This window comes from Alteromonas sp. KC3 (assembly GCF_016756315.1).
Classification (GTDB): domain Bacteria; phylum Pseudomonadota; class Gammaproteobacteria; order Enterobacterales; family Alteromonadaceae; genus Alteromonas.
In genome coordinates this window covers 1095760-1557132 of record NZ_AP024235.1, presented here as the reverse complement: position 1 = coordinate 1557132, position 461373 = coordinate 1095760, and the positions used below count along the sequence as shown (strand labels likewise).

Genomic DNA, 461373 nt, shown 5'->3' with positions numbered 1-461373 from the left:
TTGTATCGCTTACTTGGTCGGCCACCACAATGTGATGCAGCCCTTCGATAATTTTGTAGCTCAAAAACCCCGGAATATTTTCTGGCTCAAAAGCCCTGCCGTCGAAATCTACCGTCCACGCCGTAACTCGAGAGAGAAACTCATCGGGCGAACAATTATTGATAAGCCTTCCCTTTTCCATAAGGATAAGGTTGTCTGCCAAGCGCTCTATCTCTTCCATTTGGTGTGAACAGTAAATAATGGCCGCATCTTGTTCAGTGCCTATCAGCATCAATGACTCTAAAAAGCTTTGCTTAGCCACCACGTCTAACCCAAGCGTAGGCTCATCTAGAATCAACAGTTTAGGCTGCTGCGCCAGTGCTAAAGACAAACTAAAACCTGCCCTTTCCCCTCTTGATAGCCCCGACACCTTCTGTTTAGGATCGATATCGAAGTAGCTAATTGTTCGGTTAAAAACATCTTGTTCCCATTGTGGGTAAAAGCTGCGCTGCAATTTCATTACACTGGACACGGACATCCACTCAGGTAATGTATGCTCTTCGTTTACATAGCCTATTTGAGCGCGGTCTTTGGACGTTAGGTGTTGGGAAGGTCTTCCTAAAACATGGCAGCTTCCTGAAGTTGGCGTGTCAATGCCAAGCAGCAACCTAAATAGCGTAGACTTACCCGCCCCATTACTGCCCACAATGGTATGAATACCGCTGCGCGGTACCGTCAGCGTGAAACCATCCAACGCCTTTTTATTACCAAATTGACGGGTTAATAAATCCGTTTCAATACACACTTCAGACATGTTATTCACCGTTTGACGCTTTACGAGGGCGAACGCTTTCCAGTGCATTAGCTACTTTACTAAGCAACGTCTCTTGACTGTAATCTAGATAGGCCACTTCGTTCACAAAGACTTCAACAGCACTGTCTAATTTCTGCTGCTGTGCTTCCTGACTCAACATTTGACGCTGCTGCGCCACGAATAGTCCTTTGCCTTGATGCGATTCAAGAACGCCTTGTGAGGTAAGCTCGTTGTAGGCTTTCGCCACTGTATTGGCATTAACAAGCAGTTGCGTAGCAAGCCCTCGTACGCTTGGAAGTTTGGCCCCGACCTCTAGTTCATTGCGCGCCACCAGCATACGGACCTGATCGACAATTTGCTTGAAAATAGGACGAGCATCTCCAGTGGAGACCTGAATACTTAACGGTTTCACTTTTTGTATATTTTGCATATCACACCCAACTGTACCACCTGTATTAATACAGTATACGGCGTTCGTTATTTATGCAAACATTTTTTAAAAAAAAGGGACAGACACAAAAAAACGGTGGGGCGTGCTATTGCTCGCCTCACCGTTTTTGTGTGGTATACCTACTAACTTAGTTTATCGGCTAATCAGTCCCACTGCGGCGCGAAATCAGGGTCAACAATTCGCTTGCCGTTGTCTAAACCGTCTATTCGCTGTAATTCTTCATCTGACAATTGGACACCACCATAGGCTAGGTTTTCTGAAAGGTGCTGTCTACTTGTTGAAGAAGGTATGGCGTAATAATGGCGCTTTTCCATCCAAGAGAGAACGACCTGCGCAGGGGTGGCATCATGTGCATTTGCGATTTGCTTTAACGTTTCGTCTTCCATGACATCGCCAACGGCAAACGGCATATAAGCGGTAACTCGGATCCCCTTATCGCGACACGCTTTCACCACCTGCTGATTTTGCATAAACGGATGCAGTTCAATCTGATTGGTATACAACTCACCTTTACCTAGAATTGCCTCTGCTTTGTCCATCAGATCTATGGTGAAGTTAGACACACCTATGTGCCTTGCCAAGCCTAGCTTTTTCGCTTCAGCGAGCTGAGTTAAGTAAGCTTCAAGCGCAATGTCTGTCCCAGGGTAAGGCCAATGAACAAGCAGCAAGTCGACATATTCAAGCTTCAGCTTTGCCAAACTCTCGTGAACGCTAGGGATGAAATGATCGTCACCAAGCGACTCATACCATACTTTTGTGGTGACAAATAAATCTGAGCGCGCGATACCGCTAGTTTGAATTGCATCGCCAACTTGCGCCTCATTTCCATATATTTGTGCTGTATCAATATGTCTAAAACCCACATCTAACGCATTGGTGACAGCATCTCGCGCCACGTCACCTTCGAGTCGAAATGTGCCTACTCCTAACTGCGGCATGTCTTTCATAGCATCTCCTTGTCAACATTAATGAATACCAATACCTACGGCTAACATGCTGAGGAAGATCGCCTTTATACTTAAGTAGCAAATGTAATGTATTGCTCCCGTTACGTTTTTTCTTGTGCTAATCTGCTGTTGATGTGAATTATGGCAAAGTATCTAGACAGGCTTTTGATATAGTGTTGAAGATAAACGTGTTTAAACACCTTGTATGCGCCCTCGCTGCTACAATATGTTTTGTGAGCCCATATTCACTTGCCACAGAGAGTCAAACGCTGCCGAAAACCTTGCGAATTGGTGTAGAAGATATCAACTATGCGCCAGTAATGAATTTTACTGAAGGTAAACACGACGGCCTCCTGTATCAAATTCTTCATGAATTCGCTTTACAAAATGACATTGAGTTATCATTTATTCCTCTACCATTGAATCGCTTTCCTTTCTGGTTCGATGAAAATGCCATTGATATCCGACTGCCTGATAACGCGCGTTGGAAGCTGAGCTCAACGAATAACATTCGTTACAGTGCGCCGATGATCACCGTGTGTGATACTACTGTAGTGCTTGATAAAAATAGAGACATGCCACCAGATGCCTTCATGCGATTAGGCTTGCCAATAGGGTTTACGCCATCAAGCAAATGGAAAGATGCAATTGAGACGGGCAAGTTAGAGATAGTAAGAGATACCTCCTTAAGGGTACTCGCACAAATGTTGGTTAATGAAATGATTGATGGCATTGATGTAAACATTGCTATCATCCAAAATGAGCTCAAGCATTTAGGCAAATCTCCTGCTCTTGTGTCGGTTTCTAGTAGCGTAAATGCCGATCCAGTGAAGTACCAAATTTCAACAAAACATCACACCGAAGTAATTAATAGCTTCAATAGCTTCGTTACTGACAACAAAGAAAAAATTGAAACCTGGGCAAATGACAATGGCATCGCCATAGCGCCCCAATGCGATCGTTTTCGTTCAAATTGATTCAGTCGAAAGAGTTTCATTGAACGTAACAATTATTTAAGCACAAAAAAAGCCGCTATTTAGCGGCTTCTCTGCATCATAATTTTGGGTATTAGACAGTGCTACTTGCGTTTACTTGGGCGCCCTGCTCGCTTATTTAACCCCTGCTGCTTACGCACCTTGTGCTTTTTCACAGAACGGCGCATGCGGCTAAGTCTGGCATGATCAAGCTTGCCTTGTCGCACGTTCACCATAGTTTGCGTTTCATCTGGCAGTTGAACATGGCTTCGAAGCGCATTGACATCTTCAAGGCCTAGCTCTACCCAAGCGCCTTGTGGTAAACGTTTTTGCAGTTCAATTGGCCCGTATTTAACACGGATAAGTCGGCTTACTTGTACACCTTGCGACTCCCACAAACGACGAACCTCACGATTACGCCCTTCTTTAAGGGTTACGTTAAACCAGCGGTTCATGCTTTCTTCTTCAGCGTGCTGTGGCGTTGGCGTACCTGAAATTGTCAGGAATTTTGCTTCGCCGTCTTCCAGTTCAACACCTTTTTGCAAGGTGTTGAGGGTTTTGCCCGTTACCTCACCAAATACACGTACCGCATACTCGCGTTCAACTTCGCACTTAGGGTGCATCAAACGATTCGCTAATTCACCATCATTAGTGAAAAGCAATAAACCGCTGGTGTTCATATCAAGGCGACCAACAGTGATCCACCTACCTAAGCGAATGGCAGGTAACCTGTCGAACACGGTATCTCGGCCTTCAGGGTCGTGACGGCTACACAACTCGCCTTCGGGCTTGTTGTACATCAATACACGGCATATTGGTTGCTCGGTTTGACGAGACAATAAATGCCCGTCAACACGTATTTGCGCCGTGTGATCAACTCTATCGCCGAGAGTAGCAACGGCACCATTTACAGATACACGTCCTTCTTCTATCCAACGTTCCATTTCTCGTCGCGAGCCTAGCCCTTGGTTAGCCAGTACTTTTTGCAACTTTTCAGTCATGGTTTCACTCTTTAATTGCTTGTTTACGGTCGCACGGTCTATTCAGACGGTGCCTCATTTAACACCTTAAGCGGCGAGTCAGACGCAATGCTTTCAGCCATATTCTCAAACGCTTCAGCGTTAGGTAAATCACCTAACGACGTCATCGAAAAATAATCCAAAAAGCCTTTTGTGGTAGCGTACAATGCCGGTCGCCCGGGCACCTCTTTGTGGCCCACTACCTTTATCCAATCTCGTTCTGTGAGTGTCTTTATAATATTGCTGCTTACCGCAACACCACGCACTTGTTCAATTTCTCCGCGCGTGATGGGCTGACGGTAGGCAATAAGCGCCAATGTTTCGAGCATCGCTCGTGAATATTTGGGCGCATTTTCTTGCCATAATTTACTTAACCACGGGCTAAGCGCATCTAACGATTGAAATCGAAAGCCGCTTGCAACTTCTACTAACTGAATACCGCGAGGTTGATAATCTAACTTTAGCTCGTTTAGCACCTTACTCAAGGTTCTATCTGCCACGCTAAATTCATTCAGTACAGTCTCTTTAAGCTGTTGTCTTGAAATAGGTTTATCAGCAACAAAAATAGCTGCCTCTACCAACTGCTTAAGCTGCGCCGTGTTAATTTTCTTCATGAGCACCTAATTTTACATGAATTTTGGCATAAGGACCTGCCTGAATGCACAAAATAAGCTGTTCTTTTACTAATTCTAAAATGGCGAGGAAACAAACCACAACGCCGGCCTTACCTTCTTCTACCGTAAAAAGGCGCTCAAGAGGCGTATATTCGGTATTATTTAGCACAGACAATATCAACGACATGCGCTCTCTGGTGCTAAGTGCCTCCCGTTCAATGGTGTGATGCTCGAAGGCCTCAGCCCGTTTCATTGCTGCGCTAAAGGCAAGCACAATTTCAGCAAGGGTAACATCAGGCTCAATGCGAATAGGTGCTACGTTATCGCTTGTCTCTACATGCACGTTGTAAATGTCACGCTCTAGGCGAGGCTGCAAATCTAAGTCTTCTGCGGCCTGCTTCACCAGCTCATATTCTTTTAACCTGCGAATAAGCTCGGCGCGTGGATCTTCTTCTTCGTCCGACTCATCGCTGCGTTTTGGCAACAATAACCTTGATTTTATTTCGGCAAGAATAGCGGCCATCAACAGGTATTCAGCGGCCAATTCAAGCTTTAGTGACATCATTGCATCAACATATTCCATGTATTGCTTGGTCACATCGGCAATAGGCAACGTAGTGATATCGAACTTTTGCTTTCTAATTAAATACAGCAGTAAATCGAGGGGGCCTTCAAAGGTTTCTAAAATAACCTCTAGCGCATCAGGCGGAATAAAAAGATCTTCAGGCTTTTCTATGACGGCCTCGCCATTAATAAACGCAAGCGGCAATGGCTGCTGTACCGGCGTTGCCGCGGTATTTTGCAGTGCTACTTCGTTATCTGGCGCAGTCACAACAGCGTCGCTCTGAATGCTGTTTTCTTTTGATTCCGGCACAATTCTTCGTTCTTGTTATGCGTTTTACACGCTTATTGTTGTTTGTCGTTTATGTTATGCAGTGCGCAGAGTGTTTCCAACGCATTTGCGCATGGCGCCCGCACACAATATGGCTAGCACGGTACCATATTCAAACGATACCTTATTCAAACGGTACTTTATTCAAATGGTGATGGGTCGCCCGTACCATGACGCACGATAACGGGCGTATCTTCTGAAAGATCTACAACCGTTGTAGGCTGCTCACCAATATACCCGCCGTGAATAATAAGCCCAACCTGTTTTTCAAGATTATCGCGAATAACATCAGGGTCAGATTCCGCCATTGTATTTCCTGGCAAAATCAACGACGTAGACATCAATGGCTCACCAAGCTCTTCAAGCAGAGCAAGCGCAATGGCGTTGTCAGGCACGCGAATACCAATGGTTTTCCGCTTGGGGTTTTGCAGCCGTTTAGGCACTTCTCGCGTGGCTTTTAGCACAAAAGTGTAATGCCCTGGCGTGTTGTTTTTGATTTGACGAAAAGCCGTATTATCAACCTTCGCATAAATCGACAACTCCGACATATCACGACACATAAGCGTAAAATTATGCTCTTTGTCTATCTGTCGAATACGGCAGAGCTGTTCAAGCGCTCTTTTGTCTTCCATCTGACAACCAATGGCATACCCAGAATCAGTGGGGTAAACCACAACTGCACCTTCTCGAATCAATTCACACGCTTGCGTTATTAAACGCTTCTGCGGATTGTCTGGGTGTACATAAAAAAACTGACTCATAACGCCTCTCTTGTCTCAACTTGCTTGCTCTAGCACACTAGCCCTGGTCTTGTTGGTTTGGGCATGCCTTGCTATTTCCACACGCTTAGTATTTGCACATGCTTAGTTGTTTGCGCCTAGTGCGTCAAACTGCGTCCAATTGTGCCAAACCGGGGTAAGTTTGCTGCTAATACCCAAGTTTTTGCCTAGCTCTGTCCATCGTGAAGGGAAATGAAAATCTGACCCTGCTGACGCCAGTAAACTATGGGTTTGCGCAAGTTCATTAATCAATTCTTGCTTGGTTTTATTAATGCCCGGAAATGCGGTCTCGATGGCATCACCACCGGCTTGCTCAAAAAGCGCCACAAGACGGCGTAGCCATTTTGCGGTCATATCGTAGTGGGCTGGATGTGCAAGCACAGCTTGACCGCCAGCATCTTGAATCCAGGTTATCGCCGTTTCAATACTCGGCCATTCAGCTTTAACCGCCGCCCGCTTGCCTTTACCAAGGTATTTCTTAAACGCCGCTTCCATAGTAGGTACGCCGTAATTATTCACCAACACTCTTGCAAAGTGTGCGCGGGTTACTTGACCGACTCCGGCAAGTGCCTTGGCTCTGGGTAGCACGCCTTCAAAGCCGCACTTTTCTAATTTTTCAGCAATTTTCTCTGCACGCGCTTGGCGCACTTGTGCTTGCCCGTCTAAGCGCGCTAAAAATTCTGGGCACTGGCGGTTAACATTTAACCCCACAACGTGGATATCGAAACCATGCCACAACGTGGAAATTTCCACCCCGTCAATCAACGTAAGCGACCGCTTTTGCTTTGCTTGAACGCTGTGCGCTTCGTCTAATCCAGCCACGGTATCGTGATCAGTAATCGCCAGCACATCCACCTGCATGGTGTGCGCGCGAAGGACAAGTTCTTCAGGGGTTAAATGCCCGTCAGAGAATTTTGTATGACTATGTAGATCTATTTTCAATGTCTTATGCAAATTTATGGTTGACACAAAAGGCAATTTGTTTTCTTCTATATACACAAAGTATACGTACTAACGGCTTCAAATCCTATTGAAGTTTAAACAAACAACGAGTAATCCATGCACACGCAAAAAATTTCTACAGCAATGACAGTTGCAACTTGGTGGTGGCACTCCCTAACTTAACGGGCGGTGTGCACTGTAGTGCGTGAATGAAAACACATAAAGGCCCGTTTATACGGGCCTTTTTTTTATCTTTTTGCAGTTGGAGAGAAGCAAAAATGAGTTTAGCGGAACTGGGCACTTCCCCAGGCAAGGTTGAGACAATAGAACAAGTAGGTCATTACATTGACGACCCACTCGCGGCTTTTGCTCACTTGTGTGGAAATACAAGCAACGCATTATTGCTAGAGTCGGCAGAGATTGACTCGAAAGATGACTTACAAAGTTTGCTGATGGTTGACGCTGCACTGCGTATGGAATGCAGAGGCAATTGCGTTGAAATTACCGCACTTACTGGCAACGGCGCGTCTGTGCTTCCACTTTTCACTACGCAAAGCCCCGATGGCCTAAATGTAGTAAACAGTACAGCAACAACGGTTACCCTTGAGTGTGACGACGCCGATGCAGATTTAGACGAAGACAGTCGTTTAAAAGCCGCAAGTGTTATGGATGCACTGCGTATTGTTGTCAATAAGGTTACCCCCATACGTCAGCACCCCCACGCTATTTTTCTAGGTGGTGTATTTGCCTATGACATGCTGGCTGGTTTCGAAAAACTACCCGATGTTGTAGAAGGCGAAAATGACTGTCCAGACTTTGTATTTTACCTTGCCGAGACGCTCATTACCGTAGACCATCAAACGCGCGAAACGCATATCATTGGTAGTGTATTTAGCGGGCAAGATGTCGCTCAGCAATACTTCACCATTGCCCAGCGCCTCGAAGCTATCCACCAACAGCTGCACGACATGCCAGCGGAGCCTGTCCTAAAAGGGCAAAGTGGACAGTCACTCGAAAAAAGTGGACAGTCACTCACTTTAACAGATAACCACGATGCTTCTGTGGACATCACCGACGAGCAATTTTGCAACCACGTCCTCGACTTAAAGCAGCATATTTTGGCTGGCGACATATTTCAGGTTGTGCCATCGCGCACATTTTCTCTCCCCTGCCCATCGCCACTGCTTGCTTATGCAAAGCTGAAAGAATCTAATCCAAGTCCGTATATGTTTTACATGCAGGATGAAGCATTCAGTATTTTCGGTGCTTCGCCTGAATCTGCTCTTAAGTACGATAGCGAAAGCAACCAAGTGGAAATATATCCCATTGCCGGCACTCGACCACGCGGAAAACGCGCCGACGGTTCGATTGATAGAGATTTGGACAGTCGTATTGAACTAAATCTTCGCGAAGACACCAAGGAAAAGTCAGAGCACATTATGCTTGTTGACCTTGCACGAAATGATGTTGCTAAAGTAAGTCGCCCAGGCACCCGCTACGTGAAAGACCTACTAAAAGTAGACCGTTATTCACATGTAATGCATCTTGTATCGCGTGTGGTAGGTCAGCTTCGAGACGATTTAGATGCGCTACATGCTTATCAAGCGTGTATGAACATGGGCACATTAGTAGGTGCGCCGAAAGTAAGTGCTGCCACGCTTATTCGTGAAGTGGAACAAAAACGTCGCGGCAGTTATGGCGGCGCGGTTGGATATCTTAACGGACAGGGTGACATGGACACCTGTATTGTTATTCGCTCGGCATTTGTCAAAAACAACACCGCGTACATCCAAGCAGGTGCTGGCGTCGTTCATGACTCGATCCCACAAGCCGAAGCGGATGAGACGCGCGCCAAAGCGCAAGCGGTTATTGGCGCGGTTAAAGCGGCTCTTAAAGAAGAATATGTACCAAGCACGGAGGGCTACGCATGAACCAACAAGTGACCACCCTCTTTTTGCTAGATAATGTAGACTCATTCACCTACAACTTGGTTGATGAACTACGCACATTAGACTTAGATATTAAGGTTTACCGAAATACCGTCTCGGCCGACATGCTGTTTGAACGTATGCAAGAACAAGCAACAAAAGGCCCAGTATTATTAATGCTATCGCCAGGGCCTGGCGCACCCAGTGAAGCAGGTTGTATGCCAGCACTACTGAACAAAGTGCGAGGCGTATTCCCGGTAATTGGTATTTGCTTAGGCCACCAAGCCATTGTAGAACACTACGGTGGTACAGTTGGACGCGCAAGCCAAGTCATGCACGGTAAATCATCGGCAATTACTCACACTGAAAAGGCAATGTTTGAAGGGTTGCAACAACCCTTACACGTGGCGCGTTATCATTCCTTGGTTGCACATGAATTACCCGATGCACTGACGATATGCGCATCGACAGTGAATGACGATGGCAGCGAAGCAGTGATGGCAGTATATAGCGAAGACGATCGTATGTTGGGCTTTCAGTTTCACCCAGAATCTATTTTAACCGCCCAAGGCAGTTTGCTACTTAAGCAAAGTATTGACTATTTAACGTTACAGGGAGCCAATCATGCTTAACGCAGGCCCACTTCTTGAACAATTAATGTTGCGTGAGTCACTCTCGCAAACCGAAGCCTACAGCTTGTTTAACAGCATTATGCACGGTGAACAAAGCGAGGTAATGATAGCAGCGGTGCTTACCGCGCTTAAAATGAAGAAAGAATCGCCAAGCGAAATTGCAGGTGCAGCCAGTGCAATGGTTGCCAATGCCCTTCCCTTCCCAACGCCGAACTACGAGTTTGCCGACATTGTGGGGACAGGTGGTGACGGCCACAACACGATTAATATCTCAAGTGCAGCGGGTGTGGTAGCGGCTGCATGCGGCGTAAAAGTAGCTAAGCACGGTAATCGTAGTGTGTCGAGCAAATCAGGTTCGGCCGATTTGTTTCGTCAATTCGGGTTGAATTTAGAAATTAGCCCTGAGTTATCGCGAAAATGCTTAGATGAAGCAAATTTCACATTTCTTTTTGCTCCCGTTTATCACGCCGGTATGCGCCACGCAGCCCCCGTGCGCGCTGCGATGAAGACCAGAACCTTGTTTAACATCTTGGGTCCACTGGCAAACCCAGCGGGTCCAACTCATGGTGTATTCGGCGTATACTCCCCCGAACTGCTTGAACCGTATGCAAAAACCCTTATGCTGCTTGGCCAACATCGCGCCATGATAGTACATGGCGACGGCCTTGATGAGCTGGCGCTGCACGGCGAGTCGATGATTTACGACTTAGAGCACGGCGATATTCGCAAGCTAACCGTGACATCAGATGATTTCGGTTTACCGCGCTATCCGTTATCGGCTATCGAAGGCGGTGAACCAGAAGAAAACCGACAGTTTGTTGAAGCAGCCCTTAACGGCGAAGGCAAAGAAGCGCATCGTGCGGCTATTGCCATGAACTGTGGCGCATTGCTAAAAGTGACGGGCAAAGCTGATAGTTTCAAAGACGGCGCCGAAATGGCGATGGACGCCATGTCCAAGGGGTTACCCATGCAGTTACTTTCAAAGGTAGCCAAAATTACTCAGGAGGTAAGCACGAATGGCTAATGTGCTTGAGAAAATTGTTGCAGACAAGCGCGAAGAAATTGCGGCTAGAAAAACGGCTTTGCCATTAGAAAGCTTTAAAGACGCTCTAGTGCCGTCTCAAAAAAGTTTGTTTGCGGCACTTAGCGAGCCTAACGCTGGCTTCATTTTTGAATGCAAAAAAGCGTCGCCTTCAAAAGGCCTAATTCGCGATAATTTTGATTTAGACGAAATTTTGGCCGCATATACCCCCTATGCTGCCGGTATTTCTGTACTGACTGACGAAAAGTACTTTCAAGGCAAGTTCGAATACCTTGCCTATGTGACCGAGCGCGTTGCGCAGCCTGTGCTGAACAAAGATTTCTTTGTTGAAACCTATCAAGTGTATCTGGCACGCCATTATAACGCAGATGCCGTATTGCTTATGCTTAGCGTATTAAGCGACGACGAGTATCGCGAATTAGCCGCCGTTGCTGACAGCCTGCACTTAGACATTCTTACTGAAGTAAGTAACGAAGAAGAAATGCTGCGCGCTATAGCGTTAGAAGCAAGCATTATCGGTATCAACAACCGTAACCTGCGCGACTTATCTACCGACCTTGCTACCACAGAACGCCTAGTGCCCATGCTAGAGGCTGCGACCCACGACTTTGTAGTCATTTCCGAATCTGGCATTTATACCCATGATGACGTGTTGCGACTAGCTGCCGTATCGGATGGGTTCTTGGTAGGCAGTGCACTAATGGCACAAGACGATCTGCCTCGTGCGGTTAAAACCTTGGTCAATGGTGCAGTAAAAGTATGCGGGTTAACCACCCCAGAGCAAGCGCAGATGGCATTTGACCAAGGCGCCAGTTTTGGCGGTCTGATCTTTGCTGATAAATCGCCTCGCTATATCACTCAGGATATGGCGCAAACTATTACTCAACAAGTTAACGGCGCTTTTGTCGGTGTATTTGTGAATAGTGACGTAGACCAAGTTGCGTCACTGGCGGCATCGCTTAGTTTATTTGCCGTGCAATTACACGGTAGTGAAGATGAACATTATGTGGCCACACTTTCAGAAAAGCTGCCTGAGGGGTGCGAGATTTGGGTTGCACAAGGCGTGAAAGCAGATACAACAAACTCGCTACCTGAAATAGTGGACAAACACTTAAATAACCCATTAATTAGCCGAGTGCTTCTGGATTGCCAAGTAGGCGATGCCAAAGGTGGCACGGGGGAATCATTCAACTGGCAATTGTTAGACGGCGCCGAGCAAAAACATAAGCTCGTTCTCGCGGGCGGCATAAACCCGCAGAACGTAGAAGGCGCTATCGCCGCAGGTTGCGGCATCATTGATGTGAATTCAGGGGTAGAAGATGCGCCTGGCATCAAATCGGCTGACAAATTGAGCGCACTATTTGCAGTGTGCCGCCAATATTAATTCAAGAAACAGGACAACGTAATGAACCAACTAGATACAAAATTTGGCGAATTTGGTGGCATGTACGTGCCCGAATTGCTTATTCCCGCCCTTGATCAGCTGGAAAAAGCGTTTTTGGATGCCAAAGACGATCCCACGTTTAACGAAGAGTTTCTCTCGCTACTAAAAGACTACGCGGGTCGTCCAACGTCGATGACGCTAACCCGTAACTTAGTTAGCAACCCGAAAGTAAAGTTGTACCTTAAACGTGAAGACCTATTGCACGGCGGTGCACACAAAACCAATCAAGTATTGGGACAGGCACTGCTTACTAAACGCATGGGTAAAACTGAGGTTATCGCAGAAACAGGCGCGGGTCAGCACGGTGTTGCAACAGCATTAGCTTGCGCGCTTTTGGGCCTAAAGGCACGTATTTATATGGGTGCAAAAGACGTAGAACGTCAAGCACCTAATGTATTCCGTATGAAGCTGATGGGCGCTGAAGTTATACCAGTAAATGCTGGTTCTGGTACGCTTAAAGATGCGGTTAACGAAGCGATGCGCGACTGGTCTGCCAACTATGAAACAGCGCACTATTTGTTGGGCACAGCAGCAGGTCCACACCCGTTCCCTACCATCGTACGTGAATATCACCGCATGATTGGCGAAGAAACTCGCGCACAAATTATGGAAAAAGAAGGCCGTCTGCCTGATGCCGTTGTGGCGTGCGTGGGTGGTGGTTCAAACGCCATCGGTATGTTTGCAGACTTTATTGATGAGCCATCCGTACGCTTAGTGGGTGTAGAGCCTGCTGGTAAAGGGGTTCACACCAAAGAGCACGGTGCCACTATCGTTACTGGTACTAAGGGTATTTTGCATGGTGCTTATACCTTTATCATGCAAGACAAAGAAGGCCAAATTGAAGAAAGCTATTCAGTTTCAGCTGGGCTAGATTACCCAGCAGTGGGTCCTCAGCACGCGTATCTGCACGATATTGGCCGCGCTGAATATGTTGCAGCAACAGATGAAGAAGCCTTGAATGCCTTTCAACTACTGGCACGCAAAGAAGGTATTATACCCGCATTAGAGTCATCACATGCCTTGGCACATGCACTTAATATGGCCGATGAAGCCGAAGAAGAAACAATCATTGTTGTGAACTTGTCGGGTCGCGGCGATAAAGATCTTGCGCACGTAATTAACATTTTAGGGGATGATTTATAATGGAACGATATGCACAAATGTTTGCGCAATTGGATGAAAAGAACCAAGGCGCATTTGTCCCTTTTGTTATGGTTGGCGACCCTGACCTTGCGCAATCTGAAGCTATTATTTGCCAGCTAATTGAAAGCGGCGCTGATGCACTTGAGTTGGGTATTCCTTATTCAGACCCAATTGCAGATGGCCCAACAATTCAAGCATCAGCTATTCGCGCTTTGAACAACAAAGTTACCGTTGCTGATTGCATGGGCGTCATTTCTCGCGTTCGCGCAAAATACCCTAACGTGCCAATTGGCTTACTGCTATACAGCAACTTAGTGATGGCGCAGGGCATAGAAACCTTCTACAGCAAAGCGCAGGAAGCTGGCGTGGACTCAATTTTGGTAGCCGATGTGCCAATTAGAGAAGCTGCACCTTTTCAAAAAGCTGCAGAAGCAACGGGTATTTCGCAAATTCTAATTGCACCGCCTAATGCAACTGACGAAACAATGGAAAAAATTGGCGAGTATTCGAAGGGGTATACGTATCTGCTTGGGCGCGCAGGCGTTACTGGTGCGGAAACGGCCGCCAATGTTCCTGCTGCAGATTTGATAGCACGATTGAACAAATATAAGGCAGCCCCTGCCCTTCTAGGCTTCGGTATTTCGACGCCAGAGCAAGTTAAGTCTGCAATTGATGCGGGTGCCGCTGGCGCAATATCTGGTTCTGCCACAGTAAATATTATAGCTGCGAACCTTGACGACAACGATAAGATGCTAAGTGAACTTGGTAGCTTTGTTGAAGGTATGAAAGCCGCGACGAATAATGGGTAAAAAGCGATGCTATATATGATTTGTGCAACAGACGTTGCAAATAGCTTAGACAAGCGCCTTGCAGCACGCCCTGCACACTTGGAGCGCTTGAATGCGTTAAAAGCAGAAGGTCGGTTAATTATGGCAGGGCCCTTCCCTGCCGTTGATAGCCCGGATCCCGGCCCTGCGGGTTTCACCGGCTCATTAGTGGTAGCTGAATTCGATTCACTTGAAGATGCGCAAGCATGGGCTGATGCCGACCCATACATCGAAGCAGGCGTTTACGAAAGCGTAATAGTAAAACCGTACAAAAAAGTGTTGCCGTAAAAAAATGGACACCCACCCAAAAGCCTAGCACCCGCTAGGCTTTTTTGTTTCTGCGAGAAATAAGGGAGAAAAAAAAGGACAGACACTCACTTTTGCAACGCATTAAAAAATGGACACACACTTTTTCTTTGGGTGCAACCAATGAACACACACTCTTATAAACAAAGCAGTGTAAATAGGACAGACACTCTTAAAAAGGAACTTCCCCCTGATTTGCCTTCTTCTATAAAAGTTAAGCGATGTCTACATGAAGTGTCTGTCCCTTATTTGGTTACTAAGATAGGAATAGCCACTTACGGCTTATGTACACTTTTCCATAAGCAGGGTAGACTTATTCCAATTCAGTATTTGTTCAGATTGCTAACGTATACTTGGCGTTAGTTTGGTCTGGGCGAGATTTTTATGGTGAGGTTGTATGACGTTATCGCTTCGAGTTGCAATAGTATGTGTTGTGTTAGCTTTGTCTTGCACAAGTCCGGCTATTGCTCAGCAAAGCGCTAACGCCAATATTTCCAAAAGTGAAGCTGCTGAACGCGCGAGAAATGCAGAAAATGGTCGCGTGTTAAAAGTTGAGCAAACTTCCAAAAAATATCGTGTAAAAGTACTGAAAAAATCAGGACGAGTAGTAACGGTGGATGTAGATAAACGCTCAGGCAAAGTGAAAACATCCAAAGATAAGGATTGATATGCGTATCCTAATAGCCGAGGACGACAGCAGGCTGCTAACCCAACTAGACACGCTACTTCAACAAAATGGATACAGTGTTGATTTAGCTGACAATGGCGAGCATGCATTATTTCTCATAAAAGAATACAGTTATGATTTGGCAATTATCGACATCGGTATGCCAAAGCTAGATGGCTTTGAAGTTATCCGAAAAGCGCGACAAGCTGACATTTCCTGCCCTATATTAATTCTGACAGCGCGCGACAGATGGCAAGAAAAGGTAGAAGGCCTTGATGCAGGAGCCGACGATTACCTTACCAAACCATTCCACAACGAAGAGTTACTCGCTAGAACGAAAGCATTGATTCGTCGGGCTTCAGGTCAAGCTAACCCAACAATTCAGTTCGGTCCAATAGCACTTGATACTGTCAGTGAAGAACTTTCACTCAACGGAGAAGCGCTCGACTTAACTGCTTACGAGTACAAAGTGATGGAATACTTGATGTTGAATCCACAAAAAGTAATTTCAAAGACTGAGTTAACTGAACATATCTATGATCAAGATTTCGATTTAGACAGCAATGTCATTGAGGTCTTCGTTGGTAGATTACGCAAAAAGCTTGATCCGACAGGCGAGTTAAAACCGATAGAAACCCTGCGTGGAAGGGGTTACCGGATAAATCGCAACCTATGAGGCAACTGTCGCTTCGACTGAGAAGTATCTTATTAGCAATAGGGCTATTAGCCCTATTTGCGCCTTTTACCGTCATTATTTTAGATGACGCTTATACAGAAAGTTTAACTCAAGCAAAAATGAGTGAGTTGCGCCTAATGAACTTAGGCTTGCTTTCCGCGTTTGAGTTAGATGGCGATTTACCCTATATGCCAGAAATTTTGTATGAGGAGCAACTCAACCTGCCTGGCTCGGGGTATTTGGGCATTATTGTTTTTCGAGACGAAGTCATTTGGCAATCAGCATCTGCTTTAGAATATACTTTTACCCCTCCTGATATTGATGTTGCGGTTGGAAACGAGCTCTTTATCGACAATCACAATCCTAAATTTGCTAGCGAGTCCCCTTTTTTCGTCTATGCATTCACCGCGGAATTTGCTTCTAGTAGAGATTTTGAGCCCGTACGCTTTTACATTTTTAATGACAAAGTATTGTTCGAGCAGGAACGAGACACTTTTTTAACGACTACATGGCAGTGGATATTCACGTTGTGCTTTGTTTTGCTTGTGTTTATTGTGGTGGGCATTAGCTTAGTACTCTCGCCTGTAAGAAAACTCATCGACGAAATTTCACTGACTTCAAGTGGCAAAAAACTGAATCTTGATGAACGATACCCCGTGGAATTTGACTCACTAAAACGCTCCATCAACGACTTGTTACACACTGAAGCTAAACAAAGAACACGCTATAAAAACAGTTTGGGTGATTTGGCGCATAGCCTGAAAACACCGCTTGCAGTTGCTTCAGGGCACAAGAGCCTTCCTGCAGAGGTTAAAGAATCGCTGTCTCAAATCGATAGGATAATTCAACGACAATTAAAAAGAGCGAGTGCTGGAAAAACAGGGTGGCAGAATGCAATTCGAATAGAACCTGTTCTGCATAAACTCGCAGATGCGATGGATAAAGTTTATCAAGATAAAGCACTGACTATCGAATTTGATGTCGACGAAAAGGCGCAGTTTAAGGGCGACGAAACAGATTTAATGGAGCTGTTTGGCAACATTCTTGATAACGCCTGTAAAGCAGCCAACACCCAAATTACGGTTTATGCGCAGATTAACGATAATTGGTTAACGGTAAAATTCGATGATGATGGCCCAGGTATCCCAGATGATAAAAAATCGGTGCTGTTAGAGCGAGGGATGCGGCTTGATACATACACCGAAGGTCATGGCATAGGTATGGCTTTGGTAGCAGACTTGGTATCTATATATGAAGGCCGAATGAAGATAGAGGACAGTCACTTAGGTGGCGCAAGCATTACTGTCAGCTTTCCCTATCACGAAGTCGAGAATTAGTTCTCGACTTCTAATAAAGTGGACAGATACTTTTTCGTGATTTTTTTGTGGCTGTCCATTATTGTTTTCTCAAAAAGATGTTTTGCTATAGGTAGCATTAAGTGTGTGTCCGTTTTCACAAACACCCATAAAAAACGAGTTATGCCGCCTTCTTATCACCTTCACTTGATAGCAACACTGCAAGCCATTTACTCTCTTCTCTCGATTCTAAGGCTATTTTTACAACCATAGTTAAAGGGACAGAAAGAAGCATTCCAACAGTACCCAGCAGCCACCCCCAAAAGATCAAAGATAGGAACACGACAAGCGTAGATAGCCCCATTCCTTTCCCCATCAACCGAGGTTCGACCATATTACCCATGATGGTGTTCACTAATACAAAGCCCAAAGCAGCAAACCCTGCCTGCGCTGGACCAAGCTGAACAAAGGCGATTAGCACCGCAGGTACTGCGGCAATAATAGAACCAATATTCGGAATAAAATTAAGCATAAACGCAAGTACAGCCCACAGCATAAAATGGTCCACACCCATTATGTAAAGCCACAAGCCGATAATAAGTCCAGTACCTAGACTCACGACTGTTTTTATTGCGAGATAACTGTTAACGGAGCGGATGAATCGGTCGATGTGTTTTAGCTTCATACCGGGGTCAGCCAACGCAATATGCAATCTGCGAGGAATACTATCCGCTTCAAAAAGCATGAAGATAACGGTTAGAAGAATCAAGAATAGATTAGACAACACACCGCCCATACCGCTTATGAAATTGGTAGCAACCGACATTGCCGTAGCAGGATCTAGGTGAGAAGCGATCAACTCGCGGTTTATATGAATATTGTATTCAGCCAGTTTAGACACAACCCATGCAAACTCAGAATCCAATTTACTTCTGTATTGAGGCAGATTTTCTCTAAACTCTGTCATTGACTGGCCAACGAGACCGGCCAAAAGAAATCCGAACACAACAATTATCAGTATAACAAAGGTGATAGATAACCATTTAGGCACGCCAAATCTAGAAGTCCAGTGAATAATTGGACTGCACGCTATAGCGATAAATATAGATAGAAAGAAAGGCACCATAATCGTACTGGCTGCCTTAATGCCTGCCATTACAACCACGAGGCAAGCAAGTACAATAAGAATTTTTGCGGTTGGTGATCGTAGTTCCACTGACATTTTGTGCTACATTCCTGACTGAAACGACAATACTTTACAACGACTTATAACTAACTACAAACAAGAGACTGTAATGAATTTCAACCTCGCCACAATAAAAATTAAAAACCTCAGACTTCGAACGTATATCGGCATCAACGAAGATGAAATCAAAAACAAGCAAGATGTAGTGGTTAACGTAAAAATCGACTACGACGCTGAGAAAGCTACTAATACTGACGATATGAGCGATGCACTAAACTACAAAACGATCACCAAGGCGATTATAAAATTAGTCGAGGATAATCGATTCTCTTTGTTAGAAAAACTCACCGCCGATGTACTTAGCATTGCCGCAGAGCATTCGTCGGTGCGCTATGCAGAAGTAGAAGTAGACAAACCCCACGCGCTCAGATTCTCTGACTCGGTATCACTTACGCTTTCGTGTAACAAGTCAGCGTAGCGGAGAGTTCCATGAATATTCTCATTACCGGTGGAACAGGCCTTATAGGCAGTGAATTCATCAGCCAATATCGAAACCAGCATACGTTTACAGTTGTATCGCGGGACACAAGTAAAGCAAAGGCAAAGTTGGGAGAAGACATTGCTGTAGTAAACGCTGTTTCAAAAATTGAGGATATTTCGGCGTTTGATGCGGTGATTAATTTAGCGGGTGAACCAATAGCCGACAAACGATGGACAGACACTCAAAAGAAAGTGATTTGCGAAAGTCGATGGTCAATCACTTCACAACTCGTCGCTAAAATCAACGATACTAAGCAGCCTCCAAAAACCTTTATTTCGGGGTCAGCGATTGGTTTTTATGGGAATCAAAATGATAAAGTATTGACTGAAGACTCCAGCCCTCACGATGAATTCACCCATCAACTATGCAATAAATGGGAGTCAATTGCTCAGGGCGCGATAAGTGAATCAACTCGTGTCGTTTTATTGCGCACCGGTGTTGTACTCTCTAGAAACGGTGGGGCCTTAAGTAAAATGGCGCTACCTTTCAAATTGGGTGTGGGCGGAAAACTGGGCTCAGGGGATCAATATCTGTCATGGATCCACCTTCAAGACATGATAAGAGCCATCGCATTCTTGCTTGAAAACAAGAATTGTAGCGGTCCTTTTAACGTAACTGCACCAGAGCCAGTTGCAAATATTACATTCTCAAAGCAACTCGCAGCATCGCTTAATCGCCCATGCTTATTCACTGTCCCTGCCTTCATTATGAAAATTGCGATGGGAGAATCATCAACAATGATTCTGGAAGGTCAACGCGTTATACCTCAAAATTTAACTAACGCTGGGTTTACTTTTGAATACCCTACTTTAGAAATGGCACTTAACGACATTAATCGATGAGCTGATTAGATTTCGTTAGCTGCAAAGTTCTAATGCATTCGTTAATCCGTTAATGCCGTTAATGCCGTTAATGGACAGACACTTTTTATATGAGTGACTGTCCACTTTCTTTTGCTCTAAATCACACCATTTTTCTCAACATTTGGCTCGTATTTAGCGTTAGCAAGCGCCAGCAACCAAAGGCCCCAAGAATGCCAACTACAACAGCACCTACTGTAGGCGCTACAGCCCAATATTCGAAATGCAGACTGCCATCCATTTGAAAAACTGATGTTTGAAGCAAGTAAAGACTTAACTCATTAGCCAATGCCGCCATGAATCCAGCGACTGTCCCTATAATTACGAATTCAAAAATTACACTTTTACGGATAAGGCCGCCTTTCGCGCCCAATGTCCTTAATATTGCAATTTCCTGCCTACGCTCATCCATACTGGCTTGCACTTGGGCTATCAATACTAAGCTCCCAGCCATCAGTACTAGCACCAGTATAAATTCAACCGCTACTGATACTTGATCTACTATCTCGCGCAGCTGATTTATGCGAGCATCCACATCAAACATCGTTATTGAAGCAAAGGGCTTTAATAGCTCAGTGAGTTGTGATTTTCTCTCGGTGGGTAGATAAAAACTAGTAATATAAGTAGGTCGGAACGAAGCCATTGCATCAGGATGGATGACAAAGAAAAAGTTAGGTTGCATCGTCTGCCAATTTACTTCCCTGATACTGGTCACTTGGGTTTCGACTATTTCACTTCCCACATTAAAAGTTAACTTATCACCCATTTTGATGTCTAAACGCATCGCCACTTCTTGCTCAACTGATACAGGATAAACGCCATCATCGATACTCGAAACCCCATTACCATGCCAAGTGCCTTCCACTACCTTATTTTCTTTTTGTAACGTGTTACTCCACGTTAAATTCGCTTCTCTGCCTAGCCCGCGACGCCCTTCCCTGTTAGATTCATCTTCCTTTGATACCTCTGTGTTTACGCCTTCCTCGTTAACAGCTACAAACCGACCTCTAATAACAGGGTAGAACTCTTCTATTTGAATGCCATTCTCTTCAAAGTGTCTGTCCAATTCGGGTTGAATATCTGGTGTTATGTTGATAAGAAAGTAGTTGGGTGTCCCTTCGGGCAACTGTGAACGCCACTGCGACACCATATCATTGCGCATAACGAGCACTACCAACAACAGCATGATTGTTATCGAGAAGCTAATGAGTTGTACACTATTGTCCATAGCTCTTCGCTTGATCCGCGCCCACGCTAGCTGCCAAGGGCCCATTCTGCCACTACCTAAACGTCGGCCAATAGCAATTAACCCATAAGTAGCCAGTAATAAGCTTGCAACAAGCACAGTGCCCGACAAGAACAAAATCGCACTTATCTTAAGGTCCTGACTATACATCCACATTAACGAGAAAATCGCTCCGCCAGAGGCAATAAACTGAATGCTACGAGAACGCAGATTGGCACTAATGTCTTTTCTTAGTACCCGAAGCGGGGGTACCGAGAATAACTGAAGTAGTGGATACAGAGAAAACAGCAGTGCGCACGTCGCCCCAGTAGCAACGGATATAATCACCGGACGCCAATGCCAAACATTAAGAGATACATCTACTTTATCAGCAACAAACATGACCACTACTTGTTGGCCAATAAACCCGACAATAAGACCAATAAAAATCCCCAGTGCTGTGATTAACAAAATTTGAATGAGGTAAATTTTACGAATCGTTCTGCTGGTAGCACCCAAGGTTTTCATAATGGCCACTGGATCGAAATGTCGTTGTGCATAACGTTGTGCCGCGACAGCTATCGATACTGCTGCAAGTACAATTGCCAATAGACTTGCGAGCAGGAAATAACGTTCAGCGCTTGCTACAGAGCGTCCAATTGCAGACTCATCATCTGCAACAGTTCGCCATGAATGCAAGTCGTCATTAAGATTGGGCAATAGCCAGTCGCTGAAACTCTCCAATTGACTCGGCTCGCCAGCAAAGTACCCCACATAACGAACCCTACTGCCAGGGCCTGTAACAGCCGTTTTATTGAGGTCACTTATATTCATCAGAACAATAGGGTCTGTGTTAAAAATGCTAAACCCAGCATCTGGAATATCTACCAAAACGCGCGTCACCGTGAAGACACCTTCGCCAATCTCTATCTCATCGCCCACCGTGATTCCTAGCGTTTGAAACAACCTCGATTGCACCCAAGCTTCACCTGGCTGGGGTAAAGCATTGGTTTCCTGCTTTTCACCAAAAGGCTTATCGGTAATGCTTACCGCCCCTTTTAGAGGATAGCCGTCATTCACGGCTCGAAGATCGACAAGTGACATTTCGTCACCGCTAAATACCATTGAGCGCGTAGTCACTTGTTTAGCTGTTGTTAATCCCTCCTCTTGCGCTTGTAGCAACCAAGATTCGTCTATAGGATCATCCGAGCGCAACTGTGCATCAGCGGCAATAAAGGCGGCTGAGCGCGATTTCAGGGCTCCTTGAAGTCGTTCGCTAAACAATGATAACGAGAGTACTGCCGCTACAGACAATACAATAGCAAGTAGAATGATTGTGAGCTCGCCGCGTCTGGCTTCATGGCGAAACAATCGCCACGCTAAATTGAACGAAGTTGACATTTATACCGCCTCTTTCGCATCGTTTTGCTCTTTAGCAGCGGTAGTTTCAACGAGTTCACCCGCACTCATTGTTAACTGTCTGTCGCAATGCTCTGCCAACGTATTATCATGTGTAACAAGTACTAAAGTAGTGCCTTTTTCTCTATTCATTTTAAACAAAAGTGACTCTATTTTTTCACTGTTCTTAGCATCAAGGTTGCCTGTTGGCTCGTCAGCAAACAAAATTTTAGGCGATGTAATAAACGCTCTCGCAATCGCTACACGTTGTTGCTCACCACCAGATAACTGGTTGGGAAAGTGGTGCGCTCTGTGTTGCAAACCAACTTGTTCTAAGATTTCATTGGCCAGCGCTTTGGGATTATCTAACCCCGCTATTTCAGCAGGCAACATGACATTTTCAAGTGCAGTTAGGCTTTGAACCAACATGAAGCTTTGAAATATAAAACCCACTTTATTACCGCGTAGAACAGCTCGCTGCTCCTCATCCATATTGTGCAGCCCTTCACCATCCAAAAAAATCTCACCTTCTGTAACTTGGTCCAAGCCCGCCAACAAGCCTAACAAGGTTGATTTACCTGAGCCGGACGCACCAATAATGGCAACGGACTCACCAGACTTGACTTCGAAGGAAATTGGACGAAGGATCTGCAGTGAACCTTCACTCGTATCAACTACTTTGGTTACAGAGTTTGCTTTTATCATAAGGGGTCATCTATTCGTGTTTGTTAGATTTCGTAATTTGTTCGTATTTTTAGTCATTCTTTTAATACCCTCTCACGCGCTATCAGATCAAGCTGATAACCAGGAGAAGAGCGAAAATGCTGTCCTACTTATATTAGGTGACAGTCTATCCGCAGCTTACGGATTACAGCAACGCGAGGGTTGGGTTAGTTTGTTACAAAAAATGTGGCAAGACGACAATATTCCGATTGAAATTGTAAATGCTGCGGTGAGCGGAGAAACCACCGATGGCGGTCTAGCAAGGTTCCCTCGTCTTCTAGAGCAACACAATCCTACGCATGTTTTAATTGAACTGGGTGGTAATGACGGCTTACAAGGCCACAACATTAAAAAAATTAGAGACAATTTAACGTCATTAGTTGAAACAGCGAAAAGCAGCGAAGCGCAGGTTTTTCTTCAAGAAATGCAAATTCCTTCAAATTATGGAAAGCGATATACGCAAATGTTTACCAAGAGCTTTTCGCAAGTGGCTGACGCACAAAGCGTGACGAAAATTCCTTTTTTCCTAGAGGAAATAGCATTGAAAAGTGAGCTAATGCAAAGTGACGGGATTCACCCAAATGCGACGGCGCAACCAATGATTGCAGAATTAATGGACAGACACTTAAGAAAGTTAATCCTCAATGATGAATAAATGTGCTATTTTATAAAAGAATGATTCACATAATTCGGAGTCTAGTATGGATGTTTCATCAGTTAATTCAGGCCCAGTATCAACCGTACTTGAAACAACTCAGCGTGCGCCTCAGCAGCAAGTGGAGCAACGCAACGAGCAAGAAAATCAAGCCAATCAGACTCAGCCTACACAGCAGGCATCGAGCAATTCAGACGGTCGAGTAGGCTCACGCGTGGATGTGTTTGTATAAGGCTTTGATTGATAAACTGGACACCCACACGATGTCTTTACAAATTCGCCGCATAAAGCTAACCAAAGTGGACACCCACTTGTTTGCAGTTACTAAACCATTCACTACGAGCAGTCCATCAGAGCACTTAAGTGACTGTCCACTTTAGTTCACTGTTCAATTTAGTTCCAAACCATTCATCTTAAAAAACTGTACCAAAACTGGCCTCATAGACACTTATAAAGAAGCGTGAATTTCTCATAATGCGTAAAAACATTAGGGATATGGAAATGCCTCTACCTCGCTACAAACAAATCAATACGGATGTCACCCCCTATTATCATTGTATTTCACGATGCGTACGTCAGTCGTACCTTTGTGGTAGGGATAATAATACAGGGATAAACTATGAACATCGCAGAAAGTGGATCCAAGACAGGCTGCACAAGCTCTCACAAGCTTTCGCCATTGATCTTTGTGCTTATGCTGTTATGCACAATCATATTCATGTTGTGCTTCATGTCGCTAAAGGAAGAGCTGAGGGTTGGTCAATGGATGAGGTACTTCTTCGCTGGCGAATGTTCTATAAATGTCCACCGCTTGTGCAACATTATTTAGAAGGTGGATCAGAGAGTGAATTGTCCCCCGAAGAGTGCGCTGAGCTGCAAAGGCTTTCATCACTATACCGAAGCCGGCTTCAATCAATTAGCTGGTTCATGCGGATGCTCAACGAATACATCGCTAGAAAAGCGAATAAAGAGGATGATTGTAAAGGCTATTTTTGGGAAAGACGCTTTCGGTCTCAAGCGATATTAGATGAAAAAGCACTGGCTGCTGTTATGGCATATGTCGACTTAAATCCAATCCGAGCCAAAATTGCAAACTCTCTCACTACATCAAACTACACGAGTATTCAGTACCGGTTAAATGCACAACGAGTGAATAAAACACCCAAATTTTTGATGCCATTTGAAGATTGTATTCAACAAGGCAAAAAATCTCATATTCCATTCAAGTTAGATGACTATGTTGCACTATTGAAAAATACGTTGGCGCGACAGACAAAGAAAGTTGCATCCCCCTTTCCAAAGCTGACGAACAGTTTACTCAAACGCCTTGGTATGACATCGCAAAACTGGCAACTAGTAACAAATAATTTTGAAACTTTATTCTCCGGTCCGGTTGGCTGCCCGGACGCGATGACAGATTTTGCGAAGTTTTGTGGCAGAAGCTGCCGGCCTAATGTGACAAACGCCACGAGATATCTTTCATAAAAAAGGCTTTCTAATGAAAGCCTTCAACAATTAAATCTCTTTATTCACTTCGCTGATACTGCGAGGGCTTTTTGCTATTTCCAGTGCCAAGTGATAAATACCTATCTCGAAGTTTTGTTTGTCGAGACTCCATTTTAATTGGTAGTCCATTGATGAACACTGACTCAGCAGCTTCGGTTACTTCCAACGGATCTCCCGACCAAATGACAATATCTGCTTGAAGGCCAACCTCAAGCCTACCCACTTCGGTATCAAGCCCAAATATTGACGCTGGTACACGCGTTAAACTTTCTAAGCCAACCTCATGTGGTAAACCATTTGCTACGGCATTACCTGCATGTTGTGCAGCTAGTCGAATGTTGTGTGTGTCCATTCCAATAGCTACGCTGACGCCTGCTTGATGAAGACGTGCGGCGTTGCTTAGTGTAGCGCCCATTTGGTCAAATCCACCTGGCAAGTTGTACTCTGGATCGATAATCACAGGAATATTTGATTGCGCAAGCTCACTTGCAACGCGCCAGGCTTCTACGCCATGAACCAAGACCACTTTCACAGAAGGGTGTCTGTCCTTAAAGGCGATCACCTGGCGAATATCCGCAGCGCGATCAGCTCGCATCAATAACGGCACTTCACCTTGTATAACGCGCTTTAGTGCTTTTACATCAGAGCGAGTGTTCAGCCCATACCATGGCTTCTCTGCTGATAAATCACCCGCCGCATTCGAAGCTTCCTCAAATACTTTATCCAGCATTACCCAAAGTGCAGCTCGTGAACCACCAGTATGCTCAGCACCTTCGCTACCCACGTCTATTGTCATGAAAGCGGCTGATTTTAAAACGGGTGACTGTCCACTTAACTGGATGATTGCGCCAAGCCCACCAAATAAGTATTTACTGCCATTAATGGCTGTAGCCGCGGAAGTCATACCCTCTAGGCGCGTAATTGCAAGCAGTGAGCTGTCAGGGTTAACAGCGTATTGAACATCTAATGCTGCACCTGTGTTTGAAATTGGCGTCATTTCAATACTTGAATCTACCACGCCTGATGACGATGACACTTCAACTAAACCTAAAGAAGTGAGTGCACCGATAAAGCCTGGCGTAACTACCTTTCCACTAGCATCTATACGTTCGTAACCTTCAGGTACGCTTTCACCACTCTGTACCGACTCAATTCGGCCATCTCTAACAAGGATGGTTCCTTGATCAACAATGCCCTGTGAGCCCATGGTGTGTATCTTTCCACCAACAATGGCGTAGTTATCGGCAAATGTGGATGTCACTATCGACATTGTAGCCAGTAATACCGCTAATTTTCTCATTTAGAATCTCCTTCACCCACTTGGCCTAGCTCGAAATCACTCACTGGCCATGACGACGTATCCGTTAAGGAGTAGGCTAAACCGCCATCAATATATACCTGCTCTGCTTTCGTGTAAGTTGAAAATGGATTTCCATTCCACACTACGATGTCAGCTTGTTTACCGGCCTCGAGAGACCCCGTTTTATCAAAAATACCCAGTGACTTCGCTGGATTAGCCGAGAGCCAAATCCAAGCGTCTTCCATAGGAATATCAATACCAGCACGCTTACCATCCGACCACGCTTTGGCCGCTTCTTGATTTAAGCGCTGTATCCCAAGGTCGCTATCAGAATGTACTATGGCACAAGCACCGGCAGCATGAACCGCGGGAATGTTTTCACGAATGCCATCGTAAGCTTCCATCTTGAAGCCCCACCAATCTGCCCACATCGCTGAACACACATTGTTTTCTTTCAGCTTGTCAGCAATTTTGTATGCTTCAACCGCGTGATGAAAAGTGCCAATTTGATAGTCAAACTCTTTCATCACATCCATCATTACGGTCATTTCATCTGCTCGATAACAATGCATATGAACGCGAATATCACCTTTCAAAACGCCTGCAAGCGTCTCTAGCTTCAAATCTCTTTTAGGTGGTGACGCATCTTTACCGGCTTCATAATCACGTTCGTAGGCTTCCCATTTTCGAAGGTAATCTTGAGCATCTGACCATGCTTGTCGATATCCCGCTACGTTACCCATCCTTGTCATTGGCCCACCTTTTTCACCGTAGACGCGTTTCGGGTTCTCACCACAAGCCATTTTCATGCCATAAGGAGCTTGTGGAAACTTCATATCCTGCATAGTACGACTTGGCACATTTTTAAGCACCACCGAGCGGCCACCAAATAAATTAGCCGAGCCTGGTAAAATTTGTAGCGTTGTCACCCCGCCGGCTAAAGCACGCCCAAAACCAGGGTCTTGCGGCCAAACAGAGTGCTCGGCCCAAACCTGTGCAGTAACTGGATTGGTCATTTCATTACCATCAGAATGGGAACGAGTAGACGGTGACGGATACACGCCTAAGTGACTATGGTTATCGATAATACCTGGTGTTACCCACTTACCAGTGCCGTCGATTATTGTTGTGTTGCTCGCGGTATCGAGTGATTGTCCACTTTTGGCAACAGCTTGAATCTTTCCTTCAGCGAAATAAACACTACCGTTTTCAATTTTGCCGCCAATGCCATCAAAAATGGTTACGTTGGTAATAAGGGTAGGTTCACTTAGGATTGGTTTGTACGTACTTGGATAAGGGTCAGGATTTATCGATACTTTAGGTGCTTGTGTGCTATCAACGCTGGCATCTTGGCCACATCCCATCAAACAAAATGATGCGATGCAAGCCATCGATAGTGTCAGCTTCGAAGGTATAATTTTCATGTGTTCCCCAGAGCTATTCTTATTATTTGTGGATACTGGGGGTTATTGATTCAATTTCCCCAGTACAAAACAGCCTAGCTAAGGAATGTGCACTTGCCAAGTTGCACTAAGGTAGAGCGTTATATTAATGCGAGGACTGGCGAGCTAGCACATCAACGATATCTTGAGAATTGGTCAAGCGCCTAATATCATTGAATAAAATTTCAGCTTCTGGATACTGTCTTTTTAAATACCCACACCACTGCTTTATTCTGTTCGGATAGTATTTGCCCTTATCCCCGAATATTTCATAACCTGAGTACTGTATCAATAGCGATGCTAGTTCAGGCCATGGCATGGGGTCCTCACCATTTTTGATACACAGCGCTAAGTTTGGAAGGGCTAACGCTCCTCGCCCTATCATTAGATTTTCACAATCAGATTGCTGTTGGCAGCGCTTAGAATCCTCACTACTCCAAATCTCGCCATTAGCGACCAAGGGAATTTGCGTATGCTGTTTAATTTTTGCAATCCAATCCCAATAAGCAGGTGGCTTGTACCCTTCCGTTTTAGTTCTTGCATGCACTACAAGCTCTGAAGCGCCTGCTTCGGTAATAGCTATAGCGTTATCGATTGCTAAAGACTTATCTTCAAAACCCAGTCGAATTTTCGCAGAAACAGGAATGTGACTTGGAACAGCCTCTCTGACTGCTTTTACAATATCGTATAGCGTTTGTGTTTCTTTAAGCAATACAGCACCGCCTTTGCTTTTGTTAACCGTTTTTGCTGGGCATCCAAAGTTGAGATCTACACCTGGCGATCCTAGCTCAATAGCGGTTTCTGCATTCTCAGCTAGCCATTGAGGATGTTGGCCAAGCAATTGGACACGCACGGGAACGCCTGCTGGAGTTTTGCCACCATTGTGAAGTTCAGGGCAGAGACGATAGAAGGTTTTTTTCGGCAACTTTTGGTCGACTACCCTTACGAATTCTGTAACGCATTGGTCGAAACCGCCTACACGAGTCAACATGTCTCTCATTAAGTGGTCAACAACCCCTTCCATCGGGGCTAGCATTACTTTCATCAGGTAAAGTCTCTTTCAAGCTACATTAAAAAACGGCGCGAGATTTTATCAAAAAGCACTAGACGTCGCTATGGAATAAACATGGATTGCTAAAGAATTAACTTTGCAAAAAAATTATAGAAATGGACAGACACTTGATGAGTGAAAAATGAGGGCTCAAATGGACAGACACTTATTTACATAAAGTGTCTGTCCATTTTGAGTTTAGAGCTTGATACTATTAATCGAAATTGAGTGTGTGTCCGATTTTTTATAGAGCCGCTCGAACACAGCTTGTTTTTGCGACTCAGAGTAATATTGCCAGTGCGTAATTTCATCGATTGTGCGCTGACAGCCAATACAAATATCTTGTTCGTCAAGCTTACATAATGCCACGCACGGTGAAGCTAGATTCATAGTGAAATGTTACCTATTTCTTCTTGCGATTGGTGAGAAACACGAGAAGCCGCAATGGCGTTAAGTGTGCTCTCTGATAACTCTTTATTCGACCACAGGCAAACAAAGCAACCAAACTTATCTTCCAAGAATGCGGAAAACTCAGTGTCTGTCCTGCATTCGTGACGAATAAGATTTTGTTTGTTGCCGTCGTAAATTACTGCCGAATAGATAAACACAATTGAGCCCCCTTCATTGAAGGCTTAAATATACATCTAGACGTCTAAACGTTCAAGCGTCTATTTAACAAATTCTAATGCTGCGCAAATTGCTGCCACTTGTGCGTCATTGCAGTTCTGTGGTGTAGCGTTAGCACTATCGGGGTAAACCTCTGTAGTAGTAACAAATTCAGCGTCAGTCATTCCACCACATAGAAACAGTGTTTTCTTGTCGTAGCAAATAACCCCCTCGCTCACTACATCTGCGCCTATAATTTTCCCATTATCGTCAGGCGGTGCGATGTGAGTAACTTGCTTGACCGCGTTAATCACCGACTCTTGAAAGGCTATTTGTGGGTTCGGCGTATTCGCTACAGTGTAAAACCCATCTGGGATATTCCAATTATCATGCGTAGTGCCGTCTCTTGCAGCAAGGGCGGGCCTAAACTCTGAGTTATCTGTGTCAGTGGTTTCGTGCAGGTCTATGTGTAATGAAAGCGGTATGTTTAATTCATCTATTAACGTCATCAGTTGCGCCGCTTCAGGCGCTGGCGAGTTTTCAAAAAATGAACGATTCGGATCTAGCGCTAGAGGATTCCAGCGATTTATTGTCTCATATCCCCAAGGACTTACACATGGCACCACCACAATATTGCAATCTTTTGAATACTTAGAAAGTTTAGTTTCAATAAATTGAAGCGCTCCCTGGACGCCACTGGTTTCGTAACCATGAACACCGCCTGTTACTAATGCTGAAGGCTTATTTGGATCAAAGCTTGTAGGGAGTACGGCAAACAACGGGTAACGAGCTTCATCGTACGGTAGTGCACCATATTGCTTTAGTGAAAATCCGTCAGGAATAATTTTATTCAGCTTATCAAGCACTTCTTCTTTATAGCTTCGCTGAATACGTTGCTGTGCTTTCCATTGTGCTTTTTCTTCGTCTCCCCACGGCTTACCCGGGGTTCCTATTGGATAATTCTGCATATAACACCTCGTAGTTTGGAAGGTAATAATAACAGTCATTTAATCCATAGTATGTGCTGATAACGCTAAACTCGTATTTTTGAGCGCTGTTGGTGTATAGGTGCAATTACACCATTAAGGCGACGAGTGATTTTGAAACACGCAAAAATTTGTTCAACCGATTCGACTTAGAAAGTGACTGTCCACTTTGCGCAGTCGTCTCACTTCGTTGCTTTAGAGTTTGCGATGAACTTAACCAGCGACAGAGAATAAGTGTCTGTCCACTTTTGATTCAAATAAAAAGTGACTGTCCACTTTCATCATACTTTTAAAGCGCTTTGGCTAAGAGACTTGAAGAAACGCAATTTGAGAGAGGTAAAAACAAAAAAACCAGCCGGATGGCTGGTTTTTTCGATATGGCGTCCCCTAGGGGATTCGAACCCCTGTTACCGCCGTGAAAGGGCGGTGTCCTAGGCCTCTAGACGAAGGGGACAGAAATTTTGCTAGTGAAGCAAAGCTTCACTAAATTTCTGTAAGGCGAGATGAGCTCTGCGAATCGAGCGACATTATCCTTACTGAAATTTCCGTCCGGAGCTAAACACTCCAGCCTATTTCACAGTTTTAATCGACTGTGACGCGATAAAATGGCGTCCCCTAGGGGATTCGAACCCCTGTTACCGCCGTGAAAGGGCGGTGTCCTAGGCCTCTAGACGAAGGGGACAGAAATTTTGCTAGTGAAGCAAAGCTTCACTAAATTTCTGTAAGGCGAGATGAGCTCTGCGAATCGAGCGACCTTTTCCTTACTGAAATTTCCGTCCGAAGTTAAAAACTCCAGCCTATTTCACAGTATTAATCGACTGTGACGCGATAAAATGGCGTCCCCTAGGGGATTCGAACCCCTGTTACCGCCGTGAAAGGGCGGTGTCCTAGGCCTCTAGACGAAGGGGACAGAAATTTTGCTAGTGAAGCAAAGCTTCACTAAATTTCTGTAAGGCGAGATGAGCTCTGCGAATCGAGCGACCTTATCCTTACTGAAATTTCCGTCCGGAGCTAAATACTCCAGCCTATTTCACAGTATTAATCGACTGTGACGCGATAAAATATGGCGTCCCCTAGGGGATTCGAACCCCTGTTACCGCCGTGAAAGGGCGGTGTCCTAGGCCTCTAGACGAAGGGGACAGAAATTTTGCTAGTGAAGCAAAGCTTCACTAAATTTCTGTAAGGCGAGATGAGCTCTGCGAATCGAGCGACCTTATCCTTACTGAAATTTCCGTCCGAAGTTAAAAACTCCAGCCTAAATCAAACCACATACTCTGTAGCTTGGTGGAGCCAGGCGGGATCGAACCGCCGACCTCCTGCATGCCATGCAGGCGCTCTCCCAGCTGAGCTATGGCCCCGTCATAGTCCCAATCACTTTTTGTGTGACTGTTCCGTGACAGCGGGGCGCATTCTAGGCATCCCCCCCTGTCATGTCAACGGTTTTTTTATGAATTTTCTCTGTTTGCTATAAAAGTGAGCGCTTTGTCGATTCTCTCGCCAATTTTCTCTTTTGAAAGCAGATTCAAGGTGATATCTAACGATGGCGAGTTACCACCACCGGTAACAGCTACACGCAACGGCATACCTACTTTACCCATACCAACTTCCAGTTCTTCTGCCGTACCATTAATAGCGGCTTGAATATTTTCAGGGTTCCACTCTTCAATTGCCATTAATTTAGCTTTCACGTGCTCAAGAGGACCTTTCGCTACTGGTCGAAGATGCTTTTTCGCAGCGTTGGCGTCAAAATCGTCGTAATCTTGATAAAAATACGTCGATATCTCTGCAAGCTCTTTCAACGTCTTAACACGGTCAGCTTGAATCGCAATTATTGACTCAAGCGCAGGTCCTGCTGTTAAGTCCACGCCTAAAGCGTCAAAATGCCATTTAGCGTGAGAAGCTACTTCGCTCGCTGGTAGTGATTTAATATAGTGCTGGTTCAACCAAATCAATTTTTCTGTATTGAATGCAGAAGCTGACTGCCCTATCGCATCAAGACTGAACTTCTCAATCATTTCGTCTAATGAGAAAATTTCTTGATCACCATGAGACCAACCAAGTCTGACTAAATAGTTAAGCACCGCTTGTGGTAAGAAACCATCGTCGCGATATTGCATTACGCTCACTGCACCGTGACGCTTTGACAACTTCTTACCGTCGTCACCTAAAATCATAGAAACGTGGGCGTACTCTGGTACGGGTGCACCAAGCGCTTCAAGAATATTAATTTGGCGTGGCGTATTGTTTATATGGTCTTCACCACGAACCACGTGAGTAATCCCCATATCCCAATCGTCAACAACTACGCAAAAGTTATACGTTGGTGTGCCATCAGAACGTTGAATAATTAAATCATCAAGTTCTGTATTACTGATTTCAATTTTGCCTCGAACATGGTCGGTAATTACTACTTTGCCTTCAAGCGGGTTCTTAAACCGAATAACAAAAGGTTGGCCTTCAGGGTGGTCAGTTCTGTCTCGCCAAGTACCAGGGTAACGAGGTTTTTCTCCACGCTCTTTTTGCGCTTCACGAATGGCATCAAGTTCTTCTGAGCTCATAAAGCATTTATATGCCTTACCTTCATCAAGCAATTGTTGAATTAGCTCTTTATAACGATCGAAGCGATCAGTCTGGTAAATAGGACCTGTATCCCACGTTAATCCAAGCCACAACATTCCGTCTAAGATGGCCTGCTTTGCTTCTTCTGTTGAACGCTCGATATCTGTATCTTCAATACGAAGTACAAACTCGCCACCATTATTTTTTGCTAAGAGCCAAGAATAAAGCGCTGTACGTGCGCCACCAACGTGAAGGTAGCCTGTTGGGCTAGGTGCAAATCGTGTAACAACCGACATGGTCACTCTCTATGTGTTAAAAAATTTCTAAAGTTGCGCGCATTCTACCAGTGTCAGCGTGATGACAAAAGACGGTAAGCACTTTCAAGGCTATTTATATCTTCTTAAGCAAGTTGAAGGTGGAAAAGGACAGACACTTTCTTGGTGCTCAGCTTCTTCTTTATAGGACAAGCAATATTGCAAGCAGTATTGGACAGTCACTTTTTTAGAAGTAATTAGAGAAAAAAGTGTCTGTCCGCTTTTTATATACATCTAATTAAAAAGTGTGTGTCCGATTTAAGTTCTAGACAAGCAATATTGGAAAGTCACTTTTTAGAAGTAATAAGAGAAAAAAGTGTCTGTCCTCTTTTTATATACATCAAATAAAAAAGTGTGTGTCCAATTTATATACGTGAAGTTTCTGGGGTAGCTAAATAAGTGTGTGTCCGATTTAAGTTTGTGTCCGATTTAAGTTAGATTTGTCTTTTGCGTGTGAAATTGGGTGAAAAATGCGGCGCTTTTCATCAATTTAATCAAGATACGAACAGAATGTTTAAATTTCCGCCATACGATCACTTTTCTTTAATTTTATAGTTGACACTAACGGAACCGACTCTATAATACCGCCCCACTTGCTTAGGCAAGCAAACAAAGAGATGGACGCTTAGCTCAGTTGGGAGAGCATCGCCCTTACAAGGCGAGGGTCACTGGTTCAAGCCCAGTAGCGTCCACCACCTTCTTTGTTTTGAAACTAAATGGACGCTTAGCTCAGTTGGGAGAGCATCGCCCTTACAAGGCGAGGGTCACTGGTTCAAGCCCAGTAGCGTCCACCACCTTCTTTGTTTTGAAACTAAATGGACGCTTAGCTCAGTTGGGAGAGCATCGCCCTTACAAGGCGAGGGTCACTGGTTCAAGCCCAGTAGCGTCCACCACCTTCTTTGTTTTGAAACTAAATGGACGCTTAGCTCAGTTGGGAGAGCATCGCCCTTACAAGGCGAGGGTCACTGGTTCAAGCCCAGTAGCGTCCACCACTTCTTTTTCCATTATATCTTCAACATTGCACTAAAGTTTTATCGCTAAATATCCGATAAGCATGTTATACGCGAATTAACGCAACTATTTGTTATAACAACTATACTTACCTTATCTCACTTTCGTGATATTGTTGGGTATTGTACCTATTATCGGTTTTATGTGGATGAAACTTAACTTAGCTAAAAACACTAAGTTGTTGATTGCAGAGGATCAAGTGCTGGCCAAAAGCCATATGCACTATGCCCTCGAGCAGCTGGGTTTCAAAAACATGGACTATGTCGATAGGCCCTCACACGCACTCGTTGCAATGCAAGAGCGCGATTATGACGGCATCATTTGTTCATATAGTCTTCGTTCTGAACAAGGTGGCTATTTTTTACTTGAGCAACTTAATGCAGAACAAACCCTTCCCTTAACCAGTGCCTTTATTTTTACAAGTGCCGATACTTCTTCTGAAGTTGTTCATGCCATCATTGAACTACAGCCTGATGAGTTTATTGCAAAGCCCTTTTCAGTTAACGAACTTGATAAGCGACTATCTCGCGTTTTGTCGCGCAAGCATGCGCTTCGAAATGTCTACCTGCAAATGGACAAAAAAGATTACGAAAAGGCATTAGCTGAAGTTGAAAATTTTTTGCTTCAGCCTGAACACTCAGAGCACTTCCCACTTGCGCTAAAAATTAAAGGCGAGATGTTGGTGCAAACGCAGCGCTATCACGAAGCCATTTCGTTTTACGAATCCATCATCAACATTCAAGATTTTAGCTGGGCGAAACTTGGCATTGCCACCTCATTGATGGCCTTAAACGAGTTTGACGACGCAGAAAGGGAAATTATACAACTGGCGCTTCGTCCCGACGCAGCGTTAAATGCCTACGACTTACTTGCGAAGCTCCAAATCAAGCAATCTGCTTTTGACGATGCATTAGAAAGTACCTCTCTTGCCTGCGACATTTCGCCTAGGAACATTCCACGGCATCAGCAAGCAATAGATCTGGCACGTATTACACACGACTATGAAAGCCAGTTTAATAGCGCAAAGAAAATGGTGCGTTACGCGAAGGGCTCTATCCACGACAGTCCTGAGATTTACCTAACCGCCGCTCGTGCAGGCGTGGATTTTGCGATGACGTCAGATCCAGAGCACGTAAATAATATTGTAAAGCAGACCGGTGAATACCTTCGCCAATTAAAGCGCGCGCACCCTAAAGCGGTAGTCAATGATGAACTTGCGGTCATCGATGCACGTCTTCATTATTTGAAAGACGACGTTGTAAAAGCGCAACAATTACTGTCAGATTTTAATGTAGACGGTGATCAATATCATTCTACCGAAGCGCTGCTCGATAGAGCCAAGGCACTTCATGAAATAGGTATGCGTGCTAAGTCACTTGAAATACTAGATGCCATTGCCGAGAGAGAGCCGTCAAAAACAGGGGAAGTAAACCTACTTGCCACCTACTTGAAACAAGAACGAGCAGAAAGAAAAGCCATTACGTTGAGCCCCAAAACACTCAACAACACTGCAGTGGCCCAATACAAAAAAGGCCACTTGGAACAGTCGTATACCACGTTTTCTCAAGCATTTAGAGTAATGCCCAAAAACCCTTCTATTGCACTTAACTATCTACAAGCAATAATTAGAGCCCGAAGAAGTAACACCCCACTGCCCCCTAACACGGTAGACGCTATCAAGAAATGTAGAGAAACATTAGAAACGGCCTCATTGTCTGAGGAGCAACGTTCACGCTACGAGTCAGTGATGCATATTCTCAACCGTTAGGCAGTCAGCTAATTGGTGTAAACCACAACAGTTTCATGAAATAGTTTATCTTTGTATTCAAGTTCGTGGCTGAAGGTCATACCAAGCTTTTTCATGATATTGATAGATGCAGTATTGTCTGGATTAGCAATAGCTGAGAATTTCTCAACGCCGATATCGAATAAAGCATCCTTTACTGCCATAGCAGCTTCGGTTGCATAGCCTTTACCCCACGTGCTGCGTTTAAAACGCCAACCTAACTCCATGTTATCGCTTTCGGGAGTTTGAGTAAAAAAGCCAAAGGGGCGAACAAGTATCCATCCAATACTCTCTTTTTCAGCCAGCGTTTCAACACGCCATAGCCCCCACCCTAATGCGGGGTTGGAGTATGCAAGAAAGCGAGGTACAAAAATGTCGCGAATATCTTCCTTAGAAGATTTTTTCCCGCCATTGATAAACTTCATTACTAGTTCGTCTTGATCGAGTTCCCATAAGAAGTGGGCATCAGCTTCTGTGATGTAGTGGTAGGAAAGACGCGCACTGTCCATGATATGCATATACTTCCTTTTTCATTATTATTTTTAATTATGTCTTAATCGATGAATATAGCTCATTTTTGCAACAAACCAAACAAAATACGACCAATTTCGCCTAATGTTTTTTACTCACTTACCTCAACCACCTAACATGGCAAGGTGTTTAGTTGCGCCGGTTTTGCCTTCGTGTAAATAGTGCGTTTCGTGCTTTTGGCCAAGCACGTTTTGAAGAAACTGCACTACTTCATTTACATCACCACCTGCCAAAAGCTCGCGCATATCAATGCCATTTTCACTAAATAAGCACAAATGCAATTTGCCTGGCGCAGAAACGCGTAGTCGGTTGCAGGTTTTACAAAAATCTTTGCTGTACGGCATTATCAGGCCAATTTTGCCCGCGTAATCGGGGTGATAAAATTCTTGGGCAGGGCCTGCGTCTTTGCGACGTAGCAACGGCTGCCACCCCATCTCAACCAGCGTATCTTTTAATGGTGTGCCACTTTGATGCTGTTTATTGAAAAATTTATGAAGATCGCCAGTTTCCATCAACTCGATAAAACGCAAGGTCACGGGCATATCTTTTAGCCATGCAAGAAAACGGTTTAAGCGGCTATCTGAAAAATCGTTAAGCAGCACCGAGTTCACTTTTACATCCAAGCCGCAGTCGATAGCTGCGTCAAGACCCCGCAACACGGTTTTAAGCTTATCTTGCCCTGTAATAGCAGCAAACTGACGTGGATCTAAACTATCAATGCTCACATTAACCTGATGAAGGCCTGCCTCTTTCCACTGGGCAGCAAACTTTTCCATGCGACCACCATGCGTAGTCATAGCCACACGGTTTATCCCAGGCGTATTAGCAGTTAAACGTAGAATATCCAGAAAGTCGCGGCGAAGTGTGGGCTCCCCGCCCGTTAGCCGTACTTTAGACGTCCCCAATTGCGCAAAGGCTTTTAGCAAGGTATCTATTTCAGCAAGCGACATGAACTGGTCGCTAGAAGGGCCGTCGTATCCATCAGGCAAACAATACTGACAACGGAAGTTACACGCTTCGGTCACTGACAAACGTAAATAATGAAACTGTCTACCGAAACTATCTTCTAACAAACTCACTCCTCGTTGCGTTGCCTGTTGGCATTGCATATCTCTTTTACTTTACGCTTTTCTAACGCTACACGTTTAGTAGTTACTAAACTAAACCACTTGTAGTGTACGACGCGAGAAAACAGATTTAAATACCTTCATGAATATAAATAAGACCAAATTAATCTCTTAGATCTTTCAAAACGTATTTCAAACAGCGTAATAGCTAAAAGTCGTGTACTCTACTACATGGCTATACCGCCCGTTCTTTTATCCTTACTACATTTCACACTATAAAATGAGAAGAAACCGATTTCCCACCAATGTCGATGAACCCGTTAAATGGCACGTTCTTTCGCAACTTTGGCCTTATTTGCTTGAATTCAAGCGCCGTGTAGCGCTGGCACTTTTGTGTTTGATAGCCGCTAAACTGGCGAGTATTGGTCTACCTTACGTGCTTAAATACACGGTCGACAGTTTAAACGGCGACTTAACCACATTAGCCCTAGCGGTGCCTATTAGCCTTATCATTGCTTATGGCGCTTTGCGGCTTATAAACGTTTTACTTGGCGAAGTGCGCGACACGCTATTTGGCCGCGTAACAGAGCGAGCCATGCGAAGACTTGGGCTAAAAGTGTTCAAACATTTGCATAACCTCGACTTAGGGTTTCATTTAAACCGCAGAACAGGCGGCTTGTCGCGAGACATTGAACGCGGCACCAACGGCATTAGCTTTTTAATGCGCTTTATGGTGTTTAACATAGTGCCTACCCTGCTAGAAATTGCGCTTGTTGTGGGCCTGCTTTTGGTACAGTTTGGCGTATCTTTCGCCATGATAATCATATGCAGCGTGGTGGCCTATATTGGCTTTTCCATGAAAGCCACCGACTGGCGCACACGCTTTGTTACTCAAATGAATGAGGCCGACTCTACCACCAACTCGCGAGCCGTAGACAGCTTACTTAACTTCGAAACGGTAAAATACTTTAACAACGAGGCGTTCGAGGCCAATCGCTACGATACCGACCTTGCAGCATGGGAAAAAGCGCGCCGTAAAAACCGACTGTCCCTTTTTGCATTAAACGGTGGGCAGGCCAGCATTATTGCTATTGCAATGACTTCAATGATGGCTAATGCCGCGTTTGGGGTAATTAACGGCGAAATGACTATAGGTGATTTTGTTCTGATAAACGCCTTTACCATGCAAATATTTATGCCGCTTAACTTTTTGGGCTTTGTGTATCGCGAAATTCGCGGCAGCCTTGCTAACATCGATAAGCTATTCGACTTACTCTCTCAGGCGCCAGCCATTAAAGATGCCGATAATGCGTCTACGTTAGTTACGACCAACCCCGTCATCACCTTTGATAACGTGGCGTTTGCGTATAACGAAAAGCGCGAAATTTTAAAGGGCATCAGTTTTGAAGTACCCGCAGGTGCTAAGGTAGCCGTGGTGGGTGAAAGCGGTGCAGGAAAATCAACGCTAATGAAACTACTGTTTCGCTTTTATGAGCCAAGCAGCGGTAGCATTAACATTGATGGGACAGACATTCGCCATCTTACTCAGCAAAGTTTACGCAGTCACATAGGTATTGTCCCGCAAGATACCGTGCTATTTAACACCACGCTGCTTGAAAATATTCGCTACGGTAATCCAGATGCTTCTATTGAAGACGTTGAAAATGTCATTAAGCTGGCGCATCTGGAAGATTTTATTGCCAAGCTTCCCGATAAGCTTGAAACCACAGTGGGCGAGCGTGGCTTGAAACTGTCTGGTGGCGAAAAGCAGCGCGTTGCCATAGCAAGAGCACTACTTAAAGGCGCGCCTATTATGATTTTTGATGAGGCCACAAGTTCGTTAGACAGTACCTCAGAGCGTGCCATTCTTTCTGCCCTTCGCGATGCTGCTAAAGGGCACACTAGCTTGGTCATTGCCCACCGCTTATCAACTATTGTTGATGCTGACAAAATTTTGGTGCTTAAAAACGGTCATATTGTAGAAGCAGGCACGCACTCTGCGCTTTTGGCCGCCAATGCTGAGTACGCGACTTTGTGGCACGCACAGCAACGTGAAAAGCACGCAGACAACGAGCAATAAGATAGATGGATCCGACACTAATAAAAGATGCCATTAACCAAGTGATGCCATTTGGCAAATACGCTGGTAGGCGATTATTTCATTTGCCTGAACCGTATCTTGTGTGGTTTCACAAACAAGGGTTCCCCCAAAACAAACTGGGGGAACAACTTGCATTGATGTACGAAATAAAACTTAACGGGCTAGAGTCTGTTGTCGAACCTTTATTAAACGACGATTAGCCTATTGCCAGTTTTGCGTCTGGGTGTTTAATTCTGCTCATGCGAGGGCTGGCGATAAAGTACGCGAGTGTTAACGGGCCGAGTCGACCAATGTACATTAAGAGAATAATGATAAATTCCCCGCTGTCTGACAGACCTCCCGTTAATCCTCTCGATAGCCCTACCGTGCCTAATGCAGAAACCGCTTCAAACACAATGTCCAAAAATGGGGCATCTTCAGTAATCAGAAGTAAGAAAATAGCTATCCAGGTGATGCCAATCGAAATAAGGGTTAACGCCAGCGCCTTGCTTACTGTTTCAGTACTTATTGCCTTACCGTAAAGTGTAGGTGCAGCACCACGGCTAATGTAGTTATAAGCAGCAAGTAGCAGCACCACAAACGTCATCAGTTTAATGCCGCTTGCGGTACTCATTGAACCGCCACCAATGAACATAAGCAGTAACATAATAGCCGTTGTGGCATCTTCAAGCGACGCTATATCAATGGTATTAAACCCCGCGGTACGAGGTGTAACAGCCTGAAACCATGATGCCCATACTGCCGATACTGTGTCTAATTTACCCAAGGTGGCTGGGTTATCTATTTCGATCATCAATATTGAGATAAACGCCAGTACATTAAGCGCCAATGTGCCTAAGATCATGGTTTTGGCATAAACAGAAATAGGCTGCCACTTTCTTTTTTTAAGCAGTTCTAACCACACAGAAAAACCAAGTCCGCCAACAATAAACAACGCCGTTATTGTGATATTGATTACGGGGCTGCCGACATAGGCAGACAAACTGTCACTGCTTAAGGCAAAACCAGCATTATTAAACGCCGATATCGTGTAAAAAAACGCGTTAAACATAGCGTCTGAGGCGGGCATTTGGGGCCACCAAAATGCGCTTAAGATCATAAATCCCATCACCTCAACCATAAATGCAAAGGCCAATACGGCTTTCGCGGTAGACACCAATGTAGACATATCGGTTTGGTTAAATGCTTCTTTCACGGCCGACTGCTGTAGAAAGCTCATTTTATTGCCCAGTGCAATAAGCGTGACTACAGCAAATGTCATAAGGCCAAGGCCACCCAATTGAATAAGTATGGCGATAACGGTTTGCCCCGCCATGGTAAACGCCGTCCCCGTATCGACCAAAACCAGTCCCGTCACAGTAACCGCAGACGTTGCCGTGAACAAACTTTCAACCCACGTAATAGGTTCAACCGTCATTACAGGAAGTTTAAGCAGTAGCGTGCCTATAACAATCACGGCAAGAAAACTCAGGCTTAAAATCAGTGGCGGTGCAGCATGTACTTTTGCGGCCCCTTGAGGTTTGCGTTCTAACGGCTTGTATGCCGGACTCCATTTGTTCATTTCACAAACCTAGGCGCAATTTTTACCAGTGAGTCACGTGGCCCGCAAAGGATGACGGTGTCGTGCGCCTGTATTTCAAATTCGCCAGCAGGTGATTGATTAAGTGTCTGTCCACGTTTTACGAGAAGGCAGCTGATGTCTTTTTCAAAACCAGACAAAACGCTGCTTATTGGCTGGCGGGCGAAGTCACTATCTAAAATAAGGTCGACAATATAATGCCCGTGCCCAATACCAATATAGTCATTCACCATTGGGTAATTTAGGGCTTGGGCAACCCGTGCGCCCATTTCTTCTTCTGGGTGGATGATTTTTGACACACCCAATTTCGACAATATGGTGTGATGAGCGCTGCTATTTGCTTTTACCCAAATATTTTTCACCCCAAGGTTTTTGAGCGCTAGCGTACATAGCAAACTGGCCTGCATATCTTCGCCAATGGCGACCAATACCGCTTCGCTCTCACATAAATTAAGCTCTGAGAGCGCCCGTTCATCGCTAGCATCACAAATTAGCGCCTGGGTTAAATCACCTGCACAGTGCTCAACTAAGCGCTCATTTTTATCAATGCCAGTTACTGTGTGCCCCATATGAATAAGTTCTAAGCTTGCAGTCAAACCAAACTTACCTAAGCCCAATACAGTGAAATGCGACATTTACCAACCTCTATTACGAATGAGAAAACCGGTACCCTTTCTTGGGCATATTTTCTATAAATGATGAACTGCAGCCGTAATCGTCAAGTTTCTTACGTAACTGACGCACCAGCACCCTGATGTAATGGCTGTCTTCGCTATGATGATGCCCCCAAATTCTACGTATAAGCTCTTGCTGGCTAATATATTCGCCAGGCTGCTTGGTCAACTCATCAAGAAGCTGCACTTCTTTTGGTGCTAGGGAAATATTATTGCCCTCTACCGTTAGCATTCGCTCATCGACAGACAGCGTGACCGCGCCCAATACGCGTTGTGGTGAAGCAGGTGCAATAACCGGGTTAAAGTCTCGCAGCAACACTTTAACTCTTACCACCAGCTCTTTTATTCCAAATGGCTTGCTAACATAATCGTTGGCACCTTGTGAAAGAAGCTGAACCTTGTCCACTTCTTGATCTCGCGCGGAAAGTACCAGCACGGGAACTCTACTGGTTTGACGTATGCGGGATAACACGTCGGCACCTTCACCATCAGGCAAGCCCAAATCAAGAATGACCAAATCGGGGGCCTGTTTAGTGAAAATGCTAATGCCCTTTGCCACGGTAGGCGCTTCAAGGCAGTCGTACCCTTCGGCCCTCAACGCAATACTTAGCATTTGGCGAATGTTTGCCTCGTCTTCAATTACTAAAATACTATTAGTCATACAGCCACTGATTAATAAGGGATAACTAAGGTGACGCAGCAACCCACTTTCTCGTTGCTAACCGTGATGGTGCCGTTGTGCGCATCAACAATACCCTTGCTAACGCTTAGCCCTAACCCAATGCCACCTTTGCCGCTGTCTCGCTGACGCGTAGATTTAAAAAGTGCAAACGGCGCGTCGAGTTTTGCGTCACTAAATCCAACGCCTTCGTCAAATACTTGAAATTGAATGTTGTCGCCAATATTGCTTACTCTTACCGTCACTGTGCGTTCGCTAAACTTAAGTGCGTTATCAATTACGTTATACAGTGCTTGTTCAAAAAGAGATTCAGACAAAGTAATAATTTGATGCGAAGACAAATTTTTTATCACCAAGCGAGAATTATTCACTCTGGCTTCCAGCTTTTGTAAAAAAGTAACCAATGATGTTTTTGACAGATTGATGGTAAGCGCGTCGTGCTCAATTTTGGTCGCTTGAAGCAGGTTCTCGATGTAAACATAAAGTCGCTTTGCTTCGCTGTGAACGCCCTGCTGTAGCGCCTGCCTCTCGCTGTCATTAAGTTTATTTTGATAAGTAAGAAGGGTTTCTACAGAGCCAATAATGGCAGACAAAGGAGTACGAAGATCATGTGATACCGAGCGCAGTATAGTAGTTTGTGTATTGGCAACTTCAAGCGCACGCTGCTGCTTTCTGACATACACGGCCAACTCGCTAGTAAGTAGCGCAACAAGCATGAACACGACAAAATTAACGGTGTCTTCTACTTTGTCTATCTGAAATGTAAATAACGGTGCGGTAAACAAATAGTTAAAGCTTAGCGCCCCAATGACGCCAGCTGCCACACCGCCCGCGCGAGACGTGGTTAATGCTGCTATTGCACAGCCCAATTGCAATATAAGCAATATGCCACCTAGCGGCAAAAACCACTTACTTAACGCGACACAAATGCAAATTGCGACAGTCATAATTAAAATTGTGTATGCCGCTAGCTTTATTTGATTCATTGCTTCACTAAAATTTGATTCAACCTCTACAGCATACCAAGCTGATGTTTTAGAAACGCGTAAAATTTTGGTAAAACCCGCCTGCCCGCCAAAATATGCAAGCGTACGCATCAGTACTCAGACCATAAAAATCTTGCTTCAAGCGCTTCTACTTGATACGGTTTTCTTTGTTAATGAACTAGTTAGGAAGTCTAGTTTGACTCGCTCACTTCGAATCCCGCTTACCAACGTTTACGCTAAAGGCGGCTATTGCGCCCATGTAAAGCTAGGAAAGCATCAGCACCCCGTTAATTTAGTGCTAGATACCGGCAGTAGCACGCTTGTGGTACACAACGGTAGCTACCAGCCAGAGAAAGATACCGCTTTAACGCCAACATCTTATGAACAAGATGTCTGCTACGGCATGGGCGGATGGTATGGGCCAGTGGTTAATACCCGCGTGTCTTTTCACGGGTTAGGGCTAAGTATTCACTTAGACAATGTGCACGTTGCCGTGACGGCGAAAGAAGAAAGCCAGAGCTTTGCACAGGCAGACGGTATTTTAGGTCTTGCCTATGACGGGCTGAATACGGCGTATGACTTAACGTCATTTTTGCAAACCCGTGACGTCAGCCCAGAAGTCACGTACCCGTATACCATGAGTCAAACCGATGACAGCGTGCGAGATTATCGTAAATGGTTGCACCAGTACCCCAGAAAAGCACTGGTGCCTTATTTTACCCAACTAGAAGCGCAAGGTGTTGTCGCTAATCAGTTTGCGCTACTCACGCACCGTTCTAGTATTTTCCAAACCAACAGCCACTGCCCTGTTCGAAAGCTACAGGCCAGCAAAGCCAACCATGGCTTATTGGTACTTGGCAAACCGCACATTCACGCCGATTTGTATAAGCCGCCTATTCACACGGCGAAAGTGCTTCACGACAAATACTACAATGTAAACGTAAAAGCGGTGCAAATAGACGGCCAGCCCAAGCGCAGCGCGCCTGCGTTAAAAGAAAATGAAGTGAAAGGCTATTGTACCAATGGCATTGTAGACAGCGGCGCGTCGATGGTGATGTTTCCACCCTCGCTGTATAAACAGCTAATGGACGATTTTGCCAGCCATAACGCTCAGTTTACCGAGTTACTCACTCCCTTCATGACCTTTGATGGTACTGAAAAAGGCATTGATGCAAATAAGGTAAACCTGAACGACTGGCCGAACATTTATTTGCACCTTGAAGGTGAAGACACCGATATTTGCCTTTGCATTTCCCCTGAATACTACTGGCAAATACACGCACCAGAACCCGAGCTTGCGTCGTTTAAAATACTAAGCACGCCTAATTGGCCAAATCAAAGTATTCTGGGGTTGCCCCTACTTAATAACTACTACACCATTTTTGACCGAGAAAATGGTGACAAAGGCGTGGTTCAATTTGCCACAAAGGCCACATTAAGCGACGCCCTGCATTTAGAAAGCAGTCGGCTTTTTCACGCCCACACCGAATCAAACAGCACCAAGGAATAACATGAGCGCATCGCAAGCAAAATCAACAGCACAACAAGGCAGCATTGTATGCGTTGGCGTGGGCATGACCTTGGGGTCACACATTTGCCCGCTTAGTCGTAGTTACATTGAACAAGCCGATGTGGTGTTTTGCAGCATGTCTAACCACTTTACCGAACTGTGGGTAAAAGAGATGAACAGCGACGTGCGTAGCCTGCAAACCTTGTATGCCGAAGGCAAAGACCGTCGCGATACTTATAAAGAAATGGTAGAAGCCATGATGGTTGAAGTACGCGCAGGGAAAAAAGTGGTTGGCGCTTTTTACGGCCACCCCGGCGTGTTTGCATGGGCACCGCATAAGGTAATAGAGGTTGCACGTAGCGAAGGGTTTGACGCCCATATGGAAGCCGGTGTGTCAGCAGAAGACTGCCTCTATGCCGATTTGGGCATAGACCCAGGCAAAACAGGTTGCCAACACTTTGAAGCGTCGCAATTTATGTTTTACGAACGAAACATTGACCCTGCGGCGTACCTTATTTTATGGCAAGTAGGCATTGCTGGCGATAGAAGCGCCGCCCGCTTTGAAACTACAAACGTATACAGAACTGTGCTTAAAGAGCTGCTTTTAGAAATATACCCAAGCGATCATAAAGTTGCGCTGTACGAAGCCAAAACCTTACCCATTGACGAAACTCGTATGGATTGGATTGCGTTAAGCGACTTCGATAAGGTTGTGGTTAATCAACACACCACTATGGCCATTCCACCTGCTAAAAAAATGCAGCGCAACCACAAAGTACTGGCTCGCTTGGCAGAATTAGACGAGCAGAATGGCCAATGACCGCTTTTTACACCGAGCGTTTAAGCCATAGACTGCTAGAAGAGCAAGATGTGGCGTTTGCCGCCTCGCTTTATCAAGACCCAAAAGTAATGCGCGAAATTGCAACGTCTTTTTCTAAAGAAAAATCGGAACGGTCAATGGTGGCGGCGGTAAAGGCGCACAATGGAAGTGTTCTGAAGTTATGTGTATGGCTAATCAGCGAAAGAATCACAGGCAGACCAGTTGGCATTCAAATGTTAAATTGGAAAACAGCGGGAAGCAAAAGTGCAGAGGCAGGAATTATGCTCCACCCTACTGCAAACGGAAAGCAGTTCGCTTTCGAAGCTGTTGGTGCAATGCTAGATGTGGGCTTTCATATTTATCATCTTGATCACATTTATGCTCAATTTAATACAACAAATATTCCCGTTGCCAAATTCGTAAAAAAACTTGGTTTCACTACATTTTTGCCAAAAGAAAAAGAGTCACCTAGCGACTGCTCAATTTACCGTGATGATTGGCAAAGATTAGTTCAGCCTACACTAACTCAACAAACCTAGTAAAAAGCCGTCAGTTTAACGGTAGTGTTCATTTCAAGATATGTATATAAATACGTAATAAGTTACACAATACACTGTAAAGTATTGGTATAGTATGTTGGTTTTTTGTTATCTATAAAAAAAAGGAAAAATTATGAGCGCAGTACAATTATTGGAACAACTTGGTGCAAATGCTGATTTACAGGCAAATAAGCAAATCGCTAGCGCAATATTGGATCAAATCGGTGAGCAAAACGAAAAAATGTGGTGTTTTATGGTCCCTGCAGAAGAGGATGGAGAAGATAACAAGGATAAAGACAAGGATGGCGAAGAAACTGAAGATAAAAAAGAAATAAAACTTCAATAACGTCAGGGTAACCATCCATGAAGTTGCTTCTTTTATTGGCATTTATCTTTACATGTTCTTCGACCGCATTTGCGAATGATGAAATAGAAAATTTGTTTGATATAGCAAACAGAGTAAAAAGTAGTGATATAGAAGCGTTTGAAGCAACTGTTGACGATATTCGCTCTCGAGCAAGCCAATTGTCTCGAGAGCAATTCAATCACTTAGAATACCTCACTGGCTACTTATATGGGTTTAAAGGTAAGCCGAAGCTAGCTGTAAGTCATTACTATAACGCCTATAACAATACGCAAGATCTTGACCTTAAAGTAATAACTTTAATGTCTATCGTGAACTACCGAGGTATATCCAGGGACTTTCACACAGGGTATATCGAAGCTGAAGAGTTGTTTTCAATAATAAATTCAGCATCAGATAAAGTAAGGCTAAACGCAAACTTTGTTTTGGCAATATTTTATAACCTTGCAGACGACAACCAATCATCTCGCAAAATTATTAGACAAGTAGATTTTACAGATTTAGATCTCAGGCAGCAGTGCATATACAGAAGCACATTACTCGAAGCCGAACACAAGTTAGGCCTCATAGAGACAATAGAAGATTACGAACGCGCCATTGAAACGTGCCAAAATGCCAACGAGCTTATTCTTGTTGGTATGTCAACTCTTCTCAAAAGTAAAAGCCTAGTAGACTCCGGAAATATAAATAACGCAGCGGCGTTACTGCAAAGCTCAGAGCAAATTTTTGTCAGCAGTAGATACCCAATTATAATTGCAGAGTTTTATGCATCATACGCATCGCTATTGTTGCAATTGGATAGCACCGAATATTCCATAAGCCTAGCCCTGAAAGCTCTTGAACAGACCTCGCTAATGCAAGCCAGCCAACCAAGGGTTCAGGCATATAAAACACTCGCAGAAGCCTATGAACAATACGGCCAACTTGACGAGTCGCTTAAGTACTACAAACTCTACGCAGAAGCCGAAAAGGCCTTTCTTGACGAGACCAAGGCCAAGCAGCTTGCCATTCAACAAGCTAAAATTGAGTCTATTGAGAAAACTAACCAAATCGCCCTACTCGACAAAGAAAATGCGGTATTAAAAGCTGAAGCTCGTGCGGGTAAAGAAGAGCAGCTTAATGCTCAGCTAACTGCTGGTATGCTGGCGCTACTTGCCCTTGCAACACTAATGTGGGCATACAAAAACCGCCGTATGCACCTTATTTTGCGTCACAAAGCGCAGACTGACCAACTTACTAAAATTGCAAACCGTAGCCACTTTAGTGCCGAGTCAGAACAGCTATTAAAACAGCGTAAGTTAGTTAAAACACCAGTGGCATTTATTATTTTCGACTTAGATTTCTTCAAGCAGGTTAACGATAACCACGGCCATATTGTGGGCGATTGGGTATTAACCAACGCTGTACAAGCCGTTAAGCCTCTATTGCGCGCCACCGATAAGTTTGGCCGTATGGGCGGTGAAGAGTTTGCCATTATGCTTGCGGGGTGCGATGCACAGCAGGCCATGGCCGTTGCCGAGGATTGTCGTCAAGCCATAGAAGCTATGGATTGTTCACCCTCTGGTGCAGCGTTTAATGTCACCGCAAGCTTTGGCGTAGCAGATTCTACCCAGTGCGGATACAATTTTGATAAGTTATATGGCTGCGCTGATGAAGCCCTTTATCAAAGTAAGCATGCAGGTAGAAATCGCGTATATCTTTATCACCCCAGTGCACAGCAAAGCGCACAAACATTGGTACACGCTTAGCGTGGATGCATGGCACATTCATTTTTGATGTGACTGCTATTAGCTAACACTTATTTCATAAAAAAGCCCCAGCAACAGCTGGGGCTTTTGTTTACTTTGCTAAATACACTTTTTTAAATTAAGCGCGTTACGCATTTCTAAGATGGTCAGCCACCAAGAACGCCATTTCCAATACTTGGTCGGCATTTAAGCGCGGGTCACACTGGGTTTTATACGCTTGTGCCAGGTCTTCATCGCTAATTTGATATGCACCACCTGTACACTCGGTTACGTGCTGCCCTGTCATTTCAAGGTGAATACCACCAGCATGAGTGCCTTCTGCGTCATGCGCTTGGAAGAACTGCTTAATTTCACGCAAAATAGCATCGAAGTTACGGGTTTTATAGCCGCTTGATGCCGAGAAGGTGTTGCCGTGCATTGGATCAGAGCTCCACACCACATGACGCCCTTCTTCTTTAACGCGGCGCAGTAAGCGCGGCAGATTATCTGCCAAATTGTCTGCGCCCATACGCGTGATCAAGGTTAAGCGACCAGGGTCGTTAAGCGGGTTCAATGCGTCAATCAAACGAATAAGCTCGTCTTCTTGCATGCTTGGCCCTACTTTCACACCAATGGGGTTGTGAATACCGCGGAAGAATTCTACGTGCGCATGATCAAGCTGACGCGTGCGCTCACCTATCCACACCATGTGCGCTGAACAATCGTAAGGTTTGCCTGTCAAGGTGTCTACACGAGTAAGCGCCTGCTCATAATTAAGTAGAAGCGCTTCGTGCGACGTGAATAACGACGTTTCATGTAAGGTCGAGCTAGTCTGCGCGTTAATACCAATAACGTCCATAAACTCGAGGGTGTCTTGAATACGCATGGCCATATCAGAATAACGCTCTTTAAGCGGGTTATTCTCTACAAACGCCATGTTCCAACGGTTTACTTCGTGTAAGTCGGCCAAACCACCTTGTGCAAACGCGCGCAGCAAATTAAGCGTTGATGCGCTGCGATGATAGGCTTCAAGTAAACGGTCTGGATCTGGTCGGCGTGCAGCTTCGGTAAATTCAAAGTTATTAATAATATCGCCGCGATAGCTTGGCAAAGTCACACCGTCGCGGGTTTCAAAGTCAGATGAACGAGGTTTTGCGTATTGCCCCGCCATACGCGCCACTTTAGTCACCGGGCAACGACCAGCAAAGGTTAAAACAATCGCCATTTGCAGCAACACTTTGAAGGTGTCGCGAATTTTTGGTGCGTTAAACTCGTCAAACGATTCTGCGCAGTCACCGCCTTGTAGTAAAAAGCCTTTGCCCAAGCTTACTTCACCTAGCTGACGTCGAAGCTCGCGTGCTTCAGCCGCAAAAACAAGTGGCGGATACGTACTAAGTGTTTGCTCTACTTCGTTTAGTCTTACTTTATCGTCGTACTCGGGTTGTTGAAGAATAGGTTTATTTCTCCAACTGTCTACTTGCCAATTACTCAACGGTGTTCTCCTGAAAAATATGTACGTAGGGCAAATGTTTTACTGAAAATGCTGACTCAAGCGTAGCGCTTTTTTACAATCAGTCTAATTTGAAAAATTGAATGCTATTATTGTTTTTGGGCACTGAAGGCACTTTACCACATTTATTCCAAGGTAATAGGTGCGCAAACTTGAATTTCTAGAAAGTTATCGTGCTTGCTTATAGCAAAATGGCATTCAAACACCCGCTCAAGGTTGGCCTGAGTGGCAACATCAGCCGGATTTCCCTCTGCTACTATTTTGCCCTTTTGCATTAGCCATAAGGTGGTCGCGTAATTTGCACTAAGTGCAATATCATGTGAGCTCATTATAACCGTATTGCCTTTTTCGCTTAGCGCCTTTGCCAGCTGCGCCACCGCATATTGATGGCGGATATCTAACCCTTGTAAGGGCTCATCTAAAAGCACCAGGGCCTCGCCCTGCTCTATCGTAGGCCAAAGTTGAAGCAGCGCTCTACATATCTCTACCCGTTGGCGCTCGCCGCCGGACAATTGCGTCAATATTTTGGGTAGAAAGTCGGTAACCTCTAAAGCCTTTTCAAGTAGCGAAGGTATACCCGAAGAAGCCTGTATGTCTGCATAAAACTGCAGATACTCGTGCACGGTTAAATGAAAACTGCATTCGGTTTGCTGGGCAAGTAACGTGCGCATTGACGCTAAGCTCGCCAGCGACCACGACGATACGGATTTGTTAAATAGTACAACACTACCCGCATCTGCTTCTAATAGCCCGGCTAATACTAGTAGCAGCGTAGATTTACCCGCGCCGTTTGGCCCGAGAATGTGTACACACTGGCCTTTGGTCACAGTTAATGACGCGCTTTGAAGGCGGTTAGATACCGACACGTCATTTAGCGATGCGACTTCTAACGCGACTTGCGATGATACGTTAAACGCGCGGTTTGACGTACTGTTTGACAAAACAGTCGCACTCAAGGCTTGCCCGTGTTGATCCGCCGATTCGTTGGTGTTACTCAATGATGGGTTAGCACTGTGTGTGTGTTTATTCATGCTGTTCACGCCATGCATTAAGGGTTACCCCTTAACCTGCCCTTTTGACAATGCCCAAATTAATAATGGGCCACCAAGGGTTGCGGTAATCATTGATACCGGCAATGTGATAGCGCGCGTAAGTTCAGAACACAGTGCCACCAATAACAGCATGCACGCGCCCGCGAGCGCACTTAGCGGTAACAGTAGCGCATTATTATGCCCCACAACACGGCGTAGAATATGCGGTACCAGCAAACCGACAAAGGCAATCGAGCCCGCCATAGACACCGCAGCCCCCACCGCGACAGCACTGGCAACCAGTGCACGCTCTGTCAGCTGTTCAACATTAACACCACTACTTTTCGCGGCAATATCGCCGGCATAGAGCTTGTTAAGGTGCTTGGCAACGTAAAGCTGATAACCAACGGCCACCACCACAAAAGGAGCACCTAACGCTAAAATAGGCCAGTTAGTTTGATACAAACTGCCCATCAGCCAAAATGTGAGATTTCGAAGCGCGTTCGCATCGCTTAGCATGTAAAGCCACGCAATAATAGCGCCGCTTAAGGTAGAAATTGCAATGCCCGACAAAATAACCGCAGTAGCAGAGCCCAGCAATTTTCGCGCAAGCCGATAAATAATGAAGGTAGAGGCTAGCGCCCCTAAAAAGCATCCGACAGGCAATACATAATGCATGTACGCGTTTGCCCAGTCAGGCGTAAGCAGCAATAAAATAGCCGCTACCAGGCTGGCACCACTGGTTATGCCCACAATACCTGGGTCGGCCAGCGGATTTCTTAGCACCACCTGAAGTGTTGCGCCACTTGTTGAAAGTGCCGCCCCCACCAATACAGCCGTTAGTACCAACGGCATTTGAATTTGTAGCGTAATGTGTTGTTTTAGCATGTCTGGCGAGTCAGATAACATGACAACCGCAAGTATTGCCGCCACAGCAACAGTGAATAAAACAGACAGCAGCGCGGTGATCACCGCGGATGCCTTATAAGGTTTAGTCGTGTTGGGCGTTAGCACTGTTGGCCTTAATGTGCGCAATTAATCCGTCTGACGCTGTTTCAATTAAGTCTAGTACCAACTCAAAGCCGCGTTTTCCGCCGTAGTAAGGGTCTGGCACTTCTTTGTCTTCTTCGTCTGCATAGTCTAAAAACAGCTTAATTTTGTCGTGATATTGTGCTGGCGACATGCCGTGCAGGTTAGACAAATTGCTGTTATCCATGGCCAAAATATAGTCGAACTTTTCAAAGTCACTTTCATCAACACGACGACATTTCAGCCCTTTAAAACTGTATCCGCGTTCAACGCCTGCCGCCTGAGAGCGCTTATCTGGTGGGCTACCAATGTGATAACCATGGGTGCCTGCCGAGTCAATATTCAACGACAATCCAGCCTCTGCCGCTTTTTGTTTAAACACCGCTTCTGCTGTTGGTGAGCGACAAATGTTACCCAAACACACGAATAACACCGATATTGACTGTTCCATTTAACTTCCTTTCACCATGCTATAACGGAGCGTGACTAAACTTTATGTTCAGTTTCACGTATGATACGCCGTCAGAAAAATTGTGGAGTTTGTATGACCGCACATGTACTTATGCTGAGCAGTTCACGTCAAGGTAGTGAGCCTTACCTCGAACACGCCAGAGCGCTTATTTTTGCACACTTAGGTGATATTCGCGACCTTCTATTTGTTCCTTATGCCGCCGTAACACAAAGTTATGATGCATATGTTGATGCCGTGGCTAACGCGCTACCAGAATGCAAGGTAACGGGCTTACACAGTGTTGACGACCCAGTAGCCGCCATAAACAACGCAAAACAAAACGGCCAAGCTATTGTGGTAGGTGGAGGAAATACCTTTCACCTATTGTCGACTCTTTACGCCAACGCGTTAATTGTACCTATGAAACACGCCATTGCCGATGGCACGCCTTATATTGGTTGGAGCGCGGGTTCAAATATTTGTGGGCAATCAATTCGCACCACCAATGATATGCCTATTATTGAGCCACCGAGCTTTGATGCACTCGATATTGTGCCCTTTCAAATAAACCCACATTACACCGATTACCAACCGCCAGGTCACAATGGTGAAACGCGTGATCAGCGCCTTGCAGAATTTACCGCCCTTAACCCAACAACCCCGGTTGTTGCCATTCGCGAAGGGACGGCCCTTAAATTAAGCGAAGCTACACTTACGTTCGAAGATGGTCGCGAAATCAAGGCCGACAACGAGCACGACGGTTTTATCTTTTTAGGTAAAGAGAAAACGCCAATTAATGCCGGCGATAGCTTAAACCAATTGCTCGATAGCGTGCTGTAAAACCGCATCAGAGGGTTGGGCTTTAAACGGTATTTCCGCCAGTAATGGCGCTGGCATCATGGCTTTTAGCGATGCGAGGTTTTCATCGTATCGCGTCATGTTGCCAGTAACATCGTTTGCTACCCAACCAGCAATGGTTAGGCCATCGGCAAGAATAGCTTCGGCAGTAAGCATTGCGTGATTCAAGCAGCCCAAACGCATTCCTACCACTAAAATAACCGGCATATTTAGCGATTTAACCACGTCAGATAAATAGTGTGTCGGCGTGTTTTCATTGCCCAAAGACAACGGCAGTCGCCAACCACCCGCACCTTCCATTAAAAGGACGTCTACATTGTAGCTTTGTAGGTGGTTTAGCCCTTTTTCTATGGCATCTTGCGTAAGCTCGACACCCGCTTCGCTTGCCGCTATGTGCGGCGCAATAGGCGGCTTTAGTGCAATGGGGTTTATTTCGCTAATGGGTAAAGACAAGCCGCTTGCCTTTTGAATATTAGCGGCATCCTCGTTTACCCATTCACCATCCACTAAGTCGCAGCCCGCTGCAATAGGTTTGTAACCTATCGAGGTAAGTTTTGCTTGAGTTGCTGCGCGAAGAAGGTGACAGGTTACGTAGGTTTTACCCACTTCGGTGTCTGTCCCGGTTACAAAATACTGCTTCATCGTTGTTCCAATCTGAAATGACTTACTCGGTAGGTAAGCGGTAACTTACTGCCCACGGCGCTAATGTTCTGATAGGCCATGGCGAGCTTCTTGATATCTCTGCGCGATAATGGCGGCTGCTTCTTTCCTGTTTCACCCGCGCCTACCCCTTTCACAGAGTGAAGCAGCGACATAATTGATGAGTGACTGTCCACATAATCTTTGGTGATCACGCGCGTAAGTACGAGAGAAGATTGTTGAAATGCATTAACCCACGTGGTCGTTGACGGCATTGGCGTAGTTGCCTCAACAAGCTGCGCAATTTTGCGTGCTTTTTTAAGCTCACTGAATGAGCCATCAACCATAATGGCCAATTCGGCAACACCGCCCTGGCTGAGCACTTTACTGATCTGCTGTGCCACAATAGCCGGTGAGCTTGCCCATTGCAGTGCCATGGATGAAAACACGGTAGTAAATTGACCCGATTCAAAAGGCAGCGACATGGCGCTACCATGCACAAAATGTGGGGCTGGGAAGGTTTCTCTTGCTACGCTAAGCATTCCTTCGGCAATATCTACACCCGCAGTATTCGCGCCCCGCTCGCTCAGCGCTTGTGTGTGCACGCCCGTACCGCAGCCGATATCAAGCGCGTTACCTGAAAGCTTTTGCGGTAAGTTATTCAGCGCCTCATGAGCAATCACTTTTTGAATACAGGCAATACTGTCATAGCGTGTCGCCGCTTTTGAAAAACGTGAGGCAACAGCGCGCTCACTCATTACGTTTGTGTTTGCATTTGCGTTTTCATCTAATGCAATATCATTTTGCTCGGCGTTCACTCGCGGCACTCCTCAGCGGCAAGCCCAATGGCATCAAGCAGCACATCAATATCTTGCTGAGTATGATTGGCTGACAAGGTAACGCGCAGCCTATCTTCGTTTTTAGGGACCGTAGGATAACGAATGGCCGTTACCCAAATACCGCGGCGTTTTAGCCCTTCACTTAATGCCACCGCGCGTTTAGGGCAACCAACAATAATAGGCTGAATAGCACTGTTTGAATCAGCAAGCGTAAGTGCTGGTTTGCCACTAAATTTAGCGTTAAAAGCATCTCTTAAATGCATAATATTTTGCGTTAAGGCATCGCGTCGCGGCCTGTCACTGGCAATATGGGTAAGTGAATAAAGGGTTGCTACCGCCTGAGCCGGGGGCATGGCCGTTGAATACACATAGTGTTTGGCAAAATTAACCAAAAAATCAATCAGCACCTGACTTCCGGCAATAAACGCGCCTGCGGTACCAATGGCTTTGCCAAAAGTGCCCATGACGATAGGCACCTGCTCTTGAGTTAGCCCCAGCGCTTCAACCGTGCCAAAACCGTTTTCACCGAGCACGCCCATGCCGTGGGCGTCATCTAGCATAAACCATGCACTGTACTGTTTGGCTAACGCCGCTATTTCAATGCTTGGTGCATAGTCACCGTCCATACTAAATACGCCTTCACTGACAATAAGCGTATCTTGATTGTCTTCTGTATTGCCGCGCTTTTGTAACAGGCTTTCTAAATGCGTTAAATCGTTATGCTTAAAGCGGCGTAGCTGCGCTTGCTCTCCCACGCACATAGCGCCTTCTAAAAACGACGCATGCATCAGTTTGTCGGCCAATATATGGCTTTGCGGTTTTGAACTAGACGCTGGATTTAATGAAGCAGGCTTACCCGCATGACGTGAAAACAACGCCATGCACAAGGCTTGATTAGCCGCAAAACCTGAATTAAACAACAATGCCGCCTCGCGATTGAGACCATCGGCAATATATGCCTCAAGCGCTAAATGCGCTTGTGTATGCCCTGTCACAAGCGGAGATGCGCCGCTGCCAGCGCCAAATTGCGCCAACCCTTCTACCCACGACTGCAATACCCCTTCATGCTGACGCATACCAAGGTAATCGTTGCTCGAAAAGTTAAGGTAGTGCTCGCCATTAATACAAACAATGTTGTCTTTTTCATATTGCTGGCAATGGCGCTGACGAAGCAGGCCATGCTGGGCACGCTCCGTCAATTTTGCTTCTAACCAATTAAAAGCCATTAGGCATCCATCGTGCTGGGCGTTTTATCACTTTTTGCTTTTGGCTTACTGGCGTCATAAAACAAGTCGCTACTGTCTGTTTGCTCTTGCTGCTGCGCAATTTCTTCTTCTAACACTTGCTGGTGTGCTTCATCAGAAAAATCGCGCGTACGCTCGGTATTGATACCAAGCTTTTTAAACAACATGACGTCTTCGTGGGTGTCTGGGTTTGACGTGGTTAACAGCTTGCAACCATAGAAAATAGAGTTTGCGCCAGCCATAAAGCACAGCGCCTGCATTTGCTCGTTCATTGCCTCGCGGCCTGCCGATAAACGCACGTGAGATTTAGGCATCATTATACGCGCCACGGCAATAGTGCGAATAAATTCGAAATAGTCGAGGTCTTCAACATTATCAAGTGGCGTACCTTTTACCTTAACCAACATGTTAATTGGTACACTTTGCGGCTGTTCTGGCAAGTTCGCTAGCTGCACAAGCATGCTTGCGCGGTCACTTACTGTCTCGCCCATACCCACAATACCGCCAGAGCATACGTTCATGCCCGCTGCTCGCACGTTTTCTAGCGTGTTCAAACGGTCTTGATACGTACGTGTGGTAATAATGTCGCCGTAAAATTCTGGCGATGTATCAAGGTTGTGATTGTAATAATCAAGGCCTGCTTGCTTTAAGGCTACCGCTTGATCGCGAGTTAACATGCCAAGAGTCATGCAGGTTTCAAGGCCAAGACTTTTCACCTCTTCAACCATTTTGACAATGTAAGGCATGTCTCGGTCGCGCGGGTTTCGCCACGCAGCGCCCATACAAAAACGCGTTGAGCCAACCTGTTTGGCTTCTTTCGCTCGCTGGATCACTTTTTCAATTTCAAGCAAGCGCTCTTTTTCAAGGCCAGTGTCATAGCGCGCGCTCTGCGGGCAGTATTTACAGTCTTCAGGGCATGCACCTGTTTTAATCGACAATAGCGTACTAACCTGCACTTCGTTTGGGTTGAAGTGTTGTCTGTGCACCACCTGCGCTTCAAATAGCAGGTCGTTGAACGGCATCGCGAATAATGCCTCTACTTCGGCTTTGGTCCAATCGTTACGAATAGTTGTCGTTTGCGCCTGTTGCGCTGAAGCCAGTGTCATTGACTGTCCTTTACTAATTAAGAATGCTGGCTTAGTCTATGCGTCATTGCAAAGTTGTCAACTCTGACCATTTCAAAAGCTTTACTAACGGTTAAATTTTGAACAATATAGAATTCGATAAACAACACATTTGGCACCCTTATACGTCTGCGGTTAACCCGCTTCCTTGTTACGAAGTAACCGGCGCCAAGGGCGCTGAGCTTACTCTAGCCACTGGCGAAGTACTGGTTGATGGCATGTCGAGTTGGTGGGCTGCTATTCATGGATACAACCATCCTGTACTTAATAAAGCCGCTCATGATCAAATAGAGGCGTTTTCTCACGTGATGTTTGGCGGCATTACCCACCAGCCCGCCATAGATGTGTGTAAAACCTTGCTGGATATGGTGCCCGCAGGGTTAGAGCGCGTGTTTTTGGCCGACTCTGGCTCGGTATCGGTAGAAGTTGCCATAAAAATGGCTATTCAGTATTGGGCATGCCAAGGCCGCGCTGAGAAATCGCGTATTGTTGCGCCTCGCAACGGCTATCATGGTGATACTTTCGCCGCCATGAGTGTATGCGACCCGGTAAACGGCATGCACAGCTTGTTTGAAGGCGTGCTTAGCAAGCAGATATTCGCCCCTGCCCCACAAACCCGTTTTGGTCAAACCTTCAGCGAAGATGACATTCTTCCACTAGAAGAATTATTTGAAAAGCACCACCATGAAATGGCCGCCCTTATTTTAGAGCCGGTTGTTCAAGGTGCGGGCGGCATGCGCATTTATCACCCGGAATATTTAAAGCGCTGTCGCCAGCTGTGCGACAACTATGATGTATTGTTGATTTGCGATGAAATTGCCACGGGATTTGGGCGCACTGGTAAATTGTTTGCGTGCGAACACGCAGGTATTTCTCCAGATATCATGTGCTTAGGTAAAGCGATTACTGGCGGTTATATGACACTAGCGGCCACTTTGTGCACTGAAGATGTAGCGCTTGGTGTATGCCAAGGCGAACCTGGTGTATTCATGCATGGGCCTACGTACATGGGAAATCCACTGGCCTGCGCCGTCGCTAATGCAAGTTTGTCGTTGATTAATCAAAATCACTGGCAACAGCAAATTCCTGCTATTGAGAAACAATTACAGGCCGAGCTTGCAAAATGTGCAGAGCTTCCGCGTGTTGCGGATGTACGCGTGCTGGGCGCCATAGGTGTTGTGGAAACCGTAAAACCGGTTAATGTCGCTGAAATTCAGCGCCATTTTGTGAAGCATGGCGTATGGATACGGCCTTTTGGAAAGCTGGTATACATTATGCCTCCCTATATCATAAGCCCAGAGCAACTCAGTATGTTAACGCATGCCATCTATACTAGTTTGAAGTAGTAATAAGGTGACATTCTACAACTAACAGTGAAGTTATTGATTGCTCACCGGAAGTGGCTAGCCAGTATGTACGATGATGGAGTGAGTTAAAAAAATGATTGTTAGAGTACTTGATAAGGTGTTATTTGCCGTTTTGTTTATCATTACACTACAAGTGCCTATTTTGGCCGACCATTATCGTCAGTACTTAAGTGGTTATTACGATGCACTTCGTGATGAAGTAACAAGTTCAACTGAGTTGGCGAAGCAGCATGGTTTTTCATCAGTGGAAGCCATGCTGGAAAGCTTGCAACAAAACAATGAAGCTGTTGTGCGAGAAAATGCCACATTAAAAGCAGAACGCTTTGCACAAATTAATGCCATTGAGCAAGGTATGCGTAAATTGGAACACGGGCATTACTTCGAAAAACTCGTGTTTATGGCCACACCGTCTCAATATGACACGTTAGATAGGGTATTAGACAACTTCAGCCCTTCGGTTCCCCTGACCCCTTCATCAATTATCTTTAGCTTGGTCACGGCTATTTTATTAAATTTGCTTATTTGGACACCACATTTTTGCTATTGCCAAGTAAAAAAAGTTCGTTCAAAACCAAAGCGTTTCTCTTATAAGTAATACTTAAAAGTGAGTTCACAAAACCATCGATTAGACACCTTCACTACTGATTGATAGACAATTTATTCAACTAAAGTCGAATAAATTGCACATTATTTTAAATCCTTGTCTACACTTTTCTCGTTAGCTGAGATTATTAACGATTTTTAATAATTACTTTTGCTAATTCTTGTACTTGGAGCAGATTGAGCAAAGCCTCAACTTCAAGCATGACGAAATAATAAGCAACGATATATCTTGGCTTCCAATTTAAAGATTGCGCAATGAGCGTTACAAAGCAACTGCTTAGGTTTTGCACAATCTAGGGCGTAACTTGAGATAACGCGTTTCAAGCGCCAAGCACCGCATTGTATTTGTCTGTTTCAACGGCAAACAGGTACCTAGGTGCATTTTCAGATACTGTGAAATTGTTGATCAGGAGTGATCTATGAAGTTGGCGAACCTTTTAAAATCAAAAACCGATTCAAGGTATACCGAGCATCGCATTCAAACGTTAGAGCAGAGCTCTACAAGTTTTATGATTGCTAATGCTGATAGAATTATTATTTATGCAAACAAAGCGGTGGTTTCTTTACTTAAGAAAAGTGAAGAAGAGCTGCGCAAAGTGTTGCCTCAATTTTCAGCAGATAACCTTATCGGCCAAAGTATCGACCAATTTCATAAGAACCCCGCTCATCAAAGCAGCATTCTCGCAAATTTACGAGACGTAATGGTGTCGTCAATCACGGTAGGCTCGTTAAACTTTCGCCTAACGCTAATGCCGCTTAAAGACGAAAACGGCGCCAGCATTGGCACTGCTGTAGAATGGCTCGACATAAGCGAACTTTTATTAAAAAGCGGTATGTTAGATGCGCTCGACCGCTCGCAAGCGGTGGTTGAGTTTAGCGCAGAGGGTAATGTCTTAAATGCGAATGAAAACTTTCTTAAAATAACCGGGTACGACATTGAAGAGATTCGGGGTAAGAGCCATAAGGTATTAACGTCAAGCGATGATAAAACCTTGGCAGTCAACCGAGAGCTTTGGTCGCAGATGAAAGAAGGCAACTTCCAAACCGGCGAATATCGATATATTCGTAAAGACGGTGAAGAAGTGTGGCTTCAGGCCTCGTACAACCCCATTATGAATAGTTCAGGCAAAGTGACCGGCGTGGTGCAATATGCTACAGATATTACCGCAGAAAAAATGCGCAACGCCGACTATGCCGGACAGATAGACGCTATTGGCAAGTCGCAAGCCGTTATCGAATTTTATTTGGACGGCACAATTATTACTGCTAATGATAATTTCCTTAATACTGTCGGTTATTCTCTTTCTGAAATTAAGGGTAAGCACCACAGTTTGTTTGTAGATGCAGAACACCGCAGAAGCCAGGAATACCAAGATTTCTGGGCGCAGCTTGGTGAGGGTACTCACGCTAGCGGCGAATTTAAACGCATTGCAAAAGGCGGAAGAGAGGTTTGGATCCAAGCCACTTACAATCCGATATTTGATGTTAATGGCAAACCGTTCAAAGTCGTTAAATATGCGACTGACATAACAGCCACAAAAATTGCTGTGAATGAGATAAAACGTGTGTTGATGCGTTTATCTGAAGGTGACCTAACCACACGCTTAGAAGTCGATTTTGAGGGTGAGTTTATTCAAATCAGTCAAGCGATGCGTTCGTTTATTGAAAATCTCGTGAACATGATTTCAGAAATTCGTTCTGCGTCAGACTTAATTAACACCGCAGCGACTGAAATAGCCCAAGGGAATAGCGACTTATCAAGTCGAACCGAAGAACAAGCGTCCAGCTTAGAACAAACTGCGTCAAGTATGGAAGAGCTAACGGGCACAGTTAAGCTTAACTCAGAAAATGCAGATCAGGCCAACGGCCTTGCCTCGCAAGCTTCAACCATTGCTATTGATGGCGGCAAACTCATTGGGCAAGTGGTCGATACCATGGGTTCAATCAATGAATCGGCGCAAAAAATCTCAGATATTATTGGTGTCATTGACGGTATTGCATTTCAAACCAACATACTTGCGCTTAACGCTGCCGTTGAAGCAGCAAGAGCCGGCGAGCAAGGCAGAGGCTTTGCTGTAGTAGCATCTGAAGTGCGTTCACTTGCACAGCGTTCTGCTGAAGCCGCGAAAGACATTAAGAATCTCATTTCAGACTCGGTTAACAAGATTGAAAATGGTAACGAGTTGGTGAATAAGTCGGGCAAGACGATGGAAGAAATTGTGCTTTCTATCAAGCGTGTTAACGACATTATGGGTGAAATAGCTGCCGCGTCTTCTGAACAGGCCTCAGGCATTGACGAAGTGAGCAAAGCTGTTTCTCAAATGGATGAAGTTACCCAACAAAATGCTGCGCTTGTTGAGGAAGCTGCGGCGGCCGCAGAAAGCTTGCAAGCTCAAGCACAAAACATGAACAAGCAAATTTCAGCCTTTAAGTTAAGTGAAGATCAAAACCGCGCACAAAAGAGCACCCTTTCAACGGTTGAAAAAATTGCAGCTCCCAAGGTGAAAGAGCGCTTAGTCAAAATGGTATCTCCTGAAGAAGATGAATGGGAGTCGTTTTAAGAATAGAAATCGCGGCTGCTGTATATGGAGCATAGAGAGTTTGAATTTACGGCCAACGATTTTGATAAAGTGCGTGCGATACTGCACCAAAATGCAGGTATTTGCCTAGGCCAGAGTAAAGACTCAATGGTGTATAGTCGGCTTTCACGCCGGCTACGCGCACTTAATCTATCTCGTTTTTCTGATTACCTCGCGTATCTGGAAGGTAACCATGGTGAAATGGAAAATTTCATTAATGGGTTAACTACAAACCTCACCTCTTTTTTCAGAGAGCCGCATCACTTTGACACGTTAAATACATATTTGTCATTAACTCGAGAGCCAAAGCGCATTTGGTGCGCTGCCAGTAGCACTGGGGAAGAAGTCTATTCCATCGCCATGACGGTGGTGAAAGCTTATGGTTCCTTCGAGCCTCCGGTTGAGATTATTGCAACAGATATAGACAGCAATGTTTTACTTAAGGCAAACCAAGGGATCTATACTGATGACACCGCGTCATCGCTTACCTATGACGACAAAAAGCGTTTTTTTCATAAGGGAACGGGTAACAACAAAGGCTTTGTGCGTGTTATTCCGGAGCTAAGAAAATTAGTGTCTTTCAAGCAGCTAAACCTTATTAATAATCAATGGTCGTGCATACCGAGCAACTTAGATGTCATCTTCTGTAGAAATGTGATGATTTATTTCGATAAAACAACGCAAGCACAATTGTTACACCGGTTTGCCCAAAAACTTAAAAACGGCGGATTGTATTTTGCTGGGCATTCAGAAACGGTAGCCAATTTGAATTCGAGCCTGATATCGGTTGGAAGAACCGTATATCAAAAGCGAAGTGGGACGCCCTGATGCAGAGTAATTTTAATGCCTCGCCAGAAGCCAACCTCTACTTCGACCGGTATTTCAATTGCAACGCTGTCAAAATACTACCCGGAGAGTTTTATGCGACGTCGAATAATCACCTTATCGTTACCGTATTGGGTTCATGTATAGCCACTTGTCTGTTCGATCCTATCAATAACGTGCGCGGCATGAATCATTTTTTGTTGCCCAGAGATGATATGGAAAAATCGGCCTTACTTTGTGAGTCTGCGCGCTACGGCACATACGCAATGGAATTGCTTATTAACGAGATGCTTAAGTTAGGGGCTAAAAAGAACCAAATTGTGGCGAAAGTGTTTGGCGGAGGCAACGTAATGAAGGGGCTTATTCACAACAATATTGGCCAGAAAAATGTCGATTTTGCGTTTGAATATCTCAAAAATGAGTCAATACCGATAATAGCCAGCGATGTGCTCTCTGATTTCCCAAGAAAGGTCTATTTTTTTGAAGAAGGTGGCCTAGTGAGAGTGAAAAAAATAAAAGCGCTTCACAACACCACTATTCTTGATAGGGAAAGCGAATATCGAATTAGACTTAAAAATGCCTCTATTGATAGCTCAGTGGACTTATTTTAGGAGGAGCGATGATAAAAGTACTGATAGTCGATGACTCCGCGCTAATTCGAAGCCTGTTGTCTGAAATCGTATCTGCTACGCCCGACATGGTGGTTGTCGGTGCAGCGCCTAATGCTTACATCGCTCGGGATATGGTTAACCAACACAGTCCTGATGTGATAACGCTAGATATTGAAATGCCAAAAGTTGATGGCATAACGTTTTTGTCTAAGTTGATGAAAGCCAGACCGACGCCTGTGGTCATGATCTCTACGCTCACCGAAAAAGGTGCTGAAGCAACATTAAGAAGCTTGGAACTTGGTGCTGTCGACTATATCCCTAAGCCTAAGATTGGTGTTACTGAGGGTATTGAAAAGTATAGTTCGCTTATTATTGAGAAAATTCGACTTGCGTCAAAATCAAAAGTTAAAAAGCTCTCTTCAACACCTACTGCAAAACAAGAATCTATCATTTCAGGTACAGAGAAAATTATTGCTATTGGCGCATCAACCGGCGGAACCATTGCGATTAAGCGCTTTTTAGAAACCATGCCGGCCAATGCTCCCGCAATAGTGATAACGCAACATATGCCTCCTGGGTTTACCAAAACCTTCGCGCAGCGACTGAATGCTTCTTGCAGTGTTAATGTCGCCGAGGCACGTGGCGGTGAAAGGCTACTACCAGGCTACGTCTACATAGCGCCGGGCGATATTCACATGGGCATAGAGCGCAGCGGCGCAGATTACCGCACCGTGTTAATAGATTCCGAGCGTGTAAGTGGGCATAAGCCATCTGTAGATGTACTTTTTGATAGTGTAAGTAAAGCGGCGGGGAAAAATGCGATAGGCATCATCATGACGGGAATGGGAAAAGATGGTGCCAACGGACTGCTTAAACTAAAACAAGCGGGTGCATTTACGCTGGCACAAGATGAAGCGTCTTGTGTTATTTTCGGCATGCCTCGGGAAGCTATTAAACTGGATGCAGCAAATAAAGTATGCGACCTAGACACCATTCCTGCAGCCGTTTTTGAATACTTACGTCAGCACGGTGGAAATTCAAGACTGTAAAACGCTTATGCTTCTGCAAAAGACGACTATATTGTAATGCAGAAGAATAAGGTTAAATCATCTGAACCACTGATTTCAGCGCGGTTGCGTGAAAATCAAAACGCTGTGATGCGGGATTCAGTCGTATCGTTTGAGTTTTAGAAATTTTTTGAGTTTATCTACGAAGCAGTGATAAACGCGGTTAACGTCAAAGAAAGGGCTTATTATGTTTCTTGTAAGACTAATTTACGCAAGTACGGTTGGCGAATCCTTCAAACCAAGTGATATAGAATCAATCCTGTACAGTGCTCGAAAGAATAATAAGCAGCAGGGTATTACAGGTATGCTGTGTTTTAACTCGCGTTACTTCCTTCAGTGTTTAGAGGGGTCGCGCTCAGCGGTCAATGACTGCTTCTCAAAAATTCAAACAGATACCAGACACAAATCAATAATGCTTCTGTCTTATACTGAAATTGCTCATAGGGCTTTTAGCTCTTGGGAAATGGGGTATGTATCTGAGCAGGCTATTACTAAGCGCTCAGTACTTCAATTTAGCACCAAAGACGCGTTTGACCCTTACTCGATGCTTGGCGACAGCGCACTTTCATTACTCGCAGACTTTAGACAGCTAGCAGAGTAACTTAACTCGCATTGTGCGACGCATATGCGAGTAAACTGCAAAATGCGTCCACTTTTTATACAACTCATTTCTAATACCTATTGAGCTTTTTCAATAATTAACACGCCAATTCATTGTGTTAGCTTATTTCTTATCTACTTTGGCACTGTTGATGCACTATCAATAAGTGAACAAAGGAAAGCGTAACTTGAAAATGGTTTGTTTAGCCCTCGCATCAAACGCAAAAGCCAAGTAAAACAACAAGTTACCTGATTATAGCAGTATAGGAGATATAATTATGCCAACTGATGCACAATTATTAATCGGAAAAGTGTTGCAAATTAAAGACAAACTTAGTGCAAAACGTCATTGCATTCCCCGAGATTTACAGGGTGAATGGAAACAACTGGACAAGCAAACTGCTTGCTTTGAAAGTACCGCTTTGTATAACAGTGCGGTAAAAGGCCAACAAATGAACAAGCACATTGAGTACTCAGGATCAGTTAAAGAGCTATCTCAATTAGTAAGTAAGCTTAAAACACTGAACAACAAAGTTAGCGTTTCTCAAGCCCATCATTAGGGAAAGCCTGTAATGTAGGCTTCCCTAATTTGAGATGACCACCAGCTCGTATGCGCTAGTGCGGCGGGTTGAGTAAAACCAGCGTTCTGACTTTACGTGTACCATAACTTGCTAGGCGCAAAAAATCTTCACGCGCAACAGGAATGTGTTGATATTCCACAGGTTGCCCTTCACTGGCATCAGGGTCGTGAAGATAATAGCAATGCGAGTCACAACTGGTAATAGCCACCCAATGTGGTATTTTTTTCTTGTCGAAGGCGTAAGTGCTGATCAAGCACAATACCGTGCTACCTGCACGCAGAGCGTCATCAATAATGTCTGTGTGCCAATCAGTAATTTCAACCTCTATCTGCTTATCCTTTGCGTCTTGCATAAACTGCATCTCTACGCTTTCTACAATGGCTTTTTTCTCAGTGTTTCGGACACCATCCACAAATAAAGGTACGTTTTGATTAATGATTACGCGTGCTGAAAACCCCTCTGAATGGGCTGCTAGCGCTAACCCCACAGGATGACAACCACCATGTCCTGACATCATGAAAATGGTTGTCGCCTTTCGCCACAACGCCAATTCGTTTTGTTGAGAAATTTCATAATTACTGTCTAAGGCGCACATCGCCATCATTAGTGCGGAAGGACCGCACGTAAAATCAGTCGTTTGTTGATACCACGGATACACTTCAGATTTGGCCGAACGACTTGGCACTAATACTTTTTGCATACGTAACGCATCGGTGTGGTCATCGTAATAGTCGGTATACATACCAAACTGACTAAATCCTAACTTTTTGTATAGCGCGATTGCACCTGTGTTACCAACTGCAACTTCCAGGCGCATAAACCGCTTTCCCCGCGAAAGCGCCCGCTCCCCCAAGCTGTTTATGAGCTTTTCAGCAATACCCAAACCTCTAGCACTTGGTAACACGGCAATAGAGTAAAGTCGTGTTAATTGCGTACCTCTACGCAAAAGCAGAAGGCCGTAGCCAACTACTGTGGGTTCGGTGAATGTCATCGCTTGAGCATTAGGGTGGACGCCACTTTCACTCGGTGTAAATTCCACAACCACAAGTTCAGCATGCGGCGCTTCAATGTAAAATTTAAAGCGCGACTTAGTGAGTCTATCTGTGGTGAAACAGGTTTTCTCGATATGCTGAAGTGCAGCCAAATCACTGGTTGTGGCAATCCGCAAAGCGAGTTGCCCAGGCTGACTATCTAGCACCTTGTTAGACTGCGATGCTGCTGCCATACCTTGTGTCACATCAGTCGAGTTTTGCGACTTTGCAGCGCTATCACCAATAAATTGTACTTCAGCCGATGGAATCATCGCCCTCTTTGCTCCAACCTGTTAGCAAATTCTTGCATGATTAATTCATACAGTTCTTTGCCTAAATATTTGTCTTCTACACCTGAATCGATACTTGGGTTATCGTTCACTTCAATTACGTACACAGCGTTCCCTGCCTGTTTTATATCCACACCATATAGACCATCACCGACTACCTTTGCTGCTTTCACTGCCGCTTGTAGCACCGGCTTCGGTACTTCAAAGGTTGGCATGGTGGCAAAACCACCCGAAGAAAATCTGTCCCCTTGATGGTTGTATATCTGCCAATGGTTTCGAACCATAAAGTATTGGCACGCGTAAATAGGCTTGCCGCCAAGCACACCAATTCGCCAGTCGAACTCAGTGAAGATGTATTCTTGCACCAGCACTAACGCAGATTCCGACAACATTTGTTCCAGTCTCAGTTTTAGTGCCTCTTTGGACTCTGCTTTGTGCACGCCTCGCGAGAACGAACTCTCTGGCAGTTTAAGTACCAAAGGCAACCCAAAGTCATTAATCAGTTTTTCGCACACTTCATCGCTTGCACTTGATACAAAGGTTGCTTTAGGCGCAGGGACTTTTTGATACGCAAATGCGTCTTGTAAAAACACCTTATTACAACAGCGCAAAATAGACTGAGTATCATCCATCACCACGATACCTTCGCGCTCTGCCGCACGGGCTAAACGGTAAGTATGATGATCAATGGCGGTCGTTTCACGAATAAACAACGCATCATAATGCCCCAAATCTTCAGGCTTTAATCGACTTACTACGTCAGCGCGAAAGCCCACCTTCTCTGCAGCTTTGACAAAGTGCTTTATCGCTTTTTCATCGCTTGGCGGTGTGCTTTCTTCAGGGTTTACTAAAATAGCCATATCCCAACGCGCTTTCTTGCTGGTCTTACTCGCCCGCCACTGAATCTTAGTGTATGCAACTAGCTGTTCAATAAAACGAACCTGTTGCTTGTCGGATAACTCATTGAACGCTTTAGCCTGTACGCTTGCCACCCCTTCAATTTGAACTTTGCCCGCCCCTTTCGCTAACGTTTTTGTTTGCGTAATAGTGGGCGTTAACAACAATACAGGGCACGGGTACTTTTCAAACGCTTGTCTTGCAAGACGCTTAAAACGCTGATCTTTCACTTCACCGAACAGTACTAATAAAGGTTCTTCACTAAGCTCGGCGTTGTCTTGTGTTGCTGATACCGAGAACACGATACGATCAATACTTTTCTCTTCTGCCATGCGCAGATCATTAATGGTATTTACCGATGGCAAAACAGAGTGACTTCTTGCTTGCGCCAATAGTGAACAGTAATACCCTTCGCTTAAATAACGCGAGGTATCGCATAAGTTTATTACGCGTGTTTTGGGTTCGTTCAGTTTTGGGAACTCTGCAAGGTAGTCTTGAAAAGTAAGCACAGTTAAAGCTGTGTTACAAAAAGGAGTAACATCATCAGTAACAATCAGTGTATTGTGCATGTAATTCGCTTCTAAAAAGTGTGTTGTCAGTTACAATTAAAGTTGCTATTGCGCAAATTGCAATCGCATTTAAAACAGCGCTGAGTTTACGCTTAACTTGAACTTTGCATAGCATTATCAGCACGGCTTTTTTTCATCGTTAAGACAACGAAAACTGATGCAATGATGAACAAAAATGTTTACTCATTTGGAAGGATACTTATCATCGTGTTGACCTGTTTTTATAAGCGCTTGTGTTATCGTTAGTCGTCGCGAAGCAAAACATATAGATTTAAGGAGTAGGTATGTTATTGGCCAGTTTGGCTATTGCAATCGGGTTACCTGTATTGTTATGGAGTGCGGGCAAATTTGTAGGTGGCGCGGCTTCTGTTGCTAATCACTTTGGTGTGTCACCGTTGCTGATTGGTATGCTCATCATTGGTTTCGGCACGTCAGCTCCCGAAATTATCGTGTCTATTTTTGCCGCCATTCAGGGAAATTCTGGCATTGCATTAGGTAATGCATATGGCTCGAACATTGCCAATGTCATGCTTATTCTGGGTATCACCGCCGTAATAAGCCCTATTGCCGTCAAATCAGAAATTATCAAAAAAGAATTGCCTGTATTGCTTGGCATCACCTTTTTTGCTGCATGGCAGGTACTTGACCAACAAGTATCAAAAGACGACGCCTTTTCATTGCTTGGTCTTTTTGTGTTGCTTATTTCATGGAGCATATATCACGGTATGAAAGGTGATAGCGATGCGCTGGCGTCTGAATACAGCGACGAAATTAATGCAACCGAAGGTACGGTAAAAACCCACGTAATGTGGTTAATTGCCGGTTTATTATTACTGGTAGCAAGCTCGCGAATGCTGGTATGGGGCGCGGTTGAAGTAGCTACCTTTTTCGGTGTTAGCGATACGATTATTGGCCTTACTGTTATTGCCATCGGCACATCACTGCCAGAGCTTGCATCATCATTGATGGCAGTGCGCAAGGGAGAGCACGACCTCGCTATCGGGAATGTCATCGGGTCAAATATGTTTAACACGCTTGCGGTAGTCGGTATTGCTGGCACCATTCAGCCAATGGCAGTCAGTGCAGACTTTTTGTATCGCGATGTGGTTGTTATGCTGGCATCAACTGTCGCACTATTTATCTTCTGTATTGGCATTAAGCGTCAGGGCCGCTTAAATAGGCTAGAAGGCGGCGCATTCGTTGTCGCGTATGCCGCTTATACTTACTGGTTGATACAGGCTGCGTTCATTTAACAAGTTATGCTAAAAGCCTAGCGTAGTAGCTACAGTGACTAAACTGATAGCTACTATCGCTATGAGCACAATCAAGTTCACACCAAAATTATCGTTTTCTCGTCGAGTTCGCTTTGCTCTCATTACAATACTCACCAAACTTAACGCTAAACACACCAAAAGCATCACTGTCATAGCGTTAACGTGAGTTTGAGACCAGGATGTATCCCCTTCTATGCCCCAATATTCTTGCACCCCGCTTATAAAGTCTGGCCGCGCATAGTGAAATAGAATTAACACAACAACCAGTCCTACCCAGCCTAAGATATTTAGACCCAGCATCACTTTATAAAATGTTGTTTGCGAGCGAGGTGTCGAGCGCCTTTCGGCCAGCATTTCGTAGGTGACAATATCAGGCTTTTCGTCTTTACGAGATGACAAGTTGTCACCCGTTGGTGAAGTCAACGGTGAATTTGGTGATGATGAACTGTTTTTATTTCCCATTTGTCACTCTGTTCTCTGGCATCCCGCTTAAGGTTGAGTATACTAGCGTGCTAGTGGATTGTGCCTTTTTGTCTATTTTTACACCACCATAGCATGCTTCTAGGTATGAATACGTAAAAATGCCTAGCTAGGTTTGTGTTTTTTATCGGCACAGCAATCCAGAACATTGACCATAAAACAAGTTTTCGTGCATTTTGCACTGTGTTGTTGAATATCACTTAGTAGAGAGCAACAACATAAAATTAGTAAGACGGAGAAATTAACATGACGCATGCGCCCGTAGTTGACGTACTTAAGGGTAAGTACGCCGTTGGCGAATCGGTAACCGTAAAAGGTTGGGTAAGAACACGCCGAGACTCAAAAGCAGGTTTATCATTTATTGCACTACACGATGGTAGCTGCTTCGATCCTGTACAGGTTATTGCGCTAAATTCTCTGTCAAATTACGCCGACGTTCAGCGTTTGACGGCAGGCTGTTCTCTGTCTGTAACAGGCACGGTTAAAGAGTCTCAAGGCCAAGGTCAGTCAGTTGAAATCGATGCAACAGACATAGAGATTTTGGGCTGGGTAGAAAACCCAGACACTTATCCAATGGCAGCAAAACGCCACAGCATTGAGTATTTACGTGAATACGCACACCTTCGCCCGCGTACCAACGTTATTGGCGCAGTAACACGTGTGAGAAACTGCTTGTCTCAAGCAATTCACCGCTTCTTCCACGAAAAAGGTTACTTTTGGATCTCTACGCCAATTCTTACCGCGAGTGACACCGAAGGTGCTGGTGAGATGTTCCGCGTATCAACACTTGATATGATGAACATTCCGCGTGACGACAAAGGTAACGTTGATTATTCAGAAGACTTCTTCGGAAAAGAAACCTACCTAACGGTATCAGGTCAGCTTAACGTTGAGACTTACTGCACTGCAATGTCGAAAGTATATACGTTTGGGCCTACGTTCCGCGCAGAAAACTCTAACACTTCTCGTCACCTTGCAGAGTTCTGGATGATTGAGCCAGAAGTGGCTTTTGCTGAACTTAAAGATGTGGCACAACTAGCAGAAGATATGCTGAAGTACGTTTGTAAAGCGGTACTAGAAGAACTGCCAGATGACATGGCTTTCTTCGCGCAGCGCATCAAGAAAGATGCAATTGAACGTCTAGAAAAGCTAGTTAACTCAGATTTCGTACGCATGGATTACACCGATGCTATCGAAATCTTGCAAAACTGCGGCAAAGACTTTGAATTCCCTGTTGAATGGGGAATCGACCTTTCGTCTGAGCACGAGCGTTACCTAGCAGAAGAGCACGTTGGCGCGCCAATTATCATGCAGAACTACCCGAAAGATATTAAAGCGTTCTATATGCGCATTAACGATGACGGTAAAACGGTTGCTGCAATGGACGTGCTTGCGCCGGGTATTGGTGAGATTATTGGTGGCTCACAACGTGAAGAGCGCCTAGATGTTTTCGATGCACGTCTTGATGAAATGGGCCTATCGAAAGAAGATTACGCATGGTATCGCGACCTTCGCCGTTACGGCACTGTTCCTCACTCAGGTTTCGGTCTTGGTTTCGAGCGTCTTGTTGCCTATGTTACAGGTATGCAAAACGTACGTGACGTTATTCCATTCCCTCGTACACCGGGCAACGCTAGCTTCTAAGCGTTCCTAATAAAAGAAAGCCCGCGGTAGCTAACTACCGCGGGCTTTTTTGTTTCCTTACGCATGAGGTGATAGGCTCAGGCGTGACTTTCACATATCTACTACAACGAAGTTGCAGCCTTCGATCTATTTTCTTTTTCCCATTGTTTTGGCGACAGGCCATACATACGTTTAAAGTCGCGACTAAATTGAGATGAACTTACATAACCCACCTCAAGTGCTGCCAAACCAACATTTGTTCCTGCCGCAATCTGCTTCGCGGCGTTATTTAGTCTCATAGATTTCACAAACTGAATCGGCGACATATTAGTGGCTTGTTTGAATTTACGATGAAACACTGCCTTACTCATTCCTACTTTACTGGCCACATCCGCTATAGTGATGTTTTTCCCCACATGAGTGGCAAGATATTCGATAGCTTTTACAACAGCATTTCCCGGGGCGAAACTGCGTCGTACTACACTTCCAGCCTCCCCTTTCAACACCGCGTAATACACCTCTCGCAAACGACTGCGCGATAATATAGCGGTGTCGGTAGTATTATCGATAAGCAAAAGCAAGCGATATAACGCATCAGAAAAGTCGGCATCCCACTTGGCTGAAACAATGCCTGATGGCGTATTTACTCCATTCGCTTGACAGACCTTGCCACCTGCACTGTCAAACTCGATGGCTAAATCAGTCATTATTCTACTATCTAGTGAGATGTATACCCCAAGGAGAGGACTCTCTTCAGAAGCATTGGGGATACCCGCTTCGACAGGCATCGACATAGTACAGCAGGTGTACTTACTGGTATTAAACTCATGGTTTTCACCATTTAAGATCGCTTCTTTACTTCCACATACTATGGCTGTCAGTGAGGGTTCATATACAACCGGCGCGCATTCTATTGGCTGTGTTATCTTAAAAAGCTGAACGCCTTCAATACCTGTTTCATACAGGCCGCTATGCTTCACCGTGTCTTCAATTAACTGTTTTATTAATGCTTTACTCATTGTTTAAAGGCCACAGCCTCATCAATTATTTACGTTGTGCACTTGAATTAAAACCTAACACCAACCGTTCACCGGAGCAACATAGTGATACGATTAGGCAAATTTTCAAGTGAATATCGCCTAGTTCAGCAACACACTAATCATTATATTGCAAATATACTTATCACAACGCGATATAAGGTTTTAAGCGAAATGGCAAAAAATAATCTATTTGGAAAAGGCGGTTGGACGCCTTCGCGAATGAAAAATGTAAATGATAAAACATTTTTGATCACGGGCGCGAACACAGGAGCAGGGTTCGAAGCAGCACGTATTTTACTTTCGAAGGACGCAAAGGTTGTCATGTTAAATCGCAGCCCTAGCAGATCTCATGACGCTATTGCTCGGTTAAAACAAGAATTTGGTAGTAGCGCCAGCGTAAGTTATATACACCTTGACCTGAGCAGTCTTGCCTCTGTAAGACAGTCCGCAAAAGAAATCTTAAGTGAGGTTTCGACTATTGATGCACTTATTTGTAATGCAGCTATTGCGCAGATATCTTCTCAACAATTTACCGAAGACGGCTTTGAAAGCCAACTAGGCGTGAATCACTACGGACACTTTTTATTGTGTGGCCTTCTTTTTGAACGAATAAATGAATCTAAGGGGCGAATTGTAGTTGTGTCGAGCGAAGGTCATAAAATGGGCCTCAAGACTATCCAATTCGATGATATGAATTGGAACGAAAATTACCACCCCAACAAGGTATATAGCCAAAGTAAACTGGCTCAAATGATGTTTGCATTTGAACTGCAAAACAAGGTTATGGAACACAACAAACAAGTGAAAGTATTTGTGTGTCACCCGGGAGCTTCAAATACCACTCTCATTAGGGAAAGTGCCAACTTTGCAACGCGTTTCTCTTGGGCTGTTATGGTGAAAATAGGGTTAGCGCAGTCTGCAGAAAAAGGCGCTTACCCTGAAGTTATGTGTGCCACGGAAGAAAACCTTAAACAGCGCGCATATTATGGACCGACAGGGCTAATGAACTTTGGCGGTCCGGTTGGAGAATGCAAGCTAGAGGACTTTGTTGTTAATGAGAAAGTACTAACAAAGCTATGGGCGCGTTCGGAAAAAGAAACACAGTTTTTGTGGCAGTTTTAGCATAACGAGTAACAACGTCAGTCATTCCGACCCCATTCTAAATTCTTACAGTTATTATTCGATACAGCCGCTCATTACCAACAAAAACTACCTAGTGATTGTATATAAAGGTCAATTATCAGCATAAAACTTCATTGTTAGACTTCTGTTGTCGATAGAGATTGCCGCACTAGCGGCCATATCTCGCTAACGTTCACAACCACAGGCGGCTTGATTTGATGTGGACGGTGGATAAGCAATCATAACGGGAGAAATAGTATGTTCACTAATTTTGGATGGATTGTTGAAGCAAAACTTAATGATGGAGAACTAGATAACTTCAAGTCGGTGATGCAATCGCAAGTTAAACAGGCAACGAATGAGCAAGGTACACTTAACTATCAATACTATATGTCTGATGATGGCGATATTTTAGTTTACGAGCGTTTCACTGATGCGGCCGCTTCTCACGAGCATATAGAAAACTGGGATGCACATGCTGAACGCTGGACTTCAGCGGCCAATCCTACTCGGATGGTTCACCTTGGCGACTTACCTGAAGATGTTCGTGAGCGACACAGCGCGTTAAGCCCTCTTTGGTTAAAGCCATTTGGAGGCTTCGCTAGAGAAAATGCACCAAGTAGCCCTGCGCGTCCAGACAATGCCACAGCATTCGAAAACTTCGGCTGGATTGTTGAAGCTAAATTAAATCCAGGTCAACTTGAAAATTTTCGCGAAGTAATGCTATCGCAAGTGGCCCGAGCCAAAACAGAAATTGGAACATTGAACTATCAATACTACATGTCTGACGACGGCGACATATTGGTCTACGAGCGCTTCTTAGATGAAGAAGCTTGCAATATTCACATTCAAAATTGGAACGATCACGCTGACAGATGGATTGCAGCCGCTACGCCTACCCGAATGGTTCACCTTGGCAACCTTCCTAGTTCTATTAGGAAACAGCATTCGGCGCTATCTCCCCTATTGTTGAAGCCTTTAGGTGGGTTTGCACGCTAGTAGACAGATTCATTGGGGCTTTGGCCCCTCAAATCCATTTATTACTCAGGAGGACGTATGTCAACGCTTTCTCGATTAGCTTCACTTTTTGTAGCAACAACAACCTTAATCTCAACTATTGGTTGTGCGAGTACCTCAGTAGAGAACGAATACTTTGAGTTAAGTAACTTGCCAGGGAAGTTCAATTCGCCTGCAAGCTTTGCCGTTAACAACAATGACATTTTGTTTTCGTCACCGAACTTGCATAACGACACATTTGTTAAAGCTGGCCTTATGGCATCATCTGAAATGCCAACAATAGGTTTGATTGATGAAAATGACCAAGTGACTACGTGGTATCAATTTCAAGATAAAGACGTAGAAGCTAAAAGTGGCGTGGTAACACCAATGGGCATTGCATTTGGCCCTGATGGTCATCTATACGTCGCTGACATGCAGCTATGGTTTGGCGGAGAATCAAGGATTTTGCGCATTATTGTCGAAAATAATAGACCGAAAAACGTTGAAGTAGTTGCCAAGGGCTTATCTTTTCCCAATGCAGTGGCTTGGCACGGTGATTCACTCTATGTATCTGATACGGTACTCAGTGCTGAGAAAGGTAAACCCACTATAAGCGGTGTTTATCGATTTAAGTTGGATGAACTTAGTGCCTCTGCCCCACTTCAAGTCATGCCTTTTGAAAATGCTCGTAAGCACGACAGTCATTTAATATCTCAATTCACATCTGACGGTAGCTTGGGTTTTGGTGCTAATGGCCTTGCAATAGACGGGCAAGGAAACATGTATACAGGGATAATGGAAGAAGGCGCGATTTACAGAACGCAATTTGATAGCCAAGGTAAAGTGGCAAGTACAACACTGTTAACCAAAGGTTTAGTTGCAGGCGATGGTATTCAGTGGGATGCCAAAACCAATGCCCTTTATACCACAGACCTTTTTGATAACGCGGTATACCGTATCAGTTTAAATGGCGACAAAAAGTTACTTGCACGCAATGGCAATACAGATGGGCGCAACAATGAACTTGATGGTCCCGGTGAAGCTATTTTAAGAGAAGGAAAGGTATATGTGACTAACTTTGATGCGGCCTTTGGCGCAGCAAATATGGTCAATACAACACCAGACTTTCCTATTACAATCTCGGTACTTAGGCTAGCTAAATAAGATTAGTTGCGTGAGCTTTGTTTAGAGCTCACGCAAAGTGCCCTGTAACAATTTATCCCAATAAGGTGGGTCACCATAACATCCAGCGAAGTGATCAATGAACGCTCTTACCTTTGGAGCAAGTAATTTTGTACTTGGATAAACAGCCCATATGGCGGCATCGTGAACCAATGGGTAGTCTTCTAAAATTTGGACAATACTGCTTTTACTGAGCTCTTCGTGCGCTATCCACGTCGCAGTCATTGCCACGCCTAGGCCATTAATACACGCCTTCAGTACTGCTTCACCGTCATTAGTTTTAAAGGAGCCCGACGTTTTTACGTGTATGTTTTCTTGTTTGCCTTGAAAAACCCAGTGCTCATTACCGAATAAGTTAATACATTGATGAGCCTTGAGTGCTTCAGGGGTTAATGGCGTACCATGAGTTTTCAAATACTGAGGCGAGGCACAGATAATTCTTTTATCAACGGCTAACTTCTTTGCAACTAACGATGAGCTTTTAAGCGGCGCATCTCTTATCGCTATGTCAAAACCACCTTCAATGACATCTACAATTGAATCAGACAGGTGAAATTCAACAACTAAATCGGGATATTTCGCCATAAACTCATTTAGATAAGGCATCAAATGTTTACGTCCAAAGGACGATGGTGCAGTTACGCGCAGTGTACCTATAGGTTTAGGTACACCACCTCCCACTGTACTTTTCGCATGATCAATAGCTGATATGATGTCCTCTGCTTGGTGAAACAGAATAGTCCCTTCATCTGTTAACGTTACTTTGCGCGTAGTACGATGAAGCAAACGCACATTCAGCGAGGCTTCTAATTTACTAAGATGAGTACTCGCTACTGTGGAGGAAAGTCCGAATTCAGCACCCGCTTTTGTGATGTTACTGAGATGCGCCACCCTCACAAAAAGTCGAAGGTAATCTATGTTCATAGAATTCTCATTGTGTACTTAGCCACCTACAACCCAATTGCCGCCGATTTGCACGCCTTCACTTGGTAAAGGTAGCCAATTTCGTTTTCTTCGCTTTTGTCGCGAGTAATTTCAAGGAACTCGTAGTCATTTAACTCTATTACACGACTATCTTGTGAATGCGCACAGCGTGAACGAGAGTCTGCTTCAAACACATAAATGAAGTCAGCTAAAGCGCGTTGCTGCATCTTTTTGAATGCTTTACTTCTCACTTTTGCATCTTTCCATGCCTGTTCAAACTCTTCTTCAATGTCTGCATTTGCGTTGTTGATGTCATTAATCGTTTTGGTTGCGTCATCTAACGCGACATTATTTTCTGCATTACTTGCTTCATCACCTGTCTCGTCACCTAGTTTAACTGTTAAGCCGGGCAACTCTGCCCCCTCATCAGACAACACATCGCCATCAGCTTTTTGCGCTTTTTGTTGCTCAGCAATTTTCTTAACAAGTGCATCACCGGCAAATTGAACCGATGCCATTTCGCTTGCTACTTGCTCTTCATCCTCCCACATCAATCCTGCTTGTGCAGAAAGCAGTGAAAACTCAACCAACAATAAAACAGTCCAAATGAAACGAATGAACGTGGTCGTTAGCACAAATCGATACTCAGGCGGGTGCCAAATACGCTTAACACCAAAGGGCTTAAGTACCAGCAGTACCATCATATACAGTGGCGTTAAGAGTATTAAAAGAAGAAGCGCCATGATTGACGTGATAAAGAACCACGTTGGCATAGTAAGTATAAGCGCGAAGTTATGACTATAGGGCAATGCGCTGGCCGATACCCCCGCGATATCGTTAACCATGCCACTTGCCGAGGCTAATGCAAAATTAGCAATAATGGCGTACACAAATAGTATGACCGCCTTGCCCGGCAGGCTGTGCCACACAATCATAAAACGGGGCCATATCTCGTTTACGATCCCTGCTAACGCAAAGGCATACATTACAACATCAAAAGCGGCGCTTTGGACGTTGAAATACATCCCTAATAGGCCCATTCCCGTTGCAACAAGATAACATCGTTGAGCAAATGTTAGGCTGCGCCAAAAGCGCACGCCACTAATACTGCGCTTAGACACAAAGCGTCTACCGCGTCGTTTACCCGTTAAGTACAGACGTTGAATGCCACTTCGTTTGTCCGTAAACATATTCTTAATTTCTTCTTGTTTTTCGTGGTTTAAAAACTGCATCACTTCCCGATACCCTCGCAATGCGCTATGCTGTGAAATCTGTAAATCAATAAGTTATCCCTAATTTTGATAATACACATTGGCGCCGCGGCATACTAATTTTTATGGAACACACAGATAACCTAACGCTGGTTTGCGAGCAATGCCATACTTCTGTGAAAATTCCATCGCTTTCTCATCGTCAGCGGGCGGTTTGCCCCGTGTGCAATCACACACTGGTGTCATTTAGAAATCAAGCCAGTGAAAAAATGCTCGCGTATTCATTTAGCGCGTTTATATTTTTACTGCTGTCGTTGCCATTTAACTTTTTAACCTTCAAAGCAAGCGGGCAAAAACACAGTATCGATCTACCTACTGGAATCACCGTACTGATAGAACAAGATTATTTGTCGCTGGCTATCATTACAAGTCTTGCAACGGTGTTGCTTCCAGGCATTGTAATTGTAGGTATATTTTTGTTGTCATTAGCGCAAATCAAACGACAGCGCCCTTTTTACTTAAACCGGTTATTTCGGTTAGTAAAAGCACTGTTACCTTGGAGCATGGCAGAGATATTTTTGGTTGGAACCTTGGTGAGCCTAATCAAAATAACCGAACTCGCCGATGTTGCTATCGGCATGTCTTTTTATGCTTTTATTGGTTTTTCTGCATTGACGGCATTGTGCATTAGTCAATTTGACGTAACGCGATACCAAATGTGGCTGAGTCAAGGTGTGCCACCCTCGCCGAAACCACTCAGCGAAACACAAGCGAGCGAAAGTATTCAACGTACATGGGCTTTGCTTATAACGGCATGTATTTTGTACATACCTGCCAATGTATTGCCAATTATGTATACTGAACTTTTCGGGCAAGAAACGCCAAATACCATTATAGGCGGCGTAATTTCACTCTGGGAGTCAGGATCTTATCCCGTCGCCATTGTGATTTTAATTGCCAGTGTTGTGGTACCCGTAGCCAAGATAGTGATTTTGGCGTGGCTTAATTTTTCAGTCCAACGACAAAAAACCAGTTCAAAGCAACTGCGCATTCGCTACTACCGTATAACGGAAGCTATTGGTCGTTGGTCAATGATTGATGTATTTGTGGTGGCAGTGTTAGTAGCACTCATTCAAATGGGTAACACATTATCAATTTATCCAGGCCAAGCGGCATTAGCCTTTTGTGCTGTAGTATTTGTAACAATGATAGCTGCAATGACATTTGATTCGCGGCTAATTTGGCAGCAGTGGAAGCAATTACCATGACCGATAACGCACAGGTTAGCGACGCAACCGTGAAACCGACCAGCTCCGTATCTCGCATTTGGGTCATCCCGCTTTTGGTGATCATTATCGGCGGTTGGATGGTGTATTACCAATGGAAAAACCAAGGTCCCCTCATCACCATCGAGTTAAAGTCTGCAACGGGTATAGAAGTCAATAAAACCCCTATAAAGGTGCGCGATCTGGATATTGGTCAGGTCAAAAAAATTACGTTAAAACCTGATTTAAATGGCGTGTTGGTCACTGCGAGAATTGATGCAAGTGCAGCTCATCTTCTTAACGAAAACGCCAATTTCTGGGTAGTGGCTCCGCGCATTAGCTTCTCTGAGGTATCAGGTCTTAACACGCTACTATCAGGTAGCTACATCGCGATGTCAGCAAACGATAAAGGGAGCGAAAAGTTACATTTTGTAGCGCTTGAGCGCCCTCCCGTTACCCCTCCAGGCACGCCGGGGCTACATGTCATGCTCAAAAGTGACGATGAGTTCGCATACAAACCCGGCGACCCTATCATTTACAAAGGGTTTAAAGTGGGCGAATTTGAAGATGCTACCTTTAATATTGAAGAACGCGTTGTTTATTACGATGCCTTTATTGAAGCGCCCTATCACAAGCTCATTACCGAAAACACACGCTTTTGGGATGTAAGTGGCGTTAAGCTCCTTTTAGAGTCTAGTGGTGTAAGTGTGCAAACAGGAAGTTTGGAAACCTTGCTGGCAAATGGTATTACTTTTGGCATTCCAGAAGGCGTCAGTAAAGGCCAGCAAGTACTAGAAAATGCATTTTTCACTATTTATGAAGATCAGAGCGCCGCTTCAGATGCGCGTTTTAAAGTAGCCGCAGAGTATTTATTGCTTATCGATGAAAGTGTACGAGGTCTCACGGTAGGCGCACCAGTCGAATATCGCGGCATCGAAATTGGTTATGTAACCGCGATTAACTCATTTCCCGCTGTTGAAGGGAACATACTTCAACAGGACTACCCTATTCCTGTACTGATTAACATTTACCCGGGTAAAGCGCGACAACCTGACACTGAAGAAGGCTTAAAGGCAATCAAACAAACAATACGCAACTGGCTTGAACGCGATTTGCGCGCCTCTTTGCGTATGGGCAATATACTTACTGGCGGCCTTTATGTGGACTTACAGCACTTTCCTGAACATACCGGGAACACAAAAATTGACGTTATAAATGGTTATGAAGTGATCCCTACTGTGAGTAATGAATTCACACAGTTAACCCAAAAAGCAGATGCTATTTTAGACAAAATCAATCAACTTCCTCTAAAAGAAATGGTTGAAAATGTGCAGTTGGCAGTAGAAGACATGAAATTGGCAGCAGAGTCTGTCGAGACTGCAAGTAACGACTTTGATCTACTTATTGCAGATATTGATGCGAAAGCACTAAATGCCAACCTAAACCAAGTGCTAGTTAGTTTGGACGGTTTACTGAAGAATTACAGCGAAGGCGGCTTTAACCAGTCTGAAATTAAAGAAACCGTCGACGCTTTGCAAGAAACCATGCGCAACATGCAACCCTTGTTGCTGAAGTTGAATGAATCTCCGAATAGTTTGATTTTCTCTCAAGATGATGGCGCTGATATTCAGCCAAAAGCCAAGCGAGAAGAATAACGTGCAGGCTAATTTGAGCTGTATTGCACATGATTTGAGAAAAGGAATAACGAACATGATACTCAAGCGAATTACAGTACCCCGCTTTAAGGGCGCTAAATTTAATAAATGGGGCCTGTTGTGCATCACTATTTTCAGTTTGATGGCGTGTAGCGGCACGCCCAGTTCATTAACCTACTACCTATTACACTCACCGTCTTCAGGCGCAATGAGTGAAACGTACCCAACGACTGCCAAATTAGTGATCATTGACAGAATCACATTGCCTGAATATTTGAAGCACCGTGGTTTGGTTTATCAAACCAGTGACACCAATTTGCATATTTCGACCAAACATTTATGGGCAGAGCCCGTTGAAGAAGGTTTGACTAAGTCGCTAAAACAAGCGCTAGCAACCCGCAATGTTAAACTTCTACGCGCCGACCACTACGACGGTAAGGCTGCCATACACATTTCGCTGCATGTAACCGATTTTGTTAGCACCCATAAGGGTGAGGTCACCTTCACTGGCGACTATGTTATTACGTCGTCACTGGATGAATTAACGCATTTCACGTTTGATCTACGCACTGATTTAGAAAATGATGGCTTTTCAGCAAGTATTGATGCCATGAGACATGCCATTGATAAGTTGGCTGAAACAATCGCAATCGAAGTAGGTAAAATTGACTAGGTTATGCTAAGTCGCATCAAGCAATACGTTTACAGTGGTGTAAGTCACCGTTATAGAGATGAAACTAACCGGCGAATAGTCGTTGTAAACTTATTCGCTGCCGTTGGCATGTCTATTACCTTTTTATTAGGTATGCGTGCCCTGTTTGCTCAAGAACTGTCATTGGCAATTACGTTACTTATCGCCAGTACGATTTTTGCCGTTTCGCAACAATTACAAGTTCGTTTTAAGTCGGCCAAAGCACGAACAGCTTCTATCACACTGTTAATTTCGTGCTTGATGGTACTAACTCTTTTGCTCCTTATTACAGGCGGAAAAGACAATACAGGGCCGTTGTGGATATACCTGGTGCCACCTGTAACAATGTTTTTTGCAGGTTTCAAAAGAGGGTTGTTAGCGCTATTGGCCTATACGGTAGTAAGCGCCGTAATACTTTTCGCTTTGAGCGATGTTTTACTACTAACCAGTTATACCTATGCATTTAAGTCACGACTGCTCTATTCATTTTTAACGGTTTCGTTTCTTTCTGCCTTTTATGAATACAGTCGACAAAAAAGCTACGACACGGCGCTTCATTTGAAAGAACAATTCGAGCGCCAGGCGAATCACGATCATCTCACAAAGCTACTCAATAGACGCGGTGCCCAGCAGTGTCTTGAAAGGGAGTACGCCCGGCTGCAGCGCAATAAAACGTCTTTCTCTATTGCTATCGCTGATATTGACCGCTTTAAAAGCATTAATGATACGTTAGGTCATGAACAGGGCGACGAAGTATTGAAACAAATTTCAAACTTATTTACTTCTCGCATTCGCGGGCAAGACATACTGGCACGCTGGGGCGGTGAAGAATTTATGTTTATTTTTCCCGAGACCAATGAAGCTGAGGCACTCAAGGCACTTGAGCTTATTAGAAAGAAATTAAACACTACACCACTGCGAATCAATGACGTTGAAATGCACGTAAGTAGTAGCTTTGGTGTGTGTGAAGTTAATCTTACAAATACCGTCGCCTTCGCCATCAAACAAGCGGATAAAGCCCTCTATCACGCTAAGGATACGGGCAGAAACAAAGTAAGCGCTTTCTCTTCACTGGAAAACCAGTCTTAGTTTTACCTTTTCCTTTATCACTCTTTACACAAAATTGACTCATGTTTCGTTACATTTGCACTATATCTTTGAAACAGTTTAGCGCTACACTGTAGCCTGATTTTGATACTAAAGTAGAATTGGTTATGAAATGGATGAGAATTGCACTGCCAGTCGGTGTCTTTATTGCTGGTTACCTGGGGATGAAAGGTATAGAGGCCTCTGCGTCAGACTCTGCAATTAAAGAGGAAGTAGACACTCGCCCAACCGTTACCATTGAATCGCTTTCTCCAGAGGATGTGCGCGTAAGGTTAACTTCATATGGTGAAATTACGCCCCTAGAAACCACTAATTTGGCTGCCCAAGTATCGGGCGAAGTTGAAAGCTGGAACCCTAAATTTGTATCAGGCGGCTTGGTGCGCCGCGGTGAAACTCTTTTCTCAATCGAGCAAGATGCCTACGAGGCGGCTTTGCTATTGGCAGAAGCTAATTTGGCTAGTGCCAAAGCGCAACTCATTCAAGAGGAAGCGCAGGCTGATGTAGCAGCGAGAGAAGCGAAAACCATGCCTGATGCTCGTGTAACCGACCTGTACCTACGTAAACCGCAAGTAATGAGTGCGCAAGCGGGTGTTAAATCGGCTGAAGCGCAACTAAAAATTGCCAAGCGAGATCTTGATAATTGTAAAGTTAAAGCCCCTTACGACGCACTGATAGTGTCGCGTAATATAAGTACGGGTGACTATGTAACCCAAGGCAGCCCTGTTGCAGTGCTCAACAACATTGAGTACGCCGAAATTACCTTCCCTGTTGCCGGATTTGACAGACTGTTTCTTGCCGACAATACAATAGGTAGCGATATCGCTATTGAAGTCGATGACGTACAAGGCGCAACGGTTAAAGGCACTATTCATCGTGATACGGGTGTTATCGATAACAATACTCGCATGAGCTATTTTGTGGCGCGTATTGAAGATCCATACGCCATCAACACAACCAAACCCATTGTTAAGTTTGGTTCATACAGCACAATTTCATTTGAAGGTAAAACCCTGAGTGACGTTTATCGCGTGCCTCAAGAGCTTGTGACCAATCGCAAACTATGGACCCTCGATGAGGACAACAAATTGACCTCCCACAAGGTTAAAGTAATTCGTGAAGAAAACGGTGACTTTTTAATTCAAGGTGAGTTTAACGCTAGTAAGGTGGTGATGACGCTGCCTGAATACCCACAAAACGGTATGGCGGTAAAAGTTATTGAGAATTCGTCTGACCTTGTGACAGCACAAACAAACTAAGGGCGCTGTCATGGAAAACCACAACGACACTCAACACGGCATTATCTCTTGGTTTGCGCGCAACTCAGTTGCCGCAAACTTAATGATGATTTTTATCATCATTATGGGCATTGTAAGCTACCTCACCATTCAACGTCAGATGTTTCCCAACATCGAAATCAACTATATTAACGTTGAAGCTACTTACCCAGGCGCTTCGCCTCAAGAAATTGAAGAAAGTATCTTCATTAAGGTAGAAGAAGCACTGAAAGACGTTACTGAGATAAAACGTACAGTATCGCGCGCTAGACGTGGCGGCGGTGCGGTTACACTTGAAGTTGACACCAAAGCTGAACTTACTGACGTATTGGATAAGGTAAAACTTCGCGTTGACAGTATCGCAACCTTCCCAGCGGGTATGGAGCCAGTTAACGTTTCACAAGTTGAGTTTCAGCAACAAGTGATTGAAATGCCATTGGTGGGCGACCTTCCCCTTTCTGAACTCAAATTATTGGCAAAAGAAGTTGAGGATGAACTGCTACAGCTTGGCTCTATCTCACTGGTACAAGTGTCGGCACCAAGCGATGAAATAGCGATAGAAATTAAACCCGATACGTTGCGTAAATACGGCATCAATATTTCTGATATTACCCAAGCGATTAACAGCTATTCTGCGAATATCTCTGCCGGCCAACTACGCACTAATTCAGGTATTGTTTCTGTTCGAGTTGAAAACCAGTATTACAACGGTGACGAGTTCAGACAAATCCCTATCAAAATAGGCAATGCTGGCGCTAAAGTAACCCTTGGTGATGTTGCGTACATTAACGATGGGTTTGTAGAAGGCGAGCGGTATTTCAAATACAACGGCATGAACGCGATTTACATCGCAGTAAAAGCGACAAAATCGCAAGACACCATTCCGGTAGCGGAAACAGTAAAAGCCTACATCGAGCAGAAAAATGAAAAGCTACCACAAGGCATTAGCTTAGAAGTATTGGTTGATATGACCTATTACCTCAATGCGCGTTTAGACATGATGCTGTCTAACCTTATGCAGGGTTCTGTGCTCGTTGCCTTCATGCTAACGCTTTTCTTGCGCTTTAGGCTTGCGTTGTGGGTAATGATTGGCTTACCCGTATGCTTTTTAGGCGCAATGATGATGATGCCGTTATTTGGTGTGAGTATTAACATTCTGTCGCTGTTCGCATTTATCATGGTATTAGGTATTGTGGTAGATGATGCCATTGTTATAGGGGAAAGCGCCTACACTGAAATTGAGAGTAAGGGCGGCGGTATTGATAATGTTATTCGCGGAGCGAAACGGGTTGCTACACCTGCAACGTTTGGCGTATTGACCACTATCGCAGTATTTGCGCCATTTACTTTAAGCAGCGGCCCTGAAGGTGCCTTCTTCTACAACATTTCTGTGGTTGTTATTTTGTGCTTGGCGTTCAGTTTGATTGAGTCGAAGCTTATTTTGCCTGCGCATTTGGCGCATACGCGCTTTTCACCAGTTAAACCGACCAGTTGGCGTTCGCGTTTTAACAAGAACTTTTTTAAGTTCGTAAACGGCCCATACAAGCGTACCGTTGAGCGAGCAATTGAATGGCGCTGGGCAGTACTAATGATGTTTATTGCACTGCTTATGCTAAGTTTTGGTCTTATCAATGCTAACTATGTGCGTATGGTGCCCAACCCTAAAGTGCCACACGATTTCCCAAGTGTTCGTATTGAAATGAACGAAAACGTGTCAGATGAAGCAACCATTACTGCGCTTAAAATTGTTGAGCAGACTATCTTGAAAGTAGAGCAAGATATTGTCGACGAATTTGGTACAGGCATGATCCGCGACCGACTTGCATTTAACGATGAGCGCACTGAAGGCCGTATTTTAGCGCCGCTAGTGAATGAAGAAGACCGTCCTATCGACACCTTCGAACTCGCTCGTCGTTGGCGTGAAGCTATTCCTGAAATTTCAGGGATGAAATCGTTTACGGTTATTGATGATGTAAACGGCAATGGCGATGACGGTGAATTTGGTTACCTGTTGTTTGGTCCAGATATTGATACGCTTAACGCAGCAGGCCTTAAATTTATTGAAATGCTGCAGCAGCAAGACGGATTATTTGACGTAAGTTCAACCATTGACCCACCAAGCAAAGAAGTGCAAATGACTTTGCTTCCAGTGGCGTATGACTTGGGCCTTACGCTTTCAAATATTGCGTCACAAGTGGGTGCGGGTTTCTATGGTGGTGAAGCGCAGCGCGTCATCCGAAACGGTGAAGAAGTGCGCGTAATGGTACGCTACCCTGAACTTACCCGTGAACGTTTTGCAGACCTTAAATACACACTGATTAAAACGCCGCAAGGCGAAGAAGTCATGCTGGGTGATGTCGTGGCGCTTGAAGAAAAGCCAGGTATTAGCTATATCCGCCGAGAAGGTGGTTATCGCAGCGTTTACATTTGGGGCAACATTGACGAAGAAAAGGTTGAGCCAAACGAAGTCGTAACTGAAATTAGAGAAAAGCTATTACCTCAGCTTAAGGAGTCGTTCCCTTCTGTCATGACAGAACTCGGTGGCGATATTGAAGAGCAGCAGGCGCAACAAAACGAGCAATTCCTGTTTTTTGTTGCTGCAATGATAATGGTATACATCCTTCTAGCTGTACCACTAAAAAGCTATGGACAGCCACTGATAATCATGTCGGTTATTCCATTTAGCCTAACGGGTGCTATCTGGGGGCACTACTTCCTAGGATTAGACTTATCAATGATGTCGACATTCGGGCTCATAGCTGCGGCTGGTGTTGTGATTAACGACTCACTGGTTATGACGGACTTTGTGAACCAGCGCCGTGCACAAGGCTATAGCGTTAGAGAGGCAGTGGTTGAAGCAGGCACAGCACGCTTTAGGGCCATTACCCTAACGTCTATTACAACGTTTGCGGGTGTATTACCCATCTTGTTTGAAACGAGCCTACAAGCCGCGTTTGTTATACCAATGGCGGCTGCACTTGGTTTTGCAGTACTTTATGCTACCTTGGTGACTTTGATACTAGTACCGTGCTTGTACCTTATTTTGCTTGATTTAGCGGGGCCATTCTCGTTTGTCAAAAGCAAACTAACGTCACGTAAAAAAGCGCCTTACAACGATAGTGCAAGCGACCCAATGGGTGCGCCACAAACCCAGTCAGGCATAGATTAATAAAGCCTGTTCGTATTACCTTTGAAAATCGGCCTTATTACACGGCCGATTTTTTTTTGCAAGAACGAAAATGGTTTGAACCTTCTTTCATTAGACTTCTAGAGCTAAAACCCCTACCCTTTCGAAAAACAACTATTGGACCTTTTATGACTGACACGTTAACGATTAGAAAAGCCACCAGCGACGATATAACGCAAATTCGCCAGTTCATTTTAGAGTTAGCTATTTATGAAAAAGCAGAGCATGAGGTTGAAGCGACAGAAGCTGATTTGCACAACACGCTATTTGGCGAAGGCGCAACAGCGCATTGTGTTATTTGCGAAAATAGCGGCCAGGCAATTGGATTTGCGGTTTACTTTTTCAATTATTCTACGTGGCAAGGTAGAAATGGCCTGTACTTAGAAGACTTGTATGTATCACCCTCTTCACGAGGTCAAGGTGCTGGTAAGGCACTGCTACAACACCTTGCTAAAATTGCAGTAGATAACAACTGCGGACGCTTTGAATGGAGCGTATTAGATTGGAACAAGCCAGCAATAGATTTTTACAACTCGCTTGGCGCTAAACCCAAAAGCGAATGGCTGGGTTATAGAATGGACGGACAGACGTTGATTGATTTTGCCAACAACGGGTAATTTCAGTTAAGGCTCATGCCCATGACCAACAAAAAAGCCATTCGCAAGCGAATGGCTTTTTTACGTCTATAAACTATCTACATTGCAGATATTAAAACGAACCTACCAGCGACAGTCGTGCATTAATAGGCGCACCTACTGTAGCTTGATGTCGAGAGTGTGCGTTCGGGAAGTACAGCGTATCAGTTAGGTTTTCAATGTTAAGCTGCAAACGCATTTTGTCGCTTAAGTCATAGTATGCCGATGCGTCTACACGGGTGTAGCTAGGCAATACTGGCGAGTTTTCTGCCGTTAGAATATAGCTTTCGTCTTGATACGTTGCACCTAAACCAAAACCGAATAGATCATTAACCTGATACGTTGTCCATACCGACAATGTATTTTCTGGTAATTCACGCAGTTCAACACCATCAGCATTTTCGCCGTCTAGGTTGCTGTAATTAGCAGTAATGTACCATTTGTCAGTCAGGTTGCCTTGGAATTGAAGTTCAAAACCCGATACGTCAGAGTCTACTTCTACAAAACCTTCTGGATCGTTTGGATCGTTATCTAGTGATTTTTGCTCATTTTCAAAAATTGCTGCAGTGAAGCTTAAGCCTTGCGCAAAATCCCATTTCACACCAATTTCTTGGTTAGTGAACGTATCTGGGTCTAGTTGGTTAGCATCGCCATTGATATTGGCGTATTGCTCACCACTTCGCGGTAAGAACGACTCGCTGTAGCTTGCATAAATTGAGATATTCTCTTGTGGTTTGTAGACAAGACCAGCACGTGGTGATACTTCTTCGTCTTTGCGATTACGTGTTTCTAACACCGCCGGACGTGCATCGAACACTTCAATATCGAAGCTATCGAAACGCGCGCCGATAACTACATCAAAGTTATCTGACAAAGCAATTTCGTCTTGTACGTAGAAAGAGTAAACGTCCAAGTCTACATGGGTATCATCGTTAAGCGCTGAGAATGAGGTTGTTACTGTCTCACCGTCCGCATTAGTCCCTGTAAGGCCTCTAAAGCTTAATGGGCGCTCTACCGCAAAACGCTCTTTATCGTTGCCAGTTGAATCAAATACTGGATTGAAACGATCTTGGTTAGACTTAGTGTTGATAACTTCACCACCAAAGATAACGGTATGCTCAAAACTACCCGTTTCAAACTCACCTACCAAGTTAGCCGATAAAATCAGGTTTTCACGCTGTGTAGTATCAATGTAACCATCTAGCGTAGCAATATTGGTTTGAGCATCGAAATCAGCAGCGTAAAAGTTTGCGTAAACTTTGTCGTAATCGCCGTAAAATGCGTTGAAGTTACCTTTCAAGTTGTCTGAAAATCTGTGCTGAAGGTTCGCGCGAAATACGTCAGCATCAAGTGTTTGGTAGTTATTTTCCGGATCGCCAAACACAATATCCTCAAACGCTTCAACTGGCTCGCCATTGGCACCTGTTGGAATACCACGGTCAATAAAACGCTCGTGATCAATATACTCGTAAGACAAATCAACAATAGTATTATCGCTAAGTTCTAAGCGTGCTGTAGGGTTGAAGCCATAACGGTCGCCATCGTAAAAATCACGGTGATTTTCTAAACTTTCGTACATAGCGTTAATACGAACTGCTGATCCATCACCCGTATCAATATTGGTGTCTAATTGCAGGTTGTAAGCGCCAAAGGTATTGGCAGATACATTGTAATTTACAAACTGCTCGCCGGTTTTCGCTTTCTTAGATACGCGGTTTAAAATACCCCCTGTACCACCACGGCCGAAAAGCAACGCGTTTGGACCACGCAAAATTTCCACCTGCTCTACATTGTAGAGTGCACGGTAGTATTGAACGTCGTCTCGGTTACCATCTAGATAGAAATCTGCTGTTGAACGCACACCACGAAACACAACAGAGTCACGGTGACCTTCACCCTGTGACGTGTTTACACCTGGTGTGTAATCAATGATCTGACCAATGCTGGTAATACCACGAGCTGTAATCTCTTCAGCCGTCATAATTGATAAACTTTGTGGTACATCAATAATTGGCGTGGGGCTCTTGATTGAGTTTGATTGGTTTACAGAAAGGTACTGACCATTAATCGTTACTCTTTCGATATCTTCTACATCAACTGCCAGCGCAACTGGGCTTAACAATACTGCCGTAGCGATACTCGTAAGTTTAAATTTCAATGTCTATCTCCGTGTGTTCAAACAGGTCTTATATTTTGGGTAAACGGCAAAGTGGCAAATAGCATAGAGAACTAGTGCTCTGAAAAGCTGGCGTTTTACCCAACAAGTTAAGTGCTAATAAGAATCGTTGTCATTTTCGGTTGAGATGATATAGAAAAATGAAGCTGTTGACGAGAGGCAAAGTAAGTTTTTTTGAATGTTGTTTTTATTTTTACTTTATTGCGCAATAAATACGCGTATAAAAAGACAATATATGGTTAAAAGTGGCGGTTTACAGAAAAACGCGCAACGACTCGCACACAACTCAAGCCGTTATGATGACGCATTGTGAAAGGAAAAAGCCTTTATATTGCGCTCTTAAGCGCTGTGAGTGAGTTTAGATATAGAGATGTGAGTTAAGCGGGTCGACCTTTGCCTTACGTTTTAATAGCGAAGGTCAAACACATTAGGAAATTGCATAGCGGCACAGGATGAGTGCTGCGGTATTGTCTGCGACACGCTGTTTGTCCTTGTCGCTTAGGGCATCTTCAATTTTAAACAACTGCGGCCAAAAACACTGGCCCTTTACTAAGCTGTCAATCTCTTCAACTACCCTGTCTAATTCGTCGAAACGCATTTTGCCGTCTGCTTTGGCATCTTTTAACCAACGATGCATTGCGGTTTCTTGTGCCTTGAGTTGAGCAACTTCATCTTTAAGCTTTTCTGGCTCGTAAAAGAAGTGGCCTATAGCTACGCGCGCAAGTTCAAGATGGGTTTCGCTGGCCATAAACTCAATGTCTTGCAAGATAAGATCACGTAATTGTTCATCTAGTGCTATTGCACTGTCATACCGCGTGGTGACGTTTAAAATAGCACTTTGCCACTGCTGTGTGACCAAGTACATGACCAACTCATCTTTTGTCGAAAAGTGATTATACACAGTACGCTTTGATACATTGGCCAGTTCTGCCAGTTTATCCATACTCGTGCCATTCACGCCATATTCCTGAAAAGCCTGCGTAGCAGCCTGAATAATAGCTTCTCGTTTCAAGTCACTGCGCGTTCGCGTATTGCTCGTCATAAAAGGTACTCGTATTTATCTTGCCCGCCATTTTACACCGAACAGTTTACTTTTCAAAGCGCGCACATTAAAATGCACTCACCAGTTTACTTTAGACATTTATGACGTCGCCGTTATCAAATGCCTAATGCGTTTACTATCAATACTATTTTCACTTTACTAATGGATTACATACGCCCATGTCCATGAAACGATTTCCTCTTGTGCTCATGTTGAGCGTCTTCAGTGCAATTACGCTTACTGCTTGTATGTCTGAAAAAACCGTTGAACAGACGGAAAATACACCTCGATACGTCAAGTTAGCCGCAATAGAAACCATCCCTAACTTTGATGAGTTTACCTTTCCCGCTGTGGTATCTGCGGTAAAAACCGTTGACCTTAGTTTTGAAGTGTCGGGCCGCTTAACACAAACTGACTTGGTGACAGGCAGTGATATCACCAAAGGCACGCTACTAGCCTCAATTGATAGAAAACCTTTTGAGAGACGAGTGGAACAGTCAAAAACGCGCTTAGAGCAAGCTAAAAGAGAACTTGATCGCATTGAAAAAATGTTTGCCCAAAAGCTGGTGGCACAAAGTGCGCTTGATTCAGCCATGACATCATACGAGTTAGCGGTAATCGATTTAAAAAACGCTGAACAAGATCTTAGCTACACAGAGTTATACGCTCCCTTTGACGCCAAGGTATCTCAGCGACTGGTAGAAAATAACAGTTTTGTAAAATCAGGTACCGCAATTGCGCGCTTGCAAGATGTATCAAAAATTTATTTCAATATTAATGTGCCCGAGCGTTTGCTTACTGCCAATATTGGCAGAGGCATAAAAGAAGCCAGTGCCACACTCGCCACTAATAGACGTCAGTGGTACCCCGTTCAATACGTTGAGCACTCAACGCAACCTGACCCTGTATCGCAAACTTATGAAGTCGTGTTTGCGATGGCACCAAGAGATGAATTACCGCTAACCCCAGGTGCGCGCGCCGTGGTTAAAGTGAGCTTGCAAGGGACGCTGTATCCAGATGGCGTAGTTGTACCTGTAAAAGCGCTAGTTGGCGATGAGAACAACGGTTTCGCGGTTTGGCTTTACGACGACAAAACCCAACAGGTTTCAAAGCAATCAATTAGTGTGAAACATATCGAAAACAATCTTGCCATTATTGAAGGCAATGTGCAGTTGGGTCAGCAAGTAGTGGCTGCAGGCGCTGCGCAAATGCGAAACGGTATGAAAGTGCTTCCTTACAAGGGAGAGAAGTAGTTTATGGATATTGCACGTTATTCCATAGATAAACCCGTCAACGTATGGCTAATGGTCGTTATACTGCTGCTTGGTGGCATGCTGGCAATGACTAAAATTGGCCGACTTGAAGACCCAGCCTTTACTATTAAGCAGGTAAAAGTGTACACATCCTACCCTGGTGCAAGTGCTGAAAAAGTTGAGCGGGAAGTCACTGAGCGATTGGAAATTGCTATTCAACAAATGCCACAATTAAAAGAAGTCACTTCTGTTTCTTCGCCGGGTCGTTCTGAAATTACCGTCGAGGTCAAAAGTACCTACGATAGCCATTTACTGCCTCAAATTTGGGACGAGTTAAGAAAGCGCCTTCGCGATACTACACCGTCGTTACCAGCAGGTGCACAAGAGCCTGTGGTATTTGACGATTTTGGCGATGTCTATGGCTTGTATTATGCGCTGAGCGCTCCTGATTTCGACACGAGAGAACTTCGCGAATTTGCCCGCATTATTCGCCGTGATCTACTGACTACGGAAGGTGTCGCTAAAGTCAATGTTACCGGTGTTCAAAAAGAACAAATTGTTGCCTACATTAATCCCTATCAACTTGCTGGCTTGGGAATTTCATTTCCCGACCTCGCCTCACTGTTTCAAGACAATCTTCGTCCGTTTAATGGTGGTCGGGTAAAAGTTGATGAAAAAAATGTGCGTATTGTCGTTGAACGCGCGCCTGACAGACTAGAAGAAATATCAAATCTGTCATTGGTGGTTCCAGGTACCAACCGTTCCATTCGCGTTGCGGATGTTGCGACATTAAAACTTGAACCCGCGGATATTCAACCTATTTTAGTCCGCTACAATGGTGAGGAAGCATTAACGCTAAGTGTTTCTGCCCTAACCGATGTGAACATTGTAGATGTTGGTAACCGTGTTAATGCCAAAGTCGATGCGCTATTAAAACAACTCCCTATTGGGATAACTCTGACACCTATTTACGATCAAGCCGCAGTGGTTGATGAGTCGGTTGATGGCTTTATCAATAACCTCGTTATGTCGGTAGCAGTCGTAACTCTCACTCTGTGTTTATTCATGGGGTGGCGCTCAGGTATTGTCGTTGGCAGTGTATTGCTTGTGACGGTATTAGGCACCATTTTAATAATGTGGCTAATGGATATTCAACTACAGCGCATTTCATTAGGTGCCATGGTCATTGCCATGGGAATGTTGGTTGACAACGCTATTGTTGTTGCCGAAGGTATGATGCTAAGAATGGCGACAGGCGCTACGGCCAAAGAAGCAGCCAGCTTTATTGTAAAGCGCACGCAGTGGCCGCTACTTGGCGCCACGGTAATCGGTATTGCTGCCTTCTCGGGCATTGGTTTGTCTAACGATGCAACTGGCGAATTTCTTTACTCATTATTCGCCGTGGTGTTGGTGTCACTGATGATTAGCTGGGTATTGGCCGTGACATTGGTTCCCGTGTTAGGTGCGCAATTCTATAAAAAAGGCATGAGCCAAGCCTCTGATTCTTCACCTTCATTGATGCAACGCTGGTTTAAAAATGCGCTCGTTGGTGCATTGAAGCTTCGCTGGGTAACTATTGGTATGTTGGTGCTTATTACTGTAGTGGCTTATGGCAGCTTTGGCATGGTGAAGCAAGGGTTCTTCCCTCCTTCAAACGCGCCGTTGTTTTTTGTGCATTATTGGGGGCCGCAAGACCGGGATATTCGCGCAACGGAAGCTATCGCCAAAGAAGCGGAACAGCGTATTCTCGAGTTAGACAATGTAACAGCTGTGACAACGTTCATCGGTCAGGGAGCAGACCGTTTTACCCTGACCTACGCGCCGAAAAGTGCGAATGAAAACTATGCGTTTTTTATGGTACGAGCTAACGCGCTTGAAAACATTCCAGCAATACAACAAGCGTTGTCTGGCAGACTCAATAGTCTAGATCTAGACGCTAATTTTTACATGGAGCGTATGCAGTTTGGTCCAGGTGCAGGCGCGAAGTTAGAAGCGCGTTTTTCTGGCCCAGATACCGAGGTACTACGCACCCTCGCCGAACAAGCAAAAACGCTACTGTTTGAGGACGGACAAGTCATTGATATACGTCACAACTGGCGTGAAAAAGGCTTTGCTATTAATACGCAGTACGATAACTACAATGCAGGTATTGCAGGGGTTTCGCATTCTGACTTTAGCCAAACCGTACAATACGCAAGTAGTGGCGTACGTTTAGGCACGGTTCAGGACGGCGATTATGCGTATAGCATTATTGCAAAAATGGGTAATAGCGATGATAGCGAGCTTCAGTCTATTCGCGAATCGCAGGTCTGGTCTACACAACAGCGACAATACATCCCATTTACGCAGGTATCACAAGGCCTGGAGCTCATGACTGAAGAAATGCGCATTCACAGAAAAGATCGCGTGCGCACCATAACCGTTGAAGCTGAACCGGGCGAAAATGAAACGGCTGCAAAAGCCCTTGCGCGTATTCGACCTGTTATCGAAGGTATTACCTTACCGCCGGGCTATTCACTTGAATGGGGTGGTGAATTTGAAAGCTCTAGCGAAGCGCAACAGGCGCTAGGAGCAGGCCTGCCAGCAGGCTTCCTAGTAATGTTCATTATCTCTGTTTTGCTTTTTGGTCATGCACGTCAGCCCCTTATCATCTGGCTTGTGGTACCCATGGCAATTGTGGGTGTGGTGACTGGATTATTGTCAACCGACATGCCGTTTGGTTTTATGTCTTTACTGGGTTTCTTGAGCCTGTTTGGCATGCTCATTAAAAACGCCATCGTACTTATCGAAGAAATCGACCTTCAAATTGAAGAAGGGCTGGTTATTCACAAGGCCATTGTTGAAGCAACGTTAAGTCGTGTTCGTCCTGTGGCGTTAGCGGCTGTTACTACCATACTTGGCATGGCGCCGCTGCTGTTTGATGCGTTCTTTGCCGACATGGCGGTGACCATTATGGGCGGACTTGCCTTTGCGACAGTGCTAACCCTAATTGCAGTACCGGTCCTCTATAGCTTGATGTTTAAAGCCAGTTATCGCAACTATTAACCTCGCTTTTAGCAAGCGAAAAGAGAGTGACCTTTACTAAAGCTGTTTCTGTAAAGGTCACGCTTTCTATTTGTTATCGGTCATTCTCTACCGTTTCGACTGCACTCGCTGCTGCATAAACTGCATTACATCACGCCAAGACACCATGCCTACAGGTCGATTTTTATCGTCTACAATTGGGATACATGAAATTTTGTTACTATTAAACAGCTCGATTGCAGTCACAATAGTATCGTGAGGCTCAAGTGTAATGACCTCTCGTGTCATTATTTGATGCGCTTTCTTGTCCAACGTCGCCCGGTCCAACATTCGCTCACTAATGGTATCTACAAAAGGACTGACTGCTTTCATCAAATCACGATCTGAAATAATACCTTTGAGCTCGTTATCATGCACTACGACGAGATGATGAAACCCAGTCGCGGCAAATAGTTCTCTGAGCGACTGCAAGCTGTCATCCATATGAACACTGACTACGCGTTTAGACATGATGTTAGCAACACCCATCACCTACCCCACTCTTATGGTTTGCCATTATTAGGCCACTGCTTACGAGAAAAAGCCTTTTTGATGAGCATAGAAATGTGAAACTCAAAACGCAAGTACATCGCTTTTATAAGCCCTTTAATAAAGGCTTAATGAAAGTGAGTCGTTTGCATCACAACCAGAATATTAGGTGTTTTATCAATGAAAATTGGGTTATAACGTAAGGAATTATGTAGAGCATGTTGAAAACACTTATGAATATTGAGCACCTAAAGCTCTTTGTGCGCATTGCGAGCACTTCAAATATTAGTCTTGCAGGGCGAGAGCTTAACATATCTCCTGCGGTGGCTAGCGCACACATTGGTAAGCTTGAAGATACATTGGGTGTAAGGCTTGTGCATCGTACAACACGCAAAGTGTCGTTAACCGATGAAGGGCAGTTATTTTTACCCCATGCTCAAGAAGTGCTAGACAGCATAGAAACGGCCCAAGCAGCCGTTGGTACTGGCGCGCGAACGCCTCAGGGTACACTAAGAGTCACCGCTCCAGCGTCGTTTGGGCGCATGCACCTTGTACCAGCCATACATGAGTTTTTGGCTAAGTACCCAAAACTGAATATCGATTTTCGTTTTAGTGACAGCATTTTAGACGTTGTAGATGGTGGTTTTGACGTGGCCATTCGAGATGCAGAACTTAAAGACTCTAACCTGCATGCGAAAAAACTGACTGACGATAAGCGCATTATTGTTGCCTCGCCAGAGTACCTAAAGAAACACGGAGAACCTAAAACGCCAAATGACCTGAAAGAGCATATGGCGGTCAACTTGCCAGCGCTTGACGTTTGGGAATTCAAAACAGGTAACAGCGTTACCTCTATAAAGACTAAAAGCCGGGTCCGCATGGACAACGGTGAAGCCGTGCGAGATGCCTGCGTGGCAGGCTGCGGTCTTACACTTACTGCGACATGGTGTAGCTATGAAAATATAGCTCGTGGTGAACTGGTGCAGGTATTAAAAGACTATCCCGTCGCAACAGACTGTGCCCTTTGGGCCGTGTATCCCAGTAATAGGCTGCTCGCCCCAAAGGTGCGCGCATTCATTGATTTTCTTGCAGAGCGTTTTAGCGGCACACCTTATTGGGATAAAAAGCTTATCGGTATGATTCAATAATCACGCGCTAGTTTTTCGCGATTATCGCTTCAATGGTATTAATAAGCTGCTGGCGGTTATCTGCGCTCATCGCAAATTGATGTGGTGTTGCAAAAACGCCATGATCGTTATCGAAATACTCTCCACAGACATTCTCAAATTGTGAAGAGAGAGCTGCGTCAACGAATATGCTTGCCCCCAGTTTTAAATCGCCGCCGGCTATTCCGTATGCTTCTTTCACCATTTTACTGCCAAGAAGCGACTTGGGGTTAACCGAGACAAAACGCGGCCCACTCTGTGCGTGGCGTTCACCAAGAGACATTGTCCACATGGTAATAGCCAATTTACTTTGTGCATAAGCCTGCGCATCGGATAAAAGTACCTCTCCTCGTAGCGCGTCAAAATTCACGGCCGCTTGAGCAGCAGAAGATACATTTACCACACGGCCAGACGGGGGAATACGCTTCAATACACCTAGAGTGAGCATATAAGGGGCGATAGTATTTACCATGAAACGCACGTCTAACCCTGATTGCGTTAGCGAGTTTGCAATATTAAATACACCCGCGTTATTTATTACTACATCGATACGCTCGTAACGGTTATTCACTGTATCAACAAGTGCCCTTACCTCATCGAAACTCGACAAGTCTGCGCAAAGCGTATCGACGTTTGCTTTTGGATAAGTACTTAATAGTGACTTTTTTACACTTGCTAACTTTACTTTGCTGCGCCCATGTATAATAACCTCAAGGCCCCGCTGTAAGAACATTTTCGCGGTTTCAAAGCCAATTCCATCTGTTGCGCCAGTAATTAAAACGGTTTTCATAACAATACCTAAGCTGTGTTTTGCTGCTTTTAATGAGCCGCATAGAACCAAGTGAATATAGAGCATGGTAACAAGGTGTTGCTAAACAGATAATGTTCATAATTTTTGAATCAGTATCAACGGAATCTATAAACTGAAACCGATTCAAAAATTTACTTATATCGAGAAAGGAATATTTATAAAAACCACCTAGCCACTGCACAGAATTAGGCTTAGACTGCAAAGATAAATATAAAAACGACAGGTATTGTGCAGGTAATTAACTAAATTACTTGCTTGCTTATCATTTTAGAAACAAGGGTTCTCAGTTTAATGTCACAACAAAAAGTAGGTCTAGTGGGCTGGCGCGGTATGGTTGGCTCAGTATTAATGCAGCGCATGCAAGAAGAGCAGGATTTTGCGCACATTGAGCCCACCTTTTTCACTACCTCTCAAAAAGGTAGTGCAGCACCAGATTTTGCAGGCAAAGATGCTGGTGTACTTGAAGATGCGTTCGATATCGACGCACTATCAAAACAAGATATTATTATTACCTGCCAAGGTGGAGACTACACCAAAGCGGTTTACGCCGATTTGCGCGCGACGGGCTGGAAAGGCTACTGGATAGATGCAGCATCAGCCCTGCGTATGAAAGACGACGCCGTTATTATACTCGACCCAGTAAATCGAAAAGAAATTGATAACGGCATGGCAAACGGCATACGCACGTATGTCGGCGGTAACTGCACTGTTTCACTTATGCTACTGGCGCTTGGCGGCTTGTTTGAGAAAGATCTTGTCGAGTGGGCATCACCTATGACCTATCAAGCAGCGTCGGGCTCTGGTGCAAAACACATGCGCGAGCTGATAAGCCAAATGGGTGCTATCCACAGCAACGTGAAAGATAAAATTGATGATCCGGCTACGGCCATTTTAGACATTGACCAACAAGTTGCCGAATTTATTCGCAGTAACGAATATCCAAGTGACCAGTTTGGCGTGCCATTAGCAGGCAGTCTTATTCCTTACATCGATTCGCAGCTTCCTTCTGGTCAAAGCCGCGAAGAGTGGAAAGCACAGGCAGAAGCTAACAAGATTTTAGGCACATCAAGGGGTGAAGTACCTATTGATGGTATTTGTGTACGTGTAGGTGCTATGCGTTGTCACAGCCAAGCCATTACCTTAAAGCTGAAAAAAGACTTAAGTGTAACGGAAATAGAGCAAATCCTAGCCCAGCATAATGATTGGGTGAAAGTCGTGCCCAATGACCGCGACGCCACTATGCAAGAGCTTACTCCAGCAAAAGTAACTGGGACCTTGTCTATTCCTGTAGGTAGAATTCGCAAACTGACCATGGGGCCTGAATATATTTCGGCGTTTACTGTGGGCGACCAACTACTTTGGGGTGCCGCTGAACCGCTTCGCAGAATGCTCAGAATTGTTCTAGAACAAGCTTAATACTCAGCAAAACGCCCCAGACATGGGGCGTTTTTTATGCTAGTTATCAGACTCTGACCACACCGCTAGTTCATTACCGCCTGGCTCGATAAAATGGAAACGACAACCGCCTGGAAATGAGAAAATCGGCTTACAGATAATGCCACCAGCCTGCTCAACCTTAGCTTGAGTGTTGCTAATATTTGCAGAGTAAAATACCAACAGCGGTGCACCGTTTTGCGCTTGTGTAACCCTGTCACTTGAAAATATTCCGCCGTCGAGGCCCGCATTTGAAAACGCACTGTATTCACTGCCGTAATCTATAAACTCCCAGTTAAAAACATCACTAAAAAACTGTTTTGACGCGGATAAGTTTAGCGATGCAAATTCGACGTAGTTAAGCTTTACGTTTTCTTCCATGACACATCCTTTGATTGATTCAATCCACGTTTCAAAAATAGCGTATCTGAAGCAAATTACCAAGCACCAAAAACGGTGATTTTTTCTTATGCTAGCGACGGCGAGGGCGACCCTTTTTAGCCTTGTTGTTTGTTTTTAGGCCAAGTGCTTGGGCGCGCAGGTTTTTCTTTGAAGACTTGCGTTTAACGTTATTCGATGGCTCTTGTGCATCGGGGTTAGGTTCAAACCCTTCTTGCCACTGTAATAAAAAATGCGCTGAAGTAAGCTTTTCAATGTCAGCCAAGAGGTATTTTTCTTTATGCGATACGAGCGACACTGCCAAGCCTGCATTACCGGCGCGGCCAGTTCGCCCAATTCGATGAATATAGTCTTCGGCATTGTAAGGAAGTTCAAAGTTGATCACATACTGCAACTGGTCAATATCTAGGCCTCTAGCCGCAACGTCGGTTGCGACAAGCACTCTCACTTTACCTGTTTTGAAATCTTCCAAACCGCGATCACGGGCCCCTTGAGACTTGTCACCATGAATGGGTGCCGTGCTGATCCCATCTTTTTTTAGCTCTTTGGCAAGGTCATCTACCGCTTGTTTGGTGCGCGTAAATATAAGTACCTGATGCCAATTATTCGCGCCAATTAAAAAGGCCGTTAGCGCAGCTTTACGTTGACTGTCCACTTCGTAAAAGCGCTGTTCAATTTGTGTAGCCGTCGCGTTTCGCTGTGCTACTTCAATCAGCTTTGGCTGGTTTAGCATTGTTTTACTTAAAGCGAACACTTCATCATTAAACGTAGCCGAGAAAAATAGTGTCTGAATGCCCTCAGGCAAGCGCTTAAGAATACGCGTAATATCAGTGATAAAGCCCATATCTAGCATACGGTCGGCCTCATCTAGCACCAGTGTTGTTAGGTTATTAAGGTCAATGAACTCTTTTATAACAAGTTCGAGTAAACGTCCTGGCGTTGCGACAAGCACATCACAGCCTTCACTCAATGCGGCAAGTTGTGGATTTATACTGGCACCGCCATAGGCTGCAACGGTATTTAAATTTAGACCTTCGCTATAGCGCACGAAACTTTGGTGCACTTGCTGAGCAAGCTCTCTCGTAGGCGTTAACACCAACACGCGAATGTCACTATTTGCTTCCTTTTGGGCAGTAATACGGTGAATTAGCGGCAGCGCAAAAGCGGCAGTTTTCCCAGTTCCCGTTTGCGCACCAGCCATCACGTCATGACCTGCAAGAACCTGTGGAATTGCTGCTTGCTGGATAGGCGTTGGGTCTTCATAACCTAATGCATCAAGAGTAGTTAGTAGATTTGCCTGCAAACCTAAGGTTGAAAAAACCATAAAAATACCGCTATTTGAAATTGAAAACGCGTCATTATAACACTGTATAAGGCTGAGGCGGCATGTACCTTGTTTTCATGTCTTATCAGCCGAGTGTCACATGAGCTGAGCAGGTAACAACATTGGACTACCTTTTTTCTTGCGCTCGGCGTCTTTCACTAACGCTACAATTTTACTGTTTACCGGCGTACTGATACCGCTTAGTCGACCGAGCCGCTCTATTTCACCGTTCAAAAAATCAATTTCGGTTCGTCTACCCAGCGCTAAGTCTTCATACATTGACGAACGCGCTTGTGGGTCAATTTTAAGAGTAGAAGCCGCAACAATTTGGAACAGTGTATTAGGAAGAACCATGATAGTTGGCATTAGTTTCGGGATAACCTTCCCCGTTCTTGCCACAGTGATGCCATGTGCCTTAAACACGTGAAGGGCTTCTTTGAGTACTTTGGCCATTACTAAGCGATAAGCTCTATTCCCAAGCTGCTGCTTTAGGGGGATTCCAGAAAGCGCATTTACTGCATTGTTCAAGTTCATGATCAGTTTTCCGTACTGAACTGCAGTTATATCGTCATACACGGTGACATGTAGCAAGGCTTTGTTAAACTTCTCAAGCAAACTGCCGCATGTTCCGTCTTTATCTTCAATGGCTAAATTACCTTCTGTGCCACAATGAAAATGTCCTTTTCCCTCATAGAAGACATTGAATGGCACCATTCCTTTGATAACTTTCTGCGACAAGGTCTTTGCGAGAACATCGCCGTTAGTAACGCCATTTTGAAAACTCACAATCACCGCATTGGGGTTAGCATGCGCTTGAATAAGCGTTGCAGCCTCTTGTGTATCTTGGCTTTTAACACACAGTAAAATGAAGTCGGCCGATGCGAGAGCATCATTTGTTACCGAAAAATTCACACCGGCTGAATCGACGAAGACATCCCTACCTTGCCAATCTGTAAGCGTTAGGCCATTTTTTGAAATGTCATTTTGAAGTCGTTCTCGACCTATGAAGGTCAATGAGCTAGACAACTCGGGGTTACCAGCAAGTAAGCATCCTCCGAGATAGCAACCTATGCTTCCCGCCCCTAAGATCACAATATTGCTTGCGTTGTTACCTTTACTCATTGCTTCTCGCATGTACTGCTAAGCGCCTTTATGTTCGTGCGCTGATTTAATACCTTAACACTACATTTACAAATAAATGACTGGTAGTACAGGTTTTTCAATCACGCTGATTCAAACTTTCAATTTTCGCCGTTTTTTCTAACGCTTTACTATAGCGCAAGGTAGTTAATAAATTAGCGGTTTGCGCGAGGTTTTCTAATGTCAGGTCATTCATCATCCAACGTGGTAACACTTAGTGGTAGTCAGGCAACTAAGGTAGCCTTGGTTGCCGAAGGTGGTGGACAACGTGGTATTTTCACTGCAGGTGTATTAGATACATGGCTTGAAAACAATTACGACCCATTTGATATTCTAATTGGCACGTCTGCTGGCTCTCAAAACCTTACTAGTTATGTTGCGCGTCAAAAAGGGTACGCAAAGCGTCTTATCCGTGGCCTTACTCGCCACAAACGCTTTTTTCAACTAGGTCGTGCGCTAACAGGTAAGCACATTGTCGACTTAGATTGGTATTTTGATAAAACCAGAGAGGCCAAGCGTTTGCTTGACTTCGACACCGCATTAGAAAATGTACACGGTAGAGAAATATTATTTACTGCCACTAACGTTCGTGACAGAAAAGCGTACTACCTTAACCCACTCACAAGCCAAAACGCATGGGTGGATTTAATTAAGGCATCGAGCGCATTGCCTATGTTATACAAACAGGGCGTGCCGCTTACCACCTTACACGAGTACGATGTTAATGCCGCAAATACTGACTTTTACTTAGACGGCGGATTAGCTGCACCGCTTCCTGTAATAGAAGCCTATGAGCGTGGCGCGCGTAAGATTGTTGTTATTCGTACAGTGGATAGCAGTTTTCAAGCCCAATCAGTTTGGTTACAGCGGCTAAGTACCGTTATGTGCGCGACAGGACAATGCCCAAAAACAATCGATTATTTGCTGCAGCATGAACGCGCCTATCAAAAAGCGCTAGCATTTATTGAAAATCCGCCTGAAGACGTCGAAATAGTACAAATATTTGCTGAACAGAAGTTACAGAGTAAGTTGCTGGGCAGTAGTGATGCAGAACTTAAGCACGACTATAAACTGGGTCTCAAGGCAGGAGAACACTTCTTGCAATCACAACCCGAGGTATCTAGCGATTTCACAACAAACAAGGTTCGTTCGTTGTTAGCATCAAATGGTGTTACAGGTGGGCAAAATCAACCAAAGCGTACGACATTGTCGTACGCTTAATGTAAGTCACAGGCTGCTCACCGCAACTCGAACATGTGCTCAACAGGTACATCAAAGTATTTCGCTATTTTAAGCGCAATGACCACGGATGGCGTGAAGCGCCCTGTTTCTACCGTGCTAATTGTTTTGCGAGAAACCCCTATTGCATCAGCCAGTTCTTGCTGAGAGATTTTATGCTGCAACCTAAACTTGTGGATGTGGTTGTCTAACTCCTCATTCATTTAGGTCTTCCTCTCGCAGTTTCGCCACAATAATGCCACCGTGCACTAAAAATGCGACGCTCACTAACAGTTGAACAACAGTGTTAAGCGGCAGTGGCGAAACAAGCGCTTTAAACCACATATCACTACCAAAAAAGCCAATGATAATGCCGCCGTACATCATAATGTGACAGGTAATTCGCAAACTTGTACCACTTACAAAGTCAACGTATTCGTCATTGAATTTTAGCGTCCAAAACCCGACTCTATTGAGGTTTCTTGTGTATTTAAACGACCTAATGCACAGCGTGATCACCGCAGTTAGCGCAACCAATGTTCCACCACCAAGTACCCACTCCCAAGCCGTATCCTGACCGATGTTGGCATTTGACAATGCGGTAAAAAACAATATAAAAGCCACAGCAATACTCGATTGCCCTATCAAAGACAGGTAGTCCTCTTCCATTGCTGCTGTTACTTCAGAAGGTGAAGTGTGTGTCATAAATTAAATCCTTTGCGTAGTTCGCACGGTAAATGCGACAAACTAAAAAAGTAAAACGTTATATCGAGCCATGGCATAGTGGGAAACCGTCGGTTCTATGATACCTAAACCAACCATATGTAACCCTTAGGTATCAATGATACCCAAAGGTTACATGAAAGCAAGTTATTTTTTAGACTGTGCGCGGAATTAATCTACAATTTCGCGTAATGACACACGAGACAACCACTTATTATCCAAACAAACCTCAAGTTGTCGTAGCCATGTAGAGAGTGCACGAAGGTGATTGTCTGAAGACACATGGGTATTCAACCACGATTCGTTGTCTATCAACCATAGCGGCGACTTTTCTAGGATATCAGTGGTTAAAGCGATAGGCGGCAATGCTAATGCAAGCGCAGCCATCGTTTGGTGCTGTCTTAAGTCATGGTCCCTGACCAATTCAGCATTCATAAGTCTTAAATCATCAATGGTAAAGATCTGTAACTTATGCAGGCGCTTGGTAAGCTGTGGACCTACGCCTTGAAGGTGAATAACCTCAATATCGCCTTTTAAGCCTTTCCATTTCGCAGGTACCGGTTGTGTATCAAAAGCATGAACGTTGTAGTTAATGTCTAGTAACCACCCTTGTTGGGCTAGCGGGTAGCGCTGGACATCAAGCTGGGGAGCCGTTTCACTGTTATCTCCGTTATCAGTTAGTTGCCCCATTCTTACTCGGATACTCTCTACACCAAAGCCTGACTGCTGATTGGCTAGGGTGTTCATCACCGTTGCCATTTCAGCGTGAATCAGCCAAATTAAGCTCTGTACGTCTGTGGAAGTAGTCATAAAATGGACTTGAAGTGAATTTCAACTTCGCTGTAAATGTTTGCGCTGCTTTGTGCGTCCTGCGGCGCTCGGTTACTCGCAGGCGTAATGTTAAGCCTTGTTTTTATCAGTTTTGACGTATCAATAACACCGGCAAATCGATTGGCCACTGACAAATTGTTCACAGCGAAATTGTTGGTTATTACTGCATTGTTGCTCGGCGCAGAGTTACTCTCATCTTCCTCTTCCTGCGAGCCCTCATCCTTCATGCTGAATGTTAGCTTGGCGTTGATCTTGCCGTGATCGACAGACAACTTGGGAATACCATTTATCAATACATCAGAAAGCAGTTGGCGCTGTTTCTGCGCAATGTTAAACATTACGGCATTTTTTATTTTCTTTGCACCTTCTTCGGTTAACTTTTTACCTGAGAAGTGTAGTTTTTCTTCCAGCGAAATTCCTAAATCATTAAAGAACGGTGGCTGCTCTTCCTTTTGTTGCGTTGGTGGCTGGTACGGTGCGCCCTTGTAGACCGCATGTGCAGTATCACTATCAAAAGGGTAGCGCTGCTTGAGATTCTCTTCTAACTGAAACACAAGATCGTCGTCTTGCATGCACATTGCAACAAACTCGTCGTCCGAAAGTGACAGTAAATTCGTGAGTTCGGTTATTTTATCTTGCTGTTCGATTTGCGATGCGAGAACCGCACCAAAGGTATCTGAGATGAGTTTTGCCACAAACTCGGCAAAACCCAGCTCATTAAGAGCTGAGTTTGACATGGCGTGTATCCTTACTGATCTAAAGGTAAATAGTCGGTGCGGAAGTTAATTTTCACACCACCAAAAATATTTACTCTTGAGCCTGACCTATCCTGATCAACTTTGCTTGTTGTCGTCACCGTCACATTAGAATATTTGGTTGACGCCGATGCTTTGACCCACGGAGATAAGATAGAACCGGTTTTAGCGCGAGCCTTTGCAGAAAACGCTTTGCGGTTGTATTTGTTCTGTGTTTCTCGGCTAAACGACGAACCATAGGTGGTAAAAGTTAAACGCGTTTCTATATCACCGTTTTCGATAACCAGTCGCAAAATTCCTTGTTTTACCATTTCTTTGAGCATGTCGTATTTATTTACTGATATTCGCCTTGCTACGGCATCTAAAATAGCGTCATACGAGTTTTGGCCATCTACGGCAACTTGGTTATTGTCAGTGACACCGGCTTCTGCTGGCGTTTCAAGCGCTGCATTTAGCGTATTGGCTTGATCTTGATTGAGTGTGGCGTTGCCACCGTTATTTTCAACCGCAGTAACCTTCTCTTGATCGTCGACATCAGCAGGTAACGCGCGAGCTAAAAAGTCTAAAATCATGTCACCGCTGATATCGTCTTTGGTGTCATTGATAAAAGAAGAAAGCGACTTGCTAGTTTGTTGAAGCAGCTCGATATAGGCTTCGGTTTGGCGGATATTGCTAGAAATTAATGCGTCAAATACATCGGTTATGAGTTTAGTCGTAAATTCAGGGAATCCAATTTCGTTTAGTCTTGTGGCCTGAGTAACTGCTTCAGAAGTTCCAGACATGATACACCTCCATAGTGATAATCTAGAATGAAGTGACATTTACCGCAGTCATTGATTGTACGTGCTGACCGCTTCACTACACTTCTTCTCTCCAAGCGAATTTAGGCAATGAATATGATGTCCGTAATTTGGCTGTTTAAAAAATGTAACGACCAAGTCAGCATTTATCAGTGTTACACATTGATCAAAATTTAACCACAAATTTATGACATTAAACTTTGTGTGTCCCAGTGCATACTGGTTTTTGTTGCCACTTCCCTCTCAATAAGCACAAAACCGTAGTAGAGCGTACTCACTATGAGCCGGAAGACTCCTAAGCGGATCAGTAAAATAAGGTTACGTAAAGGGAAGTGAACATCTGTCAAATTACTCTGATTATTTTATGAACGTTTATTAATTTAACAATGTCTTGCGCTTTGCTACATTGGATTTTCTAACCCAAACGTTAGAAAACCTCTACTACAAAAATTAATCAACTGCGCGAGTTTGTATTTAAGGTGTTGCAACTTTCAAGCAGCTGAAAGGACTTAGTAAAATGAAAAAAAGCAAAAAGACAGTACGCTTAAGTCTACTAGCATGCAGTATGCTTTGTGTTTGGCAAGGCGCTAGTGCCCAAGATATTAATACTACCACATCACTTCCTGTCATCATGGATGACTGCGGTCAAACCTCTTGCCTTGACAGAAGAGCGCTATCGGTTGAACAAACTCTGGCGCTACTATCAGACGCATCTGACAAAGAATCCGCCATTAACGCACAAGTAAACAGTGGTAAACAAAGCAAAAATAGTAAAAAAGGCCAAGGTGTTGCCGTTGGTCAGCAGAACACCGATACCCAAGTAGTCTTCCTTGACTTTGAACAATCATCGCCTACTTTCGAAGCGATTACGTTTGTACCAAATGTACGACAAACGTTTACCAGCTATCAGTACTCCCAAAGTGAGCGCGATCAAATTCAAGCGAATATTGAGAGTCGCTATGAAGGTTTTGACATTAGCTTCACGCAAACAAGACCTACCGAAGGAGATTACTCTACTCTTATTTTTGAATGTCGCGACGAAGACGGTGTATGTATCGACTTTAACAACGGTATTCTTTTTGGCCGCGCTCAGTCTATTGATATTAGAAATGATATACGCGACGACAGTGCATTTGTTGATGCAAGTCTTTGGCAGGTACTCGTAGCACTCGACCCTTCTGGCGATTTCTTCTCGCGTATTTCAGGTATTCCTATCGTTGATGGCGATGTGGATGCTGCATTGTCGACAGCAATTGTTAATCAGGCATCGAACACTGGGGCTCACGAATTAGGCCATAATTTAGGGTTGCGTCACCACGATAGTTTCGGCGCACCAGGTGATGGTGTAACACCGGGTACGGGTGACTTTTTCCCTGTATTTGACGGCCCACTTGCTGCCCTTGAGTCATTTGATCATACAATGGCATCTGGTGCTAGTGTAGGTACAGGTTTTGCCGATAGCACTGTAGATTTGCGTTTTTTCTCTGAACGTTCAGCGTTGAAACTCGCTGCAAATCAGCGAGCAAGGTTACTGCAAGAAGAGAGTGTCACTGGCGGTAATAAGAAGGTAAAACTACGAAAAGTACTTGCACCAAATACATTGGAAACCGGTGATAATGCTGGTGGCAAACTCGAATTATTAGAAGCGCGTGTAGCTGGACGTATTGACGTTGCAGGAGAAGTAGATAGCTACCGGTTTACAGCGAAGTCAGGTCAGTTTTTAAGTGCTGAGTTCTTCGGCTTTGATACACCGTCAGCAGAGCAAAATGCCCTAGCTGATTTCGTCATTGGTGCTGTTGCGCTTTATTACGTAGAGCGTGATGGCTCGCTAACACTCGTGCAACGCAACTTCCAAAACTTCGAGGGTTTTGATGCGTATATGGTTGATGCTCCGCTTAACCAAGACGGCGATTACATACTGCAAGTTTCGTCACCTGATGAGTTGCTGTTGCCCGGCGTGGGAATAATCTCTCTTGACGGTACCGGTAACGGTACATTCAGAACAGGAAATTACGAAGTTAGCATGTATATTACTAACGGAAAGAATGGAAACGGTGTGCCTGCAGTACCTGGCAGTAACTAGTTTCTCTCTTGTACAAAAAAGGCCAGATTCAAACTGGCCTTTTTTAATTCACGTACAAGCGTGTTTTATTCAAACAAATATGAAATTGTTGCACCAAAAGTACGAGGTTGATTCGGGTATCCGTTGAAGCTACCCGCTTGAATAGGCGGTGGGAATGCCGATAAGAAATACTCGTCATTGGTGAGGTTACGAACCCATACCTGTACGCTAACGCCATTTTCAAACTCGAGACCAGCACTTGCATTTAGTGTACTGACTTCTCGAGTCATTTCAGGTGGTACGTTCTCTACAATGTGAACTTCACTTTCATACAGGTAATCGCTTCGCACATAACCTGTCATGCCATTTTCGAAATCAAGGTGATACGTTAAGCCCGCAACAAAGCTTCGTTCATGGATACCAGCAGGCATAGTGCCCGATAAATCCGTTGGTCCATTTAGTCCATTAGCGCCTTCGAACGAGTCGTAAACTGGGTCTAAAATGGTACCTGCAAAGTTAAACACTAAGTTGTCAGTCACATTATAGGTTGAATCAAATTCAACACCTTTTGTGGACTGCTTACCTGCATTAGCTAACACAAAGCCTGTTCCAACAAATATGCTTGATTGGAAACCTTCAATAGTTTGATCAAACAATGTGATGTTAAAAGCACCGTCTTTAAATCGGGCCTTCATCCCTAGCTCGTATACCGTTGACTCTTCAGGTCCCGCATAACGCGTACCGTAACTTTGATTGGGCTGAGTTAGATTGGCCGCTTCAAGTGCGCTTTGGTCCGCTGCGAATGGGCGCGTGTCGCGAGACAAGTTCCATGAAGACGCCTTAAAACCTGTTGCAGCCGTAGCAAACACATTGATGTTTTTGTTTACTTCATAGGCAATACGCGCACTCCAGGTGACTTTGTCATCGTTGGTATTACCACTTTCAACTGCGTTTGGATAAGTCAGCTGAGGGGGTAAAAACTGTACACTTTGCAACGTTGGGATAAACGGAGTAAGTGCTGGCACAGCGGTGGAAAGCGGCACACCAAACACCGTAGGTGTAGTAGCAAAGTCTATCGAAGACAATACTTCGGTATTTACTTGCTCAATAGACACATCTTTTTCATCTTCTGTGTAGCTTACGCCAAATGTCCCGGTCAAACGGTCTGAGAAGTGATAGTCCAAACTAAGGAATACCGAAAGTGCGTCATTGTCTTGTAAGAACTCGCTATTCACGAACTGATCTTGCCCAAAAAATGTTCCAGGAGCTTGCCCGTATAGCGGCTCAAATGTACCTAGGAAACCATCAGGAAAAACGGCCTCAAATGGCAGTGGAGCAATAGCTTGCGCTACGCCAGCGTTAAGTAAAACGTCAAAGAAAGGGCGCACCGCTGAACCGTAAAACAACGTATCTCCAGTATCTACTTCTTCAGAGAAGTAGAACATACCCACCATCCAATCTAGCTTATTTTCGCCCGTTGAAGTTAAGCGAAATTCCTGAGTGAAAGTATCAATATCGGTATGACCCTCCTCGGCTAAGATATCTAGCGAGGTATAATCTACATCAACAAAGTAATCTGATTTGTTGTTTCGATACGCACTGATTGACGTAAATGAGAATGTTTCGAAGTCCACATCCAGCTGCAATGACACACCACCGTCTTCCACACTATTGTTTGGATTGAAGTTTAGTGCAGACTCGTAAGCATATGGGTCTTCAGTATCTAATACCGTTCCCCCTAGCGCTCTTACCACACCTGTTGTTGGGCCATTAATAAAGTCTGCTACCGTACAGCAACGCTCATCAATTTCGCTGTAATCGGCAATAAAGCGAAGTCGAACATCTGAGTTTGGTTCGTAAAGGGCTTGTCCACGAATATTCCAGCGATCGCGGTTATTAAGCTCGTCAACACCCTCCACAACACTATCAGTGTAGCCGTCGCGCTTATTGATACCACCAGATACACTAAAAGCAAATTCATCAGTAATACCGTTGGTATAGTATCCCTTTAATAGTCGCTGGTTATAGTTGCCGATACCAAGCGTAACCTTACCTTCTTGCGTAAACGATGGTGCATCGGTTCTTATGCTGATTACCCCAGCCGACGCGTTCTTACCAAATAATGTACTTTGCGGGCCGCTTAATACTTCGACTTGTTGTACCCGCGGTAGATCACCAATTTGCGCAGCAGCGCGTGAACGATATACACCGTCGATAAACACGCCGACGGACGGCTCTATGCCCGTATTGTTAGTTCCGTTACCGAAACCGCGAATTGAGAAGTTGGTGTTGGTAGAGCGCTGAAGCGGTGTTACGCGCAACGTAGGTACAAGTGCCTGCATATCTTGAATGTCTAACACTTGGGTTTGTTCAATGGCTTCACCGCTAGTAACTGAAACGGCGATAGGTGTTTCTTGCAAACCTGTGCTTCTTTTTGAAGCCGTGATAAGAATTTGTTCTACCAATTCATCTTCTGCAGGCTCTGTGGTTTCCTGCGATAACACCGATTGACTGGTAAGGCTTAAACTAAGTGCGATGAGCGTTGCGACTTGTTTGCGTTTAAAGGTTAAGGGTAAGCGTTTACTCATTATTATTCTCTTACTTGTTTTTATGTGTTTTTATTATTTTTGAGCGATAGTCCACATCAACAACGTAGCGAACGGCTCATTAAGTGTGGGATATCTACAATAACCAAGTAAGAAAAGACATGTAAACAAAATGTTTAATTTTTGTTATTTATAGTGGAAATTCTGAATTTACTGTATAGACGCTTTTGCTTGCGAAACGCGGTCTGTAGTGCAAATAAGCCATTACTCTCAAATATATTTAAAATTTGAATAGTGACGAATTAGTGTGATGGATTGGTGTGCTAAGAGTTCAGTCACCTTTTGCAATCAAACTTCAAAAGACGGGTTTAGGAGTACCAACTAATTTCGCTTAACTTCTTCACTTCCCTCTTAGCCCAATACTCCCCAACTATTCATTTTTGAATAACTAACATTCAGTTTTATGGAATGGGCATCATCTTAATATACCTTCAAAATATAACCCTAAATATCTGCCCACCTGTGACAACTTGATATACAAGGAAGAACTGATGAGGAGATTTATTTGTACGATAAGAATTAAGGACTTTTATGGTTTCATCTCGCATCGCTCTATTTACCATTACTCTTTTGGTCCCCTTATTCGTCATTGGCAATGAATCAGGCAACGAATTGCCTAGTTCTGATTATTTAGCCGTTGGTAATTATTGTTACCTATCATCTGTTCCAGATGGTGAAAATCAAAAGAAAGTTGTCGCAAAGGTCTCGAAAAAAATAGTAAAGAAAGGCGACAAAACATTTATTGCTATTCATCAAATTATGCCGTCACGTAATTTTAATATGAAAGATGAATTTGTATTAAATAGAGATATGACTCCTACCCACTTTTATCACTCGCGGATGGGAGGGAAGTCTCTGAGCATCGACTATGACTTTGATGGCGATAGCACTTCTGTGTTTTTATTGGGCCAGCAGACAAATAAAGATGGTTTCAGCCTAATGTTCGACGGAAAACTCTGGGAAGGAAATTTGTGGGGTACTTTATTTACCGCGCTGCCACTGCAACATAATACTACATTCTCAATTCCTACATATCACTATCAAAATGGACTGTCTCAATTAGAAATTGTCGGCGTGCGAAAAAACGACATCGTATTTAATAAGCAATCGATTCCTGTTTTTGAAGTTGACGTAAATGCAAGCGGATTGATGACAACATACTTTGTTAGCGTCGAGGATAGAGTAGAGCTTGGATACGAAAACTCTGCTTTTTCACAATGGTTAGGCGGCAACTGCAATGATATGAAGTCGTTAGATTAAGACACCATGCAAACTCAGCCATAACTATTTAATAAATCAGGAGTAACGAATGAAACGTTTTACAGCAATGCTATTTCTCGTGCTTGCGATGCAAGTTAACGCGGACACCCACTGTGATAATCAGTGTCAATTAACCCTAATCAAAGACTACTATCAAAAAATAAACCTTTCTGTTGTTCAACATTCGACCACCGAGAATGTTGATGTATTTTTGGGTTCGCTACACGAAGATGTTGTCTATTTACACGAAGAGTATGAGGCTAAGTTTGATAAGAATATTTGGAGAAAAGCCTTTCTTCGTCAAATGGAAAGAGGTGGATATGCCAACACCGTTGAAGCTAACACTGTATTAAAATCAGTGATTCATGGGTATCAAACAGCAGCGGTAGAATTCGTTAGTCGGTACCGAAATCAAGAAGATACTGAAATAACTTCGAGTCCATCTCGCTTGGCTATTTTTAAGTTCAAAGACAGTAAAATCGTTTTTATACAAGATCACTGGTATCACTTGGCAGAAGAAACGCTTAATAAGTAATTAGGTGATAAGAAGCGCGTCAGCAATATTCATTACTGAATAAAGTGCATTCAGTTTTATGGAATGGGCAAAAGACTTATAAACCTTCAACATACAGAACGATAAGAGGCCTATCAATGACTCACTAAGGATAACAATGATAAGCAAAAAGGAAATCAAGCAAGCAATTCGAAATTTGAGCGGCCTAGCAGTAATAGTTTTTTTGATGATGCAAATTGTAATGATGTTAGTGCTGTTTGCGCTCTTGTAGGCAGCGATTCAAATTTGTTTAAGGGTTTAGGGCATATGACTAAAAAACAAAACGAAAAGCGCATGTTTCTAACCTCTGGTGTGAGTTATTTCGTTATTTTCTTTTTAGCTATCTACGCAAACTTTTTTGTTATTGAAGCGATAAAGAACGCCCCTTTAGAAGTAGTATTTAGTCAATCAAATATCGTCGAGCGCGGTATAGCAGCACTAATGCTTACCGTCCTTTTTGACGTTATCGTTGCATGTACGCTATATACATTGTTCAAGCCCAATTCACTCACCATCGCTAGTACACTTTTTCGCTTAATACACGCCCTTTTTCTTGCGGTAGCTACTGTTTCACTCGTTAACAGTCTTTCTTTCCATTCTGAGGGGCTTATCTTAGACGGTATAAATCGCTTCAACTCTATCTGGATGTTAGGCCTCGCATTTTTTGGTATTCACTTGATATTACTTTCAATGATTGTACCCGCCCCCACCAGCATTCGAAGCTTTCTGTTCCTTGGTGGATTAGCGTATTTTATTGATACCATATTACATCTGACATTTTCTGCTTACTCTGATTATGCTTTCTCTTTACTTCTTTTCGTTGCAATTCCAACAGTCGTTGGCGAGTTTTCACTTGCCGTGTGGTTTATCAAACAAGGTACTCAATCAAAAGTGGCTCAATGAGCGAGTTGGTGTGGAATGACTGTCCAAACATGTATACTAGTTTTTTGCAATACGTAGAGAAGCGTAATGGATTTCGATTGGAATGACGCCAAAGCCTTTCTTAGAACCGCAGAAACAGGCTCTTTAACTGCGGCTGCCAAACAACTTCATGCCAGTCAACCTACCGTTGGACGCCGTATAGCAGCGTTGGAGAAAAGTCTTGGAATTGTGCTATTCGAGCGTTACAAGAATGGCTTAATTCTAACTCCTCAGGGAGAGCGCGTTGTCGAGGCCTTACAAGGCATGGAGAAATTAGCGAATGACACTATTCTTATTGCCCAAGGGGCGACAGAATCTCATTCTGGCATAGTGACTATTGCTGTAAGCCAAATCGACGCAGTGTTTAATTTGCCATCGCTAATTGCTGAGCTCAGAACGATTGAACCATCTTTGCAGATAAAACTAAAAGTATCGAATAGCCGCACCGATCTTATACACCGCGATGCTGATATCGCAATTCGACACTATAGACCTGATGAAGAAACACTCATCATTCGTAAACTTGGTGAAATGCACGTTAATCTGTTTGGCACTGCCAGTCTTTGTAGTGCTCTTAGAAACTCAAAGGATGATGAAAAGCAGATTCCGATTATAGGCTTTCTTGAAACTGACTACACAACTCAACTATTGCACAACAGTGGTATCGCTGAAGAAAGCCTTGACTACGTTTGTTTAAGTGACTGTCAACTTAGTCAAATTGAGTTGGCTAAACAAGGGCTTGGGCTAGTACTACTGCCCGCCTATCTCGGTTCAGAAATTGACGAGCTAGAATTTGCGTTCACTCAGGATTACTCAATCTACGAATACGATACTTGGTTGGTCTGTCACTCAGAGCTCCGCCACAACAAACGCATACGCTTTGTATATGACTTTTTAGCACAGCGACTTAGTCGCTGATTCCAATCTGTCCACTTCACTACTCGTTTCGGTTACTTTTACAACTGCAATGCCTAACCTTATTCTTTGTATACGCTGGGGTTAATTGGGTAATATTGATTGCGTGTGGTAAACACAATTGCTTGCGCAAAGATACTCGCGACAATGCTGACAGTACTTTGGTTTAGATTCATCAAGTCAAATAGAAGAACAGTTACTACGAAGCAAGTGTACGCACCGAGAGATGCCATCAAAGCACTTATCTTATCTGATAATTTGAGCATTCTTTCTTGTTGCTCAATAAAGTGGTCTTTTTTCTTGCCGAATATAAGAACGCACACTAGGCAAAAGATGTATAAGGTAACCGCAGTACTAAGACCTATCAAATATACAGACTTAAGCTCCCCAGGCTTTGCAAAAAAATACATGTAAACAACCAGCCCAACTGAAAAAAAGTAAACTGCTAACGTGAAAATCAATGTGCGCAATGATATGAAATCAAACAATGTGTAATTTGTTAATTGAGCTGTGCGTCTCTTTTTGGGGTAACGATTTGATATCAATCGGCTATTTTGATTACACCAATAGGCAGAAACAAACATTGGGCTGAGCTGAAGCAGTGCGACCAATAGCATGTAATCAGCTACATTATTTGGACTTTCTGCCGTAATTTGTAAATAAAGCAAAACCGCTAACCCTATTACAAATATCGCATAGTCTAGCCATTTCCTTACCATCAACCGTTTATTCTCGGTTACCTCATCCCTCGCGTATAAATTTGGAAATACAGACTGTGGGTACTTTGTTAGTAGCACTCGCCTACTCTCGCGCCAAGCTCTTGATACATAAATGGAAATAAAAAAGAGCTGAAATAGAAATACAAAGTTGAGGATTGTTTCAGATAACTCATTAATGAAATTCAATGTCTTCTCTCCAACTATTTCATGGCTGACGCAAAAGCATTTCGTATTTCAGAATCAGTCAATCCGAGTTCTCGTAATTGTCTTACATTTTCTACCATTAAACTTAGTGCTGTCGCGTTGAGATCTGTCTCGCAAAACTCTAACGCGTTTTCATGAATAAAGGTCCCTCGGTATCCTTTGCCAGCTATAACGCTGTCTCTTTCTAATAGTTTGTAAGCTTTAGACACTGTATTAGGGTTTATGCCTAGGTCATTTGCAAGTTTGCGAATTGAAGGCAAAGGCGCGCCTGGCTTGAGCGCTTTAGTCGCTACTCCTTGCTTAACCTGCTCTACCAATTGAGTAAATATCGGCGTATCGCTCTCTACATCAATGACTATATTCATCGCACTCAATACCTCATTTCATCCCCACACTTGCTTCATTCCTGCATCATACAATAACTTTCAAACATGTACCACTTGACTTAGTAGTACAATTAAACGTAATGTATTACTTGTACTACACGAACCAATAGTACAACAAACTCTATTATAAGGATCAGCGTCATGAAGTGTTTTAAAGAAAATAGAAAATCCATTGGCTTTAGTGTTGTTTGGGCAGGGCTAATTCTACTTATCGCTTATTTATCAAAAGACAAAGACTTCGCCTCTACTGCGTTTATTTTTGCAATAGGCGGTTGGTACATTACTTATCACTATTTATTTAGACCGAATTCAATGGGTTGTCACACAAGGCATTCTTGTTCCGTCAATGCAAAGTTCGACGAAAATGGGGAGCACTAGCATGAAATCAGTAAAAGCACTTTTGACGCTAGTCTTGTTAATCATGCTTTTACATGAACACCCTCTTCATCGGGTTGAAGAAATAGCTGGAGTAAACCATCTATTTCAACAAGCCAATACCGGCTTTATGACGGAATATGCCAAGATTGAAGAGACCGTGTCACCGAAAGTATTAGAAATCATCGGCGACTGGGTGCTTAAGGTTACCGCAGAGAAACAATAAAAAGCCTTCTGGGTGGGTTCGAACTTTAATGTGTCTGCCCAGTAAGCAATGACATCAATTATTCATGAGAATGAATGTGACATACAAGAGGAGTAGAAGAAACTCAACGTCGCTTACCACCTAACTCTAACTTTATTCCGAAATAGCTCTGCGTCTTTGTGTTAATGTTAAAACGAGAGCAACCGAACAATACTAAAACTAAAAATAATGAAAATACTGTTTGCTAGTGCTCTAACAAACCATTGGTAGGACGAAAATGAAACAGAGTACTTTTGCGTTAACAAAACCAGCAAGCCCATTAAGGCGAACCACGGGGTAAAAAACACATAAGTGTCCATGTAGAATAATGATATGGCTAAATCATGCAATAAACCGCTTATCGAAAAAGTTGCCAAAATAGCAATCCAAGCAGATGTGTGCTTTTTTACAGGCCTTAATACGAATTTGGCAAGGTAAAAACTCCAAATCGGGTTCCAATAGTACCAAAACTCAGAAAAAGACTTAGCACCGAAAGAGCGATACAGCATCTTTCTCATCGAGCGCTTTGCGCCAAGAGAAACGCCGTTTCTTTTTTTTACGTACTGAGACAAAGAGATTGTTTTACGCATATCATCAACTCTATCAAGCTAGCGCTTTTTAATGTAAGTGGGCGAAACAAAGGCATAGCTTAACGAGTTTCCCCAATATCAATATTAACGCTAGCCTGTTCACGCCTTTTAAATAATTCAATTGCGAAGTGCGCTTTAGGCAATTGCCTTACCAATAATTTCATGCCCATATGAGTTATCGATGGTACATAGCCAAACTCCATCTTCTGACTTCTTGAACACGTAAGTGGCTTTGCGCGTAACCGCGGGAAAGTCTGGACCAGAAACAACCATGTTTGCCAAAACTAGTGCAGTGTCGCCTGATTCTAAAACCTTTAACCCGTCTTGCTCTACGCGCAAGCCGTTATCAAAAAACTCGCTTATTTTTACAAAAGCATTTCTGATCTGATCTTTTCCTCGTGCATTTCTGCCTGGCTCTACAACCAGTACAGCATCATCAGTATAGATTGACATTAACATGTCATAGTCTTTTTCCATGATAGCTCTGTCTGCAATCTCTATTTGTTGCTCCACCGTATTTTGATTTTTTTTCAACATTTCACATTTCCTATCTATAAATCGTGGGCACCTTATGGCGTCAGGCGCATCGTTAAATACCTATTAAGCCTTTATATAACAAAAACATGGAAGCATTAATCTCTCATGCCTTAATGGAGTTTCACAAAATTACTTTATTTTTGTACCGTTTCGCATATAATAAGTTTAAGTCAGAATATTGCAAGAACATTTATGCAAACAGAAAAATCAAAAGCGCGAGGGCGCCCAAGAAAATTTGATAAGCATAAGGCGCTAGACGGAGCTGTGAGTCTATTTATGTTGAAGGGGTATTCAGCTACTTCTCTTGACGACCTCGCAAAAGCTATGGGTATCAACAGACCAAGCATGTACAACGCGTTTGGCAACAAAGAGGCAATCTTTATTCAGTCTGTTGAGCACTACTTCGACAAAATATCAGCGCCACTTGCTCAAGCACTTGAGCATGAGCAAGTAGAGGATGCCTTTAAACGATTTTTTGATTGTCTGTTGGATTTCTATTGCAGTGACAATCTTGGCTGTATGGCGACAAGTACTATGCCCGCTGAGAGCGCCGAGAACGGTAATGTTCATCATTTTTACAAGGGCATCATGAGTAAGATTGATGCGCTGTTAAAAGCTAGGTTAGATGTTTGCGGTGAAGACGAGCAAAACACGCTCAACGCCCAACTACTGCAAGGCTTGATGCAAACGCTCAGCTTACGCGCGCGCGCTGGCGCTGACAGGTCCGAATTAGAAGAGCTCTATCTTTTTGGTTTAAAGAAGATCCTTTGATCTCTAGATGCAACTTGTTGTCCTAGCTCTGGACAAGTTAACGAAACACAATTTACTGGGTAACATGACGGACTTTTGATATGACAACGCCAATCATTATACTTGCTTTACTAACTCTCCCATTAACGTTGGCCTTTTTGGCTTCTAAGTTGAATGGGTCGTCACTTGATAAGAGGAAATATGCCCTTTGGGGATTAGGTATTGCTTTTATCTTTTTCTCAATAGGGCACATTGTTAAAACAGAAGGGATGGTTGAGATGCTCCCTCCATGGGTACCTTTTCGACTGTTACTAATCTACCTCACGGGTGCTTTGGAGTTAGCCGTGGGTTTAGCGCTTTTTGTTCCTAAACTGCAGAACATTGCTGCTAAGTCCGCTATTGCTATCTTTATCATTTTCTTCCCCGCAAATATTTACGCAGCGCTAAATGCAACAGGTCTTGGTGGACACCAATGGGGTGCAATCTATTTGTTGATTCGAACTCCACTTCAGCTCATTTTAATTGGCTGGGCTTATTTTCTATGCCTTGAAAAGACAAAAGGTCGAAACAGTTCGACCCCAGAAAGTTACTGAGTGGATGAGAAGCATACAGAGTCGAGGGCTTGCGAAACCAGCTCACGCTATACGAAATGCTCTCGAGACTATTGCTTTATTGAAAACTAACTAACACCACACTGGCAGCAAACAATGAAGAAAATAGCGGTATTTGGAAAGCCTGCAAACGGTAAATCTACATTGAGCCATCGCCTATCCTTGGCTACTGGAATTAAGAAATATTCTATAGACTCAATACTGTATGAAAGCTCTGGAAAGGAAATTGAGCGAAGCTCTTATGAGACAATGCATTCTGAAATTATTTCGTCTCCTGAATGGATAATTGAAGGTTTCGGACCGCTCAATTCATTAGATTCGTTTTACCAACGTATCGCTGCTGCCGACACGCTTGTATATATAGATTTATCTTACCCTGTAACTTACTGGCTTGTTATAAAACGCTTGTTGAAAAGTATATATAAGAAGCCTGAGGGTTGGCCAAAAAACAGTTCGGTTCTTGATGGTACTGTGAAGTCTTTTAAGACGTTGCGGCTCTGCCCTTTGTTTTGGAATGATAAGTTTTTGCACTCTATTGAGAGCCGAAAAGACGAAAAAAATGTGTTCGTGATACGCTCATTGAGAGAATTAAAGCGCTTTGCAAATAGCATGTGAAAAATGCTTTAGGGCCTCGCGGACAAGTCGCAACTTGTCGACCCCTGTACTTGGATTCTCATCCGTCACATCCCAGCAAATACAAAAAAACCGGCAAAAGCCGGTTCTTTTGTATTTGGCGGAGAGAGAGGGATTCGAACCCTCGATACGCTATAAACGTATACACACTTTCCAGGCGTGCGCCTTCAGCCACTCAGCCATCTCTCCAAATTTGGTATCAAGGTTTCCCTTGAGCGCGCGTATAGTAGGTAATGCCGCGCGCTTAATCAAGAACTTGCTAAAAATTAGTGAGCAAGTGCTTATAAAACGCGCTGTTTTACAAGCCGCCTTTTGCTTTTAGCTCGGCAGAAAAATCTAACATGCGATCAAGGGGTATAAGTGCACCTTTTCGAAGCTCATCGTCCACAAAGATTTCATGCCCTTCACTTTCGCCCGTCAAAGACGCCTTAATCGCCTCTAAGCCGTTCATTGCCATCCAAGGGCAGTGAGCACAGCTTTTACACGTAGCGCCGTTACCGCCCGTTGGAGCCTCAATAAAGGTCTTCTCAGGAGTAAGTTGTTGCATCTTGTAAAAGATACCTTTATCAGTAGCGACGATAAAGGTGTCGTTGTCCATAGTTTGAGACGCTTTGATAAGCTGGCTCGTAGAGCCAACCGCATCAGCCATATCAACTACACTTGCAGGTGACTCTGGGTGAACCAATACTGCAGCGTTAGGGTACAATGCTTTCATGTCAGCCAGTTTTTGTGCAGAGAACTCGTCATGCACAATACATTCACCTTGCCACATCAACATGTCTGCGCCGGTTTGCTTGGCGATATAAGAGCCTAAGTGACGATCTGGCCCCCAAATAATTTTTTTGCCTTGGCTATCTAGGTGCTCAACAATCTCTAATGCAATGCTAGAGGTAACCACCCAATCTGCACGCGCTTTAACGGCAGCTGATGTGTTCGCATAAACAACAACAGTATGATCTGGATGCTGGTCACAGAATTCGCTGAATTCTTTTACCGGACAGCCAATGTCTAACGAACAGGTTGCTTCCAGTGTTGGCATAAGCACGGTTTTTTCGGGGCTAAGTATTTTTGCTGTTTCGCCCATGAAACGCACGCCAGCAACAATTAATGTTTGTTCTTGCGCATCGCGACCAAAGCGCGCCATTTCTAGCGAGTCTGCAACACAACCACCTGTTTCTTCAGCTAGCGCTTGAATTTCATGGTCGGTGTAATAGTGTGCTACTAGCACCGCATTGCGGGCTTTTAACAAGGCTTTAATTTCAGCCTTCAACTCAGCTTTACGTGCTTCTGATAATGGCTGTGGTTTTGCAGGGAACGGGTACTCTACCTGATCCACTCGAAATGCTACTGACATTAACCTACATCTCTGTTGCGACAAGGGTGCGGATTATACCCAACTGTCATAAAAATTACACACTCCATAGACAACAATAGCGTAATAAAATAGTCGTAATCATGCTTACTATTAAACGCTTTTGCTAAGTGCTTGAAATAAAGTACATGGGGACAAGAAGAGAAGATCAAAGGGCAAACGTGAAAGCACGTTCAAAATCGCTGCGCGAGTTTTGTCGACCAGCTTCGCTGGTTCAAATCCTAATTTTACGTTGAAGGATGTTTTGCGTGTTGGGGATTATTTGGTTTTTAGCTTGATGGTGGGTCGTGCTGGATTACTCGTCACTGCGTTCCTCGCCCTTCGGGCCGTGCTAAAGCACGTTCAAAATCGCTGCGCGAGTTTTGTCGACCAGCTTCGCTGGTTCAAATCCTAATTTTACGTTGAAGGATGTTTTGTGTGTTGTGGAGTATTTGGTGTTTAGCTTGATGGTGGGTCGTGCTGGATTCGAACCAGCGACCAATTGATTAAAAGTCAACTGCTCTACCAACTGAGCTAACGACCCATCAAGTGACACTAAGATGTGTTGCGCATTTCAAATGATGGTGGGTCGTGCTGGATTCGAACCAGCGACCAATTGATTAAAAGTCAACTGCTCTACCAACTGAGCTAACGACCCATCATTTGATGCTAGGAGAGAAAGTGGTGGGTCGTGCTGGATTCGAACCAGCGACCAATTGATTAAAAGTCAACTGCTCTACCAACTGAGCTAACGACCCTTTCTTTCCTGTTGTTGCCTGTGTCTTGGCAACGGCGGCATATAATACTCAGATTTTTTTCTGACGCAACCCATAACGTCCTTTTATTTTCATTTTTCTGTCAAATTACGACTAAACGGTCAAAATGAAAACAATTCGCTGGGTATTTATACCAATGGATATTGAGTTTAGTAGATTTTGTACGTGAGCACACAAAAATAAGTGCAGAAGAATTGTGCAGTCTGTCTCTCATTTTATAAAAATTTATTTTCAGAAAGACACAAAAAAGCCTCTTTAAAAGAGGCTTTGTTCACTACAAGTTATTTAATCGAGATTCTGCTAGGCGTTTTGCCGAGGAATTTGGATATTCATTGATAACTTGTTGCAGTAATTGGCGAGCCGAAGAAGCGTCTCCTGTACGTTCTGCAATCACACCAAGCTTAAGCAATGCATCGGGTCGTTTTGCAGAATCTGAGAAACGATTAGCAACAATATTAAATTGTTCACTCGCTTCACTCCAATTTTGTTGATTAAACAACAACTGCCCTAGCCAGTAGTGCGCATTTGGTGCGTAACTGCTATTAGGAAAGCGCTGAATAAACGACTGAAATGCAGGAATGGCTTTGTCGTACTCACGCGACTTCAGAATAAGATTCACCGCATTTTCGTACGCTTCATCCTCACCTGCTTGTGGCGCTTGTGGTGTGGTTACAGCAGGTGTGCTTGAAATTGGGGTTTCTACATCCGCGCTTGGCATTGCATTACCTTGTAGCGCTCCACCCTGCTTTAACGCCTCTACACGCTTGTCTATTTCTAGATACAGTTCACGCTGACGTTCCAACACTTTTTGAAGTTCATTGGTATTCACTTCAACAGCACCACGCAGCTGGTCAACTTCCATCTGCATGTTGTCTAACTGAGTTTGCAAGCGATGTTGCATTTCAGTACGACTTTTTACTATGCGTTCCAGTACTGCTATACGCTGTTCTAGTTCACCGCCGCCATTAGCGTTAACCACAGGGGCCTGTGCAAATGCAGTAGAAACAGCAAGGGCGGCACTTAACGTGACGCCCAGTTTTAATGTTTTATTCGCTAGAATAATCATTAGCGGTATACAACCACTCCGCGACGGTTTTGAGCAAATGCATACTCAGTAGAACCCATCACAGCTGGCTTTTCTTCACCGTAAGATACAACAGATACTTGGCTGCTGCTTACGCCTGCGTTAAGCAGATAAGTTTCAACAGATTGAGCACGACGCTCACCCAGTGCAATGTTGTACTCAGGCGTACCACGGCTGTCAGTGTGACCTTCGATAGTTACTTTCATGCTTGGGTTTTTCACCAAGAATGCAGCGTGCTTGTCAAGAATACGTTGGAATTCAGGCTTAATGCTTGAACGGTCGAAGTCAAAGTAAACGGTCTGTTCGTTTTTCAACGCTTCCATTTCTTGTTGAACCATCTCTTCTTGACGCTTCATGCGCTGAGCGGCTTCAGCTTCAACGCGCTGAGCTTCTGCTTCACGTGCTTCTGCTTCGGCTGCTGCTTGCTCTTGTGCAAGACGGTTGCGTTCTGCTGCTAACTCTTCTTCGCTAGGGCCTGACGAACATGCCATCATTGTCACTACTGGCAAGGCGATAATGAAGCTTTTCATCACTTTATTCATTTGCATCCTACTAATCCTTAAATTTTATTGTTTAGTCGTTAAATTGTTAGAACAAAAATGGTGACCAACTCGGCGATTTAACTTGCCCATTGGCTGCTGGTAACCTAGCTTTAAAGCGCCCATCAAGAGATACCAGTGACAACACTTGGGTGCCTTCATGCAGGGTGCTATATATTATCATGCTTCCATTCGGCGCTACACTTGGTGACTCATCTAAGTACGTCCGTGTCAGTACTTGTGGTGAACCGCCATCTAAAGACTGCTTAGCAATATGATAGTTACCATTTGTCTGGTTAACCATAATCATCTGCTTGCCGTCTGGAGAAATTGTACCGCCAAGGTTCTGTTCACCTACAAAGGTAACTCGCCTTACTTTCCCAGAATTTAAATTTACGCTATATATCTGGGGTTTACCACCCCGTTCAGAGCTAAATATTAAACCACTGCCGTCTGGAAGCCATGAAGGCTCTGTATCAATCGCTCTATTACGGGTGATACGGCGCAAGTTTTTGGTCGCCAGATCCATCACATACAGCTCTGGATTACCATCTTTCGACAGAACCATTGCAAGTTGCTTGCCATCTGGTGAAAACACTGGACTACTGTTTATTCCAGGGAAGTCCGTAATACGCTCACGCTCACTGGTATAGATGTTTTGAATGTATATCTGCGGACGGCGATTTTCAAAGCTAACGTATGCAAGCCTTTCACCGTCAGGAGACCATACAGGCGACATCAACGGCTCAGGCGACGATAGCAATCGAGTTTCGTTCTCGCCGTCATAATCGGCAATCACCAACTGATATGGTTTTTCTACTGTGTCTCTGTCGCGCACGATCACATAGGCGATTTTGGTAAGAAACGCTCCGCGCACGCCTGTTAGTTTTTCATAAACAATATCGCTAATGCGGTGTGCGTACTGACGAAAGTCATTACCGTTAATCGCAGCTTGGCGCGCCACAATTACATGGTCATTGCTGGTAACCAATACACCATCTTTAAGTACTTTTGACTGGCCGCCATCAAGCTGGCCTTTCAATATGTCTATTAATTGATAGGTTACCAAATATCGATTTGCACCCTGCTCTTCAATACTCCCCACTAACACAGTATCGACACCCAGCGTTGCCCACGCGGTGTAGCTTACCTCATCAGCGGTTTCAGGGTACTGTGGCATTTTATCAACCGCTACAGGGTTAAATTTACCACTGCGCATCAGGTCAGCCATAATCACTTTCGAGATGTCACCAGGCATGGCGCCCTGCCCTTTCCATTTAAATGGTACAACACCGATAGGGCGTGCACTGTCGACACCTTCGGTAATCACAATTTCTAAGGAAGCAAATACTTTGGCACTGAAAGCCACGGTAATAAGCGCTATCCATAATCCTAATTTTTTCATACCACTATAATTCCACTTTTAACGTAATGTCTTTAAGTTGTTCGTACACATCCGGCGCTTCTGACACTGGCAATTTCTCTGCACGTCGTACCGCTGTTTCAGCGGCTCGACACAAGGCCTCATTACCACCTAGTACCCGAATGCTCGTCACAAATCCTGTTGTCGCTAGCCGGATATTCAATCGGCATGTTTTGCCTTCAAAACTATCATCCGAATATAAATTGCGTTTAATAGTTTGTTGGATAAGTGCAGTATATCGCTCAACTTCAGTTAGCACCTGCTTTCTGCGCCTCTCTTGCTGCGCAGCACGCTCCTGTGCTAATTGCTCTTGCATTATCCTTTCCATTTCTGCGCGCTCAGCGGCTTCTTTTTTCTTTCGTTCAGCCTCCGCCTTTGCTTGCGCCTCACGCTCTTTACGCTCTTGCTCTTTCTGTGCAGCAAGTCGTTCGAGTTCTTTCTGGCGTTTTGCTTCTGCAGCTTCAGCTTCTCGTTTCTCCCTTGCACGCTTTGCAGCAAGGGCTTGCTGGCGTTTTTTCTCAGCCGCTGCTTGTGCTTTTCGTTGGCGCTCTTGTTCTTCGGCGCGAGCTTGCGCCTCTGCCTGTGCTTGCGCACGCTTTTGATCCGCAATGGCTTGAGCATCAATAAACGTAGCTTCAATAACCGGCGCATTATTTGGAAGGCTGGGTAATGGATCAGGCGAAAAACTGACGCTAATTAGCAACAGTGCCGCCATAACAGCATGCAAGCCCAATGACTTGTACAAACCAAGTTGTTCAGGGCTTATCTTGCTCGAGTTTTTTTTAACTGTCGTTGTCGACATTTCAGGCTTCGCCATCTCCTGGTTACTCGACCGGATCAGTCATTAGGCCTACTGAGGGCACACCGGCTTGTTGCAAAAGAACCATGAGCTGAATGACTTCATTGTAGGCCACTTGACCATCGCCTTTAACAACCACAGGCGTATTTGGCTCTTTGGTTAGTTGCGCTTTCACAATTGCACCCAACTCATCTTTACTAATTGGTGACTCTTGATCATTACCGACATTCAAGAAATAGCGCCCCTTTACGTCTACTGACGCAATAATAGGTGGGTTATCGTCTTGCTCAATAGGGTTAGCACTCGCTTTCGGCAAGTCTACTTTAACCCCTTGAGAGATAAGGGGAGCCGTTACCATAAAGATAATAAGCAGCACCAGCATCACGTCGATGTATGGCACAACATTAATTTCAGATACCGGTCGGCGACGTTTTCTTACGTACATAACAAGTCCTCCGCTTCGTGATGTAGACGCTTAGGCTTGTTGTTGTGCTTGCGCAGCAACCGCTTGGCGATGAAGAATGGCTGAGAATTCTTCCATAAAGTTTCCATAGCTATTTTCAAGCTTCTCTACTTGGTGACTAAAACGGTTGTACGCTATAACCGCAGGAATAGCCGCAAATAGACCGATTGCAGTGGCAATAAGCGCTTCGGCAATACCCGGTGCAACCATTGCTAACGTTGCTTGCTGTACTTCACCTAGCGCAATAAAAGCATTCATAATGCCCCACACGGTTCCAAATAGTCCGATGTAAGGGCTAATTGAGCCTGCTGTCGCAAGGAAGGGTAAGCGGCTTTCAAGCTCTTCAACTTGACGTGACATAGACACACGCATAGCGCGGTATGTGCCATCCACAATACCATTGGTCGCGGTATTAGATTTACGCAAGCGAACGAACTCTTTAAAACCTGCACAGAATATACTCGCCATTCCAGTTAGGTTAGTTCGAGCAGATAACTCTTGATAAAGACGATTGAGATCGGCACCCGACCAGAACTTATCTTCAAACTGGCGCATCTCTGTGCGCGCTGCCGACAGCGCTTTGCTGCGCTGAAAGATGAATGTCCATGATGCAACAGACACGCTCAGTAGTAACAACATTACCAGTTGAACAATAAAACTTGCCTGTAGAAACAAGCCAATAAATGTAAGATCAGATGACACGCGAAATTTCCCCTAACAAAGTACGTGGTAGTCGTTTTGGCTTCATGGTCGCCAAATCGACACAGGCAACTTGAATATCTCCAGATACCAATTTACTGCCCTGTTCATTTTTTATGATTTGTTGAAACGTCATACTAGCGCCTTTCAATTCTACAACGTGAGACTCAATACTCAACAGTTGGTTAAATCGCGCTGGCGCATAGTTATGCATCTCAACGCGTTTGACGACAAAAGCGACAGATTGTTCCATTAATGTGTCTTGTTCGAATCCAAGCCCGCGTAACCACTCTGTTCGCGCACGCTCCATGAATTTTAGGTAGTTGGCGTAGTACACAATTCCACCTGCGTCGGTGTCTTCGTAATACACTCTTACCTGATGTAGATGCATAACTATTCCCTTACCAAGAAAATTATTAATCCAAGTTACCGTTAAACGGCCTAGATAATACGATAAAATGCAGTACCACTTTAGCCCTCAAAGCCCATGAAAGCGGACTTTTAATCAAAATTATACCATTGGTAAACATACTTTTAACACATTAGTTTTTTTAATGCGAAAGAACAATTTTACTCAATTGTGGTTTTTTCAGGTCACTCTATAATGCACAGCATCAGTCATACAGAGCGTGATGGTGCGAAGCACGGTCATGCAAGAGACATTCTCCTGTTAGACATGAGTTCCCTGGATTTATTTCCTTCAACACTTGTTGTTTTAGCCCGCTCTCTGAGCGGGCTTTTTTTTTGCCTGTTTCTCGCTAGACGCAACATCATACTCGCCTAGCATTGCGTTATTTATTTTGATGGCGTAAAACCAAAGTGTAGGTAGGCGCGGTTAGACACGATACGTCCGCGCGGAGTGCGTTGTAAGAAGCCTTGCTGAATAAGAAACGGCTCGATCACATCTTCTATCGTTTCTTTTTCCTCGCCAATTGCTGCCGCTAGATTATCAAGCCCCACTGGACCACCATCAAATTTCTCGATAATAGCAGTAAGCAACTTACGGTCCATGTAGTCGAAGCCCTCTTTATCTACATCAAGCATATCCAATGCTTTCGCTGCAATGTCAGCGCCTACCGTTCCGTCAGCTTTTATTTCAGCGTAATCACGTACACGACGCAAAAGTCTATTAGCAATTCGAGGCGTACCTCTAGAGCGACGCGCTACCTCTTGTGCGCCGTCTTCACTCATATCAAGATTCAGAAAACTGGCACTGCGAGCCACAATGCTTGTGAGATCTTTTACGGAGTAAAACTCTAGTCGTTGTACAATACCAAACCTGTCGCGTAACGGTGATGTGAGTGAGCCTGCTCGGGTTGTTGCACCAATTAGCGTAAAAGGCGGTAAATCAAGCTTTATCGAACGGGCAGCGGGCCCTTCGCCTATCATTATGTCCAGTTGATAGTCTTCCATAGCAGGGTAGAGAATTTCTTCCACGACAGGGCTTAAACGATGAATTTCATCAATAAACAACACATCGTTGCGCTCAAGGTTGGTCAGCAATGCTGCCAAGTCACCCGCTTTTTCCAATACCGGGCCTGATGTGGTTTTAATATTAACGCCCATTTCATTGGCAACAATATTAGCGAGTGTTGTCTTACCCAGACCAGGAGGGCCAAAGATAAGCAAGTGGTCTAGCGCATCATCGCGATTACGGGCAGCCTGAATAAAAATCTCCATTTGCTCGCACACGTGAGGCTGCCCCGTGTAATCCGCTAACATTTTGGGGCGAATAGCGCGGTCGATTACCTCGTCTTCCGTATTTGCATCTGGCGTAATCAGTCTGTCTGCTTCAATCATAATATATCTACTTAAAACAATACTTTGTGCAACTGCATATCACCAGCTAGCACACTTTTGTACTATGCGTTAAAGGGCTGCTTTGAGCGCCTCGCGAATAAGCGCTTCGCTTTCCATACCATCATTGTACACACTATCGACCAATTTACTTGCCTGTGCAGGCTTATAGCCTAATGCAATTAATGCACTTTGTGCTTCTTCTCTAGCATCATTGACTGCAACGATGGTATTCGCAGACAATAAATCACCACTGGGGGGAGGCACGGCAATACTCTGCGCTTTGCCAAATTTGGCCAGCCTGTCTTTCAGTTCAACCACTAATCGTTCTGCCGTTTTCTTACCTATACCTGGTAAACTAACCAGTGCCGAAACATCTTCGTTTTGTACACTCGCTAAAAATTGTGATGCAGACATACCCGACAGAATTGCCAAACCCAGCTTTGGTCCAACGCCATTGGCCTTAATTAACTCTCTAAACAGGCCTCGTTCCATCTTATCAGCAAAGCCAAATAACAATTGGGCGTCTTCTCGCACGACAAAGTGTGTGTAAACAATGACTTCTTCGCCCACTGCTGGCAATTGATAGAAGCTTGTCATCGGCATATGAATTTCATAACCAACGCCAGCCACATCTACAAGAATTTCTGGAGGCTGTTTTTCAGCCAACGTACCGCGAATTCGTCCAATCATGTGCTGTCTCTTTATAAACTCATTTTTCGGTGCTTTACGTACTATCGGTCGAGCGACATTACGCGTAGTTACACCCCAGTATTGTGAAGACGGGTTCTAGGAAAATAAGATTAACGCAAGCGTCCGCGCACTGTTTTGCGCGCTTGCCCAGCCATATTTATTAAGCTTTGCTCGGTATGCGCATGACACAGCGCAACGGCGAGTGCATCGGCAGCATCAGCTTGTGGAGTACCGCTTAAATTCAGTAAATGCTTAACCATGTGCTGAACTTGCGATTTATCGGCACTGCCTTTGCCCACCACGGCTTGTTTAATTTGTCTGGCGCTGTACTCAGCCACCGGAAGCGCTGCCTGCGTTGCCGCAACAATAGCTGCCCCTCTTGCTTGCCCGAGTTTTAGCGCTGAGTCAGGGTTTTTCGCCATAAAAACCTGCTCAATAGCAAATTGTGATGGGTTGTATTGACGAATGATATCGCCAATTCCAGTGTAAATATTGGCTAGTCGTGCCGGTAACTCGGCTGTGCCAACGCGAATACAACCACTTGCAACGTAAACTAATTTACCTTGCTTACGAGCAATTAAACCGTAGCCTGTGATCCTAGAACCTGGATCTATACCCAGTATAACCATTAACGCATACTCGGTACAAACAAAGATACTGCTTCTTTGTTTGACGGCGACCAAAGCCTATCTAGCGCTTCGTCTTTAGACACCCATTGGTACTGTAAATGTTCAGTTAGCGCCAACGGAATTTCACTATCTATTTGAAGGGAAAAAACATGCTCGGTATTGTAAATCGTGCCGGGAGGGTAACGATGTAGCCAGCGACTACGGATTTCGTATTGATTCTGCTTTTTATGGTCATTGACCACAAAGCCATGCGCTTTAGCGTCGATGCCAATTTCCTCTGCTACCTCACGATATGCGGTCTCAATTGGCAACTCCCCCTCTTCTAACGCGCCAGTTACCGACTGCCAAAAAGTGGGATCATCTTGCCGTTGCAGTAGCAACACTTGGTGGTGTTGGTCATACAACACCACCAGTGCAGATTCAGGCTTCTTATACGCCATAAATTACGACTGTTTCTTCACCGTCGCAATGGCTAACTCTTCAAGCTGTTGAGGGTTAGCAGGGCTAGGCGCAGACGTTAATGGGCAAGCTGCAGTCGTCGTTTTCGGGAATGCCATTACATCGCGAATTGACGTTGCGCCTGTCATAAGCATAACTAGACGGTCTAAACCAAACGCAAGACCTGCATGAGGAGGCGCACCAAAACGCAATGCATCTAGCAAGAAGCCAAACTTGTTCTTCGCTTCCTCATCGTCGATACCAAGAATGTTGAATACCGTAGACTGCATATCTTCATTGTGAATACGAACAGAACCACCACCTAATTCAACACCGTTTAGTACCATATCGTAAGCGTCAGACAATGCTTCAGCAGGATTCGCTTTAAGCTCATCTGGCGTTAATCCGCGAGGTGCAGTGAATGGGTGGTGAATAGCGTGAAGCTGGCCATCAAACTCTTCGAACATTGGGAAATCAACAACCCAAAGAGGCTTCCAGTCACCTTCTAGCAGTTCGAAATCTTCGCCTAACTTAAGACGGAGTGCGCCCATTGCTTCAGTAACTACCGTGTAGCTGTCTGCACCGAACAATAGAATATCGCCTGTTTGTGCGCCAGTGCGCTCAAGCATCGCATTAGTGATATCTTCTGTTAGGAATTTAAGAATTGGCGACTGTAAACCTTCAAGCCCTGCTTGCGCATCGTTCACTTTAATCCACGCTAGACCCTTGGCGCCGTAAATACCAACAAACTTGGTATATTCATCAATTTGCTTACGCGAGAGTGACGCACCGCCTGGTACGCGGATAGCAGCTACACGGCCTTTCGGATCGTTCGCTGGGCCACTGAATACTTTAAAGTCAACGTTCGCTAAAAGGTCAGCGACATCGGTAAGCTCTAATGGGTTACGCAAGTCTGGCTTGTCGCTACCAAAGCGAGTCATCGCTTCTTTGTAAGTCATACGAGGGAAATCGCCAAGTTCAACGTCTAGCATTTTGTTGAACAAGTCGCGGATCATACGCTCAGTAATTGACATTACGCCATCGGCATCAAGGAACGTAGTTTCAATATCGATTTGAGTAAATTCAGGCTGACGGTCTGCACGTAAGTCTTCGTCGCGGAAACATTTTACGATTTGATAATAGCGGTCCATACCCGACATCATCAGAAGCTGCTTAAATAGCTGCGGTGACTGTGGAAGCGCGAAAAACTCACCTTTGTGAGTACGGCTTGGCACTAAGTAGTCACGTGCACCTTCAGGCGTTGCCTTGGTAAGAATAGGCGTTTCGATATCAAGGAAACCTTCATCTTCTAAAAAGCGACGTACTGCCCCAGTAACTTTTGCACGGAACTGCAGACGCTGGCTCATGACTGGACGGCGAAGGTCAAGGTAGCGATAACGCAGGCGTTGCTCTTCTGAGTTCTCTTGGTTCCAATCAAGTGGAAGTACGTCAGATTTATTGATCACTTCAAGACCAGTACCAAGAATTTCGATTTCACCGGTACGCATATCTTTGTTTACCTGACCTTCAGGACGTGCACGCACTTTACCTGTTAGCTTCACGCAGAATTCGCTACGCAACGTGTTAGCAACAGATAACACCTCTGGCAGGTCTGGGTCGAATACCACTTGCACGATACCTTCGCGGTCGCGTAAGTCGATGAAAATTACACCGCCTAAGTCGCGACGCTTGTTAACCCACCCGCAAAGGGTGACTTCTTGTCCAATGTATGATGAATCGATATTCCCACAGTAATCTGTGCGCATGGTCCTTGACCCCTGATATATTTTCTTGCTTCGCATGGAGTGTAAGTGGCGCTTATTTGAGCATTGTTTAGGGCTTATTAGATTGACTAAATTCGCGTAAACTTGCTGACCAATTAACTGGCCTGCCCACTACATGCATAATGTAATGATTTAAAGGCCGCATAGTATAAACAAATGCTTCCTAAAGCCCAATGACAAATATGCATAAATCGGCCTTATCTCGCGGAAATATCTATATTGGATTACCCATGTGGCAACATAGCTATTGGCCAAAGACGTGGTTTGCTAATTATCCCAAGTCAGATAATGGTTTGTCTGTGTATGCTAAGGAATGTAATACGGTTGAGGGTAATACTACGTTTTATTCTCTTCCTCACCAGGACGCTGTAACGAGATGGCGTGATTCAGTGCCCGAACACTTTCGGTTTGCTTTTAAATTCCACCAGAATATTACCCATGTACATCAGTTAAAACACTGTGACGAAGAGGTTGCTCAACAGCTTTCCTTGTTAAGCCCTTTGAAAGAAAAGCTAGGGGTAATGATGCTTCAACTGCCCGCTTCATTTGGGCCAGAAAAGCTGCCCGATTTAGATACGTTTTTAGCAGCACTGCCCCAAGAATTAAACGTCGCAGTGGAAGTACGGCATTTAGCCTTTTTCGCTAAGGGTGACGAGGAAAAGGCGCTTAATCAGCTTTTGATCAGCCGCGGTGCAAATAGAGTCATTATGGACACCCGAGCGCTCTTTACTGGGCCTGTGGATGCAGGAGGAACAAGTAGACGTGCCATGCTAGAAGACGTCAGAGAGAAAAAGCCCCGTGTACCTGTAAATGTTATCGCTACAGGTGATACACCTATTGTACGCTTTGTGGGCAATGACGTGGATGACGACAACAGGCGCTGCTTACTGCCATGGGTGAAAAAAGTGAAACAATGGCAAAATGAAGGTAAAGACGTATATTTCTTTTGCCATCGACCAGACAATAAAGACGCCCCTTGGTTAGCCCAGCAGTTTATTGATTTATACAACGAAAACGAAACCGTTCATCTGCTTAATAACCTTGCGATTAAGCATCAACCTGAGCAGGATGCGTTGTTCTAGCTAAGCATTTAAGGAACAAAGAAAAACGCATCACAAAAAGTGATGCGTTTTTCTTACTTTTTTGACTTGCCTATTTCTATCTGAAGTCAGCGGCATCAAGCTCGTGTTTTTTCATCAGCTTATGCATATCGGTGCGGTTTCTACCTGCAAGCTCTGCAGCACGTGTAACATTTCCATCTGTCATTTTTAACAGTTTATGCAGGTACTGCTGCTCAAAAGCATCGCGCGCTTCTGTGAGTGTTGGCCAACTTTGCTTGGTTGCAGACAGCGCTTGCTCAACAAGGTGAAGCGGAATTACCGGCGTTTGTGTTAACGCTACGCATTGCTCTACTACGTTAACTAACTGACGTACATTACCCGGCCAAGAAGAGGTAACGAGTTGCTGCATAGCGTCGTCAGAAAACTGGCTTACGTTCACACCATGGCGCTGCGCACTTTGCTGTAATAATGAGCGGGCTAATAGCGGAATATCTTCACTTCTCGACTTCAACGATGGAAGTTTGAGGTTTACCACATTGAGACGGTAGTAGAGATCTTCACGAAACGTTCCCTCTTCCATTTCTTTGTGCAAATCTTTATGGGTTGCCGAAATGATACGAACATCGATGTCCACATGCTTACTGCTTCCGACAGGGCGAATTTGGCGCTCCTGAAGCGCACGAAGTAACTTAACTTGAAGTGTCATTGGCATATCGCCAATTTCATCTAAAAATAGCGTGCCGCCGTCGGCCTCTCTGAACAATCCAGGATGCGCAGCAACCGCGCCCGTAAACGCGCCTTTTGCGTGACCAAATAACTCAGATTCAAGTAAGTTCTCGGGCAAGGCGCCACAGTTGATCGCAACAAAAGGTTTATCACTTCTGTTACTTGCTTTGTGAATGGCGTTAGCTAAAAGTTCTTTACCTGTTCCGCTTGCACCGCTGATTAGTATCGACACTTCGCGCTGGGCAATACGGTAGGCCTGATCTAATACGTTCAGCATTTCGGGGGAACGAGTAATAATATCTTTTGCCCAGTCTCCTGGTTGTGCCGCTTGTGACTGACTCAGCGCTTTTTGCAACAATGCTCTAAGCTCATCATGATCAACAGGTTTAGGAAGAAAACCAAATACACCGCGCTGGGTTGCCGCTACAGCATCTGCAATTGTGCCGTGAGCAGTCATAAGGATGACAGGAATATCTTTGCGAATACCCATGATTTCTTCAAATAGACTTAGGCCGTCTAAACCTGGCATGCGCAAATCGCTTAGCACAACATCGTAATTGTCGTTCTGCAGTTTTCTCAATGCTGACTGACCATCTTCTACTGCCGTCACAGTATAACCTTCGCCTTCCAAGCGTATAGTCAATAGTCTCAATAGGCTCTTGTCGTCATCTACCAACAATAAGTTTGGGTTAGTGCCGGCTTGCTCGCTCATTGTTGTGTACTCCTATTTTTGTCCATCAGTGTTGCTTCAATTTGCAACAGTTCTTCTAGTTTTTTTCTTAGCGTGTCCGTTTCGCTTTTAAGCGCTTCAAGTTGCTGCGCACGAGAGGTATTTTCTTTTTCCAATACAACAAGTGCAGACTCAAGTTCCATTTGTTGATTGTTCTGCGCACCTGCAACGGTGGATACAACCTGTTGAGCCAGTGGCGTAAACTCCCCAGCCACTTCATTCAAAGCCAGTTGAGCTCTTAGACGATCTTGATATGGCGTATCGTTTGGCAAGGTGTAGATATATGCAGTTAGCACATCAAATTCGGTTGTGCCTAGCGCTTTCACCGCCGCCTTTCGTTCACTCCAATTGGTACTTCCCGCCTCTAACCACAAATTTAACCAGTACGACGGGTCGCAATTGTGCTCAAATAATTCTGGTGCTTGATCATAAAAACAAAAATCTTGGGTAATTTTAGGTTTCGCGTTAACTGACGCTAACGGCGCAGCATCTTCTTTATTGCCCTTAAGCATTTGACATCCTGTCAATACCATCAGGGCGGCAACTAAGCCTACTGTTCTCATTGTTATATTTCCTGTTGAGGGATTGTCACTCTAAAGCAAACGTCAGCGTAGTCTACATCGACCACTTGCACTTCACCGTGCATTAAACGGGCACAATCTGCCACTATTGACAGCCCTAGTCCCGTACCAATGACGTTATCATTTCTTGGTTCGGTGCCACGGATGAAAGGCTCAAATAATGTTTTTACTGACTCAGGTGCAATTCGCTTACCGCGGTTTGCCACGTCGAGGATCACATTATCATTTGCATTGTAAATATGAATGTTAATTGGCCGTCCCACCGCGCCATGCGCAACTGCATTGGACACGAGATTATCTAATATGCGACGGAATAATTCCTCATCAATGGTTATCTCTGCTGGTTCAACGTTAAGATCGACCTCTCTATCTTGAATCGCGAGTGCGTAATCTTCTAAACAAGCGTCAGCTAAGACTTTGGGGTTACTTTTTACCATCTTAGGTTGCGCTTGCTGAAGAAGTAGATTGTAATCGAGTAGCTTTTCAACCAAGGTATTTAATCGTTGTGTACTAGCAGTTAGCAACGACAGCACCTCTCGTTGACTATTATTTAACTCACCCACAACGTTTTCAGACAGCAAACTACACCCCTCTTTGATACTCGCTAGGGGCGTTTTAAGCTCATGTGCAGCGTGTCGCAACAGCGCCGTTCGAATATGCTCTAGTTGTTGCAGCCTTTCGTACAGCCAGTGCAAGTCTTTTTCTACGTCGATTAACTCCTTTGGTGCTTGTCGCGACAACGGCGGCAATTGCCCATCGCTGTGAGCCACAATACGAATAATTTTCTTAAGATTATTGACCGGATTTACAATAAGCTGACTGCCTAGCAAAATGAGGAGCAAAGACACACTGACTAACATTGCAGTAGACCACGCTTGCTTTGCTTGCATAGCATTTAAGTCGTCTTGTTGAAGCTGAACGCGTTTACTTATCGCTGACTCGACATCAGCCCTCAACTGGTCAACGCTACTTGCCACAGACGCCAAATAAGCGTTTAGAAGTAATTGGTCTTCAATTGTCCGGTACTCAGCCAATTGACTAATTTGCTCTGAAAGCCGACGACAGCTTGGCGGCGCAGCCAGCGCCTGACACAAGTTATCAGCCGCGAGCGTAAATTGCTCTATCGCACTATCAGATAAGGTCGCCACCTGCTCGTTTCGCAGCACAGCAAATTGTCTGATACTGCGCTCTACGTCAACAACAGCATTATCAAGACGTTGCATATCACCGACAACATCTACAACGAAACGTGTTTCTAATGTGGTCATTTGACCCACTTTGGCAAGGTCACTCTGACTTTGCCACAACAGCGCAATTAACGGTATTAACGCCAAGACAAAACTACCTAGTGTTAATTGCCGTAGCGATCCCAGCTGAACCAAACGCTCGCCAAATGAAAACTTATGTATCAGAACCTTATCCTCTAATTGTTTGACGCCACACTAGCATTTCCAGGAGTGAGTTCGCTTTTAGCCATTTCAGACTCTGAGAGTTTGCCGTCCTCATTGTCATCAATAAGACCAAAATTACGCAACAACTCGGTGTGTCGCACCGCTTCTTTCAGCGAAATTAGTCCATCCTTATTGGTATCTAGTTTCTGCATCAAATTGGTCGCAGCCGATGCGTGCGCATCAGCCACTGATATTGCTTGTACTGCTGCTACTGCGCACAGTGCTAAAAAAACTTTTTCGAGACGTTTCATCATGAATCCTCCTCACATGCCCTCAAATCCTTTTGCTATACCCTTTCCATTACATTTCAGACTATATCCGATGGCTATGCCTTTAATTCTGACTATGCCAAATTTGGACCACATGTGAAAAATCCATTATTTTCAATGACATTTGAAATTTAACTATGCAGAGTCACTTTCAGCCAACAGAAGCATGTTGCAAAAAAGAAACACTTTTTTGCAACAGCGGTTACATTACGCTAAGAAAGAAACGATGTTAACTGTCGCGTGCAGTTAACTTGCTTTTGCTGCTGTATAATGGGAGGGCGACGCAATAAGGTCAGCAAGAGGAACAGGTTTACTAAACATAAAGCCTTGTACGCTGTCGCATCCGTGTAGCTTAAGATAATCCCATTGCTCTTGGTTCTCGATACCTTCTGCGCATACAGCAAGTGACAGTCGTTTAGCTAAATCGATGATAGCTCCTGTTACTAAGCGACTGCGCTCTGAGGTCTGAATTTCAGTAACAAACTGCCTATCAACTTTCAGTGTGTCGATATTGATTTGTGTGAGATAACTTAATGATGAATAACCCGTGCCAAAATCATCCAGTGCAATGGCACAGCCCATATTACCAATGCGCCTAAAGAACTTGTTGGAAAGTGCAAAATTTTCCAAATAGGCACTTTCTGTTACTTCAAACTCAAAATTCTCAGGGTTAATGTCGTAAAGGTTAAATGTATTGTAGATATAGTCAAACAACTGGGCATTGCGCAAATCATGTCCAGATAAATTGACAGATACTCTGAACGGATTAGACGCCCACTGCCTGATGTCTGGCATATCGATACAAACGCGCTTGATAACCCATTGCGTAATTGCAGTGATTTTCCCACCTTGCTCTGCAATAGGAATAAACTCATTGGGCATTACAAGACCAAATTCAGGGTGTACCCAGCGAATTAGAGCTTCAGCACCAATTACTCGCCCTTGGTTATTTACCTTAACTTGGTAGTAAACGATGAATTCATCATTTGCCAACCCTTGTTCAATACCGTTAGCTAAGTGCAGTTTACGCTTGTGTGATTCGACCATATCTGGGGTGAATAGTGTATAGCTTCCACGCCCTCGCGCTTTAGAGCGATACATAGCAAGATCAGCATTGCTCATCAATTCGCTTAAATCGTAGCTTGCATCAGATGCGGTTGCTATTCCAACACTTAACCCCACGGTTAACGAAAGGCCCCGTAGCTCGAAGGGTTCATCGAAAGAGGTGATCAGTCGCGACGCTAAGCTTTGAGCCGCTTCAGGTGACACGTCTCTATCTGGCAATACCAAGAACTCATCACCACCAAGTCGGGCAAATAAATCGCCATCGCGTAATAGACGCTGAACACGATCTGCAACCTCAATTAAAATAAGATCACCGGTTTCATGGCCCAATGAATCGTTTATCCCTTTAAAGCCGTCTAAGTCGAAAAACAGCAGCATAAGATCTTCATCGTTGCGCTTAGCCCGCGCTAATTCAAGACGAAGGTTATCAAGTACAAATTGACGATTGGGTAGCCCCGTCAAACTATCAAAGTTTGCTAACTGAGACATGGTCTCTTGCTGGTCAACCAATGTTTGCTTTTGCTCAAAATTGATCAATAGCTCCACTTCAATCGTGTCGAGAAGGCTATTGATATTTTTTGCGAGTCGGCCAATTTCATCATTGGAGTCATGAGAGCATCGCAACGCATAATCTTTGGATTCAAATACTTCCTGCGTGAATCGCTTAAGCGAAGTAAGCGGCGCAATTAAGTGGTAAAGGATGTAGGTACACATACATACACAAAGAAGCCAAAGCCCAAGAATGACAGGCAACTGCCCCAGAAAGCTACCATACCCACTGCTCGTTAATAGCTTTGTAGAGTCTGCATATATAACGATATGTCCAAGGGGGTATAAACTACTGCCGATTAACTGGTGTGATACCACAATATTATCGTGACTAGTGACACCAAAAGGCACATCTTCTGGTGTGGTAGGAATTGAACCATCTTCGAACGCCATAACCGCATCGGGGCTAACGCGGGCAATAACATTGTAATTGTTATCGTAAAGGGTCGCTGAAATAATATACTGGTATTCTCTTAGAGGATTGAATAGTTGAGAATACAATGCTTTGTCACCTGGGCTGCGTTCCATCACCACAGCGAGTTGCTGCGCTAAATTGTTGCTTAAGGCAATGGTGTTTTCCTGCATAACGGCTTTCACAGATGCATTTTGCTCTGCTCTGGTAACAACAACGATACATATGACCAATACCGACATAAATAACATTATTGCCAGGCCAATAGGCACTTTCAACGTCTTAAACACTTCCTCTTCCTTACCGCAATACTACAGTTTACCAACTTGCAGCCAATTTTAGCGACACCCATAGTAAGGGAGAGGAGTTAAAAATAAAATCCTTTTTTAAAAGGTGTCAGTCGCGCCCCTCAGAGACTTCTAGTTTTGTTTTAATGAATTGGCTGTGCGGGACGTAAAGTAAGTCGGCCACCTGACGGATCGTACTCTCTTCTAGCGGCGCCAGTGAATCATCTGCATAGGCAATTGCCCATAAGCTTCGTATTACATCTCTTTTCTCTTCAGCGTCACAGTGTGCATTCAGCACTTTGGTAAACTTAACAAGGTCAATGGCTTCTTCAGCCGTTTCTTCCCCTTTTTCAAGTAAAAGCGCCATTGCTTGCTCGTCAATATTCACATGACGGCGCATTTGTTTCTTATATTCTTCTTGTTCACTTTGTGTCACTTTGTTGTCAGCATTAACTATCTCAGAAAGTAACGCAGCTGTGGCTAACTCAACAGTGACCGATGACGCTTTTTTCGCTTGCGTATCCTCAAAAAGTTGTAAAAAAGCTTTTAGCATAAATCCCCACAATTTAAATTTCTGTATGTAGCATTAATATTTACGTAGATATCGGATTAATCGTTTAATCGCGCAAATTGCAGGTTAAAGTAGATTTGAGTTTGTAGTGTCTAATATGCAGTTAACTTTACTACCGTTGTTCTCGAACCACAGTTTTTCACATAAGGTATGAAGTAGTGCTAACCCACGACCATGAAATTCATCGTGATTAAATTGTTGCGAGCCTTCCCACTTAAACCCCTCGCCACTGTCTTCAACTGAGATAATAATATGATTGGCAGTGGGTTGAGATTCGATTCGTATTGTTATTGTTCCCTCTTCGAGCGCCTCTAGCGCAACTTCTCGGTTTTCATAGTAGGTTTGAAATCCATCGACGCCGGACTTTAGTTTCGAGTCAAGACACAAGATCCCGTGCTCAAGTGCATTATTAAACAGCTCTGATAACACCGTATACAATATTGAGCGTACCCGTTGTACACCTTCACCACTGCTTGCTAGCTGTAATACGCGCTGCAAAATATCTGGCTGTTTTAGATGCTCTGGCTTAAGTACTACTTCGTGTACCGATGGCAAACCAACATCTCCGGCATTAGATGAGATATTAATAGGTTTTGATGTAAACACGACAAGCGTGACGTCATCGTCAAAAACAGGCGCTGCTGCATGCTGTTGTACGCGCTTGTACAATGATTTTGCTAATACCTTTCCGTTATTCTTGGTTTCATCTCTTATGAGTGCAATGAGACCTTCTTCCATCAACATCTCATCGTTTTCGTTAGCATTCTCAATTAATCCGTCACTGTAAATAATGAGTTGTTCGCCTATGCCAAGTTGAACAATGTCATAATCAGTATTGAGTTCATGCTCTTCCAAAATTCCTAAAGCCATATGACGGGATGGAAACGAACGGAAGGCAAAATTAGAGCTTGAAGGAACGATCGCAGCAGGCATACCACCTTGCCATAAGCTTACTTTGTCACCTGCAGCGTTTATCTCACCGACAACCGCTGCCATGAACATATCACCAGGCAATATTTGCAAGAGGATTTTATTAAGCTCAGAAACTGTTTCTGCTATCGACACACCTTTTTGACTGTATTCATGAAATGCGCGAGTGACGGGTAATGCACCAATGGCTGACGCGAGGCCATGTCCCGTAAAATCAGCAACGAGAAAATAATCCCCCCACTTGGACTTGCTTCACATAGAAACAAGTCGCCATTGAATGTTTCCGCTGGCTGCAAATAACAATCAAAATGGGAAAGAACTTCAGGGTTATTGATAATAGCATGGCTAAAAATGTGCTCCACGATTGCGTGTTCTCGTGCAACACGCTGCTGGTACATTCTCAGGGTTTGATTTTGTTGTTCAATGTGTAGGCTTAATGCGCGGATCTTTAAATGAGCACGAATTTTAGCAACCAGAATATGCCTATCAAACGGCTTAGTAGCGAAATCGTTACCGCCCACTTCGAGACAACGCACCAAACTTTCTTTGTCTTCTAGCGCAGTGATGAACAAGATGGGTAGGTAACTACCGTCAGCCTTGCTGCGAATGAGGGGAGCTACATCAAAACCAGACATCCCCGGCATGACTACATCCAACAAGACTAAGTCAGGTGTCTCTTGTTCGAACAAACGCAACGCTTCCTCGCCGCTTTCAGCCACTACGCAATCTGTATAACCGGCGTTATGCAACATATTGGCGAGAAGTGCTCGGTTGATGGTTTCATCATCGACAATCAAGATCTTCATGCGCGCCCTTCTTATTCTTGAATTGGACTACCGAATTTCAAACTTTTTATCAAACCGGGATATTTTAAGAATTTTCTCCACTTGAGGGCGGGCATTATCGATACTGTAAGTAAGTTTGCGCTCAGAAAGCGCCTTTTGCATGTTTAGCAGCATCCCCAACGCAGAGCTATCCATATACTCAGTGCGCGACAGATCTATTGAAATATGTTCAACACTTGTATCAAGACCCGCATATGCATTGCGAAAATCCTCTACTCTGCTGAAATCGAATTTAGCGCCGACATCTATCGTTAACTCTTTCCCTTGGTTCTTGTAATTCGCCGTAATATCCATTTTGTCTCCTGTAAAATTATGAGCACAATACATCGTCTCATGCTTTCTGTTTTGCTATTCTTTATAGTAGCCGAACTTTTTTACAACGCCATCGATAAAAGTTTATTCTTTACTTAGTGTTAATTATTGAAAAGCAGTGTCGATAAGGCAAAGCAATAATTTGAGGTATCCATGCAAGATTGGCAAGAAGCCCTTTTGGTATATAGTACAGATGGCGGAAAAATTAAGCCCGAAGCCAAAGAAGCCGCGCGCTCTGTATCGTCAGATGGTATTGTGCGAATTCATCGTGAAACAAAAGGCCGTAAAGGCAAAGGCGTTTCGCTAATAAAAGGACTAGACTTAGCTCCAGAAGCGTTAAAAAAACTGGGCTCTGAGCTAAAAAAGAAGTGTGGATGTGGTGGCGCTGTAAAAGATGGCGTGATTGAAGTACAGACTGACGATAGAGAAAAACTTCGTTCGCTGCTTACTGACAAAGGCTACAAGGTAAAGCTTGCTGGAGGTTAATATTTATAACCTCTGACATTTTCATAAACAAATACAAAAAGAGTCTGAAATGGAAAAGCTGTCAATTTCTGATTTACATATTATTTTAGTTGAACCTTCTGATACCCAAAGGAAGATCATAACTACCCTACTACTTAAAGAGAACGTTAAGGAAATTGACCCCGTCAGTACCCTTGCTGAAGCGCGCTCTGCAGTGAAGGCACATGGTGCTGATTTGATTGTCAGCGCCATGTACTATGAAGATGGCACTGCTATTGAATTACTTAAATTCATTAAAGAAGATGATGAATTTAAGACTATTCCTTTCATGTTGGTTTCAAGTGAAAACCGCCTGAGTAAACTTGAAGAGTTTAAACAAGCCGGTGTAGCAGCAATACTACCTAAGCCGTTTGAACCTTTACATTTGTCTAGAGCGCTGAATGCCAGCCTTGACCTTATCAATCACGATGAGCTCGATTTAGAATTGTTCGATGTGCAAGAAGTAAGGGTACTCCTTGTTGATGACAGCAAATTGGCGCGTAACCACATCAGACGTGTACTTGAAGGAATGGGTCTTAAAAAGATTAGAGAAGCCGAAAACGGCGCAATGGCATTAACCTTTATTAAGGATGAGCCTTTTGACTTAGTAGTGACTGACTACAACATGCCTGAAATGGATGGCCGTGAGCTTTCAGAGTTCATCAGATTTAACCCTGAAACCACCCATATTCCTATCATTATGGTAACGTCTGAGTCGGCAGAAAGTGCACACATGGCCAATATTCAACAAACGGGCGTTAACGCATTGTGTGATAAACCGTTTGAACCTACTGAGGTTAGACAGATGCTGTCAGCCTTGCTAGGCAACTAAAGGAATAGCGGGTTAGTTAGCACGGCGTGACGTGCTATAGAAAAGGCAGCTTTTAGGCTGCCTTTTTTGGTTATATTAAATTTACAGCACTATCAAGTGCTGATAAAAAAAAGACTCTCTCGATTTGTAAAAATGGGTTGACACTATCAGCTGTTCAACATACATTCGTAGCCATGAAACAAAATACACAGTATGCAGCTATTTTCTTTTTTGCGTTTACATCCTTTCACTAGGGAGGCGCAGTTGCATGCTAAAAAACCTCCCAACCGGGAGGTTTTTTTTTAGCTTAAAACACTACGGGAATAACATGTCAGATAACGCATTAGATACTGTAAGAGAACGCATTACCGCGCTCGACAGTGAATTACTTACGCTACTTTCCGAGCGCCGAAAGCTCACTAATGAAGTGGCTGAAACAAAAATAAAACACCACATTCCTGTTAGAGACCAAAAACGCGAAGAGCAATTGCTAGTTCGCTTAATTAAAGAAGGGCAAAGCATTGGCCTTGACCCACACTACGTGACGCAAATTTTTCATGTCATCATTGAAGATTCTGTATTAAATCAACAGGCCATGCTAGCAGAACGCGCCAACCCTGGAAGTACACTGCCATTAAATCGTGTAGCGTTTCTTGGTGATAAGGGTTCATATTCGTACCTTGCAACACAAAAGTACTTTTCGCGTCGCCCCGGAGAATTACTTGAAATTGGTTGCCAGAGCTTTGCCGAAATTATCCATAAGGTAGAAAATACCGAAGCTGATTACGCAGTTTTACCCATTGAGAACACTACCTCTGGCAGCATTAATGAGGTTTACGACCAATTACAGCATACGCAGTTAAGTATAATTGGCGAACTCACCCACCCTATCAGACATACACTGCTAGTCGGGACAAACACTAGCATCGATAAAATTAAAACGCTTTACGCCCACCCACAGGTGTTTACCCAGTGCAGTCACTTCCTAGCTGAACTTGGTAATGTGGAAGTGAAAACGATGGATAGCACGTCCTCAGCAATGCTTACAGTAAGCGAGCTTCAACGAGACGATGTAGCCGCTATAGGTAGTGAAGCCGGTGGTAATCTTTATGGCCTTATGGCAATAAAGAGTAACCTCGCTAATCAAAAAGAGAACCATAGTAGGTTTATCGTTGTTGCAAGAAATCCAGTAGTAGTGCCGCTACAAGTTCCAGCAAAGACAACGCTTGTTATGTCCACGGTTCAGAAGCCCGGCGCATTAGTAGAAGCCCTTATGGTACTTAAAGACAACAGTATCAATATGACCAAGCTAGAGTCTCGCCCGATTCCAGGCAACCCATGGGAAGAAATGTTCTATATTGATGTTGAAGGTAATGTAGAAGATGGTCCAGTACAAAAAGCGCTCGACGCATTGCGTAGTATTACTCGCTATATCAAGGTATTAGGCTGCTACCCAAGCGAAGAAATTAGTCCAACAAAAGTTGCTGCGGCAAGTGCGCTTACGCAATAACTAAGTGCCTCTGAGTGTTATCGCTGCTGAACAGCCCTATAGTCAATACTTGGGCTGTTCAGAAATACATTTACACCACAAACTATGACCTAGCGCAAAGTTTTGCCAGTTGTCATCGTAGTAAACTACAGTCGGAAAGTGTTTTATCGATAAGTAGGGTGTAAGTTGTTATGCAGGCATTTTGGCAGTTATACGATGTTTTAGAACGAACGTTCTTCTACACACTCACACGAAAAATAGTGGGTAACATAACGTTTTTGTTTCTTTTTCAAGTTGCTAATTTCTATCTATTCTATCAAGTTGCATCAGCCCCCTTTGATGAACGTTCCTCCCTTTTTTCTGCCATGATCACATTATCCGTGCTTGGGGCCTTTAGCTTTGCTTTTACTATTTTTTATTTGCATTACCTCATCGTACGACCAGTAAACGCGCTACTTAATACGCTAAACGACATAAATCATACTCAGGGTAATTTAGCAACGCGTTTACCTGCTTTTACAAGGGATGAATTTAGAGATGTCTCTCAAGCTTATAATTTATTCGCTGATAATCTCAGCCAATTGATCAAATCCATTAATCAAGATGCCGAAAAAGCATCCACGGCAAACGCGGTTATGGTCACTGCCATTGAAGAAGTGAGTCAGCAAGCCTGCACACAAAAGTCGCTCAGTCATGTTATTAGTACATCGACACATACGGTCAGTGAAAGCATCGACGATATTGTAAGCGCTGCAGATCAGGTGAGTACGACTAACACTATTAACCTTACTAGCGCCAAAGATGCGAATAACAACCTGTTATTGTCGCATCAACAAATTGAAAAAATAACGACCCTGCTGCAACAGTTTTCAACGACGGTCTCAGGGCTTCAAGACAACGCAGATAATGTGCGGAATATTCTCAAAATGGTGGAAGAGTTTGCCGACCAAACAAACTTGCTTGCACTTAACGCCGCGATAGAGGCAGCAAGGGCCGGTGACGCCGGAAGAGGGTTTGCTGTGGTCGCGGATGAAGTACGTACACTTTCAGCTAAAGTAGCTGATGCCACCCAGAAGATTAGTCACTTCCTAAACGATATGGAAACGTTAGTGGGAGAAACCCAAGAAGAATCAACAATGCTTATCAGCGCATCTGATTCGATGAAAGTTAACATTGACGCAACCATTACGCTGTTTGACAAAATGATGAAAGACTTTGAGCAAAATATTGACGCGTTCAAAGTCATATTGTCATCAGTGAGCACACTGCAACAACAACATGAGCAAGCCACAGATAACGTAGAACATATAACACAGTTAAGTGACAATATTCAGGCCCAAATGGTCGTTACAAACCGTGAAGCCCAGCAAGCACAAACTCTTGCACTTGCCACTCAGAAAGGATTAAAGCAGTTTACAAACTAGTTGAAGACGCGCGCTTTAAACGCGCAGTCTTGCTAGCTTACTTATCGCGAAGAAGCTGACCATCGTCAGCTTTCAAAAGCATTTGCTTGCTGTCGACAAGACACTTTTTAGCATAGTCGCCAAACCACGCCCCTACTCGCATAAACTGCTCTACAAACCCTTTTTTATCGCCCTTTTCCAGTAATGTAAGCGCCAACCCAAATCGTTCGTAAAAACGACGTAGTAGCGCAAAGTTGTCTGGGTTATTGAAAATAATGTCTGCATACAGTTGGGGAGACTGCGCAAAGAGACGCCCTACCATAGCGAGTTCAAGGCGATAAATGGGTGAACTAAACATGGTAAGCGACTCAAGGTTAGGGTTTTCCCCTTTCAAGTGTTGTCCGTACACAAAGGTGTTGAAATGTCGCATTACCTGAATATAGGCCATGGCTTGATCATGCTCATTGGCACTAGAGTCGTGAATAGTTGCCCCCCAAATTCGCATTTGCTCAATAAGCCATGCATATTTATCACTGTCCCGACCGTCGCAGACTACGACAACCTGCTTTATCATCCCAGGGGCATCAGGCCCAAACATCGGGTGGAGACCAACAACCGGACCTGAGTGTACGGCCAACATCGCGTCAAGCGGTTTAGCCTTTATACTCGTGATGTCGGCAAGCACACACGTTTCGGGTAGCATGGTAAGCTTGCCAATTACCGATTCGGTTAAATTGATAGGAACTGCAACTACGACCAAAGATGCTGAGCTTAATATCGAGTGAGCACGGCCGCTATCCCAGTCATCTTTTTCAACCACCGAAACCGTATAATTACTTCGCTCAAACAAGCTAACGAATACACGCCCTAATGCGCCTGCGCCACCAATGACAACCACATTATCGAGATCTGGCTTTACACAGCGGTAGTTGTTGTTTTGGGTGTGGTAGGATTCACGCATTACACGGCGCAGTAGATCTTCGGTTAGGTCGGGAGACACACCAAGCGCTTCGGCCTGCGCTCGCCGAGAAGCAATAAGGGCTTTTTCACGTTCAGGAACATAAACAGGCATACCTGCCTGTGCCTTAATCTGCCCTACTTGGGTGGTAATTTTATTGCGTTTTGCAAGTAGCTCGACGAGCTGTGTATCCAGCTCGTCAATACCTTCACGCAGCGCAGAAAGTTGCTGCGAAAAATCGGCCATATTGCTTATTCCTTGAATCAAATGGCACGGATACGTCGGCTTAAGCCACCGTGCGCTTATTTTGACGTAAGGGTAACACAGTTATTAATTTATCTCTGGTTTGAGCAATCAAGTTTTCTGTGCTTTCCCAGTCAATACAACCGTCTGTTATGGAAACCCCGTATTCAAGTTCTTCAGGCTTTTTCCCATCGGCCTTCTGATTACCAGGGTTTAAGTGACTCTCTAGCATGATGCCAATAATAGATTGATTACCTTCGAGTATTTGATTTACTACATTCTGAGCAACCAATGGCTGGCGGCGATAATCTTTTGCCGAATTTGCGTGACTGCAGTCGACGACTAGTCCAGCAGTAAGGCCTGCGCCTTCTAATTCCAACTCGCATTCAGAGACACACACAGAATCATAATTTGGCTGTTTTCCACCACGTAAAATGATGTGTCCATCAGGGTTACCGCTTGTACCTATGATGCTCACTTGCCCCTGTTTGTTAATGCCCATAAAACGATGCCCTGATGCAGCAGACTTAAGTGCATTTATGGCTATATCTAAACTACCGTCAGTCCCGTTTTTGAAACCAACAGGCATTGAAAGTCCACTGGCCATTTCACGGTGCGTTTGTGACTCAGAGGTACGAGCACCAATAGCTGCCCAACTAAATAGTTCAGCAAGGTACTGAGGACTTATAGGATCCAGCGCTTCAGTGGCTACAGGAAGCTCTAACTCAGCTAACCAAATAAGTAGTTCACGCGCTTTGCGTAGACCCGTTTCGATATCAAAACTACCGTCAATATGCGGATCGTTAATCAGCCCTTTCCAACCCGTTGTCGTGCGCGGTTTTTCAAAATACACTCGCATTACAATAAATAAGGTATCTTTGCATGACTCATGCAGCTCTTTCAGTTTTAGCGCATACTCTTTCGCTGCTTCAACATCGTGGATAGAACAAGGCCCACACACTACAAGCATTCTGTGATCTCGACGGTGAATAATGTCTGACACGATTTTGCGTGAGGCAGAAATTGCTTCTAGGGCTTTATCTGATACCGGTAGTTCGGCGCTTAACGCTTCTGGAGTAATAAGTACGTCTTCTGTACTTACGTGAACATTGTTGACTGTGTCCTTAATCATGGGGGCTCTCTTAACTTTGAAACCTAAAAAATAAAACGTTAAAAGAGTATGCAACCTGCATGTAAACTTTATTGTACAACCAGCTTTTTCTATATTTCTTTAACGTCATTGACTTTTTAACAACTCACGAATGACAACGCAAGCATTACCGAATAATACTTTAATCTAGTCTAGAATCTTAGGGAATCAACGTGATTATTTGTCAACCAAACAATCACCAGGTCGCTTTTTAATCAGTAGTGAAATAATAATGCGAATGTACGCTAACTTACTGCGTATGAAAAATGCGATTAATGATAATAACCACAGTTAATTTCTATAAATCGCTAATATGTAGGAAAATAAGGGAAAATAAGAAAATAAGAGCATTATTATGGATTTAGTCAATATAACCTATCACGGTGATGTCGCCCTACTTACCATGGAAAATGGTGAAAACCGTCACAACCCAAACTTTGCTGAAGCAATGCTTGCCGCGCTTAGTAGCGTTTTAGAAAACCCGGACTGCAAAGCGTTGGTGTTAACTTCAAATGACGAAAAGTGTTTTAGTTTGGGGATCGACACAGAGTGGTTGATGCCAGCAATGAAGGCTCAACAATTTAGTGATATCAAGCAGTTCATGTACAACATGGATGAGGTTTTTAAGACACTGCTATTATTCCCCTTGCCTGTTATAGCAGCAATAAACGGCCATGCTTTTGGTAACGGCGCTATTTTAGCGTGTGCATGTGATTTTAGGTTTATGCGCTCAGACAAAGGCTTTTTCTGTTTTCCTGAGGTCGATTTATCTATACCGTTTTTGCCCGGAATGATTGAATTCGTGAAAAAAGCGTTGCCCTACCATCGGTTCAACGAGATGAAACTATCAGGAAGACGTGTATCTGGAAGAGAGCTTGAACAAGATCATGTGGTTGAGAAAGCCTACGATACACACGCTATGCTGATGGAAGGTGCGTTGAATTATGCAAAAACCTTTGACAAGAAACGTGGCATATTCGGGGAACATAAAAGGCGGTTACACAAACACATCATCGAGACTATCGAGAGAGAAAATAAGCCGCTTATTGAAGCACTTTCGCTCGTAATCCAATAAACGTCGACAACAACTTAGCACATTGTCATTTACAGTGAGAAGTAGAAGTTCTTCTCACTGTATTTCAGGGTTCCCCCCATCTATTTCGATAAAATCAACGCCATATCGACGTAGCATAGTGCGCCATTCTGGTGTATTAAGCTCACTCTGTAATCGCTGATTAAGATGAGATTCTGTGCGACTTAAATGACGAGGCACTAACATGTGCCTAAAATATTCCTCATGAGGTACTTTGGAAATGTGAATACTTTTTATGTAGTCATTTTTATCGTACAGATAGGCCAGCGTGCTTTTGCTAACAACACCGAAGTTGACCCTCTGGTGTTCAATCATATCAATGATTTGTTCTTCTGACTCAGTGTCAAATCGCTTTAACTGACCATCTTCAATAGCGTTGTTAAGACCGACGTAAAAAAGCCCTCGAACACCGGCCATTGCCTTGTCAGACAATTCATCAACTTGGAATTCGAATGGCGTATCGGCATTCGAAACAATTTCGTCCTTATCTTCAATAAAGGGAATTGACCATAAGTATTTCGTTTTATCACCATCGGAAAACCAATGTGGGCTTACGCCAATTACGACGCCTTGAAGATCATTATTCTCTAGCAATTTATTAATTCTTTTTCTTGGCATATAGGCCAATTGGTATTCAACCGTTTCATCGCTTAGCAAAGATAACATATCGTAATAGAGTCCAGAATTGACGGCTTCATCGATGATAAAAGGGGGTTTGAGGTGATATGAATAGACGGTTACAACACTCGGGCTCCGTTCTCTTTCATTGGCAAAAAGCGAAGCGCTTGCGAAGAAGAGCAGTATGACTATCGCCGTTCTTAACACCAATGTTAAGCGTGAGGATATAACAGCGTCTGCGTGAGTAGTGCAATTACCAACAAAGGACAATTTAGCCAATCTTTTCATCGCCTTAAGGGAGCGGGTTATATTAGATTAAACCATATAACAAAAATTTAACTAGTATGACCTCTTTTCTAAAGCTGTAATTCGACCGTGATTTAAAGTAAACGAAAAGCGCGTTTTTTGTGTGTGCGTTTATGAAAGAGGTCTATATTCCAGTTCCAATAAACTGAACCTAATCGTAAAAAGACGGTTACGATAAGTGCGCCTAAGATACACCAAAAGTAAGCAATATCCATCGCAAACAGCGCGGCATACGTTAACCCACCAGCCAAGCAAGTACTTGCATACAAATCACTTTTCATAACCAGCGGGACCTCTCGACATATAACATCACGCATGAGTCCACCAAAAATACCTGTAACTACTCCCATTGTGAGTGCTACAAGCATGCCTGTACCTTCAATAAGCGCCTTTTCAATTCCTACAATATTGAAAATAGCCAGGCCAATTGCATCCATTACAATGAAAAAGAAGTTTGCGGGGGAAGGCATATAACGCACAAATAAAATAGTGACTAAAATCGCGGTGTAAGTTGCAAAAAGATAGTCTGAGACCTCAACCCAAAAAATCGGTTTGCCTAACATAAGGTCGCGGATAGTCCCTCCACCAATTGCAGTGATCGCACCTACTACAACAATGCCAAAGCCATTAATTTGTTTTTGATGTCCCATTAACGCACCTGATACAGCGAAGAATGCTACACCAACAATATTGAGAAATAAAAAGTAGTCCGAGCTCATATCTAATTAGTAACCCATCGTGTTTAATCGAAACACGTATAACTGTTCAGTCGTTCCACTGTGATGTCTGTAAGACACAATGCGTTGATTAGCACTGACAAGTGGCATTAACTATTTTTAAGGTTTGCGGCGGGAAAAAGATCGAATTTCAGGCACAAAAAAGCCCGCTTAACGCGGGCTTTTTCGAAGTTAACAATAACGCAAGGATTAGTAATCTTAGTTAAGCTTCTCTTTGATACGTGCAGATTTACCTGAACGCTCACGTAGATAGTAAAGCTTAGCACGACGAACCGCACCGCGACGTTTAACTTCAATTGAAGAAACTGCCGGGCTGTGTGTTTGGAACACACGCTCAACGCCTTCGCCGCTAGAAATTTTACGCACGGTAAAAGACGAGTGCAGACCACGGTTACGTTTAGCGATAACAACACCTTCATAAGCCTGAAGACGCTCTTTGTCACCTTCGGTAACGCGAACTTTAACAACTACTGTGTCACCTGGACCAAACGCAGGAACATCAGTCTTTAGCTGTGCTTCTTCGATTTTTTTGATGATATCTTGACTGACTTTGCTCATCATATCCTCTCGTCCTAGTTAACTGTCATCTTGCTGCAGTTGCGCTTGGAATAATTCAAGCAAACGCTGCTGCTCCTCAGTCAGAGCTAGGTGATTTAACAATTCAGGGCGACGCTGCCAGGTTCTACCTAATGACTGCATCAATCGCCACTGCCTAATTTTTTCATGGTCCCCACTTAACAACACCTCAGGAACCTTTTGACCATCAAGTATTTCGGGCCGCGTATAGTGCGGACAATCCAAAAGACCGTCAGTGAAAGAATCTTCAACCGCTGAAGCTTTATGCCCCAGCACACCAGGAACTAGTCGAGCAACCGCGTCCATAAGGACCATTGCTGGTAGTTCACCGCCGCTTAACACGTAATCACCAATAGAGACTTCTTCGTCAACATGGCTTTCGATTACCCGCTCGTCGATACCTTCGTATCGACCACAAATTAAAATTGTGCGGTCGATATTAGCAAGGCGCTGAACGCCTGCTTGGTCAAGGGGTTTCCCTTGGGGTGATAAGTAGATCACCTTACTGTTTTCGCCACCCACTTTCTTGGCGGCTTGTATTGCGTCAGTTAGCGGTTTTACCATCATCAGCATACCGGGGCCGCCTCCATAGGGGCGATCGTCAACTGTACGATGGCGGTCATGTGTAAAGTCACGGGGGTTAAAGGTATCAACCGATAATGTTCCAGATTTAACTGCTCGACCTATCACACCCTGTTGGGTAAATGGGGCAAACATGTCTGGAAACAGGCTAACAACTCCAAACCACTTTTCCGGTGTCACTTAAAACCCCGGGTCCCAGTCAACTTTAATGACCTTCGCTTCTTTATCTACCTCTTGTACGACATCGTCGAACACAAAAGGTATAAGTCTTTCTTTTTGACCAAAAGCATCGCCTACATTCGCTTTAACGTGAATAACGTCGTTTGCACCTGTATTGAATACTTCTTTCACCACACCTAAGTCGTAACCTTGCGTTGTTACCACTTTCATGCCGGTGAGCTCGCGCCAATAAACCCCTTCGTCACCTAAATCAGGCAGCTGTGAAGCATTTATGTTGATATCCAAGTTTTTGATGCGCTCTGCATCATCTCGGTTCTCAACGCCCACAATTTTTGCAACGAGGCTCTTACCGTGCGGTCGCCACTGATCAATTTGATATTCTTTTTCATCGCCAAGAAACCATGGCGCATACTCAAAAATACCTTCTGGTGTTTCTGTATAGCTGTTGATTTTGACCCAACCTTTAACACCGTACGGTGCGCCAATTTTGCCAACAATCACTTTGTCAGACGCTAGACTCATCTATACCACCAGTTAATAACAGCTTACGCTGCAGATTTTTTCGCTTCTTTTACCAAGCTAGAAACGCGATCTGATAAGCTCGCGCCTACGCCAACCCAGTATTCAACACGCTCTAGGTCGATGCGAAGACGTTCCGCTTGACCTTGTGCAGTTGGGTTGAAGAAACCGATGTTTTCGATGAAACGACCGTTTCTTGCACGACGGCTATCAGCCACCACTAGTTGATAAAATGGACGCTTTTTCGCGCCACCACGCTGTAAACGAATAGTAACCATAAATGCCTCAAACTCGTTGTAGCGTTACCGTTAACTTAAGCCTTCGTTTGACGACTAAAAAATAGACGCCAATTAGAAGGCCGCCGAATTATACGGATATGGGGTCTGATTGCAAGTTTTTATCCGCATTAAGGGCTTTTAAATTAAGATGATTTTCCAAAGCGGTACATTGGCAATGAGGGTCATCGATTTATATGGTCTTCGTGCGCTTATCACTTACATTGGCAAAGCTATCGATTATTCAAACCACTTGTGTTGTAAGTCACGTATAGTGAAGCAAGAAACCGTTAAATTTATTGTGGAGTTATTTTGTCTAAAGGGCTTGAAAGCGTGTCTACCAAAGTGGTGTTTAAATGGATTGGTGGGCATTTAATGAATTACCGCACGCGTGTGGTTGGTGCCATTGTTGCTCTGTTTACTGCCGCCATTGCATGGTTAACATTGGGGCAAGGCATAAAGTACGCCATTGACAGTGGATTTGTAGAAAGCGCATCAGATACGTTAAATCAAGCTACAGTATTGGTCCTTGTTGTTACCGTTATCGCATGTATTGCCACCTATGCCCGCTTTTATTTGATGACGTGGTTAGGAGAGCGTGTGAGCGCTGACATACGCAAGCAAGTATATTCACATTTGCTGTCGCTTCCCCCGTCGTTTTTCGCAGAGCTGCGTACTGGCGAAGTCATTTCTCGCTTCACTAGTGACACAACCATCATTCAAACGGTTGTGGGAATGAGTCTTTCAATGACACTGCGTTCGGTGGTTACTTTCATTGGCGCAATCAGTTTGATGGGCTTTTCAAGCCCGCTACTTACCTTTTGTGTCATTGTGGCGGTACCTGCTGTTTTAGTGCCTATTAAAGTGCTCGCGCCACAAGTACGCCGGTTTGCTAAAGAAAGTCAGGATAAAGTGGCTGACCTTGGTGCACGTATTGATGAAAGTCTACATGAAATCATGACGGTACAAGCCTATACCGCTGAAGAAAATGAGCGAATGCTTTTTTCAAAGCAAGTAGAAGCTGCTATGGACGTTGCCAAAAAGCGTATTCATTACCGTTCACTACTTATTGGCTGCATTATGTGTATCAGCATGATTGCGATTATTTTTATTGCATGGGTAGGTGCTCGACAAGTATTGAATGGCGCAATGACCGTGGGCGAATTATCAGCGTTTCTATTTTATGCCGTTATGGCTGGCGGCAGTATTGCCACCATCAGCGAAGTCATCGGTGAAGTGCAGCGCGGTGTCGGTGCAAGTGAACGGCTTTATGAATTATTTAACACGCAACCGGATATTGCATCGTCAGTAGACAGTTACAATAGCGCCAAAGGCGAGATTTGTGCCACAGCGCCACAAATCACCATACATAATGTGCACTTCGCCTACCCTAACAGCAAGCCTTTGTTCAGCGATTTAAATATAACGATCAAAGCAGGCGAAAAGCTCGCGCTCGTTGGTCCAAGCGGCGCAGGCAAAACAACGCTCTTTCAGCTATTGTTGAGATTTTACGACCCACAAACTGGGCAAATATGCTTTGATAGCAAGGCCATTCATACAATGCCGGTAGAAGTGTTACGCCAACACATTGCCGTTGTCACACAAGAACCTGTGGTATTTGCCAGCTCAGTAATGGAAAACATTCGCTATGGTCGCCCCAATGCCAGCGACGATGACGTGGTCGACGCCGCCAAACAAGCCTTTGCACATGAGTTTATCGACAACTTAGATGAACGCTACAATACACAACTTGGTGAACGCGGTGTTAAGCTTTCGGGTGGGCAAAAGCAGCGCATTGCCATCGCCCGCGCAATTCTAGCCAATCGTCCTATCTTATTGCTCGACGAAGCCACCAGTGCCCTTGATGCAATGAGTGAGCGCATGGTGCAACAAGCCATTGATAAATTAATGCAAGGGAAAACCAGCATTGTGATTGCGCATAGATTGGCCACAGTTCAGCACGCCGATCGCATTTTAGTCATGGATAAGGGCCAAGTTGTAGGAGTGGGTACCCACGCCTCACTCATGAAAAGCGATACCTTGTATAGGGAATACGCTGAACTGCAACTGCTAAGTTGAACCGCATGCGATGCTATTAGGTACAAATGAACATTGCTGAATTGGTTATTTTTCAAACAGCACGTTCAAACAACAATGTATAAATAGAATATCGCTACGGGTTAATAAATGAAGAAGTCTGTTTTTAATGCAGCAAAGACATGGACAAGTCTTTGCGCCCTGTTACTAATGATACCAATTGCCAACGCACAATTTATGGGCGATAGGCAGGCGAAACTTGTCGTTACAAAGCCAATCGAGTTTATGAACGAGACGCGCAATGTAGAGGCGGTAGGCAGTGCTGAAGCGGTGCGCTCAATTGCCTTGTACCCTGCCGTTTCAGATGAAGTCACCGAGATAAACTTCGTACCTGGCCAAGCCGTTGAAAAAGGCAAAGTATTGGTTCGACTTGATGACAGAAGACAACAAACGGCACTGAAACGCGCAGAATTGACCTTAGCCGACGCACAGCGAACAGTCGAGCGTTTAGCATCAAGCTATAAAAATGGCGCAGTGCCAGTAAGCGAGCTGGACCTTGCACGAGTGCAGCGTGACCTTGCAGAGGTGGCACTTGAAGAAGCAAAAGCCGATTTAGAAGACCGTCATATCGTTGCACCTTTTGATGGCGTTGTGGGTATCACTGACGTAGAGGTTGGCGACCGTATAACCGAACAAACCCTTATCACTACCTTGGATAACCGCAGCAAGTTATTTATTAACTTTAAGGCGCCAGAGGCATCATTACCGGTGTTAATGAATGCTCCAATGGTTACTCTTGTACCTTGGAGTGACAAAGAAAAAACAGTACAAGCGGAAATTGCACAAATTGACTCCCGAATTAATGAAGCGGATCGTACCTTGCGCGCTCGTGCAGTTTTAGACAATTCTGCTGACATTTTTCGCCCGGGCATGAGTTTTCGGGTAAATCTGAGCATTGAAGGTGAGCGCTTTGCTGCCGTACCCGAAGCGGCACTATTGTGGGGTGCTACAGGTGCTTACGTATGGCTTGCCAAAGATGGTAAGGCGCAACGGGTAGATGTAAGCGTTCACCAACGTTTAAGAGGCACAATACTTGTGTCAGGCGAAATACGCGAAGGCGATACGCTTATCGCAGAGGGTGTACAACGCTTAAGAACTGGCCAAGCAATTACCACCGAGTTGGCGGGAGGGCCACAAGGTGAGTGATCCACAACTTTCCTCTTCAACAAACGATTTGCCATCATTATCAATAAGACGTCCCGTTCTTATTGTTGTATTAAACCTATTGATCGCCATTGCAGGACTTGCAGCGCTGAGCGGTCTTGAAGTTCGAGAACTACCTGATGTCGATACTCCGCGCGTTACCGTTACAGCCAACTTCCCCGGCGCTTCACCTGAAACGGTAGACGCTGAAGTCACTGGCAGACTTGAAGGTGCCGTTGCGCGAGTAAGCGGCGTAAAGAACATTTATGCCCAAAGCGAAGAAAACTCAGCGCGTGTACGCGTTGAATTTCGACCTGGCGTAAATTTAGAAGACGCAGCAAATGAAGTACGAGAGTCTGTAAGCCGTGTACAGCGACAATTACCAGAGGATGTAGAGCAAGTTGCTATCATTCGTGCCGACAGCGATGCACAAGCTGTGGTTAGCTTAGCAATTTCAAGTGACACACTTGATATGGAGACGCTGACAGAACGAGTAGATACCGACGTAGCTCCACTCTTTTTAAGTATTCCAGGCGTTGCCGATGTCACGTTAAATGGTGATAGAGAACGAGTATTACGGGTATCGGTTGATCCATTGCGTTTGACTAGCTTTGGCCTATCAATGACCGATGTTGCCAACGCCCTATCACTTGCCCCTTTTGATGTCCCTGCTGGCAGCATTCAGTCGGCCGAACAGGCTCTCATTGTGCGCGCAGATGCAACGTCAGTAACGGCAGAAGACGTTGGTGACATTGTGGTTTCCGGCGATATTCGTATAAACGATGTAGCCAGCGTGTACTTTGGCCCTGCCGACACGTCAAGTATGGTGCGTTTAGACGGCACACCCGTAATTGGCGTTGGCGTTATACGCCAGGCCAGTTCTAATACCATCGAAATTTCAGATGAAGTTTTGGCAATGGTTGAAGATTTAGACAAACGCTTCACCGATATGAACATCGTCGTTACCTCTGACGATGCAGAGTTTATTCGTGACTCTGTTAAAGAGGTTGTAGTTTCACTGAGCCTTACTATCGCATTGGTGGTTGTTACCTTATTGGTATTCATTGGCTCGTGGCGAGCCACCATTGTTCCAGCGCTTTCTATTCCAGTATCGCTTGCCGGTGCGCTTGCCATTATCTGGGCAATGGGCTTTTCGGTGAACATTCTTACTTTGCTTGCCTTAGTACTCGCTACTGGAATGATTGTTGATGACGCCATTGTGGTATCTGAAAACATTCAACGACGCAGAGGCATGGGATTAGGTGCCAGAGCTGCCGCAGTGGTTGGTACAAGAGAAGTATTTTTCGCAGTGGTAGCCACTACTGCAGTGCTGGCATCAGTATTTATCCCTATCGCATTTTTACCTTCAACTGCAGGAAGACTATTTAGAGAGTTTGGTGGTGTGTTGGCCGGGGCTGTGGTTATCTCGTCTTTCGTTGCGCTGTCATTAGTACCTGCGCTTACTGCACGACTTAAAGTCAAAGAAGCGAAAACAAGCGGGCTTTTCAACAAAACGTTTGGACGCTTTGGTAATGCGTGTCTAGGCCTTTATCAATCGTCACTGTTGAAGGCGCTTAAGTATGGCTGGGTTGTTGGCATTTTGAGCCTTGCAGCTGGCGGCGGAGCATATATCCTTTCTCAGAATATCGACAATGAATTATTACCCAGTGAAGATAGAGGCACTATTCGTATTTTCGCTCGCGGTCCTGACGGTGCAGGCCTGAACTTTATGGACAGGCAAGCAGAGAAAATGGAAGAACTGCTGTTACCCTATGTAGATAATGGCACTATCGATTCGATTTACACCGTTGTAGGGTCATGGGATCCAAATATCGTGTTCATCACGGCACCTCTTAAGCACTGGGACGAGCGTGATAAATCGCTTCAAGATGTGGTTAACGAAATACGTCCTAAGTTACAGCAAATTCCTGGTGCGCCAGGCAATGCGTTTGGTGGCAATAGCCTTAACTTACGCGGCCAAGGTGGCGGCCTTGAAATTGCGTTAACTGGCGATACATACGAAAATATTTTTGCCGCGTCTCAAGCATTCGCAAGACAACTTGAAGATGCAATGCCTGAACTGGGACGCCCTCGTATAAGCTACGACCCTACTCAGCCCCAAATGCGCGTGAACATTGATAGACGTCGCGCTGAAGAGTTGGGTGTTCCACTCAACGACATTGCTAGCACGTTGCGGGCAGCAGTAAACGGTGACGATATTGCAGATTTAAACGTGGGTGACCAATCCATTCCAATTATGCTGCAAACCAATAACCGCAGTACAATAAACCCTTCTGATCTCACTAGCTTATATGTGAAAAGTAACAACGGGAATCTGGTACCGCTATCAAGTGTTGCCTTCATCACAGAGGAAGGTGTGGCGGCTGAGTTAGAGCGTCAAGCACAGCGTCGTGCTATTCAAATAGAAATGGAGTTACCAGAAGATGTTCCGCTAGCAGACATCGTTGATAAGGTACGCACACTGGCGCAAGACACGTTGCCTGACGGTATAGGTCTCGTATTCCTTGGCGAGGCACAAACCTTTGAAGAAACGTCAAAGCAAGTTGCTCTTACCTACATTCTCGCCTTTGTCATCGTACTACTGGTACTTGCGGCACAATTTGAAAGTGTTAATAGTGCAGTGGTCGTCATGTTAACGGTACCTTTTGGTATCGCAGCAGCGGTCTACGCCCTTTTCCTTACTGGTACGAGCATCAACATATACTCTCAGATTGGTTTAGTTATGCTTATTGGACTACTTGCGAAAAACGCTATTCTACTTATTGAATTTGCAGATCAACTTCGCGATAAGGGCTATGAGATTTACGACGCAATTGTTGAAGCGGGTAAAGTGCGCCTTCGCCCCATTATGATGACACTGGTGTCTACGATATTAGGTGGATTACCGCTTATCTTATCAACTGGTGCTGGTGCAGAAGCACGTAATGCCATTGGCTGGGTGGTATTTGGCGGCTTGGGCATTGCAGTGGTATTTACACTTTACCTAACGCCAGTGCTCTACCTTGCGTTAGCACGCTTTACTAAGCCACGGGCAGACGAAAGTGCGAGGCTTGAACGCGAAATGGAAGAAGCGCAGGCTCACCACTAACACGCATTACTATCCATCAAAAAAACGCCACTATTACGTGGCGTTTTTTTATTTGTATTGTGTACATACAATAGCTTATCTCATCTTCGTTACATTGCTCTACAAAACCCTTTTACTTTTGCTTTACCTACAAAACCTAAAATATTGTCTACCATATTTGTGAAGTAAGGGTTGAAGGTAAGACGAGCGTGCACCTTATCGTTTTCTTTGTAGCCCCACGGTCCGTACCAGACGGTTTCGCCATCCTTACAACGGGCTTCTTTGTTGCTACCCTGCCCATTGTCGCAAATACGAAATTCACTTTGCGTACCGTACAAGCTGTTACTCGATGCGAATAAATTACTCATGTGTGACGCCGCACTTATACGTAACTCGGGTAACTGCATGCTTTGCATCACCACATGTTGTGGGGGGAGTTCAGGCATAGATTCACCTTGCCACAGCAAACATTTTCGCGGATGCGTAAAGTTGTCGCCAAATTGCGCTGCCACTTTTTCGGTATCAACTACGCTGTCTTTTTCTGCAACCGTCATCAATACCGGAATATGTAGTGTATTAGGTTTATCATCACGATTAAAAAGCGTCTGCAATTGATTAACGCTTTCTTGATATGCCGCAAACCCTGGCATTGCCGTAGAGTTGTAGCGCGAGGGGTTATCTTCGTCTTCGACATTTGGCCATGGAAACAATGAATCGATATACGGTGCCAATCGAGACACAAAAAAGCGCGACTTAAACGCAGGCGAAAAATGTATTAGCCCTTCGATATCGGTGCGAAAAAAGCTTGCGATAGTCGTGAGATTGGCACCAGTAGAAAAGCCGCCAATATATAGCTTTTTGACTTCACCTGAAAAAAGTTCGATGTGAAAATTGGTCTCAGTTTGCCACTGCTCATAACTCACAGACAACATATCACCAGGCTTTGTACCATGACCTGGCAGTAAAATTGTACGTACATGAATACCGTCGGCACACAACGCGTTCGCTACATCACGAAAGAAGAAAGGTGAATCACCCAACCCGTGAACCAACAAAATGCCTACTTCATCGTACTGTGCTCCGCACTCAAAGGGCATATTCATTGCTAACTCTTTTGTTTTTTCCTGCTCGCTACCAATGAAAGTACGGTTCTTTAGGATATATTCCTCAACCTTATCTAAATAGACGTCGTAAGGTGCCACTTTGACAGGAAACGCGGTGTCGCTAGCGCTAAACTGTGCGCTATGTGAAGAGTGACACCCAGAAAGTGATAATAGAGTTGTTGTAGCGACGAGAGATAACGCCACTCTTTTAACGGATATAATAAGATTCAACTGATACTCTGGCGTAACTAACAGTGTCTACTGTAATGTATCTTTACCAGAAATCAGTGCCTTTGCCAGCAATTTATGTGTAAGCAAAGATAACAACTCAGTTTCTTCTTCACTTCGCTCGCCGTCTACGCCGGTAATCGCCATCGCCACTTCCAGCGTTTTTGCAGCATCGAAAACTAAATCGTTTTTTAAACTACGCAAATAAGTGACAGCGTCCCCCGTATCAATTGCTTTGCGGGTTTGATAAATGGTGTCGTTTAGAAACGCTTCTGGGCAGATTGGGCTTTGCCAGTCTAAAGAGTCAACCATGGCATTCAAATAGTCTTGTTCTGACAAGGTGACCATACCATCGACCTGATAAAGTAACACTGAGAGCTTGATTAGGGCTTGGTTAAAGCTTTGTTGTTCTGATAATTGCATAACATTCTTCCTCTTCGTACTGTACGCGGCAGTACCACAACATTTTCTGCATCCTGCAGAAACGAATGGCAAGTCCTTCTAAAAAAAGAAGATTTGCCTCTGTTCACCGCACGTCACATAGCATAGCGTGTGCGAATGACAGCAATACTACGCAGTGATGAACAATAAAGTTCACATTGTTAATTTTATGTAAACAACCCTTACATTATAGGTTTTTTTTTGCGTATTCCAAGTGTTCTATTGGCAAGATAAAACCGAAGAGTAGGTAAAACTGTGAGGTAGAATTCAAAAAGGCGCGGGAGAATGTCATTACATTATCCCGCGCCTTTTATTTAACTGAACAAACAAGGTGAGTTAATACCTTACCTTAAGCCCAGCGTAATATCGTTGATGTAAAAATTACCGGTATAGACTTTGTCATTATCGCCGTGGGGCTCTAAAGCAAAAAATTGTTTATCTTGATCATCGAGCGCTTGATATCCCCCAATCACCTGATAAATCCACACCTCAGGGTCAAATTCTAGGGATTTCTCTTCAAAGTAATCCAACGCCGTCTTAGGTTGGCCTGAATCAATCACATCGCAGAAATAATCCTCAACGGCTTTTTGCAGTGGGTCTTTTTCCAGCGAAACGGTTGATTGCTCAGTCACATCAATATCGACAGGCTTGCTATCTTGATGTTTGTTTTGACGTTTATGCACATGGGTTAACGACGCAACAATGTATTGATAGTCAGCTTCGTGCTCAACATTATTTACGTCAGGGCTTGCATTAACAATGGTGTTTGCAGACTGATTAAACAGGACGGGAACGTTAGTCAAGTTTGCATAGTTACCCGGCGTAAAGTCTGGTTGTTGCTCCATATGCAACAAGAACCCTTTTAACAATCGTGTGCGGCCTTGGAACTCTCTGAATCGTCCTAGCAAATCGAGTAAGCGCGCTTGCACCACTGACAGCTCTTGCGCTGCTTTTGCAAATCGTTGCTGTAGCGAAACCACTAATAAGTGACGTAGTTCGCGATTAGATCCAGCGAGCTCACTGAGCTCATCAAAACGAAAACACTCAAGTTGTGAGAGCAAGTCTGTCACCTGCCCTTGTGCAAGTTCGTTTTCACGAATCTTCGCTTCTACAGATGAAACATAACCAAATTCATTATTGATGCGCCCAAACATGACGCGAACACTGTTACTGAGTGACTCAGACAGTTGATACACATGTTCGGTTAAATCTCCCATATGGGCAGCGGCTTCATTGTATTTGTTGTAATGAAGCGCCTCTTTATAGTGTTCTGTCAACGTTTTAAGGCTTGCCAGCGAAGCACCAATATTGGCGTTAATAGTACGATTTCGCTCGTCTTGAAGGCTTCCCTCCAACAAACTTCTTACCGCACTTTTAAGGCGCAACTCGCTTTGCGCTTCAGGGCGCCAAAGCACACCCAACTGCACCAGCTGTTCAAGCACTTTTGGGCTATGGTCGCGCTCTTTCACTGAGCCATTGATATAAGCCTGCATAATTAAATCACTATGACGCCCCAAGGCGTTAAGCAATTTAGTGCCGGCTTGTATTAGCACCTGACTCATATCAAGCTACCTTGCGAAATGGCGGCCTCCGCTTGCTCTGACAAGCTAAGGGCTTCGGTTTCATCAATAAATCGCAACATTTCGTAAAGGTGCTCGATTTTTCCTGTTCCCAAATAAATTTGTTTGTCTGGATTAGGCTTAATCAAATACCCCATCTCCGTCAGCCGCTTAAACACTTGCTTAAGCTGACCATCTAAATTCACACTGGTCGAGCCGAACATGCGATAACGCGAGATTTTTTCTAACTGCTCCGCATAAGCAGGTGTATCTTCAATGGTTGTTTGCAGCTCGTTTAAACGAATGGCACTGCCCATTGTGATAGGCATGTCAGATTCATTAGCCTGTTGTACCAACAACAACCACTCCACCAGCGGAACGAGGTTTGACGCGGTATCTTGAAACTGCTGCGTCAGCACTTTGCGCTCACTTTCACCAATGGTTAGGTAGCTTGCAAAAAATACATCACCTTCTGCAGTGGTAGATAGCGTGCGATTAAGCAGCGTAAGATGGGGCTCAAGTTGTGCGGCATTGTCACGACTTTTTAGAAAACGCCACGCTTCTTCATCGGTCACCTGACAAATAAATGCGCCTTGTAAAAGTGCACTAAGTACACGGCCTTGTTCTGTCATCATGCTGATGTCTCCTCACCTGCAACTTCATTCTTTCGTGCCTTGATTCGTGCTGCAATAGCGCTCGCTTTTGGCTGTACCACCTGCAGTTGACGGGTCACCTTATCTATTAAATAGCGGTTTTCAAATAACGTCAGTACTTCTGATTCTGGATTAGGGAATGCGCCAACTACGCTAATGTTATTGTTTTGACACGCTTCAAAGATTTTCTTCACGTTGTTCTGGTGAAGTGTACCCAATTCATCAATAGGCCAATGCACTGTGGCGTCGGCATCACCGCGTAATAAACGCGTGAACGCGAGTAGAAACTTACACAAGATCAGGTATGCCATACCGTGGCTTGATGATTCGTTAAGCTGGCGGTCGGTACGAATAACAAGGTCACTTTTTCCTTCTCGAAGGTGCAACTCGATATCCAATAGTTTGCTTATACCACCTGTTAATGCTGCGCGACCAAGAATATCAAGAACACGACGCATGCTCTGTCCGTATTCCTCTTCTGGCAACTCGTTAGCGCCCTCTTCCATCCAATGCTCGTAGAGCTTTCTGAACTGTTCAAGCTCAGGCCAGAATTCTAGTTCGCTTATGCGAGAGCGAATTTTCACCGCAGAGTCAGATACACCATCAAGGAATAGCTCACCGTCAACTTCCTGAGTAATACGGCGGCTTTGCGACACAATGCGTTTGTCGATGTCAGCAAGTACAAAATAGTACTGCGAGAGGTCTGCACCAAATATACGGCCTTGCTCACGTAAACCTTGAAGCTTTTGCGGCACAATCACGTTAAGGAGCTGCGCAAGGTGCGATACCATGCGGCGGTGATCAAAGCTTTTGACGCCATGGGCATTTAAGGTGGCGCACTCTTCTCGTGCCCGCTCCCATGTGTCAGATAGCCCCGTCCCCGCTTGAGCAGCGATAAGTTGATCGAACCGCTCTACATAAGCGCGAATATCGCTGAGTAAGTTTTCACGTTCCTGAAGTTGGCTTTGTACTTCAGAGATACGCTGGCCTATGCTGACATCATCGTGCTTAATATCCGCCGTTTCATCGCCTGCATGCAAGGTAAGCTTCGCCAACGACTTGCTAAGTGTTTTCACTTGCTCAAGGTGCTCGCTGGCCGTTTTAAGTGTGAGTTCAAGCTGAGTATGTTGTTCTTGCAGCTGCTCACGAGTGGCTTTGTAGGCACTTTGTTTGTTTGCTAAGTTACGCTCTGATTCGCCAAGAAGCTTACGAGATTTTGACAGACCTTCTTGCCAAACCACTTTTTGCTTGGTGAATACATTTGTGTACCAACGCTCGTAATCCGCAACTTTGTGGCGATGAGTTTCAGTACGCGCGATATCTTCTTTTAACTTATTAATTTGCTTCTTAAGTTGGCCTATTTCATCAACATCTACACCGCGATTACTGAGTTCACTTTCCAGCCAATCTTGCATGTCTTTTCGGTCTTGCGCAGCGTTGTCTTTTGCTTTGCGCATATCACTATCGAGTTGGGATATACGCGCTTCACTGTCTGCGATAAGCTGCTGCCAGTGAAACTTATGCTCAGTCTCCGCTTCGCGCTGCTGGTCTTTAATCTCGTCGCGACTTAGCTCATACTGCGCTTTCGCTTGCTTTTGTGCTTGTTGATTGGCTTCAAGCTTAGTTTTTGCTTTTTGCTTGCGTGCCGATAGTGCCTGTTGATATTCACTAAGTACCGTATCTCTATCTTGCTGCGCACGCTTTCGACTAGCTTCAGCGCTTTTTACCGCGTTGTCTTTTTGCGTAACAACGAGTTCAGCGTTACGAACATCTTCATTAGCCTTGGCGAGTCGCTGCTCACATTCATTCTGCGCGGCTAAAGCAGCTGCCTGACGAATTTCCGCTTCTTGTAATTGTTGCTTGAGCGCTTGTTCGGTTTGCGCGTATTCAGGCGTATCAAGTTCAGACAACGCAAGCTTTACGCCCATGAAGGTATCGCTTGCACCTTCCATGCTAGGAGCTAAATCAGTGCGTTCAAGCAACTCTGGGCGAATGACTTTGCCTAGTGACAGTTCCCAATCTTCAACATTCGCGCGCAAGAATTCGAGCAGCGCACCTTCTCCAGGATAAAGCAACGCATTAATTTTATTAACGGCTTTTTCTTCTTGTAGAAAAGCGTTTCGCGCTTTGTCTAACGCGTTAGAACACTCTCTTCGAAATTCAATGGCTTTATTTTGCGATTGCTGTGCGTGACGAAGTTCAGATCTGGTTGCATCTTCGTTTATAGACGCCTCTTTAATTGCGGCATCGAGAATATCCAACTGTGACTGTTCAAACTCGTTGTAACCGGCGTTTGATAATGACGCTTTCAGTTCAGCCTCAGAGACCTTTAGCGCATTGGTATTTTGTTGAAAGTCATTTTGTAGCGCATTTAACTGGCCACTGTAGTCATCGCGAATTCGGCTCAGCGCTTCGCGTTCATTTTGTTGTTGCTCAGCTTTGTTTTCTGCTGCTTCTTGACGTGCAGCAGACATCTCTTCCAGTGTGATCGAGAGTCTTTCACCTAACTCAGCCAAACGCTTATTATATGCAGACTCAATATCTTGGTGCTTCTCAGTAAGTAATATGTAGCGGCTATCAGCTAATGACTTTTCATTTTGCCATTGTGATAGATTGGCTACGTCTTCTTTAAGCTGCTCAATGTTTTCGTCTTGCCACTTATCAAATTCGCGCTCGACAGTATCAAGCTCACTAGTGAACTTTTCTACATCTGCACGGGCTGATGAAATAACCTGATTTAAGTGGTCTCGCGTGTCGCCCCACTCGCTGTCTGTTTGCTTGCGCTGAAAGCTGTTTTCATCCAGCTCATTTTTGGTGGTTTCTACACGAGCGGCCAGATAGGTTTTATCAAGTTCAAAACTATGCTTTAGGTTAGCAAGTACCTGCTCTGTGCTGGTCAGTGCCATATCAGCTTGTTCTAATTTCGAAAACTCTGGGCGAATTTTATCGAACTGCTTAATAAGGTGGCATTCTTTGATCCAGTCATCGACACGATTGCGGCTTAGGCCCGACGTAGGTGGTGTTACGCCATCTTCTTCCAAAATAGCGGCAATCATCGCTTTGATGGTTTCCATCTTGCCTTCTTTAGAATGCACCGCCTTGGCCAGCTTTTCTATGTGGCGCATGTGCTTTGACGGTTCACACAAGCTGAAGATTTTTGCGTAGCCCAACAACTCTCTGGCGTTGTTACTTTGGTTCAAAACGCCATGATCATTTTGAATAATGGCGCGAAAATCTTTGGTATTGAGCAGGCTCGTTACCATAATGTTATTGCGCTTCATAGCGCGCGCTAGCTCTGCACTGCTTACACTGGCGTGTTTACCATTTTTTTGTTCAATCAAGTAATCGTTAATATCAAACGGTTTACCCACCAGACGATAATTGACACCCGTTCCGTTTGAGCTCAGCACTGCTTGACACAGGTCGCCTTCAGCGCGCGTATATTCATAGATTATAAAGCTAGACAAACGGGGGAGATACCAACGCTCGAAACTATCGCGCGTAGCAGGCACCACACGAGAAGGATATTCGCCATAGAATACGGGAATAAGACGCTGAAGTGTTGTTTTACCCGATGCGTTTGTACCACAAATATTGGTATGTCCATCAAGCTTTAGTTCGACCACGCCTGGCAAGTGGGTGTCGATAAGAATAATACGTTTTAAGCCTGCCATAGTGTTCCTGTATCAATAACTCTGCCGCATGAAAGCTCATACAGCACAAAACTGTACCTGCTTCGATATGGAGAAAGTTGCATATCTGATAGAAAGCGAGCACACGCGCACGATGTAGCCCGTCAGTGTATTATGAAATTACGCGCTTGGACAGATGCACTACTACTTGTTGGCTACAAAGTACACTATCACAACCCAGTAAACATCAAAAAGGGAGAGGCTAGTGCAGGTGGACCAGAGTTTCAACGACAGGGGGCGGGCAAAAATAAGTGGCACGTTCGTTTTCATTTTGAACGTACCGACTTTAAGACGACTGAATTCCCTCAGGGAGCTAGGCGATAAATACGTATCGCAACAGCAATTTTCACAGACATCCTTACTTCACTGACAACACATGAACCGATTCGGGTGATGGGTACATCATGTTGAAAGTGGGTGCGATATCCCCTGAGGCTGAGTTTAAAATATTGTCAAACCGCAAAATCATACCATTTGACTTTTCTGCTACGTAGACGTGACCATTGCTGAGCATTAAGTCCACTGGATTACCCAACATTGAGTTCGGTCCAGCAATATTCACCGATACATCAATTAAGCCATCAGCACTTCCCGCTCCGGGAATTACATACAGTTTTCCGTCAGTAGCATCTGCTGCGCTGCCCACATCGGAAATGACTAGGCTATCGCTTTGGCTGTCATAGTCTATGCCATGTATGTTGGTTGGCGCAGCAAACGCTGCTCCCCCACTCGCTGGAATAATCAATCTATCTTCACCAGTAATAACGGTTTCACCACTCTCCATTTTGCGCAATACTTCTTCAAATACCGCTACTGAACCGTTGGTTAAAGCCAAGTACGCGCTATCTGTAGATGGATCATAGTCCACGTCCCAAGGGCGCGCCCCGTTGGTGGCTTCGAGCGTTAATAGAGGCGCGACGTTGCCTGACGCACAAGGCGAAAACACGCGCACAGCGGGTGTGGTTTCATTAACATCAGCAACAAATACCACGCCGGCTTTTGAGGCGATATCAAGCCCTTTAGGGGCAACCAAACCTGTTTCGCTACCCACTATCATGTGGTCGAAACTATCGCTATACATCATACCGTCTCGCGTGCTTTTAAGTCGATTTACCACAAGTAAACCACCTGTCGAGGTATCCACATTATCAAAAGTAATCACACCGTCTCCACTTGCTGTGAATGCTGCGCTCTCGATGCTCATACTCGCATCGAAGGTGCTTAACTCACTGGATAATACGGCACTGTATTGCGCTACTTGTCCTGTTGTTTCGCTGTCGCTTGAGGGGTTACTTGATACCGCAAGGCCCATTATAGGCATGGTGGTTATACCGTCGTCTGAAGCATCCTTCATATCGTCGAGCTGAGTTAGCTCGGCCAACGACTCTGGTTTTACAGAAGGCGTTGATAGCGTTGGTGCAACGTCACCACTAGCACCGTTAAAAATATTTGAGAACACCAAAATAGCGTCATTTGACTTTTCTGCTACACGTAGGTCAGAGCCTGTAAGTACAATATCCACCGGATTGCCAAGCTGGGTGGACGCGCCGCCAATTACTCTGCTTGGTACAACAGCCCCATCTGCCGAAGAAACATTGTCTAGGACAAAAATTTGACCATCATCGGCAACAGCGGCATCACCCACGTCAGACAATACCATACGATTAGACATAGGCTCGTAAACAATACCGTGCAGATTAATCGAAATTTGATTGCCTTCGGCATCGGAAGGTACTACCGAACGCATAACAGAGGGCGCAAAATTGGAGCCAGCGACGTTATCGTATACTGCTAACGTACCATCGGTTAGTGCTACGAATAATCTATCGCTTTGTTCGTCATAGGCCACGTCCCACGGTTTCGTAGTTGTCATTATTTCAGCAATCGGTGCAACATCTCCTGCCGCTTGACTGCCAAAAACACTTATCTTTTGACCATTGAAATCAGCTACCATGACTAAGCCCGAGTTCTGTGCAAAAGTAATACCTTTAGGATTAACCAGCCCGGTAGTTGCGCCTGTTATCTCGTGTCCTGTACTCATCATGTAATCGGCCTGAGCATCAAAATTACATTGCGTTCTCAGTAATGGTAAATCGCTATCGCCAGCTTGCACTAACGTTCCACCCTGAGTGAATACAATCCCTTCGTTGGCCCCTGTAGTTACCGTTGATAACGCATTCGCGTTTTGGTCGATAGAGGTCACTGTATTACGGTTTTCATCGCCATTGTTTGCTACTAAGAAAGTGGCTGAAGCAAAGCCCGGTGTTCCGTCTTGACCTGGAGCACCATCTTGCCCGGGTGCGCCGTCAATTCCATCTACGCCATTCATACCATCGGCGCCATCATCACCATCGCAGGCACTCAAAGAGAACGCCATAGCGGTAGCAAGTAATGATAGTTTTAATTTTTGTTGTGATGTTTTATTGAATTCCATCTTCATCTCCGTACTTGTTGATTCGTGAAGAGACGTTACTTCAACGCGCAATGCGAGAAGTACTGCTCACGTCCTGTTCAACAAGCCAAACGTTTGATGAGGGATACTGGATGCAAGAAAAATAAAAAAACCTCAATGCATTGCTGCGATTGAGGTTTTAAATACTGTTAGGCTGAGCGATAACTTTTTAACGTGGTGGAAATCCACCGCCACCGCCGAACCCACCTGGACCGCCGAATCCACCCGGGCCGCCTGGACCACCAGGGCCTCCAAAACCACCACCCGGAGGCATCATGCCCTTCATCTGACGCATCATTTTCTTCATGCCGCCGCCAGACATCTTCTTCATCATTTTCTGCATTTGCGTAAACTGTTTCAGCAAACGGTTTACGTCTTGAATTTGCGTACCTGAGCCTGCTGCAATACGACGTTTACGCGAACCTTTAATCATATCTGGACGAGCGCGTTCAGCCGGTGTCATTGAGTTAATGATGGCTTCCATTTGATTGAACTGCTTGTCGTTTGCCTGATCTTTAATTTTATCAGACATACCGCCCATGCCAGGCAGCTTATCAAGCATACCCATCATGCCGCCCATATTCTTCATTTGCTCAAGTTGATCTTTGAAGTCTTGTAGGTCGAAGCCTTTACCCTTCTGAACTTTCTTGGCCAGTTTTTCTGCTTTCGACTTATCAACTTTGCGCTCAACCTCTTCAATTAGGCTAAGTACATCACCCATTCCTAGAATACGAGATGCTATACGCTCTGGATGGAAAGGCTCTAGTGCATCAACCTTTTCGCCCATACCAATGAATTTAATTGGCTTACCAGTGATATGACGTACAGATAAAGCAGCACCGCCTCTTGCATCACCATCGGCTTTAGTAAGAATGACACCAGTAAGTGGGAGTGCATCATTAAATGCTTTCGCTGTATTCGCGGCATCTTGACCTGTCATGGCATCTACCACGAACAAGGTTTCAATTGGTTTAACTGCCGCGTGAAGCTCTTTAATTTCATCCATCATGTCGCTATCAACATGAAGACGACCTGCGGTATCGACTAACAGTACATCAAAGAAGTGCTTTTTCGCTTCGGCAATGGCATCGTTAACAATGTCAACGGGCTTTTGCAAAATAGTAGAAGGATGGAATGCAACGTTAACCTCGCCAGCCAAGGTTTCGAGCTGTTTAATTGCCGCCGGACGGTATACGTCGGCACTAACTACCATTACCTTTTTCTTTTCGCGCTCAGTGAGGTACTTCGCTAACTTACCCACAGAGGTTGTTTTACCCGCACCTTGAAGACCCGCCATCAATACAACAGCAGGCGGTTGCGCAGCGAGGTTTAGCTTTTCGTTCGCTTCCCCCATAACTGATTCAAGTTCAGACTGCACAATTTTGATGAACACTTGGCCAGGTTTAAGGCTCTTAGTCACTTCTGTGCCGACTGCTCGCTCTTTGACTTGCGCAACAAACGCCTTTACAACAGGTAAGGCAACATCAGCTTCAAGAAGCGCCATACGCACTTCGCGCAGCGTTTCTTTAATATTATCTTCAGTAAGACGCCCCTTGCCGCTAACATTTCTTAATGTTTGGCCTAAGCGTTCGGATAAATTTTCAAACATAGTATGAAACTTCTTTTTATTTCAGACGTAATGCCCACATTGTAACGTAAAAGGCGGGAGTAACGTACCGCAATTTCTTTTAAATTTTCAATTCTGAAAAATAGTAGACTGGTGTAAAAGTGGGCACGAGATAAACAAAATCAAGTAGATGGTTGAATTTACTTCCAAGTTGAAGTATCAATACCGACTCAATTGGTGACCGACACCACCTCATCACAGGAAGCAACATGAACACCCTTTTCGCCATATCCGCTGCTTTTTTATACGCTTCAGCCGCTGCGGTGTTGATTGGCAAGTTTGTCCATCACGAAGGACCTAACAAGCGTCTTGGTTTATCACTAGCAAGTGTTGGGGTTATTGCGCATATTGCCTTTTTGATTAACGCGATAATGATTGCACCAGGCCAAGATATGAGTGTGACCAATGTACTCTCCTTGGTGTCGTGGATCATTACAGTCGCCATGTTGATTTTTGCCCGCGCTATCCCGAACCTTATTTTGTTACCGGTGGTGTTTGGGTTTGCCAGTTTTTCAGTATTGGCCTCAAAATTTATCCCCGTATCTTACATAATGCATATCGAGTTGCAGCCTGGTTTAGTCGTTCACATAAGCTTGTCGCTTTTTGCTTACTGCACATTAGTGATTGCATTTCTATACGCACTTCAGATGTCTTACATTACTTATCGCCTAAAACAGAAAGGGGCTTCACTGCTACACTCTTCGCTTCCACCTTTAATGTTAGTTGAGGGTATTCTTTTTAAGTTACTTTTGGCAGGTACTTCGCTACTTACTGTATCGCTTATCAGTGGCTTTGTGTTTCTCGACGATATGTTCAATAAAACCTATGCACACAAAACGGTACTCTCTATCGCGGCTCTAGTGGTTTTTCTCATTCTGCTTGTGGGACAAAAACTTAGAGGATGGCGCGGCCGACAGGTTATCGTAATGACAGTGTTAGGCGTCATCTTATTGTCACTGGCTTACTTTGGAAGCAAGTTAGTTAAAGAACTCATTCTCTAATTGGCAAATTAGATAACAGCATTTTCTAAGCAATTAGCGTGTTTTCTGCATTTTTCGCTTGAAACAATGCCATCAAATTACTACATTTGAAGGCTAGTTAAAGACAGGACCCCCTAATTGGACGACATATCTACGAGTACGCTGTTTATCGCGCTCGGCGTACTCATACTTCTATCTGCGTATTTTTCTAGTTCTGAAACTGGAATGATGTCGATAAACCGCTATCGACTTAAGCACCTTCAAGGCGAAGGTAACCGCTCAGCTATCCGCGTTGCTAAGCTACTCGACAGACCTGACCGCCTTATAGGTCTCATCCTTATCGGTAATAATCTTGTCAATATTGCTGCATCGTCATTAGCAACTATCTTGTGTATCCGGTTATTTGGAGATTACTGGGGGTTATTTGCTGCTACTTTTGGTCTTACTTTGGTACTACTGATATTTGCAGAAGTGACGCCGAAGACGCTTGCTGCGCTCTACCCTGAAAAAGTTGCGTTTCCAAGCTCAATCATTTTGCTCCCCTTGCTCACCTTGCTCTACCCTTTTGTAGCGGCAATAAACGGCATTACAAATGGTATTTTGGCTCTTTTAAGAATAAGTCCAGCAAACGGTAGCGACGATTCATTAAGCCGTGAAGAGCTGCGAACAGTTGTGTTTGAAGCTGGCACCATGATCCCCAAAAAGCACCAAGATATGTTGGTTAGTATTCTCGATTTAGAGAGTGTAACCGCGGAAGACATAATGGTTCCGCGCGCTGAAATTTTCGCTATCGATATCAACGATGATTGGAAAAAGATCCAGAAGTCACTTACCCATGCACAGCACACGCGAGTACTTTTGTACCGCGACAGTATTGATGATGCGGTGGGTTTTGTACACGTTCGTGATGCATTGAGACTGTTATCTAAAGATCAATTCACAAAGTCGAGTCTACTACGTGCGGTTCGCGAGATTTACTACACTCCAGAATCCACCCCACTTCACACGCTAATGTATAAATTCCAAGCCGAAAAAGAACGCATTGCGTTGGTTGTGGATGAGTACGGTGACATTATGGGCTTGGTTACATTAGAAGATATCTTGGAAGAAATCATCGGTGACTTCACGACGAGCATGGTGCCTGACCACAGTAAAGAAGCACATGTACAACAGGATGGGTCTGTACTAGTAGATGGCAGTGCCAACGTTCGTGAACTTAACAAAGAGATGAACTGGAATCTACCAACAGAAGGTCCGAAAACGTTAAATGGTTTGTTGCTTGAATACCTTGAAGATATTCCTGAAAACAAAATAAGCGTGCGCTTGGCGGGTTATCCATTAGAGATAGTCGATATTACCGAGAACATGATTAAAACCGTTCGAATTATGCCCGAGTACTACGTTGCTCCGCGGGATAACGGTACAGAAAGGCCGAATTAATTATCATCGACAAGGCGCTGCGCTCTATTTGCCAGTGCCTTTGCTTTGGCGGCTGCCACCTTGTCTGACAAAACTGATAGTTTTGCAATGATATCCTGAGTCTCCTCGTCTTCGCGTAAATCTGCTTCTGCCATATGTGATTGCAATGAACGCTTTAGGAGCTCAGGAATAGATTTGCTGTCCATTTCCCAACCCTTCAATAGAATAATTTCTGACACTCTCAGTCAATCTATCGACCATACAAAAATTAACTTAACGTTTTTTTGTAAAAAAGCGGGAATAGTTTTGGGTTGTACTACAACCCTTGATAATGCGTAACTAACGTACCTTTGTGCTCTCTAAGAGAATACTTAACTACCGCAATAGAAGCCGTTGAAAACAAACTTGTTGTATAAGATTGACAAAGTTCATCGACCAAATAACTAACAAATGGCATATGGCTTACTAGGAGCATTGAACGAATGGGCTTTTTTGCATTTATTGCGGCGTGAACTCGCGCATCAATGTAGTCGCTCACCAGTTTGGGAGAGCCTTCAGGGATGATATCTTCGCTGCTTTCTAGTTTGTCAGCAACAATGTCTAAAGACACCATGTCGTGAGTTTGTTTGGCGCGACGGTATGGGCTTACTAGCGCTAAGTCCACTCGTCCACTCTCACAATAGTGATGTTTTAACCATGCCGCTGCAGCTTTGGATTGTTCTCGACCAACTGCCGTTAATTGCCTACTTCTGTCATCCAATCGAGGCGATTCAGCCTCGCCGTGACGCATAATAAACAAATAAATGTCGTCGTTGCTACTTTGACCTGACATAACATTGCGCATAGTATTAATGAAAGTATGGTAACGATAACAGAGAGCAGTAACCACGCATAGCGTTAAACGCCGAATAGTGAGAATTTTTATACATTATCAGTCGTTTCGCGGACACTAACTCAACCTTCGCCACGGCAGTAAGGCGTTTACGACTACTATCGAGAAAACGTGAGTAACACTATAAACTTTGAAAATGCGCACCACATTACCTTGCCTAACGGTATGCGTGCAATGTTATGTCACACCCCATCCGCCACTGAGTCCTACGTTTCCATGGCGGTTAGAGCAGGCCATTTTTATGACCCCCAAGACTGTCAGGGGCTTGCACACCTGCTTGAGCATATGCTGTTTATGGGCAGTCGACACTTACCTAAACCTAATGCAATTAACGGTTTTATAGAGCAGCACGGTGGTACGATAAACGCTTGGACAGGCACGGAGTATACAAACTACCATTTCAGCTGTACTGGCGATGCCCTTGCGCAAACGTTGCCAGCATTTGCCGACATGCTTCGGCAACCTTTGTTTGAGGAAGACTCGCTAAGCAAAGAAATTAACAACATTCACGCTGAATTTGAGTTTAAGAAAAAAGATGATCTACGCAGGCTTTATCAAATTCATAAAGAGACGTGTAACCCTGCCCACCCATTTTCTAAGTTTTCAGTGGGCAATAGCGACACCTTTTCAAAACACTCTGCAACTGAACTTAAGCAACGTCTAAAAGCACTCCATTCAACATATTATTGTGCTAACAATATGTGCCTTTGTATTGCCAGTCCCATGCCGTTTGACCAACTATCATCATTAGTAAACCAGTGTTTTGGTTCATTAGAGTCAGGAGCGTTGGCGAATGATGACTGGCCCGCCCTTTACACAGAAAATGAACTTGGCATTCAAATAAATATCCATCCCTTACAGGATGCCAAGCGGATGATCGTCACCTTTGCGTTACCAGCGCTGCAAAATGACTTTAGAAGCAAACCGTTAAATTACATTAGTCATCTTATCGGTGATGAAGGAGAAGGTAGCTTACTGGCTTATTTGAAAGAGCAAGACTGGGCACTTAATTTAATTGCGGGTTCTGGTATAGAAGGCGACCACTTCAAAGATTTTAATGTTAGCTTTCAACTCACTCAAAAAGGGCTAGAAAACAAGACTGAAATACTACGCGCGCTATTTTGCTATATTGAGCTGATAAAAAAAGCAGTGGATGAAGCATGGCGTTACGACGAAAAAGCCAAGCTAAATGCACTTGCGTTGGAATATGAGGAAAATGTCAAACCGCTGGGCTTAGTTGCAGAATACGCTCAACATTTATTCGTTTTCAGTGCCGATGAAGTTAACATTTTACGCTCGACAATAGGCAGTTATGACAAAAGCGTATTGGTGCACGCTCTGTCATATTTTACGGGTCAAAATGTTCGAATAAAAGTTATCTCCAAAAGTGAGAAAACAACTAAAGTCTGCGCATTTTACATGGCAGAATATCACGTTGAAAAAATAGACCCCGCCGTATTAGATAGTCTTGCGACACCGCCAGTAATTGAGGCTTTAAGACTTCCGCCCCCAAACCCTTATCTTGGCGATGAATATCAGTTAATACTCCCCGAGCAAGGCTATAACGTGCCAAATAAGCTAATTGATGATTCAGACTATCGCTTTTGGTTTGCACAAGATCAGCAATTTCACAGCCCTAAGGGCGATATTTATGTTTCATATGATGCCGACAGTTTTTCTAACACACTTGAATCGGTTGCTGCGAAACGAATTTGGCTAGGTGCACTTAATGACCATCTTCAAGCAAAATACTATCGCGCAGAAATAGCAGGGTTACATTACCGAATTTACGGCCATCAAGCGGGCTTTACGCTTCATACTCGTGGTTTTACGAACCAACAAACACTGTTAGCCAATCAGTTATTAAATGCAGTAAAAACCTATATTCCCGATGAACGTGCTTTTAATCACCACAAAGCGCTTCAAACCCAGAGCTTACAAAATTCATTGCTCAACAAGCCTACTAACAGATTATTTTCACGTTTAAGTGTTTTGATTCAAAGAAATACACAAGCGCCGGTTGAGTTACTGGATGTAGTGGGAAATATTAGCTATGAGCAAATGCTCCAGTGCAGAGAGCAGGCCTTTAGTCATTATTTTGTTGAAACCTTTATGCATGGCAATTGGGCTAGTGACGAAGCGAAGCGGTTTGCCAACAATGTGCGCGAACTCAATGACAGAGCAAATGGTAGCCCCCTATCGCGCGCGGTCTCTAAACTGCCAGTTGGTAAAGGCCTGTATCATGAAGTGTGCTGCGACCATGACGACTCTGCGATTGTACTTTACTTACAAGCGCCATCGTCAAGCTTAACGGACACAGCCTTGTGCATGGTATTAGAGCAAATGCTAGCAGCGCCTTTCTTTAACGCACTTAGAACAGAGCAACAGTTAGGTTATATCGTGGGTACCGGTTATGTGCCGCACAATCAGCACCCAGGCATGGCTTTTTATATTCAAAGTCCTCAATGCAGTCCAAAGCACTTGTTAGACGCCACAACAGAATTTTTGTATCAACAATTGCAAGAAATTGAATTTTACCGTTTTTATTGGCCCAACATTCAGCAAAATCTTATAAAACAATTGGAAGAACGCGATCTTACCTTATCCATGAAATCACAACGACTATGGGTGAGCTTGGGAACTCAGGATTTCGGTTTTAACAGAAATGTGAAACTAGCGGAGCGTGTGAAAGCGTTGAGTTTTGAAGAAATTCAGGCCTTCGCAGAAAAATTGGCAAATCGCGAGTATTGCGGTGAATTAGTCCTTTATTCTCGCGGCAAATATGAAGATATTCCCAATCTAGAAAAACGTACAATCAACAGTATTTCCGAGTTCAAGCAAAAGATACCGTATTATTAAAGCGTGTTCACTTTTCCGCTATGCTTTTCGTTCATTCCAAGCGTGTTTCTGGCAATGAACGAGACGCGCGGGTTGTTTAATTTACTTAAGTACAGGTAAAGCAGCAAACCCGACTTCCTCATCGTGAACGCATACTTTTCTCAATATTTACAACTTTTGGCCGATAGAATGAATCGAGAGAAAAGGATCTTTGATTAAGAAGTAAACCATCATTCCCTTAAACTTAAAAAATCCTTGTAGCGATGCGGTTAATTCGGCATATTTATTATTCTGGCTGTTAGGGAAGCCGCCAGTTAAAAACAAAAAATAATAAATGGCGTTTGCCAAAGGTGTGTAGGTGCGCTCAACCCTAATTTTTTCAATTTCGCTAATTTGGTTGGTTTTGTCGGGACTGTATGTTCATCCCGCAAAAGCGACAGAGGTTTCTGATCTTCATTTCACCGAAGTAAATAAAAAGCACGGTTTATCCAATACCGCTGTATTAGATATTGTCGAAGATAAACTCGGATATATTTGGCTCGCTACATCCAATGGATTGAATCGATACTCTGGCTACAATGTAAAGCAGTATCATCCCTCAGACATTGACACCCATTCAATACCTTCGGGCTACATACAGACTCTTTTCGTCGACTCCGACGGAAAACTGTGGATAGGTACTCAATCAGGCCTGGCGTTGTACCGCGCCGAAAGCGATGATTTCGAAGTTTTTGATAAAACCAATTCCGTTATAAAAAACGATTTTATAAGTGCCATTTCTGAGGCGAAAAACGGCGACATTCTATTCAGCGACACAAAGTTCCTCTATCGATTTTCGAAAGACACTTCCAAAATCAGCGTTGTAACTAGAGTTTTTGAAGAAGATAGCTTCATAAAAGTAATATTTGAGGAAGCTAATAGGATATGGGTAGGCTCAAATAAATTTGGTGCGAGAATCATAGACTCGTCAAGCAACGAGGTTTTCAGCCTAAGAAAAGTTAACCCATGGGCTATCTCATTAGATGTAAGAGCTCTCCATGATCTGCAGGTTATAAATGGAAATTATTGGCTGGCGACAAACGAAGGTATAAAAATCTACGCATCCAACGGCTTAATGGTCAAAGAACTTTTGGGTGAAGACTTAGGTATTGAAGGCGAGTTAAATTCGTTTTCAATGACGTTGGTTGATGGCGATATTTGGCTGGGAACTTTCAAAGGTCTATTTGTGTTTCCAGAAGCTGCAAAAATTGATATTCAGCGCTCTACATCTCTCGATTTTGTTCACTTAAACTCTGAAAACTATGACGTTACTGGACTTCCTTCTGCAATTCTAATGAAAGTTATGAAAGACAGAACAGGTGTAGTGTGGGCAGCAACATTTAAGCAAGGTGCATTTAGATATCACCCCGAATATGCCAGTGTCAATTTTCAACCGGTTTACAATTCCAATAGACGAGATGATGACAACTACTCAACGGTGTGGGGATTTGCTGAGTCAAAAGAAGGGGAAGTCTACCTAATCTCTCAACAACGCGGTGTGGGGAAAATTTCAAACGAGAATGGAGATGTTGAATTCTATAATATCTTCAGTTCATATGGCGATTCGCTTTCGTTTTGGGACTTAGAAATAGATGAATATGGTCGGTTTTGGGTAGCAACTTCTAATGGTCTAATGTTGCTGGAAAAATCTGGCAACGATCTAAGGAATGTACGAACTTTCTTTGAAGGCGCTTTTATCGACCACATTTTTAAGAGCAATTCGGCAATTTGGCTTCAGCTTGGTGAAAGAAAAGTTTATTCAGTTAATTCAGGGTATGAGAGATACACGAATATCCCTGATGACAACTTTGAAGTTAACTTAGAGGGTGATTTCGGAAGAATCTACGCGATTTATTCAGATGATAAACAAAGAGTCTGGTTTCGAAGCAGCGAAAAGTTAATCGTGTATTCTATTGACACCAACGAAATTGAAAAAGTCTTGGACGCTAAAGCCGGCGTAAAATCTATGGTATACGGCGTTCATGAAACAGATGACGGTATCTGGCTCACAACTCGTTCTGATGGTGTCCTAAAGTTAGACAAAACTACGCTTGAGGTAGTAAAAAAGCAGGACAGAAATAACAATAATGGATTTATCACCTCTACAACAGCAGTCGGGAATAGCATTTGGTACTCGGATACTGCGGGTATTCACAAAGTGTCACTCCCCTCGCTTACTCAATCGGATAGTATATCGAATGACCAATTAGAGTATAATTCGCTCGGTGAAGGTTCTGTCATTGCAACGTCCAACGATATTATTTATTTTGGTGGTAACAAGGGTATAAATAAAATTGCGACAACGCGTCAAGGCGCGGTAAGTAAACAACCTAGAACACTAAGTCCACAATTATATCGGTTCAGTATATTTGGCTCAAATCCTCAGAAGACGTTTGGTCTTTCTGAGATTTCAAGTGAAAACGCACTCGGTTTTAAGCCCCCTATTTCCAATATTTCGTATCAAGATCTTGTAGAACTAGATTATTTTGAATCTCGATTCAGTATCACTTTTGAACTTGTGAACCCAGTTTATCCAGACCAAGTCAACTATCGCTACAAGCTATCTAACATCGATAATGAATGGGTTTACATTGGCAATGAACGTACAGCTCAATTCAATAACATTTCATTCGGTGATTACCAATTCGAAGTACAGGCAAAGGAGCCAGGTAAATTGTGGTCGGAAAGTCGTTCTTTAAGAGTAAAGTTGGCTCGTCCACCGTGGCTACACTCTGTCGCCCTTGTATTTTACTGCATAATTGCGATGGCGGTTTTTGGTTTCATTATCCGACAATATCAATTGCGCAAAGCAAACCAACAAGCCATTAAAGAGTCTGAGGAGCGTCTTAAACTAACGCTGTGGAGTTCTGGCGATGAACTGTGGGATTGGGACGTGTATCGAGGACAAGTTTACCGTGCTAACACATGGGGAACACTCGATTTTCCGCAAGATGATATACGAACCACGGGCGCATATGATGCAAACATTCACCCGAATGATATCAATCGCGTTCAAGACGCATTGCGCGAGCATCTAGAGGGTAAGAGCGAATTCTACGAGCTTGCATACCGAGCGAAAACATTTAAAAACCAATGGGTGTGGATTCTGGATCGAGGAAAAGTAGTAGAGCGCGACCACAATTCACAACCGGTTCGAATGACAGGTACGCTTAAAAATATTCACCATCTTAAAGAAGCAGAAGAGCAACTAAACCTCTTTAAGCGCTCTATAGAGAATATTTCAGAAGGTGTATTTATTACCAATACACAGTTTAAATTCATCAGCGTAAACTACGCTTATTGCACTTACACAGGTGAAACACGAGATCAAGCGCTTGCCAGCTATATGCACTTTCATTTGTATCCTGATGCATTTACCGAAGAAATTAAAAAGACGTTGAAATCAAAAGGCAACTGGTCGGGTGAAGTTGAAAGCGTTCGTGTAAATGGCGAACGTTATGAAATGGAACTGAATATCGATGCAGTACACGATGAAGATGGCAAAATCAGCCATTTTGTTGGCGTATTTAGTGATATAACATCGCGCAAAAGTACCGAAAAAGAGCTACTTAAGCTTGCGAATACCGACCCGCTTACCGAGTTACCAAACCGCTCATTTTTCCAAGCAAGCCACCAAAACTTGGTACGTAAGGGAACACAGCATACCCTTCTTTGTTTAGACATGGATAACTTCAAGAAGATTAATGACTCGTTAGGCCATCAAACGGGTGATATCCTCATTAAACAAATTGCCAAGCGTCTTCAACGTATAACTGGCAAGAGCGCTACATGTTATCGCCTAGGTGGTGATGAATTCAGTATTTTAATGGAAGATAATGCCGATATTCATACTGTTACCCATTACGCGCAAAACTTGCTAGACACGCTATCTAGGCCGTTCATTATTAATAAGCAAGAGTTTGTGTTAGGGGCAAGCATTGGGATTGCATTTTTCCCTGACGATGGCACCTCACCACAAGAAATGCTAAAGAACGCTGATACTGCGATGTATTTTGCCAAAAATAATGGTGGTAATAGCTATCAGTTCTTTAGTGGTGAGATGAATCAAAACGCAGTGCGACAATTGCAAATTGAGAACCTTATTCGACAAGGCATAAAAGACGACCTTTTCACTGTCTACTACCAACCTAAGGTAGATATAGCATCTGGCAAACTAGTCAGTATGGAAGCCCTAGTGCGTTTCGAGCACCCTCAAAAAGGCATTGTCAGCCCCGGCCAATTCATCCCCCTAGCTGAACAAACTGGGCAAATTATAGAAATTGGCGAACAAGTATTGCGCAAGGCCTGTGCTGATACTAAACGTTGGGTTAACCAAGGTATGTTTAGCGGCCGTGTTGCGGTCAATATCTCGGCTAAACAATTTGAATTGCCAGATTTAGACGAACGCATTAATAAGATATTAAACGAAGTAGGTTTGTCGCCGCTGCACTTAGAGTGCGAAATCACCGAAGGCACCTTGATGGAAAGCCCCGAAAATGGGCTTAGAATGATGAACCGTCTACGCGAACGAGGCATCCACCTTGCTCTTGATGATTTTGGTACAGGCTACTCATCGTTGGCGTACTTAAAACGCTTCCCGCTCAATACGCTTAAAATTGATAAGGCCTTTATCGACGACATTGCAAAGAGCAATGTAGATAGGCATATGGCAGCGGCCATCATTAATATTGCACACAATCTCGGCCTTAAAGTGGTTGCTGAAGGTGTAGAAGAGGAAGCACAGCTTAATATTCTTCGTCGCTACGATTGTGAAATGCTGCAGGGCTTTTTGTACAGCCGCCCGTTAAACGCGGAGCGTTTCGAAAAGCTGCTATCAGAAAACCAGAAACTTCACACACTCTTAGGCCAATCAAATTTCTAACCTTTCATCATGCGGGCAGTTGATATCACCACTGCCCTTTCCCTTTGAACTTTAGAAGGCTAGGCACAGTTTTTCCCCTGCTATTCAAATATTTGGCACCTCATTGCCTAGCGTAACCCTACCATTTCTCTCGACACCGTCAAAACTGTGACAAATCAACACAAAACCATTGTAAGCAACTGATTTATATCAATTTTTTCAAACTGGCACAATAATAGCTTTAATAGAATTACCGAGTATAAAAACAATATATCGGTTTTGTTTGTTCGTTCAAAAAAATTAGAGGAATTTATTATGTTGAAAGAGTACGCGGTTGCACTAGTACTTTCTACCACCACGCCAGTAGCAGCAGATAAGCAAGAAGGTGCTAAACCTGTAAGCGACTCTCAAAAAGAGACTATTACTCAGCCACAAAATATTAAGCCAAAGTCAGGCGGTGGCGTTGGTGTTGGCTGGTAAGTCTACCCATTCCGAATTCTAAAAAAGAGAGCAAAGCTCTCTTTTTTTTCGTCTTCAATTTGGCAGACTTAGAAAAGAGACTACAAAAGCCTAGGCGGCGATATAAAGGTTATTAAAGCCTACTGCATTGCGCCAATGAATATGTCGCGATATAGAGAACATAGGGAGTAATATAGGCCCTAGTATAAGGCCACCCAAAGCCCACTTTTTAGCATGCATTCCCCACTTGAACGCTTCCACGTAGAAATAGACAGAGCATATTGCGCTAAGTACAACAAGTGATATCACAGCGTCTCCTGAAACTTCAAATACACCCAAACTTATCAATTTAATTGATAGGTGCCTGATTAAGGTGCCAACAATTTGACTACTCAAAATTTAAACAGCGCGAATTTTACCCAAAAATGAACAATAAACCAGCAAAAACGAGCATTACATACAAAAAAACCGGGCAAAGCCCGGTTTTTAACACTATATTTACTATTTAGTAAAAAGATTGATCAGATTCAGCCATCTTCACTAAAATGTCTGCAGGCGCAAATTTACCGCCTACTGCAGTTGCGTAATGATTTAATCTTGCGACCACATGCTTAATGCCAAGGCTATCCATGTAACGGAAAGGACCACCTAAGAATGGCGGGAAGCCAATACCGAAAATGGCACCTATGTCTCCGTCTCGCGCATTGCGAATCACGCCTTCATCAAGGCAACGAGCTGCTTCATTTAGCATCATAAGCACGCAGCGCTCTGCAACTTCTTTTTCGCTAAGTTTAGCAGAGGGTGACAACCCAAGAAGCGAATAAATGCTTTCATCAACTTCTTTGCCCGGCTTTTTACCCTCGTAAGAATAAAAACCTTTTTGGTTTTTCTTACCCTTACGGCCATCAGCTAACACCTTGTCAAACGCACTAGGTGCAGTAAAACGGTCGCCAAACGCTTCAACCAAGAAAGGAATGATCTTAGTGCCTACGTCAATACCTACTTCATCAAGCAGTTTTACTGGGCCCACTGGGAAACCGAACTTAACCAAAGACTTGTCAATATGCTCAATTGGCTCACCGTCTAGAATAAGGTTTGCGGCCTCGTTCATGTATGGGGCAAGTATGCGGTTAACATAAAAACCGGCACCGTCCTTAACAACCACAGGGGTTTTGCCCTGTTTCTTAGCAAATTCAACAGTTGAAGAAATAACTTGGTCTGAGGTTTTTTCATGAGCAATAACTTCGGCCAAAGGCATCTTATCAACTGGCGAGAAATAGTGAAGACCAATCACATTTTCAGGTCGCGCTGCTTTCGCCGCAATTTGCGTAATGGGAATAGACGAGGTGTTTGATGCGAAAATCGTACTTTCTTTGCAGTTAGTTTCGATATCATCAACCATCTTTTGCTTAAGATCTAGATCTTCAAACACCGCTTCAACCACGATATCAGCATCTTGATATCCACTGTAATCAAGCGTACCTGTTAATAAGGCTAGCTGCTTTTGCATCTCGCTATTGCGCATGAAGCGCTTTTTAACTTTCTTATTGAGAATGTCGTAGCTGTACTTCATAGCATTAGCTATGCCTTCAGCACGTACGTCTTTTATACGTACTGGCACACCCGCTTTAGTCGAGGTTACATAGGCAATTCCACCGCCCATTAAGCCGCCACCAAGAACACCAACTTTCTTCATTTTTTCTGGTTTTACGCCCTCAACGCCGTTTTCTTTCTTCATTTCTGTAGTTGCAAAGAAAATTTGACGAAGTTGGAATGACTCTGGCGTCATTACTAGCTTACCAAAAGCTTCTGCTTCAGCTTTCAGGCCCGCTTTCATACCATCATTCATGCCCGTTTCAATTACATCAATGATGTAACCTGGCGCAGGATAGTTGCCTTTAGTTTTTGCAAATGTAGCTTCGCGTGCCTTCTTGAATAACATGCCTCGGCCTGGACCTGTATTTTCCAGCATTTTATTCATAACGCCTTTTTGAGGCGCTTCGCGTTCAGGTTTGCGCTTAAGCGCAAATTGCTCAGCAACTTTTAATAGCACGCTGTGTGGAACCACATCATCAACAATACCGTACTTCTTCGCTTGCTTTGCTCGTGCTGGCGCACCAGTAAGCATCATTTTCATAGCTTGCTGAATACCAATAAGACGCGGCAGTCGCTGAGTACCACCACTACCAGGTAAAAGCCCTAGCTGTACTTCTGGCAAACCTAATTGCGTGCTTGGTGAATCGGTACAAACACGATAGTGACAAGCAAGAGCTAACTCTAAGCCACCACCTAGCGCTGGACCATGAATGGCCGCAACAAATGTCGCTTTCATGCTTTCAATTCTATCGAATATGGCTTGACCGCCAGCTGCGATAGTTGTGGCATCTTCAGCGGTCTTACACGCCGCCAGCATAGTAATATCTGCACCTGCAACAAATGAACTCGGCTTGCCACTGGTCAATACAACACCTTTAATGCTGCTGTCGCTCTCGATGTCATCTAGCATGGCTGATATTTCGTCACCGAACTCAGCCTTTAACGTGTTCATGCTTTCGCCAGGCACATCCATGCTAAGAATAGCAACACCATTGTCTTGCTTAGTAAGAGAAAAAGCGCCTGAAGCGGGTTGTGCTTCATTTGTCATGTCTTGTTCCTGACTCATCTTATTCTGTCTCCACAATCATTGCGGCACCAAGACCACCCGCCGCACATGCAGTCAGTAGACCTGTACCACCGCCACGACGGTTTAATTCATTCAACATCTGCGTGATCATACGCGTACCTGTTGCGGCAAATGGGTGGCCATAGGCAATTGAGCTTCCCATTACGTTGAATTTATCCATATCAATCTCGCCAGTTGCTTTACTTCTGCCCAGTTTCTCTTGAGCAAATTTGTCACTCGCGAACATTTTTACGTTAGCCAGTGTTTGTGCAGCGAAAGCTTCATGCATTTCGATAAGCGTTAAGTCGTTAAGGGTCATACCCGCACGGTCTAATGCGATTGGCGTAGCATAAGACGGCCCCATCAGCATATCTTCCCATACATCGATAGCAGAAAACGCATAGCTCTTGATGTAGCCCAATGGCGTGTAACCAAGTTCTTTAGCGCGACTTTCTGTCATCATAAGCACCGCTGATGCGCCGTCGGTAAGTGGTGTAGCGTTAGCCGCAGTTACCGAGCCGTACTTTTTATCAAATACAGGACGAAGCTTCGCATACCCTTCTAGCTTAGAATCGAAACGCACGTTATTGTCGCGCTCAAGTGCACCTTTATACGGTTCTGCATAAGCCGTCATTACTTCACTAGACAGCTTTCCTGCTTCCCAACTTTCGGCCGCAAGACTATGAGAGCGGTGTGCTAGTTTGTCTTGATCTTCACGAGAAATTTGATGGGTTTTAGCCATTTGCTCTGCAGTTTGGCCCATTGAAAGGCCTGTTGAGTATTCTGCTACTGCCGGAGGCACTGGCGCCAAGTCTTTTAACTTAAGACGCTTAAAAATATTGAGCTTCTGACCCAACGTTTTGGTCTTTTGAAGGTCAACTAGTGCGCGCGCTAAGTTTTTTGAAACACCAATCGGTGATACCGATGTTGAATCTGCACCACCTGCGATACCAACTTGTACTGTACCTGCCATCATACTTTCAGCGATATTCACTGCAGATTGGAAGCTGGTCGCACACGCGCGAGAAACACTATACGCATCGGTATGTACGTTCATGCCGGTACCAAGCACGATTTCACGCGCAATATTTGGAGCTTCAGGCATTTGAACAACTTGACCATAAACAACTTGGTCAACCCACTCTTTTTGAACACCATGGCGAACGAGTAGTTCGTTTACGACCATTTTACCTAAATCAACAGCCGGTACGCCGTGGAAATATGTCGCCATTTTTGCAAACGGAGTACGTAACCCCGCGACAATGGCGATGCGATCACCCTCTCGGGTAGTAACTGATTGTTTTGTTGCCATAATGCACCTAAATTAATGACCTAATTGAGTTGAGCGATAGCACTCACATTAAGTGGTCAGACCTGTAATACACCCGATTTTTACAAACAATGAACAAAATAGCAAATTATGCCGTTAAGGTGTCATGATAAATGTAACATTTGTTAGATGGGTATACGTGCTTTCTGTTCATTGTTGATCAGCGTAATACGTCGCAGATTTATTGCGATTAAACGACTTGAAGAAAGATAGAATGAACCTTATATGGAAAACATAGTCTGTTTTGTGTCATTGTGAATGGTGTTTTAAACGTGTTCTTTAGAACATAAACCCATCGACTGACACTTCCTTAATAAAGATAACTCAAACGGAATTTTGCAAAATGGCAGCAGAGCAGTTTCAACAGTTACATGCTTATTTAAATCAACAAATCATTGGCCAACACGCGCTGACTAAAAGTCTTCTTATCGCACTTCTCGCCGATGGGCATCTACTTGTTGAAGGGCCTCCGGGACTTGCTAAAACACGCGCAATTAATGCACTTGCAAACGGTGTCGACGGCGACTTTCACCGTGTCCAGTTCACACCAGATTTGTTACCCGCTGATTTGACGGGTACGGATATTTACCGTCCTGAAACGGGCGAATTCGTATTTCAAAAAGGCCCACTTTTTCACAATCTAGTATTAGCGGATGAAATAAACCGCGCGCCAGCAAAGGTTCAATCGGCGTTACTTGAAGCCATGGCAGAAAGACAAATAACGGTGGGTAGTAAAACTTACCCGTTGCCTCCCTTGTTTCTAGTAATGGCTACACAAAACCCACTCGAGCAAGAAGGTACTTATCCCCTTCCAGAAGCACAATTAGATCGCTTCTTAATGCATGTCGATATTGATTATCCAGGAGCGGAAACTGAACTTGAAATTTTACGCTTAACGCGCGGAGAGGCACTATCAGAGCCACCAGTGACACCGCCTACCCTGACTCAAGACGATATTTTTACGTCGCGGAAAGAAGCCCTTTCGCTATACATGGCACCTGAATTAGAGCAATACCTCGTTCAGCTCATTGTTGCCACAAGACAACCTGAAAAGTTTGACGCTAACTTGGCACAATGGATTGCAATGGGTACAAGCCCTCGAGCAACGATAAGCCTTGACCGCTGTGCCCGCGCCCATGCATGGCTAAGTGGGAGAGACTTTGTAGGTCCAGATGATATTCAAGCGGTGGTTCACAATGTGTTGCGTCACAGAATTATTCTGTCGTATCAAGCAGAAGCTGAAGGCGTAACGGTAAATGATGTTTTGGACAAAATTGTCACCACTGTAGCAGTACCGTAAATTATGATAAATGTTCAAGCACAGCTTCAGAAGTTGCTGAGCGATGGGGTGAATTTATCCACTGGTGAATTGTTGCGATATCAACAGCTCGCTAAACTGTTCAGTCTTGCGCCTAAACGAGCCCCTCAAGCTCGACTTGCTGGTAGCTATTTAACGAAGCACAAAGGCCGTGGTATGGAGTTTGATGAAGCTCGTCACTACCAGAGCGGCGATGATATTCGTGCAATTGACTGGCGCGTGACTGCGCGAACAGGAAAAACGCACACTAAGGTTTATCGCGAAGAGCGGGAACGTCCGGTTTTCTTGTTTTGCGATTATCTGCCTTCGATGGCGTTTGGTACGCAACTGCTGACTAAAGCCGTACAAGCTTCACACGTGTGCTCACTGATAAGTTGGTCAGCTGCAGCTCGCGGAGACAAAGTAGGCGCGCTTATTTTTAATGCCACACAACATAAAGAAATTAAGCCACTAACCCGAAAAAAAGCAGTGCTTCGTGTATGTCATGAACTTCTTGAGCTACACCAGCAAAGCCAGCAAAATAAGCCAAACAAGGAAAGTGATGATGATGCGTTCGCGCAAGCCTGTGCCAGAGCACGCCGTCTCGCCCGCCCTGGTAGCTTGGTCTATTTAGTGTCAGATTTTCAACATCTAAGTACACAAGCTATTGGCCACTTAAACCATCTTACGCGACATTGTGAAGTGCGTGCGGTTGTGATCAATGATCCTATAGAATACTGCCTACCTTCTCTTACAAGTATGCAAGCTGTGAGTGTTTCTGATGGGAACACTCAGCAGCAATGGTTGCTTGGTGATGCAACCGAGCATGAACAATACAAGCAATGGCGAAATGAGCAAAATACGTTTATCAACGACATCCTGAAAAAAAATAATATCTCCCGTTTTACCGTTTCAGCCGGTATTCCCCTTGATGACCAACTTCAAAGTATGCAAAGGGAGCAATTGTGATGCAGTCGCAGCAAATACCAAACGCTAACATATCTCCCCAGGCAACTATGCCAAGTAGCTTACCCACTAATATCGCGCCAGTGGACGATCCTTTGGCACAGCTAAAAGATATTCACGTTCCAAGTGACGTAAACTTCTGGCCTCTCGATTGGGGATGGTGGGCACTAGGTGCAATAATAATTGGTATTTTATACTGCCTAACTCGATGGGTACTAAACCACATTCGGTTTAATAAACCTCGCAAGCAAGCGCTCGCATTACTAGAAGAAATAAAACCTACTGATGATGATTGGCCGCTTGCGCTTAATGGCTTGTTAAAACGCACTGCCCTGACGTATTACGACCCACAACGCGTTTGTGCACTTCACGGTAACGCATGGTATGCCTTTTTGCTGAAAAAGAGTTCAAAAGCCCACGATGATATTGCACAAGGCTTTGACTTACTTGCAAAAAACGCATACCAGAAGACCCCATCTGAAAGTGATTTCAAGCGCTGTTCTCAAGCAGTAAAACTGTGGCTGCTAAATGCTCGCTTTGAAAAAGCGGGTAAAGAAGCCGAAAAAGCAAGTTCGAGTAGCGACACTATGGAGGCTACCAATGCTTGAGTTTTCTTGGTGGTGGGTATTTTTTGCGCTTCCCCTTCCTTTTATTGTTCGATTGATTGTGCCAAAAACAGCAGATACTCAGCTAGCAGCGCTAAGAGTTCCTGCGCTTCGACCACGTGAAGCGGTATCTGATAATGTCATCGCCAAACGCACATTCCCAATGGTGATAAGCGCGCTAATTTGGCTTTTGTTAGTTACTGCTGCCGCTCGGCCACAATGGTTAGGTGACCCCATTAGTATTCCCAATGAAGGCCGTGAAATGATGCTGGCAGTCGATTTATCAGGCAGTATGAAAATAGATGACATGCAACTCAACGGCCGTCAGGTTAATCGACTAACTATGACGAAGTCAGTTGTTTATGACTTTATTCAACGACGCGTTGGCGACCGTATTGGTCTAATACTCTTTGCAGACACGGCGTACGTTCAAGCGCCTTTGACGTACGACAGAGACACGGTTTCAACCCTATTGAGTGAGGCCGTAATAGGCCTGGTCGGTGAGCAAACCGCTATTGGTGATGCAATTGGTCTAGCAGTGAAGCGTTTTGACGAACGAGAAGAGTCAAATAACGTACTGATATTACTGACCGATGGTCAAAATACGGCTGGTAATATCACGCCTGAACAGGCCAAAGAACTGGCAATCAACAAAGGCGTGAAAGTGTACACCATTGGTGTAGGGGCAGATAAAATGCTGATACAAAGTTTTTTTGGCAGCAGACAAATCAACCCGTCTCAAGAGCTTGACGAAGACATGCTAACCGATATTGCAACATCAACAGGTGGTCAATACTTCAGAGCTCGCAACGCACAAGAACTGCAGGCTATTTATCAACAGCTCGATGAATTAGAACCGATAGAGGGTGAAGCGAGAAAAATGCGCCCGCTAACAGCACTCTTTTACTACCCATTAGCGTTAGCACTTTTCCTGTCTTTATGCTGGGTTTTTGGCGCAATAGCAGCAAGCACTTTTCACGCTATAAACCAAAAGCGTGGATTGCGTAACGATAAGTCCATGGACAGTGAGGTGACAAGATAATGGATTTTTCGGTTTTACCTTCGTTTTTACAATTAGGTGACTTTCACTTTTTACGACCGGTCTGGTTTTTCGCATTGATACCTTTGTTATTATTGCTTATCTGGTTAAAGCGTAATGTTGCTACGCAGTCGGGCTGGCAAGCGGTCATCCCACCCCATTTGTACCAACATATGATTATTGGCAAAACAGAGAAAGGACAGCGCCCCCCGCTTTGGATGCTCGCCTTGGTGTGGTTTATAAGCGTAGTTGCATTGGCAGGCCCTACGTGGGAACGACTTCCACAGCCTGTTTATCAATTAAAAATGGGGCATGTGATAGTGCTAGATATGTCACTATCGATGCGCGCCACTGACATGACACCCGACAGACTCACCCGTGCAAAGTACAAAGCCATAGATCTCGTCAATGCGCTTGGCGAGGGAGAAATGGGGCTTGTTGCTTACGCGGGTGATGCCTTCGTTATTTCCCCCCTAACTGAAGATGCGAATAACATAACAGCACTATTGCCTAGTCTATCGCCAGAGATCATGCCAGTACCGGGCAGTGATCCTTTATTAGGCATTGAAAGCGCAGCACAACTGCTAAATAACGCAGGCTATAACTCAGGAATGATTTACTGGATTACAGACGGTATCGACTTTCAGCAACAAAAAGAGTTACAAGAGTATGTCTCGTCTATTCCCTTCACTGTAAATGCACTTACAGTGGGAACCTCACAAGGTGCTCCAATACGTCAATTAAGTGGTGAGCTACTAAAAGACGCCTCGGGCAGTATTGTCATTCCTAAACTCAACAATAGTGCGGTAAGTGGCGTTGTTAAGGCAAGCGGCGGTTCATTTGAAACATTCACGTCAAATGACAATGATATAAACGCCCTAGCCTCACTTTCTCTATCGCAGAGAAAAGCGTCAGATGAAGAGAAGCAAGAAGACAACAACCAAGGAGATCAATGGAAAGAAGTGGGCGCCTATTTGGTACTCGCGATGCTTCCGTTTGCAGCGTTGGCGTTTAGAAAAGGGCTACTGTTTATCTTGCTAGTGGGAATACTTAGTCCAACATTACCAGTGCCCGCGCATGCGCAGCAAAATACGAACGTTGCCCCCCCCCTTGCAGAGCGCAGTGCAGAGACTTCGCTTTCTTGGTGGCAAAAACCTTTTTTGAACGACGACCAAGAAGCGCATTCTTATTATGAAAATGAACGCTTTGAAGATGCTTCGAGCCAATTTAACGATCCTTCTTGGAAAGCCTCTGCACTGTACAAATCTGGCGATTACGAAAAAGCACTTGATGCGTATAACGCTATTGAGGGCGCAGATAGCTTGTATAACCAGGGCAACGCGTTGGCTAAATTAGGGCGCTTTGAAGAGGCAATTGAGAAATACAGTGAAGCACTGTCTCTTGCACCAGATATGCATGATGCAGCATCGAATAAGGCGCTTCTTGAAGAGCTTTTGAAGCAACAAGAACAGCAGAATCAAGACAATCAGCAATCTGATGATCAACAGCAAGATAGCGATGACAGTCAGTCAAGTGAGCAAAATGGTGAGAATGACCAACCTAAGGATGGGAGCGAGCAACAACAGAACCAAAATAGTGATGGGCAAAATCAACAAGATAATAATGACGATGCTCAACAAGATAATGGTCAAGACCAGAATCAACAAAAAGAGCAGTCACAATCGCGAGAGAGTGAACAGCAGGATCAGGATGATAAAGATGCCTCGCAACAACAAGATGACACTGATGATTCAAATGATGAACAGCAACAAGCAGAAAATCGTGAGTCTCAGCAAGACCAAAACGCCAATGCTGAGGCAATGCAAGCTCAGCAAGGCGAACTAACGGATGCCGAAAAAGAAGAACTACAACGAATGGAAAGTTTAATGCGACGCGTGCCAGACGACCCTGCCTTTTTGCTTAAACGCAAGATGCAATTAGAAGCACAAAAACGTCAACGACAGCGCATGCCTTCAAACCGGAGTGATTGGTAAATGAAAGTACTCTCACTATCTACTTATTTGATTTTATTTTTTGCCGTATTCGGTAACACATCATACGCGGATGTAAACGCAGTTGAGGCCACTATCGATAGAAACCCAGTGATGTTGGATGAAGCAATTCGACTTACCATCACGGCCGATGGCAGCGTTGAACGAGACGCCTTTGATAGCTCTCCTTTGTTAAAAGATTTTGTTGTAGGTCGAACCTCTGTTAGCAGTCAAACGTCAATAGTGAATTTTGATACAAAGCGCACAACGGTCTGGACTACAACCCTATTCCCTCGAAAGGAAGGCGTATTTACCATACCAGCGCTAATGATTGAGGGTAAACGTACAAAACCTATTGAAGTACAAGTTATTCCCGTCCAAGAACAAAGTGGTGTAGCTAGAGACTACTTCGTTACAACCGATATCGATTTAACTGAAGCGTATTTAAATCAACAACTGCTCTACACGGTAAAGCTCTATCTATCGAGCAATATCGAGCGCGGTAGTTTGCAAGCCCCCGAAATGCAAAATGCCGAAATCACTCAGCTCGGTGAAGATAAGCAATACACTGATATTGTTAATGGTAGGCGTTATCAAATCATTGAGCGTCAATTTGCTGTCGTGCCTCAGGCGTCCGGAGAGTTTATTCTTCGCGGCCCAATCTTCACAGGTGAAGTCATGGCAGCAAATACAAATCAGCGCTTTGGTTTCTTTAATCGAACCCAGCAGATTAATCGCGTTGGTCCAGACATTACGGTAAATATAAAACCGATACCGTCAGACATTGATTATCCATGGTTGCCTTCTGAGATGGTGAGAGTAGACGAAGAATGGCCCCAAGGTGACGTTTTCGTTGCGGGTGAACCTGTCACGCGCATTGTGACGCTTACCGCGTTAGGTGTAGTAGAAGAGCAGTTACCAGACATTCCAGAATTCTACCCGCCTAACTTTAAGTTGTATCCAGATCAATCGAATACAACTACCGTCGAGCGTGACCAAAACCTTATATCTCAGCGTCAAACATCATTAGCTATTATTCCAACTGAAGCTGGCTCGTTTGTATTGCCAGAAATAACTATTCCGTGGTTTAACACGCTAACCGAACAAACCGAATATGCCACTATTCCAGCGCGAACTATTACCGTTGTAGCCGCCAACACAAATAGTACTGCACTGCCGCAAGTACCTGATACCCCAAGCAACAAAAACGCCACCGATAACCCAACGTTGCAAACCGAAACGAGTGCTCCGCTAACGGGTGAAGAGAAGCTAAACAATCAAACTGCGCACATTGAGGAAAGCGGCCAAAATAATTCCGTTTATTTTTACTTAATGCTGGTAATTGCCGTACTTTGGGCCCTTACACTAATCGCCTGGATGGTAACTTATAAGAAATTAAAGCACGCGAGCGCTGCTCCAATTACCCCCGCAAGCTATAGCACGAATACGTTTCAGCATGGCGATGAGAAAAGTGCCTATGACCACCTAATATCTGTCGCTAAACAGGGAAAAGTGAGAGAGCTCGACAATGCATTGCAGCAATGGCTAGCAACCCTTAATGATGGCAAAAGCCAACGTGCGATGCCTGGTGATATTGCTGAGTCAGCGCCTCTAAAGTCGCATATGGAACGAATTCACAAATTGCGCTTTTCTTCATCTGCTAAAAACAATAACAATGAACACAAAGAGTTGTCTGAAAACCTGAAATCGCTAGTACAAGACATTAAAGATACGAGAACAGCTTGGCTAAAGAGAACTAAAAAAGCGACGAACACGTTATCTAACTTATATCCGGCGTCATAAACCGCAATTCTATTGCACAGGGAGTTGACGCCTCGTTATAACAGAAACGTCATAAATAAGTTGCGCGCCTTTGGCTTTGCTTAATGACAAAGCCAAATAAAGAACGCAGCGAAACGCACAGGGAAATTACATGAAAAAAATAATCACAACGTTAACGCCAATTGCCTTAGCAATCGCAACGCTGTCAGCTTGCAGTCCAGCGAGCGAGACGGCGAAAGTTGAAACGCCATCACAAGAAACTCAGCAAACCGCTGGTCAATCTGAATCACAAAGACTAAATGGTTTTTTCGAGCGAACGTTTGAAGAGGACTTAAAACGTTCGCCACTATTTCAAAGTTACTTAGGAAAAAAGTGGGATTACGATAAGTGGGATGATATTAGCGATGAAGAAGCTGATGCTAGTATCGCTATTGCTAAGAACCGATTGGAGACGCTGAATGGTTTTGATACCTCTAAGTTAAGCGAGCAAGAAAAACTAAGCTTGCGGTTATATAAACTCGGTATCGAACGCGACCTCGCCAACGACAAATTTCGTCATCATAGGTACATTGTTCATCAATTTCGCGCAGCTCATACTCAGGTACCAAGCTTCTTAATTAATATCCACCGAGTAACAAATAAAGACGATGCTATGGCGTACATCGGAAGATTGGACAATGTACGTACTTATTTTGATCAAGTCATCGATCAGATGAAGACGCGCGAAAAGCTGGGCGTATTCCCGCCTGCGTGGGCCTACGATCAAATGATAGATGCATCAAAAAACGTCATTAGCGGCGCTCCTTTTGATAACAGCGATTCACCATCCACCATTTGGGAAGACTTTCAAAACAAAGTCGAAAAACTCGATATTGACGACGCCGAAAAAGAGACGCTTTTAGGAGAAGCAAAAGCCGCACTAGTAACGTCGGTAAAGCCAGCTTATGAAAAATTTATTAACGAACTGGCTCACCAAAGAGAAGTAACACCTGAAGGCGACGGTGTATGGCGCTTACCTGATGGCGATAAATGGTACCAAAACCGGTTAAATTGGTTTACTACAACCGACCTCACAGCAGACGAAATTCACCAAATTGGTCTAGATAATGTTGAGCGAATTCACAGTGCAATGCGCTCAATCATGGAGAAAGTGGGATTTGAAGGCACCCTTCAAGAGTTTTTCGTGTTCATGCGAGAAGATGACCAATTTTATCTACCATCGACTGATACTGGCCGTCAGCAGTACCTTGATGATGCCAAAAAAGCCATCGACGAAATGCGAGAAGCTATTCCTGATTATTTCGGCATTCTGCCTGAAGCACCAATGGTTGTTAAACGCGTAGAAGCGTTCAGAGAGCAATCGGCAGGTAAAGCCTTCTATCAAAGTCCGGCCCAAGACGGAAGCCGTCCAGGTATTTACTATGCAAACCTTTACGATATGAAGGCAATGCCAACCTATCAACTTGAAGCGTTAGCCTATCACGAAGGGATCCCTGGACATCACATGCAGCGTACTATCGCGCAAGAACTTGAGGGCGTGCCTCAGTTTCAGAAGTTCCTTAGCTTCACAGCTTACACTGAGGGTTGGGGTCTTTATACCGAAGAGCTTGCGAAAGATATGGGCTTTTATCAAGACCCGTACTCCGATTTTGGCCGTTTGGCAATGGAGCTTTGGCGCGCATGTCGACTCGTGGTAGACACAGGGATTCATGCTAAGCAGTGGTCGAGAGAAAAAGCGGTAAACTACTTAGTGGAGAATACCCCAAACCCACAATACGATGCGCAGAAGGCAATTGAACGCTACATTGCGATGCCAGGACAAGCCACTGCTTATATGATTGGTAAGCTAAAAATTATGGAACTACGCGACAAAGCCATGACCGAATTGGGTGATAGTTTTGACTGGAAAGGTTTTCATGATGAGATTTTGAAATACGGTCCAGTGCCCCTTTCTATTCTTGAAGAAAATATAAACACTTGGATTGACTCACAAAAAATGGATAGCTAGTCCTCCTACCTGTGAAGTTAGTTTTAAAAACGCGCCTTTCGGATAACGAAAAGGCGCGTTTTTTATGTCATAGTGGAAAAAAGCGGAAATTTTGGATTTTTTTATGTTTGCGCGAAATAAAACCGATAATGTGCGGGTCTTATCGGGTATGAAAGCAAAACATCAAAGATATGAAGCACTAGTAAAGGCATTTCATGCTGATATTTATCGCTATGCGTATTGGTTAGTGAAAGACCAAAGTGTGGCGGAAGATATTGTGCAGGAAACCTTTTTGCGAGCATGGCGCTCACTTGACGCTCTAAATGACGAGAAAGCGGCAAAATCTTGGTTAATCACAATATTACGTCGTGAGAATGCCCGCCGCTTTGAGCGCAAGCAATTCGACACGGTGGATATTGATGATGTGAGCATTCACGACGATACGCAACAAGCAGACGGTGATATTAAAGACCGAGAGCTTCAGCGATTGCTGGGCGGACTTAGCGTTGAATACCGTGAACCACTAATTTTGCAGCTTATTTTCGGCTTCAGTGGTGAAGAAATTGCGAACCAACTTGGACTTAACAAAAACACCGTTATGACTCGTCTATTTAGGGCGAGAAACCAGCTTAAAGAGGCGTTAGAGAAGCAGAATGAACAGAGAGGTCGTATAAATGGATGAGTTAGAATTTAGGCGAAGAATTTACGCCGATCCAGAAACGACTGACAGTGATGTTGTAGAAGCGGCGAAGGCAGACGAAAGTAAGCGCAGTTTCTGGAATGAACAAAAGCAGTTAGACAAACAGCTTAAACAAGCATTGAAAGTTGATGTTCCTGAAGATTTAGCGAGTAAGTTAATTTGGCAACAGTCAGCCGATGAATTTACACGATACAAGCGCAGAAGCCGTTGGTATTTGGCCATGGCAGCCTCAGTGGCATTTTCTGTGGGTATCGGCTTAACCATGTGGTATCACCAGCCTCTTAGCATTGGTGGTCAGGCGCTAGCGCACATGCAGTACGCTGAAATGGAGCATGCGCATTCGCTTTTACCAGTAGATCTCAATATGGTTAACGCGAAACTAGCAAGCTTCGGAGCGAGTTTTAACGAAATGCTGGATGGCGTTGAAGTGGCCAATTACTGCCACTTGAGCACGGTTAGAAGCCTTCATCTTATTGTTGATACTCCGCAAGGAAAAATGTCAGTGTTTGTTGTGCCAGAGCGCGGCGATGTGAGTGTGCCCAACGAATTCGCTGATAAGCAATATCACGGTGAAAGCATAAAGTTAGAGCGCGCGAATATTATGATTGTTGGTGACAAAGGTGCTGACTTAAGTGAGATGAAAAAAGCGGTGGCTAAGCGCATCCAGTTTTCAGCCTAAATTACCCAATACTCGGTGGCAGCCACTGCCAACTGACCTACGGTATGTTTGTAAAAGTGTGCTAATGCACTTCCCCTTCAGTCGGCCTATAAGGCCGATTTTTTTCACCTCAGAATTAACGTGAATATCTCGTACTTTAAATTTATACTCGCATGCTTAATTTAAAACATATGTTTAAATTTATTCGCGCTTGTCTGCAGTATAGAGGTTGCGTCCATCATGCCTATTTGGTTTAAGTACTTTCGGTTAATTAGCATAATCGCTTTTTTATTTTTGGCGTTTGCGTCGCATGGCGCTCGTAGCGACGAGTTAACGACAGCCTCACCACAGAAAATTAACGAGTATGCCGACCTTTTACACAAAGTAATTTACGATTGGAATTATCCTTCCGCTTTGTCGAACGAGGCTATTGAGCAGCAAATTATTAAAAGTGGTGTTCAGCAAGACGAGTCGAGTATAGGGGTCATTTTTCGACATCTAATGGCACTTAGTACTGCAGACAATGGCGATCACCAACGAGTTCCTATTTACATAAAGTCTCCATTACTTGATCAACATTGGCAAGCACTCAAAGAAGCTGCACCATCGACCTATGCATATGCTCATGCGTATTACCTTTATGTAAAAAGTGTAATCGAATATAAAGGTTCAGCTAGGCGAGTAATTTCAACTATTCCCGAGCTCTCTAGACACAAAGCCGAATTACTTAAAACGGGAGATAAAAGTGCTGTTGCAATTGCAAGTATGTGGTTAGCAATGGAGTATTTGGATACTGCGCCGTTGAAAGCAATAAGTGAAATTGAATATGCCTTACCTCACGTTTCGAACGGCAATTTTAGCAACGCACTAGAAAATGAACTTGATAAGCCTACTGCGCTGATCTGGCTTTCGCATAAATATTTAGAACTCAAGATTCCCAGTAAAGCCCTCGAGTATGCCACTCAATTTATTGAAATAAAGAAACAAAAGAAGACATTAGTGGCTTCAGATTATGTCATTGCAATTAGAGCTGCTATCAGCCTTAGTAAGACCGACCTTGCACAGGCTCTTGTAGAGAAGGCCAAATCAGCAACAAAAGAAGATATACCATTACAAGAATATATTGCTCTTGCTCTCGAATTAACAGTCTTCATAGACAGCTATATAACGAACAACAAGTCTACGTTCGACGAGAAGCTTAGGGTTGCAAGTGTTGCTCAAAAACTACAAAACTTTGAAATTGACAACATCCCCTCTCAATTCAAAGAACTAGAGCCATTTAGTAAAGCTGTGGAGTCTGCACTATTCAGTGATTCCAGTTCTTTTGAACAGTCGGTTGAGGTTTATAAAACTGCAATTAAAGAGCAGGGAAACGAGCTCGCATTTACTAGAAATACTACATTAAATGGTCTCTTGGGGTTAAGGGACCTATATTTACTGCGGGAAGGCACATCAAAGGCGTTTCATTATCAGCGAAAATATGATGATGCTATTGTGAAATACAATACTGAGCTGTTTAGACTCAACGATACACTAGGAGTCAACTCACTTTCAGAAGATATAGAACTTGCCAACTATAGGCAGAGAGAACTAGAAACTCTCCGTAACGAAAAGCTTGGGCTAACTGCTAGTATGTCGCAGCTAGAGACTACTGTAATTGCCTTGTTAGCAACCATATTCGGCATATTAGCAATGTGGTTATGGCTCGCCAAAAAACAAAATGCATCATCAAGTCAGTTCGATTCTCTGACAGGCGCGCTAACTCGAAGAGCAATGCTTAATAGCTTAAAAAAGGCGCTTAAGAGAGACAGTTCCTCTTGCGTGGCTCTGCTTGATATCGATAACTTTAAGCGAATTAACGAGAAATTTGGTCACGAAGTGGGCGATGAAGTCCTCGCAACATTTAGCCAAACCATTAGAGGCCGAATTAGAAAGTCAGATAAATTATGCCGCTATGGCAACGAAGAGTTTTTAATTTACTTTACAGATTCGAATGAAAGCCACGTCAAACGCGTGTTGGACGAACTAAACCAATCTTTATCCAAACTTACTTTATGGAAGCATACCAATGAACGCTTCGCTGTTTCGTTTTCATCCGGTGTGCTTAAAGTAAATGGCGACGCCAACTTAGATACGGTTATCCAATGTTGTGACAAGCTTCTTCAAACTGCAAAGCAAAAAGGCCATTCCCAAGTAGAAACGTACGCCCTATCAGTTTGCTAAGCTGAAATAAGTGACATTGAGGCGCCTAACCGCCAAACTTTTTTTACGTTCAGCCGTATAGAAATCGTGCAAGGTCACTCACTGACGTAGAGAGTCTATGACAGAGGTGTTAGCATGAAAGAAAAAACATAGGGAATTTATATGGCTACAGGCACGATAATCTCGTTAGGTTTGTATTTCGTTGTAATGTTGGGTATTGGTCTTTTCGCTTACCGTCAAACTGACACTAACGTAGAAGGGTACATGCTTGGTGGCCGGCAGTTAGGTCCAGCAGTAACAGCTCTGTCTGCCGGCGCTTCGGATATGAGTGGTTGGATGCTTATGGGCTTGCCCGGCGCTATGTATGTGTCAGGCCTTTCAGCGGGATGGATAGCAGTAGGCTTAACGTTAGGGGCGCTTGCTAACTACATGCTCGTTGCACCACGCTTGCGCGTATACACCGAAGTTGCCAATAACTCCATTACGCTACCTGATTATTTCGAAAATCGTTTTGCAGATAATTCACGCTTGCTGCGCGTTATCGCTTCTGTGGTGATAGTTATCTTTTTTACCCTCTATACCTCATCAGGTGTTGTCGCAGGCGGTAAACTGTTTGAAACCTCGTTTGGCCTTTCCTATGAAATGGGACTGTATGTTACTGCTGGCGTTGTCGTTGCCTATACGTTAGTCGGTGGCTTTATGGCCGTCAGTATGACCGATTTTGTGCAAGGCTGTATTATGTTTGTTTCGCTTGTTATGGTGCCCATTGTGGTCATAAGCGAACTCGGCGGAATTGGTGCGTCCATAGATGCACTAGACAATATTAACCCTGCACTTTTTAATGCCTTCATGGATGCATCAACCAATGAAACACTCACATTCATTGGCATAGTATCATTGATGTCATGGGGCTTAGGCTATTTTGGTCAGCCGCATATAATTGTGCGCTTTATGGCAATTCGATCAGTAAGTGACATTCCCACTGCGCGTAATATTGGAATGAGTTGGATGATAGTGTCGATCATCGGAGCCCTTATGACTGGGCTTTTCGGACTCGCTTATGTTACAGGGAACGGCAACGAAATAGATCCAGAAACGGTCTTTATCTATTTGTCACAAATCCTCTTCCACCCATTAATTGGCGGTTTTCTTCTTGCTGCAATTCTAGCTGCAATCATGAGCACAATCTCTTCGCAACTTTTGGTTACGTCAAGCTCGCTAACCAGCGACTTTTATCAAGCGTTTTTGCATAAGAATGCGTCAGACAAAGAGCTCGTCATCGCTGGCCGGGTAAGCGTTGTTGTTGTAGCACTTGTCGCTATATATCTTGCGTATGATAGAGATAGCACTATTTTAACCCTTGTCAGTAATGCATGGGCGGGGTTTGGTGCAGCTTTCGGACCTTTGGTGTTATTTAGTTTGTTTAAACGAGAAATGACACGCCGTGCAGCACTTGGCGGGATGATAGTCGGTGCAGTAACCGTACTGCTTTGGATTTACCTTCCTGTTGAAATTGGCGGACAAAAATTAGGTGAATGGATGTACGAAATTGTGCCTGGATTCATCCTATCAAGCTTGACGATAATCATATTAAGTAAATCAGGAACACCTAGAGATGGCGTAATCGATACCTTCGATTCATTTCAAGCAAAATTGAATGAACGATAGTAGCGCCTAAGGTAGCAAAAACAAAACCCCGCACAGTTTACTGAGCGGGGTTTTGTTGTTTCTAGGCCTTTAAATGCAATGCTTATGCTTTCACTGTATTACATTTATATTTCTTGGAATAAGATAGCTATTTTAAATAGCTAAATCGCATACTACATTTGAAACTAAATATGCTATCGTTCTATGCAGAAAAATAACCCGCATATAACTTTTTTATATATAACATAAATTCGGACTTCAAAATGACTGCTAGTATCCCGTCTATAACGCATTTGAAACAACTCGAAGCCGAGAGCATTCAAATTTTCCGTGAGGTTGCTGCTGAGTTTGAAAACCCAGTAATGCTGTACTCAGTAGGAAAAGACTCTTCGGTTCTACTTCATCTGGCGCGCAAAGCTTTTGCGCCAGGCAAGATTCCTTTCCCATTGCTTCACGTAGATACAACGTGGAAATTTGGTGAAATGATTAAGTTTCGTGACGAGCAGGCTAAAAAGCATGGTTTCGACCTACTTGTTCACATCAACGAAGAAGGCGTCGAAGCGGGTGTTGGACCTTTTTCTCATGGCTCAGCAAAGCACACTGATATCATGAAAACACAAGCACTTAAGCAAGCATTGAACAAGTATAAGTTTGACGCTGCATTTGGTGGTGCAAGACGTGACGAAGAAAAGTCACGCGCCAAAGAGCGTGTGTATTCATTCCGTGATAGCAACCACCGCTGGGATCCAAAAAACCAACGTCCAGAATTATGGAATATCTATAATTCTCAAGTAAACAAAGGCGAAAGCATTCGTGTGTTCCCGATGTCTAACTGGACTGAGCTTGATATCTGGCAGTATATCTATCTAGAAAACATTGATATTCCTCAACTTTACTTGTCTAAGCCGCGCCCAGTTGTTGAGCGTGACGGTATTTTGATTATGGTTGATGACGACCGCATGCCACTTGAGGAAGGCGAAGTACCAGAAATGCGTTCAGTGCGTTTCCGTACCCTTGGATGTTACCCACTAACGGGTGCTGTAGAGTCAGAAGCAGCAACACTTCCGGAAGTTATTCAAGAGATGCTGCTTACTAAAACTTCAGAGCGTCAAGGACGCGTTATCGACCATGATAGCGCGGGTTCGATGGAGAAGAAGAAAATGGAAGGGTACTTCTAATGGCCACTGACAACGTTGTTTGGCATAAACACGAAGTTAATAAAACCACCCGTGCTGAAAAGTTAGGTCAAACACCCCGCGTGTTTTGGCTGACGGGTTTAAGTGGTTCGGGTAAATCAACACTGGCAAATTTACTTGAGAAGAAACTGCACGAACAAAATAAGCATACCTATTTGCTTGATGGCGACAATGTGCGCCACGGTTTGTGTGGCGATTTAGGCTTTAGCGATAAGGATCGCGTAGAAAATATTCGTCGCATCAGCGAAGTAGCCAAGCTTTTTGTCGATTCGGGTACTTTAGTGTTAACCGCATTTATCTCGCCATTTAAAGCAGATCGTGATTTCTGTCGCAATTTGCTTGCCGATGGTGAGTTTGTCGAAGTGTTCGTCGATACCCCGCTAGAGGTTTGTGAAAAGCGTGACCCTAAAGGGCTTTATAAAAAGGCTCGCAGTGGTGAGATCAAAGATTTCACGGGTATTGACTCTGCATATGAAGCACCAGAGTCGCCTGAGATTCACTTAACCTATCAGGATGAACCCGCAGAGCAAACAGCAGAACGCTTGTATGCTTTGCTTCAAGAAAAGGGATTGGTGTAATGACACAGCCTTTGAATGCACTTACACAAAAGGTGCTTACCATCGCCAAAGAAGCAGGCGACAAAATAATGGTAATTTACGAAAAAGATTTTGCCATTTATGAAAAGCAGGATACTAGCCCGTTAACCGAAGCTGACCTTGCTGCGCACAACGTCATCGTTAACGCGCTTGAAGCTGAATCTGACTTGCCGATTCTTTCTGAGGAATCAGCCGATATCGCATGGGATGAGCGCAAAACCTGGTCGTCATATTGGTTGGTTGACCCGCTAGATGGCACCAAAGAGTTTATTAAGAAAAATGGTGAATTTACGGTCAACATTGCTCTTATCGAAAATGGCAAACCGACTATGGGTGTGGTTTATGCGCCTGCATTAAACAAAAGCTATGTAGGTATTGTAGGTGAAGGTGCGTGGACCGAAGTAGATGGCGAATTTACGGCTATCACAGCACGCAAACACGACGGCGCTGAAGTGTGGAAAGTAGTAGGCAGCCGCTCGCACCAGAGCCCTGAAATTCAGAATTTATTGGCACAGCTTGAAGGTGAAACCGAGCTTGTGGCAATGGGTAGTTCACTAAAGCTTTGCTTAGTGGCTGAAGGCGAAGCACACCTTTACCCTCGTTTAGGCCCAACATCTGAGTGGGATACTGGTGCTGCACATGCCGTTGCATTAGCGGCCGGTGCAAACGTAACGGTACTAGACCCTGAAAATCCATTAGATGACAACGCTGACGCTCTTACGTACAACCAAAAAGAGTCTGTGTTAAACCCCTTTTTCCTTGTGAGCGCATAACATGAACAACGAAAACGAATTATTAAGACAGGACATTCTGTCTTACCTAGAGCAGCACGAAAAGAAAGATATGCTACGTTTCCTTACTTGCGGTAGCGTAGACGACGGTAAAAGTACCCTTATCGGTCGCTTACTTCACGATTCGAAGATGATTTACGAAGACCAACTCGCTGCCATCACTAAGGACAGCAAAAAAGTAGGTACTACTGGCGAAAAAGTTGACCTTGCCCTTCTTGTGGACGGTCTTCAGTCTGAGCGTGAGCAAGGTATCACCATCGACGTCGCATACCGTTACTTCTCAACCGACAAGCGAAAATTCATTATCGCTGATACCCCTGGGCACGAGCAGTACACCCGTAACATGGTAACAGGCGCGTCAACGTGCGATCTTGCTATTATTCTTGTTGATGCACGTGGCGGCGTTAAAGTACAAACGAAACGTCACTCGTTCCTCGTTTCTCTTTTGGGCATTAAGCACGTTATTGTTGCTATTAACAAAATGGACTTAATGGACTATTCACAAGAAGTGTACAACCAAATTCAACAAGACTATCTAAAGTTTGCTGAGCAGCTTGATATTCCTGACATTCAGTTTGTGCCGATTTCTGCTCTTGAAGGCGACAACGTAGTAGGTAAGAGCGACAAAACACCTTGGTTTGACGGCATACCGCTCATGGAAATGTTAGAAAACATTGAAATTGGTGAAGACGACAACCATGACGATTTCCGCTTCCCAGTACAATACGTTAACCGTCCTAACTTAGACTTCCGTGGTTTTGCAGGTACAGTAGTTTCTGGGCAGGTAGCACCAGGTGATGAAATAACTGCACTTCCTTCTGGCAAGAAATCAAAGGTGAAACAGGTAGTTACCTTTGAAGGCGACCAAGAACGAGCGTACGTACCACAAGCGGTTACGTTAACGTTAGAAGACGAAATCGATATCTCTCGTGGCGATATGATTGTAAAGTCAGATAACTTGCCTTTGCTCAATACGCAATTTAAAACACACCTAGTATGGATGTCTGAAGAGCCGCTAATGCCCAACAAGCAGTACTTGTTCAAGTTCGCGACTAAATCGACGCCGGGTGTTGTTGCTCACATCGACAACCAAATTGACGTGAATACATTAGAAGAAACTGATGCGATGCACCTTAATCTAAATGAAATTGGTGTAGTTGATGTTAAGTTCACGCAACCCGTTGCATGTGACCCTTACAAGCGCAACCGCCCTACCGGTTCTTTTATCGTTATAGATAGATTGACCAATGGTACTGTAGGTGCAGGCATGATCATCGACGAAATTGCCGGTGACGCACAGCATACATCACCTAATTTTTCTGAGTTCGAACTTGAGTTCAATGCGTTAGTACGTAAACACTTCCCGCACTGGAATTCAGTAGATATCAGTAAATTATAAGTAGGACTGGTTCTATATGGACGTATCCCAGTTCATCGTACTGGCTATTTTTGCCAGTACGATTGGCGCGCTGATTTTTTCTAATCAGCGCCCTTCCACTGTGTTCTCAGGCGCAGTGCTTGGCTTACTGGTAACACAGCAACTATCATTAGACGATGTATTGTTGAATTTGCAGAACAAGGGGCTTATCACCCTTGTTTTATTACTTTTAGTCAGCAGTGCTATTGATAAAACCGCGTTGATAAAACGACTAGGTAGAAAATTGGTTAGCGCCAACTTTACCCAATCATACTGGCGGTTATTTTCACTCACATTTTTATCTTCAGCTTTGCTAAACAATACCGCTATTGTCGCCAGTCTTATTGGCCCAATTAAACAAAACCAATATCACCCGGCATCGCGACTGCTTATACCGCTTTCTTATGCGGCTATTTTAGGTGGTACGGTAACGCTTATAGGTACGTCAACCAACCTTATCGTTGATAGTTTTTTACAAGAGCATGGCCATCCTGGCTTCAACTTTTTTGACTTCACATTATACGGTACTGTTGCAGGCCTTAGCTGTGGACTATTGATGTTCTTAATGCTTCCGCTACTTCCTCAAATTGGTAATAAGAACAATGACTACCGAGAGTATATGGTAGAAGCTGAAGTTGAACCAGGTTCAGAGCTTATAGGCAAAACCGTAGAGCAAAACCACCTGCGAAACCTTCCCGAACTGTTCTTGGTTGAAATTGTGAGAAGGGGCAACTTGATATCGCCGGTTGGACCTGATGTGGTTATTCTTGAAAATGACAAACTCATTTTTTCAGGTAATGTTCAAAAGATAGATAACTTGAGTCACATTAAAGGCTTAAGTATGTTTGCTGAGACCGATGGCGTATTACGTGAAAGCCTTACCGAAGTCGTTGTAGCGAATCGTGCTCAAGTTATTGGCCAAACCATTAAAAACCTCGGGTTCAGAGCACTCTTTGATGCCGCCGTTGTGGCCATCCGCCGCGATGGTGAACAGCTCTCTGGTAAGTTAGGAGAGATTAAACTGCAAGCAGGTGATTTTTTATTACTCGCGACAGGGCCAGACTTTGCGACACGACAAAACTTGGGGAAGAACTTCTTCATTTTGTCAGAGCAAAAAATAGCGCGACCGCTTACAAACAAGCAAGAGTGGATAACACTTGGCGGCTTCCTTACTACTGTGGTATTGGCGGCAGCAAATGTTATTTCCCTTGCCATTGGTTTGCTTTTTTTAGCCGCAGTATTGGTAGGTGTTCGCGTTACCTCTAATGGCGAAATGAAACGCAACTTGCCGCTTAACCTTATTGTAGTCATTGTGGGAGCATTGAGTTTAGCAACTGCGCTTGAAAACTCTGGCGTTATTCACGCGTCTACACAAATGCTGATGCCGTTACTTTCAGGGACAGACTGGTTTGTTGCCCTTGCGGTTATTTATTTACTTACGCTCGTTCTCACCGAGTTTGTGACAAATAATGCTGCCGCTGCACTCATGTTTCCTTTTGCCTATGGGATGGTGCAAATACTTGGGGCTCCCCTTATGCCTTTTGCTCTTGCAGTGGCCTTTGCAGCAAGTGCCAGTTTTATATCACCTTTTGGTTACCAAACTAACTTACTCGTTTATAACGCGGCCAACTATAGATATGCGCACTTTATAAAAATGGGGTTACCCATTTCTGTTTTGTACAGTGCCATTGTACTGACATTGTTAAATATGACCTATTTATGAAGTGAGTAAGAAGATTGCATACAAGGGAAGCGTAGGCTTCCCTTTTTGTTGATAAGAAAGAGAGGGGGTAAACCATAGGCAGCCAACACGTGCATGCGCTGAAACAGATTATTACAAATTAAGTCATGATTGATGAAGTAGTGCTGTACATAAATTTTTCAGCTAAGTACCCTTATGCTCAAAAGCAAAGCATTGGTTTTTACGCTCATCGGTTAAACCAATGACAAAATAACAACTTTTAAGGAGCAGTGGATGCACACCGTATCAAACCCTTTTCAGGCGTGTAACGATATCTTTTTTAAACCCAATGGCGTATTTAAAGCCGTTGGCGAAAATAACAATTGGAGCTGGATGCCCTTTATTTTAGTTATGGGGATTACGCTTGCGTCGCAGTATCTGTACGTGAATTTTGTCGATATTGAGTGGTTTGCTAACCTAAATATTGCGGCACAAGGTGACATGAGCCCGGCCGAAGAAGAGCAAATGCGCGCATTCTTGAACCGCAGTACGTTGCTTTGGTCTCAACTTATATGGTCCTTTCTATTCCTCATCGCTATTAATGCGGTTTACGCGGTTTATTTGAACCTTGCGACCCGCTCAGACGATAGCCACGTATTTGGCTTTACTGACTGGTACGGCTTTTCTTGGTGGCTGTCTATGCCGTATGTTTTAACTGGTTTAATTGGTGTTGCACTACTTATGTTCTCAGGCGATCATCAAGTATCCCCTGCCATCATGGCGCCAACATCACTGAGCTTTTTATTAAGCGTACCTATGGACTCGCCGTGGTTTGCGTTTACTCTCGCTGTCCGTTTAGAGCTATTCTGGGGTATTTATCTTGCCATGGTTGGAATTTCACAGTGGACGTCGTTTAGTCGTCAAAAAGCGGCTGTAGTAGCTTGTGCGCCTTACGTTATTATTTACGGTATTTGGATTGTATCGCTAATGCTCTTTTAAGCAGTCAAATTGATAAAAAGCCCTTTTAAGGGCTTTTTTTATACCCATAATGGAAGCTGTACAGTCGATTTAGCATGTTGAGAAAGAGGCCGAAAATAGGCTGTATTTTGATAAAACGCGTTATCTTGAGAGTGATGCCACCCGGGTACGCCTAGCAGCGGGACAGGTTTCAACAAAGGGGCTAGTTCAAAATCATTAAGCGCTGTAATGCGTGCTACCAGCGAACTGTCAACAGTTTTACGTTGCTGCCACGGGGGCATTTTGCTAAACCCCGCTGGTACTGAAACCGCTAACCATTTTCCTGTTAACCCGATGAATGGGTTTAGCATCATTTCTAAATTCGCATGCCCAAAAACGACAGGGGTGATATTCCGGCGAAATACATCCACATTATCGACAAAAACGGTTTGCCAACGATGATGAGCAAGATCGGTGAGCCACTGCTCAATACGCTTAGCTTCAATGTTATCAGTAGTTTCAGGTTGTTCTACCGCTAATACAACGCCACATTCATCGAAGTGTGTAATACGGTTTCTACGCGCTGTACGAGGGTTCACTCCGTAGCGTTCAATGTCGTTGATGTGCAACGCATTGAGCCGCTTTTTAGACTCGGGAAACTGCAACCAGATCAACGCATTAAATAAGTCATGCCAGCTATTTTCACGCGTTGGCACAACGTTGTCTTCACTTATAATCGTTTCGTAATATCGCGTATCGTTATTATCAAAGGTACTTTGCCCTTTAAATACTGGGCCACGCCACGAATCATGTACACTTAAAACGATATCGTTGAGTTGCCCCGCAGTGGGAAAGTCAGCGCTATCTAATAGACCGACTTCATCAAGCAAAGCGGTAACGGGCCTACTTGCATGGCTAAGTAAATATGATTTACTAAAGGGGATTAATTCAGATTGCATAACAACTATTGGTTCGCATAAACGTTTTCTCTATACTGAGGACGTATTGTAGAGCAAACAGAGACTAACAATGAAAAAAATGTTTTTGCCATTGCTTGTACCTACCCTACTAGGCGTAAGTGCATGCTCCCCTTCTAACGACACTAGCGTTGACGATAAAAAAGAAATGCCATCAGCGGAATCAAACTTCACGACTGTTTATAACGCTATTTCTGATAACGATATTCGCGAACCGCTAAAAGTATTGGCTTCTGACGAGTTTGAAGGTCGTTTGCCCACAACTGAGGGCGAAAAGAAAACAATAGACTATCTTGTCAATGAGTTTACCCAAGCTGGCCTTAAGCCCGGCAATGGAGATAGCTTCTTACAGAAAGTAGAACTAATGGAGATTACCGCAGACCCGGATATGACCATGACAATTGGTGACAATGCATTTGTTTACAAAGAAGACATGGTCGCATCATCAAAACGAGAAGTTGAAGAGGTTACCCTTCAGAATTCCGAACTTGTTTTTGTTGGCTATGGTGTCAATGCACCAGAGTATGACTGGAATGATTATGAAGGTCTGGACTTAACGGGTAAAACTGCGGTCATCTTGGTTAATGATCCTGGCTTTGAAAATCCAGAAAGCGGTAAGTTTCAAGGTACCACAATGACGTACTACGGTCGCTGGAGCTACAAATATGAAGAAGCTAGCCGTCAAGGTGCAGCCGGTGCAATCATTATTCATGAGACTGCACCTGCGTCTTATGGCTGGTCAGTAGTGGCAAACAGCTGGAGTGGACCACAATATGGCTTGGTAAGTAAGGATAAAGGCGCAAGCCGTGTCGCGGTAGAAGGTTGGTTAACCCTTGACGCTGCCAAAAAAGTCTTTAACGATGCCGGATTAAACTTCGAAGAAGAAAAAGCAAAGGCAATGCAAGGGCCGTATAACAAAGCAATGGCAATTGAGGCTTCTGTGACGGTTAAAAACACGTTCAAAAAGTCTGAAAGTAACAATGTTATTGCCACGTTACCTGGCAGTGAGTTTCCAGACGAACACGTTATCTACACTGCTCACTGGGACCACCTTGGCAAAGATGACAGCAAAGAAGGTGACCAGATTTATAACGGCGCACATGATAATGCAACGGGTACCGCGGCAATTCTTGCTATGGCCAAGGCCTATGGACAACTCACACCAGTACCTAAGCGTTCAATATCGTTCTTGGTGGTTACTGCTGAAGAACAAGGTCTTCTTGGTAGTAAGTATTATGCCAGCAACCCTGTTATACCAATCGAAAAAACAGTGGCGAATATCAACATGGATGCCATGAATGTCTTGGGTAAAACCAAAAATGTCGCTGTAGTGGGAATGGGTAAATCAGAGATGGAAGATTATCTGAAAGCAGCGGCAACTAAACAAGGTCGCACATTAACCCAAGAAGATAGACCAGAAGCCGGTTATTACTACCGCTCTGATCATTTCAGCTTTGCCAAACAAGGTGTACCTGCACTATATGCTGAAGGCGGCAATGAACCTGCCGATGAAGAAACCGCTAAGTATCGCAAACGCATGAATGTCATTGTGACAGGATGTTACCACCAAGTGTGTGACGAATATCGTGACGACTGGGACTTAAGCGGTATTGTTCAAGATACACAGATGTTATTCGACGTAGGCGTTAATGTGTCCAACGCGCAAGCGTGGCCAACATGGAACCCAACGAGTGAATTCCAGCGCAAGCACTAAGTAAAAAAACAACAAAGGCCCATTAAGGGCCTTTGTCTTTTTATCAGTTACATCAAAATTGCTTTAAGTTCTTCAGCACCAAAAGTCGCTATTTCAAATGCGATTAATATGATAATTATCCATTCAAGAAATGACGAATGCTTGTGATTTAAGTCATCCGCCAACATTTCAAATAGCTCGTGAATAACATCAAGCTTATTCGATAGCACTTCAACTCTTGGTCGAATATCCAAATAGCGCGAAGTCAATGTATAAGCATATTCATATTCTGGGTATTCCCAGAAAAACTCAGGTGTATCTAATAACCCGTAATGCAAAAAGATATCACTTTTCGTGCTAAATAAATGACCACGAATCTTTGCGAGCGCTCTGCGTCCAAGCTTTATTTTTCCAGTTTCAGCCAATGCATTGGGCAGGTAGCCATACTGGGTTATGGTGTCTTGCGCTTTTTCTTCGTATTCATTTAGTTTAATGGATTGTGCTAAGCCATGACTAATGGAAAGACGCAGAAGTTCGTCGGCGCTTGGCAGTGCAATAAGATCGCGCTGAAGTTTAAGCGTGTCACCATCGATAACGAACCGCAAATGCTCTTGATGCTGCCCCGTCAACACTTCTTCATGCACTTGAAGACGGTTCAGTAGAGCCATCTTTTCGTCTTCGTCTACGCCCCAAAAAACAATAACACCGTATTCAAAAAGCCACGCTTCTCCACCAAAGACATCAATTTGCACCGCATCGCGGTAACGAGACCCCAAGCTTGCCATCAAATCTTGTGAAATAGTGAAATCAGGAATAATAAAAGCCGACACACGGTCGTTAGAAAATTGCATACCCATTACCAATGAGACTAAAAATCGGCGCGATTATGCGCTTAATTTTCACACTGCGATAGCAAATTCATGCGTTAAAAAAGTAATGGTTACGACGATAAAATTTAGTCAAAGTAGGACAGGCATAACAATAAATTCTCAGTTTGGAATAACTATTTCCATTTTCTCATCATAATGTGCTTGCAATTTCCTGTCAGACTGGCACATTCAAGGCACGCGAATAAACAATAACAACAAATCTTCGCTCACTCGTACGCGAGTACCCGACAGAAAAAGCCTCATTATTTTTTCAACAAGTGAACAGAGAGAATCCGTTTTATGTGTGGTATTTTCGGTATCCTTGATATCAAGACCGATGTGTCTGAACTCAGAACCCAAGCCCTCGATTTATCTAAACTTTTGCGCCACCGTGGCCCTGACTGGTCGGGTATCTGGAATAATGACAATACCATTCTTTGTCACGAAAGACTGGCTATTGTTGATGTTGATACAGGTGCACAGCCTCTTATCAGTCAAAACGACAAACAAATACTTGCCGTTAATGGCGAAATTTATAACCACAAGCAACTGGCTGCGAACCTAGATTCGCCTTACCCGTTTAAGACGCGCTCAGATTGTGAAGTTATTCTTCCTCTCTTTCAGCAAAAAGGCATCGACTTTATTGATGATCTTGAAGGGATGTTCGCGTTTATTCTTTATGATGAAGAACAAGATGCTTATCTGATCGCGCGTGATCATATTGGTATTATTCCGCTTTACACTGGTTACGATGAACACGGTAACTTCTATGTTTCATCGGAAATGAAAGCGCTAGCGAGCGTGTGTAAAACTATTAGTGAGTTCCCTCCTGGTCATTATTTATGGAGTAAAGAAGGTAAGATCACTAAGTATTACAAGCGTGATTGGATGGAATACGATAACGTCAAAGACAACACAAGTGACTTAGAAGAGCTTCGTGTGGCCTTTGAAAAGGCGGTTAAGTCACACATGATGTCTGACGTTCCCTACGCCGTGTTGCTTTCAGGCGGTCTAGACTCGTCACTTGTGTCTGCTGTAGCGGCACAGTATGTCGCCAAACGTGTAGAAGACGAAGATAAAACCGATGCATGGTGGCCGCGTTTACATAGTTTTGCCGTCGGTCTTGAAGGCGCGCCAGACTTAAAAGCGGCAAAAAAAGTGGCAGACATGATTGGCACCGTTCACCATGAAATCCACTTCACTATTCAAGAGGGATTAGATGCCATCCGCGATGTTATCTACCACCTTGAAACCTATGACACTACGACAATTCGTGCCGCTACGCCAATGTACCTTATGACCCGTAAGATTAAAGCTATGGGTATCAAAATGGTACTGTCAGGTGAAGGCTCTGATGAAATCTTCGGTGGCTATTTGTATTTCCACAAAGCCCCTAACGCCAAAGAGTTCCATGAAGAAACAGTTCGCAAATTAGACCGCTTACACATGTTTGATTGTGCGCGCGCTAACAAAGCAACGTCAGCATGGGGTGTTGAAGCTCGCGTGCCTTTCCTTGATAAAAACTTCATAGATGTTGCTATGCGCCTAAACCCGCAAGACAAAATGTGTCTTGATGGAAAAATGGAAAAATGGATCCTTCGTAAAGCGTTTGATAACGGTGAAACACTTCCAGCGGAAGTATTATGGCGTCAAAAAGAACAGTTTGGTGACGGTGTTGGTTACTCGTGGATTGATTCAATTCGCGACTTTGTAGACAACGAAGTCACTGACCAACAACTTGCGACAGCGGAATTCCGCTTCCCTGTTAACACGCCTGACACTAAAGAAGGCTATTACTATCGCACTATTTTCGAGAGCTACTTCCCTCAAGAAAGTGCTGCGCGATGTGTACCTGGCGGCAAGTCGATTGCGTGTAGTACCGTAGAAGCCCTTGAATGGGATGAAAGCTTTAAGAACAATGCAGACCCTTCAGGTCGTTCGATGAAAGATGTACACGCTGGGGAATCATAACCTGGCACTTACATCAAAAAACGCGGCTACAAGCCGCGTTTTTTTTTATTACATCACTAACAATCTTTGGCCACGGCTTATTCGATATCTGTGGGTGTTAGTTCGTTAGTTTGAATAGTATTTTTGTACCACAACCTATTATCATTTAGCGGCGTCTCAACTGGCAAAAGTGGATTTTCAAGGGTAAAAACATTACGCTCTTGCATGTTGAGTCCCTTCAAAATAGGCGAATAAGTCGTTTGAAAAAGTGATTCAAATGAGCCATCGTCAATCGCGCGATTGAGCCCAGTTTCAATAAGCCTTGCTAAGGTTTTATTACTCGAGCTTACAAAATAGTACATCGCTGTTGGATAATAGAGCGCCATATTAGGCTCTAAAAAAAGATTACTACGCCTACCCTCTTCTGCCAATTCCGCATCTACTTCTATGACCGAACGCGGGAAAAAGTCGCCCTTACCTTGCTTGATCATATCGTATGCTTCTCGAAATTCTGGCACAGTGAAAACATTGAAACCATTGGCTTGCAATATTTTAGTGTCAGGCCACTCCTCACCTTGCACTGGAACGAGTTTGCGAATGTCTGTTAAAGACATAACATCCTCAAACTTAGAAGCTTTATCTTGGTTTACTACGAAAACGCGTAAACCTATAAGCCCTTTAGCAATAGGAATACGAATAGCGGTAAGGTCTTTTTCACGCTGACTATCCGTCATGCTCCAAACCACATTAACCTCGCGATTTTCTCGCAGTTGACGCATCGCTTTCCCGGTTAAGAGAATTCTATCTGACGGGCGCAATTCATAATTAACGCCCGTTTTATCAAGCGCCAACTTCAGTAACGCGATGGGATACTGCGAGCGTTCGTCCGAATCATCAAGTGGTCGAGGGTATGTAATGGTCCACAATGCGCCACTTGCCTGCGTACTGCTTAGCAACAACGTAATACACGCCAAAACCACCCTAATCATTCTCAAATCCTTTCTCATTGAGCTCACAATGTGCTTGGTAGAAATCGTAAACTAAGACGTTAACTACTCAATGCCAATGTATTTATGTGTTTGTAAAGATAGCCGCCAGTTACGCGCAATACAAGTGCGCACGGCTAGCTCCGTCGCGCGCTTTTGTTGGCTAATGGGTTGTAAGCAAACCTGTTTTCCTTCAAGGCTTGATACTTTTGTAAGCAATGCATCAAGCTCATCAATGTGTTTTTGCATAGCGATAGGATGCTTAATCTCATTGGCACGCTCTAGTGCACTGGTGAGCACATCAAAGCCCCCTTTCATATTTATTTTGGGCGAAACTGTGACATAAGTGCGCTCATCACATAACACCTCAAACGTGCCACTGGTCTCAATTTGCGTGGTGTATCCGTTCTGATGCAATATGTTGGTTAGCGGACGTAAGTCATACATACATGGCTCGCCCCCAGTAATGACTACATGCTTTGCAACGTACCCCTGTTGCTCAAACAATGTCATCAAACTTGCTTCGTTAGATACAAAATACGTTTCAGATTCGCTACTTTTGGCAATGACATCTTCTGGTGAAACACTCAAGTCAGCTTTTATCTCCCACGTGTGCTTAGTATCACACCATGGACACCCTACCGGACATCCCTGTAAGCGGACAAAGATAGATGGTATTCCCGTATATGCACCTTCACCTTGGATAGTTTCGAACATCTCATTGATGTTTAATGTGGACAATACAGACAATTTGACACCCTTTAACGATTGTATGTTGGGATTTTACCAAGGATCACATAAAATTCGGTGATAATTTATCAATTAATCAAAAACTATGTCTGAAAACGTTGTTGTTATTTATTCGGGAGGCATGGACTCCTACACGGTTTTGCACAAAGCGCTGCGCGCGGGCAAAAAAGTACACGCTTTAAGTTTTAACTACGGACAGCGTCACAAGAAGGAACTCGACTACGCCGCCGCTGTTTGTCGCTCGCTTGACGTACCGCATAAAATTGTCGATATCAGCGCCATCAATACCTTAATTGGTGGTTCTGCGCTGACATCTGACATAGACGTTCCCGAAGGGCACTATGAAGAACCCAGCATGAAGCAAACCGTCGTGCCTAATCGCAACATGATCCTGTTGTCATTAGCTGTTGGCTACGCAGTGAGTCTTGATGCAAACGAAGTTTACTACGGCGCACACTCAGGCGATCACGCGATTTACCCTGACTGTCGTCCTGAATTCGTTCATAGAATGAATGATGTATGTGGCATAGCCAACTACACACCAGTAAAAATTATGACGCCTTACATCGATGACAGCAAAACAGCAATTTTGACCGATGGTTTAAAAATGGGGCTAGATTACTCGCAAACCTGGACCTGCTACAACGGTCGTGAAAAAGCGTGTGGCAAATGCGGCGCGTGTGAGGAACGCTTAGAAGCGTTTAGCGAAAACAATGCAACAGACCCACTAGAGTACGAATAAATCCTGTAAAAATATTGGAATTGAATAATAAGTAGCCACAACGTTGGCTACTTAATTCCTAAATTTGTGTAATGCGAACCTACAATTAATTCGGGTTTATAGTTCGTGGATTATACTTGCGATAAAGCATGCCGCTTAAATATACAATAACAACAGATAGAAACGCGCAGACCCCCAACGCTCCCCCCATGCCATTTAATAGCGGGAGTATTGCAGCACTCAGTACACCAAAAACTGATGCAGCCAATGTCACTCCCAACCACGATAATTTGGCACTTGAGCTCATACCAACAAAGCTTCCACCGAAAAACAGCGCACCAAACGCATTGGCTGTACTACTGTCGAAAACGACCAAAAACACGGTATAGGCGACTAATGTTGCCAAGGTACTCGCTCGAATAGCACCAATAAATGGCACTAACGATAATGCAAACGTACTTAGCCCTCCCGCAACGGCGATGACTATTGTGGTTAACATTTAAAGTACCAGCCCTTTTACTAACACAACGCTTGCCACAGCGGTAAATGCTATGGCCCCAAGTTTTCCCCCAATGCCCACAAACACGTTGCGCAGCAAGGTGTAAATAAGAGCACCAACTAGGCTTACAGTGATGATTTCACTTTGTGTTTGAATAATATCCTGTGAGCACATTCCCGCAAACGCACCAGCATAAACAGCGGCTTGCGGATGGCGCTTAAAGCGTGAGGTATAAGGAATAAAACTGCCCAATAGCCCCACAGTTGCGGCACTGACTACAACAGGCACAGCAAACGCGTGATGAAGTATGAAACAACCGTAGAAACCAGCATAAAACGTTATGAGTTTACTAATGTAAAACAACCCAAGGGTTTTCACGTCGTATTCCTCAAACAAAAAAGCCTCGCAAGTTGCAAGGCTGTAGTGTGCGTACTAATAGTAGAGCTTATCGAAAAGGTTTTATTTCTGGCTTTCAGAAATAAAGTAGCTCAACTCTTTTATACAATGGCGCAGAACTGGGTTAAGGCGCGTGTTTTTTCCATTCATCACAAATAATTCATGGCTAAAATTAAACAAACTTCCCTTTGCAATGGGAACAAGCCCTAGCGCAGCACCTTGCTCTTTTGCCATATAGTCTGGTAACAACCCAACATATTCACCAGTCATAATGGCTGACATCGCAGCATCATAGGAATCGGAAAACGTTTGAATAGACAATCGAGATTCGTCTTCAATGTAATTTGCCGAAGACAAACCTGAAATGCCAATAGCAGGGTAATCTTCTATTTTTACGTTATCAGGCAGGTCTGTATCACGGTATTTCGCTAACGGATGCGTTGGTGCACAGTACAAGCGGCCAGGTGTTTTCAAACCAATAGGATGGAAGGTTACTGACTCTGGCTTGACCATATCGTAAGTAGATACGACCAAGTGACATTCACCTGACAAGGCAACATGCTCAACCTCATTGTATAACCGAGTTTGAATATTCACGTGAATATCATCAAACTTCTTCATAGTACTTTTGACCGCTTTACTCACTGCTAAATGCATAGAAAGCGGAAGGCCTGCCATAAGTACTAACGTAATATGGCCTGAATAGTCGTCGTGTAGCGATTTAAGATTGAAAACAAAGTTGTCGAAAGCGTTAAATATACGTTTGGTTTCTTGGAAAACCACTTCACCTTCTTTAGTCATTTGAAATCCACCACGACCTCGGTGGCACAGGACCAAATCTAAACGTTCTTCTAATTTTTTGATCGCTGCACTAATATTTGGGCGTTGCATACGCAACACTGGCTCTGCCGCAGTAAATCCGTTGCAGCTCGCTACAGCGTAGAAAACACGCAATAGCTTTATATCTGATTCCTGAAGACGATTAAGCATATTTAGCACCTGTTTATAGGTATAGTTATCGATACTCAAACTAGCACTATATGAAACTAGCCGTGCTATTACAACGACAAATTACTGCTTTTTATCTCAAAATTGTAGACTTACTCACGCATTGGTCAAATTTTGTGTTATCGCGCTATATACTAAAGTTGTAAATAAACGAAAGCCCCCTGTGAGTCACCGGAGGCTTTCGTATTTTTAAATGCAATAGCAAATAAACAACATCGCTATGAAAGCGTCACCACTTGCTTACGCAGTGCTTCAATATCGTCTCTTAACGACGCCGCTTTTTCGAACTCAAGCTCCCTCGCATATTCGAACATTTGTTTTTCTAGCTCAGCTATCTGATCCATAATTTCCGTGGCACTTGCCGCTTTTTGCTGTTTCTTCTTCTCTTCAACTTTACGCAATTTCACCTTGCCAGAAGCCGGGTGTGCACTATCGCCTAAGTCCATAATATCAGTGATGGGCTTGTTAAGGCGCATCGGCGTTATATTGTTTGCCTTATTGTGCGCAATTTGTTTTTCTCTGCGTCGGTCAGTTTCGTCCATGGCTTTTTTCATCGACTTTGTAATAGAGTCAGCATACAAAATCGCCTTTCCGTTCACATGTCGAGCAGCACGGCCTATTGTCTGTATAAGTGAGCGCTCAGCACGCAAAAAACCTTCTTTGTCAGCATCTAAAATTGCCACGAGGGACACCTCTGGCATATCTAAACCTTCTCGAAGTAAGTTAATGCCTACTAACACATCAAATTTACCAAGCCTCAAATCTCTAATGATTTCGATTCGTTCAACAGTATCGATATCCGAATGTAAGTATCGCACTTTGACGCCGTGCTCATTTAAGTATTCACTTAAATCTTCAGCCATACGTTTGGTCAACGTAGTAATCAGTACCCTTTCATCTAGTTCAACGCGTTTTTGGATTTCTGAGAGCACATCATCAACCTGTGTAGCGACAGGTCTAACTTCGATAATGGGATCAAGTAGTCCGGTAGGACGTACCACTTGTTCTACAATTTCTCCATCGGTCTTTTCCAGCTCATAGTCACCTGGGGTTGCAGATACATAAATGGTTTGGGGACAAATCTGCTCAAACTCTTCAAATTTTAGCGGTCGATTATCCAGCGCTGAAGGCAATCTGAAGCCAAACTCCACCAGTGTTTCTTTGCGTGACCGGTCTCCGCGATACATGGCGCCTATTTGCGATACGGTCACATGAGACTCATCAATGAACATCAAGCCATCTGCAGGAAAGTAATCAAGAAGCGTTGGTGGTGGTTCACCAGGCGCACGGCCTGACAAATAGCGTGAATAATTTTCGATTCCTGAACAGTATCCCAGCTCCATCATCATTTCGATATCAAACTGCGTGCGTTGAGAAATACGCTGTTCTTCTATGAGCTTATTGGCTTCTTGTAACTGCTTTTTACGCTCACCAAGCTCATCTTTAATATGCTCAATAGCATTTAGGATTTTCTCACGTGGTGTCACGTAATGGGTTTTAGGGAATACTGTTGCGCGAATAACTGATTTATCTACAGCCCCTGTAAGCGGATCGAATAGGCTTATTTTATCGATTTCATCATCAAACAATTCAACCCTTACCGCCTGCTTTTCAGAATCCGCAGGGAATATATCTATTACATCGCCACGCACACGGAACGTACCTCGCTCAAAGGCCAAGTCGTTACGCTTATACTGTAATTCAGCAAGTCGTCTAAGAATATCTCGCTGATCCATCGTGTCGCCTTGGCGAAGATGAAGAAGCATTTTCATGTACGATTCTGGGTCGCCCAAGCCATAAATGGCTGAAACACTGGCGACAATAACAACGTCGCGCCTTTCCATTAGTGCCTTTGTCGCAGAAAGACGCATTTGCTCGATGTGATCGTTTATCGATGCATCTTTTTCAATAAACGTATCAGTGCTTGGAACATAGGCTTCAGGCTGGTAATAGTCGTAGTACGACACAAAATATTCGACCGCATTGTTGGGAAAGAACTCTTTCATTTCACCATACAACTGCGCTGCTAGCGTTTTATTGTGCGCCAAAATAAGGGTCGGACGCTGAACTTCATTGATAACGTTGGCCATGGTAAAAGTTTTACCTGACCCCGTAACACCCAGCAACGTCTGCCCGGCCAAACCGCTATCTAACCCATCTACAAGGGCCTCTATAGCTGCGGGCTGATCACCAGCAGGTTTATACTTCGAATGTAGTTCGAATCCTCTACTCATCTAAACAACCTTATTTAAAACCGCATTATCGGACTCAAACTGCGCAATCGCGCGTTTAAATACAACAAACGAAATACTTGCCATAACGACATTAGCGATAACATTACCTGCAAAAAGGCCTTTTAAACCGAAAAGCATGCTACCCACAATGCTGATGGGTACGAAAAAAACAAAAAGTCGGATGACACTAAGTACCAACGCTGTCATGGGACGGTGCATCGCGTTTAACGATGAATTCGTTAGAATGATGATGCCTTGCATGCCATAACCTAGGGGTACAATCATTAAGAAAAGCTGAATAAGTACACTGACTTCTGCTTCATTAGCAAATGCCACGGCTATCCAGCTCGACATGGACCACATAACAAGAAAGATAATTAACTGCCAAACAAGCACAAACTTAAGGGTTAAAGAGTACGCCTTTTTCACGCGTTCAACTTGCATCGCGCCAACATTCTGACTGATAAAAGGAGGCAATGTCATGGACAAGGCCAACACAACAATACTGGCAATAGATTCCATTCGATTGCCCACGCCCCAAGCCGCGACAGCTTCTGCGCCGTAGCTGGCAACTACAGCTGTCATTACACCACCAGCCACTGGCGTGAGCATGTTAGCGCCTGCTGCAGGAAGACCAATTTTTAAAATTTCTCTACTACTTTCCCTCAATTCACCAATGGTGAGCAGTCGTGGCAACATAAGCTTTCTGCGTATCGCAAGAATATAGAGGATCCACATCGCTCCTACCACCCAAGCAATAAAGGTAGCTAATGCTGCGCCTTTTATTCCCATTGCGGGAATAGGACCTAAACCAAAAATAAAGATGGGGTCGAGTAATGCGTTTAGTCCACCACCTGCAGCCATCACTATACTTGGCGTGCGTGTGTCACCGCACGCTCTAAGTACGCTATTACCTACCATTGGCATTGCAAGGAATATACTCGACAAATACCACAGCCCCATATAGTCAGAGATATAAGGCATCAATCGTTCAGAGGCGTTGAGAAGCTTAAATACAGGCTCGATTGAAACGAAACCAATTATAGCAAGCGTGCCCACCAATAGTACCGAAAGCATGAGTGAACCGGATGCATACAGCTGCGACTTTTCGAGTGCTTTACTTCCTTGTAATTTCCCAATAATTGCTGATGTTCCAATGCCCAAACCTATATTTAAGCTAATAACCGTAAAGGTCACTGGAAACGTAAAACTTATCGCCGCGAGAGGGTCAGTGCCCAATAAACTAACAAAGAAAGTATCAATAAGGCCAAAGCTCATCATCATAACCATGCCTAAAATCATGGGTATTGTCATTCGTTTAAGCGTTGCGCCAATATCTCCTTGAAGTAAATCAGAAGCGTGTTTTTGTGTAGTACTTTTATTCACTTAAGCCTCAGCGTTGTATGCGGCATGAAAAATGGAGAATAGCAAAGTGTAAAAGAGTGCACCTCACTTGGCTATGTGTATTCGATAAACTAAACAATGGATGAGGGCACTGGTTAGCATTATCGCTTATGCGACGAAGAGTTTTCTACAAAAACCAAGAATAAGCCTGCTTTACTATGAACACTGCATAAAGTAATGTTTTTACGCTGCTATTGCACTGAACTGTGATGACTGTTCACATTACAGTTAAATTTCTAATCTGTTTCAGTTTTACTAATCTCAAAGTAGCTACTTAAGGTTATTTCGCTATTCACAACCGTTGAGCAATTCACCGCCAAAATTGTTAACACAATGTAACATACTGAGAAATAACGCGGATTTTTTTGCGTAGCTTTTAATCATTCGTTGAATTAACACACAAGCTACTTTTTGTTCAACCGATCAATTTCGATCAACACTTCCGATCACAAAACAACACATAACCACCTGTTTAAATTGGATAAATACCAACATCGGCAACAATGTGATGATGATCATACCAATAGTGATCGCGTACAACATTCCCAACTTGCCAAGCTATCAACATAGTTATCCACAGATTTAGTGGATAACTAACGCTAGACCATATTTGGCGCGATGTTGTGACTCGTTTAAAAAAAAAGACGTAAGTGGTGACTAACCTTTTATTACGTAGGTACAGGTTACAGATTTATTAAAGCCTGTACATAATACCAGTATCAAAGCTTTTTTTTATTCTATTTTGTTATAGTAGAAACATCATGCGAGATATAAAAAGAGTAGGCACATAAATGGTATTCACTATTGGTCACATTATCCTTTTACAAGCGAAAGTAAGTGAGTTGCGTACATATTAACCATCACTTTTGTCTTTTTGATGACAAATTGAGCACAAAAGCGCTAAAAAGCTATTTTTTGCGCAGTCAGCACAATTATTTCATTTATGTTGTTGACAGCAACTAACTACCTCTTTAATATTCGCCTCCGTTGAAGCACAGGTCCCCCTTAGCTCAGTTGGTTAGAGCGACGGACTGTTAATCCGCAGGTCCCCCGTTCGAGTCGGGGAGGGGGAGCCAACTTCAGCAACAACTTAGGTGTCGATTCCCCCTTAGCTCAGTTGGTTAGAGCGACGGACTGTTAATCCGCAGGTCCCCCGTTCGAGTCGGGGAGGGGGAGCCACTTAGTTGGCTCTAGACTTTCTCATAGTTACATATCTCTATCTTCCCTTATATTTTTCGTTTTTAATTAAATATCCCTAATTCAATCAAGTTGTTAATCCCCTACTAAAAAGGGATAATAGCGGCATATTTCTTTTTTTTAATTCGCGGGATTTTGCCTACATATATAAACAGTAGTGTTTCCCCGTTAAATTCCTTGAGGGAATTGCGTAATTCATGACTGAATTTTTACTATTATTGATTGGTACAGTACTGGTAAATAACTTCGTTTTGGTGAAGTTTCTTGGTTTGTGCCCTTTCATGGGAGTCTCTAGTAAGCTCGAAACGGCTATGGGTATGTCTATGGCAACCACATTCGTGCTTACCCTCGCCTCTGCATCCAGTTACCTTGTCGAAACTTATTTACTCGCCCCTTTGGGCATAGGCTACTTACGTACGCTTGCTTTTATTCTGGTGATTGCCGTTGTCGTGCAGTTTACAGAGATGGTCGTGCATAAAACCAGTCCTACGCTTTACCGACTACTCGGTATTTTCCTGCCACTTATTACCACTAACTGTGCCGTATTGGGTGTAGCGCTTCTAAACTTAACTGAGCAGCACAATTTTATAGAGAGCCTCATTTACGGGTTTGGCGCCGCGGTTGGTTTTTCATTAGTACTCATACTTTTTGCAGCAATGCGAGAAAGGTTGGCAGCCGCTGATGTTCCTACCCCATTTAAAGGAGCTTCAATAGCAATGATAACAGCAGGATTAATGTCATTGGCGTTTATGGGATTCAGTGGGTTGGTGAAATTCTAATGACAGTATCTACAGCAATCATTTTTGCCGTAATTGCAATCGGTGTTTTAGCGCTCGGCTTTGGTCTAGTTTTAGGATACGCCAGCATTCGCTTTAAAGTTGAGGGAGACCCTCTCGTTGAACAAATTGACGCTGTTCTTCCCCAAACTCAGTGTGGTCAGTGTGGTTACCCCGGGTGTAAACCTTATGCCGAAGCTATCGCTAATGGCGACGATATCAATAAATGCCCCCCAGGTGGCGAGGCTACAATTAAAAAGTTAGCTGATTTAATGGGCGTGGAGCCTAAACCTCTTGATGCTGCGCATGGCGAAGAAGATGTAAAAAAAGTCGCGTTTATTCGCGAGGATGAATGCATTGGGTGCACTAAATGTATTCAAGCTTGTCCAGTTGACGCTATTTTAGGCGCAGCTAAACACATGCACACGGTCATTACCGATGAATGTACTGGTTGCGATCTGTGCGTAGACCCCTGCCCTGTCGACTGTATTGATATGGTTCCTATCGTTCAAACCACGTCTACGTGGAAATGGGATTTTTCGTCATCTCCCAAAGGTGATATCCCAGTGAAAATGGTATCTTAATTGTGATGTATCCAAGTTTTGATTCAATTATAGAAAACCTGAACTCTGGGAAAATGTACACGTTTCCTGGCGGTGTACACCCGGATGACAAGAAGGCACTTTCCAATACAACACCAATAAAGCAGCCTTCTCTACCGGCCTTGTTGGTGATACCACTTCGTCAGCACATCGGCTCAGACGGAATTTGCTGCGTAGAAGTTGGCGACCACGTACTAAAAGGGCAGGTATTGTCACAGAGTTCGTCGCCATTTTCTGTTCCAGTGCATGCGCCCACCTCTGGAAAAGTTGTGGCTATTGCGCCTCATGTCGTAGCTCACCCCAGCGGTTTGACCGAGATGTGTGTCAGCATTAAACCCGATGGCAGAGAAACATGGTGCGATCTTTCTCCTCTTTCAAATTATACAGAGGTAGAGAAAAGCAAAATTATTGAAATGATTTGCCAAGCGGGTATTTCCGGAATGGGCGGCGCAGGCTTTCCTACGCACATCAAAACGTCGACGTCTAAGCCTGTTGAGTTCCTTATTCTAAATGGCATTGAGTGCGAGCCATATATCACCTCTGACGATCGGCTGATGCGCGAATTTGCATGGCAGATAAGACAAGGACTCGATATTCTTACGCACCTCATAGGTCCTAAAGCCGTCGTAGTTGCCATTGAAGACAATAAACCAGAAGCATTTGAAGCACTGAATATTGCCTGTGAGGACAAAAAGGAATACCGCGTAGTCAGCGTAGAAACCAAATATCCTGCTGGCGGTGAAAAACAGTTAATTCAGGTATTAACCGGGCGAGAAGTACCGAGAAACGGGTTACCCGCAGATGTTGGGGTGATGATGTTTAACGTGGGCACTTGCTTCGCCATTGCAGACGCAATTTTAAATGGTAAGCCACTGATTGAACGCGTAGTTACTGTTACCGGTGAAGCTGTTGAGTCGCCGTGTAATTTTAAAGCACTATTAGGTACACCGGTCTCTCACCTACTAAACGAAGCGCAATATAACCCGAAAAAACAGACAGCTCCCAAGGTTATTATGGGCGGTCCTATGATGGGCTTTACCCTGTCAGATGCCACCATTCCAGTGGTAAAAACGACAAACTGTTTGCTGGTTCCAAGTAAAAAAGAGCTTGTTGATGACAATGCAGAGCGCCCATGTATTCGATGCAGCGCGTGCGCCGACGCGTGCCCGGCTTCTTTGCTGCCGCAACAAATGTTTTGGCATGCGAAAGCTAAAGAGTACGACAAAGCTGAAGAATACGACTTATTTGATTGTATCGAATGTGGGGCTTGTGCATACGTGTGCCCAAGTGAAATTCCGCTTGTGCACTACTATCGCCAAGCTAAAGCCGAAATTCGCTTGCAGCGAGATGAGAAAAACAAAGCAGAGAAAGCGAAACAACGTTTTGAAGCGCGCAAAGAACGTTTAGAGCGCGAAAAACGCGAGCGAGAAGAAAAACACAGAAAGGCTAAAGAGGCGCGATTGGCCGCTAACAAAGCCAAAGAGCAACGTGTAACTGGCGAAGCGCCATCAGAATCTTCCACCAACGAAGCAAAAGACAAGGTCGCTGCGGCGCTAGCAAGAGCGAAAGCAAAGAAAGCCGCACTCCAAGCTCAAACAAACGATTCTCAGACAGCACCGGCAGACGCAGCTCAAGATGACAAAAAGGCTCAAGTTGCCGCTGCTATCGCCAGAGCAAAAGCAAAGAAAGCAGCTAAAGCCAATGATGCGAATTTAACATCAAGTGAATCCACTGATAACAACACAATAGATTCAGCAGTGCCCAGCGGTGAACCTGATGATAGAAAAGCCAAGGTTGCTGCAGCTATCGCCAGAGCAAAAGCAAAGAAAGCAGCTAAAGCTAGCGATGCCAATGTGCCGACTCATGATTCTGCTGATAACAGCTCAAGTGCTGTGGAAGTACAAAGCACTGAACAAGATGATAAGAAAGCCAAAATCGCTGCGGCTATCGCTAGAGCTAAAGCCAAAAAAGCATCACAAGCAAGCGCTGAACAACCTGCTGTATCTGAAAACGTGCTGACCGATAACACAGCAACAAGTGATGCAACAGATAGCACATCAGCGCAAGATGAGAAAAAAGCAAGAATTGCTGCCGCGGTGGCGAAAGCCAAAGCGAAAAAGGCAGCACAAGAACAAACTAATGCTCGTCACGATGCCCCTGATACTAATGGCACAGACAGCGAAGTTGACGAGAAGAAAGCACGAATAGCAGCAGCAGTAGCAAAGGCAAAAGCCAAGAAAGCCGCTCAGCAAATAGGGAGTGAATCAGCAGTTCAGGCTTCAGACTCATCTGAGCAACTCGACGCTGATGCTCAAACGTCAATATCCAGTAGCGCCTCCACATCACCTAGCGCACCTGCTGATGAGAAAAAGGCCCGCATTGCGGCTGCCGTTGCAAAAGCGAAGGCAAAAAAAGCGGCTGCAGAAAGAGAGAATGAATCCTGATGAAGTTAAGTCTATCAAGCTCACCGCACCAAAGGGTTAAGCGCGATACAGGACAAGTAATGCGCATGGTTGTTTATGCGATGATCCCAGGCATAGTCGCGCAAGCATATTATTTTGGCTGGGGCGTGCTAATTCAAGCAGTACTTGCGGTGGCAAGTGCTCTGGTCATCGAAGGTATAATTCTTTTTGTGAGAAAGCGTCCTATTGAACGCACATTAACGGATTACAGCGCAGTATTAACTGCATTGCTTATTGCGATAAGTATCCCCCCAACGTTGCCATGGTGGATGACGGTAATAGGCGTATTTTTTGCTATCGCGGTAGCTAAACAATTATACGGCGGTTTGGGGTTTAATATTTTCAACCCAGCTATGGTGGCTTATGTGGTGTTGTTAATATCATTCCCTGGTGCAATGAGTTTGTGGCTACCACCCACTACTCATGCGGCGATTACGCCAACATTTCTTGATTCCTTTTCGCTGATTTTTTCTGGATTTACCACCAGCGGATACGATGTAACTCAGTTAAAAACAATTGCTGATGGCGTAACTATGGCAACGCCGCTTGATACATTGAAAACCAACCTTACTCAAGGTGTTACCTATAGCGAATCGTTGTCGAACCCCATATTTGACGGTGGTATTTTTGAAGCAGCGGGTGCAGGTTGGGGCGTAGTAAGTGCAGCTTATCTTTTAGGTGGTCTCTTCTTGTGGAAAACGAAAGTGATCAATTGGCATATTCCTGGCGGCATGCTCATTAGCGTGTTGATTTGTGCCACGCTACTACATCTTTTAGATGCCGATTATTACGCATCACCACTTTACCATTTATTTAATGGCGCCGTCATGGTGGGAGCGTTTTTCATCGCTACCGATCCCGTGTCAGCTTCTACTACGCCAAAGGGACGTATTATCTTTGGTGCCGCTATTGGTTTTTGGGTGGTTATTATCCGCACATTTGGCGGCTATCCTGACGCTGTTGCCTTTGCCGTCATTATCATGAACATGGCCGTACCATTAATCGACTACTACACTCGCCCCCGCGTATACGGCAAAAATGTCGGACAACGTCGAGGTAAGCAGTCATGATGAAAGAGAGCTTAGCCAAGAATGGGCTTATGTTAGGTGCTTTCGCTGTTGTTACCACGGCGTTGATTGCACTTACTTTTTTTGGCACGCAAGAAAAGATTGATCAGCAAAAGCAGCAGAAATTACTCAGCGTATTAAACGAAGTCGTACCCCGTGAGTTTCATGACAATGCACTTTACGCAAACTGCACCGAAGTGAATGTAGATGAACTAGGTGGTAAGAAGCCCCATAAAGTGTATCGCGCCCTACTTAATAACCAGCCAAGCGCGCTTGTGTTGGAAGCCACAGCCCCCGATGGCTATAGTGGCGATATCGATATTTTGGTGGGTGTTTCTTTAGGTGACACTAGCCTAGATGAGCGTAGCGCAACACAAATAAACAGCAATGAGCTGACTGTATTGGGGGTTCGCGTTATCGAGCATAAGGAAACGCCAGGTCTAGGTGATAAAATTGAACTTGCGGTTAGCGATTGGATAATGTCATTTAGCTTAAAACCCTTCTCTAGCGACAACCTTTCAATTTGGAAGGTAAAAAAAGATGGCGGTGAATTTGATCAGTTTACTGGCGCAACCATAACACCACGAGCAGTGGTGGGTGCCGTGCGCGAGGCACTACTCTATGTGGAAGCGAATAAGAACGCTCTTTTTGCAGCACCAAACCTATGTAAAGGCGCAGGTACTGTTGAGGCAAAAAAGATGCCTGACGTGAACGACGCCCAATCTCAACGTGTGGAGGCGCTATAACATGACTGATTTTCGCGATCTTTCTTTACAAGGACTTTGGAAAAACAACCCGGCGTTAGTGCAATTGCTTGGTCTTTGCCCACTATTAGCGGTGACAGCCACGTTTATTAATGGGTTAGGCCTTGGCATTGCTACCATGTTAGTACTCATGGGTAGCAACGTAACTGTATCTTTGGTTCGAAATATAGTACGAAACGAGATCCGCATCCCCGTTTTCGTGATGATTATTGCTGCATTCGTCACCATTGTTCAGCTGCTTATGAACGCCTATACGTACGATCTCTATTTGGCGCTTGGTATCTTTATCCCGCTTATAGTGACTAACTGCGCCATTATAGGTCGTGCGGAAGCCTTTGCGTCTAAAAATGGTCCTCTAGCCTCGGCGTATGACGGTCTTATGATGGGACTGGGTTTTACCGCCGTGCTGGTTGTGTTAGGCGGCATGCGAGAAGTTTTAGGTGCAGGCACATTGCTCGTTGGTGCAGATCGCCTTTTTGGCCCTATTGCCCAAAACTGGACGATTACACTTTTTGAAACCGAGAATCCATTCTTACTTGCGGTTTTGCCCCCTGGTGCTTTTTTGGGAATGGGACTACTGATTGCAATAAAAAATAGTATAGACGCAAAACTAGCAGCACAACATAAAGCCCCCACGGTTAAAGCCGAACGCGTGCGTGTTACAGCTGAGAGCTAGCGCCTCTTTTACTCAAGAAAAAGTAGATAGAAATGACTGAAGTAGTTACGCCAACAAAGCCAATTTCAAAACAAGAAAAAGTAAAAGAAATAATGCGTATTCTGGATGAACTCTATCCAGAAACTCCCATTTTTTTAGATCATAAAGACCCCTATACGTTGCTTATCGCGGTTCTTCTATCAGCGCAATGCACTGACGAAAGAGTTAACCAGATTACGCCAAAACTTTTTGCTCGTGCAGATAACCCATTTGATATGGTGATGCTGAGTATCGAAGAAATTCAAGACATTATTCGTCCGTGTGGCTTATCACCGATGAAATCTAAAGGTATCTGGCACTTATCAGACATGATAATTAAACTGCACAATGGCGTTGTTCCGGCAGATTTTGAAGCGCTAGAGGCCATGCCAGCAGTTGGCCATAAAACTGCGGCAGTGGTTATGTCACAGGGCTTTGGTATTCCAGCATTTCCGGTGGATACACATATACATCGATTAATGTATCGATGGGGGCTGTCAAATAGTAAAAGCGTCGAGCAGACCGAGCGCGATGCCAAACGCTTATTCCCTAAAGAGAGATGGAACGACCTTCACCTTCAAATTATCCTTTACGGAAGAGAGTACTGCCCTGCCCGCGGATTCGACTTAAACAAATGCATCATCACACGAGAATTCGGTAGAAAGAGCTTTATTAACGAAGTGCTAAAAGAACAAGAGAAAAAGCAAAAACTGGCGCTTAAGAAAAAGCGCAAGTAATACCATAAACTAAAAAGGAGCCGAACGGCTCCTTTTTAGTTTATGGTAACTGTCAATTCTGTGGACTAAAGAGCTTGAACTCGTATGCCCTTGAGGAATGCTCTGTTGCTATCACAATTCCACTTCGGTCATTGACGTCACCTTCATATTCAAACGGGAATACGCCATAGGCGAGAAGCCCATTGTATTCAAGGTTCTCAAAACAAGAATCCACCTGAATGGTTATATCAAACAGCCCATTAACGTTTGCTATGGGCTCGACATGGCCAGAATATACACAGCCTATTGTGTTAGAGCCACTAAGAAGGCCATCGCTGTCGATGGCAAAAGAGCGCATATATGAACTATCTGAAAATGATTGCGAATAATTACCTGCAATATCTTCAAGGGTAACTTCATCCTGTGACGCTATTCTTGAAGCGGAAAATTCAATCGTGTCATTAAATCCAACTCCTTCTAGCGCATCACCTTGGGCACTTGCTTGTAACGGCCCATTTCGCGTCATACCATCTTCATGATAATACATCACATCATCGGAGGTAACACCGTCTGTATTCAATGTACCATTGGTGATGAACATGTTACCCGAGCCTGATGCGTATAATATGGCCGTGCCATCAGGCGAAACGGCGACTACAACGCTTTCTTGTTCATCTTCAAAGGTTGTAGCTTGCCCAAACCAAACGCCAATCACCGAGTTAGTATCTTCGATGTCTTTGTTGTCATTACTATCGCTACACGCACTTAAAAATAAAGTACTTAGCGTAACTGAAGCAATAATTGTAGACCTAAAAAGCATATTGCTATTCAACGTCGCTTTTTTAAATAGAGAATTGAGACTTTTCTTCATTTTACGTTTCCTTGTATTCAATCTACCTTTATTCGAACGTTACCACCAACCTCCTTAGATGGATAGATGAACTTTGCGATAAATGAACAACTTAGCATCATCGTTCACCTCGAAAGCCTTCATCGAATTCGCTATGATAAAACGCATAGGCTTGCCTATGGCAAATAAAATAAAAATACCCACCTCGGAGAACACATGTCTCGATTAAATTCTATCGCTAAAAATTTAGCGTTTGGTGCATTGGTAAGCGCTTGTAGTTTCGGCGTATTTGCTGATAGCTCTCCCATTACCGATAAACAAAAGAAGAATGCTGAAATGCTAATTCAGAAGGCCTTAGAAAGTGACTTGGGCTATAAAATTGTAGAGTCTCTCACAACTGAAATAGGTCCTCGTTTAGGCGGCTCTGAAGCAGAAAAGCGCGCAAGAGACTGGGGCGTGGTTGTTGGTAAGCGGCTTGGGTTTGATAACGTTAGCATTGAAGAATTCACTATGCCGTTTTGGGATAGAGGTCACCTACACATATCGCTAACTTCACCTTATGCACAGCCGCTTTATGGCACAGCGCTGGGTGGCGCGGCGCCTTCTGATGAAGAAATTAATGCCGATGTCGTATACTTTCGCGATATTCACGCATTAACCGATGTAAAAGCGGGTGCACTTAAAGGTAAAATCGCCTTTGTTGACGGCGACGCCATGGTGAAAAGTCAAACCGGTGCAGGCTATTCCCAAGCCAATCAACGTCGTCGTATAGGTTGGCAGCATGCTCAGCGCGGGGGCGCGCAAGCGTTGGTAGTGCGCTCTGTAGGCTCTGACTCCCATCGCTTTCCTCATTCTGGCATGATGAGCTCTGACAACGATAAATGGGCTGACATTCCCGTTATTGCTATTTCAAACCCTGATGCCGATCATCTTCGCAGACTCCACAACCTTGGGAAGCCGCTGTCACTTTCACTACACTCTGAATCAAAATGGAAAGGTGATGTGAGCAGTGGCAATGTAGTACTTGATCTTATAGGCAGTGAGAAGCCAGAGGAAATCATTCTCATTGGGGGGCATCTAGACAGTTGGGACTTAGGAACGGGTGCAGTTGATGATGGCGCAGGTATTGCTATTACAACTGCCGCGGCAGCATTAATTGCATCACTACCAGAGCGTCCTAAACGTACTATTCGCGTAGTAATGTTTGGTGCAGAAGAAGTGGGACTTTTAGGTGCGTTTGCCTATGCCAAGCAGCACGAAAGTAACTTAGCTAACCATGTATTAGCTACCGAGTCTGATTTTGGAGCACAAACAATTTGGCAAATCGTCTCTAACGTAAATCCAGAAGCCACTGTACTTGTAGATGAAATAGCTAAAATTCTATCGCCACTGGGTATCGTACGTGGAGGGTCAGATATCGCTGGCGGTGGCCCGGATATTATCCCGCTTGCCGCAAAAGGTGTGCCTACAATCAGATTGAATCAAAATGGCCATGATTACTTTGACCTGCACCACACACCAGATGACACATTAGACAAAATAAACCCTAATGAGCTGGCACAAAATATTGCGGCTTATGCGGCTAGCATTTATTTGTTGGCAGACACAGACGTTGAATTAAAGCGAGATTAACGGGTTACTGGATAATACTCTTTAGGATAGCGAGCGTTGCAGCAATTTGTCCAAAAACGCTCGTCTATCGCTTTTGTTGCTAAACTCAACGCGCTTCATGTTACCGACTTCGCGATAAGCAATACTATTTTTATGTACAGAAATATCAGAGATGGTATTACAAAGTTGGGGAGGTGCTATTGAAGATAGTATAAGAAATACTCCTTTTATTATTTTTATAAATATTCTTTCGTCCTTTTATTGACTTAAAAATCATAACGTCATAAGCAAGCCCTTTGAAAAGACTTGCTCATGAAAGCAGTTACTTAGCGTACTACTACGTTTGCTGCTTGTGGGCCTTTTTGGCCTTGTTCTACTTCAAAGCTAACTGACTGACCTTCAGCAAGTGTCTTGAAACCTTCAGAAGCAATTGAACGGAAATGTACGAAAACATCTTTTCCGCCATTATCTTGTGTTAGGAAGCCGTAGCCTTTTTCTTCGTTGAACCACTTAACTGTACCGTTTACAGAATTAGACATAATAAAAACCTTTTAAAATTGATGTTGTGGTGAAATCTCACCGTAAGGCCATAGACATAACCAAACTAATAAAGTGATGTATTTCTGTAAATTAAACTTCAATTTGAAGGAATAACGAGAGGTACAGCGCAGTAATAGGAAAAGCATAAAACATATCTAAAGCGGCGAGGAGAATACAGCCTTCTTCAAGCAAAGTCCAACGGTTTGTCGTTTATTTTTTATTCACCCATTCTGAACAGTTTTCGCCGTACTTCACTGAATACGTATGTTTATGGGGATTTCAAGCTAAGTACGCTAATTTTAAGTCACTGGTTTTTTTGTGGAGTAATGTAATGTCAGATCGTTATGAATTGAAAAATAAAACGGCCATTGTTACCGGTGGTGGCAAAGGATTGGGAAAGACTATTGTTGCGCATTTATTAGCACAAGGAATGAATGTTGCTATTTGCGGGCGAACAGAGAAAACGATTACCGAAACCGTTGCGCACTTTGATAGTCAATATCCTGGGAGAATCTTTGGCGATGTCTGTGACGTTGCCAACAGTGAAGCAGTCTCGCGCTTTGTAAAAACCGTCCACGCCGAATTTGGAGATGTTCACGTACTGATAAATAATAGCGGGTTTGGCAAAGAAACGCGTATTTGGGAAACCAGTGAAGCAGACTGGGATGAAGTGATGAATACCAACATCAAAGGCACTTTCTTAATGTGCAAGGCCGTTGTTGTAAACATGATAGAAAATAAAGAAGGATATATACTTAATATAGCCTCGCAAGCCGCGTTGAATGGCTATGCTAACGCAGGCGTATACTGCGCATCTAAATTCGCTATGGTTGGTTTGGGAAAGGCACTTCAAGAAGAAGTCCGCGAGTTTGGTATTCATGTACAATCCTTAAATCCCGCACTTATACAGTCGCAAAAATCTGACAGCGACGATATTGACCCAGGGTTAATTCAAAATGAAGACTTAGGTGAAATGGTTGTTTACTTACTATCACAACCACGTCGCTTGAAAATTGACAATATTGGGCTGTGGGGCTTTTAGTAAAGCCTCTTGTATAGTCAGTAGTGTCTTAAAGCGTTAACATTTCTCTTTTATCATTATGCGTTATGCCTTTGTTGAGCATTGCCAGTGTTAAGGCGGTTAGCGCGTATTGATAGGTATTAATGGTTATTGTTTGAAAACATCATTGAGAGAATAAAATGAGAATGTTACATACCATGCTTCGAGTTAAAAACTTAGAAGCGTCACTTCACTTTTACACCCAATTAATGGGTATGCGCCTACTTCGCCAGTCTGAAAACAAAGAGTATGAATATACACTGGCCTTTGTGGGCTATGGCGATGAAGCCAATAACACAGTCCTTGAACTCACCTACAATTGGGGGGAGAACAGCTATGACAAAGGTAATGCATACGGGCACATCGCTATTGAGGTTGACGACATATACGCATTTTGTCAGTCATTAGAAGCTAGTGGTGCTGAAGTATACCGTAAGCCCGGTCCAGTAAAAGGTGGAACCACGGTTATCGCGTTTGTTCGAGACCCGGACGGCTACGCCATTGAGTTAATTCAAAACAAAGCGCGTTAAGCGCTTTGTAATGCATTTTACTCACGACTATAAATCAAGAGGGAGTTTGAGCCTGTGCTATCACTTTTATCACCCATAAACATTCGCCGATATTCGTTAAACACAAAACGACTCTGTTCAGCTGCGCTTCTCAGTTTATCGACTGTCATCAGCACAGGTGTTTTTGCCAACGGTGAAGCTTTAAAACCAGCTGAAGCGCAATTTACAATCGTGGCACATCGCGGTGCCTCTGGATACTTGCCAGAGCATTCATTAGAGTCGACCACGTTGGCGTTTTCACAAGAGCCCGACTTTATCGAACAAGATGTGGTGATAACCAAAGACGATATTCCGGTTGTTTTACACGACATTCACCTTGAAACAGTGTCAAATGTTGAGCAGGTATTTCCACAGCGACACCGCGATGACAATCGCTACTATGTACGAGATTTCACACTCTCCGAGCTGCGTACTTTACGCTTACACGAACGCGCTGACGGTGAAGGTAAACAAGTATTTAGAAAACGGTATTCCGGCGCAAAAGCAAACTTCACTATTGCTACGCTTTATGAACACTTTGAACTTATCAGTGAACTAAACCGCGAATTCAATAAACGCGTGGGTGTTTACCCCGAGGTAAAGTCCCCCGCTTTTCACTTAAACGAAGGCGTAGATGCAAGCAAGATAGTGATAGACGCTTTGCTGTCTTATGATTTTGGCGGCGAAAACGGTAATAGCTTCTTACAGTGTTTTGACTTTGAAGAAGTAAAGCGCATTCGCGAAGAATTGAAATACAGTGGCAAAGTCGTAATGCTAATAGGTGAAAACAGCTGGGCAGAAAGCTCGACTGATTACGATTGGTTGCGTACGAAAGAAGGGATGGAAGCCGTTGCTCAGTATGCTGATGGTATCGGTCCATGGTTGGGTCATTTATTAGACCCCGCAGCGCTCAAAAAGGGTGAAATAAAATCGGCGTCGTGGCTTGATAACGCCCATGCGAACCAACTCGCTATTCACCCATATACCTACAGACAAGATGCATTACCCGAGGGAATGACAGGTCCACAGCTATTACAAATATTGCGCGATGTTATAAAAGCTAACGGTGTATTTACTGATCACGTTCCACCTGTTCACGACTGGCGACACCAACGTGATAGTATGGGAAAGTGAGTTAATCTTTACTAAGCCCTGCTTTTAGGATTTAGATAGGCGTACAACGACCCTACGGTTTTGTGCGCGATTTTCTCGCGTATCATTTGAGGCAATATGGCGTTTTTCACCGTGGCCAGTTAACTGGATCCTATCTTCCGGAACGCCTAGTGTTGTAAGGTAGCTCTTCACTTCGTTAGCGCGGCGAATTGATAGCTGTTCGTTATTCCAACGGCCACCGTAACTATCGGTATAACCGTCAAGTAGCACGAGTTCCAATTCTGTATCTTCTTTTAAATACTCTCCAATCATATTCAAGCGCTTGCGAGAGTATTTAGTTAATTCGGTACTGTTGTTTTTGTACGACAAAACGGTATAGGAAATATCGTCGAAACTAAATGGCAGCAGGTTAGACACACATTTAGCGAACTCGCGGTATACACCTGTAAAATTACTGGCGTTTAATGCTACCGCCACTTGGTCGTATTTATTATACCAATCTTGGTAGTAGATAGTCGGCCAAAAACCTTTTTCAAGTTCAGAGAGCATCGTCCAAGCAGCATCCTGCGGAAGGTCGCCATTGTATTGCTTGCGAATAGACATATCCGCTATTGGCTTAGGCGCGACGCCAGGCATCCATTTAGGTGGCACGGAATACACCGATGCCACTTCAAACTTACTTGGCAGTAAATACATATCCAGCTCAAATTCCATATTAAGCTGCTTAGATGCATAACTGGTAAATAAGGCTTCCCCGTATCCAGGTAATTCGTGATTCAAGGTACATTGCAAACGAGATGGGTTGTCTACTTTCCAATTAGAAGTTTCAACGGTGGCAGAATACTGTCGCATAGCCGCACTAGCTGATAGCGAACCTAAAAGCCCGACAAAGACAATATATTTTAATTTCGACACCATAACGAAAACCCAAACTGAAAACCAAGAAGACAAACTCACCACATAGGCGCAATGAGCTTATTTATTCTATCGTCCGAAGTGTAGAAAAGTTTAGTGATTAAATCTACATCAGGTCAACTTTTTACACTTTTATATGCCCGTCAAAATGGCATGTAGCAGCACAAAAAAGCGCTACTGAAAAATCAAACTGGCAACTGGCAATTATCCTTGCGATAATTTGGCTTTAGCTGACTGGTGAAAAGCCCGATTGTGGCCTTCTCCGTCCCATTCATTCGATATTGTTCTCAAGAGTGTTTATGTCTTCAAACCCGCCCTTACTCTCTCATCGCTTTAGAGGTTACTTTCCCGTAGTTATCGACGTTGAAACTGCTGGGTTCAATGCCGGTACAGATGCATTACTTGAGCTCGCGGCGGTGACGGTAAAAATGGATGAAAATGGTATTTTGCATCCTGACGAAACCTTTCACTATCATATAGACCCCTTCGAAGGAGCCAATCTAGAGCCTGCCGCGTTGGAGTTTAATGGTATTGATCCTCACTGTGCACTGCGCGGTGCCATCGCCGAAAGCGATGCAATGAAAGCCTTGTGCAAAGGCATTAGAAAAGCGCAGAAAAATGCCGATTGCCAACGTTCTGTGATTGTCGCGCACAACGCAACGTTCGATCAGAGTTTTGTGAATGCGGCGATTGAGCGTTCTAATATCAAGCGTACACCTTTTCACCCCTTCGTATCTTTCGATACCACCAGTCTGGCTGGTTTGGCCTTAGGTCAAACGGTGTTAGTGAAAGCGTGTCGTGCAGCAGGAATAGCCTTTGACCAAAACGAAGCGCATAGTGCGCTATATGACGCGCAAAAAACCACTGAATTGTTTTGCTTTATGGTGAATAGGTATAAAGCGCTCGGTGGATGGCCATTAGCAGAAAGCGAGTAAATACGCGCTAATATAGAAAGTACAACGCAAACAAAAACAGCGCCATTAGGCGCTGTTTTTTTATCTTTATAAAAGCTGTCTTATAGTTTATCAGCTTCTTCAGACAAGTACTTAGCTACACCTTCAGGTGATGCATCCATACCCGCTTTACCTTCAGTCCAACCCGCTGGACATACTTCACCGTGCTCTTGGTGGAACGCTAATGCATCAACCATGCGTAGCATTTCGTCAACGTTACGACCAAGTGGAAGATCGTTCACAACTTGATGACGTACAAGACCATCTTCGTCAATTAGGAAAGAGCCGCGGAACGCTACGCCATCTTCTGGGTGCTCTACGTCATATGCTTGACAGATTTCGTGCTTAACATCAGCAACCAATGTGTATTTAACTGGACCAATACCACCTTGGTTTACTGGTGTATTTCTCCACGCATTGTGAGAGAACTGAGAATCGATTGATACACCAATCACTTCAACACCGCGCTTTTTGAATTCGTCAAAACGCTTATCGAAAGCAATAAGTTCAGATGGGCATACAAACGTAAAATCTAGTGGGTAAAAGAAAACAACCGCTTTTTTACCTTTGATAGCTTCACTTAGCGTGAATGAGTCAACGATTTCACCACTTCCCAACACTGCTGCAGCAGTAAAATCTGGCGCTTGACGGCCTACTAGTACACTCATGAGTCTCTCCATTTAAATTGGATTGTAATAATAAGAAGCGGCCAAATAGCATGGCCACTTTTTGAAATAAAATTTTGATGATTGGGTTATAGGTCCAAAACCTAAAATAACAACATGAAAACGTATCTTTTTTTACTGATCGTACCAATTTCAATCAAATAAGCGTTATGTACCAGAATGACTGTACACTTCTCACTCAAAAATTAAATTTATCTCGCCCCACAAACTTTACTTGCCAAACAGATGAATAACAATTATTATCATTTACAGATTCATTTGGAGTACGTTTTAATGTTTGTTTGTATGTGTTACGGGGTAACTGATAAAAGCATTCGCGCAGCTGTTGAAGAGAATGGCGTGGGAAATATGCGTGAGTTACGTCAGCACTTAGAGCTTGGTTCACAATGTGGAAAGTGCATTCAAATGGCACAACAGATTATCGACCAGACAATCATCGATGAATCTCTTTTCAAAGATGTGGGTTAATTAATACCTTATTCCGCGCTATTTTTTCAAACGCTTTCATTTCTATAAAAATGCCAAATTTCTGGTGTCACTGCTAGCGTTTGCCACTATTTGTAACTACTTAAAGTTATACTCCAACCCTAAATAGTAAAACGCACCATTGATGCCACTTGGCGACGTAGGTGGATACAAAGCACCAACTTCACCGCTAAACGGATTTACATCTGGAAGCGAATCAAATAAGTTCTGTGCCCCTAATGTTGCACGTACGCTTTCACTGAGCTGCCAAGCGACTTGAGCATCGAAGGTAGTAAGTGCGCCACCTACAATATCCATACCCGCCGATGCATCTAGGTGGTCTTCGTAAAACTCGCCATAATAATTGAGACGCCACGTAAAGGCCCATTTGCCTTTAATCTGTTCAAGCGTAATGTTACCTCGATGCGCGGGTAAGTTATCTTCTAACATGCGAATGCGCGCGCCGGTAAGGTTGGGCTGCATAGAAATAACTCCGTCGATTAGCGCGGGGTACAGCGTAACGCGCTCTACCTGAGTGTCAGTCCAGTTGTAGGCTAAAAGTAGTGTATTTTGCCAATCATTTAGAGCAAATCCGTAGTTCACTACAACGTCAATACCTTGGGTGCGTGTGTCAAAATCGTTAGTGAAATATTTTGCAGCATTGTATTTCACAGCATCAGGACGACCTTGAGCAATCAGGGCGTTGATGTCCTGTTCTGTCAGAGGGATCGCCGATGTTGTACTGATGCGATCGGTCAAGCGAATATTAAAGTAGTCGATAGTGGCAAAGAATTGCTCATTAAATTGCATTACACCACCTAAACTAAAGTTAACTGACTCCTCAGGCGTTAATGGTGTCGCACCAAGCTGAATAGATATCAGATCGGTTGGTGGAAGAGTAGCTTGGTCCTCTAAGCCATTTAATCCATAAGCGGTAGTTACATTAATTACATTACTTTGCCCCACAGTAGGCGCTTTGAAACCAGTGTTTATTGACCCACGTAGTGCAAACCTATCGTCGATTTTGTAGCGCGTACTAAGCTTGCCATCAAACGTTGACCCAAAATCACTAAAGTGCTCGACACGGGTTGCCACAGCGAACTGCCATGCTTCTGTTAAATAGAACTCCATATCCGCATATAGGGCCCAATTATTTCGACTCCAATGCCCTGCTGATTGTGGTTGGTATCCTGGGAAGCCATTGGAGCCAATAGAAAATCCTTGAACAAGACCAAGTGGTGGCTCTAGCGCGAAGGGCCCAGCAATATAACTAGCTTCATCACCAGCTTTTTGAAAATACGTTTCTTTGCGCCACTCTAAGCCCACCGCGATACTGACAGGATCATCAAAAATAGTTTGAATAAGCTTGGCAAAATCTAGGTTTACCGTTCGCTCCACTTGCGACACACTGCCAGGAGAAAACTCAGTAGGAGACTGAGGGCCCAGTGACGGATTTACGGTATTTGCAATTGTATATTCTATATCGCTGTAACCCAGTGTCGCACTTGCGTCCATTGCCCAGCCTTGGGACAGTTCTTTACGCATACCAAACACAATTGCGCCGTCAGTTATCGTACCGCCAAAGCGCGGGGTAAACCCACCAGGAAACCATTCGTTAAAGGCGAAACAATTCGCGCCAAGTGCTGTTGAATTGTCGGCAATAAGTAAGTAGTTAGGGTCGCTCAACACATTGGCATTGCCTAACGTAATTGATGGGCAGGTAATACCATTATCAAGCCCATCTAAATCAGCCACAATGAGACGTCTTTCGCCAGTGGTGCTATCGGTTCGGCTAAATACCCCTTCTCGCGTTTGTGGGTTTCTAAAATAAAAGCCTCCCTCAATATCGCGCTGAGCCCCTGTGGCAAAACTGTACAGTTCGCTTCCAGACGCGAGTGTTATACCTGAGTTGACGGCAAACTTAATATCTTCATTAACATCAAGTGCCCCCCATATTTGGGAAGGACTTGAGATAAAATTGTTGCCCTCGGCAATGAGTTCAGCAGCATCATCCCGTTGAACGGAGCGAGATGTACCTTTTTGTTGACGGTATTCAACAGTAGCGTTAATAAAGCCATTATCACCTAGAGCAAAACCTTTGTTGCCTTGGAATTGAACCAGTTCACCATCGCCTTCGCTATAAAGTCCGCTACGAAGTGCAATGCTGCCGCCATGATTATCATCTTTTAATACAAAGTTGATTACACCAGCGATGGCGTCAGAACCGTATTGAGCTGACGCGCCATCTCTTAATACTTCCACTTGCTGTAACGCATAAGCTGGAATGACCGATATGTCTGGCCCCTGTGCACCATCCGATAGGCCACCGCCAAGAAACGTGATAACCGCAGAGCGATGACGCCGCTTTCCATTTAGCAACAATAAGGTGTGATCAGACGACATGCCTCTTAAATTAGCCGGCCTAACCAAACTACTTGCATCGTTGATAGGCTGGTCGTTAACGTTGAGCGATGGCACCATAACACTTAACATCGCAAGCACATCCGCATTGCCCTGAGAACTCAGCGCTTGCGATCCGATAATATCGAGTGGGACAGGTGAGTCGACGACACTTCTAGGAGCGCTTCTTGTTCCTACCACGGCAATTTTCTCTAGTGCGTTACCCGTGTCTTCAGGCGCTGACTCTTCTTCCTTTTTTTGGGGAGCCTCTGCAACCAACGACGCGCGAGATCGTATACTAAGTGCCCCAGACTCATCAGTTACAACAGCAAGTTCAGTTCCTTCTAAAAGCTGAACGAGTGCTTCATTAAGTGTAAAAGTGCCCTCAAGTGCATTAGTTTTTACACGCTTAGCCAAATCAAACGGGAACAACAACGTGGTATTCGCTTGTTTCGCCAATTCTGTGAGCGCTTCATTAGCATCTTGCGCGGGTATAGAGAAAGAAAAAGCGTTGCTCTGAGTCGAAGGTGAATCTGTGCCCTGTATTTGCTGTGAAAACGCACTATGAGCCGAGCTTAGACAAACAAGAGAAGCCAACAAAGGCAAAATGCGATTTGTTTTCCTATTCTGCGTTTGACTGTATTTTGCGGTGGTGAGCGGAATATTACGCGACGAGCACACGCTAGCCCCATTTCTTCCTGAAATCGGGCTGACAGTATGCGCTATTAATTGCTTGTATTTTGCAATATTGCTATGTCGCAAGAGTAAAATCGGTGTGCTTATTATTTTAATTATATTGTCACATTAGTCGACACTATGGCAACTAAGAATGCCAACCAAGAATGGCCAAAAAACGCCTTGTTTTCAGGCGCCTTTAACCTTTTACAGCTGTAAGCTGGATACTATTTTCAGTTATTCTCTCATGCTCAATACTAAAACTGCTTTTAAGTGCAGACAATAGACCGTCAATGTCACCTACTTTGAAGTAACCTGCAACACGGCGCTTGCGTAAGCTTTCATCTGAAATACTAAACCTCATTGGCGTATAACGACCTATTTCGGCTAGAACAGCTTCGAGCGGCTCGCCTTTGAATACAATCATGCCCTGCTGCCATGCCAAATCATCATCAATATCGTTTTGAGACAGGTTCTCACGAGCCTCGACTTTGCCTTGAACCGTCGCTTTCTCTCCAGCGAACATCAAGAGGCCTTCTTCAGTAATCGACTTCTTGCCAAAAAGCAGGTCATTGGACGAGGTACTGAAGCGATCTTTCACTAATACTTTACCCTCAGTCACAACAAGTTCGAATGCATTATCATCTACATATTGCATGTTGAACGCTGTGCCTACCGCAGTCACCGTATTGCTACCAGCCGTAACAGAGAAGGGGCGCTGCTTATCATGGGCAACTTCAAAATGCGCCTCACCCCGCAACAACACGATGTTACGTGCATTTGAGCTAAAATCGACAGTGACAATAGAATTGGTGTTTAAATGAAGTTTGGATCCATCAGCCAAAACAACATTTTTCTGCTCCCCTACTCCGGTCTGTACTTTCTCGCTGATATTGGCGAACTGTGGCGCAGATTCAAACCAAGTGCGCTGAACAATAACACTTAGCGCCACAGCCATAACAAAGAATGTAGCGGCCATTCCCCACATCATTTGCTTAGCCATACCTTTGTGCTGTTTTGCTCCGCGCGTATGAGATTGTGGGAACAAACCACTCAATTCGTTTAATACCGACATATCATCCCACAGGCTTGCGGCATCTAGCAGCGCTTGACGGTGCGAGTTGCTCTCGGTTAACCACTCGTCTAACTGATTTTTCTCTTCGTCGTGCAAACCGCGGTCGAGACGACTCACCCACAAGCATGCCTGCTCTTGGATATCTTCTTTGCTGGAAAACTGGCGAATATTGTTCATGTTAACTACGGCTTATGTCCTGAGTCGCATTGGCAGTGACACGGGGGATTTCACTGTCTTTTGACAGCTCGGCAAGATACCTTGAGCACATCATTAAACCTTTGGCGACATGCTTTTCGACTGTGCTTTCACTTAGCCCCACAAGTTCAGCAATCTCTTTCTGTCGCATGCCATACACTTTTTTAAGAAGAAAGACGCGTTTTACATCCGCAGACAACGTATCTGTGGCTCGGCAAAAGTGAATAAAGCGCTCTTTGCTCTCTACATTTTTTTCTAAACTGTGCCCTACTAATTCGTATGGCAAATTATCCATATCATCTAACGGTTGCTTATTTTTATTTTCCGCTTTAGCAATATGATTCAGCGCCAAGTTGCGCGCTGTCTTGAGCATGTAAGTACGCTCGTACTGTATTTCTTGTTTTAATTCCGCCTCGTAGCTTTTTATGAAAGCTTCTTGAACGATATCCTCAATGTCGTCGGCGCCAACAATAGAACCTACCGCGCGCATTAATTTCGAGCGGTATTTTAAAAAGGTTTCAGCTACTGTCGACTTTCTCGTCATAATTTTAAAATGTTTGTGTTTCGATTTGCTTACAACGGCATTCATAATGCCATGTTTTGGTTTTTTTTCACGTTTTTATCGGCAGCTATTACGCAAACATAGGCCGAAAATATATAAGGGGGCCTAAGCCCCCTTGCTATTACTTAGAAAGTGTAAACACCTCTTAGGTAATAGAACCCACCGTTGATACCGATAGGTGATGTTGTCGGATACGCTGAGCCAGCAATCTGTGCATAGGTGATACCACCTGCATCAGTATTGTTTTCGTCAGGGTATTCATCAAACGCGTTCTTCGCACCTACAGTTACTGTAAACTCTTCAGTGAAGTTATATGCCACTTCAAAGTCGAACGTAATTTCAGAACCTACTTTGTCAATTGGCAATGCAGAATCTAGGTGATCTTCGAAGATGCTACCGTAGTAGTTCATTCGCGCAAGGAAACGCCAGTCGCCATTCGTGTGGTTGGCCGTTGCACTGTAACGTACTGCTGGAAGGTTGTCTTCTAGCATGCGAATACGGAAGTCAGAGATATTATCCGACGCGCGGTCAACTTCTGTCGATGTCCAGTTATATGCAAGTGAGAACTTGGTTTCACCGCCCATCATATCCATCGAATAGTTTGCTACAACATCAACACCTTCGGTTGTAGTGTCAAAATCGTTGGTGAAGAAGCTGATTTCAGAGAAGCTAGATGCATCGCTGATACCTTGAGCAAGTAACGTAGCAATATCTTCTTCAGTCAGTGCAATACCCGACGCTGTACTAATACGGTCAGTTAGCTCAATGTTGTAGTAGTCAGCGGTAATGAACAGACCATTATCGAAGTCAGCAACAACACCGAATGTGATGCTCTCAGACTCTTCAGGTGTTAACTGCTCACCACCTTTAAGTTGAGACACTGGATCCGTTGGAGGAAGCGTTGCACGGTCAATCAACTGGCCGCCAGTACCGAATGCTGTAGTAACGTTACGTACGTTGCTTTGACCAAGTGTTGGTGCTTTAAAGCCTGTAGAGAACGCACCACGGAACGCGATGTTTTCAAGGGCCTGCCAGCGGAATGCAATTTTACCTTTTGTGGTGTCACCAAAGTCAGAGAAATCTTCATAACGCAATGCACCAGCAAGCATGAAGTTTTCAGTGATATAGGCTTCTGCATCGATGTAAAGCGCAATGTTGTTGCGCGACACACGGCCTTGACTATTGGCCGCTAAGCCAGGGAAACCATTTGAGCCAATGCCAAAACCTTGTGTCGCCAACGGACCTATTTCATAAGATGCAGTATCGCCAGCAAAGCTTTCGTAACTTTCGTTTCTATACTGGAAACCTGTTGCAACGAATAGCGGTTCGTATAAACCAATATCGAACGGTTTTGTAAAATCAATATCAAGCGTTTGTTCAGATTGCGTGTATCGACCAGGGCTGAACTCAAACGGTGTATCTGGACCTAACGACGGGTTGATAGTGTTGCTAATAGCAAAATCAACTTCGTTTTGGCCTAAGTTTAAGCTCACGTCATAGGTGATATCATTGTCTAGCTCGCCTCGTGTACCGAATACCAACGACATGTCAGTTACTGTACCACCAAAACGTGGTGTGAAACCGCCAGGTAGAATTTCGTTAAACGCGAAACAGTCAGGGTTATTCTGAACTTCGTTAATGTAACGCGGGTTTTCTAAAACGTTGTCCCCTACTACGATATCTGTTGGACAGTTACCCGACATATCGCCTGTTAAGTCGCCAACAAGTAATAGTTGTTCGCCTGCTTCGTTTGTACCACCGTCGTTTACACCGCCACGGTTGTGAGGGTTACGAAAATAGAAACCACCTTCAACTTCACGCTCAGCAAAGTTACCAAACATGTATGCTTCCGCAGTGTTAGATAGCTCTAACCCTAGGTTGGCGAATAACTTGATGTCGTGTTTAATTTCAGGAGAACCCCAGATTTGCGCAGGGTCAGCAACAAACGTGTTGCCCGCGTCAATCAGACCAGCAGCATCTGCACGCTGAACACTACGCGACGTGTCGTCTGCTGTACGGTATTCCGCAGATAAATTAACAAAACCTTTGTCAGATAGTGGTAGGCCAATGTTACCCGCCATCTGAATCATGTCGCCGTCGCCTTCGTAATATGAACCATAGCGAGCTTCAAATGAACCGCCTTCAGACGCATCATTCAGCACGAAGTTGATTACACCAGCGATAGCATCAGAACCGTACTGAGCCGCTGCACCGTCACGTAGTACTTCTACTTGCTTTAATGCTGCTGCTGGAATAACTGAAATATCAGGGCCTTGAGCACCATCAGACAAACCACCACCCAAGAACGTAATTACCGCAGAACGGTGGCGACGTTTACCATTTACCAATACCAACGTGTGGTCCGACGCCATACCGCGAAGGTTAGCTGGACGAACTAGTGTTGATGCATCGTTGATTGGCTGGTCGTTAACGTTGAACGAAGGAACAACGGTTTGCATCATAGATACCATATCAGTGGCACCCTGCTGCTTAAACTCTTCGTCTGAAATAATGTCAATTGGTACTGCTGAATCAGCAACTGAACGAGGCGCTGCACGAGAGCCTACTACCGCTATTTGCTCATAATCTTCAGCTTTAGCACTGTCTTCTGCTTCTTGCGCGTAGACTGGTGCCGTAGCCATTACTGAAAACGCAGCTGATGCAGCTAGTACGCCGCGCACGTTTTTGGTCAATAAAGACAAGGATGTATTCATGGTGGTTTCCCGAATTTTCTCTTCTACCTTGCTTGTTTTTTTGTGTGCCAAACATAGGTTGAGAGTGGTTGTTATTTTGTACCTTCAACACTGACTGATACGTCGTCAGTTGACTTTTTATAGAACGCAAGATGCTAAAAAACAAACCTTTTTCGATAAAATAAAAATATTTTTTCATTGCATAGAGGATTTGTATTTGTGACCTGTCTATATAGTTTTTACGGGAATTTATGTGCGGTATTTTCGGGCCGTTTTAACCAAAAAAGCCGACTAAAAGCCGGCTTTTCAATCAAGTAATTAGAACTTCATTTATTCTGCTTCTTTGTACTTTGCAGCGGTTTCTTTAATAAGAGGTTGAAGTTCATTTTGCTGGAACATTTCGATAATAATATCGCAACCACCAACAAGCTCACCTTCTACCCACAACTGTGGAAACGTAGGCCAATTAGCATATTTTGGTAGTTCAGCGCGGATATCTGGGTTTTGCAGAATATCCACATAGGCGAATGGTTCACCACATGACATTAGTGCCTGTGACGCTTGTGATGAGAAGCCACAACTTGGCAGCTTAGGAGAGCCTTTCATATAAAGAAGAATCGGATTTTCTTCAATTTGCTGCTTAATTCTATCTAACGTTGATTGGCTTTCAGTATTATCCATCGGATCCTCTCAGCGGAAAAAGTGTGTTCCCTAGAAGTGGGAATGCTAAAACAATTTATCAAGTGCACAATACCATAATTTTGCTATGCACACGTTTAACTTTCGTTAACTGGTGAGTCATTCGCTCACAAGGTACGAGTGATCTAATTGCGTGAATTTGAGTAATGTATATCTAAGAACGAAAAAATTCACATTTTTGTCATTGAGTTATAGGACTTTATCCCCACATCTGCGTTATGCTAATAACGTATTAATTCGGGCTTACCCCCTAAACGCATGGGACGAACAGGCATCGCACATGCGTGAGTAATTAAGAATACTAAACCAACATGGAGACCGTCATGGCTTTTGAATTACCAGCATTACCATACGAACAAAATGCACTAGAACCGCATATTTCTGCTGAAACGCTTGAGTACCACTATGGCAAGCACCACGCTACTTATGTCACTAAGCTTAACGGCCTAGTTGAAGGTACTGACATGGAAAACAAAAGCCTAGAAGAAATCATCAAATCTTCTGAAGGCGGTGTTTTCAACAATGCAGCACAAATCTGGAACCACACCTTCTACTGGCACAGCCTAAGCCCAAATGGTGGCGGTGAGCCAACTGGCGCACTTGCTGATGCAATCAATGCAAAGTGGGGTTCTTTCGCAGACTTCCAAGCTGCATTTAACGACAAAGCAGTGAACAACTTTGGTTCAAGCTGGACGTGGCTTGTTAAGACGGCTGATGGCAGCTTAGACATCGTAAACACTAGCAACGCGGAAACGCCAATCTCTGGCGACGAGCTAACGCCAATCCTAACTGTTGACCTTTGGGAACACGCTTACTACATCGACTACCGCAATGCGCGTCCTAAGTACCTAGAAAACTTCTGGGCACTAGTAAACTGGGAATTTGCGAACAGCAACTTCGCATAATCTAGCGCGTTAGTTACTTAACGATTTGAAAGCCTCGCAACTGCGAGGCTTTTTTATTTTTAACGTTCGTATGTCAAGGTTCAATATTTATGTAGCCACGCACACCCTACCAAATACCCTAGCTGAGACATTAAATTCTTCAAAAAGTTGCCTTTTTCGTTAGACGAAATCGGATAAGCCTATGCGAAAGTCTACTAATAATTACTAACGTTTTTGTGAATTCCTACTAAGCTGAAAATACGGGGTTCCGTATTTAAGGGGTATTCATGGGTATTTTTGAACACTATCAGAATCGCTACGAAGAGCGAAAACAGGAAGAGTTCACCATTGGGGAGTTCCTTGATATATGTAAAGAGGATCAACTCGCTTATGCAAACGCAGCTGAACGTTTGCTAAAAGCTATTGGTGAGCCACAACTTATCGACACAGCAAACGACCCGGCATTAAGCCGTATTTTTTCCAACCGCGTTATTTCTCGTTATCCTGCATTCTCAGAATTCTACGGCATGGAAGAAGCTATTGAACAAATCGTTTCTTATCTAAAGCATGCTGCCCAAGGCTTGGAAGAGAAGAAACAAATTCTCTATCTCTTAGGGCCAGTCGGTGGAGGCAAATCATCCTTGGCAGAGCGGCTCAAAGAGTTAATGCAAAACGTGCCAATTTACATGTTAAAGGGCTCACCTGTTAACGATCACCCTTTTTGTTTGTTCGACGCCAAAGAAGACGGTGAAATTTTAGAAAAAGAATACGGTATTCCAAAGCGCTACCTAAAAACCATTATGTCACCTTGGGCGCGTAAGCGCCTTCACGAATTCAATGGTGATATTACGCAGTTCAAAGTAGTGAGAGTGTATCCTTCTGTACTTGATCAGGTCGGTATTGCTAAAACCGAACCGGGCGATGAGAACAACCAAGATATTTCTTCGTTAGTGGGTAAAGTAGACATTAGACGCCTTGAGCAGTTTGCACAAAACGATCCTGACGCATACAGCTATTCGGGTTCGCTGTGTAAAGCCAATCAAGGGTTAATGGAGTTTGTCGAAATGTTTAAAGCGCCAATAAAGGTGCTGCACCCTTTGCTTACTGCGACACAAGAGGGAAATTACAATCCGACTGAAGGTTTTTCTGCTCTGCCCTTCGATGGCCTTATCTTAGCGCATTCTAATGAGTCGGAGTGGCAATCGTTTAGAAACAACAAAAACAACGAGGCATTTCTCGACCGCGTTTATATTGTGAAAGTCCCCTACTGTTTGCGGGTTAGTGAAGAAATTCGCATCTACAAAAAACTACTTGATAGCAGTGAGTTAAATGGCGCACCTTGCGCACCAGACACGCTAGAGTGTTTAGCGCAGTTCAGCGTACTTTCTCGACTTAAAGAACCTGAGAATTCAAGTCTGTTTTCTAAGATGCGAGTGTATGACGGCGAGAGCTTAAAGGATACCGATCCTAAAGCGAAATCGTATCAAGAGTATCGCGATTATGCGGGTGTTGATGAAGGCATGGAGGGATTATCCACACGCTTTGCGTTCAAGATTTTGTCTCGTGTATTTAATTTTGATCATCAAGAGGTTGCAGCAAACCCGGTACATTTGTTCTATGTGTTAGAGAGACAAATTGAACGGGAGCAATTTCCACAAGACACCGCAGACAGATATTTAGAGTTTTTGAAAGGCTACCTTATTCCGCGTTACGTGGAGTTTATCGGCAAGGAAATTCAAACCGCATATCTCGAATCATACTCTGAGTATGGACAGAATTTGTTTGACCGCTACGTCACCTATGCTGACTTCTGGATACAGGATCAAGAATATCGAGACCCTGAAACCGGTCAGTTATTTGACCGGGCCTCGCTTAACGCTGAGCTCGAAAAAACAGAGAAGCCCGCGGGTATCAGTAATCCTAAAGATTTCCGCAATGAAATTGTTAACTTTGTACTTCGAGCACGCGCCAACAATGCAGGCAAAAACCCTGCATGGACAAGCTATGAAAAGCTACGCACTGTTATCGAGAAAAAGATGTTCTCGAATACAGAGGATTTACTACCTGTTATTTCATTTAATACAAAAGGTTCTGCAGAAGAACAGAAAAAGCACGATGACTTTGTCAATCGCATGACAGAGAAAGGCTATACACAGAAACAAGTTCGACTGCTGTGTGAGTGGTATCTGCGTGTTCGCAAGGCGTCTTAGCGCAATTGCTAAAAATGCGAACGGGACAAGTGCTAAGAGTGCATCTGCGCTCTTTGCACTTGTAGGTGTTATGTAATAAAACCTAACAAGCAGGTGAATATGGCCCATTTTATTGACCGAAGGCTGAATAGCAAAGGAAAAAGCACTGTTAACCGACAGCGTTTTATCAAACGCTATAAACAACAAATAAAGCGCGCCGTTTCAGACGCGGTGGGAAAACGTTCGGTAACCGATCTGGACTCTGGCGAAAAAATCAGTATTCCTACTAGAGATATTTCTGAACCCATTTTCCACACTGGGCGTGGTGGTAGTCGAGATATTGTTCACCCTGGCAATGACCAGTTTACTGCTGGAGACAAAATTGAGCGGCCTCCTGGAGGCGGCGGCCGCGGTGCAGGCAGCGGCGACGCAAGTAACGAAGGAGAAGGCCAAGACGAGTTTGTTTTCTCAATTTCAAAGGACGAATACTTAGACTTATTGTTTGATGATCTGGCCTTACCTAACCTCAAAAAAAATCAATTTGATAAAGTCACCCAATACGAAACATACCGAGCCGGATATCAAACTGACGGTGTGCCGAGTAATTTAGATGTTGTTCGTTCTCTAAAAGGGTCAGTTGCCAGACGAATTGCTCTAAGCGCAACCGATAAACGAAAGCTACGTGAGTGTGAAGAAAAGCTAGAAGCTTTGCTTAACGATAAACATGACAACACGTTAAAAGTGCTCGCGCTTGAAGAGGAAATCAAAGCGCTAAAGGCTAAAATAGCCCGCGTACCTTTTATTGATACGTTCGATCTACGCTTTAAAAATTACGATAAGCGTCCGCTTCCTTCGAGCAAAGCGGTAATGTTCTGCTTAATGGACGTGTCAGGCTCTATGGACCAAGCCACCAAGGATATGGCAAAACGCTTCTATATTCTGTTGTATCTTTTTCTTACCCGCACCTACGAAAACGTTGAAGTCGTCTATATTCGTCATCACACTCAGGCTAAAGAAGTAGACGAACAAGAATTTTTTTATAGCCAAGAGACCGGTGGCACCATTGTGTCGAGCGCCTTAAAGTTAATGGACGAAGTTGTCACAGAGCGATACCGCGATGGCAATTGGAATATATACGCGGCACAAGCTTCTGATGGCGATAACTGGGCAGATGATTCACCGCAATGCCGCGACCTTTTAGTTCAAAAATTACTACCTGCTACCCGTTACTATGCGTACATCGAAATTACCGAGAGGCAACATCAGAGTTTATGGCGCGAGTACGAGAAGGTAGCAGAAACCCACGACAACTTTGTGTGTAAGCATATTCAGTCTCAAGCGGACATCTATCCCGTATTTAGGGAGCTTTTCAAACATTCAGAGCAAGATGCTAACGCGTAATACAAGGAAAAGGGCTATTTATGACGACAGATACTACTGCTAATGAAGTCAAAACATCGTCAAATACAACTCGCCATTTGTTAAGTGATGGTCCCGATTGGACCTTTCCACTTATTGAGGAATATGAACATCATATTGATCGCATTGCGAGAAAATTCAACCTTGATACCTACCCTAACCAAATAGAAGTGATCACTGCTGAACAAATGATGGATGCCTACGCCAGCATTGGCATGCCACTGAATTATAGCCATTGGTCTTTTGGTAAAAAATTCATTCAAACTGAGCAACAATACCGCCGTGGTCAAATGGGATTAGCCTATGAAATAGTCATTAATTCGGATCCCTGCATTGCCTATTTGATGGAAGAGAACACTATTACTATGCAGGCGCTTGTAATGGCACACGCGTGCTATGGTCATAATTCATTTTTCAAAGGTAACTATTTATTTAAAACCTGGACTGATGCGAGTTCGATTATCGATTACTTAGTATTTGCCAAGAATTATATTGCCAAATGCGAACAAAAGTTTGGCTTTGATGAAGTTGAGAATATGCTGGACTCCTGCCACGCTCTGATGAATTACGGTGTCGACAGATACAAACGCCCTCAGAAAATCTCACTGCAAGAAGAGAAAAATCGTCAAGAAGAACGAGAAGCTTATCTGCAATCGCAAGTTAATGAACTTTGGCGTACTTTGCCAGAAAGCAGTGCTCACAAAAACAAGGAGCAAATTCGATTCCCTCGTGAGCCACAAGAGAACTTACTCTACTTCATCGAAAAAAATGCCCCTCTACTTGAGCCGTGGCAGCGCGAGATAGTGCGCATTGTGCGGAAGATTTCTCAATATTTTTACCCCCAAAAACAAACCCAAGTGATGAACGAAGGCTGGGCGTGCTTTTGGCATTATCACATACTGAACCAAATGTATGACGAAGGTTTAGTAAGCGACAGGTTTATGATGGAGTTTTTGCACAGTCATTCCAGTGTGGTTATGCAACCGGAATACAACAGCCCCTATTACTCGGGTATTAACCCCTACGCACTGGGCTTTTCTATGTTTATGGATATCAAGCGAGTGTGTCAGTCGCCCACCGAAGAAGATTATAAATACTTACCTAGCATAGCTGGTAAAGACTGGCTTGAAACGGTACACTTTGCAATGCAGAATTTTAAAGATGAAAGCTTTATTAGCCAGTTTTTATCCCCTAAAGTCATTCGCGATTTTAAGTTGTTTGCATTGGAAGACGACACAGAAAAGCCGTTTATAAGCGTAAGTGCTATTCACGATGAGCTCGGTTACCAGACAATAAAAGAAAAGCTTTCGGCACAATATAACTTAAGTAATCTAGAGCCGAATATCCAAGTGCATAACGTGGATGTACGAGGCGATCGCTCGCTTACGTTACGCTATATTCCTCAGCGAAAAATCCCGTTGGGAGACTCAAAAGACGAGGTAATGCGTCATCTCCATCGTCTATGGAAGTTTGATGTGCGATTAGAGCAAGACAATGGCGACGACGGTATTGAATTAATAGCAGAATGCAGACGAACACCGCAGGCTGAATAAGCCTCGCGGTGAACGATGAAACATGTATATCGCCAAACATTAATGTTCCGGCGCAGTATCAAAACGCTTTTTGGCGCAAAGCAATAATGACATTGCGCCTAAAGCGGCAAATACCGCTGCCGTCACAAACGTAGCGTAGGCATTGGTACCTTGTGACCATTGCTGTCCGGCCATGTAATTACCAAAAGCTCCGCCAAGACCAAATGCAATACTGATATATACCGCTTGCCCTCGACTCTGGTAAGCCTTCGGCAAATATAAGTGGATAAAATGGACCGACACCGCGTGGGTTAACCCAAAACTTAAAGCATGGATAAGCTGGCTTAACATAATCACTGTCCAATAGTCAGCAAATGCCGCCATGGCATACCACCTAAGCGCAGTGAGTGCGAGACTGGCGAACAATAAGTTCCATACACCAAAGTGACTGATGAGTCGCCGTGCGAGTATAAATATTCCGACCTCGGCAAGCACGCCTAGCGCAATAAAAAAGCCCGTTTGTTGGCCACTATAGCCTAAGTCACGCATGTACAAGGCAAAAAATCCATAATAAGCGCCAAAGCTTATTTGCAAACACGCAGATGCAAAAATAAAAACAGCAAACGGTTTTTGTTTAGCAAAAGCCCAGATAGAACCAACGGCGCTCTCATGCGAAACCGTTTGAGCCGGCGCGCGAATAAACAACGTACTGACAAACAAAAGTGCGAGTACCCCAATACTGACATGAACAGGCGTTTCTGTTGAAAAACTATCTAGGGCCTTACCCACCATTACCGTCAAACAAATAAAACCAACACTTCCCCATAGTCTTACCTGACCGTAAGTGGCCTTAGTATTGGCGACGCTATTCATGGTGATCACTTCAAGTTGGGGAAGTACCGCCGTCCAGAACATCATCATTAGGCCAAATGACAAGGTCAGCCCCCAAAAGCTGTCAAAATACAGCACTGAACTGAAGGTTAGCACGGTTAGCAAACAACCCAGCCGCATTACACCAATGGCATTGCCAGTTTTATCTGCGACACCAGCCCATAAACCAGGGCCCAAAATACGTGCAAGGGTAATGACCGCAAACAACTCACCGATGTCAGCCGAAGAAAAACCGCGCCCATCTAGAAAGATCCCTAAATACGGAACAAGAACGCCTAGCTGGCCAAAGTACAGCCAATATGTAATAGCTAAAATAATAAGTGATGAATTAGCACGAAATGCCAATAGAAATCTCCATATACAAAAACGCCATCAACGTTTTAGCATCGCGCTTAGACAAGCGTTAAAACTAGCTAAAAAGTTAATGGCGATGCACCTAGCACATGCCGGTAACCTTTAAGCGCGTTTACTCAAAGATAACCGACTAAAAATAATCGCTACGCTTTGCCTGCGATAGGTGCAGTGGTTGAAGCAATACCCTGATTCTGTGCGCGGTGGCGGAGCAAGTGGTCCATCAGAACAAGGGCTAACATCGCCTCTGCAATAGGTACTGCACGAATGCCCACGCACGGGTCGTGACGGCCTTTCGTCACAATATCTATTTCTTCGTTATCTTTATTGATTGTCTTACCGGGTACTGAAATGCTTGATGTTGGCTTAAGCGCCATATGAACTTCAATGTCTTGTCCGGTAGAAATGCCCCCTAGCACACCGCCAGAGTGATTTGATGTAAAACCATCAGGCGTTAGAGTGTCGCGATGCTCACTACCTTTTTGATTAATCACGTCAAACCCATCACCAATTTCTACGCCTTTAACCGCGTTTATTCCCATCATGGCATGAGCAATTTCAGCATCTAAGCGATCAAAAACCGGTTCCCCTAATCCAACAGGCACGTTTTTAGCTACAACTGACACTTTAGCACCAATGCTGTCGCCCGACTTTTTGAGGTCGCGCATGTATTCATCAAGCGCTTCAAGTTTTGATGCATCCGGGCAGAAAAATGGGTTTGTATTTGTGACGTTATGGTCAACCGTTTCAACGGCGATTGGGCCAAGCTGAGATAAGTAACCCAGTACCTCAATACCATGCATTTCTTTAAGGTATTTCTTAGCAATACCACCAGCGGCAACCCGAATTGCCGTCTCACGTGCAGAGGAGCGACCGCCGCCGCGATAATCGCGACTTCCATACTTTTGGTCGTAAGTGTAGTCTGCATGACCTGGACGGAAGCGGTCTTTAATATTACCGTAGTCTTGGCTGCGCTGGTCTTTATTTTTAATTAAAAGGCCAATGCTGGTACCGGTGGTTTTACCTTCAAATACGCCAGATAAAATTTGTACTTCATCATCTTCACGTCGCGCTGTGGTGTAACGAGATGTGCCTGGTTTACGTCTATCAAGGTCAACCTGAAGGTCGTCTTCAGTAATACTTAAACCTGGGGGGCAACCATCTACCACGCCGCCAATTGCTATACCATGGCTTTCGCCAAATGTGGTTACAGTGAAGAGTTTTCCGAAGCTGTTACCTGACATAATTAACTATTAATCCTTACTACCAAAGTGTTCTACCAGTGTCTCTTTTCGCACAGCAAAAATGCCAGAGCCGCCGTTTTCAAATTCAAGCCAGATAACTTCTAGGCCAGGAAACCGCGTATTCATGTGCACTTCACTATTTCCCACTTCCACAAATAACCACCCACCATCATTGAGGTACGTGGGCGCTTGCTTCAACATTATATCAACCAGTTCAAGGCCATCTTCACCTGCCGCGAGCGCAAGCTCAGGCTCATGGTGATATTCCTCAGGTAAATCCGCCATATCTTCGGCGTCGACATAAGGTGGGTTAGACACAATAAGGTCGTATCGTTGACCTTCTAAACTTGAAAACAAGTCTGATTGAATGGGGTAAACACGGTGACTTAATCCGTGCTCCTGAATATTGATATCCGCCACTTCTAACGCGTCGGTACTGATGTCCACTGCATCAACTTGCGCTTCAGGATAGGCGTGCGCCAACGCAATGGCGATACAGCCCCCGCCCGTGCACATATCGAGAATACTCGAAGGTGCGATTTCCACAAACGGCGCAAATTCATTTTGAATCAGCTCAGCAAAAGGCGAACGCGGAATAAGTACACGTTCATCAACATAAAATGGCATGCCACAAAACCACGCCTCATTGGTGATATAAGGCAGCGGCATACGGGTTTGTACGCGCTTAAGTACAAGCTCTGCAATTTTCTCGCGTTCACTCTTGGTTAACCGAGATGTCAGTACACTTTCACCGACTTGCTCTAAAATAGGGTGTGGCAAATGCAACGCTTGCATAACCAAGCTTGTCGCTTCGTCCCATGCATTGTCGGTACCATGACCAAAATACAACGCCGCATCATTAAATCGACTGGTTGCCCATCGTGTCATATCTAACAATGTATGCAGATCTTCAATGGCTTCTTCTAGGTAAAACTTATCGGTCATGGTGTTTGAGTACATCAACAATTACAAAGCTGGTATCATACTAACATTTAGTGTGTTCGCCCATGTTAATTTGCATATTGATTCATAATGAAAGCGTTTAAAAAAGAACTAAAAGCCTTAAAGAAACAAACTTTAGCTTCTAAACTTAACAATGCGGGTAGTATCGACCGTGTTGAAGAAGAGACCTTTTCATTTGCCGATGCAATGCAAGGCGTAAAACCCCTTCAGCAGGACAAAATTGAACCTGATAAACAAGTCGCGCTATTTAACAAACGCCAACAGGCTTCAACAGCACACCTCACTCATAGCAAACAACTTGCTGCCTCATTTAGTTTTTCAGACATGTATCAGGCTGCTTTGCCGCAAGAAGGACCAATGCGTTATTGCAGAGACGGCGAGTCTTCCCACATTGTTAAGCAACTAAGACGCGGTGATTACTCACCTGAGATGATGCTAGATTTGCATGGTTTAACAAGAGAAATGGCAAAAGCGGAACTGGCAGCACTTATTCACTCTGCTAGAAAATCGTCAATTGACTGTGTAAGCATTATGCATGGTTTCGGGCAAGGCGTTCTTAAAGCCGCCCTGCCACATTACCTTGTACAGCACCCTCACGTAAGAGCATTTCACCAAGCACCACTGGAATACGGCGGACAAGCGGCACTGTTGGTATTAATTGATATCCCGTTGCATAATAATAAACGTTAGAAAATTCACTGTAGCAGGTAATAAACGTTTATTTTTCCTCGTCAGCACTATTGTGCATAAACAGGTATGTGTAATACATCATCATGCCAACAATAATACCTATACCTAAAAGTGAGCCCCACACTACTGGGTCTTTAATCATTGTCCACAACATAATCGTTCTCCTCTTTAACTGCATTAATCATAGAGAAAGAACAGCAGCCTAAACCTGATCTAGATCAATGTGCCAAGCGCCAAGCACTTCACTGTTGGGCATTGTTGATCTACATCAAATGACAGGTGAAAGTTGTGTTTCCGTTCTGTTCCTAACAAAGTAACCGCAATGCTATTTTTGTATTGGTGTACTTATCCTCTTTTCACTTTTTAGCAATTACCTTCTGCTTAGCAAATTTCTGGTAAATACATTTGACAGATGAAACTTAAACGATTAAGTTTTGATAACAAAATGTTATCAAATAATTAATAACGAGTTTTCAATATGAAAGATTCACTCAAGCCAACAATGAGCTTCTGGCAAATATGGAACATGTGCTTCGGGTTCTTTGGCATCCAATACGGATTTGGTCTGCAACAGGCCAACTTAAGTCCGATCTTTCGTTATCACGGTGCGGCAGAACATGAGCTTCCCATTTTGTGGCTAGCAGGACCAGTTACTGGATTACTGATACAGCCTCTTATTGGCGTGATCAGCGATGGTACCTGGACTCGCTTTGGCCGTCGTAAGCCATTTTTCATGATGGGCGCATTGGTAGGTTCTATTGCTGTTATGTTCATGCCCTACGTACCTGAACTGTGGATGGTTGTTGGGCTATTTTGGATGCTTGATGCTGCCATGAATACCGCGATGGAACCTTACCGCGCCCTTGTTGGTGATAAAGTAAATCACCAGCAAAGACCATTAGCCTACGCGTTACAGACTTTCATGGTGGCAGCAGGGCAAATGCTTGCGGGACTTATGCCGCTGATCATGATTGCATTTGGTGTTTCAATTGAAACTGACGGCAAAGAAATTCCCGAAGTTGTTAAATACTCTTTTATCGCCGGTGTAGTGGTCATACTGATTTCTTCGACATGGTCTTTTTTTACTACCAAGGAGATACCACCAGAAGATATAGCCGCCTTTCGCAAAAACCAGCAGCATAAATCGGTCGGTCACGTTTTCTCAGAGCTATTAAATGCAATGCTAGAAATGCCCAAATCATTAAAAGCAATTTGGTGGGTAAAACTCGCCACATGGTTTGCACTGCCATTAATGTGGCAATACCTCTCATTGTCAATTGCTCGCCACGTTTATAACGCTCCCACACCAGATAGCCCCGGTTTTGTAGAGGGAACGGCACAGGTAGGCATGGCATTTACTATCATGAATATCGCTACTATTGTGATGGCCTTTGTAATTGTTCGCTGCGTGAAACTTATTGGTGATGCCAACACCTACGCGCTTTTTCTTCTAATTGGCGGCGCTGGCTTTTTGTCGATGCAGTTAACTACCGACCTCAATATGACTTTCGTTTGTATGGCGTTGATAGGCGTTGGCTGGTCGGCTGTAATGACGGTGCCCTTTATTATTACTGCTGATGTTACCCCAGCAGCAAGAGTGGGTGTGTACATGGGTTTACTGAACGCCATGATCTGCCTTCCTCAAATTCTTGAAATGGTCACTATCGGCTATGTGTACGATTCTCTTCTAGCCAGTGACCCTCGAAATGCACTAGCGTTATCAGGCGTACTATTCATCATAGGTGCTGGCTTAGCACTTCGCATTAATTCCAAGCCAGACCATATAGCCAATCAGGAGAAAGTAGGATGAAACTTAGCACTATCAACCGTCAATGGTGGAAAGAAGGTGTGGTGTATCAGATATATCCTCGCAGCTTTCAAGACTCAAACGGCGATGGAATTGGTGATCTTAGAGGCATCATTCAGCGACTCGACTATATCGCATCCTTAGGCATAGACATTGTCTGGCTCAACCCTATTTATCAGTCACCTAATTACGATAATGGCTACGACATATCAGATTATCGCAACATAATGGATGACTTTGGCACCATGCGCGACTTCGAAGAAATGCTGGAAGGATTCCATCAACGAGGTATCAAGGTGGTTATGGATCTTGTGGTAAATCACTCAAGCAGCGAGCACGAATGGTTTAAAGCCTCACGGGCTTCACGAGACAATCCTTACCGCGATTATTATCACTGGTGGCCAGCTGAAAAAGGAACTCCACCGGAGCGTTGGTCGTATTTTGATGAAGAAGGCAGCGCGTGGGCGTTCGACGAGCAAACTAATGCGTACTATTTGCACTACTTTGATAAAACGCAGCCGGACTTGAACTGGGAAAACCCAACTGTACGCAGAGAAATTTTCGACATGATGCACTTTTGGTTTAAAAAAGGCATTGATGGGTTCAGGATGGATGTTATTACGTTTATCTCTAAGCACGACGGTTACCCGATATTTGAAGGTGTGCATGGAGATAAAATGATTGACGTATATGCCAGTGGTCCTCGTCTTCATGAATTTTTGCACGAAATGAACCGGGAAGTACTGCAACACTACGACATAATGACGGTCGCAGAAGGACCGGGCACTAATTTGTCGAATATTCACGATCTTGTTGATGAGGACCGACAAGAACTCAATATGAATTACCATTTTGAGCATGTTGAACTCGGTCTAGACGCCCGAAAAATCGTGAATAGCGACCACAAAAATCTTGTCAAGTTTAAGAAAATTATGAGTGACTGGGCAACGGCTTTTGACGAAAAAGGCTGGGGTACCCAATGGCATACAAATCACGATTTTCCTCGCCAAGTCTCGTGGTTCGGCGACGACACACCTGAACACCGAGAACAATCCTCAAAGCTGCTTAGTACTTTTCTACTCACTATGCGTGGCACTCCTTACTATTACATGGGAGACGAATTAGCCATGACAAACGCTAAGTTTGAAAGTATCGATGACTACAATGATTTGATGACAATTAATTGGTACAACCTCACATTGGCCGAAGGTGGTGATGCACAAAAGCTACTTGAGTCACACAAACTAAGCGGCCGGGACAATGCGCGAACGCCATTTCAATGGGATGATTCACCCAACGCGGGTTTTTCAAGCGCAACACCGTGGTTGAAAGTAACCGAAAACTACGCAGAGATTAATGCCGCTGAGCAAGAAACGAGAGATAACTCTCCGCTTAACTACTTCCGCGCGCTTACCAAACTTCGAAAAGACCACCTTTGCTTAGTATATGGTGCGTACGAACTGCTACTTGCAGATCATGAGTGTATTTACGCTTACACAAGAACACTGGATAGTGATGTTATTTTAGTATTGCTGAACTATGCAAGTTCTGCTCAAACTGCGTATTTGCCAAACGAACTGCAATATGGACAAGTTCTTATCAACAATGCTAACACCATTGAGAAAGTTGAAGGAGGCATTCGCCTAAAGCCTTGGCAAGCGATAGTACTAAAAATAAAGTAGCAGGCTTAACTAGCCCTCGTGTAAGAGGGCTAGAAAGGTTTTTATGGCTTAGGGCCAGCCCGCCCCAAGATAACTTTAAATAATCCCAAAATAGTTATTGAAAATAATTATCATTTAGATTATCTTGTGAATGCCTGTTCGACGTTGGGTAAAAAACGGTCTTGGCTTAGCGTCGCTAAGGGATAGACGCCCGTCTATCCCTTATTTTTTCAAACACGACGCGAACACATAACCCGTCATTTTGTCTATTTTGTATCACCAAATGTCCACGATGCGCATCAGTAATCTCGCGGCATAATGCTAACCCTAATCCACTTCCTGTCGCTTTAGTCGAATAAAATGGCACTAGGGCATTCGCCATTACGCTCTCAGACATACCTTTGCCCTTATCCAACACTTCGATCACGACTTGCGATGTATTCTGTGTAATCACTAATTCCACATCGTCAGGTGCACTCCCCGATTCATGGGCATTTTTTAGCAAGTTAATGAGCAACTGCTCTAATTGGATGGCGTCGGCTTTTAAATCAACGGGTTCTGGCATAGACAACTTAAATGGATACTGCTGCGCTAATTGCGCTAAGACATCATCCCAGCTAATGGTGTCAAATACTGGTACCGGAAGTTTGGCGAATTTTCCGTATCCCTGCACAAATTGGTTTAGGTGGGCAATACGCTCTTCAATAGTGTCAAACACCCGAACCAAACGCGGATCACTATTTTGGTTACTCACTATCTTCCCACTATGTAGCAGACTGGAGATTGGACCGAGTGAGTTATTGAGCTCATGGCTTATTACGCGAATAACCTTCTTCCAAACCGATACCTCTTGTCGATTCAACTCCCGTGTCATTTGTTTCAAAATAAAGAGCTTATGTGATTGGTTATTCAGTAAGAATGTCCCCTTTGCGATATGCCACGTTTCAACACCTTTGTCTTCAAGCGGTAGTGTAAATAGCCCTTCCTGACGGTTGTTCATCATATCGCCAAGTGCGCTTGGCTTTTGTGTCAAAAGCGTGTCAATCAACTCACCTTCTAAGCGATGGGCCGCGTTGAAAAAGTGTCTCGCTTGGTAATTACTAAACACTATTCGATTGTCACTATTTACAAGTAACAACACATCAGGAGACGTTTGTAGTACTTTGTCTAACATAAGTTCCCGCTGATGAAGCCACTGTTTTTCTTTTCTTAGCGTTTCGGCAGTTGCGTTGAATAAGGCGCAAAGCTCGCCAAACTCATCAGAAGAGGTACACGCCAATGTTGATGAATACTCACCGTCTTTAAAATTAAGTAGCCCTACATTAAGCGCTTTCAAGTTCTTATCAATGGGCTTTGTAAGTGTGTAAAAACAAAAACCGCTCAACACAAGTACACCACTTATAATCAGAATTTTGGTTTCAACCGACAAAGCAACGAAATACAACAAAGGCGCAATACCAACGGCGGTAGATGCCATTGCCGCAGCAATCAGTTTATTTCTAATGGTATTCACGATTTGTAATCTATCGCGTACTTGTCTAAACGACGATAAAGTGCCTGACGAGACAGACCAAAATGTTTAGCGACCTTAGCGATTACGCCATTGTAAGTCACCAAAGCTGCCTCTATTTCTACTTGCGTTGGCTCTGTTGTATTTGCTCTAGGCACTGTGTTTTTTGCCTCGCTTGTCAACCCGAATGCGTCTGCACCTAACACGCCTTCAGGGTATAGAATGTCAACTCTACGACAGGCGTTTTCTAACTCTCTTACATTGCCTGGCCACATGTGCTGCGTGATAGCTTGTTGGGCGGTAAGACTCAGTTCCCGACCGGGTAGAAAATGTTTTACCAACGCTAACGCATCATCCCCACGCTCGCACAGAGGAGGAACATTTATCTCGATAACGTTGAGCCGATAAAATAAATCTTCTCGAAATGTGCCTTTCGCAATATCTGCCACAAGATCAGCGTTGGTTGCGGAGATAATCCTCACGGTAGTGCGCTGAGTTTTCACCGAACCCAACTTTTCAAATTCACCGGTTTGTAAGACGCGAAGTAATTTCACCTGACCAGATAGTGGTAAGTTTCCAATTTCATCTAGAAATAAAGTTCCACCATTAGCTGCTTCAAATCTGCCAATTCGGCTTTTATTGGCGCTTGTAAACGCCCCCGCCTCTGCACCGAACAATTCTGCTTCTATGAGCTCTTGAGGTAGTGCACCTGCATTCACTTTAACGAAAGGCGCTTGATTTAACGGTGACTGTCGCTGAATGAGCTCTGCAATTTTCTCTTTTCCGCTACCATTAGGGCCAGTGATCAAAACTGGTACGTCAGACTTTGCCACTTGAAGTGCCATATCAACAACGCGCTGCATTGCGGCACTATCGTAAACCAGCCCGACACTTTGCGCCGCTTGCTTGGCGGTATCAAATACGTTGGCGTGCTGTTGTAGCGCCTTGTTCTTTGTATTGGCTTGCCCTAACGCTATTAGATTGTTTACTGTCGTCACTAATTTTGTATCGTCCCAAGGTTTTGGGATGTAATCTGCCGCCCCCGCTTTTACAAGTTCGACGGCCTGCTCAAGCTCAGTCCATGCGGTTATCAAGATAATCGGAAGCAATGGATTTAAGCTACGTAGGTCACTAAACAGCACTCTGCCCTCTTCGCCTGACGTAGTATCCGCACTAAAATTCATATCTTGGATCACTAGCGCTATAGATTGGTAGTTAACTATTTGAAGTGCCTCTTTAGGCGAGGTGGCAGTGACTATTTGATATCCGTGGATCTCTAGTAGTAGCGACAACGCTTCTAGCACTGCAGTGTTGTCATCTACTATTAAAATCTTCGTCATTGAAATACGTATCCATTCTACTGTTTGTTTTTATTGTCATAAGCGCTGCTTACCCACAATAGGTAAGCAGCAATATTAGCGCATATTAAATACTTCTTGTTGCTATGCTAGGTGAAATGTTTGCGGCACGCATAGCGGACAACACTACTGCCAATAAACTCATTATCAGAATACAAAAAGCAGTAACCAGCACATACTCTATCTCCAGCGCTTCAATGGAGTAGGCTTTCATTAGTCCTCGACCTAAGAAAATAGCGGCGATGCTACCTATCACTAGGCCTACTGTACATATCATGGCATTTTCAACCAAGAAATAACGCACAATAGCAGATTTTCGTGCACCTAAAGCTCGACGCGTTCCAATTTGTTTAGTGCGTTTGCTGATATTGAATTGGGTCAACCCAAAAATGCCCAGCGCGGTAACCAAAACCAGTATAACCACCAGCACAATTAACATACGCATCATGAGTACGTCAGTAGCATCATAGGCTTCTTTACTCTCGTCAAGGCCGTCCACATTGATGATCACGCGCTTGTCATAGGCTGATAACATCTTGTCTTCTATGATCTTCATGATATTAGCACGCTCATTTGCATCGGTTCTTACAAGAAAATGCTGATAACTTTGCGCATTAATATAGGGAATAATACCCGTGGTATTACTATCTTCTGCACGAGGCCATGCACTTTCCATTAAGGCGACAACACCGATTATTTCAAGGGCTCTTCCATCAACGTAAATCGATTTACCCAGTGCAGACTCATCATCAAACATGCTCTTAGCGAGTGCCTGCGAAACGATAATAGTAGTAGGGCCATTGTCGTGATAGCTATCACTAATCATGATTTCCTCAGGCCTGAAATTTCTTCCTTCGATGAGTTCTACACCAAAGGTGTCAAGTGCATGTTCATCGCCGTAGAAGTACATCAAGCGGCCTTCTCTCGATTGCTCTGGAAGGGGTTTTAACCTAATTGAGGTAGACGAACCACCGCCTGATAGCGGCACGGCCTGGGTAAGTGTGGCGTTAATAACACCCGGAATTTGGCGCAACATGGCCTCGTCTAATTCAGTCTGCTGTCTTAAATCAATGTCCTTTCCGAAGGTCATTACAGTAAAGCTAAAGATCTCTTGCTGAGGATAGCCAGTGTCTTCGCGCAAGTAAGATAAATTATCGTTAATCATAAAAGCCGCATTACTGACAATTGCGGTTGTCAGTGCAATTTGTAAAAACAGTAAAACAGCACCTACTTTGGAGCGCAGCAGTGCGCTAAATATTGGTTTTATATCAAGCATGATACGCCCTCCTATTGGCTCTTAAGGTAAATAGCTGGCTGAGTCTTACACACCAACCACGCAGGGTATAAGCCTGCTATAAAACTCGCGAGTAGTGAGATGGTCGGCGCAGCAAGTAGCATCGACCAATCCATCGTCGCAAGGGCATTGTAATAGTTGTTTGTCGTGCGCACTCCCCACAAACCTAACTGCGCAACAGCAATACCTAGTAGGCCACCTGCAACACCAATGACAGAGACTTCGACAATGTGCTGCAAAAATATCTGACGCTTGCTCGCGCCAAGTGCACGCCTTACCCCCACTTCAGGTGCTCTTTTCAAAAACTTCGCTAACAGAAGCCCAAGAATATTTGCTACACAAACCATTAAGAACATAAAACTAAGTGCGACGAGAATACGATTATCTTCAGATACCACTTCGGTATATTCCATCCACTCATTAACGTTGCGTAGCTTGTATTCTAAATTGTCACGTTGAAAGCGCCCCCGAGCTTTCTGGTCTTCCATATAAGCCATTAAAAACTGGCCATAAGCCTCTTTTTGTTGTTCGTTCTCCAACAATACCCAAAACTGTGTCCAGAGCTTTTCAGAGGCCAGCAAATCTTGATACCCTCTCATCGCTTCTTGTTTCCAGCCGTTCATGTTGCCCCACGTGCCAACTTCTTCTAGTGGCGCTATGGTGAATGGAATGTAAATCGACTCTGATGAGTTAAAAGCACCGTTGTTTACATCATAGTACTTTACATGGTGGTCCCAATTTTCAGTTACCCCCACAATCCGATAGCTCTTGTTATCTAAGAATATTTCCTTGCCGACAGAGTTCTCTCCATTGAAAAAACGGTCGTTAATCTCCTTGGTGATAACGGCAACATAAGGTTTGTTCTCTTGCGCGTCACGCGACCAAGCTTGGCCATAGATGAAAGGCCTATCGAAAATGTCAAAAAACTCTCTATTGACGAGTCGCGCCGGTTCCATGCGAGGCTTAACATCTGGCGTATTAAGGTGCACTGAAAACCCGCTGCGAAAACTGGGGCTGCTCAGTACATCAATGTCCGCGTTATAAAGGTTTGTGGCATCTTGGTAAGTCAGCTGGCGAGGCAAGTTGTCAGAAGAATTCCATTCATTACCCTCATCCATTAACTGCAATTGTGGGTAATGAATTTTGCTACTCTTGTGAGGAATTGGATCCATTGACATCATGTGGAACACTGACAGACTCGTCATGGTAATGCCAATTCCAATGGCGATTGCAAATACCATCAAGAAACTAATGATGGGCGTACTCTTAATGCTCCGCCAGCTTAAATCAATATAGTGAAGTAGCATATTACACCCCAGCCGCTTTCAAGCGTTCAATATCACCAACCGATTCAGAATCAGGGTTGCCCTGATATAGCGTAAAATCCGCCAGCTGACCATCAACCACTTGAATGTTACGAGGTGCTCTACGCGCTAGTTCTGGGTCGTGCGTCACCATAACGATAGTTGCGCCATTGCGGTTAATCTCTTCGAGTAACTCCATAACCTGACGAGCCATCAAGGTATCTAGATTACCGGTAGGTTCATCGGCAAGCAAAAAGCGAGGATTACCTGCAAGTGCTCTAGCAATGGCAACGCGCTGTTGTTGGCCACCTGAAAGCTGCTGTGGAAGGTGTTTAGCTCGACTCGCAAGTCCAACTTGCTCCAAGCATTCATCAATTCTGCGTTTTCGCTCTTTCGACGACACACCACGATACCGTAAAGGTACTTCAACGTTTTCAAAGATATTGAGGTCGGGAATTAGGTTAAAGCCTTGGAAGATAAAACCAATTTTTTGATTGCGCAAATCAGCTCGTTGATTGTCAGACAATCCTCCCACATCAATGCCATCAAGGGTATATTGCCCTGAGGTGAAGGGCTCTAATAAACCTGCCATGTTGAGGAACGTAGTTTTACCTGAACCGGATGGGCCAGTAACTGCAATAAATTCACCTTCGTTTACTTCAAGCGAAAAATCTCTTAATGCATGGGTTTGAACACTGTCCGTTTGATACACCTTGCTAATGTTGTGCATTTTTAACATTTTATTATTCCTTGTCTTATCGAAGTAGCACCGAAGGCGCTTGTTTAAATTTGTCGTAGTTTGATGTAATGATTTGATCGCCTTCTTGAAGGCCTTCAAGAATCTCCACTTCACGCATACTGGTAGCACCTATTTGAATAGCCACTTTTTCTGCGATATCTCCGCGTACGATATAAGCGGTATGCCCACCAGATTGAAGAAAGCTACCTCGTGCCACTTTCAGCACATCACTTTTGTTTTCTAATAAAATACGCGCTGACACTTGTTGATTCTGACGGATAGATTGCACACTGTTTTCAGGAAAACGAACACGGGCAGTAACTTGGCGCTCGACGACTTCAGGCGATATTGACACCAGCTTGCCAAGTACAGTTTCTCCGCCCATGGTTAGCTCTACATCCATTCCAATACCGAGTTCGCCAGCATAACTTTCTGCTACATTGAGTTGTGCTTCATAGGCAGACAAGTCAACTAGCGTCATCAGCAGTTCATTTTTGGCCACCAGCGCATTTGGCTGAATAAGCACATTACCCACAATGCCAGAAACGCTTGCTCTTATGCGTAAGTTAGCCAATTGACGTTCAAGCTCTTTTACAATGAGAGCTTGCCTTGCCACTTTGTCTTCACTGGTTTTAAGCTCAAAGGCTAAGGTATCCGCCGCTAGCGCTATTTCACCCATGGCGTGTTTGTGTGTAACCCGAGCGCGTGCTAAATCGTCCTGCGCTTTTTCAAAATCAATCTGGCTGATGAGATGATTCTCTATTGATAACGCTGCACGCTTGTCTTCGCGCATAGCGGCATCAAGTTCGACCTTGGCCAAATCAGCTTGCTTATTTAGCAGAAGTGTTTGACGTCTGACATCGAGCTCCTGACGAGCTAGGTCACTTTGTAAACTGGCGAGCACCAACTGCTCTTGCTTCAATGTACTTTGCAACTCGGGAGAGTCTACAACCGCTATGGTGTCACCGGCCTTGATAAAATCACCTGGCATAACATTGAGCATGACATAGCCTTGCTCTGGGCTATAAACTTGAGGGGCATTTGCGGCGATGATTTTGCCCGTGGTAATGATATCGCGCACCAAATCACCTTTAGAAACGGTATGCACTTTTAACGACTCTTTAGCTAAAGAAACATCAGCCGTCGGCGCAGACAGTAGCATGTACCCCAATACACCCGCTGCAACAACCCCACTCAATGACAGAACCCAATTCTTTTTATGTGTTTTGCGCTCTACAACGCTATCTTGGTTGCTTGTATCTTTAATCATCGAGTTTCCCTACCGAATAGCGTTTCTATGTTGGCCAGCACTATGCTGAATACACAGACCAACAAGGGTGCAGAAATATAATGAAGTAACATCATAATGGCCTTGATTCCTCAGTGGCATATACCGATTTAGTAGCGGTATGCGTTGTAATTGATTTTGCTACTGAAGCTAATACCAATAGCATGCCAAAAGTTAAATAATTGAATTTAATAGGAATTTAAAAGACAGACATAGAAAAAGTGTCCGCAGCGGACACTTTTGACTGTCCGGCAGTTTATCGCGGACAGACACATTGGAAATGAATGACTACTCGTATAAATACAAGAAATAAAACTGAAATAGAAGAGATCTAGCTTATGAGCGTATTGAGCAGTCTGAAGAGCTTATTCATGTCTATTGGCTTACTGAGGTGTTCGTCGAACCCTTCTTGCAAGTAATGCTTTACATCACTGACCATTGCATTAGCGGTAAGCGCCACAATAGGGATTGTGGGGTTTACTGCCTTAATCTTAAGCATTGCCTCTACACCATCCATCTCTGGCATTTGAATATCCATTAAAATAATGTCGAAATGTTTTTGTGTCGCGGCCTCTACCGCTAGTTTGCCATTTGTCACGGTAAGCATTTTTGCGCTCGTTTTTTCCAGCATTGAGCGCACAATCATACGGTTTATTTCATTGTCTTCTGCTATCAAAATGCGCTTGCCACTTAACTGTGGTGTGTTAAAGATGTTATCCGGCAACGGTTTAATTACCTGTGTCGCTTTAGGTAATGGTAAATGCACCGTAAATGTGGTCCCGACGCCTGTTTGACTTTGAACATCGATAGTTCCCCCCATCATTTTCACCAAGCTCAGCGTGATAGACATGCCAAGCCCGGTTCCTCCAAACCTGCGTGTGGTGGAACTGTCCGCTTGCGAGAATCGCTCAAATACGCGCGTCAAAGCTTCTTCGCTCATGCCAATGCCAGTATCAATTACCGTTAGACCTATCGCTGCCCGGCTTTCTAACGTGATAGGGTAAAGGTTGACCGTTACATTGCCATGTTCAGTAAACTTAACTGCGTTCGATACCAAATTTAGGCAAATCTGCTTTACTCTGACCATATCGCCAAGCCAGCCATCAGAAAAGGCCTCATCAATATTCGTAATAAGTTCAATACCTTTCTGACTCAATATACCGTCCACTTCAAAGCGCACCGACTTAAGCACTTCGGTCATCAAAAATGGAGCCTGCTCAAGGTCGAGTTTGTTATCTTCTATCTTTGAGTAGTCAAGAATATCATTGATAATGGTCAATAAAGATTGCGCAGAAGACGTAGCATTTTCCAACATGATTTGTGACCGCTTATCTAAGCTGCGCTGGTCAACCATTTGCAATCCGCCCAAAATGGCATTCATTGGCGTTCGAATTTCGTGACTCATATTGGCTAGAAACTCGCTCTTGGTTTTACTCGCCTTCTCAGCTTCGTTTCTTGCCCACTCTAGCGCATTTATCGCTTCATTCTTTTCGGTAACATCATAATTAACACCGATAACCCGCAATGCTTTTCCTTTGTCATTGCGAATAATTTCGGCACTCGCTTTAATGGTTCTAATGTTACCGTTAGAGTGGACTACACGAAACTCGGGTTCAAATCGCACACCTCCTTTTACCGCTTCGGTAAGCAAATTATGACAGTAAGCAATATCGTCAGGGTGTACACTGTTTTGCCATGCCTCATAAGCGCCAGAGAAACAGCTTTCAGTTATTCCATAAAGCTTGTACATCCATTTATCCCAGATGAGCTCGTCTGTTTCGACATCCCACTCCCATACACCAATTTCAGCAGAATCGTTAGCCAGCTTTAGACGCAGTGCATTACTTTCCGCGTGCTCTTTGGCCGATTGCAACTGCGATTCAATCGCTTTTTGTTCCGAGATATCTTGTACAACAGAGCAGATAAACTCTTCATCTGTTGCGCTTTTAATTTGTACACCTGACAATTGAACGGGATAAACGTGCCCATCTTTGTGAATGTACTCTTTGACATAAGGGCCATAACGGCCTGTTTTAGTAAGTGAAGTTAGCTGCTCTTGTTCTTGCTTATCATATTTTTTGGGTGTCAGCTGCCAATAGTCCATCTGATTTAATTCATCAACATCGTACCCGCTAAAACGGCTAAACTCTTTATTCACATAGTCAAATTCCCCACTACTCATTTTATTTATGGCAATGCCTACTGGAGCGAGGTTTACGAATAGTTCAAACTTTTCCTTTTCTTTCAAATAAGCCGTTTTAACACTTTCGAAATCAGAAACCACATCATCCAGCTTGCCCTTTGTTTCCAAAAGCTCGGAAATATCCCTCCCAATTGCAAGTACAAGCTGCTTGTCTTCAAGAGGAAGCGAAGTAAGAGACACTAAACACTGAAAGGTTGAGCCATCAAGGCGACTGTGCACCCATTGAAAAAGTTGAGGGCCATGAACAAGGGTATCTTCAATATATTTTTTTGCTAGTTCATCTGAACGCCGACCGCATGGCTGGTACTCAGGTGACAAATCGGAAGGTGAAAGGTTTAGAAAATATTGAGCACTGCCAACGCCGTGAAGATCAATGGCAGCTTGATTACATTCAATGAACTTGCCCGACGTTAGATCAATTATTGAAAGCGCGTCACCAGAGACATCAAAGAGTGTTTTATATTTTGTGTTTTCGGCCTCAGCACGTCTCAGCGCTAGTTTTAGCGCTTCTACTTCTTGTTCTAACGCGCGTAATCGCTCACTCATACTTCCACTTTGCCCCTACCATTACAACTACATCAAACTATAGCAGTATTTGTGCAAGGCTCTACATGAACACATAGTTAAAAGAAAAATAAGGCCTATTGGTTATGCACTGAGCCTTCTGCACTTTGCTTGATGAGCTCACCATAAAATTGAATTGCACTAATATAATCTGTAATAGGAATTTGCTCATTTACACCATGAAACTGTTTAAGGGTTTCGGGGTTAAGCTCTACCATCATAAATCGATAAATACTGTCTGACAGTGCGGTGAAGTGTTTTGCATCTGTGCCGCCTTGAACTAAATATGGCGCGACCAGCGTTTCATTTTGCATAGTCCGGATAGTGCTCTCAATTAAGCGATACCCCATACTATCCATGGTAGACACATTACTGGCTTCATTTGCCATGTAGGCTTCAACACCCACACGAGGATCATCAATAGTTCCGTTTACATGCGCCACCAAGTCGTCGATAGTCATGCCTGGCATAAGCCGGTAATTTATTACGCCAACTGCCTGAGTTGGCAATATATTAGACTTTGAACTTCCTTCAACCATAGTCGCGGCGGTCGTGGTGCGAATGCTGGCGGCAGAGCTTGGCTTGCTCAACATCGCGCCTTCGATAAGCGGGGAAAGCAACCACAAATTAGCCATAGCCATGCGGGTTGGAAAGTCGGTGTAGTAACCCATTTTTTCGAACGTTTTGTTGATGAACTGGAAATCTGTAGGCAATTGGTTATTTTCAAGCTTCACAATGGCCTGACTGAGAACACCAACTGCGGTATGTTCAGGAGGTTGCGATGAGTGCCCGCCATCATCATTCACTGTTAAACGAATATTTGCATAGCCTTTTTCTGCAATACCCACCACTGCAACTGTGCGCTCAGTTCCCACCATCAGGCCTCGTGTAATCGCACCGCCTTCATCAAGCACAAATTCAAATTCAATATTCTGCGCTGCAAACCAGTCTGCAACTTTTGCGGCGCCTTGCTCACCGCCAATTTCTTCATCGTGCCCAAACGCAAAGTAAATAGTGCGTTTAGGGGTCAGTCCTTTGGCTAACAAATGTTCCATTGCTTCTAGTAACGCAAACACCGTCACTTTGTCATCTAGAGTGCCTCGCCCCCATATCGCCCCGTCACTTATATCTCCACTAAAAGGAGCGTGAAGCCATTGTGATTCAGTCGCAGAATCTACAGGCACTACATCCATATGCCCCATAAACAAAGCTGGCTTTAGCGTCGAGTCGGAGCCTGCTAGTTTGTAGACCAAACTGTATTCACTGATGACAGTTTTGCTCATTTTGTTGTGAACAAGGGGGTAGGAAGATTCTATGAATGCATGCAAGCCTGAGAAAGCTTGGTGGTCGAACTTAGTAGCGTCTTCATGGGAAATTGTTGGAAAACGAATAGCCTTGGCGAAACGCTCTACCACTAGTGACTCGTCAATAATAAGTGGTGAAAATGACGCATTTGGGGAAACTTGATTATCACTAAACACGGTAAGCGCGCGGACAACCAGTAGAGACACCAACACTAACAACGCTAAAACAGCTATCCCAATTGCTTTTTTCATTTTCACATCCCTTATTATTGTTATTGGTAAATAAACAAGCGCTAGCTAAATAACTTCATGAACCAACCTTTTTGAAGGTCTTCTTCACAGGTTTTTAATTGTGTGGCATAACGTAATGATCTCGCTTTTACTTTAGAGGCCACTTTCTTCAGCCAAGGTTTGCGGTCATAACTTCTGCGCTTATACCCTCCCCACCCTTCGTGGTAGTTCAGGTACTGTGCATACGCATCCCACTTAGACACGCCATTAACTTTTTGTGATTTATAAATAAACCACCCCATGAAATCGATGGCATCATCAAAATCATCCCTATCTGCGCCGCTATTGCCGGTTTCGCGAATATAGTCTGACCACGTTGGCGTTTTAGCCTGAGAATAGCCGTATGCAGAACTTACACGTCCCCATGGGATCAACCCGAAAAACACGTAATCTCTCGGAGGGAGGGCATCGTGCCTAAACGAGCTTTCTTGGTACATCATTGCCATTGGCACGTGAATGGGAACACCCCATTTATCTCTCGCATCAGCAGCTGCATCATACCAATCGTCCTTTTCGTAGAATATTTCGCATAAATTACTGATGTCTTTAGGAGGCGTAGTTGCACACCCCGCGATAAACAGCGGAAAAAGAACGATGAAAGTTGATAAAAAAATAACCAATTTTTTGAACTTTTGGTTCATAACTTGTCTTAATTAATGTTCTAGTAAAATGTGTGTTTCCCTGGAACCCTTTAATGCCTGACCCTTGTCAGGCATTTTTTTTTGCTGGAGGTTCTGAAAAATAATCGCGTATGAAGCTGTCAAAGTCTTTGGTATCAGCCTCTTCAACCTCTTTTTGCGCTTTCAAAGACACTTCCGCCTGCGCCATAAAGCCAGCGGCGTCGGTATACTGATAGTTAAACGCTTTCATCTCATCTTGGTACATTTTCGCGAGTTCAAGACCAAACACACCGTTATCTTTATCATTCTCTAACAACGTGTTTAGCAACATACCTGAAGGCGTAAGGTTAGGGTTTCCTACTTTCTCAAATTCGCTGGCCACGGCCTGAGAATAGCGTTCGGTTTCATTTGCTTTATCAAGTAAATCAGCGGCTTGCTTGAAATAGCCAAATAAAGACTCACTCCACGCTCGCAATGACACGGCTTTGCCGTTATTGCTTAACATTAACTCAGGATCACGTCCTTGAAGCACGACCTTGTTCATATTCTCTTTGGCTTCATTAAGCTGAGCCTCGTCTAACTCGCCACTGGGTATCAACAGACAGGCAAGCAAAAAGACATCTAAGAAGTCGAATTGGGTCTGCGTTATTCCCAGCGCAGAGAACGGATTCACATCCAATGCTCTCACCTCAATGTAGTTAATACCTCGACGCACAAGTGCATCAGTAGGTTTCTCCATTGACTGTGTTGGCTGCTTAGGTCGTATGGGTGAATAAAGCTCGTTCTCAATTTGAATAATGTTGCGACTTAATTGCTGATAATTGCCCTCTTCGCCCGCAGCAAATTGGCTAAATCGTGCAGACGGTGTTGTCATTGCGCCTCGCAACAAGCGGACATAGTTATCAAGTTGGTTGTAACAAATCTTAAGTGAAGACTGCTCGGCGCTGGTATACCCTAAATCGCTCATGCGCAACGACGTGGCATAAGGCATATAAACCGTACCTTTACCTACTTTTTTGAATGGCAACGCATGTTCTTTGCCTTTTAGGAATGAACCACACAACGCTGGAGATGCGCCATATAAATAGGGAATCAACCAACAAAAACGTCGATAGTTTCGAATAAGTCCAAAATAGTCTGCTGATGTTTGATCTTGTGAGTGCGTGTTGCCATTAAGTTCAGCCCACAATTTCCAGAAACTCTCTGGCAGAGAAAAATTGAAATGCACGCCCGCTATTGCTTGCATCATGCTGCCATAACGATTTTTAAGCCCAATGCGATAAACGCGCTTCATTTTGCCCACATTTGACTCGCCAAAATAAGCAATAGGTATGTGAGTTTCATCATCAATGAAACACGGCATACTTAACGGCCAGATATATTCATCGCCAATGTTGTCGATAACAAACTTGTGAATATCCTTTAACTGGGCAACCGTTTTCGCTGCACTGTTCTCAGGTGGCGTAATGAATTCAAGCAACGATTCTGAAAAATCAGTGGTGATTGATTCATGTGTTAAGGCAGAACCCAATGGCAAAGGATGCGGTGCCTGAGACAAAGTACCATTAGGGTTAATGCGAAGAGCTTCGCGTTCTACGCCACGCTTTATATCTTTTAGCGTCGTTAAAAACTCGGGAGACTTAAGCGCTTCAATTCGCGCGTCGAAACGGTTTGAGTTTGCAGTCAAAATGATGGTCCGTTATGTCATTATTGCCCCTTGTTATGGGGGGCAATAAGGTAAATTCAACAATGATCAATCTATCAGTTTAACGTTTCTCTGGTGTTACTCTCTACTGATAACTCGACAATTGGCATTGATAACGCGTTCAATTGAGGCAGAACCTTCGTTTTATCACCTACTACAATAATTTGCATTTTATCTATATTCAAATATTGCTTCGCGAGCATGTCGAGGGTGGCTTTGTCGATGTTATTGATTATCTCAAGTTGTGCTTTGCGATACCCTTGAGTTAAATCATAACTAAGCAACTGCCTTAGGAATCGCGCTTTGCTGGTAGGCGTTTCAAACTCTAGCGCATCGCTTAGTGTAAATGCACTGCGCATAAAGTCTATTTCTTGCTGGGTTACCCCTTCTTCACGATAGCGTTTTATTTCGCTAAAAATTTCTTGAATGCCCTGCGCAGTGTTCACCATATTAAGGTCGGCGCTTGCCTCAAACCACCCCAGTGTCTTTCCGCCTACAAAGCCACTGTTTGCGCCATAGGTGTACCCTTTATCTTCTCTTAAATTAAGATTTATTCGGCTGTTAAATGCGCCACCTAATGGGAAGTTCATTAAACGCGTTTTAAAGTGTTCACCCGTTGCATCGAAAGGAAGACTTCTATCCACCATATAAACAACCGATTGCACTGCTTCAGGACTATCGACCAAATAAATGGTGTTTTCGTTATAAGAAGGAAATGCATGGTAATCGCCAATCGCATAATCTTCTCCTTGCCACTTACCGATAAAGTCGATGGTATTAAGCATTTGTGCCTTGGGAAGATTGCCAACAACTACAATGCTGGCCTTTGACGGTGAGTAATATCGTTCGTAAAACGCTTTTACATCGTCTAGCGTTATGTTTTGAACGGTTGCCAACGTACCTTCATCTGGCAGACTTACACGGTTTTCAGCGCCAAACAATACCAAATCTCGTGCGCGGCGCGCCAAGCTAGACGGCGTTTTTGCTTGCTGCTGCAGTCCTTGAAGCACTCGCTCCTTCATTCTATTAAAATCATCTTCGTTAAACGCAGGGTTAAACAATTTTTCTTGTAGTAGCGCCAGTGTTTGATCAAGGTTCTTCGTCAACGTAGACACATAAACTTGTGAATAACGTCCCGCTGCACTGAAACGAATACTACTCCCCAACTTGGCAAGTTCGCTCGCTAACGCTTCATTGGTGTAGTTCTTTGTTGTTTCGTTCATCAACAGTGCGGTGAGATAGGCTGTTCCTGCTTTTTCTTTGCTCTCAAGTAGTACGCCACCGTCCATACCTAGCGTCAGGGTGACCGTTGGCGTTTCACTGCTAGTAACGCCTAGCACTTTAATACCATTAGATAAGTGTGCTTCCCAGTATGCTGGCACCTCTACCACTGGCGCTTTACCCGCTTGAGGCATTATGCTGCGATCAAAACTGGTTGGCGCGCTTTCGAAGTGTTCATCGTTAACGTCGGTAATGTCATTCCCATAGTCAGGGATGGTGCGACGCGGACGCTCAAAGGTTTGTTCTGCTGCCGCAAGTTCAGGCTGCCCTTTGGGCACAACACTCAGTACAATACGATTAGCACCTTTAATGTACTTGTTGTATACGCGCATCACGTCTTCGCCGGTGACTGCATTATAGCGAGCGATATCTTCTGCAATTAAATCTGGGGTTTGATGGAAGGTTTCATTTGCCGCTAGCGCTGATACTTTTCCAGACACACTCTGTAGTCCAAAAACTGTTCGCGCTTCAATTTCGCCTTTAGTGCGAGCCAGATCATCTTCAGTAACCCCACGAGTTTCAAACTCTTTCAGCGTCGCATCTAATACCTCTTGAAGCGTGGCTAAAGACGTAACTTTTGCAGGGTTCGCCAATGCAAGAAGCTGGAACTCACATGCGAGTTCTCTGCACGGGTGAGACACTACGGCCTGTACTGCCATACCTTGCTTCACCAAATTTTTGTAAAACAGTGACGTCTTTCCGCCGCCCAAGATATCGGAAAGTACATCAAGTGGCGCTTCATCTTCGTGTCGCGCATACACCGTTGGATACGTAATTTGTAGCAGTGGAAGATGCACTTTATCTTCAAGCGTCATGTAGCGCGTTTCATCAAGGGTAACTAGCGAAGGAACAGGCTGCGCAACCTCTGGCCCCCTTGGAATTTCACCAAAGTATTTTTTTATCCACGCCTTGGTTTTAGCTACATCAATGTCGCCGCCAATTGTTAGCACAGCATTGTTTGGGCCATACCAGCGCTTAAAAAATGCTTTTAAGTCATTGACGTTAACACGGTCTAAATCTTCTACATAGCCAATGGTTAACCAAGAATACGGGTGTCCTTCAGGAAATAACGCTTCACCGTTTAACTCAAATCGCAATCCGTAAGGCTGATTATCAACCCGTTGTGCACGTTCGTTTTTAACGGTTTCTCGCTGGTTTTCAAATTTCTCCTGATCAACAGCTTCGAGTAAATAGCCCATTCTATCTGACTCAAGCCACAAGACTTTTTCAAGTTGGTTGGCGGGTACCGTTTGGAAGTAGTTAGTTCTATCAGTATTCGTGGTACCGTTGAGGTTGCCACCTGCCTCGGTAATCACCTTAAAATGCTGCTCGTCAGCCACATGCTTTGAGCCTTGAAACATCATGTGTTCAAAAAAATGTGCAAAGCCAGATTTACCCACTTCTTCGCGCGCAGAGCCTACGTGATAGGTTACATCGACATGCACTAACGGGTCGGAGTGGTCTTCGTGAAGAATTACGGTAAGACCGTTGGGTAACGTGTATTTTTCGTAAGGGATAGATACCCCAGTATCATCTAAAGCTGGTTCAATTTGCGTGCGCTGACACGCCGAAACCGAAATAATCGTCATTAAAACAACTAAGGTACGAAAAGTCAGTTTTCCTGACATGCTTATTCCTTTTTAGTTACAACATTTATCAAAGGACCACCCTTTGTCTGATCTTCGAAAGATTACCAGACTTTTTAGCGCTTTACCTGCTCTGACTTTGCTATGATTGTATTAATTTGTGTATTTCTGAAATACACTTACGCTTATAGTCTACAGATTCACTCGAATACCCAAGCGCGATGCGCTGAGTAATCGAAAACAGCTGGCGAAACGTCTCATCGTGATAAATAGAGGCACTGCAGTTAAAAGGATGGTTGCATGGAACAGTCAACGACAGTAATTGATATCGATTTTGGAATGTCTCAGCTAAGTGGTAATGAAAAGCTACTGTTCACCTTATTAGGTAAATTTACTGATGAGTATCAGTCTACGGATACGGAACTTCAGGCGTTGGTAGAAAAAGGCGAATTTGATGAAGCCTATTCACTCGTTCATACCCTTAAGGGCGTAACGGGTAACTTGGGACTTTTTGCACTTCACAATGCCAGCAAGCCTGTTGAAAGTAGTATAAGAAATGATAAGCGCATACCTGACGATTTTGCCCAATTTGCCAACTGTCTTCATGATACTATTACTGCGGTAAAGGCGCTTACAGCGGCCCCCTCTGAGCAAGCTAGCACAGGTAGCAATACTGAAAATGAAAGCGCTGCAGCGCAGCAAGCCAAAAAGCAACTATTAACTGCGCTTAAAGCCAGTGAATTTATTTCACAAGATAGACTCGACACTTGGCTCGACACGATAGGTTTTGACAACGCCAAGCGCACCGCTATTGTAGATGCGGTTGATGAGTTGGACTACGAACAAGCCATTGAGAAACTGGAAAGTAACTAGGTTCAAGCATTGCGCGACATTCCCATACTTTACGAAGATGACAACCTGTTGGTTGTTAACAAGCCTTCAGGCGTCAGCATGCATGGTGACGCCAACAATAACGCAAGTTCTCAACAGTCAAACAACAGCGCCGATTTAAGTGCAGGCGTAGTTACTTTATTAAAAGCGCAACTGGGTATCGCCCAACTACACCTATGCCATCGATTAGATACGGGGACTTCTGGTTGTTTGTGTCTTGCCAAAACTGACAACATGGCGCGGGAAATTGGTGAATTATTCGCTTCGCGACAGGTCAACAAATATTATCTTGCGCTAAGTGCGCAAAAGCCAAAGAAAAAACAAGGGATTGTTATTGGCGATATGAAAAACCGTCGCGGTGGCCAGCGTATCTTGCTTAAAAGTACGCAGAACCCAGCGATTACCCAATTTTTTAGTCAATCAGCCAGCCCAGGAATTAGAGGCTTTATCGTTAAACCTTATTCGGGCAAGACTCATCAAATTCGTGTAGCTCTCAAAAGTATTGGCGCGCCAATATTAGGGGATACATTATATGGTGGTCAAGATGTAGACAGACTGCATCTTCATGCCTGGAAACTGGTACTTCCTCTATCGCACGATACTGTATCAGTAACCGCTCACATGCAAAGTGGCGAGATGTTTCTACACGAGGATGTCCAAACGTGGTTTGCATCACTGAATAAACCTGAAGCATTTCCATGGCCAAACGTACCTGCTCGCTATCAACAACAAAGCGTTTCAATACGCGAGAATAGTGAACTAAACGAAAACAGGGATTAGCGATTATGAGTAAGCTTCATATCGTAGGTGCAGGAGCCATAGGCAGCTTGGTTGCCGCAGGCGCGCATAGAGCTAACATGGTTTGCGCGCGTTATCCTCGAACGCTTGATACTGCACCAAGCATTGCAAGGTGGTTGGATGGAACTCAGTTTCCACTGCCTCCAGCTCAATCTTCTCTTGAAGTGTTAGACGAGGATGACGTGTTACTTTTACCGTTAAAAGTCTATCAGCTTAACAAGGCGCTCACTGAATGGCTTCCTTTCCTTAAGAATAAGCCCACGGTTGTGTTACTGCACAATGGCATGGGTGGACTTGAAGTTGCACAGCAGGTATTGCCCTTCAACTATCCCTTATTACTTGCCACCACTAGCCATGGGGCGTTTAAGCGACAAGATGAAAACAGTAACAATATGGTGGTCTACAGTGGTGCAGGTACAACGCAAATTGGCGTCCCTGTTTCATTAGCTGAATTAGATCATATAAAAGAGATGGATGTGCTCACACCCAAACTGCGTAAGGCAATAGCCTTACTTAATAATGCTTTACCTGATTTTACCTACACGCCCAATATATTGCGGGCGTTGTGGCAAAAGCTAAGTGTGAATGCAGTTATCAACCCTCTTACCGCCCTTAATAATATTCAAAATAAATGCATTGTTCACGACCAGTTTAGCTATCTACGTCACGCGGTTTGCCAAGAATTTGTCGATGTTGCCGGCGCATACGGCTTCAAGTTTTGCGCACAAGATATTCATCAGAATGTCATCAAGGTGGCAAAGGCAACAGGAAATAACTTTTCAAGTATGCATCAAGATGTGAAGTTGGGGAGAAAAACAGAAATATCAGCGATCAATGGCTACATTGTAGACATGGGCACAAAAAAGGGCATCGACGTTCCCGTCAATGCCCTCTTGGTAGAAAAGGTAAACGCGCTTTAATCTGCACGCTTGTCCTTACTTTATTCCTCTGCGTCTTGAGCGTCTTTAGACACTTGCGGCTTCATGTGAGGGAATAAGATAACGTCTTTAATCGTTGAGCTATCAGTAAATAGCATCGCTAAACGGTCAATCCCGATACCTTCACCCGCCGTTGGCGGCAAGCCATATTCAAGCGCGCGAATGTAGTCGTCGTCAAAATGCATGGCTTCATCGTCGCCTGCATCTTTCTCTTCAACCTGCTTAGCGAAGCGCTCTGCCTGATCTTCTGGGTCGTTTAGCTCGCTAAAGCCGTTCGCTAGCTCGCGTCCACCTACAAAGAATTCGAAACGGTCAGTAATGAACGGGTTATTGTCATTGCGACGCGCAAGCGGCGATACTTCCCACGGGTATTCAGTAATAAACGTAGGCTGAATAAGCTTCTCTTCCGCTGTCGCTTCAAAGATTTCGCAAAGGTACTTACCTGCGCCCCAAATACCATCGACTTCAGGCTCTTTAATGTGAAGCTGTTTTGCCATTGCTTTAAGGGCGTCTAGATTCGCCTCAGGGTCGCGAATTGCAGCTTCATTGGCTTCTGGCCAGTATTTAAGAATAGCTTCGCCCATGCTTAAGCGGTCAAATGGCTTACCAAAGTCATATTCAACTTCGCTCGTCACATTACCTTCAGTATCTTTCGTGGTATTGGTAATAATAGTCGTACCAAGAATATCTTCTGCTAATGTACGAAGCATGTCTTCAGTTAGGTTCATCAAGTCGTTGTAGTCTGCGTAAGCTTGATAGAACTCAAGCATAGTAAACTCTGGATTGTGACGAGTTGATAAACCTTCGTTACGGAAGTTACGGTTAATTTCGAACACGCGCTCAAAGCCACCCACTACAAGACGCTTAAGGTAAAGCTCTGGGGCAATACGCAAGTACATATCAATATCAAGTGCATTGTGATGTGTTACGAAAGGCTTCGCCGTTGCACCGCCCGGAATGACTTGCAGCATTGGCGTTTCGACTTCTAGGTAATCACGCTCTGTAAGGTACTTGCGAATACCATTTACAATTTTACTGCGGATCATAAAGGTTTTGCGCGTTTGCTCACTGGTGATCAAGTCTACGTAACGCTGGCGATACTTGGTTTCTTGATCACTCAAACCATGGAATTTTTCAGGCAATGGGCGAAGTGCTTTAGTCAGCAATTCGTAATGCTCCATATTCACATACAAATCGCCCTTACCTGACTTGTGTAGGTCACCGGCAACACCAATGATGTCACCAATATCTAGCGCACCATATTTGGCCTTAAGGTCTTTTTGTGTGTCTTTGTCGGCGTATGCCTGAATACGACCAGTCATATCTTGTAATAGCAAGAATGGGCCGCGTTTAGCCATAATACGACCAGCAATGCTTACCTTGTTGCCCTGCTCTTGCAGAGTTTCTTTGTCGAATTCACCGAACTTTGCTTGAAGTTCATCAGCATAGTTTTCACGACGGAAGCTGTTTGGGAAGCCATTTGCACGGCACTGTTCGCGAATAGCGCTTAACTTTGAGCGGCGCTCTGCAATCAATTTGTTATCGTCAGTTTGTTGGTCAGTCATAACCTTGTCACTTCGTTGTTCGGTTTACAGCCCAGATTTCAGGCTGGCTTGAATGAATTTGTCCAAGTCGCCATCTAGAACGGCTTGAGTATTACGTGTTTCCACGCCTGTTCGCAAATCTTTAATGCGAGAGTCGTCTAGTACGTAAGAACGTATCTGACTACCCCAGCCAATATCTGACTTGCTGTCTTCCATCGCTTGTTTTTCGGCGTTTTGTTTTTGCAGTTCAAACTCATAAAGTTTGGCTTTTAACTGCTTCATCGCCTGATCTTTGTTTTTGTGCTGCGAGCGGTCGTTCTGACACTGCACCACAATGCCTGTCGGTTCGTGAGTAATGCGCACCGCAGAGTCTGTTCTGTTTACGTGCTGACCACCCGCACCCGACGCGCGATAGGTGTCTATACGTAAGTCAGACGGATTAATTTCAATATCGATGTCGTCATCAATTTCAGGGTATACAAACGCAGATGAAAACGACGTATGACGGCGGTTGCCCGAGTCAAATGGTGATTTTCGCACCAAGCGGTGTACGCCTGTTTCTGTGCGTAGCCAACCAAACGCATATTCGCCCTGAACGCGAAGTGTGGCACTTTTAATACCTGCTACTTCGCCTTCCGATACTTCTATCAGTTCGGTTTTAAAACCATGAGCTTCACCCCAGCGCAAATACATACGCAATAGCATGTTTGCCCAATCCTGCGCTTCTGTACCGCCTGACCCCGACTGAATGTCAATATAGCAGTCGTTCTCGTCATTAGGGCCAGAAAACATGCGGCGAAATTCGAGCACTTCTAGTTGCTCAATTAAACCTTCAAGCTCACTTTGGGCCTCAACGAAGGTATCTTCGTCTTCAGCTTCAACCGCAAGCTCAACCAAACCTTCTACGTCTTCCGTACCCTGGTCAAGTTTGTGAATAGTTTCTACTATTTGCTCTAAAGCCACTTTTTCTTTGCCAAGTGCCTGCGCTCTGTCTGGCTCGTTCCAAACATCAGGGCTTTCTAACTCTCGGCTAACTTCTTCTAAACGCTCTGACTTTGCATCAAAGTCAAAGATACCCCCTAAGCGCTTCAGTGCGCTCGCGGATATCTTTTATCGCATTAGTAACGGGGTTTATTTCAAACATAGTCCGCTTATTTCATTAAAAATTTAAGACCGCGGATAGTACCGAATTTACGTTAATTTTGATAGTGGTTAACGCAAATAAGGTACATTTGTTATGTGATAATTTAGGCCTCGTGCCTTCACGTTGACATAAGGCGCAAAAGGCAGCGAGGTATGAACTTATCGATGCGTTGTTCAAAGTCGTTCAACGGTAAAATCTTACCGATGAATTGCGGCCGTTAAGGGTTGTATACCAGCCGTTTATGCCTATATCTTTAACATACTCAGAAAAAACGGACTGTTTCAGTTTTTACACCAATGTCTCTAAATAATTTATCTTCAGCCATTATTGGTGTGCTTATTGGGCTGCTGCTATTGGCAATCGGTCCAATGGTGGAGTGCGATAATCTCGCAGGCTCTGCAATGACTTTGCAATGTCCAGATGGTGTGCCAGTGTCATCAGTATGGCCTACTCTATCCGTTTTAGTTGCGGGTATTGGCATTGCAAGCTGGCTTTATCGCAACAGAAGTAAATAGTATTTTTTTCTCCTATTTGCGCGATACGCCACCAAATCACGCCACAAAACTATTAAATGGCACAGGTAATATCTCTTCTAGTAGATAACACTTTTGAATGCCATTTAAGTTGCCTAAATAGATAGGCATTTTGGGATCGTAAAACTCAGAAATTACCTGCAAGCACAATGCACACGGCGGAACTGGCTCGTCTTGGTCGGCAACCACAATGAGATATTCCATATCGCGCTTACCCACCGCCGCTACGCCGCTCCAAATCGCATTACGTTCTGCACAAATAGTGGCGCCGTAACTCGCGTTTTCCACATTACAGCCAACAAAAACATCGTCACAATCTTTAAATTTAACCGCAGCACCTACCTTAAAATGCGAATATGGAGAATATGAATTGTCCCTCGCGATTAGGGCTTTTTTATAGGCGGTTTGAACCTCTGGGGCTAGTTTATTTGTCAATTTTTTGTACCACTTTTTCAAAGGGGGTATGAAGACTAAAGACATTTAAAAAGTGATGCAACACTCTCTCATTCGTTTGCACACTATCTACACAGCATGAACACAAAACAATTCACTTGATCTTTTTTCATTTAAGCTTACACTTGTTCGCTCAATCAGCGTACACATGTGCGCTCAAATTTAATTTTCGTCTTTTTAGGTGTGACAGACGCCGTGAATGCTATTTTCAACAAAATTACTCATCAGCTTTTTCATCACAAAACGTGGAAGGGGTATTGGGAGCCCATCATTCAATTATTCCTTCCAGCGTGGCGCGATAGCTATTACCGGGCAAAAGTAGTAGCGTTTAAAAGTCTAAGAGCAGATGTCGTTCAGTTAACGCTGTCGCCAGAAAAAAAATGGCCAATACATAAGGCTGGGCAGCACATAGCGTTGACCGTTGAGGTTGATGGGAAACTAATCACACGCATTTTTACCATCGCATGCGGTACAACGACACGAAAGAGTCAAGGCGTTATTCGTCTTATTATTAAAGTAAAAGATGATGGAGCACTCACGCCTTTTCTGGGCAACTTTAGCAAGGGTAAATGGGTAAACATTTCGCCCCCGATGGGTTCGTTCTCACTTCCACATGGTAAATCAGTGCTGATGATTGCTGGCGGGTCTGGCATAACCCCATTTCTCGCGATGCTAGAGGACTATCAAGCCAATAAAAAAGGTAGCCTAGAGGATAAACAGTCCATTCATCTTATTTACTATGCCAAACCACATGAGCACCTTTTGGTTGAAGAGTTAACCGAATTTGCAAACCACAATGAATCTTTCAGCTTTCAATTGCTAAGCCGGATGCATGACGGCGATATAGAACCTTATCTTGCCCAACATGGCACTTCGCACTGGATGGTATGTGGTCCTTTCGAGCTGTATCAACAAGTGGCACAGACCGCCAAGTTGATTAACGTACCGGTTGATAGTGAGCACTTTGTCGCATTCCCGCATCTAACTGACAACACTAATTCGCCGAAACAACAGCTTATCGTTAAACACAACAAGACCACACTGACTGTGAGTAATACGGAAACACTGCTAACACAGCTACAAAAAGCAGATGCCCCGTTAGTTATGGCTGTGGCATGGGTATTTGTCACCAATGTCAGTGTATTAAGAAAAGCGGTGTTGTGCGCGACGTTCGCACAGGTGAATTATCAGACAGCGCAGAGCAGCTTATTCAACTCTGTGTATCGCAAGCTGCTACCGATTTGGAGTTACAAGCATGAGCACGACCGTTCTTCGAGAACAACCACAACCGGACCACACGGTGGCTTCTACTTCAACAACAATTTGTGAAAAGAAAATGTCAACTCAGCCCAATTTTGATCTACTCGCCGTACAGCTTGATGAGTTGAAAGCTGACGTAAAGCGCAAACTTGGCCAAGAAGATGCCAACTATATCCGTCGAATCATTCGCATTCAGAGGCTTTGCGAATGGACGGGACGTATTCTATTAATGCTCGGTTTTTTACAGCCTGCTTTATGGGTCATTGGCGTATTGTCCCTAGCCGCTGCAAAAATACTCGACAACATGGAAATTGGTCACAATGTTATGCATGGTCAATATGACTGGATGAATGACAAGCATATCAACTCAAAATCCTATGAGTGGGATATTGCCTGCGATGGTTCAAGTTGGAATAGAGTCCACAATTATGAGCACCACACGTACACGAATATTATTGGGAAAGACCGTGATTTTGGCTACGGCCTATTACGCCTTTCCAATGATTTTCGCTGGCGAGTAAAAAACCTATGGCAACTGGCGACTTACGCCGTGTTAAGCATAATGTTTCAGTGGGGCGTGTCTTATCACGAAATGGCCGCTGAGCGCGTATTTTTTGGTAAGAAAAAGGAGAATCGAAAAAACACGCTGACGCACAAAGAATTAAAGAGGCGTTTTTTTAGTAAAGGCGCTCGCCAACTAGCCAAAGATTATGTGCTCTTCCCACTTCTAGCTGGCCCTTTATTCTTATGGGTACTAACGGGTAATCTCGTAGCAAATCTACTTCGTAATCTATGGACATCAACCATCATATTCTGTGGCCATTTCACGGGCGATGTGGAAACCTTTAGCGAGGCAGATTGTAAAAATGAAACGCAGGGTCAATGGTATTATCGACAAGCACTGGGGTCGTCAAACATTAAAGGTGGTAACCTATTTCACGTGCTAACGGGTCATTTGAGCTTTCAGATCGAGCACCACCTCTTTCCAGATATTCCTGCTAAACGCTATAGAGAAATGGCACCAAAGGTACGGGAAATTTTTAAGCAACATGGCATGCATTACAATACTGGCAGCTTCATGCGCCAGTACGCCAGTGTAGTGAAAAGAATAATACGCTATTCTTTTCCTTAGGCATTTTTAATAAGCATGCCAATGTTTTAGCAAAGTCACTTGAGAAAAATTACTTGAGCAAACTACGATGGGCGGGCATCGTGGCGAAGCAGTTGGAATCCAAGCCATCCCGCCATTGCACTCGCACTGGTTAGAAAGGTGCCCCACCCCCAATCTATCGCCATGATAAAGAGTGTAAACCCATCTATTATGCTGTAGGCAGTAAGGTTGTATGCGCCATAACTCGCCAGTCCTAACAAAGCCCCATCTATGCCCGCATAAAGCAGTGACTTATCTCTATTGGCAACCACAGCTAAGACAAATACTACAAAACCATACATCAGATAAAAGACTAACCAAGGCCAGGTAATAAACGCACTGCGAAGCAATGGCGCCATTTCAGCTTGGTACCAACTGTCAGCAATAACGCCAAGCCATAGGAAATCAAGCACAGCAAAACAAACAAAAATCGCCAATAACGACGCAAAAATACTCTTCGCATAGAGCATAATTTTAGACAACATCTAACATCTCCCTGTTGCAACCTTAGTAATTGGAATACGTTAGTGTGTCACGATAGGACTATTTACAACAATAGCCCTACTAAAATTACAATAGAGGGTCAGCTAATTGTTTAGGGCACGGTCTAAGGAGGCTTGCAATGATGTAGTCGGCCTTCCTATCAAACCAGACAAGGTGTGACTGTCATCGTGAAGCCATCCTGTTGCGGCGTAATGCTCAGAATCAGCTATCGCAACGGCCATCGCTTCAGGCAAACCGGCGTCAATAAGTGCTTGCCGATATGCTTGCTCGTCCATGTCAATAAAATCGATGTGCTTGCCAGTCGCCTCTGATATTGCCTGTGCGTATTCACTTAATGTAAAGCCACTATCACCCGCAAGCTCTAGTGTTTTACCTACATAATCTTGCTTTGTCACCAACACAGCGGCGGCCGCTTCAGCGTAATCTTGACGACTTGCTGTAGAAATCACGCCTTGTTTAGCCGCACCAGCAACCGCCCCCATTGCCAAAACACTTGCCACATTTTCAGTATAGTTTTCGGTATACCAACCATTACGCAATATGACAAAAGGCGCGTTTACGTCCTTCAAATAGGCTTCCGTATCTTTGTGTTCTTGTGCCAACAATAGTGGAGACGTGCTTGCTTTTATCAAACTGGTATAGGCAATAAGTGAAACATTTTGGCGAATAGCAGCATCAATAACAGCTCTATGTTGCTCGACGCGCTTTCCAAATTCAGTACCTGATATCAATAGTACTTTACTCACGCCGTCCAATGCTTCCGTAAGCGTTTCTGGTAAGTTGTAATCTGCCTTTCTTACTACAACCCCCTTCTCTTTAAGCGAGCTTGCGTTGTCTGGGTTTCGCACCAATGCAACGATATTGTGTGGGGCTTGCGATACTAAAAGTGCATCGATAACCTTTTGACCTAACTGACCGTTTGCTCCTGTTACAGCAATCATATTCATATCCTCTTCATTACAAATCATTGTTTCAAACACAGCTTCATTATGTGCGCCTTAAACTGTTATGATAAGTAGACCAATTCAGAATGGATTGTAATAAAAATGAGTACAATTGAATTTTCACAACTCAAGGGACTTGCGATATTCGCGACCGTTGTCGACAGCAATAGCTTTGCAGAAGCCGCGAGACGACTTAATACAAGTCGTTCAAGGGTGAGTGAGCAGGTTGCTAACCTTGAAGCGGTACTCAATGTGCGCCTACTACAACGCACTACGCGACAACTCGCCCTTACCGAAGAGGGAAAGGCAATATATGAGCATGCAAAAAAGTGCCATGAAATTCTGCATGATGTTGATGAAAGCCTGAATCAATCGTTACCGAAAGGTCGAGTATCGATAACCGTTACAAACGATATTGCACACAAGTTCTTGCTCCCGCTACTTCCAGAATTCAAGCAGCGATACCCAGACATTGAACTTCATATTATTAGCAGTGATGAAAAGCTAGATTTGATTGCAGAAAATATTGATATCGGTTTACGCATCGGGCTACCCAAAGACGACTCTTTGGTTGGACGAGTATTATACCAAGAGCGATTTGCATTATATGCAAGCCCTGATTACCTCTTAAGATATGGCACCCCAGATGACATCGCGTCTTTGCAGCAACACCGTTGGATTTTACTTTCCCAACTAAACAATCGCACTATGCAATATTTGATGCTAGACGACTCCCCGATAGAAATTGTCCCTCAGCAATACGAACTTTGTAATTCACCATACTTGGTACAAGAGATGGTAAAAACTGGACTTGGGATATCAACATTACTGCCTTCCACTGTGAAGCAAGAAGTAGCACGTGGTGACTTAGTTCGAATATGCCCACGCATAAGTAGTGATAATTTACTATTCACGCTAGTTTATCCTTCACGCAAACACGTACCGAGTAGAACGCGAGCTCTCGTCGACTACCTTATTGAGAGATGCCGCTTTTAGATTAAATCTTGCGGTATCTTATCGCAACGGCTTCATTTAATATCGTCAATCGACGCACAGAGTAGGTTCTACCACGCCGTTAGATACATACGCGCGACAACCAAATAGGTCTGTATTTTCAAGGCATATCCCTGTTGTGTGCTCACCGGCAACGGCCTCACTATTGGCCACAACACAGCCAACCTCACACTCTTTATTACTTGAACAGGCTTTGCCGCCATCACGAGTGTCGAGAATGCACGCATATTGCTGTTGCCTGCCTACTCTTTGCCATCGTCCATTATGCTTTTCACAGACTGACTCACTTTCTATTGAGTAAGCTTGTTGAACTAGCGGCAGCGATGTGTCCACTTCAAACTCAAGCTTTTCGATTTCTAGAGGGCTGGGCATATCGACAGGTGCTTGTGCCCCACATCCTCCTAATAAAAACAGGCCCAATAAATATAATTGTCGCACTACAATATCCTTTAGTGATTTAGGGTGTATGAGAGTATGACCACATAATCTTAACAAGTTCTTGTATCACATGAATAATAACGCAAAGCATATGGCTTTTTACGATGCTTTTGAGCAAATAATTGAAATATGAATGCATTGAGCAAGGTCTATATTTGCCTGATGTACTACGCGGAATAATGATGACACTTAAACAGACAGAAAATCTCGTCACTTTCTTACTGGTGTTTAGCCTAGGCTTATTAGGGCTGACATTTTTGCTTGGCGCCAGCCCTGGCTCAATAAAAGCGACACTCCATTTTTACGGACTATCAAGTGCGTTTTCAGACGCCACAATGGGTGTTATTGCAGGTGTAGCGTTTTTGATGATCGCTCTTTTAGCGGTAGCCGCTAGGCTCAAGCTCGTCTCAATAAAACTCGCTACCTTATTTACATTTATCATCGTAAGCATACCACTATTAACCTTACTTTCGCCGAGTAGATGGATGGCAGACCTTGGAGGGTTCCCTATTATTGGCAGCGGTCAGGGCATTATTAAATACGTTGCTGTTTTCCCGTTGTTTTTCTTTCTTTTTTATCGGCATAAGTTTACCGATAAGCAACTGGCGTGGGCAAACTATGTCCCCGTGGCTATGGTGCTTTTGTGGATTGGTGGCATGAAATTTTATGAATTTGAAGCAAACGGCATAGTGGGACTTATCGAAACATCACCCTTCATGTCATGGTTGTATACACTATTTAGTGTTCAAGGTGCGTCAAATGTTATTGGTGTATTCGATGTCTTTTTTGCCCTCGCATTAGGTATTGGTTTATTGCTCAATCAGAAAACTATCATCAAAGTAAGTGGACTTGCTGCCCTGTCAGTTTTCTTGATGACGCAAACCTTTATATTTACGGTTCCAGATACGCTTAGCAGCGAGACGATTTTTAATCGCCTAGGACAATTTGTGATTAAAGATCTTTGGTTTATAGCAAATTTAGTTGTAGTGGGGTATTACACGCTTTGGACCAGCGCGACTAAAAGTCGCAACTAACAAACACACTTTTTGCGGGCGAAAGGCGCTTAACCGCCGCCCGCCCTTTCATGTGCTGTAACTGCCTATTGTGACAGCGAAAGTGTTGTCCAAACTAATCGGTGATCTGAACTTGCCTGTCTATCTTTAACTAACCTATGTAGATCACTTGTTTTCGCGGGCCAAAACACACCGGCGTCAACAACCTCAAAACCGTATGAAGAAGGTAGTACATAATCCGCTCTAGCCCCCCAATAGGCGGTGTAACGTTCACTGTAGGTTTCTGCAGATGATTGAGCACCGCCGGCACTTTTCGGGATCACGCTATTGTTGACGTACGGGCTATTAGTTAACTGCTCAATCACTCCTTCACGGTATTTATCGCCAATATCTGCGGCATTAAAATCACCAACAAGAACAAAACGCGAGTCCGCTTCTAAAGTGACTTTGTTGCTATTATCATCGTAAATATAGATTCCTTTATCGGGCGTTAGATAATCGGCCATCAACCTTATTTCATCGGCATTGCGCTTGCCGTTTCTGTCTTCTTCACCATCGAAGTTAGGTGGGGTTGGGTGCATCGCCAATATATGTACAACCTGATCACCTACGTTAATGGGCACATCCCAATGAGACTTAGAACTAAGTCGAAAAGCTGCCCATTCTTCTTCGTCATACCACGACTCGCTCTCTTCCATCTCGCCGCTTGCGCTAGGTAAAAATGGCTTTTGCGGGTGCGGCATATGGTGCCATTTGAAAAATTGAAAGGTGCGCACGTGAGTTTCATCTATTGGGTATTTCGACAGCAGTGCCATTCCATATTGCCCTTCATACAAGCCGTAGCCAAAGGCATCGCCGCCAAACCGCTCGACTTTACCATTATTGTCGAGGTCAAAGGGTGTCGGTGCGCCCGTGTTGACAGGCGCTATGTACGTATACGGATAGTCAATGGGTTGCTGCTGCGCCTGAGACACATTCAAGTAGTTTTTCACAAACGCATTAATGCCCTTATTCTTGTCCTTAATGTAATCAAATTCATTGAGTAAAATAATGTCAGGCCGAACGCGTTGAATAATTTCAGCAATATTTCTAACTTGGGGGTGTTCGCCATTACTTAGTATGTGCGCCAGTACTTTTTCGCTTGGCGCCATGCCCAATGACTTGTAATTAGTCGACTCCATACTTACGTTGAATGTAGCTACCTTGAGCGTTTGCGCAACAAGCATAAACGGCATTATTGAGAAGAGCATAAAAAATGCTTTTGTTTTCATAAGATGACCAGTGCAGTGAAGGAATATTTAAGATATCAGGGTCGTCAAATCTGTTCTAGTTTAAGATTTCCATTCCTCTGTGTCCCCTTCATTTGAGGTGTTATCAGCTTCTCGCTCACCACTCACTTCTTTTTTCGACTCAACCACCATCTCTATGGTTTGCTCTACTTTAGGATCGGGTAAAAACATTTGAACTAACATGCCAAAGGCCATTGCCGCTCCTTTTTGCTTTTTTGCCCATTTGTACATCAGTGCAAAGAAGCCAAGACTAAGAAGTGTGCCCAGACATACCAATAAACTCATCAAAATTGTATACGTTTCTAAACTCATGTTGCTCCCAGCACCCGCAGCTTTGTGTGATATATGTAATGGGTTTATTTTCAGAAAAGACAATGAACAAAAAACACACACTAAAAAAAATCACTACACTTTTAGCCATACGAAGAAATTTTTACCTTAAAACATCCTTCAAACCATAATTTTTTAGGCGTTTTTACTCATCCAACATTGATATTGTAGCTAGGACCTGTTGATGTTTGTTACACAGTAAAGACCAACAGGCCTTAGACAAAAACGCAGGGGAGAAATAATGTCAGACTGGGTAACGAAAGCCATAAAAACCATAAATGCAGATTACCAACGCTCTGCGGACACGCATTTAATCAAGCTAGAACAACTTACGCTTCAGGGTGTAGATATCTATTTGAAAGATGAAAGCACCCACCCTACCGGCAGCTTAAAGCACCGTTTGGCTCGCTCGCTTTTTCTATATGCATTATGTAACGGAAAAATTAATCAAAATACCACGGTAATAGAGGCGTCATCTGGCAGTACCGCCGTATCAGAAGCGTACTTTGCCAAAATGATTGGTGTTCCGTTTGTCGCCGTTATGCCCCGTTCGACGGCGCAAAGTAAAATTGCGCTTATTGAAAAATATGGTGGTACATGCCATTTTGTTGAGTGTCCAACGCAAATGCACTGTGAAGCTCAGCGTATTGCACAGCAGCTAAACGGGTATTTCATGGACCAATTTTTGTTTGCAGAACGTGCGACAGACTGGCGAGGAAATAATAATATTGCCGAGTCAATATTTGAACAAATGAAAGCAGAACCTCACCCAATTCCTCACACAGTCGTGATGAGTGCAGGTACTGGTGGTACGTCTGCGACTATAGGTCGATATATTCGTTACAAGGGCTTACCCTCTAAGCTTATGGTTGTTGACCCAGAACACAGTGTCTTTTTTGATAGCTATCAGCAAAGAGATTCAACGCTTACCGCCAGCAGAGGCAGCCGAATTGAAGGCATAGGACGCCCAAAGGTAGAGGCTTCATTCCAGCACGACGTTATTGATTCTATGATGCGAGTGCCAGATGCAGCCAGTATCGCTACGATGCACTGGCTCAACAACACGATGGGGATTAAAGCTGGCCCTTCGACGGGGACTAATTTGTGGGGCGCATTACAGGTTGCCGCCTCGATGATAGAAAAAGGGGAATCTGGATCTATCGTTACGCTCATGTGTGACAGTGGAGAGCGCTATTCAAATACCTATTACAATGCTGATTGGGTTAGCAGCGAAATAGGTCCAACCGAAGAGTATGATGAGCACTTACAAAAAATAAAGGTGGCTTAGCGCCACCTTTATTCCACAATATTTGAAAGCAACTCCCGACTTACTCGGCCGTTTCTTTTTTACCAAATATCTTATTTCTCAACCAATACAACGGCAGCAATATTACAAACCAGAACTTTTTCAGAAACACCAGAGCCAGTGCTAAAAAGCCAGTTTTGGCAAGTACTTTACCCGCTATAAGTCCACCTATGCCATAAGCAGCAACCTTGTCGATGTCAGGATCGAACTCGCTGTATTTATGGCCATCGTTAAAGCTGACCATTGCGAGCACTTCGTCTCGGGCTGCGTTAACTTCTTCGAGTTGTCCCATATTGGCAATAAAATTCATTACCAAATAACCTTGTCTACCCAGAGCTCGAACATTGTAATTCAAGGTATGCGCTTCATTTCCGCCAAAAATAAGCTCTTTAGCCCAATACAACTTATGTGTATTCGCATCGTAGTAAGGCTGCTCAGCCCACCCAACTAACTCAATGCTGGGGTAGCCCTGCTCTAAGCGCCATTCAGACTCTTCAGCAGTATCACTTTTCATTTCTTTTAGAAGATCATCATAATCTATATCTTCTGCATCTTCGTCAGAAACATAACCATCTTCTGCATATTCTATGGTAACGCCCCATGATGCACTATCGAGTACGCGGTATTCCTGCGGAAATAACATTCCAAGCATAGGCTCCCCTTCCGGATTACCCCATGCTTCTTCTAGTACACGCTTTGTATCTTGTGGTGACAGATAATAGTAATCTTCGGGTACGTTAAGTGTTGCCTTACCGCCTGGCAGTGTAATTTTCCCAGTTTGATAAGTGAGCGACGCTTCAAACTCTTCTGCCCATTTCAGGTATTCTTGATGTTTAATTTCATCTTCGGATAGTGCGGCGACAGGCTCTACAACCTCATTCGGCGTTTCAGTTTCTAATGCTTGCCCATATAGTGCGGTTGATAAAAAGAGCATTGAGCCAAGCCCAGATGCAATAAAGGACTTTTTCATAGGACATCCCTGTTATTCTTATAAGTATTAGACAATTCAGGCACAGCAACACAAAAATCGCTATTACCTCTATTCGCTAATGTCTATTAGATAACCCACCTTGTCAATTTTTTGTTTAGCGTCTTTTAAGAGTATGGCTTGGAAAACTGTTGAGCTGATTGCTACACTGATGAGGTCAATGGAAATAAGGTATCAGGATGATGTTCAAGACAACGGGCATAGTACTCATCAGTGTGTTAGGTTCATTTTCGGCACTAGCAAATAACCTACCTACTAGGCCTGACACTCAGGTTGAAGTGATAGAAGTAACAACGTCAAAACCACTTACACTTCTGCGTGAACAATACGAAGCCGCAACATTTGCTGTATTTGACACGTTTAACACGTTAGTTGGCGACTCTGATTTACATTATGTCTGTGAGAAAAAGAAGCGTCGGAATTCACGTTTAACGTATACTGTCTGCCAAAATGCCTTTGAAATTAGAATTAGAAATACGCTTTTCAAACAAGAAATGGTGTCCAATCGCTCAAACTCGTTTATGGAAAGAGCATCATTTGCTCAAGCTTCAGCGGAAATGGGAACTGCTGAAATTGGAGAACTTGAAAAGTTAAAAGCAACGTTAGTCTATGAACTTGCGCAAAAAAACAGTGTATTCAAGGAGGCCTTAGTTAACTTAAACGCTGCCAAACGGAAGTACGAAGAAGCTCATGTCGCAACCTACGGCGAATTAAGTTCTTTTGCGTCAAAAAACGAACCGAGCGAGAAGTAAATTCACATAACGAGTAATTTCACCTCTCACCCCATTTCACGACCTTTTTCATGGCTACGATTATTACAGTTACAAACCAACCTGTTTAGCTAACCGCAACGCGATGTCGCCCACTTTAATTCTGGCATTATTCAAAGACGCTTGATGTCGTGCATCACCAAACTCTTGATATTCCGAGGCAACTTCATAGATATTTTCTACGCCTAAATAACGGCTTAACGTGCGAAGATGAGGAACCAAGTGACTGGCCTTTTCGTTAACTCCTCCTTTCTCAAACCCGAACTCTCCGCTTGACGTTACTATCACAAGGGTTTTACCAGAAAAGAGAGGAGCCAAAGGCTTATCGCCACGAGACAGATCGAAATCAAACGTTTTATTAATACGAATAATTTGATCAAACCATGCCTTTAGCTGAGCAGGCATACCGTAATTGTACATGGGTGAAGAGATGACGATGATATCGGCCCTTTCAACTTCGTCTATTAAAGTATTCGATTGAAGCAACAATTCGCGCTGCTGTGGCGTTTGCTGTAGCTCTGGTGTAAATACGGCACCAATCCATTCTTGGGTAATAAAACCCGGAGGGTTCACACCGACATCACGATAAATATACTCATCTATAGCATTATGTTCTCGAAGTGCTGAAACTAACTGCTTAGCTAGATTTTTGGAAATAGAATTATGATCGGGGTTGGCGTTCGAGATATTTCTGACGCTTGAATCAACATGTAATAAAACACTCATTTTAGAAGTCCTCAGCTGTTAAATATGTGTTTTATTTTTGCGCTTACGCCACTAGCTGACAAACGACTAATACGCATTTACAGGTGAATAAAAATCACCTATCTTTTAGCATTCAAGTAGCACAAGTAGAGAAAACCTATGCAAGTGTCCTTACCTGCCCTTAAAGCCTTCGAAGCAGCTGCTAGGCTCGGCAGCTTTAAGCGTGCTGCTGAAGAGTTATCGCTAACCCCCACAGCAGTATCTCACCACATAACTAATCTTGAACAACGATTAGGCACAACGTTATTTGTCAGGCGTGCTAGACAGATAGCATTAACCGACAACGGCAAAGTGCTGTCATCAGCGGCTACTCAAGGGTTTGCTACTATTGCTATTGCACTTGAAACGGTTGTTGCCAGCGAAAAAGACATTAATATTGCTACTACCTCTTCATTTGCGGCACTTGTTCTTATTCCTGCACTACAGCAGTTCTACACTGAACACCCTGAAATCAAGGTAAACATAACCAGTGGCGAAAATATTGAAGCCAGTAAATTTACGTTGCCAATAAGGCTAGGTGATATTGATAAACAGATACCTTCGGACATGCTTAAGCGTGAACGATTTAATCTATTTTGCGGCCCTAACGCAGAGCTAGACTTCAGCCACAGACGCCAATTATCTATCTATACAACAGAATGGAAAAACAGCGCACTGCCTAAAGTCCCTTTACAAGAGTGGATCCTCGCCAATAACCTTGACCATCAACAATTAAGCGTAAAGTACTTCGACCAAGAACTTTTCGGGATTCAACAAGCACTCCTAGAAAATGCCTACGTTTTTTGTTCACAAACGCTCGCCCAGAACTATCTCGCATCAGGCGTACTTAGCGAGGCGCACACCACTGCTGTAAACTCGTCGCTTTGCTACTATATCGCAAACAAAGAAGCGCTCACTTCACGGCACAATGTAAAGTTTATTGAATGGTTAGAGAGCGTGCTTGAAGTGCGCTAATTCACTCTATGCTCAAAAATTTGTTAGCCTCATAATATAAGTGTTTCTCCATCTTTTGGTATTTTGTATCTGCTCTTTATTCCTGACAACGCCAAAAGCTTTTTCAAGCCTTCCCTTGAAATACGACAGTGGTCAAGTGCCTCCATGTGATTACAGATGATGGTTCCATTGGATAATGTAAACAATTCAATTATCTCTTGTTCGTCCAGCAGTAAAGGAGCACCAATATCAAACTGCGCTTTTCCAGTGGGAGCTACTATGTAATCAGGCTGATAGCTTCTAATGAAATCTCTTATCGTGTCGGTGAGTACGGTATCCCCCATTAGGTAAAGAGAGGGGTGAGAAGGGAGTTCTATAAAATATCCCGTTCCATGCTCCATAAATGGTGACAACCATCCACGCGTATGTGTTGCAGGTATAAGCGTAATTTTCCCCTCAAAAAATGGGTTACTGTGGTTAGGTAATGCTTGCGTCAGTATTTTTTTCTTAGCGAGATAATTCTCGTCTCGACGAGTACAAAAAGTAGGAATTTGATTTTCAGCCAGCCATTTGACTCCGGCTCTATCTAGATGGTCAAAGTGGCCCTTTTGACAGTGTGTAACGAGTGCAGCACTAACGGTGTTTCGTAACTGTTTAAAGCTTTCGGGTATGTCTACCAATGGGTTTTTCTTGTTGCTTTTAAAGTAACGCAGTTTAGGGAGCGTTGCCTTTTTCGCTAACATTGGATCTACAATAATGGTTTGTTTATCAAATGATATAAGTATTGTCGCGTTTCGTAATTGTGTAATTTTCATGTTCCCTCCATCTTTTTTTACATGCTAAAGTATGGAGTAAGTCCACAGTCAACCTATAGTTATGAATATTTCAACACTCGAAAAACGCACCGGACTATCAAGAGATACCATAAGATTTTATGAAAAAGAGGGCATTATCACTGCACCTAAACGCAGCGACAATGGATATAGAATCTACACGGAGCTGCATGTTAAACAGCTTTCATTTGTGAGCAATGGCAAAGCAATTGGTTTCTCGTTATCAGAAATTCAAGCGGGATATAGAACCCTTATTGAGCTAGGTAAACTTTGCCCAAACCTTGAAAGCGCACTGTTTGCAAAAAAAGACTTCTTCCTAAATCGCATAGAATCAGATAGGAAAAAAGTGGCCATTATCGAAGAGATGCTAAAACGAAAATCTGATAATCGAGAAGAGTAGGAAATTCTAACTACAGTTCTAAGGGCTTTCAGACATACTTTCCTCGAATACAACAACCTGATTTCGGCCTGAACGTTTAGCTGTGTATAAGGCGTGATCTGCTTGGCTTACTAAACCATCATCTGACAAACCTTGTGTCATAGTCGACACGCCAACACTACAGGTGACTTCTATTTCAAAGGGCAAAGACAGTTTTTCAACACCTGTTCGTATGCGCTCAGCGAGATCGATAGCGATGTTCTGTGGCGTTTCTGGCAATATAACTAGAAACTCTTCACCGCCATAACGGCCAATGGCGTCAACTGAGCGGATATTATTTGAAATACATTCTGCCATTAGCGATAGCACCTCATCACCTGCTTGGTGGCCATGGGTATCGTTTACATCCTTAAAGTGGTCTACGTCTATCATCAGAATTGAAAAAGGACGGCCGTACCGTTCGAAAAGCCCACAGTTGTGATTAAGCGTTTCCATAATACAAAAGCGACTGGCAACACCGGTCACTGCGTCAGTGTTAGCTTGCTGTTCCAATTCTAATGTTCTCTCTTTTACCTTTTCTTCAAGAGAGTGGTTAGCTTCTTCTAGCTGTGCTTTAAGTTCTTCTAACGCTTTATTACGCTCTTTCAACATAGTAATGCTTGGTATGTTGATAAAAACGGGCATCAGTTTCCACAAATAGTAGGCCGTTACTATTGATACCAAACCCGTAGCGAACTTAATTGCTCCTTCTATAAAATAGTAGCCATTCCAGATATTGACGATACCAGCTAAATGCGACAAGCCACAAAATGCGATAAAGCAAGCGAATAAGGCTGCTAAACCATCAAATTTGATGTCTTTTCGTTTATATAGGAAATAGAAAATACCAAGGGGGATTACTGAATATGCGACAACTGTCATCAAATCGCCACCGAGATGCAGAAACAACAAATCCCACCGCCAAAGTAAGCAATGACCATGTGGCATTAGACTACCGTCAAATAGTCTGTCGAACATCAAAGCCTCCGTTCTATCGAATCAGGTACTACGAAAGTTTAAAGTCTAAAGTTTTTTATTTTAGATTAGTCACATAACGGTATTTCAGCCAATTAAAAAGCATGTATTTTGTTTGGCTGAATGCGATCGATAGAAAAAAAGTGGAGAACCTTTTTTGGAATCATTTTACTTAACAGTTTGCGATGCGAAAAAGTCAGCAATAATGTCTCGTGTTTTGACTGGGTCGATAACGGCATCTATTTCTAATACTGACGCGACTTCACTCGCCTGCCCTTTTGCGTAGGCCTGTTTCAATAAGGTGTCAAAACGTGCATGTCGTTCTTCATCGTCAGATATTTGCTCTAGTTCAGCCTTAAATCCAAGCTTTACTGCGCCTTCAAGGCCCATTGCTCCGAATTCACCGCTTGGCCAAGACACCGTATAATCAGGCTTTGACGTGCTGCCTCCTAACATGGCTTGCGCCCCAAGCCCGTAGCACTTCCTTAAGACAACGGCGATAAAAGGCACATTTAGACTAGCCCCAACTGAGAACATACGATTCAGGCGTCGCACTGCCCCCAGCTTTTCGTGCTCAGGCCCTACCATAAATCCAGGCGTGTCACATAGACTTGCGACGGGCAGCGAAAAACGCTGGCAAAGCGCAAGAAAGTCAGCGCATTTCTCGGCGGCATCAACATCTATTGCCCCGCCTAACACTTTGCAGTTACTCGCAATCATGCCCACCGCTTTACCTTTAAAGCGACAAAAACCAGTAATAATTGCGCCACCGTATTGTGCTTTTAGTTCAATAAAACTGTTGGTGTCCACCAAGGTATTAATGATCTGTCGAACGTCATAAGCAAAACGACGATCATTTGGTAACAACGAAAAAATGTTCTCTTGCGATGATGCTTGCCAGTGCTCAACATCACCCTGAAAGAAGGATAAACAAAACTTAGCAATATCAATGGCATGGTTTTCGTCATTAACGACAATATCGACAACACCGTTTTGGGCTTGGGTTTCAATAGGGCCAATTTGTTCTGGTGAAAACACACCGAGTCCACCGCCTTCAATCATGGCGGGACCAGCCATACCAATACTCGACGATGAAGTGGCAATAGTGATATCTGCAGAGCCAAAAAGCGCCGCGTTGCCTGCAAAGCAATAGCCGTTATTTACCGCTATTCTAGGCACAACACCCGATAGCGATGCCCAATTTGAGAACGACTGGCACTGAAGCCCCGAATTAACGGTAGTAATATCAGTATCGCCAGGCCTTCCTCCCCCACCTTCGGTAAACATGATGACAGGTAGGTTTCGTTGTTTGGCAACGTCTATCATTCTGTCTAATTTTAAGTGGTGAAAATACCCCTGCGTACCCGCAAGCACGCTATAATCGTTTATCACCAATGCCGTTGCGGTTTGTCCAGTGGGAAAAGCCCCTGCATTTACATGACCGATGCCCGTAATAACGCCGTCGGCGGCGGTATCAGACTTCAGCTTTTCATAGTCTTTGCGCTGCCTTTGTGCAGCAACGGCGAATTGCCCGTATTCTTGAAATGTTTGCGTGTCACAAAGCAAAGCCAGGTTTTCTCTAGCGCTGTTAAAACCTTTACGTTTTCGCTTTTCGATATGATGTTGACGGCCGTCGTCAGATGTTTGGTGGATACGCGCGTTAAGCGCTAAAAGCATGTTTTGCTTTACGTTATCATTTTCTTCCATGGCTTTGGTAGCTCCGCATATAACGCGCAAGGTAGATTTCTACCCTACGCGTTTTTTGCGTAATTACCAGTATTAGCTAAGTTTGGCCGCCATTTCAGCGGTTTCTTTACCTAGGTTTTTCAGCTGTTTAATGGTTTTTTCGTCAGATATTTCGCCATCATCATTCATTAACGTGTTCACTTTGGCGATAGCTTTTTGATTAGGAATAACCATGGTGCCTAAGTTTTCCAACAGCATTCTTAGCACGACTAAAACGCGCATGCCGCCTAATCCACCAGCAGATGCAGCCATAATACCAGCCACTTTGCCGCGATAAGCTTGTAGCGGCTTTTCACCTTCACTCATACGCGATGCCCAGTCGATAGCATTTTTGAGAAGAGCGGGATAGCTTGAATTGTATTCAGGAGAAGCGATAAGGAAGCCATCATGGCTCATTAGCAGCTCTTTGAAGGCCTGCGCTTTTTCAGGTGTGCCAAATTCAGCTTCTTCATCTTCGTTGAATAGTGGCATTTGGTAATCGGCTAAATCGATGACAGTGACTTCAGCGCCAGCTTCGCGCGCACCTTCTGCAGCGACTTTCATGATAGCTTGGTTAAATGAACCTTTTCGGGTACTGCCTGCAAATGCAAGGATCTTGGTCATGTGAGATTCCTATCGTTGTTTTTAATGTTTTTCTTTATAGGTAACAATAGCACTAACGGTTCTGTGGAATAGCATATATTTACGCTACAGATACAATTAATAGCTAAGCATAAAAAAAGGCTGACAATAAATGTCAGCCTTTTCGATATCACCGTACGTGTTGTACCGCGAACGCTACATTTTTTCTAGTGTTTCAATACCAAGTAGCGTTAATCCTTGCTCGAGTGTTTTGGCAACCAACGCTGACAGTGCCAGACGGCTATCGCGAACCTGAGGCTCAATCCCGTCTTTTAACATAGGGCATGCTTCGTAGAAGGTCATAAACGCAGAGGCCACATCATAAAGATATGTACACAACACATGCGGTGTTGCTTCACGAGAGACCATACCAATCACTTCTTCAAATTGAAGTAGTAATACTGCAAGGGCATGCTCTTGCTTTTCAGCGACAGTGATGTCCACTGGCATGCTTGCCATATTCACACCCGCTTTTCTAAACAAGCTCTTCACACGCGTGTACGCATATTGAAGGTAAGGTGCGGTATTACCTTCGAAGCTTAGCATCGAGTCCCAGTTGAACATGTAGTCTGTGGTGCGGTTTTTAGATAGGTCTGCGTATTTAACCGCGCCAATACCCACTTTACGCGCCACTTCTTTAAGCTCTGCCTCCGTTAGGTCATTGTCGCGCTCGGCAATTAATTTACCCGCACGTTCAACGGCTTCATCCAGCAATTCCACCAACTTAACCGTACCGCCAGTACGGGTTTTAAATGGTTTACCGTCACTGCCTAACATCATACCGAATGGGCAATGCTCGTAAGTCTGTTCTTCTTTCATAAAGCCGGCTTTACGACCCACAATTTCAGTTTGTTTGAAATGCAGTGCCTGACGGGCATCAGTAAGAATAAGGGTGCGATCGGCGTTAAGTTTGCCACTGCGATAGCGCATTGCAGCAAGGTCAGTGGTTGCGTACAAATAGCCGCCACCTGATTTTTGTACAATGTACACCGCAGGGTTGCCTTCTTTGTCGGCAAGTTCTGGGATAAACACCACCTGCGCACCTTGGTCTTCTACCGCAATACCTTGTGCTTTTAGGTCGCTAATAACGTTTGCGAGATCGTCGTTGTATGCTGACTCACCCATAATGTCTTTGCGCGTTAGGCTAACATTTAGTTTGTCGTACACTTCTTCTGAATGTGCAATTGATACATCGATGAATTTTTCCCATAACGCTAAGCACTGGGCATCGCCACCTTGAAGCTTAACCACGTATTCACGCGCACGATCGGCAAAACCTTCTTCTTCGTCAAAGCGCACTTTGGCTTCACGATAAAAGTCTTCAAGGTCAGACAGGGCTGTCTCAGCCACCTCGTCTTGAAGTTTGTCAGAAAGGTGCGCGAGTAGCATACCAAACTGCGTACCCCAGTCGCCCATGTGGTTCTGACGAATAACGTTATGCCCTAAGAATTCAAGTACTTTCACCACTGCATCGCCAATGATCGTGGTACGTAGGTGACCCACGTGCATCTCTTTGGCCAAGTTTGGCGATGAGTAATCCACTACAATGTTTTGTTCTTGTGATTTTGTAATGCCAAGACGCGAATCGTTTAACGACGATTCACATTGGTTTGCAAGCCAAGCATCGCTAAGGTGTACGTTGATAAAACCTGGGCCGGCGACTTCAAGTTTGCTGGCAATGTCGTCAAGCTTTACCGTTTCAACGATCTTTTCGGCAATATCACGAGGCTTCTGTTTAAGCTGCTTAGCCAACGCCATGGCACCGTTGAATTGGTATTCGCCAAACTCTGGTCGAGCGCTGCGCGACACTGGTACGGGTGCATTGTCTACGCCCATTTCTTGTAGTGCATCAGTGAAACGGTTAACTAATAGTGCATGTATGTTCATAATATATTTTGTCTTTTTTGCTCTTTGCTCGCTTTGCTCTTAGCAAGCTTTGACTTCTACAAGTTTAATTTTCGCGCGTGTTTGTAAACTGGATATCTGGATAACGCTCTTGCGCTAGCTGCAAATTCACCATAGTGGGCGCAATGTACGTCAGGTTGTCACCACCATCTAGCGCAAGGTTTTGCTCACCTTTGCGTCTAAATTCATCCAGCTTTTTCTCATCGCCACTGTATACCCAACGCGCGGTAGCGACGTTTACATGTTCGTAAAGCGCATCAACGTTGTATTCTGCCTTAAGGCGCGCAACCACGACATCAAACTGCAGCACACCAACCGCACCAACAATCAAATCGTTATTCGCCAACGGACGGAAAACCTGTACCGCACCTTCTTCAGAAAGCTGGATAAGGCCTTTTAATAATTGCTTTTGCTTAAGCGGATCTTTTAAGCGGATACGTTTAAACAGCTCAGGTGCAAAGTTAGGAATCCCCGTAAAGCGATAGTTATCGCCCGAAGTAAAGGTGTCACCTATACGAATAGTACCGTGATTGTGCAAACCGATAATATCGCCGGCATACGCTTCTTCCAACAAGGCGCGATCGCCTGCCAAAAAGGTTAATGCATCAGAAATACGCACGTCTTTACCTAAACGACTATTGCGCATTTTCATGCCTTTTTCGTACTTACCCGATACAATTCGACAGAATGCAATACGGTCACGGTGTTTAGGGTCCATGTTGGCTTGAATTTTAAATACAAAACCACTGAACTTGCCGTCAGTACTTTCAATCGTGCCTTCTTCAGTGTCACGGCCTAATGGTGCAGGAGCCCACTCCACTAAACCGTCTAGCATATGGTCTACACCAAAGTTACCCAATGCCGTTCCAAAGAATACTGGTGTTAACTGACCTTCCAAGAATAATTCTTGCTCGAATTCATTCGACGCACCGCGCACAAGCTCAAGTTCATCGCGAAGCGTTTCAGCCAGATCGCTTCCAACTGCAGTATCAAGCTCTGGGTTATCCAACCCTTTAATGATACGTACATCTTGAATGGTGTGACCTTGGCCGCTTTGGTACAAAATAGTTTCGTCACGATGTAAGTGGTAAACGCCTTTAAAGCTTTTTCCACAGCCGATAGGCCAGGTAATTGGCGCACACAAAATATCAAGCTCAGTTTCTACTTCGTCAAGTAGCTCCATAGGGTCACGGATATCTCGGTCAAGCTTGTTCATAAAGGTTACGATAGGCGTATCGCGAAGACGCGTTACTTCCATCAACTTGCGCGTTCTATCCTCAACCCCTTTCGCGGCATCGATAACCATTAGGCATGAGTCAACTGCCGTAAGTGTACGATAGGTATCTTCAGAGAAGTCTTCGTGCCCCGGAGTATCCAGTAGATTGACGAGGTGATCGCTGTATGGAAACTGCATCACAGAGGTGGTAACAGAGATACCACGTTCTTTCTCCATTTCCATCCAGTCTGACTTGGCATGTTGACCAGACTTTTTGCCCTTCACGGTGCCGGCAGTTTGTAACGCGCGTCCGAACAACAATACCTTTTCAGTAATGGTGGTTTTACCCGCATCGGGGTGCGATATAATCGCGAACGTACGTCGCTTTTTAATCTCTTCTAACAGCTTTTTATCTGACATCAATACTTATCTTCGTTATCTATTATCTCTGCAAACAACGTATTTGCAGGCGCGTTTTGTAACGGATAAGCATGGCTTTTCCGCGCAAATCTACTGTTGCGATAAAACGCTTGATACGGCATGGAATTTATTGGCGCGGATTTTAGCATTTTACAACGCGTAACAGTAGAGCGAATTGGCAAGAAACTTTGTCATCTTTATCGAGCAAAATACGTTATTTAATCCACTCAACCATTTCAACAAATACGCTTTCACGTTTTCAGTTGACAAGCGCCTCTAGCTTGGCACTTGTGTTGTGATATAGTGAGCCAATGAAGTTGTGGTTAAAAATCACTGTAGTGACTAAAGGTTCAAACAAGGACGTTGCATGACAAGAAGTTGGTTTTTGCTTATTACGCTATTGCTCTTTTGCAAAAGCGCGGCAGCCGCAGTCAATTTCAATCCAGTTAATACTTCCCTTCCATTAAATGACCATATGGAGTTTGCACTAAGCGACTCTCCCTCTTCAGACGATCTTCATTGGGTAAAAGATGCCTCATCGCTTGATAGACAAGCACATCAATACCTGCATTTTCGCGTCAACATCAAAAACACCACAAAAGACGCCATTCCCGTATGGTTCAGTATTGGTTTTCCAGCAATGAAAACATTGGTAGTACAAAGTGGTGAGAAGGTATGGAAGACAGGTGACGCTTACCCTTTTACATCCAGAGAAATTCACGTTTCAAACTATCACTTTCCAATCTTACTCAACGAGATGGAAACCGCTAAGATACAAGGGTATATGGCAGGAGAAATCCTACGCTATTCTTTTGTTGTAGGCACGCCTGAATATTTTACCAATATGTATGTGAATACTATTCAGCGGGATATGGCATTTTTTGGTGCTATGGCATTACTTACCGTGTTGTGCCTGTTAGGGTTTGTCGCTAGCCGAAATCTTGTTTTTTTGAGCTTTGCGACCTTTATTTTTGCAACGACGTTTTGGTTTTTTCGCGTGTTTGGATACGCCTTTGAATTGTTATGGCCGCAATATCCAAGTTTGAATGATATTAGTTACGCGATAAGTATTTATGCCGTTTTGCTTTCTTCATTTTGGGTGGTATTTGCCAGCTTAGCGAGAGAAGGACACCACGTTTTCGGTTCAACATGGGTAAAGCAATTCTGCTTCTCGCTCCCCATAATTGGCATTATCGTATGGCAAACCGTCGGACTCGACTTGGCACTAAGACTTCCCGTTTTACTTTTCTTTTTGTTTATCGTTGTCGCTGTAATCGTTATTACTGTCGAGCATCGTCGGGGCTCTGACCGCGCAAAATGGCTGGCTTGCGCTATGTTTCCGGTAACACTCAGCACCTTTTTCCTTATCATTGTGGCTTTATTTGATGTGGACATACAGTTAGACCCTGTAGCCACCTTTATGTCTGGGGTTGTGCTAACGTGTTTGTTCATTGTCGCCCTTACCACGCGCTATATGGTTAACGTTGTACAAAGAGAAAGAGACGCGCAAAAAGTGGCAGCTCAAACCAAAGCGCAACAAGCGGCAAAACTAGAACAGTTAGTCAAACAGCGAACACTCGAGTTAGAAAAAACAAATGACGTATTGGCTAAACTTGCCTCTTACGATGCGCTGACCGGCCTACCTAACCGAAGAAGTATCGACTTTTTCGTCGATGAAAGCTTTGCTTCAGACAACGAAAACGCCACTGAGTTATTCATTGCCCTGCTCGACCTAGATCATTTTAAAAATATTAACGATACCTATGGTCACGAGACGGGCGACATTGTGCTGAAGGCCGTTGCTAAAACATTGGCCCCTTTGAACAATGACAATCAAATTGCTGGCCGATATGGCGGCGAAGAATTTGCCATAGTGCAACGTATTGATAAGCCTACGGCTGAGCCTAAACACCCGTCACAAGGAAAAGCACCGGTTTCGCAAACTGCTGAAAACGCTACCCAAGAGCATGAGCACTTCTTATCGCAGCTTCAAAAAGTCCACAAAACAATTAACTCCCTTGTGATAAATGACGTTGAAGGTAAGCATGTAGGCGTAAGTATTGGCTGGGCACACTGCAGTAATGCAGAAAATATTGTAGATACCTTTAGGCGTGCAGACAGCGCCCTTTATCGTGCAAAAGACAAAGGGCGCAATCTGATTATTGGAGCGTAAAAAACGGTTAGTCTGACCCCATAGGTCTGGCGAAGCGCTAAACCGTAACCACCGCTTTGCGTTTTTCCTGCTTTGAAAACTGAAGCGCTTCATTAAGCTTTTCAAATTCAAAGATGGTAGGGATCTCAACAATTATCGACTGTTCAGCAACGCTGTTAAGCAAGGCTTCGCCATCTCGCATAAGACGTTGCCATTGTAAAGCATCGCCATAGTCGTGCAGCGCGCCGAGCGCAATCTCATGGTACGAGATAGTGCGTGTGAAAGGCGCATCAACCGGGTCTTCTATTCTGCCCAAAATGCTTACCACATGGCCGTTGGCCTCAAGTAATGGCACAAGCGTTTTAGCATATTCAGGGCCGTTTGCATCGAACAGTGCATAAAATGTTTGGTCTTTAGGCGCATTGCGAAACACACTTTTCACGCCCATTGCTTCAGCTTGCGCTTTAGCGAAGCTTGCCGAAATAACATGCACATTAAAGCCGGCGGTCGACAATAGTTGAACAAGTAGCTTGTTAACTGCTCCCATCCCCGTGACCAACACATCAGCGCCCTCTCTTAAAGGGACTTTGCTAAAAGCTTGCCACGCGGTAAGCATAGGGCACGGCATTGCTGCTGCAAGTGCAAAATCAACACTCTCAGGAATTTCCACAACGCGGTTAGCGTATAAAGACGTATGGTCGGCAAAGCTTCCGTCTTCACCAAGACTATGATGATAGGCTACGCGCTTTCCTAATAATCCTTCATCAACACCTTCACCTACAGCAACAACGATACCCGCACCGTCTACGCCAGGCACATGACCCTGTTGCCAATTGCGAGGGTTATCGTCTATAAATTTCCAATCCACAGGATTAACGCCAATTGCATAATTGCGCACAATAATGCGCCCAGCTCCCGGCGATGGTAATGTTTTTGTAGATTTGACAAGTGGCATTCCTGCTTTGTCAAACTGCCAAATGTTAGCTTGCATAACTTTCCTCGCAGAATATTGCAATTCGTTTGCACTAAATGTCGATAGCAAAACCCCGCTTTCCCTTAGTCCCATTGCGGTGAGAAATCAGGAGCAGCTTGGCGATCGCCACAGTCCAATGCATCAATCTTCGCAATGTCTTCAGTATCTAAGGTCAGTGATAAGGCATTGAAGTTGATTTCCAAGTTTTTAAGCTTTGTAGAAGATGGGATAGTAACTAAACCATGCGCGAGCTCCCATGCCACAACCACTTCGGCAGCGGTTACACCATGCTTGTCAGCAATTGCATTAATGGTGTCATCTTTTAGCACTTTTCCTACTGCAAATGGCATATACCCAGTTACAGTAATACCCAGCTTCTCACACGCCTGACGTACTTTCTCGTTGGTTAAATATGGGTGAACCTCTACTTGGTTTGTAGCAATTTCACCATCGCCCAAAATACGCACAGCCTGTTCAGTTTGGGCTACCGTAAAATTAGATATGCCAATAGCTTTTGTTAACCCTAGCTCTTTGGCACGTCGTAATTCGCCAAGATATTCTTCCATCGATTCTCCGTTTTCCGGTGATGGCCAATGAATGAGGAGCAAGTCGACGTAAGAAAGTTGAAGCTTAGCCAAGCTTTCTTTCACACTGTCTATGAAACCTGCCTTGTTAAGCTTGTCGTTCCATACTTTTGTCGTAACATAAATATCTTCACGAGGCACGCTACTGTCCTTTATGGCACGCCCTACGGCCTCTTCATTACCGTAAATTTGCGCCGTATCGATATGCCTGAAGCCTACATCTAGCGCCATTGTCACCGAGTTGTACGCTTCATCATCTTTGAGACGAAAGGTGCCTACACCTAGCGAGGGAATAGCTGATGATTGAGTTACTGTTGGCATGAAGCCTCCTTTTGAAAATTATTTGTCGTGAAAATGGGGAAATACGTGTTGCGCAATGCGCTGCATGGCAGCGTCTACAGAATGTGTATTACGCCTAAAATGTAAGCCTATGTGGTTAACGCCCGCGTCCTTCATCGCGTGTAGTTCTTTGATAAGCCCATTTACGCCGGTTTCAACCCCAAATCTATGGCGTTTTATCGGCGCTTCGTCGTCTTCTAACAAGTTTAAGTGAATAAAACTGACATAGGGCTTATTACCTGCAACACTGCGCCACAGAGCAACGCGTTTAACGTGATCATTTGGGGTACCCGGATATGCCAACCAGCCATCCATATTTTCACCAACCCACTGCGGATTTTGCTGGGCAAGACCTGCTACATATAATGGAGGCTGCGCGACTTCTGGTAGAAGCACCATGCCGTTACTCAACCGGTCATTACCACTTTTTACAATGTCGAGCGCTTGCCTAAACTGCTCACCTCTAGTATCGAAATCGACACCGAATAACGGATATTCTGAAGGCCTATCGCCACTTGCCACACCAAGTATTAGGCGGTCATTACTTAGATGTTGTACCGTCGCAGCAGCTTTTTTTACCAACCATGGTTGGCGAAGCGGTAGCACAACCGCCGCGGTTCCCAACAAAATATTTTTTGTTATGCCGGCCAAATACCCAAGATAGCTAAAGGTTTCGAATACTTGTGCAGCATCACCGAAATTTGGGTCATAAATGGGTACATCACGCACCCATGCGGCTTTAAAACCCAGCTTATCAGCTAGCTGAATACGCTCGTGATGCTTACTTATATCCGGTACGCCAAATGGCGTACCTTTTGTCGCATCAAAATGCGCCCAATCATTGTCTAATGGCAACTCAACGCCAATGGAAAATACGTGCTGTGACAGTTTGTCAAAGGTTGTACTCATCATAGCTCCTTAGGCGTTTGTAGCGTTTTTAACGTTCGCTAGCGCGCGCTTATCTAAGTGGCCGCTATAGCGTGTTACGACCAGTGCAGCAACGGATATAAGCGCACCTATCCACGCGGTGTCAGACAGTGTCATGCCATCTACAATGGCGCCGCCTAATATAGACCCCACAGCAATACCAATATTAAACGCCGCAATGTTTAGACCTGAGGCAACGTCCACTGCATTAGGTGTAAACTTCTCAGCCAGCTGCACTACGTAAACTTGAAGGCCTGGCACATTACCAAATGCAAAAGCGCCCCATACCAATACTGTGATCACAGCGGCTATTTTGCTTCCCATGGTGAAAGTTAACGCGAATAAGATAACGGCAAGTGCAGAGAAAATGATGGTTAGTGCGCGAATTGGGCCTTTTTTGTCAGCCAATTTGCCACCATAAATGTTACCGACTGCAACAGACACGCCGTACACGAGCATGATTAAACTTATTGCCGACGGAGCAAAGCCAGCTTCTTCTTGCAAAATAGGCGCTAAATACGTAAACGCGGTAAATGTGCCGCCGTAGCCTAAAATCGTCATGAGATAGACCAGCACAAGACGAGGCTGAATCAGCACTTTCATTTGCTCACTTAAGCTTGCAGGCTTACTTTGTTTTAAATTGTTTGGCACCAATAGCGCACTGCCAATAAGTGCAATTGTGCCCAACGCTGAAACCACTAAAAATGTGGCTCTCCAGCCAAAGCTTTGACCAATCCAGGTGCCAAGCGGCACACCCGTAACTAGTGCAACTGTTAAACCTGTAAACATGATAGCAATAGCACTGGCTTCTTTTTCTTTTGCAACCAGACCGGTGGCAATGGTTGAGCCGATAGAAAAGAATACGCCGTGGGCGAGCCCTGTTAGTATCCTAGCCACAATAAGGCTTTCATAGCTTGGTGCTTGCCACGCCAACATGTTGCCTGCCACGAACAGCGCCATCAGGCTGAGTAAAACGTGTTTTCTGTTCCACTTTCCAGTAAGTGCAGTAAGCACTGGTGCACCAACGGCGACACCGACAGCGTACAAGCTTACAAGTAAACCCGCACTGGGTAATGTAACGCCAAGGTCTGTCGCTATAGTGGGTACTAACCCCACTATGACAAACTCAGTGGTACCAATAGCAAACGCACTTAACGTTAATGCAAATAATGCAATAGGCATTGTTTATCCTCACAAAAGTTAAAGTGAACGTACGCTGTAGTGAAAATAGAAGCATACGTTCCTAGGGTGTTTAACAAGTGCATACAATGTGAGGTTATTTTTATTTGCAAAAAACAGCACTAATGACAAAATACTTTTGTGATTTTTGAAAATATTAGAGAACGCTATGCCTGTAAAAGCAAAAACCGAAGACTTAGAAGCCTTTCTTACCGTTGTCGATACCGGGAGCTTTTCGAGCGCAGCAAACTTGTTGAATCAACAGGTTGCCAAAGTGAGCCGCGCAGTTACACGTTTAGAAAGTACTTTAGAAGCAACACTGTTAAATCGAACCACACGCAGGTTAGAACTGACAGAAGAAGGAGAAATGTTTTTACGCTATGCGCGAGACGGCCTCAACAAGTTGGAAAAAGGCGAAGAAGCGCTACGACTGCTTAAGCGTGCACCGTCAGGAAAACTACGTGTCGATGCCGCAAGCCCTTTTGTGCTTCACCAGCTAGCCCCACTGGTAAAGGCATTTAGCGAAACCTACCCCGATATCGCACTCGATATTACCAGCCACGACAGTATTATTGATTTATTGGAACACAAAACGGATATCGCTATACGTATAGGCGATTTGAGTGACTCAAACTTGCATGCTCGCAAACTGGGTAAAAGCAAGTTGCATATTGTGGCTAGCCCTGACTACTTAAAAGCGCGCCCGGCGGTTGGGGATGTCAGTAATTTAGCTCAACATAAGCTAATTGGTTTTAGCGACTCACCAAAGCTTAATCGCTGGCCGTTAAAACAAGATGTGGAGTTGCGCTATCACTTACATGCATCCAGTGGAGAAACTATTCGCCATTTGTGCCTTGCGGGACAGGGCATTGCCTTGTTGTCTCATTTTATGGTGTATCGCGATATTGAGAACGGATCACTAGTACCTATTTTTGAAAATGACCTAGTGTCGCCGAATCGACGGGAATCAGTACAGGCGGTGTACTACAGAAACAGCGCGGTATCTTCTCGTATATCGGCATTTCTCGACTTCATTCAGCCGAGACTTATACTTTAAGAACGTTTAGCCTCGGCCTTTACCTAAAATCCTCTTCAGGGTGGTGTGCGGCAAGCCATTAACAATGAGTGCCGCTATCATCAAAACAGCACCTGCGACAACCATAGGTAGTAGCGTCTCGCCCAAAATAACCACAGAGCTCACATAGCCTACAATAGGCGTTAACGTGCTAATAAGCACAATTTTGTCTGGCGCTAGTTTAGGGCCAGCAGCGACCATTAATCCGAAACCTAGACCAGTTGCGACTGGGCCAATGTATGTTAGTAGTAACCAATCTTGCCAACCATAGTTAAGAAAGTCAGGCGTAGGTTCGAAAATAAGTGCCAAACCAAGCATCGCCATGCCAGCGATAGAAAACTGCCAAAAAACCGCTTCAATTACGCTGCCCTGCCACTTGTGAAAAGACACTCTGCGAATAGCCACAGCCCATAACGCAGACGCCAACAACATGCCAAAAAGCGGCAGCCACGCGCCTGGCTCACCCGACGCAAACAAGATCATTGCGCATCCAATGGTTGATATACCAGTGAGGATAAGTCGCTTTGAGGGCGGCTTTTGTCGATACCACAATGTATCAATTAACAACATCCAAAGCGGTGTTGTATAGATAAGGATACTCGCGGTCCCAGCAGGAATAAATTGCAACGACACGGTAATCAGGCCCATAGACAAGATAAACTGGAAAAACGCGACGACGAACACCACGGAGCGGTCTTTTCTATTTAGGCGAGGTAGACGTTTCTTGGTTATAAGTACAAATAACGCAAGCACAGGTAAGCTCAACAAAAAGCGTAAACACACCATCCAAACCGGGCCTACAATTTCCAAGCCCACTTTCATACCGGGCCAATTGAGTCCTAGGCACAATACCGCAACTAAAAGCATTTTAATGCCTTTCGATTGCTCTTTTTCTATCAATGATGTTGTAGACATTTATTCGTCGCCCTGAGACACGCCTCTGCGTTGGAGAAAAACGTAAGCCTTGTTGACACACTGCAAGCATGGCAAGACTTTAAGAGGGCGCAAATATAAGTGAAATGAGGCAGGATTGAAACCGCAAGAGACGTAATTTGTTGCGATTTATTGACCAATTGGTCAAGTTTGATTAAGCAAAATGGAAAGAAAAGATTACACTACTGACGACAACACCAAATCTTACTGAATTTACACTAACACAACTACGCCATAGCAAGATTTGGCCATTTCATGATCGCAGCATTTTCTTTCCCATTTTCAGTAGGATAGTAGTTTTTACGCAATTCTATGTGTTCAAAACCGTGTGTTTCATATAAATGAATTGCAGCAAGGTTACTCTCTCTTACCTCTAACCACACCTCACGCATACTGCGCGCTTTCACCTTATCAAGCACGCGCTGAAGCAATGCCTTTCCCACGCCCCTTCCTCGGCAATGCTGTACGACGGCAATATCCATTAATGTGGCTTCATCAAGTACCTCAAGCACAATGGCATACCCAACAAGCTCGTTTTCATCAAGGGCAAATAAACCATAATAAGGTGGGGTAAAACAGTCAGCGAATGTGCTGAGTTTCCACGGCGAAAACTGAGCTTGTACGTGAATGGCATGACCACGTTCAATCAATGCAGCTGGTGTGTCTGCAGTAACAAGTTGAATATTCAAGGCTGCTAACTCTGTGTTTTTGCGACGGTAGTTAGCGCTAGCCACAGGGCGCGCTTTTGTGAAGGGGTTAACGACAGTGGTTCAGCAGGCAAAATAATTGCTTGCTCATCGACCGCTAGGGTTTTGCTTATCATCACTTTGCTTGCTAACTCAGACGGTAAACCCAGTTGCACGCAGGCTAACCGTAGATCATCGAGCCACTTAGCGCATTTCTTGGTCTGCTCAGCACTTAACGGCAGCCCTTCAGGCGAATCAGGTAACGAGAAAGGCGCAGCTTGCGGTGTGCTCGTAGCAGGCTGATTTGCTTGTTGAATAGCGTGAGCTGGTTTTGTAATGCTTTTATCATCTGCTTTGCTCGATTCAGATCCCATTTGCGCGCGTAACTGAGCCAGCCTTGACTGTTTTTGCTCTTGTGTTATCGGTTTGCTTTGTGCAGGCATTGCAGAGTGATGAGCATTGGTAGAGCTATCAGTTGCACGGGCCCCTGTTTCTTCAAGCTTTGCTTCATATACAGCTTTCGGCACCCAAACTGGAATGCCCATCTCTTGTAAAATAGCTTGTTGATAAGGAGACAGTGACATAGATTTCACGCTAGTAAGTTAAGACCTGTAAGTTTACGTGATGTTTTGCTGACATTAAATAGCTTTAGCCCGAATGATAAGTCTACCGTTTTTTAACTGTCGACGCTGCAGACATCCGACGATGTAATGCCAGAACTGTTGTTTGATTAAAGTGACAGTGAAGATACTAAATATGCTTTTGGTAGATGTTTGCCTAGAAACGACAATAGGGAAAAGTGGCAGGGGTGGAGGGACTCGAACCCCCAACCATCGGTTTTGGAGACCGCTGTTCTACCAATTCGAACTACACCCCTAGCGCGCTGTGCATTATACGGATGACATCTAAAAGGTAAAGCCTTTTTGTCGCCCTAACGCATCACATGCTCAATTAACATGCAATGCGATGTTTTTTCAGACTAATTCACGCCAATTGGAAAATAAATGGTGTAAACATGCCATTAGATTTCGGCTAGCAGCTCATTCGGTGTTGATTCAGAAAGCGCCTCGAACCAAAGTGCATTGGTTGTGCTAACAATGTCTTTGTGAAGACTAAATTTTTCCTTTGCTTCACCGTGTGAAATAGAAAGGATATCCGCATAGCAACTGACAAGCTTATTACTCGTTGCATCGTCGAGCTCGTTAATCAAACAACAGCTAGCCAAATCAAAATAACGGTTACCCATCGCTGAATATTCCCAATCGATAACCACCGGCGTATTGCCTTCTCGACACAATACGTGACTGTATAACAAATCGTTGTGACACAACACCAGGTCTTCATCGACCTGCTCACTACGCAAAACTGCGCTTCTAAGTGCCGTTGCTCGGTCATACAACGCATCGCCCTCAGACAAACTTGCAACGTGCAAGTAGTGCTGCCATCTGGCGGCAAGGTTTAACGGACGTGCGGTAACAGGTAGCTGATGAATACGCGCCAACACATTTGCCAGAGTTTCAGGGTTGCGCTGAGCCAATCGCGTATTTGGATGCCAATACTCTACCCAAATACGCTCATCGTCGCTCAACCAAATGGGCTTTGGCGCAATATCTACTTGGCACAGCTGTTGTTGTAACACAAACTGATGCGTGCGGTTAACGCCACTAAAATTGTCATCACCTAACCACTTTACTGCGTAGTCAATGTGTTGCGTTTTGTCTTGCAGACGATAAACATGATTTACCGCACCAGATGGATGACGCGAGAGAACCACGTCGCTGCTTAAGTTAAATGCGTTGTGAAGCTGCGCCAGAATAGTCGATGTGTCCACGTTGCTCCTTATACTCTACTCGCCATTGGACATAGCCGAAAACGGAAAACCCAACATAGCCCAAAAACAAGCAAGCAGAAAGTGCATAACCTACCTGTAAATACAAATAAGCAGACGCAATGTTAATAAAGAACCAGTATACCCAATTTTGCAGTATTTTGTGTGCCACCATAAACGTGGTAATCACACTCAGTAAATTAATACTTGCATCTAAAAGAAGATGTTCACTGTTAAACTGAGACGTGGCGACTTCAGACATTACCCAAGCAGCACAGAGCATAGTAGGGACGATGATAGCGTGCACCCACCACGGCCAAAAGCGAATGGGTTTTGCCTCGCCATTTTGACCACCTTTTGACCATTGATAATAACCATACCCCGCCATCACCATATAGAAAAAGTTTAACGCGGCCTGAAACGGTAAAGTAACTTGCCAAAATAACCACGTGTAAATCGCTGTGCTAATAAATGCACACAGCCAGCACCAACTACTTTGCTTGGCTGCCAAAAACACATAGGCCATGGCCAATACCACCGCGCACCATTCCAAAGGTGACGTGGTGGTAATTTGCTCAACAAATATTGAAAGAAAGTCACCCATTATGATGACTTTCTTGCCTGCATGGCGTCGAAGTTAAGGAATTTGGCAACAAATATAGCCTGACCAACTTCTTCATGCGTTCGCTGCATTTCAGTACCTAGTATACCCATTACATCAGCATACTCTCCGGTAACTTGTGTACTCGTTGAACTCGTTGACACAGATAGCTCAGCGTAACTGTTCAATCTATCGATGAACGATTGAATTGGCGGAATGTATTCATTTACCAAAGGGTATAACGACAACTCGACCATAACTTGCATACCAAAACCCTCTTATTAAAAAGCGTATTTCGCTGTTACGCCAAACTGTCGTCCATTGCCAATTTGGTAGTACGGCTCGTTAAACGCATATTCGTCGCGTGGATCGTTGCTAAACCCACCAAAGCCTCTGGTGTAATATTCACGGTCAAATGCATTTTGCACCCACAAAGACGTTTGCCAATTCCCTGATAGCATCACAATTTCTGAATTAAACAGCGCTGTACTCGGTGCCGTTACATCATGTCCGTCAGAGAATCGGTACTCACTCTTAAAGTCCATATCAACACGCCACAATAAAGTATCGGTAAAGGCATACTCACTGAATACATTAGCAGTCCACTTAGGCGCTTGCGCTTGTCGCTGCTCTTGTATTTCTGTGCCATCTGCTAGGGTGTAACCTTCAAATGTAGCACTTAAATACCCCACGCTGGCACTGACCTGCCACGCATCATTGGCTAACCAATTAAGCTCTAGTTCTGCGCCTTTATTTGTACCTAAGTCTGCGTTATCAATAATATCAACAAATCCAGCAGTACCATCATCACGAGTAATAACATCAAAGTCGCTAACTTGTGTGTCGGTTCTATCCATGAAGAATACTGCGGCGCGTGCAGTAAGGTTTGATGTTAAGAGTGGCCCCTTCACACCTAACTCGTAGTTCCAGTTGTACTCTTCATCGAAGAAACGCTGGTCGTCGTTCACACGATTATCAGGGTTAAATCCAGCCCCTTTGAAGCCACGCGACACACTAGCATAGTAAAAATGGTCACCCATTGTGTATTGGAGAGCCACCTTACCGCCTAACATTGTGGTATCGAAATCACGTGTTAGCCCGTTATTGTCGGCAAATTCAAAATCGTAGTTTTCTGCGCGAATTCCCGCAACCAAGGTAAGATTATCTTGTAGCTGAGTTGCGGTTTGAAGATACAAAGCCGTTGTTGTTGGCGTGTACTCACTTGCATAGTCGTTACTAAGGTACGTGTACTGACGCAATAACTGCTCTTGTGAATTTTTGTAGAACGCGCCTACTGTCCAGTCAGTTTTCCCATCAAATAGTGCCGCTTCAGGTGAGGATACAAATCGTATTTCTCCTGTTTGGGTGTCTACATCGCGATAGTAGGCGTCAAATGATGTATAGCCCCACGGGTGAAAACCTGTGAACGTCCAATCTTCGTCATAGCCATAGGCAATATTATGGGAAGCATGCGTAGCAATCAGAATAAGATCGCCTTTGGCAGTGCGTGTTGTACTGCGGGCGCTTATCGCATGTGTCTGATGTTCGTCAAAACCTGGCTCATCAGAACGGGTTTTGTTGTCATTATCTAAAGAAAATGCATCGTACCCATTGTCGATGTCGTACCAACGATAAGTTACCGCCAATGTGGTGGTATCGTCTAATTCACCTTCCAATGCAAAGCGCAGAGCAGTTTCATCAATATTATTGGTGTCATCGCGATTTAAAAAGGTATTTTCAACAAATCCGTCACTGCGATTGTGTACTAGCGCAACGCGATAACCCCAGTCTTGATTAATATCGTTACCCGTTGCACCTTCAATACGGTAACTACCTTTGTTTCCAGCGCGCGCCTCAACATAGCTTGGCGCGTTACTGCGTACTTCATTACTAGTTAGTTTTACAGCCCCTGCTAGCGCACCAGTACCGTATAAAGTAGCTTGCGGGCCGCGATAGACTTCTAACTGTTTGGTGTCAAAAATAATGCCTGCTGCCGCCAGACCAGAAAAATCAAATTCATCGACAATAAAACTAACCGACGGATTGATGGGCTCAGCAAACTGACTGCGCTCACCAATTCCACGAATTTGAACGAAGCGACCGCGAGACGCACCTGCGGCAAAGTTAACATTGGGAACTGTATTTAGTACGCTATCGATGTGGGAAGGCTGTCTACTGCGTAAACGCGCTTCGCCTAAAATAGTTGCGCTTGCGCTCAATTGGTCAAGTGTAGTCTGACGAAAGTCACCCGTTACCACAACACGTTCGATATCTTGTGCTTGCTCGCTAACTTCATTGGTATTTTGAGCATAAGCAGCCACTGAACTGGCGAGTAAAGAAAGAGTGAAAAATGATTTGTACATGGGATCTCTTGTTCTTGTTTTAAGAAAAAAGATCCGGCTTTAACGGCAGGTGATAAGGCTATATTGTGAACCATCCCTACGCCGGTATTATCCGGATCAGGTTTAAGGGTTCCCACACATTGTGGATCTCAGACCGAAACACGGACACCCCTTGGCATATGTAAGTACATACTTAAGCGTATGGCTTACCAACTAGGCGGAGTCTACCAGTTGGGTAAACGCCGTCAAGCGAAGATAACGTTAAGTACTATTTAATAAATATCTAAGTTATTCAAACTTAACTTTCTTCAATATTCAGGTTGAGTTTTCTAACCTCGTCATCGGTTTGTGCTTTAAGTCCTTCCAGCGTTTTGCCGTGCGCGGTGGGCTGACGGGTTTCTGGGTCTACTTTTACAAACACAATATCATCAGCAAAACAGATTGTTTTCTTCGTTGCCTTATTGCGCACCAAACAGCTTACGGTAATAGACGTGCGACCAACCGCTTTTGTCTCAAGCCCAAACTCAACAATATCCCCCTGCAATGCTGGAGACTCAAAACTTATTTCACCTATATGCTTGGTCACCAAACAGTTGGTTTCAAGCTGGCAAATTGCCCAAATTGCGGCTTCTTCGTCAATCCATTCCAACGCGCGGCCACCAAATAAGGAGTTGGCATAATTGAGATCATTTGGCATAACTAAACGCCGAGAAAGAAAGCGCATTCGAATTCCTCTTAATAAATCGCTACTATAGTCACTTAATTATACCGAAAAAACACTTTCATGGCGTTACAACAATTAGCCGATTGGTTATTTACTCCTTTTCTCGAATACGCTCACGGCACTACGCCTCGTTATCACAGACGTATACTCGTGATAAGCGGTACAGAGCCATTTTGCGATTCGTCTTGCAAAGCATTAATTGCATTAGCCCCACAACCAATAACCATCGCGCAATTTGGCGATAGCAAGACCCGAAAGCATGTACTTGGCACTGAGTGTGATATTGCATTTTTTGATTGCCAAAAATCGTTTTCCGCTGGAGATATGATGGCAATAGCGGGCACCATTAAACACGGTGGTTGCCTTGTTCTGATTTGCCCCGACCTAAAGCAATGGCCTAGCAAAGTTAAAACGTCCTCTTTATCCCACGGCTATACGCTAACCTACAGTAGCTATATAGCGCGCATAGTGGAAAAACTTAAGAGTAATGCTGAGGTAGCAATTTACAGCGATTCACAGTTACATCTTCCGACACTGCGCCAGCCTCTCATACCCGCGCTAGATAACTGTAACTATGATAAGCAGATTTTTGCATCTGACGAGCAAGCGCGTGGATTTAATGAATTGACCACATTTGACCAATCAAAACCTTGTCGTGCTCTTGTTACAGCACCACGCGGTAGGGGAAAATCATCGCTACTTGGGATTGTTGCCAGTGAATTGGTGCGCCAAGGAAAGCGTATTTTACTTACCAGTAGCTTATCCGATAACGTCGCCCAAATATTTAAATTCGCGACTAAGCAACTTGGCGTGGCGTATATTGGCAATCATCACATTCACTATAACCAAGGTGAACTTAAATGGGTCGCTCCTGATAACGAACAACTGACGGCTCAATTGTCACAGCATACTGACTTCATCATTGTTGATGAAGCCGCTTCTTTTCCCCTCCCCTTACTCAAAACTATAATCGGCTCTCATCAAAATTGGATTTTGAGCACTACATTGCAAGGCTATGAAGGCAGTGGTAACGGGTTTGTACAAAAACTATTGCCTACACTTCTTTCCTCTAAAGCAGAAGACTCTGAAGGAAAAGGCCCAGATACGGAAGGCAACGCCCCCTTGCCTAAGCATATTAAACTGACAACACCACTGCGATGGTACGATGAAGATCCAATTGAACAATTTATATTAGACACATGTTTGTTTGAAAAATCAGGGAGCAATCACGTTCAACAAGAATACAGTGAACGAATCAGCGTTAATATCAGCGATACCACCTTTACATTGAGCGACGTTAAGTCACTAAACGACGATATGCTCTGCCAAGTAATGCAATTGCTTACATTAGCCCACTATCAAACCACACCAGATGACTTGATGCGTCTTGTCGATAGCCCTGATATTCATCTTGCCACGTTAACTCACTCAAATAGCGTTATTGCTGCGGCTATTATTAACGTAGAAGGTGGAAAACCATTTGCTTCACTTGCTCAGCAAATTGCTACTGGTGAGCGCAGACCTAAAGGGCACTTGAGCGCCCAGAGACTGGCCTTGTTGGCCGCAGATGCTTCCTTAGCTACATTAAAATACTGGCGTATAAACCGCATCGCCGTGTCCCCCGCCTTGCAAAGCAAGGGGTATGGTTCTTTTTTACTAAGCGAAATAAAAAGCTGCGCAAATCAACACGCTATTGATGCACTGACAACATCGTACGGAACCACCACTGCCCTAGACAGTTTTTGGACTAATAATGGCTTTAGCATTGTCGATAAAGGGAGAAAACCGAACAAAGCAAGCGGAGAAACGAGTGCGTTAGCCTTTTGTGCCATGACTGAAGCGGCCAACCAATCACTAAAGCTCTTGATGAGTTTATTTAAATGGCAAAAAGATAGAATTGATATAGCAACAGTACCCGAGGAGATTCAGGCTATATTAATGAAAAAACTACAGCATTTTGTTGCTGGGAGCCGCCCTCTTGATGATGTATGGCGAATACTCACACTTCTCTTTGCTGCACTCAAAGACAACGGAAACGCATTCTTTGGTCATGCCATTAACCAGAAGAAAAAAGGGTCTTTACGCTATTTAAATAACAATGATGTGCTCACTGCAATGAGTAGTCATGAAATCAACATAGCGCAACTTAAGAGACAACTTAACGCCAATGGCATCAAAGACATTACACGTATACTGCGCGAAGAAATAAGGCTGTTATTTATGTAGCCTAGACGACTGAATGGTAATGGCTTGCACTGCGTTGTACCAACACGCTTTACGGTGGATAAAATGCTACTCTCACCGAATTTTTCACTAAATTGAAAGCAATAAAAAAGCCTCCATAAGGAGGCTTTTCTTTCGCTAATGCGCGGAATTAAATGCTAATACCACGGTTCTTCGCTTTTTCCTTGATGTAAGGTTCCCACGCAGCAGCATTGCGGCGTAGTGAGCGGTCTTTCTTAGCTTCCTGTACATGTCTATAAGCAGACTTGAAGTTACCCGCATAGAAATTCGCTTCCATAAGTGTGAAGTGAATCTTCTCTGGGTCTTCAGCGCCGCGCTCAAGAGCATTTTCAAGTGCTTTGATTGCGCCTTTGTAGTCTTCAGCCACTAACAATAGTGTACCTTGCTTGCGGTAATGCTCTGGGTCAGAACTTTTCGCTGCTGCACGTGCGTACATGTTCGCAGCTGTTTTGTAGTTCTTCGCCTGGTGATATGCGTTTGCAATATTCGCTAGCATATCTGCATCATCTTTAAGCAAACCTTCTTTCATATGCTTTTCAAGCAGTTTAGCTGCTTTATAAGGCATACCGTTAGTTTGATAAAGCTGTGCAAGCGTTTTAATTTCACTGTCTTTTTTCAAGTAATCTTGCATATAAGCAAGTTCAAACGTTGAAAGACCTTTCTTGTAATCTTCTACAAGTAGGTAGAAGAAACCAAGTTGAGTCCACCAGTTAGGTGTTTCAGGAAATTTACGTACAAGTTCTTCTGCTACTGCAACCGTCTCAGGGAACATCTTACGCTCGTAGTACGAAGTAAGCTTTAGTACATAAGGGTTTTTGTTTGGCTCTTCGTACAAAGCAATTGCTTTATCCGCTGGCTCTACAATCTTCGCTAATTGCTTAGATTCATAGTAAGCCTGTGCCAAACGCGTATATACATCAGCGTCTTCTTTACAAGTGAATGTCATCCACTCGTTATACCACTTAATCGCGTCAGTGTACTTATTCTCTTGCATGCTTAAGTCACCAAGTAACTTAAGTGTTTGAGAATGTTCTAAGTCGTTAAGAACTTTAGGCTGAACTGAGTCTTCAAGGTAGCCATACGCTTTTAAGCCTTGGCCTTCTTGAGAAGCCAAAAGGTTACCAATAAAGCGTTTAACGTAAGCTTTATCGAAATCGTCCGACGGATCGATTTCATATAATACGTTTAGTGCTTCGGTAACTTGGTCTTCGTTGTAGAACTCAAATGCTTTTTGAACCTTTTTACCGGTACGCTCGCCTACAAGCGTTGTTTTACCCTTTTGATATCCAGGACAAACAACAGGCGAAGACTGCGCCAGTGCAACGGGTGCTGAAAGCACCGCGCCTGCACCAAGCACTAAAGCAACGGCTGTCATTTTGAATGAACGTTTCATCATGATCTATTGCTCCAGTTTAAAGTCTAGCTGTACGAACATGCCAGGTTGTTTAACCGGCTTGCCATCTACGATCTTAGGCTTATATTTCCATTTACGCAAAGCACGACGTGCTTCACGGTCGAAAATACGCTTAGGTTCAGCATCAATAACTTCGATATCGTCTACACCACCAACTTCGTTGATAGTGAATGACAGTCTTACCCAACCTTCACGGCCGTCACGGGCTGCATCAGGCGGATATTTCGGGTCGATACGAACGATAGGTGTAGCATCACCATCGCGCTGCATTGCACCAACACCACCAATGTTTACACCAACACCACCTGTATCTACAGCAGGAATAGCTAGGCTAAAACCATCTGCATCAGGTTCTGCTGCTTCCGGCTCAACTTGCTCCATTTTTGGAGGCTGAGGCGGTGGCGGCGGAGGCGGAGGCGGAACACGAGTACGCGTTTGCGTCTGGTCGTCTGGTTCCTGCATTACAATATCGATCACCGGTGCAGGCGGAACTTCGTCTGCTGGTCTAGATGAGTTCTCAATCAACTTTGCCATTAGAACGAACAGGGCGAATGCAACACCAGCACCTAAAAATATAGATACAATTATACGTAACATCTTATCCCCTTGCCGCTACCGAGACTCGGTTAACGCCAGCGGCTTTAACCTGATCCATAATCTCAACTACTAAACCATGCTTCGCTTTTACATCAGCTTGAATGATTACGTAGTCAGTAGGCTGCTCGGTAAGCAGTCTTTCAATATTCGCTCTTACGCTGTCCGGCGCTACTTCACGTTTATCTAACCAAACATTTCCATCTTCCGTTACGGCGATAAAGATGTTTGCATTTTTGTGAAGAATCGCCTGGCTCGCATCTGGCTTGTTAACTTCAATCCCTGCTTCTTTAACGAAAACAGTGGTAACGATAAAGAAGATAAGCATGATAAACACGATGTCCAACATGGGCGTCATGTCGATCTGTGCATCTTCTTCCTCGGTTCTGACTTTTCGAGCCATAATCTCTCTCTCTAATGATGTGGCAGGCTATCAACTAGCCCTTCTCTTGCCAGCTTCACTTTCGCTTCAAGACGTGAACTGATGAACAGTCCAGATAGCGCAGCAACCATTCCCGCCATCGTCGGGATTGTTGCCATAGAGATACCAGCGGCCATAAGACGAGCGTTGCTGGTGCCCTGTGTTGCCATAGTCTCGAAAACACCGATCATACCGGTTACTGTTCCCAGTAGCCCGATTAGTGGACACATTGCAATAATGGTTCTAATAATCAGCATTCTAGCGTTTAGGTCGTCTGACGCTTGAGAAATCCACGCGTCACGGATTCTATGCGCATACCATGAAGTGGTATCAGCTCGGGCATCCCAATTGGCGATGATGTTTTTCTTCACCTTTGGAAAGACCGAGGTTAAATACCAGTAACGCTCAATCATTAATACCCACATGAGAAAGAGCGCGGCAGCAACGAAGTAAAGTACGTCACCGCCGGTAGCGATAAAGTCCCTGACCGATTCAAATAATCCAATCAGGTAATTCATATTACGCCTTCTCCGACTCTGTGTGAGCAGCTACGATACCCGCAGTTTGCTCATCAAGAATGTGGATGATTGACTTGCTACGAGACGCTACGATGCTGTGAGTAAGGATTAGAGGCAGAGCCGCGATAATACCTTGAGCAGTAGTTACAAGCGCCATTGAGATACTTCCTGCCATCATACGTGGGTCACCAGTACCGAATAGTGTGATAGTTTGGAATGTCTCGATCATACCAAGTACTGTACCAAGTAGACCTAGTAGAGGAGCAATCGCTGCGAAGATCTTGATTACGTTGATACCGCTTTCGATACGTGGAAGTTCACGAAGGATAGCTTCATCAAGCTTAAGCTCAAGGTTTTCAGCGTCAGCATTTTTGTTCTCTTGGTAAACCTTAAGAATGCGACCTAGTGGGTTGCCTTCAGAAGGGTTACTTACGTTCTTAAGCTGTGAACGCATTTTGCCGCCAACGATAGTTAGCGTAATCATTTTGTAAAGACCGATTAGTAGACCAACCGCTAGCATTAGCGTGATTGTGTAACCTACTGGGCCACCTGCGTGATAACGCTCAGACATTGTCGCTTTCTGCTTCAATAGACCAAGGATTGCACCTTGAGAAGGGTCAGCGAAGAAAGGAGTGAAACCTGAAGTCGCTTCCATTAGGTCTTGAGTAGACGCAACGAAGTGACCATCTGGTTGACGACCTAAAGGCTGAACAATTTCACCTTCAGCGTCGTACGCTAGGTAACCTGCTTCACCGACAAGGTTAAATGTACCAACACGTAGTACTTCTTGTTGTGATGAACCACCGTCAAGATTTACAACTTCTGTAGTGAACTTAACTACTTCACCACCTTCAGTCATTTCTTTTTGAAGTGCGAACCATAGGTCTTCTAGTTCTTTAATGTTTGGAAGACCTTTAGAGTCTTCAGACATTGCAGCTAGGAATTCACCACGGCCAGGGAATTGTGCACTTACGATTGAAGTAGAGATACGACCAAACGCTTCAGAAGACGCTTGACGTACAACACCGAACATTTCACCAAGCGTACCTGTCGCTTGATCTAGCTCAGCTGCTTTTTCGTTCAATGTAACTTCGTTGTCAGAGAATTGCTTCTGTAGACGATCGCCACGCGCTTGTTCAGCTTTAAGGTCAGCTTGCGCTTTGCGAAGAAGTGCTTGTTTGTCAGCGCGTGCTGATTGGAATTCAGCTTCGCGTTGCTTGTCTAGACGTGCTTCAGAAACACGGTTTTGCTGTACTTGATCAAGAAGATCTTTAAGGCTCTTTGCTTCCTGAGCTTGTACTCCGGTTGCTGTAACCGCAACTGCTACCGCGGCTAAAAGAGTTTTGAATACTGGTTTCATTAACTATTACTCCGCTGCGCTAACTGGAATTTTAATTAGGTCCGCTGGGATTGAACCGTTAGCCATTTTAACTGCTTCGATTACTGAAGACAGGTACTCATCGCCTAGTTTTTCCCAAGAGCGAGTTTCATTATTCCAAACCCATGCGTGAGTTTGATCTAGTGAAAGTGCAGTAAGAGCTGTACGACCTAGGTTGAAGAAGTCAACAGTTACTTCTGTACCTGCGTCGTTGATTGTACCTTGGTAAGAGTTAATCTTCGTACCGTACTCAACTTCAACTAGGTATGCTTCTAGCACCTGACGGAACTGTTCAGAAACAGTAACGTTTGAGTTAGCCATGATGTCACGAAGACGCTCTACACGCGCAAGACGCTCTTCCAAGTGAATTGGACGGTCAAGCTTGATGAACTGCTCTAGGCTATCGATCATACGGAACATAAGAGGAACGATGCCCTGCTTAGTTTCTTCGATGCTGTCGATTTGACGCTGAAGTGAATCAATACCGCGTTGTTGGTCTGCAACAAGGCTAGCGATGTAATCGTTGTAGATCTTAAGGTTTTCTGTCTCATCTACTGTTTGACGATACTCAACAAGTAGTTCCTGAGATTGTTCAAACAACGTGTTGATTTTTTCTTGAGATTTCGCTGCAGCCGCGTGGATTTTCGCTTCTTCTTTATGAAGATCTTCTAGCGTATCTGCAGAGACTGCGCTACCTGTTAGTGCGAATGCACCCATAACAGTAGAAGCAATAAGAGTTCTCTTGCTCATTTTGGACATAGTTCCCAACCAAATTTCTTATTTGAATCCTCGCCGATAGGAAAATATTCGGGCAAGGGGCGTATAAAACTTTCACAATTTTGTTTCAGGAATGCAGTACTAACGTCAATCGTCAGTACTACGAACGTAGTATACTCACACGGATTGGTATAACGAGTCAAGTAACAGGCTGTTTACACCATGTGGTTTTTAAATCAATTGATTAATATACCAACAAATAAGATTGTTAATTAATTACGTCACTCCAGTTTGATACTTAATCGATTAATTCAATTCCTCAACAAAAGCGCAACATTTAACAGTTGTGGCACTTGTAACTGTGAACCCTGTGGGTGCGCTTTCAACTAATAATAGCATCAAACGCGATAGTTAAACGGTTTCCTTCTCGTTCGGTAGGGAAAGTACCATGCCACGCATGTGAGGGAAATAGGACCAGTTTGCCATTCTCAGGCTTAACCGTTGTAAAATGGTCAATCAAATAGAATGGTGTTTTATCTACTCTCCCTAAATGCAGGTGCCCACTTACATCATGCTCGCTCAAGTCTTTCGGCACGTCTACGTAGAAAACACCACTCACCAGACCATTTGAGTGGTAATGTGGTACGTGATATCCATCAAACTTATTTAATACGGACCACGAACCGCTGAACTCAATCATATCTGCAGTTAACCTGTTGTTATTTTCAACACTAAGATATGACGCGTTCTCACTGATAAAATCGACAATCTGGTGTTTAATAAACGCCTCAAGCGCGTTGAGGTTGCTATTTTTCGTGGGGAATAAGTTTCCTCTCGTTTGCGTACCTCTTTGAACCGACTGATTAACTGGTGATGACAAATCACCGTGTAATGTTTCTAAATGTTCTCGAATAGCCGACATTGGTACTTCAGTCTCACTCACAGTTTTTTGCCACACTGCTTGTTGTAGCGCTGGCGCTATTGGTAATTCAAGTAGTCTGTCTACAATGTAGGCGTTCGACTTTACGATTTGCTGCATCGCAAAATTAAGTGGAGCGCTTTTCTTAACAGCTTCCAGCTGCTGCGCTGCTAACGCTGTGTTTTTAAGCGTTAATGCAATTTCAGAAAGTTCTAGATTAATTTCTGCAATATTGCGCTGTGAAAACGGTTCAAGCACCGCCAAAGCTTCATCTGGCTTATTGTCTAATCGTAGCGCCTTTGCCTTTAATAACGCATAAATAGGTTGGTTATTTTCATCTGCCATCTGCTCAATGATGGTGATGGCTTTTGAATAGTCCTTTCCTTCAATTAATAAATTAATATAGGCAATACAGTGTGTAACAGAGTGCGCCTTTTGTTTTATTATTTGCTCAAACAAATTCAGCCACGTTGTTGTATTACCTAACTCAAACGACACCTTTGCATGATTCACCAGTGATTCTACGTAATCTGGATTGAGTCGTATGGCCTTTTCGTAGTACACGAGTGCCTTTTGCAGTTCGCCATTATCTGAATACACATTGGCCAGGTTATGAAACACGGCAAAATGGTTTATTGATGAAGTCAATTTCTCAAGTAACGCTATAGCATCTGAGGGGCGATTTAAAAAGCGAAGTGCAATTGCTTGCTCAATAATGAAAGTATCTTTTTTTAAACGTTGATAGAGCTTATTTGAAATGGTTAACGTTACTTCCCATAACTTAGCTTGTTTTGCACTATGCAGTAACTGACTTAGTACCTTTTCGTCATTACCGTAAACCTGTTGACCATTGCTATAAATAGCACTTACTACACTTTTTACCGCATAGCGTCGCAATGTAAATTCTCGCAATAAAAAAAGCAGTTCATGAACATGCGAAGCGTTAAGTAAAGTTTGCGGTGTAAGTCGCGAAACTGTTTTACTTGCATTTTCAACATCGCCACTTTTAGCGTACGCGAAACTCAAACTAATGAGTAATCCAACATCATCTTTAAAAAGAATAAGCGCCTGCGAAAGTCGGGAAATGGCTTTTTCAAATTGGTTAGTATTCACTTCGCAAAAGCTGGCAATTTTTACTAACTCACTCGAGGGAAGATGAGAAGGAAAGGCTTTGTTTAAAAGTTTGAGTACGTCGTGATGTTGACCCGCCTTAAGAAGCTGGCCAATTTGATTTAGGTCATTCATTATTTTTTATTATTTCTAAGATGCTTTAGCGTTGTTCCTCACTTATACATTAGCAATATTCACCATGAATAATAAGCGCTAATCGTTAATTCATTGCTCTTCATCAAACGCGATCAAGCGCGGCTAGGTTTAAAAAACCGGGTTTATCTTTCACATTTATATTTTGCGCTAATGCGTAAAAGGAAAAGACAGGCATAAAAAAAGCCAGCTTTTCGGCTGGCTTTTTAGATGCTTTAACTAATTTTTAAAAAATTAGAAAGAAAGAGTAACAGTAGTGAACAGGTAACGACCTAGTGTGTCGTAGAAGCCTGCTACAGTGTTAGCGTTAGTGCTTAGTGAACCACCAACCATTGGCGGCTCTTTATCAAGAACGTTGTTCACACCAGCAGATACTGCTAGGTAGTCGTTGATTTGGTAGCTACCAGTAAGGTCGAAGAACGAGTACGAAGATAGACCACCTTCACCTTCGAAGTCTACGTCACCGTAGTATCTCCAACGTGCGATTGCTGTCCAATCGTCCATTGAGTAGTTAGCAGTCATAGTGTGACGCCACTTAGGCTGTGCGAAACACTGAACGCTTACAATACCAGAACAGTCGTAGTCTAGAGAAGGATCAGATAGTAGTGGCTGATATGTCTTATCTAGGTTGTATGAACCAACAATGTTTGTACGAAGTGTACCGCCTGCTAGGTCCATGCTGTAAGCCATATCAAGGTCAACACCAGCCCACTTACGACCACCTACGTTGTCAGAAAGGTTAGTGATGAACGCGTCTTGGCTGATCCACAAGCTACCAGCTGCACTACGGTTTACGTTGTCACAGAATTCGCCACGAGTTGCACACAATTGAAGAATTGTTTGCGCACCAACAGTACCGATAACTTCTTCCATGTCGATCTTCCAGTAGTCGATCGCGAAGTCGAAGTCTTCAAACGGAGATGCAACAAAACCGAATGTGAACGTATCAGCTTCTTCTGGGTCTAGGTTCGGGTTACCACCAGAGAACTGGTTGTACTGGTTAGCAGGGTTAGCTGTGATTGAACCGTACTGAGCAGCAGTTACACCAGTAGCAGCACACTGTGCTTCTGAGTAAAGTACGCCACCGTCTTCACCAGAACCGTTAGCACAACCGTCTACACCACCCCATAGGCCGATGCTCTGACCAGCGAATAGTTCGTTGATGTTTGGCGCACGGATAGCGCGGTTGAAGCTTGCACGGAATTTGTAATCTTCAGTGATAGCCCAGTCAGCCGCTACTTTATAAGTCGTAGCATTACCAGACGTTGTGTAATCAGAAATACGTAGTGCTAGGTCAACTGTTAGGTTTTCAACACCTGGCGCATCTTCAATCACTGGTAGGCTAATTTCTGTAAATACTTCGTTTACGTCGAATGAACCTACTAGGCTTTCGGTTGGACCACCTTGACCTACTAGTGAACCTTCTTGGTATACCGTATCAGAAACACGCTCGAAGTCAGTTTCACGACGCTCTAGACCAAATACTGCCGCAACTGGTGTATCGGCACCTGGTAGAGAGAAGTCGAATTCACCAGTAACGAAACCGTTATAGATGATTAGTGACGTGTTACCAGTAAGAACAGCAGTACCAGAAAGCTGGCCAGCCATTTCAGGTGTTACACCGTATGGCGTATATACTTGGTACAACAAGCAATCGTCAGTACATTCTGTACCTACTTCACCTACACGAGGAGAAATTGAAGGTAGGAACAAATCGTTGATGTATGCAGAAGACGAGCTAGTTTGAGAGTACATGTAGCTTACGTCGTAAGACCACATATCGTTAATCACACCTTCAACACCAGTAACCATACGGAAAGAGTTGTGCTCTAGGTTATCGGCACGAGGACCACCTTCAACGTTACGCTTACCGATGTAAGCTACGAATTGGTCTGCGTCGGTTTGGCCAAATGCTGCCTGAATTTGCGCTTTTTGCGCGTCAGAAAGAATTGGGTTGTTGTAATCGAATAGGTACTCTGCACCATAGAACGTACCAGATTCAGCGATTTGACCTGCTGTTCTGTCGTTCATGAAGTTAGTTTCCATGTATACGCGCGTGTCGTCGTTGATGTAGTAATCAACAAATGCACCAATAGTGAAACGCTCGTTTGGACGCATGAAGTGATTAATTGGCGCGTAGTTGTACAGGTTTGTACCATCGTACGGAGAGAAACTACCGTCTTCGTTCAAGCTCCAGAACAACTCATTACCGTAGTCAGGCGCACCGTCTACAATTGGGTAGAAGAAAGAGTTAGGTAGTACTGCAGTAGATGAACCACCACATGATGTACCTGCTGCGTTCAATGCACATGATGAGTAATCACGCTCGCCTTGAAGCATTTCGTTGTTACGACGCCATGTACCGTAAACTGTCGCGTGACCTTTATCACCTGCGAAGTCGCCACCAGCAGTAACAGAGATATCATAAGACTCACCGCCAATACCGTTAGAACCTTCTGGGTATTCAAAACCACGATCATCCATTAGACCTTGGATGAAGTCGTTGTCGTTATCGTGCTGGTAACCACCCGCTGTAGCTGTGATTTCAAAACCAGTGAAATCAGTATCCATGATGAAGTTAACAACACCCGCTACCGCGTCAGCACCGTATGTAGTAGATGCACCACCAGTTAGAACGTCTACGCGCTTAACAAGTGCTGCTGGAATTTGGTTAACGTCAGACGCTTGGCTGTATACACCACCTGGCTGAAGACGACGACCGTTTACTAGCACAAGTGTACGGTTTGGACCAAGACCACGAAGGTCAAGGTTAGCCACACCAGAAGCACCGTTAGCTTGGAAAGCGGTTTGCGCTGCTTCGATCTGTGGCAACGTGTTCATCACGTCTTCGATACGAGAGAAACCAGTTGACTCGATTACTGAAGCATCGATTGATACAACAGGGCTGTTTGATTCTAAAGAAGCACGTTTAATACGTGAACCTGTTACAGAGATTTTCTCTACTGCTTCATCAGCTACCTGCTCGTCTTCTTGAGCAACAACTGAAGTCGCAGTCATAGACGCAGAAAGTGCGCCGAAGGCACAAGCCAGCTTAACTGACTTAGCCAATCTAGAGTTTGTAAACATGTATTGTCTCCCTGGACCACTAATAACTCTTAGTGTGTTTTTAATCGTTCGTTTTATTACGACTTGTTATAAGTAAGGACTAATCCTCATTAACGATAATAACCATATCACTGAGGGGGGGTCAACTGCGATCAGTCACACAGTTCTGTAAAAGTTCAATTTTTTTTCATTTAATTTCCGCAATATGTAACAAGAAAGTTACAAAACAGATAAAAACATGGAAATTTAGCGATAAAGCGCACAAAAATCATACAACGCAGTGGGCGTAATGAGTGATTCTAGAGAATTTAGTGGGCTAATACTGAATCGAGTGAAAAAAGAAAAGGCTGCTCAAAAAGCAGACAAAAAAAGGGGCGATACACGCCCCTTTTAGTGAAAATGGAAAGACTACTAACTTAGCTTTACTTCTCTTAATTCTCGTCTTTTGACTCTTTTCCAGTGGCTTCTTTCTCTTTAAGGTCTTTTATTGTCACTTGACCATTTGTCACTTGATATTGCTTATTAATACCCTGTAGCAGTTCAAGTTCATCAGCAGTGAATCTCACATTCAGCTTCGCTTTAGAGATCATGCCTTCAGCCAAAAAGTTTTGTGTTGCGATTGGACCTGCAATATCACCACCTCTTTGCTCTACTCTCGCAGAATCGATTAGTGCGGCATTATTAAAAGAAACACCTGCAGCGTACACTCTATCATCACCGATAGTGGCCGCAGAAAAGTCTTTAATATCCATTTCTAAATCTTCAGCAGGTGTATTGGCGATATCAGAGTAGACCTCGTCATCAAGATAAGACAATAAATGGTCTTTAACTGCTTCCTGATTACCGTCAAAGAAATCGCTATATCTATCATAAAGTACCGATATGCGTCCTTCATAGTAGGTACCTCTGTTAGAATTAACAAAGTCTGCGGCTGCTTTTTCTAACTGGCGCCAAATATCTTTACCTCTAAATGCATGCGTTTGTATGCTCGGTGCGCCAATAACCCCGCCAAAGAACCCATAAATCACTTCTTCGCGACCTTTGTATTTGTTCAACACAATGTCGTATTTGATATCGTTCAAACTAAGTGATTTACCTTCGATGTTGAGAACGTCGTCATTAAAGAAGTCAGACTTTTTCTCTTTTGAGAACTCTTTACCAATATCAACTTTCGGGTAGTCTTGTGCTATCTCTTTAAGCAAAGTGAAATTGTAGAGGTTTAACCAATAGGCCAGTTGTTCATTACTGTTAAATTGGCTAAGCGAAACTTCTTGCGGCAATGCCTCAAGGCTCTCTTGAATGGCATATAAGGCTTCTACATATTTTGCGTTATCAAAATTGTCGAAATAAACACGGTTACCTTCTAATGCCGTCAGTCTATTTATGCGTTTTTTCATTCGGGTACCTGTATTACCCGAAGGGCGCGGCGCTTTCTCTCTGTTCGAGCGACCAACATCTAACACAGTAAGTGCTAAAAAGTCGTCAAGGTCGGTATAGCCAATTTCAAGTTCGCTACTTTGCGTTGAAGCTGCAAAGGTCTCGCTTATCGATTCAGCGGCAAGTGTTTTAGTCATTGGCAACACTGTCATTGCCGCGACAAAGGTCAACGTAGTCAGTTTCGACATAATTAATTCCCTATTTTCCATCAACTACTGCGGTCGTTTTCCGCATTATTGTTTTTTGCGAAGCGATGCGATTTGTTCGCTAGCGCCCGTTGCCAACTTACCGGTTGTCATAGGGCCGAAAAGGGTAATAGAACAAAAAGGCAAAGCAGCGTTTAAAACTTTAGTATAAGTACAATACCTTTTGTACCAGTTGTTGGAATTTCAATCAAACTTTCAATGTCAGTTTTTTATGACAAAGAATGACTAACGCTTTATTACACGCAAGTCTTTGTTGGAAATAAAAAAGAATAAAAAAGGCAGAAACAAAGCCATTTCTGCCTTTCACACTACGCGTTATTTTTCTGCAGACGTTGCTTCACTCTCTGACAGGTCATTAACCGTAACTGTACCTCTAGCAGTATTATATTTGCGATTAATTTCCCTCAATACCTGAATGTCATCTAACGAGAATCGAAGGTTGTCGAATCCGGTTGTTAACACTGGATGTGTCGCCATTAGTGCAGCTCTATTATAGGATAAGCCCGCAGCGTAAACTCTGTCGTCAATAATTGCCGCTTTTGAAAAGTCAACAATATCCATGCTTAGTTCAGAGGGCGCGGCTTGCTCAATGCTTTCACGCATATCGTCTTCAATATACTTGAGAATGTGAGCTTGAATTAATGCCGGTTTATTTTCGCCATCAAAAAAGTCGGCATAGCGTGCATAAAGCGCTGACACTCTGCCATTATAATATGTGCCTCTGTTTGAATTAACAAACTCTCGGCCTATGGACTTAAGTTGGCCTAACACGTTTTTGCCTGTAAATGCCTTAGGCTGCAAGCTAGGTCCACCGATAACGCCGGTAAAGAAGCCATAAATAACATTCTCATTACCTTTGAAATTATTAAGGACAATATCGTACTTAATGTCGTTAAGACTCAGCGCTTGCCCCTCAATGGTAAGCACATCTCGATTGAAAAAGTCAGAGTTCCTTTCATTGGCAAATTCGTATTTGATGTTTTCATCAGACTGGTTGTACGCCATCTCTCTTAATAGCGTCATATTGTACAAATTGAGCCAATACGCCAGTTGCTCATTTTTGTTGAACAATTTAAGAGGCGCTTTATCAGCCAATTCAGCCAAGCTTGCGGTTACATCATCGAGATGTTTTCGATAATTCTGTTTGTTAAAGTTTTCAAAATAAACACGGTTACTTTCTAATGCTGTTAACCTGTTTATTCGTTTTTTAAGACGGGTTCCTGTGCTGCCCAGCGGGCGCTCAGCAAGTTCCCTATTAGATGCGCCCATTTCTATGACAGAAATGTCGAGGACCGCATCGACATCAGGATATTGTATTTCAACATTACTGCTAGAGGTATATTGAGCGAAGTGGGTGCTTGACGACGGCGTGGCATTAACCGTAGTAGCGGTAAAAACAGTGAGAATTGTTGCAAAAAAAGCAGAGTAACGGGGCTTGTGAACTAAACGTTGCATATATGACTCCTTGTCTTGCACCAGCCACTATGGCTAGTGCATTCATCTTTAAGTTAGCACATGCGCATTTTTTGTCCACCCAACACAAAATTACAACACGCTCTAGTGTTCCCTATCCCCAGAAACTCTGCGCTTTCGTTAGAAACCTAACTTTCTTTTTACTGACTCCGGGAGCTCAGGAAGTGCATTTTTGGGAAGAAGAAACGTGGCCATATTAAAGAAATCGAGATAAATACGGTTTGATTCTGTTGTTTTTTTCAAATAGTGATGACCCGAAGAGCCGCCAGTGCCTATCTTTGTACCTAACATGCGCTGTACCATCATGGCATGTCGGTATCGCCAAATCGTTAGCTGCTCGTCTATTTCAGTAAGGGCAGTTATGAGTTGAAACGGCAGGTTGAAAACAGGCTCTTCCGAGTATTGTTTAATAAAGAGCGCCGATAACAGCGCGTTATGGCTCAGCCTGAACTTACCTTCATCTCTTAACGCTTCAAATTGGTCGTGATCAAACAATGCATCAAAGTTATCCTTGGTCGCTTGCCAGTCTTTGAGCTCTTGACGCATCTCAATGTCAGACAACATCTCGTTACTCGCGATAGTGTCATAGTCGTCCTGCAGCATTTGGTCGGCTGCGTTTTTGTAGTACTCCCAAAAATCGAAGTCGTCCATTTTAAGCAGCGGCATACGCGAAAGCCATTTATCAACAAGCTCAAATAAACTCGGTTTCTTTTCTAAGCCTTCAAGCAAAGCACGATCTTTGTCGTTCAAACGGTTATAAAAACTTTGCTGATCAAAATCGATTCTAAATTCACGCTTTAGCCCCAGTGATATTTCTAATCGCTTAAACTGAATGCTTTGAAAACCCGAAGCAGGTACTAGGTAGTCTCTAAATGACAGGAACTGTTGTGGTGTCATCGTCTCCATAATGGCGATTTGGTCGTTCATTAAACGCTGAATTGAAATAACCCGCTGTAAGCGCAATACCACCTGAGGAAGTTGCTGGTCTTTTACTGTGTCTTGATTGAAGGTATCAATAACCGCATTAAGCTCGTGAAGCACTTGTTTAAACCACAGCTCGTATACTTGATGCACAATAATAAACAAGGTTTCTTCATGTGCTGCCTCACCATACTTTTCACTCTGTAGCGCTTGGGCCCCTAAGATTTTGTCCAGTTGCAGGTAGTCGCCGTAATAGCATGGCTCAATATTCTTTTTCATGTCGTTCTCGCGTTTTGCATGTCTGAATGTCGTTTTGACTGCTGGTTTTTATTTTGACGGTGTAATTCTAACACCCCTTACTCGACAACCACAGAATACAAGCTATACCTTTATAGTGACAGGCTTCACATTGTTCAGTAGTTTATACTGTGTTGTATAAAAATATGTCCATTGGGCACAAATGACTGTAAGCAATGCGCTATTTACTGCCCAACGCGCTAGAAGGAAAAGGTAGGTTGCATGAAACTCGATGATGATATTCATAATTATTACGAACATCTTGTTTTGGAAAGAATTAGCAAAATGGGACTAGATAAAACTAAGACAGCTGATTATTTAGCTGACTTGTGTTGTTTAGCATTAAATCAAGTGCCGCCCCGCTACATTCGCTATGAAGTTGATATGGCATTTTATCTGCCACAAAGTGAACGCAAGCAAATGGAAATGAACGTAGAGCATGCCATTAGTAAAGCACTTAAATACTTAGATGAATCAGAAAAAACAAAGAAAGAAAAATCCGCATAGGGAATTGATGGAGGTTTGGGTGGCGGGCCTCCAGCCACATCCCGGCACATGAGTCGTCTGCTGCGGCTGCTCCCTTCCAGGCCTGACCGGGTTCACAGAGTATCATTGCGGGAGGACCAAAAGCCCACCATAGAAAAAGCGACTAATGCAGTGTCGATTATCTAAATGATAACGCCCTGCGTCAGTGCGGGGCGCATTATGACTATTTGATTAAGAGTTTTCAACCCTTTAAATTAAATCTCTCTTCAGCAATGAGGTTAGCAACACGGTTTGTCGCGGCTCCCTCTTGCTCAGCACGTACATAAATTTCTTTTAGCGTGTCACCGATTTGCTCAATATGTGCGCGCATTGCTTCATTTGAGCTTGATGGCATTCTTTGATGGAAGATATCAATCACGCCACCGGCATTAATTACGTAATCTGGTGCATACAAAATACCGCGCTGGGTTAGTAACTCGCCAATATCTTCTCGCGCCAATTGGTTATTCGCAGCACCAGCGATAACCTTGGCTTTGATTTCTGGAAGCGTTTGGTCATTAATAGCTGCGCCTAACGCACAAGGGGCTAACACATCGACATCTAGGCTTAGGATTTCTTCAGGTGCAACTGCCGTAGCACCCAATTCAGCAACGGCTTTTTCAACACCTTCAGGATAAATATCAGCAACGTACAAGGTAGCACCATGCTCGTGAAGGTGCTTTGCGAGTCGATAGCCCACGTGCCCCATTCCTTGGATAGCAACAGAAACGCCATCTAAACTGCGTTTAAGGCCATATTCAACCGATGCTTTTAACCCCATAAAAACACCGTAGGCTGTCGAAGGTGCTGGATTTCCATCTGGCACTTCACCCGCGTAGTGATATTTTGCATGCACACCAGCGATGTAGTCTGATTCGGTTGCCATGGTCTGCAAGTCGGTTACTGCAATGCCTGAATCTTCAGCGGTGAAATATTTGCCACCTAGTGATTCCACAAACTTGCCCATCGCCTTCATCATTTCTGGCGTTTTGGCCTTTCTTGGATCGCCAATAATAACAGACTTGCCACCGCCCAACTCAAGATTGGCCATGGCCGCTTTGTATGTCATACCACGCGAAAGACGCAACACATCAGTGAGTGCTTCACCACTATTTACATATGGCCACATACGGCAACCGCCGAGCGCTGGGCCTAGGTTAGTATTGTGTACAGCAATAATGGCACTCAAGCCCGCTTCTTCGTCGTGGTAAAACGCTACATGTTCGTGTTTATCGAACTCTGGGTGATCAAAAACTGACATACATTCCCTATTATAACTGTGGTGAAATTAACTCAACGAGACCGCTTTATTACAACAGTAGTTGTCGTAGCAGGATCCCTATCATTTCAGCAATGTTAGCTGATTATTTTGAGGACAGGCCTTGCAAAGTTTGTTAATGAAATTTACAAACTGAAACAGAATGGAATTGAATACTATTTTTCTAGGACAACTATCCTAGGATTTTTTTTTATATATAATAAACATCATAAAAACGACGGAAACAGTGTTCATGAAATTGGATAAATTTGATCGTGAGATATTGCGGGTATTGCAGCAAGACGCCACAGTGTCTATGGCCGACCTAAGCCAGCGCGTGGGACTTTCTCATACACCTTGCTGGCGCAGGGTAAAGCGTATGGAAGCAGATGGCATCATTTTAGGCAAAGTAACCTTGCTAAACAGCAAAAAACTCAATCTAGGTGTGTCTGTTTTTATTTACGTTACGCTAAAAAACCACGATGGCGATTCATTGACGGATTTTGAAAATGCCGTTCAAAATATTGATGAAATTGTAGAATGTCATACTACAAGTGGTGAGAAAGATTATCTATTGAAGGTTATTGTGGAAAGCATTGAAGAGTACGAGTTTCTACTTAAAACCAAACTTACACATCTACCTCTTGTTGATCACCTAAGCTCTACGTTTGCGTTGAAGCAAGTTAAAAATACCACCGAGCTACCTATTAAAAGACAGTAGTTGATTAGCACAAAAAGGCCGCATTGTGGTTTGACTCTAACGTTTTAGAGTCACTCCAAATGCGGCCTTTTTTATTCTGGATAGAAAATGCGAAACCTTAATTTGCGTCGACTTGATTCTCAGGCTTTGCCTTGATGAATGCATCTAATGCATTGCAATTATCGGCTATTTTGCTAATCAACGGATACTGAGACATATCAACATTAAAGCGTAAAGCGTTGTACACTTGAGGCACAAGGCATACGTCAGCCATGGTGATATCGAAATCAAAGCAATATTTCCCTGCTTGCGTCTGCAAACGCTTTTCTATGCCATCAAACCCAACCTTAATCCAATGCGAGGCCCAGCGTGCCACATCGTCTTGTTGTGCATCGAAATTTCCCTTTAACGCATTAAGCACTCTAAGGTTACCCAAGGGCTGAATATCACAGGCAATATCCTGCGCCAATGCTCTAACGCGAGCTCGTTCAGTGCGGTGCTCTGGAATAAGGCGATGCTCCCCGTCATATCGTTCATCCAAATACTCGATAATAGACATTGACTGGTTAAGGATGATGTCTTCATCCTCATCGACCAAGGTAGGAACCAAATGTGAAGGATTTAGGCGTGTATAGTTTTCCCCGTGCTGCTCACCACCATTATTCACTAAGTGAACCGGCACGTATTCGTATTCCACACCTTTTAGATTAAGCGCAATACGCACTCGATAAGATGCTGTTGAACGCCAGTAACCATACAATTTGATGCTCATAAAACCACCTAGATTTTCTAGTTAAAATGGTTGTGGAATTGCAGCCTTAATTACGTAGCTGCAATTTCACATTTTTGCCTTGCACCACGCTGTGCGATTAGCTAAGTGGCTTTACTTGCTGTTCAATGGCACCAAACACACTGTTACCGTCGTTATCGAGCATTTCAATACGAATACGATCGCCAAACTGCATAAATGGTGTAGATGGCTTACCATCTCGAATCGTCTCGATCATACGCACTTCAGCAATACACGAGTACCCTAGCCCACCCTCAGAAATCGCAGAGCCATGTTCGGTGCCTTGTTTGTTCGACACAGTACCTGAACCAATAATAGCGCCGGCACCTAAGTTGCGACTCTTCGCGGCGTGAGCGACCAATTGACCAAAGTTGAATGTCATATCTTGACCGGCTTCGGGCTTACCAAATAATTCACCGTTGTAGGTAGAACGAAGTGGAAGGTGTACTTTGCTGTCACTCCACGCATCACCTAACTCATCTGGCGTCACTGCAACGGGTGAGAAGCTCGACGCAGGTTTCGATTGGAAGAAACCAAACCCTTTCGCCAACTCACCAGGGATGAGGCCGCGAAGCGATACATCATTTACCAACATCACTAAGCGAATACGCTCTGCAGCCTGCTCTGGCGAACACGCCATTGGCACATCGTCAGTGACCACAGCAACTTCGCCTTCAAAATCTATTCCCCAATCGTCACTTGGCAGAATAATATCATCGTTAGGTCCGATGAAATCATCAGAACCACCTTGATACATTAGAGGGTCTGTCCAAAATGTTTCTGGCATTTCAGCGCCACGAGCTTTGCGCACTAACTCTACGTGGTTAACGTAGGCACTGCCATCAGCCCACTGGTAGGCACGCGGAAGCGGAGATTCGCAGCGCGTGGGGTCAAATGCCACACTTTCGCAACTATTGTCGTTAAGCTGCTGATAACGCATTTGTAATTGAGGAGCGATGTCTTGCCAGTTATCCAATGCCTCTTGCATTGTTTTTGCAATATCTTGTGCGCTACACGCTCGAGAAAGATCGCGCGACACCACCATTAAGCAGCCATCGCGAGTTTCATTCTTATAAGTAGCCAATTTCATTTGTCATTCCTCGAATCTACATTGTCTTTTCTATAACTATAGTTATGCCACTAAAAACGGGGTATTGAGAAGCAACAAACATGCGAAGTTTTTGGGCGCTGTAAGAAACCCTGTACGCAAAAAGTGTGACGGATTCCTCTAACCCCTTATTTATTGAGGGAAACGCGTGTTGTAAATAAAACGTAACACGCGTTGAGAGACTGATTTTTCACTAAGTTGTGAACAGAACCACTCTTTAGAAGCGGGATTGCTACAGTTTAACAGTGGCCTTATTAATACCATATTCCCGCAGTTTATTGGCAATTGCCGTATGGCTTAACCCTAACTTTTTCGCTAACTGACGAGTACTTGGGTAGAAAGGGTAAAGACGTTTTAACAAATCCTTTTCGAACTTTTTCACTTCTTCATCTAACGTGCCATCAAAGTTCTCATCAATGTAAGTAACACTAGGCGCACAACTTGGCAGTTGAATGTCTTCTTTGGTAATTTCTTTTCCATCAAGTAACGACAATGCACGATATAAAGCATTCTGTAATTGTCTGACATTACCCGGCCACGGGTATTGTTGCAGAAAGTCAACGCATGATTTACTCAGTTTCGCTGGACGTCGGCCCAATTTCGTACTGTGTTGAACTATAAACGACTCTGCCAGAGGCACAATATCTTGGCGTCTGTCTTTCAAAGACGGCATCACTAAACTCAATACGTTAAGTCGATAATATAGCTCTTTTCTAAATCGGCCTTCTTCAACAAGCTGTCCTAAATCGCGACACGTGGTACAAATAAAGCGTACGTCAACTTTAACCGGCTCTGCATCACCTACACGCCTAAACTCGCCGTCTTCCAATACGCGTAGTAATTTTGCCTGCAGTTGAGAAGACATATCAGCAATTTCGTCAAGAAGCAGTGTTCCACCCTTAGCCTGCTCAAGTAACCCAACCTTTGCATTTGGCTGATTAAAGGCACCTGCTGCATAGCCAAACAATTCAGTTTCTGCCACGCTATCAGGTAGAGACGCACAATTAAGCGCTAAGAACGCACCTTCACTGCGACGACTCGATTGATGGCATGCTCTTGCGATCATTTCTTTACCCGTGCCCGTTTCGCCAAAAATAAGAATTGGCGCGTCGAGGTCTGCGACACGCTTGGCCTCATGCACTACGCGTTTCATAAAAGGAGAGTGCGTAACAAAGCGGTCAAAACTGTCTGTGGGCGATTGGTGAAACGCGGTAAATTGCTGCCCTAAACGCATTTCTGATTTAAGAATAACCACCGCCCCTGCCATAATTTTGTTTTGATCACCATCGGGTACAGTAATGGGCAACATATCAGCAAGGTAGTCTTGCTGAATAAACTTCACTTTCGACGTTTGAGGGCCGGGGGATTTACCATCCATCCATTTGATGAAATTGAAACCTTTCACCACTTCACTAATATCAGTGCCTTCAATCTCACTGCTGGCTATCTCTAAACCAGCACAGACAGCTTCGTTACATAATAAAATATTGCCTTTAGCATCAATTGAGAAAACCGGATCGGGCAACGTGCGTAGAATCGCAGAAAGCTGGTTTTTCTCACGCTCACCAGGCATAAACAGCGTAGTCTTAACATCATCGATTCCGTCGATGCGACGAATCTGAGGCATCAAATGCTGAAAATCGGCAAACTCAATATTGGGAAAATTAAGGAAAATTTTACCTGCCGGATCAATTTCGATACCTCGCAGGTCAATTTCTTTGGTAACTAGAATATCTAAAACGTCTTGTGTAATTCCAAGGCGATCCTGACAACTGATTTCTAAGCGCATAGGGTGTTATAGTAAGGTTTGTAAACTTATATGTACAAGATACCATACTTTTACAAAAAGATAACAATATAATTGTTACAGAAGTTGAAAAATGCGATGAATGACGCACAAATAATCTGGAAGGCTTTCAAATACAAAGAATGCCGCGTCATCGAGCGGCATCCTATAAAAAGTACATTTATTTAACAAGCTCTGTTTAACGTACTAGCTTGCTTTTTTCTCTTTAGGAGGGAAAAGTGGGGAAAACAAACCTAAAGACTTTGCCTCTTCCACCAAAGCCATGATGTCCATTTCTGCCAACTCAAACAAGTGATCAAACTCTGGCAAGATATAATACAAAGGTTGCATTATATCTATTCGATAAGGTGTTCTTAACGCATCTATTGCGGTTAATGGGTTGCGCAGTGGTTTATCACTATCAAGCGCATAAATGGTTTCACCTGGAGATGACAGGATCCCGCCGCCATAGATTTTAAGGTCACCTTTTGCGCGCACTAAACCAAATTCAACCGTAAACCAGTACAAACGCGCAAGGTATACCCTGTCTTCCTTGCTCGCCTCTAGCCCCAACTTACCGTAGGTATGCGTGAAATGCGCAAAGGCTGGGTTAGTTAAAAGCGGGCAATGACCAAATACTTCGTGGAAGATGTCTGGCTCTTGCAAATAATCAAACTCTTCACGTGTACGGATGAAGGTAGCTACTGGAAACTGTTTATTGGCCAATAGGCGAAAAAACTCTCCAAAGTTAATGAGAGCGGGCACTTCAGCTGTTTGCCACCCCGTTTTTTCCATTAACACGCGGTTGATGTCAGGTAGCTGTGGAATTTTATTTTGGCTGAGATTTAACAGCTCAAGACCATCGAGATACTCCTGACATGCACGTTCTTTCACTAAAGGAATTTGTCTAGCGTACAATTCAGACCAAATCTGATTTTCTTCATCGGACCATGCGATAAAGCCGTTTTCATCAGATTCTCTTGATTGGTACTGGGTCGATTTTGGCATAACTTCAATTAACCAATTTTCCGTAAAAAGTATGAACATTAGTCTAATGAAAAACAGACTTTGGAAAAGTAGCGATGCGTTTGGAGCATTGCTTTTTGCTGTAACAAGAATTTTACATCAAAGATTTAAAGCGCTGATTTCGAAAACAAAAAAGCCGCTCTTAGAAAGCGGCTTTGTGAGTTATTACGAGGCTGTTATAGGCGACTAATTTCTTTATTTAGCTGATACTCTCTAGACGTAACATACGTCTCCATTTTACGTAGTCGACTTTCTGCTTTTTCGAAACGGTTGCGAATGTCGTGAAAGGCTTGCTTTGGCGGCTCACCTGCTTGCCACACTTTTGTTTTCACTTCCACTTTAGGGCTTTTCACCTGGCCTGCGTTAGGATTTCTCCAACCTTTACCTTTCGAAAATACAGGCTGTGGCTGCTCAGTTTCCAATCCGCTAGGCTTTTTATCTAAGATGAACCATGCTGCGACATAAGCGACTAACATAAATGGCCCAGCTAAAAGGAAAAACCCGGTTACCACTAAAATTCTTACCAACCATGTTTCTAGACCGAAGTATTCTGCTACGCCTGAACATACACCGGCAATTCTTGCATTGTCTGGGTTGCGATAGAGCTGTTTACCGTTTCTCATGCTCTATTCCTCCACTCAGGTGCCTCGCTATCTAGAATGGCTTCAAGGGTCTCGATACGTTCACTCATTTTTTCAGCTTGCTCTGCAAGCACTTGGAGTGTGGCGTACTCTTCGGCACTTAACCCTTGGCTAACTTGTTTCTTGCTGCGGTAATGCAAGATTAACCAAATTGGCGCAACAAAAATTGTGAATACAATTAACGGCGTTACCAATAATGCAATGATACCTTCTTCCATCTCGTAATCTCCAACAAACCCCGATCAGTCTGCCTCACTCTTATCCTAACTGGTGAGGCAGCACCCTATTCTTATTATTCTGACTTTTCAGTGCTTTTATTCGCACCTTTAACTTTAGCTTTTAATGCCGCTAATTCGTCTTCAACTTTGTCGCTAGCTTCTAATTCAGCGAACTCGTCTTGTAACGTTTTCTTGCCTAGATCGTATGCTTCAACTTGAGACTCAAGGTCATCAATTTTACGCTCATACTGTTCGAAGCGGCCCATTGCGTTATCTACTTTACTGCTATCAAGCGTCTTTTTCACCTCTAATCGCGAACTTGCGGTTTTTTGGCGCATGATAATCGCTTTCTGGCGTGTCTTAGCGTCTGCTAGCTTTTCTTGAAGCTGACTGATTTCATCTTGAAGCTTGCTAATTTGCTCTTCAACAATCGTTAACTCTTTGCTCAACGACTCAGCCGCCTCTGCTGATTTCTTCTTCTCTTGAAGTGCCGCACGAGCCAAGTCTTCACGGTCTTTGCTTAGTGCCAATTCCGCTTTGGCTTGCCAATCACTTGCGTCACTTTCGTATTTCGCAATTTGATTAACGATATCTTTTTTGTTCGCTAGTGTTTTCGCTGAAGCTGAACGCACTTCTACTAGCGTGTCTTCCATTTCCTGAATGATTAATCTAACCATTTTTTCAGGATCTTCCGCCTTATCTAAAAGCGCATTTATGTTTGAATTCACAATATCTGTGAAACGCGAGAAGATACCCATAATAATTACCTCTTGCTAAATATCTGGTTGTCGAAACAACTCATTTGATAAACACGGTTACTCTTGCCATTAATATATACAATATGCTTGCCAACCTGCAAAAACTTGTAAACCACTGATTAAAATAAGCTTTTATTCATTTCAAATAATGCTCGTTTATCCATATTTTTTGTTCTACACTATTAATTGGTCGAAATGACTAACTTTTGAGGGATTTAATGAGTAGGTATCGCCAACAAGACAATTTGCTAGGCCAAGCAAATAGTTTCTTAGAGATTTTAGAGCAGATTTCACAAATAGCACCGTTAGATAAACCCGTATTAGTTATAGGAGAGCGTGGTACGGGTAAAGAGCTTATTGCAGCGCGTTTGCATTTCTTATCGAAACGCTGGGACCAAAACTACGTAAAACTAAATTGTGCTGCGCTAAGCGAGAGTTTGTTAGAAAGTGAACTCTTTGGTTATGAAGCTGGTGCATTTACGGGAGCTTCAAAACGAAGAGAAGGACGCTTTGAAGTTGCACATAATGGTACGCTATTTTTAGATGAACTTGCTAACACTTCAGGGCTTATTCAAGAGAAACTACTACGCGTTGTTGAATACGGCGAATTTGAACGTGTCGGTGGCAGTAAGTCAGTTAAAACTGACGTACGTTTAATTGCCGCTACCAACGAAGACTTGCCCACATTGGCAGAGGCTGGAGAGTTTAGAGCCGACCTACTCGACAGACTGGCCTTTGATGTAATCACAATCCCTCCACTTCGCGAGCGCCGAGAAGATATAATGATGCTTGCTGAAAACTTCGCAATTAACATGGCGCGCGAGATGGAAATGGAGTTATTTAGTGGCTTTACCGAGAAAGCTAAGCGCACACTACTTGATTACGATTGGCCAGGTAACATACGTGAGCTAAAAAACGTGGTTGAGCGAGCAGTTTACCGCACCAATAACCCTCACCTTCCTGTGCATGAAATTGTATTAGATCCGTTTGAATCAGTTTTCCGCCCTACAAGCCGAGTGAAGACAAACGATCGAGTAAGTACCGAGAGTATTGCCACACCTACTGCACCCCAGGCTAGTGAACCAAGCCATTCTATTGAGTCAGTCGCACCAAAAGCCGCCGACATACCCGAAAATATCGATTATCCTATTGATTTGAAAGAACGCTCTCAACAATATGAGATAGATATGATAAAACAGGCACTTGCTGACAGTCAGTTTAATCAAAAGAAAACAGCCGATAAGCTAAGTCTGACGTATCATCAGCTTCGTGGTTACCTTAAAAAGTACAATTTACTAGATTCTTCCGCTGAGAACGTCGAGGCGTAAAGCATGTTAAATGGTTTTGTAAAGCGTTTGGCCCTGTGCCTATGTAGCGCACTGCTTGTCGTCTCCTGCGGCAAGCAAAATAAACAAGCGTTTTACAACACTGGTGTTATTTACTGCTCAGAAAGTAACCCTGTTACATTTAACCCTCAGCTAGACACATCAAGTACGACTTCTGACGCGACGTCTCATCAACTTTATGACCGCTTGTTAGACTTTGATCCAGACTCAGGACGCATTGTACCGAGCTTAGCGAGTAGTTGGTTGGTGACAAACGATGGTTTAACCTATGCGTTTCAATTACGCAAAGATGTAGCCTTTCACACCACTGACTATTTTACGCCAACGCGTAACTTCAACGCTGACGATGTTATTTTTAGTATTGATCGATGGCGATTGAACTCACATTCGTATCATTATGTATCAGGTGGTCGCTACCCCTATTTTGAAAGTCTTGGGCTCGCGCAGAATATCGCGGCCGTTGAGCGTGTCAACGGCTACCGTGTCGAGATAACACTCAAGCGCAGAGACAGTTCTTTTCTAGCAAATCTTGCCACTGACTTTGCCGTCATTTTATCTGAAGAATATGCCACTCATCTGGCAGAACAAGGTACACCGAGTAAAATTGACCAACTCCCCATTGGCACTGGTCCATTTAAGTTCGACAGCTACCGTAAAGACCACTTTATCAAATACCTCCGCCACTATGACTATTGGCGGTTGGCTGAGCTACAAAAGTCTCAACAACTTGCGTCAGTTAATTCAACTGAATTCGACGAGCAACTTGAAGAGCAACAACCTGAAGAGGCAAAGCCGCAGCATGTTGAACAACTTATCTTTGATATTACGCCAAAGAGTTCCTTGCGTTTGGCTAAGCTTATGACTGGCGAGTGTGATGCTACGGCTTTTCCCGCGCAGACAGAGCTTGAAGTCATCCGCACAAGAGACGACCTAATCTTGGCAGAAAAACCCGGACTTAATATTGGTTTTTGGGCGTTTAATACACAACGACCACCGTTTGATAACCCCATTGTTAGAAGAGCCCTAGCCGCGGCTATCGATAAAAACACGCTGCTTGAAGCGGTTTATTTTGATAGCGCAACCCGCGCGAAAACTTTATTACCGGCGGCTAGCTGGGCCTTTCAAAACGATGCAGACGATACCGCTTATAACCCTGTTCTTGCGAGAAAACTACTGGCTGATGCCGGTATTGAGCAGGGCTTCACAATGACCATATGGGCGATGCCCGTAGAGCGAGCATATAATCCTAACGCCAATAAAATGGCTGAACTTATTCAACGTTACCTGCGTGATGTGGGGGTTGAAGCCACTATTGTAAGTTATGATTGGGCAACCTTTAGGCGCCACCTTTTGGAAGGTCTCCATGACTCAGTGCTTATTGGCTGGTCGGCGGACAATGGCGATCCCGACAACTTCTATCGACCATTGTTAAGTTGCGACGCTATACCCTCCGGCACAAACAGAGCCATGTGGTGCAATGAAGATTATGATAGATTGCTCAATGAGGCACTACAGACTGACGATATCGATGAGCGCAGTGCTATTTATCAGCAAGTAAACCGCTTACTGTATGAGCGCTTGCCTCTTGTACCCATTGCTCATGCCTATCGCTACCAAGCGTATCGACAAGAACTTGAGCATATGACAATTAACCCCTTCGGTGGTGTTCGCTTTGGTGGAGTTGAGAAAACGCTGTGATCCAAATCCTCGTTAGATATTGCACATTACTTGTACTCACCCTTTTGGTGTTAGCTGTAATGTCGTTTTCGTTAGCCTATTTATTCCCCGGCGACACATTGGAAAATCTCACAGGTTTAGTACCGCAAAATGAGATACAGCGTCAGGCATTAGAGCGACAGTTTAAGCTAGATAGCGGTTATGTGGTTCAGTTTTTCAATTATCTGGGAAACCTAGTCACCGGCGAATGGGGCTATAGTTTCACCTCAGGGCTACCGCTTCGCGACGAGGTTGGCGTTGCCATGCCTGCCACTATAGAGTTAGCCACCTATGCAATGTTGATGGCATTATTTGTTGGCATTCCATTAGGATATTACGCAGGCATTCGCTGCTATTCAACGTCAGATCATTTAATAAACAGTGCAAGTATCACAACGTATTCTTTTCCTGTGTTTTGGTTTGCGCTATTACTCATATTAATCTTCAGCTTACAATTAGATGCTGCGCCCTTGTCAGGGCGAATAAGCCTGCTTTATGACATTGAACCGGTAACTGGTTTTATTTTGATAGACATACTAGTAAGCAATGTCGAGAATAAGTCGTTAGCATTTAAAGATGCGCTGTCACACTTAGCGCTGCCCACATTCGCCATTGGTGCAATTACCACTGCTTCGATGATACGGATAACAAGGCGCTCTGTTATCGATGTAAAACATCGTCCTTACATCGCAGCCGCTGTTTCTCGCGGACTTTCAAGTTGGCAAATTTTCTTTCGTCACGTGTTGCGAAATGCTCTGCTTCCTATATTGCCACTGATGGCAATACAAATCACAACGCTAATTACCAATGCCATGATTGTAGAGACACTATTTTCGTGGCCTGGCATCGGTAATTGGTTAATACAGGCTATTTACCAGCGAGATTATCCGGCGCTTCGCATAGGCATGATGGCGGTATCAACCCTAGTTATTACATTGACTATACTCGTCGACTTATTTAATCGATTGATAGACCCAAGCAGAGAGAAATACGAACGTGCCACAGTTTAGTTTATACGACGAAGAGTTCCATCCGTCGCCGTGGCAGCGGACATGGGCTGCCTTTAAAGCGAGTCACATCGCTATGGTTGGCTTGTTTATGCTGGGCTTATTTGTCTTTTGTGCACTTTTTGCGCCTGTTATCACCCCATATGATGCAATAGAACAAAACATCGATGGCTTGCTGGTCCCCCCAAGCTGGATGGCTAATGGTGCCATTTCACATTTTTTTGGTACTGACGCACTGGGTAGAGACCTTTTTACACGTATTATTTATGGGTGTCGTATCACGTTGGGAACGGCGTTTATAACGGTTGTTTTAGCTATGCTTGTTGGCGTAAGTTTAGGAACGTTTGCAGGCATGCTGCGCGGTGTACGCTCAAGTATTGTGAATCACTTGCTTGATGCACTTATGGCAATACCTACACTACTTATTGCTATCATCATTGTCGCAATTCTAGGAACGGGATTGGTTAACAGTATGTGGGCCATAACATTGGCGCTTATTCCACAGTTCGTTCACCACACCCGAAGCTTTGTCCGCCAAGAAATGAAGAAAGAGTACATTATTGCATCGAAACTTGACGGTGCCAGTAGGTGGCAACTTTTCGTGCATTCTATTTTGCCCAATATGACAGAGATGCTTGTGGTCCAAGGTACATTGGCACTTTCTATTGCTGTTATCGACATTTCAGCGCTGGGCTTTTTGAGTTTAGGTGCGCAGTCGCCACTTCCAGAGCTTGGTGTTATTTTAGCGGACGGTTTGGACGTGGCCTATCTGGCACCATGGAATGTAGCTGTGCCTGGTATGGCAATTTTCTTTCTTGTACTGTCGATTAATATTGTTGGCGACGGTTTACGCTCAGCACTAAGAAAAAGAGTGAGTCACTAAAATGCCAATGCTTGATATCAAAAACCTCACCCTTGAAATGCAAAGTAGTGATGGAACAATTAAGGCATTAGATAAAGTCAATTTATCAGTGAGCAGTGGTGAAATCAGAGCGCTTGTAGGTGAATCGGGGTCAGGAAAAAGCTTAATTGTATCGGCAATTTGTGGCGCGCTGCCTAATCAGTGGAACCTTACTGCAGATCGAATGAGTTGGAACGGTGAAAACTTATTAGGCATGTCGGTGCAACAGCGCAGAGAAGTCATGCGCAGAGAAATTGCTGTGGTATTTCAAAACCCGCAAGCCAGCCTCGACCCGTCGGCCACATTAGGCGAACAGTTGGAAGAGAGTATTCCCGATGAATTTGTCGAAGGCACATGGTTCTGGCAAAGAGCACAACACCGTAAAAAGATTGCGATAAGCACGGTACATAAAGTAGGGATCAAGCACCACAAGCATTATCTAAGCGCCTTCCCTCACCAAATTCCCGCCGACATCGGCCAGAAATTTATGATTGCCATGGCGTTGGTATCACAACCAAAGTTACTTATTGCCGACGACCCTACGCGCGGAATGGAGCCCACTACCAAAACGCAAATTCTTAAGCTTTTTACGCGGTTAAATCAAACTCGCTCATTGTCGATTTTGTTTGTAAGTCATGACTTACTTGCGATTGCTAGCATGTCTCATTCAATGACAGTGCTTTATGCAGGGCAAACTGTTGAATCTGGCAAGATGAAGCATATTAAAAAGCGGCCATTGCATCCGTACACCAAAGCACTACTTGATAGTGCACCGAGTTTTCGAAAAGATTTACCACCAAAATCGCATTTACCGACACTTGGTGGTTCTATTCCAACTCTTCAGCATTTACCCATTGGATGCCGGTTAGGGCCTCGATGCCCAAGAGCGCAACGTGCCTGCGTGCAAACACCTGCAGTACGCCGTATTCATGACCATAGCTATAGTTGCCATTACCCGTTGCATATGGAGAAGCTGTAATGGACATCATGCAGGTTAAACAACTGACTTTTATTCACAACGAGAAAAAACGCTGGCTTAAGCGACCAGAAATCTTTCAGTTAGGCCCTGTGGATTTAAGTGTGAAACGAGGAGAAACCATTGCAATTATTGGTGAGAATCGTTCTGGAAAATCGCTGCTTGCTAAGCTTTTAGTTGGTGCCATTCCTGCTGATGCTGGCGAGATAGAAATAAATACGCATAAATATTTGGCGAAGTATCAATCTAAGGAAAGCCAACAAAAGCGTACGCACGATATCCGCATGATTTTACAACACAGTAGTGAGTCGATGAACCCGGCTGTGCCAGTAGGTAAAATTCTCGACGAGCCTCTTCGCTTAAATACGGATTTAACCGAAGCTCAAAGAAAACCCATAGTGGAAGATATGCTGGTTAAAGTCGGCCTACTTCGCGAGCATTATTACTTTTACCGGCATATGCTGTCAGACGGTCAGCAACAACGCGTGGCGCTCGCTAGAGCTATTGTACTCAAACCTAAAGTACTTGTCGCAGACGAGCCTTTCGCGGCCCTAGACCCCTCGATTCGCTCTCAAACTGTCAATTTGATATTGGAGTTGCAACAAGAATTAGGGCTCGCCTTTATTTTTATTAGCCACAATTTGGGTATTGTCCGTCATATTGCCGATAGGATAATCGTGATGGAGAACGGTGAAATTGTGGAAGAAGGCAAAACTGAAACCATTTTCAGATGGCCACAGCACGTGAGAACCAAGAAGTTAGTCACCGCTTATCAATCTTTAGTGCCCCAACATACTATTCGATAGCCATTACTACGTTTACATGGCGTTTACGTGGGCTATTGAGTAAAGAAAAGGGCAAGTAATGAAAGGGCGGCTTCGCAGCCGCCCTTTCATTATGTCGTTTTTAGCCTTTTAAACTGCAACTTGGCTAGCCTACCAACGCGAGCAATATCCCCGCCGCTACCGCGCTACCTAACACACCCGCCACATTTGGCCCCATCGCATGCATTAACAAGAAATTGTGTGGATTAGCTTCAAGTCCAACTTTGTTAACCACACGCGCGGCCATAGGAACGGCAGAAACCCCTGCAGCACCAATTAATGGGTTAATGGCACCGCCTGACATTCTACTCATGAGTTTTGCCATCAGTACGCCTGCAGCGGTACCAATTGCAAACGCGATGGCGCCTAGCCCTAAAATTCCAAGCGTCTCGACAGTCAAAAACTTATCTGCTGAGAGTTTTGAGCCCACGGCAAGCCCTAAGAATATTGTTACTGTGTTGATAAGCTCGTTCTGAGCTGTCTTACTTAGCCTGTCGACCACACCACATTCTTTCATTAAATTGCCAAAACAAAACATGCCAACTAGTGGCGTGGCCGCCGGTAGGAACAAGATTGTTAAAAACAATACGGCAAGCGGAAAAATTATTTTTTCTCTTTGCGATACCGGACGCAACTGGCCCATTTTTATCTCGCGCTCTTCTTTAGTGGTTAACGCTTTCATTATTGGCGGCTGAATAATAGGCACTAACGCCATGTATGAATAGGCGGCAACCGCAATAGCGCCGAGCAAATCGGGAGCCAAACGTGACGCTAAAAAGATAGCTGTAGGCCCATCTGCGCCGCCAATAATGGCAATAGCGCTAGCGTCTTTTAGCGTAAACTCGAAACCGGGTACCCAATTAAGGGCAATGGCCCCAAACAATGTAGCGAATATGCCGAACTGTGCAGCAGCACCTAACAATAACATTTTAGGGTTTGCGATAAGTGCACTAAAGTCAGTCATCGCGCCAACACCCATAAAAATAAGCAAGGGAAACACACCCGTGTCTATGCCTATTTTGTATATGTAATACAACAGTCCTCCAGCCTCAGAGAAGCCTGCTAGAGGAATATTAGTAAGTAACGCACCAAAACCTATTGGCAATAATAGAAGCGGCTCAAATTTCTTTACGATGGCTAAGTACAATAAGCCAAAGCCCACCGCCATCATCACTAGTTGGCCCGCCTCAAAGTGCGCAAGCGCTGTGCTATCCCAAAGCACCATAAACTTGTCCATGAACTACCCCAATGCAATCAGCGCTTGCCCGCTACTTACGCTGTCACCCTCTGCGGTCATTATTTGGGTAACCGTGCCACTGAACGCGCTTCTGATTTCAGTTTCCATTTTCATGGCTTCAAGGATCATGACAACGTCCCCCTCCTCTACCACATCGCCATTTGAAACAAGTACTTTAAACACATTACCTGCTAGAGGCGCATCTATTGTTTGTGCACTAGCTGGCGTTTTTTCAGTGGTAGGCGCGGCTTGCGTTGTTGCAACTTCAGATACATGGCTTAGCGCGCCGCTAGGTGCAACTTGAACACGGTAGACTTTACCATCCACATTGACATCGTAAGTCTCTGCTTTTTGCTGTGATTGTGCTTCAGACGATACTGCTGTACTTGATGTCGCTCGGTTAGGTCCAGATTCTTCCTTTTCACTGGTCGTCGGAGCAGGCTCAAACGCATCAGGATTACCTCTATTTTCGAGGAATTTAAGCCCGATTTGAGGAAACAGTGCATAAGTCAATACATCGTCAACCTTCGCTTCGCACAGGCTAATGCCTTTTTTCTCTGCCAACGCGTCGAGTTCTTCACTTAATGCATCCATCTCAGGCGCAATATTATCAGCAGGTCGGCAGGTAATTGGTTCAGCACCGTCTAATACTCTTTGCTGCAACGCCTTATTCACCGGCGCTGCGGTTGCTCCGTATTCACCTTTGAGTACGCCGGCAGTTTCCTTGGTAATACTTTTATAGCGTTCACCCGTTAGAACGTTCAACACAGATTGTGTACCCACTATCTGTGATGTTGGGGTTACCAGCGGTATAAATCCCAAATCTTCACGGACACGAGGGATCTCTTTCAACACCTCTTCAAATTTGTCTTCGGCCCCTTGTTCCTTAAGTTGACTTTCCATATTCGTCAACATTCCACCAGGTACTTGAGCAAGTAAAATACGTGCATCAACGCCTTTTAAACTGCCTTCAAACTTACTGTATTTTTTTCGCACGTCTCGAAAATAGCTTGCGATTTCTTCAAGGTGAGGGAGGGAAATGCCCGTGTCGCGTTCAGTACCTTCAACGATAGACACCATAGTTTCGGTAGCAGAGTGGCCATAAGTCATGCTCATAGACGATATGGCCGTATCCAGCATATCAATACCCGCATCAATAGCCTTTTGGTAGGTTGCTGTGCTAAGGCCAGTTGTCGCGTGACACTGCATTGCAATAGGTACGCTGACCGACTCTTTTAAACCTTTAATCAACGCTTCACACTCATAAGGCTTAAGTAGTCCAGCCATATCTTTAATACAAATAGAGTGAACCCCAAGATCTTCTAGCTGCTTTGCCATATCGAGCCACAACTGCAAGTTGTGTACAGGGCTGACCGTGTATGAAATAGTACCTTGAGCGTGAGCACCGCAATCGATAGTTGCTTTAATGGCGGTCTTAAGGTTACGAATGTCATTCATTGCATCGAAAATGCGAAATACGTCAACACCGTTTTCGTGTGCTCGCTCTACAAAACGCGTTACCACGTCATCTGCATAGTGACGGTAGCCCAGTAAGTTTTGCCCGCGAAGTAGCATTTGCTGTTTTGTGTTAGGCATCGCCGCTTTGAGTTTACGTATGCGCTCCCAAGGATCTTCTCCTAAATAACGAATACAGGCATCAAATGTGGCGCCTCCCCATGATTCAACCGACCAAAAACCAGCTTTATCCAGCTTTTCTGCAATCGGAAGCATGTCTTCTATGCGCATGCGAGTGGCAAGTAGAGACTGGTGAGCATCACGTAAAACTAGCTCGGTTAAGGCCAGTGGCTTAGACATGGTATCTCCCAAATTAATTATTTTTGTGAATTCTGACGATGTGTGTGAATAGCAGCAGAGATAGCGGCAATAACATTGCCATCAATACCGGGTTGGATAGCTTGATTGGGCCGTTTAGTCGTAATTGTGGCCTCTGAAACGTCCCCAGGGAATGCTTCACAGAAGCGTGCGATAAGATGTATACCAATGATAAGCAAGCCTAAAAAAGAAAATACAAATAGCATCCCTATTAGCATTAACGAGCCGGCTTCCAAAAGCAAACTTGCAACGGATTGTGAATTCATGTTCAACCTTGTTGTAGTGTAATATCAATGCGCACAAGTAGTGTGATTGCGTAAGCTGGACGCAATTCACGCTCATAAATGCGCTGATATAAGTATCATGGCAATACTAAAAAAACAACGAAATAGAATAAAAAACCACTATTTTGTCATAAAAACGCATTTTAAATCATTTTTTGATGCTTAAAATACATAATCTTGCAAAAAGAAAACTTACGACTGACTTGCATAGTCTATTTAGTATGCACAAGTATGAGAGAAATAAACAAGGAAAAAGAAAGAAGATAAACATAAAAAAACCCACCTCGATGAGGTGGGTTTTCTTATATGGCGCGTGTGGGATTACTCGGGCAATCCTGCCCTCGCCCCTTCGGGGCCGCGCTGAAGCGCGTTCAAATTCGTTCCCGACGAATTTGTCGAACCTCTTGTCGGTTCAAATCTTTCCAAACAAACATAAAAAAAACCCACCTCAATGAGGTGGGTTTTCTTATATGGCGCGTGTGGAAGGATTCGAACCTCCGACCGCCTGGTTCGTAGCCAGGTACTCTATCCAGCTGAGCTACACACGCGTTAACTTGTATACTTTTGAATTTTACTTCAAAAGGTGACGCTTTTAAATAAGTGGCGCGTGTGGAAGGATTCGAACCTCCGACCGCCTGGTTCGTAGCCAGGTACTCTATCCAGCTGAGCTACACACGCGCAAAACTTTTTGTTGACTGCCACTATCAACGAATAATGGCGGAGAGGGAGGGATTCGAACCCTCGATACGCGTATATGCGTATGGTTCCTTAGCAGGGAACTGGTTTCAGCCACTCACCCACCTCTCCGGAAGTGCGGTGCATTTTACGGATTCATGGGCGCGAGTCAAACCTTTTTTATAAAGAAATTGTTCGCTCGCTGGCATTTTAACCGATTCGTTCAAAAAAAAGGTATTTTGTTTACCTTGCATACAGTTTTCTTTGATATTTCAACGCTAACCTGAAAATTAAAAGCGAAAAAAAACATGTAACGCTAACGAACACTTCTTAAAAACTTAGCTCATTTTTAAAAATTTTTGGATTTTTTTTGAAAATATTAAGCGAATAATGCTGTCATTATTTTCAAAGCTAACCAACGCTGTTTATTTTACCTACAAAAAAGGCCAGCTATAGCTGACCTTTTCACTATGAAGACTTTAATGCCTTTATTCTGCAGATCCTGGCTGACCGCCTTTTTCCGCTTGAATACGCATATAAATCTCTTCACGGTGCACAGAAACTTCTTTTGGTGCGTTAACACCGATACGTACCTGATTCCCTTTTACACCTAGAACGGTAACAGTCACATCGTCACCAACCATAAGCGTTTCACCAACTCGACGAGTCAAAATAAGCATTCGCTTGCTCCTGTTCCTTAATACTGAACATATCCATTTAAGTTTGCTGCCACTGGCACGACCCAGTGATAGCGACAGTGATTCCCTGTTTCTGTGTCACTTCAAAAACCCACTGTTATATACAGAAATAATTATAGCTTATCCTGTAACCATGCGTTAACTGATTCTAACGCACCAGCAAGGTTTTCCGGCTTATCACCACCCGCCTGTGCCATATCTGGGCGACCGCCCCCTTTACCACCAACTTGTGATGCGACGAAGTTTACAAGTTCGCCCGCCTTAACTTTGCCAGTTAGGTTTTTAGTTACACCAGCAATAAGATTCACTTTTGCTTCGTTAGCTACACCTAATACTACGATACCTTCGCCAATTCGGTTTTTAATGTCGTCCATCATTGCACGCAATGACTTGGCCTCTACACCTTCCAAATTTGCAACCAGTACTTTAACGCCATTTATTTCTACTGCATTACTAAGCATATCAGCACCTTGCTGACTCGCCAGTTTTTGTTTTGCAGAATTGAGCGCTTTTTCTAGTTCTTTAGTCTGATTTTGCAACGCTGTAACGCGCTCAAGCACATTTTGCGTATCAGTTTTTAACATTGCAGAAAGCGATGAAAGCGCAGCTTGCTGAGATTGCACTAAGGCGATTGCTTGCTCTCCGGTCACTGCCTCAATACGGCGAACCCCAGAAGCAATACCGGCTTCACTGGTAATTTTAAACAGGCCGATATCACCTGTGCGAGTAACGTGTGTGCCACCACAAAGCTCTACTGAGAACGGCCCCATTGTAACAACACGTACCTTTTCGTCGTACTTCTCACCAAATAATGCCATTGCACCTGATGCTTTTGCTTCTTCAAGCTCCATCAACTCGGTTGCAAGCGCGTGGTTTGCACGAATCTCTTCATTTACGCGGCGCTCGATATGTGAAAGCTGCTCTGCTGTCACTGCCTCAAAGTGAGAAAAGTCAAAACGAAGACGCGGCGCTTCTACCAATGAGCCTTTCTGAGTAACATGTTCACCCAGGATTTCACGCAATGCCGCATGAAGTAAGTGAGTTGCACTGTGATTCTTTTTAATGGCTTCGCGATTAACTGCATCAATGGCCGCCGTTGCGGTATCGCCTTTAGTCACTTTACCTTTCGCTATACCCTTGTGTGCAAACGCATTACCCATTTTTTGCGTATCACTTACCACAAACTCGCCGTTAGCAACACGAAGTACGCCCTTGTCGCCCGCTTGACCGCCGCTTTCGGCATAAAACGGTGTGCTGTCTAGTACCACAACACCTTCTTGCCCGTCATTAAGCTCATCAACAAACGCATTGTCGGCAATTAGTTCAACAACATTTGCACTACCTTCAACATCGGTATAACCAGTAAACGCTGTTTCGTGCTCTATAGCCAGTTTAGTGTTGTAATCTGCGCCAAAGTTGCTCGCTTGTTGAGCGCGAGCCCGTTGCGCTTGCATAGCAGCTTCGAAACCTTCTTCATCAATTTTCAGGTCGTGTTCACGGGCTACGTCGTTTGTTAAGTCTGTAGGAAAGCCGTATGTATCATAAAGTTTAAATACCACATCACCTGGGATAGTATCGCCCTCAAGACCTTCTAACGTTTCGTTAAGCATCGCCATGCCACGAGCCAGTGTTTTGCTAAACTGCTCTTCTTCAACACGAAGTACTTTTTCTACAACAGGTAATTGGTCAACAAGCTCTGGGTAAGCCTCGCCCATTTCTTTGGCAAGTGATGCCACAAGCTTATAGAAGAAAATGTCATTCGCTCCCAACTTGTAACCATGACGTACTGCTCGACGAATAATACGACGCAATACATAGCCGCGGCCCTCATTCGATGGCATAACGCCATCACAAATAAGAAAACTACATGAGCGAATGTGATCAGCGATTACACGTAGCGACTTATTTTCTAAATCATCAGAGCCTACAATTGACGCCGCTGACTTGATCAGATTTTGGAACAAATCAATCTCATAGTTGCTGTGTACGTTTTGCAAAATAGCAGAGATACGCTCGAGCCCCATGCCTGTATCTATTGACGGTTTTGGTAATGGTTCCATGGTGCCATCAGCTTGTTTGTTAAACTGCATGAATACCAGGTTCCAAATCTCAATAAAGCGGTCGCCATCCTCTTCAGGTGTTCCAGGAGGACCACCCCAAATATGCTCACCGTGATCGTAGAAAATTTCTGAACATGGTCCACACGGCCCCGTGTCACCCATTGACCAGAAGTTGTCAGAAGTGCTGATGCGGATGATTTTCTCTTTTGGCACACCAATGTGGTTTTCCCAAATATCAAATGCCTCATCATCTTCTGAGTACACGGTAACGAGTAACTTTTCTTTCGGAAGGCCAACTTCTTGCGTCAAAAATGTCCACGCAAATTCAATGGCTTCTTTTTTGAAGTAATCGCCAAAGCTGAAGTTACCCAACATTTCAAAGAACGTATGGTGGCGAGCTGTATAGCCCACGTTTTCTAGATCGTTGTGTTTACCACCAGCACGCACACAGCGCTGAGAAGATACAGCGCGTGTGTAACTGCGTTTTTCCGCACCCAAAAAGGTATCTTTAAACTGATTCATACCCGCATTGGTGAAAAGAAGCGTGGGATCATCTGCTGGGACCAGTGACGAACTGGCCACTGCTTGGTGACCATGACTTTTGAAATATTCGATAAACTTGTTACGCAAGTCAGCAGTTGATAATGTCATTGAAAACCTAACTTCCTTTATTCGATTAATATGATGTGTAACGCCATAAATTTACGATGGCTTCGCGAATTAATGCAGCATGCTGCACTTAGTGATAAACACGTATCGTAAAACGCGCACAGATTTGCGCAACGATATCACGGATAGCGCGTTTTTGTTAAGTCAAAGCACGCACTCTACCACACAAAAATGCCCATAAATGCGTCAAAAATGGCCATCATTCACTGAATCAATCGCCACTTACTGCATATTCGATGTGTTCTTGGTAAAAGCCTCTGTACTGAAGAAATTGCTTTTGTTTTTGACGAAGCCCAAAATCTGATTCAAAAAAGTCACCAAATTTTTTAATTTTTACGGCTTTGGCACTTTCAAACCAGTCTGGTTCTATTTCATCAAAAGCGCGACTAACACAATGCTCACTAACACCGTATTGCTGCAAGTCCAGCTTGATTGCACGTGGCCCTTTACCTTTCATATACAGTGCCCGTGCTCTGCTTTCGGCAAAGCGTTCATCACTTTGAATGTCAGCGTCACGGAATTCCTCTAATATGGGACTAAATGCTTCGCTTTCTATCCCTTTTAGGGAGAGTTTTCGAGCAATCTCGCTATAGCTATGCTCTCGTCGTGCCAGCATGCGAGTAATCGCGTCGGTAATGATTTTTCGATCAAACTCTGACATTTTGTGAACTTACTCTTTAATTGTTTACGTATTAAGAGCCGAAATTCGGCGCAACTGACCTCATTGAACTTCGCGGTTCATAGGTTCGGTAAAAATGAGTTAAACGTGCGTGTTGGCAATGAATTACACCATAAAAATAATCGACAATTTTGCGCAAATTAACGAGGCACAATGGAATTCGCTCGCACGTGATGCCGGGCCATTCTTACAACACGCATTTTTGCGTGCACTAGAACAAAGCCAATGCTGTACTCATGAAACCGGCTGGCAGCCTTGCCATATTGTCCTTTTAGATAACGAACGCATTGTAACGGCAATTCCCGGCTATCTAAAGACACACAGCTATGGTGAGTATGTTTTCGATCACGCATGGGCTAATGCCTATCATCAACATGGTTTAGACTACTATCCCAAATGGATAAGTGCGATCCCATTTACACCGGTTACAGGGAAGCGTTTATTGGTTGCTAAGGGCATAACGCTATCTCGCCAATTATTTACTGAAATTGAAACAAGGTTGAGGCAATATTGTGAGAATACCTACGGCGTGAATTTGTCTTCGCTTCACTGGCTATTCGACGATCAACGGCCCACCTATCTTTCTAGCCATTCAGATTATTTATCTCGCTATAGTGTTCAGTTTCAATGGCATAACTATGGTTACGACAGCTTTGATGACTTTCTTCGCACACTGACTTCTCGAAAGCGCAAAGAGATAAAAAAACAACGGCGGGTACATGCAGAAAATGGCATTCACTTTAAGCATGCTTCAGGAAGCGACATCACCCCAGAGACGTTATTGTTTTTTGTCCAATGTTACAAAGCAACCTATCTGAAACGAAGTGGTCATGAGGGCTACCTGAATGAGACATTTTTTGAGCGCTTAGTAAAAACCATGTCCCAAAACATGCATATTGTTACAGCATTTGAGCACGAAAAACCTGTGGCGTCTGCATTGTTTTTCTTCGATGAAACTGGGCTTTATGGTCGATACTGGGGTTCATTGAAAGACATTAGCGGGCTACATTTTGCGTGCTGCTATTTCGAGGGAATTGAATTCGCAATTGCGAAGAAACTGCCTTTATTCAACCCCGGCACACAAGGTGAGCATAAAATACTTCGCGGATTTGAACCTATTTATTGCCGTTCGTACCATCGTCTTTTTGAGCCTGCGTTTCATCAAGCTGTTGCGCAGTTTTTACAGCAAGAAACACAACATCTTGCTGCCTATTTTAATCAGGCACGGAATGCTTTACCGTTTAACAAGGAATTTGTGCCTACTTTAAAAACAACAAGTGTCATTAACCCTAACGACGACACTCATCATCACAACGAGAAAAACTATGAAACATAAACTTCTTGCCGTAGCGATAGCGGCCTCACTTGGACTTGCGGGCTGTGGTCAGTCAGAACAAGTAAAAGAACAAACAACCGCTGCCAAAACCGAAATGCCAAAAGGTGAAGCTGAATTAGGCTCTTTTGGTGTAGATTTATCAGCCCGCAATGAAGCCATTAAACCAGGCGATGATTTCTTTATGTACGCAAGTGGTACTTGGTATGACAATTACGAGCTCCCGGCTGATAAAACGCGCTTTGGCGCATTCACGGCGTTGGCCGAACGCAGCGAAGAGCAAGTTAAAAATATTATCGATGGCTTAATGGAAAAAGAGTCACTCAACGCAGAAGAAAAGCTCGTTCATGACTTCTTCGTGGCCTACATGGACACTGACACTATCAATGAAAAAGGTATTACTCCCATTGAAGACGTGTTGACTTCTATTGATAGTATTCAAAATAAAAAAGACTTAACTGCCGCATTTGGTAATAGCTGGCTTGTGGGTTCAACATCGCCTATTGGCGGAGGTATGTGGTACAACCGTTTAGACCCCAATGAATACCAACTGAGCGTTGGCGTTGGCGGCCTGGGTTTACCAGACCGTGACTACTACCTAAGCGATGCAGAGCGTTTTGTGAAAATTCGCGAAGCCTATGTTGCACACATCGAGCAAATGCTTGGTTTTGCTGGCGAAGAAAACGCGGCTGAAAAGGCGGCTAATATTCTTGCACTAGAAACCCAAATTGCAGAAGTGCAATGGCCCCGTGAAAAGCGCCGTAACCGCGACCTTACCCTCAATCAAATTGAGCGCAGTAAACTATCAGATGAGTACCCAGGCTTCGATTGGGACACCTACTTCGCGCAGACAGGTTACAAAGTACCTGAACTTAATATCACACAACCTGAGCCAGTTAAGGAAGTCATCAAAGTCATCAACGAAAATGATCTAGGTGACTGGAAGTCATACCTTAAATATCACACCATTTCGAACAATGCAGGTCTTCTTTCAGAAGAGATTTACCTTGCGAACTTTGACTTCTTTGGACGCACACTTAATGGCCAGCAAGAGCCTCGCCCTCGCTGGAAACGTGCGGTAAGCCAAATGTCTGGCACAGAATCACTGGGCTTTGCGATCGGCAAAATTTACGTAAACGAGTACTTCCCAGAAAGCTCAAAAACACAAATGGCCGAACTCGTTGAAAACCTTCGCACTGCGCTGGGTGAGCGTATCGACAACCTTGACTGGATGGGTGAAGAAACAAAAGTTAATGCCAAAGAAAAACTAATGGCGTTTAATCCTAAAATTGGTTATCCAGATGAGTGGCAATCGTTTGAAGGACTAACCATTAGCGACAAAGACCTTATTGGTAATGTTCAGAGTCTGCGCAAGTTCTTCCACGAACAATCTGTCGAGCGTGAGCTTCAAAAAACAGACCGCAACCGTTGGGGCATGACGCCACAGCGTGTAAATGCTTACTACAACAGTTCATTCAATGAAATTGTATTCCCTGCGGCAATTCTTCAACCGCCATTTTTCGATCCTAATGCTGATCCAGCGGTAAACTACGGTGCCATTGGTGCGGTTATTGGACACGAAATGGGTCATGGTTTTGATGACCAAGGTTCAAAGTCAGACGCTAACGGTATTCAACGCAACTGGTGGACTGATTCTGATCGTGCCGCTTTTGAAGCGAAAGCTGATATGTTGGCAGAGCAATACAGTCAGTACGAGCCAATCGAAGGTAACTTCGTAAATGGTCGCAATAGCTTAGGTGAAAACATTGGTGACGTAGGCGGCCTTTCAATGGCATACCATGCATACAAGTTAAGCCTGAACGGTAAAGAAGCGCCAGTCATCGATGGTCTAACCGGCGATCAGCGTTTCTTCCTTGCTTGGGCACAAGTATGGAAAGAGAAACGTACTGAACAAAGTATGCTTAACCAACTGCGCGCAGGCACGCATGCCCCGGGCCGTTTCCGTGCTCAAGCACCACGTAACCATGACGCATGGTATGAAGCTTTTGACGTTAAACCTGGCGATGCACTCTACCTTCCACCTGAAGAGCGCGTTCGCATTTGGTAATAACTTAGTAAGCAAGTTACAAAAAAGGTAGGCTTTAAACGCCTACCTTTTTTATTAGTGAATTATTTGAAAAGTGCACTTCGTTATGTTGAATTTACTTCCCGTATTGACTGACAAGGTCCCTCACGTACTGCTTTACTCGCTCAACAGCAGGTGAAAAATCCCCACTTCCCACACTTCCCATCGCGTATCGCAACCAATATCCATCAATTAATGCCGCAGTAGACGAGGCTGCGTTTTTCACATGCTCTTTTTTGAGTAGTTTGCGATAGCTTGACGCTAAGTTACTTTCAAGTCGTTTGTGGTTTACGCTTTGCAAGCGATGGAGTGTTTCATCGTGCAATGAGAGCGCCCAAAAATTAAACCAAGTGTTAGTTGCTGAGCTCGCACCTTGGGTTTGTGAGAAGTTGTTTTCGATGATGAAGTCGATTCTTTGTAGCGGATCGGCAATTGGTTGAGTTATTTTCAATGCATCGAGAAGGTGACGCATAGTTGCTTCAATCAACCCCTGCTTATCGCCAAAGTAATGGCTGATGATCCCTGACGATAATCCCGCCTTTTTGGCGATTAAGCTAATTGTTGTACTGTGGTATCCCACCTCTGCCATAACGTCTAACGTGGCTTCAATCAGCTGCTTTTTGCGAACTGGTTCCATTCCCACCTTGGGCATGCTACAACTCCAAACCTTCTAAATTAGCGTCTTTTTTATCACTCTTTTTTATGCAGAGTCTCAAAAGATTCGCTCAAAAATTAACTATACCTGCGAAAGACTAGCCTTCACAGGTATAGTAACACGATTAAAAGGTTAAGCGTGCGTTTACTGCAACGGCGCGCGGGGCGCCAATCCAGAATGCCCCTGGGGCAATGGTAGAGGCATAATCCTCATCAAATAGGTTATTTACGGTAAGACGTACTTCCAATTCATCAATACCTTGGCCTAAGTTTTCTACAAACCCACCAATGTACAAGTCACTTACAATGTAATCTTCTACTTCAGCACTGTTATAAATATCAAGGAAGCGGCTATCGACATACTTTGTAGAAATACCCGCAAAGTAATTATCTTTTGCCCAATCTAAGCTCACTACAGCCATGGTATCTGGCGTACCAATAACGGTGTTACCCTCAACCGCTACCAATGAACTTTCAGGGTTGTTTTCATCAGCAATGGCGGCTTGAGCATCTGCTAAGGTGTCATACTGTGTGCCCGTTCCTCCGATAGTGGCAATGTACTCAGACTCACTGACAGTAACAGAGGTGAACAATGAAAGTGTGTCGGTTAGCATTACGTCAGCAGAGATTTCAATACCACTAGACTCGATACCACCCACATTTCGATAACCACCGGCAGCAGCTTCAAGGAAATCGATACCTGCTGAAGTTTCGTTACTGGTAAACTGAATACGGTCGTTAAACTCAATATTGTAGTAAGTCACACTGGCATTGAAACCCGGTGATGCGTATCTGAAACCCACATCGATATTGTCAGCAGTTTCAGGCTTTATGAAACGCAAATCCGTGTCGTCGCGTTCCAATTGTGCATCTTTAATGGCCGCGAAGTTTTCGCCATAACCTGCGAATACTTCCAGACCTTCTATAGGTAGTGGTGCCACAATACCTGCTGAAAGTAGCGTATCTGAGTCAGTATTCACATCTAGATCATTACTTGCATCAAAATTATCGTTCTTGGCAATATCAACATTGAATTTTTTCGCACCAAGTCGCACTCGCGCAAATCCCAGATCGAGTTCATCTTCGATGTAGTACATTAAGGTATCAACAGGGAAGCTTCTGTCATACTGCACCCAATATGGTGTCTGGTTGAAGTCGTAGCTGATCTCAGAGTTTGTTATCTTATGCCAGTCACGAGACTCGTCGCGCTCGTAGTCTTCCCACCAGATGCCAAAACGCATGGTGTTATCAAACTCACCAATCTTGGTGTACCAAATAGCATCGGCGTTAAAGCCAATACGTTGTTTGTTGTAGTGCGTATGGCGATACGAACCAACTGGAATTGCACCTTGCTCGTGGCAATCAGGGTCATACTCAGCACCAGCGCCACCATACGGGAACGTTAACGCACTTGCGCAACCTTCAATTGGACTTAATTGATTGCCTGCTCTATCAACGAAATAGAACTGCCCAAGCGCTGCGCCGCCAAATACAGTGTTGCCATTGATAAGTTCAGAGTGACCCGCATCCCCATCATTAGCCACGTCAACTAAGTAAGGTGGCACCCAGTCTCCGCGCCCTTCATTATCGTGGTAGTAAGCATTTGTGGTGACATCCACTGCACCAATTGAGAAATCAGCTTGTAAGTAAGCAAATAGGTTTTCACGAAGTGTTGACCAACCACGGCGGTAGGCTTGATCTTGATATGGAACACCTGTCCATTCATCCGTTAACTGATCCAATGCGGGTTTTGTTCATATTGTGCCAACCCATAAATTCGCTGGTAGTTGTCTTCATGGGTATCGTCATATGATACATAGCCCGTTAGCGCCACGTCGTTAACCGTTGATATAATTTTCATCGCAACGTGATCGCGGGTATTTTCAGCAGCCTGCTGCATAAAGTCAGAACTTTCTTGGCTTGAAAGACTAATCCACGCAAAAGTATCTTTGAAAATTTCGCCGGTTTCGTAGCGTACATAGTATTTCGATGCATCAAATTCACCAGCAGTTACGCTAGTCACCAAGCCTTGCTCCATTGCAGGGTCTATCGTGGTGAAGTTTAGTGTGCCGCCTAACGCTTCGTGCGAGCGTGATGCAATATCAGCAGTACCTTGCGATACTTCTACACCTTTTACGTTTTCAGTGTCGATATAACGGTTGGCTTTCGCACCGCCACCATAGTTTGAATTGCCATTGGCAATACCGTCTACGGTCATACCGATTTGCTGCTCGTTCAAGTTAACTTGGAAGCCGCGTATAACAATAGACGTCGACCAGTCATCTGCACCAAATGTATCACCCTCGTTAATTAAGACGCCCGGCAGGTTGTCTACCGCGGCCAGCACGCTACTCAAATTGGCCTGCTGCTTAAACATATCTTCACTAGTCGCATTGTTTGCATAAGAGACGCTACGCCCTACAACCGTAATCTCTTCTATTCGTTCTTCACTGTCACCCACGGCCTCTTCAGCTGTTGCAAGTGACATTGACGATAAGGCAGCGAGTACTGCCAACGATACTTTGTGATGTGTTCCCATTGTGTGTTCCAGTCTTTGTTGTGTAATGTTTGGACCACACACTAAAGGAGCTTTGTTACAGTTACGTTAAGTTTAATTGAACAATCAATTAATAAAAATAAGAATGCTCGGAAAACGATAAGTGATAAGCAAAAAAAAGCCCTCCAAAGGGAGGGCAAAGTAAAGGGAAAGGTATAAGTTAGTTTACGATTGCGCTGCGGCTTGGAAACTATGATGCGCGCTTCCAGTCCCGGCTACTTGCTTTTTTGCAAAGAGCAATGCCTCGTGCAAAGTGTCAAAATTAGGAATACCTGGGTGTGCTTCATTCACACCTTCCAACACTTTATTCACTTCTTCATTGGCACCGCAAATTACCAGTTGTCGCCCAGCAGCAAGGGCATCAGACGTTACTGTATCGACCGCCATTGCAGCTGACACATCCATTAACGGCACACGAGAAAAGTCTAATATAGTCACTTTAGAGCCTGGTTTTACGCGCTCGCGCACATGGTGACCAAGGTCGGCCGCCGCCCCAAAGCTTAGTGGACCACCAAAGCTAAAGATCGACACCTTATCTTTGAGTGATTCTAATAACTCATTCTCTTGTGGGTCATTTAACGACTCAGGTATTTTCTTAAGCTCTTCAATTTGCAGCTGTGCAATTTGTTTAACATACGCTAATGCTGCGAATACCACACCCACGCCAACAGCGGTGATAAGGTCAACAAATACAGTAAGCGCAAGAACCATAAGCATTAGGCCGAAGTCCCAACGCGGTCCTTTATGAGCTCGTTTCAGGTAACTCCAGTCAATAATATCCAAGCCTACTTTAACAAGAATACCCGCTAAAACTGCGTGAGGAATTTGCGCTGCAAGTGGGCTAAGGCCTAAAACAATAGCCAATAGCACTAGCGCGTGAACCATGCCAGAGATGTTGTATTTACCACCACTTCGGATATTCACAACCGTACGCATTGTCGCGCCCGCACCTGCAATACCACCAATTAAACCAGCGAAAGTATTACCAATGCCCTGTCCAATAAGCTCTTTGTTGCTATCGTGACGTGTGCGCGTCATGTTATCAGCCACTAACGAGGTTAATAGACTATCAATTGCCCCTAGCACAGCTAGGATAAATGCAGCTTCTAGAATAAGTAATGCTTTGCTTTGGTCAAAAACTGGCAAGTGTAAGCTTGGCAAACCGGTAGGAATATCGCCCAACACAGGAACGGTCAGTGCTAAACTTACCAAGGTGCCAATAATAAGTGCTGCCAGCGCACCTGGTACGTATTTGCCCAGTGCAGCAGGCCATTTGTACGCAATCACTAAGGTGCCAAGACCAAGCGCAAGGGTAGCAAAATCAATATCTGCAAGTGCCGTAGGTAAGTAAGTTAGCGCGCCAATAGTTCCACCTGGCGGTTCGTGGCCAAGCAAGCGCCCTATCTGCAAAATAATAATGATGGCACCGATCCCCGACATAAAGCCTGATATAACCGGATAAGGAACAAGGCGAATATATTGGCCTACCCCTAAAACACCAAATACTATTTGGAAAATACCAGCAAGAATAACGGCAGTAAAAATAAGGCTAGCATCGCCCGATAAGCTTGCGAACAAACCCGCAAGTACAACCACCATAGGCCCTGTAGGACCAGAAATTTGCGCTGGCGTACCGCCAAATAATGCGGCAAAGAAACCCACTGCAATAGCACCGTAAAGACCAGCCATAGGACCTAGGCCCGACGCTACGCCAAGTGCAAGTGCAAGTGGTAAAGCAACAATACCGGCGGTCAAACCACCGGTAAAATCGCCACGTAAATTAGAAAGATTAATTTTAACCATAGCGACCGACCTTACTCTGCGCGAGCCAGTTGCTCTTCAGCAGAGGCTTGGTCCATAGCTACAAATTCACCGTTTTCACCGTTGTAGCACAAGACTTCACCAGATCCGATGTTATAAACCCAACCGTGAAGCATCACTTGGCCTGTTGCAATTTTCGCTGCAACAGCAGGATGGGTGCGAAGATGCTGTATTTGCTGAACAACATTTTCTTTGGTCACTGCTTCTAAGTCTTCTAGTGATAATTTATCGTGACCGCAACGTTCTTTTACTACGTCTGTTGCTGCACGGCAGTGTCCTAACCATTCTTTAACGTGTGGAAGCGAATCAAGACCCTCTGGGTTAATTGCACCTTTCATCGCACCGCAGTCTGTATGACCACAGATAACAATATGAGATACACCAAGGGCTGCTACAGCGAACTCAATCGATGCTGTCATACCACCAGTTTGATTGCTGTGAGGAGGCACAATGTTACCCGCGTTACGGCAGATAAACAGTTCACCTGGATCTGTTTGTGTAACCAAGTTAGGGTCGATGCGAGAATCTGAACATGTGATGAAAAGGACTTCTGGATTTTGGCCAGTGGCAAGTTTCTGAAACTTAGCCTTTTTGTTCGGGTACACTTCTTTCTGGAATTTCGCTACCCCTGAAAATACATGATCCATAACTTACTCCCAATAATTTAATATTTATAATGATTATGTTAATACCTCAGTGTCACTTGATAGATTAATAGTTTAATATACCAGTTCGCGATAGCCATTTACTATCAGCGCAAATAATCATTACTACAAGCTTAGTAAAAGAACGGAATTAGCACTATGCAACTCAACGGCAAAACCCCGTCAATCAACCAAATCAGGTACTTTGTTGCGGTTGCGAAATATTTAAGCTTCCGACAGGCAGCAGGGATTTTGGGTATTAGCCAGCCTACTCTGACCAGTCAGATTAGTGCGTTAGAAACGACATTGGGTCTTAATTTATTTGAGCGTTCTCGAACTGGTACCCTGCTTTCGCCACAAGGTAAGGCGTTATTATCTGTTGCTGAAGAGGTATTACAGTCTTCACAGCGCTTTGGTGAAATAGCCCGAGACTTGTCAGAGGGAAATGTAGTGACCTATCGCTTGGGGATACCACCGACGCTAGGGCCTTATTTGCTGCCATTTGTACTTCCCGATTTACATAAACGCAAACCGGGCTTGCGATTTTATGTGCGCGAAGGTGCTCCAAGCGCACTTCAGCACGGCTTATTGCGGGGCGAGTACGATTTAATTTTATCTCCCATGTCAGGGGAAAACTCGCAGCTTATTACTCAGCCTTTATTTAACGAACCTTTGAAATTTGTTATTCCATCAGATCATCATTTAGCTGGGAAAGCGTACGTACGTCCTGAAGAAATTAGTGGTGAAAAAGTACTGACATTAGAAGACCGTCACCACTTCCACCACCAAGTTCAGCGTATTTGTGACGAAATTGGTGCCGATCTCCAACGAGATTACGAGGGCACCAGCTTAGATACATTGCGCCAAATGGTAGTAATGGGAATGGGCGTTGCGTTTTTACCAGGGTTATACATTCACTCTGAGTTGCACAAGCCAGAAGCGCTCCATGTTTGTGAAATTGCCGATATGCCCATTGAAAGACAACATTCTCTAGCCTGGCGAAATACCGCTCCGGGAAGACAAACATTTAGAGAAATCGCCGTCATTGTTAAAAATATTATTGAAACGCGACTTTCCAATGCGGTCGCAATCATCGACAAATAAATGGAAAGGGAACCGCAATGATAGACAGACAACACTTGCGAATCGTAAAAGCCATTGAAACACACGGCACGGTGACTCAAGCTGCGACCTCGCTGCATTTAACACAATCTGCGCTCAGTCACGCTATGAAAAAACTGGAACAAACCTACCAAGTCACATTGTGGGAAAAGGATGGGCGACGGCTACGACTCACGCAAGCCGGCCAGAGTGTACTCGGGCTCGCCCAACGCGTGCTCCCTCAATTTGAGCACGCAGAAGCACAACTTGCGCGCTTCGCTCAAGGAAAACAGGGGATATTGCGGATAGGTATGGAGTGTCATCCTTGTTTTGAGTGGTTATTAAAAGTTGTTGCGCCATTCTTAAAGGCATTTCCCGATGTGGATGTGGACGTCATGCGCGCATTTTCGTTTGGCGGCCTACAAGCGCTTCATGGCTATGATATCGACATTCTACTCACGCCCGACCCGTTGCAGCTCGATACAATAACGTACACTCCCATATTCGATTACGAACAAGTGTTAGTAATGCACAATACTCACCCTCTAGCTGCACAGGCCTATATCAAGCCGCAAGATTTATCACAAGAAACCCTAATTACTTATCCTGTTGAGCTAAGTCGCCTTGATATCTTCACCCAGTTTTTAACGCCTGCTAACTGCACAGTTAAGCAACATAAAACCATTGAAACTACCGAGATTATATTGCAAATGGTGGCCGCTAACAGAGGCGTTACTGCCCTGCCGAAATGGCTTATTGACGAACATGATGATACTGACGTTTGCTATCGATCACTTGGGGAAAAAGGTATAGCAAAAACACTTTATCTCGGTCATAGGAAAGCTGAAGACGCGTTAGGGTTTGTCGATGAGTTTATAGATATGTCGCGGTGTCACCACCCTCAGTAACACCGCGGTTTAGGCGTGAATTAAATCTTAAATTGACTAACGATTTCCTTCAATTCACTTGAGACACTGCTCAACTGGGTTGCTTCAACCGCTAACTCTTCAGCGTGTTGGCTAGTGCGATCACTAAGCCCCGTTATAGCTACAAGCGACTTATTGATATCGTGTGCTACTTCCGTTTGCTGTTCAGTTGCTAGCGCAATATGTGTACTTTGCTCCTGCACAAGCCCGATAGACTGAGTGATATCCTGAAGGGTTAATACCACTTTCTCTGTTTTCTCTAAGCCTGTTTCTGAGCGCATTTTTCCTTGTTGCATAACGCCGTCAGTTTGCTCTGCCATGTGCTGCAGTCGCTCAACCATTCTTCTTATGTCTGTTGTAGACTCTTGAGTGCGGCTTGCCAGTGAACGAACCTCATCGGCAACCACAGCAAAACCACGCCCTTGCTCGCCGGCGCGCGCTGCTTCTATAGCGGCGTTAAGCGCTAACAAGTTGGTCTGTTCGGCGATGCTATTGATGACATCAATAACGGCACCTATGTTGTCAGACTCTTTACTTAAACCACTTACTACTTCAACACCTTCATCAATGGCAGCGGCAAGCGCTCTTATTTCAACGACTGCTTCTTGTACTTGTGCGCTTCCACTTTGCACTAATGTGTCGGCTTTTGTTGCTGCCTCACTCGATTGTGCAGCGTTTTTTGATATCTCGACAACGGTCGCAGCCATTTCAGTTACCGCGGTAGATACATTATCTACTTGGCTGCGTTCCTGATTAATTTCTTTACTTGTTGATTGGCTAACGTCGCGCAAGTGCACTGCCGCTTCAGCGACCATTCGAGTATTAGCTGCTGTCTCGCGCAGAATAACCCTTAACTTGTCAGTAAACCTATTGAACTCCACCGCTAAAGCACCAATCTCATCGTTGCTGCTAACTTCTAATCGCTTGGTAAGATCGCCATCACCATTGGCAATCTCTGACATTGCATTACGCATTTTTACCAAAGGCTGAGTTACCTTTGCGCTGGCAATATAAGTAATCAGCACAATAACCCCAATGATGACTAACGCTACTACTGTAGCCATTGTCATTGCGGTATTAATAGGGCTGTTGATCACACTGGCTGGTACTAAAATCCCAAGTGACCAATTCATTTCTGGCGAATTGATTTTGGCGTGTTCAAATACAACGAAATAGGCTTCGCCTTTCCAAGTAACTGGCACTATACCTGACGGCTTTTGTGCAATATCAGCCGCCAATGCTCTGAAGCCTTCCGACTCGCTAAATACCTTATCAAAATCACTGATGGGGGAACTCAACGGCAAGTCAGAGGATTGCTTAGGGAAATACACGATGTTTTGGTTATCATCCAACAAAAACGCCGTTCCCTGCCCTTCGTAGCGAATAGAGTCGATGACTTTTCCTACGGTACTAATGAGAATATCAACGCCGCCAACACCTAATAGCTTTCCATTGCGAAAGATGGGCGTTTGTACAACGGCTGAAATACTGCCATCCTGAGAGTCAACCGCAGGCGGCGTAACATACAACTTGCCTTTCTCAACCGCAGTTTTGAACCAAGGGCGTTTAGTTGCAAAATACCCAGCATTAGGGTTTCCTGCATCCGGACCAGAAGTATCCACGCCTACTCGGCCTTCTTCGTAGAAATACTCACCTGTAATAGCAGAACCAAAAAAAGCAGACTTAATGACAGGATCAGCACTACTTATATTGTCAAACAACGTATAAATCGTTTTCGCATTGCTAAGTTGCGATTCTGATGCGCCTCGCTGAGTATGTTGCTCAAAAAAATCTTGAAAAAACGGACTACTCAGAAAAGCTCGCGCTACGCCACCATAGGTGGCAAAAAAACCCTCAACGTCATTAGCTTCTCTTGCCACCAATGCGGTTACTTCTTTTTCAACCCGGCTTCTCGTGTTGTCTGCAACTGTATTAACGAGGAAAAATGCGGTGATAAGCAGCATTAGTGCGATGCTGCCACCGACGATTAGCATAAATTTTTTCTGTAATGATATGGACTTCATTGGTACTTCTCATTGTTATTAGTGGCACTACACAATGCTGCTGAGGAAAAATTGAGCGGAACACTGCGTATGCTTTATAGTTTGAATTTTGCGAATTGCGATTTGGCAGAAAACAGCACCTAAAGAGGTGTTATACAAAGAGAAAAGAGAACGCCAAAACACATCCCTTACTTTGGAATAGTTCGTGGCGTTTTACAACCCTGAAATTTTTTAAGACACCTTTAAGTATCGGTTAAATGCGCAGTACTTTGAAGCCTTAAGTATTACCTCACAGCTATGGATTACGGCTTTCTTCATTCGCTCGATTGGCGTTATCTATGCGTTTTTGAATCATAGGGTGAGATTGGAACCAACTATTTGCTTCATGCTCATTACCAACTAGCGACTGAAGCACGCGCATAGCATTGGCGAAATCTGCGGGGTCTCGATTTAACACTCGAAGCTGCGCGATAGCATAGTTATCTGATTCCCACTCATGCGCTTGAGAAAACTGATTGTGCACTACACTTGAGCCTACACCTAAAAATGATTCTAACGCACCACTTAAATCGCCAAAGAAGTAACTAATTGCCAAGGTAGCAAAAAGCGATTCCGCAACAAGCTGCATAGAGTGGTTATTCTCTACATGGCCAACCTCATGTAAAAAGATGGCGTCAAGAAGTGCTTGTTCTTTATCAACAAGGTTTACCAGCTCGTCGGTAAAGACGATTGTGCCGTCAGGCAAAGCAAATGCATTTGGCCCAAAGGACTCTGATGCCCTAAACATTACTCGGTAGCGCGGATTCTTCGTCGATATCTGTTCAAGCAACTCGTTAAAGCTATTCTGCATTGACTGTATTTCTTGCTCTGAGAGCGTTGAGACATCAAGCACGGAGTAATCAAGGGCACTCAGCGTTTGGTCGGATGCAATTTGTTTAACGCTATATGGAACATACGCTGCCAATGATATAGCAACTTGCGGGATGACATGTGCAAACACTACATAAAGTAATAGCGGGACTAGAATAACGCTGCCAATAAGCCAAGACGTTTTGCTTTCAATGCGAAAAATAGTCGCGCCTGACGGCCCATCAAGCCAATTGTCTAACGGGCCAGTCGATGGGCACATCAACATATCGCCATTAGGCAACACTATCTCTCTGGGTAAGTCGCCAAGCTTAGATTTCACTTTCACATCGCTTCGTGCCAATGTTAAGTGTTCATCGTCATGCCCAACTTTAACAACTAGCACATCGTCTGTAATTTCACAGATTGCAGCAGAGGACGCCACACTGCCGCTGTGATAATACTGAGCTTGGTACATCGCTGTTAACCCAATGCCACATCGACATCAAACAGTGTGGCTGCCTCTTCAGATACTGCGCTTGCAGAGCCTTGCTCACCGGCAGAGACTTCACTAAAGCCCTCTAATACTCTGACTTGCGTTGCATCAGCAAAAAATGCTGCGGTTCGTATCTTTACCCAAGGTATAGCGAAGCCTAAAGAAAATACTGTGGCGAGTATGTTGGTCAGACGCAATGTAATAAGGTCTGTTGCTGTCACCGTAGAGTTGAACAATGCAACGTTCTCTAAACGGCTGTTCTGGTAAATATGGTTTCGGATGCGAGCATTATAGAAGCCAGAAACAATTGCGTAGACAAACAGGTACATACCAAACATGGCAACTGTGAATACACTAAAACCGTCTTCAGCGGTTATCGTTGACGACCCTGTTAATAGACCCACTACAAAACCTACACAAAGAAATAGAACAATTGAAATCAGTGCCGCCGCAAACACTACACCGTAGTATTCACCTGTGGAAAGCTTACTGCTAAATACCTTATCACCAAAGCCAGACTCGTCGACTAGAAATGCATCAATCTTTTTAAGTACCCAAGGCATCAGCAAATAAAGAGTAAATACGCTAGCTATTGGAAGCAATACAAACAACATGAATGCTTCACCATAACGCCCTTTAAAGCTGAAACGCACGTTTCTATATGCAGTCATTCTCATTCTAAAGCGCATGCTCAGGATCACGAGCATAGGTGAGAGAAACATCATGACAACAATCAGTGCGAATGCCGCCGCTGGGCTAACCGCGGATAACAAAAAGTAGGCACCAAACAAACACGCCGCAATTATGCGCCCTTTCAAAATTTGCAGTGGCTCTGCTAGGTATGCAAAACGGTGGCCATCCAATTCGGTATTACTATAAAAGTAACGATTTGTGCGCACTTTGGCCCACGCGGAGTAGATACCTAATGTCACTATGCTAAGCAGCAAATTCACTATCCAAATAGCAAAAAACTCTTTGGTATTACCGTGAAATTTTACTTGCTCAGTACGGATCACTACATCATTTTCTTGATGTGATAAATCACTGTTGGCTTGTGCTTTACGCTCTGCAATAAGTGCGGTGATCTTAGCAGCACGTTCTGGAAATGCCTCTGCGTCAATTGACGATAAAGCTTGAATAAGCTCATCGGTAGAATAGGTTTCATAGTTAGGGAAAGTTGTGTTGCTATCATCCATAGGATACCTCTCGTCTTCCTTGATTGACGTTATTTGCTAACGCTCTTGTTAAATTTTGATGTTTCAAATTACGAGAATCAGCTGAAAAAAGCAACTCTCCACATCATTAATATGCCGTAATCAAGCGCCCAACTTACCACGTTCAATATTATTTTTTCCAAATGAGCATGTGGTTGTTTGCGGGCATGTCTATCACTTCAGCTAACGACAGTAGCCCTGCCCACTCACGCAGTTCGTCAATATCGCGATACCCTCCATACCCGCGTTCAAGCAGCGAGTGGTGAAACTCTTCATTGCTTTTAGCATTAAACTTACCATTTTGGGTAAATGGACCGTACTGACAAAATACACCACCCGGTGGCAACTGCTCACTTATCGAGTGCATTAACAACATCACTTCCTGCTTTTGCATAATATGTGCAGTATTGGCAGAGAAAAATGCATCGGCTCCAATTTCAGGGAAACTATCTTCTCCGACTTTAAGTGGCCTTGGCCTTATTATGTTGGTTAGTGACAGCTCATCAATATAGGCATTTATCCCTTGATGATATTGGACTTGGTCACTGGTGTGCCATACAAGGTGCCCTAAGTGTTGTGCAAAAAAAGTGGCGTGCTGACCTGTTCCGCTGCCTATTTCAAGCACAACCTTTGAATTTGCAAACGCCCTTTCCAGTACTGCTAGAATGGGGCGCTTGTTGTTTTCACAGGCTTGACTAAAGGGTTTCTCAAACATGGCTGTATTATCAAATTCCGCTAGTCACTTAAATTGGGGCCAAGCCATTTTTCGGCTTCTTCCAGCGTCCACCTTTTGCGCTTCGCATAATCTTCAACCTGATCAGATTGAATTTTTGCTACCGCAAAATATTTGGCCTCAGGATGAGCGAAATACCAACCAGATACTGAAGCCCCTGGCCACATAGCAAAGCTTTCTGTAAGTTTCATACCTGTATGGGCTTCTACCGATAGCAAATCCCATATCAGCTGCTTTTCAGTATGCTCAGGGCAGGCCGCATAACCTGGCGCAGGTCTTATACCGCAGTATTTTTCACGTATGAGCTCGTCGTTACTGAGATCTTCATCAGCAGCATACCCCCAATAGTGCTTGCGCACTTGCTCATGAAGGTATTCTGCAAATGCTTCTGCCAGCCTGTCGGCTACTGCTTTCACCATGATACCGTTATAGTCATCGCCGGCATCAATATACTGCTGAGCCAATTCATCTTCACCAATACCACCGGTGACAGCAAACGCGCCCACAAAATCTTCCACGCCACTTGTTTTGTCAGCAACAAAATCTGCTAGGCAGTAGTTTGCAAACTTATCTTTTAGTGTTTGCTGACGAAGATGATGAGCAACACCTTGAAGCGTACTGCGTGTTTCATCAGCGTAGATTTCTATATCATCACCCACGCGATTAGCAGGAAAAAGACCAATTACACCTTTCGCTTTAAGCGAGCCAGACGCTATCACTTTATCTAACATTGCGTTGGCATCGGCAAACAATGACGAGGCTTGTTCACCAACCACTTCATCTTGAAGAATACGAGGATATTTACCCGCCAATGACCATGTGAGGAAAAATGGCGTCCAGTCGATATACTGTCGTAGTACAGATAAATCCGCCGTTACCGGGGTTACACCTAGCGCATTTGGCTTAACTGGTGGCGTTGAAAAATCAGGCTTAAAAGCGTTATCACGAGCCTGTGCCAAATTAACAGGTTTGCTTCTTGGCTTTTTACGCGCATGTTGTTCGCGAACAGTGTCATACTCTTTGGCTAATTCAGCCGCATAGATATCTCTAGACGTCTTATTAAGTAAGCGCTGACATACCCCAACGGCACGACTTGCATTAGGCACATATACCACTGGCGCATGATAATTCTGCTCTATTTTTACCGCAGTATGCGCTTTCGATGTCGTGGCACCGCCGATAAGCAGCGGTATTTCAAAGCCTTGTCTTTCCATTTCTTTGGCCACATGTACCATTTCGTCGAGCGATGGCGTAATAAGACCAGACAAACCTATCATGTCTACATTTTCGTTCTTTGCGACTTGCAAAATCGTTGCCGCTGGCACCATTACGCCCAAGTCGATGACTTCGAAATTATTACATTGAAGTACTACACCAACGATGTTCTTCCCTATGTCGTGAACATCTCCTTTCACCGTCGCAAGCAAAATCTTCCCGTTACTCTTCGCATCATCTGACTTTTCAGCTTCGATATAGGGCTGTAAATGTGCCACCGCTTTTTTCATTACACGGGCCGATTTAACGACCTGTGGCAAAAACATTTTCCCCTCACCAAACAGGTCACCAACCACATTCATGCCGTCCATTAGTGGACCTTCAATAACATGTAACGGGCGTTCAGCCTGTTGACGCGCTTCTTCAGTATCTTCGACGATGTAGTCGGTAATGCCTTTTACCAGTGCATGCTCTAAACGTTTATTGACGTTCTGCTCGCGCCAGCTCAAATCTTCTTTTGCCGCCGCTTTGCCATCACCTTGATAGTTAGGTGCAATATCCAGCAGGCGCTCTGTCGCATCACTGCGTCGGTTTAGAATGACATCTTCAACCGCATCGCGCAGTTCAGCAGGTATTTCATCATACACCTCGAGTTGACCAGCGTTAACAATCGCCATGTCCATCCCTGCGCGTATCGCATGGTACAAAAACACCGAATGCATTGCTTCGCGAACCGGATTATTACCGCGGAATGAAAAAGAAATATTCGACAAGCCGCCTGAGATATGTGAATACGGACATGTTTGTCTAATAACACGAGTGGCTTCGATAAAATCTACAGCATAGTTATCGTGCTCTTCAATACCGGTTGCTACCGCAAAAATATTGGGGTCGAAAATAATATCTTCAGGTGGAAAACCAATTTCTTCAGTTAACAACTTATAGCTGCGCTGGCAAATTTCGATTTTACGCGCTTGCGTATCAGCTTGACCGGCCTCATCAAATGCCATAACAACCGTCGCTGCACCAAAACGCTTAATCTGCTTAGCTTGACTTAAAAACTGCTCTTCGCCCTCTTTAAGCGAAATAGAATTAACGATAGCTTTACCTTGAACACACTTAAGGCCTGCTTCAATAACCTCCCATTTCGATGAATCAATCATAATGGGAACGCGACTGATGTCAGGCTCAGAAGCAATAAGGTTCAAGAAGGTGATCATGGCCTGCTTAGAATCAAGCATCGCCTCATCCATGTTGATATCGATGATCTGTGCACCGTTTTCAACTTGCTGCCTAGCAACATCAAGTGCTGCTTCATAGTCGCCTTCTAAAATAAGACGTTTAAATCGCGCCGAGCCTGTGACGTTGGTACGCTCGCCGATATTAATAAAGGTAGAAAATTCTGCGCTCACATGGCCTCCTAATGTACAAACGGCTCTAGGCCCGACAGACGCATTTTGGGTTCAAATTCAGGAATACGGCGCGGTTCCACGCCTTCTACTGCTTGCGCAATTTTTCGAATATGATCAGGTGTACTACCGCAACATCCGCCCACAATATTCACCAAGCCCGACTGTGCCCACTCTTTTAGGTGTTCGGCCATTTCAGGGCCTTCCATGTCGTACTCACCAAACTCATTCGGTAGGCCAGCGTTAGGGTGTGCTGAAATTAGGCATTCACTGATGGCCGCTACTTCATCAACATACTGTCTTAATAAATCAGGGCCAAGTGCGCAGTTGAGACCAAATGAGAACGGGTTAATGTGGCGCATTGAATAGTAAAACGCCTCAGCAGTTTGTCCTGATAACGTACGACCAGACGCATCGGTGATAGTGCCTGACACCATCACGGGCAATGATGTTCCCAACTTATCGAAAACCGTTTCAACTGCGTACGCAGCCGCCTTTGCATTAAGCGTATCGAAAATAGTTTCCAGCATGATAAGGTCAACACCGCCTTCAATAAGTGCTTCGGTTGATTCGCTGTACGCTTCTACTAGTTCGTCGAAGGTGACATTGCGTTTACCGGGGTCGTTAACGTCCGGCGATATAGACGCAGTTCGATTTGTTGGACCAAGCACCCCCGCAACATATCGCGGTTTATCAGGTGTTTTCGCAGTATATTCATCTGCCGCCTTTCGCGCTAAGCGTGCAGCCGCTAAATTAATATCGCGAGAGTGGGCCTGCATGTCGTAGTCTGCCATTGCAATCGTTGTGGCATTGAACGTGTTGGTTTCAATGATATCGGCACCCGCTTCGAAGTAGTCGCAATGTATTTGATAAATAATGTCAGGCTGAGTAATGACGAGTAAGTCGTTGTTGCCTTTAACATCGCAATGCCAGTCAGCAAATTGCTTACCTCTATAGTCGGCTTCTTCCAGTTTGTGACGCTGGATCATGGTTCCCATTGCGCCGTCCAAAATAAGAATGCGTTTTTTAGCAGCCTCGCTGAGCGTTGCTCTAGCGCTAGAAACTATCTTGTGACTCACGTGCTACCTCTTTGGCTGTGATTTTTCAGCAAGCTGATTAAGATCATACGGGGTGGTCTGGTAAACGTAATAGTTTAGCCAGTTAGTAAACAACAAACTACCATGAGAACGCCATTGGACAATAGGCGATTTCGACGGGTCATCACCTTCAAAGTAGTTCTTGGGAATCGCGGGCGTCTGGCCCGCGGCGATATCTCTAAAATATTCGTCTTTAAGCGTATCTGGGTCGTATTCAGGATGTCCCGTTACAAAAACCATGCGCTTATCATCTGATGCCACAATATAGGCACCCACCTCATCCGACTCTGCCACTACACTCAAACCATCAACACTGTTGTACTGCCAAGTGTCAATATGACCGTAGCGAGAATGTGGTGCGTAAAACGAGGGGTCAAAACCACGTAATAGTTCATTATGAGGGTCATTAACCTGATGCCGATAGACGCCTGAGAACTTTTCTTCGCGAAGCTGTCGCGTGATACCATAAAAGTGATACATGGCAGCATGGGCAGCCCAACATAAATATAGCGTAGAATTCACATGACGTTGTGCCCATTCGAGTATGGTGGTCATGGTATCCCAGTACTTTACTTCTTCATAATCAAGCAGTGCTAACGGAGCCCCGGTTACAATCAAGCCGTCGTATTTCTTATTCGCAACACTTGAAAAGTCATGATAGAAGGCGTCCATATGAGATTGTGGTGTATTTTTGGGCGCTTGATTGTCTATACGAATTAAATCGACATTTATCTGAAGTGGCGTATTAGATAGCAAACGAAGCAACTGTACTTCGGTTTCAATCTTATTTGGCATTAAGTTAAGTATGCCCACTTCAAGAGGTCGAATATCCTGATTTGCCGCTCTATCCATATCCATGGTGAATATATTTTCACCTAACAACACATTTTGTGCGGGCAATTGTTCAGGAATACGTATTGGCATAACAGGCTCCAGTCATAAAACGCTATGACTGTATTGTGACTATTACCAAGAAGATGTCAACATCTTTACGTCTAGACGTCTAAACGCCCTTTTGAAGTAGTATGGTGCTTTATGGCGTTTGTCGATGAACCATCATCAACATTTCCGCTTCGGCACGAGGGATATCACAAGCTTCAATGATTTCATCAATGCTTGCCCCTTGTTTAACGAGTTCGGCTGCTCGCTGATAAAGCCTTAAGGAGGGGTCTTGCAGTTTCTGTTCACGAAGTTGATTTTCTAACTCCGTTTGTTTTTCATCTAACGATTGAAGGTGGCGGGTAATCACTAAACTCCGCGCCTGCGCTTCCGATTGCTGATTATTTGCACTATTAGCGAGGGCTTCAATACGCGATAATTCAGCGCTATGAGATGCAGCCAGGTTATCTAAATCGGCACGAAGACGGTTGTGCTTCACTGTCAAAAACCCAACCATCAACACAAGTATGCCAATGATCACTATCAGAATTAAGTCAATTGCGGTAGGCGCTACAAGCTGCCAATCCATGGGCATAAAACCTTTGAAGAAATGAAAAAAGGCACTAACAGTGTAAGTTAGTGCCTTAAATTACTAAATGTTACTTAGCTCATCCCATTCTTCATCGCTAAGCAGCTTATTCAGGTCAACAAGGATAAGGAGTTCGCCATCGCGGTTGCTCACTCCCTGAATAAATTTAGCGCTTTCTTCAGTGCCAACATTTGGTGCACTGTCGATTTCAGAAGATTTCAGGTAAACCACCTCAGCAACACTATCTACCAAAATACCGACCACTTGCTCGTCAGATTCGATAATGACAATACGTGTGTTATCGGTAATTTCAGTGGGTGGCAACCCAAAGCGGGCGCGTGTGTCAATGACAGTAACCACATTACCGCGCAGGTTAATAATACCTAGCACATAATCAGGTGCACCGGGTACAGGGGCTATTTCGGTATAACGCAATACTTCTTGAACTTGCATTACATTAATACCGTAAGTTTCTTCACCTAAGCGATACGTTACCCATTGAAGGACTTCGTCGTTGCTGTCAGTGGCATTGTTATTTGTACTTTTGTCGCTCATGAACCTGGCTCCCAATACTATGGCGTCTGGTCGTTACTGCCTAAGCCTTTGTTAAGCATAGATATTAATTCTTCAACGTCAATTAACGCGCACATTTTTTCTTTAACCATCCCGGCTAACCAAGGACGCTTACCTGTGGACTCGCGCCATTTAACGTCATCACTTGTTAAACTGACCGTATTAACGAGCTTTTCACTCGCTAATCCCCACGCACTCTCACCTAACATTATAAGATATCGGTAGTTTAGCGATTGTGCGAGGTTTTCGTCATATTTTTCTGGCATTACCCATTTTGCTGAGTCAACAACATTCAGTTTAGACTCTCTGTACAACATTACACCCATAAACCAATCAGGCTTGCCGAATAATGGGCCAATTTTTTCAATCTGATGAATACCTCCAAGTGTAGTCAAAGGTACTGCTAATGTTAAACCTGCAACCTCAAAGAATAACGCTTGGAAATGAGAACCGAGACTATCCTTTAGTGGTATTTTTGCAGGCGCTACATATTCGCCCGCCTTTTCGTCTTCTTGAGAACGCGTTTCAGTGACGGGAACTTGCTCATCACTGTGGCTACTTTCTTGTTCTGGTTCCGCTAAAAATGAGGTAACGTCTTGTACAATTTTCTCTTGCTCGTCATCCACTGTATGAAAGCGCGTGGTAGCGCTTAGTGCCTCTTCGGCCATTTTTTGGGATGCTTGCTCAAGCAATCTAGCCGTACGCGCAGTAACATCTTCCGGTGTTTCTGGCTCTTTTAGTAGGCTATCAAGATATGCCTCCATGACGTCTTCACGGGCAAAAGGCGATTGCTTGGTCATTCTTTGTTACTTCTCCAGCACTTTTAATAATTTTGCATAAGCCGATACACCGCGCGTCTTGGGATACGCCGCCGAAATTGGCAACTGAACTAAGCTTGCATCTCTGAAATGAGTATCAACAGGAATAACACCATGCCAAACCCGCTCGCCATAATCATTCATCAACCGTTTTCTTGATGCCAAAGCCGCGTTGGTGCGCTTATCAAACATCGTTGGAATGATAATGGTATCAAACGTTTTATCTAGTGAACGCCCCATTATTTCCATCGTGCGTATCATTCTATCGAGCCCCTTTAATGCAAGGTACTCGGTCTGCGTTGGCACTATTACCTTATGACAAGCCGCCAACGCATTCACCATCAAGACCCCTAACACTGGAGGGCAATCTATAATGGCTACGTCAAATTCGTTCTCTATTTTAGCGAGTGCTTTTTTCAACACTAGCCCCATTCCCTGCTCGCTCCCCATGGTTCTATCAAGCGTAGCTAGGGCCATGGTTGCAGGTAAGACATAAAGATTGTCGATTTTCGTAGGACTTAAACAGTCCATTACGTTATCGGCGGTTATGTTATTAGATTTAATAAAAATATCGTAAACAGAATGACTTGAAGCTTCAGCGTCGATACCAAAGTAATAGCTTAAGGAAGCATGAGGGTCGGTATCGATCATCAATACCCGCTTGCCTTTTTGCGCAAGCAACCCTCCAAGGCTTACCGTAGTGGTTGTTTTACCTACGCCGCCTTTTTGATTTGCTACCGTCCACACTTTCATGTCTATTATTCCATTACACGCTTGTCTAGCGCATTTCAGATTGTATACAGCTACTTATATCGTCGATATTGATACTCTTAGACGATATATTTTCTACCGCCACAGCTTGAGGCATGCCATATACGACACAAGAATCTTGATCCTGCGCCCAAATGGTCGCCCCTAAACCTTTAAGCGTGCGACAGCCTTCTCTTCCGTCTGCGCCCATGCCTGTTAATATTACGCCAAGTACATCACCGCCATAAGCGCGAGCAATTGAGCTAAACGTTAAGTCAACACTGGGTTTGTAACTTACTTTATCGGCAGCACTGGCTTCGACAATGGTAATCGTTTTGTTTACACCGGCAGATTCAATGATCATTTGCTTGCCACCCGGCGCTAAGTACGCGTGTCCCGGTTTAAGTACATCGCCAGTTTCGGCTTCTTTTACACTTATTTTGCAATTGGAATCTAAACGCTGAGCAAACGCAGACGTGAATGTACCCGGCATATGCTGAACAAGGACAATTGGATAAGGGAAGTCTGCAGGTAGCGGCGACAATACCTTCTGTAACGCGACAGGCCCTCCAGTTGATGCACCTATTGCTAAGCACTTATAGTGCTTGCCGCTTGGCCTTACCGAAGACACCGTTGGCTGTTTTGCCGCGTCTTTACGGCCAGACAACAAACCTGAACTTCTAAAAAAAGCCGGTTTAGGCGCATTTTCTGGAAGGCGTCTTGTTTCTACAGAGCGCATAACAGGGCGTTTAAGACCAACACCGCGTCGCGCAATAAGACGAACTTTTGTACACAATAAACGTGTCGCATCTTTTCGATCTTGCGCGATGTCTTCAAATTTCTTTGGCAGAAAATCGAGTGCCCCCGCTTCTAACGCATCAAGTGTGGCTTGCGCGCCATGATGGGTTAGCGAGGAAAACATCAGTATAGGAGTTGGACGCTTCTCCATAATGGCTTTTACCGCAGAAATTCCATCCATGATCGGCATTTCCACGTCCATTGTTATTACGTCTGGAGTGAGGGTTTCTAACTTCTCGAGCGCATCTCGCCCATTTCTCGCTTCGCCTACTACTTCCAACTCTCTATCGGCATCGAGAATTTCTTTCACTCGACGTCGATAGAAAGTAGAGTCGTCCACGACCAGGACTTTAAAGACCATGGATTACTTTTCCTATTATTACAGCCCTACTTTATGGGCTTACGGGCGTAACGCTTCAGTAGACTCGGTATATCCAAAATAAGTGCAATACCACCATCAGATGTTATTGTCGCACCAGCCATACCCGGCGTGCCCTGTAAGAGCGCATCTAACGGCTTAATAACCACTTCTTCTTGACCAATTAATGCATCAACCACAAAGCCGACTTGCTGCGTTCCAATCTGTACCACAACAACGTGTCCTTTTTCTTTATCGATGTTCTTAGGACCACGAATCAGCCATTCCCCAAGGAAGAACAGCGGAATAGCTTTGGAGCGGACAATCATCGTCAGCTGACCATCAACCGTATTGGTTTTCTTGATGTCCATGTTAATAATTTCATTAACTGCACCAAGCGGTAACGCAAAGGTTTGTTTGCCTACCACAATCATTAAGGTTGGAAGTATGGCTAGAGTAAGCGGTACTTTGATGTCTAATCGCGTACCTTTACCAAGCTGCGAGTCGATATTAACGGTACCGTTTAGTTGGTTAATCTTGGTTTTAACCACATCCATACCCACACCACGGCCCGAAATATCACTAATTTCAGTTTTGGTTGAGAACCCAGGGGCAAAGATAAGATTAAAAGCTTCCACGTCTGACATACGAGCTGCAGCATCTGCATCAAGCACACCGCGGCTTATCGCAATTTCTTTAAGCTTTTCGGGATCCATACCTTTACCATCGTCTTCGATAGTAAGAAGGATGTGATCGCCTTCTTGTGATGCAGACAGCTGAACCGTCCCCATGCGCGGTTTACCGGCCGCTGCGCGGTCATCAGGCATTTCAATACCATGGTCCACTGAGTTTCTCACCAAGTGAACCAACGGATCGGCCAATGCTTCAACCAAGTTCTTATCTAGATCGGTTTCTTCACCAACCAACTCAAGGGTAATTTCTTTCTTGAGGCTTCGAGCGAGGTCGCGTACAACGCGGGGGAATCGACCAAATACCTTTTTGATTGGCTGCATGCGGGTTTTCATCACCGCGCCTTGCAAGTCGCCTGTTACAACATCAAGGTTAGCAATAGCTTTCGACATACTTTCGTCATTGCTATTAATACCCAAACTAATAAGGCGATTTCGAACCAATACCAACTCGCCGACCATATTCATAATTTGATCTAAGCGCTTGGTGTCAACACGCACTGTAGTCTCAGCCGGAGGTGCTGCTGGTGCGGCTTTTTTATCGTCTTTTTTGGGTGCTTCTTTCTTCGCTGCCCCAGCAGGCGCTGGAGCAGGAGCGGCTGCTGCAGCCTTTTGCGGCGCTGGACCAGCCTTAGGTGCTGCTGGCGCTTCGCTTTTCGCTTTGTTAATCGCGTCGGTAGCCGTTTTATCTACCACTGGCTCAGCGGGCGTTGACGATTGTTTGGTAGGACCTTGCCCCGAACCATGCAATTGATCAAGTAGCGCTTCAAACTCGTCGTCAGTAATTTCTTCATCGCTTGATGCAGATACCGGTGCCGCTGGCGCAGGTGCTGATGCAGGTGCTGCATCTTCGCTACCGCCAAATTGACCTTTACCGTGTAAATCGTCAAGAAGCGCTTCGAATTCTTCATCGGTGATGTCATCGCTATCACCGCCTGCGCTTGGTGCAGGTTCAGCGGCTTTCGCTGGCGCTGCCGCTTTTGGTGCAGACTGACCGGGAGCACTTGAACCATGAAGTTCATCTAGCAAGGCTTCGAATTCATCTTCAGTGATTTCATCAATGCCACCACCGTCACTTGACGACGATGTAGGCTCTGACTCTTCAATAACAAGTTCAGGCTCATCCTCAACCTCTGCAGGCTGAGTTGCACTGGGTGCAGTATCGCCAAAGATATTTTCGTCAGGAGATTCTGGGCGACTTAGTTTGTGTAATAAGTCGACAAGATGTGCATCTGCAGGTTCTAGAGGATCACGCGCTTTAACACGTTCAAACATCTCTACCACCACATCGGTGGCCTGCAAAATAATATCCATTAACTCCGGCGTGAGTGTACGTTGCCCGTTTCGCATAACATCGAAAACGTTTTCGGCCCCGTGGCATATTTCAACCAACTCAGTCAGGGATAGAAACCCTGCTCCGCCTTTAACAGTATGGTAGCCGCGGAAAATTGCATTCAGCAAATCCGCGTCTTCTGGATTGTTCTCAAGATCAACGAGCTGTTCTTGTAATTGTTCAAGTATCTCTCCAGCTTCTACTAGAAAGTCCTGTAATATATCCTCGTCAACATCAAACGACATGCGCCCGCTCCCCTAAAAACCTAAGCTAGACAAAAGATCATCTACATCATCTTGGCCAGAAACAACATCATCGCGATTTTCCGCGTCAATAATTGGGCCTTCCGCTTGTACACCATCATTTTTATCGGCCTTAACGCTAGAAGGTTTAGAATGTTCTGAACCGTCGCGCTCGCCAAACATGGTTAACATGTTTACTAGGCTGTCCTCGACTTCTTTTACCAAGTCGATAACGCGGCGAATTACCTGACCAGTTAAATCTTGATAACCCTGTGCCATCAATACTTCTGTCAGTAACTGTGTGAGCTTAGTTGATTGCTCTGCGCTTTCTTCAAGTAAGTTATCTAAATCTGCACAAAGCGCTTTGAACTCGCCTAATTCTATTTGGCGGCTCATTAGCTTTTTCCACTCAGGCATCACTTTCTCGATGCGCTCAGCGAGCGTTTCTGCAATTGGCATGCTCGCTTCTACTGCATCCATAGTAGTATTAGCAGCTTTTTCAGTTTCTTCAATGACGTATGTCAGACGAGACTGTGCATCAGGCATATCTTCGGTCGCAAGATTCTTAATGCGATCGTCAATCTGAAAATTATTGAGCGCATCATGAAGTTGACGCGTCAGTTTTCCTACTTCTGCAAACAGCTCAACATTCTCCTTCATTGAGGCTGCTTCAAGTAGCGCATTGGCTGAAGCGTTGTCACCCTCTTCAAGATAGGCAACAAGTTGTTTAGCTTCGTCCAATGTAATCGGAACGTTTACATTTGGTGACATCCAGTAAACCTCGTTTCTCTGGTGAGCGTCTGGATCAACCTAAACGTTCGAAAATTTTATCCAATTTTTCTTTTAATGTTGCAGCTGTGAAAGGCTTAACTACATAGCCATTTACGCCGGCTTGCGCTGCCGCAACAATTTGTTCTTTCTTGGCTTCAGCAGTAACCATTAGCACAGGCAAATGCTTCAGTTTGTCATCGGCACGAATAGCACGCAGCAAGTCAATTCCTTGCATGCCTGGCATATTCCAATCGGTAACGACAAAGTCAAAGTCGCCTTGCTGTAGCATTGGCAACGCCGTACTTCCGTCATCCGCTTCCTGGATGTTGGAGAAACCCAAGTCTTTAAGTAGGTTTTTGATGATACGTCTCATGGTAGAAAAATCGTCAACCACGAGAATTTTCATACTTTTATCCAAAATAGCCTCCAGTGAGGGGTTAATTGTTATTAATATCTATTCTTCGTCAGCTTGCCACGACTTCATTCGTGATTTGAGTTTTAACATGGCCTGACTGTGAATTTGGCTTACTCTCGATTCACTAACATCAAGTACTTCACCTATTTCTCGTAGGTTTAGCTCTTCATCATAGTATAAAGAAAGCACGATAGCTTCTCGTTCAGGTAATGTTGTAATCGCATGGGCTAACGCCTTTTGGAAAGCACCTTGCATCAAGTCTTCAAGTGGTGCGTCGCTACCCCGATTTTGTTCAGTCGAAATAACGTCCTCAGACACACCTAAATCTTCAATGCCAACCAACTTACCAGCATTTACTTCATTCAACATTTGATGATAGTCCTGCAAACTCACATTGAGTTTAGCAGCAATATCAGAATCTCTGGCATCGCGTCCAGTCTCGCCTTCTACTTGCGAAATGGCTTCTGTTATCGCGCGACCGTTGCGATGCACTGACCGCGGCGTCCAATCGCCTTTTCGAATCTCGTCCAGCATAGCACCGCGGATACGAATACCCGCAAAGGTTTCAAAGCTCGCACCTTTCGAGCCGTCAAAATTGCGAGCAGCTTCTAATAAACCAATCATGCCTGATTGAATTAAATCGTCAACAAGTACACTAGCGGGCAAACGCGCCATCAAGTGATGAGCGATACGTTTAACCAAAGGCGCATGTCGTTCGACTAACTGCGACTTATCGGTTTGTTGTTGATAAGCTGCTGCCTTGCTATTCAACGCTGATTTCCTACTGCTTTCTCTGCAACCAACTGTTCAATGAAAAACTCTAAATGACCACCTGGCTGAGCCGGGATTGGCCATGACAATGCCTTGTTAGCCAGTTGAGTAATTGCAACGGCAGCAGGCGAACCTGGGTAGGCATCGACGATAGCGGTTTGTTTGCGTACCGCTTTACGAATATTTTCATCAAACGGGACAGTTGCCACTAATTCTAGTGCAACATCCAAAAATCGACCTGTTACTTTACTTAATTTACTAAACAGCTCTTGCCCTTCCCGCACGTCGCGCACCATATTGGCGACCACTTTAAATCGAAACACACCGTGTTCGCGATTCAAAATTTTGATCAGCGCGTAAGCGTCAGTTAATGATGTAGGCTCGTCGCACACTACAACCATAATATCCTGCGACGCTTTAGAAAAGCTTAATACCATGTCTGAGATACCCGCTGCGGTATCGACGATGAGAACATCAATTTGTGAACGTAATTCACTAAAGGCGCGTATTAAACCCGCATGCTGAGTAGGTGATAACTCTGCCATTGACTGTGTACCCGATGTCGCTGGCGCAATCTTGATTCCATGCGGACCAGTGACGAGTACCTCATCAAGCGTGCATTCACCCGATAATACGTGAGAAAGATTTTTCTCGACGCGAAGACCTAACATCACATCGACATTAGCCAGACCTAAGTCTGCATCGAGAACCATTACACGCTTACCCTGCTTAGCCATAGCAATGGCGGTGTTTAGTGTAATATTTGTTTTACCGACGCCACCTTTACCTCCGGTGACGGCAATAACTTTGATTAACCTTGATTGCTTCATTTTTCTTAAGCTACTCGCTTGGTCGTCAATCATACTGCTTATGCTGTTTTAATGGCGTTGTTACTACTAGTATGATTCAAACCGTACTTTTTATAAAGCTTTGCAGCAGCAGAAACCAAAGATTTTGCTTCTGCAATCTTAATGTCTTCTGGTACTTTTTGCCCATCGGTGACATAACTAACCGGTAACTGGTACTCAACTGCAGCACTAAGCACCTCTCCTAAAGAGTAGCACTCATCTAACTTTGTGAAAATACAGCCACTTAGTTCAATTTCATCATACGCTTTAATTATTCTCTGCAGTGCAGGATATTGTGTATTTGCCTGCGCTACCAAATATTTTTTCACTTGTGGCATTTGACCATTGTCAAATTGCTTAATTTGTTTAATCAAACGGCTATCTCGCTGACTAAACCCTGCTGTATCAATCAATACTAGACGCTTGTGACGCAGTTGGAAAAGTAAATCTGCTAACTCTTCGCTGGTTTGTGCTTTTCTTACTGTACAGCCAATTATCTTTCCGTAAGTAGCCAGTTGTTCAAACGCAGCTATTCTGTACGTATCAATGGTGATCATTGCCACTGATTCTGGGCCATACTTTTGGGCATATCGCGCAGCCAATTTTGCTACCGTGGTTGTCTTTCCCGTTCCAGTAGGACCCACCAATGCAACAGCGCCTTGTGCGGTAAGTATATCGTTACCTGTTACATTTATGCGATTAGCCAATAGGTTAAGAAGGTAAACCCACGCTTCGCGCTCATTGTAGTGAGCAGGCGTGTAATTTATTAGCTGAGTCGCAAGCGCATGACTTAAGCCCATATCGGTTAAACGCGTTATCAAATATTGATGAACGGGTTTTTGACGCTTATTTTTTGCGTCCATTAAATCAGCCACCTGATACTGTAAAACATTTCTCAGTGACGCTAGCTCTTCTTTAATCTGAGCAAGTTCGTCTGATTGATTAGGCGCAGTTTCATCTATGCTTGACGCTTGATGTGAAGGAAACGCATCTGCTTGCTCATAGCGGCTCGCACGGGATTGAGGTTGAGGCTGAGCAGCTTCAACTTCATCAATAAAGTCATCAGAAAAGTTAAGGTGCGATGCAATTTCATTAGCATGTTGCGCATTGGCAGAGGTATCTTTTTGGCTTTGCGGCTGAGCGCTTGAACCATGTTGCTTTTCAAGTAGCGCTTTTAAACTGTCTGGGCCGTCATCACCGATGATTTCACTTAAGCTAGGAACAGCTTTCTGACCGGGCGCTTTAGAGGCGGGTTTTGGCACTGACAACTTAGCCTCTGGCTCTTTATCGTAAGCTGCAACAAGCTCAATACCGTCAGCCACTTTGCGGTTTGACATGATAACCGCATCGCTACCCAACTCAGCTTTTACTTGGCTTAACGCCTCACGCATATCTTTGCCGAAGAAACGTCTTATTTTCATTGCAACCTCTCCAATCGCTCAGTGTCAGATTATTGACCGACCGAACTGACTATTTTTATCTGCTTATCATCAGGCACTTCTTGGTACGAAAGTACGTGGAGCCCAACAACTGAATACTTTAGGAAGCGTGACAGCACAGGTCTTAGCATGCCTGACGTCAGCAATACCGCAGGTTCACCTTCGAGTTCCTGCTGCTGACTGGCTTGTTGCAATGATTTTTGCAACTTATCTGCTAGTCCTGGCTCTATGCCAGCACCATCTTCACCGCCCGCTTGAAGAGACTGGTGCAACATCTGTTCCAACTCTGGCGCCAAGGTTATGACAGGTATCTCTTTGGCACCTTGTGTAATCTCTTGAACAATCAGTCGTTTCAACGAAATACGTACTGCAGATACCAGTACATCTGGGTCTTGGCTACGCGTACCATACTCACTTAGAGTTTGAACAATAGTACGCATATCACGAATTGGTACGCCTTCGAATAACAATGTTTGCAATACTTTAACTACGGTACTAAGCGGTAAAATATCCGGCACTAGTCCTTCAACAAGCTTAGGATGCTGCTTAGCCAACATATCAAGAAGTTGCTGAGCTTCTTCATGACCTAATAGTTGATAGGCATTATTAGTCAGAAGCTGACTTAAATGGGTTGCAACAACCGTTGCGGCATCGACCACGGTATAACCGAGTGTTTGAGCATGCTCGCGCTTATTCGGTTTTATCCATACAGCATCGAGCCCAAAAGCAGGATCTTTCGTTGCGCGTCCTTCAAGCTTGCCGAACACCTGCCCTGGATTAATCGCAAGCTCCTCGTCGTGACTAATGAGTGAGTCGCCAATGGTCACGCCGAGCATGGCAATAGTGTAAGTATTTGGTTCTAAATCGAGGTTATCGCGAATATGTACAGGAGGAATAAGAAACCCGAGTTCTTGCGACAATTTTTTACGCACGCCTTTAATGCGTGTTAATAACTCGCCACCTTGTGACTTATCGACAAGCGGGATAAGGCGATAGCCAACTTCTAACCCAATGGTATCGACTTGCTGTACATCATCCCAACCCAGCTCTTTGACTTCTGGCGCAACGGTTTCATCCTTAACCACGTCAGGGACTTTAGGCTCGGCAGCTTTTTTCTTCTCTTGTTGTGATTGCCAATAAGCAAAGCCTGCAATCAAAAAAGAGAAACCAAGAAACGCAACGTGGGGCATGCCAGGAATAATACCCATAACAAAAAGTACACCAGCGGCAATATACAAGGCTTGATTATTACCAAGTTGACCACGTATCTCTTTGCCCATCTCCTGAGTTTCGTTTTCACGAGTAACGATAATCGCGGTTGCGACTGACAAAAGTAGCGATGGAATTTGCGCGACAAGACCGTCACCGATAGTCAGGATAGTGTAAATTTCAATGGCGTTTCCAAATGTAAGATCATGCTGAATCATACCAATGAATAACCCACCAACTATATTGATGAGCATAATGAAAAGGCCCGCTACCGCATCGCCTTTTACAAATTTTGACGCACCGTCCATCGAACCGTAAAAGTCGGCTTCTGCGGTAATTTCTTCACGACGTTGACGCGCTTGATCTTGGTCGATATACCCAGCATTTAAGTCAGCATCAATTGCCATTTGCTTACCTGGCATAGCATCAAGAGTAAAGCGAGCACTTACTTCTGAAATACGACCTGCACCTGCGGTTACCACTTTAAAGTTGATGATGAGCAAGATAGCAAACACCACGATACCCACCGCATAGTTACCACCAATAACCACCGCGCCAAATGCTTCAATTACCTTACCGGCAGCGTCGCCGCCTTCGTGTCCATATAGGAGTACTACACGGGTAGATGCCACGTTAAGCGCCAGTCGCAAAACGGTCGCAATAAGGAGTACTAGAGGGAAAATACCAAAGTCGACAGGACGCTGCGTAAGTACCGCGACCAATATGATGACAAGGGAAAGTGCAATATTAAAACTGAAGAGCACGTCCAACAAGAACGGCGGCATAGGTAGAATTACCATGCCCATAATTGCCAAAAGTACGATTGGCGCACCTAAACCACTGGTAAAATTTTGCAGCTGATTTTTGTCGAAACGCTGAAGATAACCGGATAACTGCATCGCTTACTGTCTCACTATCAGAAAATTGACGCTTTTCACTATTCTGATAGGAACATTTCAACTAACGTGCCAGCTTTGATGAATAGCTACCACAGTCGCGTTGGATAAATAAAACGACGGGAATCCCCCCTAGAAATTACCGCCTGTATTCAGGTGGTATAGGCAAATCCCGTTTGAGTGGTCTGGGTCGTTTCCCCTTACCAGCGCGGTGCGCTTTAAGCTGATAAACATGGGCAAGCACTTGCGCCACTGCCATAAACAGCGCATTAGGTACTTCTTCATCGACTTCGGTAGAGTAAAAGATAGCACGAGCAAGCATAGGCGATGGAATAAGTGGGACATCGTTTGCGGTAGCAATTTTTCTTATATGCATGGCAAGTTCATCAGCCCCTTTCGCCACAACAACGGGGGCACGGTTGCCGCTTTCATCATATTTTATAGCAACCGAGAAGTGTGTTGGGTTAGTTACTACCACGTCAGCTTGCGGGACTTCCTGCATCATGCGTTTAGTGGCAGCTTGATACTGCAAGCGACGAATACGGCCTTTTACCATAGGATCGCCCTCGGCATTTTTGCGCTCGTCTTTGACCTCTTGCTTGGTCATTTTCATTTCTTTGTTGTGCTTATACATCTGATATGGCACATCAATAATGGCAATGGGGATCATACCGCAAGCAAGAATAAGAAATGCCCACTTGAGCATATCAAGGGCGTGAAAGATATTGCCGGGATACAACTCCATATCGAGGTGGAGTGCTTCATCTTGAAAGTACAATAGCGCCCCAATGGCCATGCCAATAATAAGCACAACTTTGGCGATGGACTTGAGTAACTCAACCAAGCCATTCATACCAAACATGCGCTTGAACCCTTGAATTGGGCTCATTTTTGACCCTTTGGGCTTCGCTCCTTCCCACGTAAAGTTGTAACCACCAAGGGCTATTGACCCGTAAATACCCGCTATCATGGCCACGACCATATACAGCAGAACAGGCGCACTAATGGTAGAAAAGGCTTCGCCCCATGCACCGAACATATGGGTAGTGTCATAGGTTTCATCGCGAGAAAGAATAAACATGCGCTGTGTCAGTTTAAACACCGACTCGGCAATCCAGCCGCCGAGAAACAGGAACATGAAAGCACTCACCACTAATACTAGGGTGGTTGAGAGTTCACGGGATCGCGCAAGCTGCCCTTTTTTCCGGGCATCATCGAGTTTTTTCCCCGTGGGGTCTTCTGTTTTTTCGCTTGAATCTGCCATTTGTTTGCTCTTTTTGCCTTTGTTGCGATAGGAGCAGAGCAACTTACAAGCACGCTGTAAACCCATCCTTGGGCGCTCTGCCACCGCATCCATGCGGTGGAAGGCTTGCAAGTCGCCCTGCTCCTCTCGCCTAGTTTTTCATTTAGCTTGCTCGCAAACCTGTCATTTTGCGCGAACAATTTCTACCGCGACTTGTCTTTTTTAAGGACAAATATTTAATAGCTCACACATAAACTGTTCAGCGCGAAACCATTGGGTTTCAAAGTGAGCGGTAAAATTATCGAGTGTTATCCAAATAATAATTAACCCCATTACCTGAGCAATCGAGAAACCAATACTAAAAATGTTGAGCTGTGGCGCCGCTTTGGTCATAACGCCAAACGCCAAATTTACAATAAGCAATGACACAATAGGCGCGAGCGATAAAGTCAGTGCCGATACGAACATCCAGCCAGCCCAATGTGCAATGTCTCTGAATTGCTCACCTGTCCACCATGCTTCACCAATAGGAAACGCTTCGAAGCTCATAACAATCATATGGATCATGGATAAGTGGCCGTCTAGCGTCCAAAACAACAGCGTCGCTAAAATAAGATAAAACTGACCTACCGCTGGTACATTAATACCATTAACAGGGTCGACAATCGAGGCAAAGCCCAAACCGGTTTGCATAGCAATAACTTGACCGGCTAGTACAAAGGTGTTGAGAACCATCATAGAGATAAAACCAATAGCAACACCAATGACAAGCTGCTGAATAACCACCACAAACGTACCCACATCGACCAGGTTAGTAATCGGCGACGGTGGAACAACGGGCATGATGATTAGCGTCAGCATAATACCCAACAGTGCACGTACCTGCGGTGGAATCGACTTAGCACTTAACCCAATCATAGCAACGAATAAGCCACTAATACGCATAAACGGAAGCAGCATATCGGCTAAAAATTGGTTAATAACGGATAGTTCAACGTCCACGTAAGAAAAGCCTTAACCCACAACTTGTGGAATTAAATCAACCATGCGAAACGTAAAGTCCATGAGCTGCTGTACCAGCCAGTTGCCGCCCCAACTGAGCGCTAACAGGGTTACTAGTAGGCGAGGCAGAAAGCTCATTGTCTGCTCGTTAATACTGGTTGCGGCTTGAAATACCGCTACAACAAGACCAACAATAAGGCTCGGTACAATTACCGCCGACACGAGTACAATTACCATGTACATTGCCTCACGGAGTATTTCGACAAAGACTTCTGGTGACATAAGCCCTCCTAGACGCCCATACCGAAACTGGTGGCAAGGGTACCGAAAATAAGATTCCAACCATCAACTAACACAAACAACATAAGTTTAAACGGAAGCGATACAATCATGGGTGACAACATCATCATACCCATTGCCATTAGAATTGACGCTACAACTAAGTCTATGATCAAAAATGGAATGAACAACATAAACCCAATTTGAAAAGCGGTTTTTAACTCACTGGTTACAAAAGCTGGGATTAAAATAGTTAAGGGGACCTCTTCAGTATCGGCATATTTGCCTTCATCACCAGCAATGCGTACAAAGGTCTCCAAGTCTTTTACGCGAGTTTGCGATAGCATAAACGCACGCATAGGCCCTTTGGCCTGTTCAAATGCCTCTTTACTGGTCATAGCCTCATTAAGGTAGGGTTGTAATGCTCTTTCGTTCACCTCTTCAAAAACCGGCGCCATAATGAACATAGAAAGAAACAAGCTTACGCCAATGAGGATCTGATTTGAGGGTGACTGCTGTAACCCGATAGCCTGACGTAAAATGGACAATACCACGATAATACGCGTAAACGAGGTCATCATCATAATAAATGCAGGTATTAGACTTAGCGCTGTCATGATAAACAACGCTTGTAATGTCATGCTGTAGTCTTGGGTCCCATCGTCATTGGTGGTAACGGTAACGGCAGAGATACCTTGTTGTGCGTATACTGGCTCTACCATGAAAAAAAGAGCAAATACGGCAAAAGTTAACAACGCAAACTTACGCATCGGAAGATTCGTCCTTTTGATTTTTCTTATTGATCTCAGGGTTCAATTTGCCTGCCATCGCAGCGACCAACTTTTGTTTAAAGGCGTCACCGCCCCCTGCAGCAGTTGCCCCCATTCCTTTTGACGGTACGTCTAGGTTTTTCTCCAACTTACTTAAATGGGAGATATTGTGACTGGTAACGCCGATAAGGTGCTGTTCATCCCCTACTTGAATGACCATGATTTTTTCTTTGGCACCAGCCACCATGCTTGCAACCACTTTCATTTGCCCACTGCCCATGGCGGTGACATTAAACCGACGCATTATATAAGCAAGCGCAAAAATAATAGCGACGACCAGTAAAAGCGATAGAAAAATTGACAGTACCGATGTGGGATTGGTAATGGATTGGGTAGATTGGGCGCCTACAACCTGGCTAAATAACAGGGGCAGCATTGCGCAACCCCTTAGTAAATAAGAAGTTTTATCTGAGCTTCTTGATTCTCTCAATTTGACTAATAACATCCGTTAATCGAATACCGAATTTGTCGTTGACCACTACTACTTCACCATGAGCAATCAACGTGCCATTTACTAAAACATCTAGTGGCTCACCGGCAACACGATCCAGCTCCACCACAGAACCCTGGTTCAACTGTAGCAGATTTCGAATACTAATTTGACTACGACCTACTTCCATCGAAATAGTCACCGGAATATCTAAAATAGTATCCAGCTTCTTTTTCTCTTCCTGAGTAATAGGAGCATCATCGGTCAACTCGTCTAATTCAGCAACCTGAACGTCGCCGTTGTCGCCATCTTGTTCAGCTTCTGACTCGGCTTGTTCGGCCATTGCCGCTGCCCAGTCGTCCATACCGTCTTCACTCATGGGAACTCCCCTTTACCTTACAGGTCTTCTTCGAGTACTTGTAGCTCGGCATCATTATCAATAATGCGCCCGCCACGGGTTAATAACTGTAGCTCAGACTTCACAGAAGTCGGTCTTGCAATTTTTTCCACTATTTTCAGTGCTAGGTTATCGCGCGAACGACCTAACTTCGCTCTGAACGTAGGTAAATCTTCAATGAGCACCGTAATCGTCTCGGGCATCTCAACCGGGATAATATCACCGGGTTTAAATTCCATGACTTCTCTTAGTGGTACATTCACATCAAGCATGTGCGTGGTCAGCGCCACTTTCACATCCATAATTTCATCACGCAGCGCCTTGCTCCAGCGCAGATCCGTGTCTTCTTTATCGCTTTGCACACCGGCGTCGAGTAATTCTCGAATTGGCTCTAGCATTGAGTATGGTAGTGACACGTGGAAATCGCCACCACCACCATCTAGCTCAATATGGAATGAACTGATTACAACCACTTCGGTAGGACTAACAATGTTTGCCATGGCAGGGTTTACTTCTGAATCAAGATATTCAAAAGATACGTCCATAACCGGTGCCCATGCTTCTTTATAATCTTCGAAGATGATTTTAAGCAGCATCTGAATAATGCGGCGCTCTGTTGGTGTGAATTCACGGCCTTCAATTTTTGCGTGATAACGTCCGTCACCACCAAAAAAGTTATCTACCAAGATAAACACCAAACGGGCTTCCATGGTGATAAGTCCCGTGCCTTTTAAGGGACGAAAACGAACCATGTTAAGACTGGTAGGCACAAATAGCGTATGAATATATTCGCCAAACTTGATCATTTGAATACCGTTTATCGATACTTCAGCCGACCGGCGCATCATATTGAACAAGCTCACTCGCATGTGGCGAGCAAAACGTTCATTCACGATTTCCAGCGTAGGCATGCGCCCACGCACAATTCTATCCTGTGAGGAGAAGTCGTATTCTAGTGTAGACGCATCGGAATCGCCTCCACCGCCAACTTCATCTTCCTCGACATCATCTACCCCGTGTAACAGGGCATCGATTTCGTCTTGAGATAATAAATCACTCACAGTATTTACCTATTTAAATGTGTGATTAGCCACTTGAGAATTGTCACAGCGTTACTGCATGACAAAGCCAGTGAAAAGCACACGTTCGACAACATCTTTGCCTTCAATTTCTTGAAGTGCTTTTTGCACTTCACTCACCGCTTGCTCGCGCAATTCAATTTTGCCAGCTTCGGTAATAAGATCGTCTGCATTTGACATACTAAATGCCTGAAGCAAGGTCCCTTCAATTAACGGAATATGTGTCTTTGCCAATTCTTCGTTATCGGAGCCTCGTACCAAAAGCTGAACTTTAATTTGCACAAGTCTGTCTCGGCCACTTCCCGGCACATTGAAAACAAACGGCCTAGGCATGGCAACATAAAGCGCGGTACCCATTTCTGCTTTACCACCAGCTGTCGCGCTCGCGGGTGCTGCGGCGGCATCGGCTTCAGCAAGTTGTTCGGCTGCTGGCTCATCACCACCGGCAAACAGCAAAAAGTACGCCGCGGCACCACCACCCACTAAAACCACCGCAATAATGATGATTAACATCATCTTGCTTTTGCCTTTACCACCTTCCTCTACTTGTAATTCTTCTTCAGCCATGTGCAACTCATCAATTTAAACGCGAAAAACCGTATTATCGGGTTTCGGCCAAAAATGGCAATGTTTTACCCATCAAATACTCTGTAAGCAACACCTCAAAAATATCAGTTTGCGCGCAGTATAACCATGCTACCAATTGCTAACGCATATCAAGCGGACAAATTTTATGCATAAAAATCGATACCGCCTTTTAACTCTCGCGTAACTGACTGCTCAATCACGCTGGTTCCACCCATTTCGTCGTCCATACCGTCATTATTTCCACGGTTTCCTCGACCCGATGAACTTCCGTCATTGTTATTTGCAAGTTGCTGGCCATTTTCACCGCTTGATGAATTGTCTTTTCTTACCTGCGCATCACCTAACTCGATGCCCTGTTCTTGCAACATATCCCTTAGCTTAGGCATTGCATCAGCTAGGGCCTCTTTGGCCTGTTGCGATTGAACAATAAAACTTACACTTGCGGCATCACCTGCCACATTTACGCGAACCTGCATGCTGCCAAGTTCAGGTGGGTCAAGTCGAATTTCGGCCATGGTATTGCGCGCGTTTACCATCCAACGAATCTTCTCATTGAGCTGTTGCTGCCCTTCAGGCTTATGAATATTGACAGCCTTGTCGAAACCTTCAAACTGCTGCTGTGATTTTGACGCCTCGGCGCGCAGCTGATTGTTTTCGTTCATAACGGTATCAACTTGTGCCAATTGCCCCTGCATTACCTGATGAACACTTTGCTGTGTTGTATTCATCAACTGTAAAAACTGAGAAGCCTGACTATCTACACGCACTGTTAAGCTTGCCGCCACATCAGATGATACCGCGGCTTCTTTAGCAGCATCCGCAACAATGGCAGACAGGTCAATTCCAGGCTCTCTGCCTTGCTGAACTTGCTGCTGGAATTCGTTGATGCCCGCAATAATATTCGCCTTAACACTTTGCTGTTGAGCACCGTTTGGCATAGTCGCCACTATTCGGTCGGCTAACGCTTCAGTAGCCTTTTGCGCAGTTTCTGAAGGAAGCTGAGCAATTGCGTTGAGTAATGAACCCGCTGCTTCATCAGCCCCTATCGACACGCCATTTGCATTGTTTTCATTGCCTGCTTTAATTTCGCTACCACCGCTCTGTTTACCGTCTGTTGCTTTGGCTTGTTCAGTTGCTTGCGCTAGCAATGCATCCAAACGGGTAGCATTATCACTCCCCTCAGCCCCTGCACTCGTTTCACTACCGTCGACATTAGCAGCCTGTTGAATAAGGCTAAGAATAAACTCTTCTTCAGCGGTAAGGCTCAACGACTCAGAAGCGTCATCTTCGACAATTCTTGTTTCAGCGGTACTCGTTGCTTGACTAGACTCCGTCTGCTCCGTATTGAGTAACTGCGCAATTAGCGAAGCTAAGTCATCTTCGTTTTTTAGGTCAGTATCGGTGTTGGTAGTGAGCTCACTTTGAACCGCTTGCAGCTCATTGTGTTCAGGATCACCGTCTTTGCGGTTACTACCTCGCAATAAATCACCTAACGTACGCAGTGAATTTAACAGTTCATCCCCCACAGCATTTAATGACTCACTGTCGCTCGCGCCTTGCTCCTTAGCGGTTTGCAATTGTGACAATAAATGCGCCAAGACAGAGTCAACCGACTCGCTATCTACGTCTTCAGGCAGCTTCCAAAGTCTGCCACTCTCCTTAACTTTTATAATGCCATCCAGATCAGTTGCGCTGGTTACATCGCTTTGTGATGACTCGCCGGCAGCGCTGTCTTTTTGACGATTAGCGATGGTTTCCACATAAGCTATCCAGTCGGGCTCTCCCGACTCTTCTTTATCTGGCTTACCGTCGGGTGTACCAGGCGTAGTGATGACGCCAGCATCAGGATCTTTTTTCCCATCCTCACCCAGAATATACGTTGTCTCGGTACGGTGACTAACGACGACATCCCCCTCCACTTCAAGCGCATCCTGTGGCTGATCGACATCTTTGTTTTCATTGTGCTGCGCTAGCTCAGGCGATTCTGAGTTATCTTCTACAAGCGTGTCGTGCGCTGGCTTAGCCTTTACTTCAGTTTCGTGAGTTGGTGTTGGTGCGTCTGAGACCTTCTCGTCACTTGGTAAATTGGTATGCCCAGCATCCTTATCCTTTCCTTCGCGAACTACAGAATGAGTTGTATTTGCAGGTGTATTTGAGGACGTTGAAGTTCGCTTTGGCTCTGCCTGGTTTGCCTGAGTTTTTGCAACTTGGTAAAGACTATCAAACCCATTGCCTTTTTGGCTTTCGGCTTTTCCGTCAATTCCAGCTTCAACAGCTTGAGCTGTGCTGCTTGCAGCAAAAGGCAAAGCGGCAATGTCTGTTTTCTGTGCGGCAACTTGTTGCATAATCTTCTACCGTCCTACTTAGATAGCACTTTTATAAACGTGTGGTAACAGCGTTTGAAAGGCATTTGTACAATATATACAGGCGCTTACAATAAGGTACTGCGCCCGACTTGGCGCTTTGCGGCAATACCGCAAAGACTTATCCGTTTGTTCTTCGTAATGGTTTCAATAATCGTCTTTAAAGAGGCACTGCAAAGGGCGCGCCAACTGGTATTTAAATGGGAGAGCGCCATCAAAATCACATCCACATAGGTAAGAATAGTTTTATGAATCAGCGAAATAGCGAGAACTTTAGAAAGGTGAATTCTTGGCGCGATAAAAGCGCTGGGTGGCAAACTCGTCCATCATTGCTTGCTCTTCCTTTGCCGCTTTGCGTTGTGCTGCCACTTTCTTTTTATCCAGCAGTAAATTAACGGCCTTTACCTTTTGCTGCTGCTTAAGCCACATTTGCTTGCGCTGATCTGCCGCCATTTTCGCTCGTGCAATAACTTGCATCTGTTGTTCACACGCTTTGTCTAATTTGCCCACAAATGACAGATGTTGCTGGTAGTAAGTAGCTGTTACACCACCTTGACCTGTTTGTTGAATGCCTTTTATATAGTCGATGCGATATTGTTCGAGACTAGACAGTTTTTGCTTTTGTTGATTTACATTTTGCTGAGCTTGTTGATAGAAACGCGCCTCACGTTCTTCTTTTTCTTTTTCAAACTCTGCAAGACGTTCTAGTTGTTTAGACATAGCGAGTCACAACTTACCCTTAACCTTGCCCAAGGCCTTTGGCAAGAGCAGCCATACCTTCCAAACTTTCGTCATAAGGCAGTACTTGCTTCATACCCTGCTGCAAAAACGCATTAATCGCCGGCTCTGCACGGATTGCTAAGTCGATGCGAGGATCAGAGCCCTTCGCATAGGCGCCAATTGAGATGAGATCTTGGTTTTGCTTGTAGTTCGAGTATACCTGCCTAATTCTTCGCGCCATTAACTGATGCTCTTCACTTACTACCATAGGCATTACGCGGCTGATAGATGCTTCGATATCTATCGCAGGATAGTGACCACTGTCCGCTAAGGTTCGTGACAGAACGACGTGACCATCTAAAATGGCGCGCGCGGCATCAGCAATAGGATCTTGGAGGTCATCACCTTCTGTCAGTACGGTGTAAAACGCCGTTATTGAGCCTTGTCGCTCACTCCCATTCCCCGCACGCTCCACCAGCGCAGGTAAGCGTGCAAACACTGATGGCGGATAGCCTTTCGTTGCAGGCGGCTCACCCACAGCAAGCGCTATTTCACGTTGCGCCATGGCGTATCGCGTCAATGAGTCAATTAATAAGAGTACCTTCATGCCTTTGTCGCGAAAATACTCGGCGATAGTCACTGCTGTTTCACAGCCCTTTAGTCGCATCAGTGGGGAGGTATCGGCCGGCGCTGCAACAACAACTGCCCGTTGTCGTTCTTCTTCGGTTAAAATTTCATGGATGAACTCTTTTACTTCTCGTCCCCGTTCGCCAACAAGCCCAACAACGACAACATCGGCTTCGCAGCCTCGCGTCATCATGCCAAGCAAAACACTTTTACCAACACCACTACCGGCAAACAGCCCCATACGTTGCCCAACGCCCACGGTATTAAGGGCGTTGATTGCCCGCACGCCAACATCCATTGGTGTATTAATGGGGCGGCGAATAAGCGGGTTCATAGGAGGGCGAGTCGTCGGCGCGCGAGCTTCTGCCTCAATTGCACCTAAACCGTCAAGGGGTTGGCCATTTCCATCCACTACTCGGCCGAGTAACCCCATGCCAACAGGTAATCCGCTTTGTCGATTAAGCGGCATAACGCGGCTACCTGGCACAATACCGCGCACGGCTTCTGTGGGCATTAGATAGGTGATGTCATCGCCAAAGCCAACAACTTCAGCTTCAATTTCGCCTTCGATGGTCTGAACCAAGCATTGACTTCCAACCGGTAATTGGCAGCCAACCGCTTCTAGCGTTAGTCCTATGCCTCGCACTAATTTGCCAGCAGCGACCACGGGAGGAGAGGTAACCTGTTTGGTCAATGACTCAAAATGATTGTGCCAAGGGCTAGTCATCTGATAGACCTTGGTTTAAAAGGAATTGTTCGATAACGTCGCGACAACGTCGTTCAATCGAGACGTCAACCGCATTATGAGCTGTCGCAATGTCACAACCTCCCCGTTCCATTGCCGCAGATTCGATAAAGTTCCAGCCTTTTTTTGCAATCTCTTCTTCACCAAAATGCGCTTGCACAATGGCAATATCTTCAGGGTGCATGTGTATTTGATATTCAGTTTGGTTGATAGGAAGCGCTTTAATCCCTTCACTTAATGCTTGCTGGATAACCTGCGTGTTAGTGGTAACTTCTGTTTTAATCACCGCTTTAGCCAGTGTGACTGCGAGTTTTACAAGCTGATCGCGCGTTTCATCATTAACTTGCGATAAGGGATCATGAAGTTTCTCCGCCAATAGTTGCCACACCTCAGCTTGAGTAGCAACTTGCTGCCTTCCCTCTTCCAACCCTTGCGATAGTCCTTCTGCCTGTCCTTTCTCTAACCCTTCGGCGTACCCTTTTTCTAATCCTTCTGCTTTACCTTCATCAAAGCCTGTTGTCTTACCCTCTAGGTGTCCTTCGTCGAAAGCTGCTTGTCGAATAGCTTCTATCTCTTGTGCCGTGGGCGGTAAGATCTCTTCCTCTTCTTCAGGGGGCTCGTATTTCCAATCAGAACGGCGATTTAACGCATTAGTGGGTTCGTTATCTCGTGGCGCATGAGGATCGTCCACAAAAGGTAAGTCCCACTTTTTAGCTTCACTTGCTTCGCTTTCTGAAAAACTTTTTTTTGCCGTCATTCTTTTACCTGACTTTTACGCCGTGGCACTCGCCCAGTTTGACTAGTTACCAACCACATCTATCCGCTTACAGGAATTCTTCGCCGCCACCGCCGCCAAGCATAATTTCACCAGAGTCAGACAGACGACGAGCCACAGACAAGATTTCTTTTTGAGCGGTTTCCACTTCACTAATACGCACAGGACCGAGTGCTTCAAGGTCATCGTTAAGCATCTCAGCTGCACGTTTAGACATGTTACGCATGATCTTTTCTTTAAGCTCTTCGTCTGCACCTTTGATGGCTTTAAGTAGCGCATCTTGTTGTACTTCCCGCAATATGGCCTGAATGCCTTTATCATCAACATCCACCAAGTTGTCAAAGACAAACATAAGGTCTTGGATTTGCTGGCTCATTTCTTCATCTTGCTCACGGATAGCATCCATTAACTGCCCTTCGATTGCAGTATCTAGGTAGTTCATGATGTTGGCCGCCGACTTCAAGCCGCCCATTTTGGCTGCTTGAGTACCCGCTTGACCCGCAAACTGTTTCTCCATAATTTCGTTCAGTTCTTGTAGTGCCGCCGGTTGAACTTCTTCAAGGTTAGCAATACGCATGAGAAGGTCTAAGCGCACTTTCTCTGGGAATTGCGCCAAAATTTCTGCACTTTGCTCTGGCTCTAGGTAAGACAATACGATGGTTTGGATCTGCGGGTGCTCATTTCTAATGATACTGGCAACCTGCTTCGAATCCATCCATTTAAGTGAATCAAGACCTTTGGCACCGCTTCCCATCAATATTTGATCAATGAGGTTAGCGGCTTTATCTTCACCAAGTGCCGCGGTTAGTGCCCGTTTAACAAAGTCTTGGCTTTGGAAACCAATGGTGCTGTAGTTTTGAATTTCTTCAATAAAATGTTTGTGTACCGCAGTTATTTTCGTCTGCGTCATATCATCCACTTTGGCCATTTCAGTACCCAGTTTCTGTACTTGCTTTGGCTCTAAGTGTTTTAAAATTTGCGCCGCATCTTCTTCAGACAAACTCAATAGTAAGATTGCAGCTTTTTCGACGCCTTCTAATTTACTGACGTCGTATGACGGTTCTTCAACATTGGCGAGTTCTTCAGCCATAATTACTCTCTCACTACTCGTCTTGCATCAACCAGCCCTTCACTACTTGGGCTGAGAGTTCTGGTTCATTCGCTACAAGTGCTCTTACTGCTTTAAGCACATCTTCATCTTTGTGTAGGTCTGGTAACATTAACGAGCCATCCGGTGCAAAGCCGACTTGACCTTCATCGAATTCTGAGGTCAGCATGCTTATTGTATCATCACCAAGATCCAAACCTTCATCCGCATCAAACTCTTCTGCATCATTCGACTCATCAGGGTTAATTAAGCGGCGTAGCATTGGACGAATCACAAAAATGATAAGTACTATTATAACTAACCCACCAATAACTAGCTTAAGAATTGGTAGAAAACCTGGCTGCTCCCACAAAGGTACATCTTCTATCTCGCCAGCATCCATTCGAGTAAAGGGTACACTTACCACTTCTAGCGAGTCACCTCGCGTTACATCAAAGCCAATACCGCCTTGCAATAATCTGCGAATATTAAGTATTTCTTCCTGCTTACGTGGTGTTGGCGTTATCGCGCCATCTTCACCTGCAACTTGCGTGTAATCAACCGCCACAGATACGCTAAGTCTGCGAATGACACCCGTTTGTTTTTTGGTATGGCTAATTGTGGTGTCAAGCTCGTAGTTACGGGTTGATTCTTTGGCAGTTCGCCCTGGCATGATCTGCTGACTGGCTGAGCCTGCATTTTCTGGAATTGTTGAGTCTAATGGCGGTTGGTTTGATAGTGCGCCTGGAATGCCACCAACACCGCCACCCACACTATTTTCTTCCATGATCATTTCACTGCGCACAGCAGGTAAATCAGGGTTATAGCTACGTTGCGTTTGTTCCATGGCGGTAAAGTCCATGGTGACATCAGCTTGCGCGGTATAATTGCCAATGCCTAGTACGGGAATAAGAATGGCATCGATTTTTTCAAGATATTCTTGTTCGCGCTGACGTTCAATTTCGTATTCTTTGCGCGCTCGTGCACTCATCGAGTCTTGAGAGCCAGAGTTTAACAGGCGACCATTGCTATCGGTCACCGTTACTTTTGACGGCTCCATGTTTTGGACTGCTGATGCAACAATATCAACCACCGCATCTACTTCTTCACCGGCAATCACTGAACCGCGTTTTGCGGTGAGTACAACGGTAGCTGAGGCCTTTTTCTCACGGCGAGCAAACACATTCTCTTTTGGCATGGCCAACAATACTCGCGCCTTTTGGATACTCGCGATGTCTTCAATAGTTGAGGCAATCTGCTGCTCTCGAGCATGTTTGAGGCGTTCCATTTCTACACGTTGGCTTACCCCAAAGCCCATGTCTTGCATTATAATGTCGGTACCCGAATCACCCGCTTTAGTAAGCCCTTGACGCGTCATACCTAGGCGGATGTTCTGAAACTCATCACTACGCACATAGACCGTGTTACCCTCAAGCTTGTAGTCAATCTGATTGGCGTCCATGTAATCGAGGGTTTCTATTAGCTCTTGTGTCTCCATTTTAGCGAGTGGACGATAGTCGGGTTCTTGAGACCATATGAAAACAAAGATCGCGATGGCAACGCAGATAACCAGCACTACCACAAGCGCCACTTGGCGCATCATGTCTGTACTGCCCAAGGTGTCCATAAAACCAGACTTATTTTCTGGCTCGTTGTCTGCAGATTGGTGTTGATCTGGAATAGTTAAGTTTGTACCTGTTGCTTCAGCCATAACCTACCCCATTTATACCGGCATATTCATTATTTGTTTGTAGGCATCAAGTACTTTGTTACGCACTTGTACAGTCGCTTCAAAGGCGATGCCAGACTTCTCTTTAGCGAGCATGACTTCTGCCAAACTTAGGCTCGGATCACCCATTTCGAAACGCTGTTGCATGTCTTTTGAATTCAGCTGCATGTTATTGACGCCGTCTACCGCATGCTTGAGCATGGTGGCAAAGTCGCTTGCCGATGAGTTAATTTCATTAAGCTGCTGGGGCTCATTAACTTGAAGACGAGTTTGCCCAATCATGTTTTGCATTTCTTGATACAAACTGTTGGCTTTAACGTCCATAACCACTCCTAGAGTTCTTACACAACACGCCGCTGCTTTGGCGAATTTTTTATAGATAGAAGAGATTTAGCAATCACCTTGCCAACTTTATTTGGTGATATAAATCAACAAGTTAAACTTAAAAAGCTGAAGAATGCCAAATTTATGACACGACAATGGAAGAAACAACAAAAAACCGCCACCCAGTAAACTACAAAGGCGACGGCCGGCTATGAAACCAGTAAAAAGGTGCAACACAATGGCTATAGCCATTGTGAGTGGGGTATTACACTAAGCAGGCACTTCGATGCCATCCTCTCTCATGCGCGCAAGCTTGTAGCGCAGAGTTCTTGGGCTAATACCTAGCTTTTCTGCGACATCTTTTCGCTTACCATTACAAGAGACCAAGGTATCGAGGATAATTTGATGTTCTTGATAGCGAAGCTCTGAACCTAACTTGTTGTCTTCAACCTGCTCTGGAGTCGCATCAATAGTTACCTGAATATCCTCATCAATCATGAGATCGCTGGCATCAATTTCGCCGTTCTCACATAAGATGAGGGCACGCTGAACTACATTCTCTAGTTCGCGAACATTGCCCGGCCAACTATACTGACTAAGCTTGTTTCGGGCTGCCGCACTTAATCTTATTGTACCCAAACCTTGTGATGAGGCGTGTCTATTCACTAGATGCTCAGCCAGCGGTACTATGTCACCGGGGCGCTGAGCGAGTGGACGCCACTCAATTGGAAACACATTTAATCGGTAATATAAGTCTTCTCTGAACTCACCTGCGTCTACCGCTTTTCTTAAATCTCGGTTGCTCGTGGCGATAACTCGCACATTCAATTTTACGGTCTTACGCCCACCAAGTCGCTCAACCTCGCGCTCTTGCAATACTCGCAATAGCTTTGCCTGTAGCGCTAAGTCCATTTCGGTGATTTCATCTAATAACAACGTGCCGTCTTGAGCTTGTTCAAACTTACCAGGACACGCCTGAATAGCGCCGGTAAACGCCCCTTTTTCGTAACCAAAAAGGGTTGCTTCCAACATGTTTTCCGGAATTGCGGCACAATTGATAGCAACAAACGGTGCCTCGCAACGGGGTGATTGGTCGTGAATGTAACGTGACAACACTTCCTTACCCGAACCACTAGGCCCCATAACCATTACAGTTGCATCAGATTTAGCCACTTTGCGTGATAGTTCGAGTAACTTGAGACTTGTTGGGTCAGCAACAATTGGCGTGCGCGATTCTATCTTTTGTGCTGGCGCGTAACGTCCAACTAGGTTAAGTAACACCTCAGGAGCAAAAGGTTTTGATAAATAATCTGTGGCACCATCGCGCATTGCTTGCACTGCATCGTCAATCGTCGCATAAGCCGTCATCAATAAGACAGGCATGTTGGGAAACTTTGCTTTTATGCTTTTGAGCAACGTTAAACCGCTCATTTCACCCATTTGGATATCACTGACCACAAGGTCAACGTGGCGTGAAGACAGCACCATCAGCGCGGCTTCTGCACTGTCTGCATCTACAACGTCATAATTCCCCAACAAAAGCGTATCAAATAGTGCCTCTCTGAGGCCTGCGTCATCTTCTACAATCAAAATGGTTGTTTTAGACATCATTATCTCCTGATACTTATGCTACTTGCGTCATGGTATGACGTGTATCTATGGGTGGATTGCACGGAAGCGTTAACGAAAAGCAAGCGCCGCCATTTTTTACGTTGCTCACACTCAAGCTTCCGTTATGTGCAGCAACAACAGATTTCACTACCGCCAAACCAAGACCAGTTCCATGCGTTTTGGTAGTAAAGAAAGGTTCGAATATTTTTCTTTGTAGTGAGCGAGGCACACCTTCTCCGCGGTCAGTGACAGAAACGGTTAACTGACCATTGCTGTGACAGGCCTCAATACTGATCATTTCGTTTTTGGGCGTTACTTGGCTGGCATTGTGAATCAAATTCAAAACAGCGCCCTGTAATGCCGTCAAATTACCTGTTATTGATATGTCTTGATCAAAACCTGAAAAAGATAACGTTTGAGCGTGTTGAGCTGCCATAGTATTGGCACTCCCCTCAATAGCGGCGAAAAGCTCAGCGAGCCTTATCTGCGCGACCACTTGCTCTTCACCAGATTTAGCAAATAGCAGCATGTCGTTCACCTGACTCTCGAGCTCTTTTAAGCGGTCTGACAACTTATTTGCAAACTGAGTTTGTGCCTCTGCCGCTAGACCTTTTCGCGTGAGGTTTGAGGCATACAACATGGCAGCAGAAAGTGGTGTTCTTATTTGGTGAGCCAGTGATGCCACCATTTTTCCTAATGAAGACAAGCGCTGCATGTGACTAACACGCGCTTGTAACTGCCGTGTTTCAGTCAAATCGGTAATAACTATTAGCTGGCCCGGTTCATTTTCAAGGGGTGTTATTGAAAGCTTTACCCGACGTCCGTCAACCAGTGATACTTCATGGCCATCGTCAGCACGCGGCTTAAAGGAACGGGTGATGATGCTACGCCAAACCTCTTCTTCAAGGGGTTCACCTAACAAGGCTTTAGCTTGCTCGTTGGCTTGACGGACAATACCTTTACCGTCAATAACGATGACGCCTGCAGGCATTACTTGCAACAAATGCTCTAAACGAGATGCTTGCAGTCGTAACGACGCAATATCATTAGATTTCGAGCTACACTTACCGCTTTGCGCAATCGCACTGTCAATTTCATCGTGCAAAAAACGATTTGCTGAATAGTCGGTTGTATTGTGTGTGCCTTCAAAAGCCATATTACCCTCGTCAAATTGCAGACGCTATTGAGATATGACTGGATAAAGCAGAAGATGTGCCAAAATTATTTACACAATAATTTCAACAAGATAAGAAAGAAATTAGGGAATAAAGCGTAACGTCAAAACCCTGACGTTACGCATCTTCAGTGCGTTGGATATCGTACTTGCGCATTTTCTCAACAAGTGTAGTACGTCTCATGCCAAGTTTGTCGGCCGCACGAGCCACCACCCAATCCTGGTTATCCAAGGCTTGGCGAATAAGGTTAACTTCAAGCTCTGACAAGTACTCTTTAAGATTAACACCTTCTTCTGGAAGTGCTGATGATATCGTGCTGTTAGGCGCAACATCTTCATTGCTGCTATCTGGCTCTTCTTCAGGTTCTTGTGCAGCGGCTTCGGCGAACAAAGCATTGAACGCTTCGCGCTCAAGGATCTCTTCTGGATAATCAGGTTCGTAAGCTTGCACATCGCCGTATTGGTATTTTTCGGGTAAATCAGCAATATCGACAATTTGCCCAGGATACAAAATAGTAAGGCGCTCAACTAAATTAGACAGTTCACGTACGTTACCTGCCCATTCATGCTCCATAAGTGACGCTATTGCATGTTCAGTAAACCGAACGCCTTCTACACCATCACCTTGAATGCGACTATTAAGCTCTTGTAATAATAACGGAATATCATCTTTTCGCTGACGAAGAGCAGGAGAGTCAATTGGGAAAACATTTAAGCGGTAATATAAATCTTCACGAAACTTATCTTCGCTAATCATGTTTTCTAGATTGCGGTGGGTAGCGGCGATAATACGCACGTTACACTGTAGAGGTTTATTCCCACCTACTCGTTCATAAGTGCGCTCTTGCAATACTCGCAGTAGCTTGACCTGCATCTGCATTGGCATATCACCAATTTCATCGAGAAATAGCGTACCGCCCTCAGCAAGCTCAAAACGCCCTTTCCTAGCACTTATCGCACCAGTGAAAGCGCCCTTTTCATGCCCAAACAATTCACTTTCCAGCAGCTCTCCGGGAATAGCACCGCAGTTAACAGGTATAAACGGGCCATCTTTACGCTCAGATAAAAAATGTACGTTACGGGCAACAACCTCTTTACCTGTGCCCGATTCACCGAGAATAAGTACGGTTGCATCGGTTGGCGCAACTTGCTCAACTAAACGGCGTACAATTTGAATTTGCTCACTTTTACCCACCAAACTTCTAAACAAGCGCGTTTTCGCTCCTGAAGAACGTGAAAGGCCAGGCTTACGCCTTGTGTACTCTTGGCAACGGTGTATTGCCTGTGTCAAAACTGGGTAGGTAAGAGGTGTTGCTATAACACTCACTAAATTGCGATATGCAGATGCTTGGCTATTACTTTCTACCAAAGCCACAAAAGGGATATGAGGGAATTTTTCAACAAACCCTTTCACCACTTGGCTCGACGTGTGCTCAATAAGCACCGCATCAGCCCCACTATCTTGCAAATACCGCTCACCCTCATTAAAACTGCGAGCCTGGCATGACTCGCCCATGAAGGTAACGATAGTTTCCAAGTTTTGAATAAGTTCCTGGTTGTCACTAACCAGCAAAATGTTCTTCATCAATTCCCCGAGAACGCTTTGTTATTATTTACAGTTTAGCGCATTTACAAATTGTAACGGCAAAAGATCGCAGCGCAACAGCTGAATGAGGAAATTTACCAATAAAAAAAGCAGGTTGCCCTGCTTCTTTCGAATAATATTGAAAAATAATGCGTTAATTTAGCAGCGCAAGAACCTGACCTTCTTGCTGATTTGCTTGCGCTTGAACAGATATTGCTGCTTGACCACGCACGTCATTAGCCGCTCGCTCTGAGGCTGCTTGTGCATAGTCTAGGTCTTGTAGTCGGCTTCTTGCTTCTGCTGTATTAACATTCGCTTGTGTAAGGTTACGAGCAGTACTTTCAAATCGATTTTGCACTGCGCCGAGATCGCCACGCGCACCGCCAACCACTTCAATTGCATCGTCGGCTGCACTAAGTGCATCTTCAACACTTGTACCCGAGGTTATGTCGATTGACAATACACCGCTTAGTTGCGACGCGATATCTTGAGTATTAATGCTAATCGATTGACCACCATTTGCACCGGTTTGAAATGACAGTTCGCCATTATCAGAAAGTAATGGTTTACCAGCAAAGTTAGTTTGCTCAATGGTTTGACTGATGTTTTCTTGAAGCTGTGTAATTTCAGATTGAATTGCGCGACGATCGCCGTCACTCAGCACACCATTGCCAGATTGCAGTGTTAATTCACGAATACGATTTACATCGTCGTTAATGCTCCCCAAGCCACCTTCAGCCACTTGAGCTACGGAAATGCCATCATAAACATTATTGATTGCTTGGCGATTGCCTTCAACTTCAGAAGTAAGACGGTCAATAATTTGCTGTGCCGATGCTTCGTCAAGCGCATTGTTAACCTTTTTACCACTAGCAAGCTTCTCCATTAGAGATTCTTGCTTCTCCCGCACTTGGCCGAGAATAGAGGATGTTGAGCTGTCAATTTGCATGGCGCTTTCCTATATCAATTAACATTAAGAGTGTAGCAGAAAGCTGGACAAAATGTAGCCAACGAATCGTATAACAATGAATACCTTTAGATGCAAAAGCATAACCTCATGGATTTGATTGACTTGCCGATAAGCTATTGGTGTACAATTTGTTTATTTTCAGAGAGTAGCGCTATGACGACTGTAGTTACCTATGGCACATTTGATTTATTTCATATTGGTCATGTGAGGCTTTTAAAGCGCCTGCATAGCTTAGGTGACAAGCTTGTAGTCGGACTATCCTCTGATGAATTCAATACCGTTAAGGGTAAAAAGGTTGTTATTCCTTATGAGGATAGAAAGGAAATCCTACTTTCTTGTCGTTACGTAGACAGCGTGTTTCAAGAAAACTGTTGGGAACAAAAGCGCGAAGATTTACAAAGAGAAGGAGCCGATATTTTCGCCATGGGTGATGACTGGATTGGTAAATTTGATGATTTGCAGGATATCGTCAAAGTTGTCTATTTACCACGCACTCAAGACGTTTCAACCACAGAGTTAAAAACTGTCATTAGTGAAATCCAAAACGAAAAAATTCGCCAGCTACAAAGCCTCACCGAGCATTTAAATGCTCTAGTCAAGCGACTTTAATGAACAAAACTCTAGATTCAACCACGCCATTAAAAGTAGAGAAATAGAGCAGAAAAATATGAACGTAGCGATTATCCCTGCGCGAGGGGGAAGTAAGCGAATTCCTAAAAAGAATATTAAACCGTTTTGTGGCAAACCTATGGTCGCTCACGCAATAGAAAATGCGTTGGCAAGCCCCTATATTGATAAAGTTGTTGTTTCTACAGACGATGAAACAATCGCCAATGTAGCCGCTGAATATGGTGCCGATATACCGTTTATAAGGCCTGCTGAGCTGGCAGACGATTACACGGGAACCAGTCCTGTTGTTCGCCATGCGCTTAATGAACTTCTAGAAAAAGGCTGGGATATCAATTATTGCGCTTGTGTCTATGCAACATCTCCCCTCCTTACCACCTCATTAATCAATACGTGTTTTGAGATGCTAGATGGTGCTTTAGATGTAGACTATGTATTTACAGCTGCGCGGTTTTCATTTCCGATTCAAAGAGCGATATTACAAACCGAAAATGGCGGTGTTAAACCCTTCGACGAGTTTGGTATTACTCAACGTTCACAAGATTTACCTCCTGCTTTTCACGACGCAGGTCAACTCTATTGGGGCCACTATAAAACTTGGCTCGACACCAGCAAGCGTATTTTCGGCGCCAATTCAAAAATGGTCGTGATGCCTGATCATTTGGTACAAGATATTGATACCCCTGAGGATTGGGTAAGAGCCGAATTACTCTTTAAGTTAATGCAGACTGAGAGTCTTACGTGAAGGTTGTGGTTCGGGTAGACGGTACTGCGCAGATAGGGTTAGGCCACGTTATGCGTTGCTTAACACTTGCAAACCAATTCCTTCCCTTCGCTCGTGTCACCTTCTTATCATGCCCTCTCCCTTTTGCGTTACATCAACAAGTGGAGCAAGCCGGAATTACTTTGTTAACTGCGCCACCATTAAATAGCAGTGAACAAAGTACTCGTTCAGATTGTAAGCTAGACGAGCAAGCCCAATACAAGCACGCAAACCAATGTATTGATGTGCTTTCACGAGCGCATAACGACAGCATCGATATTTTGATAATAGACCATTACCAACTGTCATCTGCATTTAGCAAAACAATGCGTAGGTGTAGCAAACATATCGTTGTTATCGATGATTTGGCCAATCGACAACACGATTGCGACGTACTGTTAGATCAAAACCTCTATGACAATTATGAAGTACGCTACGAGCAGCTAGTGCCTAGCCATTGCCTCAAGCTACTTGGACCTAAATTCGCTATTTTACGTGATGAATTCTACTCGTCTTCTGTCATACCAAGAAAAGACAATCATTTTCTCATTTGCTTCGGTGGTAGCGACCCTTCAAACCTCACGGAGCGAGTAGTAGATACTTTACTTTCGTTAAAGTCCCTGACCATTTCGGCCGATATCGTGGTAGGCGCTGGATATACGCACACTGATTCATTGAAAACAAAAGTGAGTTCACTGGCAAATGTTACGCTTCATGTGGCATGTTCCTACATTGCTCAGTTGATGAAAACAGCCTCTACTATGATAGGAGCAGGTGGTTCGATGCACTGGGAACGTGCGGCGTCAGGCGTAGCGGGTATGATTATTACGCTAGCCGACAACCAAATTGAAACGACGCGCTGCTTACATAAGCAACAATGTTGTTTGTGGATAGGCAAAAGCGATGACGTTACTCAAGAAGACATTAGCGAAGCGATCAATTTTGCGATAAGTTCGCCCGAAAAAATGCGTAAACTCGCCGATAATGCGGCGTCGCTACTAAACAGCAATAAAAATCCATCTTTTGTAGTGGATACTATATTGAACAGTATTAAGAGGTAGTCATGAATCCAATCACAATCGGTGATATTCAAATTGGTCCTGGGCGTGCGCCCTTTATCATCGCAGAGATGTCTGGTAATCATGGCCAATCATTAGATAAAGCATACCGCTTAATTGATGCTGCCGCAGAGGCGGGAGCACATGCAATAAAATTGCAAACCTATACACCAGACACCATTACATTAGATTGCCATGAGGGCGAGTTTTTTATCGAAGATCCCAATAGCCTTTGGAAGGGAAATTCTCTTTACAACTTGTATAAAGAGGCGATGACGCCATGGGAATGGCACAAAGAGCTTTTCGACTATGCAAAAGAAAAAGGGCTGTTGGCTTTCAGTACGCCTTTTGATTTAACCGCAGTCGATTTTTTGGAAACACTAAATCCTCCCTGTTATAAAGTTGCTTCTTTTGAAAACACCGACCACGCTATTTTGGCTGCGGTGGCAAAAACAGGAAAACCTGTGATTGTGTCCACCGGCATGGCCAGTCAATCTGAAATAGCTGAATCTGTAGAGGTACTTCGCGCCAATGGTTGCAAAGACCTTGTGTTACTCAAATGCACCAGTAATTATCCGGCAAACCCAGTAGACGCCAACCTAAAAACGATTCCACATTTAAGTGAACTCTTCGACTGTCAAGTTGGGCTTTCCGATCATACACCTGGCGTGGGTGTAGCTGTCGCTGCGGTAGCGCTTGGCGCGACCGTAATTGAAAAGCATTTTGTGCTTGATAGAAAGGGTGGTGAAGTCGACGCAGAGTTCTCGCTTGAACCACATGAAATTAAGTTATTGGTCGAAGAGACAGCCCGTGCCGCAGTGGCTATCGGCAAAGTAAGTTATGGCGCAACAGAGCGTGAAAAGGCCTCTTTAGTGCATCGACGTTCTTTATATATCGCCCAGGACATGAAGGCAGGTGACACACTTACGGCGGAAAATTTACGCTCAGTTCGTCCGGGACTTGGTTTACCGCCTAAATACTTGCCGCTCTTACTTGGAAAACAAATAAAATGTGATGCTCCTAAAGGGACCCCTATGAGTTGGGAGCTTTTGTAACATGAAAGTAATTCTGTTCGGTGCAAGTAAAGCGGGTGAGAACTATATTTCCAATCATCCCAATATTGAAGTATTGGCGTTTGCCGATAACGATAGTGCCAAGCACGGTTCTAGTTTTATGGGTTACCCTGTTATTGCTCCGGCAGACATTTCAAGTTACGACATCGACAACATAATTATTACCAGTCAGTGGATTGACCAAATACACGGTCAACTCACTAATGACTTACGTATTCCCAAAGCTAAAGTGATTGTTCCGAGCAAACAAGCTGTGAAAGCTGCACTACCTTTTGAAGACAAAAGGACGCTTTCTTTCGCTCAAACTTTATTGCGAACGTTAAATCGCTTTTGCCAAACGCGAGATATCGTATTTTGTTTAGACTCAGGCACACTATTAGGCGCGGTAAGAGACAAAGGGCTTATTGCATGGGACGACGATATTGACCTTGCTGTCGACAAAACAAATTTTGCTAAGCTGCAATCTGCGCTACCCGAGCTTAGTAAAGTGTTAACTGAACAATTTGATGTAGATTGGAACATTGTGATTATCAATGTAAACGGCATTGATTCATGTATCAATTTAGAGTTTGCGAATTCAAGTACCAGTGCATACGTACAATTTGATGTCAGCATTCAATGCAGAGAATCGCTCGAAGGTTATTCAGAACTATTATCCTCTGGTGGATTATTTTTCGCGCCAGCAAAGCACTTCGACAACTATGAGCCAATTACTTTTCTAGACGAAACGTTTTTGGCCCCCTTTGATAAAGAAGGCTTTTTGACTTTTATGTACGGGGCATGGGAAACGCCTAAAAAAACAACTCAAATCACCGAATATGAAAACCGTCGGGCATCGATGCCTTCTCCAAAAGGTGGTATAAAAATACAGAAACATACAATCACAGCAAAAGGCATTTAAGACAAACGTGAACGTTCTTCTTTCCAGTGCGAGTAACAAAGTCCCCTTGCTGTTGGCTTTAAAAGATGCGGTTAAGCGGATTTCGCCCAGTGGTGTAGTGACTGCAGGTGATATCAACGAAAAAGTATTGACGCGTTACTTTTGTGATGAGTTTTGGTGTATGCCGCCAACAGTCGAGGCAAATGTCGATCACATTATCGCTGAGCTTAAACAACGAAAAATCACTCATATATTTCCCACCAGAGATGGCGAACTACTTTTCTGGGCCGCACTAAAAGAAAGATTGAGCGCCGCAAACATTGTCGTTATTGTGTCAGAGCACCACGCCATTGAGCGCTGTTTAGATAAGCTAGCCTTCGCTCAGCTTGATGTACCGTCCATTATTCCAACGTTCTGCGAGCTAAATGGCGAATTAAAACAATCCAAGACAAAACGCTATGTGGTGAAAGAACGTTTTGGTGCAGGTAGCAAATCTATCGGGGTTAACCTCAATATTGACGACGCAGCGGCTCACGGCAAGACACTTTCATCGCCCATCTACCAACCCTTTATATCAGGCCAAGAAATAAGCGTTGATGCATGGTTAACTCGCGAGAACGTTGTAAAAGCGGCGGTGTGTCGCGTACGTGAACTTGTAATAAATGGCGAGTCTCAAGTTACTTACACCCTTCCCCAGTTTCCCTTGCTACCCATTATAAATGACGTATTATCGGCGCTTAAACTCTCCGGTCCTGTCGTATTACAAGCCATTGTAAGCGGTCAGCATTTACATATTATCGAATGTAACTCGAGATTTGGCGGAGCATCAACGCTAGGCATCAAAGCAGGCGTCGACAGCTTATACTGGAGCTTATGCGAATCGCTGGGCCATAATATTGACCAGATACCAGCCATACTTTCAAAAGAGAAACTCACGCAAATTCGCGCTGCCACAGATTACTACCTATGATTTACATTTTTGACCTTGATGACACGCTTTATAATGAGCGCCACTATGTTGAATCTGGCCTAAGGGCTGTTGCTTCCTATGTCGAGAGTACCTGGGGCGTGAACAAAGAAATCGGCACCAAGGAATTGACCACATTACTGGATAAGAACGGTCGAGGTCGTATTTTCAATGATTATCTTGCCATGCACAACATTGCAGACACAAAAAGCAATGTGAAGGCATGTGTTTCTGCATACCGATTACACAAACCCTCTCTTACTATGCCATCAGCACATCTTTCGCTGTTAAATGCTTTACCTTCCCCCTTGTATTTAGTCACTGACGGCAACAAAGTAGTGCAAAATAATAAGGTTGACGCGCTAAATATTGCGCCACTGTTTAGACGCGTATTTATCACACACCGATTTGGTGTTAAGCATGCAAAGCCATCTCTTTACTGCTTTGAAAAAATCAAAAAGGCGGAAAAATGTGAATGGCGCGATATGGTATATATCGGCGATAACCCGTCCAAAGACTTTGTTAACTTAAACAAAGTGGGAATGCCCACGATAAGAGTCCTTACTGGCGTGCACAAACACGTTGTCGCAAAGCCAGGATATGACGCTGCTCATACAATTAACCACTTAAACGAATTAACGTCGATCAAACTATAGAAAGTCCCTTTAACATTGCTTCTTTTAGCAGAAGTATTTGTGCACTGATAAACACCTAAACGCATAGATTCTAATGCTTTATGGCAAATATGCCGACACATGATATATTGTGTTTATAACCATAAAAACAGCGAGCAAACCATGTTCGACGGAAAATCGATTCTCATAACAGGTGGCACAGGGTCATTTGGCCATAAATATGTCGAAACCTTGTTAGCGAGACACAAACCAAAGCGCTTAATCATTTACTCGCGTGACGAGCTAAAACAGTTTGAAATGCAGCAAAAATTCAACGCGCCTTGTATGCGATATTTTATTGGTGATGTGCGCGATAAAGAGCGTATGCATCGTGCTATGCAAGGTGTTGATTTCGTGATTCACGCCGCGGCTATGAAACAAGTCCCAGCTGCTGAGTACAATCCTACAGAGTGTATTCGTACTAATATCGACGGCGCGGAAAACGTAATCAATGCTGCAATAGACAATAACGTGAAAAAAGTGATTGCACTGTCAACGGACAAAGCGGCAAACCCTGTTAACTTGTATGGAGCGACTAAGCTCGCATCTGACAAACTGTTTGTGGCAGCCAACAATATCGTTGGTGCGGGCGCATCGCGTTTTTCAGTGGTTCGTTATGGTAACGTAGTAGGTTCTCGTGGCTCGGTGGTGCCTTTCTTTAATAAGCTAATCGCAGAGGGCAGCGACCACATTCCAGTCACGCACAAAGACATGACACGATTTTGGATAACTTTGCAGCAAGGCGTCGACTTTGTGTTAAAGAACTTTGAGCGCATGCTAGGCGGTGAAATATTCGTTCCAAAGATTCCCTCAATTCGAATTGTCGATTTAGCTGAGGCAATGGCGCCTAATACCCCGATAAAATATGTTGGAATAAGACCTGGCGAAAAGCTGCATGAGATGATGTGTCCTGGTGATATGTCGTTGCACACGTTTGAATTTGCCGATCACTTTGTTATCGCACCCGCTATAAAGTTTTTCCATAGAAGCAATAACTTCACGTCAAATGCACTAGATGAACAGGGTAAACCTGTGGATTCTGGTTTTGAATACGTATCTGATACAAATGCGCACTTCCTCAGCATTGAAGAAATAAAGCAGTTTAATGAGGAAGCACAAAAGTGATTCCCTACGGGCGCCAGCACCTTGATGAGAGTGATATAAAAGCAGTCTTAGACACACTTAAATCTGACTGGTTAACTCAGGGGCCAGCGATCCCTAAGTTTGAAAGCGCGTTCGCAGACTATTGTAGCGCAAGCTATGCCGTTGCGGTTAATAGCGCGACATCTGCCCTTCATATCGCATGTCTTGCTCTTGGCGTAGGTCCGGGCGATTGCGTGTGGACCTCGCCTAACTCATTTGTTGCCTCATCAAACTGCGCGCTCTACTGTGGCGCTGGCATAGACTTTGTCGACATTGATTTGCAAACCGGCAACATGTGTGTTGACGCCTTAAAGCACAAGTTAGAAAACGCTGAAGCGAACAACTGTTTACCAAAAGTAGTCATTCCCGTGCATTTTGCAGGGCAACCTTGCGACATGGCGCAGATACGCGCACTTTCCAAACGTTATGGTTTCTTCGTTATTGAGGATGCCTCTCATGCTGTTGGTGCAAGATACCAAGACAAACTTGTTGGAAGCTGCGAGTTTTCTGATATTTGTGTGTTTAGTTTCCACCCTGTGAAAATAATCACGACCATGGAAGGCGGTATGGCGCTAACCAACAGTATGGAACTGGCAGATAAAATGCGCATGCTTCGTAGTCACGGCATTACCAATGATCCAGCGATGATGACTGAGGATAGTCATGGTCCTTGGTATTATCAACAGATTACGTTGGGCTTTAATTACCGTATGACTGATGTAGAAGCGGCGCTTGGCTTAAGTCAGCTGGATAAACTCGATACATTTGTTGAAAAGCGAAACGCACTAGCTGCCTACTATGACAAGTCACTTTGCGACCAGGCAAATATTGCTCCGCTTATACAACACAATGATACTTACTCAAGTTATCATCTATACGTTGTCAGAGTGAAATCACTAGACAGTACGACGCATACAACGCTTGTGACACAATTGAGAGAGAGCGGTATTTTTGCCCACGTTCACTACATCCCTATTCATTTACAACCTTACTATCAAAACTTGGGGTTTAAGAAAGGCGACTACCCAAACGCGGAGCGTTATTATCAGCAAGCCATTACGCTGCCTATGTTTCCTGACCTAAGCGAAAATGATGTTGCGTCAATTGTGTCTACGCTCATCAAACATGTAGATAATTTACGATAGAATCTGCGATAGATTCTCGTACAACCGCGATAAATATTCTCAAAAAAACTCTATTTAAAATCTCTGTAGTCGATAAAGAAGATAGGGAGCAAAGAAGTAAACAACATTCTGGTAAGTTAAAAGAGAATCTCAATTATGTCCACGCGAACAATAACAGCACTACTTACCACCTACAATTGTGAGCGCTTTATAAGCGCCACCATTGACAGCATACTCTCGCAAACGTTTTCAGATTTTGATTTTCTGATTATTGATGATGGATCTTCAGACGATACATGTAAGCTTATTAGACAATATAATGATCCGCGTATCACTCTTATTACGCACGACGAAAACAAAGGTGTTGGGTACAGACTTAATGAAGCATTAGACTTAATTCAAACGCCTTATATTGTAAAAGTAGATGGCGATGATTTAAGTCTCCCTACTAGATTTGTAGAACAACTATCTTACCTTCAAAGCCATCCAAATGTTGCAATAGCAAAGTGTTACATCGAATACTTCACAACAGATGCACAAGTTGAAAGAAGTGATCGATTCCGACAGTTTCAAGAAGAAAAGGCCCCTCTCCTAAACAGCATAAATACGATTGAAAAAATTAGGGAAGAGTTACTAAGATGGTGCTGTGTAACACATAGTACTTATTTTGCCCGAAGTGACGTCATCAAACAGCTAGGTTATGCCGAGCGAAGAATGGGGGAGGATTACGATCTCTTTTACAGGGCCATTAAAGCAGGCTTTGACATCGGTTGCGTTCCAAAGTGTCTACTAAAAGTGCGATTAAGTGACTCTTCGACAACAACCTTGAACAGCTCGACCGATGCATTTGCAAATATGTTAGTAGAGCTGAAATTAGCGGAGATAGAAAAGATTGTAGATAAGCATGGGGCGCTTTATCTCTATGGACGTGGTCAACTATCTAAAGCGCTAGCAAAGTGTTTTGCAGCGCGAGGGTATCCAATAAATGGTTTTATTGATAAAACTGCTGGCCGTGAAACCATCGAGGACACAACTCTATGCGTATTTGAGCACTCACCTACTCAATATGGTGGTGTTATTATTGCCGCTCAACCCGTTCGAGAAAAAGTAAGAAAGTCGTTAAGTTGCGCTGGCTGGCGTGAATGGGATGACTTCTTGGTTATAGCGTAACTTATTCAATGAATGTTAAAACTAAAGCTGCAGTTATAGCGGATGAATTTACATTACTATCGGTTGCATCAATTTGGGATGTTTGTTCTCTCAATAGACTCAATGCAATTGAGCAACTGAAAGCCTTCTGTCCAGACCTATTATTTATAGAATCTACATGGAATGGTGCGGATGGAAGTTGGAGTAATGAAAACCGCATTACGTCTCAACTTCCTCTCATTCGGTCTTTAACAGAGTTCTGTAATCAGAATAACATCCCGACTGTGTTTTGGAATAAAGAAGACCCTGTGCATTTTGTAGACTTTTCTATCAGAGCAAAACTGACAGCACTTTTTGATATTGTGTTTACCACAGAAGTCGATTGTATTGCTCGCTACAAAGCCTTACTTGCACATGAGAGGGTCTATTTTTTACCCTTTTTTGCGAATACACAAACATTTTACCCTAAGGATTTGAAACGTCAGTCTGGCTATTGCTTTGCTGGTTCCTGGTATGAGAAGTACCATGAACGCAATAACGATTTTCTTCACTTATATGGCTTGATAAAAAACAGTGGCGCGTCAGTAAGTATCTTTGATCGAAACCATCAGAAAAATATCGAAGGAAGAACATTCCCAGCTGAATTCCAACCAAGTATTGTAGGTAACCTCCCCTATACAGAGATTGACAAAGCTTATAGCGGTTATGAAACCGGTATTTCTCTAAACATTGTAAAAAATGGACAGACCATGTTTGCGAGACGAGCAGTAGAGCTCTTAGCATCAGGTACCGCTGTTGTATCGAATTACACAAGAGCAATGAGAGTCTTGTTTGGAGAATTGGTTGATACCGTATCTTTATATGATGACAAAATTCACCATACATCATGCGATACATCCGATCGGTCTACCTTTATCAAAAACAATCTTGATGAGCATTATTTCCAGCATCGAGTTGCGCAAAAGATTGCGTTGTTGCAAGGCAAGGGGGGCATACCTAAAAAGGGAGGTACTAACGGGAGTTGCCGTCTACGTCTTGTGGAACAAATGAGTGAACACTTTAATTATCAAGACGCTATTTGTTATACCCGTTATCCAGTATCTAACTTATTAGAATCTGGCCATTTTGAAGTTAAAACCCCCGCCTTGAAGGTAAGTACTACAAACGACAAAGTAACAATAACATCAACGCTATCAGAAGCTGAGCATTCTTATATTAATCTGACATCTCATTTTCATGTTTCTGAATTTGCGGAGTTCGAAGAGTTTGTCTACCTAACAGATGATGAACGTACCGAACTAGATATATGGCAATACAATGAATCTGGTGCTTGTGTTCAAAGAGATTTGTTTTCCACATCTCAACCATGCAAGCTAAAGATACAACCTACTGCGATATCAATAAGAATTGGATTCAGAGTGACTGGTCCAGGCACTAGAAGCATTGAAGTGCTATCAAAAGGACGGTTACGACGAATTCCTCACTATATCATTCCAATAACTCGTTCTTATTTGCACGTCACATGTAGCGAAGAAGAGCTGATTGCTAATGTTAACGCGATTAAAAGCCAGCATTCCGGCAACTATGAAATATTTGTAGATACTGGGAAAGACGATACATTCAATTACACCAGCATAGGACAGACAAACATAATTATTGGTGGAGAAAGAGTTCACTCGGCTATAAAAGAGGGACGAAAGTTGGCAGCACAGCTAGGCTACGATTTTTACACAGCGCCACTGACGATAGAAAACCAAAACTCATGAAAATATTGAAATCGCCGATATTATCGGTAGATGCAGGAAAAATTTAAGAGAGAGCTGTTTGATGCAAGATGATTGGTTAACCTTGTTTAGGGAGCAGTGGCAACATAGGACATTCATCGCCTTTGTGGGTACGGGCAGAATTGGTACCGAGTTTTTTGCGTCCTTCTTTAACTCGGTGCTTAAAGAGGGCATAAGTGTACATGAACCAATTCCTGACGCATTCAACCTTGCCATGAGCTACATCAGAGGTAAGCGAAACACTCAAGAAGCTGCTAAAGAATACATCCGAATTCGAAGCGGCCTATTTTCTCAAATGGAGAATGAACGTTGTCATTATTTCGTTGAATCGAATAATAATCTTTCACTGCTGCTTCCGATTATCAAGCTCTTATTTCCAAACTATAAAATCGTACATATTGTTCGTCCTCCAGAGGACTATGTTTGTTCAGTCCTTGGCAATATACAAGCGAATAGCTATTCGATGTACAGCGTTGATGATCCCAGAAATCGTCCAACAGCAACTGATTTCAGTGATGATAGCTTTGCAACAAAATGGGCACAATTTGAACAAGCTGAGAAAATTGCGTGGTTCTGGGGAAAATACAATGAAGTAATTAGAAGAGAACTATCTGGCGACGCACATTATCTGCGTCTCAATTTTGTCGATTTGTTCAAGAATAAACCATACGCGTCAATGGCAGAAATACTGACTTTTTTAGATATCCCCTCTTTAAAAGCGTTAAGTGAAGAAGAGATAAACACTCATCTTCATTCACCTAAAAACAGCGCAAAGAAGAAAATAAAGAGATTTGAAGAATGGCCAATCGCATTACAAGAAAAATGTAAAACCATCTTCAATCACTTTGGAGCTGAATATAGTCTTGAGAGCTGATTTTTCACAGTTCTTTCCTTAACAAACACGTGTATTATTATGATTGAGCGTAAATTAGCGACATTTTTATCAGGCCAAGAATTAAAAAGAAATGCACTAACTCGTGAAGAGCTAGAACGCCATGACATGCGCTTTTCCAAAGGACTTCGCAACACTGTATTTGAACAGGGTGCACATTTTCACTCAGGTATTATAAATCCCGAGTTTACAGTGTTTCTTGGCGCATACTCCTACATGAATGACCTTGGCTATGTTCGTGACAACACCTTTATAGGTCGATACTGTTCAATTGGAAGAAGAGTAACCATTAGCGCAGGAATTCATCCCATGCATGGCGTAAGTACACACCCCTCGCTACGCAAACCCATGAAATATAATACTCATCAGTTATCCGAACTTGGTATCGAAAATTCAGCGCCGACAGTAAAGAAAACCAGAATTCTCAATGATGTTTGGATTGGTGATGGGGCCATTGTCATGCCTGGCGTTGAAATTGGTAACGGCGCAGTTATCGGCGCCAATGCTGTGGTGACAAAAAATGTACCTGACTATGCGGTAGTTGGAGGAACCCCTGCCCATATAATTAAATATCGATTTCCTGAGTCTGTCAGGGAAAAACTGGCGAAGAGTCAATGGTGGAACCTACCCCATGATGTTCTCACCAACCTGCCCAGTGGAAATATATTTGATTTCCTTTGTGCAATAGATGACTTACCACAACTGCAAGAAGAAAAAGCAAACTATTACTTGCTGCATGAAGATGAAAAAGTTTAGATTCCTAACGCATAGTATTAAAGATAATGACCTACAGTAAAACGGCACAGTGATATGAAAAGTTTAGTTAAATTTGTTCGTTCTATTTATGATACAGATGCATTCATACCACTGCACGAGCCGCGTTTTTCTCAGTTGGAACATCACGTTCTGCGCGATGTTGTCGATTCCACTTTTGTGTCCACTGTTGGAAAATATGTTGATAAATTTGAAGACCAAATCAAGTCCTATACCGACGCTCAAGGCGCTGTAGCTGTAGTTAATGGCACTGCAGCACTACATGGTGTACTTCATGCATTGGATATTTCGTACGGCGATTTGGTGATAACTCAAGCCGTGTCATTTGTTGCTACTGCAAATGCAATTAAAATGACTGGAGCTGAGCCAGTATTTGTTGATATATCACGAGAGAGCTTAAGTCTTTGCCCAGAAAAGCTCGCTCAGTTTCTCTCTGATAATACCGTTCTTGATGACAAAGGCAGATGTATTCACTTATCAACCCGAAAGCCAATCAAGGGAATTGTTGTTGTACACACTTTTGGGCACCCAGCGCTTTTGGATGAGCTTATACAAGTTGCCAACAACTGGCATATTCCTTTGATTGAAGACGCGGCTGAAAGCTTGGGAAGCTTCTACAAAAACAAGCATACTGGAACGTTAGGGAAGTATGGTGCAATAAGTTTTAACGGAAACAAAATTGTTACCACTGGCGGAGGTGGGATGATTTTGACGCGTAGTAAAGAAGATGCTCTTCGTATCAAGCATTTAACGACAACAGCTAAAGTAGCTCACCCCTTCGAATACTATCATGACGAGTTTGGATTCAATTATAGAATGCCTAACTTAAACGCTGCTCTTGGCTATGCGCAATTTACATCATTCCTAAATATTCGAGAACAAAAACGTGAGTTAGCGCAACAGTACGCTAGTTTTTTTGAAGATACTGAATATAGTTTTGTTAAGGAGCCTTCTTATGCGAGTTCCAATTATTGGTTAAACGCGGTGGTGTGCAAAAACGCTGACGCTAAGACTGCGATGTTAGAAGATACTAACCGACAGGGGGTCATGACACGCCCTCTGTGGCAGCTTTTAAATACGCTTCCGATGTACCAAGCATCCCTGTGCGCTAACCTAGACAATTCACAGTGGCTTTTCGAGCGTTGTGTGTGTATCCCTAGCGGAACATTCAAGGAGTTATCATCAAATGAACAACAGTGACTTCTCAGTTTTTTTTATATCAGAAACCGACACTATCCTTGATGCGCTAAAGCAAATGGACCGTATTGCTAAGAAGCTGCTTATTCTTGTTTCGCACAATGATACCTACATAAACCTGATTTCTGTAGGCGATTTACAGCGCTCAATAATCAATAATGTTCCCCTTAGCGCACCGATTTCAACACTTAAGATTGATCCTAAATGGGTATGTAAAGACACTGACTCTTATAGCCACATAAAGCGTACGATGGCGAAGATTCGCTGTGACTTCATGCCAGTCATAGACGAATCTAATACCATTACGGGAATATATCATTGGAACGACGTTTTTGGTGGCGTTAACAGATATAAAAGCCAGGGTTGTAAAGGTGTGCCAGTCGTTATAATGGCCGGAGGTAAAGGGACGCGCCTGAAGCCGATATCAAATGTGCTACCTAAACCTTTGACTCCAGTAGGTGAGCGAACCATTTTAGAAGAGATCATCAGCCAATTTAAATCTGTCGGTTGCGACGAATACTATCTTTCCGTTAATTATAAGAAAGAGCTAATAGAATACTTTGTGAATGGCTTTAAAGACGACGACTATGAAGTCAATTATATTTGTGAAAGCGCGCCACTGGGAACTGCTGGCTCTCTTTCGTTACTCAAAAACAAAATAGACCGTACGTTCTTTGTCACGAACTGTGACATTCTGATTAATCAAAATTTAGATGAAGTCCTTGAGTATCATAAAAAAAATAATAACAAAATCACTTTAGTGGCGGCCTTGAAACACCATAAACTGTCTTACGGTACACTTAAAACTGGGGACGACGGCGTTTTACTTGAGCTCGAAGAAAAACCCGAGTTTACATTTAAGATAAATACAGGCGTTTATGTGCTGGAGCCTGATGTATTAGATCACCTTCAACAGAACGAATATAAAGACATTACTGACTTAATTACATTAGTTAAAAATGCCGGAGATAGAGTGGGAGTTTTTCCTATTAGCGACAAATCGTGGATGGATATTGGAGAGTGGCCAGAATACATTAACACTGTCAAAACATTATCTGATGACGATAATTTCAGTGGTTTAGTATTGAATTAAGATAACGATGAAAAATATTGTTGTGCTTGGGGCTTCTGGCCATGCAAAAGTGGTGATAGATATTATTGAGAAGGACAATAGATTCCGAATTGCTGGTATTGTCGATCCATTATTGCCAAAAAAGTCGATGTTTATGGGGTACCCTGTAATAGGCCATGACGATGACCTTCCAAGGATCGTAGAGAACTTTCAAATTTACGGAGCAATAGTTGCGATAGGTGACAATTCTCTGCGCCAGCGCATTGCCAAAAAAGTGAGTCATAGTGTCCCACACCTTAGCTTTGTAACTGCTATACACCCAAGAGCGACCATCGGAACTCAAGTCACGATTGGCCCAGGAACAGTTGTTATGGCCGGAGCCGTAATTAATTCAGACGCAAAAGTAGGTAGTTTCTGTATTGTGAACTCTATGTCGCTTTTAGAACACGATTCTTGCTTGGGAAATTTTGCGAGCCTTGCTCCGCGTGCATCCACGGGGGGAAATTGTGATATCGGCGAGATGGCGACTGTAGGAATGGGCGCTGTTGTACTGCAAGGACTATCAATAGGGACAAATACAATTGTTGGTGCAAGCGCAATGGTGAATAAAGACTTACCAGCTAATGTAACCGCTTATGGACTGCCAGCACGTATTATACGTCACCAGCAGCCACACGATTAGCAGAGCTATATATTACTGTACACTTTACTGTCAGGGTCAGTAATAAAGCCATCTCTGACGACTTGTAATATTTGTTCTATGCCATCAGGTACAGTTTTCGTAATTTTAAAATCGAGTACACGACTAATTTTATCGAAGTTTACGCGGTAATCTCGTGGGTCTTCTTGTTTTTCAACGTAGCGAATATTAGCGTCTGGTAGAAACTTAATAATCTCTTCAACTATCATTTTTTTCTGATAATTTTCTGAGGAGTCTCCAACGTTGAACACTTCAAAAGCCACTTTTTCGCTCGACGCTTTAAACACTTCGAGCACTGATCGTGAAAGATCGACTACATGACAATATGGACGCCAGAATTGCTCACCAAATATGACCAACTCTCTTCCAAGCGCCAATTCCTTTGTAAATTCATTTACAGTTAAATCAAATCGCAGCCTTGGAGATAATCCGTAAACAGTTGAGAAACGAAGACAAGTAGGTTCGCACTGACTTCCCTCTTCTCTTTTAGACAACAAAAATTGTTCAAATTCGACTTTGGTTTCTGCGTACAACGAGACTGGTGCGAGTGGGGACGTTTCCGTTACAAATCCATCACTGTCTTCCATCTTCCCGTAGTTACTGCAGGTTGATGCGAATACGAAACGCTCTACCCCATGCTTGTTTGCAACGTTGTAAACTAACTTTGCCCCATCTAAATTAATTGACTTAGTGAGTTCAGGCTCTTTAGCACAAGCAGGATCGCCAACAATTGCCGCTAAGTGAGCGACAAAATCAATGCCTTGCATAACCTCATTTAGTAGTGATTCGTCACGGATGTCACCTTTGACAAAAACAAAGTTCGGATTATTTAGTAGCTCTACAATGCTTTCACCACCGAAGCTCAATGTATCTAGCACAGTGACGTGATAGTTATTTTCGAGCAGGATCCGTACTAAAACACTTCCTATATAACCGGCACCGCCGGTAACAAGTACCTTTTTCATGTTTATTCTCTTTATATTGAAGTCTGTGAAGGCCTAATCAACAACCAATTCATACCAACCCTTTATCAGCACTTGCCAATCACCAAAACTAGCGACGCGTTCTGCATTTTTACTTGTATCCTTGGGGGATGATATAAGCGATAGCAACGTTTGATTTATATCAGTCAATTTATCTATTGTGGTGTAAGTGACGCCTGCGTTCACCAATTTAGAATAGTCCAACCAGCGGCCTGTTATCACTTGACTCCCTGCAAACAACGACTCTATTACTGTGCCGGATGCGGCATCTGTAATAGGTACAATGATATTGATATCTACTGAAAGTCTCAGCATCGCTACATCATCATCGGACAAATAACTCTCTAGAGTTTGATAACTCAACTTTGTTGAAGCTAATGTTTGTTTTAGCTGTTCAATGTAGCTAGGGTAATTTCCATAGGTAATAGGCAGAATGAAGTGAACATCCGTTAACTGATCTTGGATTTTAGCAAGCTGTTCAATAACTTTTACGTGCTGATGCCCAGGGTCAGCATTGTAACCTATAAGTGCAATAGTCTTATCGACCGGTAAACCTAATTTTGTTCTATATGTCTGCTTATCAGCTATGTTTGCTCTTAAGCTTTTTATCTTTTCAAATGGAAGTAGCCCAAAGTGACAATGAGAAAACTGTATAGTAGTTTTCCTCTTCTCAGACAATAGATTTTGAAGCGACGCTTTCATTTTAGGTGTATGACAATTGATTGAATCACATTTATTTAAAATTTGAGCCAACATTGCTGGGTTGCTACACCGCATTAAGTCAGAACCCCAAATTACAGCGGTTAGTTTACGTGTACATAACTTGTATAGAGGCACTGCAAACTGATGTAAAATATCGACAAAATGAATTTGAATGTTGTCGTAACGAACACGGTTTTTCCGAAACAATACCCATCGCAGTACGCCTAAAAACCAGCCATAACGCACTTTCTTACCAAACTTATTTTTCCACCACTCGCAAATGGAGTTGACATAAATATTGTCTGCCAGCACGTCGTCACGCTCTATCGGCAGAATACTAAGACAATCTACCCGCAAAGCAGGGTCGTACGCTTTTAGATTGTTAATTAGTCCAACAACAAAGGTTGAGTTGACGTTACCAATTATGAGCACTGATTTCATTATTTGTTAAGTACATCCTGGAATGTACCCCTTCAGTTGATTCCATTGAGAATTCGAATAGCATCTTTTTTATTAGTGTACTTTTCGCTCGAAAGCTCTTCATACCTAAAGCTTTCTTTTCGCAAAGAAGGAATATAAGTTAGCCTATCTCCTGTAGGCAGTATTAGACACGTTGGATCCAAGAGTTCATTTGTCAGAATTAGGTAATCAGGTCCCGCATAAGAATGGAAAGGCTTACATAAAGCAATTATTTCTTCAAAAAACGTAGGTGACAATGAGGGATGAAAACTGACTTTTTGCAGAAAGATCGCGTTATTAAGACCGCTCATCAGCGCTATTATTGCCATATTGGTTATCGCTACCTCGTTATATTGAAGAGGCGCAGTAACATCTAAAAAGTTACCTGAAGCAATAACATGTAAGCCCTCGATAGGCACCATGAAGTTATTCTGCTCAATATCCCTCACAATATTACACGTGTTTTTTTCAACAACACGTCTCGGGTTGTGTTCATCTACCCAGTTCAGTGTCAGGTTTTGGCGTACATTCTCTCTTTCAAGAGTAGCTAGTTGGGTCAATACTGTTGAGATTGGCTCTGGCTTATTGCTGTGCTCGATGGAAAACGGCGTAAGTTGCCACATTTCCTTAAGCTTATTTGTACGGCGAATACCTGAAAAAGGAGATATATTGTCGAAACCATATTGGTAGTTTTCTATCGTTAGATGAATATCCGATACAGTTCGACGCCAACTGGTAAGCACAGCATTTGCAGTCGACACTACAACGTCATTATCATTTATATTCAACAACTTACTAAACATACTATTAACGTAGTTTAGTGTTCCATTAAGATAATAGAACGCGAGTGATTTTCCTCGTCGATAAGAAGCAACAATAAACTCTCTTTGATCAGAAATCATCTGCGCGACATCTTCAACCGTCTCAAAGGATCCATCTAGTAAGCGAGTCAGCGCGGACAACTCTTCCAGCAAACTGTGTGTACTGTACTTTTCATCAAAATTTTGGACAAACTGAAGGTTAAGTTTTGAAGAAAATGCATCGCTAACAAGTGTATTGATTGCAAACGCTTTTTGTTCTGAAGTTGCACTGACTAACATTAGCGCCTTGTCTAATGGTTGCGCTCCAGTAATTCTGGCTCCATCATTCAAATTGTAGACATCTACTTTTGCTTTCGTAAACGTAAGCTCTAGAACGCTCTTTGATACCTTAAATTCGTATTTTGTCTTTACCCACGGCTTAAAATTTCCTGGGATGACAAGTGACATAGAATGATTATCTGCATAGCGATAAAGTTCCTTACCCTCGCCGTCGTAATATCCCGAAGAACGTGAGTGATGATAAGTGTCACTGACAAACCCCATATCGGTCCCAAACAAATAAATCTGCTTAAATCCAATTGTTGTTACTAAATCAGATACGAAATTTGTTACTGTAGGATATGCATGTTCGAGTAATGCAAAAGGATGTTTTTTATCGAGCTCTGTAAGCGATACTGTAGACGCTTCGCCTTGTTTGAAAGCAAGTAAGGTACGCTTGAACAAAGAGGTTGTATCGGGGTGAATGCCATTGCAACTCAATAGCGTGATATTCCTCAAATATTCACTATCTTCAATGCGAGAGAGCCAGTCAAATGTGGAACGGTTGGTTTCTATCTCTGCGTGAAAATCAGGCGTTATTCCATTATTGTAGAGCGATTGAAGCGCTGTACCACATGAAATGACGATAGCCTTGTCATTCTCCAGTTTCAACGTATCAATCAAACCATCCAACGAAGGACCATTTCCCACGACAAACACTGGCACTTCGAGTACTTCTTGGGGAAGCTTCTTGCGCGTATTAGCCAATAAAAAGGGAATATTCTTCTCTAGTGCTGTGTGCGTGTGAGCTATACCAAAATTGGCATTGTCAAAATAATCTCCCATGGCAATTATGACTAATAATTGCTCTCTCAATTGAGCCACAGCATCTGTCAATTTATCATTTACGTAAGTTTGATAAAAAAACGTGTTGGCCAGCATATAAGGTCCAACAGTTTGAAATTGTACAAGGAGATCGTTTGTTAAATTAGAGCCATCGTCGCCTATATTCAGATATAAGCGCTTTTTGCCTTCATCGAAAGTTTCAATAATTTTAGCCCAGTCGATAGCGTATAAAGAGGCATAGAAGAAATCTTTGTTTGGTTCACAAATGAAAAGCATACCAGTATCATGATTGCTCATTAATGCTTCTACTGAGTAACCACTTCCGATACCAAACATGATCAGTGATTTAACATGCTCAGGCAGTTCTCCCTGCTCTTCGTTTACTCCCTTAATAATCGATTCACACGCTTCTACTAGCTGATAATGAAGATACCCCTTGAGCTTTTTCCCCTTGTAGCTCAGTAACAACCCGTCCTTATTTGGTTTTCTCGAAAACAACTCAAAACTAGTAGTGGCCTCACTTTTAGGCGATATGGAAAAAAGGCTATGTGTGTTTTTATGTACAACATTAACTGTACCATCACTACTTGCGACGGGGCGCCAACGCTGTGGCGTATATGAGGAAAACTCGTCGTAAAGATCTGGAAAGTACTTTTTCAACGCGTTTAAGTTTGCGAGCTTGCACTTTTCGTCTAAAAACCGCTCTTCAAACCCATACTGACTATTAAGTGGCGCCCAAATAGGAAGATAACTTTCATTCAATGACGCCGTTGCGTTCTTAGGTATCCATCCTTGCAACTCTGACCAATTGCTAGCGTAGAGCTTCTCCTCCAAACTATTAAAAACTGGGAGGTTGAAGTGCTTATATAGTTGAATTTTATTAACACCTACATGGGCAACAAGCTCGTTTATATCACTAACAAAATTCGTTGCATCAGCGCCTATTTGCAAGTAAAGCGCAACACCCTCTTCCTTCGCTTTTTGAAAAATAGACTGCCAGGGAATACAAGACAATGAACATATGAAATAGTCTACGTTAGGTTCATACACCACAATATGTTTATAGTTTGTTGCTTCGACTAAATGCTCTAGGTGGTGTCCTAAGCCTAAACCCAAACAAGCTATTGCTTCCATGATCTTGGGCTTTTCGAAAGTGGTGGCTGACAACTCAACCGGTGAAAAGCGCGAAAGATAACTATCAAGATGAGACAGAACTTCTTGCTTTGGGTGAGCACCATAGAGTACTTGCCCACTATTGAAGTTCACAATATTAAGCTCTTTATGTTTATTACATAATAACGTAGATACTGACGCCTCTCGTTTTTTTACCACGTCAGCAAGTGTTGGTATAAAGCGCTCAAACGCACCAAAGCTTAACCGATAATTATCACTAATCTGCTGTGCAAGTGCTCTTTCTATATCTTGCTGCGTTTGTTCATCTTCATGAACATGAAACTGAATTTGCTGTAACATAGCTATTTATATTTCTTTACGGCTGCGCGGCCTCTAGAAAACTTGACCGCTTCATCTTTTGCATTTTCTAGCAAGCCTTGCGCCAGCTCCTCAAGCTTTTGATTTATCGCAATTTCATTTCTAGAAAAAGCTTTTTTTGCGTCTCCCTCAAGACGCGATAGCGCGCGAACGACAACTTTATGACGAATTTGGGATAAGTATCTGAAACGTTCCGTAGAAAACGCTTCAATATCGGAGGACAGACAAGCAGACAACTCTGCGTTGACTGCTTGAAGGAAAAGTGGTGTGTATTCGTGGTTTAAAATTGAGTTTTTCAAACAGCTTGTCGTTTTTGACGCTGGGCTTCGTACGCTTCCTGTTTTGCTTCTTCAGGAATTTGTACCCACGCGTCTCGAATGGGTGTTAACAGGCTAGACACTTCATCTAAAATATTCAAGTTGTTGTTTATATGCGCTTCGCTCAATCGTTCTACCATGTAGTTGTATAACGCAAACATGTTTTCTGCAACCTCACCACCCGCTTCAAGATCAAGCGTATCTCTCAGGTGCATAATAATGGCGCTTGCTTTAGAAATGTAGTTAGCTTTCTCGACAAAGTCTTTACGTTCCATTGCGCCTTTCGCGTACGCGATACGATCAAGCCCACCTTGCAACAACATTAATGTCAGTTTATGCGGATCAGCATTGGCAACATCTTGTTTAAGATTTCCTTTGCGATACGCGTTAATACCCTTAAGTGACATAATATCTCCAACTCTTTTCTATCTACAGCGACGCTAATAACGCAGAGCCAGTTTGGTTTAACTGAGCAACGGTTTGGTCAAGATTCAAATACTTGTCACGAAGAATGTCTTCGTAACTTAACATGCGTAATTCCAATGTTTCACGTTCGTCAAAGATCTCATCACGAGTATCTTTTGCAGAGCGCTCTCGAAGACTAATCAAACCACTGTACGATGTGTACTCTTTCGAAAATTCGTATAATCTTGTGGCGATACCTTCGTCATCATCAGTAAACAACTTGGCGATTTCATCGAAGTTATCTTCTAGCGCGTCTTCTAAACGGTCTTCACCCGAGCCCAAACCAAAGTCAGTTGTTCCGATCTCAAGTTTACCGTCACTATCAAATTCAATACCAACTTGAAATAAGCCCCCTAGCGCGGACGCGCTAACATTGTCACCAATGATTGATGCTAAGCCGGTTTGGATACCTCGCAATAAAGAGTCACCCGCTAGCGCACCATCTTCTTCAAGCTCTGATTCACCGTAACGCGTTAACGTCTGTATTTCGTCTATTAATGAATTGTAGTTATCGACAAAATCACGAATCTTTTTATCTAAACCGTCTTTGTCGTAACCAATATTGAGTTTCGTAGCAAGAAAGTCGCCCACAGAATCTTTCGGAGACACTTCATTGACTTCAAATGACACGTTTTGAATGGTGTTCTCAAATTCATTTGAGCTACTTTGCACCTCTATACCATCGACATACGCGATAGCATTTTTGGCTCCTTCGATATTCGCTGCACTGATGTTTGCCGTACCGCCAGTGGTAGATAATCTATCTAACTCTGCAGCTCCTGTGTCATTGGTAATAACAAGATCGTTGCCGTCGCCAGTTTCACTTGAAGAAAACACTAAGCGAGGTCCCGCAGCAGTTCCGGTATCAATAATATTGGCAGTAACACCAAAATTATCATCAGCGTTATTAATCGCTTCTCGAAGCTGGGTTAGCGTCATGCCAGCCGACACATTAATAGTAAAGCTCTCACTACCGCCCACATCAAAGGTGAGTGAGCCCGTGCCGGATGAAAGCACCGAATCGCTGCTTGAAGTAAATGCACCGTCATCTGTTGTTATACGGCTACCAGACGCCAATTGCTCGACGACTATCTCGTAACTCCCCCTTAAAGCGGAGTTAGATGCCTCTGCAGATAATACATCGTTGTCTTCGGAAGGATTGGTAATGGTCGGTTCACGACCATTAATGCCGTTGTCACTTCTTAATTCGTCAACAGCATCTTTAAAGTCAGACAATTTAGATTTAATTTGACCGAGGCCAGAAATTTCAGCCTCGTTTCGCTCTTCTTTTGCATTAAGACGCGCCTCTTTAGGCTGCCTTTCTGCATTCAAAAGCTGCTGCACAAGATCATCAAGGGCCAAGCCCGATCCTACACCTAGAGACTGAATTGTCATACATTACCTCATTAAACCTGATTGTTGATAAACACTCCCACGCTGTTCCCAACATCCTGTTGTAATTCTTGGATACGCTCGGCAAGTTTTAGTACTTCCTCGGAAGGAATTTGCCGTATCACATCACCAGATGATGAATCTTTTACCGTTACCACAGAGCGATTTGTATTTTCATCTATGGTAAACGCTAAATCACGATTCTGAACTTTCAAGAATGATTCAACTTTAGCGACAGCTTCCTCAAGCTGGGCGCCATTTCTCTCACTATCTTCTATATCGGCTTGTCGATTAGAAGCTTGAGATAAATTTTTACTGTCGACCGCCGAATTAGCTGTGTTCCGCTCAACTGCTACATTTGCACTTTGCTTTTGTTGAGACAGTGATTGTTCGCGAGAAGAGTCTACCTCTGGTGATCCTTCTGTCTCAACGCGAACCGGCGCAACAGCGTTATTTGGCGCTACTGATGTAACCGATGCAAAAGCTTGGCCATTTTGGGTATTTTGAATTTCCACCTAATACCTCCTTACTGAAACGACAAAACGGGTACTTGCTCAAAAAGCAAACACCCGTTACATCTCAATTAAGGTAACTAATATAGTATAGCTTATCCAAGCAACGACAACGCAGTTTGCGGACGCTGGTTTGCCTGGCTGAGAACTGAAACAGATGCCTGCTGAATAATCTGGTTTCTAGTCAGTTCAGCGGTTTCTGTTGCAAAGTCAGTATCTCTGATTTGTGAACGCGCTGAAGACAAATTCTCACTAATATTACTTAGATTACGAATAGTTGATTGGAAACGGTTTTGAAGCGCACCCAAATCAGCACGAACCGCACCAATACCCGAGATTGCACCGTCGATATCAGAAAGCAATGACGAAGCGCCAGTTGCAGTTGAAACATCGTTGCTTGTAATACCAAGACCAGTTGCGCTAAATCCGCTAATTGAGCCTAAGTTTGTAGACGACAAATTAACAGAGATTGTTTGACCTTCGTTCGCACCAACTAGGAACTTCGCAGAGAAGTTACCATCAAGTAAGTTAACGTTACCAAACTGCGTATCCGTTGCGATACGCGAAATTTCAGTACGAAGCGCAGACACTTCTTTTTGAAGCGCCAGACGGTCTGCAGAGCTGTTGATACCATTTTGTGATTGAACAGCTAGAGTACGGATACGCTGTAAGCTAGTTGTTACTTCGCTTAGTGCACCTTCAGCCGTTTGTGCTAATGAAATAGCGTCATTGGCGTTACGCACAGCTTGATTAAGACCTTGCACCTGTGATGTAAGACGATCTGAGATTTGAAGACCAGCGGCATCATCTGCAGCACTGTTAATACGGAATCCCGATGAAAGTCTTTCAAAAGATGTGTTTAGACGATCATTAACGTCAAAAAGCTGACGCTGTGCATTAATCGAAGACACATTAGTATTTACAAATAAAGACATTAGATTACCTCCTAGGGATTCGATGGCCGTTGTGGTATCATCAAACCCTTCCAGTTCAAATTAGCTGGGTCACTACTCCCTGCTAACTCCTCTCGTAAAAGTAAAGTAAATTACCCCTCAACAATAGGTATCGGCCAACCCTTTAGGTTCTTTAGCTTTTTTTTCTATTTTTTTAAAAAATAATCACAAAAACAACATAAACAATTGATTTAAAACAATTAATTATTTTAATTTTTTTGATGAGATAATGGAATTTGTGCATCAAGTTTGAAAAAAAGCATGCGAAAAACCCAACGCCCAAAACGCTTTTGCGTAAAACAGACTATTATCAGATGTGTCCCGTTTAGGCGTTGAAAACGAGAATTAGAATGCTACGTGAAGAAGGTCGACGAGTTGATGAATGAATCGCAATGTTCTTGTATCCCGCGCGCTCAGAGATAACTTTCAAAGATATCAAAGTTGGCACTAAACATGCTAAGTAATATTTGAACACACAGTGTTGCTCAGCTTGTGTTTGAAATTGACGGGATGTTTCGGTAAGAATAAAAAAAGGCCGAGACAATTTATCTCGGCCAATTTGCTCACGTTAGGAGATTGAGCAAATTCAGTTTCTGTCGGCTGGCAGGGTTTAAGTAGGATAAACTGGCCTCTCAACCAACACTTCTACACTCTCAGTCCTGTTAGTCGGCGCTTTCTTCAAAGGGGCGGCCCTATGGCCGCAACCTTTGTGGGGGATGGCCTCTCAACTCCTTCCCAAATTAACGCCTACGTAATTAACCTAGTAGTGACAATGCTGCCTGAGGACGCTGATTCGCCTGGGCAAGAATAGTTGTACTTGCTTGCTGAAGAATCTGGTTACGGCTTAATTCTGCCGTTTCAGTGGCAAAGTCTGCATCTTTAATTCGTGATCTTGCCGCAGATACATTCTCAGAGATATTGCTCAGGTTACGAATTGTTGACTGAAAACGGTTTTGTAATGCACCAAGGTCAGCTCGCAAGCCACCAATAGCCGATATCGCTGAGTCAACTGCAGTCAATAGGCTTGACGCAGAACCTTCGGTTAACACGTTGTCGGTGGTAATGCCCAAACCTGTAGCACTAAATCCGTTTACACCTGCACGCGTCAATGCATTGGTAGACAAATTAACAGAGATGGTTTGACCTGCGTTCGCACCAACAAGGAATCTTGCTGAAAAATCACCAGACAGTACGTTTACACCTGCGAACTGTGTGGTCGTTGAAATTCGTGAAATCTCAGTACGCAGTGCAGAAACTTCTTTTTGCAGTGCGACACGGTCAGCAGAGCTGTTAATACCGTTTTGAGACTGGATGGCCAACGTACGAATACGTTGAAGTGCTGTCGTCGTTTCTTGCATTGCACCTTCCGCGGTTTGCGCTAGTGAAATGCCGTCGTTCGCGTTACGCACAGCTTGGTTCAACCCCTGAACCTGAGATGTCATACGGTCGGTAATTTGTAGACCAGCAGCATCGTCCGCTGCACTGTTAATTCTGAAGCCTGATGAAAGGCGCTCAAACGCAGTGCTTAGATTGTTGCCAGTAGTGAATAATTGACGTTGTGCATTCAATGAAGACACGTTGGTATTTACAAATAGACTCATGGGTCTCTCCTAACAGTTTTAAGTGTGCGCTATTATTTTTATTATTTGCGCATTGGTTTTAAATATTTGGCATAGCCTGTGCTTTATTTACCAGTGTCAGAGTAAATCTGACGTTTTATCGGCACACTACCGATGAAACTTGCTAAAAAGAGAATTTACTTCTCTTTGCTGGCTGGTGGGTTTGTTGTTCCAGAACCTCAAACCTCTCACTACCTCCTGGCTTCATTCTCGCCGGTCAGCAGCTCCACCCAACTTCAGCAAACCTTCTTATTTATCGACATAAAAATAAATTTCCTTTAATAATATTTGAAATTAATTTTTACACCTTTAAAGCACTGTTTTTCCTAACTTTAATAAACACCTAAATTCAAATTAAGGTGCAAAGTTTTGTTACTTTACGTGCATTAGATTTATTATTGTTTGCACCAGAAGATAAAAAACATCTTTACCTCCCCTTTGTAATAGTTATCGTCACATCAGGGAATTTCCTTTAGCGTTTTTTTATGTTTTTTGACGCGCCTTTCGAAGTAAGAATAAAGTAATTAAATTTCATATAGTTACAAGGCACTGAGGAAGAGTTGAATGGCAGAAACCGGTGTGGTTGTTAGAAAAAAGTCAAAAAAAGCTGACACTTCATCAGTGTCAGCTTTTAAGTTATCTCGTGGATCAGAGCACTACCTCCTGGCTCCACCCTCCCTAACGCGCTTATCCAAGAAGCTGTAACGCAGCCTGTGGACGCTGATTAGCCTGAGACAATACAGTTGTACTTGCCTGCTGGATAATCTGATTACGCGTCAAGTTAGCCGTTTCTGTTGCAAAATCAGTATCTTTGATCTGAGAGCGGGCTGCAGATACGTTTTCTGATATGTTGCTCAAGTTACGAATAGTTGACTGGAAGCGATTCTGAAGTGCACCAAGGTCTGCACGTAGACCACCGATAGCAGAAATAGCACTGTCAACCGCGGTCAGCATGCTTGATGCATTGCTTTCGCTTAGAACGTCTGCACTTGTCACACCTAAGCCTGTTGCACTGAAGCCACTTACACCAGCGCGCGTAAGCGTACCAGAAGACAAGTTAACAGAAATAGTTTGACCCGCATTGGCACCCACTAGGAATTTAGCTGAAAAGTCACCCGACAATACATTTACACCAGCAAACTGGGTAGTTGTAGAGATACGTGAAATTTCAGTACGCAACGCAGACACTTCTTTTTGAAGCGCTACACGGTCAGCAGAGCTGTTGATACCGTTTTGCGACTGGATAGCCAACGTACGGATACGCTGTAGTGCTGTTGTAGTTTCTTGTAGTGCACCTTCTGCAGTTTGCGACAGTGAGATCGCATCGTTTGCGTTACGAACCGCTTGGTTAAGGCCTTGCACTTGTGAAGTCATACGATCGGTAATCTGTAGACCTGCAGCATCATCAGCAGCGCTGTTGATACGGAAGCCTGAAGATAGACGTTCGAAAGACGTGCTCAAAGAATTGCTCACATCAAAAAGCTGACGCTGGGCGTTCAATGAGGATACATTGGTATTGACGAACATAGACATAAAGTCTCTCCTACACTCTCAGTCCAGCTGGTGCTGGCAGTCGGACATACCGACGTTTTGTTTTAGTAGTCACCAACACCTGAGGGGTAATTGATGAACTGGCTCTCTCAGAATCTATATCGACAAGATTTAACTTCCCTTTAGAAAAAATTACGAAAATTGCCGAAAAGCGGTAAGGTATTGCCGTAAAGAAATAGATATTTCTTGGTTAAGGGTCAGATTTTTAAAGGAGATTTCGATGTTTGACAAAATTCAGTTCGAAAAACCTGTACGCATTTCTAAGCCAGCAAAACACGCAGCATTTACCGATTTGCACGACAATCCTTTTGACGATTCTCATAAAACGTTATTTTGCTGTTATCGAGAAGCGCAAGATCATGTCAGCCCTGACGGAAGGATCCGAATACTTACTCTTGATATAACGACGTTCAACGTTATTCGACACACTAGGTTATCGCTGCCAAAGTATGATTTGCGTGACCCGAAGTTTTCATTTGACGGGCGAAGGTTAATTCTTACTGCCTATGCCAAAACATTTTTAGAAGATGGAACCATGTTTACCAAAATGGTGAGCTTTTTCAGTACCACGGGAGAGTCGTGGTCGAGTAGAAATGAGTTTGGTGAGAGTCGATGGTGGTTGTGGAATCACACTTGGTACAAAGACGAAGCCTATGGCTTCGCTTACAATCGCCCTTCTGAATTTATTTCTCTTTTTAAAGGCGATCCAACACGCTCAATGCAAGCCTATAGACCCAATTTATTTGGTAAGAAAAAACAGGGAAAAGGATACCCTAACGAAAGTGCTTTTCTCATTGACGACGCTGGTACTGCGTCGGTTTTTTTGAGGCGCGATGCAGACACATTTAGTGCACAATTTGGCACAGCGGTGGCACCTTATGTGAATTGGCAGTGGTATGATTTAGGGATCTATATTGGTGGCCCGGCCGCTGTGGCACTTAAGGATGGAAACTTTTTAGTTGCCGGGCGACATATTGACTGGCAGGCTCGCAAGTTTTCCACTCGCCTTTGGCATTTTAACGCTGATACCAAAACGCTTTGTGAACTTTTGACCTTACCCAGTGCGGGTGACACTAGTTACCCTGGACTTGTGCTTGAAGGCGATACCTTGTATTGCTCTTACTACTCTTGCCATATCGACAAGGAAGCACGTGTTTACATGATTAAAATAACTGGCGTAAACACGCTGTATTCGTAGGTTTATATGTAATTGAATAGAGACAAATTGGTCACTTGGGGAAAAGTGGCCAATGCAGCACTCAATGCCGTTTCTTGCTTCGCAAATTCCGTAGAAGCCTCGGCGTAGTCAATATCCTGAATCGAAGAACGTGCCGCTTTGGCTGCGATTTCCATATCTAAATTACTTTCGTAAGTACTTTCGGCAATATTAAGCCGACTACCGATAGATGCCCGTTCTAGTGAGATCTTCTCAAGCCCATTATCAAGGCCCACAAGCGCATCGGCGATAGACTCTTGCAGCGCGCTATTGTTAATAGTTGAGTCCATTAAAATAACTTGGATCTCATGAAGTGATTGCGCCACACTTTTCTTTTCTGGCGCATTGAGAGAAAAGTCTATGGTATCGCCAGTAGTCGCCGATGCAGAAAACTCCATACCTTTGATACTAAATGGTGATCCAGACTGGTAGTCAACAGTGTCAATTACTGCACCAGTGCCTTGATTTACCAGTTGTGCCTGCCCTGACGCTAAAAACGTAATTTGATAGTCGTTGTTAGCTGCGGTAACCGGGTCATAGTTTTTGTCGAAAAACGTATCAAACGTACCTTGCTGTTTTACTGTTGCGCTTTCTAAATCAGCCACAGTGCTGCCAGTTACCGAAAATTTAAACCGCGAGAGTACATTTTCAAACACTTCATAGCCATTGCTGGTCGATTGAATTTTTGAGCTGTTCGACAATTGAATGAAGCTTACCCCGGGGTCGCCTGCAAAAGTAATCGCATTGCCAGTTGCAGCTGGGTTGTAATCAAACGCTTGGTTGCCTGACTGATAGCCCGCGTATAAATAGTTACCATCTGCATCTTGCGTATTCATCAAATTGAACACTTCTAACTTAATTTGTTCAAGTTCAGCACCAATGGCACGTTTGTCAGGGTCTGAAAGAATGCCATTACCCGCCTGTACGACAAGGGTTCTTGCCCGGTTAATTGAGTCAGTAATATTTGTTAATACCGCTTCTTGCTGTTCTAGCGAGCCAGTAACCAAATCGTTGTTTCGTTGAAATTGGCTCAATTCATCGATTTCTTCAGTAAGGCGAAGTACTTTCGCCGCGCCGACAGGATCATCACTTGGGGTAATAATGCGCTTTCCCGTGGCGAGCTGCTCTTGCGTTTTTGCAAGATCGCCTTGGTTATTCATAATAGAACGCATGTTCTGATCATAAAGTTGGTTTGTTGAAATACGCATTACTCACCTACCTTGCAGATTGCAAAATGGTATTAAATAAATCTTGTGCCGTAGACAAAATACGAGCGGCGGCAGCATAACTTTGCTGATACTTTATGAGATTCGCAGCTTCTTCATCTAGACTCACGCCCGATACTGACTCAAACCAGTTTTGAGACTGAACTTTCATTGCCTCAGCTGACGCCAGTGATACATTCGCCATCGCTGTATCTTCACCGACACGGCCCACCATAGACGCATAGGCATCTTGAAAGGTACGAGGCGTATTTGTTGACTCGCTACTTACTTGTACGTTGTTGGCATTTTGCAGTGCAGCTAAACTTAATGCATTGCTGTTATCGTTAAAACCGTCGGTATTATAGCCAATAGAAAAACTATCCCCAGCACGCGGCAAGCCGTCGAGGCTTAGATCATACCCAGGGTAATCAGTCAGACCGGCAAAACCCGCTGGCCAAGTACCACTATTTTTCGCTTGCTCAATCAAGTTATTCAGATCAGTGGCCCCTGTTACCGTCGCAATTGTCGCCCCCGTGCCATCGAGTACATCATAGGTATTCGCAGCGGTAAACACGATTTGCGCTGGTGCCGCAGTGTCGATGCCACCCGCACCATCAAACGCAGAACGGTCGGTGCCCGCGCCCACAATGGTATTTGTCACGGTAACATCAATGACGTTTGCACTGCCTAGGTTCGTATCGTCGGCGCCAGCGCGAACTGGGTTTGCAAAGGCTAAGTCTTCAGGACGGTTTGTTGCAAGCGTTATGCTTGATGCAACCGTCTTAGTAGGCTGAATTAAAAATTCATTGCCTATGGCATACGTCGACGTCCCTGAGAAGTCGACTTCAATACCACCTGGAAGTTCATTGAACCCTGTGGTTACCGCAAAATTTGAATAAACAATATCATTGCCCGATGCATCTTTTTTTGGCGTTCCGTCTGAATTAAGCAAAGTAATTTCAATTTCACTCGGCACACCTGCTGCAACGTTTGTTACCTCTATGCGATAGTCTGCGTCAGTCAGTTCAGCGCCTTGACCTTCTGTAATTTGCGCCGTTACAACATAGTCACCTGTAGTGCCCTCGTATGCTAAACCTGGGAATGTAGGAATAGTGAAAATGTCTCCACCTAACTGGCCATCCAGGTCCATCCCGAGCTTATTTTGGGTATTCATCGCATCGGCGAAGGCTACTGACAACTGCCCCACATCACGCATTGCTGGGCCTAGCACTTCGTCACGGTAGCGGAACAATCCGCCCATGCTTCCACCCAAGTCACTTTCAACGATGCGCACCGACGCATCGGCTTTGGTATTTGAACCAAAATCAGTTTCTAGCTTTAGCTGCTTAAAGTTTAGGTCAGCGTTGCTATTTAGCTCGAACAAATTAAACGCACCGTTTTCGAGTACAAGTGACTCTCCTGATGTCAGGTTAATGGTTACGGCACCATTTTGGCTTTGACTTTCTTTTACTGAAATGCCCATGATTGAGGCAAGTTCATCAATCGCTTTGTCTCGTTCATTAAGCAGTGCACTAGGCTGGTCGCTGGTGTTGTTGCCATTTGCGATGACAATGTTTCGGTTAAGATCGCCGATATTTCCAATCAAGGTATTGGCACGATTGATCAAAGAAGTAAATTCTAAGTTGAGTTCTTCTTCCTTCTCTATCATGTAATCAGAAAGCGTCTTCATTCGGTTGTACAACGACTCAGACTTACCCAGCACCTGCTCTCTGGAGGCGAGATTGGTAGGGTCGTCAGCTGCAGTTTGTAACGCCGAAAAGTATTCAGTCAGCCCTTTTGATATAGAATTGGCCTCACTGGCAAGCAAGTTGTCTATGGCGGTTGTCTTTTGAGAAAAAGATTCCAACTCTCCCACAGACGTAATGTCTCTTCGCAGCTGATTTTGGGCAAAGACATTGATGATACGTTCAGTATTACCAATTTCTACACCAAACACACCGCTGTTTTTAATCTCTGTGCGCTCGCGAACATACCCCGGCGTATTCACATTGGCAATGTTATTACTGGTGGTCTGAAGCAGCTTGCTACTGGCATTAACACCACTTGTCGCTATAGAAAATAAATCAACCGAATTCATTTTGATCTCTCCATCCCTATGGCATTAGCGCACTGAGTCGGTCGCTGTGATAAACGGCCATTATCTTGTTCGCGTATTCTGGATCGGTAGCGTAACCCGCATCTTGTAGTGCTTGCGTGTACTGGCGCGCATCAGAGGCCTGCTCTACCGCTCGATTATAACGAGGCTGCGATGTAATGAAGCGCCCATAATCTTCCATCGCCTCTTCTACAGAGCCGTAAGAACGAAATGCCGCTTTTTGTTTTTGAGCGATGCCGTTATTAAACTCAAGGGTATCTACAACCGCTTGCTCACCTTGCCATTGGGCGTTTGCTTTTATGCCAAACAAGTTGTGAGAACTTTTCCCGTCAGCGGTATGGATAACAAATTTTCCCCACCCTGTTTCAACAGCAGCCTGCGAAATAATTGCTTTGGGATCCATTCCATACTTATCAGCCACTTTCTGCGCCACTGGCATTAAGCTTTCAACAAACTGCTCTGGGCTTTCAAACATCGCATCTTTACGCGCAGACTGAGTACGAATAGAGCGCGAATTTAGGGCGAGATCTTGCGCTTGCTCAATGTACTGTGCACGTTCGCGATTTAGCGATGACAAATTACCATCGCTACGAATAACGCTCGATGGCGTATAACTATCTTCGGTTTGCCCTAACTGCTTAACAATCACGTCAGCAAGCCCTAACCCACCATTAGCCGTCAAGTCAGCAGCAAGCTGCTGGTCATGCATGTCGCGATAGAATTTTACTTGTTGAGAATTAAACGGACTATTTTCATCAGCGAGTGCGTCTTGTGCTTTACGCATAGACTTCAACATCATCTGCACAAATATAGCTTCGAATTGCTCAGCGGCTTCTTGCAATACTTTCTCATCGCCAGACGCTATTGCTTCACGCATTTTGTTAATGCTACCTAAATCGTGAACATTGCGAGCCATGTCCAATTGATTTTTAGTACTGAGCGCTTCCATTATACAGCTTCCTAAATAATGATCAGTTCGCCGCGTAGGGCACCGGCCTGACGCAAAGCTTCAAGAATTGCCATCAAATCACCAGGTGCCGCTCCGACTTCATTGACGGCGCGAACAAGCTGATCCAATGTGACGCCCGGTTCAAACTTGAACATGCGACTGTCAGCCAAATCAACATCTACAATCGACTGTGTAGTAATCGCGGTTTGTCCTTCACCGAAGGCATTAGGCTGCGAAACCTGCTGATTTTCGGAAATTGTGACGGTAAGCCCACCGTGCGTAATGGCTGCGGGCAACAGACGAACGTCGCTTCCAATGACAATAGTGCCAGTTCGACTATTGATAACCACACGCGCAGGCGCATCTGCTGGCGTGAAGTCAAAGTTTTCAAGTGTTGCTAAAAAGCCAACACGTTGGCCTGCGTCTCTAGGTGCAGTTACTCTTACTGAAGCGGCATCAATGGGCTTTGCAATAACATAACCATTCTCAGGCTGCGCACCCAATCTTTCATTGATGGTGTCAGCTAGCGCTTTAGCAGTGGAAAAATCAGGATAGTGAAGATTAAGCGTCAAATAATCCCCATTGGCAAAGCCACTTGGCACGCTTTGCTCTACCATGGCTCCATTGGGAATGCGCCCAACCGTTGGCGTATTTACAACGATTCGAGAACCATCACCGCCTTCTGCACCGAAACCGCTTACAACCAAACTCCCCTGTGCCACGGCATACACTTTGCCATCAACACCGCGCAGGAAAGTTTGTAACAACGAGCCACCTTGCAGGCTTTTCGCTTCACCAACTGAGGATACAGTTACATCAATGGTTTGACCGGGTTTGCTGAAAGCGGGCAAATTGGCATGTACCGCCACCGCGGCAACATTTCGCGTATTAGGTCGCGTGTTGGCATCCATCCGTATACCAAAATTAGCCAACATGGTTCTAAAACTTTGCTCAGTAAAAGGGTTCTGTTCGCCAGTGCCTGGCAAGCCGACAACCAAACCGTAACCAATTAACTGATTTGAACGAACACCCTGAATGGATGCAACGTCTTTAATACGCTGTGCATTAGCGCTATGAATGCAGCCTACACACATGCACAGTGCTATCGCGAAAAACGAAAAATAACGCATAACTACACTCTCCACGTTAAAGTGGCCACCAAGATGAATCGAAGAACTTTGCCAACCAGCCCTTTTCTTGTGCTCTTGCAAAGGTACCAGTGCCGCTGTATTGAATGCGCGCATTGGCAATTTTGGTAGACTCTATTTGATTGTCAGGGTTGATATCTAATGGACGAATCACACCTGTAAGACGGATATATTCGTCTCCGTGGTTAAGGGTCATCCATTTCTCACCGCGCACAACTAAGTTTTTGTTGGGGAGTACATCGACAACTGTCACCGAGATAGCGCCTTGAAGGCTATTTGTCTGATTGGCCGCAGCATCACCCGAAAAGTCATTCGACGAATCAAGACCAAATTGAATAGACTGATTGCCTATGTTAATGGCGTTGCCCGCTAAACCCGTAATCGGTTGCAGGTCTGCTGTTGTTTCACGCGATGTGGTCGTGTTAGCCGATTTCGTTGCCGCCGTATTCTCGCTTAGTACCACGGTAATAATGTCACCTACTTGACGTGCGGTAACATCCGAATACAAGCTGTTAGCCAGATGAGGTCTAAACAAGGAGCCGTCTTCAATAACGGTTTCTTCCGGATAATTCGGCACGACAGGCGCATAAAATGGGTCATTAGCCTGAACGCGCTCATCAGTAGTACTCTGACAGGCGCTAAGCAGTGAGCAAAGCATAATGAAAATGGCGCAACGCATCTCAATCTACTCCTACAGCTGTTGAATAACTTGACCAAGCATCTGATCAACAGAGGAAATAACTTTCGAGTTCATCTCATAAAGACGTTGGCTTTCAATAAGGTTTACCAATTCTTCCGTCACGTTTACATTCGACGTTTCCAGCGTACCTTGAGAGATCATGCCAAGCCCCTGCAAACCTGGGATGCCTTGTATAGGCGCACCACTTGATGCCGTTTCTACATATAGATTTTGCCCGGTTGGTTGCAAACCAGTTGGATTGACGAAGTCGGTTACATTCAACTGTCCAAGTAGCTGAGGCTCTGCCTGTCCTCGAATACTTACGCTGATCTGACCGTCTTGTGAAATCGTGATTTGCTGCGCATCAGGTGGGATTGTGACCTGAGGTTGTAGCAAGTAACCTGCACCAGAGGTAACAATTTGTCCTTGGTCGTTTAGGCTAAATTGCCCATTACGGCTGTACGCCAATGTGCCATCTGGCTGAAGTATTTCGAAATAGCCACGGCCTTGTATAGATAAATCTAACGCATTTTCGGTTGTTAGTAGATTCCCTTGCGTATGTGCTTTTTGCGTAGAAACCACTTTCGAACCTGAACCTAGCATTAGTCCCGAAGGCAGCTCAGTATCTGCTGACGAACGGCCACCTGGCTGATTGATATTTTGATATAACAGGTCTTCAAACACCGCACGGTCTTTTTTAAAGCCAACCGTTGATGCGTTTGCCAAGTTGTTAGATACCACAGCAACATCAGTTTGTGCGGCATCAAGTCCGGTTTTACTAATCCACAGTGCTGGATGCATGTTAACCTCCGACGTTGCCTTTCAAGCAACAAATCTAAAAATACGTTTACAGAATTCGTAGCAGCATGTTGCCGCGAGTATCTAATTCTTCCGCTTGCTTCATTACTTTCACTTGAAGCTCGTAATGGCGCTGAAGACTGATCATGTCGACCATCTCTTCTACGGCATTCACGTTCGACCCTTCTAGCATGCCCGACATCACTTTCACGTTAGCATTGGGATCTGCAATTGAACCGTCTTCCATTCGAAAAAGACCGTCTCGACCACGTTCCATATCAGCGTAATTAGGGCTGACAAGTTTCAGTCTACCCACCTCTTCAATAACGTTAGCGGGTGCGCCGAGTTGTCGCATAGACAGTGTGCCATCAGACGCAATATTCAAGTTGTCCAACGGCACTGGAAGAAAAATTGGACCGTTGTCGCCTAATACAGGGCGTCCTTGAACATCTGTCAAAATTCCGTCGTCACCTAACTTGAAGTTACCATTTCGCGAGTATGCTTCTTGTCCGTTTTGGTCTTGAACGGCAAACCACCCGTCCCCTTGAATAGCAACATCAAGGTCACGTTCAGTCTTAATCATCGGGCCCGACTCGTAATTATTTGAAGGGCTCTCTGTCATTGAAAATACTCGGGTTGGCAAACCTTCACCGTACGCGGGCATTGACCTTGCCTGCTCTAACTGAGCACGAAAACCTGTAGTCTGCGCATTGGCCAAATTGTTCGCGCGTACACCAGTACCTAAAAGATCTTGAGAAGCGCCACTTGCTGCGATGTAGAGAAGTTTGTCCATGACTGACTTTTGACTCTGATTAAACCTTACCCTTGATTTTGCAAAGGCAATGCCAATGTGTAGAGTTTGTAGCCAACAGGCTCACATGAAGTTGTAGAGGTATGAAATATATAGAAAAATAAAGAGGCCGCGCAGAGGCGACCTCGTGAATTAATATGAACTTTGCCGACGAAAAGCGCTTAGTTATTGCCGCTTTTCTGCCGCCCTATCCGCCTATCGAATATTCAGGATAGTCTGGTTAAGCGAATTGTTTACTTCAAGCGCTCGAGAGTTTGCCTGGAAGTTACGCTGAGCGATGATCATGTCGATTAGCTCAGTGGTCAAGTTTACGTTCGCTTGCTCTAGCGCTGATGAATTAATTTCACCAAAGGTACCCGTGGTAGCTTCACCTGCTAGTGCCTCTCCAGACAAAATACTCTCTTTCCACTGGGTGCTGCTTTCCTGAGTAAGGCCCTGCTCGTTAGAGAAGCGTACTAAGGCTACACGCACGATAGGTTCAGACGTACCGTTTGAGAAAGTTGCTCGCACAAGGCCATCTGGACCAATATCAATACCCGTCAAACGGCCCACTGGCAAACCATCTTGCTCAAGTGACGTTACTTCGAATGCAGACGCGAACTGAGTAGGTTCATTCGGTGTTGCACCATTAACATCAAGGTTAAAATCAATGCTAATTTGTTGCGATGGATCTGAACCGTTCGCCAAAATAGTGGCACCAAGTGCCTCTGTTTGCATCTTGAAGTCTAGTGTTGCAGTACCATCTGGCGTTTCCATCCCAACAAAGTCACCACCTTGCGAGAAGATGAGCTTTGAAGCAGTCACTGCATTACCCGTATTTGATCCCACAACATTCACTGCTGTAGCAGGGTCAGTGTCCGCGCCAGCAGAGTCGGTCATGTCAACCAAGGTATCGTCAACGGCCGTTGCAACATACCATTCGTTATCTACACCCGCGGTGCCGTCTTTAATAAAGTAGTATGTCATTACGTGGCTATCACCTAATGAATCGTACACTGTCACTGACGTGGCCGCGTTGTAGGTTAAGGGGTCTTCTGGGTTAAAATCTGCCGGATCAAGTGCTGAATCACCCGCCGGTAGGTTCATTCTAATATCGACTTCAGAAGTTTGCTGCGGCGAACCCGAAGAGTCAGGAATTCGTACGGGCTCGGTGGTACTTAATGCAACCGATGCACTCGTGCCATCAGCATTCACTGGAAAACCTAACAGGTTGTCACCATTACTGTTAACGACAAAGTTATCACTATCTAGCTTGAATTGGCCCGCTCGAGTGAAAGAAAAATCGCGAGAGGTTATTTCAGGTACAGTGGCAAAAAAGCCATTGCCGGTAATCGCCAAATCCAGTGAAGTATTGGTAAATTGCAAACTACCTTGTGAAAACTGCTGTGCAACTTCTTGTGTTAAAACACCATCACCCACTTTGGTTTTACCACCCGCTAACAGTGATGCCGCATATACGTCACCAAACTCTGCACGAGATTCCTTAAAGCCAACCGTATTTACGTTTGCGATGTTGTTGGCGGTTACATCCAAATCTTTTTGTGCGGCAGATACGCCACTCAGTGCAATATTAAAAGACATTATTGATTCTCCTACTAACTGCCGATTTGAATGACGTCATCAAGATTGATACTGACATCACCATCCAAATTCAAAATTACGCCTTGACCACTACCGGCCAAGCTGACACTTCCCACATGGCGGTTTACGGCTGTGTTCAACTGAACACCTTCACCGTTCAACTCACCGGTAGCATTGATTACATACTCGCCTGGGGTGACATCATTGCCATGCTTGTCTTTGCCATCCCATTCAAATTCGATATTGCCAGCAGTTTGGGTGCCAGCATCAATTGTTTTAATTACTTCGCCGTATTGGTTTTCAATGGTAATTTTCATGTTCTGAACTGTCTTCTCGTTCACAACTACCCCTGAAATACCGTCACCTTGATTTGCCATATAGCCCACGTTGCCTTGCACCAATACGTTTTGACCAATAAGACTAGAGGCTTGAAGCGCTTGGTTTGACGTCATGGAAGCAGCGAACGACTCAAACTTTTCATTTAGCTGTGAAATGCCATCAGCCATGGTAAAAGATGTCATCTGAGCAACCATTTGGTCATTATCAACCGGTGCGGTCGGATCCTGATTGGCAAGCTGTTCAGTCAGCATGGCAAAGAAATCTTCTTGCGATAGCTGCTGCTCAGTCCCGTCGGCAATCTTCACCGTCTCTTCTTGCCAATACAAATCTGTATTTAAGCCGGTATTGTTTATGGTATTCACTGGTTTATCCTCACATTAACCAAGCGGCAGATTATTGCCCTTGACCGAGTTGAAGCACGCGGCGGAAAATTCGTTTGGTTGTATCTGCAACTTGCACATTTGTCTCGTAAGCTTTTGATGCCGACATCATATTAGCCATTTCTTCCACAATGTTGACGTTCGGCTTGTAGATGTAGCCATTCTCGTCTGCCATTGGGTTATTTGGTGCATATTCCACTTGCAGTGGCGCATCGCTCTCTACAATACCTCTTACCTGCACGCCAGTACCTTTTGACTGATCACGCATGGCATCTTGAAGCGCTGTTGCAAACACAGGGTGTCTTGCTCGGTAGGTCTCGTTGTAACTACTGCTCACCGAATTCGCATTAGCGATATTACTTGCAGTGGTATTTAAGCGCACATTTTCCGCTTCCATACCTGTGCTCGATATTGTCATTACATTAAAAAGACTCATGACTATTGACCTCCAGAGCTTAACGCTTTCTTCATGCCTTTAATTTTTCCATTCAAAAATTCAAGACTTGCTTGATAGCGCAACCCATTATCTAAAAATCGATTTCTTTCGGCTTGTACTTCAACAGAGTTCCCGTCTCCCGTATCAGGTTGAGTCGGAATTCGGTATTTCATGTCAAAATTTGCCGCTACTGACGTTGAATTGCCGCCTATGTGGCGAGAATTTGTCCTAACGAGACCACCTGAAGAGTGAGAAGAGACGCCGCCCGAACTTTCTTTCATTGCAGACTGCATAGCTTTGTTAAAATCGATATCTCTGGCTTTGTAGCCAGGTGTATTGGCGTTGGCAAGGTTGCCCGCAATCACTTCCATACGCTCTGTGCGTATCTTGAGCGCGGATTCGTGAAACCCTACTAATTTGTCTAAATTAATTGCCATAAATCGACCTCTGACTTACTCGTATTGCTTTCTCTGTGTTCATCTTTTGGCTTGGCGTTTATTTGCCCACAAGATGAGATATGAAAAAGTCTCTTCTAAGCATGTGATGTATGTGGAAGTTCAACACACGTCATCGATACTTATTTTTGATTGCGGTTAGGCTTTCTTGAAGATTATTTAGCAAAGCAGATGCCAAAATGTGTTTTTGACGGGGAAAGAAAAGTAAGAAAACGGGTTTAATTAGAAGAAAAACACTTATTAATCAAACCCATATTAATATTTATTTTTTTTGATAGTAGAGCCCAGGGTGACACTTAACCATGCTATAGATATCACTCGCTGCGCTTATAGATTCAGAAGCGCCAAGGAACAGTACGCCATCACTTTGCAGCTGTCCGGCAATTTGTTGCAGTATTCGCTGTTTAACTTGAGGTGAAAAATAAATAAGGACGTTGCGGCAAAAAACGATGTCGAAGCGGCCAAGACCTGCATAACTTGACAACAAATTAAGACTTCGAAATGAAACCATTCGCCGAACTTCAGGCTTCACTTGCATCAGGCCTGTTTCGTGTTGCTCAAAAAAAGTGTCACGGCGCTGCGCAGAAAGACCACGAGCAAGTGAAAGTTCGTCATAGATACCTTGCTCGCACTTCTTAAGCATTTCAGAAGAAAGATCAGTCGCCACTATTTCAACGCCAGCACGCAGAGCGCCCGGCCGCTGACGCTGGAACTCAAGTACTGACATGGCAATAGAATATGGCTCTTGGCCGGAAGAGCATGCCGCACTCCAGATCCTGATCTTCTGATTCTTAGATGCGAGTTTTGGCAATAAATCCTTGATGAGAAGATCGAACGGGTAATTATCTCGAAACCACAACGTTTCGTTTGTGGTCATTGCATCGATCACACCTTGCAGAAGTGTGCGATCAAATCCGCGCACAACAACATCGATGAGTTCATCCGCAGATTCGTACTTATGCTTGTAAAGCAAAGAGGCAAGGCGGCTTCGTACTAAGTACTGTTTATTGTCACCTAATACAATACCGCACTGCTTTTCGAGAAAGTCTCTAAATTTAAGGTAACTTTCTGGCGAAACATCTTTATTAGCCAATGCAGTGTTGCTCCGTTACTCGCATTCAGTCATTAACCATTTTTGGACCGCTGTAGCCAACTCATCTGGGTGGAATTTAGCGATAAAGTCATCAGCCCCAACTTTCTGCACCATGGCTTGGTTGAACACACCACTTAATGAGGTATGTAAAACGACATGAAGCTTCTGAAGCTCTGGTGTATTTTTGATTTCGGCAGTAAGGGTGTAGCCGTCCATTTCCGGCATTTCAATATCCGATACCAATACACCTACTCGATTTGTTACATCACCATATTCTTCGGCAATAGCCTTTAGACGATTGAGCGCTTCTAACCCGTTTTTGGCAAGCTCTATTTCAAGCCCGAGGCTTGTTAGCGCCTTTTTGACCTGATTGCGCGCCACGGCAGAATCATCTGCAATAAAGATGATCTTGTTCTCTTGGCCTTGGGTGGTTAAGCCCTCTGCAACCTCAGTGCTAACTTCAGCATTGAGCGGTGAAATTTCATTTAAAATCTTTTCAACATCGAGGATTTCGATTAGTTCATTTTCTACTTCTGTAACCGCGGTCAAGTAGCTGGCGCGCCCTGTACCTTGAGGCGGCGGCATAATAGCATCCCAGTTTGTATTGATAATGCGCTCTACAGCACCCACCAAAAATCCCTGAACGGAGCGGTTGTATTCAGCGATAACAATAAAGGAATTTTTCAAATCCTCAATACGCTTACCACCGGTAGCCATGCTCAGGTCTATTACTGAAATAGTTTGCCCACGGATATGTGCAACGCCGCGTACTAGCGGGTTCAACTTCGGCATTGCGGTTAGAGGTGGACATTGAAGTACTTCACGCACTTTAAACACGTTAATCCCAAAACGCTGACGTCCGTTCAGTCTAAACAGCAACAGCTCTAAACGATTCTGTCCAACGAGCTGGGTGCGCTGGTTAACTGAATCTAAAATCCCCGACATAGGTCACCTCTAAGTAATACTGGGCATGATCATTGCCTACTATGTTTAAGATAGACAATATCACTAAATTTTTGCAGGTCAAACGACAGAAAAATGACGCTTGCTTCTGGTTATCGACCAAAATGCACGTTACTGCAACTTTGTTATCTGCATTGAGTTACTTAAGCATAGTCAATAACTCAACAACTGAACACGAAAAGTCATGATGAAAAATACGTACGCTAGCCTAAGCAGAACCATTTATTCGTTCGTCACACTTGTTGCGATGGGACTTATCCCCATTTCGAGTGATGCTTCGCAAAGTATGCACGAAAAAGTCGAAGAAGGCGCGAAACAATATTTATTGTCACAACTTGCTGATAACTCTCAAGATACTAGCACTGATGTGTCAATTGTGAAGATAGACGATAGAATAAACATTCCCAATTGCCCGACTGGCTTCCAATATCATGCTTCTCCTGAAGCGCTCGCCCAGTCGTACATATCTGTTCGTGTGAGTTGTGGCGATAATGATTGGTATTTATTCACAAGTGGTCAAGTTACGCGCACTACGGAAATTGTGGTAACTCAAGGCGCGGTAAGTCCAGGAACGGTTTTGACCGCTTCAAACCTATCACTTGCTAAAGTGGATATTCGAAAACTTAGATTCACCGCTTTCACCGATATTGATGCGCTTGTTGGCGCTCGCGTAAAACGGCGGGTAACTGATGGTCAGGCACTGCAAAGCAATATGCTATGCTTTGTATGTAAAGGTGATAGGATTACCATAACCGCACAGGTGGCTGGTATGGAAGTAAAAACAGCTGGAATTGCCCAACAAGACGGTGTTGTAGGTGATAACATTAAAGTGATTAACGCCACCAGCCAAAAGCCTGTTATTGCAAGAGTCGCCAGTTCAGAAGAAGTCGTGATACACTTGTGATTGAGGCAATGAAAATCTACCGCTTTTGTTAGTAAAAAGGCTAAAGAAAATACGCGCTAGGCCGATACAGATAACAGAGGCAAAAAGGTAGTGAGGATTAATTATGGCAATTAACAATATAAACAATGGGTTACCTAAAACTCCCGTTGATAATGGCAAGGTTGCGCAGCAAAATCAAACGCAGCAAGCCCAACAACAGGCATCGGCTCAGACTGCATCGACAGCGCCTGCGCCACGTCAAGATTCTGTTTCGTTGACACAGTCGGCGCAGCAGTTAAATCAAGTTCAAAAGAAAGGGTCTGAAGCGCCTGTGAATCAGGAAAAAGTGGACCGTCTTAAAAAAGCAATTCAAAGTGGTGAGTACCGCGTTAATCCAGAAGTACTGGCTAACAAAATTGCAAAACTTGAGTCAGAAATCTTCAGCTCAAAGTAAAACGCATGCCCGTTGGCATGTAGAGTCCACTAATCTTTAAAGTAATTTAGTAAGTAGCTTAATAAGCAATGTAATACAGGTATCGAAGTGACAGAACAGATGAGCAATTTGGAACAGGCACTAAGCAAACAGGTAGAACAACTTTCTACACTCGCTTTATTGCTTGAAAAAGAATTGCAATTGATCAGTTCCCGCGAAGCAGAATCACTGATGCGTTTGCTCGACGAGAAGTCTGTCTTACTGGAAGCTATTCAAACTCTTGACGGTCAGGTGGAGCAGTTGATAAATGCTGTTCAAGAAATGACTGAAAAAGAAGAAGCGTTACTAGAGAAAGCAAAGTCGCTTTTAGACGATTGTAAGTATCGAACTCAAATCAATCAAAAAGCCGTTGAGCAAGGACAGCTACGCCTCACACACCTACGCAATTTGATGATGGAGTTACGCGCCAAAGAATCGTTGACTTACGATAAGAAAGGTAAACCGAAAGGTGGCACTTTGGGTTCTGGCGTAAGTGCGTAACGCAATTTAACTCGGCACTACCTTAATAGTATTTAACGTTTTTCACCCTTCTAGGCTTTGCTGTCGTTAGGTAAAGGTCGTAGACCTGCTTCATATCTAATGAGAGTTCGGTAACATAAGTGTCATCTCCAACAGGATACGCCTTCACAACCTCAGCGCCACGGATAACACCTTCTACTGATGCTTTGAGTGTTTCACTTTCAACCACAAGACTCGAGACAGATTGGTTACCTTCTAAACGCTGCCCGTATACTTGTTCAGCTAACTCGCGATAGGCATCAAGTTTTGAAGCTCTCATTGCCATTATTAGCTTAGCGCTCTCGCTGTCACCGCGCTGAGAGTCAATAGGCGCATAACCAACCGCTTTAAGTATAGGATAGCTCTCGGGCTCCACCGTTTCCCATTCCACATGTTTGTCGATAATGCCACAGCCACCCAAAGAAAGTGCAGCCCCTAGCGAAATAGCAAGCAACGAAGATTGACCGATATTCTTAAGTTTCTTAGACACTTTACATGGCATAACCGTATTTCCTGACAAAAACAACTCAGACAACATTTTGACGCTGTTAAGCGTCTATTGGCTTTGAATTAATGTAACAGTAATTCATAAAGCAATTTGTGCGCCCATTTGAATTACTCTCGTAAATCTGAATCCATTGTAGGTTTGATTACGGGCCGTAAATTGCCTGAAATGTTACGCAATCAATAGACGGATTTTTGGCAAAGATTATTGGCATCTTTTTAGCATATCCCATATGCGTTTGCTTCTTGCCTTAATAAACAAGGTACAAACAGCGCGGTAAAAGCCGCGCACAACAACACAACCAAACGCCCTTATCAATAGACGCCTGACGCGCGTTGCGTCAAGGTATTAGTGACATTTTACAGAGGTGTATTGTGCGACATTTAAATAGAGTGACAGCAACAGCGCTATTTAACATTGTTGTGGTGGTCATTTGCCTAATTGCACTTTTTATGGGGCAAGCAAATGCCGCATGGTATGAAGCTAAAGGACAAGCCGTTATTATTGATGGCGATAAAGAAGACGCAAGAAAGAAAGCTACGCAAGAAGCACTAAAACAAGCAATGTTATTCGCTGGTGCGTCTATCCACAGTGTACACACACTTACCAATGGGCTGCTTGAAAACGAAGAAATGACAATCAGCGCCTCAGGCGAAGTTGCTCAATTAGAATTAGTCGATGAAATATACAATGGCAACGTTATTACCGTCGGTATCAGAGCCGATATCTTTCCAAAAGCACAATCATGTGACGCACAATTTGATGAGAAACACTTTTCAACAACGCGCTTTTTAGTTAAAAGCCGTCAGCAACTCACTCATGGTAACATTGTAAACTTTGACCAGGCATTTACTGAGCGCTTTGGTTTTATAATGCGCAATACCACTGACAACCTAAAACTTACGCACATAGCGCCCCACACTGCCCAATTTAAAACCCAATTTACCGAACAAAATGTGCGCAATCTTTCTCAGCAAAGCAACACGCAGTACGTTATTCTCGGCAGTATAGACGACCTCAGTATTGAAACATCTCCATCATCAATTTTCACACCTTGGAAAGACGACAAACAGCATAGACATTTTTCGCTTACCCTGCGCGTATACGATGGTATCAATGGTGGTCTTCTGTTCACGCACAACTACAAGACACGTGCGCAGTGGAGTTTTGACAAGTTCGAGAATGTTGACGAATACTCAACCGCATTTTGGCAGTCCCGTTACGGGCTAGCAGTGCAAGAGCTCGTTGAAGACGCCGTGCAAGATATAAAAGAAGCGACAGCATGCCAGCCAATCACAGGGCGAGTTATCCACGTTGCAGGCGATGTTATTTCGGTATCTTTAGGGCGAGATAACGGCGTCAGTAATAATGATGAACTATACGTTTATCAATCAAAAGAAGTCATAGACGACTATGGTCGTAAATACCTTCAATATCACCTTTACCCAGGTACTTTTGTTGTGCGTAACGCGTATAGCAACTCCTCGTCAGTAGTGAGTAAGAATACAGGTATTGTGGCTAATATTCAGGAGAACGATTTTGTTGTGAAGAAATAGTGTGATTCAATTCTATGGGTTAACAGGACTAATTTTTTACGTATAATCAAGATGCTGTCCCCATAGTTTAACTGGATAAAACAAGAACCTCCTAAGTTTTAGATCTGCGTTCGAGTCGCGGTGGGGACGCCATTTTCGTGATATTTTCACATACCTTTAACGTAAATTGCTGAGATCTTTTATCTTGCAATTTGTGCATTTCGTGGAAAAAGTCGATTTTCCATGAAAAAAACTCGCCTAAAGTATTAAAAAAAATAGCGTTTTTGGGCTAATTGAAAATTTATACGAAAGTATTAAGCTGTTTTTCGAGTCCAAAAAAAACACTCCAAAATCACAAAAATCCCATTTAAAACAAAAGCTAACGAAGTTAACAATTCCAATTCTCATCTGTAGTCAGGGCACTGCTTAATTAGTTATGTGTGTTGATACTTTATCTTTTGTCAAGTCATGTGGTTGAATAACCATCGAAGTATGCTAGCAGTCTAAAACAGCGTACATCACCACTATAAAATTCATAACGTTTTCGTGTCACTGGAATTTCGGTGACACTTTTAGGGATAATTTGGGATATACACATGAAAAAACGCTTAGTCTCTCTTGCGCTACTTTCAACGCTATCTGCTTCAACAATTGCTGCAAATAGCACATTTCAAGCTACTGTAAATGCCATCTCTGATGCGGCAATTGCACAAACTACTGCACTTCATTTTGGTGCGATGCAACCAACTTCAGGTGCCGTTTGTACAATGGACAACACAGGTGCAGTTACAGGAAGCTGTGATGCCACCAACGCAAACATTGCTATTGGTCTAATCACTGTAAGTGGGCTGACCGCTAACGTACCGCTAAACGTAACCGTTACTGGTCAAGCCGGTACCAACGTTTCGTTCTTATCAGAGTTTGATATCAACGGCGCTGTTGGCACGCATGAAAACAACCCTGACAACACCGCTATTGCTGTAACGACTAATGGTACGGGTGATAACTTAACGCTTGACGTATACGGTCAGATGACTGTTACTACTGCACTAACACCTGGTGACAGCTATACAGCAAACTACATCGTAGATGTATCTTTCCAGTAAAACTGCTAAAGTAGGGTGCTAATTCAAGCACCCTT

Annotated in this window: 413 protein-coding genes, 20 tRNA genes, 1 other RNA gene, 1 pseudogene and 1 riboswitch (1 of these 436 only partly in view); of the genes and pseudogenes, 172 read left to right on the top strand and 263 right to left on the bottom strand. The window is 44.1% G+C overall.

Annotation, left to right across the window (positions count from 1 at the left end; genetic code table 11):
* From JN178_RS07005 to dkgB (JN178_RS06995), 3 genes are all read right to left on the bottom strand, one after another.
* Positions 1-793, bottom strand: the 5' portion of a protein-coding gene (locus JN178_RS07005; RefSeq protein WP_202264745.1) for an ABC transporter ATP-binding protein. It extends 122 nt beyond the left edge of the window; only the first 793 of its 915 coding nucleotides appear in the window; it begins with the start codon at positions 791-793; its stop codon lies beyond the left edge, outside the window.
* 1 nt (position 794) lies between these two features.
* Positions 795-1223, bottom strand: a complete 429-nt coding sequence (locus JN178_RS07000; RefSeq protein WP_202264744.1) for a GntR family transcriptional regulator — start codon at positions 1221-1223, stop codon at positions 795-797.
* 164 nt (positions 1224-1387) lie between these two features.
* Complete coding sequence (dkgB, locus tag JN178_RS06995; protein WP_202264742.1) at positions 1388-2191, bottom strand: 2,5-didehydrogluconate reductase DkgB; 804 nt, start codon at positions 2189-2191, stop codon at positions 1388-1390.
* 233 nt (positions 2192-2424) lie between these two features.
* Between dkgB (JN178_RS06995) and JN178_RS06990 the strand changes: the two genes are divergently transcribed.
* The gene (locus JN178_RS06990) at positions 2425-3168 is read left to right on the top strand and encodes a hypothetical protein (protein ID WP_202264740.1); all 744 of its coding nucleotides are present in this window, start codon (positions 2425-2427) and stop codon (positions 3166-3168) included.
* Positions 3169-3269: 101 nt separating this feature from the next.
* On the opposite strand, the gene rluB is transcribed toward JN178_RS06990, so the two are convergent.
* The 5 genes from rluB to JN178_RS06965 form a co-directional block, all read right to left on the bottom strand.
* A complete protein-coding gene (rluB, locus tag JN178_RS06985; protein ID WP_202264738.1) occupies positions 3270-4166 on the bottom strand; it encodes a 23S rRNA pseudouridine(2605) synthase RluB in 897 nt (298 codons plus the stop codon).
* Between the two features lie 38 nt (positions 4167-4204).
* Positions 4205-4798 (bottom strand): SMC-Scp complex subunit ScpB, encoded by a 594-nt coding sequence (scpB, locus tag JN178_RS06980; RefSeq protein WP_202264736.1) that lies wholly within the window; start codon positions 4796-4798, stop codon positions 4205-4207.
* The gene (locus tag JN178_RS06975) at positions 4785-5630 is read right to left on the bottom strand and encodes a segregation and condensation protein A (RefSeq protein ID WP_202265958.1); all 846 of its coding nucleotides are present in this window, start codon (positions 5628-5630) and stop codon (positions 4785-4787) included. The genes scpB and JN178_RS06975 overlap by 14 nt, the downstream gene beginning before the upstream one ends.
* A 200-nt stretch (positions 5631-5830) precedes the next feature.
* Positions 5831-6451, bottom strand: coding sequence for an L-threonylcarbamoyladenylate synthase (locus JN178_RS06970; RefSeq protein WP_159627999.1), 621 nt, complete (start codon positions 6449-6451; stop codon positions 5831-5833).
* A gap of 102 nt (positions 6452-6553) precedes the next feature.
* Positions 6554-7411 carry a PHP domain-containing protein gene (locus tag JN178_RS06965; RefSeq protein WP_202264734.1) on the bottom strand — a complete coding sequence of 286 codons (858 nt, stop codon included), beginning with the start codon at positions 7409-7411 and terminating at the stop codon, positions 6554-6556.
* A gap of 278 nt (positions 7412-7689) precedes the next feature.
* Here JN178_RS06965 and JN178_RS06960 point away from each other — a divergent pair, with 278 nt between their 5' ends.
* The 10 genes from JN178_RS06960 (at position 7690) to JN178_RS06915 (ending at position 17413) form a co-directional block, all read left to right on the top strand.
* Positions 7690-9342: an anthranilate synthase component 1 gene (locus JN178_RS06960; RefSeq protein WP_202264732.1), complete on the top strand. Its 1653-nt coding sequence runs from the start codon at positions 7690-7692 to the stop codon at positions 9340-9342.
* Positions 9339-9971 (top strand): aminodeoxychorismate/anthranilate synthase component II, encoded by a 633-nt coding sequence (locus JN178_RS06955; protein ID WP_202264730.1) that lies wholly within the window; start codon positions 9339-9341, stop codon positions 9969-9971. The genes JN178_RS06960 and JN178_RS06955 overlap by 4 nt, the downstream gene beginning before the upstream one ends.
* Positions 9964-10995 carry an anthranilate phosphoribosyltransferase gene (trpD, locus tag JN178_RS06950; RefSeq protein ID WP_202264728.1) on the top strand — a complete coding sequence of 344 codons (1032 nt, stop codon included), beginning with the start codon at positions 9964-9966 and terminating at the stop codon, positions 10993-10995. The genes JN178_RS06955 and trpD overlap by 8 nt, the downstream gene beginning before the upstream one ends.
* Positions 10988-12397 carry a bifunctional indole-3-glycerol-phosphate synthase TrpC/phosphoribosylanthranilate isomerase TrpF gene (trpCF, locus tag JN178_RS06945; protein WP_202264726.1) on the top strand — a complete coding sequence of 470 codons (1410 nt, stop codon included), beginning with the start codon at positions 10988-10990 and terminating at the stop codon, positions 12395-12397. Before trpD ends, trpCF begins: the two co-directional genes overlap by 8 nt.
* A gap of 21 nt (positions 12398-12418) precedes the next feature.
* Entirely contained in the window at positions 12419-13600 is a 1182-nt protein-coding gene (gene trpB, locus JN178_RS06940; protein ID WP_159627987.1) for a tryptophan synthase subunit beta, read from the top strand.
* Positions 13600-14409 carry a tryptophan synthase subunit alpha gene (gene trpA / locus JN178_RS06935; RefSeq protein WP_202264724.1) on the top strand — a complete coding sequence of 270 codons (810 nt, stop codon included), beginning with the start codon at positions 13600-13602 and terminating at the stop codon, positions 14407-14409. Before trpB ends, trpA begins: the two co-directional genes overlap by 1 nt.
* 6 nt (positions 14410-14415) lie before the next feature.
* Positions 14416-14715 carry a YciI family protein gene (locus JN178_RS06930; RefSeq protein ID WP_159627983.1) on the top strand — a complete coding sequence of 100 codons (300 nt, stop codon included), beginning with the start codon at positions 14416-14418 and terminating at the stop codon, positions 14713-14715.
* Positions 14716-15130: 415 nt separating this feature from the next.
* A complete protein-coding gene (locus JN178_RS06925; RefSeq protein ID WP_202264722.1) occupies positions 15131-15400 on the top strand; it encodes a PepSY domain-containing protein in 270 nt (89 codons plus the stop codon).
* A gap of 1 nt (position 15401) precedes the next feature.
* A complete protein-coding gene (locus JN178_RS06920) occupies positions 15402-16076 on the top strand; it encodes a response regulator transcription factor (protein WP_159627979.1) in 675 nt (224 codons plus the stop codon).
* Complete coding sequence (locus JN178_RS06915; RefSeq protein ID WP_202264720.1) at positions 16073-17413, top strand: ATP-binding protein; 1341 nt, start codon at positions 16073-16075, stop codon at positions 17411-17413. The genes JN178_RS06920 and JN178_RS06915 overlap by 4 nt, the downstream gene beginning before the upstream one ends.
* Positions 17414-17552: 139 nt before the next feature.
* On the opposite strand, the gene JN178_RS06910 is transcribed toward JN178_RS06915, so the two are convergent.
* Complete coding sequence (locus JN178_RS06910) at positions 17553-18593, bottom strand: AI-2E family transporter (protein WP_159627974.1); 1041 nt, start codon at positions 18591-18593, stop codon at positions 17553-17555.
* Between the two features lie 73 nt (positions 18594-18666).
* Between JN178_RS06910 and folX the strand changes: the two genes are divergently transcribed.
* Positions 18667-19035, top strand: a complete 369-nt coding sequence (folX, locus tag JN178_RS06905) for a dihydroneopterin triphosphate 2'-epimerase (RefSeq protein WP_159627972.1) — start codon at positions 18667-18669, stop codon at positions 19033-19035.
* An 11-nt stretch (positions 19036-19046) separates the two neighbouring features.
* Positions 19047-19940 carry a TIGR01777 family oxidoreductase gene (locus tag JN178_RS06900; RefSeq protein ID WP_202264718.1) on the top strand — a complete coding sequence of 298 codons (894 nt, stop codon included), beginning with the start codon at positions 19047-19049 and terminating at the stop codon, positions 19938-19940.
* Positions 19941-20061: 121 nt separating this feature from the next.
* On the opposite strand, the gene JN178_RS06895 is transcribed toward JN178_RS06900, so the two are convergent.
* Entirely contained in the window at positions 20062-22584 is a 2523-nt protein-coding gene (locus tag JN178_RS06895; RefSeq protein ID WP_202264716.1) for an ABC transporter permease, read from the bottom strand.
* Complete coding sequence (locus tag JN178_RS06890) at positions 22585-23286, bottom strand: ABC transporter ATP-binding protein (protein ID WP_202264714.1); 702 nt, start codon at positions 23284-23286, stop codon at positions 22585-22587.
* Positions 23287-23302: 16 nt separating this feature from the next.
* On the opposite strand from JN178_RS06890, the gene JN178_RS06885 reads away from it, so the two are divergent.
* The 3 genes from JN178_RS06885 to JN178_RS06875 all read left to right on the top strand — a co-directional run bounded on the left by JN178_RS06885 (position 23303) and on the right by JN178_RS06875 (position 25444).
* Positions 23303-23959: an arylesterase gene (locus JN178_RS06885; RefSeq protein WP_202264712.1), complete on the top strand. Its 657-nt coding sequence runs from the start codon at positions 23303-23305 to the stop codon at positions 23957-23959.
* Positions 23960-24005: 46 nt separating this feature from the next.
* Positions 24006-24191, top strand: a complete 186-nt coding sequence (locus JN178_RS06880) for a hypothetical protein (protein ID WP_202264710.1) — start codon at positions 24006-24008, stop codon at positions 24189-24191.
* A 242-nt stretch (positions 24192-24433) separates the two neighbouring features.
* Complete coding sequence (locus JN178_RS06875) at positions 24434-25444, top strand: transposase (RefSeq protein WP_232369714.1); 1011 nt, start codon at positions 24434-24436, stop codon at positions 25442-25444.
* Between the two features lie 40 nt (positions 25445-25484).
* Here the strand turns inward: JN178_RS06875 and JN178_RS06870 are convergent, their stop codons facing one another.
* From JN178_RS06870 to gltX, 12 genes are all read right to left on the bottom strand, one after another.
* Positions 25485-26765, bottom strand: coding sequence for an amidohydrolase family protein (locus JN178_RS06870; RefSeq protein ID WP_202264708.1), 1281 nt, complete (start codon positions 26763-26765; stop codon positions 25485-25487).
* Positions 26762-28189, bottom strand: coding sequence for an amidohydrolase (locus JN178_RS06865; RefSeq protein ID WP_202264706.1), 1428 nt, complete (start codon positions 28187-28189; stop codon positions 26762-26764). The genes JN178_RS06870 and JN178_RS06865 overlap by 4 nt, the downstream gene beginning before the upstream one ends.
* A gap of 124 nt (positions 28190-28313) precedes the next feature.
* Positions 28314-29252 carry a tRNA dihydrouridine(16) synthase DusC gene (gene dusC, locus JN178_RS06860; protein ID WP_202264704.1) on the bottom strand — a complete coding sequence of 313 codons (939 nt, stop codon included), beginning with the start codon at positions 29250-29252 and terminating at the stop codon, positions 28314-28316.
* A gap of 204 nt (positions 29253-29456) precedes the next feature.
* Positions 29457-29648, bottom strand: coding sequence for a DUF1289 domain-containing protein (locus JN178_RS06855; protein WP_202264702.1), 192 nt, complete (start codon positions 29646-29648; stop codon positions 29457-29459).
* The gene (locus tag JN178_RS06850; protein ID WP_159627950.1) at positions 29645-29866 is read right to left on the bottom strand and encodes a hypothetical protein; all 222 of its coding nucleotides are present in this window, start codon (positions 29864-29866) and stop codon (positions 29645-29647) included. Before JN178_RS06850 ends, JN178_RS06855 begins: the two co-directional genes overlap by 4 nt.
* A 60-nt stretch (positions 29867-29926) precedes the next feature.
* Positions 29927-30832 (bottom strand): M14 family metallopeptidase, encoded by a 906-nt coding sequence (locus tag JN178_RS06845; RefSeq protein ID WP_202264700.1) that lies wholly within the window; start codon positions 30830-30832, stop codon positions 29927-29929.
* A gap of 396 nt (positions 30833-31228) precedes the next feature.
* Positions 31229-31304 (bottom strand) — tRNA-Glu (locus JN178_RS06840).
* A gap of 152 nt (positions 31305-31456) precedes the next feature.
* A tRNA-Glu gene (locus JN178_RS06835) sits at positions 31457-31532 on the bottom strand.
* A gap of 152 nt (positions 31533-31684) precedes the next feature.
* Positions 31685-31760 (bottom strand) — tRNA-Glu (locus JN178_RS06830).
* A 154-nt stretch (positions 31761-31914) separates the two neighbouring features.
* Positions 31915-31990 (bottom strand) — tRNA-Glu (locus JN178_RS06825).
* A gap of 142 nt (positions 31991-32132) precedes the next feature.
* Positions 32133-32208 (bottom strand) — tRNA-Ala (locus JN178_RS06820).
* Positions 32209-32295: 87 nt separating this feature from the next.
* On the bottom strand, positions 32296-33705 hold the full coding sequence (gene gltX / locus JN178_RS06815; protein WP_159622932.1) for a glutamate--tRNA ligase: 1410 nt from the start codon (positions 33703-33705) through the stop codon (positions 32296-32298).
* A 637-nt stretch (positions 33706-34342) separates the two neighbouring features.
* Between gltX and JN178_RS06810 the strand changes: the two genes are divergently transcribed.
* From JN178_RS06810 to JN178_RS06790, 5 genes are all read left to right on the top strand, one after another.
* Positions 34343-34418: transfer RNA gene (locus JN178_RS06810), tRNA-Val, on the top strand.
* Positions 34419-34441: 23 nt separating this feature from the next.
* Positions 34442-34517, top strand: a tRNA-Val gene (locus JN178_RS06805).
* 23 nt (positions 34518-34540) lie between these two features.
* Positions 34541-34616 (top strand) — tRNA-Val (locus tag JN178_RS06800).
* Between the two features lie 23 nt (positions 34617-34639).
* A tRNA-Val gene (locus tag JN178_RS06795) sits at positions 34640-34715 on the top strand.
* A 167-nt stretch (positions 34716-34882) separates the two neighbouring features.
* A complete protein-coding gene (locus JN178_RS06790) occupies positions 34883-36502 on the top strand; it encodes a response regulator (protein WP_159622934.1) in 1620 nt (539 codons plus the stop codon).
* 8 nt (positions 36503-36510) lie between these two features.
* Here the strand turns inward: JN178_RS06790 and JN178_RS06785 are convergent, their stop codons facing one another.
* Positions 36511-37038 carry a GNAT family N-acetyltransferase gene (locus JN178_RS06785; protein WP_202264698.1) on the bottom strand — a complete coding sequence of 176 codons (528 nt, stop codon included), beginning with the start codon at positions 37036-37038 and terminating at the stop codon, positions 36511-36513.
* A gap of 117 nt (positions 37039-37155) precedes the next feature.
* Positions 37156-38124: a GTP 3',8-cyclase MoaA gene (gene moaA / locus JN178_RS06780; protein WP_202265954.1), complete on the bottom strand. Its 969-nt coding sequence runs from the start codon at positions 38122-38124 to the stop codon at positions 37156-37158.
* A gap of 274 nt (positions 38125-38398) precedes the next feature.
* Here moaA and JN178_RS06775 point away from each other — a divergent pair, with 274 nt between their 5' ends.
* Together JN178_RS06775 and JN178_RS06770 are read left to right on the top strand one after the other, a co-directional pair.
* Positions 38399-40198: an ABCB family ABC transporter ATP-binding protein/permease gene (locus JN178_RS06775; protein ID WP_202264696.1), complete on the top strand. Its 1800-nt coding sequence runs from the start codon at positions 38399-38401 to the stop codon at positions 40196-40198.
* A 5-nt stretch (positions 40199-40203) separates the two neighbouring features.
* The gene (locus tag JN178_RS06770; RefSeq protein WP_159622940.1) at positions 40204-40419 is read left to right on the top strand and encodes a DUF3820 family protein; all 216 of its coding nucleotides are present in this window, start codon (positions 40204-40206) and stop codon (positions 40417-40419) included.
* Here JN178_RS06770 and JN178_RS06765 read toward each other — a convergent pair.
* From JN178_RS06765 to JN178_RS06750, 4 genes are read right to left on the bottom strand one after another with little or no spacing between them, the layout of a single operon-like run.
* Positions 40416-41780 (bottom strand): TrkH family potassium uptake protein, encoded by a 1365-nt coding sequence (locus tag JN178_RS06765; protein ID WP_202264694.1) that lies wholly within the window; start codon positions 41778-41780, stop codon positions 40416-40418. The genes JN178_RS06770 and JN178_RS06765 overlap by 4 nt on opposite strands.
* Positions 41777-42433 (bottom strand): potassium channel family protein, encoded by a 657-nt coding sequence (locus tag JN178_RS06760; protein WP_202264692.1) that lies wholly within the window; start codon positions 42431-42433, stop codon positions 41777-41779. Before JN178_RS06760 ends, JN178_RS06765 begins: the two co-directional genes overlap by 4 nt.
* Before the next feature lie 13 nt (positions 42434-42446).
* A complete protein-coding gene (locus tag JN178_RS06755; protein ID WP_202264690.1) occupies positions 42447-43133 on the bottom strand; it encodes a response regulator transcription factor in 687 nt (228 codons plus the stop codon).
* A gap of 11 nt (positions 43134-43144) precedes the next feature.
* A complete protein-coding gene (locus JN178_RS06750; RefSeq protein WP_232369713.1) occupies positions 43145-44248 on the bottom strand; it encodes a sensor histidine kinase in 1104 nt (367 codons plus the stop codon).
* A gap of 85 nt (positions 44249-44333) precedes the next feature.
* Between JN178_RS06750 and JN178_RS06745 the strand changes: the two genes are divergently transcribed.
* The 5 genes from JN178_RS06745 (at position 44334) to JN178_RS06725 (ending at position 49118) form a co-directional block, all read left to right on the top strand.
* The gene (locus JN178_RS06745; protein ID WP_202264688.1) at positions 44334-45647 is read left to right on the top strand and encodes a pepsin-like aspartic protease; all 1314 of its coding nucleotides are present in this window, start codon (positions 44334-44336) and stop codon (positions 45645-45647) included.
* Position 45648: 1 nt separating this feature from the next.
* Entirely contained in the window at positions 45649-46467 is an 819-nt protein-coding gene (locus tag JN178_RS06740; RefSeq protein ID WP_202264686.1) for an SAM-dependent methyltransferase, read from the top strand.
* Positions 46464-47006, top strand: a complete 543-nt coding sequence (locus tag JN178_RS06735; RefSeq protein WP_202264684.1) for a GNAT family N-acetyltransferase — start codon at positions 46464-46466, stop codon at positions 47004-47006. Before JN178_RS06740 ends, JN178_RS06735 begins: the two co-directional genes overlap by 4 nt.
* A 133-nt stretch (positions 47007-47139) precedes the next feature.
* A complete protein-coding gene (locus JN178_RS06730) occupies positions 47140-47352 on the top strand; it encodes a hypothetical protein (RefSeq protein ID WP_159622953.1) in 213 nt (70 codons plus the stop codon).
* A 17-nt stretch (positions 47353-47369) separates the two neighbouring features.
* A complete protein-coding gene (locus JN178_RS06725; protein WP_202264682.1) occupies positions 47370-49118 on the top strand; it encodes a GGDEF domain-containing protein in 1749 nt (582 codons plus the stop codon).
* A 127-nt stretch (positions 49119-49245) separates the two neighbouring features.
* On the opposite strand, the gene JN178_RS06720 is transcribed toward JN178_RS06725, so the two are convergent.
* The 4 genes from JN178_RS06720 to JN178_RS06705 all read right to left on the bottom strand — a co-directional run bounded on the left by JN178_RS06720 (position 49246) and on the right by JN178_RS06705 (position 53118).
* A complete protein-coding gene (locus tag JN178_RS06720; RefSeq protein WP_159622957.1) occupies positions 49246-50589 on the bottom strand; it encodes a class II 3-deoxy-7-phosphoheptulonate synthase in 1344 nt (447 codons plus the stop codon).
* Positions 50590-50732: 143 nt separating this feature from the next.
* The gene (locus tag JN178_RS06715) at positions 50733-51638 is read right to left on the bottom strand and encodes an ATP-binding cassette domain-containing protein (RefSeq protein ID WP_232369712.1); all 906 of its coding nucleotides are present in this window, start codon (positions 51636-51638) and stop codon (positions 50733-50735) included.
* Positions 51639-51662: 24 nt separating this feature from the next.
* On the bottom strand, positions 51663-52610 hold the full coding sequence (locus JN178_RS06710) for a FecCD family ABC transporter permease (RefSeq protein WP_202264678.1): 948 nt from the start codon (positions 52608-52610) through the stop codon (positions 51663-51665).
* 19 nt (positions 52611-52629) lie between these two features.
* On the bottom strand, positions 52630-53118 hold the full coding sequence (locus tag JN178_RS06705; protein WP_202264676.1) for a low molecular weight protein-tyrosine-phosphatase: 489 nt from the start codon (positions 53116-53118) through the stop codon (positions 52630-52632).
* Positions 53119-53211: 93 nt separating this feature from the next.
* On the opposite strand from JN178_RS06705, the gene pepE reads away from it, so the two are divergent.
* Positions 53212-53958: a dipeptidase PepE gene (pepE, locus tag JN178_RS06700; protein ID WP_202264674.1), complete on the top strand. Its 747-nt coding sequence runs from the start codon at positions 53212-53214 to the stop codon at positions 53956-53958.
* Here pepE and bioD read toward each other — a convergent pair.
* From bioD to bioB, 4 genes are read right to left on the bottom strand one after another with little or no spacing between them, the layout of a single operon-like run.
* Positions 53929-54618, bottom strand: coding sequence for a dethiobiotin synthase (gene bioD, locus JN178_RS06695; protein ID WP_202264672.1), 690 nt, complete (start codon positions 54616-54618; stop codon positions 53929-53931). The two genes, pepE and bioD, sit on opposite strands and share 30 nt — an antisense overlap.
* Positions 54615-55433, bottom strand: a complete 819-nt coding sequence (locus JN178_RS06690; RefSeq protein ID WP_232369711.1) for a methyltransferase domain-containing protein — start codon at positions 55431-55433, stop codon at positions 54615-54617. Before JN178_RS06690 ends, bioD begins: the two co-directional genes overlap by 4 nt.
* Complete coding sequence (locus tag JN178_RS06685; RefSeq protein ID WP_202264670.1) at positions 55430-56680, bottom strand: aminotransferase class I/II-fold pyridoxal phosphate-dependent enzyme; 1251 nt, start codon at positions 56678-56680, stop codon at positions 55430-55432. The genes JN178_RS06690 and JN178_RS06685 overlap by 4 nt, the downstream gene beginning before the upstream one ends.
* Positions 56680-57804 (bottom strand): biotin synthase BioB, encoded by a 1125-nt coding sequence (bioB, locus tag JN178_RS06680; protein ID WP_202264668.1) that lies wholly within the window; start codon positions 57802-57804, stop codon positions 56680-56682. The genes JN178_RS06685 and bioB overlap by 1 nt, the downstream gene beginning before the upstream one ends.
* Positions 57805-57902: 98 nt before the next feature.
* Between bioB and bioA the strand changes: the two genes are divergently transcribed.
* The 8 genes from bioA to JN178_RS06640 all read left to right on the top strand — a co-directional run bounded on the left by bioA (position 57903) and on the right by JN178_RS06640 (position 66034).
* Positions 57903-59168, top strand: coding sequence for an adenosylmethionine--8-amino-7-oxononanoate transaminase (bioA, locus tag JN178_RS06675; protein WP_202264666.1), 1266 nt, complete (start codon positions 57903-57905; stop codon positions 59166-59168).
* A gap of 94 nt (positions 59169-59262) precedes the next feature.
* Positions 59263-59784 carry a DUF2937 family protein gene (locus JN178_RS06670; RefSeq protein ID WP_202264664.1) on the top strand — a complete coding sequence of 174 codons (522 nt, stop codon included), beginning with the start codon at positions 59263-59265 and terminating at the stop codon, positions 59782-59784.
* A gap of 427 nt (positions 59785-60211) precedes the next feature.
* Positions 60212-62353 (top strand): methyl-accepting chemotaxis protein, encoded by a 2142-nt coding sequence (locus JN178_RS06665; protein ID WP_269752176.1) that lies wholly within the window; start codon positions 60212-60214, stop codon positions 62351-62353.
* Positions 62354-62377: 24 nt separating this feature from the next.
* Positions 62378-63199: a CheR family methyltransferase gene (locus tag JN178_RS06660; RefSeq protein ID WP_202264663.1), complete on the top strand. Its 822-nt coding sequence runs from the start codon at positions 62378-62380 to the stop codon at positions 63197-63199.
* Positions 63196-63807, top strand: coding sequence for a chemoreceptor glutamine deamidase CheD (cheD, locus tag JN178_RS06655; RefSeq protein WP_442859702.1), 612 nt, complete (start codon positions 63196-63198; stop codon positions 63805-63807). The genes JN178_RS06660 and cheD overlap by 4 nt, the downstream gene beginning before the upstream one ends.
* Before the next feature lie 8 nt (positions 63808-63815).
* Positions 63816-64856: a protein-glutamate methylesterase/protein-glutamine glutaminase gene (locus tag JN178_RS06650; RefSeq protein ID WP_202264659.1), complete on the top strand. Its 1041-nt coding sequence runs from the start codon at positions 63816-63818 to the stop codon at positions 64854-64856.
* A gap of 205 nt (positions 64857-65061) precedes the next feature.
* Positions 65062-65475 (top strand): BLUF domain-containing protein, encoded by a 414-nt coding sequence (locus JN178_RS06645; RefSeq protein ID WP_202264657.1) that lies wholly within the window; start codon positions 65062-65064, stop codon positions 65473-65475.
* Positions 65476-65752: 277 nt separating this feature from the next.
* Entirely contained in the window at positions 65753-66034 is a 282-nt protein-coding gene (locus tag JN178_RS06640) for a hypothetical protein (RefSeq protein WP_159622989.1), read from the top strand.
* Between the two features lie 55 nt (positions 66035-66089).
* On the opposite strand, the gene JN178_RS06635 is transcribed toward JN178_RS06640, so the two are convergent.
* Together JN178_RS06635 and JN178_RS06630 are read right to left on the bottom strand one after the other, a co-directional pair.
* Positions 66090-67280 carry a peptidase C39 family protein gene (locus JN178_RS06635; RefSeq protein WP_442859701.1) on the bottom strand — a complete coding sequence of 397 codons (1191 nt, stop codon included), beginning with the start codon at positions 67278-67280 and terminating at the stop codon, positions 66090-66092.
* 74 nt (positions 67281-67354) lie between these two features.
* Positions 67355-68842 (bottom strand): RimK family protein, encoded by a 1488-nt coding sequence (locus JN178_RS06630; RefSeq protein ID WP_202264652.1) that lies wholly within the window; start codon positions 68840-68842, stop codon positions 67355-67357.
* Between the two features lie 284 nt (positions 68843-69126).
* On the opposite strand from JN178_RS06630, the gene JN178_RS06625 reads away from it, so the two are divergent.
* The gene (locus tag JN178_RS06625; protein WP_202264650.1) at positions 69127-70095 is read left to right on the top strand and encodes a calcium/sodium antiporter; all 969 of its coding nucleotides are present in this window, start codon (positions 69127-69129) and stop codon (positions 70093-70095) included.
* A gap of 9 nt (positions 70096-70104) precedes the next feature.
* On the opposite strand, the gene JN178_RS06620 is transcribed toward JN178_RS06625, so the two are convergent.
* Entirely contained in the window at positions 70105-70578 is a 474-nt protein-coding gene (locus JN178_RS06620) for a hypothetical protein (RefSeq protein ID WP_202264640.1), read from the bottom strand.
* Between the two features lie 264 nt (positions 70579-70842).
* On the opposite strand from JN178_RS06620, the gene asnS reads away from it, so the two are divergent.
* On the top strand, positions 70843-72240 hold the full coding sequence (asnS, locus tag JN178_RS06615; RefSeq protein WP_202264638.1) for an asparagine--tRNA ligase: 1398 nt from the start codon (positions 70843-70845) through the stop codon (positions 72238-72240).
* 101 nt (positions 72241-72341) lie between these two features.
* On the opposite strand, the gene JN178_RS06610 is transcribed toward asnS, so the two are convergent.
* Positions 72342-73238 (bottom strand): AraC family transcriptional regulator, encoded by an 897-nt coding sequence (locus tag JN178_RS06610; RefSeq protein WP_202264636.1) that lies wholly within the window; start codon positions 73236-73238, stop codon positions 72342-72344.
* A 192-nt stretch (positions 73239-73430) separates the two neighbouring features.
* Here JN178_RS06610 and JN178_RS06605 point away from each other — a divergent pair, with 192 nt between their 5' ends.
* The 3 genes from JN178_RS06605 to JN178_RS06595 all read left to right on the top strand — a co-directional run bounded on the left by JN178_RS06605 (position 73431) and on the right by JN178_RS06595 (position 76544).
* Positions 73431-74381 carry an SDR family oxidoreductase gene (locus JN178_RS06605; RefSeq protein WP_202264634.1) on the top strand — a complete coding sequence of 317 codons (951 nt, stop codon included), beginning with the start codon at positions 73431-73433 and terminating at the stop codon, positions 74379-74381.
* A 258-nt stretch (positions 74382-74639) separates the two neighbouring features.
* Positions 74640-75380 (top strand): putative quinol monooxygenase, encoded by a 741-nt coding sequence (locus JN178_RS06600; protein ID WP_202264632.1) that lies wholly within the window; start codon positions 74640-74642, stop codon positions 75378-75380.
* Positions 75381-75437: 57 nt separating this feature from the next.
* Positions 75438-76544, top strand: coding sequence for an SMP-30/gluconolactonase/LRE family protein (locus JN178_RS06595; protein ID WP_202264630.1), 1107 nt, complete (start codon positions 75438-75440; stop codon positions 76542-76544).
* Between the two features lie 21 nt (positions 76545-76565).
* Here JN178_RS06595 and JN178_RS06590 read toward each other — a convergent pair whose 3' ends face one another.
* Both JN178_RS06590 and JN178_RS06585 read right to left on the bottom strand, forming a co-directional pair.
* A complete protein-coding gene (locus JN178_RS06590) occupies positions 76566-77486 on the bottom strand; it encodes a LysR family transcriptional regulator (protein ID WP_202264628.1) in 921 nt (306 codons plus the stop codon).
* A gap of 26 nt (positions 77487-77512) precedes the next feature.
* A complete protein-coding gene (locus JN178_RS06585) occupies positions 77513-78718 on the bottom strand; it encodes a hypothetical protein (protein WP_442859700.1) in 1206 nt (401 codons plus the stop codon).
* Positions 78719-78822: 104 nt separating this feature from the next.
* Here JN178_RS06585 and JN178_RS06580 point away from each other — a divergent pair, with 104 nt between their 5' ends.
* From JN178_RS06580 to JN178_RS06550, 7 genes are all read left to right on the top strand, one after another.
* Complete coding sequence (locus JN178_RS06580; protein ID WP_202264624.1) at positions 78823-79965, top strand: paraquat-inducible protein A; 1143 nt, start codon at positions 78823-78825, stop codon at positions 79963-79965.
* Positions 79962-81617 carry an intermembrane transport protein PqiB gene (gene pqiB / locus JN178_RS06575; protein WP_202264622.1) on the top strand — a complete coding sequence of 552 codons (1656 nt, stop codon included), beginning with the start codon at positions 79962-79964 and terminating at the stop codon, positions 81615-81617. The genes JN178_RS06580 and pqiB overlap by 4 nt, the downstream gene beginning before the upstream one ends.
* A 55-nt stretch (positions 81618-81672) precedes the next feature.
* A complete protein-coding gene (locus tag JN178_RS06570) occupies positions 81673-82290 on the top strand; it encodes a PqiC family protein (RefSeq protein WP_202264620.1) in 618 nt (205 codons plus the stop codon).
* Between the two features lie 3 nt (positions 82291-82293).
* On the top strand, positions 82294-83397 hold the full coding sequence (locus tag JN178_RS06565) for a GGDEF domain-containing protein (RefSeq protein ID WP_202264618.1): 1104 nt from the start codon (positions 82294-82296) through the stop codon (positions 83395-83397).
* 125 nt (positions 83398-83522) lie between these two features.
* The gene (locus JN178_RS06560) at positions 83523-84671 is read left to right on the top strand and encodes an efflux RND transporter periplasmic adaptor subunit (protein ID WP_202264616.1); all 1149 of its coding nucleotides are present in this window, start codon (positions 83523-83525) and stop codon (positions 84669-84671) included.
* Between the two features lie 10 nt (positions 84672-84681).
* Complete coding sequence (locus JN178_RS06555) at positions 84682-87858, top strand: efflux RND transporter permease subunit (RefSeq protein ID WP_202264614.1); 3177 nt, start codon at positions 84682-84684, stop codon at positions 87856-87858.
* 146 nt (positions 87859-88004) lie between these two features.
* Positions 88005-88493: a GNAT family N-acetyltransferase gene (locus tag JN178_RS06550; protein WP_202264612.1), complete on the top strand. Its 489-nt coding sequence runs from the start codon at positions 88005-88007 to the stop codon at positions 88491-88493.
* 91 nt (positions 88494-88584) lie between these two features.
* Here JN178_RS06550 and JN178_RS06545 read toward each other — a convergent pair whose 3' ends face one another.
* Positions 88585-90669 carry a TonB-dependent receptor gene (locus tag JN178_RS06545; RefSeq protein ID WP_202264610.1) on the bottom strand — a complete coding sequence of 695 codons (2085 nt, stop codon included), beginning with the start codon at positions 90667-90669 and terminating at the stop codon, positions 88585-88587.
* A gap of 445 nt (positions 90670-91114) precedes the next feature.
* A complete protein-coding gene (locus JN178_RS06540) occupies positions 91115-91729 on the bottom strand; it encodes a TetR/AcrR family transcriptional regulator (protein ID WP_202264609.1) in 615 nt (204 codons plus the stop codon).
* A 185-nt stretch (positions 91730-91914) separates the two neighbouring features.
* Between JN178_RS06540 and JN178_RS06535 the strand changes: the two genes are divergently transcribed.
* Together JN178_RS06535 and JN178_RS06530 are read left to right on the top strand one after the other, a co-directional pair.
* Positions 91915-92982, top strand: a complete 1068-nt coding sequence (locus JN178_RS06535) for an efflux RND transporter periplasmic adaptor subunit (protein WP_202265946.1) — start codon at positions 91915-91917, stop codon at positions 92980-92982.
* Positions 92983-92985: 3 nt separating this feature from the next.
* Complete coding sequence (locus JN178_RS06530; protein ID WP_202264607.1) at positions 92986-96027, top strand: efflux RND transporter permease subunit; 3042 nt, start codon at positions 92986-92988, stop codon at positions 96025-96027.
* A gap of 87 nt (positions 96028-96114) precedes the next feature.
* On the opposite strand, the gene JN178_RS06525 is transcribed toward JN178_RS06530, so the two are convergent.
* Complete coding sequence (locus JN178_RS06525) at positions 96115-96534, bottom strand: CBS domain-containing protein (protein WP_159623057.1); 420 nt, start codon at positions 96532-96534, stop codon at positions 96115-96117.
* A gap of 233 nt (positions 96535-96767) precedes the next feature.
* Between JN178_RS06525 and JN178_RS06520 the strand changes: the two genes are divergently transcribed.
* Positions 96768-97682 carry a LysR family transcriptional regulator gene (locus JN178_RS06520; protein ID WP_202265944.1) on the top strand — a complete coding sequence of 305 codons (915 nt, stop codon included), beginning with the start codon at positions 96768-96770 and terminating at the stop codon, positions 97680-97682.
* A 7-nt stretch (positions 97683-97689) separates the two neighbouring features.
* On the opposite strand, the gene JN178_RS06515 is transcribed toward JN178_RS06520, so the two are convergent.
* Entirely contained in the window at positions 97690-98490 is an 801-nt protein-coding gene (locus JN178_RS06515; RefSeq protein ID WP_202264605.1) for an SDR family NAD(P)-dependent oxidoreductase, read from the bottom strand.
* Positions 98491-98802: 312 nt separating this feature from the next.
* Between JN178_RS06515 and asd the strand changes: the two genes are divergently transcribed.
* Entirely contained in the window at positions 98803-99927 is a 1125-nt protein-coding gene (gene asd, locus JN178_RS06510; protein ID WP_202264603.1) for an aspartate-semialdehyde dehydrogenase, read from the top strand.
* A 39-nt stretch (positions 99928-99966) separates the two neighbouring features.
* On the opposite strand, the gene JN178_RS06505 is transcribed toward asd, so the two are convergent.
* The 3 genes from JN178_RS06505 to JN178_RS06495 all read right to left on the bottom strand — a co-directional run bounded on the left by JN178_RS06505 (position 99967) and on the right by JN178_RS06495 (position 102790).
* The gene (locus tag JN178_RS06505; RefSeq protein ID WP_202264601.1) at positions 99967-100326 is read right to left on the bottom strand and encodes a VOC family protein; all 360 of its coding nucleotides are present in this window, start codon (positions 100324-100326) and stop codon (positions 99967-99969) included.
* Positions 100327-100417: 91 nt separating this feature from the next.
* On the bottom strand, positions 100418-101668 hold the full coding sequence (locus tag JN178_RS06500; RefSeq protein ID WP_202264599.1) for a DEAD/DEAH box helicase: 1251 nt from the start codon (positions 101666-101668) through the stop codon (positions 100418-100420).
* A gap of 96 nt (positions 101669-101764) precedes the next feature.
* Positions 101765-102790, bottom strand: coding sequence for a 2-dehydropantoate 2-reductase (locus JN178_RS06495; RefSeq protein ID WP_202264597.1), 1026 nt, complete (start codon positions 102788-102790; stop codon positions 101765-101767).
* 198 nt (positions 102791-102988) lie between these two features.
* Between JN178_RS06495 and JN178_RS06490 the strand changes: the two genes are divergently transcribed.
* Positions 102989-104029: a patatin-like phospholipase family protein gene (locus JN178_RS06490; protein ID WP_202264596.1), complete on the top strand. Its 1041-nt coding sequence runs from the start codon at positions 102989-102991 to the stop codon at positions 104027-104029.
* A 17-nt stretch (positions 104030-104046) separates the two neighbouring features.
* On the opposite strand, the gene JN178_RS06485 is transcribed toward JN178_RS06490, so the two are convergent.
* The 5 genes from JN178_RS06485 to JN178_RS06465 all read right to left on the bottom strand — a co-directional run bounded on the left by JN178_RS06485 (position 104047) and on the right by JN178_RS06465 (position 107117).
* Positions 104047-104250 carry a helix-turn-helix transcriptional regulator gene (locus JN178_RS06485; protein WP_202264594.1) on the bottom strand — a complete coding sequence of 68 codons (204 nt, stop codon included), beginning with the start codon at positions 104248-104250 and terminating at the stop codon, positions 104047-104049.
* Positions 104243-104731 (bottom strand): hypothetical protein, encoded by a 489-nt coding sequence (locus JN178_RS06480; RefSeq protein ID WP_202264592.1) that lies wholly within the window; start codon positions 104729-104731, stop codon positions 104243-104245. Before JN178_RS06480 ends, JN178_RS06485 begins: the two co-directional genes overlap by 8 nt.
* Positions 104732-104920: 189 nt before the next feature.
* Entirely contained in the window at positions 104921-105559 is a 639-nt protein-coding gene (locus tag JN178_RS06475) for a hypothetical protein (RefSeq protein ID WP_202264590.1), read from the bottom strand.
* Positions 105556-106317 (bottom strand): hypothetical protein, encoded by a 762-nt coding sequence (locus tag JN178_RS06470; protein ID WP_202264588.1) that lies wholly within the window; start codon positions 106315-106317, stop codon positions 105556-105558. The genes JN178_RS06475 and JN178_RS06470 overlap by 4 nt, the downstream gene beginning before the upstream one ends.
* 11 nt (positions 106318-106328) lie before the next feature.
* The gene (locus JN178_RS06465; protein WP_202264586.1) at positions 106329-107117 is read right to left on the bottom strand and encodes a hypothetical protein; all 789 of its coding nucleotides are present in this window, start codon (positions 107115-107117) and stop codon (positions 106329-106331) included.
* Positions 107118-107652: 535 nt separating this feature from the next.
* Between JN178_RS06465 and JN178_RS06460 the strand changes: the two genes are divergently transcribed.
* Positions 107653-109218: a hypothetical protein gene (locus JN178_RS06460; RefSeq protein WP_202264584.1), complete on the top strand. Its 1566-nt coding sequence runs from the start codon at positions 107653-107655 to the stop codon at positions 109216-109218.
* A 65-nt stretch (positions 109219-109283) separates the two neighbouring features.
* Here JN178_RS06460 and JN178_RS06455 read toward each other — a convergent pair whose 3' ends face one another.
* Complete coding sequence (locus JN178_RS06455) at positions 109284-111785, bottom strand: TonB-dependent receptor (protein ID WP_202264581.1); 2502 nt, start codon at positions 111783-111785, stop codon at positions 109284-109286.
* Between the two features lie 549 nt (positions 111786-112334).
* On the opposite strand from JN178_RS06455, the gene JN178_RS06450 reads away from it, so the two are divergent.
* From JN178_RS06450 to JN178_RS06435, 4 genes are all read left to right on the top strand, one after another.
* Complete coding sequence (locus tag JN178_RS06450) at positions 112335-113063, top strand: hypothetical protein (RefSeq protein WP_202264580.1); 729 nt, start codon at positions 112335-112337, stop codon at positions 113061-113063.
* Positions 113064-113112: 49 nt separating this feature from the next.
* On the top strand, positions 113113-113598 hold the full coding sequence (locus JN178_RS06445; RefSeq protein WP_202264578.1) for a hypothetical protein: 486 nt from the start codon (positions 113113-113115) through the stop codon (positions 113596-113598).
* Between the two features lie 285 nt (positions 113599-113883).
* Complete coding sequence (locus JN178_RS06440; protein ID WP_202264576.1) at positions 113884-114519, top strand: DUF4386 domain-containing protein; 636 nt, start codon at positions 113884-113886, stop codon at positions 114517-114519.
* A gap of 66 nt (positions 114520-114585) precedes the next feature.
* On the top strand, positions 114586-115455 hold the full coding sequence (locus tag JN178_RS06435; RefSeq protein ID WP_202264574.1) for a LysR family transcriptional regulator: 870 nt from the start codon (positions 114586-114588) through the stop codon (positions 115453-115455).
* A 59-nt stretch (positions 115456-115514) separates the two neighbouring features.
* Here the strand turns inward: JN178_RS06435 and JN178_RS06430 are convergent, their stop codons facing one another.
* Together JN178_RS06430 and JN178_RS06425 are read right to left on the bottom strand one after the other, a co-directional pair.
* Positions 115515-116249, bottom strand: a complete 735-nt coding sequence (locus tag JN178_RS06430) for a hypothetical protein (protein ID WP_202264572.1) — start codon at positions 116247-116249, stop codon at positions 115515-115517.
* Between the two features lie 122 nt (positions 116250-116371).
* Positions 116372-116740, bottom strand: coding sequence for a GntR family transcriptional regulator (locus JN178_RS06425; protein WP_202264570.1), 369 nt, complete (start codon positions 116738-116740; stop codon positions 116372-116374).
* Positions 116741-116902: 162 nt separating this feature from the next.
* On the opposite strand from JN178_RS06425, the gene JN178_RS06420 reads away from it, so the two are divergent.
* Together JN178_RS06420 and JN178_RS06415 are read left to right on the top strand one after the other, a co-directional pair.
* Positions 116903-117139 (top strand): hypothetical protein, encoded by a 237-nt coding sequence (locus JN178_RS06420; protein WP_202264568.1) that lies wholly within the window; start codon positions 116903-116905, stop codon positions 117137-117139.
* 1 nt (position 117140) lies between these two features.
* Complete coding sequence (locus tag JN178_RS06415) at positions 117141-117362, top strand: hypothetical protein (RefSeq protein ID WP_202264566.1); 222 nt, start codon at positions 117141-117143, stop codon at positions 117360-117362.
* Positions 117363-117529: 167 nt separating this feature from the next.
* Here JN178_RS06415 and JN178_RS06410 read toward each other — a convergent pair whose 3' ends face one another.
* Together JN178_RS06410 and JN178_RS06405 are read right to left on the bottom strand one after the other, a co-directional pair.
* Positions 117530-117970, bottom strand: coding sequence for an acyltransferase (locus JN178_RS06410; protein ID WP_202264564.1), 441 nt, complete (start codon positions 117968-117970; stop codon positions 117530-117532).
* A 135-nt stretch (positions 117971-118105) separates the two neighbouring features.
* Positions 118106-118507, bottom strand: a complete 402-nt coding sequence (locus JN178_RS06405; RefSeq protein WP_202264562.1) for a YybH family protein — start codon at positions 118505-118507, stop codon at positions 118106-118108.
* Positions 118508-118699: 192 nt separating this feature from the next.
* Here JN178_RS06405 and JN178_RS06400 point away from each other — a divergent pair, with 192 nt between their 5' ends.
* From JN178_RS06400 to JN178_RS06390, 3 genes are all read left to right on the top strand, one after another.
* Positions 118700-119278 carry a TetR/AcrR family transcriptional regulator gene (locus tag JN178_RS06400; protein ID WP_202264553.1) on the top strand — a complete coding sequence of 193 codons (579 nt, stop codon included), beginning with the start codon at positions 118700-118702 and terminating at the stop codon, positions 119276-119278.
* An 80-nt stretch (positions 119279-119358) separates the two neighbouring features.
* Positions 119359-119850, top strand: a complete 492-nt coding sequence (locus tag JN178_RS06395; RefSeq protein ID WP_202264551.1) for a DoxX family protein — start codon at positions 119359-119361, stop codon at positions 119848-119850.
* A gap of 114 nt (positions 119851-119964) precedes the next feature.
* Positions 119965-120483 carry an adenylate kinase gene (locus JN178_RS06390; RefSeq protein ID WP_202264549.1) on the top strand — a complete coding sequence of 173 codons (519 nt, stop codon included), beginning with the start codon at positions 119965-119967 and terminating at the stop codon, positions 120481-120483.
* Positions 120484-120599: 116 nt separating this feature from the next.
* On the opposite strand, the gene JN178_RS06385 is transcribed toward JN178_RS06390, so the two are convergent.
* The 17 genes from JN178_RS06385 to aspS all read right to left on the bottom strand — a co-directional run bounded on the left by JN178_RS06385 (position 120600) and on the right by aspS (position 132958).
* Positions 120600-120690 (bottom strand) — tRNA-Ser (locus JN178_RS06385).
* 109 nt (positions 120691-120799) lie between these two features.
* A complete protein-coding gene (nadA, locus tag JN178_RS06380) occupies positions 120800-121855 on the bottom strand; it encodes a quinolinate synthase NadA (protein ID WP_159623047.1) in 1056 nt (351 codons plus the stop codon).
* A gap of 465 nt (positions 121856-122320) precedes the next feature.
* Positions 122321-122396 (bottom strand) — tRNA-Lys (locus tag JN178_RS06370).
* 38 nt (positions 122397-122434) lie between these two features.
* A tRNA-Lys gene (locus tag JN178_RS06365) sits at positions 122435-122510 on the bottom strand.
* Positions 122511-122534: 24 nt separating this feature from the next.
* Positions 122535-122610 (bottom strand) — tRNA-Lys (locus tag JN178_RS06360).
* A 292-nt stretch (positions 122611-122902) separates the two neighbouring features.
* Positions 122903-123694 carry a tol-pal system protein YbgF gene (gene ybgF / locus JN178_RS06355; protein ID WP_202264547.1) on the bottom strand — a complete coding sequence of 264 codons (792 nt, stop codon included), beginning with the start codon at positions 123692-123694 and terminating at the stop codon, positions 122903-122905.
* The gene (gene pal / locus JN178_RS06350; RefSeq protein WP_202264545.1) at positions 123694-124260 is read right to left on the bottom strand and encodes a peptidoglycan-associated lipoprotein Pal; all 567 of its coding nucleotides are present in this window, start codon (positions 124258-124260) and stop codon (positions 123694-123696) included. Before pal ends, ybgF begins: the two co-directional genes overlap by 1 nt.
* A gap of 40 nt (positions 124261-124300) precedes the next feature.
* Positions 124301-125656, bottom strand: a complete 1356-nt coding sequence (gene tolB / locus JN178_RS06345) for a Tol-Pal system beta propeller repeat protein TolB (RefSeq protein WP_159623063.1) — start codon at positions 125654-125656, stop codon at positions 124301-124303.
* Positions 125657-125660: 4 nt separating this feature from the next.
* Complete coding sequence (gene tolA / locus JN178_RS06340) at positions 125661-126491, bottom strand: cell envelope integrity protein TolA (protein ID WP_232369710.1); 831 nt, start codon at positions 126489-126491, stop codon at positions 125661-125663.
* Positions 126492-126498: 7 nt separating this feature from the next.
* Positions 126499-126918, bottom strand: coding sequence for a protein TolR (tolR, locus tag JN178_RS06335; protein ID WP_202264543.1), 420 nt, complete (start codon positions 126916-126918; stop codon positions 126499-126501).
* Between the two features lie 30 nt (positions 126919-126948).
* The gene (tolQ, locus tag JN178_RS06330; protein ID WP_202264541.1) at positions 126949-127638 is read right to left on the bottom strand and encodes a protein TolQ; all 690 of its coding nucleotides are present in this window, start codon (positions 127636-127638) and stop codon (positions 126949-126951) included.
* Positions 127628-128026, bottom strand: coding sequence for a tol-pal system-associated acyl-CoA thioesterase (gene ybgC / locus JN178_RS06325; RefSeq protein ID WP_159623071.1), 399 nt, complete (start codon positions 128024-128026; stop codon positions 127628-127630). The genes tolQ and ybgC overlap by 11 nt, the downstream gene beginning before the upstream one ends.
* A 404-nt stretch (positions 128027-128430) precedes the next feature.
* Positions 128431-129435, bottom strand: coding sequence for a Holliday junction branch migration DNA helicase RuvB (gene ruvB / locus JN178_RS06320; protein ID WP_159623073.1), 1005 nt, complete (start codon positions 129433-129435; stop codon positions 128431-128433).
* 69 nt (positions 129436-129504) lie between these two features.
* Complete coding sequence (gene ruvA / locus JN178_RS06315) at positions 129505-130125, bottom strand: Holliday junction branch migration protein RuvA (RefSeq protein WP_159623075.1); 621 nt, start codon at positions 130123-130125, stop codon at positions 129505-129507.
* 110 nt (positions 130126-130235) lie between these two features.
* On the bottom strand, positions 130236-130754 hold the full coding sequence (gene ruvC, locus JN178_RS06310) for a crossover junction endodeoxyribonuclease RuvC (protein ID WP_159623077.1): 519 nt from the start codon (positions 130752-130754) through the stop codon (positions 130236-130238).
* Positions 130754-131194, bottom strand: a complete 441-nt coding sequence (gene nudB, locus JN178_RS06305) for a dihydroneopterin triphosphate diphosphatase (RefSeq protein ID WP_202264539.1) — start codon at positions 131192-131194, stop codon at positions 130754-130756. The genes ruvC and nudB overlap by 1 nt, the downstream gene beginning before the upstream one ends.
* 3 nt (positions 131195-131197) lie before the next feature.
* On the bottom strand, positions 131198-132958 hold the full coding sequence (gene aspS / locus JN178_RS06300) for an aspartate--tRNA ligase (protein ID WP_202264537.1): 1761 nt from the start codon (positions 132956-132958) through the stop codon (positions 131198-131200).
* A 200-nt stretch (positions 132959-133158) separates the two neighbouring features.
* Between aspS and JN178_RS06295 the strand changes: the two genes are divergently transcribed.
* Entirely contained in the window at positions 133159-134058 is a 900-nt protein-coding gene (locus JN178_RS06295; protein ID WP_232369709.1) for a DUF72 domain-containing protein, read from the top strand.
* Positions 134059-134134: 76 nt separating this feature from the next.
* On the opposite strand, the gene JN178_RS06290 is transcribed toward JN178_RS06295, so the two are convergent.
* The 3 genes from JN178_RS06290 to JN178_RS06280 are packed head-to-tail and all read right to left on the bottom strand — an operon-like array spanning position 134135 to position 137342.
* On the bottom strand, positions 134135-135475 hold the full coding sequence (locus JN178_RS06290; protein WP_202264535.1) for a sigma 54-interacting transcriptional regulator: 1341 nt from the start codon (positions 135473-135475) through the stop codon (positions 134135-134137).
* On the bottom strand, positions 135472-136056 hold the full coding sequence (locus JN178_RS06285) for a hypothetical protein (protein ID WP_202264533.1): 585 nt from the start codon (positions 136054-136056) through the stop codon (positions 135472-135474). Before JN178_RS06285 ends, JN178_RS06290 begins: the two co-directional genes overlap by 4 nt.
* 2 nt (positions 136057-136058) lie before the next feature.
* Positions 136059-137342, bottom strand: a complete 1284-nt coding sequence (locus tag JN178_RS06280; protein ID WP_226432768.1) for a sensor histidine kinase — start codon at positions 137340-137342, stop codon at positions 136059-136061.
* Between JN178_RS06280 and JN178_RS20145 the strand changes: the two genes are divergently transcribed.
* Positions 137333-137509 (top strand): hypothetical protein, encoded by a 177-nt coding sequence (locus tag JN178_RS20145; RefSeq protein WP_232369708.1) that lies wholly within the window; start codon positions 137333-137335, stop codon positions 137507-137509. The genes JN178_RS06280 and JN178_RS20145 overlap by 10 nt on opposite strands.
* Here the strand turns inward: JN178_RS20145 and JN178_RS06275 are convergent.
* The 6 genes from JN178_RS06275 to JN178_RS06255 form a co-directional block, all read right to left on the bottom strand.
* Complete coding sequence (locus tag JN178_RS06275) at positions 137498-137779, bottom strand: EF-hand domain-containing protein (RefSeq protein ID WP_201283703.1); 282 nt, start codon at positions 137777-137779, stop codon at positions 137498-137500. The two genes, JN178_RS20145 and JN178_RS06275, sit on opposite strands and share 12 nt — an antisense overlap.
* Before the next feature lie 261 nt (positions 137780-138040).
* A complete protein-coding gene (locus JN178_RS06270; protein ID WP_202264529.1) occupies positions 138041-140110 on the bottom strand; it encodes a bifunctional diguanylate cyclase/phosphodiesterase in 2070 nt (689 codons plus the stop codon).
* A gap of 106 nt (positions 140111-140216) precedes the next feature.
* Positions 140217-140660 carry a tellurite resistance TerB family protein gene (locus tag JN178_RS06265; protein WP_159623089.1) on the bottom strand — a complete coding sequence of 148 codons (444 nt, stop codon included), beginning with the start codon at positions 140658-140660 and terminating at the stop codon, positions 140217-140219.
* Between the two features lie 84 nt (positions 140661-140744).
* Entirely contained in the window at positions 140745-141794 is a 1050-nt protein-coding gene (locus JN178_RS20140; RefSeq protein ID WP_232369764.1) for an ATP-binding SpoIIE family protein phosphatase, read from the bottom strand.
* Positions 141734-142414 (bottom strand): response regulator, encoded by a 681-nt coding sequence (locus JN178_RS20135; RefSeq protein ID WP_232369707.1) that lies wholly within the window; start codon positions 142412-142414, stop codon positions 141734-141736. Before JN178_RS20135 ends, JN178_RS20140 begins: the two co-directional genes overlap by 61 nt.
* A gap of 27 nt (positions 142415-142441) precedes the next feature.
* A complete protein-coding gene (locus JN178_RS06255) occupies positions 142442-142747 on the bottom strand; it encodes an STAS domain-containing protein (RefSeq protein ID WP_202264527.1) in 306 nt (101 codons plus the stop codon).
* A 171-nt stretch (positions 142748-142918) separates the two neighbouring features.
* Here JN178_RS06255 and yciH point away from each other — a divergent pair, with 171 nt between their 5' ends.
* The 4 genes from yciH to JN178_RS06235 all read left to right on the top strand — a co-directional run bounded on the left by yciH (position 142919) and on the right by JN178_RS06235 (position 146993).
* The gene (gene yciH, locus JN178_RS06250) at positions 142919-143251 is read left to right on the top strand and encodes a stress response translation initiation inhibitor YciH (protein ID WP_202264525.1); all 333 of its coding nucleotides are present in this window, start codon (positions 142919-142921) and stop codon (positions 143249-143251) included.
* A 49-nt stretch (positions 143252-143300) separates the two neighbouring features.
* The gene (locus JN178_RS06245; RefSeq protein ID WP_159623097.1) at positions 143301-144101 is read left to right on the top strand and encodes a response regulator; all 801 of its coding nucleotides are present in this window, start codon (positions 143301-143303) and stop codon (positions 144099-144101) included.
* A gap of 247 nt (positions 144102-144348) precedes the next feature.
* Positions 144349-145590 (top strand): prephenate dehydratase, encoded by a 1242-nt coding sequence (gene pheA / locus JN178_RS06240; protein ID WP_413228882.1) that lies wholly within the window; start codon positions 144349-144351, stop codon positions 145588-145590.
* A 170-nt stretch (positions 145591-145760) separates the two neighbouring features.
* Complete coding sequence (locus JN178_RS06235) at positions 145761-146993, top strand: methyl-accepting chemotaxis protein (RefSeq protein ID WP_202264521.1); 1233 nt, start codon at positions 145761-145763, stop codon at positions 146991-146993.
* 37 nt (positions 146994-147030) lie between these two features.
* Here the strand turns inward: JN178_RS06235 and tyrA are convergent, their stop codons facing one another.
* Both tyrA and JN178_RS06225 read right to left on the bottom strand, forming a co-directional pair.
* Positions 147031-148176 (bottom strand): bifunctional chorismate mutase/prephenate dehydrogenase, encoded by a 1146-nt coding sequence (gene tyrA, locus JN178_RS06230; RefSeq protein ID WP_202264518.1) that lies wholly within the window; start codon positions 148174-148176, stop codon positions 147031-147033.
* Positions 148177-148216: 40 nt separating this feature from the next.
* Positions 148217-149305 carry a 3-deoxy-7-phosphoheptulonate synthase gene (locus JN178_RS06225; protein ID WP_159623105.1) on the bottom strand — a complete coding sequence of 363 codons (1089 nt, stop codon included), beginning with the start codon at positions 149303-149305 and terminating at the stop codon, positions 148217-148219.
* A gap of 373 nt (positions 149306-149678) precedes the next feature.
* On the opposite strand from JN178_RS06225, the gene JN178_RS06220 reads away from it, so the two are divergent.
* Positions 149679-150398: an enoyl-CoA hydratase/isomerase family protein gene (locus JN178_RS06220; protein ID WP_202264508.1), complete on the top strand. Its 720-nt coding sequence runs from the start codon at positions 149679-149681 to the stop codon at positions 150396-150398.
* 54 nt (positions 150399-150452) lie between these two features.
* Here the strand turns inward: JN178_RS06220 and JN178_RS06215 are convergent, their stop codons facing one another.
* The 6 genes from JN178_RS06215 to rpsP all read right to left on the bottom strand — a co-directional run bounded on the left by JN178_RS06215 (position 150453) and on the right by rpsP (position 154212).
* Complete coding sequence (locus JN178_RS06215) at positions 150453-151313, bottom strand: hypothetical protein (protein ID WP_202264506.1); 861 nt, start codon at positions 151311-151313, stop codon at positions 150453-150455.
* A gap of 101 nt (positions 151314-151414) precedes the next feature.
* A complete protein-coding gene (locus JN178_RS06210) occupies positions 151415-152059 on the bottom strand; it encodes a trimeric intracellular cation channel family protein (RefSeq protein WP_202264504.1) in 645 nt (214 codons plus the stop codon).
* 216 nt (positions 152060-152275) lie between these two features.
* Positions 152276-152635, bottom strand: a complete 360-nt coding sequence (gene rplS / locus JN178_RS06205; RefSeq protein ID WP_024015986.1) for a 50S ribosomal protein L19 — start codon at positions 152633-152635, stop codon at positions 152276-152278.
* Between the two features lie 18 nt (positions 152636-152653).
* Positions 152654-153415: a tRNA (guanosine(37)-N1)-methyltransferase TrmD gene (gene trmD, locus JN178_RS06200; RefSeq protein ID WP_159623113.1), complete on the bottom strand. Its 762-nt coding sequence runs from the start codon at positions 153413-153415 to the stop codon at positions 152654-152656.
* The gene (gene rimM, locus JN178_RS06195; RefSeq protein WP_202264502.1) at positions 153416-153937 is read right to left on the bottom strand and encodes a ribosome maturation factor RimM; all 522 of its coding nucleotides are present in this window, start codon (positions 153935-153937) and stop codon (positions 153416-153418) included. It abuts the gene before it with no gap.
* A 23-nt stretch (positions 153938-153960) separates the two neighbouring features.
* Positions 153961-154212, bottom strand: coding sequence for a 30S ribosomal protein S16 (gene rpsP, locus JN178_RS06190; protein ID WP_131095552.1), 252 nt, complete (start codon positions 154210-154212; stop codon positions 153961-153963).
* Positions 154213-154584: 372 nt separating this feature from the next.
* Here rpsP and JN178_RS06185 point away from each other — a divergent pair, with 372 nt between their 5' ends.
* From JN178_RS06185 to JN178_RS06175, 3 genes are all read left to right on the top strand, one after another.
* On the top strand, positions 154585-156288 hold the full coding sequence (locus JN178_RS06185) for an ABC transporter transmembrane domain-containing protein (protein WP_442859699.1): 1704 nt from the start codon (positions 154585-154587) through the stop codon (positions 156286-156288).
* Positions 156289-156396: 108 nt separating this feature from the next.
* Positions 156397-157452, top strand: a complete 1056-nt coding sequence (locus JN178_RS06180) for an efflux RND transporter periplasmic adaptor subunit (protein WP_202264489.1) — start codon at positions 156397-156399, stop codon at positions 157450-157452.
* Positions 157445-160558 carry an efflux RND transporter permease subunit gene (locus tag JN178_RS06175; RefSeq protein ID WP_202264487.1) on the top strand — a complete coding sequence of 1038 codons (3114 nt, stop codon included), beginning with the start codon at positions 157445-157447 and terminating at the stop codon, positions 160556-160558. The genes JN178_RS06180 and JN178_RS06175 overlap by 8 nt, the downstream gene beginning before the upstream one ends.
* 89 nt (positions 160559-160647) lie before the next feature.
* Here the strand turns inward: JN178_RS06175 and JN178_RS06170 are convergent, their stop codons facing one another.
* The 5 genes from JN178_RS06170 to JN178_RS06150 all read right to left on the bottom strand — a co-directional run bounded on the left by JN178_RS06170 (position 160648) and on the right by JN178_RS06150 (position 168195).
* On the bottom strand, positions 160648-161844 hold the full coding sequence (locus JN178_RS06170) for an alpha/beta hydrolase (protein WP_232369706.1): 1197 nt from the start codon (positions 161842-161844) through the stop codon (positions 160648-160650).
* Between the two features lie 54 nt (positions 161845-161898).
* Complete coding sequence (locus tag JN178_RS06165; RefSeq protein WP_159623129.1) at positions 161899-162291, bottom strand: TerB family tellurite resistance protein; 393 nt, start codon at positions 162289-162291, stop codon at positions 161899-161901.
* Between the two features lie 362 nt (positions 162292-162653).
* Positions 162654-163871: a phosphoenolpyruvate carboxylase gene (locus tag JN178_RS06160; protein ID WP_159623131.1), complete on the bottom strand. Its 1218-nt coding sequence runs from the start codon at positions 163869-163871 to the stop codon at positions 162654-162656.
* Entirely contained in the window at positions 163868-164503 is a 636-nt protein-coding gene (locus tag JN178_RS06155; protein ID WP_159623133.1) for a condensin complex protein MksE, read from the bottom strand. Before JN178_RS06155 ends, JN178_RS06160 begins: the two co-directional genes overlap by 4 nt.
* A complete protein-coding gene (locus JN178_RS06150; protein ID WP_202264486.1) occupies positions 164500-168195 on the bottom strand; it encodes an ATP-binding protein in 3696 nt (1231 codons plus the stop codon). Before JN178_RS06150 ends, JN178_RS06155 begins: the two co-directional genes overlap by 4 nt.
* A gap of 132 nt (positions 168196-168327) precedes the next feature.
* On the opposite strand from JN178_RS06150, the gene JN178_RS06145 reads away from it, so the two are divergent.
* On the top strand, positions 168328-168537 hold the full coding sequence (locus JN178_RS06145) for a hypothetical protein (protein ID WP_202264484.1): 210 nt from the start codon (positions 168328-168330) through the stop codon (positions 168535-168537).
* A 34-nt stretch (positions 168538-168571) separates the two neighbouring features.
* On the opposite strand, the gene JN178_RS06140 is transcribed toward JN178_RS06145, so the two are convergent.
* Together JN178_RS06140 and ffh are read right to left on the bottom strand one after the other, a co-directional pair.
* Positions 168572-170647, bottom strand: coding sequence for a collagen-like triple helix repeat-containing protein (locus tag JN178_RS06140; protein WP_202264482.1), 2076 nt, complete (start codon positions 170645-170647; stop codon positions 168572-168574).
* Between the two features lie 187 nt (positions 170648-170834).
* Entirely contained in the window at positions 170835-172274 is a 1440-nt protein-coding gene (gene ffh, locus JN178_RS06135; protein ID WP_202264481.1) for a signal recognition particle protein, read from the bottom strand.
* A gap of 227 nt (positions 172275-172501) precedes the next feature.
* Here ffh and JN178_RS06130 point away from each other — a divergent pair, with 227 nt between their 5' ends.
* Together JN178_RS06130 and JN178_RS06125 are read left to right on the top strand one after the other, a co-directional pair.
* The gene (locus JN178_RS06130; RefSeq protein ID WP_159623139.1) at positions 172502-173293 is read left to right on the top strand and encodes a cytochrome C assembly family protein; all 792 of its coding nucleotides are present in this window, start codon (positions 172502-172504) and stop codon (positions 173291-173293) included.
* Positions 173294-173410: 117 nt separating this feature from the next.
* Complete coding sequence (locus tag JN178_RS06125) at positions 173411-174712, top strand: HlyC/CorC family transporter (protein ID WP_159623141.1); 1302 nt, start codon at positions 173411-173413, stop codon at positions 174710-174712.
* Here the strand turns inward: JN178_RS06125 and JN178_RS06120 are convergent.
* Together JN178_RS06120 and sixA are read right to left on the bottom strand one after the other, a co-directional pair.
* Positions 174709-174897 carry a hypothetical protein gene (locus JN178_RS06120; RefSeq protein ID WP_159623143.1) on the bottom strand — a complete coding sequence of 63 codons (189 nt, stop codon included), beginning with the start codon at positions 174895-174897 and terminating at the stop codon, positions 174709-174711. The two genes, JN178_RS06125 and JN178_RS06120, sit on opposite strands and share 4 nt — an antisense overlap.
* Before the next feature lie 110 nt (positions 174898-175007).
* Positions 175008-175523 (bottom strand): phosphohistidine phosphatase SixA, encoded by a 516-nt coding sequence (sixA, locus tag JN178_RS06115; RefSeq protein WP_201283705.1) that lies wholly within the window; start codon positions 175521-175523, stop codon positions 175008-175010.
* Positions 175524-175694: 171 nt separating this feature from the next.
* On the opposite strand from sixA, the gene JN178_RS06110 reads away from it, so the two are divergent.
* The 3 genes from JN178_RS06110 to JN178_RS06100 all read left to right on the top strand — a co-directional run bounded on the left by JN178_RS06110 (position 175695) and on the right by JN178_RS06100 (position 183801).
* Entirely contained in the window at positions 175695-178442 is a 2748-nt protein-coding gene (locus tag JN178_RS06110) for an insulinase family protein (RefSeq protein ID WP_202264479.1), read from the top strand.
* Between the two features lie 337 nt (positions 178443-178779).
* Entirely contained in the window at positions 178780-183342 is a 4563-nt protein-coding gene (locus JN178_RS06105) for an EAL domain-containing protein (protein WP_202264477.1), read from the top strand.
* 294 nt (positions 183343-183636) lie between these two features.
* Complete coding sequence (locus JN178_RS06100; RefSeq protein ID WP_202264475.1) at positions 183637-183801, top strand: hypothetical protein; 165 nt, start codon at positions 183637-183639, stop codon at positions 183799-183801.
* Positions 183802-183891: 90 nt separating this feature from the next.
* Here JN178_RS06100 and JN178_RS06095 read toward each other — a convergent pair whose 3' ends face one another.
* From JN178_RS06095 to fadI, 3 genes are all read right to left on the bottom strand, one after another.
* On the bottom strand, positions 183892-184089 hold the full coding sequence (locus JN178_RS06095; protein ID WP_159623151.1) for a hypothetical protein: 198 nt from the start codon (positions 184087-184089) through the stop codon (positions 183892-183894).
* A 196-nt stretch (positions 184090-184285) separates the two neighbouring features.
* Positions 184286-186424 (bottom strand): fatty acid oxidation complex subunit alpha FadJ, encoded by a 2139-nt coding sequence (fadJ, locus tag JN178_RS06090; protein ID WP_202264473.1) that lies wholly within the window; start codon positions 186422-186424, stop codon positions 184286-184288.
* A 19-nt stretch (positions 186425-186443) separates the two neighbouring features.
* Positions 186444-187754 (bottom strand): acetyl-CoA C-acyltransferase FadI, encoded by a 1311-nt coding sequence (fadI, locus tag JN178_RS06085; protein ID WP_159623153.1) that lies wholly within the window; start codon positions 187752-187754, stop codon positions 186444-186446.
* 361 nt (positions 187755-188115) lie between these two features.
* Between fadI and JN178_RS06080 the strand changes: the two genes are divergently transcribed.
* The 17 genes from JN178_RS06080 (at position 188116) to JN178_RS06000 (ending at position 209326) form a co-directional block, all read left to right on the top strand.
* Positions 188116-189072: an AAA family ATPase gene (locus JN178_RS06080; RefSeq protein ID WP_159623155.1), complete on the top strand. Its 957-nt coding sequence runs from the start codon at positions 188116-188118 to the stop codon at positions 189070-189072.
* 3 nt (positions 189073-189075) lie between these two features.
* Entirely contained in the window at positions 189076-190038 is a 963-nt protein-coding gene (locus tag JN178_RS06075; RefSeq protein ID WP_202264471.1) for a DUF58 domain-containing protein, read from the top strand.
* Positions 190038-190643 carry a DUF4381 domain-containing protein gene (locus JN178_RS06070; protein ID WP_232369763.1) on the top strand — a complete coding sequence of 202 codons (606 nt, stop codon included), beginning with the start codon at positions 190038-190040 and terminating at the stop codon, positions 190641-190643. The genes JN178_RS06075 and JN178_RS06070 overlap by 1 nt, the downstream gene beginning before the upstream one ends.
* Positions 190636-191682 (top strand): vWA domain-containing protein, encoded by a 1047-nt coding sequence (locus JN178_RS06065; protein ID WP_202264467.1) that lies wholly within the window; start codon positions 190636-190638, stop codon positions 191680-191682. Before JN178_RS06070 ends, JN178_RS06065 begins: the two co-directional genes overlap by 8 nt.
* Positions 191682-193673, top strand: coding sequence for a vWA domain-containing protein (locus JN178_RS06060; protein WP_202264465.1), 1992 nt, complete (start codon positions 191682-191684; stop codon positions 193671-193673). Before JN178_RS06065 ends, JN178_RS06060 begins: the two co-directional genes overlap by 1 nt.
* Positions 193674-195473: a BatD family protein gene (locus tag JN178_RS06055; RefSeq protein ID WP_202264463.1), complete on the top strand. Its 1800-nt coding sequence runs from the start codon at positions 193674-193676 to the stop codon at positions 195471-195473. It abuts the gene before it with no gap.
* Positions 195474-195603: 130 nt separating this feature from the next.
* A complete protein-coding gene (locus tag JN178_RS06050; RefSeq protein ID WP_202264461.1) occupies positions 195604-197460 on the top strand; it encodes a DUF885 domain-containing protein in 1857 nt (618 codons plus the stop codon).
* Between the two features lie 103 nt (positions 197461-197563).
* Positions 197564-198121, top strand: a complete 558-nt coding sequence (locus JN178_RS06045) for a sigma-70 family RNA polymerase sigma factor (RefSeq protein WP_159623169.1) — start codon at positions 197564-197566, stop codon at positions 198119-198121.
* Entirely contained in the window at positions 198114-198818 is a 705-nt protein-coding gene (locus tag JN178_RS06040; protein ID WP_159623171.1) for a DUF3379 family protein, read from the top strand. The genes JN178_RS06045 and JN178_RS06040 overlap by 8 nt, the downstream gene beginning before the upstream one ends.
* A gap of 219 nt (positions 198819-199037) precedes the next feature.
* Positions 199038-201020 carry a GGDEF domain-containing protein gene (locus tag JN178_RS06035; protein WP_202264459.1) on the top strand — a complete coding sequence of 661 codons (1983 nt, stop codon included), beginning with the start codon at positions 199038-199040 and terminating at the stop codon, positions 201018-201020.
* 141 nt (positions 201021-201161) lie between these two features.
* The gene (gene putP, locus JN178_RS06030) at positions 201162-202667 is read left to right on the top strand and encodes a sodium/proline symporter PutP (RefSeq protein ID WP_202264457.1); all 1506 of its coding nucleotides are present in this window, start codon (positions 201162-201164) and stop codon (positions 202665-202667) included.
* 242 nt (positions 202668-202909) lie between these two features.
* Positions 202910-203824: a sulfate adenylyltransferase subunit CysD gene (gene cysD / locus JN178_RS06025; RefSeq protein ID WP_159623177.1), complete on the top strand. Its 915-nt coding sequence runs from the start codon at positions 202910-202912 to the stop codon at positions 203822-203824.
* Positions 203824-204420, top strand: coding sequence for an adenylyl-sulfate kinase (gene cysC / locus JN178_RS06020; protein ID WP_202264455.1), 597 nt, complete (start codon positions 203824-203826; stop codon positions 204418-204420). The genes cysD and cysC overlap by 1 nt, the downstream gene beginning before the upstream one ends.
* Positions 204420-205211, top strand: a complete 792-nt coding sequence (gene cysQ, locus JN178_RS06015; RefSeq protein WP_202264453.1) for a 3'(2'),5'-bisphosphate nucleotidase CysQ — start codon at positions 204420-204422, stop codon at positions 205209-205211. The genes cysC and cysQ overlap by 1 nt, the downstream gene beginning before the upstream one ends.
* 1 nt (position 205212) lies before the next feature.
* Positions 205213-206628 carry a sulfate adenylyltransferase subunit CysN gene (cysN, locus tag JN178_RS06010; RefSeq protein ID WP_202264451.1) on the top strand — a complete coding sequence of 472 codons (1416 nt, stop codon included), beginning with the start codon at positions 205213-205215 and terminating at the stop codon, positions 206626-206628.
* A 16-nt stretch (positions 206629-206644) separates the two neighbouring features.
* The gene (locus JN178_RS06005) at positions 206645-208369 is read left to right on the top strand and encodes an SLC13 family permease (protein WP_202264449.1); all 1725 of its coding nucleotides are present in this window, start codon (positions 206645-206647) and stop codon (positions 208367-208369) included.
* Between the two features lie 252 nt (positions 208370-208621).
* Positions 208622-209326 carry a YIP1 family protein gene (locus JN178_RS06000; protein ID WP_202264447.1) on the top strand — a complete coding sequence of 235 codons (705 nt, stop codon included), beginning with the start codon at positions 208622-208624 and terminating at the stop codon, positions 209324-209326.
* 38 nt (positions 209327-209364) lie between these two features.
* Here the strand turns inward: JN178_RS06000 and JN178_RS05995 are convergent, their stop codons facing one another.
* Positions 209365-210243: a DUF3025 domain-containing protein gene (locus tag JN178_RS05995; RefSeq protein WP_202264445.1), complete on the bottom strand. Its 879-nt coding sequence runs from the start codon at positions 210241-210243 to the stop codon at positions 209365-209367.
* Positions 210244-210313: 70 nt separating this feature from the next.
* On the opposite strand from JN178_RS05995, the gene JN178_RS05990 reads away from it, so the two are divergent.
* Positions 210314-211975 (top strand): M28 family metallopeptidase, encoded by a 1662-nt coding sequence (locus JN178_RS05990; RefSeq protein WP_202264443.1) that lies wholly within the window; start codon positions 210314-210316, stop codon positions 211973-211975.
* 47 nt (positions 211976-212022) lie between these two features.
* Here the strand turns inward: JN178_RS05990 and JN178_RS05985 are convergent, their stop codons facing one another.
* Positions 212023-212805, bottom strand: coding sequence for an RMD1 family protein (locus JN178_RS05985; protein ID WP_202264441.1), 783 nt, complete (start codon positions 212803-212805; stop codon positions 212023-212025).
* 318 nt (positions 212806-213123) lie between these two features.
* Here JN178_RS05985 and asnB point away from each other — a divergent pair, with 318 nt between their 5' ends.
* The gene (asnB, locus tag JN178_RS05980; RefSeq protein ID WP_202264439.1) at positions 213124-214794 is read left to right on the top strand and encodes an asparagine synthase B; all 1671 of its coding nucleotides are present in this window, start codon (positions 213124-213126) and stop codon (positions 214792-214794) included.
* 77 nt (positions 214795-214871) lie between these two features.
* Here the strand turns inward: asnB and JN178_RS05975 are convergent, their stop codons facing one another.
* Both JN178_RS05975 and queE read right to left on the bottom strand, forming a co-directional pair.
* On the bottom strand, positions 214872-215762 hold the full coding sequence (locus JN178_RS05975) for an amino acid ABC transporter substrate-binding protein (protein WP_202264437.1): 891 nt from the start codon (positions 215760-215762) through the stop codon (positions 214872-214874).
* 63 nt (positions 215763-215825) lie between these two features.
* Entirely contained in the window at positions 215826-216500 is a 675-nt protein-coding gene (queE, locus tag JN178_RS05970) for a 7-carboxy-7-deazaguanine synthase QueE (RefSeq protein ID WP_202265935.1), read from the bottom strand.
* 94 nt (positions 216501-216594) lie between these two features.
* Here queE and queC point away from each other — a divergent pair, with 94 nt between their 5' ends.
* Positions 216595-217251, top strand: coding sequence for a 7-cyano-7-deazaguanine synthase QueC (gene queC / locus JN178_RS05965; RefSeq protein WP_159623198.1), 657 nt, complete (start codon positions 216595-216597; stop codon positions 217249-217251).
* Positions 217252-217336: 85 nt separating this feature from the next.
* On the opposite strand, the gene JN178_RS05960 is transcribed toward queC, so the two are convergent.
* From JN178_RS05960 to JN178_RS05940, 5 genes are all read right to left on the bottom strand, one after another.
* Complete coding sequence (locus tag JN178_RS05960; RefSeq protein ID WP_202264435.1) at positions 217337-217729, bottom strand: hypothetical protein; 393 nt, start codon at positions 217727-217729, stop codon at positions 217337-217339.
* The gene (locus JN178_RS05955; protein ID WP_232369705.1) at positions 217730-218107 is read right to left on the bottom strand and encodes a hypothetical protein; all 378 of its coding nucleotides are present in this window, start codon (positions 218105-218107) and stop codon (positions 217730-217732) included.
* Positions 218108-218188: 81 nt separating this feature from the next.
* Positions 218189-219115 (bottom strand): LysR family transcriptional regulator, encoded by a 927-nt coding sequence (locus JN178_RS05950; protein WP_202264433.1) that lies wholly within the window; start codon positions 219113-219115, stop codon positions 218189-218191.
* A 236-nt stretch (positions 219116-219351) separates the two neighbouring features.
* Positions 219352-221367, bottom strand: coding sequence for an excinuclease ABC subunit UvrB (uvrB, locus tag JN178_RS05945; protein ID WP_202264431.1), 2016 nt, complete (start codon positions 221365-221367; stop codon positions 219352-219354).
* Entirely contained in the window at positions 221368-222681 is a 1314-nt protein-coding gene (locus tag JN178_RS05940; protein ID WP_442859698.1) for an MATE family efflux transporter, read from the bottom strand. It lies immediately after the preceding gene.
* Positions 222682-223770: 1089 nt separating this feature from the next.
* Between JN178_RS05940 and JN178_RS05935 the strand changes: the two genes are divergently transcribed.
* The 9 genes from JN178_RS05935 (at position 223771) to JN178_RS05895 (ending at position 231070) form a co-directional block, all read left to right on the top strand.
* Positions 223771-223847 (top strand) — tRNA-Asn (locus JN178_RS05935).
* Between the two features lie 26 nt (positions 223848-223873).
* Positions 223874-223950 (top strand) — tRNA-Asn (locus JN178_RS05930).
* 215 nt (positions 223951-224165) lie between these two features.
* Positions 224166-224747: an electron transport complex subunit RsxA gene (gene rsxA, locus JN178_RS05925; RefSeq protein WP_202264427.1), complete on the top strand. Its 582-nt coding sequence runs from the start codon at positions 224166-224168 to the stop codon at positions 224745-224747.
* On the top strand, positions 224747-225328 hold the full coding sequence (gene rsxB / locus JN178_RS05920; protein ID WP_202264426.1) for an electron transport complex subunit RsxB: 582 nt from the start codon (positions 224747-224749) through the stop codon (positions 225326-225328). Before rsxA ends, rsxB begins: the two co-directional genes overlap by 1 nt.
* 5 nt (positions 225329-225333) lie before the next feature.
* A complete protein-coding gene (rsxC, locus tag JN178_RS05915) occupies positions 225334-227790 on the top strand; it encodes an electron transport complex subunit RsxC (protein ID WP_202265931.1) in 2457 nt (818 codons plus the stop codon).
* On the top strand, positions 227790-228878 hold the full coding sequence (rsxD, locus tag JN178_RS05910) for an electron transport complex subunit RsxD (RefSeq protein WP_202264424.1): 1089 nt from the start codon (positions 227790-227792) through the stop codon (positions 228876-228878). The genes rsxC and rsxD overlap by 1 nt, the downstream gene beginning before the upstream one ends.
* Positions 228875-229621 carry an electron transport complex subunit RsxG gene (gene rsxG, locus JN178_RS05905; RefSeq protein WP_202264422.1) on the top strand — a complete coding sequence of 249 codons (747 nt, stop codon included), beginning with the start codon at positions 228875-228877 and terminating at the stop codon, positions 229619-229621. Before rsxD ends, rsxG begins: the two co-directional genes overlap by 4 nt.
* Before the next feature lies 1 nt (position 229622).
* On the top strand, positions 229623-230315 hold the full coding sequence (locus tag JN178_RS05900) for an electron transport complex subunit E (RefSeq protein WP_202264420.1): 693 nt from the start codon (positions 229623-229625) through the stop codon (positions 230313-230315).
* A 32-nt stretch (positions 230316-230347) separates the two neighbouring features.
* Positions 230348-231070: an endonuclease III domain-containing protein gene (locus JN178_RS05895; RefSeq protein WP_202264418.1), complete on the top strand. Its 723-nt coding sequence runs from the start codon at positions 230348-230350 to the stop codon at positions 231068-231070.
* A gap of 52 nt (positions 231071-231122) precedes the next feature.
* On the opposite strand, the gene JN178_RS05890 is transcribed toward JN178_RS05895, so the two are convergent.
* Entirely contained in the window at positions 231123-231920 is a 798-nt protein-coding gene (locus JN178_RS05890; RefSeq protein ID WP_202264416.1) for a hypothetical protein, read from the bottom strand.
* A 195-nt stretch (positions 231921-232115) separates the two neighbouring features.
* Between JN178_RS05890 and JN178_RS05885 the strand changes: the two genes are divergently transcribed.
* Positions 232116-233531 carry a M20/M25/M40 family metallo-hydrolase gene (locus JN178_RS05885; RefSeq protein WP_202264414.1) on the top strand — a complete coding sequence of 472 codons (1416 nt, stop codon included), beginning with the start codon at positions 232116-232118 and terminating at the stop codon, positions 233529-233531.
* A gap of 305 nt (positions 233532-233836) precedes the next feature.
* Here the strand turns inward: JN178_RS05885 and cspE are convergent, their stop codons facing one another.
* On the bottom strand, positions 233837-234049 hold the full coding sequence (gene cspE, locus JN178_RS05880; protein ID WP_159623236.1) for a transcription antiterminator/RNA stability regulator CspE: 213 nt from the start codon (positions 234047-234049) through the stop codon (positions 233837-233839).
* A 332-nt stretch (positions 234050-234381) separates the two neighbouring features.
* Between cspE and JN178_RS05875 the strand changes: the two genes are divergently transcribed.
* The 3 genes from JN178_RS05875 to glpQ all read left to right on the top strand — a co-directional run bounded on the left by JN178_RS05875 (position 234382) and on the right by glpQ (position 236792).
* Positions 234382-235092 (top strand): SDR family oxidoreductase, encoded by a 711-nt coding sequence (locus JN178_RS05875; protein WP_202264412.1) that lies wholly within the window; start codon positions 234382-234384, stop codon positions 235090-235092.
* 158 nt (positions 235093-235250) lie between these two features.
* Positions 235251-235640 (top strand): lactoylglutathione lyase, encoded by a 390-nt coding sequence (gloA, locus tag JN178_RS05870; RefSeq protein ID WP_202264410.1) that lies wholly within the window; start codon positions 235251-235253, stop codon positions 235638-235640.
* Between the two features lie 147 nt (positions 235641-235787).
* Positions 235788-236792, top strand: coding sequence for a glycerophosphodiester phosphodiesterase (glpQ, locus tag JN178_RS05865; RefSeq protein WP_232369761.1), 1005 nt, complete (start codon positions 235788-235790; stop codon positions 236790-236792).
* 24 nt (positions 236793-236816) lie between these two features.
* On the opposite strand, the gene JN178_RS05860 is transcribed toward glpQ, so the two are convergent.
* Positions 236817-237689, bottom strand: a complete 873-nt coding sequence (locus JN178_RS05860; RefSeq protein WP_159623242.1) for a flagellar protein MotY — start codon at positions 237687-237689, stop codon at positions 236817-236819.
* A gap of 296 nt (positions 237690-237985) precedes the next feature.
* On the opposite strand from JN178_RS05860, the gene rnt reads away from it, so the two are divergent.
* On the top strand, positions 237986-238621 hold the full coding sequence (gene rnt, locus JN178_RS05855) for a ribonuclease T (protein ID WP_159623244.1): 636 nt from the start codon (positions 237986-237988) through the stop codon (positions 238619-238621).
* 80 nt (positions 238622-238701) lie between these two features.
* Here rnt and JN178_RS05850 read toward each other — a convergent pair whose 3' ends face one another.
* On the bottom strand, positions 238702-239307 hold the full coding sequence (locus JN178_RS05850) for a peroxiredoxin (RefSeq protein ID WP_159623246.1): 606 nt from the start codon (positions 239305-239307) through the stop codon (positions 238702-238704).
* Positions 239308-239598: 291 nt separating this feature from the next.
* On the opposite strand from JN178_RS05850, the gene JN178_RS05845 reads away from it, so the two are divergent.
* The gene (locus tag JN178_RS05845) at positions 239599-239793 is read left to right on the top strand and encodes a bacterioferritin-associated ferredoxin (RefSeq protein WP_159623248.1); all 195 of its coding nucleotides are present in this window, start codon (positions 239599-239601) and stop codon (positions 239791-239793) included.
* 96 nt (positions 239794-239889) lie between these two features.
* Here the strand turns inward: JN178_RS05845 and JN178_RS05840 are convergent, their stop codons facing one another.
* The 5 genes from JN178_RS05840 to JN178_RS05820 all read right to left on the bottom strand — a co-directional run bounded on the left by JN178_RS05840 (position 239890) and on the right by JN178_RS05820 (position 248071).
* Positions 239890-242736, bottom strand: coding sequence for a TonB-dependent receptor (locus JN178_RS05840; RefSeq protein WP_232369760.1), 2847 nt, complete (start codon positions 242734-242736; stop codon positions 239890-239892).
* Positions 242737-243064: 328 nt separating this feature from the next.
* Positions 243065-244117 carry a FecR family protein gene (locus JN178_RS05835; RefSeq protein ID WP_202264409.1) on the bottom strand — a complete coding sequence of 351 codons (1053 nt, stop codon included), beginning with the start codon at positions 244115-244117 and terminating at the stop codon, positions 243065-243067.
* A gap of 1 nt (position 244118) precedes the next feature.
* Complete coding sequence (locus JN178_RS05830; protein WP_202264408.1) at positions 244119-244724, bottom strand: RNA polymerase sigma factor; 606 nt, start codon at positions 244722-244724, stop codon at positions 244119-244121.
* A gap of 98 nt (positions 244725-244822) precedes the next feature.
* Positions 244823-247411, bottom strand: coding sequence for a TonB-dependent receptor plug domain-containing protein (locus JN178_RS05825; RefSeq protein ID WP_202264406.1), 2589 nt, complete (start codon positions 247409-247411; stop codon positions 244823-244825).
* Between the two features lie 309 nt (positions 247412-247720).
* Entirely contained in the window at positions 247721-248071 is a 351-nt protein-coding gene (locus tag JN178_RS05820) for a Grx4 family monothiol glutaredoxin (RefSeq protein ID WP_202264405.1), read from the bottom strand.
* Positions 248072-248412: 341 nt separating this feature from the next.
* Between JN178_RS05820 and sodB the strand changes: the two genes are divergently transcribed.
* The 4 genes from sodB (at position 248413) to JN178_RS05800 (ending at position 254134) form a co-directional block, all read left to right on the top strand.
* A complete protein-coding gene (gene sodB, locus JN178_RS05815; RefSeq protein WP_159623258.1) occupies positions 248413-248994 on the top strand; it encodes a superoxide dismutase [Fe] in 582 nt (193 codons plus the stop codon).
* Between the two features lie 266 nt (positions 248995-249260).
* Positions 249261-251183, top strand: coding sequence for a PrkA family serine protein kinase (locus tag JN178_RS05810; RefSeq protein WP_202264403.1), 1923 nt, complete (start codon positions 249261-249263; stop codon positions 251181-251183).
* 99 nt (positions 251184-251282) lie between these two features.
* Positions 251283-252563 (top strand): YeaH/YhbH family protein, encoded by a 1281-nt coding sequence (locus JN178_RS05805; protein WP_202264401.1) that lies wholly within the window; start codon positions 251283-251285, stop codon positions 252561-252563.
* A 20-nt stretch (positions 252564-252583) separates the two neighbouring features.
* Positions 252584-254134, top strand: a complete 1551-nt coding sequence (locus JN178_RS05800) for a SpoVR family protein (RefSeq protein ID WP_202264399.1) — start codon at positions 252584-252586, stop codon at positions 254132-254134.
* 39 nt (positions 254135-254173) lie between these two features.
* On the opposite strand, the gene JN178_RS05795 is transcribed toward JN178_RS05800, so the two are convergent.
* The 3 genes from JN178_RS05795 to prmB all read right to left on the bottom strand — a co-directional run bounded on the left by JN178_RS05795 (position 254174) and on the right by prmB (position 257544).
* Positions 254174-255349 carry an MFS transporter gene (locus tag JN178_RS05795; RefSeq protein WP_232369704.1) on the bottom strand — a complete coding sequence of 392 codons (1176 nt, stop codon included), beginning with the start codon at positions 255347-255349 and terminating at the stop codon, positions 254174-254176.
* Positions 255350-255501: 152 nt separating this feature from the next.
* A complete protein-coding gene (aroC, locus tag JN178_RS05790) occupies positions 255502-256599 on the bottom strand; it encodes a chorismate synthase (RefSeq protein ID WP_159623266.1) in 1098 nt (365 codons plus the stop codon).
* A gap of 9 nt (positions 256600-256608) precedes the next feature.
* Positions 256609-257544 carry a 50S ribosomal protein L3 N(5)-glutamine methyltransferase gene (gene prmB / locus JN178_RS05785; protein WP_202264397.1) on the bottom strand — a complete coding sequence of 312 codons (936 nt, stop codon included), beginning with the start codon at positions 257542-257544 and terminating at the stop codon, positions 256609-256611.
* A gap of 204 nt (positions 257545-257748) precedes the next feature.
* Here prmB and smrB point away from each other — a divergent pair, with 204 nt between their 5' ends.
* Positions 257749-258252, top strand: a complete 504-nt coding sequence (gene smrB, locus JN178_RS05780; protein ID WP_442859755.1) for an endonuclease SmrB — start codon at positions 257749-257751, stop codon at positions 258250-258252.
* Between the two features lie 28 nt (positions 258253-258280).
* Here smrB and JN178_RS05775 read toward each other — a convergent pair whose 3' ends face one another.
* The gene (locus tag JN178_RS05775; RefSeq protein WP_159623272.1) at positions 258281-258406 is read right to left on the bottom strand and encodes a DUF3149 domain-containing protein; all 126 of its coding nucleotides are present in this window, start codon (positions 258404-258406) and stop codon (positions 258281-258283) included.
* Positions 258407-258730: 324 nt separating this feature from the next.
* Between JN178_RS05775 and JN178_RS05770 the strand changes: the two genes are divergently transcribed.
* Together JN178_RS05770 and JN178_RS05765 are read left to right on the top strand one after the other, a co-directional pair.
* A complete protein-coding gene (locus JN178_RS05770; protein WP_202264393.1) occupies positions 258731-260062 on the top strand; it encodes an MFS transporter in 1332 nt (443 codons plus the stop codon).
* Positions 260059-261741, top strand: a complete 1683-nt coding sequence (locus JN178_RS05765) for a glycoside hydrolase family 13 protein (RefSeq protein WP_232369703.1) — start codon at positions 260059-260061, stop codon at positions 261739-261741. The genes JN178_RS05770 and JN178_RS05765 overlap by 4 nt, the downstream gene beginning before the upstream one ends.
* Positions 261742-261916: 175 nt before the next feature.
* On the opposite strand, the gene JN178_RS05760 is transcribed toward JN178_RS05765, so the two are convergent.
* From JN178_RS05760 to JN178_RS05710, 11 genes are all read right to left on the bottom strand, one after another.
* Positions 261917-263197, bottom strand: coding sequence for a sensor histidine kinase (locus tag JN178_RS05760; RefSeq protein ID WP_442859697.1), 1281 nt, complete (start codon positions 263195-263197; stop codon positions 261917-261919).
* Between the two features lie 32 nt (positions 263198-263229).
* Positions 263230-264570, bottom strand: a complete 1341-nt coding sequence (locus tag JN178_RS05755; protein WP_202264390.1) for a sigma-54-dependent transcriptional regulator — start codon at positions 264568-264570, stop codon at positions 263230-263232.
* Between the two features lie 85 nt (positions 264571-264655).
* Positions 264656-265864: an ABC transporter permease gene (locus tag JN178_RS05750; RefSeq protein WP_202264388.1), complete on the bottom strand. Its 1209-nt coding sequence runs from the start codon at positions 265862-265864 to the stop codon at positions 264656-264658.
* Between the two features lie 11 nt (positions 265865-265875).
* Positions 265876-267189 carry an ABC transporter permease gene (locus tag JN178_RS05745; protein WP_202264386.1) on the bottom strand — a complete coding sequence of 438 codons (1314 nt, stop codon included), beginning with the start codon at positions 267187-267189 and terminating at the stop codon, positions 265876-265878.
* 1 nt (position 267190) lies between these two features.
* The gene (locus JN178_RS05740; RefSeq protein ID WP_159623284.1) at positions 267191-267925 is read right to left on the bottom strand and encodes an ABC transporter ATP-binding protein; all 735 of its coding nucleotides are present in this window, start codon (positions 267923-267925) and stop codon (positions 267191-267193) included.
* Between the two features lie 16 nt (positions 267926-267941).
* The gene (locus tag JN178_RS05735) at positions 267942-269195 is read right to left on the bottom strand and encodes an efflux RND transporter periplasmic adaptor subunit (RefSeq protein ID WP_202264384.1); all 1254 of its coding nucleotides are present in this window, start codon (positions 269193-269195) and stop codon (positions 267942-267944) included.
* 349 nt (positions 269196-269544) lie between these two features.
* Positions 269545-271962 (bottom strand): PAS domain-containing hybrid sensor histidine kinase/response regulator, encoded by a 2418-nt coding sequence (locus JN178_RS05730; protein ID WP_202264382.1) that lies wholly within the window; start codon positions 271960-271962, stop codon positions 269545-269547.
* Positions 271963-272057: 95 nt separating this feature from the next.
* Positions 272058-273536, bottom strand: coding sequence for a M20 family peptidase (locus tag JN178_RS05725; protein ID WP_202264380.1), 1479 nt, complete (start codon positions 273534-273536; stop codon positions 272058-272060).
* Positions 273537-273577: 41 nt separating this feature from the next.
* Positions 273578-274216: a transglycosylase SLT domain-containing protein gene (locus JN178_RS05720; protein WP_159623292.1), complete on the bottom strand. Its 639-nt coding sequence runs from the start codon at positions 274214-274216 to the stop codon at positions 273578-273580.
* Positions 274217-274283: 67 nt separating this feature from the next.
* Positions 274284-275882: a glutamate--cysteine ligase gene (gene gshA, locus JN178_RS05715; protein ID WP_202264378.1), complete on the bottom strand. Its 1599-nt coding sequence runs from the start codon at positions 275880-275882 to the stop codon at positions 274284-274286.
* Between the two features lie 74 nt (positions 275883-275956).
* On the bottom strand, positions 275957-278809 hold the full coding sequence (locus JN178_RS05710; protein WP_202264376.1) for a M16 family metallopeptidase: 2853 nt from the start codon (positions 278807-278809) through the stop codon (positions 275957-275959).
* Positions 278810-279067: 258 nt separating this feature from the next.
* Here JN178_RS05710 and JN178_RS05705 point away from each other — a divergent pair, with 258 nt between their 5' ends.
* Genes JN178_RS05705 through JN178_RS05695 form a run of 3 tightly spaced genes read left to right on the top strand, consistent with a single transcriptional unit; the run spans position 279068 to position 281376 of the window.
* Positions 279068-279640, top strand: coding sequence for an Hpt domain-containing protein (locus JN178_RS05705; RefSeq protein ID WP_202264374.1), 573 nt, complete (start codon positions 279068-279070; stop codon positions 279638-279640).
* A gap of 9 nt (positions 279641-279649) precedes the next feature.
* Positions 279650-280438, top strand: coding sequence for a pseudouridine synthase (locus JN178_RS05700; protein ID WP_202264372.1), 789 nt, complete (start codon positions 279650-279652; stop codon positions 280436-280438).
* Positions 280439-280443: 5 nt separating this feature from the next.
* On the top strand, positions 280444-281376 hold the full coding sequence (locus JN178_RS05695; RefSeq protein WP_202264370.1) for a ketopantoate reductase family protein: 933 nt from the start codon (positions 280444-280446) through the stop codon (positions 281374-281376).
* A gap of 20 nt (positions 281377-281396) precedes the next feature.
* Here JN178_RS05695 and lysS read toward each other — a convergent pair whose 3' ends face one another.
* Positions 281397-282959 (bottom strand): lysine--tRNA ligase, encoded by a 1563-nt coding sequence (gene lysS, locus JN178_RS05690; RefSeq protein ID WP_202264368.1) that lies wholly within the window; start codon positions 282957-282959, stop codon positions 281397-281399.
* Between the two features lie 24 nt (positions 282960-282983).
* Positions 282984-284082 (bottom strand): peptide chain release factor 2 gene (prfB, locus tag JN178_RS05685; RefSeq protein ID WP_202264366.1). Its coding sequence is split into 2 segments (ribosomal slippage): positions 282984-284006 and positions 284008-284082, totalling 1098 coding nucleotides; the frame shifts between segments, so codons are not numbered across the junction.
* Positions 284083-284378: 296 nt separating this feature from the next.
* Between prfB and JN178_RS05680 the strand changes: the two genes are divergently transcribed.
* Positions 284379-284597 (top strand): hypothetical protein, encoded by a 219-nt coding sequence (locus JN178_RS05680; protein WP_159623308.1) that lies wholly within the window; start codon positions 284379-284381, stop codon positions 284595-284597.
* 36 nt (positions 284598-284633) lie between these two features.
* Here JN178_RS05680 and cdd read toward each other — a convergent pair whose 3' ends face one another.
* A complete protein-coding gene (cdd, locus tag JN178_RS05675) occupies positions 284634-285050 on the bottom strand; it encodes a cytidine deaminase (protein ID WP_226433781.1) in 417 nt (138 codons plus the stop codon).
* A gap of 213 nt (positions 285051-285263) precedes the next feature.
* Between cdd and JN178_RS05670 the strand changes: the two genes are divergently transcribed.
* Both JN178_RS05670 and JN178_RS05665 read left to right on the top strand, forming a co-directional pair.
* Positions 285264-286397 carry an FAD-binding oxidoreductase gene (locus JN178_RS05670; protein WP_232369702.1) on the top strand — a complete coding sequence of 378 codons (1134 nt, stop codon included), beginning with the start codon at positions 285264-285266 and terminating at the stop codon, positions 286395-286397.
* 7 nt (positions 286398-286404) lie between these two features.
* Positions 286405-287460, top strand: coding sequence for a fatty acid desaturase family protein (locus JN178_RS05665; RefSeq protein ID WP_202265922.1), 1056 nt, complete (start codon positions 286405-286407; stop codon positions 287458-287460).
* Positions 287461-287522: 62 nt separating this feature from the next.
* Here the strand turns inward: JN178_RS05665 and JN178_RS05660 are convergent, their stop codons facing one another.
* Together JN178_RS05660 and JN178_RS05655 are read right to left on the bottom strand one after the other, a co-directional pair.
* Positions 287523-287963, bottom strand: coding sequence for a DUF2177 family protein (locus JN178_RS05660; RefSeq protein ID WP_202264364.1), 441 nt, complete (start codon positions 287961-287963; stop codon positions 287523-287525).
* 102 nt (positions 287964-288065) lie between these two features.
* On the bottom strand, positions 288066-288929 hold the full coding sequence (locus JN178_RS05655; protein ID WP_232369701.1) for an SDR family oxidoreductase: 864 nt from the start codon (positions 288927-288929) through the stop codon (positions 288066-288068).
* Positions 288930-289028: 99 nt separating this feature from the next.
* Here JN178_RS05655 and JN178_RS05650 point away from each other — a divergent pair, with 99 nt between their 5' ends.
* Positions 289029-289922, top strand: a complete 894-nt coding sequence (locus tag JN178_RS05650; protein ID WP_202264362.1) for a LysR family transcriptional regulator — start codon at positions 289029-289031, stop codon at positions 289920-289922.
* 45 nt (positions 289923-289967) lie between these two features.
* On the opposite strand, the gene JN178_RS05645 is transcribed toward JN178_RS05650, so the two are convergent.
* Positions 289968-290378: a hypothetical protein gene (locus tag JN178_RS05645; protein WP_202264359.1), complete on the bottom strand. Its 411-nt coding sequence runs from the start codon at positions 290376-290378 to the stop codon at positions 289968-289970.
* 182 nt (positions 290379-290560) lie between these two features.
* On the opposite strand from JN178_RS05645, the gene JN178_RS05640 reads away from it, so the two are divergent.
* A complete protein-coding gene (locus tag JN178_RS05640; protein ID WP_202265918.1) occupies positions 290561-291412 on the top strand; it encodes a DUF417 family protein in 852 nt (283 codons plus the stop codon).
* A gap of 65 nt (positions 291413-291477) precedes the next feature.
* Here JN178_RS05640 and JN178_RS05635 read toward each other — a convergent pair whose 3' ends face one another.
* Positions 291478-292662, bottom strand: a complete 1185-nt coding sequence (locus tag JN178_RS05635; RefSeq protein ID WP_202264357.1) for an endonuclease/exonuclease/phosphatase family protein — start codon at positions 292660-292662, stop codon at positions 291478-291480.
* A gap of 60 nt (positions 292663-292722) precedes the next feature.
* Entirely contained in the window at positions 292723-292992 is a 270-nt protein-coding gene (locus JN178_RS05630; protein ID WP_202264355.1) for a hypothetical protein, read from the bottom strand.
* A gap of 259 nt (positions 292993-293251) precedes the next feature.
* On the opposite strand from JN178_RS05630, the gene JN178_RS05625 reads away from it, so the two are divergent.
* Positions 293252-294298: a PLP-dependent cysteine synthase family protein gene (locus tag JN178_RS05625; RefSeq protein ID WP_202264353.1), complete on the top strand. Its 1047-nt coding sequence runs from the start codon at positions 293252-293254 to the stop codon at positions 294296-294298.
* Between the two features lie 40 nt (positions 294299-294338).
* Here the strand turns inward: JN178_RS05625 and JN178_RS05620 are convergent, their stop codons facing one another.
* Positions 294339-295286, bottom strand: coding sequence for a DUF2167 domain-containing protein (locus JN178_RS05620; RefSeq protein WP_202264351.1), 948 nt, complete (start codon positions 295284-295286; stop codon positions 294339-294341).
* 197 nt (positions 295287-295483) lie between these two features.
* Between JN178_RS05620 and JN178_RS05615 the strand changes: the two genes are divergently transcribed.
* The gene (locus JN178_RS05615; RefSeq protein WP_202264349.1) at positions 295484-296056 is read left to right on the top strand and encodes a hypothetical protein; all 573 of its coding nucleotides are present in this window, start codon (positions 295484-295486) and stop codon (positions 296054-296056) included.
* A 69-nt stretch (positions 296057-296125) separates the two neighbouring features.
* Here the strand turns inward: JN178_RS05615 and JN178_RS05610 are convergent, their stop codons facing one another.
* Positions 296126-296800, bottom strand: coding sequence for an FMN-dependent NADH-azoreductase (locus JN178_RS05610; protein WP_202264347.1), 675 nt, complete (start codon positions 296798-296800; stop codon positions 296126-296128).
* Between the two features lie 138 nt (positions 296801-296938).
* Between JN178_RS05610 and JN178_RS05605 the strand changes: the two genes are divergently transcribed.
* Positions 296939-297793: a LysR family transcriptional regulator gene (locus JN178_RS05605; protein ID WP_202264345.1), complete on the top strand. Its 855-nt coding sequence runs from the start codon at positions 296939-296941 to the stop codon at positions 297791-297793.
* A 29-nt stretch (positions 297794-297822) separates the two neighbouring features.
* On the opposite strand, the gene JN178_RS05600 is transcribed toward JN178_RS05605, so the two are convergent.
* Positions 297823-298587, bottom strand: coding sequence for an MBL fold metallo-hydrolase (locus JN178_RS05600; RefSeq protein WP_202264343.1), 765 nt, complete (start codon positions 298585-298587; stop codon positions 297823-297825).
* A 61-nt stretch (positions 298588-298648) separates the two neighbouring features.
* On the opposite strand from JN178_RS05600, the gene JN178_RS05595 reads away from it, so the two are divergent.
* A complete protein-coding gene (locus JN178_RS05595) occupies positions 298649-299005 on the top strand; it encodes a MerR family transcriptional regulator (protein ID WP_202264341.1) in 357 nt (118 codons plus the stop codon).
* Positions 299006-299023: 18 nt separating this feature from the next.
* On the opposite strand, the gene JN178_RS05590 is transcribed toward JN178_RS05595, so the two are convergent.
* From JN178_RS05590 to prfC, 5 genes are all read right to left on the bottom strand, one after another.
* The gene (locus JN178_RS05590) at positions 299024-300001 is read right to left on the bottom strand and encodes a GGDEF domain-containing protein (RefSeq protein ID WP_202264339.1); all 978 of its coding nucleotides are present in this window, start codon (positions 299999-300001) and stop codon (positions 299024-299026) included.
* A gap of 165 nt (positions 300002-300166) precedes the next feature.
* Positions 300167-301705, bottom strand: coding sequence for an acyl-CoA carboxylase subunit beta (locus JN178_RS05585; protein ID WP_202264337.1), 1539 nt, complete (start codon positions 301703-301705; stop codon positions 300167-300169).
* 72 nt (positions 301706-301777) lie between these two features.
* Positions 301778-302347: an NADPH-dependent FMN reductase gene (locus JN178_RS05580; RefSeq protein WP_159623334.1), complete on the bottom strand. Its 570-nt coding sequence runs from the start codon at positions 302345-302347 to the stop codon at positions 301778-301780.
* Between the two features lie 174 nt (positions 302348-302521).
* The gene (gene argS / locus JN178_RS05575) at positions 302522-304252 is read right to left on the bottom strand and encodes an arginine--tRNA ligase (protein ID WP_202264335.1); all 1731 of its coding nucleotides are present in this window, start codon (positions 304250-304252) and stop codon (positions 302522-302524) included.
* Positions 304253-304316: 64 nt separating this feature from the next.
* Positions 304317-305906: a peptide chain release factor 3 gene (gene prfC, locus JN178_RS05570; RefSeq protein WP_202264333.1), complete on the bottom strand. Its 1590-nt coding sequence runs from the start codon at positions 305904-305906 to the stop codon at positions 304317-304319.
* 367 nt (positions 305907-306273) lie between these two features.
* Here prfC and JN178_RS05565 point away from each other — a divergent pair, with 367 nt between their 5' ends.
* Positions 306274-308079, top strand: a complete 1806-nt coding sequence (locus JN178_RS05565) for a diguanylate cyclase (RefSeq protein WP_202264331.1) — start codon at positions 306274-306276, stop codon at positions 308077-308079.
* A 37-nt stretch (positions 308080-308116) separates the two neighbouring features.
* On the opposite strand, the gene JN178_RS05560 is transcribed toward JN178_RS05565, so the two are convergent.
* From JN178_RS05560 to JN178_RS05545, 4 genes are all read right to left on the bottom strand, one after another.
* Entirely contained in the window at positions 308117-309049 is a 933-nt protein-coding gene (locus JN178_RS05560) for an alcohol dehydrogenase catalytic domain-containing protein (protein ID WP_202264329.1), read from the bottom strand.
* Between the two features lie 65 nt (positions 309050-309114).
* Positions 309115-309936 carry a 2,5-didehydrogluconate reductase DkgB gene (gene dkgB / locus JN178_RS05555; protein ID WP_202264327.1) on the bottom strand — a complete coding sequence of 274 codons (822 nt, stop codon included), beginning with the start codon at positions 309934-309936 and terminating at the stop codon, positions 309115-309117.
* Between the two features lie 18 nt (positions 309937-309954).
* Positions 309955-310863, bottom strand: coding sequence for a TIGR03571 family LLM class oxidoreductase (locus tag JN178_RS05550; RefSeq protein WP_232369700.1), 909 nt, complete (start codon positions 310861-310863; stop codon positions 309955-309957).
* A gap of 9 nt (positions 310864-310872) precedes the next feature.
* A complete protein-coding gene (locus JN178_RS05545; RefSeq protein ID WP_202264323.1) occupies positions 310873-312063 on the bottom strand; it encodes an MFS transporter in 1191 nt (396 codons plus the stop codon).
* A 166-nt stretch (positions 312064-312229) separates the two neighbouring features.
* Here JN178_RS05545 and JN178_RS05540 point away from each other — a divergent pair, with 166 nt between their 5' ends.
* Positions 312230-313117, top strand: a complete 888-nt coding sequence (locus JN178_RS05540; protein ID WP_202264321.1) for a LysR family transcriptional regulator — start codon at positions 312230-312232, stop codon at positions 313115-313117.
* A 6-nt stretch (positions 313118-313123) separates the two neighbouring features.
* On the opposite strand, the gene JN178_RS05535 is transcribed toward JN178_RS05540, so the two are convergent.
* The 9 genes from JN178_RS05535 to JN178_RS05495 form a co-directional block, all read right to left on the bottom strand.
* A complete protein-coding gene (locus tag JN178_RS05535; RefSeq protein WP_202264319.1) occupies positions 313124-314050 on the bottom strand; it encodes a DMT family transporter in 927 nt (308 codons plus the stop codon).
* A 245-nt stretch (positions 314051-314295) separates the two neighbouring features.
* Positions 314296-314757, bottom strand: a complete 462-nt coding sequence (gene rimI / locus JN178_RS05530; protein ID WP_202264317.1) for a ribosomal protein S18-alanine N-acetyltransferase — start codon at positions 314755-314757, stop codon at positions 314296-314298.
* A 5-nt stretch (positions 314758-314762) separates the two neighbouring features.
* Positions 314763-315338, bottom strand: a complete 576-nt coding sequence (locus JN178_RS05525; protein WP_202264315.1) for an alanine acetyltransferase — start codon at positions 315336-315338, stop codon at positions 314763-314765.
* Between the two features lie 216 nt (positions 315339-315554).
* A tRNA-Trp gene (locus tag JN178_RS05520) sits at positions 315555-315631 on the bottom strand.
* Positions 315632-315775: 144 nt separating this feature from the next.
* Entirely contained in the window at positions 315776-316585 is an 810-nt protein-coding gene (locus JN178_RS05515) for a choline/ethanolamine kinase family protein (RefSeq protein ID WP_232369699.1), read from the bottom strand.
* On the bottom strand, positions 316542-317186 hold the full coding sequence (gene pnuC / locus JN178_RS05510; RefSeq protein ID WP_202264312.1) for a nicotinamide riboside transporter PnuC: 645 nt from the start codon (positions 317184-317186) through the stop codon (positions 316542-316544). The genes JN178_RS05515 and pnuC overlap by 44 nt, the downstream gene beginning before the upstream one ends.
* A complete protein-coding gene (locus JN178_RS05505; RefSeq protein WP_202264310.1) occupies positions 317186-317449 on the bottom strand; it encodes a YkoF family thiamine/hydroxymethylpyrimidine-binding protein in 264 nt (87 codons plus the stop codon). The genes pnuC and JN178_RS05505 overlap by 1 nt, the downstream gene beginning before the upstream one ends.
* 15 nt (positions 317450-317464) lie before the next feature.
* Positions 317465-319546: a TonB-dependent receptor gene (locus JN178_RS05500; RefSeq protein WP_202264308.1), complete on the bottom strand. Its 2082-nt coding sequence runs from the start codon at positions 319544-319546 to the stop codon at positions 317465-317467.
* Positions 319547-319602: 56 nt separating this feature from the next.
* Positions 319603-319708: riboswitch (TPP riboswitch) on the bottom strand.
* 115 nt (positions 319709-319823) lie between these two features.
* Positions 319824-320249: an acyl-CoA thioesterase gene (locus JN178_RS05495; protein ID WP_159623377.1), complete on the bottom strand. Its 426-nt coding sequence runs from the start codon at positions 320247-320249 to the stop codon at positions 319824-319826.
* Positions 320250-320309: 60 nt separating this feature from the next.
* Between JN178_RS05495 and JN178_RS05490 the strand changes: the two genes are divergently transcribed.
* A complete protein-coding gene (locus tag JN178_RS05490; RefSeq protein ID WP_202264306.1) occupies positions 320310-322475 on the top strand; it encodes a GNAT family N-acetyltransferase in 2166 nt (721 codons plus the stop codon).
* A gap of 148 nt (positions 322476-322623) precedes the next feature.
* On the opposite strand, the gene JN178_RS05485 is transcribed toward JN178_RS05490, so the two are convergent.
* From JN178_RS05485 to JN178_RS05435, 11 genes are all read right to left on the bottom strand, one after another.
* Positions 322624-323889: a tetratricopeptide repeat protein gene (locus JN178_RS05485; RefSeq protein ID WP_202264304.1), complete on the bottom strand. Its 1266-nt coding sequence runs from the start codon at positions 323887-323889 to the stop codon at positions 322624-322626.
* A 3-nt stretch (positions 323890-323892) separates the two neighbouring features.
* Positions 323893-324504 (bottom strand): energy transducer TonB, encoded by a 612-nt coding sequence (locus JN178_RS05480; protein ID WP_159623383.1) that lies wholly within the window; start codon positions 324502-324504, stop codon positions 323893-323895.
* A 1-nt stretch (position 324505) separates the two neighbouring features.
* On the bottom strand, positions 324506-324904 hold the full coding sequence (locus tag JN178_RS05475; RefSeq protein ID WP_012517737.1) for an ExbD/TolR family protein: 399 nt from the start codon (positions 324902-324904) through the stop codon (positions 324506-324508).
* Between the two features lie 11 nt (positions 324905-324915).
* Positions 324916-325440, bottom strand: a complete 525-nt coding sequence (locus tag JN178_RS05470) for a MotA/TolQ/ExbB proton channel family protein (protein ID WP_159623385.1) — start codon at positions 325438-325440, stop codon at positions 324916-324918.
* Between the two features lies 1 nt (position 325441).
* Complete coding sequence (locus JN178_RS05465; RefSeq protein ID WP_159623387.1) at positions 325442-326800, bottom strand: MotA/TolQ/ExbB proton channel family protein; 1359 nt, start codon at positions 326798-326800, stop codon at positions 325442-325444.
* 6 nt (positions 326801-326806) lie between these two features.
* Positions 326807-327568 carry a DUF3450 domain-containing protein gene (locus JN178_RS05460; protein ID WP_159623389.1) on the bottom strand — a complete coding sequence of 254 codons (762 nt, stop codon included), beginning with the start codon at positions 327566-327568 and terminating at the stop codon, positions 326807-326809.
* A gap of 349 nt (positions 327569-327917) precedes the next feature.
* A complete protein-coding gene (locus JN178_RS05455; RefSeq protein WP_202264302.1) occupies positions 327918-329699 on the bottom strand; it encodes a putative 2OG-Fe(II) oxygenase in 1782 nt (593 codons plus the stop codon).
* Between the two features lie 252 nt (positions 329700-329951).
* Positions 329952-332804 carry a TonB-dependent receptor domain-containing protein gene (locus JN178_RS05450; protein ID WP_202264300.1) on the bottom strand — a complete coding sequence of 951 codons (2853 nt, stop codon included), beginning with the start codon at positions 332802-332804 and terminating at the stop codon, positions 329952-329954.
* A gap of 410 nt (positions 332805-333214) precedes the next feature.
* Positions 333215-334408, bottom strand: coding sequence for a DUF547 domain-containing protein (locus JN178_RS05445; RefSeq protein ID WP_202264298.1), 1194 nt, complete (start codon positions 334406-334408; stop codon positions 333215-333217).
* 333 nt (positions 334409-334741) lie between these two features.
* Positions 334742-335881, bottom strand: a complete 1140-nt coding sequence (locus JN178_RS05440) for a DUF547 domain-containing protein (RefSeq protein WP_202264296.1) — start codon at positions 335879-335881, stop codon at positions 334742-334744.
* Between the two features lie 138 nt (positions 335882-336019).
* A complete protein-coding gene (locus JN178_RS05435) occupies positions 336020-337099 on the bottom strand; it encodes a tryptophan 2,3-dioxygenase family protein (protein ID WP_202264294.1) in 1080 nt (359 codons plus the stop codon).
* Between the two features lie 240 nt (positions 337100-337339).
* Between JN178_RS05435 and JN178_RS05430 the strand changes: the two genes are divergently transcribed.
* Complete coding sequence (locus JN178_RS05430; RefSeq protein ID WP_202264292.1) at positions 337340-337624, top strand: late competence development ComFB family protein; 285 nt, start codon at positions 337340-337342, stop codon at positions 337622-337624.
* Between the two features lie 25 nt (positions 337625-337649).
* Here the strand turns inward: JN178_RS05430 and ffs are convergent.
* An RNA gene (gene ffs / locus JN178_RS05425) (signal recognition particle sRNA small type) lies at positions 337650-337746 on the bottom strand.
* 98 nt (positions 337747-337844) lie between these two features.
* Positions 337845-338903, bottom strand: coding sequence for a Glu/Leu/Phe/Val dehydrogenase (locus JN178_RS05420; protein ID WP_202264290.1), 1059 nt, complete (start codon positions 338901-338903; stop codon positions 337845-337847).
* 250 nt (positions 338904-339153) lie between these two features.
* On the opposite strand from JN178_RS05420, the gene JN178_RS05415 reads away from it, so the two are divergent.
* Positions 339154-339621: an Lrp/AsnC family transcriptional regulator gene (locus JN178_RS05415; protein WP_014948689.1), complete on the top strand. Its 468-nt coding sequence runs from the start codon at positions 339154-339156 to the stop codon at positions 339619-339621.
* Between the two features lie 97 nt (positions 339622-339718).
* On the opposite strand, the gene maiA is transcribed toward JN178_RS05415, so the two are convergent.
* The 7 genes from maiA to pspA form a co-directional block, all read right to left on the bottom strand.
* Positions 339719-340372: a maleylacetoacetate isomerase gene (gene maiA / locus JN178_RS05410; protein ID WP_202264288.1), complete on the bottom strand. Its 654-nt coding sequence runs from the start codon at positions 340370-340372 to the stop codon at positions 339719-339721.
* A 97-nt stretch (positions 340373-340469) separates the two neighbouring features.
* Complete coding sequence (locus JN178_RS05405; protein WP_202264286.1) at positions 340470-341480, bottom strand: fumarylacetoacetate hydrolase family protein; 1011 nt, start codon at positions 341478-341480, stop codon at positions 340470-340472.
* Between the two features lie 250 nt (positions 341481-341730).
* The gene (gene tyrR / locus JN178_RS05400) at positions 341731-343287 is read right to left on the bottom strand and encodes a transcriptional regulator TyrR (RefSeq protein WP_202264276.1); all 1557 of its coding nucleotides are present in this window, start codon (positions 343285-343287) and stop codon (positions 341731-341733) included.
* 204 nt (positions 343288-343491) lie between these two features.
* Positions 343492-344292: a phenylalanine 4-monooxygenase gene (gene phhA / locus JN178_RS05395; protein WP_202264274.1), complete on the bottom strand. Its 801-nt coding sequence runs from the start codon at positions 344290-344292 to the stop codon at positions 343492-343494.
* 194 nt (positions 344293-344486) lie between these two features.
* A complete protein-coding gene (gene pspC, locus JN178_RS05390) occupies positions 344487-344933 on the bottom strand; it encodes an envelope stress response membrane protein PspC (protein WP_202264272.1) in 447 nt (148 codons plus the stop codon).
* On the bottom strand, positions 344930-345169 hold the full coding sequence (gene pspB / locus JN178_RS05385; RefSeq protein WP_159623409.1) for an envelope stress response membrane protein PspB: 240 nt from the start codon (positions 345167-345169) through the stop codon (positions 344930-344932). Before pspB ends, pspC begins: the two co-directional genes overlap by 4 nt.
* A gap of 74 nt (positions 345170-345243) precedes the next feature.
* Positions 345244-345927: a phage shock protein PspA gene (gene pspA, locus JN178_RS05380; protein WP_202264270.1), complete on the bottom strand. Its 684-nt coding sequence runs from the start codon at positions 345925-345927 to the stop codon at positions 345244-345246.
* Positions 345928-346145: 218 nt separating this feature from the next.
* Between pspA and pspF the strand changes: the two genes are divergently transcribed.
* The 6 genes from pspF to JN178_RS05350 are packed head-to-tail and all read left to right on the top strand — an operon-like array spanning position 346146 to position 352679.
* The gene (pspF, locus tag JN178_RS05375; protein WP_202264268.1) at positions 346146-347255 is read left to right on the top strand and encodes a phage shock protein operon transcriptional activator; all 1110 of its coding nucleotides are present in this window, start codon (positions 346146-346148) and stop codon (positions 347253-347255) included.
* 3 nt (positions 347256-347258) lie between these two features.
* A complete protein-coding gene (locus JN178_RS05370; protein WP_202264266.1) occupies positions 347259-348971 on the top strand; it encodes an ABC transporter substrate-binding protein in 1713 nt (570 codons plus the stop codon).
* Between the two features lie 59 nt (positions 348972-349030).
* Positions 349031-349999 (top strand): ABC transporter permease, encoded by a 969-nt coding sequence (locus JN178_RS05365; RefSeq protein ID WP_202264264.1) that lies wholly within the window; start codon positions 349031-349033, stop codon positions 349997-349999.
* Positions 349986-350879: an ABC transporter permease subunit gene (locus JN178_RS05360; protein WP_202264262.1), complete on the top strand. Its 894-nt coding sequence runs from the start codon at positions 349986-349988 to the stop codon at positions 350877-350879. The genes JN178_RS05365 and JN178_RS05360 overlap by 14 nt, the downstream gene beginning before the upstream one ends.
* 1 nt (position 350880) lies before the next feature.
* Positions 350881-351876 carry a peptide ABC transporter ATP-binding protein gene (locus JN178_RS05355; protein ID WP_202264260.1) on the top strand — a complete coding sequence of 332 codons (996 nt, stop codon included), beginning with the start codon at positions 350881-350883 and terminating at the stop codon, positions 351874-351876.
* Positions 351876-352679 carry an ATP-binding cassette domain-containing protein gene (locus JN178_RS05350; RefSeq protein WP_159623421.1) on the top strand — a complete coding sequence of 268 codons (804 nt, stop codon included), beginning with the start codon at positions 351876-351878 and terminating at the stop codon, positions 352677-352679. Before JN178_RS05355 ends, JN178_RS05350 begins: the two co-directional genes overlap by 1 nt.
* A 124-nt stretch (positions 352680-352803) precedes the next feature.
* Here the strand turns inward: JN178_RS05350 and JN178_RS05345 are convergent, their stop codons facing one another.
* The 9 genes from JN178_RS05345 to JN178_RS05305 form a co-directional block, all read right to left on the bottom strand.
* Positions 352804-353934 (bottom strand): sodium ion-translocating decarboxylase subunit beta, encoded by a 1131-nt coding sequence (locus tag JN178_RS05345; protein WP_202264249.1) that lies wholly within the window; start codon positions 353932-353934, stop codon positions 352804-352806.
* Positions 353935-353937: 3 nt separating this feature from the next.
* Positions 353938-355749, bottom strand: a complete 1812-nt coding sequence (gene oadA / locus JN178_RS05340; protein WP_202264248.1) for a sodium-extruding oxaloacetate decarboxylase subunit alpha — start codon at positions 355747-355749, stop codon at positions 353938-353940.
* A gap of 17 nt (positions 355750-355766) precedes the next feature.
* The gene (locus JN178_RS05335) at positions 355767-356033 is read right to left on the bottom strand and encodes an OadG family protein (protein WP_202264246.1); all 267 of its coding nucleotides are present in this window, start codon (positions 356031-356033) and stop codon (positions 355767-355769) included.
* Positions 356034-356522: 489 nt separating this feature from the next.
* A tRNA-Arg gene (locus JN178_RS05330) sits at positions 356523-356599 on the bottom strand.
* A gap of 53 nt (positions 356600-356652) precedes the next feature.
* Positions 356653-356729 (bottom strand) — tRNA-Arg (locus tag JN178_RS05325).
* 37 nt (positions 356730-356766) lie between these two features.
* Positions 356767-356858: transfer RNA gene (locus tag JN178_RS05320), tRNA-Ser, on the bottom strand.
* A 356-nt stretch (positions 356859-357214) separates the two neighbouring features.
* On the bottom strand, positions 357215-357406 hold the full coding sequence (csrA, locus tag JN178_RS05315) for a carbon storage regulator CsrA (RefSeq protein ID WP_012517705.1): 192 nt from the start codon (positions 357404-357406) through the stop codon (positions 357215-357217).
* A gap of 131 nt (positions 357407-357537) precedes the next feature.
* Positions 357538-360135, bottom strand: coding sequence for an alanine--tRNA ligase (alaS, locus tag JN178_RS05310; RefSeq protein ID WP_202264244.1), 2598 nt, complete (start codon positions 360133-360135; stop codon positions 357538-357540).
* A gap of 229 nt (positions 360136-360364) precedes the next feature.
* The gene (locus JN178_RS05305) at positions 360365-360814 is read right to left on the bottom strand and encodes a regulatory protein RecX (protein WP_202264242.1); all 450 of its coding nucleotides are present in this window, start codon (positions 360812-360814) and stop codon (positions 360365-360367) included.
* A gap of 109 nt (positions 360815-360923) precedes the next feature.
* Between JN178_RS05305 and JN178_RS05300 the strand changes: the two genes are divergently transcribed.
* Both JN178_RS05300 and JN178_RS05295 read left to right on the top strand, forming a co-directional pair.
* Positions 360924-362168, top strand: a complete 1245-nt coding sequence (locus JN178_RS05300) for a GNAT family N-acetyltransferase (RefSeq protein WP_202264240.1) — start codon at positions 360924-360926, stop codon at positions 362166-362168.
* A complete protein-coding gene (locus JN178_RS05295) occupies positions 362158-364233 on the top strand; it encodes a M13 family metallopeptidase (protein WP_202264238.1) in 2076 nt (691 codons plus the stop codon). The genes JN178_RS05300 and JN178_RS05295 overlap by 11 nt, the downstream gene beginning before the upstream one ends.
* A 94-nt stretch (positions 364234-364327) precedes the next feature.
* On the opposite strand, the gene betI is transcribed toward JN178_RS05295, so the two are convergent.
* The 4 genes and pseudogenes from betI to JN178_RS05275 form a co-directional block, all read right to left on the bottom strand.
* Positions 364328-364888 (bottom strand): transcriptional regulator BetI, encoded by a 561-nt coding sequence (gene betI, locus JN178_RS05290; protein WP_159623437.1) that lies wholly within the window; start codon positions 364886-364888, stop codon positions 364328-364330.
* A 142-nt stretch (positions 364889-365030) separates the two neighbouring features.
* A pseudogene (locus tag JN178_RS05285) lies at positions 365031-367444 on the bottom strand (TonB-dependent receptor domain-containing protein).
* A 183-nt stretch (positions 367445-367627) separates the two neighbouring features.
* Positions 367628-369265, bottom strand: a complete 1638-nt coding sequence (locus JN178_RS05280) for a SulP family inorganic anion transporter (RefSeq protein WP_202264236.1) — start codon at positions 369263-369265, stop codon at positions 367628-367630.
* An 11-nt stretch (positions 369266-369276) separates the two neighbouring features.
* The gene (locus tag JN178_RS05275) at positions 369277-369930 is read right to left on the bottom strand and encodes a carbonic anhydrase (RefSeq protein WP_202264234.1); all 654 of its coding nucleotides are present in this window, start codon (positions 369928-369930) and stop codon (positions 369277-369279) included.
* A 156-nt stretch (positions 369931-370086) separates the two neighbouring features.
* On the opposite strand from JN178_RS05275, the gene JN178_RS05270 reads away from it, so the two are divergent.
* Both JN178_RS05270 and JN178_RS05265 read left to right on the top strand, forming a co-directional pair.
* The gene (locus JN178_RS05270; RefSeq protein ID WP_202264232.1) at positions 370087-371031 is read left to right on the top strand and encodes a hydrogen peroxide-inducible genes activator; all 945 of its coding nucleotides are present in this window, start codon (positions 370087-370089) and stop codon (positions 371029-371031) included.
* 17 nt (positions 371032-371048) lie between these two features.
* Entirely contained in the window at positions 371049-371936 is an 888-nt protein-coding gene (locus JN178_RS05265; RefSeq protein ID WP_202264230.1) for a LysR family transcriptional regulator, read from the top strand.
* Positions 371937-371956: 20 nt separating this feature from the next.
* Here the strand turns inward: JN178_RS05265 and JN178_RS05260 are convergent, their stop codons facing one another.
* The 38 genes from JN178_RS05260 to JN178_RS05075 form a co-directional block, all read right to left on the bottom strand.
* Positions 371957-373978 carry a methyl-accepting chemotaxis protein gene (locus JN178_RS05260; RefSeq protein ID WP_202264228.1) on the bottom strand — a complete coding sequence of 674 codons (2022 nt, stop codon included), beginning with the start codon at positions 373976-373978 and terminating at the stop codon, positions 371957-371959.
* Positions 373979-374252: 274 nt separating this feature from the next.
* Positions 374253-375281, bottom strand: a complete 1029-nt coding sequence (locus JN178_RS05255; RefSeq protein ID WP_202264226.1) for a M48 family metallopeptidase — start codon at positions 375279-375281, stop codon at positions 374253-374255.
* A gap of 5 nt (positions 375282-375286) precedes the next feature.
* Entirely contained in the window at positions 375287-376495 is a 1209-nt protein-coding gene (locus JN178_RS05250) for a YjgN family protein (protein ID WP_202264224.1), read from the bottom strand.
* Positions 376496-376643: 148 nt separating this feature from the next.
* A complete protein-coding gene (locus JN178_RS05245) occupies positions 376644-377228 on the bottom strand; it encodes a DUF938 domain-containing protein (RefSeq protein ID WP_202264222.1) in 585 nt (194 codons plus the stop codon).
* 20 nt (positions 377229-377248) lie between these two features.
* Positions 377249-379873, bottom strand: coding sequence for a methionine synthase (metH, locus tag JN178_RS05240; RefSeq protein WP_202264220.1), 2625 nt, complete (start codon positions 379871-379873; stop codon positions 377249-377251).
* 8 nt (positions 379874-379881) lie between these two features.
* The gene (locus tag JN178_RS05235; RefSeq protein WP_159623459.1) at positions 379882-380949 is read right to left on the bottom strand and encodes a homocysteine S-methyltransferase family protein; all 1068 of its coding nucleotides are present in this window, start codon (positions 380947-380949) and stop codon (positions 379882-379884) included.
* A 3-nt stretch (positions 380950-380952) separates the two neighbouring features.
* Complete coding sequence (gene metA / locus JN178_RS05230; protein WP_202264211.1) at positions 380953-381891, bottom strand: homoserine O-acetyltransferase MetA; 939 nt, start codon at positions 381889-381891, stop codon at positions 380953-380955.
* A gap of 109 nt (positions 381892-382000) precedes the next feature.
* Positions 382001-382435, bottom strand: coding sequence for a DUF2802 domain-containing protein (locus tag JN178_RS05225; protein ID WP_202264209.1), 435 nt, complete (start codon positions 382433-382435; stop codon positions 382001-382003).
* Positions 382436-382498: 63 nt separating this feature from the next.
* The gene (locus JN178_RS05220) at positions 382499-382990 is read right to left on the bottom strand and encodes a chemotaxis protein CheW (RefSeq protein ID WP_131092554.1); all 492 of its coding nucleotides are present in this window, start codon (positions 382988-382990) and stop codon (positions 382499-382501) included.
* Positions 382991-383007: 17 nt separating this feature from the next.
* Entirely contained in the window at positions 383008-383808 is an 801-nt protein-coding gene (locus tag JN178_RS05215) for a chemotaxis protein CheW (RefSeq protein ID WP_202264206.1), read from the bottom strand.
* Positions 383809-383814: 6 nt separating this feature from the next.
* A complete protein-coding gene (locus JN178_RS05210) occupies positions 383815-384579 on the bottom strand; it encodes a ParA family protein (protein WP_159623467.1) in 765 nt (254 codons plus the stop codon).
* Between the two features lie 25 nt (positions 384580-384604).
* Entirely contained in the window at positions 384605-385735 is a 1131-nt protein-coding gene (locus JN178_RS05205; protein WP_159623469.1) for a protein-glutamate methylesterase/protein-glutamine glutaminase, read from the bottom strand.
* Between the two features lie 26 nt (positions 385736-385761).
* A complete protein-coding gene (locus JN178_RS05200; RefSeq protein ID WP_202264204.1) occupies positions 385762-387999 on the bottom strand; it encodes a chemotaxis protein CheA in 2238 nt (745 codons plus the stop codon).
* Between the two features lie 12 nt (positions 388000-388011).
* Entirely contained in the window at positions 388012-388767 is a 756-nt protein-coding gene (locus JN178_RS05195) for a protein phosphatase CheZ (protein ID WP_202264202.1), read from the bottom strand.
* Positions 388768-388801: 34 nt separating this feature from the next.
* Positions 388802-389185, bottom strand: coding sequence for a chemotaxis response regulator CheY (cheY, locus tag JN178_RS05190; RefSeq protein ID WP_012517682.1), 384 nt, complete (start codon positions 389183-389185; stop codon positions 388802-388804).
* Between the two features lie 36 nt (positions 389186-389221).
* Entirely contained in the window at positions 389222-389953 is a 732-nt protein-coding gene (locus JN178_RS05185; RefSeq protein ID WP_202264200.1) for an RNA polymerase sigma factor FliA, read from the bottom strand.
* Positions 389950-390816 (bottom strand): MinD/ParA family protein, encoded by an 867-nt coding sequence (locus JN178_RS05180; protein ID WP_159623477.1) that lies wholly within the window; start codon positions 390814-390816, stop codon positions 389950-389952. The genes JN178_RS05185 and JN178_RS05180 overlap by 4 nt, the downstream gene beginning before the upstream one ends.
* A 5-nt stretch (positions 390817-390821) precedes the next feature.
* Positions 390822-392222 (bottom strand): flagellar biosynthesis protein FlhF, encoded by a 1401-nt coding sequence (gene flhF, locus JN178_RS05175; RefSeq protein WP_202264198.1) that lies wholly within the window; start codon positions 392220-392222, stop codon positions 390822-390824.
* Between the two features lie 29 nt (positions 392223-392251).
* Entirely contained in the window at positions 392252-394348 is a 2097-nt protein-coding gene (flhA, locus tag JN178_RS05170) for a flagellar biosynthesis protein FlhA (protein WP_202264196.1), read from the bottom strand.
* A 136-nt stretch (positions 394349-394484) separates the two neighbouring features.
* Complete coding sequence (gene flhB / locus JN178_RS05165) at positions 394485-395609, bottom strand: flagellar biosynthesis protein FlhB (protein WP_202264194.1); 1125 nt, start codon at positions 395607-395609, stop codon at positions 394485-394487.
* Between the two features lie 201 nt (positions 395610-395810).
* A complete protein-coding gene (fliR, locus tag JN178_RS05160; RefSeq protein WP_159623487.1) occupies positions 395811-396590 on the bottom strand; it encodes a flagellar biosynthetic protein FliR in 780 nt (259 codons plus the stop codon).
* Positions 396591-396602: 12 nt separating this feature from the next.
* Positions 396603-396872, bottom strand: a complete 270-nt coding sequence (gene fliQ, locus JN178_RS05155; protein ID WP_131092542.1) for a flagellar biosynthesis protein FliQ — start codon at positions 396870-396872, stop codon at positions 396603-396605.
* Positions 396873-396880: 8 nt separating this feature from the next.
* Complete coding sequence (fliP, locus tag JN178_RS05150) at positions 396881-397639, bottom strand: flagellar type III secretion system pore protein FliP (RefSeq protein WP_202264192.1); 759 nt, start codon at positions 397637-397639, stop codon at positions 396881-396883.
* Positions 397632-398075: a flagellar biosynthetic protein FliO gene (gene fliO / locus JN178_RS05145; protein WP_202264189.1), complete on the bottom strand. Its 444-nt coding sequence runs from the start codon at positions 398073-398075 to the stop codon at positions 397632-397634. Before fliO ends, fliP begins: the two co-directional genes overlap by 8 nt.
* Before the next feature lie 28 nt (positions 398076-398103).
* Positions 398104-398508: a flagellar motor switch protein FliN gene (gene fliN / locus JN178_RS05140; protein WP_159623493.1), complete on the bottom strand. Its 405-nt coding sequence runs from the start codon at positions 398506-398508 to the stop codon at positions 398104-398106.
* Positions 398509-398525: 17 nt separating this feature from the next.
* Positions 398526-399587, bottom strand: a complete 1062-nt coding sequence (fliM, locus tag JN178_RS05135; RefSeq protein ID WP_159623495.1) for a flagellar motor switch protein FliM — start codon at positions 399585-399587, stop codon at positions 398526-398528.
* Between the two features lie 51 nt (positions 399588-399638).
* A complete protein-coding gene (gene fliL / locus JN178_RS05130; protein WP_159623497.1) occupies positions 399639-400172 on the bottom strand; it encodes a flagellar basal body-associated protein FliL in 534 nt (177 codons plus the stop codon).
* Between the two features lie 164 nt (positions 400173-400336).
* Positions 400337-402538 carry a flagellar hook-length control protein FliK gene (locus JN178_RS05125; RefSeq protein WP_202264187.1) on the bottom strand — a complete coding sequence of 734 codons (2202 nt, stop codon included), beginning with the start codon at positions 402536-402538 and terminating at the stop codon, positions 400337-400339.
* Positions 402539-402829: 291 nt separating this feature from the next.
* On the bottom strand, positions 402830-403276 hold the full coding sequence (gene fliJ, locus JN178_RS05120; RefSeq protein ID WP_159623499.1) for a flagellar export protein FliJ: 447 nt from the start codon (positions 403274-403276) through the stop codon (positions 402830-402832).
* Positions 403277-403295: 19 nt separating this feature from the next.
* Complete coding sequence (fliI, locus tag JN178_RS05115) at positions 403296-404630, bottom strand: flagellar protein export ATPase FliI (RefSeq protein WP_159623500.1); 1335 nt, start codon at positions 404628-404630, stop codon at positions 403296-403298.
* Complete coding sequence (gene fliH / locus JN178_RS05110) at positions 404623-405405, bottom strand: flagellar assembly protein FliH (protein WP_202264185.1); 783 nt, start codon at positions 405403-405405, stop codon at positions 404623-404625. The genes fliI and fliH overlap by 8 nt, the downstream gene beginning before the upstream one ends.
* Before the next feature lie 67 nt (positions 405406-405472).
* The gene (fliG, locus tag JN178_RS05105) at positions 405473-406513 is read right to left on the bottom strand and encodes a flagellar motor switch protein FliG (RefSeq protein ID WP_202264183.1); all 1041 of its coding nucleotides are present in this window, start codon (positions 406511-406513) and stop codon (positions 405473-405475) included.
* Positions 406514-406526: 13 nt separating this feature from the next.
* Positions 406527-408221 (bottom strand): flagellar basal-body MS-ring/collar protein FliF, encoded by a 1695-nt coding sequence (fliF, locus tag JN178_RS05100; protein ID WP_202264181.1) that lies wholly within the window; start codon positions 408219-408221, stop codon positions 406527-406529.
* 12 nt (positions 408222-408233) lie between these two features.
* On the bottom strand, positions 408234-408563 hold the full coding sequence (gene fliE / locus JN178_RS05095; protein ID WP_159623504.1) for a flagellar hook-basal body complex protein FliE: 330 nt from the start codon (positions 408561-408563) through the stop codon (positions 408234-408236).
* A gap of 270 nt (positions 408564-408833) precedes the next feature.
* The gene (locus JN178_RS05090; protein ID WP_159623610.1) at positions 408834-410171 is read right to left on the bottom strand and encodes a sigma-54-dependent transcriptional regulator; all 1338 of its coding nucleotides are present in this window, start codon (positions 410169-410171) and stop codon (positions 408834-408836) included.
* Between the two features lie 16 nt (positions 410172-410187).
* Entirely contained in the window at positions 410188-411330 is a 1143-nt protein-coding gene (locus JN178_RS05085) for a sensor histidine kinase (RefSeq protein WP_202264179.1), read from the bottom strand.
* Between the two features lie 136 nt (positions 411331-411466).
* Complete coding sequence (locus JN178_RS05080; RefSeq protein ID WP_202264177.1) at positions 411467-412933, bottom strand: sigma-54 dependent transcriptional regulator; 1467 nt, start codon at positions 412931-412933, stop codon at positions 411467-411469.
* Between the two features lie 154 nt (positions 412934-413087).
* Entirely contained in the window at positions 413088-413882 is a 795-nt protein-coding gene (locus tag JN178_RS05075; RefSeq protein WP_202264175.1) for a flagellin N-terminal helical domain-containing protein, read from the bottom strand.
* Positions 413883-414056: 174 nt separating this feature from the next.
* Here JN178_RS05075 and JN178_RS05070 point away from each other — a divergent pair, with 174 nt between their 5' ends.
* From JN178_RS05070 to JN178_RS04995, 16 genes are all read left to right on the top strand, one after another.
* Complete coding sequence (locus JN178_RS05070) at positions 414057-414512, top strand: adenylyltransferase/cytidyltransferase family protein (RefSeq protein ID WP_159623612.1); 456 nt, start codon at positions 414057-414059, stop codon at positions 414510-414512.
* 58 nt (positions 414513-414570) lie between these two features.
* Positions 414571-415275, top strand: a complete 705-nt coding sequence (gene pseF / locus JN178_RS05065; RefSeq protein WP_202264173.1) for a pseudaminic acid cytidylyltransferase — start codon at positions 414571-414573, stop codon at positions 415273-415275.
* Complete coding sequence (gene pseG / locus JN178_RS05060) at positions 415272-416354, top strand: UDP-2,4-diacetamido-2,4,6-trideoxy-beta-L-altropyranose hydrolase (protein ID WP_232369697.1); 1083 nt, start codon at positions 415272-415274, stop codon at positions 416352-416354. Before pseF ends, pseG begins: the two co-directional genes overlap by 4 nt.
* Positions 416355-416356: 2 nt before the next feature.
* On the top strand, positions 416357-417406 hold the full coding sequence (pseI, locus tag JN178_RS05055) for a pseudaminic acid synthase (RefSeq protein ID WP_202264171.1): 1050 nt from the start codon (positions 416357-416359) through the stop codon (positions 417404-417406).
* A gap of 1 nt (position 417407) precedes the next feature.
* Positions 417408-418325, top strand: coding sequence for a LicD family protein (locus JN178_RS05050; RefSeq protein WP_202264169.1), 918 nt, complete (start codon positions 417408-417410; stop codon positions 418323-418325).
* Between the two features lie 7 nt (positions 418326-418332).
* Positions 418333-419274, top strand: a complete 942-nt coding sequence (locus JN178_RS05045; RefSeq protein WP_202264167.1) for an ATP-grasp domain-containing protein — start codon at positions 418333-418335, stop codon at positions 419272-419274.
* Positions 419271-419927, top strand: a complete 657-nt coding sequence (locus tag JN178_RS05040; RefSeq protein ID WP_202264165.1) for an HAD family hydrolase — start codon at positions 419271-419273, stop codon at positions 419925-419927. The genes JN178_RS05045 and JN178_RS05040 overlap by 4 nt, the downstream gene beginning before the upstream one ends.
* Before the next feature lie 141 nt (positions 419928-420068).
* Entirely contained in the window at positions 420069-421070 is a 1002-nt protein-coding gene (pseB, locus tag JN178_RS05035) for a UDP-N-acetylglucosamine 4,6-dehydratase (inverting) (RefSeq protein WP_202264163.1), read from the top strand.
* Positions 421067-422233 carry a UDP-4-amino-4,6-dideoxy-N-acetyl-beta-L-altrosamine transaminase gene (gene pseC / locus JN178_RS05030; protein ID WP_202264152.1) on the top strand — a complete coding sequence of 389 codons (1167 nt, stop codon included), beginning with the start codon at positions 421067-421069 and terminating at the stop codon, positions 422231-422233. Before pseB ends, pseC begins: the two co-directional genes overlap by 4 nt.
* Positions 422234-422368: 135 nt before the next feature.
* Positions 422369-423382, top strand: coding sequence for a glycosyltransferase family 2 protein (locus tag JN178_RS05025; RefSeq protein WP_202264143.1), 1014 nt, complete (start codon positions 422369-422371; stop codon positions 423380-423382).
* A gap of 8 nt (positions 423383-423390) precedes the next feature.
* Positions 423391-425127: a CgeB family protein gene (locus JN178_RS05020; RefSeq protein WP_202264141.1), complete on the top strand. Its 1737-nt coding sequence runs from the start codon at positions 423391-423393 to the stop codon at positions 425125-425127.
* A gap of 61 nt (positions 425128-425188) precedes the next feature.
* The gene (locus tag JN178_RS05015; RefSeq protein ID WP_202264139.1) at positions 425189-426019 is read left to right on the top strand and encodes a sulfotransferase domain-containing protein; all 831 of its coding nucleotides are present in this window, start codon (positions 425189-425191) and stop codon (positions 426017-426019) included.
* 39 nt (positions 426020-426058) lie between these two features.
* Positions 426059-426793: a CatB-related O-acetyltransferase gene (locus JN178_RS05010; protein WP_202264137.1), complete on the top strand. Its 735-nt coding sequence runs from the start codon at positions 426059-426061 to the stop codon at positions 426791-426793.
* 54 nt (positions 426794-426847) lie between these two features.
* Positions 426848-428011 (top strand): LegC family aminotransferase, encoded by a 1164-nt coding sequence (locus JN178_RS05005; protein WP_202264135.1) that lies wholly within the window; start codon positions 426848-426850, stop codon positions 428009-428011.
* Positions 427998-429101, top strand: coding sequence for a nucleotidyltransferase family protein (locus JN178_RS05000; protein WP_202264133.1), 1104 nt, complete (start codon positions 427998-428000; stop codon positions 429099-429101). Before JN178_RS05005 ends, JN178_RS05000 begins: the two co-directional genes overlap by 14 nt.
* Before the next feature lie 22 nt (positions 429102-429123).
* Positions 429124-429762, top strand: a complete 639-nt coding sequence (locus JN178_RS04995) for an acetyltransferase (RefSeq protein WP_202264131.1) — start codon at positions 429124-429126, stop codon at positions 429760-429762.
* 5 nt (positions 429763-429767) lie between these two features.
* Here JN178_RS04995 and JN178_RS04990 read toward each other — a convergent pair whose 3' ends face one another.
* The 10 genes from JN178_RS04990 to JN178_RS04945 all read right to left on the bottom strand — a co-directional run bounded on the left by JN178_RS04990 (position 429768) and on the right by JN178_RS04945 (position 442131).
* Complete coding sequence (locus JN178_RS04990; RefSeq protein ID WP_202264129.1) at positions 429768-430745, bottom strand: NAD-dependent epimerase/dehydratase family protein; 978 nt, start codon at positions 430743-430745, stop codon at positions 429768-429770.
* A gap of 33 nt (positions 430746-430778) precedes the next feature.
* A complete protein-coding gene (locus JN178_RS04985; protein WP_202264127.1) occupies positions 430779-431906 on the bottom strand; it encodes a hypothetical protein in 1128 nt (375 codons plus the stop codon).
* A 32-nt stretch (positions 431907-431938) separates the two neighbouring features.
* Entirely contained in the window at positions 431939-435322 is a 3384-nt protein-coding gene (locus tag JN178_RS04980) for a motility associated factor glycosyltransferase family protein (protein ID WP_202264125.1), read from the bottom strand.
* Between the two features lie 2 nt (positions 435323-435324).
* A complete protein-coding gene (locus JN178_RS04975) occupies positions 435325-435639 on the bottom strand; it encodes a hypothetical protein (protein WP_202264123.1) in 315 nt (104 codons plus the stop codon).
* Complete coding sequence (fliS, locus tag JN178_RS04970) at positions 435636-436064, bottom strand: flagellar export chaperone FliS (RefSeq protein WP_159623557.1); 429 nt, start codon at positions 436062-436064, stop codon at positions 435636-435638. Before fliS ends, JN178_RS04975 begins: the two co-directional genes overlap by 4 nt.
* Before the next feature lie 22 nt (positions 436065-436086).
* Complete coding sequence (gene fliD / locus JN178_RS04965; protein ID WP_202264121.1) at positions 436087-437517, bottom strand: flagellar filament capping protein FliD; 1431 nt, start codon at positions 437515-437517, stop codon at positions 436087-436089.
* Between the two features lie 11 nt (positions 437518-437528).
* Complete coding sequence (locus tag JN178_RS04960; RefSeq protein ID WP_202264119.1) at positions 437529-438029, bottom strand: flagellar protein FlaG; 501 nt, start codon at positions 438027-438029, stop codon at positions 437529-437531.
* Positions 438030-438121: 92 nt separating this feature from the next.
* Positions 438122-438961, bottom strand: a complete 840-nt coding sequence (locus tag JN178_RS04955) for a flagellin N-terminal helical domain-containing protein (protein WP_159623560.1) — start codon at positions 438959-438961, stop codon at positions 438122-438124.
* Between the two features lie 773 nt (positions 438962-439734).
* Positions 439735-440580, bottom strand: a complete 846-nt coding sequence (locus tag JN178_RS04950) for a flagellin N-terminal helical domain-containing protein (RefSeq protein ID WP_159623561.1) — start codon at positions 440578-440580, stop codon at positions 439735-439737.
* 705 nt (positions 440581-441285) lie between these two features.
* Entirely contained in the window at positions 441286-442131 is an 846-nt protein-coding gene (locus JN178_RS04945; protein ID WP_202264117.1) for a flagellin N-terminal helical domain-containing protein, read from the bottom strand.
* 238 nt (positions 442132-442369) lie between these two features.
* On the opposite strand from JN178_RS04945, the gene JN178_RS04940 reads away from it, so the two are divergent.
* Positions 442370-443347 (top strand): hypothetical protein, encoded by a 978-nt coding sequence (locus JN178_RS04940; RefSeq protein ID WP_202264116.1) that lies wholly within the window; start codon positions 442370-442372, stop codon positions 443345-443347.
* Between the two features lie 2 nt (positions 443348-443349).
* On the opposite strand, the gene flgL is transcribed toward JN178_RS04940, so the two are convergent.
* From flgL to JN178_RS04875, 13 genes are all read right to left on the bottom strand, one after another.
* Positions 443350-444573, bottom strand: coding sequence for a flagellar hook-associated protein FlgL (gene flgL / locus JN178_RS04935; RefSeq protein ID WP_202264114.1), 1224 nt, complete (start codon positions 444571-444573; stop codon positions 443350-443352).
* A gap of 7 nt (positions 444574-444580) precedes the next feature.
* Positions 444581-446668 carry a flagellar hook-associated protein FlgK gene (gene flgK / locus JN178_RS04930; protein WP_202264112.1) on the bottom strand — a complete coding sequence of 696 codons (2088 nt, stop codon included), beginning with the start codon at positions 446666-446668 and terminating at the stop codon, positions 444581-444583.
* 16 nt (positions 446669-446684) lie between these two features.
* Positions 446685-447635 carry a flagellar assembly peptidoglycan hydrolase FlgJ gene (gene flgJ, locus JN178_RS04925; protein WP_202264110.1) on the bottom strand — a complete coding sequence of 317 codons (951 nt, stop codon included), beginning with the start codon at positions 447633-447635 and terminating at the stop codon, positions 446685-446687.
* 11 nt (positions 447636-447646) lie between these two features.
* The gene (locus JN178_RS04920) at positions 447647-448765 is read right to left on the bottom strand and encodes a flagellar basal body P-ring protein FlgI (RefSeq protein WP_202264108.1); all 1119 of its coding nucleotides are present in this window, start codon (positions 448763-448765) and stop codon (positions 447647-447649) included.
* A 16-nt stretch (positions 448766-448781) separates the two neighbouring features.
* Entirely contained in the window at positions 448782-449462 is a 681-nt protein-coding gene (gene flgH, locus JN178_RS04915; protein ID WP_159623570.1) for a flagellar basal body L-ring protein FlgH, read from the bottom strand.
* A 12-nt stretch (positions 449463-449474) separates the two neighbouring features.
* Positions 449475-450263, bottom strand: a complete 789-nt coding sequence (flgG, locus tag JN178_RS04910) for a flagellar basal-body rod protein FlgG (protein WP_159623572.1) — start codon at positions 450261-450263, stop codon at positions 449475-449477.
* 46 nt (positions 450264-450309) lie between these two features.
* Positions 450310-451053, bottom strand: a complete 744-nt coding sequence (flgF, locus tag JN178_RS04905) for a flagellar basal-body rod protein FlgF (protein WP_159623574.1) — start codon at positions 451051-451053, stop codon at positions 450310-450312.
* A 213-nt stretch (positions 451054-451266) separates the two neighbouring features.
* On the bottom strand, positions 451267-452652 hold the full coding sequence (gene flgE, locus JN178_RS04900) for a flagellar hook protein FlgE (RefSeq protein WP_202264106.1): 1386 nt from the start codon (positions 452650-452652) through the stop codon (positions 451267-451269).
* Between the two features lie 14 nt (positions 452653-452666).
* Entirely contained in the window at positions 452667-453353 is a 687-nt protein-coding gene (locus tag JN178_RS04895) for a flagellar hook assembly protein FlgD (protein WP_159623578.1), read from the bottom strand.
* A gap of 31 nt (positions 453354-453384) precedes the next feature.
* Positions 453385-453807: a flagellar basal body rod protein FlgC gene (flgC, locus tag JN178_RS04890; protein ID WP_159623580.1), complete on the bottom strand. Its 423-nt coding sequence runs from the start codon at positions 453805-453807 to the stop codon at positions 453385-453387.
* A gap of 2 nt (positions 453808-453809) precedes the next feature.
* Positions 453810-454244, bottom strand: a complete 435-nt coding sequence (gene flgB, locus JN178_RS04885; protein WP_159623582.1) for a flagellar basal body rod protein FlgB — start codon at positions 454242-454244, stop codon at positions 453810-453812.
* A 280-nt stretch (positions 454245-454524) separates the two neighbouring features.
* Positions 454525-455355: a CheR family methyltransferase gene (locus JN178_RS04880; protein WP_159623584.1), complete on the bottom strand. Its 831-nt coding sequence runs from the start codon at positions 455353-455355 to the stop codon at positions 454525-454527.
* Positions 455356-455370: 15 nt separating this feature from the next.
* Entirely contained in the window at positions 455371-456300 is a 930-nt protein-coding gene (locus tag JN178_RS04875; protein ID WP_202264105.1) for a chemotaxis protein CheV, read from the bottom strand.
* A gap of 202 nt (positions 456301-456502) precedes the next feature.
* On the opposite strand from JN178_RS04875, the gene flgA reads away from it, so the two are divergent.
* The 3 genes from flgA (at position 456503) to flgN (ending at position 458174) form a co-directional block, all read left to right on the top strand.
* Positions 456503-457222 carry a flagellar basal body P-ring formation chaperone FlgA gene (flgA, locus tag JN178_RS04870; protein WP_232369696.1) on the top strand — a complete coding sequence of 240 codons (720 nt, stop codon included), beginning with the start codon at positions 456503-456505 and terminating at the stop codon, positions 457220-457222.
* Positions 457223-457325: 103 nt separating this feature from the next.
* Positions 457326-457655, top strand: a complete 330-nt coding sequence (flgM, locus tag JN178_RS04865; RefSeq protein ID WP_202264103.1) for a flagellar biosynthesis anti-sigma factor FlgM — start codon at positions 457326-457328, stop codon at positions 457653-457655.
* 87 nt (positions 457656-457742) lie between these two features.
* Positions 457743-458174: a flagellar export chaperone FlgN gene (gene flgN / locus JN178_RS04860; RefSeq protein ID WP_202264101.1), complete on the top strand. Its 432-nt coding sequence runs from the start codon at positions 457743-457745 to the stop codon at positions 458172-458174.
* Positions 458175-458196: 22 nt separating this feature from the next.
* Here flgN and JN178_RS04855 read toward each other — a convergent pair whose 3' ends face one another.
* A complete protein-coding gene (locus JN178_RS04855) occupies positions 458197-458694 on the bottom strand; it encodes an LPP20 family lipoprotein (protein ID WP_202264100.1) in 498 nt (165 codons plus the stop codon).
* A gap of 377 nt (positions 458695-459071) precedes the next feature.
* Between JN178_RS04855 and JN178_RS04850 the strand changes: the two genes are divergently transcribed.
* From JN178_RS04850 to JN178_RS04840, 3 genes are all read left to right on the top strand, one after another.
* Positions 459072-460253 carry a flagellar assembly protein T N-terminal domain-containing protein gene (locus JN178_RS04850; RefSeq protein WP_202264099.1) on the top strand — a complete coding sequence of 394 codons (1182 nt, stop codon included), beginning with the start codon at positions 459072-459074 and terminating at the stop codon, positions 460251-460253.
* 56 nt (positions 460254-460309) lie between these two features.
* Positions 460310-460385, top strand: a tRNA-Arg gene (locus JN178_RS04845).
* Positions 460386-460828: 443 nt separating this feature from the next.
* Positions 460829-461338 carry a hypothetical protein gene (locus JN178_RS04840; RefSeq protein ID WP_202264098.1) on the top strand — a complete coding sequence of 170 codons (510 nt, stop codon included), beginning with the start codon at positions 460829-460831 and terminating at the stop codon, positions 461336-461338.
* Positions 461339-461373: the final 35 nt, after the last annotated feature.

What these genes read in the sequence shown, in the direction of transcription:
- JN178_RS06140 (WP_202264482.1), bottom strand. Translation starts at nt 170,647, where the DNA reads ATGGAATTCAATAAAACATCACAACAAAAATTAAAACTATCATTACTT.
- JN178_RS06465 (WP_202264586.1), bottom strand. Translation starts at nt 107,117, where the DNA reads ATGTCTGGAACTTCTGAAGCAGTTACTCAGGCCACAAGACTAAACGAA.
- JN178_RS05765 (WP_232369703.1), top strand. Translation starts at nt 260,059, where the DNA reads ATGAAACTTAGCACTATCAACCGTCAATGGTGGAAAGAAGGTGTGGTG.
- JN178_RS05825 (WP_202264406.1), bottom strand. Translation starts at nt 247,411, where the DNA reads ATGAATACATCCTTGTCTTTATTGACCAAAAACGTGCGCGGCGTACTA.
- cysC (WP_202264455.1), top strand. Translation starts at nt 203,824, where the DNA reads ATGGCCACTGACAACGTTGTTTGGCATAAACACGAAGTTAATAAAACC.
- JN178_RS04855 (WP_202264100.1), bottom strand. Translation starts at nt 458,694, where the DNA reads ATGCCATGTAAAGTGTCTAAGAAACTTAAGAATATCGGTCAATCTTCG.
- JN178_RS06405 (WP_202264562.1), bottom strand. Translation starts at nt 118,507, where the DNA reads ATGTTGAAAAAAAATCAAAATACGGTGGAGCAACAAATAGAGATTGCA.
- JN178_RS06150 (WP_202264486.1), bottom strand. Translation starts at nt 168,195, where the DNA reads ATGGCAGGCTTAAAACGTATTATTCTTATCGACACCCACTTGCCAGGC.
- ffh (WP_202264481.1), bottom strand. Translation starts at nt 172,274, where the DNA reads ATGTTTGAAAATTTATCCGAACGCTTAGGCCAAACATTAAGAAATGTT.
- JN178_RS06450 (WP_202264580.1), top strand. Translation starts at nt 112,335, where the DNA reads ATGGTTTCATCTCGCATCGCTCTATTTACCATTACTCTTTTGGTCCCC.
- JN178_RS06755 (WP_202264690.1), bottom strand. Translation starts at nt 43,133, where the DNA reads ATGACTAATAGTATTTTAGTAATTGAAGACGAGGCAAACATTCGCCAA.
- JN178_RS06635 (WP_442859701.1), bottom strand. Translation starts at nt 67,280, where the DNA reads ATGGCAGCAGCATCGCAGTCTAACAAGGTGCTAGATAGTCAGCCTGGG.
- oadA (WP_202264248.1), bottom strand. Translation starts at nt 355,749, where the DNA reads ATGTCTAAGCCACTGGCCTTAACCGAGCTAGTTTTACGTGATGCTCAC.
- rsxA (WP_202264427.1), top strand. Translation starts at nt 224,166, where the DNA reads ATGACTGAATTTTTACTATTATTGATTGGTACAGTACTGGTAAATAAC.
- JN178_RS05010 (WP_202264137.1), top strand. Translation starts at nt 426,059, where the DNA reads ATGATTGAGCGTAAATTAGCGACATTTTTATCAGGCCAAGAATTAAAA.
- JN178_RS06275 (WP_201283703.1), bottom strand. Translation starts at nt 137,779, where the DNA reads ATGATGAAACGTCTCGAAAAAGTTTTTTTAGCACTGTGCGCAGTAGCA.
- JN178_RS07000 (WP_202264744.1), bottom strand. Translation starts at nt 1,223, where the DNA reads ATGCAAAATATACAAAAAGTGAAACCGTTAAGTATTCAGGTCTCCACT.
- pseF (WP_202264173.1), top strand. Translation starts at nt 414,571, where the DNA reads ATGAACGTAGCGATTATCCCTGCGCGAGGGGGAAGTAAGCGAATTCCT.
- JN178_RS05020 (WP_202264141.1), top strand. Translation starts at nt 423,391, where the DNA reads ATGAATGTTAAAACTAAAGCTGCAGTTATAGCGGATGAATTTACATTA.
- JN178_RS06890 (WP_202264714.1), bottom strand. Translation starts at nt 23,286, where the DNA reads ATGATAAAAGCAAACTCTGTAACCAAAGTAGTTGATACGAGTGAAGGT.
- JN178_RS06490 (WP_202264596.1), top strand. Translation starts at nt 102,989, where the DNA reads ATGTCAGGTCATTCATCATCCAACGTGGTAACACTTAGTGGTAGTCAG.
- JN178_RS06070 (WP_232369763.1), top strand. Translation starts at nt 190,038, where the DNA reads ATGCAGTCGCAGCAAATACCAAACGCTAACATATCTCCCCAGGCAACT.
- JN178_RS05445 (WP_202264298.1), bottom strand. Translation starts at nt 334,408, where the DNA reads ATGTCGAAACTGACTACGTTGACCTTTGTCGCGGCAATGACAGTGTTG.
- JN178_RS05420 (WP_202264290.1), bottom strand. Translation starts at nt 338,903, where the DNA reads ATGTCAGTTTTTGATCACCCAGAGTTCGATAAACACGAACATGTAGCG.
- JN178_RS06420 (WP_202264568.1), top strand. Translation starts at nt 116,903, where the DNA reads ATGAAGTGTTTTAAAGAAAATAGAAAATCCATTGGCTTTAGTGTTGTT.
- JN178_RS06035 (WP_202264459.1), top strand. Translation starts at nt 199,038, where the DNA reads ATGCCTATTTGGTTTAAGTACTTTCGGTTAATTAGCATAATCGCTTTT.
- JN178_RS06060 (WP_202264465.1), top strand. Translation starts at nt 191,682, where the DNA reads ATGGATTTTTCGGTTTTACCTTCGTTTTTACAATTAGGTGACTTTCAC.
- JN178_RS05365 (WP_202264264.1), top strand. Translation starts at nt 349,031, where the DNA reads ATGTCGTTTTCGTTAGCCTATTTATTCCCCGGCGACACATTGGAAAAT.
- flgL (WP_202264114.1), bottom strand. Translation starts at nt 444,573, where the DNA reads ATGCGTATTTCAACAAACCAACTTTATGATCAGAACATGCGTTCTATT.
- JN178_RS04875 (WP_202264105.1), bottom strand. Translation starts at nt 456,300, where the DNA reads ATGTCGGGGATTTTAGATTCAGTTAACCAGCGCACCCAGCTCGTTGGA.
- JN178_RS05545 (WP_202264323.1), bottom strand. Translation starts at nt 312,063, where the DNA reads ATGCCTATTGCATTATTTGCATTAACGTTAAGTGCGTTTGCTATTGGT.
- JN178_RS05680 (WP_159623308.1), top strand. Translation starts at nt 284,379, where the DNA reads ATGTCTCTAAATAATTTATCTTCAGCCATTATTGGTGTGCTTATTGGG.
- JN178_RS04955 (WP_159623560.1), bottom strand. Translation starts at nt 438,961, where the DNA reads ATGTCTTTATTTGTAAATACTAATGTGTCTTCGATTAATGCACAGCGT.
- JN178_RS05650 (WP_202264362.1), top strand. Translation starts at nt 289,029, where the DNA reads ATGAGTACAATTGAATTTTCACAACTCAAGGGACTTGCGATATTCGCG.
- JN178_RS05015 (WP_202264139.1), top strand. Translation starts at nt 425,189, where the DNA reads ATGCAAGATGATTGGTTAACCTTGTTTAGGGAGCAGTGGCAACATAGG.
- uvrB (WP_202264431.1), bottom strand. Translation starts at nt 221,367, where the DNA reads ATGAGTAGAGGATTCGAACTACATTCGAAGTATAAACCTGCTGGTGAT.
- JN178_RS05245 (WP_202264222.1), bottom strand. Translation starts at nt 377,228, where the DNA reads ATGTTTGAGAAACCCTTTAGTCAAGCCTGTGAAAACAACAAGCGCCCC.
- JN178_RS05525 (WP_202264315.1), bottom strand. Translation starts at nt 315,338, where the DNA reads ATGTCACTGTCTCCTTATCAACAAGCTATTTTACAAGAGATGGGCATT.
- JN178_RS05355 (WP_202264260.1), top strand. Translation starts at nt 350,881, where the DNA reads ATGCCAATGCTTGATATCAAAAACCTCACCCTTGAAATGCAAAGTAGT.
- JN178_RS04940 (WP_202264116.1), top strand. Translation starts at nt 442,370, where the DNA reads ATGTTTGACAAAATTCAGTTCGAAAAACCTGTACGCATTTCTAAGCCA.
- JN178_RS06580 (WP_202264624.1), top strand. Translation starts at nt 78,823, where the DNA reads ATGGAACACACAGATAACCTAACGCTGGTTTGCGAGCAATGCCATACT.
- dkgB (WP_202264327.1), bottom strand. Translation starts at nt 309,936, where the DNA reads ATGCCAACAGTAACTCAATCATCAGCTATTCCCTCGCTAGGTGTAGGC.
- pspB (WP_159623409.1), bottom strand. Translation starts at nt 345,169, where the DNA reads ATGGAAGAAGGTATCATTGCATTATTGGTAACGCCGTTAATTGTATTC.
- JN178_RS05820 (WP_202264405.1), bottom strand. Translation starts at nt 248,071, where the DNA reads ATGGATAATACTGAAAGCCAATCAACGTTAGATAGAATTAAGCAGCAA.
- JN178_RS05090 (WP_159623610.1), bottom strand. Translation starts at nt 410,171, where the DNA reads ATGTCTAAAACAACCATTTTGATTGTAGAAGATGACGCAGGCCTCAGA.
- JN178_RS05070 (WP_159623612.1), top strand. Translation starts at nt 414,057, where the DNA reads ATGACGACTGTAGTTACCTATGGCACATTTGATTTATTTCATATTGGT.
- JN178_RS05975 (WP_202264437.1), bottom strand. Translation starts at nt 215,762, where the DNA reads ATGATTAGGGTGGTTTTGGCGTGTATTACGTTGTTGCTAAGCAGTACG.
- JN178_RS06565 (WP_202264618.1), top strand. Translation starts at nt 82,294, where the DNA reads ATGCTAAGTCGCATCAAGCAATACGTTTACAGTGGTGTAAGTCACCGT.
- JN178_RS05305 (WP_202264242.1), bottom strand. Translation starts at nt 360,814, where the DNA reads ATGTCAGAGTTTGATCGAAAAATCATTACCGACGCGATTACTCGCATG.
- fliQ (WP_131092542.1), bottom strand. Translation starts at nt 396,872, where the DNA reads ATGTCACCAGAAGTCTTTGTCGAAATACTCCGTGAGGCAATGTACATG.
- JN178_RS06735 (WP_202264684.1), top strand. Translation starts at nt 46,464, where the DNA reads ATGACCGCTTTTTACACCGAGCGTTTAAGCCATAGACTGCTAGAAGAG.
- JN178_RS06605 (WP_202264634.1), top strand. Translation starts at nt 73,431, where the DNA reads ATGGCAAAAAATAATCTATTTGGAAAAGGCGGTTGGACGCCTTCGCGA.
- JN178_RS06265 (WP_159623089.1), bottom strand. Translation starts at nt 140,660, where the DNA reads ATGCTAAAAGCTTTTTTACAACTTTTTGAGGATACGCAAGCGAAAAAA.
- JN178_RS05720 (WP_159623292.1), bottom strand. Translation starts at nt 274,216, where the DNA reads ATGAACCAAAAGTTCAAAAAATTGGTTATTTTTTTATCAACTTTCATC.
- rluB (WP_202264738.1), bottom strand. Translation starts at nt 4,166, where the DNA reads ATGACTGAAAAGTTGCAAAAAGTACTGGCTAACCAAGGGCTAGGCTCG.
- aroC (WP_159623266.1), bottom strand. Translation starts at nt 256,599, where the DNA reads ATGTCAGGTAACAGCTTCGGAAAACTCTTCACTGTAACCACATTTGGC.
- JN178_RS05725 (WP_202264380.1), bottom strand. Translation starts at nt 273,536, where the DNA reads ATGAAAAAAGCAATTGGGATAGCTGTTTTAGCGTTGTTAGTGTTGGTG.
- flhB (WP_202264194.1), bottom strand. Translation starts at nt 395,609, where the DNA reads ATGGCAGATTCAAGCGAAAAAACAGAAGACCCCACGGGGAAAAAACTC.
- JN178_RS06880 (WP_202264710.1), top strand. Translation starts at nt 24,006, where the DNA reads ATGGATGTTTCATCAGTTAATTCAGGCCCAGTATCAACCGTACTTGAA.
- JN178_RS04945 (WP_202264117.1), bottom strand. Translation starts at nt 442,131, where the DNA reads ATGTCTATGTTCGTCAATACCAATGTATCCTCATTGAACGCCCAGCGT.
- prfC (WP_202264333.1), bottom strand. Translation starts at nt 305,906, where the DNA reads ATGTCAGATAAAAAGCTGTTAGAAGAGATTAAAAAGCGACGTACGTTC.
- JN178_RS06005 (WP_202264449.1), top strand. Translation starts at nt 206,645, where the DNA reads ATGGACGTATCCCAGTTCATCGTACTGGCTATTTTTGCCAGTACGATT.
- JN178_RS06415 (WP_202264566.1), top strand. Translation starts at nt 117,141, where the DNA reads ATGAAATCAGTAAAAGCACTTTTGACGCTAGTCTTGTTAATCATGCTT.
- JN178_RS06295 (WP_232369709.1), top strand. Translation starts at nt 133,159, where the DNA reads ATGCATAAATCGGCCTTATCTCGCGGAAATATCTATATTGGATTACCC.
- JN178_RS05875 (WP_202264412.1), top strand. Translation starts at nt 234,382, where the DNA reads ATGTCAGATCGTTATGAATTGAAAAATAAAACGGCCATTGTTACCGGT.
- JN178_RS05565 (WP_202264331.1), top strand. Translation starts at nt 306,274, where the DNA reads ATGACAAGAAGTTGGTTTTTGCTTATTACGCTATTGCTCTTTTGCAAA.
- JN178_RS06280 (WP_226432768.1), bottom strand. Translation starts at nt 137,342, where the DNA reads ATGACCACATTAGAAACACGTTTCGTTGTAGATGTTGTCGGTGATATG.
- fliD (WP_202264121.1), bottom strand. Translation starts at nt 437,517, where the DNA reads ATGACAATTCAGTCTCTAGGTGTAGGATCGGGCTTGGCCCTTGATGAT.
- JN178_RS06080 (WP_159623155.1), top strand. Translation starts at nt 188,116, where the DNA reads ATGGCAGCAGAGCAGTTTCAACAGTTACATGCTTATTTAAATCAACAA.
- phhA (WP_202264274.1), bottom strand. Translation starts at nt 344,292, where the DNA reads ATGCCAAAATCGACCCAGTACCAATCAAGAGAATCTGATGAAAACGGC.
- JN178_RS06220 (WP_202264508.1), top strand. Translation starts at nt 149,679, where the DNA reads ATGGATTTAGTCAATATAACCTATCACGGTGATGTCGCCCTACTTACC.
- JN178_RS05600 (WP_202264343.1), bottom strand. Translation starts at nt 298,587, where the DNA reads ATGAAAATTACACAATTACGAAACGCGACAATACTTATATCATTTGAT.
- rsxG (WP_202264422.1), top strand. Translation starts at nt 228,875, where the DNA reads ATGATGAAAGAGAGCTTAGCCAAGAATGGGCTTATGTTAGGTGCTTTC.
- JN178_RS06900 (WP_202264718.1), top strand. Translation starts at nt 19,047, where the DNA reads ATGAATATTCTCATTACCGGTGGAACAGGCCTTATAGGCAGTGAATTC.
- JN178_RS06665 (WP_269752176.1), top strand. Translation starts at nt 60,212, where the DNA reads ATGAAGTTGGCGAACCTTTTAAAATCAAAAACCGATTCAAGGTATACC.
- JN178_RS05500 (WP_202264308.1), bottom strand. Translation starts at nt 319,546, where the DNA reads ATGTACAAATCATTTTTCACTCTTTCTTTACTCGCCAGTTCAGTGGCT.
- prmB (WP_202264397.1), bottom strand. Translation starts at nt 257,544, where the DNA reads ATGACCGATAAGTTTTACCTAGAAGAAGCCATTGAAGATCTGCATACA.
- trpA (WP_202264724.1), top strand. Translation starts at nt 13,600, where the DNA reads ATGGAACGATATGCACAAATGTTTGCGCAATTGGATGAAAAGAACCAA.
- JN178_RS06590 (WP_202264628.1), bottom strand. Translation starts at nt 77,486, where the DNA reads ATGAACATAGATTACCTTCGACTTTTTGTGAGGGTGGCGCATCTCAGT.
- JN178_RS05860 (WP_159623242.1), bottom strand. Translation starts at nt 237,689, where the DNA reads ATGGTGTCGAAATTAAAATATATTGTCTTTGTCGGGCTTTTAGGTTCG.
- JN178_RS06865 (WP_202264706.1), bottom strand. Translation starts at nt 28,189, where the DNA reads ATGAAAATTATACCTTCGAAGCTGACACTATCGATGGCTTGCATCGCA.
- JN178_RS05550 (WP_232369700.1), bottom strand. Translation starts at nt 310,863, where the DNA reads ATGAGTACAACCTTTGACAAACTGTCACAGCACGTATTTTCCATTGGC.
- folX (WP_159627972.1), top strand. Translation starts at nt 18,667, where the DNA reads ATGAATTTCAACCTCGCCACAATAAAAATTAAAAACCTCAGACTTCGA.
- JN178_RS06960 (WP_202264732.1), top strand. Translation starts at nt 7,690, where the DNA reads ATGAGTTTAGCGGAACTGGGCACTTCCCCAGGCAAGGTTGAGACAATA.
- flhA (WP_202264196.1), bottom strand. Translation starts at nt 394,348, where the DNA reads ATGCAGTTATCCGGTTATCTTCAGCGTTTCGACAAAAATCAGCTGCAA.
- JN178_RS06100 (WP_202264475.1), top strand. Translation starts at nt 183,637, where the DNA reads ATGTTGAAAGAGTACGCGGTTGCACTAGTACTTTCTACCACCACGCCA.
- JN178_RS06185 (WP_442859699.1), top strand. Translation starts at nt 154,585, where the DNA reads ATGAATTACCGCACGCGTGTGGTTGGTGCCATTGTTGCTCTGTTTACT.
- JN178_RS05040 (WP_202264165.1), top strand. Translation starts at nt 419,271, where the DNA reads ATGATTTACATTTTTGACCTTGATGACACGCTTTATAATGAGCGCCAC.
- ruvA (WP_159623075.1), bottom strand. Translation starts at nt 130,125, where the DNA reads ATGATTGGACGAATTCGCGGTACGTTGGCTGAAAAACAGCCTCCAGAA.
- argS (WP_202264335.1), bottom strand. Translation starts at nt 304,252, where the DNA reads ATGAACATACATGCACTATTAGTTAACCGTTTCACTGATGCACTACAA.
- JN178_RS05275 (WP_202264234.1), bottom strand. Translation starts at nt 369,930, where the DNA reads ATGGATCATGTATTTTCAGGGGTAGCGAAATTCCAGAAAGAAGTGTAC.
- JN178_RS06290 (WP_202264535.1), bottom strand. Translation starts at nt 135,475, where the DNA reads ATGAGCGAGCAAGCCGGCACTAACCCAAACTTATTGTTGGTAGATGAC.
- JN178_RS05455 (WP_202264302.1), bottom strand. Translation starts at nt 329,699, where the DNA reads ATGAATGACCTAAATCAAATTGGCCAGCTTCTTAAGGCGGGTCAACAT.
- JN178_RS06225 (WP_159623105.1), bottom strand. Translation starts at nt 149,305, where the DNA reads ATGATTAAGGACACAGTCAACAATGTTCACGTAAGTACAGAAGACGTA.
- JN178_RS06705 (WP_202264676.1), bottom strand. Translation starts at nt 53,118, where the DNA reads ATGGAACAGTCAATATCGGTGTTATTCGTGTGTTTGGGTAACATTTGT.
- JN178_RS05540 (WP_202264321.1), top strand. Translation starts at nt 312,230, where the DNA reads ATGCCTGTAAAAGCAAAAACCGAAGACTTAGAAGCCTTTCTTACCGTT.
- JN178_RS05450 (WP_202264300.1), bottom strand. Translation starts at nt 332,804, where the DNA reads ATGTTTACAAACTCTAGATTGGCTAAGTCAGTTAAGCTGGCTTGTGCC.
- JN178_RS06725 (WP_202264682.1), top strand. Translation starts at nt 47,370, where the DNA reads ATGAAGTTGCTTCTTTTATTGGCATTTATCTTTACATGTTCTTCGACC.
- JN178_RS06065 (WP_202264467.1), top strand. Translation starts at nt 190,636, where the DNA reads ATGCTTGAGTTTTCTTGGTGGTGGGTATTTTTTGCGCTTCCCCTTCCT.
- JN178_RS06955 (WP_202264730.1), top strand. Translation starts at nt 9,339, where the DNA reads ATGAACCAACAAGTGACCACCCTCTTTTTGCTAGATAATGTAGACTCA.
- JN178_RS06555 (WP_202264614.1), top strand. Translation starts at nt 84,682, where the DNA reads ATGGAAAACCACAACGACACTCAACACGGCATTATCTCTTGGTTTGCG.
- metA (WP_202264211.1), bottom strand. Translation starts at nt 381,891, where the DNA reads ATGCCAATACGTATTCCTGAACAATTGCCCGCACAAAATGTGTTGTTA.
- JN178_RS05535 (WP_202264319.1), bottom strand. Translation starts at nt 314,050, where the DNA reads ATGTCTACAACATCATTGATAGAAAAAGAGCAATCGAAAGGCATTAAA.
- JN178_RS05655 (WP_232369701.1), bottom strand. Translation starts at nt 288,929, where the DNA reads ATGAATATGATTGCTGTAACAGGAGCAAACGGTCAGTTAGGTCAAAAG.
- JN178_RS05990 (WP_202264443.1), top strand. Translation starts at nt 210,314, where the DNA reads ATGAAAAAAATGTTTTTGCCATTGCTTGTACCTACCCTACTAGGCGTA.
- JN178_RS06750 (WP_232369713.1), bottom strand. Translation starts at nt 44,248, where the DNA reads ATGCGTACGCTTGCATATTTTGGCGGGCAGGCGGGTTTTACCAAAATT.
- JN178_RS06520 (WP_202265944.1), top strand. Translation starts at nt 96,768, where the DNA reads ATGAATATTGAGCACCTAAAGCTCTTTGTGCGCATTGCGAGCACTTCA.
- JN178_RS05465 (WP_159623387.1), bottom strand. Translation starts at nt 326,800, where the DNA reads ATGAAACCAGTATTCAAAACTCTTTTAGCCGCGGTAGCAGTTGCGGTT.
- JN178_RS05830 (WP_202264408.1), bottom strand. Translation starts at nt 244,724, where the DNA reads ATGAATGCCGTTGTAAGCAAATCGAAACACAAACATTTTAAAATTATG.
- JN178_RS06390 (WP_202264549.1), top strand. Translation starts at nt 119,965, where the DNA reads ATGAAGAAAATAGCGGTATTTGGAAAGCCTGCAAACGGTAAATCTACA.
- dusC (WP_202264704.1), bottom strand. Translation starts at nt 29,252, where the DNA reads ATGAAAGTAATGCTAGCCCCGATGGAAGGGGTTGTTGACCACTTAATG.
- JN178_RS05125 (WP_202264187.1), bottom strand. Translation starts at nt 402,538, where the DNA reads ATGCAACAAGTTGCCGCACAGAAAACAGACATTGCCGCTTTGCCTTTT.
- fliO (WP_202264189.1), bottom strand. Translation starts at nt 398,075, where the DNA reads ATGCTGCCCCTGTTATTTAGCCAGGTTGTAGGCGCCCAATCTACCCAA.
- JN178_RS06620 (WP_202264640.1), bottom strand. Translation starts at nt 70,578, where the DNA reads ATGGGAAATAAAAACAGTTCATCATCACCAAATTCACCGTTGACTTCA.
- JN178_RS05740 (WP_159623284.1), bottom strand. Translation starts at nt 267,925, where the DNA reads ATGTTAAAAATGCACAACATTAGCAAGGTGTATCAAACGGACAGTGTT.
- cysN (WP_202264451.1), top strand. Translation starts at nt 205,213, where the DNA reads ATGAACAACGAAAACGAATTATTAAGACAGGACATTCTGTCTTACCTA.
- JN178_RS06740 (WP_202264686.1), top strand. Translation starts at nt 45,649, where the DNA reads ATGAGCGCATCGCAAGCAAAATCAACAGCACAACAAGGCAGCATTGTA.
- JN178_RS05750 (WP_202264388.1), bottom strand. Translation starts at nt 265,864, where the DNA reads ATGCTTGATATAAAACCAATATTTAGCGCACTGCTGCGCTCCAAAGTA.
- flhF (WP_202264198.1), bottom strand. Translation starts at nt 392,222, where the DNA reads ATGAAAATAAGACGTTTCTTCGGCAAAGATATGCGTGAGGCGTTAAGC.
- JN178_RS05745 (WP_202264386.1), bottom strand. Translation starts at nt 267,189, where the DNA reads ATGCTACTTCACTATATTGATTTAAGCTGGCGGAGCATTAAGAGTACG.
- JN178_RS05605 (WP_202264345.1), top strand. Translation starts at nt 296,939, where the DNA reads ATGCAAGTGTCCTTACCTGCCCTTAAAGCCTTCGAAGCAGCTGCTAGG.
- flgF (WP_159623574.1), bottom strand. Translation starts at nt 451,053, where the DNA reads ATGGACAAACTTCTCTACATCGCAGCAAGTGGCGCTTCTCAAGATCTT.
- JN178_RS06285 (WP_202264533.1), bottom strand. Translation starts at nt 136,056, where the DNA reads ATGAGAACAGTAGGCTTAGTTGCCGCCCTGATGGTATTGACAGGATGT.
- fliI (WP_159623500.1), bottom strand. Translation starts at nt 404,630, where the DNA reads ATGACTAGCCCTTGGCACAATCATTTTGAGTCATTGACCAAACAGGTT.
- JN178_RS06155 (WP_159623133.1), bottom strand. Translation starts at nt 164,503, where the DNA reads ATGATGACAGAACAAGGCCGTGTACTTAGTGCACTTTTACAAGGCGCA.
- JN178_RS06855 (WP_202264702.1), bottom strand. Translation starts at nt 29,648, where the DNA reads ATGAATCTAGCTTCACCGTGCGTGGCATTATGTAAGCTTGACGAACAA.
- JN178_RS05695 (WP_202264370.1), top strand. Translation starts at nt 280,444, where the DNA reads ATGAGTAAGCTTCATATCGTAGGTGCAGGAGCCATAGGCAGCTTGGTT.
- JN178_RS06460 (WP_202264584.1), top strand. Translation starts at nt 107,653, where the DNA reads ATGAAAAAAAGCAAAAAGACAGTACGCTTAAGTCTACTAGCATGCAGT.
- JN178_RS05900 (WP_202264420.1), top strand. Translation starts at nt 229,623, where the DNA reads ATGACTGATTTTCGCGATCTTTCTTTACAAGGACTTTGGAAAAACAAC.
- JN178_RS20135 (WP_232369707.1), bottom strand. Translation starts at nt 142,414, where the DNA reads ATGAAGATCTTGATTGTCGATGATGAAACCATCAACCGAGCACTTCTC.
- trpCF (WP_202264726.1), top strand. Translation starts at nt 10,988, where the DNA reads ATGGCTAATGTGCTTGAGAAAATTGTTGCAGACAAGCGCGAAGAAATT.
- JN178_RS06930 (WP_159627983.1), top strand. Translation starts at nt 14,416, where the DNA reads ATGCTATATATGATTTGTGCAACAGACGTTGCAAATAGCTTAGACAAG.
- fliL (WP_159623497.1), bottom strand. Translation starts at nt 400,172, where the DNA reads ATGGCTGAAGAAGAATTACAAGTAGAGGAAGGTGGTAAAGGCAAAAGC.
- JN178_RS06760 (WP_202264692.1), bottom strand. Translation starts at nt 42,433, where the DNA reads ATGTCGCATTTCACTGTATTGGGCTTAGGTAAGTTTGGTTTGACTGCA.
- rimM (WP_202264502.1), bottom strand. Translation starts at nt 153,937, where the DNA reads ATGAGTCTAGCGTCTGACAAAGTGATTGTTGGCAAAATTGGCGCACCG.
- JN178_RS06560 (WP_202264616.1), top strand. Translation starts at nt 83,523, where the DNA reads ATGAAATGGATGAGAATTGCACTGCCAGTCGGTGTCTTTATTGCTGGT.
- JN178_RS06875 (WP_232369714.1), top strand. Translation starts at nt 24,434, where the DNA reads ATGCGTAAAAACATTAGGGATATGGAAATGCCTCTACCTCGCTACAAA.
- JN178_RS05180 (WP_159623477.1), bottom strand. Translation starts at nt 390,816, where the DNA reads ATGATTGACGACCAAGCGAGTAGCTTAAGAAAAATGAAGCAATCAAGG.
- JN178_RS05280 (WP_202264236.1), bottom strand. Translation starts at nt 369,265, where the DNA reads ATGGTTAAAATTAATCTTTCTAATTTACGTGGCGATTTTACCGGTGGT.
- JN178_RS05710 (WP_202264376.1), bottom strand. Translation starts at nt 278,809, where the DNA reads ATGTCAGGAAAACTGACTTTTCGTACCTTAGTTGTTTTAATGACGATT.
- rsxD (WP_202264424.1), top strand. Translation starts at nt 227,790, where the DNA reads ATGAAGTTAAGTCTATCAAGCTCACCGCACCAAAGGGTTAAGCGCGAT.
- flgM (WP_202264103.1), top strand. Translation starts at nt 457,326, where the DNA reads ATGGCAATTAACAATATAAACAATGGGTTACCTAAAACTCCCGTTGAT.
- JN178_RS05705 (WP_202264374.1), top strand. Translation starts at nt 279,068, where the DNA reads ATGGAACAGTCAACGACAGTAATTGATATCGATTTTGGAATGTCTCAG.
- JN178_RS06650 (WP_202264659.1), top strand. Translation starts at nt 63,816, where the DNA reads ATGATAAAAGTACTGATAGTCGATGACTCCGCGCTAATTCGAAGCCTG.
- rpsP (WP_131095552.1), bottom strand. Translation starts at nt 154,212, where the DNA reads ATGGTTACTATTCGTTTACAGCGTGGTGGCGCGAAAAAGCGTCCATTT.
- asnS (WP_202264638.1), top strand. Translation starts at nt 70,843, where the DNA reads ATGACGCATGCGCCCGTAGTTGACGTACTTAAGGGTAAGTACGCCGTT.
- JN178_RS05630 (WP_202264355.1), bottom strand. Translation starts at nt 292,992, where the DNA reads ATGAGTTTAGAAACGTATACAATTTTGATGAGTTTATTGGTATGTCTG.
- tolA (WP_232369710.1), bottom strand. Translation starts at nt 126,491, where the DNA reads ATGGCGAAGCCTGAAATGTCGACAACGACAGTTAAAAAAAACTCGAGC.
- JN178_RS06535 (WP_202265946.1), top strand. Translation starts at nt 91,915, where the DNA reads ATGAAACGATTTCCTCTTGTGCTCATGTTGAGCGTCTTCAGTGCAATT.
- rsxB (WP_202264426.1), top strand. Translation starts at nt 224,747, where the DNA reads ATGACAGTATCTACAGCAATCATTTTTGCCGTAATTGCAATCGGTGTT.
- JN178_RS06550 (WP_202264612.1), top strand. Translation starts at nt 88,005, where the DNA reads ATGACTGACACGTTAACGATTAGAAAAGCCACCAGCGACGATATAACG.
- pseB (WP_202264163.1), top strand. Translation starts at nt 420,069, where the DNA reads ATGTTCGACGGAAAATCGATTCTCATAACAGGTGGCACAGGGTCATTT.
- JN178_RS05635 (WP_202264357.1), bottom strand. Translation starts at nt 292,662, where the DNA reads ATGAAAACAAAAGCATTTTTTATGCTCTTCTCAATAATGCCGTTTATG.
- fliE (WP_159623504.1), bottom strand. Translation starts at nt 408,563, where the DNA reads ATGGACGTTAAAGCCAACAGTTTGTATCAAGAAATGCAAAACATGATT.
- flgC (WP_159623580.1), bottom strand. Translation starts at nt 453,807, where the DNA reads ATGAGTCTTTTTAATGTAATGACAATATCGAGCACAGGTATGGAAGCG.
- JN178_RS06455 (WP_202264581.1), bottom strand. Translation starts at nt 111,785, where the DNA reads ATGAGTAAACGCTTACCCTTAACCTTTAAACGCAAACAAGTCGCAACG.
- fadI (WP_159623153.1), bottom strand. Translation starts at nt 187,754, where the DNA reads ATGGCAACAAAACAATCAGTTACTACCCGAGAGGGTGATCGCATCGCC.
- JN178_RS06045 (WP_159623169.1), top strand. Translation starts at nt 197,564, where the DNA reads ATGTTTGCGCGAAATAAAACCGATAATGTGCGGGTCTTATCGGGTATG.
- JN178_RS06765 (WP_202264694.1), bottom strand. Translation starts at nt 41,780, where the DNA reads ATGAACAAATGGAGTCCGGCATACAAGCCGTTAGAACGCAAACCTCAA.
- pspC (WP_202264272.1), bottom strand. Translation starts at nt 344,933, where the DNA reads ATGAGAAACGGTAAACAGCTCTATCGCAACCCAGACAATGCAAGAATT.
- JN178_RS06160 (WP_159623131.1), bottom strand. Translation starts at nt 163,871, where the DNA reads ATGAGTCAGGTGCTAATACAAGCCGGCACTAAATTGCTTAACGCCTTG.
- JN178_RS05335 (WP_202264246.1), bottom strand. Translation starts at nt 356,033, where the DNA reads ATGAATTCACAATCCGTTGCAAGTTTGCTTTTGGAAGCCGGCTCGTTA.
- flgE (WP_202264106.1), bottom strand. Translation starts at nt 452,652, where the DNA reads ATGTCTTTTAATATTGCACTGAGTGGCGTATCTGCCGCACAAAAAGAT.
- JN178_RS05295 (WP_202264238.1), top strand. Translation starts at nt 362,158, where the DNA reads ATGAAACATAAACTTCTTGCCGTAGCGATAGCGGCCTCACTTGGACTT.
- JN178_RS06625 (WP_202264650.1), top strand. Translation starts at nt 69,127, where the DNA reads ATGTTATTGGCCAGTTTGGCTATTGCAATCGGGTTACCTGTATTGTTA.
- gloA (WP_202264410.1), top strand. Translation starts at nt 235,251, where the DNA reads ATGAGAATGTTACATACCATGCTTCGAGTTAAAAACTTAGAAGCGTCA.
- JN178_RS05225 (WP_202264209.1), bottom strand. Translation starts at nt 382,435, where the DNA reads ATGGATTGGCAGCTTGTAGCGCCTACCGCAATTGACTTAATTCTGATA.
- JN178_RS06970 (WP_159627999.1), bottom strand. Translation starts at nt 6,451, where the DNA reads ATGAGTCAGTTTTTTTATGTACACCCAGACAATCCGCAGAAGCGTTTA.
- fliF (WP_202264181.1), bottom strand. Translation starts at nt 408,221, where the DNA reads ATGGCTGAAGCAACAGGTACAAACTTAACTATTCCAGATCAACACCAA.
- JN178_RS06570 (WP_202264620.1), top strand. Translation starts at nt 81,673, where the DNA reads ATGATACTCAAGCGAATTACAGTACCCCGCTTTAAGGGCGCTAAATTT.
- JN178_RS06910 (WP_159627974.1), bottom strand. Translation starts at nt 18,593, where the DNA reads ATGTCAGTGGAACTACGATCACCAACCGCAAAAATTCTTATTGTACTT.
- JN178_RS06495 (WP_202264597.1), bottom strand. Translation starts at nt 102,790, where the DNA reads ATGAGTAAAGGTAACAACGCAAGCAATATTGTGATCTTAGGGGCGGGA.
- JN178_RS06040 (WP_159623171.1), top strand. Translation starts at nt 198,114, where the DNA reads ATGGATGAGTTAGAATTTAGGCGAAGAATTTACGCCGATCCAGAAACG.
- nudB (WP_202264539.1), bottom strand. Translation starts at nt 131,194, where the DNA reads ATGGCGTATAAGAAGCCTGAATCTGCACTGGTGGTGTTGTATGACCAA.
- JN178_RS06485 (WP_202264594.1), bottom strand. Translation starts at nt 104,250, where the DNA reads ATGAATGAGGAGTTAGACAACCACATCCACAAGTTTAGGTTGCAGCAT.
- JN178_RS06475 (WP_202264590.1), bottom strand. Translation starts at nt 105,559, where the DNA reads ATGACTACTTCCACAGACGTACAGAGCTTAATTTGGCTGATTCACGCT.
- JN178_RS05350 (WP_159623421.1), top strand. Translation starts at nt 351,876, where the DNA reads ATGGACATCATGCAGGTTAAACAACTGACTTTTATTCACAACGAGAAA.
- JN178_RS05835 (WP_202264409.1), bottom strand. Translation starts at nt 244,117, where the DNA reads ATGAACAATATTCGCCAGTTTTCCAGCAAAGAAGATATCCAAGAGCAG.
- JN178_RS20145 (WP_232369708.1), top strand. Translation starts at nt 137,333, where the DNA reads ATGTGGTCATTTGACCCACTTTGGCAAGGTCACTCTGACTTTGCCACA.
- JN178_RS05620 (WP_202264351.1), bottom strand. Translation starts at nt 295,286, where the DNA reads ATGAAAAAGTCCTTTATTGCATCTGGGCTTGGCTCAATGCTCTTTTTA.
- fliP (WP_202264192.1), bottom strand. Translation starts at nt 397,639, where the DNA reads ATGCGTAAGTTTGCGTTGTTAACTTTTGCCGTATTTGCTCTTTTTTTC.
- fliJ (WP_159623499.1), bottom strand. Translation starts at nt 403,276, where the DNA reads ATGTCTAAACAACTAGAACGTCTTGCAGAGTTTGAAAAAGAAAAAGAA.
- JN178_RS06790 (WP_159622934.1), top strand. Translation starts at nt 34,883, where the DNA reads ATGAAACTTAACTTAGCTAAAAACACTAAGTTGTTGATTGCAGAGGAT.
- flgK (WP_202264112.1), bottom strand. Translation starts at nt 446,668, where the DNA reads ATGAATTCGGTTGATTTATTTTCTATAGCGACAAGTGGTGTTAATGCC.
- tolB (WP_159623063.1), bottom strand. Translation starts at nt 125,656, where the DNA reads ATGAAAAAATTAGGATTATGGATAGCGCTTATTACCGTGGCTTTCAGT.
- JN178_RS05590 (WP_202264339.1), bottom strand. Translation starts at nt 300,001, where the DNA reads ATGTTCGACAGACTATTTGACGGTAGTCTAATGCCACATGGTCATTGC.
- aspS (WP_202264537.1), bottom strand. Translation starts at nt 132,958, where the DNA reads ATGCGCACAGATTACTGTGGGAATATCGATTCATCATACATTGGACAA.
- JN178_RS05370 (WP_202264266.1), top strand. Translation starts at nt 347,259, where the DNA reads ATGTTAAATGGTTTTGTAAAGCGTTTGGCCCTGTGCCTATGTAGCGCA.
- JN178_RS06055 (WP_202264463.1), top strand. Translation starts at nt 193,674, where the DNA reads ATGAAAGTACTCTCACTATCTACTTATTTGATTTTATTTTTTGCCGTA.
- pqiB (WP_202264622.1), top strand. Translation starts at nt 79,962, where the DNA reads ATGACCGATAACGCACAGGTTAGCGACGCAACCGTGAAACCGACCAGC.
- JN178_RS05255 (WP_202264226.1), bottom strand. Translation starts at nt 375,281, where the DNA reads ATGTACCAAGCTCAGTATTATCACAGCGGCAGTGTGGCGTCCTCTGCT.
- ybgF (WP_202264547.1), bottom strand. Translation starts at nt 123,694, where the DNA reads ATGATTATTCTAGCGAATAAAACATTAAAACTGGGCGTCACGTTAAGT.
- JN178_RS06075 (WP_202264471.1), top strand. Translation starts at nt 189,076, where the DNA reads ATGATAAATGTTCAAGCACAGCTTCAGAAGTTGCTGAGCGATGGGGTG.
- JN178_RS05470 (WP_159623385.1), bottom strand. Translation starts at nt 325,440, where the DNA reads ATGAATTACCTGATTGGATTATTTGAATCGGTCAGGGACTTTATCGCT.
- bioD (WP_202264672.1), bottom strand. Translation starts at nt 54,618, where the DNA reads ATGAAGCAGTATTTTGTAACCGGGACAGACACCGAAGTGGGTAAAACC.
- JN178_RS05775 (WP_159623272.1), bottom strand. Translation starts at nt 258,406, where the DNA reads ATGTTGTGGACAATGATTAAAGACCCAGTAGTGTGGGGCTCACTTTTA.
- pheA (WP_413228882.1), top strand. Translation starts at nt 144,349, where the DNA reads ATGCTAAAAAACCTCCCAACCGGGAGGTTTTTTTTTAGCTTAAAACAC.
- JN178_RS06610 (WP_202264636.1), bottom strand. Translation starts at nt 73,238, where the DNA reads ATGAGTAAAGCATTAATAAAACAGTTAATTGAAGACACGGTGAAGCAT.
- JN178_RS06730 (WP_159622953.1), top strand. Translation starts at nt 47,140, where the DNA reads ATGAGCGCAGTACAATTATTGGAACAACTTGGTGCAAATGCTGATTTA.
- JN178_RS06000 (WP_202264447.1), top strand. Translation starts at nt 208,622, where the DNA reads ATGCACACCGTATCAAACCCTTTTCAGGCGTGTAACGATATCTTTTTT.
- tyrA (WP_202264518.1), bottom strand. Translation starts at nt 148,176, where the DNA reads ATGGCCGATTTTTCGCAGCAACTTTCTGCGCTGCGTGAAGGTATTGAC.
- JN178_RS06505 (WP_202264601.1), bottom strand. Translation starts at nt 100,326, where the DNA reads ATGGAAGAAAACGTAAAGCTTAACTACGTCGAATTTGCATCGCTAAAC.
- JN178_RS06595 (WP_202264630.1), top strand. Translation starts at nt 75,438, where the DNA reads ATGTCAACGCTTTCTCGATTAGCTTCACTTTTTGTAGCAACAACAACC.
- flgG (WP_159623572.1), bottom strand. Translation starts at nt 450,263, where the DNA reads ATGCATCCAGCACTGTGGATTAGTAAAACCGGACTTGATGCCGCACAA.
- JN178_RS04980 (WP_202264125.1), bottom strand. Translation starts at nt 435,322, where the DNA reads ATGTTACAGCAAATTCAGTTTCATGTTCATGAAGATGAACAAACGCAG.
- ybgC (WP_159623071.1), bottom strand. Translation starts at nt 128,026, where the DNA reads ATGCATCTACATCAGGTAAGAGTGTATTACGAAGACACCGACGCAGGT.
- pseI (WP_202264171.1), top strand. Translation starts at nt 416,357, where the DNA reads ATGAATCCAATCACAATCGGTGATATTCAAATTGGTCCTGGGCGTGCG.
- JN178_RS05755 (WP_202264390.1), bottom strand. Translation starts at nt 264,570, where the DNA reads ATGACGAAGATTTTAATAGTAGATGACAACACTGCAGTGCTAGAAGCG.
- JN178_RS06525 (WP_159623057.1), bottom strand. Translation starts at nt 96,534, where the DNA reads ATGGGTGTTGCTAACATCATGTCTAAACGCGTAGTCAGTGTTCATATG.
- bioB (WP_202264668.1), bottom strand. Translation starts at nt 57,804, where the DNA reads ATGACACTGGCTTCAGCGCAACAGGCGCAAACGACAACTATTCGTAAC.
- JN178_RS05800 (WP_202264399.1), top strand. Translation starts at nt 252,584, where the DNA reads ATGACGACAGATACTACTGCTAATGAAGTCAAAACATCGTCAAATACA.
- JN178_RS05435 (WP_202264294.1), bottom strand. Translation starts at nt 337,099, where the DNA reads ATGAAAAAGAATATTGAGCCATGCTATTACGGCGACTACCTGCAACTG.
- asnB (WP_202264439.1), top strand. Translation starts at nt 213,124, where the DNA reads ATGTGTGGTATTTTCGGTATCCTTGATATCAAGACCGATGTGTCTGAA.
- JN178_RS06870 (WP_202264708.1), bottom strand. Translation starts at nt 26,765, where the DNA reads ATGAGAAAATTAGCGGTATTACTGGCTACAATGTCGATAGTGACATCC.
- JN178_RS05265 (WP_202264230.1), top strand. Translation starts at nt 371,049, where the DNA reads ATGATAGACAGACAACACTTGCGAATCGTAAAAGCCATTGAAACACAC.
- queC (WP_159623198.1), top strand. Translation starts at nt 216,595, where the DNA reads ATGTCTGAAAACGTTGTTGTTATTTATTCGGGAGGCATGGACTCCTAC.
- JN178_RS05850 (WP_159623246.1), bottom strand. Translation starts at nt 239,307, where the DNA reads ATGAGTGTACTAGTAGGCCGTCAAGCGCCAGATTTTACTGCTGCAGCA.
- tolR (WP_202264543.1), bottom strand. Translation starts at nt 126,918, where the DNA reads ATGTACGTAAGAAAACGTCGCCGACCGGTATCTGAAATTAATGTTGTG.
- dkgB (WP_202264742.1), bottom strand. Translation starts at nt 2,191, where the DNA reads ATGAAAGACATGCCGCAGTTAGGAGTAGGCACATTTCGACTCGAAGGT.
- JN178_RS05615 (WP_202264349.1), top strand. Translation starts at nt 295,484, where the DNA reads ATGATGTTCAAGACAACGGGCATAGTACTCATCAGTGTGTTAGGTTCA.
- fliN (WP_159623493.1), bottom strand. Translation starts at nt 398,508, where the DNA reads ATGAGTGAAGACGGTATGGACGACTGGGCAGCGGCAATGGCCGAACAA.
- scpB (WP_202264736.1), bottom strand. Translation starts at nt 4,798, where the DNA reads ATGAAGAAAATTAACACGGCGCAGCTTAAGCAGTTGGTAGAGGCAGCT.
- sodB (WP_159623258.1), top strand. Translation starts at nt 248,413, where the DNA reads ATGGCTTTTGAATTACCAGCATTACCATACGAACAAAATGCACTAGAA.
- JN178_RS05885 (WP_202264414.1), top strand. Translation starts at nt 232,116, where the DNA reads ATGTCTCGATTAAATTCTATCGCTAAAAATTTAGCGTTTGGTGCATTG.
- JN178_RS06685 (WP_202264670.1), bottom strand. Translation starts at nt 56,680, where the DNA reads ATGGCTTTTAATTGGTTAGAAGCAAAATTGACGGAGCGTGCCCAGCAT.
- JN178_RS05485 (WP_202264304.1), bottom strand. Translation starts at nt 323,889, where the DNA reads ATGATGAAACGTTCATTCAAAATGACAGCCGTTGCTTTAGTGCTTGGT.
- JN178_RS05480 (WP_159623383.1), bottom strand. Translation starts at nt 324,504, where the DNA reads ATGTTACGTATAATTGTATCTATATTTTTAGGTGCTGGTGTTGCATTC.
- JN178_RS05205 (WP_159623469.1), bottom strand. Translation starts at nt 385,735, where the DNA reads ATGGTCTTTAAAGTCCTGGTCGTGGACGACTCTACTTTCTATCGACGT.
- JN178_RS05560 (WP_202264329.1), bottom strand. Translation starts at nt 309,049, where the DNA reads ATGCAAGCTAACATTTGGCAGTTTGACAAAGCAGGAATGCCACTTGTC.
- JN178_RS05460 (WP_159623389.1), bottom strand. Translation starts at nt 327,568, where the DNA reads ATGAGCAAGAGAACTCTTATTGCTTCTACTGTTATGGGTGCATTCGCA.
- JN178_RS06245 (WP_159623097.1), top strand. Translation starts at nt 143,301, where the DNA reads ATGGAAAAGCTGTCAATTTCTGATTTACATATTATTTTAGTTGAACCT.
- JN178_RS05505 (WP_202264310.1), bottom strand. Translation starts at nt 317,449, where the DNA reads ATGCAAGTTATGGTCGAGTTGTCGTTATACCCTTTGGTAAATGAATAC.
- JN178_RS05475 (WP_012517737.1), bottom strand. Translation starts at nt 324,904, where the DNA reads ATGGCTCGAAAAGTCAGAACCGAGGAAGAAGATGCACAGATCGACATG.
- JN178_RS05810 (WP_202264403.1), top strand. Translation starts at nt 249,261, where the DNA reads ATGGGTATTTTTGAACACTATCAGAATCGCTACGAAGAGCGAAAACAG.
- JN178_RS05440 (WP_202264296.1), bottom strand. Translation starts at nt 335,881, where the DNA reads ATGCAACGTTTAGTTCACAAGCCCCGTTACTCTGCTTTTTTTGCAACA.
- JN178_RS05580 (WP_159623334.1), bottom strand. Translation starts at nt 302,347, where the DNA reads ATGACCAAGATCCTTGCATTTGCAGGCAGTACCCGAAAAGGTTCATTT.
- JN178_RS06895 (WP_202264716.1), bottom strand. Translation starts at nt 22,584, where the DNA reads ATGTCAACTTCGTTCAATTTAGCGTGGCGATTGTTTCGCCATGAAGCC.
- JN178_RS05770 (WP_202264393.1), top strand. Translation starts at nt 258,731, where the DNA reads ATGAAAGATTCACTCAAGCCAACAATGAGCTTCTGGCAAATATGGAAC.
- trpD (WP_202264728.1), top strand. Translation starts at nt 9,964, where the DNA reads ATGCTTAACGCAGGCCCACTTCTTGAACAATTAATGTTGCGTGAGTCA.
- maiA (WP_202264288.1), bottom strand. Translation starts at nt 340,372, where the DNA reads ATGAGCATCAAATTGTATGGTTACTGGCGTTCAACAGCATCTTATCGA.
- flgJ (WP_202264110.1), bottom strand. Translation starts at nt 447,635, where the DNA reads ATGGAAGCGCTCAGTACTAAAAATCAATTGGACATGGCTCGCAATGTT.
- JN178_RS05585 (WP_202264337.1), bottom strand. Translation starts at nt 301,705, where the DNA reads ATGGAAGAAAATGATAACGTAAAGCAAAACATGCTTTTAGCGCTTAAC.
- JN178_RS06180 (WP_202264489.1), top strand. Translation starts at nt 156,397, where the DNA reads ATGAAGAAGTCTGTTTTTAATGCAGCAAAGACATGGACAAGTCTTTGC.
- JN178_RS06670 (WP_202264664.1), top strand. Translation starts at nt 59,263, where the DNA reads ATGATTGTTAGAGTACTTGATAAGGTGTTATTTGCCGTTTTGTTTATC.
- JN178_RS06775 (WP_202264696.1), top strand. Translation starts at nt 38,399, where the DNA reads ATGAGAAGAAACCGATTTCCCACCAATGTCGATGAACCCGTTAAATGG.
- fadJ (WP_202264473.1), bottom strand. Translation starts at nt 186,424, where the DNA reads ATGACAAATGAAGCACAACCCGCTTCAGGCGCTTTTTCTCTTACTAAG.
- JN178_RS04990 (WP_202264129.1), bottom strand. Translation starts at nt 430,745, where the DNA reads ATGAAAAAGGTACTTGTTACCGGCGGTGCCGGTTATATAGGAAGTGTT.
- JN178_RS04920 (WP_202264108.1), bottom strand. Translation starts at nt 448,765, where the DNA reads ATGCGTTATTTTTCGTTTTTCGCGATAGCACTGTGCATGTGTGTAGGC.
- ruvB (WP_159623073.1), bottom strand. Translation starts at nt 129,435, where the DNA reads ATGATTGAAGCAGACAGACTGATTACGCCAGATGCAAATACGGAAGAC.
- JN178_RS05005 (WP_202264135.1), top strand. Translation starts at nt 426,848, where the DNA reads ATGAAAAGTTTAGTTAAATTTGTTCGTTCTATTTATGATACAGATGCA.
- tyrR (WP_202264276.1), bottom strand. Translation starts at nt 343,287, where the DNA reads ATGCGCTTAGAAATCAGTTGTCAGGATCGCCTTGGAATTACACAAGAC.
- JN178_RS06600 (WP_202264632.1), top strand. Translation starts at nt 74,640, where the DNA reads ATGTTCACTAATTTTGGATGGATTGTTGAAGCAAAACTTAATGATGGA.
- pal (WP_202264545.1), bottom strand. Translation starts at nt 124,260, where the DNA reads ATGCAAATGAATAAAGTGATGAAAAGCTTCATTATCGCCTTGCCAGTA.
- JN178_RS05940 (WP_442859698.1), bottom strand. Translation starts at nt 222,681, where the DNA reads ATGACAATACCCATGATTTTAGGCATGGTTATGATGATGAGCTTTGGC.
- JN178_RS06515 (WP_202264605.1), bottom strand. Translation starts at nt 98,490, where the DNA reads ATGAAAACCGTTTTAATTACTGGCGCAACAGATGGAATTGGCTTTGAA.
- JN178_RS05625 (WP_202264353.1), top strand. Translation starts at nt 293,252, where the DNA reads ATGTCAGACTGGGTAACGAAAGCCATAAAAACCATAAATGCAGATTAC.
- JN178_RS06585 (WP_442859700.1), bottom strand. Translation starts at nt 78,718, where the DNA reads ATGCAGTTTTTAAACCACGAAAAACAAGAAGAAATTAAGAATATGTTT.
- pspA (WP_202264270.1), bottom strand. Translation starts at nt 345,927, where the DNA reads ATGGGTATCTTCTCGCGTTTCACAGATATTGTGAATTCAAACATAAAT.
- JN178_RS05215 (WP_202264206.1), bottom strand. Translation starts at nt 383,808, where the DNA reads ATGACCAAGCAATCGCCTTTTGCCCGTGAAGACGTCATGGAGGCATAT.
- JN178_RS04985 (WP_202264127.1), bottom strand. Translation starts at nt 431,906, where the DNA reads ATGAAATCAGTGCTCATAATTGGTAACGTCAACTCAACCTTTGTTGTT.
- JN178_RS06645 (WP_202264657.1), top strand. Translation starts at nt 65,062, where the DNA reads ATGTTTCTTGTAAGACTAATTTACGCAAGTACGGTTGGCGAATCCTTC.
- JN178_RS05075 (WP_202264175.1), bottom strand. Translation starts at nt 413,882, where the DNA reads ATGCAAATTGACAGCTCAACATCCTCTATTCTCGGCCAAGTGCGGGAG.
- JN178_RS05345 (WP_202264249.1), bottom strand. Translation starts at nt 353,934, where the DNA reads ATGGACAAGTTTATGGTGCTTTGGGATAGCACAGCGCTTGCGCACTTT.
- JN178_RS05895 (WP_202264418.1), top strand. Translation starts at nt 230,348, where the DNA reads ATGACTGAAGTAGTTACGCCAACAAAGCCAATTTCAAAACAAGAAAAA.
- gltX (WP_159622932.1), bottom strand. Translation starts at nt 33,705, where the DNA reads ATGTCGGTTGTTACACGATTTGCACCTAGCCCAACAGGCTACCTTCAC.
- nadA (WP_159623047.1), bottom strand. Translation starts at nt 121,855, where the DNA reads ATGTCAGTAGCATTTCGAGTGGATCAGGTAGAGTACCCGTTCCCTGCA.
- JN178_RS05640 (WP_202265918.1), top strand. Translation starts at nt 290,561, where the DNA reads ATGACACTTAAACAGACAGAAAATCTCGTCACTTTCTTACTGGTGTTT.
- JN178_RS06785 (WP_202264698.1), bottom strand. Translation starts at nt 37,038, where the DNA reads ATGCATATCATGGACAGTGCGCGTCTTTCCTACCACTACATCACAGAA.
- cysQ (WP_202264453.1), top strand. Translation starts at nt 204,420, where the DNA reads ATGACACAGCCTTTGAATGCACTTACACAAAAGGTGCTTACCATCGCC.
- JN178_RS06145 (WP_202264484.1), top strand. Translation starts at nt 168,328, where the DNA reads ATGAAATTACGCGCTTGGACAGATGCACTACTACTTGTTGGCTACAAA.
- pspF (WP_202264268.1), top strand. Translation starts at nt 346,146, where the DNA reads ATGAGTAGGTATCGCCAACAAGACAATTTGCTAGGCCAAGCAAATAGT.
- flgH (WP_159623570.1), bottom strand. Translation starts at nt 449,462, where the DNA reads ATGCGTTGCGCCATTTTCATTATGCTTTGCTCACTGCTTAGCGCCTGT.
- JN178_RS05250 (WP_202264224.1), bottom strand. Translation starts at nt 376,495, where the DNA reads ATGGATGATAGCAACACAACTTTCCCTAACTATGAAACCTATTCTACC.
- JN178_RS05085 (WP_202264179.1), bottom strand. Translation starts at nt 411,330, where the DNA reads ATGGCTTTTGAAGGCACACACAATACAACCGACTATTCAGCAAATCGT.
- ruvC (WP_159623077.1), bottom strand. Translation starts at nt 130,754, where the DNA reads ATGGTTATACTGGGTATAGATCCAGGTTCTAGGATCACAGGCTACGGT.
- JN178_RS06660 (WP_202264663.1), top strand. Translation starts at nt 62,378, where the DNA reads ATGGAGCATAGAGAGTTTGAATTTACGGCCAACGATTTTGATAAAGTG.
- JN178_RS05195 (WP_202264202.1), bottom strand. Translation starts at nt 388,767, where the DNA reads ATGTCACCAAATGTAAACGTTCCGATTACATTGGACGAAGCTAAACAA.
- JN178_RS06210 (WP_202264504.1), bottom strand. Translation starts at nt 152,059, where the DNA reads ATGAGCTCGGACTACTTTTTATTTCTCAATATTGTTGGTGTAGCATTC.
- JN178_RS05490 (WP_202264306.1), top strand. Translation starts at nt 320,310, where the DNA reads ATGGCGTTACAACAATTAGCCGATTGGTTATTTACTCCTTTTCTCGAA.
- trpB (WP_159627987.1), top strand. Translation starts at nt 12,419, where the DNA reads ATGAACCAACTAGATACAAAATTTGGCGAATTTGGTGGCATGTACGTG.
- JN178_RS05200 (WP_202264204.1), bottom strand. Translation starts at nt 387,999, where the DNA reads ATGTCGTTTGATGTTGACGAGGATATATTACAGGACTTTCTAGTAGAA.
- JN178_RS06395 (WP_202264551.1), top strand. Translation starts at nt 119,359, where the DNA reads ATGACAACGCCAATCATTATACTTGCTTTACTAACTCTCCCATTAACG.
- asd (WP_202264603.1), top strand. Translation starts at nt 98,803, where the DNA reads ATGTCACAACAAAAAGTAGGTCTAGTGGGCTGGCGCGGTATGGTTGGC.
- JN178_RS06540 (WP_202264609.1), bottom strand. Translation starts at nt 91,729, where the DNA reads ATGACGAGCAATACGCGAACGCGCAGTGACTTGAAACGAGAAGCTATT.
- JN178_RS05730 (WP_202264382.1), bottom strand. Translation starts at nt 271,962, where the DNA reads ATGAGTGAGCGATTACGCGCGTTAGAACAAGAAGTAGAAGCGCTAAAA.
- JN178_RS06130 (WP_159623139.1), top strand. Translation starts at nt 172,502, where the DNA reads ATGAACACCCTTTTCGCCATATCCGCTGCTTTTTTATACGCTTCAGCC.
- JN178_RS06435 (WP_202264574.1), top strand. Translation starts at nt 114,586, where the DNA reads ATGGATTTCGATTGGAATGACGCCAAAGCCTTTCTTAGAACCGCAGAA.
- JN178_RS05960 (WP_202264435.1), bottom strand. Translation starts at nt 217,729, where the DNA reads ATGTTAACCACAATAGTCATCGCCGTTGCGGGAGGGCTAAGTACGTTT.
- JN178_RS05405 (WP_202264286.1), bottom strand. Translation starts at nt 341,480, where the DNA reads ATGAAATTGGCTACTTATAAGAATGAAACTCGCGATGGCTGCTTAATG.
- JN178_RS05080 (WP_202264177.1), bottom strand. Translation starts at nt 412,933, where the DNA reads ATGAAGAACATTTTGCTGGTTAGTGACAACCAGGAACTTATTCAAAAC.
- JN178_RS05595 (WP_202264341.1), top strand. Translation starts at nt 298,649, where the DNA reads ATGAATATTTCAACACTCGAAAAACGCACCGGACTATCAAGAGATACC.
- cysD (WP_159623177.1), top strand. Translation starts at nt 202,910, where the DNA reads ATGACTGCTAGTATCCCGTCTATAACGCATTTGAAACAACTCGAAGCC.
- smrB (WP_442859755.1), top strand. Translation starts at nt 257,749, where the DNA reads ATGCAAGGCGTAAAACCCCTTCAGCAGGACAAAATTGAACCTGATAAA.
- sixA (WP_201283705.1), bottom strand. Translation starts at nt 175,523, where the DNA reads ATGTCAGGTCAAAGTAGCAACGACGACATTTATTTGTTTATTATGCGT.
- JN178_RS05805 (WP_202264401.1), top strand. Translation starts at nt 251,283, where the DNA reads ATGGCCCATTTTATTGACCGAAGGCTGAATAGCAAAGGAAAAAGCACT.
- JN178_RS06445 (WP_202264578.1), top strand. Translation starts at nt 113,113, where the DNA reads ATGAAACGTTTTACAGCAATGCTATTTCTCGTGCTTGCGATGCAAGTT.
- cspE (WP_159623236.1), bottom strand. Translation starts at nt 234,049, where the DNA reads ATGTCTAATTCTGTAAACGGTACAGTTAAGTGGTTCAACGAAGAAAAA.
- JN178_RS06400 (WP_202264553.1), top strand. Translation starts at nt 118,700, where the DNA reads ATGCAAACAGAAAAATCAAAAGCGCGAGGGCGCCCAAGAAAATTTGAT.
- JN178_RS05415 (WP_014948689.1), top strand. Translation starts at nt 339,154, where the DNA reads ATGAAATTGGATAAATTTGATCGTGAGATATTGCGGGTATTGCAGCAA.
- rplS (WP_024015986.1), bottom strand. Translation starts at nt 152,635, where the DNA reads ATGAGCAAAGTCAGTCAAGATATCATCAAAAAAATCGAAGAAGCACAG.
- JN178_RS06920 (WP_159627979.1), top strand. Translation starts at nt 15,402, where the DNA reads ATGCGTATCCTAATAGCCGAGGACGACAGCAGGCTGCTAACCCAACTA.
- JN178_RS05430 (WP_202264292.1), top strand. Translation starts at nt 337,340, where the DNA reads ATGAAACTCGATGATGATATTCATAATTATTACGAACATCTTGTTTTG.
- yciH (WP_202264525.1), top strand. Translation starts at nt 142,919, where the DNA reads ATGCAAGATTGGCAAGAAGCCCTTTTGGTATATAGTACAGATGGCGGA.
- JN178_RS05220 (WP_131092554.1), bottom strand. Translation starts at nt 382,990, where the DNA reads ATGAGCGACAAAAGTACAAATAACAATGCCACTGACAGCAACGACGAA.
- alaS (WP_202264244.1), bottom strand. Translation starts at nt 360,135, where the DNA reads ATGACATTATCAACTGCTGACTTGCGTAACAAGTTTATCGAATATTTC.
- pnuC (WP_202264312.1), bottom strand. Translation starts at nt 317,186, where the DNA reads ATGGGTGACTTTCTTTCAATATTTGTTGAGCAAATTACCACCACGTCA.
- JN178_RS06440 (WP_202264576.1), top strand. Translation starts at nt 113,884, where the DNA reads ATGACTAAAAAACAAAACGAAAAGCGCATGTTTCTAACCTCTGGTGTG.
- betI (WP_159623437.1), bottom strand. Translation starts at nt 364,888, where the DNA reads ATGGAACCAGTTCGCAAAAAGCAGCTGATTGAAGCCACGTTAGACGTT.
- rsxC (WP_202265931.1), top strand. Translation starts at nt 225,334, where the DNA reads ATGTATCCAAGTTTTGATTCAATTATAGAAAACCTGAACTCTGGGAAA.
- JN178_RS06630 (WP_202264652.1), bottom strand. Translation starts at nt 68,842, where the DNA reads ATGCACAATACACTGATTGTTACTGATGATGTTACTCCTTTTTGTAAC.
- JN178_RS06410 (WP_202264564.1), bottom strand. Translation starts at nt 117,970, where the DNA reads ATGCGTAAAACAATCTCTTTGTCTCAGTACGTAAAAAAAAGAAACGGC.
- JN178_RS06255 (WP_202264527.1), bottom strand. Translation starts at nt 142,747, where the DNA reads ATGGATATTACGGCGAATTACAAGAACCAAGGGAAAGAGTTAACGATA.
- JN178_RS06640 (WP_159622989.1), top strand. Translation starts at nt 65,753, where the DNA reads ATGCCAACTGATGCACAATTATTAATCGGAAAAGTGTTGCAAATTAAA.
- JN178_RS06120 (WP_159623143.1), bottom strand. Translation starts at nt 174,897, where the DNA reads ATGGACAGCAAATCTATTCCTGAGCTCCTAAAGCGTTCATTGCAATCA.
- JN178_RS06500 (WP_202264599.1), bottom strand. Translation starts at nt 101,668, where the DNA reads ATGGTTTTTTCAACCTTAGGTTTGCAGGCAAATCTACTAACTACTCTT.
- lysS (WP_202264368.1), bottom strand. Translation starts at nt 282,959, where the DNA reads ATGACTGACCAACAAACTGACGATAACAAATTGATTGCAGAGCGCCGC.
- JN178_RS05660 (WP_202264364.1), bottom strand. Translation starts at nt 287,963, where the DNA reads ATGTTGTCTAAAATTATGCTCTATGCGAAGAGTATTTTTGCGTCGTTA.
- JN178_RS05210 (WP_159623467.1), bottom strand. Translation starts at nt 384,579, where the DNA reads ATGAAAGTGTGGACGGTAGCAAATCAAAAAGGCGGCGTAGGTAAAACA.
- pepE (WP_202264674.1), top strand. Translation starts at nt 53,212, where the DNA reads ATGACCGCACATGTACTTATGCTGAGCAGTTCACGTCAAGGTAGTGAG.
- JN178_RS05995 (WP_202264445.1), bottom strand. Translation starts at nt 210,243, where the DNA reads ATGCAATCTGAATTAATCCCCTTTAGTAAATCATATTTACTTAGCCAT.
- JN178_RS05985 (WP_202264441.1), bottom strand. Translation starts at nt 212,805, where the DNA reads ATGCAATTTTCTAACGACCGTGTGTCGGCTTTTATTATTCCTGATTTC.
- JN178_RS06050 (WP_202264461.1), top strand. Translation starts at nt 195,604, where the DNA reads ATGAAAAAAATAATCACAACGTTAACGCCAATTGCCTTAGCAATCGCA.
- fliG (WP_202264183.1), bottom strand. Translation starts at nt 406,513, where the DNA reads ATGGCTGAAGAACTCGCCAATGTTGAAGAACCGTCATACGACGTCAGT.
- JN178_RS06235 (WP_202264521.1), top strand. Translation starts at nt 145,761, where the DNA reads ATGCAGGCATTTTGGCAGTTATACGATGTTTTAGAACGAACGTTCTTC.
- JN178_RS04840 (WP_202264098.1), top strand. Translation starts at nt 460,829, where the DNA reads ATGAAAAAACGCTTAGTCTCTCTTGCGCTACTTTCAACGCTATCTGCT.
- JN178_RS06480 (WP_202264592.1), bottom strand. Translation starts at nt 104,731, where the DNA reads ATGACACACACTTCACCTTCTGAAGTAACAGCAGCAATGGAAGAGGAC.
- JN178_RS05495 (WP_159623377.1), bottom strand. Translation starts at nt 320,249, where the DNA reads ATGCGCTTTCTTTCTCGGCGTTTAGTTATGCCAAATGATCTCAATTAT.
- putP (WP_202264457.1), top strand. Translation starts at nt 201,162, where the DNA reads ATGGCTACAGGCACGATAATCTCGTTAGGTTTGTATTTCGTTGTAATG.
- JN178_RS05760 (WP_442859697.1), bottom strand. Translation starts at nt 263,197, where the DNA reads ATGGCATCTACCGCCGTTGGTATTGCGCCTTTGTTGTATTTCGTTGCT.
- JN178_RS05610 (WP_202264347.1), bottom strand. Translation starts at nt 296,800, where the DNA reads ATGAGTGTTTTATTACATGTTGATTCAAGCGTCAGAAATATCTCGAAC.
- JN178_RS05890 (WP_202264416.1), bottom strand. Translation starts at nt 231,920, where the DNA reads ATGAAGAAAAGTCTCAATTCTCTATTTAAAAAAGCGACGTTGAATAGC.
- JN178_RS05270 (WP_202264232.1), top strand. Translation starts at nt 370,087, where the DNA reads ATGCAACTCAACGGCAAAACCCCGTCAATCAACCAAATCAGGTACTTT.
- flgB (WP_159623582.1), bottom strand. Translation starts at nt 454,244, where the DNA reads ATGGCAATTAATTTAGACAAATTAGTAGGGTTTCACGAATCCGCGCTC.
- JN178_RS05735 (WP_202264384.1), bottom strand. Translation starts at nt 269,195, where the DNA reads ATGATTAAAGATACAAGCAACCAAGATAGCGTTGTAGAGCGCAAAACA.
- JN178_RS06770 (WP_159622940.1), top strand. Translation starts at nt 40,204, where the DNA reads ATGGATCCGACACTAATAAAAGATGCCATTAACCAAGTGATGCCATTT.
- JN178_RS05845 (WP_159623248.1), top strand. Translation starts at nt 239,599, where the DNA reads ATGTTTGTTTGTATGTGTTACGGGGTAACTGATAAAAGCATTCGCGCA.
- fliH (WP_202264185.1), bottom strand. Translation starts at nt 405,405, where the DNA reads ATGACGGCAAAAAAAAGTTTTTCAGAAAGCGAAGCAAGTGAAGCTAAA.
- JN178_RS06715 (WP_232369712.1), bottom strand. Translation starts at nt 51,638, where the DNA reads ATGAATAAACACACACACAGTGCTAACCCATCATTGAGTAACACCAAC.
- JN178_RS06165 (WP_159623129.1), bottom strand. Translation starts at nt 162,291, where the DNA reads ATGCAATTATCAGAACAACAAAGCTTTAACCAAGCCCTAATCAAGCTC.
- JN178_RS05025 (WP_202264143.1), top strand. Translation starts at nt 422,369, where the DNA reads ATGTCCACGCGAACAATAACAGCACTACTTACCACCTACAATTGTGAG.
- JN178_RS06530 (WP_202264607.1), top strand. Translation starts at nt 92,986, where the DNA reads ATGGATATTGCACGTTATTCCATAGATAAACCCGTCAACGTATGGCTA.
- JN178_RS06915 (WP_202264720.1), top strand. Translation starts at nt 16,073, where the DNA reads ATGAGGCAACTGTCGCTTCGACTGAGAAGTATCTTATTAGCAATAGGG.
- JN178_RS06425 (WP_202264570.1), bottom strand. Translation starts at nt 116,740, where the DNA reads ATGAATATAGTCATTGATGTAGAGAGCGATACGCCGATATTTACTCAA.
- JN178_RS04950 (WP_159623561.1), bottom strand. Translation starts at nt 440,580, where the DNA reads ATGAGTCTATTTGTAAATACCAACGTGTCTTCATTGAATGCACAACGT.
- JN178_RS05665 (WP_202265922.1), top strand. Translation starts at nt 286,405, where the DNA reads ATGTCAACTCAGCCCAATTTTGATCTACTCGCCGTACAGCTTGATGAG.
- JN178_RS06845 (WP_202264700.1), bottom strand. Translation starts at nt 30,832, where the DNA reads ATGCAGAATTATCCAATAGGAACCCCGGGTAAGCCGTGGGGAGACGAA.
- flgA (WP_232369696.1), top strand. Translation starts at nt 456,503, where the DNA reads ATGATGAAAAATACGTACGCTAGCCTAAGCAGAACCATTTATTCGTTC.
- fliS (WP_159623557.1), bottom strand. Translation starts at nt 436,064, where the DNA reads ATGTCACTTAAGGGTATTAACGCGTATCGCAAAGGAAATCTTAAACAA.
- rnt (WP_159623244.1), top strand. Translation starts at nt 237,986, where the DNA reads ATGTCTTCAAACCCGCCCTTACTCTCTCATCGCTTTAGAGGTTACTTT.
- JN178_RS05000 (WP_202264133.1), top strand. Translation starts at nt 427,998, where the DNA reads ATGAACAACAGTGACTTCTCAGTTTTTTTTATATCAGAAACCGACACT.
- JN178_RS06470 (WP_202264588.1), bottom strand. Translation starts at nt 106,317, where the DNA reads ATGTCAAACTCAGCTCTTAATGAGCTGGGTTTTGCCGAGTTTGTGGCA.
- JN178_RS06925 (WP_202264722.1), top strand. Translation starts at nt 15,131, where the DNA reads ATGACGTTATCGCTTCGAGTTGCAATAGTATGTGTTGTGTTAGCTTTG.
- JN178_RS05950 (WP_202264433.1), bottom strand. Translation starts at nt 219,115, where the DNA reads ATGCTTAATCGTCTTCAGGAATCAGATATAAAGCTATTGCGTGTTTTC.
- JN178_RS05050 (WP_202264169.1), top strand. Translation starts at nt 417,408, where the DNA reads ATGAAAGTAATTCTGTTCGGTGCAAGTAAAGCGGGTGAGAACTATATT.
- JN178_RS05260 (WP_202264228.1), bottom strand. Translation starts at nt 373,978, where the DNA reads ATGAAGTCCATATCATTACAGAAAAAATTTATGCTAATCGTCGGTGGC.
- csrA (WP_012517705.1), bottom strand. Translation starts at nt 357,406, where the DNA reads ATGCTTATTTTGACTCGTCGAGTTGGTGAAACGCTTATGGTTGGTGAC.